This window comes from Flavobacterium album (genome assembly GCF_003096035.1).
Taxonomy (GTDB): Bacteria; Bacteroidota; Bacteroidia; order Flavobacteriales; family Flavobacteriaceae; genus Flavobacterium; species Flavobacterium album.
The window spans coordinates 961715-1423087 of sequence record NZ_CP029186.1; the positions used below are offsets into that span (position 1 = coordinate 961715).

Here is a 461373-nt window from a genome sequence, read left to right on the forward strand (position 1 = left end):
AAAAGAGCTGGTGCGGGTCTTTACAATACCATAGGAAGCAATCACTTTGTTATCCCAAGTCCAGTCGTCTTTTTTATAATTAAAGTCATAGTTCACTCCAACAATGCCCGAGATATTGTTCTCACCTCCGGACAGCCAGTTATCAAACGTTGACTGGTTGAAAAGGAGTGTGGCATTACCCTTTTTGGTCCACGGCCCTATAGTATCATTATCAATGTTTGCAGGCGCGGCATCTTCCTGCGCGTTAGCGGTTATGGCCCATGCCATAGAAAGCAGTCCGAATACGATTTTCTTCATAATGTTACGTTTTATGCGGCATTTAGCGGATAAATTATTTCTTCTTGTAAAGCGGTACTGATGAACAGGCCTCGCCAAACATGATGCTTTTGGCATAAGGCATCAATTTTTGTGCCGCTAATACATAGGCTTCCTGCGGCACGGGTTTGCGTGAGCATCCTTTTATTATGACAGGCTTACCGGTATATTCAGTATAATCCAGCCCGTCAAGAATTTCCTGGTACACCAGCACATTGATATTTTCGGCTTTTCCCTGCACTATCTTCTTTGCAAAAGGCTGCAGGTATACTGTTACCAACATATAGGCCCAGGCAGGTACAATAGCATCGGTGCTGCAATGGAGGGCTATGAATTTCCCGTTGTACTGCTGCCAGTCGTGGTTTTTCAGCGCTTCGCGGAATTCCTTTTCACGCAATACAAAGCCTTCCCAAAGCCAGCCGGATATATCAAGCGCCACCCTTTCCCCTTCGGGATAGTAATCTTCAAGGTCGAATACCTGGAGGACACTGCCGGCAACGCGGTTTATTATTTCCTGTTCTTCTAAATTAGTTTCAGGTTTCATGGTTTAAAGTTTAAAGTTGCTCACTCATGCCGTTTAGTCCTCATTCCTGCCGATATTATCTGGATCTCACAAGGAAAGGTTGACGGCACGTAACCTCATGAAGAGCAAACTCCGATCACTATAACTATATTAATTTTCAATATCACGCTCTGTCGGCAGGTCTCGCTCCCCTCTCCTTGGGAGAGGGGTCGGGGGAGAGGACTACTCCGACCGTTGACGAACTACAACATCCCCAATTCCAGCTTGGCTTCTTCGCTCATAAGGTCGCGGCTCCATGGCGGATCGAAAGTGATCTCCACCTCGGCAGCGGTAACGCCTTCTATCTTCTTTATCTTCTCCTCTACTTCCAATGGCAGGCTCTCTGCTACGGGGCAGTTCGGCGAAGTAAGCGTCATCAGTATCTTTACTTCGTTGTCGGTGTTTACCATAACGTCATATATCAGCCCGAGCTCATAAATGTCTACGGGTATCTCCGGGTCATAAATGCCTTTTAAAACCTTTACTATCTCTTCGCCCAGTTGTGCGGTGTCTATTTCCTGTTCCATAGTATTTATATTACATAAATTTTAACCACATAGGTACATAACTTTCATAGGCTTTAAGTCTGGCCTTATAGTCCACATAGGCTGAAGCTACGCTTCATCTCTGTGAGGCTATGCAGAAACTATTATTATGTGATATGCGCCTATGTATCTATGTGGTTAAATTGTTCTTTAAATTAGTTATTAATTTTTGGCGCTAAAGGCCAGTGCATACATTTTAATTTGTTTTATCATTGATACCAGTCCGTTGGCGCGTGTGGGCGAAAGGTGCTCCTTCAGACCTATCTCGTCAATAAATGCAGTATCGGCTTCCAGTATGTCAGCGGGCTTTTGGTTAGAGAATACGCGGATAAGTATCGCGATAATTCCCTTGGTCAGTATGGCATCGCTGTCGGCGGTAAAAACTATCTTGCCATCCTTCTGCTCGCCGTGCAGCCATACTTTGCTTTGGCAGCCTTTTATAATATTCTCGTCGGTCTTGTATCCTTCATCAATAAGCGGAAGCGTTTTGCCCAAGTCGATAACGTACTGGTAGCGCTCGTCCCACTCATCAAACATTGAGAACTCGTCAATGATTTCGTCCTGTATCTCTTTAATCTTCATTTCTCCGTTTAGATTACAGTTATATTGTCTATGATCGCTTTGATCGCTTCCGGTGGGTTGCCGTGGTCAAAGGTCTGGGTCTGGTACGTTTTGCCATTCACCGTTATCTTCAGCGTTGCTCCCATAGCGCCATCGAACTGGTGTTTTTTGCTCGGCGGTTCAATAGTGCTTAGCTTTTCTAGGTCCACTTTTTCGGTGGCAGTAAGGAGGTCATTCCAGTCGTTTTCGTCAACAGGCTTCTTATAGGTCGTGATCTCACCCCTTGAGTTTTCCTTTTGTATGATCGAATCTCGTGTCACCACATAGTTAACGCTGCTACCCCTTGTAGTAGCGCTGTATTCAAAGGAAAGGTCTTTCGCTTTACTCAGCTTCGATGTTGATTTTGCAGAAGAACAGCCGATGGCAACAGCTACGGTTAAAATAAGTATTGAAAGTGTTTTTTTCATGTGTTTATTATTTGGCCTCACCCCCCAGCCCCTCTCCAAAGGAGAGGGGAGAAGCTGCACTCTTGCCGATAATTGCAGTTTCTGCAGGGAATTTATTTTATAAAGTTAATAATTTATACTTACTATTACGAAAGCATCCTCTGCGCTTTTTTTACGGCTTCCGCCAAAGCGTCTATTTCTTCTTTGGTATTGTAAAAGGCAAATGAAGCCCTTACCGTTCCGGGGATTTCGAATCTGTCCATTACCGGCTGCGTGCAGTGGTTGCCCGTGCGCACCGCTATACCCATCTTGTCGACGATAGCCCCGATATCGTACGGGTGGATGCCTTTTATATTGAAGGATATCACCGGCGCTTTTTTAGCAGCTGTGCCCACAAACTCTATCCCCTCTATTTCCGACAGTTTTTGAACACCGTATTCCAGCAGTTCCTGCTCGTAGGCCGCGATATTTTCAAAGCCAATTGCATTAAGGTAGTCTATTGCCGTCCCTAATACGATACCGCCGGCTATATTCGGTGTTCCGGCCTCGAACTTGTGGGGCAGGTCGGCATAGGTGGTTTTAGCGAAGGTCACTTCCTTTATCATTTCGCCCCCGCCCTGGTACGGCGGCAGCTTGTTGAGCCATTCTTCCTTGCCATATAAGATGCCTGTTCCCGTTGGCCCGCAGGCTTTGTGCCCGGATATGGCGTAAAAATCGCAATCCAGCGCCTGCACATCGGGTTTCAAATGTGGGGCTGCCTGTGCACCATCGATCAATACCGCTGCACCTACGCTGTGTGCTTTGTCAATTATGTGTTTTATCGGGTTGATGGTGCCAAGGGAATTCGAAATATGGTTCACCGCCACGATCTTCGTCCTTTCCGAAAGCAGCTTTTCAAATTCTTCCATGATAAGCTCTCCCCTGTCATTCATAGGGATCACTGTCAATCTTGCACCGGTGCGTTCGCAAAGCATCTGCCACGGCACTATATTGCTGTGGTGTTCCATTGCCGATACCATTACCTCATCGCCTTCTTTTACAAATTGCGAAAAGCCATTCGCCACGAGGTTAATACCGTGTGTCGTGCCCGCCGTAAACAGCACTTCATGGGCGTGCCGGGCGTTGATATGGTTTTGGAGTGTTTTACGCGAAGCCTCATAGGCATCTGTAGCGAGCTGGCTAAGCGTGTGCACCCCGCGGTGAATGTTGGCGTTGATCTCACTGTAATATTTACTTATCGCGTCAATAACCTGCTGCGGCTTTTGCGATGTGGCGGCATTATCAAAGTAAACGAGGGGTTTGCCGTTGACCTTTTGGTCCAGTATCGGGAAATCGGCCCTTACTTTCTGTATATCTAACATTGTGTGTATCCTTTATTTTAGCTATAAACCGGTAGCAATTGAAATGCCATAACGCACTCTCAGGCAAATTTACGGCATGTTTTTTAAAAAAGGTGGTTTTAGCCGAACATTTAAGAATCCATTGCTATCCGGGTATTTTATCTTCTTATTTTTTTTCATTCTAAATAAAAATAATAAATTTGCCCTAATTTAGATTCAATAAAAATAACACAAACGCATCTGATGAAGAAATTAAACCAGTTCATAGTTATAGCTTTCGTACTATACGCAATGGTTTCCTGTAAAAAAGAGGAGAAAACCACCGATACGACCAACGTTAAAACAGAAAGCAGTGCCGTTGCAGCGACACAAAGAATCGTTTCGTTAAACGGCGCCGTGACCGAAGTCATTGCTGCCCTCGGCCACGAAAAAGAGATCGTAGGCCGAGATGTTACCTCAACCTACCCGGAAAGCGTTAAGGCTTCGGCTAAAGACCTCGGGCACGTTGCCCGCGGAGTTTCCGTTGAGGCCATTATGGCATTGCAGCCAACACTTATCCTGGGTACAGAAAAAGACATGACACCCGAACTTCAGGCTAAAATAAAGGCATCGGGCATTAAGTCAGTTATTTTCAAACAGGAATTTAGCGTGGATGGTGCAAAAAGGCTTATTGCCGATGTAGCAGCAGCGCTTGGACATAAAGGCGACATCAAGCCCATACAGGATAAAATAGATACTGACCTGACTGATCTAGTTAAATTCAAAAAAGCGCCTAAAGTACTCTTCATCTATGCCCGCGGTGCCAACATGCTGATGGTGAGCGGCACAGGCACCCCAATTGAAAGTATTATACAGCTGTCCGGTAGTGAAAATGCCGTGACCGATTTTGCCGACTTCAAGCCGCTGACTCCTGAAGCGCTTATCAAAGGCAACCCTGACGCAATACTGCTGTTCGATAGCGGCGCAGAAAGTGTGAAAGGCATCGACGGCGTACTAAAAATACCGGGGGTTGACAAGACCAATGCCGGAAAGAATAAAAACATCATCACGATGGATGGCGGCTTGCTGACCAACTTTGGCCCACGAACCGGCGAAGCGGCAAAAGCGCTGAACCAGCTGCTTGCAAAAAATGCGAAATAAGCTTTTTCTATACCTTTTGTCAAGCTTTATACTGCTGTCCGCACTGGCAGTATGGTCGCTGTACAGCGGGGTTTTTGTATTTGAAAAACATTCGTTCTTAGAAATATTCAACGGGATACTGACCAACGACGGCAGCATCGATCCATCTGAACGCTTCGTGCTGATGGACCTCCGCCTGCCGCGTGTCGTTATGGGCATCCTTATCGGGAGCGCACTTGCCGTTTCGGGTACCTGCCTGCAGGGAATGTTCCGCAACCCGCTGGCAACACCCGATTTGCTCGGGATAACCGCAGGGGCATCGGTATTTGCAGCAATTACTATTGTGCTGGGAAGCTATATAAAGCCTTATATCCCCGAAATGCTGCATTATTCGCTACTAAGCATCATGGCCTTTTTGGGAGCACTACTTACCATGGTATTGGTGTACAGGCTTTCGACACAAGGCGGCCGTACCAATATTATAATGATGCTGCTTAGCGGTGTGGCCATCACAGCCATTGGCTTTGCAGTTATGGGATTGCTAATCTTTTTCAGTAAAGATGAAGAACTGCGCGACCTCACCTTCTGGAACCTGGGCAGCCTAGCCGGTGCCACATGGGCCAAATGCGGCATACTTGCTGTGGTGATAGGTATATCGTTCGCCCTACTCCTCAACAAAGGAAAGGCTCTCAATGCGATGATGCTTGGAGAAAACGACGCACAGCACCTGGGCATCCCTGTTGAACGGATAAAGAAACAGATCGTAGTACTTACAGCCCTCATGGTGGGCGCCTGCGTAGCGTTTGCCGGGAACATCAGCTTTATGGGGCTTATCGTTCCTTATATTTTAAGGCTGATCTTTAAGAGCAGGTACAACATCATATTGCCGCTCGCGGCGGTGTGGGGCAGCATATTGATGCTAACCGCCGATACCGTGAGCCGCACCATAGCCCCGCCGAGCGAAATTTCGGTAGGGGTTCTTACCGCCTTTATGGGCGCACCTATTTTTATGATGATACTAATACGCAACAGAAAACAAATGTAATGTTAGAGGCAACCAACATATCGTATGCACACCGCAAGTTTTCGATACTTGAGGGAATCGACATATCGGTCAATAACGGTGAATTGCTGGTTATCGTTGGCCCAAACGGTGCCGGCAAGAGCACGCTTTTAAGCCTTTTGGCAAACGAGTTTGGCAAAACCGAAAAGCCCGTCTTCTTTAAAAAGAAAACCTTTAAACAATGGGACGATAAGGAACTGGCGCACAACAAGGCCAAGTTCTCCCAAAGCAATAATTCTGATATACCCTTATCAGTAAATGATGTGGTCATGATGGGCCGCTATCCCTATTTCCAGTCGGTACCGCATAAGGAAGACCTCGATGCCGTACAGAAAGCCATGCAGGAAACCGATGTGGCCGCACTTAAAGAACGCGATTACAACTCGCTATCCGGTGGGGAAAAGCAAAGGGTTCACCTGGCCCGCGTGATGTGCCAATTAGACAATGATGTGCAAAGCAAACTGGTGTTCCTTGATGAGCCGCTGAACAACCTCGACGTGCTTCACCAGCACCGCATACTGCATACCGTAAAGGATTTTACCGAAAAGGGTAACACTGCCGTGATGGTACTGCACGACCTGAACCTCGCCGCACAATTTGCCGACAGGGTAATGCTCCTGAAAAAAGGGAAGATAGTGGCACATGATGTGCCCGATAAGGTCTTTACTAAAGAAATAATAAGCCGGGTGTACAACTTCCCGTGTACGATATGCCCCAACCCGGTCAACCAGAACCCGTTAATAATTTTTGGAATTTAAATACACACAATAATGGATACGACCACGAATACACTGAAATCACAGTGGGAGGCCCTGAAAGCCGAAAACCCGCACCTGAGGATACGCAATGGCGCCGAGCAGCTTGGCGTAAGCGAGGCTGAGCTCGTTGCTACAAGCATTGGCGAAACCGTAACGCGCCTTCGCCCGGAATTTGCCGCCATACTTACCGAAGTTGAGAAACTGGGTAAAGTAATGGGCCTGACCCGCAACGATGAGTGCGTGCACGAGCGCAAAGGCGTTTACCTTAACCCTGATTTCAGCAGCCCTTTTGCGGGATTGTTCGTGGGCGAGGATATCGACCTGCGTATTTTCCTTTCGCACTGGGACAAAGCCTATGCCGTATCTGAAACAAGCGAACACGGAGACAGGAAAAGCCTTCAGTTCTTTGGGAAAGACGGCCTTGCCATCCACAAAATATATTTGACAAAAGACAGCAATACAAAAGCCTTCGATACACTTGTTGAGCAGTTCATATCGGATAACCAAAGCCAGGGCGAAACTACAGTGGAAGTTCCGCTTATCATTGACGAGAAGCCGGATGCCGATATTGACGTGGCGGGTTTCCGGGAAGCATGGAGCGGCCTGAAAGACACGCACGCGTTCTTCGGGATGCTGAAGAAGTTTGGCGTTACCCGTACGCAGGCGCTTCGCCTTGCACCGAATGAGCATTTTGCAAAGAAAGTGGACAATGAAGCTGTAGTAAGGATGCTGGAAGGCGCTGCCGAAAGAAAGCTGCCTATCATGTGTTTTGTGGGCAACCGCGGCAACATCCAGATACATACCGGCCTGGTACGCAAAACCATGTGGCACAACCAGTGGTTCAACGTTATGGACCCGGACTTCAACCTTCATCTTGACACCAGCAAGATCTCACAAACGTGGATAGTACGTAAGCCTACTGAGGATGGTGATGTTACTGCCCTTGAGGTATTCAACGAAATGGGAGAGATTATCGTTCAGTTCTTCGGCAAAAGGAAGCCGGGCATCCCTGAGCTTCAGGAATGGAGGGATTTGGTAGCTTCTTTATAATTGTGGTTATAATTGTTTTGTAAAGAGCCGTTCCGGAAGGGGCGGCTTTTGTTTGTTTAAATGGAACGCGAATGACACGGATCAGGCAGATTTACGCGGATTGTTCTGCAGACACAAAATTCATGCGTTTCAATTTTAACCACCCGCCCTGCGGGCGCCCCCTTTAAGGGAGGGGAGGAGCTTCACTCGGTGGATTGACACGGTCTTTTAACCGCACAGGCCTTCCCAAAAAGAATAATTCACTAACACTCCCCATCTACCCCACAGCTGTCACCTTCAATAACATCAAGGGGAGCATTGGCCTGCCGCCATTCGCCATACGACTTTTGAAGGACATCAAGGAACGCTTCGGCTTCCTGTGCGCCACTAATGGCATACTTGCGGTTGAAAACAAAAAACGGCACACCACGCACGCCTATATTGCGCGCTTCCTGAATATCCATCACCACGTCCTGGAAATAGGCTTCACCGCCCATGGCTTTGCCAAGCAGATCAGTATCCAGTCCAACAGAAGCGGCGATTTCGGTCAGCGTGGCGGCATCGTCAATGTTTTTGCCGTCGGTAAAGTAGGCTTTGAACAGCGCTTCCTTGGCTTCATTCTGCTTTCCGTGCTCTGCGGCAAAATGCAGCATACGGTGCGCGTTGAAGCTGTTGGCGGGAATCGCTTTATCAAGATTGTATTCGAGTCCGGTTTCAGCAGCCATCTTCGCTACATAATTGTTCATTTCTGTCGCTTCTTCAAGGGATATGCCTTTATGTTCGGCTAAGAATTGGTGCAGGTTTTTAGTGGGATCCGTAACCATTTCGGGCGAAAGGAGATAGCTCCTCCACTCTATTTCTACGTTTTCTTTTCCCTCAAAATTTTCGAGTGCCTGCTCAAAACGGCGTTTCCCTATATAGCAGAACGGACACATAATGTCGCTCCATATCTCAATTTTCATGGTATTGTATTTTAGGCAAAGGTATTTATAAAAAGAAAAGGCACTACAGAAATTGAGATTCAATCAATATACAGCGCTTCGTATTTCGCTGAAGCTATTTTGTCGTCCGTCATTACTATTTTCATAAGTTTTCCCCCTGCAAGGTCAGTAATATAAAATTCAGGCGATATCTCTTTAACATGCAATAAATCCAGCAAGGCTTTTTTATCACTGCCAATATTGATGTTTCTCATTACATGTGTGCCGGGGTTGGCCAGGTAAGCTCCCACTATAAACCGCTTAGTTACATTGCTGAACATCGTAATGGTATCGCTGAGTTTAAAGAAGCGATAAACCGTATCAGTTACTTTTTCATTATATCTGTTTTTGTCCGTTTTAAAATCCGAAGTATAGGATAAGTAATCCGAATTTTTCAAATTGAACTGTTCATGAAATTCATCCATAATTTCATTGTTTACTATTGTATCAAGGGACTTAAATTCTATTTTTTTGTAAGTGGCTTCCGAATTTGTCTTCTCAACAGGGTGTTTTTCTTTTCCGCACGAAAGTATTAACATTGAAAGGCTTGACAGTAGTATTGATCTTATGTTTTTCATATTTTTAAATACATTATTGTATCGATTTCAAATATAAAAAAATCCCGGAAGCCATAAACGCCTTCCGGGATCGGGGTAACAATAAACAACTAATTTAAACTCTTATTGCAACAGCGCGTACCGGAACACCGGAAAGCCCCTGTGCCCATCGGCGCTTAGCATGGAAAGGAATTTGATCTTATAATAGTTGCCGTCGCTGTCCTGGAGCACAAAGAAAACATCGTTGTACACCTGTACCGGGAGCACATTCCTCCAGTTGGCACCTATGGCCCTCTGGTCGCTGCTAAAGGCAAAATCGCCGGTATTCAGCGCATTTATTGAAAAAGCATCAAAAGCCGCGCTGTCGCCCTGTATCATTACAGCTTTAACACCTGCCTTACTGTTAATCACTACATAATCCGAAAAAAAATACGCACCAAACGATTGCGTCCCCTGAAACACCTCATTGGTAAACGTGGTAAAGTTCATGTCCCACTTGTCTTTTTCCGGCTCGGCATGTACCGTAGCCCCGGTGGTAAGGCTAAAGAAAATATGGTTATAAGCGGCATTTTTTGTGATGCTTACTTCTGTCGCAGTACTGGCTTCAAGGTCGGCATACTGTAGCTTGTAGCCGCTGCCGTCTTTCCATACTTTTACTTTTTTCCAGCCCCTTGGGTCGCCCGCCACGTTCGATACGCCAGGATCCGGCATGGTGGTTGGTACCTGGCTGCCCAGGTTTACAAGGTATACCTTGGCCGCAGCCTCACTCGTTGCAAGGTTGCCAAAAGCCGTTTGCGCAAGCTGCCCGTTGGGGTGGTCGATATAGTTCATGTTCGTTGCATCAAAAGTCCCTACAGCTACCGATGAATCTTCCTCCTGTGGCAGGCTGATATCGGTTGTTTCAAGCGGTTTTACAGCCATTTTCATCGACCCGTTTATTACAACACGAAAATCGTCACCACAATAAAACCCAAGATCCCAGCTGTTGCGCGCCACTTCCTTGGTTTCCTCGCTGCTCAGGTCGATATATACCTGGTTCGGCTGATTGGGCCCACCGATATTTAACGGGTGTTCAGCTGTACCGAATATTGTCCCTCCGGATATCTGTTCGATCGGCGCTATGTTACTGTCATCGTCCCCACACGAAATGAGTACCAGAAAAGCCAGCGGAAGTATAAATAATTTCTTCATTGGATAATATTTAAAAGTTGAGATTGTAGGTAAGTTTTAAAAAGTAAGAACGCCCATAGCCCATAGAAATGCTGCTGCTTCCGGCATCGTGGGCACCGCCGGCCGCCACATTCGATCGTATATTCACCACATTCAGCAGGTTGCGCCCGCCCAGCGTGGCATCCAGCTTTCCGCCAAAGAATCCTTTTTTAATTGAGGCATCCATCAGCCCGAACGATTCGATCTCCTGTAATACGAATTGCGATTGCCCGTTTACCGAAGTTTCCATAAACTGCTGCTGCCTGCCATTGATCTTGTAATACAGCGAGAATACAGTATTCCATTTTGGTACCGTGTAGGCAATATTAGTATTGAATTGCACGGTGTGCAGGAACTTATCATCTGATACGGCAGTGCCGGAATTGATCTTCTTAGATATGGCCAAAAAAGCTACACCCGCTTTCACCTGCCAGTTGCCGTAATTGAACTGGTGTGTGGTGGCAATGTTCCACATTTTGTACTTGTCGATGTTGATGTACTTGTATTTCCAACTGGGTACGGTCTCCGTGAGCACCAGCTCTATACGGTCGTCAACTTCCATATAGTTTGCAGTCAGGCTATTAATAAGCTGTAGCCCTGAACTAAAAAAAGTCGTTTTCTTAAGGCTGGCTTCATAGGAATTGCCTGTTTCAGGTATGAGGTCCCGGTTGCCCTGCACATTGTGGTTGGAATCCACAAAATAGGTATAAAGCTCATCGTAATTCGGCGTTCGGTACGACCTGCCGTAAGAAGTCCGCGCCTCTATGCCGTGGTCGAACAAATAGCGCAACCCCATAGATGCCGACCACTGGTCCTCAAATTTCGACTGGAAGGAATAACGGAAACCCGGACGGAAGGATAACCTTTCGGTCACGCCGAATTCAGCTGCCGTAAAAACATCGTAGTTCTCAAGCCTTTGCTTGATATTGCCATCGCCCGCACCACCCACAAAAAGCCCGGAAGCTGCGGAGTTGTAGCCATTGGTGTTCACCAATTCATAGCCTACCTGCAGGTCGTATTTTTTATTAGCGAAGAAATTGCCTAACGTACCTGTAGAATAAACCACTTCAGTATCCTGGTAGGTCGATCTGGCATGGTTGGTTTCCTGCCCTGTCTGGATGTAATAGTTGAACTGTTCCAGGTCGCGGGTCTGCCTTTGGTGAGAAAGCGAAACGTTATAATCCATCGTGCCTAACAACTTACCTGTCGCATTCAGGTGGTGGTAGAATTTTTCGGTGAAAAAATTCCTGTCACGTGAGAACAGTAGTATGCCTGTACCCGGTACGACCTGGCTTTCTACGATGGGATTATAGAAATCTATCTTCTCGTTGAAATAATCGAACTTATAGAACAGCCTGAAGTTACCTTTTTGGTAGCGGACGAGCGCATTAGTAAAATACTGTTCCTTCGGCAGCCAACTAAAACCACGGTTCTGCTGCGGGCTATTGACATCGTAATCGGTGTAGTCGCGGCCTCCCCTTTCGTCTTGAAATCCGGTAAAGTCATTTCGGTTACCGCCTACCGACACGTACCAGTTCTCATTGATGCTGTATGCGGCCCTCAGGGCTTGTATATGGCGGCCTTTGCCTGCAAACGGTGCATACTCATCACCTATGGTCTCTTCCTGCGCTGTAGCGCCTAATTCCCATTTGTTCTTCGATGATTTTTTGGTGATGATGTTGATGATCCCGCTTACGGCGTTGGCACCGTGGGTTACGCCCATTGCGCCTTCGATGATCTCAATGTGGTCGATGTCATCAAGGTTGATTTGTGTGAGGTCGATATTATTACCCAGGCCGGTATCGCTTACGAGAGGAATATTATCGATAAGTATCTTCAGGTACTGCCCGTCGAGCCCGAACATGGACACAGTAGAACGGCCTTCGGCACTGTTGGGCTGCACCATGATATTGAGGTACTGGTTGAGCACATCGGCAAGGTTGTTGGCGGCCTGACGCTGAATATCCTCCCTCGTAATCACCCGTACATTGAATACCGATTTCTTTATGGATTGCGGCTCAATCTGGCCTGTTATTACCACTTCGTCCATTTGGGTGGATTTGATGGTATCGGGTACGGTTTGGGCTGAGGAGATAAAGCCTGTAAACAGAAGTAGTGATAAAATTAGTTTTGTGCCGTTTTGCATCCGGAATAACTTAGATTGATTCTAAATTGCAAAACTAACCGCAACATCCTTTATATGCAAATTATTTTTATTAAATCTAAATAAGATTTTATAATTAAGTATGCTTGTTACAAATCAGGTGCGGTAACAAAGAAAATGGCTGCCTTTTCAGGACAGCCGTTGTAGTATATTGCTGATAATAATTACAAGTCAAAACCCATATTCACGCCAAGCTTGGATGCTATGAGTTTGGTTATCCTGCTCTTTAATTCCGGTATCCTGATGCTTTCAATAACCTCATTGCTGAAGGCATACATTAATAATGCCTTGGCTTCCTTTTTAGGGATACCGCGCGACTGCATGTAAAACATGGCTTTCTCATCCAGCTGGCCAATGGTACAGCCATGGGAGCACTTCACATCGTCTGCGAAAATTTCCAGCTGTGGCTTGGCATTGATAGAAGCCTTTTCGTTGAGGAGTATGTTGTTATTTTGCTGGAAAGCGTCCGTTTTCTGGGCTTCTTTCTCCACATAAATCTTCCCGTTGAAAACCCCGGTCGAATTACCATCGAAAATACCTTTGTAATTCTGGTGGCTTTCGCAGTTTGGCGTAGCATGGCGCACTAAAGTATAATGGTCAACCAATTGCTTATCGCCAATAATAGTGATGCCTTTCAGCGTGCTTTCAATACGTTCGCCCTGGTGGTAAAAATTCAGGTTGTTGCGGGTAATGTTCCCCCCGAAAGAAAAAGTATGCACAGAAGCATTGCTTTGGCCTTTCTGGGCTATGTAGGTATTGTCTATCAGGTTGGCTGACTGAACATCGTTCTGTATCTTGTAATAATCCGCAATGGCTCGTTCCTGCACGAATATCTCGGTAACGGAGTTCGTCAGTACCGGATTGCTGTTGAGGCTCTGGTGGCGCTCAATGATCTGTACCTGGGAGTTCTTGCCCACAATGATAAGGTTGCGGGGCTGCACCATCAGCGCGGCCTCGTTCCCAGTTGAGAGGTACATAATCTCGATAGGCTTGTCGGCCACCTTGTTTTTCGGGATGTTTATGTAAGCTCCTTCGCTGGCGAAAGCCGTATTGAGGGAAGTAAGGCTGTCCTGCGTGTTGGCGATCTTATTGAAATACGTGTCGATAACTTCCTTGTATTTGGGCTTTGTAAGTGCCGAAGACATAAGGCATACGTCAAGTCCGTCATGTGTTGTAGACGAAAGGAACGAACTGAACACACCATCGATAAAAACTACTTTGTAGGTATCGATCTCGTGCAGGAAGTACTTTTTTACATCCGTAAAATTGATGTTATTTTCCTGTTTTGGGAATACGCTGAAATCGTTCTTCAGTACTGCGTTCAGCGATGTATATTTCCAGGCCTCTTCCTTTTTGGTAGGAAAGCCTTTCGTTTCAAATGTCTTCAGGGCTTCAGTGCGCATGTCGTGCAACTCGGTGTTCACATCTACACGCTCTTCGAAAGCCATGAAAGAGGACAGCAGTTTTTCTTTTAGTTCCATAATAGTTTCAGGTTTCAGGTTTCAGGTTGCTCACTCAGGCGGAGCTACTGGAACTTGTTTCCTTTATAGTCTTTTTTGTTGAGATAAGTTATGAAATTACTTATCCTTCCACTTAATTTTTCGTAATCTGTTTTTAGGGTTTCTAATTTCTGGGCATCAATGTATCCACAATCATAAACCCTGTAGAGCTGCGACCTGGCTTCTCCCGCAGAACCTTTTGCAATAGAAAGGAATTGCCTGAACTCCATATTGCCATCCCTCTCAAATCCTTCAGCAATGTTATCCATGACAGAACCTGAAGAATCTTTTATCTGTGCCTTTAATTTAAAATCCGTTTTAAGGTCAGTCTCAATAGAAAGTATGTGGATTTCTTTAGCTAAGCGCCGTGCTTCCTGCCAAATTTCCAAATCTTCGAACCTGTTTATTGTCGCCATAGATTATTCACACAAAACTTTCAAAAAACCTGAAACTTGAAACCTGAAACAAATTGCTAATTCTCCGATTTTATCCAGTCGTAACCCTTCTCCTCAAGTTCATAAGCCAGCTCCTTACCACCGGATTTAACGATTTTGCCATTATAAAGCACGTGTACAAAATCAGGCACGATATAATCAAGCAGCCTTTGGTAGTGGGTGATCACGATAACCGCATTGTCTTCGCTGCGGAGTTTGTTGACGCCATTGGCCACAATACGCAATGCGTCGATATCCAGACCGGAATCGGTCTCATCCAGTATCGCGATCTTTGGCTCAAGCATCGCCATCTGGAAAATCTCGTTACGCTTTTTCTCACCACCGGAAAAGCCTTCGTTAAGCGAACGCGAAAGGAATTTACGGTCGATCTCCAGAAGCTCCGATTTTTCACGGATAAGCTTCAGCATCTCGTTGGCCGGCATTTCCTCGCGGCCCTGCGCCTTACGGCTCTCATTGATGGCTGTTTTCATGAAGTTGGTCACCGATACCCCCGGTATTTCCACAGGGTACTGGAATGACAGGAACACGCCTTTGTGCGCCCTTTCTTCCGGGGCAAGCTCACCGATGTCCTCGCCTTCCAGAAGGATCTCGCCATCAGTCACTTCATAATTCTCATTACCGGCAATTACCGATGAAAGCGTACTCTTCCCGGAACCGTTCGGCCCCATGATCGCATGTACTTCGCCGGCCCTTACTTCAAGGTTAATCCCTTTTAAAATCTCTTTATCTTCAACACTTGCGTGCAGGTTTTTTATTGATAACATTAGTATTTGATTAAAGCTAAATGCTTGATATTCTTTTAATAATTATTCGTAATGTCCTTTTGCCGAGAGTATACTGAGAATTTCAATTGTATTCTCATCGATGATCTCATATACCAGTCGATGCTCTTTGTCTATCCTCCTTGACCATTTTCCTAAAAGCCCATATTTTAATGCCTCCGGTTTTCCAATTCCTGCATAAGGATTTTCCTGAATGGCTTTAATAAGCGTGGAAATTTTCTTCAATATGATCTTATTTCCCGATCTCTTCCAAAACGCTATGTCCTCCTCAGCTTTCTCAGAAAACGCAACTATTTCAATTCTTTGAGCCATTAAAGTCCAAGGAATTTATCGAGGTCTTTCATTTCAATCCTCTTGCCGCCTCCATTCCTAACTTCTTCTGAAGCTTCCAAAATTTCTTTTACAAATTCAGGGTTATACGGCTTATCATCGTTTTGTGCAATTTCAAATCCCATTTTTTCAGCCAAAGATCTTAAGAATGGTAAATCTTTCTTTTTTACATTTTTAAAAACTACATCCATGACTTTATCATTTAATTAGATATTCGTCTACAACTTTAAAAACAACTCCGAACCCCCGAACCCGGAACAGTTATCCTACACTTCCCTCCAAACTTATCTCCAGCAATTTCTGCGCTTCAACCGCAAATTCCATTGGCAGCTTATTCAGTACATCTTTGCTGAAGCCGTTCACGATAAGCGCAATCGCCTTCTCGGTCGGGATACCCCTTTGGTTGCAGTAGAATACCTGGTCCTCGCCAATTTTGCTGGTAGTGGCTTCATGCTCTATTTTGGCCGTGGTATTTTTCGATTCAATGTACGGGAACGTATGAGCCCCGCAGGCATTGCCCATAAGAAGCGAGTCGCATTGGGAGAAGTTACGTGCATTGTCAGCCCTTGAGCCTATCTGCACCAAACCACGGTAGCTGTTCTGCGACTTGCCAGCCGAAATACCCTTTGATATGATTGTGCTTTTGGTATTCTTGCCTAAGTGGATCATCTTGGTACCGGTATCGGCCTGCTGATAGTTGTTGGTCACGGCAATAGAATAGAATTCCCCTACCGAGTTATCGCCTTTCAGCACGCAGCTTGGGTATTTCCAGGTTACGGCCGAACCCGTCTCTACCTGCGTCCAAGATATCTTGGCGTTCTTTTCGCAAAGGCCGCGCTTGGTCACAAAGTTATATACGCCTCCCTTGCCTTCTTTATTGCCCGGGAACCAGTTTTGTACGGTCGAATACTTTATCTCGGCATCATCCATCGCGATAAGCTCCACCACTGCGGCATGCAGCTGGTTCTCGTCGCGGCTTGGCGCGGTACAGCCTTCGAGGTAGCTCACATAACTGCCTTCATCGGCAATTACAAGCGTACGCTCAAACTGTCCTGTTCCTGCCTGGTTGATACGGAAATAAGTGCTTAATTCCATTGGGCAGCGCACCCCTTTCGGGATATAGCAAAACGACCCGTCTGAAAATACAGCCGAGTTGAGCGCTGCATAAAAATTGTCTTTCTGTGGAACAACAGATCCTATGTACTTTTGCACCAGCTCCGGATGTTCTTTTATCGCCTCGGATATCGGGCAAAAAATAATACCTTTCTCTGCAAGTGTTTTCTTGAATGTCGTAGCCACCGAAACGGAGTCTACCACAATGTCAATAGCAACATTGTTCATTTTTTTCTGCTCATCGACAGAGATGCCCAGCTTTTTGTACATTGCTAAAAGCTCCGGGTCTACATCGTCAAGCGTTTTGTTCGGGTCGACCGCTTTGGGTGCCGAGTAGTAGGATATCGCCTGGAAATCAGGCTTTTCATAATGCACGTTCGCCCACTCCGGCTCGGTCATTTCCTTCCAGGCACGAAAAGCCTCAAGGCGCCAGTCGGTCATCCATTGCGGCTCTTCTTTCTTTTTGGAAAGCGCCCTCACCACATCCTCATTGAGGCCAATGGGAAAGGTCTCCGATTCTATATCAGTATAAAAACCGTACTCGTACTCCTTGGTTTCGAGTTCGATCTTTAATTCTTCTTCTGTGTACTTACTCATTTTTTTTGTTTCAGGTTAAAAGTTTAAAGTTTCAGGTTGCTGCCTCAAACCCAACAAAACCTTTATGTTAATGTTGTTCTTTCAGGAGCCAGGCAACTTTAAACCTGAAACCTGAAACTAAATTTACAGTGAGAAGCTCTCCCCGCACCCGCACGTTCTCTGTGCATTAGGGTTGTTGAAAACAAAGCCTTTGCCATTAAGCCCACCCGAATATTCGAGTGTTGTACCGGCAAGGTACAGGAAGCTTTTTTTATCTACGGCTATCTTTATATCATTGTCTTCAAACACTTTATCATTTTCGCCCAAGGCATTGTCAAACTTAAGTTCGTACGACAAACCTGAACATCCGCCACTCTTTACGCCTACCCTTACATAGTCGGTCGATGGGTTAAAACCCTCATCCTCCATAAGCAGCGCAACTCTTTTCTTTGCTGTTTCAGATACTTTTATCATAACTTTATAACTTGGAATTAATCTAAATTGGGTACAAAGATACCATATTGTTTACAGAATGCAATAAATGCCCCCCATTTTATGATTATGGGCTGATAAGCAATCCCTATGCCTGATTTTGAGTAAAATATTAGTACACTTCTCCGTCCATTACATTTTTGCAAAAGTCGGCGAAGTCGATACCTATTTCATCAAAGTCGCCCTCACCTCTAAAAGGGCAGCTGTCGTAGAATTCGCCAACCTGGCCAAACAATTCCGACGCTTTGTCGCAGCATAGGAAAAAATTGCCCCTGTCGTTACGATGGCCAACTGCAAGCCAAAAAGCAGGAGGATAACCAAGATTGCCTTCGCAGTTAAAATAATCAAATGTGTGGGTAACCATCCCGTAAAACCCATAAAGGTAAAGTTCCTGCCCCGGCAAGGGGACAATGGAATCGTTATCCACCGTTTGCAGGTATTTGATGTACGCTTCAGGTATTACGAATTGTTCCCTGCGATCATACGGGAGCTCTTCGAACATAGAAAATGCATGCAGCAGCAGGTCGCTTGTCATTGATGCAAAATATTCGCTGCCGGTGCTATTGGAGCGTTTGCCTTTATTGATCAGGTTTTGAACAGGGTCTGTAATGTTTTCCATGATTAGCGGATTAAAAGTAATGCGAAATTAATTTTTAGTTTTAGATTATGCCTTCATACGATAGCTATAGATGATTATTCGCGCAAGCATATGCAAAATTCGCACTGCTTTACTTTAACCATCTTTTGTCTATAAACCAAATTAAGCTTAATTTGGCTGCAAACAAATAAACAATGAAACTTTACCCTATAGAAACCGGAAACTTTAAGCTCGATGGCGGTGCGATGTTTGGCGTGGTGCCAAAACCTATATGGACTAAAACAAACCCAGCCGACGAGAATAACCAGATCGACATCGCGGCCCGGTGCCTCCTCATAGAAGACAGCAACCGACTGATACTCATAGATACCGGAATGGGCAACAAGCAGAGCGATAAATTCTTCGGCTACTACTCGCTTTGGGGCGACCATAACACCGACAAGTCATTAGCTAAATACGGTTTCCACAGAGATGATATTACCGATGTATTCATGACGCACCTGCATTTTGACCACTGCGGGGGCAGTGTGCAGTGGAATAAAGACCGTACCGGTTATGAGCCCACCTTTAAAAATGCTCACTACTGGACCAACGATAAGCACTGGGAGTGGGCCACAAAACCCAACGCCCGCGAAAAGGCATCGTTCCTGTCTGAGAACATACTGCCAATGCAGGAAAGCGGACAACTGAAATTCATTAACAGGCCGGAAGGCGATTTCCTTGCAGAAAGCGAATTAGGCTTCGGGATATTTTTTGCCGACGGGCATACCGAAAAGCAGATGATACCGCACATCAGTTACAACGGAAAGACCATCGTGTTCATGGCCGACCTGCTGCCTACTGCCGGGCATATCCCGCTGCCATACGTTATGGGGTACGATACACGCCCACTTCTCACATTAGATGAAAAGGCAAAATTCATGAATGCCGCTGCCGATAATGGGTATTACCTTTTCCTGGAGCACGATGCCCACAATGAGATAATTACCGTAGAGCATACCGAAAAAGGCGTAAGGCTGAAGGAAGTTTTTTCATGTGAAGATATTCTTTAGCGGATCATCATAACGAAATGTTAAAATTTCTGCTTAATGTAACTTACAAAGACTAATTTAGTCAAATATTAAATTGTAAATTCAATACCATGAAATTCAGATCGCTTTATCTGTCGGCTGCCCTCGCTTTGTTCCTTGCAGGCTGCAGCGCTACCAAAAAAATAACGGCAGAGCCTATTGCCATACCTGCTTCGATAACTGCTAAAACAGCGCCGCTCAGCGACACCCAGGAGAAACGCTGGAGCCATCTTGACCTTGTAAAGGATACCATTCCGGGAATGAGTGTAGACAGGGCTTACGAACTGCTGAAAGACAGGAAAAGCACCAAAATAGTTGTGGGCGTAGTAGACTCAGGTGTGGATATCGAACATCCGGACCTTAAGCCTGTGATATGGACGAACACCAAAGAGATTGCAGGAAATAATATAGACGATGATAAAAACGGATATATTGACGACGTTCATGGCTGGAATTTCCTTGGCGATGCAGAGCATGAAAACCTCGAATTCGTGCGTATCCTGAAAAAAGGTGACGACGGATCAGCCAGGTATAAAAAAGCAAAAGCGGAATACGACAAGGAATACCGCGAGGCAATGGCGGAAATGCAAAAAATAGATGGCATTGCCAATATCGACAAGATATTTCAGGAAAAAACCGGCAAGAAGAATTACACAGTTGAAGACCTAAAAAACCTTAAGGTTAGTGATCCAAGGCTTGAAGAAGCAAAACAAGGCTTTATTGGTATTTTCAGCAGCATATCCAAAGAAGAATTTGATGAGGAGATAAGCGGCGCTAAAGAACATTTTGAAAACACGCTGAAATACAACCTCAACCAGAAATTTGACGGTCGCAGTATCGTGGGTGATAACCCGGATGACATTAACGACCGCAAATACGGCAACAACAACGTGACCGGCCCTGTTAAAGACGGCGCCAAACACGGTACACACGTAGCGGGCATCATTGCACAGGTGCGTAACAACAGCCTTGGCGGCGACGGTATTGCCAGCAACAATGTAGAGATCATGTCGGTTCGTGCAGTGCCGGATGGCGATGAGTACGACAAAGACGTGGCGCTTGCTATCCGTTATGCAGTAGACAATGGTGCTAAGGTGATCAATGGCAGTTTTGGAAAATATTACTCTACGCACAGCGACTGGGTTTACGATGCCATTAAATATGCAGCACAGAAAGATGTACTTATCGTTTGTGCGGCAGGTAACGAAAGCAAAGACCTTGACCCCGCAGGCAGCGTTGCAGAGCGTTATCCTAACGACGACATGAACTCTGCTACAGAGATATCTGACAACTTCCTTTGCGTAGGCGCCATAAGCTATTCTTACGGGCCGGAACTTATCGCTGATTTCTCTAACTACGGAAAAACAGATGTAGATGTATTTGGCCCAGGCGTACGCATTTATGCTACTACCCCGAACAATAAGTACGAATTCCTTCAGGGAACATCGATGGCCTCGCCAAATGTAGCAGGTGTAGCAGCGCTTATCCGTTCGTACTACCCAAGCCTGACGGCATCACAGGTAAAGCATATCCTTATGGATTCAGGCCTTGCGATAAATATGGATGTAGCATTGGGCGGCGACCCTAAAGACATGAGGGCTTTCAGCGAGCTGTCAAGGTCAGGGCGGATCGTGAACGCTTACAACGCCATCATTCTTGCTGACAAGATGTCGCGGAAATAATCACAAAAAAACATTTTAATGGAAGGGCGTGATCCCTTCCATTTTTTTTATTTTTAACGCATGAAAAAATTACTCTTAGCAGCATTACTATCGGCTTCGGGCCTTTTTGCACAGCACAATCCCAATCCCGGCTATTGGCAGCAGCATGTGAATTACAAAATGGATGTTTCCATGGATGTAAAAACGTACCGCTATACCGGAAAGCAGGAACTGGTATACACCAACAACTCTCCCGATACGCTGTATCGCGTGTTCTATCATCTGTATAATAATGCCTTCCAGCCCGGCAGCGAGATGGATGCGCGCTTGAAAGCGATATCTGATCCCGACAAAAGGATGGTGAAGAGCTTTAAGAGCGGCGACAAGACCGTAAAAGAAAGCCGCATCAGCACATTGAAGCCCAATGAGATTGGCTACCTCAAGATAACCAACCTGAAACAGGATGGTGCCGACCTTCGTAACAAAGTTGCAGGAACCATACTTGAAGTAGACCTTGCAAAGCCCATATATCCCGGAAAGTCGACAACCTTTACCCTCGACTTCGAAGGGCAGGTACCCGTGCAGGTACGCCGCAGCGGAAGGAACAATGCTGAGGGTGTTGCGCTTTCGATGACGCAGTGGTACCCGAAAATGGCTGAATATGACTTCGAGGGCTGGCATGCCAATGCTTACATAGCGCGTGAGTTCCATGGCGTGTGGGGCGATTTTGATGTAAAGATCACCATCGACAAAGACTACACTATTGGCGGAACCGGCTACCTTCAAAACAAGAACGAGATAGGTAAAGGTTACCAGGATGCAGGCGTGGAAGTAAAATACCCGAAGAAAGCAAAAACCCTTACGTGGCATTTTGTAGCGCCTATGGTGCATGATTTTGCATGGGGCGCAGACAACAATTACGCCCACGACAAAATAATGGGCGATAACAACACCGAGCTGCATTTCTTTTATAAAAACACGCCTGAAAACATTGAAGGCTGGAAAAAGCTGCAGCCTAAAACTGCTGAGATACTCAAGTTCTACAATAAGACAATTGGGAACTATCCGTACAAGCAATATTCTGTGATACAGGGCGGCGATGGCGGTATGGAATATGCCATGTGTACGCTGATTACCGGCCATACTTATGAAGGCCTGGTTGAAGTGACGGTACACGAATTCGGGCACTCCTGGTTCCAGCATGTACTGGCTTCCAACGAAACAAAACACGGGTGGATGGATGAAGGGTTTACCTCATATGTAGAAGCGTTGGCCATGCAGGCCGTAATGCCTGCTGTGGTAAAAGAAGGCGAAGAAGAGCCAAACCCTTTTGCAAGCGCTTATTCGAATTATTTCTACATGGTAAAGACCGGCAAAGAGCAGCCGCTGACCACACAGGCCGACCGTTTTGACCAGAACATGCTTTATAGCATTGCTTCCTACAGCAAAGGCGAGATATTCCTTTCGCAGCTGGGTTACCTGATAGGCGAAGACAAGCTGGCAAAAACCATTAAGCGTTATTTTGCCGATTATAAGTTTACGCACCCTACCCCGATGGACATCAAGCGTACTGCCGAAAAGGTGAGCGGTGCCCATCTGGACTGGTACCTTACCGATTGGACAGAGACGACCAATACTATAGACTACGCCATTAAGGAAATGAAAGAAGATGGCAACACGACCAAAGTGACGCTGGAGAGAATAGGACGCATGCCAATGCCTATAGATATCATTGTTGTGGCAGACGACGGCACGCAGGAAAGCTATTACATACCGCTGCAAATGATGCATTACATTAAAGATAACCCGTTCCCGAACCTGAAGAGAAATGTACTGGATGCATGGGATTGGGGCCACCAGACCTATGAGTTCACCATCAATAAGCCAAAAGCATCGATACAGGTACTGGTTATAGACCCTACAGAGTTGATGGCCGATGTGAATAAGGAAAATAACGCGTTTATCAGGGGAGCAAAATAGTGAATCCTAAAATACAAATTTCAAAGAGCGGTGCCGGTATGGTGCCGCTTTTTTTTAATGAAAGTATAAGCCACAAAAAAACCTCTGGTTGTTGCGGACCAGAGGTTTGTGAAAACAGATAAAATAGATAAAAAACCTGTTTTGCTATGGATATATATAGGCGCTAAAAAATTAGTTAGATTTTTTAGCAGGGTCAGCCTTTTTAACTTCGGCTTTTTCTTCTTTCACAGTAGCTTCCTGTTTTTTTACTTCGGCAGGCTGCTGTGTTTGCTGCTGCGCGGCAGGCTTGGCCTCAGTGGCTTTCGCGGCGGCAGGTTGCGTAGTTTGAGCCGGTTGTGGTTTAGTAGTTGTTTCTGTTTGTTTTGTAGTTTCCTGTGCCATTGCCATTACTCCTGTAAGCATTAGGGCACTTAAAAATAACTTTTTCATATTGTATCGTTGTTAAATTATGTCTTATACCAATACATAAGGCAAGATTGATGCCTCAATAGCGGCAGCACCATCGTTTTCAATTAAATCAACACTGAAACAATCTGAAAAACAGACAATTAAAAAATCTTTATTACAAAATACTCCCTTCGCCCACAATGCAGTAAAATTGTAGAATTTGGGGAATTCTGTAGAAATTTTGTGGAGAATTAGTTCATTGCGTTGACGCGAATACTGGCTTTCACCAGTGCAAGCGCACGGATTTTATCCATTTCAACGTCTTTGGCCTGGTGGTGCTTGTTCTCGCTTACGAGTTTAACGCAGCCGGGATACTCTGAGCGCTGGATATATTTTACTGTGATATATTCTTCGCCGCTGCCCATATCAATACCCAGCAGGTACATCTCGCCCCAAAAGATTCCGTTCTGTATATCGTGGATCTCTTTGTACATAACAATGTCACCGCTTTTTAGCAGCGGATACATACTGTCTCCGGTAACATATACAGCACCGTCGCATTTTGGCAGGTGTGGTATCGAGATATGGTCAATCGGTTTTTGGGCGCTGTTGCTTGAAAATATCGGCACAAGGCCTGCAACTGCTTCAAGGTCGTAAAGCGGTATCTGCTGGCTTTCAACAGCGGTATCGGTTTTAAGGCGGTAGGTTTTAATAGAGGTTCCATCTTCTCCTTCCTTCAGCATTTCGCCATGCCCTGTAAGCAGCCATGCAGGATTTAGGTCGGTATAGGTTGCAAGAATTTTTTCCAGCATGTTCGACCCTATGCTCTTACCATCTTTCACGGCTTTCGAAATACTGCCACGGCTGGCACCAAGGCTATTCTCGAAAGCATAATAACTGATCCCTTTTGCCTCTATATATTCTCCCACTCTTTGCGATACCATAATATTTGTATTTACAGGCAAATCTAAGAAAAAAATATTTTTATTGCGAAAATAATCTTTCTTTTATTTGAATTTTCCTATGTTTACTATAAAGCTATTTATTGATGGAAGAAGAAAACAAAGTATCAGTATGGTTAGGAAAGTTGGATAATCAAGAGAAATTTAAGGAATATATCTCTGAAATCTATGATGATGAAGGACAGATGATGTCCGGTTTCATGAACGATTTTGAGATCAAATTTTATGATTCCCAATTCCTGGAAGCATTATTTGAAGCATCTGCCAATAAAGACGAGGCGCTTAAAAGCTTTTCTTATTCGCAAAATTTTTTGGACAAATTGCCATTGGAAAATTTATCCCATTATAATTGCTTTTTGCTGATCTACAATTTTAATTATGTTGGCCAGGTAGATAAGGCCGGTTCGTTTAAGTACATCGGAACATTTGCTTATTAGTATATTAACTTAATCACTGGTTATGACCGTAAAAAAATTCGAAGGATTGAGCAGAGGATTGATAAAGGCAGGCTTAGATAATAAATCTATCTTCATTACAGGTGAACTTACAATGAATAAATTCTACGCTAACGCTGAATATAAAAAATTGGGAACCACCATTTGAAAACGAAGCTATAACGGAAAACGAAAAAAAAAATTATTAAAGCAATAGAAGAATATTCGAAAGAAGGTGAAATACCTGTTGTTTTTGATTGAAACCTTTACATTTCTAAATCCAACTAACTTGGCTATCGCGGGCTTCTATCAGTAATATTTTATATTAGAAATGGACATAATTAAAATTGAAACAGTAAATGGCCGTAAGGTAATAAACGGTAGAAGTTTAGACGATATTCTAAACATATTTACGCCAAATGACAAAGAATATGAGGTTATAAAATCCCTATTCATTAAAATAACATCAGATGATGACTTAATACAAGGACTTAAAAAGAAAAAAATAAATTCACTCCAGTTGAAGTACTATTAATTATAAAACATTAGGTAACCTTTCTATTAGTGAAGCCAATCCTATTTTAGAAAAAGTCTTATTTTGGGATTAATTATTAAACATTCTAATTAATCTAACCACCACTTGGGCGGTTTTTTTATATCCCTTGCCCAACGCCATTCCTTTTGTACCTTTGCCCCTCATGGAAAACAGGCCTTACACATATCCGCGCGAAGAAAAGCTGAAAAGCCGAACCAGGATCGACCTTTTGTTTACGGAAGGTAAGTCGGTGTCTAAGTACCCGTTGCGGCTGGTATATGTGCCGCAGCCGGAAGAAGGCGCGATCATGCAGATGGGGGTTTCTGTCTCCAAAAAATACTTCAAAAAAGCAACCGACCGCAATTACTTTAAGCGGGTACTGCGCGAAACCTACCGCCACCACAAGCATATCCTTACTGAAAGTACTGATAAGCCTTATGCCATGATGTTTTTGTACCAGACCAAAGACCGGCTTTCGTTTGAGGAGATCAATACAAAAACGATCCAGCTTTTTGAAAAATTCGCTGCGCAGGAGAACCTGTGATAAATACTCCTGCTGTACTATTTTATCATCTCCCACGTTTACTATCACGGTAATGCCTAAGTTTATTTATCGAATTGCTCAACCTTTGGCCATTAATCCTTATTTTCGTAATCGTATTATCATCATCAGGAAAAATTTAAGAAAGGAAAAATCATGTTTAAGAGACTAAAGAGAAAATATGTGCTGCCGGCCGTTGCTGTTGGGTTTTTGTTTGTGGGGGCCAGCTTTAAGGACGACTTCTTTGAGATCGCCAAGCAGATCGAGATATTTACCACACTGTTCAAGACCGTGAACAATAATTATGTAGATGAAACCAACCCCGGACAGCTTATGGATAAAGCCATAAAAAGCATGCTGGCCGACCTGGACCCGTATACTAATTATTTCAACGAACAGGATGTGGCGAAGTTCAAAATAAACAACACCGGCGAATATACCGGCATTGGCGCACTAATTACCCGCAAGGAAAGCAAGCTGATCATTAAAGAGCCATATAAGGATTATCCTGCCGACAAAGCAGGCCTTAAAGCCGGTGACGAGATCATCCAGATCGGCGATATCGTACTGGCAGACTTTAAGGAAGATGCCAGCGAATTGCTGAAAGGCTCGCGCAATACCAAGATCGACATTAAATACCTGCGCCAGGGCAAACCCATGAGCACACAGCTGGTACTGAACGAAGTAGATGTAAAAGCGGTGCCATACTATGCGCTTGTGGGCAAAGAGACCGGCTATATTGTGCTTTCGCAGTTCAATGCCAAGGCATCGCAGGAAACCAAAGCCGCGCTTATCGACCTGAAAGGCCAGGGCGCTAAAAACATCATCCTCGACCTCAGGGGAAATCCCGGCGGGCTGGTGAATGAGGCCGTGGCCATCTGTAACCTTTTTGTTCCCCAGAATGAGATCATTGTTACCACAAAATCGAAGAACGAGAAATACAATAACACCTACAAAACCCAGAAAGCCCCGGTAGATACCGAGATCCCGCTGGCGATACTGGTAGACGGCAAAAGCGCCTCGGCTTCAGAGATCGTGTCCGGCGCATTGCAGGACCTTGACCGTGCGGTTATCGTGGGCAGCAGGAGCTTTGGAAAAGGCCTGGTACAACGCCCTCTGGACCTTGTTTACGGCACGCAGGTTAAGGTAACCATCTCGCGCTATTACACGCCTTCAGGCCGCAGTATACAGGCCCTTGACTATACGCATAAAGATGTTGACGGTAAAGCCATCCGTATCGATAAAAAGAATTACAACGCCTTCAAGACCCGCAAAGGCAGGACAGTGTATGACGGTGGCGGCATATTGCCGGACGTGGAACTGGAAGAATCCAAAACAAGCGCTATCGCCGATGCCCTGGTGCGTAACGATGGCATATTCAACTATGCTACGGTGTATTATTACAAGAATCCAAATCTTGGCACGACAATCCCGACAGTATCGGATGCAGAGTTTGAGGCCTTTAAGCAATACCTGAAAAAAGAGAAATTCGAATTTGACACCGAAACCGAAAAATCCCTTAAAGCCACACTTGAGGTCGCCAAAAAGGAAAAGGTAGACGAAAGCATCGCCGCCGAATACCAACAGCTTTTGGCAGCCCTGCAAAAAAGCGAGGAAAAAGAGCTGAATACCCACAAAGCGGAAATAAAGCAAATGCTGCTGGACGAGCTCATCAAGCGCTACCAGTACAAAGAAGGGCTTTATAAATACTACACCACCAGTAACCCGGAAATCCAGAAAGCCGCGGCCCTGTTGAATAACCCTTCGCAATACAACAAGATACTTTTAAAATAATATAGTAATCCCGGCTCTGTCGGGATTCTTTTTTTTGAGGTGGACTATGCAGGATTCCAATCCCGGAATTATATGCCGGCTCATCGAAGCGAATGGCCTCGGGACGGAAAGGAATTGGCCGCAGCCTCAGGTAAAGTACCCGGGATTTATAACCTGATGCGCCGGGCGTTAAATTATAATACCTTCTAAACTGCTGATTTATAAAAAACATATACCTTTGTGGTTTTAATTCACTTTATCGTGGGCAATCACAAACATATTAACAAAGTAACCTTAGGCGGGCTTATTGTTACTTTGGGGATCATTTACGGGGATATCGGTACTTCGCCTTTGTATGTAATGAAGGCTATAATGGGGGAAGTTCCTATTGAAGAAGAAGTGGTGTTGGGGGCGCTTTCCTGTATTTTTTGGACAATTACCCTGCAAACTACAGTAAAGTATGTTTATCTCACGCTTAAGGCAGACAATAAGGGCGAAGGAGGTATTTTCTCTCTCTACACCCTGGTAAAACGCTTTAAGAAAAAAGGCCTTATTGTCCCGGCAATTATAGGGGGCAGTGCTTTGCTCGCAGATGGTATCATAACACCTCCTATTTCTGTGTCCTCTGCTATTGAGGGGCTAAAAATTTACAGGCCGGAACTTGATACAGTGCCTATCGTAATCGGTATATTATTTGCCTTGTTTTTCATCCAAAGGTTTGGGACAAAATTCATTGGTAAATTCTTTGGCCCAATGATGCTGTTATGGTTCGGTATGCTGGGAGTACTTGGCATAATCCCGTTAATGTCTAACATTGCCGTTTTGAAAGCGCTTAACCCTTATTATGCATTGCATTTGCTGAGCATTCATCATGAAGGGTTTTATGTTTTAGGTTTCGTATTCCTTTGTACCACAGGTGCAGAGGCGCTATATAGCGACATGGGGCATTGCGGAAGGAGCAATATCCGTGTAAGCTGGGCATTTGTAAAGGCAATGCTGGTACTTAACTATTTTGGGCAGGGGGCTTACCTTATCGCCCATTCGGGGCAAACGCTTATAACACTTAGCGGCGATCCTAAAAATCCGGGTAACCCATTCTATCTGCTGATGCCCGATTGGTTCCTGCCTTTCGGTATCGCTATTGCAACATCTGCTGCAGTTATTGCATCACAGGCATTGATCAGCGGCTCATTTACGCTTATAAGTGAGGCAATGCGCCTGAATTTCTGGCCGAAAGTATCTGTTAAGTTCCCTACAGAATTACGCGGGCAGCTCTATATCCCTTCGATAAACTGGCTTTTGTTTATAGGGTGTGTATTCATAGTTTTGCACTTCAGGGAATCCGGGAATATGGAAGCCGCTTACGGACTGGCAATTGTATTGTGCATGCTCATGACTACTACATTACTTGGTTATTACATGGTCATGAAACGGTATAACGGAATCCTTATCATTGCTATAATTGCTGTATACTTTACTATTGAGATCTCGTTCCTTATCGCTAATATGGATAAATTCCATCACGGAGGCTACGTTTCGCTGGCAATTGCGGGTTTATTAGCTATGATAATGGCTGTTTGGCACACCGCAAAGAAAATTCGAAGCGAATACACCGAATTCACTAAGATCGCCAATTACAAACAGGTGCTTTCAGAGCTTAGCAATGATGAGTCTATACCGAAATATGCCACCCACCTGGTATATATGACCAACGCGCACCTTGGCGATGAGATTGAGTCGAAAATCATTTATTCCATTTTACAGAAAAGGCCGAAACGTGCTGATATTTACTGGTTCGTTCACGTAAATGTGGTGGATGAGCCTTACAAAATGGAGTACCGCGTACGCGAAATTATGAAAGATGACGTTATAAGGGTAGACTTCTATCTTGGTTTCCGTGTGGCCCCGAGGATCAACCTGATGTTCAAGCAGGTGGTTCGCGATATGGTACAGCGCGGTGAGGTAGATATCACAAGCCGTTACGAATCGCTGAACCGTAATAACGTGATAGGTGACTTTAAATTTGTCCTCATAGAGAAATTCCTGTCGTACGACAATGAGCTTCCGTGGTATGAAAGGATTGTGCTGGATATTTATTTCATTTTGAAAAAGGTCAGCCTTTCCGAAGGCAGGGCGTTTGGCCTTGACAGCAGTTCGGTAAAAGTAGAGAAATTCCCTATTGTGATCCACCCGCCGGAAGATATGGTACTGGCGCGGATCGATGAAAACAACACCACGCAGCCCCAAAATTGATGAGAAACATTTTTTTTATAGCAGCATTTTTTCTTTTCCAGGCTGCTTTTTCGCAGGAGGAAACACTATACTCCGTTTATTTCGAGGTTAATAAGTACAACCTTGACGATAAGCAGGGCGATAATGTAGTGGCCTTCATAAAAGCGATTGATACGGCGCGTATAGAGACCGTCCAGATATATGGCTATTGCGATGACCGTGGTAAGGATGAGTATAATTACAAGTTATCCACTAAGCGTGCCAATACCATCAGGGATACATTATTAGGCCGTGGTATCAGGAATAAGATCATCGTTACCATAGAAGGCAAAGGGCGAATAATGCTCGACGAAGACATAGACAACGTGAGCGAGGCGCGGTCCAAGAACCGCCGTGTGGACGTAGTGGTGAACTTCAGGCCTTTACCGCCGCCAAAGCTGGAGCCCGGATTTTACAATACGCTGAAAAAAGACCTCATCGTAGGCGACCACATCTATCTTGAGAACATATTGTTTGAGCGCGGCAGCAGCAAACTAACTGCAAAATCGCGAACAGAGCTCGAGAAGGTGGCAAGGCTGCTCCAGAAATATAAAAACCTCGAATTCGAGATACAGGGCCACATTTGCTGTACGCCTTCTTTCCAGAAAGAAGCTATAGACAAGGATACTCGCAAGCGCGAACTCTCCAAAAACCGTGCTTTTACCGTGTATAAATTCCTTGTTTCCAAAAATATCAGCAAGAACCGCATGACCTACAAAGGCTACGGGAATACAAAATCACTCGGTAAAGGCACGGAATATGACAGGCGTGTGGAGCTTGTGATCACTAAGATATAATTTCAGATTTCAGAGGGTAGATTTCAGATTGAGCTTCACTCAGACCGAAAATTGTATGTTCAAAAATATCTGTTTTGAGATTTCTCCACTCCGCTGCGCTTCGGTCGAAATGACACAATATCCCTTTTAGGAATTAAGCATAGGTTTTTAACGCATGAGTGTAGCTCAATCTGAAATCTGAAATCTACATTCTGAAATAGTTTAGAAATCTGAAATGGCCGCATGCATCCGTATATGCGGGATATCATCTTCCAGGTACTGTTCGCCATCCTGAACAAAACCATGGCTTTCGTAGAATTTTTTGAGGTATAGCTGTGCTGATATTGTGATATTGCCGGTACTAAAATGTTCCCTTATTCCGTCAATGGAAGCTTTCATAAGGCCGTGGCCCCATTTACGATCGCGGAATTTTGGGCTGATAACCACCCTGCCTATAGAGGCATTTTCAAAATAATATCCCGGCGCAAAAAGGCGGGTATAGGCAACAATTTTATTGTCAAATGTACCTAACAGGTGTAACGCTTTGGCGTCTTTGCCATCGATATCCTGGTAGACGCAGTTTTGCTCCACCACAAACACTTCGCTGCGCAATTGCAGTACTTGGTATAGTTCGTCCAGCGAAAGCTCGTTAAATCGCTTTATTTTGAATTGTGGGTTCATAAGAATTTTATCGACCTGATTATGGATTCCAGTTCCATGATAAGGTCCCTTTTAGGTGAAGACGGGCTATAAATAAAACCTTCGACAATAAGGTAGCAATTGTGCTTATCGTCCCTTATAGCATAATTGAGGAAGGGGCCATTCATGAAATCGCCTTTCATTTCCCAGTTGCCTCGTGTCTCAAAGGCGCTTTTGTTGTTAAAGCCGGTCATAAAAAAGGAAGGCGAATAGGCTTCCTCGGTGATCATGTACGTATCCGCTTCGGTACCGTGGATGTATAGGCTGCCAACAGAATCGCGCATCTTTATGATGTTATTGAGCATGTCCTTGTTCTTCTCGATCACATTATCCGGAACGGTATAAAGCAAAATATTGGTATTCCCGCTGGGTATGTCCTTCTTGAACCAAACGAACTTATCCCCCTTTACAGGCAGGCTATAAGATTTGGGGACTTTGATTGAAATTCCATACCGTGATGCAATGTCTTTTTCATCCAAAAGCCCTGCCTTTTCGTTGCGCTTTTGGTTCTCTGCAATCTCTGTATTCTTTATTGTGGTGATAATCTCTTCGGAATGCATATCGATAACCTCAAGCAGATCGTCTATCGTCCTGCCTGTTATCGTGAATACATTCTGGGGAGCGCACTTGCTGTCCTGCTTGTACCTGAAATCCTTTTTGCCGGAGTTCTCAATAACAATGATGTTACGCCGCCTGGTAAGGTCGCCTTCAAAAGCAGCGCCATTGTACTGGGTAAGGGTGAATATAGGCTCTTCCTGGCTAAGGCCGTCTATGGGTGCGGCAAGCCTTTTGCGCAGGCTGTCGCCTACCTCGCCATTCCACAGAACATCGCTTATCACAATAGATATTTCATTGATATTGCCTGCAGAAGCGCTTTCATCAGTTTCCCGGTCGCTCTTGCAGGCAATAAAAAGAATAAAAATAAAACAAACCCATTGTTTCATTTTTGTGGTATGTTGTAGTTTAGTTAGCAGCCTCAACCACTTTAAGCTTCATGCCCGGCTGGATGCTTTCGCCCTGAATCTTGTTCCAGTTCTTAAGGTTCTCTACAGTAACGCCCGGGTGCTTCTTAGCAATGCTGAACAATGAGTCGCCTTTTTGCACGATATACATGCGCTGGTCTTCATAGCTGTTGTCCCTCACCCTTTTTGCAGGCTCTTTTACGGCAACTGCGGTTTTGGTTTCAACGGCAACTTCTGTAGTTGCAGGTTCTTCAGCAACTTCAGCGGTTTTTTCAGCAACAGCGGTTTTAGCAATGCTGTCTTTCGTCTCTTTTGTTTCTTTAGCGGCAATAGCCTCTTCTTTCACAGGAACGCTAACAATAATCGTTTTTTCGATCTTAAGCTTCTGCCCTGCCTGGATGTTATTGCCTTTTATCTTGTTCCACTTTCTGAGTTCGGCAACCGAAACGCCATATTTATCAGCGATAGCGCCAAGGTTGTCGCCGCGTTTTACAACGTATGACTTTATTGAAGTGGACGTAGATTTTTTCTTTTTGTATGTTGGCCTCACAGAATCGTTCGATGCAATTGCCGTTTCCGATTTCAGGAAGAATGGCTTTTCGCGAAGGCTTTCCTCATAATCTATATAGGCATACACTCCCGCCTCATTGGAAGCAAAGATGGCAGCCTTATCTTTAGGAAGCCTGATGAAGTGCGCTTTCTCAGCAGTGAACGGAACAACGTCTAATTTATAGATCGGGTTCAGGAACTGCAGTTGGCTTACAGGGATATCAAGCAATTTCGATATCTGTTTGAACGACATCTGGCGTTTCACCATGATCGTGTCGGTCTCAAAATAAGTAAGCGGCGCTTTCTTTGCTTTTATGCCGTGCTCTTTGGCATATTCGTAAATATACATTGTGGCAAGGAAGGTAGGCACATAGGCCTGTGTTTCCTGCGGCAGGTTTTTCCTGATGTTCCAGTAGTTGTGGTATGTGCCTGAGCGGCGTATCGCTTTGGTAACGTTGCCCGGCCCGGCATTGTAAGATGCAAGCACAAGGTCCCAGTCGCCAAAAATATTATAAAGGCTCGACAGGTACTGGCATGCTGCTTCGGTAGCTTTCAATGGGTCGCTGCGTTCGTCAACATACGAGTTCACTTCAAGGTTGTACTGCTTTCCGGTAGGGTACATGAACTGCCAAAGGCCGGTAGCCCCTACCCTTGATTTTGCTCTCGGGTTTAAAGCCGACTCAATAACGGCAAGGTATTTTATCTCGATAGGCACGTTGTACTTGGCAAGGTGCTCCTCGAACATAGGGAAATAAAATTCCGATATGGCCATAAGGCGCTCGTAGGAACGCGGCCTGTTCTTCAGGTATGACTTTATGATGTTTTCCAGGCCTTTGCTGTACTCGATATTGAAAGGCGACTTAGCATCGAGCGTGGCAAGCCTTTTCTTTAAAAGTTCGGTATCAAGGGCATAGTCCACCTCAACATCAGGATTGATGTTTTTCAGGTCCTGCTGCATGTCCTCAAATAGGTCGGCACTGGCAAGCTCTTTCAACCAAAGGCTGTCGATGCAGGCCATTTCGGCATGGTGGGTAAAGGTAGATTTTATGGAATCTAAGTAGGATAATTTCGTTTCAGTCTTAAAAGTGATGCCTGCATCGGCGCTTTCCTGGGCAAACCCCGCAAAGGAAAAGAGCGCGAACACAAATGGCAATGTTCTTTTTTTAATCATAATTTAATTTTTTAACCTGTTAAATTATAAGCATTTACAAGCAAGCTTGTAAGCTATAACTTTGAAAGTTGTATTCTATTGTATATTTTAACACACTAGCCCTGGATGGCAGCAATGCCGGGAAGTGTTTTTCCTTCAAGCATTTCCAGCATGGCACCGCCGCCTGTGGAAACGTAGCTCATTTTCGGCTCAAGGCCGAATTGCTTTACCGCAGCAACCGAGTCGCCCCCGCCTACAAGCGAGAATGCGCCTTTTTCGGTAGCTTCTGCTATAAAATTGCCCAGCTCGATCGTGCCTTTGGCAAAGTTTTCCATCTCGAAAACACCCAGTGGCCCGTTCCATAATATGGTTTTGGACTCCAGTATTACTTTTTTGAAATTCTCCAGCGACTTCGGCCCGGCATCAAGCCCCTGCCATCCGTCCGGAATTTCGTTTACATCAACCACTTTCGTGTTGGCGTCATTCTTAAACCCATCGGCAGCAATAACATCTACCGGAAGGTGTATCTGTACGTTTTTCTCTTTTGCTTTCGCCAGGATCTCAAGGGCAAGTTCCTGCTTATCATCCTCGCAAATGGAGTCGCCAATCTTGCCGCCCTGTGCCTTGATGAAGGTAAAAGTCATACCACCGCCAATGATAAGGTGATCTACCTTGTCAAGGATGTTCTCGATAACCGTTATCTTAGACGAAACTTTCGATCCTCCCAAAACAGCCGTTACCGGCTTCTCGCTATTTTTCAATACTTTGTCAAGGCTTTCGATCTCCTTGGCAAGCAGTGTGCCAAATACTTTATTTTCAGGGAAATAATTTGCTATTATCGTTGTAGAAGCGTGCGCACGATGTGCGGTGCCAAAAGCGTCGTTCACATACACATCGCCAAGTCCTGCCAGTTTTTTTGCGAAGCCTTCATCGCCGGCTTCCTCTTCTTTGTAAAAACGAAGGTTCTCCAGCATCAGCACTTCGCCCGGCTTCAAATCTTTAGCAGCCTGCTCTGCTTTTTCGCCGATGCAATCGTCTACGAATTTTACAGGGACACCCAGTATTTCTGTGGTTTTAGCTACAATATGCCTTAAGGAATATTTATCCTCTTTGCCTTTCGGCCTGCCCAGGTGCGACATTAGTATTGCACTGCCCCCGTCTTTAAGGATCTTATCGATAGTTGGCTTTGCGGCTTCAATCCTTGTATCGTCGGTAACGTTGAAGTTTTCGTCGAGCGGTACATTGAAATCTACCCTTATTACAGCCTTTTTATCTTTAAAATCAATATCTCCGAGAGTTTTCATTCAGTTGTGTTTTTAAGTTGATGTCTTTTTGAGGAAAGGCAAATATAGGCGTTTCTGTTAATAAATTGCCAAAAAAATGTTCACAAAGATTTGTAAATTTGTTGTAAATATATGAATTACAAAGGTTTAGCTAAGTGTTAAATAACATAAAACAGAAGTATTTTGTAATGAAATGGCTTCTTTTACGAAATAAAAAAAAAGTACATTAAGCTCTTTCAGGGCTTTCCCTACGCTTGTCATACCGGGCGTTACTCCGGGATACAATGTATAATTCCTCCGGAGTTGCTATCCGGAACTCATATATTGATAACAGCAATTCTAACCCAAAACTCAAAAACCCCGAACCCCGAACCCAATCTCAGCTCCTTAGCACCTCAGCCCCTAAGCAACTATTTTTCCCTATATTTGCCCTATGCTTTTTTCAGAGATCATCGGCCAGGGCCACATCAAAAGCCATTTGACCAAGAGCGCGTCGCAGGGGCGTATTCCCCATGCACAGTTGTTCATCGGGCCGGAAGGCTCGGGTACTTTGCCTATGGCTATTGCTTATGCGCAGTACATCCTTTGCAGCAATGAAGCCGGCGAGAACAGTGGGGGCAACGCTGCCTGCAACCTGAAATTCGAGAACTTTTCGCACCCCGACCTGCATTTCGTTTTTCCGGTAGCCACGAATAGCGACGTGAAAAGCCACCCCGTGAGCGCCAACTTCCTGAAAGCATGGCGGGAGTTTATACACGAAACGCCCTACGGCAGCCTTTTCGACTGGTACAAGAAAATCGATATACAAAACAAGCAGGGCCAGATAGGCGTTGACGAGGCCACCGAAATCGTAAAGTCGCTTTCGCTAAAAGCCTATGAGGGCGGGTATAAAGTGATGATCATCTGGATGGCCGACAAAATGAACACCGCCACGGCCAACAAACTCCTCAAGCTGCTGGAAGAGCCGCCGCAAAAAACAGTTTTCCTCTTAATCGCCGAAAGCGAGGACGACCTGCTGCAAACCATACTCTCCCGCTGCCAGGTACTGCATTTTGGGCCGCTGAGCGAAAATGCGATATCCAACAACCTTGCGAACAAACTCAATATCCCGCAGAATACAGCTACAAAAATAGCGCACCAGGCTCAGGGAAATTATAATAAAGCGCTACATTTGCTTAACAAGACCGACGACGGGATGCCGTTCGAGGAATGGTTCGTGCAGTGGGTACGCGCCGCTTTCCGGGCCAAAGGGAACGCTGCCGCCATACAGGACCTGATAGCCTGGAGTGAAGCCATAGCCGGCATCGGACGCGAGGCGCAGAAGCAGTTCCTGAATTTCTGCATTGATATGTTCCGCCAGGCGCTGCTGATGAACTACAATGCAAAAGAACTGGTTTTCATGGAGCCTACAGTTGAAAAATTTAAGCTTGAGAATTTTGCCCCGTTCGTGAATGGCAATAATATCAACGATATTTTCAAGGAGCTGAGCGATGCGCTGTACCACATAGAGCGCAACGGTAATGCAAAAATCATACTGACCGACCTTTCGATAAAACTCACCCGTCTAATCCATAAAAAATAGACTTATGATACCACAGCCCGCCATTATTATCATACTCGCTTTTTTGGCCATAACCTTCATACAATCCGGCTACGATAAAGTAACCGACTGGAAAGGCAACCTCGAATGGCTGAAAGGCCACTTTTCGCAAACTCCCATCAGAAATATGGTGCCGCAAGCGCTGTTCCTTATCCTGGCGCTTGAGGTTCTTTCGGGTGCGTTTGCAGTAATCGGGATCATTGAGATACTGGTGAATGAAGGCGACCAGTTCCCTATTGTTGCCGGGATATTGTCGGCTGTAACGCTGCTGTTCCTGCTTTTAGGGCAGCGCATGGCCAAAGATTATGACGGCGCCCGTACCATTGTCATTTATTTTATCCCTACTGTTTTGCTGCTGCACTGGCTGCATAACTAGTTGCAATTCTCTTGCAGATAATTTGCCATAAAAATTATGGCGTAAAAGGCATGGATCAAAATACCATATAGTTTCTTTCGGAAATATGCCATGTTTACTACTGTTTCCAGATGCCATCACCCATATAGTGGGCTGAACTATTTCTAATAGCAAATAATTATATTTAATTAGGTTAACACCTGCGTGAATATTTAAAATATGATTATAACGCTTAGAATATTCCAATTCCTCTTTTATATCTTTTTTTCCAATATTATAAAGTCAACTCCTACAGTCCAAAACACTTTGCTGTTTAAAGTTTTGTTAAAGAATATTCTTTCATCGGATTTATTGGTAATACGTCGGAGTTAGAAGGAACAAAAAAAAAGCCGCTTAATTAAACTTTAACTTTGTTTAATTATTGATGGTATTTTGAGCCGAAAGACTGAATTATTATCTATTTAACGAATAAATATTGCGAATATCGCATTTAATCAGAATTTTCTTTGGTCTGTTTTGATTAAGTGGTCTGTAACATGTAGTTTAAAAGGTCATGCATTTTGTCAGTTAATTTTACCGTTCAACGAAAAGCCTTGGATAAATTAATAATAAAGCCACCTATTGATAATTTTGAGATTTTATGATAAAATGATAAAATATAATAATTTTTTAGCTATCTATTGTACCATAAATAATATCAATGGAAAGTTTTAAGAATCCTTTAACAATTTGTATTTATTTGCCCTCACTTATCAAAACAATTTATGAATCGAAAATTACTCAATTTTATCGCCCTGTTAGTACTGGCGATAACCTGTATTGTACCGACCAGACTATCGGCACAAACTACCACAGTTTTCAGTTCCGATTTTAACACGTCTGCAGGTACCACCTATAGTACGGTTAATGGAGCTATTGGCACAAGTACTACATGGTCGTTGCTGCGCAGCGGTAGCGACTTTGGAGCGCGCATCAATTCGGGGTATCTTGCCCTTACGAATGACGCGACCGGATCTTCCAACGTTTCGGGATGGGCGCTTGCCTACACTTCGGGTGCCCTGGCATCGCCGTACAACACAACGCTATCCTCTAACCCCGGGCTGGTGACATGGACATTCAACATGCGCCAGATCAGGTCGAACCCATCCGGTACGGCTTCCGGTTATTATGCGAATGCGTTTATCCTTGCAGGTACATCGAATACCACGGCAACCACCGGATCGGGCTATGCCGTTATACTCGGCCAGTCCGGAAAGACCGACCGCCTTAGGCTTATCCGTTACACTGCCGGTATTAGGACATCTTCTGACCTGCTTACATCAACTACGGCGGGACTTGGCGATTTTGGCAACCAGTACCTCAGCGTAAGGATAACCTTCAACCCGGCTACAGGTGTTTGGGAAATGTTTGTGCGCAACGACGGCAGCGTGTTCCAGGATCCTGCGGCAGGCAGCCTTACATCCCAGGGAACCGTAACCAACACCACTTCTGCGGGTACCGCCCTTCCGCTTATAGGCGCGTACTGGAACGGTGGCACTAAGCGTAACCAGACTTCGTTTTTCGACAATATAAAAGTTACGGTAGCGACACCATTCATCACAACGCTTTCGCCCCCATCACGAATTGCGGGGACAGGTGCGTTTAACCTTGTGGTTGGCGGCAGCAACTTTACCGCGGCATCCGTAGTGAGGTGGAACGGCAGCAACAGGACAACAACTTACAATTCCTCTACCGGCCAGCTCACAGCAGCTATCCTTGCTACCGATATTGCTACGGCAGGAACGGCAGCGATCACTGTTCAGACCGGTACAGCAATATCCAATTCTGTGACATTTACAATAGACCAGTTGAATGTACCTACTATTTCACCGTCTACAAACGTGTTGCCAAGCTTTACTACGATAACGGGTACAGCATCGGCCGCACAAAGCTTCACGACAACAGGTACCAACCTTACGGGAAGCATCACCGCATCGGCTCCTGCAAATTTTGAGGTTTCACTTAACAGCGGGTCCGGCTATGCAGCACAGATCACTACGATCCCCGCAGCAACAACAACCGTTTACGTAAGGGCCAAGAACACTACGCCAGGCGTATACAGCGGCAACATCACGCTGTCTACTGCAGGTGGTGTATCCAAATTCGTTGCTGTTTCGGCAGTCGTACTATCTACCGAGCCTACCACATCGGCTTCTTCGATAGCTTTCAGTAACGTCACATCCATTTCTTTCACTACCGGATGGACGCCGGGCAACGGCACCAACAGGCTTGTTGTTATGCGTTCAGGCTCCGCAGTGAACGCCCTGCCGGTTGATGGTGTTTCTTATACCGCTTCAACAGTATTTGCTTCAGGAAGCGACCTTGGCGGAGGTAACTACGTAGTATACAATGGTACATCGAACTCCGTCACCGTTACAGAGCTTTCGCCAACAACTACCTATTACGTTTCGATATTCGACTTTAATGGCTCTGGCGGTACTGAAAATTACCGCACAACATCGCCGTTAACAGGCAGCCGTGCAACGCTAAATGCGCCTGCCGGCCTTCAAATTACTGCATTGAATACCATCAATACGATCACTTTCGACAGCTCTGTGGAAGGTGTGAATAACAATACTTTTAACGGTGGCGGGTTAAGCCCTATCCCGGAGCAGGGTGAACTAAACTCCAACGGGATTGCTATCTCCGGCTTTAGCATAGGTGATATAGCTTTCGGCGGCGACAGCCCTGAAGATACAACCTACGATAGCGGCCAGTCGGACGGCGGTGAAGTCGATGCGGGCCTTTATGCCTTTCAGGTATTGCCGGGCAACTATGCGCTGGGTGTACAGCCGGCAGCAGGAGAATTCTCGCCGGGAACCATCACGCTAAAGTTCCAGAACCAGACCGCATCTACCATTACATCGGTAAGTGTGGGCTACAAAATATACGTCTATAACGATGAGGCGGGCTCTAACAGCCTGAACTTAAGTTATTCTACAACGGCAACCGGAACGTATACCGCGCTGCCATCGGTAAACTTTACCACAACCGCTGCGCCTGATGCCACACCAGGATGGAAAGCTTATTACAAAGTAGTAACAATTCCTATCACTGTTGCTTCAAACAACTACGGCTTTATCCGCTGGAGCGGCGCGGCAGTATCGGGCACAGCATACGATGAGATCGCGATTGATGATATCGTTGTGGTAGGAAACCCAACCTCAACATTCGCATCATTAAGCGGTACGGCCGAAACCTTTACAGTTGCCGGTAATGCTATGCTGTCAGGTGCCACTACAGTAAATGGCGATATTGCGTTCTTAAATAACAGCTACCTGGCAATAGGGGCAAATACCCTTACGCTAAGCGGCACGGTAACCAACACCACAGCAGGCGGCCTTCGCGGCAGCGCTTCAGGTAGCCTGGTAGTGAACGGTTTGGTAAGCCCGACCCTGAGCTTTGACCAGACCACCGCAGGCACGACCAACCTGCTGAACAACCTTACGATAGCTACGACCAATGCCAATACTGTAACCGCCGGAAACACATTTGGTGTGGCAGGCACACTTACCGTAAACGAGCTGCAAACGCTGAATATGGGTACCAATGCACTTTCGGGAGCACTTACAACAATCGTTAACAATGGTATCATTACTACACAAAACACCTCGTCTACGCCACTGCCAACAGGCAAGACATGGGGCGGTACCGGTACTGTTACACTAAACGGATCGGCTCAGCAAACGCTTGTGCCGGGCACGTATAACAACGTTACCATCAGCAATGCTGCGGGTGCGGTCGTGACTATTGGCAACGCCACCATCAACGGAATACTATCATTGCCTAACGCCAATCCATCGGCTACGCTCGGAAGCTTGTCAACAGGCAGCAATACGCTGTTTTTAGGACCCGATGCTACTACTTCCGGTATTGGGGAGGTAAGCGGTATTGTTACACACAACACAGGCATTATAGCGAATAAACTATACAACTTCGGGTACCGATATACCTCAATACTTTTCCCTCCTGTAGGAACGCTGCCAACATCGATGAGCCTTAAAATAGAACTCGGAGTAACACCTACGAACAAAACAGATGCAGTGTCAAGAAGGTATGAATTCATCCAGACCGGTGGTACGGGCACTAAGGCGATCATTACGTCGCATTACCTTGATACCGAGCTTAACGGAAACACCGAGAGCAGGCTGGTAGACTATGTTGTGCCAATTGGGGCAGGAAGCGCTATAGAGCAAAGCCGTACCAACTACAGTACTATTAATAATTTTGTTGAGCTATCGAATGTTAATGTGGCTTTCTTCGGATCAACATTTGGCACATACCAGCTTGGTTTTGCCAATTCGCAGGCCGCTACACTGGTGTGGAATGGTTCGGTAAGTAACTCATGGACAACAGCGGCTAACTGGACACCTACAGGAAGCCCTTCGTTTGCGACAAACGTAATAATACCGGATGCTGCGACAACACCTAACGTCCCTACTTACAACGACGGGTCGGAAGTAGCCACGATGTCTATTGAGTTGGGTGGGATACTGAATGCGCCTGCCGCCTCAACTTTTACCGTAAAGGGCACAAGCGGTGCATGGATCAACAAAGGTACTTTCAACCCATCTACAGGTACCGTGGTGTTTGACAATAACAGCAATGCTGCCGATGCTACCATTGCAGGTGTTACAACCTTTAATAACCTTACCGTAAATTCAGGGACTACGCTCAGGGCGCTTACAAATGCCGATATTCGCCTTGCAGGTACATTTACGAAAACAGGTACCTTTATAACAGGCGCGATACACAGTACATTCCGTTACACCGGAACCAACCAGACTGTGGTTACGCCAAACGGTGCCCAGTCCTCGTACCACAACCTCGTAATAAGCGGTACAGGTGCTGTTTTCCCGACAACTCTAAATATAAATGGCGACCTCACTATCAACAATACTGTAGATTTTACCGGAAAAACCATCGCAATGACAGGTATTGAAGAAGAAGGCCAAAGGATATTAGGTACTGTAAATCCTGTATTCAATAACCTTACGATAAACAATACCGCAGCCGATGTGTCGTTAGCTACAAACATCACAGTAGCCGGGACACTGACACTAACTTCCGGAAGGCTGAATATCATCGACAACAACCTTACCCTTGGTACAAACGCTGTCGCAGGGACTTTCTCTTCTACAAGCATGATTGAATCTGATGGGAATGGTGTGGTGAGAAGGCCGTATACCGGAACGGGATCTTACTTCTTCCCTGTGGGAGAGGGTATTGACACCAAAGTATATTCGCCAATAGCCGTAAACATAACATCAGGAACTTTCAGCGGCGCCTATGTAAGCGTAAATATGAGGGATGCAAAACATCCGAATAATAATAGCCTTACAAACTACCTCACGCATTATTGGAACGTGACACAGACCGGAATAACCAATGCGGTTGCGACAGTTACAGCTAATTATACCCCTGAGGATATCGTGGGTTCTGAAAACAATATCGCAGCAGCCCAGCTTAATGGCACCTTTAACGTAAGCAGTAACCCGTGGATCAAGTACAGCCTGTTCTCTGGCGGTACATTAACTGCCGCCAATGCAACGCTTACAGCAGGCCAGACCTCTTCTTTTACAGGCATCAATTCTTCTGCAGTTGTGGTGGATATTACGGGTGAAGGCGCATTTTGCCAGGGCGATGCGGTTACGCTTTCAGCTGATGTTTCCGGCGGCACCACGCCTTACAGCTATACATGGTCGGGCGGCCTCGGAACAGGCGCAACGGCTACACCTCCTACGGCATCTGCAGGAACCACAACATATACCCTGACCGTGAGGGATGCCAATGGTATTGCTTCAACTGATACGGCCAATGTGACGGTTACTACAGCTCCTGTGGCCGGTACACTTAGCAGCAGCCAGGAGATATGTGCCAATACCACACCTGCCAATGTAACGCTGACAGGGTACAACGGAACGATCGTTCGTTGGGAACGTTCTACATCAACCGCATTTACCAACCCGGCGTTTATTGCGAGTACATCGGCAACATTAACCGGTGCACAGATAGGCAGCAACCTGACCTCGACAAGGTATATAAGGGCCGTGGTACAAAATGGCTCGTGCCCGATAGTATATTCTAATGCGATCGAGATCAAGGTAAGCTCTACCACATGGGATGGTACCTGGAGCAACGGCGTGCCGACAGCAACCACGGCAGTAATATTCAATTCGGATTATACCCTTACTGCAGATATGTCTGCCTGTACGGTGGTTGTAAATACCGGCGCTAATGTTGTTGTGCCATCAGGATTCAACATGACGGTAAACGGCGCGGTAACCGTAAACGGAGGAACATTTACGGTACAAAATAATGCGAACCTGGTACAGGTACAAAATGTAAGCAATACCGGGAACATCAGCGTTATAAAGAACAGCTCGCCTATATACAGACTTGATTACACGATGTGGTCATCGCCGGTGGCAGGGCCTACGCTTGAACAGTTTTCTCCTATGACGCTGCCTAACCGTTTTTACCACTACAATCCTGTGAGCGACGCCTATGCCACCGTACCGGGAAGCACACCATTTGATAACGGTGTAGGCTACCTCATCCGTGTGGCCAACGACCATACGCCTTTTGTAAATGCCGGCACTCCGGGCACAATATGGACAGGTACCTTTACCGGCGTACCGCACAATGGTAACATAAACGTTGCGGTTACTCCATCCGGAGGCGGGGTAAGAGGCTATAATGCTGTAGGTAACCCTTATCCGTCGTCTATAAATATTGCCGATTTCTATGCGGCAAATGCGAATAACCTGGGAACCGATACCTCCATATACTTCTGGAGGAAGAAAAATGATGCCACAGCTTCGAGCTATGCATCGCTTACACTCGCGGCTTACATAAGTAACAGCGCATTGGGCGGGGATACCAGCAACGGCGTGTTCAGCAATCCTAACCAAAGCAGCCAGTGGGTGATCAATACAGCCCAGGGCTTCATCGTTCAGGCTAAAACAAGCACTATCGCTTTCACCAATGCGATGCGTAGGGGCGTGAACAATGGGCAGTTCTTCAGGAGTGCACAGGATGCGTCAATATCGCGACTTTGGCTGAACCTTAACGGCCTTCAGGGCGAATTTAGCCAGATGGCTGTAGCTTACACCGAAAACACTACGACTGGCCTTGATTATGGCTGGGACGGAAGGGCGCTTACCGATGGCGAAGTAGCGGTTTACTCTCTTGCCGAAGGATCGCAACTGGGTATCCAGGCAAGGCCGGCATTTGATGCTTTGGATGTAGTGCCGGTAGAATATAAAATTACCAATGCAGGTACCTACACCCTATTGCTAGACCATGTGGATGGCGTATTTACGGAAGGACAGGACATTTTCGTAAAGGATAACTTCTTAGGCGGCGCAACACACAACCTTACGGAGAGCCCTTATGAATTTACTACAGAGGCCGGTACCATAACAGGGCGTTTTGACATCGTGTATGCCGAAACCCTTGGTACAGCCAACCCTGTAGCTGAAAGCAACAAGATCCTTGTCTACAAGCAGGGCAATGCCATCAATATCAGCTCCGGCAATGTAGATATGAAGTCGGTTTCCGTGTATGATACCCGCGGAAGGCTTTTATACAGTGCCGATGATATCAACGCTGCAACAACAGCTATAACCGGATTGCAATTGCAGGAACAGATGCTTATCGTAGAGATTACGACTGCATCGGGTACCAGGACAAGCAGGAAAATAATTTTTTAGCGTCTGCTCCCCCAAATTAATTCTTATATGAATTAGAAACCGGGCCTTAGGGTCCGGTTTTTTTTATCTGACAATTCAATAGTGAGCAACTTTTACCGTTCCGGATAGTGGCTTTATCATGACATTTTATAAGACAATCCCGGTGTCATTCACCGATCAAATATGCCGTTCATTTTTAACTGCCTCATTTTTAAAGCAATATTATTGTTAAATTAATTTGCCCTGAAAATGCGTTTATTTACTTTTGCCGCCAAATCCAACTAAAACCTTATGAAACATAATTACTTCAATTGCTGTAAAACGGCCACGATGCTATTTGCAGTTTTTTTAAGCAGCCAGGCATTCGCCCAAGTTCCTACAAGCCACGACGAAGCATCCAACTACGCGGAAGGTGAATTTACTTACGGTGCAGGAAAAGGTATGGGCTTTGTGCCATGGCAGCTCCAGGGAGCAAGCGATACATCAGGCTTCTCATTGGGTAGCAGCACTGCTGTAAACATGGGCGACGTGAACACCGACGGCCAGGCTTTTTACCTGTACGGATATAATGACGAGGGTGTTAAAGCGGCACGTTATTTCCGTGGTACAGGATCGGTGTCCGATCCCGGGGACTCGAGGTCGTTCCTGCTACCGGGACAGGTATTTTCCATAAAAATCGCTATTGCAAACCGTAACGGCTACAAAGGCATCAACATTACTTCGGACGACGGCAGCGACAGGCTTGCTACCTTTGCCGTAGATGGCAATACTTACAGGTTCGGCGACCCGGACGATGACAGCTTTACCGGCGTTAATGACGCGTTTTCATTCGATACAGAGTCGGTATTCATTGTAGAAGCCTACCAGCTTACCGACAATACCTGCGAGATAACACTAACCCGTGGCGATGTTTCTATAAGCACAGGAATAAAGGCAGGCCAGATAGGAGGATTCAGCCTTTATACGGGCAGCACGACAAGTGACGATCCTTTGAACAGGCTTTATTTTAATAACCTTAAGATCGAAAGAAGGTGTCCTGATTTCACTACCTGGAATGGCGCCACCTGGGATAACGGCACGCCGGACATCACGAAGCAGGCCTATGTTACTGCCGGCACGCTGACAGTAGACGAAGATATGGAAATGTGTACGCTGTTTGTAAGCGGAACGGCACAGGTAATTGTAGAATCAGGGGTCAACCTTACTGTGGCCAACCAGGTTAACGTAGCATCTACAGCGGCTATGAGCGTAGCTAATAATGCCAACCTGATGCAGATAGATAACGTTCAGAATACCGGCAACATTACGGTATTCCGTAACAGCTCGGCCCTTAAAAGGCTGGATTATACCTTGTGGTCTTCCCCGGTTACAGGGCAAAACCTGTTCGGGTTTTCACCTCAGACTTTACCAAACCGTTTTTATACCTATAACCCTGTAAGCAACATGTACAGCCCGATTCCGGATCTTGGGCCAACATCCGAAATGTTGTTTACCAAAGGTCATGGCTATATGATCCGTATGCCGAACAACCATCCTGACACCCCGACCGTGTGGCAAGGTAAATTTACAGGAATTCCTAACAGCGGAACGGTTTCTGTACCGCTGAATACAAGCAACGACCCTGCAAATCGTTATACCCTGGTTGGAAACCCATATCCTGCTTCCTTAAGCATTGCACGTTTCATCAACAGGAATGCCAACATAATCACCGGCCAGGTTTGGTTTTGGAGGAAAACGAACAATCCGGCCAGTTCCAGCTATTGTACCGTTACAGCTTCGGGCGACTATGTAGGCAACCCGGACCTGCAGAACAATGAAAGTTATGACCCGAATGGCATCATCAGGACGGGCCAGGGCTTTTTCGTACAGGCAAGCTCAGCATCGCCGTCAACGCTTATTTTCAACAACAGCCTGCGTGAGGCCGATAATTCCAACAAGTTCTTCCGTACCGCAATGGATGGCGAAGTAATGCAGCCTGAAATAAACCGCTATTGGCTTAATGTTACCAAAGACGGCGAATTCTTCGGCCAGATGCTTGTGAATTACAGGACCGGCGCTACCATGGGCATTGATTATGGTATTGATGGTGAAGCAATGGACGGTGATGGCGCTTTGGGCTTATATTCTACTGCGGGTGATTCGAAACTGGCTATACAGGGCAGGAGCCTTCCTTTCGTGATGGAAGATATCGTTCCGTTAGGGTTCAGGGCCAATGAGGCAGGAACAGTGAGCATTGTGCTTGACCGGTTTGACGGCCTTTTTAACGAACAGGATATTTATATCAAGGATAACCTTTTAGGTATTACGCACAATATCAAGAACGGCCCGTATGAATTTACTACAGAGGCAGGTACATTTACCAATCGTTTTGAAGTGGTTTATGCCGAAACGCTTAGTACAACTAACCCCGTATTTAATGCAAACAGCGTTATTGTTTACAAACAAGGCAGTAGCATTGCTATCAATTCCGGGAATGTAAACATGGCTGCCGTAACTGTTTATGACATGAGAGGCCGCGTGCTTTACCAGCAGGAGGGCATTAATTCGACAGAAACCGCCATCACCGGGCTACAGGCGCAGCAACAGGTGCTTATCGTACAAGTAACAACTACAGAAGGAAATAAAGTAAGTAAAAAAATAGCTTACTAATCCTAAAAACAGCTTTGAAAGGGCCGGAGTAATTTCCGGCCTTTTTTGTTTGCTATTCAATCAGAAGTGTCCGGCAACCCTATTTTGAAAATTTTACCACCAAGGGCACAAAGTGTTTTCACTAAAGTACACAAAGCAACAAAGTAGAAATGTTATGTATTTTGAATCAATTTATTGCATAATTTTATCTGCATGCAGATAAAAATTTATTTCACGCAAAGCCGCTAAGACGCAAAGTTGAGCGCCCTAAACATTGCAATGCAATGCTTTGCGGCTTCTAAACACATCAATTCGGCATGAGTCTTAGCGCCTTTGCGCCTTTGCGTGAAAAAAAACTGACATATTAATAATAACATTTTTTATTGATTTGACTATAAAAGGACACAAAGCCTTGTGGACTCCCGCCGTTGGCGGTCCGTGGGTGCCATGTGGTAAAAAGAAAAGTGTCTCCACTTTTTAATTTTAATAACAGTATTTTCGTCTCACAACAAGTGTGTATTGAGACCTTGCAGGTGATAATTTAAAAAAAATTCGGACAGTTCAGTATTATTCCAGCGTTGCCCGGAACAGCCTGAGCTCGCCCCATGAAAAAGCATCGCCAAGCTTTTCTTTTAGTTCCCCAAGCGCTTCGCCGTCAAAGCCTTTAAAAGCTTCGGCAAGAGCCGCTATTTTGTCTGCCGGGAGCACATCCCCTATCTCAACCTTTCCGACCTCTATAAGCTTAGCTAAATGGCTTTGGATGGTAGTTTCCGTAAGTTTTCGGGTTGTTGCAATATCCGCAATAGATTTTTTTTGCTGCCAAAGCTCAAAAGTTTCTTCGAGCGTGCTCTTTTTAGGCTCTGCGGTTTTTTTCTTTTTAGGCGTATAACGTTCCCTTACGTAAAGGTCTTCCTCCTCTTCCTGGTTCATAAGCGAGGCAGGGTTATTGCGCTGTGCTGCCCGGATGGCTTCCAGCTTTTTGGCCTTATAGGACTGGATCTCCGGCGAAATCAGGTTTTCGCGGCTTACCGCCTCCCCGGCCAGCACAATATCCATAAGCAGCTTTGCCTTCATCAGCCTTATAGCCGCCGCTGTCTGCATTTCCTCGAGTTCGGCCAGTTCTTCATAGAACAACTTAGCTTTCCGCTGGCGCTTTATCTCCTCCATGGTTTCCAATATGCCCAGTGCCATCCTGTCCATCGTGGGGAAAAAGTAATTGGCCGCAGCCGTAACCCTTTCGCTTACGAAAGCCATGTCTACTGGCTGCTGGCTGAAAAGCTTTTGCAACTGGCTTATGAATTTCCCTGAAGCATCGAGCATGCCATATATCGAATTCTCCTGCCGGTTCGCCCATTCGCGGTAGCCCGACTTCAGCGCTTTCGGGCCTTCCTGCAGGTAACTCATCTTATGCTTTTGCCATTCGGCCGCCAAATCGCCCCACATAAAGCTGTTTATCAGGTAATTGTAAATAAAGTTCTGCGTTTCGCGTTTCAGTGAATCTTCCAGATGCGCCTCTTCTGCCCTGCCTGAAGCATAATCCATCACATCGGCATCGCTCGAAATGCCATTCATACGCATCGGGGAAAGCAAAATAAGCCCCTCTAACGAACGCAAACGCGATAAAGCTACGTAGGCCTGCCCCGGCATGAAAACCTGCGATACATCGAGCACAGCTTTGTCAAACGTTAGTCCCTGGCTTTTATGGACGGTTATAGCCCATGCCAGCCGTAGCGGGTAATGCACAAAAGTGCCCATCACTTCTTCCTTTATCTCTTTCGAAAGGTCATCCACATAGTAGCGAACGTTCTTCCATTCGTACTTGTCTGCTTCTATGGTAAGGTTTTCTTCAGGGAAATGCACCAGTATCTCATCTTCAGCTAAAGATTTCACGATACCAATCTTCCCATTAAAATAACGCTTTTCGGGCGAAAGGTCGTTCTTAATGAACATTACCTGGGCGCCCACTTTCAGCTTTAGCACCTGCTCTACCGGGTAGATCTTGTCAGGAAAATCGTCAACGATCTCAGGCTGGTAGGTATATTGCTTTCCGTCAAGCTCGTCCAGTGAAGTGGCATTAATGGCATCGGCTTTAGCATTATGCGTAGTGAGCGTTATATAGCCGGTATTTTTCTTCAGGTCGAAATCCGGTTTTACAAATCCGTTGAGAATAGCAAGGTCATTTTCTGTTATAACATTGTTCCTGAGATTGTTAAGTACGCCAATAAAAGTACTGTCCGTCTGGCGGTATATCTTATCAAGCTCAATGTATAGTGGCGGGTTCTGCTGTATTACATGCGAATGGAAAAAGAATTTTCCCTTGTAATATTTTTTAAGCACTTCCCATTCTTCATTCTTTACCACCGGCGGCAATTGCAGCAGGTCGCCAATAAACAACACCTGCACCCCGCCGAAGGGTTGCTGCTTCTTGCGCGTAGTGCGCAGCATATAGTCTATAGCATCAAGCAGGTCGGCGCGAAGCATACTTACTTCATCAATAACCAGCAATTCGAGATTTTGCAGTACGGCCTGCTTGTCGGCGCGCATCCTGAAATGGCGCCTCAGGCTGTCTTTGGTCTCAAATTTTACCGTATCGGAAAACTGGAACGGCAGATTGTGTTCCGGTATAAAACCCGCAAAAGGCAGCTGGAACATAGAATGTATTGTAACTCCCCCGGCATTTAGCGCGGCTATCCCAGTAGGGGCAACAACCACTACATTTTTATGGGTAGTACGGATAATCTCGCGGAGCAGCGTGGTCTTTCCCGTGCCGGCTTTCCCCGTAAGGAAGACGGACCTGTTCGTTTGGTTAATAAATCGCAGGGTATAAGAAGCGGCGGTAGATAAAGTTTCCATTGGCGTGTAATTAAAAGCCGAAAGTAAAGAATTTTAGCGAATTATACGAAAAAAATCTTATACTAGTATTAAAAATGTTCCCCGTGGAACACTAACAAAAATGCTCCCATTTGGGAGCATCTTATATTCTAAATAGTACAACTATTTTTTGTCTTCTTTTGCTGTAGCGGCGGCAGTATCTTCGGTCTTAGCAGAACCTTTATAACTGTCGTTCAGTTCTTTAAGTATTTTGTCGGTAATATTGTAACCATCTTTAGCATACAGGATTGAAGATATATCGGCTGTAGCATAGATATAATCGTAGCCATTCTTTTTTCCGTACTCTTTGATATATCGCTTCATTTTGCTGGTAACGCTGTCATTTTTCGGGCGGAATTCATCCTGAAGCTGGCGTGTCATGGCCTGCTGCATCATATTCAGCTCCTGCTCCCTTTTTTGAAGTTCCTGGCCTTTCAGCTGTGCCCATTGCGGCCCTTTTACCTTAGCCTCATTTTCAAAGCTCGATGCCTCAAGTTTCCACTGCTGTACCCTTGCATCAAGGTCCCTGCCCATTTCTTCCATTTTAACTTTGCTCTGGCTTTCCAGGTCTTTAAATTCCTGTAGCGAATCTGAAAGGATTTGGATATTTACATATGCAGTTTTAAAACCGGCTGTAGCTGCCGTTTGATTTTCTTTGTTGCATGAAAACAATGTTACAGCTAAACCGAGTATCAAAAGTGATTTTTTCATTTCCTGATTTTAATTATTAAATTTCGGTAAAAGTAAGAATTAGTTCCAACCTACCAAAATACATTTCAGATTGAAGATTTCAGATCTTAGATTAACTTAGTACCGCTAAAATCTAATTATAAGGATTTACTATCTTATTGACGGCACCTATAAGATTTAGCAATAAAAATTGGCTTCAAATAAAGCGTTTTAAGCCATTTTCTCTTTTTTGACGGCTTGTACCTTATTTGTTGCTCTAAAACAATAGGAGATGCGCTCTAATTAATTTTTAGCGTTTTTGAGCACATAAATATGCGACGAATACTCCATATTTTGTGCTGCTTTGCGATTTGACTTCCATCCCGTCAAAAATCCTTTCACAAAACTCATTTTTCCGGTTCTATATTTTTCTGATAGCAGGCTCACATAAAAACTGTCAAATTTCATCGGTAGCACATTTACCAATTCTACCCCCTGACGTGCAAATAGTTTTTCGATAGCTGTTTTTGAAAAATGCCAAAGGTGCCTCGGCACATCAAAGGCCGCCCAATAAGCTCCATAATACTTTGCGTCATACGATTTGAAATTAGGCACCGCAATAATAATTACGCCATCCGGTTTAAGTATCCTCTTAAGCTCTGTTATCTGGGCTTCAACATCGGGTACATGCTCCAGCACATGCCACATTGTGATCACGTCAAAAGAATGATCTATAATTTCGGAAAGGCTGTCTGCAAAAGTTACGCCTTTGGCAACAGCTATTGATTTTGCTTTTGCACTTGGCTCTATTCCCGTAGTATCCCAGCCATTGGCTTTGGCTACCGTTAAAAAATCCCCCGTACCTGCGCCAATGTCCAGTAATTTGCCTTTTTGTGGCTTGAATCCCTGAATCAGCTTAATTTTATCCCTTAGTGCCTTTTGCTTTACGGCATGGTATAATTTTTCGAATAATGAACGTTTGCCATCGGTATGCGAAATATAGTCGTCGCTTTCATAATAGCGCCCCAGGTTTTCGGGTGACGGCTGTGGGTGCGTTTTAAGTAGCTGCAATTCTTCGTCGAGCAGCAATTCAAATTCTTCTCCGGATACCGAATGGTCTTTAACTTTAATATAAGTAGTAGCGTTACTAAAATCCATTAGCTTTTATTGTATTCGTCTTTTAATGCTTCAAGGTATTGTATCGTGATGTTCTTATACAGCGAATCATCAGCAAGACAATCTTCATTGTTTTCGTTGATAACTGACATCGCAAGGAACTTTGCCGTAGAGCCGACAATGTTGGCATCAGTTTCTACATTAGACACCATAAATTGCGAAATGTCAAAATATTTTTCCAGTTCAGCATTCTCATACAGGAATACTTTGAGGCGATGTCCATCGACAGTTACCCAATAGGAAACATCTGTATAGCTTCCGATACTGTACTTGTTTGCCAAAAACTGTGCAAAGGGCATTTTCCTTTGATTGTTCTCAAAAATGAATGCTGTAAGCCCTTTGTCTTTTCCTAATATCTCTTTGCCATTATACATCAGGACAAAGCTGTTTATTTCAACGGTGTGCCTTGGCGTTATGCATGACATTGCCAACGCCATAATTAAAAACACGAAAAACCCTTTTCTGCAAAGGGTTTTTATAAATAGTTTCACGTGGAACATTGGATTCATCGGCCCATATGTATTAAAAGCACGGATATGTCACTTGGCGAAACACCACTGATGCGCGATGCCTGCGATATGGTAACCGGGCCTATTTTTTTCATTTTTTCACGGGCTTCATAGGACAACGACTTTATTTTATCGAAATCGAAGTTCTCCGGTATCTTAACATCCTCAAGCCTGTTCAGCTTGTCGGCATTGTTTCTTTCCTTTTCAATGTAACCCGAATACTTCACCTGTACTTCGGCCTGCTCCATTACCTCTGTATCCAGATCATGTTCTTCGACATATTCGCGAACCTTTTCAAGCCCCATCATGTCAACAAGGTCAATTTGCGGACGGGAAAGCATCTTGAACATTTTATCCGGCTGCACTATTGGCGACGATTCTTTCGCTTCGAGTATCGGATTAGCTTCCGCAACCGTTACGCTGGTTTCTTTAAAGAAGTTTACAAAAGCATCACTCGCATCGCGCTTCTTCTCCATCCTGCGCATCCTGTCTTCTTTAGCAAGCCCTAAATCGAATGACAGCGGCGTAAGCCTGAAGTCGGCATTATCCTGGCGTAGCAATGTGCGGTATTCAGCACGGGAAGTAAACATCCTGTACGGTTCTTCAGTGCCTTTTGTGATAAGGTCATCTATAAGCACCCCGATATACGCTTCATTCCTTTTCAGGATGAACGGGTCTTTATCATGCACTTTGAGGTGGGCATTAATACCCGCCATCAATCCCTGCGAAGCGGCCTCTTCATAGCCTGTAGTACCATTAATCTGGCCTGCGAAATACAATCCTTCAACCAGTTTTGTTTCCAGCGTATGCTTCAATTGCGTTGGCGGGAAGTAATCATATTCTATCGCATAGCCCGGGCGGAAGAACTTCACATTCTCAAAACCCACCACCGAACGTAGCGCTTTAAACTGTACATCTTCCGGCAGCGATGTCGAGAAGCCGTTTACATACACTTCAACGGTATCCCAGCCTTCAGGTTCTACATAAAGCTGATGCCGGTCTTTATCAGCAAAGCGGTTTATCTTATCTTCTATCGAAGGGCAATAACGTGGGCCAAGGCTTTTAATACGCCCGTTAAACATCGGCGAACGGTCAAAACCTTCCCTGAGAACGTCATGAACCAAATCGGATGTATAGGTCATGTAGCAGGAACGTTGGTCCTTCAGTGGCTGCGTCACGTCCGAATAGGAGAACTTAGACGGGTTTACATCGCCCGGCTGTTCTTCCATTTTTGAGTAGTCCAGCGAGCGGCCGTCTACACGTGGGGGCGTACCTGTTTTCATCCTTCCGGCAGTAAATCCTGCACGTACCAAATCCTCTGTAATACCGTATGCAGCGCCCTCACCTGCCCTGCCGCCACCAAACTGTTTCTCCCCAATATGGATCAGTCCATTCAGGAACGTGCCATTGGTCAGCACAACGGACTTCGCTTTAATTTCAATTCCAAGGGATGTGCGTATTCCTTGTATCTTTCCATTCTCTATAAGCAATCCTGAAACCATTTCCTGGTAAAAATCCAGGTTCGGCGTACGTTCCAGCATAAGCCTCCACTCTTCTGCAAAACGCATCCTGTCGCTCTGAGCACGGGGGCTCCACATGGCAGGCCCCTTGCTCTTGTTCAGCATACGGAATTGGATCGCGGTCTTATCCGTCACGATGCCTGAATATCCGCCAAGGGCATCAATTTCGCGCACGATCTGTCCTTTGGCAATACCGCCCATGGCAGGATTGCAAGACATCTGTGCGATGTTTTGCAAACTCATTGTCACCAGCAATGTCTTCGACCCCATATTAGCAGCAGCGGCCGCAGCTTCGCTTCCTGCGTGCCCGGCCCCAACCACTATCACATCATATACCTCGTTAAACATTATATTTCCTTTCTCTATGTTCCACGTGGAACACGTAATTTATTAGTAGTTATTTTTCTATTTTTTATTGCTCGTAATGAATGTGAACAGACAGTTAAAACTATACTTTTAAACGAAACGTTCCACGTGGAACGTTTCGTTTAAAGACCCCAAAGGTTTTGAAAACCTTTGGTCCTGAATAAGGATATTTAAGCTACTGTTCCACGTGGAACAGCGCCATCTTCTCATTCTCTTTCTCCCGCATTACCTTTTCATCCTCTTCAGTCTTGTCCTTATAACCGCAGTAATGCAATATACCATGCGCCATTACGCGGCGGAGCTCCTCATCAAAAACCACACCGAAATCAGCAGCATTTTCCTTTACCCTTTCTACCGAAATGAAGATATCTCCACTGATAAGGTTGCCCATGGTGTAATCAAAACTAATAATGTCGGTCAGCGTATCGTGGTTGAGGAATTCAATGTTCTTCTGCAACAAATACTCGTCATCGCAGAAGATATAGTTGATCTCCCCTTCGGTCTTATCTTCCGACTTGATCACTTCCGAAAGCCATGCTTCGTACTTCGGCTCATCGGCCAGCTCAAAATCTGTTTCGTAATTAAAGCTTATCATCTTTCCTGAAATAGGTTTGCACCCTTTGGTTAAAATTTGGGCGCAAAGGTAGGCTTTGTCTATTTAATATCTCTACACTATTCAAATATTCTTTCAGAGCGTCAGGCAGTTCCTTTGGAGCGTTATTGTAATCCTTTGTGTTGGTTTGCGACTGCCTTTTGTTCTCCTCGCCCTGTTGCTGCATCGCCTTGTCAAGCTTTAAAAGCTCGTGCTTGAGGTTTTGCATCTTCTCCATAGTTTGTCGGTTCATGCCTTTGTTCAGCAATTGCTTTTCGATGTCCTTCATCTGGCGCAGGGCGTTTTGCCCGTTGCCCCCCATGCCCTGCTTGTCGAGTGCCTTCTGTAATTCCTCACGAAGGCGCTGCTGCTCTTTGTAAATCTCAAGAAGTTTGCCTGCATCGCCTTCACTTCCCCCCTCACCTTCGCCTTCACCCTGGCCCTGGCCATTCTTTCCTTTGCCTTCGCCTTCACCGTCTCCCTGGCCTTTTTTGCCGCCGCCGGGCTCTTCGCCTTCACCGGGTTTCTTACCTTTGCCTTTGTCCTTTTCCATGCCGTCCTGCATCTTTTTGGCAAGGCCTTCCTGTTTCTTTATAATGTCGGGAAGCTGAATACCCTCGCCTTGACCCTGACCTTTGCCCATGCCTTTACCCTGTCCTTTCCCTTCGCCCATGCCCTGCATCTGCATTTGCATATTGTTGAGCACATCACTCAAAAAGTCGGCAAGCTTATTGGCAGCTGTAACCGCATACTGTTGGTTGGAAACACCGCGAGGAACGATATTCTCCGCAAGGTCGGCCAGGGCTTTGTCGACATAATAATGAACGTTGCCTACCTCTTTGGTGATCTCCTCGGTTATTCTCGGATTGCGTAATGACATCGCAAAAAGGCTGTCGTCCACGTGTCGGAACTGCTGCTTAAGGTCCTGCTGCTTTTTAAGGTATTTGGCATAGGAAGCCGAACGCCCCGTAGTAGCTTTAAACTGGCCCATGACTTCCTCCTGAGAGAAGGAATACGCTAACAGGTTATCCAATATCTGGCGGAGCATTTTCACATCTTCTTCCATCTGCTCCATCTCGCCGCCCTGCATGGCATCCATCATAGCGCCGCCCATCTGCTTCATTTTTTGTGCAGCCGATTTCTGCTTTGGTTTGGCCTTATCTTTCTTTTCCTTGCTGTCCTTATTCTCTTTCTTCAGCTCTTCAGAAGCTTTCTTCATATCCTCCTCGATGCTCTTTTCCTGCTTTTCATCAGCCGGGATATCCATTGGTTTTTTAAGCTCTTCGTTCTGTTTTTCCAGTTCTCGCATTTCTTCCTGAAGCTTGTCGAACTCTTTATTTATCTCGTCCTGCTTCTGTGCATTGTTGTCTTTATCATCCGAAAGCTTATCCTGCTTGTCGGCCATCTTATCCAGTTTTTCGGCCAATTGCTCTGCTTTTTTCTCTACATAAAAACGTTTGGTAAGCTCTACCAGCTGCTCGAGGTTTTTCGAATTGTCCTTGGCATTCTGTTTGAACTTATCCATCTTGTCAAACAGCTCTTCCTCCTTTAGCTTGTTGGTAAGCTCCTTCAATTCATCCAAAAGCTTTTGGTTTTTTTCGGCTTCTTTCTCATTCTTTTCGAGGCGCTTCATCAGCTCTTCCTTAAACTCGTCTTTCTTTTCAGGGTTGAATTGCTCAAGGTTTTCATTAAGCTTTTTAGAGAACTCCTTCATCATTTCATCCTGCTGTTTTTGGCGGTTGATAAAGTCCTGGACTTTCTTCTGGTCTTTAAAGTCCATATTGGTCTTCTCTTTGCCCATTTTTTGCAGCTTCTCGAGTTCACTCAGCTGCTTGTCCTGGTTCTTTATCGACTTCTCCAGGCTGTTGATATTACTGTTCTGCTCCTGCAATGCATTCTCCTGCTTCTCGTCCTGTGTCAGTTCCCTGTGTGAGAATACCGAAGACTTAGTGCTCTTGTAATTGTGCACAGCATCATTATCGAATACCTCAAAATAATACTCATAGTTCACACCCTGCTTAATATCCAGCCCTGTCGGGAACGAATAATAAAAACGGTCTACGGGTTCGCGCTTCACGGCGAGGTTGGCACGCTTTGCAGCATTAGGGTTGTCCTGGGGGTAGTATACTATCTGGAGCTTTGTAAGGCCGTAATCATCGCTAAGCTGGCCAAGTACAATGTCGCGTTGCAGTTTCAGGCTGTCCGGTGCGTTCTCAACAGCGATGGTTGGGTACTGATCTTTGATGGTCGTTATCTGGTATTGCAGCTTTTCATGGTTCTTTACCTTATCATTTGAAGTAAGTATCTGGTAATCTATATTTTGCATAATAGTTTTAGCCAATGTAAAGCCATTTTCGCCTGAATTGAAGGCAGTTGACACGCCATTGCTGTTCCATTCGATGGTTTTTGTTGCCAAAGCCTCAACCCTCCAGGTAACCTTTGTACCTTCCGGCACCACGGCATTGCCAGTTCCACGAACAACTTCGGCTTTCTTGCCCAGGTAGCCCGGGAAGGTGAGTACCATTTCAAAGTTGGCGATAGTAGGCACTGCCACCACATTCAGCTCATAGGGCTGCGAGGTAACGTCGTTTGCCTTCAATTGGAATTCCAGGTTTTTCGTCGGTTTCTCAAAACGGTATTGAAATACGCCCGGCTTTACATTCTCAAGGTAATAATTCTCATCACCTATGGTAATCATCGCATTTTCCGGCACAACGGTTCCCTGCGTTTTTACTTCCAAAAGGAAATCGGTGTCCTGCTGTGCGGTAAGCGATTGGTTGGTCACGATAAATTCAAAAGGGGCGGGTGGTGCATAATGCTTGCTGTAATGCACTACCCTGTCGAAGCTTTTTGTCAGTACCGACGAGTTGCCGCTTATCATGAAGAACACTATCAGCAGCAGCGGAATGGCGGCGTAGGGAACGTATTTTAAATTCTTCTTGAAGTTGACCGCATTCGCGAAAGGTACCGGCTGGAGGCTGTTCGCTTTCTGTTCGATGGAAGCGGCCAATAGCTCCGATTGCTGTGTCTGTCCGGACAGCTGAAGGAAGTTGGTCAGCTTATCGCTAACCTCGCTAAAGTGCCGCCCGATGATATCCGAAGCCTGGCGGTAGTCGATGCCCTTTTGCAATTTGAACAATTTGGCGGCAGGGTACAATATGAACCTCGCCAGCAGGAACACCTCTACCCCGATGAATATCCAGAAGAGCGCCGTACGCCCGCCGGGAGACAGCCACAGGAAATACTCGACCAGCAGCGTGAAGATGAAATAGAGTAATCCCAAGCCGATAAAGAAGATCGTTCCACGTAAAAGCTCGTTGGTATAATACTTTTTAATGAAGGCTTCGAGCTTGGCGTATATGATGTTTTTTGCTTCCAAAATATTGACAATTGTTAATAACCGATAAAAATACAAATTCCGCCGGATAACTAACGTTAAAAATGTGGTTCTATGATATGGAGGAAGATTGTTGGATGGGTTGATTATTGGATTGTTGGATAAATTGAGGGCTATTTCTCAAAGAAACGCAAAGAAGTCGCAAAGTTTCGCAAAGGATTTTTGTTGTTGATAATGCCTTGTAAAGACCTCACCCCGACCCTCTCCAAAGGAGAGGGAGGAGATACACTCATACTCAATAAATCATCTGAATCAGTTTAGAGTAAGTATGTCCGAGTGCTCCCCTACCCTTTGGAGAGGGGTTGGGGGTGAGGCCTAAACTTTGAAACTTTGCCTCTTTGCAACTTTGAAACTTAATAGCTGTATCTTTGCCACCAAAATTCAAAACCAATGCCAAAGCAAGTCCGTGTGCGTTTTGCGCCAAGCCCTACCGGGCCGTTACACATAGGCGGTGTCAGGACCGCCCTGTTCAATTACCTGTTCGCCAAAAAACATGGCGGCGTTTTCTACCTCCGTATTGAAGATACCGACCAGAACCGTTTTGTTCCCGGAGCGGAAGAATATATCATTGAAGCCCTCAACTGGCTGGGCATCCCGTTTGACGAAGGTATTGGGAAAGAAGGCGGATTTGGGCCGTACCGCCAGAGCGAAAGAAAGGCGATATACAGCGCATATGCGGATGAACTTATCAATTCCGGATGGGCGTACTATGCTTTTGATACCCCTGAAGCACTTGACGAACTACGTAAGCAGGACGAAGCCGAAGGGAAGACCTTCATCTACAACCATACCAACAGGGAAAAACTGGATACCTCACTTGTACTTTCCAAAGAAGAAGTGCAGAAGCGCATTGATGCCGGTGAGCATTACGTGATCCGCTTTAAAACGCCGGTTGGCGAAACGCTGCACCTGAAAGACATCATCCGCGGCGATATAAAGTTTGAAACCAATTTACTTGACGATAAAGTGCTCTTCAAGAGCGATGGCATGCCTACCTATCACCTGGCCAACATTGTGGATGACCACCTGATGGAAACCACCCACGTGATCCGTGGTGAGGAATGGCTTCCTTCCCTCCCGCTCCACGAGCTGCTGTATAAGGCATTCGGATGGGAAGCGCCACAATTCGCCCACCTGCCATTAATATTAAAACCTGTTGGCAACGGAAAGCTTTCCAAGCGTGATGGCGACAAACTGGGTTTCCCGGTATTCCCATTGGAATGGAAAAACCCTGATGGCACCACCTCTTCCGGTTACAGGGAAAACGGCTTTCTTCCCGAAGCGGTTATCAATTTCCTTGCGCTATTGGGCTGGAATTCCGGCACCGACCAGGAACTCTTTACCTTGGATGAGTTAGTACAGTTATTCGACCTTGAAAGGGTTCATAAGGCAGGCGCCAAATTCGACCCGGAAAAGAACAAATGGTTCAACCACCAGTATTTCGGTAGGCAGAATAATGAAGTGTTAGCAAAAGAGCTGTCGCATGTGCTATTGGAAAAGGGCATCAATAAGCCTGTTGAATATATTACCGAAGTTGTGGGGCTTGTGAAAGAGCGTGCCACCTTCGCCAGTGAGCTTTGGGACCTTTCTGATTATTTCTTCCAGGCACCTGCATCTTATGATGAAAAAGCCGTGAAGAACTGGAAGCCGGAAACCGCTGAACTAATGGAGCAGCTTATTACGGTATTGAACAATACGCTGGATTTTTCTTCCGCCAATGTAGAAACTACTGTAAAGGCCTGGATGGAAGAAAATAGCATCGGGATGGGTAAAGTAATGCAGCCGCTGCGTTTGAGCCTTGTAGGCGCCATGAAAGGCCCGCACCTGTTTGATATTATCGCATTGATAGGAAAAGAAGAAACAATTGCCAGGATTAGAAAGGCAATGGAAACCCTCTAAACCTGCAAGGTCTCAAAGACCTTGTAGGTTTAAATTGAATAAGCATGACCTTCCTTCTGGGAGGTTTTTGTTTTTATAAACCACAAGGTTGCAAAACCTGGCAGGTTGGGAAACATAGAATTTGCGGTTAATGCCTAAAATTTGTACCTTACCAACAATCAATAAAAATTAAAAACTATGGGAAACATTATTTTAGGGGTGATTATCTTTTTCGGGCTGATCATTTTCCTTTCTTCTTTCTTTACCGTTAAGCAACAGACTTCGGTGATCGTGGAACGTTTTGGTAAATTCCACAGTATCCGCCATGCCGGACTCCAGCTGAAACTACCGCTTATCGACCGCATTGCCGGCAGGGTAAACCTGAAGATACAGCAACTGGATGTTATCATCGAAACCAAAACCAAGGAGAACGTATTTGTGAAAATGAAAGTGTCGGTACAGTTCAAGGTGATACAGGAAAAAGTATATGACGCCTTTTACAAACTGGAATTCCCGCACGACCAGATCACTTCGTACGTATTTGATGTGGTGCGTGCCGAGGTACCTAAGCTGAAACTGGATGATGTTTTCGAACGCAAGGATGACATTGCCGTTGCTGTTAAGCGCGAGCTGAATGAAGCGATGTCGGGCTACGGTTACGATATTATCAATACATTGATTACCGATATTGACCCGGACCCGCAGGTGAAGCATGCCATGAACCGAATTAACGCAGCAGACAGGGAAAAATCAGCTGCCGAATATGAAGCCGAGGCACAAAGGATACGCATAGTAGCCAAGGCAAAAGCCGAAGCCGAAAGTAAAAGATTACAAGGCCAGGGTATTGCCGACCAGCGCCGTGAGATAGCCCGGGGACTGGTAGAGAGCGTAGATGTACTGAACAAAGTGGGCATCAACTCGCAGGAAGCTTCTGCCCTTATCGTGGTAACACAGCACTATGATACGCTGCAGGCCATCGGAAGCGATACCAACTCCAACCTGATATTATTGCCTAATTCACCACAAGCGGGCAGCGATATGCTGAATAACATGGTGGCTTCGTTCACCGCTTCCAACCAAGTGGGCGAATCGATAAAGAATGGCAACAGAAAGTGCGAGGAAGATAAACGAAAAAACACTCCGTTACTTCCTCCCGCAGAAAGCCCTGACGACAAAACCGAATAAAAGATCAAGCCGCTGAGTCCAGCGGTTTTTTTATGGCTTAATGTTAAAATTTCTAACTGCTTTAAACCCAAAGCATAAAATGCAGTCTTATACTAAAATCAAAAAACATTTTAAATTATGAAAATGAAGTTTTTAGGCGTAATGATGCTTGCGGCATTGTTCACCACAGCAGCAGCTACCGCACAGGAAAAAGAAAAAAAACATGACGGAAAAGGAAAAGGCGAAATGTTTGCCAAACTGGATACCGACAAAGACGGCAAAATAAGCAAGGCCGAGGCCGATAAAGGCGGTAAAGGGAAACTGAAAGAAAACTTTGCTGCTATTGATACCAATAAGGATTCATTCCTTGATAAGGATGAATTGAAAGCTTACCGCCAGGAGCGCAGGAAGAATAAAGACATGAAAAAAGGGAAATAATAGGTTTGGCCGGAACTCTGATTTCTATTTGCATGCTGCTTACTATAGAATTGAAGATCCTAATATCTATGCCACACTATTTGTGATATACAAAATAAAAGCCGCTGACGTGATGTCAGCGGCTTCTTTTCTATCTACGATATTCCAACCTAAAACATTTTTTTGAACAGCCATGTAAGGGCTGCACTTTTCAATGGGCCGGAAAATGCTCCCAGCACACCAAGCACTTTTCTTGGGGTCTCCCCCATCAGGTTCATAGGCTGCAGGCTTTCCTTAGTCTCCTCAAGGTCTTTCTTAAACCGTGCATAAGCAAGGTCTTTCTCTACCTTCATGATCTCAAGGTCCCGGTTTATCTCGTCATAACTGCGGTATACTTTCGTGTTCATAATTAATATTTTTTGAGGAATATTCTTGAGAAGCGCGACAGCATAGGCCCTTCGACGATCTTATCCTGTACATAATACACTACAATGGCAAGGACCAGGTAAATAACGCCTACGATAAGGAAACCATAAGCAAAATTATCCAGCCAGTACCCAATGCCCAGTGCAGCCGCTATGGAGAAGAATATGGTAACGATCATGAGCATTACTGCAAGCAGGAAAAGCTTGAGCATCATGGTGGTCGATTTCATGAGGATCTTAAAGCCCCACAGCTTGTAGTACCTTAAGTTGGCATCAATGAGCCTTTTGGCCTCATTCTTTAAATCTTCCGCGTTTTCCTTTACTTCTTCAAATCCCATAGTACGATTATGTCTTATAATTATTTTCCGCCCGAAGTACCATTAGTACCTGCAGCGGCACTCCTTCCTTTCAATTCTTCAAGCTTTCTCTCAAGTGTTGCGATAACGTCACCTGCTTTATCTTCTACATTTGATACAAGATTGTCAAGTGAGCTTTCAAGGTCCTGCTTTGCTCCGCCGAATCTACTTTTTACAGTTTCGGTAAGTTCGTTAAGCTTGTCTTTAAGCTCATCGGTTTTAGCGCCAACACCATCTTTTATTTTTCTCCTTGTTTTAGATCCTTCATCCGGGGCAAATAAAATTCCCAGAGCAGCACCTACCGCAGCGCCCGCAAGGACAGCTACTATTGTTCCTGTTTTACCAGCCATAACTTTTATTTTTAAAATTAATAATTTCTTTATATAAAGATACGGCAAATAAATTTTTGTAGGATGTTAATATGTAGTTAATTGAACGCTAAAGTATGTGAAAACTTAAAATAAAGCGATTTAAGCTGTTTTAAAGGCTTTCATGAGGCTTTGGGTTTCTTACAAAAATTATTGCTTTAGGATTAATCTGGTGAAGTCCGATTTTAATAGTTAATTAAAATACCAAATTAAATTTCCATCAGTAAAATAAATAATAGATAAAATAATATATATTTTAAAACTACATAGTTTTAGCTGATAGGTATTATTCAGGAGAAAAATAATCCGACTAATCGAAAAAAGTTTCTGTCCTCGCCATCGTTGGCAAATCTTCCCCAAATGGAACGGGATTATTTATCCAACGCCTGACTGTTTCTCGGGAATGTTCCTCAAACAGCCAGGCATCCGATAATTTATAAATTATTCCTTATTTTCCAGCTTTGCCCAGGTATCCCTAAGTCCTACTGTTTTATTGAAAACAAGCCTTTCTGCATTGCTGTCAGGGTCTACGCAGAAGTAGCCCAGCCTTTGGAACTGGTACCGCTCCCCTGCTTCGGCACTCTTAAGTCCCGGTTCAAGATATCCTGTAATCACCTCAAGAGAATTCGGGTTGATGTAGCTCTTAAAATCCACTTCTTTATCGGCATCCGGCGCTTCATGGCTGAAAAGCCTGTCGTATATCCTCACTTCTGCTTTGATAGCATGCGGTATCGAAACCCAGTGGATGGTACCTTTTATCTTCCGCATGCTGGCCTCGCTTCCGCTTCCGCTGCGGCTGTCGGCATCATACGTACAATGTATCTCTGTTATATTGCCATCGGCATCTTTCACCACGCTTTCGCCTTTAATGATGTAAGCATTCTTCAACCTTACCTCCTTGCCCAACGTCAGTCGGAAATACTTGTTGTTGGCGTTCTCCATAAAATCCTCCCGCTCGATGTACAGCTCTCCGGAAAAAGGTATTTCCCTTGATCCTGCGCTTTCATCTTCCGGGTTGTTCTCTGCTTCAAGCCATTCTTCTTTACCGGCAGGATAGTTGGTTATTACCAGCTTCACCGGGTCAAGCACTGCCATAACACGCGGTGCGGTCTTGTTCAGTTCTTCCCTTACGCAAAACTCCAATAGCGATACATCAATTAGGTTGGTACGCTTGGCAATGCCTATCGTATCGGCAAAATTGCGGATTGCCATTGGCGGATAGCCCCTCCTCCTCATGCCGGAAATGGTGCTCATACGCGGGTCGTCCCAACCGGTTACATGCCCTTCATTAACAAGCTGCAGCAATTTCCTCTTGCTTACTACAGTATGGCTCAGGTTTCGGCGTGCAAATTCGCGCTGTTTCGGGCGCACTTTGGTACTGTCATACACCTGGTCAAGGAACCAGTCATAAAGCTCCCTGTGCGGCAGGAATTCGAGCGTACACAGCGAGTGTGATACCTGCTCTAGGTAATCGCTTTCACCATGTGCCCAGTCATACATTGGGTATATGCACCACTTATCGCCTGTGCGGTGGTGGTGTTCGTGCAATATGCGGTACATGATCGGGTCGCGCATCAGCATATTGTTCGATTTCATGTCTATTTTAGCCCTCAGGATATGGGTTCCTTCTGCGAAATCCCCATTCTTCATGCCTTCAAAAAGTTCCAGGTTCTCCTGTACCGAACGGTTCCTGTACGGACTGTCTGTACCGGGTTGTGTAGGGGTGCCTTTTTGCTTTGCCATCTCTTCAGACGACTGGCTGTCAACATACGCTACGCCTTTCTTTATAAACTCCACCGCCCAGTCATACAATTCCTGGAAATAATCGGATGCATAACGCTCCTCAGCCCATTCATAGCCAAGCCACTGAACGTCTTTTTTAATAGCATCTACATATTCCTGCTCTTCCTTGGCCGGATTGGTATCGTCAAAACGCAGGTTTACAGGCGCATTGTACTTTAACCCTAATCCGAAATTAAGGCAAATAGCACTGGCATGGCCTACATGCAGGTAGCCGTTTGGCTCAGGCGGGAAGCGAAAACGCAGCTTGTTGTTGGGCAATCCGTTAGTTAGATCTTCTTCGATTATATGCTCTATAAAATTGAGCGATTTTTCTTCAGCTGACATAGTTTTTGTGTATGAAGTGCAAAAGTAGTGAAAAAGTTTATGAGGTCTTTTAAAAGTTTCGGGTTCAAAGTTCAGGGTTTTGAGTGGCAACCCTGAACCCGAAACCCTGAACCCGAAACAATAAATTTTGTACCTTTGGCCTAAGGCACTAAGCTACTCAGTACCTAGAAACTCAGAAGAAAATGGGAATAATAAAACTCCAAAACATACGTACTTTTTCCTACCACGGCTGCCTGGTTGAGGAAAGCAAAATAGGGTCTGACTACCGCATTGATCTTGAGATTAAAGCTGACCTCCGTAAATCCATGGAAACCGATGAGCTAAATGATACGGTCGATTATGTACAACTTAATAAAATAGTTGTTGAAGAAATGGCTGTCCGCTCCAAATTATTAGAGCATGTGGCGCACCGGATTGTGAAGAGGATATTTGGCGAATTGCCCGAAGTTTCGAGGATAGTAGTTTCAGTTTCAAAGCTTAACCCTCCTATTGGTGGCGATGTGGAAGCAGTGACTATCCAGCTGGAGGAATACCGCACCTGATTTTTATTGCAGTTTATAGTTATTTTTCTTGCGTTAGTGTAAAATATATGTAAATTTGCCAACCATATTATTTATGGCATCTTGGCCGAGTGGCTAGGCACAGGTCTGCAAAACCTGCTACAGCGGTTCGAATCCGCTAGATGCCTCTGAAAAGCTGTCTGAAAAGGCAGCTTTTTTTGTTTTTATTCTTTTTTGCCACGAACCTGTCCTCCAGCAGGCAGGATTAAACGAATTACCACAAATTTTTATTGGAACATTTTGTCATTTCGAACGAAGCCTGCGGAGTGAGAAATCTCAATAATTGGAACACGGATGACGCGGATCGGGCGGATTTACGCGGATTTTTCTGAATGAGTAATTTATATATAGTCACTTTTTCAAAAGTGCAAAAGTAAGAACTAGCAACTATGAGTGAAGCTCAATCTAAAATCTGAAATCTAAAATCTGAAATATTAATCAGCAGTATGCGCATTGCTGCCGGCATTTTGCTCCAGCCTTTCAATAGTAGAATTCATTTCTTTTGGGAACCAGCCCTGTACCAGGAGTGCAATACCGAAAATCATAAGGATAACGCTTATCCCCTGTTTTATTTTCGTGATATTCTTCATGGTAAGCTTACTGCGCAATTGCTTTGCCAGCATGATCTTGCCGATATCGATAAGGAAATAAGTGCCTATGACCGATACAAAGAAAACGAACATGCGCGATGGCTTCAGGTCAAGCTGAGGCCCCCAGGTAATGATAATTGCAAGCCAAAACCCAAGTACCCCGATATTGATAAAATTCAGGAGGAAACCTTTTGCAAAAAGGCTAAAGTAATTCTTTTTTATGATGTCGCGCTCCGCCTCTTCTATGAAATCATTTTTTGAGGTTTTCCTGATTTTGAAGAACGAAATAAGACCGTAAGTAAGCATAATAAGCCCACCGAATATGAACAGTGCTGGCTCATCTTTTATTTTTTCGAGCAGTTTGTAGCTGCTGAAATAGGCAATAAGAATAAATATAATATCCGATGTTATGGCGCCCAGGTCAAAAGCGATTGCCGACCTAAAACCCTTAATTACACTCGTTTCGAGTAATACAAAAAAAACTGCGCCGGGCATAACACTCAGGAAAAATCCCAGTGGGATAGCGCTTAAAATGTCCTCTAACATATAGGTGATTAAGAGGGCAAGTTACAATTTTAAATTTTTATTTAAAAGCTGTTATCCCAATATGAAGCCTGTGTAAACTAAAAAACCCGCAGGAATGCAGAAAAAGCAAACCAACGGGTTATGTCATTATATGAAATTTGACTATTGCACCACCGTGATTTCAGCATCGGTTGACTTAGTTTCATTGACTTTCTTTGGACTGCCATGAATGGTGAGCTGCGCATCAGAAGCTACAACAGCATTTACAATACCTTTTGCTTTTATAACCCCCTGAGCGTCCGATCCAAGGTTCATATTAAAATCACCACTACTCAGATTTTCTGAATGAAATTCCCCATCCGATCCAATAGTAGCCGATACCCTGCCAGCTTTTCCTTTTAAAGCTACCTCAGAATCCGAACCGGCTGTAACCTGCAGTTCTTTCACATTCAGGTTAAGGCTCACCTGGCTGTCAGACCCGGCGGTGAGGGTAAACGATTTGCCTGTTATTTCATCATTTCCCGCAACATGCGCATCCGATCCTGCAGTAATACTTTCCAGCTCACTCCTGTAGTATACTGTAGCGCTTCCGTCGCCGTCAATCTGAAGGCTTCCGTCTTTGAAATCTACATTAATTTCTTCCCCTTCATATACAACTTTATCTTCCGATCCTTTTACAAGTTTCAGCGTCATGTCACTGCCTACGGTAATTCTTTTCAGGCCTTTAAGATCCTGTGTTTTCTGTGCTGTAGCAAACTGGCAGGCAGCAAGGGCAACAATTGCAAGTAATGTTTTCATACGTATCGTTTTTAGGTTTTATTAGATCATTTAATACAAAGACTATCGTTGCTTAAACATTGTTACAGTTTACTAAAAAAAATTATGAATATAATTTCTTGCCGATATCGGCAAGAAATTATTAGATTTGAATATAAATTTTATCGCTTGTTGCCGATAGATCCTCAATTATGAAATACATTTCAGTAAGCGAATATGCAAAAAAATGGAATATTCCAGACAGGACTGCCCGTAATTACTGTGCTTCCGGAAAAATTCAGGGTGCATTTCTTACCGGTAAAACCTGGAATATCCCTGACGATGCACCTTTACCCGACAAAGGAGCTAACAAAGGATTTAAAGATAATCCCCTGCTCAATTATCTTAAAGAGCAAAAGGACATGAAGTTGAAAGGTGGCATCTATCACCGTACCCAAATCGACCTGACTTATAATTCCAACAGGATAGAAGGCAGCAGGCTTACGCAGGATCAAACCCGATTTATTTTCGAAACCAATACTATTGGGATTACGGACGAAAATCTTAATGTAGATGATATTATTGAAACCTATAACCACTTTCATTGCATCGACCTTATTATAGAAAAGGCTACATCAAAATTGACGGAAGCATTTATAAAAGAATTGCATTATATATTAAAATCGGGAACATCAGATAGCCGAAAAGACTGGTTTATGGTAGGCGATTATAAAAAACTACCAAATGAGGTGGGGGGCAATGAAACATGTCATCCAAAAAAAGTTTACGGAGAAATGAAGGCGCTTCTCAGTAATTATAACAACATACAAAACAAGACAATAGAAGATATTATTGGATTTCACCATAAATTTGAAGTTATACATCCTTTTCAGGATGGCAATGGCCGCGTAGGCAGACTGATTATGTTTAAAGAATGCCTGGCAAATAATATAGTGCCTTTTATTATTAGTGAAGAACTGAAATTATACTATTATCGTGGATTGAGTGAATGGAATACTGTAAAAGAATATCTGCTTGATACGTGCCTTACAGCCCAGGACAATTACAAATCCATTTTAAATTATTTTGAAATAAAATACTAATGCACATAATATTTTAAAATTCAGCCCCGGAAAACTACTGTCCACCGGGGCTGATAGCATCAATTAATAATCATCGGTTATTGTCCTACTATCGTTATGTTTCCACCGATAACTTCTTTCTTATCTACTTGTTTAGGGTTGCCATAAATTTTAATGTCGCCCCCTGCCCTTGTCTTGGCATCTACATATTCGCTGGCATTGATATCTGCTTCGCCTCCTGCATTGATGCTAATGGCTGTTTGCAATGTTTCAAGGTTAGTCGCATGCAGTATACCGCCGGCTTTTATTACTGCATCGTGGTTATCGGCACTGCCGTCTACAGTCAGGATACCTCCTGAACTTGCACTCGATTTTAGCTTTTTTACATCGAGCTTTAGTTTTATCTCCGCGCCTTCTTTAGCATTTAATTCGAAAGATGTAGCTTTAAAAAGGTCCTGCGATGCTACCCTTGCGCCCTCACTGGCTTCTACGTGGTCAATGTTTCCGGTATAATATACCGTTACGCTGATCTCATCGCCTTTCAGCAGCTTGGTAAGTTTCATCCTTATTTTCAGCTCGTCATTTTTGGTTACGATCTCCACGTCATCTTTACGGGAACCGCTTATCTCTACCTTATTTTCTTTCGATTTAATAAGCAATACATCGATCTGGTCGAATGCCTTTACGGTAGAGAACTGCCCTATCGTTCGTGTTGACTGTGCCGAAAGCAGCTGCCCCAGCCCTAAAAATGCTATTACAATAAACTTTTTCATACTCTTTGGTTTTTGAATGATCAGATTTTCCTTAAAGACTCAAAAATTGAACCAGTGTTACAGGTCCTTTCATTTTTGGGACGTTCAATACCTGACAGGTTTAAAAACTTGTCAGGTATCATACGATCCACATTTGGAATTTGTTTTTTGTTATTTGGAACTTAATCTACTCCGTTTTTTTTTCCAAGTAATATAAAATCAAGCTGTTTCTTTACCAGGTCGGCATTTTTTACTTTTACATATACTTCGTCGCCCAGCTGTAAGATATTATTGGTCACCTCTCCTACTAAAGCATATTGCTTTTCATCAAACGTGTAATAATCATCCCTTATCTCACGGATGCGGCACATGCCTTCACACTTGTTGGAAACAATTTCCACATAAATTCCCCATTCGGTCACACCGGAAATAACACCCAGGAACTCTTCATCCTTGTGGTCAAGCATGTATTTCACCTGCATGTACTTGATGCTGTCGCGTTCTGCATTGGCAGCCAGCGCTTCCATATTTGAAGAATGGTTGCATTGCTCTTCGTACACTTCCTCATCTACAGACGCTCCGCCGTCAAGGTAATGCTGCAGCAAACGGTGTGCTATCACATCGGGATACCTGCGGATAGGCGAAGTAAAATGCGAATAATAATCAAAAGCAAGGCCGTAATGACCAATATTCTGCGTTGAATATTTAGCCTTGCTCATACTCCTTATCGCCAGGGTATCTACAAGGTTTTGTTCCTTTTTGCCCTGTACATCGTGCAACAGGGTATTCAGAGATTTCGATATCAGGCTTTTCGACTTGAAATTGATGCTGTAGCCAAATTTAGAAATAATCGTCTGCAAGGCTATAAGCTTGTCTTCGTTGGGCTCTTCGTGAATACGGTATACAAAAGTTTTCTTCTGTTTGCCAATAAATTCGGCTACTTTTCTGTTAGCCAGAAGCATAAATTCCTCAATAAGGTGGTTGGCATCTTTCGCCACCTTAAAATAAACGCCTGTAGGCTCTGCCTGCTCATTCAGGGTAAACTTCACTTCTACCTTATCAAAAGAAATAGCGCCGTTAGCCAGTCGCTTCCTTCGCATGATCTTGGCCAGCTGGTCCATTTTAAGCGTCGCATTCATGATATCGTCGCTTACAGTATACGCTACATCAGTCAGCGATATTTCGGCCGGTATAGTGGCGCTTTTCGTTTCTATGATGTGCTGTGCTTCCTCATAGGCAAAACGCTGGTCGGAATAAATAACAGTTCGCCCGAACCATTGGTTCACCACTTCTGCTTTTTTATTCATTTCAAATACGGCCGAGAAAGTATATTTCTCTTCGTGTGGCCTCAGCGAGCACGCAAAATTTGACAATACTTCCGGGAGCATCGGCACTACCCTGTCTACCAGGTACACCGACGTAGCACGCTGATACGCCTCTGCATCAAGTATAGTCCCTTCTTTCAGGTAATACGACACGTCAGCAATGTGGATGCCTATCTCATAATTCCCATTCTCTAATTTTTGGAAAGACAACGCATCATCAAAATCTTTTGCATCACGCGGATCGATGGTAAACGTAAGGGTCTTACGCATATCCCTTCGGTTAGCAATCTCTTCTTCGTGAATTTCGGTATCTATCTTTTGTGCAAATACCTCTACATCAATCGGGAAATCATACGGGAGGCCATATTCGGCTAATATTGCATGGATCTCTGTATTGTGCTCTCCGGGCTTGCCCAGCACTTTTATCACTTCGCCAAAAGGGCTGTCGGCTTTGGCAGGCCAGTCTTCCAGCTTTACCAGTACCACATCGCCATTTTCGGCATCGCCAATTTTGTTTTTCGGGATAAAAATATCGGTGTACATCTTGGGATTCGCAGTAGATACAAAAGCAAAGTTCTTTTGTATATCAATTACACCAACGAATTCAGTTTTGTAGCGCTCAATGATCTCAACCACTTCGCCCTCAGGCCTGCGCCCTCTCCTTCGGTTATAAATATAGACCTTTACCTTGTCTTTATCGAGTGCCTTATTCAGGTTGTTGGTAGGAATAAAAATATCCTCTTCAATTTCAGGAGAAACAAAATAGGCTGTTTTCCTGCTGGTCATGTCTATAGTTCCTTCTACATAGTCAGCTTTCGCGATTACTTTATACTTGCCCCTCTCGGTTTCTTCTATCTGTTCCTGGGAGGCCAGTATCTTTAGTTCCTTAATGATCTCGTTCCTGCTTTTGGTGTCAGTAAGTTCCAATACTGCAGCTATCTGCTTATAATTAAACGACTTATTAGGGTCTTTTGCGAGTATCTTGTAAATCTTCCTTGAAAAATCCTTTTCCTTTTTAGCTGACGGTTTTCCGTTCTTTTTGCTCATAATAATTTTAAAATAATGCTGAAAATTACAAATAACTATTAGATAACCGGTTACCTTTAATGAAATAATAACTTTAAATGACTAAATTTATACAGGCTTTATGTAATAATATACTGATATGAACCCATTTGTAACCGCAGCTGTATTTACCTATCCGCACGAAATTACCGTCGTAAAGCATTTACTACAGGAAGCAGAAATTACCCACTACTTTGAGAATGAGGCTATGGCCGGCATTGCACCTATGTATTCGCACGCCCTCGGTGGCATCCGGCTCAAGGTTCACCCCAACGATCTTGACACAGTAAAAGATATACTCGACCGGTTCTTTTACAACGACAACTTAAAGATCGTCTGAAACCTCTAAAGGTTTTCAACAGTTATTAAAAACAAAAAAATCTTTCTTTTAAAATTTTAAAATTTATGGTGGTTATTATTGCTTGTTAATAACCGGTATAACTTTTTGATGAAGGCGCAGGAATTATAACTTATACAAAGTTTTACAAAGGTTTCAACAATGTTAAAGAAATATAAATAGATAAGGATTAGATAGTTTCTAAATTTTTGCACGAGGTTATCAACAATGGTTAATTTCCATTTTAGAATATGTTCTTTTAATAAGTCACATTGTTAATTCCTGTTAATAACCCTTGTTAACCTTTTCATAACATTCCAATAAAATTGTAAGAAATAAATTTGGAAATATGCTTTGTATTTTGTCTTATAAAAATTTGGTTACGCTTCCAAAAAAACTTCTCTTTATCAATCTTTAGTTATCAACATTATCTGTTAAATTTCAAATCCTTTGTTTACAGCAACTTTATTAATTTATCAACAATGTAGGATTTTAACAATTTTGAAAGTATATTAATAGGCAATCATAATGTAATGGTTATATAAATAATTGACTGCTAATGATATGTAGCATAGTTACATTTCTAAACATGCGATTGCGGTTTTATATTCAAAATCAGTTTGCAAAACTTAAACATATTTCATTGTTCAACATACGCATCTACTTCATTATTATTTTGGAAGTGTGCATAGGGCTTATTTTTCTACCTTTGCCAGACAACAACACACTAAATTTTTATATATGAAAATTTCCATTGGAAACGACCACGCAGGACCGGATTATAAAAAAGCCATTGTTAAATACCTTGAAGAAAAAGGATACGAAGTGATCAATCACGGCACCGATACATTTGACAGTGTAGATTACCCTGATTTTGTACATCCGGTAGCTAATGATGTAGAGAGCGGTACGGTAGATTTTGGTATTATCATCTGCGGAAGTGGCAACGGTGTGGCCATGACTGCCAATAAGCACCAGAAAGTACGCGCTGCCTTGTGCTGGACTAAAGAAATTTCGGCGCTGGCGCGCCAGCATAACAATGCCAATATCATCAGCATCCCGGCACGCTTTACAGCCATCCACCAGGCTGTAGACATGGTAGATACGTTCCTTAATACCGCTTTTGAAGGTGGCCGCCACCAACAGCGTGTGGATAAGATTTCGTGTTAATACTTTTCATTCTGAACGCAGCTTGCGGAGTGAAGAATCTAAGAAGAGATTCTTCCTTCGTCAGAATGACAAGGTGTTAATTCCGTCAGTCAATTGACCCAATTTACATTAATTCCGTCAATGCGTTGACGGAATTAATGTTTTTTAAAAATTTCCATGATTTTTATCAGTACGAGTGTAGCTTCTCCATTCTCCTTTGGAGAGAGGTTGTTGGTGAGACCTATTTCCCTTTCTTTTTAGTAAACCCGCTGTCCGGTGGAGTCAGGTCAATGCGCTCAAATTCTGCAAAAGCCTTTATAAGTTCCTTCCTGTTCATACATTCTTCAATTACAGCTTCATTCTGCCTGAAAAGTGTCGTGACATGCTCGTGCATTCCCTGGTGTTTTTTCCAAAAACCGCCTTCGGCGGAAAGTACGGCTTTAAGCAGGTCGCCGGCATAAAAATCGCCTTCGGCGAGAATATTTTTTTCAAGCGCCGGGATTGCCAGCGGCATGAGGTATTCAAGTGAAATGTTCTGCCCGATCATGATGCGAAGGTCCTCGATAGTAAAATCCTGCAACGGCTTTTTACGCAATGCATGGCAGGTACGCACCAGGTAAGAGTTGTAGGTTGGCTCACCCCAGTCGGTGTTTTCAAGCTGGTCAAGGGTTTTGGAAAGATCGGGCTGCATGATATTAATTATTGAATAGGCTTATCGGCAAGAGTGAAGCTCCTCCCCTCTCCAAAGGAGATGGGCCGGGGGTGAGGCCTATTCCATTTTATTCTCAATCCGCTTATCCGGTATTAGCCACATCAGCGCCACTGCCACATACATCAGGCCCGAAAGCCAATTGCTCACAAAGCTGCACCCAATACCGGCAATATACAGCACAGGTGAGAGCTTCCCTTTGATGTCACCGCCAATAGCCTTTGCTAAAAGCGATTCGCCGCCCTGTGATTTTATGATGAGGTTCTGGAGGATGACATAGGCCACACCCGCCATGAGCAGGATAAACCCGTACAGCGCCATAGGTTCCGGGCCAAAATGGTTCTCCCCCATCCACCCGGTAACGAACGGCACCAGCGAAAGCCAAAACAGCAGGTGCAGGTTGGCCCACAGTATCGCGCCATTCACCTTAGTAACGGTGTGCATCATGTGGTGGTGGTTGTTCCAGTAAATGCCAATATAAATAAAGCTGAGCACATAGCTAAGAAACACCGGCACCAGCGGAAGCAAATCATGAAATGTCTCACCGTGCGGCACCTTGATCTCCAGCACCATAATAGTGATGATAATCGCCAGTACGCCGTCGCTGAATGCCTCTAAACGTCCTTTTTGCATGGGGATTGTTTTTGGATAAATGTAGGGAAATTTTGTGGAAATAACTTATAACGGCCGGGGTTGACAAGGCATAATATAAAGATTGTGAGTAAAAAAAATCCGCCAATAGGCGGATTCAGGTTATTTCAAAATATGAATCCGCAAATTCATGCTTATCTGTATAACCAAATTTTTCAGGAAGGAAAAAACGTATTTTTCCTTCTGTTGACTTTATTACATGAAAATAAAATTGATCGGATGATTTATAAGGATCTTTAATCTTTTGCTGTATTTCGCTAATCAGTTTTGCATCGGTCAAATCAGCTGACTCCAATCGTACGACCATATTGGTTTTAAGGCTCACAGGCTTGACAATGTTTTGAATTTTTTTATATTCCGCTTCAGTAAAAATATAACCAACAGTTTCTTTAAGAGTAGAATAACTACTGTAGGAGTGTTCTTGGCGTCCTTCCCATTTTTCCACAAGGATCACAAAATACTTTTTATCTTTATAGTTTAGCGCTTTAGTTTGGATGCTTAAAAAGCTTTGATCCGTCATTGATTGTGCCAAGCCATCCATAGCACTTATATATTCGCCTTTATAATCTTTATTATCATTAATCATATTGGGGTAGTCCACCCAGTCTTTGTCTGTGGAATTAAGAGCCCAGCCGGTCGCAGAGGTAAGTATGCCTGATTCAGCTGTAAATATTGGTTTGACACCATTTTACACGTTCCTGTGCACTTGCACTGGTAATTGATAATAACAAGAAAGAAGCTAAAAATGAAATGTTTTTCATGATCAGGAGAATATAGGTTAATAATTTATTTGGCTTTAATTGTTTTTAATCATCGGTATTTATGCCAAATGTAGAAAAAAATCTTAATGCGCAACAATCTTTCAAAAAACTTTTTCTCCATCTTTGTATCCCTAAAATTTTCCCCATGACAAACCTCCAATACATATCCGCACAGGTTACCGCGCCACAAAAAAGCATCGAAGCCACATTGCAATTGCTGTCTGAAGACTGCACCATTCCGTTTATAGCGCGCTACCGTAAGGACAAGACCGGGAACCTCGATGAAGTCGTTATCGAGCAGATCGCAAAGCTTAGCCAGGCGTATGATGCCATCGTAAAACGCAAGGATGCCATACTGAAAAGCATCACCGAGCAAAACGCGTTAACTAAAGAACTGGAGCAGAAAATAGCGGCCAGTTTTGACCTGAACGAGTTGGAGGACCTTTATCTGCCTTACAAAAAGAAAAAGAAGACCCGAGCCGATGTGGCCCGCGAAAAAGGCCTGGAGCCGCTGGCGAAACTGATCATAGCGCAAAATGCCGATGACATAGATTTCTTAGCTTCCAAATACCTGAACGACAAGGTTGGCAACGAAGATGAGGCATTGCAGGGCGCACGCGACATCATTGCCGAATGGATCAATGAGAACGTGTATATCCGGAAATCGCTGCGAAAAATTTTCGGCCGCAAAGCGGCAGTTGGGACAAAGGTCACTAAGGCCGGCAAGGAAGATGAGAAAGCCAAAAAGTTCGAGCAGTATTTCGACTGGAACGAGAACCTCGCCAAAGCGCCATCGCACCGCCTGCTTGCCATGCTCCGTGCCGAAAACGAAGGATTCATCAAACTGAAAGTCGAGGTAGATAATGATGAGGTGCTCGACTTTATGGAGGAGAGCATCATAAAAAACAAACGCGAAACCGCGCAGCAACTGAAGCTGGCTATCGATGACAGTTACAAAAGACTGCTTGCCCCCGCCATTTCCAACGAAGTTATGCAGGAAGCCAAAGCCAAAGCCGATGCCGTGGCTATACAAGTATTTGCAGCTAATTTGCAACAGCTGTTGTTAGCGCCGCCACTGGGCGAAAAACGCATCATGGCAATAGACCCGGGTTTCAGGTCGGGGTGTAAAGTAGTGTGCCTCGACGAGAACGGCGGACTGCTGTATAACGAGACCATTTTTCCGCATGCACCTCAAAACGAAAGCGCCATCGCCATGAAAAAGATACGCTCTATGGTGAATGCCTACAAGATTGACGCGATATCCATCGGCAACGGTACCGCAAGCCGGGAAACAGAGCATTTTATCAAAAAAATCGCATGGGACAAGCCGGTGCAGGTATTCGTGGTGAGCGAGGCTGGAGCATCGGTATATTCAGCATCAAAGATCGCCAGGGACGAGTTTCCAAGCTATGACGTGACCGTGAGGGGCGCGGTATCTATAGGCCGCCGCCTGAGCGACCCATTGGCCGAACTGGTAAAGATCGACCCGAAAGCCATAGGGGTAGGGCAGTACCAGCACGACGTAGACCAGGGAAAACTGAAAGACGAGCTGGATACGGTGGTAATGCGGTGTGTGAACTCGGTGGGGGTGAACATCAATACGGCAAGCAAGTCCCTGCTGGGCTATGTGTCGGGCATCGGGGAGAAACTGGCCGAAAATATCGTTGCTTACCGCGCGGAGAATGGCCCCTTTGAAGACCGCAAGCAACTGAAGAAAGTAGCAAGGCTGGGGGAGAAGGCCTACCAGCAGGCAGCGGCGTTTATCCGCATCCCTAATGCGAAGAATCCGCTGGACAATTCGGCGGTGCACCCTGAAGCCTATTCGATCGTTGAGAAAATGGCAAAGGACCTGAAGCTGAAAACATCCGATCTGGTATCAAACAAAGAAGCAATCTCAAAAGTGCCTATCGATAAATACATTACCGGCGATATCGGGCTGCTGAGCCTTAAAGATATATTGAAAGAGCTTGAAAAACCGGGCCTCGACCCGCGGAAGTCGGCAAAGGTATTTGAGTTCGACCCGAGTGTAAAAACAATGGCCGACCTGCGCACCGGGATGGTATTGCCAGGCATCGTTAACAACATTACCAACTTCGGGTGCTTTGTAGATATCGGCATCAAGGAAAGCGGGCTGGTACACATTTCGCAATTGAAAGAAGGCTTTGTATCGGATGTGAACGAAGTGGTAAAACTGCATCAGCATGTTACCGTAAAAGTAACCGAAGTAGACGAAAGCAGGAAAAGGATAGCGCTGACGATGATACTTTAGTATTCTGGATAAAAGCAGATAAAAGCCTGATAAACAAATGCTTATCGGGCTTTATTTTGATAATCAGATCACTCTTTTTCTCTTTCCATTCTAATTTGGTTGGACCAGATCATGTTTTTAGGGGAATGAGGCAGATCCCAACCATGCATCCATTTTCCCGAATAATGTATCAGGTTTAATCCAACTCTGAAATTTATTTTGGAACTATTACCGGTAAACTCTAACCGAAGGATAACATTCTTTCTTTTTCCGGGTGCAAGCTGTAAAATTTCCGGTACGTTTTTGTCACAAGGAACTTCTTCCACATGTAAATTGAGGTTGTCAACATCATAAAAGTCCTGCCAGGAACACGACATTGAATAATATTTCAACGTATCCTTAGAACTATTCGTCAGCGTAACCGGGATCACCCAAAATACTTTGCCACGTTCTATAACCTCTTTACCTTTTTTTATCGAAAGGATATAGTTGTCATTCGATGCCTGGCAATAAGAATTTGCGGCAAAACATAAAGTAATGATCAGCAGGAAGAATGTTTTCATTGCTATATAAACTTTACAAGGTTCTAAGAGATTACGCAAAACAGGCAAAATAGTATGAGATATGGATTTACACAAAAAACCCCTCTAAGATTTCCTTAGAGGGGTTTCATTTATAATAACCTTTATAGTTAATTATAATTTATTTTCTTCCTGCGTTGGCTTCTTAGAAGTAGCAGGCTGGTCTCCGTCTTTTGCAGCGTTTTTAAATTCTTTGATACCGGTACCCAGGCCTTTCATTAGTTCAGGGATTTTTTTACCTCCAAACAGCAATACGATGATTACCAATATAACAAGAATTTCTGTTAAACCTAGTTTTCCCATGACAACATATTTTAATTATCCGACAAAGTTAAATATAAAATGAATTACAATAACTATTTACGGCAATTATTTGTTTCCGGTTTGCGTTAATTAAAAATAAAATTTTTAACATACTTATCAAAAAACAGGCGGTGTTTTCCTGTGGTTTAAAATATCATAATGCCGCAGGATTAGTATATTTGTCAATTAAACAGTTATTATGTCGGCAAAAAGGCTCAAAAGGCAGCTCATTAAAAAAAGGCTGTTTACCAAGAATCGCCTGGTAATACTTAACGAAGACACTTTTGAAGAGCTATTTTCCTTCAGGCTAAACCTCATGAACGTTTTTGTGGCTATCACTTCAATAAGCATCGTGATGATTGCCTTTGTTACCTATATCATTGCCTTTACCCCGCTGCGCGAATACATTCCCGGATATGCCTCAACGAAGCTAAAGCGCGAAGCTACCGCAAACGCAATAAAATCGGACTCGCTACAGAAAGTTATCGATGAGAACAGCGCCTATATTGCTTCCATAAAAAAAGTGCTCACGGGCGACCTTGACCATACCAAGCTAAGTAAGGACTCGATCGTAGTGGCTGAACAGGCGGTACTTTCGGACGAAAAGATGAAACCTTCTGATGCCGACCTGAAACTGCGCCGGGAAGTAGCACAGGAAGATAAGTACAACCTTTTTGAAACGGCAAAGCCAAAGGTAGGCCTGGTACTGTTCGCCCCGGTAAAAGGGCACATTACCGAAGGCTACAATGCGAAGAATAAACACTTTGCGGTAAATATCGCCCTCGCAAAAAATACCCCTATAAAGGCCGTGGCAGCCGGATCGGTTATCCTGGCCGACTGGACGCCTACTAACGGCAACGTGATTGTGCTGCGTCATAACGACGGCATCATATCGGTGTACAAGCACGCGGCGTCGCTGACCAAGGAGCAGGGGGATATTGTAAAATCGGGCGAGGTGATTGCGCTGGCCGGTACTACAGGGCCACAGTCTGCAGGGGTACAGCTGCAATTTGAGCTCTGGAAGGACGGCTACCCGATTAACCCGACACAATTCATTGATTTCGAATAATATGGAAGATTTTATTGCCAATATATTCATTACATCGTTTTTATGCGGCATCATCTTTTTGATCGTAGCCGCGATCACCTATTATTTTCCGCCAAAAAAGATCAATGCCTTTTATGGCTACCGCACGGCTTCTTCGATGAGGTCGCAGGAGCGTTGGGATTTTGCACAGCGGTTTTCGAGTATCCAGATGATACGGGGTTCTGTAGCGCTGATACTGGTTTCACTATTGGGCTATTTTGTCCCTTTATCGGTCGAAATTAAACAATCAATAGGCATGGGTCTGTTGGTACTGATGGTAGTTTATTTAATGGTCACAACAGAAAGGGCAATCAAAAAAGAGTTTAAGGATACATAATTAAAAAGAGTGAAGCTTAATCTGAATTCTGAAATCTACAATCTGAAATAAAAAATGTCCATCAAATCATTTGCAGCAAAGATCTTCGCAGGCATCATCCACGGGAAAACCCAAAAGTGGGCCAGTAATCCTGTGGAAACACAGCAGGAGGTTTTCAGCGACCTCATGGCGAAAGCGTGGCAAACGGGTTTTGGTAAAGACCACGATTTTGAAAATATACAATCGTTTGAAGATTTTGCGGCAAAAGTCCCTGTGCGGGATTACGAAGCCCTGAAAAGCTACGTAGACCGGGTTGTAAAAGGGGAGGAGAACGTACTGTGGCCGGGTAAGCCGCTGTATTTTGCCAAGACATCGGGCACTACATCGGGAGCCAAATATATCCCGCTTACGAAAGAAAGCATGCCGTACCACATCAAGGCTGCGCGCAATGCCATACTCGCTTACATCCATGAAACCGGGAAAGCCGATTTTGTGGATGGCAAGATGATCTTCCTCCAGGGCAGCCCGGAACTTCATGAGAAGAACGGCATTAAGCTGGGCCGCCTCTCGGGTATTGTGGCGCACTATGTGCCGGCTTACCTTCAGAAGAACCGCATGCCAAGCTGGGAAACCAACACCATCGACGATTGGGAAACCAAGGTAGATGCCATTGTGGAAGAAACCTATAATGAGGACATGCAGGTAATATCCGGCATACCATCGTGGGTGCAGATGTACTTTGAAAAATTGCAGCAAAAAGAAGGGAAGAAGGTGGGAAACATCTTTAAAAATTTCAGCCTATTTATCTATGGCGGCGTAAACTACGAGCCGTACCGCGCCAAATTCGAGAACCTCATAGGCCGAAAGGTAGACAGCATTGAGCTGTTCCCGGCATCAGAAGGGTTTTTTGCGTATCAGGATTCGCAAAAAGAAAAAGGCATGCTGCTATTGCTCAATGCAGGGATTTTCTACGAATTTATAAAAGCTGACGAATTTTTTACTGATAAGCCAAAACGCTATACAATAGGGGAGGTGGAACTGGGCGTAAACTATGTTTTGATCATTTCGACCAATGCCGGGCTGTGGGCCTACAATATTGGCGACACGGTTGCGTTCACTTCCCTGAGCCCCTACCGTGTTATCGTGACAGGGAGGATAAAGCATTATATCTCTGCCTTTGGCGAGCACGTTATCGGCAAGGAAGTGGAGAGCGCACTAAATGAAGCCATGGTAGGTACGGATGTGAGTGTTAACGAATTTACAGTAGCACCACAGATAACACCTGCAGAAGGACTGCCATATCACGAATGGTTTATCGAGTTTGAAAAAGAACCTGCAAACGTTGAAGCATTTGCCCTGAAAATAGATGCGGCAATGCGGAAGCAGAACGTATATTATGACGACCTTATTGTGGGGAAAGTGCTGCGCACGCTTGTCATAACGCCGGTGGCGAAAGAAGGATTCAGGGAGTATATGAAATCCATAGGGAAGCTGGGCGGGCAAAACAAATTGCCGAGGCTGGCAAACGACAGGAAAATTGCCGATGCTTTAACGAAATGATAATAAACAGTAAAAAATACGCTTAAACGGCAGATTAATCACACTAAAAATAAAATCAATACATTTGCCAACAAAACAAACAGAATGCAATCAATAAAAAATATAACACGTTCCAGGGCGCAGGAATCTTCTGCTGCAATTGAGCGCCTTTACATAACAATGCGGCACTTATTCAACCGCGGATTTTATAAACCAATGGGCGTATCGGGCGATACGCTGAGGGAAGCATTGCTGTCCCTGCGCCCGGAGATCTATGGGTCTATAGCCGAAGAAAAAGCCGAACTGAACGGGCTGCTTTACGTGATAGAGCGTTTGCCGATTGGTATCGAGGAGTGCAGGTTCATTAACCTTACTTCGGATGAAGGCTATTCCAAATCACATTTTAAGGCTATCGTGCCGCCAAAGAGGAGGCGCAACTGCTACCGTATAGACGATGAGCAGATGAACGTGGAGATAACCCGCGGCCGATCGGATATTTATGATATCATGACGCACCTTACTTTCATCTTTATCGAATCGCATAAGATAAAGGACAGGGTGCTTATAGACGATAATGGCGAGATAGCCCGCGACTGGGTAAAGCTGGAACAGGCCATACACCAGGAAAAAAAGCTGACGCTGGAAGAACGCGAAAAAGCGATATCGCATGTTTCGAATGTGCTTGGCAGGACCTTTGCCGAGATCATCGATATTTATGATGCTTTTGGTACGGCTGCCTCTCCCGACAGGTTCCTTCATGTTATTTACCACCTGGGCAAGCTGGCGATAGAAGAAGCAATGGGCGGTGCAAAAAGGACCATTACCTTCAGCCCGATCCTGCGTGAAAGGCTGGGCCACCACATACACGGAGAGATATGGGCCAACAATATCAAGAATGTATTAAAGCAAAACGGCCTGCTTGAAAGGCCGATACACATCATCAGTGCCAACATGCACAGCGTGATGAATTCCATTTTTGCGGTACCGATGTTCAAATCAAAATTCAAGGATAAGGACGATTACTTTATCTACGAAGAACTGAGCAAATCGGGCAATGGCGCAATGAGGTCGAAAATAGAAGAGCTGGCGCTTAAGAATGGCATGATTGCCATGCCGGATACATCGGGCACCAACATCGATGTACAGATATTCGATTCAGCCAAAATAGATTTTTCCAAAACGGCATTCCCTTCGGCAAAACTTGCGGAAGAAATGCCCGTGATCATTGTTATGGATTATGCTTTTGGCGAGCAGGCCTACGAGACTATAGATGAGCTGCTAAAGCCATTCAAGGATGGTGACGTTCGTACGTTTATGAACGTGGAGTCGGTATCTATTATGGGCAAAGCCGGTATCCTGGAAGGCAACAAAGGTGATATCATGATACCATCGGCCCATATAAATGAGGGCACCGGCGATAACTACCCGTTCGAGAACGAACTTACTGCCGCCATGTTTGAAGGCGAAGGCATCCCGGTATATGTAGGCCCTATGGTTACTGTATTGGGCACATCGCTGCAAAACAGGGACCTGCTTAAATTCTTTAACGAATCGACATGGGGTGTGAGTGGCCTGGAGATGGAAGGCGCTTATTACCAGAAGGCAATACAGTCGGCATCAAAGATCAGGAAAAGCATCAATCCGGATGTAAAGGTACGTTATGCCTATTATGCATCGGATAACCCGCTCGAAACCGGCAGCACGCTGGCTTCGGGAGGACTGGGCACAACAGGTGTTAAGCCTACTTATTTGATAACCATTAAGATACTGGAACAAATATTCAATATTCAATAAAATTATGGCAAACCAGACAAATAACGACCCAAACAATGAGATCGACCTGTCCCGGGTATCGGCAAAAGTAAAAGGCTATTTTACCCGTGCCAATGACTCATTTTTTGACGGAATCTTATTTATAAGGCGCAACATTATCCTCATTGCAGTTATCATATTGGTTGGTGCCGGATTGGGCTATTATATGGATAAGGGCCCGAAAATCTATTCGAATAAAGTAATTGTTCACCCCAACTTTCAAAGTGTTGATTACCTGTATACGGCTGTTGAAGATATAAATTTGAAGATACAGCAAAAAGATACCCTTTTCCTAAAAAGCATTGGTATCAGGGAACCGAAACGTTTCCTTAAAATAAAAATTGAGCCGATTATAGATATTTATAATTTCATGAACCAGTCTGATAACGACGTTAAAGAAGACAGGGACAGGAAGATGGAAATATTTAAGCTTATTGCTGACAACGGCGACATGAAAGAAGTCCTTAAAGATCCCACAACCAGTAAAAACTATGACAACCATCTTATTGAGATTATTTTAAAAGATAAGACAAAGCAGTCAGAAGTTGTAGATCCGGTTATGGCCTATCTTAACTCAAATCCCTATTTCAAAAAAATTCAGAAGGAACAAATAAACAATGTGAATAGTAAATTAGCCGCTAATGATTCCATAATCAGGCAGGCTGATAAGATATTGAACTATATTGTTGATCCCCGCAAAAGCCCGGGGGCCAGCACTATGTATTATAGTGATAATTCCCAGATTGGCGAAGTGCTGCAATTTAAAAATGGTATTTTGTCGGAGCAGGCCAAATTACGCATCCGCAAAGCCGATTATGACACAATATTTAAGGATCGCGGTATACTCCTTAATGAAAGGGCCCGCGATATAACATCGGGCAATATGAAGTTTATTATTCCTGTCTTGTTGTTGATATGCTTTATAATTTTTGTATTGTTTAGGTCGTATTACAGGAGCCAGGTTGCTAAGAGAAAAATTGTAATTACAGGATAATGATCAAACCGTTATTAATAACAGGAGGTGCAGGATTTATAGGGTCGAATTTTATAGTGCATTTCCTGGAGAAAAACCCGGAATACTTTGTGGTTAACCTTGACAAGCTAACCTATGCCGGGACTTTGGATAACCTGACAGAGATTGGGGATAATAAAAATTATAAATTCGTTGAAGGCGATATTTGCGACAGGGCTTTTATAGACAGCCTTTTTAAGGAATATGACTTTAAGGGCGTTATCCATTTTGCGGCTGAGTCGCATGTGGATAATTCCATATCGGGCCCCGAAGCATTTATAAGGACCAATGTGCTGGGAACCTTTAACCTGCTCGATGCTGCAAGGAACCACTGGATGGCAGCGCCGCAGCAATACAAGCCGGGATATGAAGGCTGCCGTTTTCACCATATCTCTACCGATGAGGTATATGGCACGCTCGGAGCCGAAGGCCTGTTTACAGAAGAAACCCCGTATGCGCCAAACAGCCCCTACAGCGCCTCGAAAGCATCGAGCGATATGATCGTGAGGAGTTACTTCCACACCTACGGGATGGACGTGGTGACTACCAACTGCTCTAACAATTACGGCCCCAAGCAGCATATTGAAAAGCTGATACCAACCATTATAAGAAAAGCTCTTGCCGGTGAGAACATACCCATCTACGGCACGGGCGAAAATGTACGGGACTGGCTGTATGTACTGGATCACTGTACCGGTATAGAGCTGGTGTATAAAAAAGGAAGATCGGGCGAGACTTACAACATAGGCGGCAGGAACGAAAGGAACAACCTGTACATTGCAAATAAGATATGTGACCTAATGGATAGCATGAAGCCAAAGGCCGAAGGCAGGTACAGCGACCAGATAGCCTTTGTAAAAGACAGGCCCGGGCATGATATGCGCTATGCTATCGATGCTTCTAAAATAGAAGATGAGCTGGGCTGGAAAGCAGATGAAAATTTTGAAACAGGGATCGTAAAAACCATTGAGTGGTATTTGCATAAGCTAACATAAAGCATATGAAAGGAATAATACTGGCAGGAGGCTCCGGCACCAGGCTTCATCCGCTTACGCTGGCTGTGAGCAAGCAGCTGATGCCGATATACGACAAACCGATGATTTATTACCCGTTATCCACACTCCTTTGGAGCGGCATAAGGGAAATACTTATAATATCTACCCCGCACGACCTGCCTTTGTTCAGGCAATTGTTAGGCGATGGCAGCAGGCTGGGGTGCCGTTTTGAATATGCTGTGCAGGAACACCCGAACGGGCTTGCCGAAGCATTTATAATAGGAAAGGAATTCATAGGCACTGATAAAGTAGCCCTGATACTTGGCGATAATATTTTTTATGGTACGGGACTTTCTACACTGTTGCAAAACAATAACAACCCTGAGGGCGGTATCATTTATGCCTACCATGTGCACGATCCGGAGCGCTATGGCGTAGTGGAATTTGACGGCAATGGGAAGGTACTTTCTATAGAGGAAAAGCCGGAAACCCCAAAATCAAACTATGCGGTGCCGGGCATTTATTTTTATGACAATGACGTGGTAGAGATTGCTGCCAATATAAAGCCCAGCCACCGCGGCGAACTTGAGATAACCGATGTGAACAGGGAATACCTGGAGCGCGGAAAACTGAAAGTGAGTATACTCGATCGGGGCACGGCATGGCTGGATACCGGTACATTCAACTCGCTGATGCAGGCGGGGCAGTTTGTACAGGTAATAGAAGAGCGCCAGGGCCTCAAAATAGGGGCTATAGAAGAGTCGGCCTATAAAATGGGATTTATTACCGCCGACGAATTGAAAAAACTTGCCGAACCGTTGTTGAAAAGCGGCTATGGCACACATTTATTAAGCATAATATCATAAGATGACGTTTACACCTACAAAGCTGGAAGGCTGTTATATTTTAGACCCAACGATCATAAAAGATGAGCGGGGCTACTTTATGGAAAGCTTTAACGAGGTGCGTTTTGAGGCCGGCATAGGCACAAGAACGCATTTTGTGCAGGACAACCAGTCGTTCTCCTCAAAGGGCGTACTGAGGGGCCTGCACTACCAGACAGGCGAACACGCTCAGGCCAAGTTGGTAAGGGTACTCGAAGGCGAAGTGTTGGATGTAGCTGTAGACATCAGGCCGGGCTCTCCTACATTTGGCCAGCATGAGGCTGTATTGCTTTCGGGCGAAAACCAAAGGCAGTTCTTTGTGCCGAGGGGATTCGCGCACGGCTTTTTGGTGTTGAGCGAAACCGCCGTTTTTTTCTACAAATGCGATAATTTTTATAATAAAGAGTCGGAAGGCGGAATTATTTATAACGACCCCTCTATTGGTATAGACTGGGGTATGGCTATCAGTGATTTTATCATATCTGAAAAAGATACGGTTTTACCAACCCTTGAAAACAGCAGGCCGGTATGGTAGTATTGGTAACAGGAGGCAACGGGCAATTAGGCCAGGCATTGCAGGCCATAGCGCCGCAATATAATAATGCAATAGAATTTTATTTTGCATCGTCTCAGGAGGCAGACATTACCGATGAGGCAAGCCTGAAGGCGGTATTCGACAAAGTAAAACCGGACTTCTGCATAAATGCAGCAGCCTATACCGCTGTTGATAAAGCCGAAAGCGAGCCCGAAAAGGCACATCATATAAATGCTGTGGGCGCTAAAAACCTTGCAGAAGCCTGCAAACAACATAATACGGCCCTTATCCATATTTCGACCGATTTTGTTTTTGACGGCAAGAAGACAACACCATACACCGAGGAAGATGAAACAGATCCTCAAGGCGTTTATGGCCTTACCAAGCTACAGGGAGAGCTGGAAATTCAGAATGCTTTAGCTGAATATTTTATTGTAAGGACATCATGGTTATATTCTGAATATGGAAATAACTTCATGAAGACCATGATACGGCTGGCAAGCGAGCGTGATTCTTTGAGCGTTGTAGACGATCAGACAGGTACTCCAACCAATGCCAACGATCTTGCACACGCTTTAGTACAGATGATAAAAAGTGGGATAAAAGAATATGGCATTTACCATTACAGCAACGAAGGCAGCGCCACCTGGTATGATTTCGCAAAAAAAATATTTGAGATAAACAATATTGCCATAGATTTACATCCGATTCCTACAAGCGCTTACCCGACACCTGCTAAAAGGCCTGAGTACAGTGTGTTGGATAAGAGTAAGATAAAAAAGGTTTTTGGAATGGAGATAAGAGCATGGGAGGAAGTGATCTAATCAGAAATGATAAAAAGAAAGTATATTGTCTAACCCCGGTTTTTAATGACTGGGAGAGTTGTACTATACTCATTGCTAATATTGCCCGAATACAAAATGAATTTCCAATGCACCAATTTTTGGTAGTTATTGTTAATGATGGTTCAACTGAAGAGTGCGAATTTCAAAAGTCCGATATCATAATTACCCAATTAAATCTGAAAGTCAATGTGGGGCATCAAAGGGCAATAGCGATAGGCTTACAATATATTTATAATGAAATAAGCGACTATGACTACGTATTGGTAATGGATAGCGATGGAGAAGATAAACCCGAAGACATACCGATATTATTACAAGAAGTGGAAAAACAATCGGATAAAAAAATAATTTTTGCCGAGCGTAGAAAAAGACAGGAGTCTGTATTATTCAAAACAGGATATTTTTTTTATAAGAGGCTTTTTAAACTTTTGACGAATCATAGAATTGGCTTTGGCAATTTTAGCATAATTCCGAAAAAACAGCTTGGTAAGGTAGTATATCAAAATAATATCTGGAATCATTATTCGGGAGCCATAATACAATCAAAGATCCCATACTGTACAGTTTTATTAAATAGGGGTAAACGATACCGGGGTACTTCAAAAATGAAGTTTAACAACCTGTTGCTCCATGGCTTAAGTTCTATTGCTGTTTATTTCGATTTTTTGTCGATCAGGATATTGCGATTTTCGTTATATGGTGTAGCTATATGCTTCATTTCGGTAGTATTTATCCTTTACCAGAAGTTATTTACAGATAATGCAATACCTGGCTGGGCTTCAAGCCTTATATTGATAATATCCGGGATTATAATTCAGTTATTTTCTGTTACGCTGATTGTTTTACTATTGCAATTAAGTTCGAGAAAAAACATAACCGCCCCTGATGCCAAGATTTACAAGGAGTTTATTGATGACATAAAATATTTGATATAATGTATTTTATCAAATCTTCAAGACAAAATTATGTGTTACTGTCAATAATTGTTTTGGCGGCACTATTGAGATTTTATCATATCGACTTCCAAAGCGTATGGCTTGACGAACTGCATACTATGAATGAAGCAGATCCTGCAGCCACTTTTACCGGTGTCTATTCAAATATAAAACAAGGTGAGCAAATGCCACCCTTATACTTTTATTTGGTTTACTACCTGTTCAAAGTATTTGGTTATAAAACCATTGTAGCAAGGCTGTTTTCTGCTGTTTTAGGGTGCATTTCAATTTATGCCCTATACTTACTAGGAAAAGAACTGTTTAGCCGAAGGGCAGGGTATGTGGCAGCCATATTGTTAAGCGTAAATTATTTCGGCTTATTTTATTCGCAGGAAGCAAGGCCCTATGCCATGCTTTTGTTATTTAGCATAGCTGCTTTTTACAGATTGGTGTTGTTTATTAAAAACCCTACATTAAAAAATGCTGTGTTTCATGGCATCTTTTCGGCAATGATGATTTATGGCCATTTTTTTGGCCTAATGGCGTATATGGCGCAATATAGCATATTATTACTTTTTTTAGTGTTGACCGAGCCGGGATCAAAATTGAGGTTTTTCAGGAATATTTTTGTTTCAGGTGTGGTAGCGCTGATTATATTAATTCCCGCGATACCCGTCTTTATTGAAGTCATTAAAATAAAAGAATTTTGGATACCCAGGCCGGGGCCGGATACATTTACGCTTATGTTCAAAGAATTCTTTGGTAGCAGCGAAATGGTGTTAATGCTGGTGCTGGTTTTCTTTGTCAGCTATATTGCCAGCCTTGTAAAGCAAAAGCAGCTTAAGCTAAATTATATTACGCTTATCGGCAATAAAACACTTTTCAGCTTTATCATCATCATACCATGGTTGGCTATACCGATAATTATAGCGCTTATAAAGTCATATGCCTCAAGCACATCAGTTTTAATAAGCAGGTACTTTATTGTGCTTTTGCCGGCAGTGATCATGATGTTGACCATAGGAGCTATACAGTTTCGCAACAAAATTATTCAATACACTTTAATTACGTTATTCGTCATTTTATCTCTGTCAGATATCATTGTAGTTAAAAAATATTATACATCAATCTTAAAATCACAATTTAGGGAAACTGCTGATTTTGTAAAAGAGAATAACGAGTCTATGGCGCCAGTTGTAACTTCACTACCATGGCATTTGAAATACTTCCTCAATAACAACGAATATAAATCAAAAATTATCAATTCTTCTTTGGAAGAGTATGTTGCCAATCTGGAAAATGACCCGAAGAATATTAAAGATTTTTGGTATATAGATGGACATGGTAAGACCTACAGCCTCTCAGAAAGAGGCGAGGCGATGCTTGCTAAATATTATGATCTGGAAACGAATTTTGAAGGGATGGATGCGTGGGCAAGATTTTACGTGCTAAAAACGAAGACAGCTAAAACTTTAGATATTAAGAAATTTGGATTGCTAAAGCCAGTTAATGGCGATAAAATAACATTTAATTTCGACTTTTATGAACAGTCCGGAAATAAATTAAAGGCCTCTGGCTGGGCCTTTTTAGAAGGAATTGATGCGTCTGCTACAAAATACAGGCTAATATTGATTAAAGATGGGGTAGCGATAAATCTACGCACGGAAAGGATACCCCGACCGGATGTAACAAAAGGATTTGATAAAGGATTTGATCTTGATTCTTCAGGATTTAGATGTGAGGCCGAACTTACTGATATACCTTCAGGCAGTTACACATTAGGTATTTACATGATAAACAAAGAAAAGCACAAAGAAGGCCTTGTTGTTACGGATAAAATAATACAGAAGAATTAACCGAGGGGGCTTATTAAAAAAAAATGACATTATATTTGCGAAAAATAATTAATTATGAATACAATAAAAAATAGTGCTACATTATTCATGCTTATCTTATTGATTGCCTGCAAAGGTGAAAAATCGGAAGGTTCATCAACAGATCAAATGCAGGCCGAAGAACCTAAAGTACAGGTAGTTGTAGAAGCTACAGTTAAAAAAGACGATATTTTTGAATTATTTTATAATGAAGACGGGACGCTTGATTTTAAACCAAATAATAGCGTAAGGGTCAATGTTTCAGGTAAGCCTCAAAACCAAGTTATTACATTTAATTTGCCGGATACAATTAAGTTGGCTAACCTAAGATTTGACCCTGGGCAAAATCCGGATCAGGGAGATATAACAATAAACAAACTTATAATTAGGCAATTTGATAATGAAATAGAATTTTCTGCTGCCGATTTCTTCAAACATTTTAATGCTGTCGAAACAATAAAGACACAACCTGAAAAATTTTCTTTTAGAGGGGTCGTGGTAAATGGCGGTTATGATCCCCTATTTTATGGTAATTCTGAATTAATGAACCTGTTAAGGTCTCTTAACGAACAAAAATAAAGGTAATTGTAAGATGAATTACAGCGACAAAGCAGCGAGTTATTATGCCAATATAAGGCACGACCTTGTCCGTTTGGCAGACAGGAAGAAAAACAGCCTTAAGGTGTTGGAAATAGGTGCTGCCTATGGCGAAACGCTGTATTTTTTAAAACAACAGGGTATAGCTTCTGAGGTTGTAGGGATCGATATTTTTGAAGACACTAAAAATACGCAAAACTATAAGCCGCTGGACAGGTTCATTTTCGGGAATATTGAAGAGCTTGATTTCCCGGAATATAATGGATATTTTGATCTTATACTCCTGCCGGATGTCCTGGAACACCTTATCGAACCAAAAAAGGTGCTGGCAAAAGTGAATAGCTTTCTTGCCCCCGGTGGAGAGGTATTGGTGAGCATGCCTAACATACGGCATTACTCGGCATTTTCGAAAATATACCTCAAAGGCGATTTCGGGTATGAGGAGAGCGGATTGTTCGATTACACGCACATGCGGTTTTATTGCAGGAAAAATATGGTAACCCTATTAGATAAGTCAGGCTTTCAGGTGGTTTACCAGGAAAGTTCTATTAAGAATTACAAGGGGCGATCTGTGGCTAAAATGATCAATATAATTACACTCGGTATTTTCGAAGAGTTCTTTTCGGTGCAATATTTCCTTAAGGCAAAAAAGGCCTAATCCTATGGATCAATGAATGGTGACATAAAAAAAATAATTTCCTCTTCGGGCATTAACTTCCTTTTCAGGATCTTTGGGCTGGGGGCAACGTTTTTTTCAATGTCATTGATAGGAAAGGTGTTCGGGGCAGAGACATTTGGCAATTATTCACTTGTTTTTACAATTTCGCAGGCAGCGGCTATGCTGTTCGCCTTGGGCATACCCAATGCGCTTATTAAGATAGTGGGTAACAACAGCCTAAGCTTTCCGCAGGCAAAGAAGATATTGAAGCAGGGCCTTAAAGTGACATTACTGGTCTCTGTGATACCCATGCTGATCTTTTTTGCAGGCGCAGAATTTATCGCTACAGAAATCTTTGACAATAAAAAACTCGAAAACTACTTTTTGATAATTACGATATCATTGCCGTTATTTATCTTCCATGAGCTGTTTCTGTATTTTTTTATTGCAACGAAAAATTTTATGAGGTATAGCATATTAATGTTTGTACTTCCCAATTTTTTGCTACTGGCGTTCCTGTACCTGTTTTATAGCCTTGGGTATGCAGAGCATTATACATTTATTGCATTTGCATTATCAATTATGCTTGTTGTGGCGACCGAAGCTTTTTTGGTCTTTGAAATAAAGCCGGACAGGACCACAAGTATAATTTCTACGAAAGAATTAGTTAAGACCGCTTCGCCAATGATGTTCAGCGGCATACTCCTTTACCTGTTAAATTGGACAGATCTTATCATCGTAGGGATAATGATGGATGAAAAACAGGTGGGGATCTATAATTATGCTTTCAGGGCCGGTAGCTTAGGATTTTTGGTGATTATATCAGTAAACACGATCATTATGCCAAAGATGGCAGAGTTATATGGCAAAGGCGATCTTTCGGGACTGAAAAAAATGGTGCATAGTACTACACGAATGGTAGCATTGCTTTCTTTACCCATAACAGCAGGCCTGATCTTGCTTGCTCCGTTCATATTATCTTTTTTTGGCGCGGAAGCCGTTGAAGGCACATCTGCGATGATCATTGTAGCTGTTGGGGTATTTTTCAGCGCGGCAATGGGTAATGTAGACCAGATACTTAATATGTCCAACAATGCAAAGATCTTCGGGAATATTACATTGGTCTGTTTTTTTGTAAATGCCCTACTCAACCTGACCCTTATACCGGCTTATGGTATTAATGGGTCGGCTATTGCCAGCCTACTTACAAATGTGCTGATGAATATAGTTTGTGTTATATATATAAAAAAGAAGCTTGGCTTTTATACCCTTATTTAATGAACATTCAATTATCTGTAATAATCGTAAACTATAATGGGCTTAAGTACCTTAGGGATTGTTTTGATTCTCTTATAGATAAACTGGGAGGCCTTACCTATGAGATCATTGTCCTGGATAATGATTCCCGGGATGAAAGCTGTAGCTTTATCGAAGAAAATTATCCGGATGTAATCCTTATCCGGAGCACCGAGAATTTAGGCTTTGGAAGAGGCAATAATGAGGCAGTACGACACGCAAGGGGAGAATATTTACTATTGCTTAATAATGATACCATCCTCCTGGACAGCCTGATGCCGGTGTATACCATGGTAAGCGCAGATCCTTCTATAGGCGCAATAGGGATAATGATGCTTGACGGCAACAGGGAATACTTACAGTCTGCAGGAAAGTTCCCTGACGTTTCGGGCATGTTCCGGATAAAGAATTTGAGTAACATGGGTAAAGAATTCGAAACAGGTGTATTTTCAAGGACGGCATATGAGGTTGACTGGCTGGGGGGCGCATTCCTGATGATGCCTAAAAAAATATACGAAGAGATCAATGGTTTTGACCAAAATTACTTTTTGTATGTAGAAGATGTAGACCTTTGTAAAATGATAGCCGATAAAGGCTACAAAAGGATATTTGTTCCGGGATACCGTTATATCCATTTCGTAGGGTTCAATACATCAAAAAACCCTTTCCTTATAAAAGGATATAAGATATTTATCAATAAGCATCATAAAGGGTTTACAAAATTAAAAATGCTTTTTGCCTTAAAGATCAATGAAGTGATAAAAGCCATAAAGGCCAAGCTAAAAAAGTGACCTGTTTGATATGAAGATCAATGCGACAAAATTTTATACCGCAGTTTTTGTGGCTGTCCTTTTCTGCCAGCTATATCTGCCGTCCTTTAAGGTTAATATATACCTGCAGATTTTTGCCGTCTTTTTATTTCTCTTTTTGGAATATGGCAAGCTCATAGTTTCAACCTTTTTTTTAAAGCAGCTGGCAGTACTTGTAGGCATAATGGGTCTTGGCTTTATAGGGACAATGGTATTTAGGCATAGCATGGTCAATATACTCAAAGATATCTTTCATTTTATGAAACCGGTCGTAGGGCTGCTGATAGGATATTTATATTTCAGGAAAATAAATAATTTCAGGGTCTTTGTAAAAACCATTGTAGTTTCAGGTATCATTTCTGCTGCGATCCATTTCTTTGTTATTGCCTTCTATGTAAAGAACTTAGGGGCGATAGAATCGATACGGGAGTTCAGTAAAGATAATTTTCTGGAACTGTTTGCGCTTTTCTTTTTGATATATTACAAAAAATTTGAAGGCACGCCAATTATTGAAAACAGGAAGTATGCAAAAGCGGCATCTGTACTCCTCTTTTTTTCATGCTTTCTCTATTTTTCGAGAACAATGATCGTTGTAGCGATAATACTGCTGCTGTCTATTTACGGGTTTACCAGGATCACCCGGAAAACGATACAGATCTTAGGTATAGTATTACTGGTTCTGGGGTTACTTTTTGCCTACCTGTATACTGCTGATATTAAGAGGAGCAATAAGGGTTTTGAGGCATTTTTATATAAGATAAAAAATGCTCCGGCAGAAATCTTTGAAACAAGGATCAACACGGAGAACCATGCTGAGCTTTGGGATCACTGGCGGGGCTATGAAGCAAAGAGGGCTATAGCGCTTATTAAGGAAAAACCCGGAAGCCTCATCTTTGGCACCGGCCATGGGTCGCTTGTCAATTTAAAGTTTTATGCCCCGCTTACAGATGATAACAAGGGATTAAGGTATATTTCAGAGCTGCATAACGGCTATGTTTATATTTTATATAAAACAGGCATTATTGGCCTTTTTATGTACCTGCTCATTATGGCGCGATGGTACATATTCATCTATGCGAGGAAGAACTTTATGACCATCCTGATCTCTGCTATAGGGCTTATTTATTTTATCTCAACGATCACAATAACAGGGGTTTATAACGCCCGTGATATAATTATTTTTATACTTGGGGCATTGCTGTATTTTGTAAATGCTAAGGTGCCAGTGCCAGGACGATAATGTCTTTAATTTTTTGGCTGGTCGTTCCGTCACCATAAGGATTTGATGCGGCAGCAATTTGTGAGTAATAAAAACCGTCTGTTAAGAGTTTACCGGTTTCTGATAGTATCTTTTCTTTATCAGCCCCTACTAATATAGCGGTGCCGGCAGCAACGCCCTCCATGCGCTCTGTTACTTCTCTCAAAACAAGTACGGGCTTGCCAAGGCTGGGCGCTTCTTCCTGTATGCCTCCGGAATCAGTAAGTATTATATTGCTTTTATGCATCATCCAGATCAACTCATGGTAATCCAGCGGCCTTGTGAGTTTTATATTTTCACGTTGCAGCATCTCATAGGCAATGGTTTTTACATTCGGATTGGGATGTACAGGATAAACAATCTGAATATCAGGATTATTATCGGCAATTGTTAGCAGGGCATCGCAAATCTCCAAAAATGGCTGCCCAAAGTTTTCCCTCCGGTGGCATGTAACCAGCAGGATCTTTTTAGTGAAATCAATATCACTGAATGTTTCATAAAGTAATGCCTCGTCTGTAAATTTAATTTTTTCAAGGCCGGCAAATAGAGCATCAATCACGGTATTGCCCACTACAAACACATTATCTGTTATACTTTCCCCTATCAGATTTTTGCTTGCTTGTTCTGTAGGACAGAAATGGAATGCGGCGAGCTTTGACGTCAAAACCCTGTTGGCTTCTTCCGGAAAAGGTGAAAGCATATCGTGGCTCCTGAGTCCTGCTTCGATATGTGCAATTTTGATTTTTTGGTAAAACGCGGCCAAAGATGCCGCAAGAACTGTTGTGGTATCGCCCTGTACAAAAATCAGGTCAAATTTTTCTTTAAGGAGTATTTCGTTTGTTATTCGTAATATCAGGCTGGAAGTAAGTTCGTGAAGCGTTTGGTTAGGCACCATTATATTCAGGTCATAATCCGGCTGTATGTCAAAAAAAGCAAGGACCTGGTCAAGCAATTCCCTGTGCTGGGCAGTGATTCCTACCTTTACGGAAAAATTGCTGTCTTCCTTAAATGCCTTTATAAGAGGAGCCATTTTTATAGCTTCAGGCCTGGTCCCGAAAACGAATAGTATATTTTTCATTTATGCTTTTTATGCAGGTAATTTGTTTATGTCCGTAAAACTACTAATTAAAACTATATTTGCAAGGCTTAAAAAATTATAGGGATGAAAGTGTTGTTTCAATCAAGGTCTAATCTTTATTCTGCCCCTGGCGGAGATCTTGTCCAGATGGAGAAGACAAAGCAATTCCTCGAAAAAGAAGGTGTACAGGTAGATATATCACTCGAAGCCGAACCAAACCTTGAAGGCTACGACCTGGTGCATCTCTTTAACCTCATGGAGCCACAGGATATTTATTTACAGATGCGCAATGCCAAAAAGCAAGGCAAAAAAGTGCTGCTTTCAACGATCTACGGACTATATACCGAATTTGAAAGAAAAGCGAGGGGTGGGTTATTTCAAAAAGTAGCTAATATACTCTCGCCTTACCAGATTGGCTATGTAAAAACACTCGTGAGGCACATGGCAGAAAGCAGGATGCACAAAGGCGTTTATAATATGCTTTTTAAAGGTTATTATGGCATGATGAAGGAGATAGTAGATAATACATCGGTATTCTTGCCGAATTCACACTCTGAAATGAAAAGGGTTGCAAAGGAATTCAACCTAAAGCACTATAACTATTTTAGCGTACCCAATGCAATAGACAAAGAAGTATTCGTTGCTGATGAAAATACTGCATCTAATAAGTATCAGGAATTTAAAGATTGTATTGTTTGTGCCGCCCGTATTGAAGGTCGCAAATCGACACTAAACCTGGTAAGGGCCGTTAAAGATTCCCCATACAAGCTGGTTTTAGTGGGCAAAGAATCGGCCAACCAGAAAGCGTATGTAGACCAGGTGCATGCAGAGGCAGGAGATAATGTTTTTTTCTTAGGAACCATGCCGCATGAAGAACTGAGGGAGCTTTATAAAGTTGCCAAAGTACATGCGCTGGTAAGCTGGATGGAAACACCGGGTTTGTCTTCACTTGAGGCAGGCGCTATGAATTGCAATATCGTGGTTACTAAAAAAGGTGACACAGAAGATTATTTTGGCGATTATGCTTTCTATTGCGAACCGGATGATGTAGCATCTATAAGGGATGCGATCGACAGGGCTTTTAACGCCGTAGTTAACCCGGGGCTTAAAGAGAAGATACTTGAAAACTATACATGGGAAAAAACAGCCGAAGCGACAATTAGAGGTTATAAGCTTGCAATGGCTGATAATTAGGAAACAAAGAAATAAAACCTGATATAAAATTAAGGGCACCTTTCGGGCGCCCTTTGCTATGGTATTAATCCTTAATTAATTTTTGTGTTACGTAAAAGTAACAATAATTATAATCTTTTGTTTCAGGATATTTTTACCGGCTAAAAATTTAAAAGTATATATTTGCAGCCTTGCAAGATGAAAAATGAAGATAGCCATAATAGGTACAAGGGGCATCCCTAATCATTACGGGGGCTTTGAGCAGTTTGCAGAATATTTTTCGGTATACCTTGCCGATAAAGGGCATGATGTATATGTGTACAATTCCCATAACCATCCGTATAAAGACCCTAGCTTTAAAGGCGTCAACATAATACACAGCTATGATCCCGAGCATAAGATGGGCTCTTTCGGGCAATTCATATACGACTATAACGCTATTGTAAATTCCCGCAGGCATAATTTTGATGTTATACTGCAGCTGGGCTATACCAGCAGTTCGGTATGGTTTTTCCTTTTGCCAAAAAAACCGGTTATCATAACCAATATGGACGGGCTGGAATGGAAACGCTCCAAATATCCGTGGCCCATGCGCCAATTCCTGAAATTTGCCGAAAGGCTCGCCGCCATAAGCAGCGACTATCTCGTAGCCGACTCGATCGGAATTCAGAAATCCCTTAAGCAGCGTTACAATAAAGATTCTGTTTACATAGCCTATGGCGCGCACGCTTTCGAAGATCCCGAAGATGCCGTGCTGAAAGACTTTGGACTGGAAAAAGAAGGCTATAATATGGTCATGGCCCGCTTTGAGCCCGAGAATAATATAGATATGGTGCTGGAGGGTGTGGCAAACAGCAATGATAGCACTCCCATGCTGGTAATTGGCAACCATAATACAAAATATGGAAATTACCTGAAAGAAAAATACCACGGTTACCCTCAGATAAGGTTTATAGGAGCGCTGTACAATATAGGGCACCTGAATAATTTGAGGTATTACTCAAAAATTTATTTCCACGGGCACTCGGTTGGAGGGACTAATCCTTCACTTCTCGAAGCCATGGCGTCAGGGGCGCTTATAGCGGCGCACAATAATGACTTTAACAAAGGCGTTCTTAAAGAAAATGCCTGTTATTTTTCAAATGCGTCAGAAGTTGCAAATTTGCTGCTTCATTTAAAAAAAAGTGATAATTTGCGCCTTGTTTCAAACAACGTAGAAGCAATAAAAAAAGAGTTTAACTGGGAAAAAATTAATGGCGAATATTTACAATTTTTCAAGGAATGCCTTGCTGAAAAGAATAGGGCTCGCTCCCGGTAAGAAACTCATAGTATTTTTTATTTCCGCAGTGTTGCTTACCATTCCGCTGGGCTATGTTTACAATAGCGTAGCCATTATCCTGTTCGTACTATATTCTGTACTTTCTGCACAAAAACAGGTGTTTTCCCTGCGTTTTCCTTTGGTGCTGCCTATGCTTCTTTTTGGTTTAATGGTGCTCTCGGTGGCCTGGAGCATCGATAGCCAAAATACACTGAAGGCGTTGAGCAAAGAAGCGCCGCTTTTATTCATTCCACTTGCTTTCTGCCTCAACCGCCGCCTGCCTCGCCGTTGCGTTCACGATATACTTAACAATTACAGCATCGGCATTTGTTTGTATTGCTTTTATTTTTTAGCACGTGCGGTTGTACGATATGTTTATGGGGGAGGCACAGATGTTTTCTTTTATCATGAGCTGGCAACCAATGATATTAATGCGATATACTTTTCGGCATTAGTGTCGGTAGCATTATTTTGGTTCCTTGTAAAGAAATCAAAAACGTTCTGGAACTATATCGCACTATTGTTTCTGCTTGCATTCATTATACTTCTGTCATCAAAAACGATCATCATTATCGACGTTTTGCTGGTAGTGAGCTATTACCTGTTTTATTCACCGCTAAAGCCCTGGGCAAAAGCAACGGCTGTTATAGTATTTTTGGGACTGATAGGGATAGGCGGCTACAATAGTAAAATAAAAGGCAGGATAGTAGAGGAATTCCGCCCGAATATTGAAAAGGCCGGGACCGATATGAGCGTGATACACAACGTGACCATACATGAAGCCTGGAATGCTCCTAATTTCCACCAGAACGATTACTTCAACGGCATTGCCTTCAGGACCTACCAGGTGCGGATCTTTACAGAAATGATTGCGGAAGACCCGATTTTCTTTACCGGGTACGGGCTTAATACCTCTATGGAAAAAATAGAAGAAAAAGGCAATGAGCACACCGTTTATCAGAGCAGCGACGAGAATATAGGCTATAACAAAATGAACTTCCACAACCAATATGTCGAAGCTTTTGCCGATCTGGGTATTTTTGGGTTTTTGCTTGTGGTTGCCCTTCTTGTAATTAATATCAAAAATGCGGTCAAATCTAAAGATTTTGTCCATATTGCTTTTGCAATTGTAATGATAGCCTTATTTTTGACAGAATCTTTCTTATGGAGGCAAAGAGGCGTAGTATTCTTTACGGTATTCTATTGCCTTTTCAATGGCTTACTGCCGAAAGATCTTTCAAAAATAAATCATGAAAAGAATTCTCATAACAGGAGCGGCAGGTTTTTTAGGATCACATCTTTGTGACAGGTTTATAAAAGAAGGTTACTTTGTTATCGGGATGGACAATCTTATAACGGGCGACCTTAAGAATATTGAACATCTTTTTAAACTTGAGAATTTCGAATTTTACCACCACGATGTTACTAAATTCGTGAACATTCCCGAAAAGCTTGACTATATACTGCATTTTGCATCGCCGGCAAGCCCTATAGACTATTTAAAGATCCCGATCCAGACATTAAAAGTTGGATCATTGGGCACACACAATCTTTTAGGATTGGCAAGGGTAAAGAAAGCAAGGATACTCATTGCTTCTACTTCAGAGGTTTATGGCGATCCGCTGGTGCATCCCCAACCGGAAGATTATTATGGCAATGTAAATACCATTGGCCCGCGCGGGGTATATGACGAAGCGAAACGTTTTCAGGAATCCATAACAATGGCTTACCATACCTTTCACGGAGTTGAAACCCGCATTGTAAGGATATTCAATACCTACGGGCCAAGGATGAGGCTTAACGATGGCCGCGTGATTCCTGCATTTATAGGCCAGGCGCTTAGGGGCGAAGACCTTACCATATTTGGAGACGGCATGCAAACGCGTTCTTTTTGCTATGTGGACGACCAGGTAGAGGGGATTTTCAGGCTCCTGCATTCCGACTATATTTACCCTGTAAATATTGGTAACCCCGACGAGATCACGATTAAGGATTTTGCCGACGAGATAATCAGGCTAACGGGCACCAACCAAAAAGTGGTACATATGCCATTGCCTGTAAACGATCCGCTGCAAAGGCAGCCGGACATCACGCTTGCAAAAAAACTTTTAGGCTGGGAACCTAAAACAGGACGGGCAGAAGGAATGAAAATAACTTACGATTATTTCCGGTCACTTTCCAACGAAGAGTTGTTGAAAGAGGAGCATAAGGATTTTTCAGGATTTATACATTAAAAAATGATTTTATCCGACAGGGGAAGGTATTCAAAATATTTAAGGCCCATCAGTATATTTTATGATATATTGGTAGTTACGGTTCTGTTCCAGTTTTTTTTCAGGGAATTGGGCCTAAACTACCTGCATTTTGGCTTTTATCAAATTGTCTGCTGGTCTATCATATCCTATTTTTCAGGGTTTTATGAGGTATACCGCTATACCAAGCCGTTAGAGATATTGTCTAAGATCATCAGGCAGGGCGTTATTTTCCTGTTGGTTGTAGTGGCGTTTTTTCCATTTGCAAAACAAACCATTTTTAGCGGCCAGCTTATCGTAATATACCTCAGTACGGCTTTTGTACTCATATCCATTTTTAAATTTGTCCTCTTTTATTACTTAAGGCACTACCGCATAGCAACCGGAAGTAATTTAAGGAATGTCATTATTGTAGGCTATACGCACGAGGCCATCAAACTGAAAGAGCTCTTTGAGACCAGGACAGATTATGGGTATAATTTTCTCGGGTTTTTCTCCGATAAAAAACACAATGCACATATCAAAGGGAAAATAGCCGAGATCGGCACCTTTGTTAACGAGAATAATATTGATGATATTTACTGCTCGCTCAATGAGCTTAGCAATACACAACTCAAGGAGTTAGTTGACTTTGCCGACATTAATGGCAAAACCATAAAATTTATACCGGATGCAAAGGAAATTTTTTCCAAGAACCTGCGGATAGATTATTATGAATTCTTCCCATTACTTTCGTTGCAAAAAACACCATTTGACGAACCGTTGGCACAATTTAGTAAAAGGCTATTCGACATCGTTTTTTCATCCCTGGTCATTATACTGCTGCTTTCATGGCTCACACCCATTTTGGCGTTGCTTATAAAGCTGGAATCAAGAGGGCCGGTTTTTTTCAAACAGAGCAGGGCCGGTATAAACGAAGAACATTTTTTCTGTTTTAAATTCAGGTCGATGCAGATAAACAATGCTACAGACCAACTGGCAACAAAAAATGACCCGAGGGTAACAAAAATAGGAAAGTTCATCAGGAAAACGAGCATTGATGAACTGCCCCAGTTCCTGAATGTATTAAAAGGTGATATGTCGGTAGTGGGGCCAAGGCCGCACATAGGGCTCATCAATAGCAAGTATACCAACAAGATAAAGAAATATGTATTAAGGCACCGGGTAAAGCCAGGGATTACGGGGCTGGCGCAGGTAAGAGGGGCCCGGGGCGAAATAAGCAGCGACGAAGACATGATATTCCGTATTAAGTATGATGTGTTCTACATAGAGAACTGGTCTTTGCTTCTGGATTTGAAAATAATAGTGCAAACGGTTGTAAACATCTTCATGGGCGACGAAAAAGCCTATTAATGCTTACCGGCCATTAACAACAACACAACTAACAACAACACGACATGAACATTTTACTACTTGGTTCCGGAGGAAGGGAACACGCGCTGGCCTGGAAAATGCTGCAAAGCCCATTGTGCGATACATTGTATGTAGCGCCCGGAAATGCCGGCACATCGGCTATTGCAACAAACCTTGACTTCGTTTCGACTGACTTTGAAGCGGTAAAGGCAGCAACACTTGCAAAAAATATAGGTATGGTGGTCGTTGGTCCCGAAGACCCATTGGTAAAAGGGATATACGATTTCTTTAAGAATGGTGCCGATCTGAAGAATATTCCGGTCATTGGGCCGTCAAAGCAGGGTGCACAGCTGGAAGGCAGCAAGGAATTTGCAAAACAGTTCCTTATAAAGAATAACATCCCAACCGCGGCCTATGACAGCTTTACCAAAGAAACCGTGGAGGAGGGATGCGAATTCCTTACTACCCTGAAGCCACCTTATGTACTAAAAGCTGACGGACTTGCGGCAGGGAAAGGCGTACTGATACTGGAAGACCTTGCCGAAGCGCAGCAGGAACTGAGGAACATGCTTGTTGATGAAAAATTTGGCGAAGCGAGCGCCAAAGTAGTGATCGAAGAATTCCTCGACGGGATAGAACTGAGCTGCTTTGTACTTACCGACGGCAAAAGCTACAAGCTGTTGCCTACCGCCAAAGATTATAAGCGCATAGGCGAAGGAGATACAGGCCTTAATACTGGCGGAATGGGAGCGGTATCGCCGGTACCATTTGCCGATGCAGCATTTATGGAAAAGATAGAAACCCGCATCGTAAAACCTACGATAGAAGGGCTTAAGAAAGATAATATCGATTATAAAGGATTTGTGTTCATCGGGCTTATAAAAGTAGGCGATGATCCGTTCGTGATCGAATATAATGTAAGGATGGGCGACCCGGAAACGGAAGTTGTAATACCAAGGTTAAAATCGGACCTGGTAGAATTGTTTTTGGCTGTAGCCAATGAAAAGCTGGATGAGGCAGTGCTGGAAACCGACGAGAGGAGCGCGGCTACAATAATGGTGGTGGCTGGCGGCTACCCCGAAGGCTATGCAAAAGGCGATGTCATCACAGGGCTGGAAAAAGTGGAAGGCTCTATTGCATTCCATGCAGGGACGAAACTACAGAATGGAGAGGTAGTGACCAATGGCGGCCGAGTTATAGCGGTAACTTCGTACGGTGATGGCTTTATGGAAGCCATAAAAAAATCTTACCAAAATATAGCAGAACTACATTTTGATAAGATGTATTACAGAAAGGATATCGGGCTCGACTTATGATAAGAACGAGTGCGCTGTAGTATCCTGGTCGTCGTCGTTATTTTGCTTGAATATGGTCAGCTGTTTTAGCCAGTACCAGGTAGCGGCACAGCAGATAAGGATAAATATCCATGTGATGATATTTGCTATCCACCAGTTCTTAAGCTCAAGGGCACGGAAAAAGTGCATTGGAACAAAAAGAAAATCAGTGAAAAGAGATCCCAGTGCTTCGAAAAATGTTTTCATTTTTAGACAAGTGTTATATTTACAGTCACAAAAGTATAAAATAATCGCATGTTAGCAAGTGTTTTTAATAAATCAAGGCCGGTAAATTACGCATTAATTGGCGCAGGGCTGGTTTTGTTTTATTTTTTATACCTTTTTAAGGATGACCACTGGACATCCAACTACCTTCTGGTGCTGCAAAAAGCAGGCTTGCTGCTCATTTTGGCAGGATCTGTTTTCCTTGTCAATTTCATTACGCGCAGGAATACACTCAGCAAAGCGAACACCTATGCCATGTTCCTGTTCCTGGTTTTCCTGATATTGTTCCCCACCATAATGGTGAACACCAATATCATCATCTCCAACTTTTTCCTGCTGCTGGCTTTGCGGAGGCTTATATCGCTCCAGTCCCTAATTACGCCGAAAGAGAAGATCTTCGATGCTTCCTTCTGGATATTTGCCGCGGCTGTTTTCCATTTCTGGAGCATCATTTATATAGTACTGGTTTTCATCTCCATTGTTTTCCACGTGTCGCGGGACTACAGGAACTGGCTTATACCGTTTATCGCTTTTTTTGGTGTCGCGATAATTTATTTTATGGGCGGCCTTATTGCCGGGGAAGGTTTCTTTAAGCAGGTGATCGATGAGATACAGGTAAGCTTTGACTTTACCTATTTCGAGAACATTTACCAGAATATCGCCCTCGCAGTTTTCTCTTCCATCGCGGTACTTTTTGCGGTGCCGTATATATTTTCTATTACCAGCAAGCCGCTCAACCTGCAGGCATCGCACAAGAAAATAATTTATTCGTTCCTCATTGGCGTTGCGATATACGTGCTTTCGGCGAATAAGAACAACAGTTTCCTTGCCTTCACGTTTGCACCGCTTGCCATCATGGGCGCCAATTACCTTGAAAGCCAGGAAAACGTCTGGGTTAAAGAAATCATTTTGGCATTAATAGTAGTGATAGCGATATTCCTGTTTAGTTCGCAGCTTTAATACTACTTAATTTTCCGTACAGATTAATTCCCTACGGGAAATATTTTCCGGGGCTAAATTCTTTTATCTACCAAAATCGATTCCCTCCGGGAAATTGAAAACTCACGAAAAGATATCACTTAGTGATTAAATTTTGGTAGAGATATTAAATTACCAATGAACATTTCCCGTAGGGAATTAATGGATTTTTTGCCCTGATTCCTACAACTTCACCCCATAAGCCAAATCCCCTGCATCACCCAACCCCGGAACAATATATTTCTTTTCGTTCAGGTGGCTGTCCAGCGAGGCAACCCATAAGTGACAATTGTCCGGCAACGATTCCTGCAACAGCGCAATGCCCTCGGGCGCGGCAATAACAACAGCAATGTGGAAGGATATAGGGCTTTGTCCCGGCAGTATCTTTTTAAGCACTTCGGCCAATGACATTCCCGTGGCCAGCATTGGGTCGAGCACGATGAGGTTTTTACCGGTAAAAGATGGCGCAGCCTGGTACTCCACCAATATATCAAAAAATTCATCGTTATGCGGGTGGTGCCTGTAGGCCGAGATAAACCCGTTTTCGGCATCGTCGAAAAAGCTCAGGAACCCGTCATGCAGCGCCAATCCCGCCCGCAGTATAGAGCACAATACCACACCATCTTTTATTTCCATTGTTTTTTTAATTCCCAAAGGGGTGTGTACATCACGGTCTTTATACTCAAGCTCCTTACTAATCTCATAAGCCATGATCTCGCCAATGCGTTCGATATTTTTACGGAACCGCATGCTGTCCTTCTGCACATCCACATCACGGATCTGCGAAAGAAAATGGTTTAAGATGCTGTTATTTTCTGAAAGGTAGTGTACATGCATGGGGTTAAAATTTGTGTTAGCAGGTTAAAAGTATTAAAACTATATTTGTAAAATTAAATTTAAGACTATGTTTTCTAAAATAGCTTTCCCCATATTTGAGCAGAGCATCAATGATTATCACCAGTTTGATAATGTAGACCAGCCGGTAAACAATCCATTCAGTAAAGATAAGATAGAACACCTGTTATATGCAAAAAACTGGGTAGATACTGTACAATGGCATTATGAAGACATAATCCGTAACCCGGCTATAGACCCTGTTGAAGCGCTCGTTCTTAAAAGAAAAATCGATGCCTCCAACCAGGTGAGGACCGATATGGTAGAGTATATCGACAGCTATTTTTTACAGAAATACAGCAATGTAAAGGTAAAGGACAATGCCAAAATAAATTCCGAAAGCCCGGCATGGGCACTGGACAGGCTTTCGATACTTGCCCTTAAGATATTCCACATGAACGAGGAGGCTACCCGTGAAGACGCTTCGCCGGAGCACAGGGCAAAATGCCAGGAAAAGCTGAATGTGCTGCTGGAGCAGAAGAAAGACCTTTCTACCGCTATTGACGACCTTATTACTGATATTGAGAATGGCGACAAGTACATGAAGGTGTACAAGCAGATGAAAATGTATAATGACGAAGAGCTGAACCCGGTACTGTACCAAAACAAAAAGTAAACTCCCATGCGGGGAACCAAACATATACTGGTCATAAGGCTGTCTGCCATGGGCGATGTCGCAATGACCGTACCTGTCATTCGCGAACTGGTTGCAAGCCATGAGAACGTAAAGGTGACCGTGGTGTCAAAAGCAGCCTATAAGGCTTTCTTTGACGAAATTCCGCGCGTTTCCTTTTTTGAAGCCGATACCGAAGGCAGGCACAAGGGCTTTTTCGGCCTCCTGCGCCTTTATGGCGAACTCAAAAAACTCCATTTTTATGCGGTGGCTGACCTGCATAATGTGCTGCGGTCGAAGATCATTACCAAACTTTTTGCTTTCAGGGGCAAAAAAACCGCCACGGTAGATAAAGCAAGGAAAGAAAGGGCAGCGCTCACCAGCCTTACCAATAAGGTATTCGAACCGCTTACGCCGGTAAGCAGGAGGTATGCGGCCGTTTTTGGAAAACTGGGCTTCCCTATATCATTGGAAAACCCGGTATTCCCTGAAAAGCAAAAAATAACACTTGACCTTTTAGAACTATTAGGCCCTAAGAATGAGCAATGGATAGGTATAGCGCCGTTTGCCCAGCACCGCAGCAAGATATACCCACGCGAACTGATACAACAGGTGATAACCAATCTGGCTGCAAATCCCAACTATAAGCTAATGCTGTTTGGTGGCGGCAAGCAGGAAGCAAGTACCCTGAAAAAATATGCCAAAGGCCTCGATAATGTTTTTGTCATTGCCGGGAAAATGAACCTCAAGCAGGAACTGCGGCTCATCAGCAACCTCGACCTTATGCTGAGTATGGATAGCGGCAATGCACATATTGCGGCAATGTTAGGTGTTAAGGTAGTCACGCTGTGGGGCGCCACGCATCCCTATACCGGCTTTGCACCATTCAACCAGCCGGCAGATTATGCCCTGGTATCCGACAGGGAGAAATACCCCTTGCTGCCCACATCAGTTTACGGCAATAAGAAGGTGAAAGGCTATGATGATGCCATGCAGACCATACTGCCCGAAACAGTCGTCAGTAAAATAAATGATATACTAAAAAAGGATGCCCGTTAAAGCATCCTTATTGATATTACGTTTTTCCATTTAACGATAGGAGAAATCTTTAATTCCAATGATTATCTGAGATTTCTCACTCCGCAGGCTCCATTCGAAATGAAAGCAAGGTTCGGGCATTTAAAACTACCTACACATCATCATAATCTACATAGATCTCCGGTGTGGTAGGGTGTGCCTGGCAAGTCAGGATAAGGCCTTCGGCGATCTCGCCGTCGGTCAGTATGGCGTTTTTCTTCATTTCAGCCTTACCGTTAGTGATGCGGGCCATACAGCTGCTGCAAATACCGCCCTGGCAGGAGTAAGGCGCATCGATGCCCTGTTTTAGTGCGGCATCCAGTATCGTCATTTGCTGCGACATAAGGAAAGTAACCTCCTCGTCGTCAACCAGTACAGTTATTTTTGTCTGCCCATCTAAGTTCTCCTCGATCTTCTTCTCGGCTATCGGTGTTGAGAACAGTTCGAATTTAATATTCTTTTCGGGTACATTATTTTCTTTCAGCACCTCATTTACCGCGAGGATCATTTCCTCCGGACCGCACAGGTAAAATTTAGCGAATTCTTTTTCCTTGTGTTTATTCCTGATAACGAAGTTAACGGTAGAACGCTCGATCCTGCCGAAAAGCGCATCTTCGGCCCTGGCCTGGCTGAACACGAAATGCACGAAGAAGCGCCCTACATATTCCTGCTGCAGTTTATGCAGGAAGTCGTGGAAGATAGTATCGTTTGGTGTCTTGTTGCCGTATACCAGCACAAACGTGCTCTCGGGTTCGCTCTGTAAAACCGACTGTATTATAGAAAGTACCGGGGTGATGCCGCTGCCGGCTGCAAATGCTGCATAGTTGCGCTGCCTGTCGGCTTTTGGCTCAAAAGTGAATTTTCCTTCGGGGGTGCCTACCTCCATGGTATCGCCTATGGTAAGCCTTTCGTTTGCAAAAACAGAAAAGCCGCCGTTCTTTACTGCCTTAATGGCCACACGAAGCTCATTGCTGCCCGGCGCGGAACATATAGAATAGGCCTTGCGGATCTCCTGGCCTTCAAATTCGGTTTTGATATTGATGTACTGACCTGCGGTAAAGCTATAATCTTCTTTTAATTTTTCGGGGATCTCAAAAGCTATGGAAACAGCCTGTGGCGTTTCCCTCCTGATATCTTTTATGACAAGCGAATGAAATGTAGACATGTTTGTAAATTTCCTGCAAAAATACGCATCCTTTTGCGGAAATAAAAAAGTAACCTGTTTTTAATATACCTAAGAATATTATGCATAACATTTTTATGTATATTTGTTTTGTAAAAATAACCGATGAAAAATTCACAGCTTTATAAAGGCAGCCTCACCACCATAATCATGAAGCTGCTGGAAGAGAACGGCAGGATGTACGGCTATGAGATCACCCAGAAGGTAAAGCTCATTACAGCCGGCGAACTCAATATTACCGAAGGGGCGCTCTACCCGGCGCTGCACCGCCTGGAAGCCGACGGCCATTTGGATGTGGAAGTCGAAAAAGTTGACAACCGCCTGCGCAAATACTACAAGCTCACCGAAAGCGGCCAGAAAGAAACTGTGAACCGACTTAGCGAGCTCGAGGATTTCATAAAGAATATGCAGAGTTTAATGGGGAACCGTGACCTAAAATTAGGATATTGATATGAGACTTACAGAAGAGCAAATACGTTTTATCGACTCCTACCTGAAAAATGCAGGTGTGGAATATCTGGACATTCGCTGCGAAATGACCGACCATGTTGCGGCGGCACTTGAAGAGCAGGAAGGGGAATTCATGGATAATTTTAAAGCATACATGCTGCGGCACAAAAAAGGCCTGCTGGCATCCAACAGGAAATTTCGCAGGATCGCGGGCAGGAAAGCAGTGCTTTTGTTGTTAAGGAATCTTGCCGGGCTGCGTTTTTTGATAATGCTGGCAACAATTATTTCTGTCACCTATCTTATGGTACAGGCTTATGATTTAGAAACCGTCACCGACAATTTCTTTACCGGCTTCATGCTGTTTTTTGTTGTGATGGTAATATATTACTGGTACATACGGCTGTCAGGGCGCTCAAAATTCTCGGTAGCTAATAGTGTAATTGGCATTTCTTCTTTTGTAATTTATCTGGCTATCATTGCTTTTCGCGCAGAACGCTGGATGGAAAACGAATTCATACCCGCTTACTACGGATTTTTCTTAGTATTCATGATTGAAGTAGTACTCACCTTCCGGCAACTGAAGAAAAAATACGAATTGCAGTATGGAAGCTAAAAAGATCTCCACGGAACAGTTTAGCCAATTGCTTGCCTTTACCCGAAAGCATTTTGTAGAATATTACGACCTGCAGGTTGAGCTGGCCGACCATCTTGCCAATGCTATCGAACAACGCTGGCAGGCACAACCCGCCCTTACCTTTGATGAAGCATTGCACCTGGAGTTTAAAAAATTTGGAATATTCGGGTTCAGCGACATAGTAGAACAGCGGCAAAATGCGCTTTTTAAAAAATACTACAGGCTTGTACGTAAGGAATTACTGTCGGCGCTTACATTTCGTGCGGTACTTATTGCCGTTTTGGGTACCCTTGCGGTATATGAAATAGTAATGCTTCTGCCGTGGAGCTATTTCGTGCTTTTACTGGGTTCCCTGATTGTAAGCTGCTACAGGCTTTGGCAACTGCGAAGGCAATACAAAAAGAAGCTGGACAGTACAGGCAAAAAATGGCTGTTGGAAGAGATCATTTTCAGTTGTGGCGGATTGGGAATTATGCTTAACCTGCCGTTCCAGCTGCTCCGGTATGTGTTGCAGGACAACATCCCTTCGGGTGTTGCCGCAGCCATGGCGCTTATTTTGATACTTTCTATATTGTATGGATATGTAGTGCTTTTCAGGATGCCCCGTCACGCCGAAGCTTACCTGCAAAAAGCGTATCCTGAATATGCCATGGAAAATTAACACCGGGAAGTGTAACTTTCAGTAAAGTTAGCTGACTAATTCAATACAACTAAACAACCACATTATAATGTTCAGGAAATTTATCAGCCTCGAATGGAAAGCATTCACCAGGGCTTCTTCCTTTAAAGCCAATGTTGCCTTAAAGATCTTCATGATCATAGCGGCCATCTATTTCTCATTGGTGTTTTTGGCCTCCGGTGTTTTAGCTTACAAGCTTATCGAAGATACCGGCCAGGACCCGCTGGTCATCGTAAGCAAATACATGATCTATTATACCCTGGCAGACCTGATGATGCGCATCTTCCTGCAGAAGATCCCGGTAATGAACATCCGCCCGCTGCTGACCCTGCCGATAAAACGAAAAACCATCGTACACTTTGCCATAGGGAAAAGCGTATTGTCGTTCTTCAATTTCCTGCATGCCTTCTTTTTGGTGCCTTTCACGATAATGCTGCTCTTACATGGCTACGACCCGCTTAATTCGGTCTTATGGTACGTTGGCATTACGGCGCTTGTGTATTGCAATAACTTCCTGAATATCCTTGCTAATAATAAAGACTGGGTGTTTGCCGTGATATTGGTGTTTTTCGTCGGCATCGGGGCATTGCAGTACTACCAGCTGTTTGACATTACCATCATAACCTCGATATTTTACCACGGGTTTTACAGCACGTACTATATGTTCCTGATACCGATAGCCATCCTTGCAGCGCTATGGATCATCACCTTCTCCTACTTCCGTAAAAACCTGTATCTTGATACCGGCCTTAAAGGCAAACATGAAATTGCCGAAACGCAGGACTACACCTGGCTTAACCGGTTTGGCACCATGGGTACCTTCCTGAAGAACGACATCAAGCTGATACGCAGGAACAAGCGTTCTAAAACCACCGTTACCATGAGTGTGCTGTTCCTGTTTTACGGGCTGCTGTTCATGACCGGCGCTATCGAGCAGTATGATAATGATTTCTGGAAAGTATTCGCAGGTATTTTTGTTACGGGAGGCTTCATGTTCACCTTCGGGCAGTTCGTGCCGAGCTGGGACAGCGCCTATTACCCTCTGATGATGAGCCAGAACATACAGTATAAAGACTATATCGCTTCGAAATGGTGGCTGGTGGTTATCGGTACGCTTATCAGTACAGTGTTGGCAGCATTCTATCTTTACTTTGGCTTGAGTACCTATCTGATTATCCTTGCCGGTGCGGTATATAATATAGGAGTGAATTCGCACCTGGTACTGTTGGGCGGGGCTTTCATCAAAACGCCTATCGACCTTGCCAGCAGCAAACAGGCTTTTGGGAACAAGAAAGCCTTCAACGTAAAGACCATGCTGCTTACCATACCGAAGCTATTATTACCCATCGGGCTTTACGCCTTGGGGAATTATATTGCCGGCGCTAATGGCGGCTATGCTTTTGTAGCAGGGGCGGGCCTGATCGGATTTGCCTTCCGTAACATGATGTTCCGGCAAATAGAGAAGGTTTACAAAAGCGAGAAATACAAAACACTGGATGCTTACAAACAAAAAGAATAAATAACTACGATAATGATACAGGCACAAAACCTTAGGAAAACATATAACGGTGTAACCGTACTGAATATAGACCACCTGCAAATTCGCAAAGGCGAAAGCCTGGGGCTGGTAGGGAATAACGGCGCAGGGAAAACAACATTCTTCAGCCTGCTGCTCGACCTTATCGAGCCTTCGAACGGCGAAGTGAAGATAAAGGATATTGTGGTAAACAAAAGCGAGGCATGGAAACCGGTAACGGCGGCTTTTCTTGATGAGACCTTCCTTATAAGCTACCTTACCCCCGAGGAATATTTCTATTTCATCGGCGAGCTGCGTGGCCAGAACAAAGCCGATGTAGATGGGCTGCTGAAAAAGCATGAAGACTTTTTTAATGGTGAGATACTCAATAAGAAAAAGTACCTGCGCGACCTCTCCAAAGGGAACCAGAAGAAAGTGGGCATCATCGCCACGCTTATTGGCAATCCCGAAGTTATCGTTCTCGATGAGCCGTTTGCCAACCTGGATCCCACCACGCAATTCAGGCTCAAAAAGATCATCAAGGAACTGGCCGATGATAAGAATGTGACCATATTGGTATCGAGCCACGACCTTATGCACACCACCGAGGTAAGCACCCGCATCGTGGCGCTGGATAAAGGACGAATTGTAAAAGACATACAAACATCGGACGAAACCCTGAAAGAGCTGGAAGAATTCTTTGCGGTGTAGGTCACACATAATTTCCAGTTTGAGTGAAGCTCTTCCCCTCCTTTGGAGGGGTGCCTGAAGGGTGGGGTGGTTTATATTAACTAAGATTTCATTCCATATATAAATTATATGCCTGTTATTAAAAAATATCACAATTTGTGAAAATTTGTGTAATTCGTGGCTAAAACCGGAGCATGCGCTAATGGCATGCTGCCGGTTTTTTTTTGCCAAAAAACTCCCACTTAGAAAAAAGAAGCGTATTTTTACCCCTCTCTATACTAAAAAGAGATTTTAAAAGTTAAGGATAAAAAGCTTTTACATTGAAAACCAGCAAGTATAAATATATTCTTCTTTGCGGGGTGCTCGGCTTTGCCATAGCCTGCTCCACCAAGAAAGACTCTTTCGTAAACCGGAATTATCACGCAATGACTACCAAATATAATGTATTATATAATGGTGAGAATGCGCTGCAGGCTGGTATCAACGACCTTAAAACCACCTATGCCGATAATTTTTGGGATGTGCTGCCTGTAGAAAAGATGCAGCCGGCCAAAGAGGAAATGGAGCCTACCGATAAACGGAATGCCAATTTTGAAAGGGCAGAGACCAAGGCAACCAAGGCGATACAAAAACACTCCATGAACCTTGGCGGCATTGAAAGGAACGAGCAAATGGATGAGGCCCACTTACTGTTGGGGAAATCAAGATATTACGACAACCGTTTTATCCCTGCGCTCGAAGCCTTCAACTATGTGCTGTACAAGCACAAAGGGAGCAGCAGGATAGATGAGGTGAAAGTATGGCGCGAAAAGACCAACATCCGCCTTGAGAATGAAGGCACAGCCATAAAGAACCTGAACCAGCTGCTGAAAGAAAAAAAGGACAAAATGGACGAGCAGATATATGCCGATGCCAATGCAATGCTGGCGCAGGCCTATATCAATACAGGCGTGAACGACAGCGCCGTTTTTGTGCTAAAAAAAGCAATGGAATTCACGAGGGACCGCGAGCAGGAAGCCCGTTACCGCTTTATATTGGGGCAGCTTTTCGGCAAGATGAAGCAGCCCGACAGCGCGTATGCCTACTACCAGTCGGTTATAGATATGAACAGGAAGTCGCCGAGGCGCTATGTGATACAGGCGCATGCCATGCAGGCCGGGATGTTCGATCATGAAAAGGGCGATACCCTCGCCTTCATGACCAACATGAGGGAACTGCTGGAAGACCGCGAGAACAGGCCTTACCTTGATATTATCCATCACCAGGTGGCACTGTATTATGACAAGCAGGGCAATGATGAGAAAGCGGTAAAGCATTACAACAAATCGCTCCGCACCAAATCGGCCGACAAGTACCTGATGGCTTCCAACTACAGGAATATTGCCGAAATTAATTTTGAAAAGGCAAAATACCCGATGGCCGGTAAGTATTATGACAGTACCATGGTGTATCTTGACAACAGGGGCAGGGAATTCAAGGCCATCAAAAAGAAAAGGGATAACCTTGAGGATGTAATAAAATATGAAGCCATTGCACAGAACAATGACAGCATACTTCATATAGTGTCGCTTTCCGAAACAGGAAGGGTCGCTTTTTTTGAGGACTATATCAAAAGGCTGAAAGAGCAGGAAGAAAAGGAAAGAAAGAGGCTTGAGGCAGAGGCGCAGAAGCAGGCCAACATAGCTGCTGCCGGGGCTCGCTCCTTTAACGATGATGATGCATTTATCCCGGGCTCGAATGCAAATAGCAATGGGCAGGTATCGCTTCGCAAGAATTCAGGTGACGATTTCACAAATTCAGGCAAAGGTGATAATTCAAGATCCGGGGCGCCAAATATTCCTGCGGGCGCAAAGTCCCAGCCGGGAATGCCAACATCAGGCATTGGTGGTGCCTCTGGCGGAAATGGCAACAGTAAGTTTTATTTCTATACGCCGTCAACGGTTTCCTATGGCAAGCTTGAATTTAAGAAACGCTGGGGCGACAGGCCGCTGGTAGATAACTGGAGATGGTCGTCTGAAATAAAGAACAAGGGCAAAGAAAATGATGATCCCGCGGCTGCCGGAAAAGAGGGTGACACCCTTGCTGTAGCGGGTAAAGAGGGAAAAGAAGATAAAAAAATCGACGAGCGCTATACTGCCGATTTTTATATCAAACAATTGCCTACATCGCAGGTGGTGCTGGACAGCCTTGCAAAAGACCGCAACTTTGCCTACTACCAGCTGGGTATTATTTATAAGGAGAAGTTCAAGGAGTACAAGCGCGCTGCCGACAAGCTGGAAAAGCTTTTGGTAAACAATCCTGAAGAGCGCCTTATTCTTCCGGCAAAATACAACCTGTACAAGATATACCAGATCATAGACCCATCGAAAGCAGATAAATACAAGCAGCAGGTACTGGACGAATACCCGGACAGCAGGTATGCCGAGATCATAAAGAATCCAGGAATGGATGCGGTAAACAATGCAAGCCCGGAAGCCGTGTATGCTTCGGTGTATAAAAAATATGAAGAAGGCAAAACGAGGGAAGTAATCGCGTTGCTGGAAACCAATATTGAAACCTATACTGGCGAGGAGATCGTTTCTAAGTTCGAACTGCTGAAAGCAAGGATCGTGGGCAGGCTGCAGGGGCTTGAAGAATATAAAAAATCGCTCAACTTTGTAGCGCTTACGTATCCGAACAGCACCGAAGGCAAACTGGCCGAAACGATATTGAAAACGGATGTTCCCAACCTTGAGAAGAACGCCTTTGGCAAGCCGTCGGTAACCTATAAAATGATCTTTAAATTTGACAGCCCGACCGATCCTAAAATTGCACCGCTAAAGGCCAAGATAGAGAAATTCATTAAAGAAGGACTTAACAACAGCATCACCATTTCGCAGGATGTTTATACTACGAATGAAGATTTTCTCGTGGTGCACGGCTTCAACAGCAAGCTGGCTGCTGAGGATGCTGCATCGGTACTGAAAGAATATAAGGATTATAAGATCGCTGAAACGCCGATAGTAATTTCGACTGAGGACTATAAAGTGGTACAGATCAAAAAGAACCTTACCGGGTTTTTAGCCATAAAATAAGAAATTATGTTTGAGAAGCCCCAAAAATCGTATACCGACCTGCTCGGGAAAACCAACAGGATCGTAGAAGGGACAACTATTAAAGGAGATATCATATCGCAGGCCGATTTCAGGCTGGATGGTGAGCTTACCGGCAATTTTACTTCCAGGGGAAAGATAGTCATAGGCCCCGCCGGAAGTGTTACCGGCGATATCAAATGCAAGAATGCCGACATAGAAGGGCGCTTTAATGGTAAAATCGAGGTAGACGAACAACTTAATGTAAAATCGAAGGCGCACATAAAGGGCGAGGTCATTACCGGCAAGCTGTCGGTAGAACCGGGTGCCGAATTCAGTGCTTCATGCGTAATGAAGACCCAGGTAAAACCTTTGCCAAAAAACAATGAGCAGCAACAAGCCGGATAAAAATCCCAACAAGTGGCTTGTGCTTATAAGCCTGCCCATACAAATGGGAATCGTGATCTTCGCCTTCTCCTGGTTTGGCGGGTGGCTTGACGAAAAATACCCTAACGATAACGGGCTCTACAAAAAAATAACTACGCTGCTTGGTGTATTCCTCTCTTTATATTATGTAATCAGGCAGGTGAACAACCTCGACAAGAAAAAATAGACATGGCATTAAACCAGTACCGCCTACAAATTACGGCATTACTTTTTGGTATAGTATTTTATGCAGTGAACAGGCTGATTTTTTTGCTTCCGGATTTTAGCATAAAATATACTGCATATCACCATTCATTAGAGGTTTTATATTTATTTTTCATAACCTGTGCAGTAATACTAATCACAGTCCTTTTAAAGGTATACAAACATAGCATGGACAATACGGGCTATGTTTTTATAGGCGCAACATTGGTTCAAATGGGGCTTTGCTATTTAATGTTAAAGCCAATACTTGAAGCGGGTGAAGGAGGTCGATTTGAAAAAATGAATTTCTTTTTCATTTTTATTCTCTTTTTGACAATTGAGACAGTCTTAACTATAAGATTATTAAATAAAAAGCAGTAAAATGGCTTTTGAACGACAATAATCAAAAAAAATAATTTTTTGTGTATTGGCTGTGTAAATAATTAGTTTACCTTTGCACCAAATTTTAGAACCGTATAAAACTAAGATAAGGCAATGGTGATTTCTAATAAACCACTTCAATTTATAATGGCAGCCATGGTTGCCTGTCTTCCGTTAACTACATCTGCAAATTCAACCCAGCATAATGACCACGCCCAAGCTGATACAACTGTTGTTGAGTCAGTTAAAGTAGTTGAAGATGAGGATGGTGCTGCAGACGATATAAAGGCGAAAAGTAAAACTCACATCCTGCACCACGTTCAGGATTCGCATGATTTTACGTTTTTCTCTGACGAGGCTGAAGGAAAGCATTATGGTTTCCCGCTTCCTGTAATTTTGATTGATGACGGCCTTAAAGTTTTCTCTTCTTCAAAATTCAACCATGGTGAAAGCGTTGCCGAAGTAGACGGCAACTATTACAAGCTGCACCACGGCAAAATATACAAAACGGATGCTGCAGGTGCACTTACTTACCAAGGTGAGCACCACGAACATCCTACTAATGTAAAGCCGCTTGACTTCTCTATTACAAAAAGTGTGTTGATGATAATTATTACCGCAATTTTGATGCTTATCATATTTAGCGGCCTTGCAAAAACATATCCTAAAAATGGCGGTATTGCAACAGGATTTGGAAGATTCTTTGAGCCATTGGTGATATATATTCGTGATGAGATTGCTATCCCGAATATCGGCGAGAAGCACTATAAAAAATACATGAGCTACCTATTAACGATATTCTTCTTTATATGGTTTCTTAATATATTTGGATTGACACCGCTGGGAGTGAATGTTACAGGTAACCTTGCAGTAACGGCAGCACTTGCTATACTTACATACCTTATTACAACATTTACAGCCAAGAAAACATACTGGGGGCACATCTTCTGGATGCCTGGTGTGCCTGTGCCTATGAGAATCGTTCTTGCGCCAATTGAACTATTGGGCACCATCATCAAGCCGTTCTCATTAATGATACGTCTTTATGCTAACATATTTGCGGGCCATATAGTATTGATGAGTATCATTGCTTTGATGTTTATTTTCAAAAACTGGATAGGCAGCAGCTTGTCTTTCGGACTTGCATTTGTACTTTCAATCCTTGAGATTCTTGTAGCATTATTACAGGCGTATATTTTCACGATGCTTTCAGCGCTTTATTTCGGTGCAGCTGTAGAGGAGCATCACCACGATGAGCATCATCATGAAGAAGAAGGAGTTAAAGCGCATCACTAAAATTTGAATGTTTAATTTTTAATATATACATTATGCAAATCCCAGAAATTATTGGAGCAGGCCTTATCGTAATCGGTGCGGGTGTTGGTATTGGTAAAATTGGTGGTTCAGCAATGGACGCTATCGCACGCCAGCCGGAAGCTTCTGGTAAAATCCAGACAGCTATGCTTATCGCTGCCGCTCTTATTGAAGGTATTGGTTTCGCTGCGTTATTCGCAAAATAATCCAAACTCATAAACTATGGTTGCAACGGTTGGTTGTAACCATAGTTTTAATTAAAACAAATAATTAACTAAGGCAACTTAATATATATTATGGAAAAGTTACTCAACGATTTTTCTTTTGGTCTGTTTTTCTGGCAGATAATTATTTTCGTACTGTTAATACTGCTTCTTAAGAAGTTTGCTTGGAGACCAATTCTTACCTCTATAAATGACAGGGAGCAGGGAATTAAGGATGCATTGGCTTCTGCCGAGGCTGCCCGTAAAGAAATGCACAACCTACAGGCTGATAACCAAAGGATCCTTCAGGAAGCAAGGCTTGAAAGGGATGCTATGATGAAAGAAGCCCGTGAGATAAAAGAAAAAATGATCGCTGATGCTGAAGCTGATGCAAAAGTAAGGGGCGAGAAATTAATAGAGCAGGCTAAAACAGCTATCGAAAGCGAGAAAAACGCTGCCATGGCTGAGCTTAAGGCACAGGTATCAGGCCTTTCGCTTGAGATCGCCGAAAAATTGCTTAAAAACGAACTATCGAACAGGGAAGCTCAAACCGCTTTGGTTGAGAAAATGCTGGGCGAAGTAAAACTAAACTAATCCATCGTTATGACAGGTTCAAGAGCTGCAATACGATATGCAAAGGCAATACTGGAAATGGCACAGGCTTCGGGCGCTGCACAGCAGGTGAACGATGACATGGCGCTAATTGCCGCTACCCTTAAAGAGAGCGGTGAGCTTTCATCCTTCATTAATAACCCTACTATCAAGGGCGAAGTGAAAGAGTCGGCTTTGAAAGAAGTGTTTGCCAATACAGGAAACATTACGCAGGGACTTTTCAGGCTGCTGTTTGAAAACAGGAGGTTTGAGATCCTTGGCGCAATAGCTGCCGAGTACAAGACACAGTTCGATACCATGAATGGTGTTGAGGTGGCTACCGTTACTACGGCATTCCCTATCACTCCCGAGCTTGAAGCGAAAGTGCTCGACAAGGTAAAGGAGTTTTCGGATAAAAAGATCACCCTTAAGAATATTGTAGACCCGGCGATTATCGGCGGTTTCATATTAAGGGTAGGTGATAAGCAGTTCAATGCCTCTGTGGCAAACAGCCTGCTTACGCTGAAAAGAGAATTGAGTAATTAGAATTTTATCACAATAAGTGTTTAAACTATAATCAGATGGCAGAGATCAAACCAGCTGAAATTTCAGCAATATTAAAGAAACAATTGTCCGGTTTTGAATCGGGTGCTACATTGGAAGAAGTGGGAACAGTTCTTAATGTAGGTGATGGTATTGCCCGTGTTTACGGACTTTCCAACGCTCAATACGGTGAGTTGGTACAGTTCGACAACGGGTTAGAGGCTATTGTACTTAACCTTGAGGAAGACAATGTGGGCGTAGTATTGCTTGGCCCTTCAACGGGTATCAGGGAAGGTTCTACCGTAAAAAGGCTTGACCGTATTGCTTCGCTTAAAGTAGGCGAAGAAATGGTAGGCCGGGTGGTGAACACCCTTGGGCAGCCAATCGACGGTAAAGGCCCAATCGGTGGCCAGCTGTATGAGATGCCGCTTGAGCGTAAAGCTCCGGGCGTTATCTTCCGCCAGCCGGTAACTGAGCCGATGCAGACAGGTATCAAGGCAATCGACGCGATGATCCCGGTAGGCCGTGGACAGCGTGAGCTTGTAATTGGTGACCGCCAGACTGGTAAGACTACCGTTTGTATTGACACCATCCTGAACCAAAAAGAATTTTATGATGCAGGCAAACCTGTATTCTGTATATATGTAGCGGTTGGGCAAAAAGCTTCAACGGTTGCAGGTATCGCAAAAACACTGGAAGAAAAAGGCGCAATGGCTTATACGGTTATCGTTGCTGCAAATGCTTCCGACCCTGCGCCGATGCAGGTGTACGCTCCGTTCGCAGGTGCTGCGATAGGTGAGTACTTCCGTGATACGGGCCGTCCTGCCCTTATCATCTATGATGACTTGTCTAAACAGGCGGTTGCTTACCGTGAGGTTTCCCTTCTACTAAGGAGGCCACCGGGACGTGAGGCTTACCCTGGTGACGTTTTCTTCCTTCACTCAAGGCTTCTTGAGCGTGCTGCGAAGGTTATCGCCGATGACAACATTGCAAAAAATATGAACGACCTTCCGGAATCGTTAAGGCCAATCGTTAAAGGTGGCGGATCGCTTACTGCACTTCCGATCATTGAAACACAGGCGGGTGACGTTTCTGCTTATATCCCAACAAACGTGATCTCGATCACCGACGGACAGATCTTCCTTGAGTCTGACCTGTTCAACTCGGGTGTTCGCCCTGCGATCAACGTAGGTATCTCGGTATCCCGTGTAGGTGGTAACGCTCAGATCAAGTCGATGAAGAAAGTTGCCGGTACGCTTAAACTTGACCAGGCACAGTTCCGTGAGCTTGAAGCGTTCGCGAAATTCGGTTCCGACCTTGATGCGGCTACACTAAACGTAATCGAAAAAGGTAAACGTAACGTGGAGATCCTTAAGCAGGCGGTTAACGATCCGTTTACTGTAGAAGACCAGGTTGCGATCATCTATGCAGGTTCTAAAAACCTACTTAGGAACGTACCGGTTAACAAGGTAAAAGAATTCGAAAAAGACTATATCGAATACCTGAAAGCTACACACAGGGGAACCCTTGATGCGCTTAAAGCAGGTAAATTTACAGACGAGATAACCGACGTGCTTGAAAAAGCCGCTGCCGAGATCTCTGCGAAATATTAATTTTAGATATTAGATTTTAGTATTGAGAAGTGAGACTGAGCCCTCTCATTCTCACATCTCAATACTTAATACTATAAGAGGGGTGTTACGGGCTACGGCTCAATACTAAATTCTCACTACTCAATACTAAATAAAAAATGGCAAACTTAAAGGAAATACGTAACAGGATCGCTTCCGTTTCATCGACCATGCAAATCACGAGCGCGATGAAAATGGTGTCGGCAGCCAAGCTTAAAAAAGCACAGGATGCCATCACTGCCATGAGGCCTTATTCTGAAAAGCTTACCGAACTTTTGCAAAACCTTAGCGCAACCCTTGACAGCGATAACGGCGGCGCATTTGCCGAGCAGCGTGCGGTGAACAAAGTGCTTATCGTGGCGATCACCTCAAACAGGGGATTGTGCGGCGCTTTCAATGCAAACGTGATCAAGCAGATAAAAGTGCTTCAGGATGCGTATGCAGGCAAAAAAGTCGACGTACTTGCTATTGGTAAGAAAGGTAACGACGGCCTGAAGAAAACCTGCAATATTGTAGGCAATGAGAGCAGCCTGTTCGACACCCTTACATTTGAAAATGTGGCCAATGTGGCACAAATGCTTATGGACAGGTTTGCAGCCGGCGAATACGACAAGATCGAGATCGTGTACAACCACTTTAAGAATGCAGCCACACAGGTAGTGCTTACAGAGCAGTTCCTTCCGTTGGCCCCGGCCCAAACAACTGAAGCTGCAACAACAGCAACAGATTATATTTTCGAGCCATCTAAAGAAGAGATCGTAAAAAGCCTTGTGCCGCTTTCGCTAAAAACGCAGCTGTACAAAGCCATCCGCGATTCATTCGCTTCTGAGCACGGTGCCCGTATGACGGCCATGCACAAAGCAACCGACAACGCCACCGACCTTAGGAACCAGCTTAAGCTTACCTACAACAAGGCCCGCCAGGCAGCCATCACCGGCGAGATCCTTGAGATCGTAGGAGGTGCTGAGGCATTGAACAATTAAGATTACAAACAAACATAGTTGAAGAGGCTTCCTGAAAAGGGAGCCTTTTTTTAGTATATTGGTTTACCATTTACAAACCTATGACAAAGCAAATATCCGATACAATTATTTATAAAGGTGAAGAATATTTTTTGGAAGATGAGCTATTAGCCAATTATTTGTTTGAGAAAAATATATCTCCTCCAGCTACAATGACAGCTTTATGGCGGGGTTATTTGGCTTGTTTCGAGATTAGGGATAACGAGTTGTTTTTAAATGATTTGGATCTTATAAGTGATGAAGGCCGTGAACTATTTATAAAAGTTTTTCCATCCGGCTTCCCACAGAAACTTAGTTTTATGACACGACTTATTGTGATATACGATGGCAGTTATGAAGGAAATCCAAGACTTCCTGCTGAATTAAATATATGGGAGCGTTATTATGTATTGGAAATCACCAACGGAAACCTTACCGGTGCTAAAACATTCGATCATGCGGAAATGGAATCATTTAAGGAGGAACAGTACCAATATTATCTGCTTACAGATGAATATGCGGCTAAAAAGCTGGCATGTATAGAAGAAGAGAAAGCTATAGCCCGGAAAAATCATACTGGCATTTCAAAAAGGGCTAAGTTTAAATTTGATGAAGAAACTTTCAACCAAAACATTAAAAAGCGTATTCTCATTGAAACCACACAATTTTTTTGATATATATTTCCTAATGTCATCTGTCAAGGTCAGTAAGAATATTCCCCTCCTTTGGACAATTGCCTGAAAGCCGGGGTGATTTATCCAGCCAATTTTTCGTTACTTTTATATTGAAAAAATTACCTAAATGAAAAAAGAATACTGGGATGTAACCGACGAACAGGTCATCGAAAAACAAGGAAAAATCTAGCGGAATGGATTGTGATACTGAACGACTTCAGTGTAACAGACAAAAAATCCAATGACGCTGTTGCTGTTTACAACAGGAATACAATGTGCCGAGATACTGGGCAACGACGCTTACTACATTAAAAATAAAGGGCACTTTTACTTCGTAAGATGATAGAGTAAAAAGCTGTAAAATTCAGCATTGTCTTTCGTGCGCTCATCGTATGTAACTGATTTATTGTGCCCGAATTCACTGGTCTTTATATAAACCGGATTCTTTTGGGCGGGCCTGTTTTGAAGCTTTGCGGCAAACTTATATGACTGGAAAGGAGTTACACGGTCATCATTTTCACCGGCTATCAGTAAAGTTACAGGATAGTTGACATCGTCTTTTATCTTTTGATAAGGTGAGTAAGTAAGCATAGCTTCATAATCTTCCTTAATTTCGGGATTGCCATATTCATCTTTATGATAATTTCCTACAGTATGCAGCATTGCTGAAGGTATATCTGTTAATCCCATTTCCGATATTATAACTTTAAACAAATCAGGGCGTTGGGTCATAGCGGCTGTTGCCATCAGCCCACCATTAGATGCACCTGTAAATGCTATCCTCTGAGATGAAGTATATTTTTCGGCAATAAGGAATTCGGCGGCATCAATAACATCATTTACAGAATGTATCTTATTTCTACCGCGCCCCGCTGCATGCCACTTAAGGCCTTTCTCACCGCCACCCCGCACTTCGGCATAGGCAAAAACGCCGCCCTGCTCTAAAAAGTACAGCAGCCCGGTGTTATAGGCAGGTGTGCTTACATTACCAAACCCACCATAAGCTTTTAACAGTGTTGGGTTGCTGCCGTCCATCACAAGCCCTTTTTTATGGACTATGGTAATGGGTACATCTTTTCCGTCGCGGCTTTTATAGGTAATTGTTTTGCTTTCAAAATAATCCAGCGGAAACACTGTGGGCTTTGCTTTGAATATTGTCGAAAAGAAGGGCTTAAACTCTCCGGTATCAAGGTTTAAGGTGTAATTTTGGGAAGAAAGAGTATACGATCTTAGGCTGATATACAGGCAATTGTTTTCTTTATTATAAAAAGACACCTCGCAGTCTGTGCCGGGCGGCAGGTCATATTTCCGGATAAAATGGACATCTTTATCGTAAAGGGAAAGGTGGTATTTGCCTAATGTTTTGTATTTGCACACAATATAATCGCCAAACATGAGTGTGCTCCTGAGCAACTGGTTATAAAACTGCGGGATCACCACCTTTTCATCGGTGCCGTCCAGGTTTCTTGAGCGCAATTCGCCCCAGTCATATTGCTGTGTAGAATAATAAAACCTGCCTTTGTGGTAATACTTAAAATCAAAGTCTGCGGCCACATTAGAAATAAATTTGACAGGTGATTTCGACAGGCTGTCAAGGTGCAGGCGATAATAATTCTTGCTAGCCCCATCGTTTATCTCCTCAGTAATAAACAGGTACTCTTCATTGACACCAAAACTAAAATGGCTGTCTGACGCTGATGAATCAAATATCAATTTGTCGTCCTTCTGCGGCTTACCTATAGCATGATAATAGAGCTGATAGGTGCTGTCTGCGGCAAAGGCAGTCTTGTTTATGTTATGCTTGTAAAATATGCCTTCATCATTTTTCCACTGGATGCCGGAATACTTTATGCCGGTAAGCACATCATCTTCAAACCGGCTTTTTTTCATATCAAGAAATTTGACATCATGCTTGTCGCTTCCGTCAGGACTTATGCTGAATGCAAGATATGCCGAGTTGACTGAAGGGTAATAATTGACCACATATGCGTTGCTGCCATAATCGTTAAGCGGGTTAGGTAAAGGCTGTGGTATGCCGTCGGGCTTGTCCATATAGTGAAGTTGCGCGGGCTTGCCGGGACTCATCCGCACCATCATATAATAATACTTCTTCCGCTTTGCAGGCAGCCCATAAGAAGACCCGGCATCATATTCCTTTATTTTTTTTGTGATTGCTTTTTCGGTACCGATCTCGGTAAGATGGTTTGAAAAAAGCACATTCTGAGCCTCAACCCACGAAGTTACTTCCTTATCCTGCGTGTTTTCCAGCCAGGTATAATCGTCAGTAAACGTTATGCCGTGTTTCGTAATATTCTTAGGCGTTTTTTTTGTAGCCGGATAGTTTTGTGCGTTAACCAGCGCTGCCATAGATATCATGGCAAATAAGAAGAAGTTTTTCATAGCAATTGAATCGGTGCAAATATAAGCACCCGGAATTTAATAATGAAACCGCAGGTTTTACGGTAATGTAATTTCTTCGTTCCCTGAAATTTGCTACTTTTGTTTGTAACTAGACAAACAAACCATTTGAGCCTTTACAGAAACCTTTTTAAGCAGACCGCCATATACGGCATTGCCACCGTGGTGCCGCGGATGTTCAGCTTTTTGCTTACCCCGCTCTATACGCACCCCGATGTGATGAACAAGGCCGAATACGGGCAGGTGTCTATCATCTTCTCGTGGCTGGTGCTGTTCAATGTTATTCTGGCTTATGGTATGGAGACGGCTTTTTTCAGGTTTTACCATACCGAGAGTAAAAAGAAAGTATTGAGCACCTCGACAATATCCCTGTTTTGGTCAACACTGCTGTTTCTTGGCGGGGCTTTGCTTGCGCGTGATTTCCTTGCCAAAGCATCACACATTGATGTGGAGTATATCACCTATACCATTTGGGTATTGGCATTGGATGCCCTGGTCATCATACCGTTCTCCAGGCTCCGGGCGGAAGGGAGGCCAATGTTTTATGCAATAGTAAAAATAGGTAATGTCGCCCTGAACCTGGGGCTCAACCTTTTCTTCCTGCTCTACCTGCCCAAGTTGGCAGCATCCGACCCCGATAGTTTTATGGCCAGCCTTTATGTTGAGGATTTTGAAGTAGGCTATGTTTTTGTGGCCAATATTATCGCAAGCCTCGCAACACTGATTGTATTGCTTCCGCATTACCTGCGGCTGTCATGGCATTTCGATGCAGCCCTCTGGAAGCGAATGATGAAATATTCCTTGCCGGTACTGGTAGCGGGTATGGCATTTGCTATTAATGAATCTTTCGACAGGATCTTGCTCGGTTACATCCTTCCGGCGAATATTGCCGATGGCGAGGTAGGTGCTTATTCGGCATGTTACAAGCTTGCACTGTTCATGACCTTGTTCGCTACCGCGTTCAGGCTTGGTATAGAGCCGTTTTTCTTCAGCCATGCCGGCAGCGACAGTGCCGCCCAAACCTATGCCACGATTACGAAATACTTTGTCATTTTTGGGTCAGCGATACTGCTCGGGGTAGTTGTGTTCGCCGACCTGCTAAAAGTCATTATCATACAGGACGAAAGCTATTGGGAAGCCATGAAAGTAGTTCCCCTGATTATTCTCGCAAATTTCTTCCTTGGCATTTACCACAACCTTTCGGTGTGGTACAAGCTATCCGATAAAACAAAGATCGGAGCCTATATCTCCATAGTAGGTGCAGTTATAACATTGGCGCTCAACTTCGCATTAATACCTTACATCAGCTACATGGGCTCGGCCATTGCAACCATTGCGGCCTACGGTACCATGATGTTCATATCCTGGAGGCTCGGCAACAAATACTACCCGATACCTTACGACATGAAAAGGATTGGGCTGTACCTTGGGGTATCCATAGCGCTTTCTGCCATAACATTCTATGTAGACATTTTGCGTGAGACGTACCTTTTCGGGATTGCCTCGCTCATAGGTTTTATGGCCCTTATTTATAAGAATGAAAAACAGGTGCTGCAACGGTTCCTAAAGAGAAAATAAAAATCAGAAAATAAAAAATGACGGTTAAGATCATCAACAAATCATCGCACGCATTACCTAATTATGAAAGCATTGCTTCGGCAGGAATGGACCTTAGGGCCAATCTTGACGAACCTGTAACCTTGTCGCCGCTTGGCAGGGCCATTATTAAAACAGGATTATTTATTGAGCTTCCAATAGGCTATGAAGCTCAGGTGCGCCCCCGTAGCGGCCTGGCCGCCAAGAAAGGGATAACGGTGCTCAACAGCCCCGGAACAGTTGATGCGGATTACCGTGGCGAGATTGGAGTAATTTTAGTAAATTTATCGAATGAGGCATTTACCATAGAAAATGGCGAGCGTATTGCCCAGTTGGTAATTGCCAGACACGAGCGTGCCGAATGGCAGGAAGTGGAAGTGCTGACTGAAACAGCACGTGGTGAGGGAGGCTTTGGGAGTACGGGCGTGAAATAACAATATCGAAACACTTTAACAGAAACAGGATAACCCCAGAAACAATGAAAATAATAGTACCTATGGCCGGCAGGGGCTCACGCCTGCGCCCACACACGCTTACCATCCCGAAACCGCTTATCCCAATTGCGGGCAAACCTATCGTGCACCGCCTTGTAGAGGATATCGCCGGGCTGATACACCAGGAACTCGAAGAGATAGCATTTATAATACATAAGGACTTTGGCCCTATGGTCGAGAAAGACCTTATTGCCATTGCCGAAAAGCTTGGCGCGAAAGGCTCGATCTATTACCAGGAGCAGCCATTGGGCACGGCCCATGCGATCATGAGCGCAAAGGAGTCGATGAGCGGGCCGGTGGTAGTGGCTTATGCCGATACACTATTCCGTGCCGATTTTACGTTAGATACTTCAGCAGACAGTGTGATATGGGTAAAGCAGGTGGACGACCCTTCTGCTTTTGGCGTGGTGAAGCTTAATGATAAGAACGAGATCGTTGACTTTGTGGAGAAGCCGAAAGATTTTGTTTCCGACCTTGCCATTATCGGTATCTATTATTTCAAGAGCGGTGAAACGCTTCGCGACGAATTGCAGTACCTGCTGGATAACAACATCACGAAAGGCGGGGAATACCAGCTTACCGACGGCCTTGAAAACATGAAAATAAAGGGCATGAAATTTGTGCCCGGTAAAGTAGACGAGTGGATGGACTGCGGCAACAAAGCCGTAACTGTGGAGACCAACACGAGGATGCTGGGCTTTTTGCATGCCGATGGCGAGCACATGGTCTCAGCGTCTGCAACGGTGGAGAACAGTACCATTATCCCGCCGTGCTACATAGGCGAAAATGTAGTGCTGAAGAACACTACGATAGGCCCGAACGTTTCGTTAGGCAATAAGACCGTAGTAGAGAACAGTTCGATAAAGAACAGCCTTGTGCAAACGCACTCGGTAATAAAAAATGCTAACCTGGATAATGCCATGATAGGTAACTATGCCACATTCGACGGAAAGTTTACCCACATCAGCATCGGCGACTATTCGGTATTGGAATAACTAAATATTCGCTCCAACGATCTCCCTCTCCTTTTGAGAGGGGGCAGGGGTGAGGCTAAAATATGAAAAAGATCCTTCTTTACACTTTATTGCTTTCAGGGATAATAGCCCCTGTGGCTCTTCATGCCCAGGCAGAGCCTGATTCGCTCGCGTTGGCCAAAGATGAGTTCCAGGATAATTTTTACGAAGCATTAAAGCAAAAGGGGATTGAAAATTACGACAGGGCAGTACGGTCTCTTGAGAAATGCCTCGTAAGGGAACCCAACAACCCAGTACTCTATAATGAGCTTGGGAAGAATTACCTCGGCATGAAGAATTATTCAGAGGCCGAAAAGGCATTCCTTAAAGCTACGCAGCTCGACCCTAAGAATCGTTGGTACTGGCAGGGGCTGTATGACGTGTACTACGATACGAAAAATTACAATAAATCCATTCCTATCGTGCAGAAGCTGATAGAGTGGAAAAAGGATTTTTACCAGGAAGACCTGGTTTCGCTGTATATGTACACCCAGCAATACGACAAGGCGCTCGACCTTATCAACGAGATGGAGGCTACGGTAGGCATGTCTGAAAAAAGGGAAGCTTACAAGATGCAGATCCTAAGCGACAGTAAATACAAGAAATCGAAAAAAGAAGCCCTGGAAGAAGCAATCAAAAAGAATCCGAAGGCAGAGTCCAATTACATCGACCTGATCTACCTTTATTCGGAAAGCAATCAGGAAGCAAAAGCGGAACAGGTGGCCAAACAGCTGGAAAAGGAGATACCGGAGTCGGACTGGGCGCAGGTGAGTATGTTCAAATTTCACCTCAATAAAAATGAAGGCGGGCAGGCAGCAGAATCGATGTTCCGTGTTTTGGGAAGCAAGAAGATAGATAGCAAGATAAAGCACAGGGTACTGAACGAGTTCCTGATCTTCGTGAATGCCAATCCGCAATATGCACCGCAGCTTGAAAAAGCCGTTGGATATTTTGAAGATGATAAAAATGTAGATGTGGCAAAAGAGGTAGGCAAGTTCTTTTTCAATAAAAAGAAATATGCCGAGGCGTCGAAGTATTTTGAGAAAAGCCTGGGCAATAAGGCGGATGACATTGAGGCCATAGAGTTGCTACTTTATGCCTATGCTGAAGGCGGACGTAATGATGAGCTTCTTAAAAAGGCTTCAAGGTATATCGACCTGTATCCTACCCATGCACGGCTGTACTATTTTGCAGGTCTTGGCGCTAACGGGCTTGGGCAATATGCGAAAGCAAAAAAATGGCTTGAAGATGGAATCGACTTTGTAGTGGAAGACAATGCGCTTGAAGCCGGTTTCAAAAAGGAGCTGACAAATGCGAAGAATGGATTGGCCAAAACCAAATAATTGAAGAAAGGTTATATGAGAAAAAGCATAGGGATATTGATCATGGCACTGGCATTTGCTTCCTGCAAAACAAAGCAGGCTGTAGTGCCGGAGCAGGCTGTAACGGCTGAAACTGCCAGATCGGCTAAAGAGGTGATAGATGGGCATAACAGGATACCGAAAGATTTCCAGACCCTCTATATAAAAGCGGATGCCAGCTACAAGGACAGCAAGCAATCGCAAAATGTTTCGGCTGACATCAGGATCAAAAAAGGCGAGATGATTTTGGTGAGCGTACGTTTTTTGGGCATCACGATGGCGAAAGCGCTTATTACCCCAAAAAAAGTCAGCTACTACGAAAAGATAAACAACACCTATTTTGAAGGTAATTATGCCATGCTGAGCCGCTGGCTGGGAACGGAGCTGAATTATGATAAGGTACAGAACATGCTGCTTGGTGAAGCATTGGATAACCTGGAAAAAGGAAATTACCAGATGGCAGTAGAAAACGGACAATACAAATTGCAAGGCAAAGAAGCTAAAGGCATCAATAAGGAATTGTTTTTTGAGGGTGCCAATTTCCTGCTTAAGAAGCAGGTTGTAGCCCAGGGCGGGCAGGAGCCCCGCAGCCTTGATATCCAGTACCCAGCCCACAAGGAATACCCGAAGGCGGTGCTTCCGGCGGAGATTAAGATTGAGGCCGAGCAAAAAGACAGGGTGAATTTAAAGATCGAGTATAATTCAGTTACCTTTGACGAGAAGCTATCCTTCCCGTATGATGTTCCTGAAGGCTACGAACAGATATTTATAGATTAAGAGACAACACAAAATGACCAGATTCTTCCTTACTATTTTCCTTATCGGATGCACCGCTTTAAGCTGGGGCCAAACGGACCAGCAAAAAAAGCTGGAGCAGCGTAAAGCCCAGATCCTTAAAGAAATGAAGACGCTTCAGGGACTTGTAAAAAGCGAGAGCCAAAAGGAAAAGACCGTAGTAAGCAAGATCACTGAGAATATCGCGAAGATAAAACTCAGCGAAAAGCTGATCAATACCACCCAGAAGCAAACCAAATTGCTTACCGACGATATTTACCTGAACCAACTAAAAATAAACAAGCTCAACAGGGAACTGAAACTGCTTAAGGAGGATTATGCCAACATGGTGGTAAAGGCCTATAAAAACAGGTCGGAACAGAGCCGTATCATGTTTATCCTGTCCTCAGAGGATTTTCTGCAGGCGTATAAAAGGGTGCAGTACATGAAACAGTATGCCAGCTTCCGGAAAATACAGGGCGATGAGATACGCAACAAAACCCTCCAGCTCGAAGAACTGAACCGCATACTTGGCGGCCAGAAAGAAGTGAAAGAAAAACTGGTTACGCAGAGCGAGCAGGAAAAGGAGAAACTGCAAAAAGACAAGGAGGAGCAGGAAAAGCTTGTAAAGGCAATACAGAAGGACAAGAAAAAATATGCTTCCGAAATAAAGAAAATGCAGGGTGAAGCCAAAGACATCGACAGGAAGATCGATAAGCTGATAAAAGATGCAATTGCCGAAGCCAACAGGAAAGCTGCTGCCAAAGCAACCACGGCAGAAGAGAAAAAAGAGATTGCCGCAGCAGTAAAGGCCGAACCGAACAAAATCGCGCTTACCAAGGAAGGCAAGCTGATAGCCGATAACTTTAAGGCCAACAAAGGCAGGCTTCCATGGCCGGTTAAAGAAGGCTACATATCGGTGCCTTATGGCGACCAGCCGCACCCGCTCGACAGAACCCTTAAAATACACAATAGCGGCATCGATATCACTACAAATCCGGGAACTGCGGTACGCGCAGTGTTTGCCGGCGAGGTAGGAAAGATACAACTCATACAGGGATCGATGAATAAGATCGTGTACATCCAGCATGGTAACTATCTTACCGTATATTATAACTTGGCCAGCATCAATGTAAAATCAGGCGACAAGGTAAATGCCAATGAAACGATAGGTACGGTAGCCACAAGCCCATCCGGCAAGACAGTGCTTAAATTCTGCGTGATGCAGAATACAACGAGCTTGAACCCCTCATCCTGGGTGGCGCAATAGTAAGACTGATTTTAGGAAACAGATATTATATTATCTATATATCTTATTTTTAGGTATATTTGTATAATATATTATCTGATTATGTCAAAATATAGCGCTGTAAAAACGCCTGCTTCCGTCATGGCTGAATTGGTTTTAAAGACCCGAAAGCTGCGTAAAAATAATGGGATATCACAACTAGAATTAGCTACAAGATCAGGTGTATCTTTTGGCAGCATCAAGCGTTTTGAAGCTACCGGGCAAATTTCGCTGGAAGCACTCTTAAAAATAGCTTACTTTTTTAACCGCCTTGATGATTTCACACCGGTATTCCAAACAGATACCAATCTGGATGCTGTCGAAAAATTATTCAGCGATAAAACCCGGTAGCAATGGAGCCTATTAATAAAGTTATCGTCTCGATTGATCTTGGAAATCAAGAATTGCAGGTTGGGGAATAAATAAAGCAAGGCAGGGATATTTTCTTTAAATATTATACTGATTTCATCAGATCGGGTATCCAAATATCTCCTTTTCATCTCCCATTGAATGATAAGATCTATACAGCACCTTCACAAATATTCGAAGGCCTGCCGGGAGTGTTTTATGATTCCCTGCCGGATGGGTGGGGCGCTTATTACTCGACAGGGCATTAACAGCGAAAGGGATTCTGATACAGGACATTTCTCCATTACAACGATTATCCCATGTTGGCTTAAAAGGTATGGGCGCATTAACCTATCGACCACAAACAGAAACATCTCATCAGGAGATATTGCAGGTAGAGTTGGATGCTATTTCCAGGGAAATGGCTGCGGTATTGCAGGGAGACAGTTCTTCGGTTATCGATGAATTGTATGAAATGGGCGGGTCGTCCGGAGGGGCAAGGCCTAAAATACTGGTGGGATATGATCCGGGAACAGGCTATCTGGTCCACGGAAGTGAACCGCTGCCAAAAGGATATGAAGACTGGCTTATCAAGTTCCCATCATCGAATGACAGGGGGATATTGCCCAAATAGAGTATGCATATCATAAAATGGCCTTAGCCGCAGGGATTTACATGAACCCCTGCAGGTTATTTGAGTCCGGATCAGGTAATGTTTTTTTTGGCACAAAAAGATTTGACAGGACAGAGCGAGGTAGGCTCCATATGCATTCGGCAGCAGGTATGCTTAATGATAACTACAGGTACAGCAGCATGGATTATGGTAATTTGATGGATGCGACCTTCCGGTTGGAAAATGATGTAGCCGGTCATGAAAAAATACTAAGGATAGCTGCTTTTAATGTTTTTGCCCATAACCGTGACGATCACAGCAAGAATATCTCGTATTTAATGGATGCAGCCGGCAACTGGCAGTTGGCACCCGCTTATGACCTCACCTATTCTAATTCGTCCCACGGAATGCACAGTACGACTATAGCAGGTGAAGGTGCCAATCCTACAAGAAATCACCTGATGGCATTAGCCAAAGAATTTAGTCTGAAAAGCGGGGCTTTAATCCTGGAAAAGGTTGCCGATGCGGTATCACAATGGAAATCGTTTGCTAAAGACGCAGGTGTTACCAAAGCATCGGCCGATATCATTGAAAAGAAGATACAGGCATCCCTCAAAGCTTAGGGGTTATAAGAACAGACTATATAATAATTATTACTGGAACAATGCCTTTAGTTCCGTTGCCTCATGCGGGTTCATCTTGCCTGCCAGTACTAAGCTCAGCTGCTTCCTTCTCAGCGCGGCATCAAAGCGCTGTTTTTCAAGGTCGGTTTGCGGTTCAATAGGCGGCACTTCAACAGGGCGGCCGGTTTCATCTACCGCCACAAAAGTATAAATAGCCTCATTGGCTTTAGCCCTTGTTCCTGATTCGCGGTCTTCCGTCCAAACATCGATGAATATCTCCATAGATGATTTGAAAGTACGCGATACTTTGGCCTCGACAGTAACCACACTCCCTAACGGAATAGCACGGTTGAAGGCCACATGGTTTACCGATGCCGTTACGGTAATGCGGCGCGAATGCCTGCGTGCGGCAATGCTTGCGGCGCGGTCCATACGGGCAAGGAGCTCACCCCCGAAAAGGTTGTTCAGCGGGTTGGTTTCTCCAGGTAGCACCAGGTCGGTCATTATACAAGCGGAATCGGAAGGATATTTTGGCTGCATCAGTTTTTTTGGCAAAGATAGATAACAGGAAATTTCCGCGCTAAGAAATGGTTTTGTTTTTTCTCAAGTCATCTACAGAATATTTCACGCAAAGGCGCTAAGACGCAAAGAGTGATCCCTGAAAATTGCGAAGCATTGCTTTGCGTCTTAAAGGTCATACATTCCGGCAGGAGTCTTGGCGTCTTAGCGCCTTTGCGTGAAAATAATAATCCAGGAAATTATACTGAACAAAAAATCCCCCAACCGGAGGATTCATCTATAATTCTTTTACCAAAAGCCATGCTTCTTTATTTACTGTGCGGTGTATCTCATTCATATTCTCATGTGCTTCGGCATACGTCGCAAAGCTGCCATAGATTACGGGGTACAATCCGAATTTGTTCTTTTCGATTACCCGTGCTTTATAGCCTTTGTCGATAAGCTGGGCTGCTGCTTTCTGCGCATTGGCCTCACTTTTAAAAGCCCCTGCCACTACATGGTACGGTAGCACTTTATATTCTTCCTTCACCGGAAGCTTTACCGCCGGCATCGGGTTCTCTATAAAAAAAGTAGCCTGCTGAATCTTCTGCTGCACTTTTTCCTGTACGGCATTTTCAACAACCAGCGTTTGGGCGGCAACTTCATTATCGCGGTACATTTTGAAGCCTGCACCTCCAACAGATGCCATTACCACAAACACCGCGGCATATTTCAGGTACGAATAATCCTTTTTCCTTTCCGGCGTAAATACTACCGGGGCCAATTCTTCGATAGCTTCGGCCTGCTGCCTGTATTCTTCCCTTTTTACAGCGGGCGATACCACAGCGGTAAGTCCGAAGGCATCCGTAAAGTAATTTATTGGCGTGTCGGGCGTAAATACAAGGCTGCCTTCAACGTTGCAGGACATCGTGCCAAGGTTCTTTAGCCCGAGGGTTTCTTTTTGCGAAAGCTTTGCGAGCCATAGGTCTACAGCCTGCTCAATGGTGGCAACAGCCTGCGGATAAGAAATTTTTTCCTGCAATGCGATATGGTTAGCCAAAAGCCCGTCATTATTTTTTAAATTCGCATTAAAGGAAATTAGTTTTTTAGGAGGATAGAAAGTATTGGCGGCAGTATCCAGCTGTGCGGTGCGGATTTCAGTAAGAAATGCGCCGAAGCCCGGAACGGTAACGCACTGGTAGCGATATAATAAAGCCGATATGTGTTTTTCTATCATCATAGAAACAAAATTAACCATTCGTGGGTGAAACCAAAATTTTATCCACAAATTTTATTAACAATGCCAAAATGATTAATTAAACGCCTGTAAACATTTATTGATGACTGACACAGAATTACTTAACACCCTTGCGCTGCTCCGTGTGGAAGGCGTGGGCGATATTGTAGCTAAACGCCTGATAAACCATTGTGGATCGGCCGAAGCGGTCTTTAAAGCAAAAAAATCTCAGATCCTGGCGATCGAAGGTATTGGAGAAATCCTTTACAATAACCTTAAGAACACTCATGTTTTCACTTTGGCGGAAGCCGAAATGAAATTCATTGCAACGTCAGGGATAAAGCCGCTTTTTTACCTCGAACCGAATTATCCTGAAAGGCTGAAGCATTGTATTGATGGCCCTGTACTGCTGTTCTCATCAGGCACAATAAACCTCGAAAACCGCAAAACCATCAGCATTGTCGGTACCCGGCAAATGACGTCTTACGGTAGTGATTTGTGCAGAAAACTGATTGAAGATCTCGCCCCGCTCGATCCGGTGATCATCAGTGGGTTTGCTTATGGGGTAGATATTCATGCCCATATAATTGCCATGGAGCAAAACCTCCAGACTATTGGCGTAGTGGCGCACGGGCTCAATCAGGTCTATCCAAAAGTGCATAAAAAGTATGTGGCAAAGATGGAAGAAAACGGAGGTTTCCTTACTGAGTTTTGGAGCATTTCCAATCCTGATAAAGAGAATTTTGTACGCCGCAACCGTATAGTAGCGGGATTGTCGGAAGCTACCGTAATCATCGAAAGCGCCGATAGGGGCGGGTCGCTCATTACCGCTAACATTGCCAACGATTATAACCGTGATGTGTTTGCTGTACCGGGGCGCGTGACCGACAAGTACAGTATGGGCTGCAACAACCTTATCAAAAGCCAGCGCGCCAGCCTGCTTACTGATGCAGCAGACCTTATTTATATGCTCAACTGGCAGCTGGAAGAAAAGAAGGACAAGCCGATACAGAAACAGCTTTTTGTAATGCTTGAGCCCGAAGAGCAAAAAGTCTATGACTACCTTCAGAAAAAAGGCAAGGAATTAATGGACATTATCGCGCTCGAATGCGAAATGCCCATCTTCAGGCTTTCCTCTTTATTACTGACAATGGAGCTGAAAGGTGTAATCCGTCCGTTGCCGGGAAAATTGTTTGAAGCGATATAATAGTTTTCAGCCTGCCTGCCGGCAAAGGCAGGTCGCAGTCCCAGTTTTCAGACATATCCGGTATTCCATTTCGAACGCAGCCTGCGGAGTGAGAAATCTCAGAATTACATCTACATTATGAGCGGAAGGGCAGTGCTTTTCAGCCATCCCTATTCCTGCTGTCCGCTTTATCTGCTTCGTGCCTCCGCAGGATGCCGCTTCCATCAGGGCTAAGGGAGAAGCTTTTGGCTTATTTATTATCGCTTGGGTATTATAGTAGAACTAAAAGACCCCAAAGGTTTTTAAACTTTTGGGGTCTTTATTATACATATACAACTGAAAACTATTCGTAGCCCAGTTTTTCCCTAACTCTCGCCAATACACCATTGGCTACAGCCGAAGCCTTTGTAGCGCCAGTTTTAAGTGCGGCATCCACTTCAGGAAGGTTGGCCATGTAGTAGGCATATTTCTCCCTTACATCTTTAAATTTTTCTATAATAAGTTCGAACAGCGCCTGCTTGGCGTGGCCGTAACCATAGTTGCCGCCAAGGTAATTGGCACGCATGGCATCTGTCTGCTCCGGTGATGCCAACAGCTTATACAGCGCGAACACATTATCGGTGTCCGGATTTTTAGGGTCTTCCAATGGGGTGCTGTCCGTCTGGATGCTCATCACCTGTTTGCGCAGCGCTTTATCATCAAGAAATATATTGATGAAGTTGTTGCGCGATTTGCTCATTTTCTCACCATCGGTGCCGGGAACTATTTTGGTGTCGTCACTGCTTATAGGTTCCGGCAGTACAAATGTTTCCCCCATCTGGTGGTTGAAGCGCGACGCTACATCCCTGGTAATCTCTATGTGCTGCAGCTGGTCTTTGCCTACAGGTACAAAGTTGGCATCATACAATAATATGTCGGCTGCCATAAGCATCGGGTAGGTAAACAATCCGGCATTCACATCTTCCAACCGGTCGGCCTTATCCTTAAAAGAATGTGCCAGCGTTAACCTCTGGAATGGGAAAAAGCAGCTCAGGTACCACGACAGCTCAGCGGTTTGCGGCACATCGCTCTGGCGGTAAAAAATCACTTTATTAATATCAAGCCCGCAGGCCAGCCATGTAGCTGCCACGCTATAGGTGTTTTCGCGAAGGGTTTTGCCGTCTTTTATCTGTGTTGCAGAGTGAAGGTCGGCTATAAACAGGAACGATTCATTTTTTGGGTCGTTCGCCATTTCAATAGCCGGTAGTATCGCGCCCAAAAGGTTGCCTAAATGCGGGGTGCCGGTGCTTTGTATGCCGGTTAATATTTTTGCCATTGTAACTGTGATCTGATTTTTGCACAAAGGTAACGGTTTTGGGTAAAACATAGGAATTGAATTCTTACATTTGGCAGGTATGAAAATAGTGCGGTATATTTTATGGACGCTGTGGCGCGTATGGTTCTACATCCTTATGGGTGTACCTATCATTATGCTTTCGCCATTATTGATACTTACCATACTTTCCGAAAAGACCTACCCGCAGTTTTTCATCCTTGCGCGAATCTGGGCAAAGATTATCCTTTATGGCATGGGCTTGCCTTATACAGTGGAGCGTGAGCAGGAGCTTGAAAAAGGAAAAAGCTACATGTTGGTAGCCAACCACACGTCTATGACCGACATCATGCTGATGCTGGCCATAACTAAAAATCCGTTTGTCTTTGTAGGTAAAAAAGAACTGGCCAAAATACCCATCTTCGGGTTTTTCTATAAGCGTACCTGCATATTGGTAGACAGGAGCAGTTCTAAAAGCCGGTTTGAGGTATTCAAGCGGGCACAGCTACGGCTCGAGCAGGGGCTGAGCATCTGCATTTTCCCCGAAGGCGGGGTGCCGGATGATGAAACGGTGCTGCTCGATGAATTCAAGGACGGCGCATTCCGTCTTGCCATAGAGCACCAGATCCCGATCGTGCCGATGACTTTCCCTGACAATAAAAAACGCTTCTCGTTTAAATTCTTCAGTGGCAGCCCGGGACCGATGCGTGCTAAAGTCCATACCTTTGTGGAAACCACCGGCCTGACGCTCGACGATAAAAAAGAGCTGAAGGATAAAGTACGCCAGATTATTTACCAGCAATTGCTACGATTCTCCAAGAAATAAAAGCGTCCCCAATTGGGGACGCTGATGCACTACCTAAAAGTTCTAAGCTAACCAACAAGCTTAAAAACTAAAACTTATGCCTGAGTAAAGGCCGATAAAGTACGGCTTAAAGTTACCCGCATCCCTGCTGTAGGCATTGACCTGGTATTTAAACGTAGGTTCAAAATTTGCCTGGAACGATTTCCAGAAACGGTATTTAAAACCCAGGCCGACATTAGTACTGAAATGTATGCTGTTGAGGTTTTGCGCCTGTCCTACATCGGTGCTGTAGCCCTGTGTGGAAACCACGCTAACATTGTTCTCATTAAGGAAAAGAGTGCTCATACCCCCAATCACGTCGATGCCGAATTTTTTGTTTAGCAATGCATACGACATTTCTACCGGAACCTCGATGTAGCCTGTTTTTTGCACCATAGAGCCATTGAAGCTTTGGTCTGACATCGAAGTGAACGCAACGTTCGGATTGCTTATAATAGGCTGCTGGCCTCTTGGGGTGACCACTATATTTGCTGTCCTGGCATTCGCCGAAACATTACTTGTCTGATCATTTAGCGATGCGCTGAACTGTATGTCGTTGGTTGAGTAATTAAGGTTTACGGTATTGATACCCGAACGTATGGAAAGCCTGTCGTTTACCGCATAATCGATGCCGATGCCATAGCTAAGGTCGTTGTCGAAACTTTTGCTGTTCCCGGCAAATTCACCACCTATCGGCGATCCTTGCGAAAGTGAGTTATAGAATATGGGCGCCAGCTGCGGCTTGATATTCCACTTGCCTTTGTTGCTGTTATCGGCCAGGGCTTTTTCGCTGTCTTTTTTCGCGTTGAGTTTTTCCTGAAGCAGTTTTTCAAGCTCATTTTCAGGCACCTGTACCGCTGTGGTGTCAACAGGTGCATTGGCTATTGCCCCTTCTGTCGGAATGTCTTTTTTAATGATGCCGGTTTCCTGGCCTGCTTTATTTTGTACTGAAGCGTTCTGCGATGCCGCTTGTTTGGCAGGGTTTTTTTCGCTTCCCGCTGCTATCGCATTTTCATTGCTTCCCGATTTTTCCGGAAGGCCCTGTACTGCATTATTATTTCTATTACTTCTGTTAGTTTTGTTTTTTCCGGGTTTGTTTTTTTGCGCTGAAGAACTTTGGGCAACGGCTTCGTTAGCAAGTCCACCTTCTGCCTGCCTGATATTTTTACTTGTGTGTGTGCGATTGTTGCGCTTGTTCCCGGCTGCACCAGATTTATCATCATGGGCTACAGCATTGTTTGTTTTGCCAAAAGCGGTATTGTTTTCAGGCCCTTCAGCAGAAGTATTTTCAGTTTTCGTACCAATGCCATTTGTAGTGCCGCCCTTATTGCCGGAAGCATTCTCTCCGGAAGCCACGGCAGTATTTAGATCATTGTTGTCTTTTTGGCTTTTCCCAATAATGGTTTCGTGGTTCTGTACCGGGTTGTCGGTAGGATAAATGCGCCTGTTGCCATTTTTATCTATAACAACCGGATTCTCATTGGTATTTGTGCCGCTATAATAGGGAGACATGAAGAATGTCCCTGCTACTAAAACCGCAGCCACGCCCGAAAGCCTTATCCACAGTGGGATAACCCTTCGTTTTTTCTTTTCCCGGAGCACTTCCTCAATGTTTTCCCAAACAAATTCTGGAGGCGCTACTTCAAAGTCCTTGAACTTTTCCCGGAATAGCCTGTCTATGTTCTTTTGTTCATTCATTTTGCTGAAGGTAAACTATTTCCCTGCTGCGTTTCAATTTTTTCCTTTAATATCATCCTTGCCCGTGCAAGGTTCGATTTCGATGTGCCGTCGCTAATGCCCAGCATCTCCCCAATTTCTTTGTGCGAGTAGCCGTCTATCACATACAGGTTAAAAACCATCCGGTACCTGTCGGGGAGCGCCTGTATGATGGAGACCAGGAACTCCATACTCACTGAGTCGTCTTCAATTTCTACATCGGGCTCATCGGGAATGTTCTCACTAACGATATCAAAAATACCTTCTGTACGGTACCGTTGCAATACGTTATTCACCATCACCCTTTTGGCCCAGCCTTCAAAAGACCCTTTGAACTGGTACTGGCCTATTTTTTTAAATATAAGCAGGAAACCATCCTGGAGGTTGTCCTGAGCATCCTCATAATTGCGCGAGTACTTCAGGCACACCGCAAACAGCTTTGGGGCAAATAGCCTGTATAACTGTTCCTGTGCCTTTATGCTGTCCTTCTGACAATTCTGTATGAGTTGCTCTAACCCCAATGAGTTCCATTTATTTTGTTTATTGATGTACCGGTACTTCCATTTCAAGAAATTGCTGGTTACCGTCTGCGTCGTCTCCCTGGTAAAATTTAAACCGGTAGCTGGTGCCTGCATAGGTAGATGAACACGTAAAATCAAATGATGACTCATCCGGCTCCAGCCCATCCAAAGGCGTGCATTGTGCATCTTCTATAACAAGGGTTTGTACAGCTATAATCTCTGCAGAAGTATCATTGGGATCATGATAAAAACCATCAAAATAGTAGCAGTCATTCGGCCTTTTGTATTTAACTTTGATCTCATACGTTTGTCCGAAGACCATTTCTTCAGGCATTTCTACGCTTACAACCGGAACAAATGCCACATGGAATTTAAGGGTGTCAGGCTCATCGGTACAGGCTATTGCCGCACCCAGAACGGCAAATAATAGTAGCAGCTTTTTCATAAATCGTTTCTAAATATAATTTCCACTTATGTTCGTTAGATGCACGAAACCCCGAAAGGTTGCGTGTTTAAACAAAAAAAACCCGAAATATTCGGGTTTTAAATTTACGATGCATTTTCTTTGATTACATCTTTTATTTTAAGTTCCAGCTCGTCGGCCAGTTCGGGGTTGTCTTTGATGAGCGCTTTCACGGCATCACGTCCCTGCCCGAGCTTGGTATCGCCGTAGCTGAACCACGATCCTGATTTCTTGATGATCTCGAATTCTACTGCCAGGTCGAGTATTTCTCCGGTTTTCGAAACCCCTTCGCCATACATGATGTCGAACTCAGCGGTCTTGAACGGTGGTGCTACTTTGTTCTTTACGATCTTCACTTTGGTGCGGTTACCTATTACATTCTCACCATCCTTGATCTGGGCGGCACGGCGGATATCGATACGTACCGAAGCATAGAACTTCAGCGCGTTACCACCCGTTGTTGTTTCCGGGTTACCGAACATCACACCGATCTTTTCACGAAGCTGGTTGATGAAGAACACCGTACAGTTGGTCTTGCTTATAGTAGCAGTTAATTTTCTTAGTGCCTGGCTCATAAGGCGTGCATGAAGGCCCATTTTAGAGTCGCCCATTTCGCCTTCGATCTCGCTCTTTGGCGTAAGTGCCGCAACCGAGTCGATAACCACGATATCTATTGCTCCCGAACGGATAAGGTTCTCGGCGATCTCTAACGCCTGCTCACCGTTATCCGGCTGTGATATGATAAGGTTCTCTACATCCACATTCAGCTTTTCGGCATAGCTGCGGTCAAAAGCATGCTCCGCATCGATGAAAGCTGCGATACCACCTGCCTTTTGCGCTTCGGCAATGGCATGCAATGTCAGGGTGGTTTTACCCGATGATTCCGGCCCGTAGATCTCTATGATTCTGCCGCGCGGGTAGCCATTTACCCCAAGGGCAAGGTCAACCCCCAATGATCCCGAAGGTATCGATTCTACTTCCTCAACGGCACGGTCACCCAATTTCATCACGGTGCCTTTACCGTAGGCTTTATCCAGTTTATCTAATGTTAGCTGTAAGGCTTTTAATTTTGCTTCTTTTTCTCCGCTCATGTTATATAGTATATGAATGTAAAAGTAACATTTTATTTGATGAGACAAATATAAGAATATTTTCTAATAAATAAATTTATTTTGAAGAAAATATTTTTGTAGGTTTGATTCTACTTTTTATATAACTTATTTGCAATACACTGTGAGAAAGACTTTTTGGGTTTTGATGATATCTGTATCTTATTGTTCCGGTCAAGTATCGGGTGATTACTCTATTTTTTCTAAAGAATATAGTAAAGAAATAGCATTATTTGACGCGAAGGAATTTCTTTTTAGGGAGGTGTTGAAGACTTCTGATAAACCATTGAAGTTTGAAGTTGATCCTTTGGCTGCTGCTTCATCGGGAGAATTAACCACACTTAGTTATAAGTGTGAAGAAAGAGAAAAAGAAGGTCTGGTACTTGGATTTTATGGGACGTATTGGAATGAACACGGTGTTATACACACAGGTTTTGGTTTTAAACATCTTGATAGAGAAAAGGCGACCGAGTTTCTTGACAAAATTCAGCAAATCATTGATAGTGAACAAAAGTATTTACACGATGGTACAGGAACCAACAATATTGTCTTCACATATGATGACATAGACATACTGATTACCTACGATGTAGTAACCAAAATAAGATTATTCTGGAAAAATTTTGATTCAACATGGGAAAGAACAGCTTTCGAAAGATCACACAGAAGATTTGAAAGAAAAAAAACTAAATAGGTTATTATTGCTAAATAAAAGGAAGCAAGCATCAATCATATTGATTTTAATATCAATAGGAATGTTATACAATATTTGGTACGATAGGAAGATCGATGCATTTGAATTCTTTTCTAGCATAATTTTATCTGGCTGTTTCATATATTGTATACCATATTTAAATTCAAAAGAATCTCTAATTGATAAAGAAAGTTCATATTCAGAAATATTTAATTTTATTTCAAAGGATGTGTTTAAAAACAGTGTTTTAATCAGTAGTATACTCTTAGCAGTTTATATAATAATGGGAATTTATATTAACATTATCGGTGAAAAAAACTCCCCTAAGATTCCCAAATTGTTATTATGTTCTTTAATTTACGCAATATTATTTAGAGCCCAGTATAATAATGGTTTTAAGAAATAGGCCTATAAACTATAATGAATGCTATTACTCTATCGAAAGTATGAAACACTAATTAAGATGGAGCAAGATGATATTGCTTTTGCAGGCTCATTCTGATGAAGACCTTAGAGCATCAGACCCCCGACTAGCTTAAATAGCCCTTGCACAATTCACATTTTTCCCTACCTTTGCCCCGGTTTCACCAATTGAAACCTTTACATAACTTTCTCACTTAAAATTGTATAGCATGCAACTGTTCAACACTTTAAGCGCGGAAGAAAGAGCCGAACTCATAGACCAGTCCGGCAAGCAGCGCCTTACGCTGTCTTTCTACGCTTACGCACACATCGAAGACCCAAAACAATTTCGCGATTCTCTATTCCTGGCCTGGGACCCGCTCGAGGTACTCGGACGTATCTATGTCGCTACCGAAGGCATCAACGCACAGCTGTCGCTTCCCGCGGATAACTTCTATGCATTCAAAGACCATTTGGACACCATACCGTTCCTCAACGGCATCCGCCTGAACGTGGCGGTGGAACAGGACGACCACTCCTTCCTGAAGCTGACCATTAAAGTCCGCAATAAAATCGTAGCCGACGGCCTTAACGATGCCACATTTGACGTAACCAATAAAGGCATACACCTTGGCGCGAAAGATTTCAACACCATGCTGGAAGACCCGAACACAATTGTGGTCGACTTCCGTAACCACTACGAGAGCGAAGTAGGCCATTTTACAGGAGCTATTACTCCCGATGTGGACACCTTCCGCGAGTCGCTGCCAATCATCGAAGAGCAGATCGCCGCGCACAAGGAAGACAAGAACCTGCTGATGTACTGCACCGGCGGCATCCGTTGCGAAAAGGCTTCGGCATTCTTTAAGCACAAAGGCTTTAAAAACGTGTACCAGCTCGAGGGCGGCATCATCGAATATACCCGCCAGGTAAAAGCTGAAGGACTGGAAAGTAAATTCATAGGCAAGAACTTCGTGTTCGACCACCGCCTGGGCGAGCGCATTACCGACGATATTGTTTCCAACTGCCACCAGTGCGGCAAGCCGTGCGACAACCATACCAACTGCGCTAACGAAGCGTGCCACCTACTGTTCATACAGTGCGATGACTGCAAAGAGATCATGCACAACACCTGCTCGGTAGAGTGCCTCGATTATATACAGCTTCCGTTGGATGAGCAGGTAAGGCGCCGCCGCGGCATCATGAACGGCAATATGATCTTCAAGAAAGGCCGTTCAACAAATATTTCCTTAAAAGAAATCGGTGAAGCAGCTGATATCGCCATAGCGCCAAAAGTAAAGCCGTCGCCAAGGCAGCGCATCAAAAAAGTGCTGGTGGGCAAAGGCGAGCATTACTACCCTAAAGCAGGCGTAGGGCAATTCTCTGTTGAGGGTGAACTGAAACTGGGCGATACCGTGCTTATTTCGGGCCCGACTACAGGCGACCATAAGCTGGTAATTGACAAAATGTTCGTAAACGGTAACGAAGCTGATACCGCATCTGCCGGCGACAGGGTAACGTTAAACCTGCCGTTCAGGATACGCCTTTCGGACAAATTGTTTAAATTGCCGGGATAATCAAACATGTATGGATAATTATAAGCTGTTAAGGTTCAACCAGTCCATAAAGAGCCACAGGGTCAAATTCCTTGGGCTATGGCTGCTTTCGGTCTTAAATAAGCGGTACTTGTCTATACAAATGGATCCTGTGCTGGCCTGTAACCTGCGCTGTAAAATGTGCTACTTTACCGATGATGATTTTGTTCGGAAGAACATGAAGGGCACGTTTAAGGAGGAAGACCTGGAACCCATAGCTGAGGCAACTTTTAAGAATGCGCTCAAGCTCCAGATAGGCTGTGGGGCTGAGCCTACTTTATTTAAGCATAACCTGCAGCTAATAGGGCTTGCCAAAAAGCACAGGGTTCCCTACATTAGCATGGTAACCAACGGTAACCTGCTGAAAGATGAGGACATTGCAGCGTTTGCCAATGCAGGGCTTAATGAAATTATCATGTCACTGCACGGCGTTTATAAAGAGTCGTATGAAGATCTTATGGACAAAGGGAACTATGAGAAATTCCATGCTGTGCTGAAGGCAATCACCGAGCAAAAAAAGCACACACCGGGGTTAAGGCTTCGGATTAATTATACTTTTAATAAAGATAATTTCCATGAGCTGGCCGACTTCTTTAACGTATACGGAAATTATGCCATCGATATTATACAACTGCGCCCAATAGACAAAATAGGGGAGACTGCCTATAATGATTTTAGCCTCAGGACCATCGAAAAAGATTTCCCGGGCATCCTCAAAGTGATGAGAGAAGAATCAGCCAAAAGGCACATTACATTACTGGCGCCCGCGTCAGTCGTCCGCAATGAGGAGGAATCGCTCAAGGTACGATCGGGCAACGACAGTTCCTACCTCAAACCCTACACCTATTTTTATATTTCACCGAAATATTCGTGGAAGGATGACTACGACTGGCGTACCGAAACTTTTGCCAGTTGGCAAAAGCGCAACAGCTGGAATATGGAATTGCTGCGAAACGTCTTCCGTTCCCGTAAAAGCCTGGAGCAGGTAAACCGTAATATGCTCAATTACTCGGTGGATATCAATTAATTTTAGGCGTGCCGCTTCCGCTGCGCTCCGCGTCGGGCCATCCGCTGTATCCCTCCTGCATCGGGGATGCCGCCCTGCCTACCGCAGGCAGGTACTGTCCCTCACGCGTACGTTTTCAATTCAGATATAGTATTGTATAACTTTAATGACTTGCTATACTATTTAATATAGTATAAATCTACCAATAATCACGTACTGTCGGCACGCTTCGCTCCCCTCTCCTTGGGAGAGGGGTCGGGGGAGAGGACTTAGGAACACATATTAACAATTTCCTGTTCATAAAAAAATACTATCTTTACCCACAAAACGTTTTACAAGTAATTAACAAGATCCGTAGCGGCCAGGCCGCGATCTATATACACACACTATGGCATGTACCAACTGTTCCACCGGGTCCAAGGACGGAACCCCGAGAGGATGTAAAAATAATGGGACCTGCGGAACCGACAGCTGCAACAAACTGACGGTTTTCGACTGGCTTTCCAACATGAGCCTGCCGGGCGGGCAGGCACCCTTTGACGCTGTTGAGGTGCGCTTCAAGAACGGGCGCAAGGAATTTTACCGCAATACCGAAAAGCTTACGTTAAGCATTGGCGACATTGTTGCAACAGAAGCTTCTCCGGGCCATGACATTGGTATCGTTACCCTGACAGGCGAATTGGTAAAGATACAAATGAAGAAAAAAGGGGAGAAGCCCTATGGCGACCTTCCCAAAATATATCGTAAAGCCAGCCAGAAGGATATCGATATCTGGAGTGCGGCCCGCGACAAGGAAGAACCCATGAAGGTAGTTGCCCGCGAGCTGGCTATCAAGCTTAAGCTCGAAATGAAAATTTCGGATATTGAGTTCCAGGGTGATGGCTCAAAGGCCACTTTCTACTACACGGCCAATGACCGGGTGGATTTCAGGCAGCTTATCAAGGATTTTGCGCGCGTTTTCAGCATCAGGATCGAGATGAAGCAGGTGGGCTTCCGCCAGGAGGCATCGCGCCTTGGAGGCATAGGGTCGTGCGGACGTGAATTGTGCTGCTCTACCTGGCTGACCGATTTCAGGAGCGTGAACACTTCTGCAGCGCGCTACCAGCAGCTGTCCCTCAACCCGCAAAAGCTGGCAGGGCAGTGCGGCAAGCTGAAATGCTGCCTTAACTACGAACTGGATACCTATCTGGATGCACTGAAAGGCCTTCCGGATATGGATACGAAACTGTATACCGAAAAAGGCGATGCCTTCTGCCAGAAGGTAGATATCTTCAAAGGGCTGATGTGGTTTGCCTATACCGATAATATGGCGCACTGGCATGTTTTAACTGCCGAGAGTGTAAAGGAAATGATAGCCATAAACAAGCAGAAGGAAAGAGTAACTTCGCTTGAGGATTATGCTGAAGAAGTTACAGCGATAGAGCCTGAAAAGACTTTCCAGAACGCCATGGGCCAGGACAGCCTTACCCGTTTTGATGCACCTAAGCGTAAGAACAGGAAAAAACCGGGTGGCGGCAAAGACAAGAATAAAGTTACCGCAAATGCCGATGGCCCAAGGGATAAAAAGCCGCAGGACAAAGCAAGGAATAACAATAAGCCAAACCGTGAGCAGGGCCAGGGCCAGAAGCCCCAAAACGCAGAGCGCCAACAGGGGCCAAAACCCGAAGGTGCAGCAAACGCAGGGCCAAACCCTAATGCCAACCGAAACAAGGATAAGAACCGCAACAGGAATAAGAACCGTAACCGCCCTCCGAGGGATAACAATAATGCAGGTAATGCAGAGAACAAAGATTAGCCTGTCGCTCCTTGGCGCGTTGATGCTCTTTTGCTCGTGCGACAGGCAACGGGTATTCGATGAGTACAAGTCGCTGGACGGCAAGTGGAATAAAGACAGTATCGTTTCCTTTGAATTTGAGCAAAAGGATACCGTGTCGAAATATAATTTATTTGTGAATATAAGGGACAACAACAGTTACCCCTATAATAACCTTTTCCTTATCGTGCAGATGCAGGAGCCGGGTACCAGGGTGGTAAAGGTAGATACGCTGGAATACCAGATGGCCAACCCTGACGGCTCGCTTTTAGGCGATGGCTTTAGCGATATAAAGGAAAGCAAGCTTTGGTACAAGGAGAAAGTTAATTTCCCTAAACCGGGTAAATATAAGGTGAGCATCCAGCAGGCTGTAAGGCAGGGCGGAAAGGTACCCGGCGTGCAGGAGCTGGAGGGCATAACAGATGTAGGTTTCAGGATTGAGTCAATTGAATAAAAATAATATGGCAAAAAACAATAGCAGTAACAACGAAGATTATTCAAAGTATGTAAGGAAGTTCTGGAAGATATTCGGTATCGGCTTCCTGTCGGTAATCCTGTTTTTCCTGTTGGCATCATGGGGCGTTTTTGGCGCCATGCCATCGTTTGACCAGTTGGAGAACCCGGATTCGAATGTAGCGACAGAGATCATTTCATATGATGGGGAGACACTCGGAAAATTCTATCTTGAAAACAGGACTCCTGTAAAATATGCCGACCTGCCGAAGCATCTTGTGGATGCATTGATCTCCACCGAAGATGAGCGTTTCTATGAGCACTCTGGTATCGACTCAAAAGGTACGCTGCGGGCTATCGTTACCCTTGGGGGCAGCGGTGGTGCAAGTACCATTACACAGCAGCTGGCAAAAAACCTTTTCCACGGCGAAGGTTCTCATTTTTTCCTTTTCAGGATCGTTCAGAAGGCTAAGGAATGGATTATCGCCACAAAATTGGAAAGGCAGTATACCAAAGATGAGCTTATCGCGATGTACCTGAATACTGTGGATTTTACGCACAACGCGGTGGGTATACGCTCTGCCTCAAAAACATATTTTGGCGAAGAGCCTAAGGACCTGAAAGTAGAAGAAGCAGCAGTGCTGGTGGGAATGCTTAAAAACCCGTCGTTGTATAACCCGGCAAGCCAAAGTGAAAAACGGAGAACGCTGGTTTTTAACCGCCGTAATACTGTGCTTCACCAAATGGTGAAAAACAATAAGCTTACCGAAGCAGAAAAAGTAAAACTTCAGAAAGAGCCTATAAAGCTTCACTATACGCCTGAGAGTCACAAAGAAGGTGTTGCTACCTATTTTAGGGAATACCTAAGGGAATACATGAAGCAATGGCTAAAGGAAAATAAGAAGGAAGACGGTACAGAATATGACCTGTATACGGACGGACTAAAGATCTATACAACTATCGATTCTAAAATGCAGAAGTATGCGGAAGAAGCGGTAGATGAACACCTTGCCAACCTGCAGGAACAATTTTACATCGACCAGAAGAATAATAAGAATGCTCCATTTGTAAAGCTTTCGGATGCTGAAACGCAAAAGATATTGGAGAGGGCAATGAAGAATTCTGAGCGCTGGAGAATGATGACGGAAGAAGGAAAGAGCGAACAGGAAATTAAAGCATCATTTAAGAAAAAGACCCGCATGTCGGTATTTACCTGGAAAGGGGAAAAGGATACTTTGATGACCCCGCTTGATTCCATAAGGTACTATAAGCATTTCCTGCAATCGGGTATGATGTCGATGGAACCGCAGACCGGCTATGTAAAAGCATGGGTAGGGGGTATTAATTACAAGCATTTCCAATACGACCACGTACAGCAGGGTGCAAGGCAGGTAGGATCTACCTTTAAGCCGTTTGTATATGCAACTGCCATTGAGCAGCTGCATTATTCGCCATGCGACTCCATCCGTGATGAGCCTTTCAGCATGCCTAAAGGTAAATATGGTATTGATGCCGACTGGAATCCGCAAAACTCTAACGGCAAATACCTGGGCACCGTTACCCTTAAGAAAGCGCTTGCCCTTTCGATCAATACCGTATCGGCCAAGCTGATCGACCGTGTGGGTCCAAAGGCTGTTGTAGACATGACCCACAAGCTGGGTGTGGAATCGAATATTCCGGAACAGCCGGCTATTGCACTGGGCGCAGTAGAAATTACCGTTAGCGACATGGTAGCGGCATACAGCACCTTTGCCAACCAGGGGATGTATGTAAAACCTATCATAATTACCAAGATAGAGGATAAAAATGGCGTGGTATTATTCCAGCCAAAAGTAGAGACACACGAAGTAGTGAGCAAAGATATTGCCTACGCTATCATAAAGCTGCTCGAAGGCGTTACCGAAAGCGGCTCGGGCGCGAGGCTGAAATGGGGCGGCGGTGGCGGCAATGGCTACGACCGTATGACCGGTTATCCGTATGCCATCATCAACCCGATTGCCGGTAAAACCGGTACGACACAGAACCAGTCCGACGGTTGGTTCGTAGGGATGGTGCCCAACCTTGCTACCGGGGTCTGGGTGGGTAACGAGGACCGTTCGGCCCACTTTAAGAGCCTTACCTACGGGCAAGGCGCTACGATGGCGCTGCCGATATGGGGCCTTTTCATGAAGAAATGCTACGCTGATGACAGCCTGGTTTATAAAATTTCAGAAAAGCCGTTTGAGCGTCCGGCCAACCTCTCCATCAAAGTGGACTGCTGGAAAGCGCCTGTCGTTGATACCACAGCCGTAGACAGTACGGCAATAGACTCCGAATTTGATTTTTAGTATATAACGCCTTCGAAAGAAGGCGTTTTTTTATATATTTATACGCGAAAATTAAATTCTGTTGTATGATTAATAAAAAAGTACAAAACGTTGAAGAAGCGTTGCGTGATATAAACGACGGCGTGACCATTATGCTGGGCGGTTTCGGCCTTTCCGGTATTCCCGAGAACAGTATTGCCGAGCTTGTAAAAAAAGGGACGACTAACCTTACCTGCATTTCGAACAATGCAGGCGTGGATGATTTTGGCCTGGGCCTGCTGCTCCAAAAGAAACAGATAAAAAAAATGATATCGTCCTACGTGGGTGAGAATGCCGAATTTGAAAGGCAAATGCTTAGCGGCGAGCTGGATGTGGAGCTCACGCCACAGGGCACGCTGGCAGAAAAATGCCGTGCCGCACAGGCGGGTATCCCTGCATTCTTTACGCCTGCGGGCTATGGTACCGAAGTAGCTGAAGGCAAGGAAGCACGCGAATTTAATGGGAAAATGCACATTATGGAAGAAGCCTACAAAGCTGACTTTGCTATAGTAAAAGCATGGAAAGGCGATGAGGCGGGCAACCTTATCTTTAAAGGTACGGCGCGCAACTTTAATGGATGTATGGCAGGCGCGGCAAAAATTACCATTGCTGAGGTAGAGGAACTGGTTCCGGTTGGAGAACTGGACCCGAACTTCATCCACATCCCGGGTATTTTTGTGCAGAGAATATTCCAGGGTGAAAAGTATGAGAAAAGAATTGAGCAACGTACTGTAAGGCAAAGAAGTTAATTATGGCATTAGGTAAAGAACAAATCGCAAAGCGGATAGCTAAAGAAGTAAAAGACGGTTATTTTGTAAACCTTGGTATCGGTATACCAACCCTGGTAGCCAACTACGTGAGGCATGATATATCAGTGGAATTCCAAAGCGAGAATGGCGTACTGGGTATGGGCCCGTTCCCGTTTGAAGGCGAGGAAGACCCGGACGTTATCAACGCAGGCAAGCAGACGATCACCACGCTGCCGGGCGCATCATTCTTTGATTCGGCCATGAGCTTCGGGATGATACGCGCACAAAAAGTAGACCTTACCATTCTTGGCGCTATGGAAGTTGCAGAGAATGGTGACATTGCCAACTGGAAAATTCCGGGCAAGATGGTAAAAGGCATGGGCGGCGCGATGGACCTTGTAGCTTCTGCAGAGAACATCATCGTGGCCATGATGCATGTGAATAAGGCAGGCGAATCGAAGCTATTGAAACGCTGCTCACTGCCGCTTACAGGCGTAGGCTGCGTAAAGAAAGTAGTAACTGAACTTGCTGTGCTCGAGATAGTGCCTGAAGGTTTCAAATTGCTGGAACGTGCACCGGGCGTAACTGTAGAAGATATTAAAAATGCCACCGAAGGCAACCTTATCATTGAAGGCGAAATACCGGAAATGGTTATCGATTAGATTTCATTCGTAGCCAAAAAATAGATCAACAAGCATTAGCATTATGAAATTAAAATATTTCAGCATTTCATTTTTACTTTCTCTTTCGGTATTTACAACATCTGCCCAAAATATTTACAGTGCTTTACATCATGATAATCCTTATGATATAAAAAAGGATGTGCCCGTTAGTCAGGTAACTACTAAAACCGTATTTTATAACCAGTCTGGTACTGAAGTTAAAAAAGAGGTATTCTCGTTCAACGATAAGTTTAAGGTTACAACAGAAATACGCTATGATGGCACCGGAAAGATGACTGACCGGCTGACATGGATGTATGATGCAACAGGATCTAAAAGTATAGCCAGAAAATATGAGCGCTGGATGAATGCATTAGGTTATATAAGTGAAACAGCATATTATGAATATGATGCTAATGGTTTTCAGGTTAAGGTGATCGATAAAGACCAAAACGGTAAAGTAACCAGTACGACAACGATCATTAATGATGAAAAAGGGTATCCTATAGAAGTAACGGTAGTTACTAAAAATGCTGTTGACTATGGAAAAGAAACTGCACAATACGATATTGAGAACAATATAGTTACAATCACTTCTTTTGGACCATATGGAAATATATTATCAACTCATAGTGAAAAAATAGATTTTTCGAAGTATGATGATGATGAAGTTGTAAATGAAAATGGGGATCCGGTAAGGTCTGACGGCTATGAATTTACATATGTATATGATAAAAACTTAAACTGGATAAAGCAGACACGCTATAGAATAGTGAACGGCAAACAAGTTAAAAATGCAGAGTTTACCAGAGATATAAAATATTCGAAGAAATAAACATTTTTTCTGATTTATAAAGCCCAAAGGTTTCAAATCCTTTGGGCTTTTTTTTAAAATCATTCGCGAAAGCCAAGCCTTGCCCCATATAAAACAGCGTTACAATAGGAAACGCAATAATGGACTGAAAACAGCGACTGCGACTGAAAACTAATGAGGTATAGCCGCTATCAGTTTCTTTGTATACTCTTTCTGCGGATGTTCATACAAGGCATCGGCTTCGTTCATTTCCTCGATCTTTCCTTTGTTCATTACCAGCACCTGGTCGCTCATGTATTTTACCACGGCAAGGTCGTGTGATATGAAGATATAGGTAAATCCGAAGTTTTCTTTTAGCTCATTAAGCAGGTTGAGCACCTGCGCCTGTACCGAAATATCCAGTGCGGAAACCGACTCATCACAAACAATTAACTTAGGCTGTAACGCTATGGTACGCGCTATCCCTATCCGCTGCCTCTGCCCCCCGGAGAACTCGTGCGGATAGCGGTTGAAGTGCTCTTCGCCCAACCCCACGCGGTTCAGGATCTCAATAGTTTTAGCCCGGCGCTCCTTGACGTTTTTATAAAGATTATGCACCTGCATGGGTTCCATAATTGCTTTGCCAACAGTTATCCTCGGATTAAGCGATGAATACGGATCCTGGAAGATGATCTGTATCTCTTTGCGCAGCTCCCTAATCTCTCTATTGGATAATTTTAGCAGGTCTTTCCCGCGGTACAAAATTTTCCCTGAAGTGGCTTTATCCAATTGGAGTATGGCATTGCCAAGGGTCGATTTACCGCAGCCGGATTCACCGACAAGCCCAAGCGTTTCGCCTTCGTATATTTTAAAGCTTACGTCGTTGACGGCCTTGAATTTTATATCTTTCCCAAACAGGCCGGCATTGGAAACATATTCTTTTTCGACATTGATAACCTCCAGCAAGGGTGCCTGGCTATATAATTTAGAATGCCTTTCGGTGCGTTGCGTAGTTGTCACTTCCTTATTGTTAACTGTCCCGTCCAGGTAATCTTTTATAGTTGGGAGCCTTTCCAGGCGTACATCCAATGATGGGCGCGAACTGATAAGCGCTTTGGTATAGGTATGCTTTGGATTTGTAAATATGGCTTGCGCATCGCCCTGCTCCACGATCTCGCCGCGATACATCACGATCACCCTGTTGGCGATTTCCGATACCAGCGACAAGTCGTGCGAAATGAACAGTATGCTCATCTTTGTTTCCTGCTGCAGTTCCTTCAGCAACAATATGATTTCCTTTTGCACGGTTACATCCAGCGCTGTGGTGGGCTCGTCAGCAATGAGTATTTTGGGTTTGCAGGCAATGGCCATAGCGATCATCACGCGCTGTTTCTGCCCTCCGGATATTTCGTGTGGATAGCGATTATAAATCGCTTCAGGGTTAGGCAGCTTCACCTTTTCGAAGAGCGAAAGCACCTTTGCCTTTATTTCTTTTTTGGAAAGTGATGTGTGCTCCATGAGTATCTCCTCAACCTGGAAGCCGCATTTTAGCGACGGGTTTAGCGAACTCATAGGTTCCTGGAAGATCATCGCAATTTCGTTGCCACGAAGGTTCCGGAGCTCTTTTTGGCTTAAAGCCGAAATATCCCTGCCTTCAGATTCGATTTTTCCGGAAGTGATCTCCAGCACGCCTTTCGGCAAAAGCCCCATAAGCGCCAGCGAGGTAACCGACTTCCCGGAACCCGATTCGCCCACGATACCAAGTATCTCGTTTTGATTGAGGGTAAAAGACGCGCTTTTTACAATAGGCACCCACTGACCTTCTTTTTTGGCAGAAATGGTCACATTATCGAGATGGAGCAAAGGGTTGTTCATGAAGTAAAAATACTAAAAAGTTTTCATCCGCAGTTACAGTTTTAGTTGAGGCAATGCAGTGATATGCCGCTTAGGCAGCAATATTTGAGAAGGCGAATCTTTATAAAATCTTTACACCTTTCTCCGTATTTTTGAAGGTATGAAGCACCCCATGTACATGAACCCGGGAAAACCCCCGCAATACTTTATCAGTTGCGGGATTGTACTTGCAACAGCGCTGGTATGCTATGCCTTTAGCGATTATATATCCTATCATATAGCTGCCCTGCTGTTGGTACTTGCGGTTTCGGCAATAGCAATGGTGTATGAGGTGTACCCTGTGCTGCTGTCAGCTACACTCAGCGCGCTGCTGCTCAATTTTTTCTTTATGCCACCGTTGTACACCTTCCACGTTAATACGCATGAGGACCTGCTCATGCTGCTCATTTACTTTGTGATAGCCGTAGTGAATGCGGTGTTTACCCTGCGCCTGAAACGCGAGGAACGCAAGACCCGCGAACGTGCCGAGCGACGCAATACGCTAAAGCTGTACACCACTTTATTCAACTCGCTTTCGCATGAGCTGAAAACGCCCATTGCCACTATTATTGGCGCAACCGACACGCTCAGGGAGAATCACTCTTTGAGCGAAGGAAACAAAGAAAAGCTGTTGGCCGAAATAAGTACAGCCGGACTGCGCCTGAATACCCAGGTGGAAAACCTCCTGAACATGGGGCGGCTGGAAAGCGGCATGCTAAAGATCAACCCCGACTGGTGCGATGTCAATGAGCTGTTGTATTCGATGGCAAGGGAGGCGAAGGCATCAACCCATAGTATTGAGGTTGTCCCCAACGAAAATCTGCCGTTAGTAAAACTGGATATCGGGCTGATACATCAGGCACTTTATAACCTGGTAAAAAACGCAGTAGCCTACACGCCTGCGGGTTCGCAGATAAAGCTCTCGGGAAATCATACAGGCGGTATGATTAGTATTTCTGTGGAAGATAATGGCCCCGGGCTGCCGGAAGATTCACTCCTGGAGATATTCGATAAATTTTACCGTGTACCCAATACCGCCGCAGGGGGCACAGGTCTTGGGTTATCTATCGTAAAAGGCTTTGTGGAAGCCCATGGAGGTACTATTACCGCTAAAAATGTGCCTGCAGGCGGGGCATTATTCACCCTGTTGCTGCCTGCAGAAGCCAATTACCTAAATAAGCTTAAAAATGAATAAAGCCGAAATACTGATTATAGACGATGAGCCGCAGATACGCAAACTGCTCGAGATCACCCTTGAGAGTAACGATTACAAAGTAATACAGGCGGCCACCGGTAAGGAAGGTATTGTTATGGCAGCCACCCATACCCCCGCGCTCATTATCCTTGACCTTGGCCTGCCCGATAAGAGCGGACATGAAGTGCTTAAAGAGCTACGCAGCTGGTACAGCCGCCCTGTCATTATAGTATCTGTGCAAAATAGCGAGCAGGATATTGTAAAAGCGCTTGACAACGGCGCTACCGATTACCTCACCAAGCCTTTCCGGAGCGGGGAGCTGCTGGCCAGGATGCGGTCGGCGCTCCGGCGCAACCCTAATGAAGATGCTGAACCCCTATTAGCATTTGGAACATTGGAAATTGACCTTCCGGCCCGTACTGTAAAAAAGAATGGCGCTACTGTAAAGCTCACGGCAACCGAATATAACCTTCTTTCATTGCTTGCCATCAACGAAGGGCGTGCGCTTACCCATCAGTTTATCTTAAAAGAAATATGGGGTGTAGGCTACCAGGCCGAAACGCAATACCTCCGTGTATTTGTAGCCCAGCTCCGCAAAAAGCTGGAAGACGACCCAAACAATCCAAAACATATCATTACGGAGAGCGGGATAGGCTACAGGTTTGTTTAGACGTTGATATGCTGGGTTATTTTTGTGTCATATGTGGCATCCGTTGTCATCCTATAATCAGCGTTACCCGTATCCTTTCTTTATAAAATCTTTATGTCCCTGCTCAAATCCTGATATTTCCCTTATGCATTGCGCCGGAAATTTGCATCACAAATAATTCGTTATGCAAATTACAAAAAGCACTGCCAACAAAGTTACCGCCGCCTCACTGCTGGTGGCTCTTGGCATTATTTATGGCGACATTGGCACCAGCCCGCTGTATGCCCTCAGGGCTGTAATGGGCGAAAGGCCGATTGAGCAAACCCTGGTTTACGGCGGGGTGTCGTGTATCTTCTGGACGCTCGTTTTCCAGACCACCATCAAATATATCTGGCTTACGCTAAAAGCAGATAACCACGGCGAAGGCGGTATTTTCTCGCTATATGCGCTGGTGCGCCGCTATGGCAAAAAGCTTGTTATACCTGCTATATTGGGCGCCACAACCCTGTTGGCCGACGGTATCATCACACCACCCATATCGGTAGCCTCTGCCATAGAAGGATTGGGAATGGTAAAAGGCCTTGAGACCGTGTTTACGCCGGGCGGGATGATTACTGTCATTATCGTGATCGCCATATTATCAATACTGTTTTTCTTCCAGCGCTACGGCACACAGGTTATCGGGAAGTTCTTTGGGCCCATAATGGCATTGTGGTTTACCATGCTGTTGGTATTGGGCGTAAGCCAGGTCGTGCAGCATCCCGGTGTACTCGCAGCTTTCAACCCCTATTATGCTTATAACCTGTTGGCTAATTATCCGCAGGGGTTCTGGCTGTTGGGTGCGGTATTCCTTTGTACAACCGGCGCCGAAGCGTTATACAGCGACCTGGGGCATTGCGGCATCAAAAACATCCGCATTACATGGGTTTACGTAAAAGTGTGCCTCATGGCGAGCTACATGGGCCAGGCGGCATGGCTGATGAGCCAGGGCGAAGCTACACTGCACGGACGCAACCCGTTCTTTGAGATCGTGCCGGAATGGTTCCTCCTCCCCTCGATACTTATTGCGGCATCGGCTGCCATCATTGCGTCCCAAGCCCTGATAAGCGGGTCGTTTACCCTGATAAGCGAAGCCATGAACCTGAACTTCTGGCCACGCGTTGCAACCAAACAGCCCACCGAAACCAAAGGCCAGGTGTACATTCCCAGCGTCAACACCATACTCTGGACAGGCTGTGTGCTGATGGTGGTTTATTTCGAAAAATCGGAACACATGGAAGCAGCATATGGATTTTCAATTACTATTACCATGATGATGACCACATTGCTGCTAAGTTACTTTTTATATTACCGGCTCAAATGGAAAAGGCCTTACGTTATTGGGCTGCTTATGCTTTTCGGTTCTATTGAGGTTGCCTTTTTCGTAGCCAATATCGTCAAGATCAAAGAGCGCTGGATGTTCCTTTTCTTCGAGCTGTTCATTTTCATGGTGATGTACACTTGGTACTATGCCCGCAGGGTGAAAAACCGCCTGACAAATTTTACAGACATCGGGAAATACTCCGACAGGATAGTTGAGCTGAGCGCTGATAAAGATATCCCAATGTATGCCACGCACCTCATTTACCTTACCAAAGCCAACACCCGCCACCAGGTGGAGGAAAAAATCATCCGGTCGATATTCGCTAAAAAGCCCAAACGCGCCGAAGTATACTGGTTCCTGCACCTGAACCGCACCGAAGACCCTTATACACTAAATTATGAAGTGTCTGAACTGGTAGATGACAAACTCATAAAAGTAACCATCAATATCGGGTTCAGGTTGCAGCCGAAGACAGAGCTCTACTTTAAGCAGATCGTACAGGACCTTGTGAATAATAAAGAGCTGAACCTCCACAAGCGCCCGGATGGCTCAACCAAATACAATCCTGAACCGGACTTCCAGTTTGTGATCATAGAAAAATTCCTTTCGCAGGAAAACGAATTCGCATTGCGCGAAGGCCTGCTGCTTAACGGTTATTTCTGGCTTAAGCGGATGGGGCAGAAAGATGAAAGGGCATTCGGCATCGACCGCCACGACATTACCATCGAGAAGGCACCGCTGATTTACCAACCCGCAAGCCCCTTTACACTTACACGAAAAAACGACTAACTATGAGAACGATATTTTTTGCTTTGGCCTTTATGGCAAATTTCCTGCACGCGCAGGACACGATTAAAAAAATCCCTTTTGACGGAATGGACCTGACCTGGATAAACGGGCAAAACCGCCAGAAAAATTTCCCGCTTACGCTAAAAGACAAGGACGGCGAAACAATACTTACAGGGGTTGCTTATCTCGATGGCTATTACAACTATAACTTTGCCAATCCGGCAGATAATACCCAAACGATATCCTCAACCATAGGGCGGCATAATGAGTTTACGCTCAACCTGGCGAGCATCGGGATCGAGACGAACTACAAGAATATAATAGGAAGGATATGGCTGCAAACAGGACAGATGGCCTCTATTATACAAGACCTGGACGGCTCAGTAAACCGTGGGCGCAATACCAGCATCAATAACCTGAAAAATATTCGCGAAGCCGCAGCAGGCTATCATTTTGACAAATGGCACGGCATCAATGTCGAGCTAGGGATATTCATGAGCTACATTGGCCTGGAAAGCTATATAACACAGGAAAACTGGAGTTACCAGCGCAGCATGGTATGCGACTTTACGCCTTTCTATTTCAGTGGGGCAAGGGTACAGATGTTCCCTGCCAAAAACCTGAAAACCGAGATATGGCTGCTCAACGGTTGGCAGAGCTACAACAGCTACAGCAACAGCCCGGGATTGGGAAGTTCGACCTATTACCGTCCCAATGAAAACCTGCAGTTGGTTGCGAATTTTTACTTTGGCCATGATACCCAAAATCCCGATGCAGGGGGCAACCAAAGCAAAAGGCTTCGCTTTCACCATGATAACAGCATAGTGCACCGGTATTATAAAAACACCGGGGCTGCAGGCGTTTCGCAGATGGCATTCAGCCTTAATAACCACTACGGCTTCCAGAGCAATAATGAAGAGGGCGATGAGGTAAAGCCATCACAGAATTTTATGCTGGGCACATCGCTTGCAAATCGCATCTGGTTCAATAAAAATAAGATGGCGCTTACGCTAAGAGGCGATTATATGACAAACCAGTCGGTCATTAATGGCGTAAATACTTCGCCTTACCTTGCTTTTACACCGGCAGCGACAAGCGATTTACCTAATAATTATGACACGGCAATTGCCAATGGAGAGAAGCTGAGGCTGTTTCAGTTCACTTCGACATTCGACATCATGCCGACTGACTTTGTAACTTTCAGGCTGGAGTATGGGTATCGAAACAGCAGCATCCCTTATTTTACGGGCAGGGGAGGTACTACCTCGCCAAGTGGCTGGGTCAATGGGCCGACAGACGGAACTCCCTGGGCTGCAGAACTGAAAAAGTACGAACACAGGGTAACACTTGCGGTTAATTTCAGGCTATAAGTATTCAGTTGAAGCTGCAATTTCAAGGCCTTAGTACTAACTTTGAAAAGTAACCTAGGAGATATATACAGGAAAGCCGGGAATATTAATTCCCGGCTTTTATATAGTATAAATTGTTATTTAACTATGTCAGGATTGTCAAGAGAAATTACATAATATTCAAAGTCGGGATCATCTTTTAACCCATCGATAACCGGCAATATTTTGGCTTTCGTTAATCCTCCCAACTTATAGGAATATAATATAACCATGGTTTTTTTTACCGGATTAAAATGCAGGTTCCTCAGATATTCGAAAGAAGATATCTCTGATTTTAAAAACTGTCCTTTATCCGGGATGGCACGATATAATTGGATAATCTGCCCCTGGCAGCTTTTTATATTTAGCTCATTGGCGCTGATAATTTCGGATTTATAGGCAATTCCGTAATAAGTGCTCAATCCATCTCTTACTATATCAGTTGCTATACTTTTAAATTCAGCATCCTTCAAAACAATAATTCTGCTAGCGTCCAGCCCTGTTTCCTTTGCTGTCGTGTCAATATAGGACTGCACCGATGGAAAAGTCTTTTGTTGGTTGGTATTATAATAACCTGACTGCAATGTATTGCAGGATAAAAAAACAAATACGATGAAAAGAAGGATTGTATATTTCATTTTTAAGTACTAAATTAACGTCTACCTGAATTTCAGTAGCTGCCAACACAAAAAACGCAAATTTTTTTTCAAAAGGTAATTGGTTGATTTTAGCCAACTCTTTCGTTTTTCGGCATCCGCGGTATCGCTAATGTAAGTTTTAATGTGCTAACTTTTAGTCTTTTAATAATTTTAGCGACGAAAAGCAGTTTTTCCTGTTAAAGTGTAATTTACTGATATGAAGCATGATGAGTGAATCACATTCAGGTCATTGTACCGCTATGGGAGCGATTTTGTGCCCAAATAAATACTGGTTAGTGGGCCCTTAAACATGAATAATCTCATCCTCTACTAACAAATCCTCACGGCGGAAACGCAGCAGTACCTGGGCTACGGCAATCACGTCTTTTTCGCAGTAGGTCACAATGCGGTCGATGTCTTTTTCGATATGATACACCTGGCCAACCTGGCTGCCGTCGATATCACCTTTCGGGGAAGGGATGCCGAGTATCTTTGTAAGCAGCTTTAAGGAGGTAAAGCTTTTATAGTCGCCAAATTTCCAAAGCTCCATGGTATCGAGATGCGGCACTTCCCACGGTTTTTTGCCAAACAGATTAAGCTTTGCAGGTATAGGAATGTGATTGATGATCATCCGGCGGGCAATGAATGGGAAATCGAATTCCTTGGCATTGTGTCCGCAAAGTACATGCTGCGGCTGGTTGAAATGATTATTGATCAGGTTATTGAAGTCTTTGAGGATCTGCACTTCCTCACCGCAAAAAGAAGTAACGCGGAAATGCCGTATATCGCCGCGGAAAGTGAAATATCCAACCGACAGGCATACAATCTTCCCAAACTCGGCCCAGATGCCGGCCCGGTCATAAAACTCGTCGGGCTGGAATTCGTCCTTACGCTGGTATTGGGTCTTAAGCGCGAACAGCTGTTGGGTCTCTTCATCGAGCAGCCCAAAATGCTTGTGTTCCGATACGGTTTCTATATCAAGGAAAAGGATATTTTCCAGTTTTATTTTTTCGATCATTATGTTTGGTTTCCTGCAAGGTTTTCAAAACCTTGTAGGTATTGAATATTTTTAAACCTGCAAGGTCAGAGGAAGACCTTGCAGGTTGGTCGTTATTTCATACTATTCACTTCGGCTTCCTTAGTCATTGGGAGGCCATTTCCTTTCCCTTCATTGGGCTTCATCAGCCCCATCATTTTATAGGCTTCATCTACGTAAACATAAAAGTCGTTGCTGTGCGCATCGGTAGTGGTTTGCAGGCCTTTGGTATGCCCCAGCCTTACAATGATGACATTGTCTTCAGGGATTACAATAACGAACTGGCCCAGGTGGCCGCGCATGTAATACATTTTTTTGCCCAGATAATCATTAAGCCACACGCCATAGCCATATTGTGGCGATGCAGGGAAACGCGGTGTTATCATTTTTTTTACGGCGGCGCTGTCAATGATCTGGTTGCCGTTCCAGTTGCCCATGTGTTCGAACAATTTGCCAAAGCGGGCAAAATCGCGTGCATTGCTGCCAATACAGCAGTAGGCTTTCTCAATCCCGCCTTCATGGTCAAGTTGCCAGAGTGCATCATTCTCTGCGCCCATAGGCTGCCAGAAATGCTTGGAAACATAGTCGGACAAATGTTCGCCTGTGGCTTTTGTAATTACCATATCCAGCAGCTGGGTTGCCCCGCTAACATATTCGAATTCCTTTCCCGGCTCTCTTACAATTGGCACATCGAGCACTGTTTTTTCGAGGTTGTCGCCAAAATAGGCCCTTGTGGTTACCGAAAAAGCGCTGCTGTATTGCTCGCCCCAGTCCATCCCGGTCGCCATTGACGAAAGGTCGCCAACGGTAAGCTTTGCCGCAAGCCTATCTTTATATTCCGGAAAGAAATCCGATACCGGCTGGTCCAGGCTTTTGATCTTGCCTTCCATTATAGCCTTGAACATAGCTGCCGTAACCACCGTTTTTGCCATGGAGAAAGAGTTCGACTTAGAATCTTTATTATAACCGTCATAGTAGCTTTCGTGCCAGATGCTGTCATTCTTTATGATGAGGTACGCCACTGTACCCAGCTGTTTGTGCACATCTTCCAGTCGCTTTGTGGCTTTTACTTTATTATAATCTTTATGCATTGCCCAGGGCTGCCCAGTGCCTTTTTTGATCTCGCGGTTATCGAAATGGGTATAATCATCGAGGTAGGCCGTGGTCTTTCCGTGGAGGTACACTACGCGGACAGCCTTAAACAGGTAATCGACATCAAAAAGATAAGCCAGTATGGTGATAAAAGAAAGTACGATGGCAAGCCACAGCAGGAAGTTTTTCAGGGATCTCATAATGCAATGGTTAATGGACTGGTACGAATTTACATAATTTTTCTTTGCCACGAATTACACGAATTACACTAATTCCACTGCTGTAAGAGAAGCTGTATCGCAAAGATGCGCAAAGAAGACACAAACGTTCACTAAGAAAAAGTGTTTAAGCCCGCAAAGTTTTTATTTAAAACTTTGCGGGACATTGTGCCTTCTTTGCGGATAAAATTTTAAAATAAGCTCTGCTGTATTGGCGGGGTCTCGTGCTCTAATAGCCATTTTTTGCGCCACAACCCTCCTGAATAGCCGGTAAGCGACCCATCGCTGCCGATAACGCGATGGCAGGGTACAACGATCCAGAGCGGGTTTTTGCCATTAGCAGCAGCCACGGCGCGGATGGCTTTTACATCGCCCAGTTTTACCGATAGCTCGTGGTAGGACATTGTTTTGCCAAAGGGTATTTCCAACAGGGCTTCCCATACTTTCTTCTGGAAACCGGTACCGGCGGGATTTAATTTAAAGTCAAATGATTGTCGTTTTCCGTTAAAATAATCGTATAGCTGTTCCACTGCTTCATCAAGTTCCGCCGGAATTTCCAATGATAATTCCTGTGGCTCATCAAGCACATGTATTTTAGATACGCCCGCTGCATCACCTTCAATAAGGCAACGGCCAACGGGCGTATGTATAATGGCTTTTTGCATTTTTCAAATATATAAATAGAAAATGAAACACGGATGACGCAAATTCTACGCAACTAGACTTTCACACATACAATAAAATCCGTAGTTATCCGCTCGATCCGCGTCATTCGCGCTCCATCTTTTCGAATCAATCCCCTTCTTCCAAATCAAATATCTCATTCACATTTTTGCCAAACAATCTGGAAAGTTTTAGAGCCAGAACCGTAGACGGCACATATTTCCCAGCCTCGAGCGCATTGATGGTCTGCCTGCTTACGCCGATCTTTTCCGCAAGGTCCTGCTGTGTGAAGTTGAATATGGCACGCTGTACTTTTATGTTATTCTTCATCTTGCCGGGAATTATAGAAATGGTACATTTTGAAACGGAAAAGGATTATAAAGATAACCAGTTGCGAGAACATGGCGCCCATCAGTATATTTAAAAAAGGAAAGCCATAGATAAAAAGGTAGCAGAACAGCAGTATACTATAATTGGCAATGGTAGCCCATGCAAGGCTGTTCAGGCGTATGGCCGATACCATTTCGTCTTCCTGCTTTTCTTTGGAGAACGCAAAAATGATCCCGAAAGGAATTAACAGCAACATAAGGAGCTCATCGGTGATGCTGTCTTCAATAACACTAAAGAAAATGTTATCCGACAGGTCCTGCTGCCCAATGATGGCAAACACATTGGCCCTGATCTCAAAGTCGGCCTTATCAAAAAAGAATACAAGGCACAGGCAGGCAAAGCTCAGGGTAAATACGATACCGCTGGCAGCTTTCCATTTGTAAGGAAACAGATAATTCGTTTTCATGATAATTAATTTAAATTAAAACGAATGTAAAATAAAATTTCCAATATGACAAACAAACTTTACATTTTGTAAAATAAAAAAGCCATCGGTTTACGGATGGCTTTTCAAACTACTATATATAAGAGAACTGATTACTGGTGAGTAGCCGGTGCAGGAGCAGCTTCGCCTTCCGGCGCAATCACTTTGCCTTTGATGGTAAGGATCTTGTTCACGTCACTGTCGTTTGTAGTAACAGTAACAGTTTTAGAGAAGGTACCTGCGTTAGCAGCGTTGTAAGTAGCGGTAACTGTACCAGACTCTCCCGGTTTGATAGGGGTTTTAGTATAGTTAGTAGCAGTACAGCCGCACTGAGCTTTTACGTTTGTAATAAGGATCGTTTGTTTTGTAGTGTTTTTGAAAGTGAAATCGTGCGATGCAGGTTTTCCTTTTTCAATGTCGCCAAAAGTGAAAGTATCCTCTTTCCAGGTAATTCCTGAAGGAGTCATGTTTTTTGGAGCTTCAGTACCGTCAGCAGCTTTCATAGCAGGAGCCGCTTTTACAGCAGGAGCCGGTTTTGCTTCAAGTTTTGCAGTAGTTGCTTTTCCTTTTTTAGCTACAGTTGTTTGTTGTGCATTTGCAGAGAACGAAAGCATAAGTGCGCCGGCAACTGCAAATAGAGAAAGTTTTAAAGTTTTCATAGTTTAATAATTAATATAGTTAATAAATTTTTCGACTTGTAACGATACAAATATATTTACTTAATCGCACAAAGTTGTTAACCCGTTTCAAAGTATTGTTAATAACATGTTAACGGGTTGTGCCTTAGCGTTATTTATTACGTTACGTGTCATAATTTTATCCCTGTAATAGCAAACGGCGTTCCAAAATTGAAATTCAATAAGTTAAATATAATCGTCTTTATTGGACTGCTCGCCATAGTGGGGGTGCTTACTATGCAGTTGGTGATGCTCAACCAGGCGTATATGTTTGAAAAAAAGGAACTTGGCGAGAAAATACATTTTGCCCTGCAGGACGTTGTAAAGAAAATATACCGCGATAATAAAAGCGAGCCGCCTGCTGCCAGCCCCATAAAAAAAGTGTCCGAAGACTATTATGTTGTGGATGTGCAGGACGATTTTGAGGCAGAAATCCTCGAATTTTACCTCAAGACCGAATTCCAAAAGGTAAAGCTCGACATGGATTATGAGTATGCCATGTACGACTGCTCCTCTGATGAAATGGTGTATGGCGAATATGTAACCATGAGCGGTAAGACGGCTTCTTCGGAAAAGATGCAGTGCGAGAACTGCTTTACCAAGCGCCCCGGCCTTGTATATTACTTTGCGGTGCGTTTTCCCCAACTGCGCCACAGCTATATCAATTCGCTGCAACAGTACTGGATCTATACCGGTGTGCTGCTGCTGGTACTTGTCATCTATGTGTACTCGGTATTCCTGCTGCTGAAGCAAAAGAAATATACCGAACTGCAAAAGGACTTCATCAATAATATGACGCACGAATTTAAGACACCGCTTTCGTCGATATTGATTGCATCGAACTATGCCGTGAAGCAGCATGAGATCGAGGCGAACCCCAAACTCAACAAATACCTGCGCATCATTATTGAACAGAGCAACAAGCTCAACCAGCATGTAGAGCGCATACTCTCTGTAGCAAAGACCGACTCCAACATCATTACGCTTGAGAAAAAGCGTTTCAATATTGTCGATACACTCGAACTGGTAAAGGAGAACGCATTGCTCAAATTTGAGCAGGCATCGGTAAAGATAGTATCCGATAAACCGGAATACTTTGTAAAAGCAGATGAATTCCATTTTTACAATATTGCTTATAATATCGTGGAGAACGCGGTGAAATACGGGAATGTCTCACCCGAAGTGGTCGTCTTGATAACGGAAAACAAAGGGCTTGACCTGCAGTTCTCTGATAACGGCCCCGGCATCCCGCAGGAACATATCGATTATGTGTTCGACCGTTTTTACCGTGTACCGCGCGAAAACGCAAAGGATGTTGAAGGTTTCGGTATAGGGCTTTTTTATGTAAAAAAGATTTGTGAACTTCACGGCTGGAAGGCATCGATAAAAAATAATGCAGGGCAGGGCATGACAGTAACCCTGCACATTCCTAAAAAGAGCATGGCATGAGGAAAAAGTTACTCTATGTAGAAGACGATAATACGCTGGCGTTCCTTACGGCTGATAACCTGGAGCAATACTATGACGTGGCCCATTTTGCCAACGGAAAGGATGCATTTGAGGCATTTAAGCAGCAGGATTTCGACCTTTGCATACTGGATGTGATGCTCCCTGAAATGGACGGGTTTGAGCTGGCCGCCGCCATACGCGAACGGAATGTTGAGGTGCCGATCATTTTTCTTTCGGCGAAAACGCTCAAGGAAGACCGTATTAAAGGCCTGAAGCTGGGTGCTGATGATTACCTTATAAAGCCTTACAGCATTGAAGAACTGATATTAAAAATCGAAATCTTCCTGCAACGCAGCCAGAAGCAGGCACCGGTAAAGAATATGACCTGCACCATTGGGTCTTTTACTTTCGACCCGCAGAATTATGCGCTTACCAAAGGCAGCGAAACCATTATGCTTACCGAAAGGGAGTCGGCGCTGCTAAAGCTGTTCATCGATAATAAGAATGCCATCCTGAAAAGGGAAAAGATACTCACCGCCCTTTGGGGCACTGACGATTATTTTATGGGGCGAAGCATGGATGTATTCATTTCCCGCCTTCGCAAAATATTCAAGGACGACGAGACCATTCGCATAGAAAATATCCCAAGGATAGGGTTTAAGCTTGTGGCTCCGTAAGCCCCCTAACCCCGAAGGGGGAACAGCTTTCAGGAACGACATAGAAATCGCCAGTCGTTTTAAGCAAGAGTGGCGTTCCCCCTTTGGGGGTTAGGGGGCTAAACTATAAATATAGGCTTCCACTGCCTTCAGTTCTTCATCACTGAAATTTTTGGTGATGTAAAAATTGGTTTTCATCGTTTCATATTGCGACGGATCCACAATCGGTTCGCCTTTGCCCTTCAGGAATGTTGGAATATCGCCTTTTTTCTCTTTGTAAACTTTGGCTATTTCCTTTATGCTTGGCCCGATGGCTTTTTGCTTCGGCTTGTGGCAGGTAAAGCAGTTGCCTTTACCATCAAAGATCTCCTGGCCCATCTGTTGTGCGGGCGTGAGGCTGGAAACTTCGCCTTCGGCAGATGATTCGCTGCCTGTTGTGATCTGTTCTTTTTTCTCTTCGGTCTTGCAGGAGAAGAGTGTAAGCGTAAGAAAAAGTAAAAAGATGTTTTTCATTATAGTTTGTATTTAACGGCTTAGCTGTTTAAACAACATGAGTGCATCGGTATGAGTTCCCCTCTCCTTCGGAGAGGGGTTAGGGGTGAGGCCTATTTATTCAAAAGTATCGCAGCTTCTTTAGCAAAATAAGTCGATATCAAATCGGCACCCGCACGCTTGATGCAGTACAGCTGTTCGATCATAACCCGGTCGTGGTCGAGCCAGCCCCTTTCGGATGCCGCCTTGATCATGGCATATTCTCCCGACACATGAAATACCGATACCGGCACGTTCACCGCATTTTTCACTTCGCGCACAATATCCAGGTAAGCGATACCGGGTTTCACCATCACGATATCCGCGCCTTCTTCCACATCGTGAACCGCCTCTTTAATAGCCTCGATGCGGTTGGCGTAGTCCATCTGGTAGGTTTTCTTGTCTTTCGGTACTTCAATCTCTGCATCCTTAGGCGCACTGTCCAGCGCATCGCGGAACGGCCCGTAGAATGACGAGGCATACTTGGCGCTATAGCTCATGATGCCTACCTTCTGGTGCCCTGCGCTATCCAGCCCTTCGCGAAGGCGCAGCACCCTGCCGTCCATCATATCGCTTGGCGCTGCAAAATCGGCACCGGCATCAGCATGCGATACGGCCATGCGTACCAATGCTTCTACAGTTTCATCGTTAGCAACATCGCCATTCTTGATAATGCCGTCGTGCCCGTAAATAGAGTAGGGGTCGAGTGCTACATCTGGCATCACGATCATTCCCGGCACAGCATCTTTAATGGCTTTTATAGCGCGCTGCATGAGCCCGTCGTGATTCCACGCTTCTTTGCCGGTGTTGTCTTTCAGTGTGTCATCTACTTTTACATAAATGTTCACTGCCTTTATGCCAAGGCTCCAAAGCTCTTTTACTTCCTTAACCGTAAGGTCGAGCGAGCGGCGGTAAATGCCGGGCATCGACGGGATGGGTATTTCTACATTGGTCCCTTCTGCAATGAACATCGGGAACATAAAGTCATTGGGTGTTACTATCGTTTCACGAACGAGCGAACGTATGGAATCGTTGGTTCTTAGTCTTCTATTTCTGTGTAATGGGAACATTTTTTATTGCGATTTTTTTATTATCTTTGCAGTGAACCACTTGAACCCTGAATGGGGTGTAGGGTGGTGTTTTTATTTTGGGTAATATACTATACCAAACTTATTATTTTTATTAGCTTTAGTATTTAGCTTTCCTTTTTCCAGCAATATATCGAGAAAGCCTTCATCATCACCGTATTTTAGCACCTGCTGCACTCTTTTTGGCCATGACAAAGGATTTTCAACCAACTTATGCTGGGCGTATAAATTAACAATGTATGCCAATGTATCTGATAATTGAATAAAATATGATTCGTTGGATTTCTTAGGCAGTGGGTCTTCAATAATTGTTTTCAAATCATTTCTATAACTGCCTTCATCAAAAAGTGAAGGAATGTAATTTATCCTTTGTAGTAATCTGGCAACCGAGGTCATTTTTTTTATTCGCCCTTCGTCTGTAATTACTATAAAACGATTGTCATTTCCTTCAGCCATATCATTTTCAATTCGCTGAAGACTATATGTGAAAGCATTTTTTAGAACATCATATTCTTCTTTCTTAATCCTGTTTTTATCAATGACTACATTGATAACTTTTAACTTTAGGGCAGCTATAAGTTTAAAGTGAAGTTCTATTAATTCTTTTCTCTCTTCTGTTGAATACTTGCCATGATATGGATACTTGTCCTGTATAAGTTGGCGGCAATGAAATTCCATTTTGATCGGGAAATCATATTTATCTTTAAGATATTGCCTGAATTTTCGAATTACGTCATAATTATCTTTCCAGTCACTTTCATGCATATAAACAGCACTCAACACAAATAATTGTGATGAAAATTTTGGATACCCATCATCTCCGGATTCGTCAAAATAGGCTATATACATTCTATCCAGTTTTTAGGATCGTTCAAAACTTTTATCAATCGCTCCTCCTCACTCCCCGGCTCCGGATGATGGTCATATACCCACTGCACATGCGGCGGCAGGCTCATCAATATGCTCTCGATACGGCCATTGGTTTTTAACCCGAAGAGCGTTCCCTTATCATGTACAAGGTTGAATTCTACATACCTCCCACGGCGTATTTCCTGCCAGTTACGGTTGGCTTCATCCCATGCAATATCTTTTCTTCGCTCTACTATCGGTACATAGGCGCTAAGGAAACTATTGCCAACTTCCGTTACAAAATCATACCAGTTTTCCATCGAAAAATCGTCAGTGGCCTTGCAATGGTCAAAGAACAAGCCGCCAATACCCCGTGCTTCACCACGGTGAGCATTCCAAAAGTATTCATCGCACTGCTTTTTAAATTTCGGATAAAATTCCGGGTTATGCTTATCGCAAGCTGTTTTACAGGTTTGGTGGAAGTGGCGTGCATCCTCATCGAATAAATAATAAGGCGTAAGGTCCTGCCCACCGCCAAACCAGCTATCTACAATATTACCCTGCTTGTCATACATTTCGAAGTAACGCCAGTTAGCATGTACGGTTGGCACAAAAGGGTTTTTGGGATGGATCACCAGGCTCAGGCCACAGGCAAAGAAATCTACATCGCCTACATTAAAATAGGCCTGCATGGCTTTTGGCAGTTCTCCATGCACTGCAGAGATGTTCACACCGCCTTTTTCAAAAACAGCGCCGTTCTCTATCACGCGCGTGCGTCCCCCGCCGCCTTCAGGACGCTGCCAAAGATCTTCACGGAATCTGGCGCTGCCATCAACTGCCTCAAGTTTAGAAGTTATGGCATCCTGTAAGCCTTGTATGTATTGGTAAAATTTATCTTTCATTGTATTCTGATCGTAATAATCCATAATAAAAAATATCTTCCAGAACGCCTTGTCCATTCTTAAACTCCTGCCGCAATACACCTTCCTTTGTAAAGCCATGTTTCAGTGCAATCCTCTGGCTGCCGTAATTGACAGGCGAAGTACAGATGGTTATTTTATTCATGTGCAGTTCTTCAAAGCAAAAAGCGATGAGGTTGCCGACTGCCTTTGTGATGATACCTTTCCCTTCAAAATCTTTATCTATAAAATAGGCGAGTTCGCATTTGGCAATTTTCCGGTCGATATTCTTTACAAGCACATAACCGATAAGCGCATTAGTGTCAAGGTTACGGAGATAATAGTAATAGTTTTCTTTCCGCCCTTCATTCATAGCCGACTGCCCTAATGCCGCAACGGTGTCTTCAAAATAGGTGTTGTTGGCCAGTGTCCCCGGAAAGGTTTTGGCAATATGATCCCTGTTCCTGTCGATGAGGGCATAAAATTCCTCCGGAAGGATGTCGGCAAGGGTATCGGTTTTCCAGTTGGTCACTTATTCAGGTTGTTTATCTTATTAAAAATATCAAATGAGAACATCCTGCTTTCTGTCTGTATGAAATTATAGAGTGATACCGCTTTTTCCTTAAACGAAGGGATTGTCGCCAGCATATCGGCCAGCTTTTCCATATTGGCAAAATCGAAATGGAATTTAACTACATGGCTGTTCAGGTCGTCATTGCTCATTTCTGCAATGCTTTCAACAGACAGCCCCATTTGCGCCAACAGCTGTTCGGCATGAGGCGTACTCATGCCACCCGGAACGTAAACCAGTTCCATAAGCTTGTTAAGGATGTTATTGATCCTCTCATTTTCCTCGTCGCGCAGTCCTAAGCTTAAGGGCATATTTTAGTTGTTGGTTGTTAGTTGCTGGTTGTCGGTGTCGGAAGCTTCCAACAACCGACAACCAGCAACCGATAACTATCTGTATTCTTTCACCGCATCTATAAAAGCTTTCGCGTGGTCTACCGGGATATTCGGTAATATTCCGTGACCCAGGTTCACAATATAATTGTCCTTGCCGAATTCATCGATCATCTGGTGCACCATTTTCTTTATCGTTAGTATTGGCGAAAGCAGCCTGCTTGGGTCGAAATTACCCTGAAGCGTTATTTTACCACCGGAAAGGTAGCGGGCATTTCTTGCAGAGCACGTCCAATCAACACCAAGCGCCGATGCCTTGCTCTGGCCCATTTCGCCAAGTGCGAACCAGCAGCCTTTGCCAAACACTATAACATGAGTCTCCGGTGCCAGTGCTTCCACGATCTGGTTGATGTATTTCCACGAGAATTCCTGATAATCTACAGGGGAGAGCATTCCGCCCCAGCTGTCGAATACCTGTACGGCATTCACGCCAGCCTTTACTTTCTCCTTAAGGTAAGCAATGGTAGTGTTGGTTATTTTTTGCAGTAAAGCATGTGCAGCTTCCGGTTGCGAAAAGCAGAACCCTTTTGCGGTATCAAAGCTTTTCGATCCTTTTCCTTCTACCGCGTAACAGAAGATCGTCCATGGCGAACCGGCGAAACCTATAAGCGGTACCTCGTCGTTCAGCATTTCTTTCGTCAGCTTAATGGCATCCATTACATAGCCAAGCGTTTCGTGGATGTTCGGCACGATCACTCTTTCCACATCCTGTACAGTGCGGATAGGATTCGGCAGAAACGGACCAACGCTTTCCTTCATCAGCACCTCGATGCCCATGGCCTGCGGCACTACAAGGATGTCTGAGAACAATATCGCGGCATCCGGCTTCACAATGCGGATTGGCTGAACGGTTATCTCGGCAGCAAGTTCCGGTGTCTGGCAGCGCGTAAAGAAATCATACTTGTCGCGCAGTGCACGGAATTCCGGCAAGTACCTGCCGGCCTGGCGCATCATCCATACCGGCGGCCTTTCTACAGGCTCGTTGCGCAATGCTTTTAAAAAGAGGTCGTTTTTTAAGGTCATATTTTTGTTTTTCAACCTGCAAGGTTTCCAGAACCTTGTAGGTTTAATTATTTGTTCCTGAATATTTTATTTTTATACCTACAAGGTTTTCAAAACCTTGCAGGATTACAAATTTCGATAATAATTCACACACTGCACTACTACATTCTCTACCGTAGGCTTATTGGCAATTACTATAGTCGAAGTAATGCCTTCTAATGCTTTCGAAGTTGTATTTCCAATGCAAAAGCAAACCGCATTCCCAATGCTATTCTCCTTCAAATAACTCTCCACTCCCGACGGACTGAAAAACAATATCCCGTCAAGCGGGGCATTTATCTTTTGCGGGCTCAATACCGTTTCATACACTTCAATCTCGTTGAAAGCTATCCCTGCATTCGCCAAAGCATCCGGGAGTGTGTCCCGCCTCATGCTTCCCGAAAAAAAAGTGAAGCTTTCGCCTGTATAATCTTTTATAATGATCTCCGCCAGTCCCTCGGCATATTCGGCGAATGCCAAAACTTTGAAACCCGCCTTTTCAATCGCCTCCCTTGTCTTGCTGCCTACACAGAAAACAGGATGGCTTTTATAATCGCCTGCTTTTTCATTCTCAGAAAAACTTTTAAAAGCATTCTGGCTGGTAAAGATGAGATTTGGACTTATATCGTTTAATTCAAAAGGCTTATAACTGATGCTGATAAAATCTGCTTCCAAAACTGCAAGGCCGGCGTTGAGCAGGAACTGCCTGTGGTTAGGCTGCAGTTTTTTACTGGAAAGTATCCGCATCGGTTTATTTTTTAAGTTCGGCGCGGATCTTCTCCATCAGTCCGGCGCCACCATTTTTCAATATTTCCTCAGCACACTCATTGCCAAAATTTGTATAGTCTTTACCCACATGCAGCACCTTTTCAATATGCAGCCTTTCGGTTCCGTCAATCGAGAGCAGCACACCTTCAAAGCGTATTTCGTCATCAATATAAGTAGCCAGTGCGCCTATCGGGGCCGTACAGCCGCCTTCCAGTTTTTTCAGGAACTGGCGTTCTATATGTGTAGCAATCTCGCTGGGCTTGTGGTTCAGTTGTGCCAATGCCTTTTGGCTGTACAGGTCGTTTTCCATAGCAACCACAACCATTGCGCCCTGTGCAGGTGCGGGTATCATCCAGTCCAGTACCATGTGGTTTTCCGGCAGCAGGTTGATGCGCTCCAGCCCGGCAGCGGCAAACACAGCGCCTTGCCAGTCGTTTTCATTAAGTTTCTTCAAGCGGGTGTTCACATTGCCGCGAAGGTCGACCACCGCATGGTTGGGGTAGCGGTTAAGCCATTGTGCCTGTCGGCGAAGGCTTCCTGTAGCAATGGTGGCAGCATCGGTAAAAAAGCCTGTTTTGCCTTTGTGCACGAGTATATCATTCACGTCTGCACGTTCCAGCACTGCCGCTTGCACAATGCCTTTCGGCAGCGCGGTAGGCACGTCTTTCATGGAATGTACGGCGATGTCTACCTGGCCTTTCAGCATGGCAACATCAAGGGTCTTGGTGAAAATGCCGGTAATGCCCAGCTCGTATAGTGGCACATCCAGTATAATATCGCCGGTAGATTTTACAGCTACGATCTCGGTCGGGTAGCCCAGGTGGTTCAGCTTCCGCTCTACGGTGTGTGCCTGCCACAGGGCAAGCTCGCTGTCGCGGGTGCCTATCCTTATAGGTTTTTTCATTTTACGGGAGTTTCGATCCTGAAGACTTTCTCAATCCATTCGATGCTTTCGTCCACTACGGTATCGCGGTCTTTCAGGTGATTGGCAAAATGGGTAGTAATTTTATGGATGATGCGCCGGCTGATAATTTCGGCCTGCTCTTCGTCAAAATTACTTATTTTCTTGCGCTGGAAATCAAGTTCGCTGTCTTTTATTGAGTTCAGCTTTTCTTTAAGCGCGTTGATCGTCGGTGCAAATTTGCGGGCATTGGTCCAGTCGTTGAATTCTTCAACAACTTCTTCAATAATCGCTTCGGCAGCAGGAATATGCAGCCTGCGGTTTTCCAGTGTGCTGTCGGTTATTTTAGAAAGGTCGTCCAGGTGCACTACGGTAACGCCCGGCAGTTCCTTTACATCATCATGCACGTTCTTCGGGATAGAAAGGTCCAGGATCAGCAACGGCTTGTCCAACACCAGGATATCTTTGTCTATTGTGGGCTGCGGCGCACCGGTGGCTACCACAAGCACATCGGCTTTCGGGATCTCAAGGGGCAGCAGGTCGTGGTCCTTCACGATCAGGTTGAACTTTCCGGCCACCTGTTCGGCCTTTTCGCGGGTGCGGTTTACCAGCACAATATGGTTGTTCTTCGTGTGCTTCACCAGATTCTCGCAGGTATTGCGGCCTATTTTCCCCGTGCCGAAGAGCAGGATATTCTTATTGCTGATGTCCGGCACATTGTTCATGATGTACTGCACCGATGCAAACGACACCGATGTAGCGCCCGAACTCAGTTCTGTCTCATTCTTGATGCGCTTACTGGCCTGTATCACGCTGTTTACCAGCCTTTCCATAAAGGCGTTGGCAAGGCCCTGCGCTTTGGCTTCTGTAAAGCTCGTCTTTATCTGGCTGATGATCTCGAAGTCGCCCAGTATCTGGCTGTCGAGCCCTGTGCCCACACGGAATATATGGTTGATGGCCTCGGTGTTTTTATATACAAAGGCAACACGCTGGAATTCTTCCACCGTCCCTTGGCTGTTATCGCAAAGCAGTTTTATCAGCTGGAACGGATGTTGCGCAAAGCCATAGATCTCGGTCCTGTTGCAGGTAGAGGTAACTATCAGGCTGGTAATGCCTTCCTCTTTCGCCTGCGTTAGCACGTTCGCCTTAGCTTCGTTGCCTAAGCTGAATTTTCCCCTTATCCCCGCATCAGCTTTCCTGTAGCTAAGTCCAATGGCATAAAAGTACAGATGCTTTGGGATGTTATTGTTCTCCATAATACACACTTTCCTAAAAGTTTCACAAAATTATACTTTACCCGTTTTAAAAAGTAACGCTCAAAGTCCTATTTATACCGCTGCGGGATATTTTGCAGGCAAAATGCTTTTTTTAATCCAAAAGCCTTATTTTTGTAGCAAAATCAGTGCTTTGTAAAAAGTTAGTTTAGAATAATTCTAAATAAAGCCGTGTCGTTTTTTTGCAATGGCATCCAAAAAAATACCGCTATGGGTTCTCATGAGGAGGTTATGATCGAAGATGGTTTTTATGTGCTGCGTTTCGAGAACAACAGCGACGAAACCATCCATTTTGAAAGGGAAGTGGATGTAGACCTTATCCAGTTCCATTTTGGGGTAAAAGGCAGGGCCAAATTCATATTCAACCAGGGACGCTATGCGCTCGACCTGCGGGAAGAGCTGTCGCTGTTCCTGTTTAATCCGCAAAAGGAATTGCCGGTGCATCTTGAGATCGCCCCGCATTCGTGGGTTATCTCAGTCCTTATTTCGATAAAAAAATTCCATGGGTTCTTTTCTGACCAGGCGGACCACATCCCGTTCCTCAGCCCCGATAACATCGATAAAAAATATTACAAGGATGAGAAAATAAACCCTTCCATGGCTATAGTACTCAGCCAGCTGTTCCATTTCAACCTGCACCCTTCGATAAAGAAATTATACTTTAAAGGTAAGGTCTACGAGCTGTTGAGCCTGTACTTCAACCGTGCCGAGGATGCCAACACCGAAGCCTGCCCGTTCCTGGTAGATGAGGAAAACGTAATGAAGATCAGAAAAGCGAAAGATATCGTGATCGCCAATATGGCCGAACCGCCGGGGCTGCAGGAACTCGCCGACCAGGTGGGTATCAACCTGAAAAAACTGAAGATGGGCTTCCGCCAAATCTACGGCGACAGCGTGTACAGCTTCCTGTTCGATTACAAGATGGACTATGCCCGCAAGCTGCTTGATAGTGGATCGTATAACGTAAATGAAGTCGGCCTGAAAATAGGTTACAGCACGGCAAGCCATTTTATTTCGGCATTCAAGAAGAAATTCGGCACCACGCCGAAAAAGTATCTGATGAGTATTAATGAGAGGGTGTAGTTAACGCGTACTTGTAACTCCTGCAAGGTTTTCAAAACCTTGTAGGCGTAAAACGTAACATATAATAAAACCTGTAAGGTCTCTAAAGGCCTTGCAGGTTGGGAAAACAAGGAATTTGAAATTAGAAACATTAGATAAAGACGGTACGTATCACATTTATAACAGAGGGATAAATGGCGAGCCTATTTTTCTTTCTGAAGAAAATAAAAAGTATTTTCTGAAGCTAATGGATAAATATATAAATGAGGAAATAGACATTTTGGCTTACTGTTTAATGGATAACCATTTCCATTTCCTATTAAACATTGTATCTGAAGGTGATATTGCCACCCAAATATTGTCAAATCTCTTTAATGCTTATGCAAAAGCTTTTAATAAAGCTAATAACAGAACGGGAAGCTTATTTGAAAAGCATTTTAAACGTATAAGAATTAGTGATGAAGATTATTTACGACAGGTAGTGGTTTACATACATTTGAATCCGAAACACCACTTCGGGATTGATTTCACATCTTTTAGATATTCATCATTCAATGCTATTTTATCCGATAAAGACACGAAAGTTAATCGCAGTGAGGTGTTGGAACTCTTTGGCGATAAAGAAAATTACCTGTATGTTCATCAGTTTAAAAATGATATAATGAACGAACAGTTAACTTTAGAATAATTTAAACCTACAAGGTTTTGAAAACCTTGCAGGTTGGGAATGGGAATCGACAAACGCACTCTTGTAACTCCTGCAAGGACTCAAAGACCTTGTAGGTGTAAAAAGGAAATAAAAAAATAAACCTGCAAGGTCTTAGAGACCTTGCAGGTTGGAAACAAAAGTTAAATAAAACAAACAAATCGCTCCTCGCACGGTTTTTGACAACCTATGCAGGCGCAACAAATAGATGTAACCATGAAAGGAGTACTACTCGTTAACCTCGGATCGCCGGACAGCCCGGAACCAAAAGATGTAAAGCCCTACCTGGACCAGTTCCTGATGGACAAATATGTAATAGACGTGCCTTTTCTGCTAAGGGCATTACTCGTGCGCGGCATTATATTGCGCAAAAGGCCGGAAGAATCGGCGCATGCTTACAAAAAAATATGGTGGGAGGAAGGCTCCCCGCTGATTGTGCTTTCGCAAAGGATGCACAAAAAAGTGCAGCAAAAAACGGAGATGCCGGTTAGCCTTGCCATGCGTTACGGCAAGCCTTCTATAGAAACAGGGCTTCAGGAACTTGCCGATAAAGGCGTCACCGAAGTGCTGCTGTTCCCGCTGTACCCGCAGTATGCCATGGCATCAACGCTGACTATTTTAGTGCTTGCCGAAGAGATCCGCAAAAAGAAATTCCCGCAGATGACCTTTACCGATGTCCCTGCTTTTTATAACAAGCCCGACTATATAAAGGTGCTTGCCAATTCCATTAAGCGTTCGCTGGAAGGGTTCAATTACGACCACCTGCTGTTCTCCTACCACGGTATCCCGGAACGCCACATCCGGAAAACGGACGTAACGAAGTCCCACTGCAAAATAAACGATACCTGCTGTGTAACACAGTCGGCAGCACATAAATTCTGCTACCGCCACCAGTGCTATGAAACTACAAGGCTGGTAGTTGAAGCGCTCGGCCTGCCGGAAGATAAATATTCGCTTACATTCCAGTCGCGCCTTTCGGGTGACAAATGGCTGGAGCCTTATACCGATATCGAGGTTAATAAAATGCCGGCAAACGGAATTAAAAACCTCGCTGTGGTAACACCTGCGTTTGTATCCGACTGTCTTGAAACGCTCGAAGAGATCGCGATGCGGGCCAAAGAGGATTTCCAGGAAAACGGAGGCAAAGAGTTTCTTGCCATACCGTGCCTAAACGACAGTGATGAATGGGTAGCCGTTGTAGCCAACTGGATCAATGAATGGGCCTCAGCTGAAATACCTGTAGCCTAATGGAATTATCCAACCGGGACCTTGCAAAAAAAGACATCAGGGGATTGCTCATCAAGCAGTCGGTCCCCGCCTCCATAGGCATATTGTTCATGACAGTGAACGTGCTTATCGATGCTGTTTTTGTAGGCCGTTGGATAGGATCGCTTGCCATTGCCGCCTTATCGGTGGTAATGCCGATCACGTTTTTCATTTCTGCTATAGGACTGGCAATAGGTACAGGGGGTGGCTCCGTGCTTTCGCGTGCGTTGGGTGCCAATGATAAAGAAAAAGCCCTCAATACTTTTGCCCACCAGATCATGCTCACTTTCGGGCTGTCGTCCATCTTTGTGGTTTTCGGGATCTTCTTTGGCGATGAAATACTCTATGCTTTTGGAGCCAACGGCGCGATAAAAGGACCCGCGCACGAATTTTTCCTGCCAATACTTTTGGCCGTACCGTTCCAGGCATTGTGCATGATGGGCAACAATGTGATCCGTGCCGAGGACAAGTCGCGGCATTCCATGGTATCGATGATCATTTCGGCAGTTGCCAATATTGTTTTCGATATCCTCTTTATTAATATACTGGATATGGGCATCTTTGGGGCGGCACTGGCTACAGCGCTTTCCTTTTTTGCCTGCTTCTTATATATCTTATGGTTCTTTATTTTCAAAAGCGAACTCCGCCTGTCCTGGAAGAACTTTGTTTTCCGTAAAAAGATAGCTGGGGAGATAACATCCCTGAGCTTTGTTACTTTTGCACGCCAGGGAGTAATCAGTGTGCTGGCGGTATTACTCAACCACACGCTGTATGCCTTTGGGGGCGAGCATGCCGTTACCGTTTATGGCATTATCAGCAGGATGCTCATGTTTGCGCTCTTTCCGGTGTTAGGAATCACTCAGGGGTTCCTGCCTATTGCGGGCTACAACTATGGCGCGGGTAATTACGGGCGTGTCCGCGAAACGATATCCACCTCTATAAAGTATGCCGGCGGACTGGCGATAATCATCTTTGTTGTCATACTCGTATTTGCACGGCCGATAACCGCTGTATTTACCACAGACCCCGAAGTGATACGCGATACGCCGGGTGCACTGCGTTGGGTCTTCGCGGCATCGCCAATTATCGCGGTGCAGTTGATAGGTGCGGCCTATTTCCAGGCTGCCGGCAAGGCCACAAAGGCTTTAATGCTCACGCTAAGCAAGCAGGGTTTCTTCCTGATACCTTTGGTATTAATTTTGCCGCAATTTTTTGGTATCTTCGGGGTTTGGGTTGCCTTCCCGATCGCCGATGTGCTTTCTACGATAGTGACGGGAATCTTTTTGAGGAAAGAAATGGCAACCGATCTTAAACAAAAATAATGGAATACTACAACTACATAAAATCCCTCCACCTCATTTTCGTGATCACCTGGTTTGCCGGGTTGTTCTATATCGTGCGGTTATTCGTGTATCACATTGAAGCTAACGACAAGCCTTCGCCCGAAAAAGAGATATTAACCGAACAATATAAGCTGATGAGCTACCGCCTGTGGTACATTATCACATGGCCATCGGCGGTGCTGGCTGTTATTTTTGCGATAACGCTCCTTGTCCTCATGCCGGGCTGGCTGAAGGAAGACTGGATGTATGTAAAGCTTGGCTTTGTATTCCTGCTGATACTGTACCAGCTTAAATGTCACCAGATATTTAAGCAGCTGCAACGTGGGGAGGTAAAATATACAACAGGCTTTATGCGCTTATGGAACGAAGGCGCTACTATCATACTGTTTGCCGTAGTGTTTTTGGTGATCATGAAAAACGCAATCAACTGGATATACGGTGTTGTGGGCATCATCCTTTTCAGTATCCTGCTGATGCTGGGCTATAAATTTTACAAACGCATCAGGCAGAAAAACAATTCCTGAAACGCATGAACGAACGCTTCAAAATAAAACGCTGGTCGCTCCGCACAAGGATATTCCTGTCGATGATACTCATCACGCTGTTTGCATCGTTCCTTATTGCCATTGTAGCCGTTTACCAGTTTAAAAAAGAAGCCAAAGATTACAACGAAGACCGTCTTGAACGCAAGGAAGCCGCCATCAAGGCACACATGAATTACGTTCTTTCCACTACTACCTATCCAATGACCACCGAGAACCTGCCGCTGATATTCAGGGAGCGCATACACGAGCTGTCCAATATACACGGCATGGAGATCAATATTTACGACCTTAACGGGCATTTGCTGAAGTCATCAAAAGCTGCCTTTTCGGTAGATACCATCAACAGCAACATACCGCCTAAGATACTTAAGGTGCTGCGCTCCATTGCCGAAAAGCGCTATGTTGATCAGAAAGTTAACGACGGAAAAAAAAGCCGTTCCTCCTACAGCTATATTAAGGACAATAAATTCAAGCCGCTCGGGATACTGAACCTCCCTTATATTGAAGACGATGGTTACTACGACAAGGAAACCAACAACTTCCTGATGCGGTTTGTGCAGGTGTATTCGTTCATGCTCCTGCTGTCGGTTATCATAGCCTATTTCCTGTCTAGCTATATTACCAGGTCCATCAAGGAGATCAGTGAGCGCATCAAGGAAACGCGCCTGAATGAAGTGAATGAAAAAATAGATTTGGGCGACTCACCGCAGGAAATAAGCCTGCTTGTAGATGCCTACAATAACCTTGTGGAAGACCTCGACGAAAGCGCAACCAAACTTGCCCAGAGCGAACGCGAGCAGGCCTGGCGCGAAATGGCCAAGCAGGTAGCCCACGAGATCAAGAACCCGCTCACGCCCATGCGCCTTACCGTGCAGAGCTTCCAACGAAAGTTTGACCCGAACGATCCCAACATTAAGCAAAAGCTGGACGAATATTCTAAAACGCTGATACAGCAAATTGATACTATGAGCGCTGTTGCCTCGGCATTCTCGAGTTTTGCCTCGATGCCGGCACAGCAGAACGAAACGCTGAACGTGGTGAAGATCGTTCAGCTGGCATTGGAGATATTTAACGAGCCCTACATCACCTTCCATAGTGATGAGCCCTATATTATCACGCGTATGGACCGTACCCAGCTCATACGCATCATTACCAACCTGGTGAAGAACGCTACACAGGCTTTTGACGAAAACCAATCTAACCCGACCGTAGATGTAAGGGTGTACCGCAAGGGCGACAAAGCGATGATCCTGGTGAAAGATAATGGCAAAGGCATTACCATAGAAAACAAAAACCGTATTTTTGAGCCGAAATTCACTACCAAGACCAGCGGTATGGGCCTTGGGTTAGGAATTATTAAGAACATAGTGGAAAACTACCACGGTACTATCACCTTTGAGAGTGAGCCGGGACAGGGGACTTCCTTTTTGGTAACGCTCCCGATCACCGCACCCGAAGGCAACGAAATGGAAACAAACGACAAACCGATATAACCATGAACTACGAAAACATACTCGCCGAAAAAGATAACGGCATTGGGCTGATAACCATCAACAGGCCTACGAAGCTGAATGCACTGAACAGGGCAACGATACTCGAACTTAATGAAGCATTTACCGCCTTTAATACTGATAAGGCTGTAAAAGTGATCATCGTGACCGGCAGTGGCGAAAAGGCTTTTGTGGCCGGCGCCGATATTGCAGAGTTTGCCGATTTCAACGAGGAAGAAGGCGAAAAGCTGGCAGCGCTTGGGCAGGAACTTCTTTTTGACCTCGTACAGAACCTGGGCACCCCGGTAATTGCTGCTATAAACGGCTTTGCCCTTGGCGGCGGACTGGAACTGGCTATGGCGGCACACTTCCGCGTGGCCAGCGACAATGCTAAAATGGGCCTTCCGGAAGTATCGCTTGGCGTCATACCGGGCTACGGCGGCACGCAGCGCCTTCCTCAGCTTGTGGGCAAAGGCCGCGCTATGGAAATGATCATGACCGCCGGAATGGCAAATGCAGAAGAGGCGAAAACTTACGGACTGGTAAACCATGTGGTGCCACAGGCAGAGCTTATCGACTTCTGTAAAGGCATTGCCGCCAAAATAATGAAGAACTCATCCGTGGCTATTGCCAATGCCATAAAAGCGATCAATGCCAATTATGAGGATGGCGTGAATGGCTATAACACAGAGATACGCGCTTTCGGCGAATCCTTTGGCACCGCCGATTTTAAGGAAGGCACTACCGCATTTTTGGAAAAGAGGAAAGCGGAGTTTCCGGGGGAATAATTAAAAATAATTAAGACTATCAAGAGGTTCATTAAGAGCCTCTTTTTTATTATGTTTGCACCATATTTAACAATTTTTTTATGAGAAAAACATTACTTGCCTTATCATTAGTTATAGGACTTTTCAATGCGTTTGGACAGCAGTCTACAATTCAATGCAAAGTGCAAAAAGGTACAATATTTAGTGATGAGGCTAAAAAGTCCACTATGGCAATGGCGGAGGATGATGGCAATGGAGGTGTGGTCATTGTGCGGTCTTATCTGGAAGGAGGCTTATTCAACATAATACCTGATGGCTATTATTTTGAACATTACGATGCCAATATGAAGCTAATTAAAGACTATAAATACGAATTTAAAAACGGTTCAATAATAGGCATTTGTATAAAAGGCGACAATGTCAATATGATCGCCGTAGAATATGATAAAAAGGATAAAGCATACATATATAGCGCAATACCAGGGAATATTAAAAATCTTAGTTTTACCACTCCCAAAGAACTGTTTCGAATTGAAGGTGAGGATATGCAACTTTATGTATCTCCATATATTGGTAATTCCTGGGATCCTGAACGGGACCGCTATGATAAAGGGGCGCAAATAATTTTCAACAACGACAAGACGGCGTTTGCAATATCGATAGATATTAACGACAGGGATGAAAGAAAGGAGATGCGGAAAATATATGTTTATGATGCAAACCTGGACCTAAAGATCGAGCATACGTTCAGGAGGGATATCAAGGACCGTAAATTCATTTTTGAAAATATAGACATATCTCCGGATGGCAGCGTTGCCTACCTTTTAGGCAAGGCGTATACAAAAGAAGCCAGGAAGAAAAATGATGGTGGCAAATACCAGTATGAACTTACCCGTATTACCGCAAACGGCAGCAATACTAAAGTATTCGATACGGAGGAACATTATGCAAAGTCTTTACAAATTGTATTCAGGAAAAACACGATTGCATGTCTCGGCTTCTATTCTGACCGAAAAGATAATCGTTTCAAAGGAGTATGTTATTTCGACATGGACCCTGTTACGCTTGAAACGAAAATCGCCAGGTATAATCCTTTTACGGACCAGTTCATGACAGACAAATACGGTACAAAGAAAGGCGGGGAACTCAAGGATATACTATTTAAGAATGTCTCACTTACTGACGACAACAGTATTATTTTAAACGCTGAAGAATATTATTTGTCGAACGCAAAAGGATGGGGCCCTCAGGGAATAGATAACATGTATACTTCCTATAGCTACACCTACAATTACGATGATATAGTATGTGCTAAAATAGCAGACAATGGGGATTTAGTATGGGCAAGGAATATTAACAAGCGTCAGAGTACTATGACCAATGACCAATACGTATCTTATTCTTCAATGGTAAAAGGTGATGATACATACTTTTTCATCAATGCTGGTGATAAACTAAAGAAATTAAGCAAGGACAGAATTCAGTTTAGCCAAAAAGCAGCTAAAAAGTCAAACCTGAATATTATCCACATAAATAAAGACGGAGATATTGATTTTAAAGAGCTATTGGATGACAAAAATAATGAGGTGCCTTTCATGGTTGCTAACGGGGCTACCACAAAAACAGGTAACTCGATCTATTTTCTCGGCCAGCTTAAAAAGAAAAAGCAACTGCTAAAGCTGACTTTATAATACACGAAACATAATAGCCCCGGATCAATTCCGGGGTTCTTATTTATAGTAACCTTATTCCTCGGGCATATCTTTAAACTTCAGCATATCTTCTAACCGCTGCTCTTTTTCATTGTAAAAGCCACAGCAGGTCGTGAATGCTTTTGGGGTTTCATAGATGCCTAAAAAAGTATATCCGACCACAAGATATCGCCATAGTTATTGGCGTGCTTTATTTGGTTTTTATACATCCCGAATCCGCCCGATGTAAAGAAATAAAAACCCCACACACCCACCGGAGTGGGAGCATGGGGTTACCGCTAAGCGTTAGATATTTTGTGCTTCGGCCTGTTTAAGGTCGCGGGTATTTTTCTGTACGGCTATCGCGGCAAAGAGGCTAAGGGTAAATGCCATCCCGAAAAACCCTTTTTCGCTTAGCAGCAGGTCGGCGTTCCAGAGGCCGATGATCAGCAGCACAACTGCGGCTATGGTAGTAAACCAGCTGATGCCGTAGTACAGGTCGGTTACCGGTATACCTTCCATACGGTCGCGCACGCTTTTCTGCACGGATATCACCGAGAACAGACCGAAGAGCAGGATGGTAAAATAGTACCCTTTTTCGTTCAGCTCCATTTCGGCATTAAAAAGCCCGATACAGAATGCGGTCATCCCGATGAGCAGCGCCATCCATGAGGCACCCACGAAGGCAGGGCTCGGTTTTAGCGTAAGCACGCCATTAGCAATTGTTTCTTTCTTCATAGTTTCGGAAGTTGTAGCTTCCTGTGGTTTTAGCGGTTCCATAATTTATTGTTTAAAATTATAGGACAAATCTCCGCCAAAAACCAAAGCTGCAAAAACCAATTTTATGTAGAAACTGACGATATAAACATATACACATCTACTTTTTTGTTAACCACATAGATACATAGATTTCATAGTGATTTATTGTTGCTGAAGGAAACATATTTACACATAGAGAAGCGAAGCTTCATGCTTTGTGTCACTTCAATAGAGTTTTATAATCCCTCTTTAAAGCTATGTGCCTATGTGGTTAAATATTTATTTTACTTAAATTTAAATAGTTAAAAATTTCGTGTTATTTTAGAAAGTACTAAAAACTATCGCAATGAATAGCCTTTCCGATATTATAAACCTGATGAATGAAGAAGATAAACAATCATTTAAAGGATATCTTCAGTCGCGGAACAAGCGGAATGATGTGCAAAACATAAAATTATTTCGTTCTATAGAAACTGACGATATAAATATTCAGGAAAAATTTGTAAAGACCAAAAAAAACAGCGATGCCTACCATGCGCTCCGTAAAAGGCTGTATGATACGCTGGTCGATTTTATGGCCAATCGGGCTTTTGAAAAAGGCACCTCCGAACCCCACGAGGTGCTCCGCCTTATTGTGGTAAGCCGCCTTTTCTTTGAGCATAAATTGTATAAAGCCGCTTATAAATGCCTGGCAAAAGCAGAAGCAAAAGCGCTCAAGCTCGACCATTTCAGTTTGCTAAATGAGATCTACCAACTGCAGGCGCAGTATGCCCATTTCAACAGCGGCTTACCATTAGAAGATGTGATCGAAAAATACAATACCAACCGCAAAAAAATGGCACAGGAAGAAAAGCTCAACATGGGCTATGCATTGCTGCGAAGGGAACTGGCCGAGATCTACCACAAAGGCAAGGTGGTCAACTTTCGTACGCTTGTAAAAGACACCATGGCGGCACAGGGCATTTCATTAGACGATATCCTTTCCTTCAAATCGCTGTACCAGATATTATTTATTGCCAATGAATATGCTTCCATGAACAGCGACTTCAGCCTTGTGGAGCCTTTTACCGAAAAGAGCTACGCGTTTATCGCCGCGAAAGAAGACAAGGCAGAAGGGCAGTTGTATTACCACATTTATATTTTGTACCTGTTGGCCAATATGCATTTCCGCAATCGAAGGTTTACCGATTCAAAGGCATACCTTGATACGATGTATGCGCAAATGCAGAAGCAGTCCGGGAAATACCATAGCCGTTTTGTCCTGCGCTATTCGCTGCTTGTGGCACTGAATGATAACTACTCCGGCTCATGGCAGCCCGCATTGGAGCGTGTGGAAAAGGCCCTGAAAGCGCTTACTGCAAAGTCCGACCCGGTAGATGTAAACGACCTGCGGATGTGTGCCGTGATCATATGCCTGCAACAAAATGACAAAGCCGCCTTTAAGCACCTGAAGCTTTTTGCCCACAGCGATGCCTGGTACGAAAAGAAAATGGGAATGGATTGGGCCATCAAAAAAAGCCTTGTGGAGATACTGGCACATGCACAATTTGAGAATACCGAACTCGCGCTTTCCCGCCTGAAAAGCTTTAAGCGGCGTTACAAAAAGTACCTCTCTGATGTAAAAGAGGAACGCGTGATGGACTATGCCCTCATCGTGGAGCGCTACCTCCTGAAACCCGAAATAGCCAAACACCCTGATTTTACTAAAGGCATCCTCAGCCTAAAAGCAGAAGGTGCGCAGGAAGATATTTTTGTACTGAGCTTTATGGCGTGGCTTTTGGCAAAAGCAAGTAAGAGGCCGGTGTATGATGTGATATTGGAGATGGTAAAGGGATAGTTTTCAGCCTGCCTGCCAAAGGCAGGTCGCAGTCGCAGTTTCCAGTAGTGTTGTGTTTGATGAGTGATGAAAGAAATGTTTTTAGCAAAATACTTCACGGCACGTAGTTATGTTACAGTTGAAATTGCTATATCTTTATAAGGATCTAAATACAAAAGCGATGCTGAAAAAGTTTTTTGCACTGATGTTCATTGCCTTCCCCTGCCTGCTTTTTGCACAGGAGCGCTATATTGATTTCATTGCACACGAAAGGCCGGAAGATGCAGAATACGACAGTATCAGTTGGCTTGGTAAAGATAAGATCCATCAGGGATTTACCCTGAAAGGCAAGAACGATCCAAAGTGCAGGCTTACAGTTGTACCCAAAGGTGTGGTGCTATTGGAGCAGTCCCTCCAAAACAAATGGTATGTTGTAGATACATTATCTTATGTGGTATTCCCTGCCGATGAGGGATATATTACACCTCAATTCATTATTACCGACTTTAATGAAGATGGCCTTGAAGACTTTATGTTCCTGCCGATGACCAATATGCATGGTGTTATGGGGTATTACATTTACATGCAGGATGATAAGGGTACTTTAATTCCACTGAAAAACGAAGCATTTGTGGATGAAGATGATGATTCCTGGCCTGCGGCCAACTATGATGCAGCAACAAAGACCATTCATTGCGAAATGCCCGGAGGCGTGTTCGGATCCTCATGGGAAGCTACGTACCGGTTGGAAGGCTATATGGCTATCCCGCTGGAGATGCATGTAGAGGTACGTAATAACCAGAGCTGGCTTGAGAAATATTTTAAGGGTGAAAAAGACCGCTGGGCGTTGGCGCGGCAGGAGATTGATGTGGCTTTGGGCCTGGGGTATGAGGATTATGACAAAATGGATGTTATACATTATAAGCTCGAACAGGATGGGGACGAAATACTAAAAATGTATACTGCCACCAGCGATGAAAATGAAAACACGATCACTACCTACCAGGAAACGGTAACTGTTCCCGGATTTCTGGACGAGCTGTTTAGCCATGAACATTACGAATACTTTCCCGGTTTTTTGATAACCGATTTTAATAACGACGGCGACCAGGACCTTGTGATCTATACCGGTGCAGATGTGCATGGCAATTTGGAAACGCTTATATTTTTAGCTGATCGCAAGACCAAAAAGCTGGTAAAGCTTCAAAACACAGCAGAAGGCACCGATGTGTGGGATACACCGGAATATGACCCCAAAACCAAGACCATTACCTGCAACCGTATCTCCGGTAATGCCGGGTTATCCTTTAGAAGTAGGTATAAGCTGAAAGGCTTCATAGCAGAACCGCAAACAAAAGAGGTACAGGACCGCACGAATGTTAATGGCGAAACAGGCAAGGGCTACAGCGAAAGCACCTATAAAGGCAAAAAGGGCAAATGGGTGTTGACAAATAAGGTAATAGATGAATAAACGCTGTCATTCTGAACGGAGTTTGCGAAGTGAAGAATCTCTTTTGGTTTGTTTAAAGATTCTTCCTTCGTCAGAATGAAAGCCGACCTCTGTCATTCTGAACGTAGCCTGCGGAGTGAAGAATCTCAAATCTCATCATTCAGGAATTTCCATCCCGGATTGAAGTCGTCAATAAGTTTATTTTTCTTTTCCCTGGTCCACCCTTTTATTTGTTTTTCCCTGTCAATTGCAATTTCTATATCCTGGTAGTGTTCAAAATAAACTAAATAAAAGCATTTATATTTTGCAGTAAAAGCTTTAGAGTAAGGTTCCGGATTTCGGTGATAATAAATCCTTTCTTTCAATTCATTGGTAACGCCGGTGTATAAAACGGTTTTTGCTTTATTAGTAAGCATGTAAACATAGTAATTATGTGTTCCTAAAGTTTTATACATGAATCAAATATAAGATTTATTTCATGAGGAACAATTTGAGATTTTTCCGTCAGAATGACACAACGTAGGTAATAAAATGTTCTGTCATTCTGAACGGAGTTTGCGAAGTGAAGAATCTCTTTTGGTTTGTTTAAAGATTCTTCCTTCGTCAGAATGACACAACGTAGGTAATAAAGCATTCTGTCAGTCTTAACGGAGTTTGCGGAGTGAATAATCTCGTTTACGTGGACTCTGGAGATTCTTCCTTCGTCAGAATGACACAACGCGCCAAAAACCGCGACTGCGACTGAAAATTGAAAACTACTTTTCCCCCTTCCACTCTCCATAAAACTGCTCCAAAAAGCCTTCCATATACTGGTGTCTTCCTTCGGCAATTTTCTTTCCGGTGGCGGTATTCATCCTGTCTTTTAGAAGTAATAGCTTTTCGTAAAAATGGTTGATGGTGGGTGCGGTAGTATTTTTATATTCCTCTTTATCCATGTCGAGGTTGGGTGCAATGGCTGGGTCGTACATGCCGCGGTTCTTGAACCCGCCGTAATTGAACGCCCGCGCAATGCCTATCGCACCTAATGCATCCAGCCTGTCGGCATCCTGTACGATGTCGAGCTCTATAGAATCGAATTTTCGTTCGAAATTGCCGCCCTTGAAAGAAATATTCTCAATGATGTTTACCACATGTATGATAGTATCTTCGGCCACACCCTGCGCCGAAAGAAAGCGCCATGCCAGAGTTGGGCCAACCGTTTCATCCCCATCGTGGAACTTGCTGTCGGCAATATCGTGCAGTAGCGCACCCAACTGCACCACCAGCAGGTCGCAGTCCTCGCCTTTGGCAATATTCATGGCATTGTTATACACCCGCTCGATGTGGAACCAGTCGTGGCCGCCCTCGGCATGGGCAAGCTGTGCTTTAACAAAGGCTATAGTGATGTCTATCAGGTTGGTCATAGGGGATTTATTTCAGGTACAAATTACACTAATTATCAGAAAGATTTTATCTATTAACTCATATTTATTATTCCGACACAGGTTTTAATTGTCTGTCATACAACCATAAACTTCCGGTCATTATAAAACTATAAATCGCAAACCACCACGGGATAATATCGAATTCGCTGAGCACAAATGTAAAATAAACGCTCAAAAACGTGTAAATGCTTAAGATAATCTTCCTCGCAACCCCACTCAGGTATTTTTTGAGGTAAATATTTAGATAATAGAAAATTGCTATTGCCGGAAGCGATAAGACTGCGCCAAACATAACTATGAATAAATACATTGTAATAGCATATAATACCCAATCATTACCGTTGAAAAAATTAGGAATCAGAATTAATATAATCAATGGGGAAATGGCAACGGTTGTAGCCCATATTTTACAAGTATAGCGCATTTACAAGATTATTCGGTTTAATATTATCCGATTTGTTACTTCTTTAATTCGCGGCAAAAAGAAAGCCGCAACAGTGTGCGGCTCCTATATTATTTCACCAATGCAGGTGTCACCCATTTGAAGATGTGCGATTCCTCAGGGATTACAAGCCTTTCGGAGATGCGTGCCATGCGGTCCGGCAGCTTCATCAGGAAGTCACGCGCTTTTTCTGCTTCAGCGGTCAGCCCATTTATTTTATCGATCTGCCATTTGTCAATAAGCTTGCGCAGGATATCTACATAATCCATCGCGGTATATACCCCAATGCGTTGTGCCGAATCGGAGAACTGCTCAAATGCCTCGCCGATCTTCTGGCCTGATTCCCTCAGGAAGTGCGCCGGCATAACGATTTTTTGCTTCATCATGTACTGGAAGGCCAGCATCATTTCGCTTGGATCTACCTGGAAAATACGGTTGATGAACTCGCTATAGGCCATGTGGTGGCGCATCTCGTCGCCCGCAATAAGGCGGCAGGTCTTAGAGAGTTTGTTGTCGCCATATTTTTTTGCCAGCTGCGATACGCGGTTGTGCGATATGTAGGTGGCCAGCTCCTGGAAGCTGGTATATACAAAGTTTTTGTAGGGGTCGCGGTCGGTACCGATGTCAAAACCGTCGTTGATCAGGTGCTGTGTGGTCATTTCCACTTCGCGCATATTGATGCGGCCCGAAAGGTAAAGGTATTTGTTGAGCACATCGCCATGGCGGTTCTCTTCGCCGGTCCAGCTGCGCACCCATTTCGACCATCCGTTGCCGCCTTCATCTACCTGGTTGACGCCTTCTACGGTCATCAGCCATGATTCATAAGTGGGCAGCGCCTCTTCGGTAATAGTGTCGCCAACCATAACCACCCAAAAATCATACGGGAGGTCTTTAGCGATTTCGCGAAGCTCCTTAACATCGTCATAAAAGCTTTCGCTTTGCGGGTCGGGCAGCAGATCGGTAGGCTGCCAAATTTTTTCTACGGGAATGAGGTAGTCGTCAACAAATGTGTTGATGTCCTTTTCAAGCAATTGCATCACCTCAAGCCTTACATTGTGTGTAGACATAATATCTTAGTTTTTTATTCCTTGTACTACTGCATTCTCTGTTCGTTCCATCACTTCAGCAAAAGGAATATCTTTAATAGCAAAAGGTTCCTGTACCGTAAAAGTCAGACGGTTGCCCAATCCAAGCGGAAATTGCCCGTAACGCACCAACTTCCATGAATTGTTGATGCTGATAGGTACAATATACGCAGAAGGGGCGTATTTACAAAGTATTTTAAGACCGTTTTCAGAAAAGCGCTTCGGCTCGCCGGTCTTGCTTCTTGTCCCTTCGGGAAAGATCACTGCCGAACGCTTGTGTTTCTCAATATATTCGGCTATCTGTTTTATGGCAGGGAGCGCCTGTTTAGGGTCTTTACGGTCTATCAAAACGCTGCCGCCGTGCCTTAAATTGTAGGACACGCTCGGTATGCCTTTTCCTAACTCTTTCTTGCTGATGAATTTAGGGTGTACTTTGCGCATGAACCAGATAATGGGCGGTATGTCGTACATGCTCTGGTGGTTGGCTACAAGTATGAGCGGTGCACCCTGCGGAAGGCGGTCCAGGTGCTGTATATCGTAAGTTGTGCCAAGTATATGTGTGGTACGCACCAGGCAGCCATTGAGCAGGTCTACGCTCTTTTTATGGGCCTGGTAGCCGAATACGTTAAGGCAGATCCACTGGATAGGATGGAAGATGAGCAGCATTATTAAAAATGCCAGGTAAAATAATATGGATAAGGGATAGGATAATATCTTTTCCATTGATCGGGTTAAAATTCCGGTAAAAGTAAGCCCTTTTTGTGGAATACGAAAAAGTTTTAGTATGCAGGCATAACGATGTGATGAAGATCACTTTTTTATAGATAGTAATGGAACGCGGATGACGCGGATGACCGCAGATTTTATATTCAATACCTATAATATGTTTTATTCAATTTACAAGTCCGGCTTTCCTTAAGGCAGGGTAAATTTTCACGAGCTATGAGATAATCCGTGAAAATCTGCCCCATCCGCGTCATCCGCGTTCCAAATTCACTGCTAATAAAAAACCACGCCGTTAAAGCGTGGTTTACTATAAAATCTAAAATTGCTGTTTAGCAAAATTCTTCGTAAGCATCTTTCAGGTTCTCTGCGATCATTTCTGCAGGGCGGCCCTCAATGTGATGGCGCTCCAGCATATGTACCAACTCGCCATTTTTGAACAAGGCCATACTTGGCGATGATGGCGGGAAAGGGAACATCTGGCTCCTTGCCTCATCTACCGCTTCTTTGTCTACACCGGCGAAAACCGTGATAAGGTGGTCCGGTTTTTTAGCGCCGTCAAGGCTCATTTTAGCGCCCGGGCGTGCATTGCGCGCTGCACAGCCGCATACCGAGTTTACTACTACAAGGGTAGTACCTTCTTTAGACATTGCATTTTTTACCGCATCGGCTGTATATAATTCTTCAAAGCCTGCGTCAGACAGTTCTGCGCGCATTGGCCTTACTAATTCTTCTGGATACATAATTCAATTAATTAATAATTACGGTACAAAGATATATAATTTCCGCCTAATTTATAACAGCAACTTTTTTTATTACAGACGGAACAGCCTTTTAAAAAGGGCTTTGATAAACAGGCCTTTCGGGCATTGCCATATCACTTTCAGCTCTTCAATGAATGACGTTTCCTCATCAAGGAATTTGAATACCGGCGCCGCCTTTCCGGACCTGAACATGGCCGAGAATATTGCCGCGCCCTTGTGGTTTTTTTCGGCCAGTATATCAAGGAGCAACAGGTCGTAAAACCAAAATCGGTTTTTCTTATGAAACTTCCTCATGTCCGGTCCATCGGAAAGCAAATGGCCTACAAGCCTGTCCGATAGCTTGTCGGCATTGCGGAAGGTATAGCCCGTACTTGCTTTGGTCCACCCGCCGGCCGACCCGATATGAACGATATTCTTCGTGTTGCGTTTCCAAAAAGGATAACATGTCATGGGGATGCTGCCTTTTTCCGTGTCGATGATCTTATAGGATATGGCGCCCAGGTCATCAAGATAGCTTTTTATGGCATCTTCATATTCTTTTTGCGGAAGCAGGTCTTTCGAGAAAAGCGTGTACTCTACAATAGCTTCGGTTTCGGACAAAGGAAGGGCATACATAAAGCGTGTGTTGCCTTTTTGTAGAACGCTGAAGTCCATGAACGTGGGGCACTGTGGGTCAAACACCGGTTTTTCAGTTGCCACATGCCATCCAATGAAATGCTGCTGCAGTACAGGGTATTTGTTTTGCGACAAAGGAAGCGCCGGGTTATAAATGCTGTTAAAAAGCCTGTTGCAGGTGTAGCTTTCACTGCCTGCCATCACCGTCACCCTGCTTCCTGAATCGGCAAACTCAACAACTCTCTTGTTAGCAAACTCAATGTTGGGATGATTTCGCAACTCATCAAAAACAAAATTATAAAAGTCTATACCGCGAATCATTTTGTATTTATAGCCTGAGAAGTCAAGCTCAGTACTTCGTTTGTCGTTGGCAAAGCGGGCGGTGTCCCATGTTTTATAGATAATGGAATCCCAGGCGCCGGGGCCTTTCTGCCAAAAGCACCAGGTACGATCATTATCTTTTTTGCTATCAGGATCGATAAGCAAAACCGAAGCATCGGTAAACTTTCTGCTGATGGCCATTTTGTAAACCGTCATCAGCGAAGCCAGCCCAGCCCCGGCAAAAATGTAGTCGTAATGCTTCATAGTAGCCAAAAATACGCATTTGGCAGAACTTTAGCATTTGAATTATTTAGACTGACCTAAAAATTAATTTATATTTGTGTATAATTTATCCGTAATGACCTATTCTGAAGAAAACTACCTTAAGGTAATTTACCATCTTTCGCAAAATGCCAACAAAGGTGTTACCACCAATGCCATTGCCAATGTGATGGAAAGCAAGCCGTCTTCGGTTACCGATATGGTGCAAAAACTCGCCGATAAAGAACTGGTGATCTATAAAAAATACCAGGGGGTAGCACTAACGGATAAAGGAAAGTTTATGGCCCTGATGATCGTACGCAAGCACCGCCTGTGGGAAGTTTTTCTGGTGGAAAAGCTTCATTTCTCATGGGATGAGGTGCACGACGTAGCCGAGCAGCTGGAACACATCAAAAGTGAAAAGCTGACGGACAAGCTCGACGAATTTCTCGATTTCCCTACTGAAGACCCGCATGGCGACCCGATACCCGACCGCAACGGCAAGATAGCCAAGACCGATAAGAAGCTGCTCTCCGAAATGGCGATCGGCAGGAAAATGATATGCGTGGGCGTGAAGGACAGCTCGCCGCCGTTCCTGCAATACCTCGACAAGCAGCAAATCGCCCTCGGCTCTGCCATAGAGATCATAAGCAAGGAAGATTTCGACATGTCGCTTACCCTTCGCCTGGGCGATAAGGAAGTCACTGTATCTAATAAAATTGCCGCCAACCTTTTTGTAAAAACCGTATAAATGCAGCACACCAATAGCAACAGCCATTCGCTGGAAGAAGTACATGAGTCGGTAGCCGTAGGACAGAATACCTCGGTGTGGAAAAAGATACTGGCCTTTTTCGGACCGGCCTATATGATCAGCGTCGGCTATATGGACCCCGGCAACTGGGCTACCGATATTGCCGGCGGAAGCCAGTTTGGCTATACATTACTGTGGGTATTGCTCATGAGCAACATCATGGCGCTCCTCCTGCAAAGCCTTAGCGCCCGCTTGGGTATTGTCAGCCGTAGGGACCTGGCGCAGGCTTCGCGCGAAACCTACTCTAAGGGCATTAACGTAGTGTTATACGGCCTGGCCGAAATTGCCATTGCCGCCTGCGACCTTGCCGAAGTACTGGGTATGGCGATAGGATTAAAATTATTATTCGACCTGCCGCTGCTTTGGGGCGTGAGCATTACCATGCTCGATACTTTCCTCCTGCTGTTCCTCATGAACAAAGGAATCAAAAAGATGGAGGCCTTTATCATCGGGCTTATTGCCATTATAGGCCTTTCATTTTTAGTAGAAATGTTCTTTGCAAAACCTGATATGGCCGAAGCCGCTAAGGGACTTATACCTTCTATACCCAACAGCGCTGCGCTGTACATTGCTATAGGCATCATCGGCGCAACCGTAATGCCGCATAACCTGTACCTCCATTCGTCTCTGGTGCAGACCCGAAAGTTCGACCGTACTTTCAAGGGGATAAAACAGGCGATACGCTATAATTTTATAGATTCGGTCATTGCGCTCAACATGGCCTTCTTTGTCAATGCCGCTATACTTATATTGGCTGCCGCGACCTTTTATACCAACGGGTTCCATGAAGTTGCCGACATACAAGATGCACACAAGCTTTTAGAACCGATGCTTGGCTCCGGGTGGGCGGCCCCACTTTTTGCACTCGCGCTTATCGCCGCCGGGCAAAGCTCTACCATTACGGGCACCCTCGCCGGTCAGATCGTTATGGAGGGCTATCTTCACCTGCGCATACAGCCGTGGGTACGGCGCATCGTTACAAGGCTCATCGCCATCGTCCCTGCTTTCCTTACCATATTCTATTTTGGTGAAGATTCTACCGGGGAGCTGCTGGTGTTCAGCCAGGTGGTGCTTAGCCTGCAGCTGGGCTTCGCTATTATACCGCTCATTCATTTCGTTAGCGATAAGAAAAAGATGAAGGAGTTTGCTATCGGTACTATTACTAAGATCGCCTCGTGGGCAATAGCGCTCATTATTGTTTCGCTCAATGCCAAATTGGTTTATGATGAGATATATTCCTGGATTACCACTTCCCAAAACCCTGTTTATATTTGGGTATTTGTTGTGCCTTTGGCATTGGCCGCCGCCGGACTGCTGCTGTACATCATCCTTGAGCCGTTCGTCAGGAAAGAAAAAGATAAGTCAGCCCGGGGGCTGCACATGGACCAGGTAATGCTCTATGAACTTCCCGAAAAGCGTGTGTACAGCAATATCGCTGTCGCCCTCGATTTTTCGAAGACCGATACGCGTACCATTTCCAGCGCGTTACAGCTTGGAGGCAACACGGCGCATTATACCCTGATACATATCGTGGAAACTGTAGGCGCCATGATACATGGCGACCTGGCCGAAGATTATGAAACGGGCAGCGACATGGAGTACCTGTCCCGTTACCGCGACAGCCTGCGCGAACAGGGCTACAGTGTGGCTATAAGGCTCAGCTTCGGCAGCCCGAAAAAGCAGATACCGCAAATCATTAATGATGACGGTACTTTTGATATCCTTATTCTTGGAGCCCACGGGCACAACTGGCTAAAGGATATCATTTTCGGTACAACAGTAGATGCCGTGCGGCACAAGGTTAAAATACCCTTGCTGATCATTAAGGATTGATCTGTGCTTCTTTAGCATCATTCTGGAAAAATAAAATAAATTTACACAGTTTTGTCCCCGTTTTAAAATGCGGCTCGTTATAGAGGCATAACTTAAAATTTATACCATGAAAGATTTCGTTTTAATTTTCAGGAGTAATGATGATCCGGCACAAAGGCCATCGCCGGAGCAAATGCAGCAGGCATTCGCAAAATGGATGGACTGGATGGCCGGCATTGCTGCACAAAACAAAATGGTCGACAGGGGAAACAGGCTTTCTCCGGCCAATGTCAAGGTAGTAGCGCCGGGCAATGTGGTGACCGACGGCCCCTACACAGAGATCAAGGAGTTTATAAGCGGGTATACCATAATAAAATCCCATACGATTGACGAGGCGGTTGAAATTGCAAAAGGCTGCCCTATATTTGAGTTTGGCGGAAGGGTTGAAGTAAGGGCTGTAATTGCACCCGATGACAACGACTAACCAGCTGATACCCCATCTGTTCAGGCAGGAGTTTGCCAAAATGACGGCAGTTTTGTGCCGTCATTTTGGCCTTCTGTATTTAGAGACTGCCGAAGATATAGCGGGCGAAACATTCCTCAAGGCATCGGAATACTGGGCCGTGCATGGCATTCCCGATAACCCTGTTGCGTGGCTCTATACTGTTGCAAAAAATAAAGCGCGGGACCACATCAGGCACAACACCATTTTTCGCGATAAGGTAAGCAGGGAGCTAAAAGCCGATGGAATCTTTGAGGAAAACTCCTTTGAAGTCGACGACAGGATAATTGCCGACAGCCAGCTGGCCATGATATTTGCAGTTTGCAATCCGGCAAATCCTCCCGAAAGCCAGATTGCACTGGCCCTTCAGATATTATGCGGCTTTAGTGTCGAAGAAATTGCAGATGCTTTCCTGGCTAAGGCCGAAACCATTAAAAAGCGCCTGCATCGCGCAAGGTCAAGGCTCCGTAATGATAATTTCCGGATTAAGGATTTAGCCGGTAAAGAAGTCGCGGAGCGAATGGAGACTGTATTAAAGACTTTGTACCTCCTGTTTAATGAAGGTTATTTTTCCAGGTCGAATAACCGTACAGTCCGTAAGGAGCTATGTTGCGAAGCGATGCGGCTAACCCTTGTTTTAACCCAAAACCCGCTCACCGATTCGCCCGATAGTAATGCGCTGCTGGCATTAATGTGCTTTCAAAGTTCGCGGCTTGAGGCAAGGATGAACGAGGAGGGTGAGCTCATCCTGTTTGAAGACCAGGACAGGGCGTTGTGGGATAACGAACTGATACATAAAGGAAATAATTTCCTGGTAAATGCCTGTACAGGGGACAAAATTTCGAAATACCATCTGGAGGCAGGCATTGCTTACTGGCATACCACCGCGGCAACCACAGACAAATGGAAGCCTATACTGCAATTATATAATGAGCTTGTAATTATTGAATACTCGCCGGTCACTGCATTGAACCGTACATTTGCTTATGCGATGGTGCATGGAAATGAAATGGCCATAACCGAAGCCGAAAAGCTAAACCTGCCGGAAAGCAGCCACTACCACGCGCTTTTGGGTTACCTGTATAGCGATGTAAATGCAGATAATGCTGCCCGGCATTATAAAGAAGCAATCAGGATCACGAAAGTGAAGGCAGAAAAACAAACACTGCAAAAAAAATTAGTACAGCTTCAAAAAGGGTAACCTTATCAATGGCATCCGCAATCCTCGCAGCCATCCTTCTTGTTCTTTTTAAAAAAGAATTTCTTTGCCAAAAAAGCCGCCGCCGCGATCACAATAATATAGGCGATGATGCTTTGGATATCGATGTCGAATTCTATCTTCATTTTACTTCAGCATTTGGTAGGTTATTAACGAAACAACATAGGCAAAAGTACTCATCCCGAACAACTGTATCATGGGCCATTTCCAGGAATTGGTTTCCTTTTTGGTTATTGCGAGCGTACTGATGCACTGCATGGCAAAGGCGTAGAAGAGCAGCAATGATATGCCGGTAGCAAAATTAAACACCTTTTCACCGGTTAAAGGATTAATTTCCGACTCCATACGCTGCTTTATGGTCACTTCATCCTCGCCGCTGCTGCCAATATTATAAATCGTGGCCAGCGTGCCTACAAAAACTTCGCGCGCCGCGAACGATGACACGATGGCAACGCCTATCTTCCAGTCGTACCCCAGCGGGCGGATAACCGGCTCTATGGTTTTACCCATAATGCCGATATAGGAATGCTCCAGGCGGTAAGAGGCCACAGCATCGTCAAACTCTTTTTGGGTAAACGACTTATATTCCCAACGCTTTACAACCGATTCGGCATTTTCAAGGTCATTGCCCGGCCCATGCGAGCCAAGGAACCAGATGATGATGGAAAGCGCAAGGATGATTTTTCCGGCGCCATAAACAAAAGCCTTTGTTTTTTCCAGTACATTAAGCCCTACATTCTTAAAGAGGGGTAGCTTGTAGTTGGGCATTTCGGCGACAAAAAAGCTTTTGTGCTTTATGTCGAGAACCTTATTGAGTATCCATGCCGAAAGTATGGCACCGGTAAAGCCCAGCAGGTACAGCGCCATTAGGGTAAGCCCCTGCAGGTTGAAAATGCCCAACACGTATTTTTGCGGAATAATGAGCGAAATGAGTATGGTATATACCGGCAGCCTTGCTGAGCAGGTGGTAAATGGCGTAACTAATATCGTGATAAGCCTTTCGCGCCAGTTCTCTATGTTGCGTGCCGCCATGATGGCCGGTATGGCACAGGCCGTACCCGATATGAGGGGCACTACGCTTTTGCCGCTAAGCCCGAAGCGCTTCATTATCTTATCCATGAGGAAAACCACACGGCTCATATAGCCGCTTTCTTCCAATAATGAAATGAAGAGGAACAGGAAGGCTATCTGCGGTATGAATATAACCACGCCGCCTATGCCGGGGATAACGCCCTGCGCAATAAGTTCGGTGAGCTTGCCCGGGGCCATGTTTTCCTGAGCAAATGCCGAAAGCCTTGCAAAGGTTTCATCGATGAGGTCCATTGGTACGCTCGACCAGGAAAAGATAGACTGGAAGATGAGCATAAGTATGCCAAAGAAGATAACGTACCCGAACACCTTATGCGTAAGCACCCTGTCGAGGCGCGCACGAAGGTCTTTTGCCTTTGCTGTATCGATAACCTGTCCGATCTTGAGCACATCGTTGATGAACTGGTAGCGCTTTATGGTTTCTTTTTGCTGCAGCCTTTTCAGTTCTGAACGGGTTTTGGTGAATGAGGTGCCCAGCAGTTCTTTTTTCTCCGAGATACCGAAATTCACGTCCTGCGTGATCACCAGCCAAAGCTTGTACAATAGCTGGCTGGGGAAGGCTTTGCGCAGCTTGTTGAAATAGTCAGGGTCGATAGTAGAGGCATGGAGGCAGGGCTCGGTAGACAGGCTTTGGTAGTCTACAATAAGCCGTTTCAGGTTTTCAATGCCCGTTCCCTTGCGCGAGCTTACCAGTGCTATTTTGGTATTCAGCTGGCTTTCGAGGTAGGGAATATCCAGGGTAATGCCTTTCTTCTCCATCCTGTCGGCCATATTAATGACCAGTATAGTAGGGATCTCAAGGTCTTTTATCTGGGTAAAGAGGAGCAGGTTGCGCTTCAGGTTCTCTACATCGGTAACCACAACGGCAACATCGGGATAGTCTTTATCGTTCTTATTCAGCAGCAGCTCGATCACCACATTCTCATCAATGGAGCTGGCATTCAGGCTGTAGGTACCCGGCAGGTCCATTACGGTTCCCCTTACATGATCGGGCAGTTTGCACACGCCGGTTTTCCGCTCTACGGTAATACCGGGATAGTTGCCCACCTGCTGGTTAAGACCGGTAAGGTGGTTGAATACCGATGTTTTGCCGGTATTCGGGTTGCCTATCAATGCGATTTTGAGGGTTGGTGCTGCCACTGTTTAGAAGTCTTTTAGGATTTCAACATCTATCTCGGCAGCAGTTTCCATACGTATGGCCACATGGCTGTCATTCACGTTGATGTAGATAGGGTCGCCCATAGGAGCCACCTGTAACAATTGCACTATATTACCGGGAAGGCACCCCATTTCGAGGAGCTTAAGCGGGATAGCATCGATATCAAAATCGGTGATAATGGCTTTCTGGCCTTTTTTGAGCCCGGCAAGAGTTGTTTTCAACGCTTTATTTAGAATAAATTAAGATTGCAAAATTACGAATAAATATCTTTTTCAAACGAATTACAATGATTTATTTAGGACCGGAAGATGCAGGGTCATGTATCAAAGCGAATCAGATTGCCCGGGGCCTTTTGCAGTCAGGCTCCAGGGGCATTCGTGGCAGGAAAACTATTCATTTTCCCGCAGCCACTTAATGTCTTCGAGCAGTTGCTTTACGTTCTTTTCGCCTTTTGGGGGTGTTTCATCCAAAAGGGTGCCATTATAAAACCCGCGGATACGGCCCTTTTTATCCACCAGTACGAAATTCTCGGTATGTACCATGTCGTAAAGTTCGGCAGAAGTATTGGTCTTTGCGGCAAGGTAGGATTTTCGTGCAATGTAGTAAATGTCTTCTTTCTTTCCCGTAACCAGGTTCCATTTACCGTCGATGGCGCCTTTCTTTTTCGCATAAGCCTTCAGTACCGGCACAGTATCGGTATCCGGCATTACGGAGTGCGAAAGCAGCATAACATCGGGCATATCTTTTACCTGGCCCTGGAGCCACGACATGTTTTCGCCCATCGGCACACAGATGCTCGGGCAGGTGGTAAAGAAGAAATCGGCCACATAAATTTTCCCTTCGTAATCTTTTTGGGTAACGGTCTTTCCGTTTTGGTTAGTGAAAGCAAAATCAGCTATGCGGTGATTGCGCTTAATATATTGCGCTGTACTGTCTACCAGTTCGGGGTTTACATCGGCAGGGTTGTATACTTTCAGCGTTTTCCGTGGCTTAAGCGCCGTATAGAAAAGCGTCAGTATTATTGCCGAGAGGATAGCAAGGACAATGAAAAAGATTCTATATTTTTTAAAAAAGCCGGGCATCGGGAGTAAATTTTTGCAAAATTACGAAACAACGCAGGATTTAAACAGCCATTGTCGCAATTATACCACATTAAAAATCAAGAGGAAACCCACATTTAACACTTTTCGGAAAGGTATTTGCATGCATCCTTAATATTTTTGTAATGCAAGCAAAACATAAACTATGAAATTCTACTTAAATACAGCCCTGGCTGTTACCGCTTTATTAACTATGAATACAGGCTCCGCGCAGACAAAGAACCCTAAACAACAGAAGCCGGGCATCAACCTTTCTTATATGGATAAGAAAGTGAAGCCTGCCGATGATTTCTTCCGTTACGTGAACGGCGCATGGGTAGACCAGACTGAAATACCGGGCGACAAGACACGCTGGGGCAGCTTTGACGAGCTGCGGGAAAACACCAATAACGATGCACTCGCGATACTGAAAGAAGCCGCAGCCAATAAAAAGCTCGGGTCGAATACCGACCAGGGTAAGGCGGCCAACCTGTACAAAACCATTATGGACACGGTTACAAGGAACAAGCAGGGCATTAAGCCATTGCAGCCCTACCTTAAAAAAATAGATGCTATTAAGGATGTGAAAAGCCTTCAGGCATTCCTTATAGAAATGGAGCCCGAAGGCGGCATAGGGTTCTTTGGGGTGTATATTGACGAAGATGCCAAAGACAGCAATAAAAATGTAGTGTCTGTAAGCCCGGGAAGCCTCGGATTGCCCGACAGGGACTACTATGTTTCTGATGATGCCGACTCAAAAGAAAAGCGCGAAAAATATGTTGCACACGTAGGCAGGATGCTGAAATACCTTGGCTATAAAGAAGCCGATGCCAAAACCGCCGCAAAACAGATCCTCGCACTCGAAACCGCTATGGCACAGCCAAGGCTGGACAGGGTAGAACGCCGCGACCGCAGGAAAAGCTACAACCCGATGGCTGTGGAAGGACTGGAAAAAATTACGCCAGCCATCAACTGGAATACTTACCTGAGCGGTATTGGCATAAAAAATATCGATACTATAATCGTTTCGCAGCCCAAATATATGGCTGCCCTGCAGGAGCTTTTTAAACAAAATAAAGTAGAAGACTGGAAAGCCTATATGAAATGGACATTGCTTAACAAGGCTGCCGGCTACCTTACAACTGATATAGAAACGGCCAACTGGGAGTTTTACAGCAAGACCCTGAAAGGCGCGCTTAAAGAAGAGACACGCGACAAGAATGCGCTGCAGGTCATAAACGGCACTGTAGGCGAGGCATTGGGCAAGCTGTATGTGGAGAAGAAATTCCCTGCTGAAGCCAAGGCCAAAGCCGAAAGTATGATCAAAAACGTAATGCTGGCCTACGAGAACCGTATCAACCGCCTGCCGTGGATGGCAAAATCGACACGTGAAAATGCGATACAGAAACTCCGCAAGCTTACCGTGAAGATCGGCTACCCTGACAAATGGAAAGATTATTCGGCGCTTACATTGCAAAGCCCGGCCGAGGGCGGTACGTTTTTCAATAACATGAAAAATATAATGCGCTGGAGATGGCAAAAAGACCTTGAGAAACTCGGCAAGCCGGTAGACAAGACCGAATGGGGCATGGCGCCACAGATAGTGAACGCTTACTTTAACCCGTCGAACAATGAGATCGTGTTCCCTGCCGGTATATTGCAGCCGCCTTTCTACGACTACAGGGCCGACGAAGCCGTGAACTACGGAGGCATTGGCGCGGTTATTGGCCACGAGATATCGCACGGATTTGATGATTCAGGTTCACGCTATAATGCCGATGGCAACTTGGTGAACTGGTGGAGCGACGAAGACCTGGCACAATTTACAGGCCTTGGCGGTGCACTGGCCGACCAGTACAGCGCCCTGCAGCCGCTGCCGGGAATTTATGTAGATGGCAAGTTTACCCTTGGTGAGAACATTGGCGACCTTGGCGGTGTAAACGCGGCTTATGATGGCTTACTGCTCTACCTTAAGAAAAACGGCAACCCGGGACTGATAGACGGCTTTACGCCCGAACAGAGGTTCTTTATCTCATGGGCAACCATTTGGAGGACAAAAATGCGCGATGAAGCCATAAAGAACCAGGTGAAAACCGACCCGCATTCGCCGGGAATGTACAGGGCTTATGTTCCTCTTCAAAACGTAGATGCGTTCTATGATGCCTTCGGAATAAAACAAGGGGATGGCATGTATGTGGCCCCTGAGAAGCGGGTGAGGATTTGGTAATTCGCTTTTAGAAATCATAAAATAACCCATGCCGCAAACGGTGTGGGTTATTTGTTTATATCCAATGATTTTAGTTGTAGTAAACCGTTATTTCTTTAGACGTTTCCCAAGAATATGTTAATTGCGGAAAAACCGTAATTTTGCTAAAAATTTAAAATATAATTTTGTTATGCGCAAAATAAATAGGTAGTAGCTTGGGAAAAAAATTGCATGTACTTGGTATTGACGACCATGTTGTGGTCCTCGAAGGGTATTATTCTATATTTAAATATTTTGAAACAACTTTTGATGAGCTAAAATTCGCAAAAGCGTATGATTGCAGGTCGGGTTATCAGGTGATTCAGCAAAACAAAGATACTTCTTTTGACATCGCCGTACTGGACTACAGCATACCTGCTTACCCTGAAATGGGGCTGTATACCGGGGAAGACATTGCGCTATTGGTACGAAAAACCATGCCCTCCTGCAAGATCGTCATGATGACGATGCACAAGGAAGTAGATATCATGGGGCGGATACTCGAAAAGATAAAACCCGAAGGCTTCATCAACAAAAGCGACTGCACGACATCTGAACTGATAGACGGTTTCAGGACAGTGCTTGACGGCAGTACCTATTTTTCTAAAACGGTCTTAAATTTTATTGCGAGGCAGGAAAGCGAAATATTGCTGGAAGACATCGATATAAAAATTATCTTGTTTTTAGCTAAGGGCATTAAGAACAAAAACCTTGGTAAGTACATACCTTTATCGGACAGCGCCATCGAGAAAAGGAAATACCGTATAAAGCGCCTGCTGGATGTATCCGGCGGCGATGAAGAGCTGATCACCAAAGCGCGGGACCTGGGGTATATTTAAATCCCCGCCGTGAATGTAAATCCTGTTAGTTCCTGAATTTTTGTTGAGTCTATAATTTTACCTCCACGCTCTTTTTCTAAAAACCCGGGCAGCGGCAATCCTGCTTCGGTTGCTTTTTTTGTGTAGTAGTCCTTCCGGGTGGGGTGCTGTGGCGCAACAACATTAAAGGTTTCTCCCCAGGCATTGCTTTCAATCACTTTCAGGATGCTGCCAATGCAGTCGTCACGATGCACGAGGTTAACCGGCGCATCACCATCGGGCAGGTTCTCCCTTCCGGCAAGGTGCTTAACAGGGTGCCGGTCTTCGCCTATCAATCCCCCAAAACGGAGCACTGTGGTTTTAAAGCTTTTATTTTCCTGCAAAAGTCTTTCTGTCGCAACCAACTGTTTCCCGCTATCCGTAACGGGATTCGGACTAGTATCTTCAGTGACAACAGCTGCATCGTCCGCATAAACCGATGTCGAACTGATAAATAAGATTTTATCTGTTCCCGACTGCTCTATATACGGAAGGAGCGTACGTATCTTTTTCGCAAAATCTTCACCGCTTTTTGCCTTGGGCGGCACATCAATAATAAGAATTTCAGCATTAGCCAAAAAACCGGCAATGTCTCCTTCAACCTCATTTTCGTGTAACGAAATATGAAAAGGAGTTATCCCTTCATTATTTAAAATTTCCAGTTTATTTTCAGATGTGGTCGATCCTTTAATGGTAAAAGAATTATTGAGCAATTTTTTTGCTAACGGAAGCCCCAGCCACCCGCAGCCGAGTATAGAAATGTTCTGCATCAGGATATATCTTTTCGCACCAGTATGAAATAATCGTTCTCCAGCGGCATGTAGCCCTGTTCGTAAACAAAGAAATAGGTATTGCCGGTCTTAGTGTTCAGCAGGCTGGTAAAGTAGGTAAAGTCAAAACCCATTGCCATCATTTTGGAGCGGGTGGTCTTTGTCTTGCCTTCTACATTCAGTTCGGCCAGGATGCGGTAGTTCTTGCGCAGCTTGTTGTTGATGTTGCGCATAAAATTATTGCTGTCCTTATTGATCTTGTTATTCCAGGCATTGCGGCAGCCGTCGCTGCAGAATTTCTTGTCTTCGCGGCCTACAATGGCATCGCCGCATTCGGGACAGGTGCGTGTCATTTTCGCGAACGTGTTTTTGGTTTTACTTCACCGGCTTCCGGCTTTGGCTGGGCTGCGGTCAGTTTTTTTATTTTGTAAAGGTCTTCCCGGCGATCCTTCAGGATGCGCACGCTTCCAAACTCATGAAGCTCTTTCAGCAGGTCGAGGTCCACATCCACAATAATGGTCATCTCGGTATTCGGAGTAGCCTCGGCCTTGATGCCATTTGACGGGAACGAAAAATCGGAAGGCGTAAATACTGCGGTCTGGGCATACTGTATATCCATGTTGTTCACGCCCGGCAGGTTGCCCACACACCCGGCTATAGCCACATAGCATTCGTTCTCTATGGCGCGTGCCTGTGCACAGCTTTTTACGCGCGTATAGCCATTTTGCGTATCGGTAAGGAAGGGTACAAAGAGTATCTCCATTCCTTCATCGGCCATGAGTCTGGACAGTTCGGGGAACTCTATATCATAGCATATCATAATGCCTATCTTTCCGCAGTCGGTATCAAAGGTCTTTATCTCGTTGCCGCCCACCATACCCCAGTAGTTCACCTCGTTGGGAGTAATGTGTATTTTGGTGTACATCTCGAAAGTACCATCCCTTTTGCACAGAAACCCGACATTATACAGGTTGCCGTCCTCAACCATGGGCATGCTTCCTGTAATGATATTGATATTGTAGGATATTGCCATTTCCTGGAACCGTTTGCGGATAGGCTCGCAATACCTTGCGATTTCCCGGATGGCATCCGCTTCGCTGAGGTGGTTGAAATCGGCCATCAGCGGCGCTACGAACAATTCAGGGAATAAGGCAAAGTCGCTCCCGTAGCCCGACACGGCATCGATAAAGAACTCTGCCTGCTCGAACAATGCCTCCACATTCGCCAGCGGTCGCATCTGCCACTGCACCAGCCCGAGGCGGATAACGCTCTTACGGGTATTGATGAGCACAGGGTCTTTTTCGTAGTAGATATTATTCCATTCCATCAGTACGGCATAATCCTGCGAGTTCTTGTCGCCCTCAAGGTAGTTGCGCATTACTTTTATAACGTGGAAATCGTTGCTCAGCTGAAAGGCCAGCACCGGGTCGTGTATCTCTTTCAGGCGTACCTTTTCGATATATTCCTTTGGGGTAAGCTCACTGGCATATTCATTGAACATTGGCATCCTCCCTGCAAAGATGATGGAGCGCAGGTTCAGCTGTTCGCACAGTTCCTTACGGGCATCATACAGCCTGCGCCCCAGGCGCAGCCCGCGATAGGCTGGGTCGATGAACACGTCGATGCCATACAGCACTTCGCCCTCATAGTCATGGGTGTTGAAAGAATAGTTGCCCGTGATCTTTTCGTAGGTATGGTTCATCGTGGCCTTCTTATGGTCAACAATAAGCGAAAGCGCAGAGCCCACCACTTTACCGTCGACCAGTACCACTAACTGTCCCTCGGGGAATATCTTCAGCAGGCGCTTGATGTCCTTTTCGTCCCAGTAGGGCTGTTCCATTTCCATATCGGCAGGCTTGTAGGCGTGCTGCATGGTCATGCGGAGTTCTTTATAATCCTCTATACGAAGGTTACGAAGCTCTACTTTGGAAATTTCTGTTTGCATTAGAAAGTCATTTTTGTAAAGATAGGGAAAACTTTCCGTTTGCAAACGTTTGTATGAGGGTTTATGTATGTCTTAAGGTATTATGCTAATATTCCTAATATCGCAGAGGTCCTTAAAGTCTTTTACATTAAATGTAACTAATCCATCAACTTTAATATTTATATCTTTTAAAATTTCTCTAATAATTGAATCGACTAAGGCAACTTTAGGAATAGGAGATTTATGAACCTGATATACATTATGAAGAGCATTATCTCTATAACTCTCATCGTATATTAATGCTGTCTTTTCTGATTTGATTAAGTTTTCTAAATTTTCTAATGCTGCTTTATTCTTTATAAAACTTGAATTAAGTACTTCATATAAAGTAGGGAAAGGGATTATAAGAGTGTAATCTGAGATTATTTCAGCAACCTCTTGAGCTTGTTGATGATAAGAATCGCTAGGATCTAATAGCCCAAACCAATATCCGGTGTCAACAAGAATATATTTGTCCATATAAAATATTAGAAAACATCCTCTTGAAACGTCTCCTTATTGCCATATCCTTCCCAAATAGCTCTTTTTCGTGTACCAAAAAGGAATCTGCCACGCATTTGACACGAACTATCAGTTACGGTTAAATATAATCTATCGTTGTTGGAAATGGTTATTTCCGATTCAATCAGTTCTTTTGTTTCTTCATAAATTATATCAAAATTATCTTCTGAAACTTCTATTTCTAATGCAGCATTACTATTACCGCAATCCAAAGCATCATGATTATCTAGAAATCTATAAAGGTTTTGATAGTCTCCTTTTAAACCTAAATCGTAATTAATCATAATCCACTTTTTCATTGAAATTAATTTTGGTTCAAAGATAGCAATTTATGGAAATGAACTCAATTTCCCATTTACAAACGCTTACAAATAACTACAACCGATTTTAAACAGTTAACAACCGAATAAAGTTTGGTGCCTGCCGCAACTTTGCCTCGTTGAAACTATGATACGGTTTCTTCAGTTGATGCTAATATAACGATAACAATTTAATTACTACACGCCATGAACGCATTAAAGAACAAAGTACAACTGATAGGGAACGCGGGGTCCGACCCGGAGATCAAAACCTTTGAAGGAGGTAAAAAGCTGGCACGGCTCACCCTGGCCACCAACGAAAGCTACACCAACGACAAAGGCGAAAGGATAACCGATACCCAGTGGCATACGGTTACCGCCTGGGGAAAGACCGCGGCGATCATAGAGAAATATGTTACCAAGGGTAAAGAGCTGGCCATAGAGGGCAAGCTGACGCATCGCAGCTACAACGACACCAATGGCGAGAAACGCTATATTACCGAGGTCGTTGTTAGTGACGTGCTGCTGTTTGGTAAGTAACAGGGCGGAAGGTGGGGATCGTCCCCCTGTTGCAAAAGGCTGCCTGTGCACGGGCAGCCTTTATTTTTTTTAATAATATATTTATAACGCCTGAAGGAAAGAAATCGAAAACAATTACCTGATATCACGTACTGTCGGCACGTCTCGCTCCCCTCTCCTTGGGAGAGGGGCCGGGGGTGAGGACTAACCGATAGGAGTAATATCAAAAAAAAATCACTATCCTCATTTAGCCTACATAACCACCCGTTTAGGCTACATCCCAACAAACCTCCCTGCCGACCTTTGTATTATAATTTTTAAATAACAAAATCATGTCAGATAAAACAACATCAGGGAAAGTTTGGTTCATAACAGGCGCATCACGCGGATTTGGCCGTATATGGGCCGAAGCAGCATTAAAACGAGGCGATAAGGTAGCGGCAACAGCCCGCAACCTGGGTAGCATAGCTGCCCTTAAGGATACTTACGGCGACAACGTGCTTACGCTGGAATTGGATGTTACCAATGCCGCACAGGCCAAAGAAACGGTGCAGAAAGCCTATGAGCACTTCGGAAGGCTGGATGTAGTACTTAACAACGCCGGTTACTCGCTTGTGGGAACCATAGAGGAAGCCCCTGCCGATGAGGTAAAAGCTATGTTCGATACCAATATTTTTGGTGCGGTTACTGTAATTCAGGCTGCGTTACCGTTACTAAGGAAACAGGGCTACGGACACATACTCGGCACATCGAGCAATTTGGGACATGTAACCCTCCCGGTAATTGGATATTACGCGTCTTCAAAATGGGCCTTCGAAGCGATCCATGAGAGCCTTGCGCTGGAGGTTAAAGATTTTAATGTCAAAGTGACGATCATAGAGCCCGGTGCGTACGCCACCGAATTCGGTACACCGGAATCTTTAAAGTTTGCGCCGTCTATGGAAATATACGACGGGTTCAAAGCCAACTTTTTCAAAAGCCTGCAAAACATGGAGCGCGGTAACCCTGCTGCAACGCCCGACAGCCTCTTTAAAGCTGTAGATACAGAGAACCCGCCATTGCGACTTTCGTTGGGCAGCAACAACCTCGCCTGGGTACGCGGCGCCTATGCCGACCGTATGGCGGAATGGGAAGCCTGGGAAGATATAGCGATCGCTGCCCAGGGGTAATTTTCTTAACCACATAGGGACATAGGTTTTATAGTCCTTGATTAAGGATACATAATTCCGCATAGCGAAGCGAAGCTTCAGGCTCTGTGGAACTTAATTAAAACTTCATAACCGTTACAAATGCTATGTGCCTATGTGGTTAAAGATTTCAAAATTTGTGAATTAGTGTAATTCATAGCAAAAAAATAACCGGTAATAATAACATTATCGGTTATCTTTATATAAAGAATACAACGATGAAAAAAGATACAACGGCACCGCATAATTTTACCTCACTTACTGAGGCGGCACGCACTTTTGGCCTGCCGGAACCCAACCATCCGCTGATCACGATACTGGGCGCCGAAAGCAACAATATAATAGAACTTGCCGTACCACAGTCGCACGTACTGCATTTTTACAAAATATCATATAAACCGCGCCTTAGCGGCCGGATAAAATATGGCCAGGATTACTATGACTTTGACGAAGGCGGCCTCCTCTTTGCCGCGCCGGGCCAGATCATAGGCGCTGACGAAAAGCACGGTGGCGTTTGCGCGCAATACACGCTGCTCATACACCCCGATTTTTTACTGGGCTACTCTCTCGCAAAAAAGATAAAGCAGTACGGGTTCTTTTCTTATTCTGCCAACGAGGCATTGCACCTTTCAGATAAGGAAAAAGCCACCATTATTTCCATTTTCACGATAATAGAAGAAGAGCTGACCGGCAGGCTCGACGATTTCAGCCAGGATGTCGTTATTTCACAAATAGAGCTGCTACTCAACTATGCCAACCGTTTTTATAAACGCCAATTCATAACCCGTAAGGCGGTAAGCAACGGACTCCTGCAGGACATGGAGGAAATTCTGGATGAATACTTTGGCAGTGACGCATCAACAGGCAAAGGCATCCCTACCGTGCAGTATTTGGCCGACAGGCTGCACATATCCTCCAGCTACCTTAGCGACATGCTGCGGTCGCTTACCGGGCAGAATGCACAGCAGCATATACACGGCAAGCTTATCGACAAGGCAAAGGAAAAATTATCTACAACAGAATTATCCGTCAGCGAAATTGCCTATGACCTGGGTTTCGAACACCCGCAGTCGTTCAGCAAATTGTTCAAGACCAAAACCAGCTTATCCCCTGTAGAGTTCAGGCGGAGTTTTAATTAAAAATTTTAAAATTAATGAGTAGGAACACACCCCTAACCCCTCTCAAGAGGGGAACACTCAGACTTGCTACTCAGATCCTTAATAACGAAATGCCTGTCGGCATGAGTGAAGCTCTTCCCCTCTTGAGAGGGGTTAGGGGTGTGTCTTCAGGGACTGTCGATAAATCCTTCTGAATATAATCAATACAACCCCTTCGCTACACGATATGTATTCGCATGCGCCTCAATAATGGTTTTTATATCCGGGCTATAACCCCCACCCATGCTGCATTGCACCGGAATGCCTAATTTATGGCAAAGTGACATAACAAAGCTATCGCGCTCTTTGCATCCGTTTATGGTGCAGCCCAGTTTTCCCAGCTTGTCCGTTGCCAATATATCCACCCCGCTGAGGTAAAAAATAAAGTCAGGCTTTTCGGTAGCAATAAGATTCGGAAGTGTTTCTGTTAGAATGGAAAGGTATTCCTCATCGCCTGTGTTATCGGGCAAAGCGATATCCAGGTCGGAAGTTTCTTTATGGAAAGGGTAATTGCTTTTCCCATGCATGGAGAAGGTAAAGACATTTTTATTATCTATAAATATCTCAGCCGTGCCGTTGCCCTGGTGTACATCAAGGTCGACGATCAGGATTTTCTTTGCAAGAGTATTATCCAAAAGGTACTGCGTCCCAATTGCCTGGTCGTTCAACAAACAAAATGCCTCGCCGTGGGCGCTGTAGGCATGGTGTGTACCGCCGGCAATGTTGAAGGCAATACCGGTTTCCAAAGCCTTTTTACAGCCCAAGATCGTTCCTTGTGCGATGCGCAGTTCGCGTTCTATAAGTTCAGCAGAAAGAGGAAATCCTATTTTGCGTACAGCCCTCGGGTCAAGCGTGAGATTGAGCAAATCATCAACATAATTCTTATCATGCACAGCCAGCACATGCTTCATATCCGGCATGCCCGGCGCGTGGAAATCGCTTTCAACAGCCGTGCCCTCGTGCAGCAATTGCTGGGGCAGCAGCTCATATTTTATCATCGGGAAGCGGTGGCCTTCCGGCAAAGGGTGTTTGTAAATAGGGTGGAAGGCAATAGGCAGCATGCAATCGGTTTTCTTGCAAAGATAGATGGACTTATAATAAAATAATATTTATTTCCAGTAACGTAGTAGTCTACGTATAGCTTTGCGGCTTTGCGTGAAATTAAAAATTGGTAATTACATCAGCGAAAATATCTTCCACATCAGTAGTACTGCAGATACCAATCCCAACAGCGCCGCTACCATTTTAAGTGACCTTGTTTTGGAAGCGTTCAGGAAAATGAAGCCCGCTGCCGTGAGCAGTAAAATAGAAATAACAGTGAGCAGCCTCGCATTTTGCATCGAATCGGGATAATAGCTGAGGTACTGCTGTTTCGATTCTTCAAATGTAGCAGTATCTCCTGTAACCGAAAACCACAGGAACAGATCGGCCAGCACGATTACGAGGCAGACAATAGCTAAAGTAAAAAGGAAAGAAGAACGTTTCATAAAACTTCAATTAAGGTGATCAATACGCAAAATCATCGTCGAATTTCCTTAACAGATAGCGCTTGGTTTTAGTATCATAAAAACCAAGTATATAGGAACCTTTAAATGGTGTTACCGTTTGTAGCGTAAGGTTCCGGTTCCCTCCCATAAAACGGCCAATATAGTCTATTGCCAGTGCCGGCATTACATAAGGGCGGTGGTTAAAGTTATCGTCAAAAAGGCTTTCAAAATAATTCACCTGCAATTCGCCGCCTTCAAACAGGTTACCTCCGCCGGTCAGCAGCAGCCCGGCGGCCCCGAGTATCACATCACCTGCCGGCATTATCGTCCGCACGCCTCCTGCCGTAATCAAAATATCATCGGGTGTACGGTACACTGATATAGCAGCCCCCGAGAAACCCGCCCTCCGAAGGAATTTTTTGGTATCCTTCAACTCGTCCGGACGGTTACTGCCTGTTTGCGACAGCAGCGGCGAATTCTTAAAATCAATAGCCTCTTCTGCGGTCACATGGTAATTTTTGCTGTCGGAAGTATTAGAAAGACTGGTCGCCGTCATTGCCATCTCCTCGTTGTTAAGTTTTATCTGGTACAGTTTTCCGTCAAGGTAAAACGAATTGGCATCGGCGCTGTCGGCAAGTACCGAATGTGTAAATACCCGCGATGTAACTGTATAGTTGGCATTATCAATCGTGAGTATCTGGGTGTAACCGGGATTGTGGTCCAGCGTCAGCAAGAAGGAATCCTTCAGCGCATACAGCTTTATTTTCTGGCTGGAGGTAGGGAGGTCGGTAAATCCATTAGTCTCTATTTTTTGCAGCGGATAGTCCCCGATAAGGTTATTCAGCGTGGTTTTTTTGCTTTTCGCATCGGTGAAGGATAAAGCCGAAAAGTCAATAGTTTTGGTGGTATACGTGCCATTGCTGAAAATGTAGCATTTCAGCTCTTCTTTTCCATGGGGCAGCGTTACGATATAAAAAGCTTCGTATTCGGAGAATGTAGTTAGTACCTCCTCATCTTCGGCATAAGGCATTTCGAAATTCGCCCGGCCCACAACCCTGTTCGCAAAATCGAAGTAAACGCCCTGTAGCTTTTTCAGGTTCCGCGATGCCCAGTACACGGCGGGCTTACCATCGGTAAAGCTGTAGCCGGGCATAAAGTCGTAGTCCTTAACGGGGCGTGTTGTGGTAAGGCTGTCTTTAAAGAACAGTGCGCCGTTCAGCCGCAATGCCTTCAGCGATTCTTTATCCGAAATAAAAACAGCGAATTGCGAATACGCAGTATCCGTGGCCGCCAGTGACTGTTGCTGATCGGTGCCGCGTTTAAGGTCGAGGGGCGTTGAAAATAATGGGACTTGTGCCTGCCCTGCGTACAAGGCCAGCATACATAAAACAGTAAATATCTTTTTCATGTGCCGAAGCTTTAGCACCACACAAATTACTGCTTTTTACGATCACGGCAATGTGTGGGAATGTTAATTATCCATTTCCCTTTGCAGCGCATCAAAAAACAGGCCAACATGGTAGCCATCCATCAGGCCGTGGTGTACGTGTACCGATACAGGCATCGACTTCCGGCCGTCTTTCTCCGTCATTTTGCCAACCGATATTTTAGGGCAGCTGTCGGGAAATGTAAAACTCCGCGCATGCGACAGCGACGTAAAGTCCACCCACGGGATTGCCGAAAAGTGGATGATATTGTCATTATCGAATTCCCTTGTGAACAATCCCGTCGTGTTACGCACACGTTCTATTTCTGCTTTGGAATTCGCCGAAAACACTTCAATTTCGGGGTTGAATTCCATCAGCGAAAATCCGAAGGTATTATCTTCTCTTGTAAGCGTTGCCGAGGCATCCACACGGTCGTACACAACTACCTCATTCCCCGAAATACGGTATCGGAATTCCTCCACGTTGTTCACTGCCGCCAGGACTTTATGAAGATAGTATATAAAGAAGGATACATTCTTGGCTTTCGCCGAAGCATAGCCTTTGGTGCAGTCGATAGTCGCCACCAGCCCGAAGAACGGCTCCTCAAATTGACTGAAGAACCCGAAGTGCTCTTTGCGGGGCCAGGTGGAGAGGTTGAGTTTAGTTTTCATGGTATATTGTAATGAAAAGCCACACGGTGAGGTGCGGCTTTGTATTGTTATTATATAATTTCAGGCGTTTGTCATTCTGACGAAGGAAGAATCTCTTAACCGCTCTTGTTTTGAGATTTCTCTCTCCGCAAGCTCCGTTCGAAATGGAAAACCTTCTGAGACGTTGCAGTGCAACGCCTCTACATCGTATTGCCATGCAGCATCCGGCCTCCGACAGTTTTAGCGTATCACTTCCCCATTCCCAACACCATCAGTATCCGGGTTTACGAAAACCAGTTTGCCTTCGCTGTTCTGGGTCATCAGTATCATGCCCTGGCTTTCTACGCCGCGAAGTGCACGCGGGGCAAGGTTAACCAGTACAGTAACGCGCTTGCCAACTACTTCTTCAGGCGTAAAACTTTCTGCAATGCCCGAAACAATGGTACGCACGTCGATACCGGTATCCACTTTTAGTACCAAAAGCTTGTTGGCTTTCGGCATTTTTTCCGCTTCCAGGATAGTTCCCGTACGGATGTCCATCTTGGCAAAATCCTCATAAGTGATCAGTTCTTTTTGCGGCTCGGCCTGTTTGTTCTCGGCAGCGTTTGTGGTTTTTGTAGCTTCCAGTTTATCCACTTGTTTTTGTATTTCGTCGTCTTCTATTTTGGCAAAAAGCAGTTCTGCCTGCCCTATTTGGCTACCTGCAGGAAGCAGGTCGGTTTTGAGGGAAATGTCGTTCCATGAAAGCTTCCCGGTTGCGCTCGCCTTCTCGACTGCGCTCGAAGTGACATCCGGTACGCCAAGCATGGTCTTCAGCTTAGCGGCAGTAAACGGCAGGAACGGCTCGCTCAGTACAGACAATGCAGCCGCGATCTGCAGCGCTACATACATTTGTGTCTGTACACGTGCCGGATCTGTCTTTATCACTTTCCATGGCTCTTCGTCGGCCAGGTATTTGTTGCCAAGGCGGGCCAGGTTCATCAGCTCACCCAACGCTTCACGGAAACGGTAACGCTCTACCGAACTCGCTATAACGGCAGGGTAAGCACGCATTTCGGTTAGCGTGGCTTCATCCACATCGGTATATTCGTTAGGCTGTGGCACCACACCTTGGTAGTATTTATTGGTAAGGACTACAACGCGGTTGATGAAATTGCCAAAAACGGCTACCAGCTCATTGTTATTGCGGGCCTGGAAATCTTTCCATGTAAAATCGTTGTCTTTGGTTTCCGGTGCGTTCGATGTCAGTGCATAGCGCAGCACATCCTGCTTGCCCGGAAAATCCTGAAGGTATTCGTGCAGCCATACCGCCCAGTTTTTGGAGGTAGACAGCTTGTTGCCCTCAAGGTTCAGGAACTCATTGGCAGGAACATTGTCCGGCAGTATATAGGAACCCTCAGCCTTCAGCATCGCCGGGAATATCACACAATGGAACACGATGTTATCCTTCCCGATAAAATGTACCAGCTTGGTATCGTCGCTTTTCCAGTACGGTTCCCAGTCCTTGCCTTCACGCTGTGCCCATTCTTTGGTTGAAGAGATGTACCCGATAGGCGCATCGAACCATACATACAGCACCTTACCTTCAGCGCCTTCTACCGGGACCGGTATGCCCCAGTCGAGGTCGCGGGTTACAGCACGTGGTTTTAGTCCGTCATCCAACCATGATTTCACCTGGCCGAAAACATTTGATTTCCAGTCTTTTTCGTGGCCTATCAGTATCCATTCGCGAAGGAATGCATCATATCTGTCCAATGGAAGGAACCAGTGTTTGGTCTCCTTCAATACCGGTTTGCTTCCTGATATGGTCGATTTCGGGTTAATGAGGTCGGTTGCATTCAGGGTCGACCCGCAGCGTTCGCACTGGTCACCATAGGCTTCCTCGTTGCCGCATTTAGGGCAGGTGCCTATTACGAAACGGTCGGCCAGGAACTGGTGCGCTTCCTCATCATACAGCTGCTCGGTCACTTCCTCGATGAAATCGCCTTTATCGTATAATTTTTTAAAAAACTCCGAAGCCGTATCGTGGTGGATCTTTGCCGAAGTGCGCGAATAATTATCGAACGAAATGCCAAAATCCGCGAAACTCTGCTTGATGATCGCATGGTATTTATCGATCACTTCCTGCGGGGTGATGCCTTCCTTCTTGGCTTTCATAGAGATGGCCACGCCGTGCTCGTCGCTCCCGCAGATGAAGGCAACATCCTTGCCCTGCAACCTGAGGAAACGCGAATAAATATCGGAAGGGACATATACGCCTGCCAGGTGGCCGATGTGTATGGGGCCGTTGGTGTAAGGCAGCGCTGCGGTAACAGTATATCGTTTCGGGTCTTGTAACATTTGTGTATCGGATTTAAAGATGCAAAAGTACGAAATATATGGGTTGTTTGTTTTGCTGCCAATTACAGCAATTGTTCTTTTGTCTTGAAACAAAAGAACCAAAAATTCAAGGCTCCAAATTTTTCACTTAAAATCTACGGCAAGCTCTCCCATCGCGACCCGAGCCGCTCGAACAAGTTCTTCGCTCGCGGGTCGCTCTCCTTCTCCCGACGCTGAAGCTTCCCTTGATTTTTACGCGAAAAATTTAAGGCCCAGCTTCACTCGGATATGCTACTCATTATAACCAGGCTTGAGTAAATATTTGAGGCCAGGTAAAAATCTCCCTCTTCATTTTTTAATTACTCCATAAGATTCCAACCCTTTTTATAACAAAGCGCATCTCTACAAGAAACAGGACATTTATCTTTAAAAAGAATTAACATGAAAAAATTATTCCCCTTACTATTGATGCTTATTGCGGGACTAGAGCTTCACGCGCAGGAAACCATCAAGGCATTCACCATCTATTTTGATCATGACAACTATGCACTTTCTGATAAGGCTAAGGCAACGCTCGATAGTGTGGCGCCATACGCAAAGCAGTTTACCGGCACAGCTATTTCCAGCATCGGCTATACCGATGATTCCGGGACGCTTGAGTATAATAAAATACTGGCAGTTAACAGGGCGAATGCTGCAAAAGATTATCTTGAAGCAAAAGGTGTAACAGTCGGGATGACCGGCGGCAATATTTATCATGATAAAAAACCTTCGGCACCCGAAAGGCAGCGGAGGGCAATTATTACCGTAAAAGGGAATAAGGCCACGCCATCTGTTGCCGGCTGCAATTTCGAGCAGCAGGAGTTCACCGGCCCGGAAGGGACTGTTGTAATCGCCAGTGTAGCAAAAGGGTCGGCCGGCGCGGTTACCGTAAGCGAATACTATAACTCCACTACCATGCTGGCAGGAAATATGAATGCTGTGGACGTGAACAATAATGTGCTGTGGACCTGCGGTATGATGGAAATCTGCTTTAATAAGGGAGATCTTGATCCTTCCGGTAAATTTTATACGGTAAAAGTGCCCTTAAACGGAAAACGGAAGATAAACCGGGCCATGTCCATATGGCTTACGATAAGGGGAGAAGATGGCGTCCTGCGATGGGAGAACACTTCGATCCAAATTACATCAGATACTGAAAGGAAATACTACATGTTCAATTTGCCGGTAGGTACGGAGAATTGCGTAAAGATCAACCTTGATGCCAGTTGCGTGAACGACAGCGAGTGCAGGGTAATCCATATTGTCACAAGCAGGCCGTATAATTTCCATAAGCTGACGGTTACCGATGGGAAGAACAGTCTTTCATTTTCGGCAAAAATAAACGACACTTTATATGCCTTTACAACAGATGGCGATGGCAACATCAACCTGCGTAATATGATATTTACGGGAGTCTATTCTAAAAGCAATAAGGCAAGAACCATAAGGGCGCGATTAAGGAAGATGAAATATACTTCCGATAAGTATGGCCTTGCACACTGCTATTACCTGGACAAGAAAGCCCGGCCGGTAGAAGAAAAAGGCTTTTGGGCATGGGTGCGCAGGCAGTTTAGGGGGTAATAATAGTATTAATATTTACATTCTCAATGGATTATCCAACTTTATAACCTTCCCGTCCTTATCTACGTACACCATACACAGGGAATTGTTGTCGATGTAAACAAGGTAGTTTTTGGAAACGTGGAAGCCGGTGAATTTTTTGAATGGAATATTTTTGATATTTTCACCAGTAGCTATATCGTAAAATGAGAATACACTATAAAAACGCACGACGACAACAGCATCGGTTAAAAAATATATAAAATCAAATTCGGACGAATCGGAGCATGCATCAATAATTTTCAAAGGGGCTTTTCCATCCTGAACATTAAAAATGTAAATACTATAAGAAGTAGAATAACTGTAGTCAGTATTTTGTTTTGACGCTGATCGCATAACGGCAGCCCTTTGTCCTGTTTGGTTAATATCGATCGCTAAAAAAAGAAATGTCTCTCTGACTTCGTCAGGTTCACGCAAATTTAAAGGCTTATGGTCATAAGCATCAAAGCTGAAAATATTTTGAGCGTAAGGTTTCCCTGCATCAATTTTTAAAATACGTATGCCTGTACAGCCATAAGTTGGATTGTCGCAGGTATAGGCAACTAACGAATGATTTTGCCTGAATTGTATTTCTCGTATGTATTCATAATAGAACTCCGTTTTCTCTTTACCGGTATTCTCATCATCGATATCTATGTCAAACGTTTTACCTGTTTCCAGATTTAAAATATGTAATTTGTAGCTATAAGGGTCGCTGTCATAACAAATAATATTGTTTTCATCTATAAAACGGGTATAATCGCGTTCGTTATACTGCTGGTTGTATTCAATATCCAGTTTTTTACTATAGCAATACCCCTGTTGGTCATATATCATAACCTGACGTGTTGATTTTTCCTCAATGGTAGACAAATTTATCGTGAAATCGTTTATAATCCCTTCAAGCAAAAACCGGCTGTTTTCAAAGTCCGCCTCAAAGGAAAGCAAGTGATAGATAAAATGAAAAGTCTTTACTTCGCCAGTATGATTGGTAATCGAGTAATAATCGGCATTACGCGAAAAAAGGCCGTCATAAGGTCGGGTAATGCTCGTGATTTTATGATTAAGTGAGATGAAGTTATTCGTGTAATCCTTGCGGCCCTCAAAATTTTCGATAATGCGACGCAAAAGGGGGCCTTCGATAAATAATCCTGTTTCAATGATCTGGCTGCTGTCAGTCGGCATATCGGTTACAAGGATATAAATGCTGCAATCCATTCTGCACATTACCATTGCCAGTTTGTGTACATCGCTGCCATAATGTAATTTTAGGATATAGTCGCTTTCAATTTCAACATTCATAAATTGATTTTATTCAAAAATACTCAAAATATACTAGTTTTTTGGACTCAGCATACCTTAACACCTGATTCATTATATTTGTACATATAAGCCATTCAATATGTACAGGAAAATTCTATTATTGCTGATCGCCCTCGTCAACCTCCCACTTTTCGCCCAATCCGTAAAAATCCCGCCATACCTCAAAAAAGGCGATACCATCGGTATATTGGCTACAGCCCGAAAAGTAGATATGGCACCACTGGCTGCCGGAATAAAGCTCATGGAAAGCTGGGGACTGCACGTGGTCATTGGTAAAACCATAGGATTGGATGATAACCAGCTCGCCGGCCCCGACTGGCAGCGTGCCACCGATCTTCAGCAGATGATGGATAACCCTGCCATAAAAGCCATCTGGTGCGCCAAAGGCGGCTATGGTACCGTACGCCTAATTGAACGTCTCGACTTTACAAAATTCAAAAAGAAGCCGAAGTGGTTCATTGGCTTTAGCGATGCAACAGTACTGCATAGCCACATCAATAACTTCGATATCGCCACGCTGCACGGTATGGTTGCCATAAGCGTGGGCCGCGCCACGCCCGAGGCTATTGAGAGTTTCCGAAAGGCGCTCTTTGGTGAAAAGCTATCTTATAACATTCCTGCCCATCCGTTCAACAAACCCGGCAAGGCGACAGGAGAGATTATTGGCGGCAACCTTTCGGTGCTCTACAGCATCATCGGTTCGCCATCGGAAGCCGATTATAAAGGCAAGATCATCTTTATAGAAGACCTCGACGAATACCTGTACCACATAGATCGTATGATGATGAACCTGAAGCGTAACGATTATTTCAAAAATGTAAAAGGTATTATTATCGGGGGCATGACTAAGATGCGCGATAACGACATCCCGTGGGGCCATGATGCGCTGGATATTATCCAGGATATTACCAAAGAATACAACATCCCCATCTGCTTTAACTTTCCGGCAGGCCACATCCAGGACAACCGCTCGCTGGTCATGGGTAAAACAATCACACTTGAGGTAACGGCATCCGGGACAAAAATTACCTTCAATTAATGGCAGGGCATAACGACCTTGGTAAGCTGGGCGAGGACCTTGCTGTTGAGTTCCTGCAAAAAGCAGGGTACACCATATTACAGAGGAACTGGGTATACCAAAAAGCAGAGATTGATATCATTGCGTGTAAAAGTGATGTGTTGGCTATAGTTGAGGTAAAGACACGCTCTACACTCGAGTTCGGGCTGCCGCAGGAATTCGTTAAGCCTGCCAAGATAAAACTGCTTGTCAGGGCCGTGGATGCGTTCGTAGAACAGAACGACATCGATGGCGAAGTGCGCTTCGATATAATTTCAATACATAAAAATAACACTGCCTTTGAAATAGAGCATCTGGAAGACGCTTTTTTTTATTTTTAGTTTGTTTAATATTTAACAAAATTATTTTAGTTTGTATATTTGCGTGCAAACAACGACTAAACAACTAAACACAACTATCTGAATATGAAAACTATTTCTTCTGTAGTCGAACACTACATTAAAACAAAGCCATTTTTGTTGAGTGCCCTCTCCCAAGGGATCATCAACCTCACATCGCTTGCCCGCAACATGATGCCTGAACTTGAGCAGGAACTGGGTAAAGATGTAAAACAGGGCGCTGTGGTAATGTCGTTAAAAAGGCTTTCCGAAGACCTGGATTTCAGGGTTAACCACAAGATCGTTAAGGTGCTGAAAGGCATAGGCGAAATCACTGTGCGCTCTTCACTCACGGATTATACCTTTGCCGTAAGCGATACCATCCTCAACAAGCAGGCCGAGCTTATTGCAAAGATCAATGCGAATCCCGATGTTTTCTATACCTCGTCAAGGGGAGTGAATGAAACCAATGTTGTGGTAAGCTCTTCGATGAGCCATGTAGTAGATGGTCTTTTTGCCGACGAAAAGCAGATAGAGCGTACCGATAACCTGGCTTCGATCACGGTAAAGCTTCCAAAAGACAATATCTCTACGCCGGGCGTATACTACTACATCTTCCAAAGGCTGGCATGGGAAGGTATCATCATCAACGAGGTGATCTCTACATCCTATGAGTTTACCATTCTGGTTAGCGAAGATGAGGTGGATATGGCCTTTAAAGTGATAAAAGATTTGAAGAGCCTGCAATAGGCTTTGATATAGTAAATACAAATGCAGCGGTCTTATCGCTGCATTTTTGGTTTTATATCTATTTCAAAAAATCTGTTTCGTAATGCTAAGCTAATACTCTGCCCACAAATCGGTAGATAATGTCATGCAAAGTCGCAAAGGCTGTACGGATAAGAATTGGAGGCAATTCAGCTTTGCGTCTTCTGGGCACATTGTTTCAGCATGAGTCTTGGCGGCTTTGCGACTTTGCGTGAAATCAAAAATGAAAGCACTGATAAGATAGAAATCTGTGTCATCCACATCCCTTTTCTCTTTATCTTTGGGTATAACTCCGCATCAATGTTCACAACCCTCATAATCCTTATCTTCCTCATTGCAGGAATAGCCGTTTTCATGAACCAGCCGCAATTTGGGAAACTGCCTTCCGGCGAAAGACAAAAACGAATCGAAAGATCGCCCAATTACAAAGACGGCCAGTTCCAAAACCTCAGCCACACGCCCAGCCTTAAAGAAGGGGTCAGTTATTTCCAGGTATTTTATGAGTTTTTCTTTAAGAAGAGGAAACGCAGTAAGCCCAAAGATCCGCTGCCTTCGCAGAAAACCGACCTGCACAGCCTCGCACCGGATGAGAACATTTTAGTTTGGTTCGGTCATTCGTCCTATTTCATGCAGGTGGACGGAAAGAAAATATTGGTCGACCCTGTATTTAGTGGCAATGCATCGCCGGTAAAGTTCACCACCAAAGCCTTTCCCGGCAGCGATGTTTATACCGTAGCAGATTTCCCGGAAATAGATATCCTCATCATCAGTCATGACCATTGGGACCACCTTGATTACGAAACCGTGCTGAAGCTAAAGCCAAAAGTAAAAAAAGTCATTACCAGCCTTGGCACTGCCGAACATCTGCAGGCATGGGGGTATGACGTGTCCCTTATTGAGGAAAAGGACTGGAACGAAACCATTGAGCTCGGCAATGGCTTTACCATCGGCACGACTCCCGCACGCCATTTTTCCGGACGCACCTTAACACGCAACAAGGCGATGTGGATGTCGTTCGTACTACAGACACCATCGTTCAGGATATTCCTTGGCGGTGATTCTGGCTACGATTATTTCTTTAAAGAGATCGGTGAAAAGTTCGGTCCTTTCGACCTTGCTATATTAGAATGTGGCCAGTATAACGAATATTGGAAATACATCCACATGCTGCCGGAACAGGTGGTTACCGTCGCACACGACCTCAAAGCCAAAAAGCTCCTGCCGGTACATTGGGCCAAATTCTCGCTCGCATTGCACGACTGGGATGAGCCCATAAAAAGCGTCACTGCCGAAGCCGAAAAACAGGGTATGCCAATATTGACACCAATGATAGGAGAGAAGGTGAGTTTAGATAAACCGCAGGTGTTTAAGAAATGGTGGGAGGGTTTGGAGTAGTTTTCAGCCTGCCTGCCGGCAAAGGCAGGTTGCAGTCACAGTTTCTATACAATGGAATGAATTCCCGGTCAGCCAGCTCCGGAGGAGCGGCCTATTTATAGCTAAAAATTTAACGAAATTATCTAAAGCTCCGGAGGAGCGATATATAATTCACGCTTCCTCGAAAATAAATTCTTCCTTAAAATCAACATTGTAAAGTTTTAAGAATTCTAAATATTCTTCCCTGAATGTTTTTGTCTTATGATGCTCTTCTTGGTTTTGGATATAATTTATAACTTTTGTCAATTGTGAATGGCCACATGAAAATGCTCCAAAACCATGCTGCCATTCGAATTTCCCTGCGATCCATTTTTGAGTATTGATAAATTTAGAGGAACTTGCTTTAATATCGCGTACCAGATCAGACAATGCTATCGTTGGTTTTAAACCGATGAGAATATAGATATGGTTAGGCATGCCATTTATGGCGATCAATTTTTGCCCATCATTGGTAATGATGCCTGTTATATATTTATACAATTCATCTTTCCATCTGGGAGATATAAGATTCAATCTTCCTTTTACAGCAAAAACGATATGAATGTATATTTGCGAATAAGTGTCTGCCATTTTATATATCACTCCTCCGGAGTTTTTAGAAAAGATACGTATTTAATCCTATAAATATACCGCTCCTCCGGAGCTTTGAAATACGGTTATGTATTTGCTGTAAATACATCAGGGGTTGACTATCACTGTCTGTTTAAAATAGTTAGAAATTACAACAGATATCTTGGGCATTCAGGCCAACTCCGGAGGAGTGGTATATTTATAGCCTTGGATCTATCGCAAGTACAAAAGCTCCGGAGGAGCGATATATGAATAAAACTCTACTCCTCAAACACCATCTCCAGTAACTCCAATGCTTTCTTCAACGATTTCACATTCTCAAATGTAAGCAGCAAGCGCAATCCATTCTTCGTTTGCTTTTCCTTCATTTTAGATAAGGTCGGGAACTGCTGCACGAACTTCAGCACTTTACGGAAGGATGCCGACTGGTAGTAATCGCTTTGTTGGTCGCCTACAAAATAGCCTACCATTTTGCCCTGCTTCAATACCAGTTTTTCGAGGCCCATTTTGGTCGCAGCCCACTTAATGCGCATACTGGTAAGCAGCGCCTGTGCCTGTTTTGGCAGCGGCCCGAAACGGTCGATAAGCTTTTGCTCGAAGGCGATGAGCCCGGCTTCGTCCTTGATGGTAGCAAGGTCGTTATACAGGTTGAGCCTTTCGGTAATGTTGTTGATGTATTCGTCAGGGAACAGCAGCTCGAAGTCGGTGTCGATCTGCAGATCTTTTACGTATTCTTTTTCGGTATCGTCATCGCCATCGTCATACAGGTCTTTGAATTCGTTTTCCTTCAGCTCCTCAATGGCTTCATTCATAATCTTCTGGTAGGTTTCAAACCCGATCTCGTTGATGAAACCGCTCTGTTCGCCGCCTAAAAGATCCCCTGCCCCGCGTATCTCCAAATCCTTCATCGCAATGTTGAACCCGCTACCCAGCTCGCTAAACTGCTCCAGCGCCTGTATGCGCTTGCGGGCATCCTCGGTCATAGCCGAATACGGTGGCGCTATGAAATAACAAAACGCTTTCTTGTTGCTCCGGCCTACGCGGCCGCGCATCTGGTGCAGGTCGGACAGCCCGAAGTTATTGGCATTGTTGATAAATATTGTATTGGCATTGGGTACGTCAAGCCCGCTTTCAATAATGGTCGTGGCAACCAGCACATCAAAATCGCCTTCCATAAAAGCAAGCATCAGTTCCTCGAGTTTTTTACCATCCATCTGGCCATGGCCTACGCCGACTTTCGCACCCGGCACCAGCCGCTGTATCATTCCGGCTACTTCCTTAATGTTCTCGATACGGTTATGGATAAAGAACACCTGCCCACCGCGCTGTATCTCATACGAAATGGCATCGCGGATAACCTCTTCATTAAAGCCCACCACCTGGCTCTCTATAGGATAGCGGTTGGGCGGCGGCGTGGTAATTACAGATAAGTCGCGTGCTGCCATGAGCGAGAATTGCAGTGTCCTTGGTATTGGGGTGGCTGTTAGTGTAAGGGTGTCTACATTGGCGGCAATCGTCTTCAGTTTGTCTTTTACGTTTACGCCAAATTTCTGTTCCTCGTCTACGATAAGCAGCCCCAGGTTTTTGAACTTCACGCCTTTGCCAACCAGCTGGTGCGTACCAATGAGGATGTCCAGCTTACCGTCTTCCAGTTGCTTCAGGGTATCAGCCTTTTGTTTGGCAGTACGGAAACGGTTCAGGTACCCGATGCTCACAGGCATATCTTTCAATCGTTCGCTAAAAGTGCGGTAATGCTGGTAGGCAAGTATGGTAGTTGGTACAAGGATGGCTACCTGCTTGCCGTTATCCACAGCTTTAAAGGCGGCACGTATCGCAACTTCGGTCTTGCCAAAGCCCACATCGCCACACACCAGGCGGTCCATAGGGCGCTCGCTTTCCATGTCGGCTTTTACATCACGTGTTGCGGTGATCTGGTCGGGTGTGTCTTCGTAAATGAAAGACGACTCCAGCTCGGCCTGCAAATAGCTGTCGGGCGCGTATTGGAATCCTTTCTCCAACCGGCGCTTGGCATAGAGCTGTATGAGGTTAAAGGCAATGTGCTTAACACGTGCCTTTGTTTTCTGCTTGAGAGCTTTCCATGCACCGGAACCTAGTTTGTATATCTTAGGTGGCGCACCATCCTTGCCGTTGTATTTCGATATTTTGTGCAGCGAGTGGATGCTCACATACACAATGTCATTGTCCGCATACACGAGCTTTATCGCTTCCTGTGTCCTGCCTTCCACCTGTATTTTTTGCAGTCCGCCGAATTTCCCGATACCATGGTCGATGTGCGTTACATAATCGCCAACGGAAAGTGAGTTGAGTTCTTTCAGTGTAATGGTCTGCTTTTTCGAATACCCGTTCTTGATGCTGAACTTGTGGTAGCGTTCAAATATCTGGTGGTCGGTGTAGCAGGCGATCTGGTTTTCTTCGTCTACAAAGCCTTCATAAATGGGGAAGACGATGGTTTTATACTGCTTGCGCGTACTTTCATGATTGGCTTCGTCCAGGCTTTCAAAAATGCCATCAAAGCGTTTGGCCTGCGCTTCATTCGAGCAGAACAGGTAATTCTTAAAACCGTTATGGTGATTCTCGTGCAGGTTGTTCAGCAGCAGGTCGAACTGCTTGTTGAACGACGGCTGCGGCTGTATATGGAACTCGAACACCTGGCTTATTTTGAAAGTGGCGCGGTTGCCCAGTTCTACTATAGTAAAGTCTAATGCTTTTTTCAGGAATGCCTGCTGGTTGAGGAACAGCTCTTCCGGAGAGGCGTGCTTCAGGTCTTTGGATAATTTGTCGAAAGCTTCATTGGCCTTGCCGAAAAGAATATCCAGCTGTGCCAGTGATGCCTCGCTGTCTTTTATAAAGATGACCGTTTTTTCACTGATATATTCCAGAAAGCTCTCCCTTTTTTCCTGGAGGAATTTATTCTCAACGTTCGGGATAACGGTAATTTTCTTTTTCTTTTCCAATGACAGCTGCGAGGCCACATCGAACGTACGAATGCTGTCTACCTCATTACCGAAGAACTCTATACGGTAAGGGTTATCATTCGAAAAAGAGAACACGTCCACAATCCCTCCGCGCACAGAGAATTCGCCCGGTTCGGAAACGAAATCCACACGGCGGAACTCATATTCGAAAAGCACCTCATTGATAAAGTCGATAGATACAAGGTCGCCTGTCGCGATCTTCAGGGTGTTCTTTTCAAGCTCTTTGCGCGTTACTACCTTCTCAAAAAGGGCTTCGGCATAAGAGACGATTATAGCGGGCTTCTTACGTGAGTTGATGCGGTTGAGCACCTCGGCACGCAGCAGTATGTTGGCATTATCGGTCTCCTCTATCTGGTAAGGGCGGCGGTAGGAGCCGGGATAGAACAGCACATCCTGGTCGCCTATGAGCTGCTCCAGGTCGTTTAGGTAATAGGCGGCCTCTTCCTTGTCTTTTAAGATGAGGAGGAACGGTAGCTCGCTTTGGCGGAACAGCGGGTCGATGACAAAAGACAGCGAAGAGCCCAAAAGGCCCTTTACCTGCAGCTTGTTCTCCGGCTTTGCGATAGCGTCGGCGATCTGCTTTACTTTGGGCGACTGCCCGTATTTATCTAAAAATTCAGGTCTCAATTTTTTGGTCGGATAAAATTACCATGTCCTGCCGGTGTTATTCTGCGTGTCGGTTGGGATATGCTTGCAGGAGGCTGCGGCTGCGCTTCGGGATTGGCCATACGCACCGTGTCCAGGGCTTTCAGCATTTCCTGCTCGCCTTCTTCTTTCGGTATTTCCTTGATACGGATAATCTCGTCGAACTGGTTGAATATCGATGCGGCCTCCTTATCGATGCTTCCCATGATCTCAAAAACCTTTTTGGCGGGTACCGGATCTACGCCCACAAAGGTATGGAGCGATTTTATTTTGGTGACCATCACATCAAAACGGCTTTTTACCTGGGGCTTGCTAAAAGCGGCCGGTATGGTATTACGGGCCATCTCGGCTTTTGCCACAAGGTTTTTGGTTTTCTGGCGGTAAGCGCTCAGGTCGCCTGCGGGTTTTTGCAGCATCTCATTTCTCAACTGGTCCCACTCGTTCCAGCTGCCCATCTGCTGCTGTGCTTTGGCAGAAGCTGTGGGAAGGCTGAATTTCCAGTTCTTATTAAGGGCTTTAACTATGGAGTCGTTTTGCCTCTCTATCCTTTTTGCCTGCGCAATGCGCTGCTGCTGGTCGTCTTCGCACGAGAACAGGGCAAATGATAAGAGCACTATAATGACTGCTTTAAGGTATTTCATGTTCTTTGAATTGATGGCAAATTTACAAATGTTGGGCCAAACCGCCTGTCATCTTTTTAATTTCTTTAAGATGGGCAGGCTTATAATTTAATTGTTTGTTTTTTTATGGATAATTTGCTTATCGCCTTCGCGGAATCACAATCTTTTAAAATTTTGTTAGATACATGAGGTAAAAGAATAAATTTCATAATTCGAAACTATTATATTTGCATTGCAAACGAACACAACATGGCAAAAATACTCATCATCGGGGCCTGCGGGCAGATAGGCACGGAACTAACAGCAAAACTACGAAGCATATACGGCACAGATGAAGTCGTGGCTTCGGATGTCAGGAAAGGCGACCCTGCATTTGTAGCTTCCGGCCCGTTTGAAGTAGTGAATGCCCTCGACTTTAACCAGGTGCAGTCCATAATTGAAAAACACAAGGTTGAAGATGTGTACCTTATGGCGGCGCTGCTTTCGGCGACTGCAGAAAAGAACCCTGCCTTTGCGTGGGACCTTAATATGAACTCGCTTTTCCATGTGCTGAATATTGCTAAAGAGGGGAAGATCAAAAAGATATTCTGGCCTTCGAGCATTGCCGTGTTCGGGCCAACTACACCTAAGCAGAACACCCCTCAGTATACTGTGATGGAACCTTCTACGGTTTACGGCATTTCCAAGCAGTCCGGCGAGCGCTGGTGCGAATACTACCATAATATTTATGGGGTAGATGTGCGCAGCATCCGTTATCCCGGCCTTATCAGCTGGTCTACACTGCCGGGCGGCGGTACGACCGATTATGCCGTTGATATTTACCACAAGGCATTAAGCGACGGCAAATACACCTGCTTTCTTAGCGAAGAAACCCGCCTGCCAATGATGTATATGGACGATGCCATCCGTGCTACTGTAGAGATCATGCAGGCACCTGCCGAAAATATAAAGATACGATCGGCTTATAACCTTTCGGCAATGGACTTTACTCCTGAAGAGATTGCCAATGCCATCAAAAAGCACATCCCGGATTTCACCATTGATTATGCACCTGATTTCCGCCAAAAGATAGCCGACAGCTGGCCGCAAAGCATTGACGACAGCAGTGCCAGGCAGGACTGGGGCTGGAAGCACAATTTCGACCTGGATGCCATGACGGCGGATATGCTGGAGCATCTTGCTGCAAAGGCGGAATAGTTATCTTTCTCCTTAAATAAATTTAAATTACACCTATAAGGTATTCAAGACCTTGCAGGAGGTACAATATGTCGGTTGCCTAACTTGCAAGGTTTCAAAAACCTTGTAGGTTTAAATAAAGAATCTAAAATCCACCAACATAATTTTTTTCTATATTGCGGTAAGCGAAACCATCGCCTTGCCCGCTATGAAAAAAACTGTTGCATTAGCTTTTGGACTTGCCGCATTCTTGCTGTTCTTCGGCGCATGCCAAAAAGAAAGGCAGGAACCTTTAGCGACAGGTAAAAAAGAGGTATCCGAATCGGTAAGCCTTACCGACCGGGGCAATGAGCAGTGGCGCATCGGTAATTACCAGAAAGCGCTGGACTATTTCACCCAGGCCTATAAAAAGGTAAAACAGCAGGGAGATGAAAAGGAAATGGCCACGCTGCTCAATAACCTGGGGCTGGTACACTGGCGGCTGGAAAACAATGAGGCTGCCATGGAATGCTATAATGAAGCTGCGGTGCTGGCTGAAGAGACCGGAATGAAGCGGCTGCTCGGGCTTACACATACCAACCGGGCCCTTATACTAAAGGAACGACGCGACTTTAAGGCAGCATTCGAACAAAACGGTGCTGCCATCGCGATATTTAAAGAGCTTAATGAACCCCGCGACCTCGCTATTGCCTATAATAACGAGGGGCAGATATACCGCTATGGTGAAAACCTGGACCCGGCGCTGAAATATTATTTCCTGTCGCTGGAAGAATGCCGCAGCATCAATTACGCCGAAGGCATGGCCACGGCCTGGCAGAACATCGGCACGGTGTACACCAAAAAAGGCGATGCTCCCCGCGCGTTTGATGCGGCACGAAAATGCCTTGCCATTGCACGGAAGCTCGACAGCAAAGTGCGTATAAGGGAGGCTTATGAGGAATTGTCCAAGAGCCATGAGCGTTTTGGCACGGCTGACTCTGCCTTGTACTACTACAAAAAATACTTTGAAATCGAGCGTGAACTGATGGAGGCCAACCAAAGCGAGCGCCTCTCGCAAAACCAGGCGGAGTTGGGCCTCGAAGTAAAGAACCTGCGCATACAGAACCTGCAAAATGAGAAAGAGATAGCTAACAACCGCCTCTGGACAATCGGTTTCGGGATACTTACAGCGCTGCTCATAGGTGCGTTTTTCGTATACCGCTACCTGTCGCGGATACGCTTTAAGGAACGCCAGCTGGAAATGGAGCTGCTGAATACGCAAAAGATAATCGATGTAAAGGAACAGGAACTGAAGACGTATATTATCGACCTTTCCCGGAAGAATGCCATTATCACCAGCCTTCAGGAAGAAACTCCGGAAGCACCGGAACTTCACGAGCCTACGGAAGACGAGATAACGGCTTTGCTTGACCAAAAAATACTCACCGATGAGGATTGGGCACAGTTCCAGTCCCGCTTCCGCGCAATATACCCCGGATTTTTCTCGCGCATAAAGGAAAGCAATGTTGCCCTTACCGAAGCGGAGACCCGAATACTGGTACTCATGCGCCTTGAGCTCAACGGCCCCGACATGGCGAATATCCTTGGTATCTCGCCCCAAAGCGTACGTGTCTGCAAGATGCGCCTCAAGAAAAAACTGAACGCAGTAGGATATGAAACAGTGGAGGCTTTTCTGGAATACCTGATACGTTAGAGAATTGTTTAGCCAATAATTACACGAATTTTCACAAATTTATTTTGATCTGCATGATCCAGTTGTACAGATCTGTCCGTCCAGCCTTGTGAACTTTGTGCAAAATCTTGGTGAACTTTGTGGTAAAATTATTCAGGCAGCAATTTGTGAAAATTCGTGTAATTCGTGGCAAAAAAACCAAAAAAAATCTTTTCTATCTTTATCGAAATTTTCAATTAAAAAATGAAAAAAACAGTCGTACTGCTTTCGTTAGTTGTTTCCATATTTTCTTATTCGCAAAATAAAGACTACGCCAAATATGTCAACCCCATTATCGGTACAGGCGGCCACGGGCATACATTTCCCGGCGCTACGGTGCCCTTCGGGATGGTACAGTTGAGTCCGGATACCCGCATCGACGGCAGTTGGGACGGTTGCAGCGGCTATCATTATTCAGATAATGTAATCTACGGCTTTTCGCACACGCACCTTAACGGGACGGGTGTATCGGATTTTGGTGACATCATGCTGATGCCTGCTATGGGCGAGCCAAAACTCGACAGCAAAAGCTATTCCTCCACTTTTTCGCATGCCAATGAAAAAGCCGCAGCAGGCTATTATTCAGTAAAGCTGGACGATGATGCCATTTTGGTAGAGCTTACCGCTACCCCGCGCGTTGGGCTGCAGCAATATACTTTTTCTAAAAGCGGGCAGGCCAATATCATCCTCGACCTTAACCACCGCGACAAGCTGATCATGGGCGAGGTAAGAGTCATCGATAATAAAACTATCGAGGTACTGCGCCGCAGTAGCGCCTGGGCAGCCGACCAGTATGTATATGCGCGCATCGAGTTCAGCCAGCCGATGAAGATAACGGCAGTGAATAACAATGCTTTTGCCCCGGCAAAAGTGACTGACAAGTTCTTTGCAGGTTCGCTGTTGGCTTTAAGCTTTAGTAAAGAAGTGCAGGCAGGAGAGAAGCTGATGGTAAAAGTAGCCTTGTCACCCACAGGTTACGAAGGAGCAGCAAAGAATATGAAGGCCGAAATGCCGGGCTGGGATTTTGTAAAAACAGGCAAAGCAGCACGGACGTTATGGAATACAGAACTTTCGAAAATTGAAATAACAGAATCGGACAAAGATAAGCTTTCGATATTCTATACAGCCCTATACCACACCATGATGCAGCCGAATATCGCGATGGATGTGGATGGCATGTACCGTGGCCGCGACAATGAGCTGCACAAGGCAGAAGGGTTTGACTACTATTCGGTGTTCTCGTTGTGGGATACCTTCAGGGCGGCGCACCCGCTGTACACACTGATCGAAAAGAAGCGTACGGCCGATTTCATAAATACATTCATTAAGCAATACGAACAGGGGGGCAGGCTGCCGGTATGGGAACTAGCCAGCAACGAAACCGACTGCATGATAGGATATCATTCTGTTTCCGTTATAGCCGATGCAATGGCAGCGGGCATAAAGGGATTTGACTATGAAAAAGCCTATGAAGCCGCGAAGCACAGTGCCATGCTCGATATTTTCGGATTGGATGCGTATAAAAAGAACGGCTTTATCAGCATTGACGATGAGCATGAAAGCGTATCGAAAACCTTGGAATATGCCTACGATGACTGGTGCATTGCACAAATGGCGCTGCGCCTCAAAAAAATGGAAGACTACGATTACTTTATGCACCGGTCGGAAAGCTGGAAAAACCTGTTCGACCCCTCCACAGGGCACATGAGGCCGAAGCGTAACGGCGGTTGGGAAAAGCCCTTCGACCCGCGTGAGGTGAATAATAACTTTACCGAAGGCAACAGCTGGCAGTATACTTTTTTTGTGCCTCAGGACATACGCAGCCTCATTGATGCGCATGGTGACAATTGGGATAAATTTGAAGCGAAACTCGACGAACTTTTTGCTGCCCCTTCAGCTACGACGGGTCGTGAGCAGGTGGATATTACAGGCCTTATCGGGCAATATGCACATGGCAATGAGCCGAGCCACCACATGGCATGGCTCTATCATTATGTAGGAAAGCCTCAAAAAGCAGAGCAGAAAATAAAATACATCCTTGATAATTTTTATAAAAATGCACCCGACGGCCTGATAGGTAATGAAGACTGTGGTCAAATGAGTGCCTGGTATGTACTGGCCAGTGCAGGCATTTACAAGGTAACTCCGGGCGATGATGTGTGGATGACGCAAAAGCCGTATTTCCCGGCTGTACAATTTAATTATGAGGATGGTACCAGAATGCTGTTCCGCCAGGCGCATTACCGGGAGGATATGGAAAAATTGCAGCCACTGAGCATAGGCTTCACCGAGCCATACACTACCGTAAAGCCTGTTCCGGTTATCGAAGCGGAAAGCAAGTCGTTTAAGGATAAAATGACCATTAGTATAACATGCTATGGTAAGGATGACACGATCTTTTATATGGTTGATGACAATTCAGGCAAACCGGCATTCATAAAATATATAAAGCCATTCGAAATAAACCAAAGCAGTACTGTCCTGGCTTATACAGAAAGGTACGGACACAAGAGCAACACGGTTACCGCTCATTTCTTTAAGAAGCCTAACAACTATACTATTACAATTAAATCGAAATACAACCCGCAATACCATGCAGGCGGCCCGGACGGATTATTGGATGGCATATTCGGTACAGAAAATTGGCGCAAAGGGGACTGGCAGGGTTACCAGGGGCAGGATTTTGAAGCAGTGATAGACTTACAGAAAAAAATGCCCGTGAAAAGCATTGCCACACGGTTCCTTCAGGACAGCAGGGCATGGATAATGTTCCCGACAAAAGTGGAATACTATGTTTCTGATGACAATGTGAATTTTACACTCGCCCAAACCGTAAACAACTACGTTCAGGCTCAAAACTATGATGTGCAGGTAAGCGCTTTTGAGGGTAACCTCGATACCCAGCCAAGATATATAAAAATAAAAGCCTATAACTATGGCAAGTTACCTGAATGGCACCAGGGCGCAGGCAGTGATGCGTTTATATTTATTGATGAGATAACTATAGCCCCCTAACCCCGAAGGGGGAATTTCACTCAGTCCCATAACCACTCTTGCCGCAAGAGTAAGAATTCCCCCTTCGGGGGTTAGGGGGCTGGTTTTAATCCAGCTTCTCCGTTAGCTTGCTGAAAACCGATTTCGCATCCTTGCCTTCGTATAAAATAGCATACACAGCATCGATTATAGGGGTCTTGGCCTTATACTCTTTGTTGAGCTTGTGGGCGCTTTTTACGGCATAATAACCTTCTGCCACCATGCTCATTTCCATCATGGCCGATTTCACGGTATAGCCTTTTCCTATCATATTACCGAACATCCTGTTGCGCGAGAATACCGAATAGCCCGTCACCAGCAAGTCGCCCAGGTAGGCAGAGTTGTTGATGTTGCGCTTCATTCGGTGTACCTTGCGGATAAATTTCTTCATCTCCCGGATGGCATTGCTCATGAGCAGCGCCTGGAAATTATCGCCATACCCAAGGCCGTGTGCAATACCAGCTGCTATGGCATAAATGTTCTTAAGCATCGCGGCATATTCAGTACCCACAATATCATCGGAAGTCTTGGTCTTAATATAATGGCTGTTGAGGTTCTTACCCATTATCTTGGCTTTTTTCTCGTTGCCGCAGGCAATGGTAAGGTAAGAAAGGCGCTCCAGGGCAACTTCTTCTGCGTGGCACGGGCCTGTAATTACGCCAATATTATCGTATGGGATATCGTAATTTTCATGGAAGTGCTGGCCAACGATAAGGCTGGTTTCGGGAACGATACCTTTAATTGCTGAGAAAACTACCTTGCCTTCAAGACTTGTGGTAAGCTTCTCCAATTCCCCGCTCAAAAATGCCGACGGCACGGCAAATATCACATAATCGGCATAGGCAACCGCCTCATTTATATCACTGGTAAGCCTGAGCTTATTGGTGTCAAATTCTACCGAGCTTAAGTAATTCGGGTTGTGCTTTTGCAGTTTCAGGTGGTCAATAGCGTCGTTATTGCGCATATACCATGCTATTTCAGGCACATTTGAGCAAAGCATCTTGGCGATAGCCGTAGCCCAGCTTCCGCCGCCGATAACGGCGAATTTAGGAGTGTCACTCATTTTACTTCAATTAATTGAAAGGCCAAAAATACTTAAATTTAAAAGAATGTGCCCAATTGCGGGATGCTATTGTTCTTTTTTTATAAAAAGGTTTGGCATCAGTTGGGTAAAAATTAACATTTTATTATGATTGCCTGACACAATGTAAAGAGGTTGCCCTCGTTAATCTATAACAGTTTTGTTTATAAGTTAAGGATATACAAGGTTAGTTAAATTTTTTGTTTTTGGTGTTTTAAAAGGCATTCCTATATTTTCAGGAATGCCTTTTATTTTTTGTGGGATTTGTCACTAGCTTCGCTGAACCACTTCGTTAGGCGTCTGAGGAAGGAGAATCACTAACTATAATTTTTTAGATTTCACTCCGCAAGCTGCGTTCAGGATGATAGGCTTACTCAATTATCTTTAATAGCTCATCTCCACTATTTCGCGTACTTTATCAGGGGTAATATTGCCGCGTTCGCCCATTGCCTTCCAGCCTCTTTCCTCAAAGCGCTTTACAATAAAATCGGCTGTTGACGCATAATCGGCAGTATATTCCGATATCCTCGATGGCATTCCCATAGCTTTGAAAAACGCAACTGTTTTTTCGATAGCCTCATGGGCCGCCTTATCGGTATCCGTTTCGGTAATATTCCACACCCTTTGCCCATATTGTGCCAGCTTTTCCTTTTTGGTGTCGAACATCACGCGGTACAGGTTCGGTCCGATGATGGCCAGCGTGCGGGCATGGTCAATTTCATATAATGCTGTAAGCTCGTGGCCAATCATGTGGGTGGCCCAATCGGTTGGCACGCCTTTTTGTATGAGTCCGTTCAGCGCCATGGTACAGCACCACATAAAGTTGGATGCCAGTTTATAATCGGCAGGGTTTTCGGCTACATCAGGGCCTATTTCGATAAGGGTCTGTAATATCCCCTCAGCGATCCTGTCCTGTAGCATGGCATCGTGCGGGTAGGTAAGGTATTGCTCCATCACGTGGGTAAATGCATCGATCACGCCATTTTGTACCTGCCTTTTTGGAAGTGAAGCCACCACGGTTGGGTCGCATATTGAGAATTGCGGGAATACGGCAGGCCCGCCAAAGCTGAGTTTTTCCTGTGTTTTATTGATCGTTATGACCGACCCCGAATTCATCTCGCTACCCGTTGCCGGAAGGGTAAGCACAGTACCGAAAGGCAGTGTGTTGCCCTCGATACGTATCCTTTTTTGGAGGATGTCTATAGGGTCGCCGTCAAACTTTACGGCTGCCGACATGAATTTCACTGCATCGATTACCGATCCGCCGCCAACCGCCAGGATGAAGTTAATTTCCTTTTCGCGTACAATTTCTACGGCCTTCATTACGGTCTCATAGCGCGGATTGGGTTCAATACCGCCGAATTCGGTAATATCGTAGCCTTTCAGGGCATCGGTTACCTGCGTATGTACGCCATTATTAAAAATGCTCCCACCACCATAGGCAAGCAGCACTTTGGCATCAGCCGGGATAAGTTTAGAAAGTTTTGCTATCTGCCCCTTGCCGAACACGAGGTTCACGGGGTTATAAAGTTCGAAGTTAAGCATGGTGAAGTTTTTTAGTAAAGTTACATAAAAGCATGAAATAGTAAACAGTCACAGTCACAGTTTTCAGTGCCACGATTGCTGTTAAATCGCACTGTAATTACAGTAACTCTGTGACCTGCCTTTGCCGCAGGCAGGCTGCGACTGAAAACTGCGACTATTTTTTATAAAAAAGGTTATGCTCCAAATATTCCCCAACTTTATGCGGTAACATCGGCATTACATTTTTCCCTGCTTTAATGCTTTCGCGGATGAAGGTGGATGATAGCTCAATTACCGGTGCATCGACGCGGTGAATGCGGGCGTTGGCAGCAATTTCGGGGTTGATGGTTTCGGTATTGAGGCGCGGATAAACGTAGATGTCGTGATTTTGCAGTATCACCTCATAGTTCTTCCATTTATGGAGGGAGTTGAGGTTGTCTTCGCCCATGATGAGGGAAAACTCATGCGAAGGGTACTTTTCCTGCAAATGCGCCAGTGTATGTACGGTGTAATTGGGCTGTGGCAGCTTGAACTCAATATCGCTGGGCTTCAGTTTTGGATAGTCTTCCGTAGCCAGGAACACCATCTGCAGGCGGTGGTAGTCGTCCAGCAAGGTGCTTTTTTTCTTGAGAGGGTTGTGGGGCGTAACCACGAGCCATACCTGGTCGAGGCTGCTATATTCCGCAATATGGTTGGCTATGATGAGGTGCCCTATGTGCATGGGGTTGAATGTCCCGAAATACAGCCCGACTTTCATATTATTTGCTCACAAAACTTTTCACGAGTTCATACGCCTCCTGTTTGGCAACATCCAGATCGTAATTCTTTATTACAATATCAAACTGCGGTGCTGTGGCCAGTTCTACCGATGCCTTCGCAATGCGCATGTTTATCTTGTCGTCACTTTCGGTAGAACGTTTCTTGAGGCGTATCTTCAGCTCGTCAATGCTGGGGGGCTTTACGAAAACTGCAAGCGTTTCTTCGGGGAATTTCTTTTTGATGCGCAATCCTCCGGCCACATCGATGTCGAATATCACGTTCTTGCCTTTCGCCCAGATGCGCTCTACTTCGCTTTTCAGCGTGCCGTAAAAGTTATCACGGTACACCTCTTCCCATTCCACAAAATCTTCGGCTTTGATGTGCTGCTTAAATTCATGCAGCGATATGAAGTAATAATCTTTCCCGTCCCTTTCACCCTCGCGCGGTTCGCGCGTTGCTGCGGAAACCGAGAATTCCAGGTTCAGTTCCGGTTGTGCCAGCAGGTGCCTGACTATGGTTGTCTTACCCGACCCGGAAGGAGCCGAGAATACTAATAATTTGCCTTTATTCATTAATCGTTGTGTTGTCGTTTGTTATTGGGATTTGGAGCCTGGAATTTAAAGAACGTTCAAGACCTGTTCTTTTATTTTCTCCAGCTCATCCTTCATCTGTACTACCAGCTTCTGCATTTTGGCGTGGTTGGATTTGGAGCCCATGGTGTTTATCTCACGTCCCATTTCCTGGGTGATGAATCCCAGCTTACGGCCGTTGGCCTCGGTGCCGGCAATGGTTTCTATAAAATAGTTCAAGTGGTTCTCGAGCCTTACTTTCTCTTCGGTGATGTCCATTTTTTCGAGATAGTAAATAAGCTCCTGCTCAAAACGGTTCTCATCTACATTTACTTTCAGTTCCTCAATAGAGGCGTGAAGCCTGGTCTTTACAGTTTGAAGCCTCTCGCCGTCAAGCGCTACGGTTTCGTTCATTAAAGAAAGGATATTGGATATCCTTATCAGGAATTCCTTTTCCAGCGATACGCCTTCGGTCACCCTGAAGTCATGGATGTTGTCAAGCGCCTGTGTGATAACGCCCTGTATATTGCCCCACTCATTCTCATCGATTTCCTCGCGCTCCGTTTTCAGGGCATCGGGCATGCGAACCGCCATTTTCATCAGCTCCGTTTCATCGGCATTGGGAATCACCTCTTTCATTTGCTGGATGTATGATCTTACGATGGGCGCATTTATTTTAGCAGAAGTCTCTTCCCCTGTAACTTCAACAAAAAGTGAGAAGTCTATTTTGCCGCGTTCCAGCTTTTGTGCGATCTGGTTACGAAGGCCCAATTCCATCTCACGGAATACGGATGGCATGCGCACGTTCAGGTCGAGCCCTTTGCTGTTCAGCGATTTTACCTCTACCGTTATTTTTTTGTTGGCCAGCTGCAGGGAAGCCTTACCAAAGCCTGTCATCGATTGTATCATGCAAAAAATTTAAAGCCGTAAAGTTAATAAAAATAATGGAGAGCGAGTCATTGCCAGATTTTTAACATCAGGCAGATTTGCTTTTCCCCGTCATCGTAACCAGATAAACACCCGTAAATATAAAGAGTGCCGAAAGTATTTTAACAAGGCTCAGTTCGTCCTTGCCAAGGGAGATGGAGAACACTGTCGCAAAAAACGGCTGGAGGTAAATGAACACGGCAACGGTAGTAGGCTTTAGCTGTTTCATAGAAAGCAGGTTGAGCAGGTAGGTAAGAAACGTTGAGAATACAACTACAAAAGCAATTTTGATAATGATGTGCTGCGGCATAGCGGCAAGGCCGACTTCCGAGAGCTGTTCCCACCCGAAAGGCAGTACCATGATAAACCCGAACAGGTAAATGTATTTCACGAAAGTGAAGGGATTGTATTTGTCCATCAGCTTTTTCACGAGGATCAGGTACAGGCCGTAAGACACCGCGTTGACAAATACCAGGAAATTGCCCCATAAGGCATTCCCGCTGCTATTAACGGTCTTTCCGTAAAGGATCAGTACAACAGTCCCTGCAAGCCCAAGAGCGATGCCCAATGCCTTTTTGCCAGCTATTCTTTCCTTAATGATGATGGACGAAAGTACGAGCACGATCATGGGTGTAGTAACCATCAATACCGATGCCATGATGGGGGAGGTGAGGCTGAGCCCCTGAAAGAACGTAAGCATATTGAGCGCCACGCCAAAAAGTGCAGCCGCGGCGATACGCGGAAAATCACCTATGGCAATTTTCTCTTTAGGCGTAAAGAAGGCACACAGCCAGAAGAGCAATGCCGACCCGCCAACACGCAACACAATAAACCCGAAAGGTTTTATATAAGCCGGCATCACATCTTTGGCAATGGTAAATGTCACACCGTAAATTATGGATACCAATGTCGCGGCTATAAGGGCAAGGTTACGCTTTCCCATTAGCTAAGGTGCGCGATCGCAGCTTCCACCACCTTTTTATTGTTACCTACAAATATGCTGTCGCCATCCACGATCACCGGGCGGCTCAAAAACGTGTAATGTTCCATTATGTAGTTTTTATAGTCGGCTTCGGTAAGCTGCATGTCTTTCATGCCGCGCTCTTTGTAAAGGGTTGCCTTACGGCTAAACAGGGCTTCGTAGCTCCCGGCAAGGCGGTGCATTTCTTCAAGCTCTTCACTTGTTATCGGGTCCGATTTTATTTCACGCAGTGTAAAGCCTTCTTTATGGGGAAGCGACGCCAGTATTTTCCGACAGGTATCGCAGGTCTTGAGGTAGAATATTTTTTTCATGGCGTAAAAGTAAATGTTTTTTATGGCAGACCCCAAAGGTTTTCAAAACCTTTGGGGTCTTTAATCGCTGTAAAACATAATTAAAAATCCTTTATATTTATACCTCAAACAATACAGACAAAAATGGAAAACGAATTCAGGATCACCCGCACTAGCAGGGAAATTTACGACCGCTTTTTTGATAACTATTCGCTGGAACAGCTAAATAAAATTCCACCAGGCTTCAACAATAACCTTATCTGGAACATCGGCCACATTATCGTTTCACAGCAGATCATGATCTATGGCGGAGCAGGACTTACACTAATGGTAAGCGATGAGCTTGCAGGCAAATACACCCGCGGCACAAAACCGGAGTTCGACCTCACTCAAAAGGAAGTCGATGAGATAAGGTCGCTGCTGTACTCACCTGTCGTAAGGACAGAGGAGGATTATTACAATAGGGTATTTACAACGTTTACTGAAAGGAAAACCCAGCTGGGCTTTACGTTGTCAACAGTTGAAGATGCTATTGCCTTTAATAATTACCATGAAGGTATCCATTTGGGGATGATGATGTCTATCCGCAAATTTCTTTAAAGTTATAGAGTTCCGGGTTTCGGGTTGCTCATAGTGACGCAAAACTCGGAACTCGGAACTCGAAACCCTGAACTATTGAACCTTTAAAAATTGCTCCACCTCGCTATACGGGAAAACCAGTTCTTTCGCCCCGTCGGCAAAAGATGATATTTCTACAGGGTTGTACAGCAGCAGCAATCCGTTATCGGTATAAAAGATATTTTGTGGCAGCGTAAAAACATTTTTGTCGAACATCATGCCCGTACTGTTGATAGGCTTTTCTTCCGGAATATTGAATTTTTTACGGAATGACTTTTCAGCATACGCGGTAAGCCCTTTTTCATCTTTCAGGATATCCGACCGCTTTAGGGTTTGCCCAGTTTTAGCATCGATTATGACCGACCTGTTGCCTTCGTAGCCATGTGCCCCGCCGGTATACATAAAGTTGTTTACCTTAAAGTTGATAAGGTTATCGCTCTGGTATTCTTTTGTGGTTTTAATTTTAGCTTCCCAGCTGTTTTCTGCCTCTTCAGGGAATTTTTTAGCCAGATCATCATACGATTTTATGAACGAAGCCGTCAGCTCCTCATAATTCTTCGAATTGGTAGGCTTTTCGCCAAAGTAAACTATGCTCCTTGCTACCCTGAACAGCGATTGGTTGATGCTGTCGGCTACTTCGGGATTGCCATTGGCTGCTTCCTGCACTTTAATATCCACATAAGTACATTCCTTTTTGCAGATCGTGCTTTTTTTAGAATAGGTTTTGGGTTCAAAACTCAGGGTTGCAGGCGCTTGAGGCGATTCTGTAACGGTGGTTTCTTCCTTCTCTTTTTACATCCGGCCAGTAAAAATAAGCCAAGTGCCAGGGTTAAATAGCGTTTCATATAGCAAAGTGTTATTCTTTTACAAAAGGTTGTGCTGCCTTGTTACACAGATAACCATTTTACAGTAAATTTGCCTAAATTATTTGACAAACAAACTACACATTATATGAAATTTAACACCAAAACCATACACGGCGGTCAGCACCACGACCCATCTACCGGGGCGGTAATGCCACCGGTGTACCAGACATCAACCTTTGTACAATCGAGTCCCGGAGTCCACAGCGGTTACGAATACAGCCGTGCGGCCAACCCTACGCGTACTGCCCTTGAGAACGCCTTGGCGAGCATCGAAAATGGTGCGCGTGCCCTGGCATTCTCATCCGGACTTGCAGCGACCGACTGTGTACTGCGTATGCTGAAGGCAGGAGATGAGGTTATTGCTATGGACGACCTGTATGGCGGTACCTACCGCATGTTTACAAGGGTGTACAAAGACAGCGGCATCAAATTTCATTTTGTCGATATGAACGACCTTGAAAAGTTCAGTTCGCTATTCAACGAAAATACAAAGCTGGTTTGGGCCGAAACGCCAACCAACCCGCTGATGAAGCTTGCCGATATTGAAGCGGTAGCCAAAATATGCAAGGAGAAAAAAGTGCTTTTTGCGGTAGATAATACTTTCGCGACGCCGTACCTTCAGCGTCCGTTAGACCTTGGCGCTGATATCGTGATGCATTCGGCTACCAAATACCTGGGGGGACACAGCGATGTTATTGCCGGAGCCCTGATCATGAAAGATGCCGAACTGGGCGAGCAGATGCACTTCCTGCAGTTTGCTACAGGGGCAACTCTTGGGCCGCAGGATTCGTACCTTGTACTTCGCGGTATAAAAACATTGCACTTAAGGATGCAGCGCCATTGCGAGAACGGACAGAAAGTAGCCGAATACCTGATCAAAAACCCGAAGATAAAAGCAGTGTATTACCCTGGCCTTGAGAGCCACCCGTTCCATGCGCTTGCCAAAAGGCAGATGCAGGGCGGTTTTGGAGGAATGGTTTCCTTTACATTCACATCGGGCGAAAAAGCAGAGGCCATCAAATTCCTTGAAAACCTTAAAGTATTTACCCTGGCCGAATCACTGGGCGGTGTTGAGTCTTTGGCCAACCATCCTGCCCTGATGACGCATGCGTCCATACCGGAAGACAAACGTAAGGAGATCGGTATCAGCGACGACCTGGTGCGCCTGAGTGTAGGTATTGAGGATGCGGAGGATCTGATAGCGGATATTGAGCAGGCTTTAGGATAGTGGATTTGTTGATTCGTGGACCTGCCTACCGCAGGCAGGTTTGGTTATTCGGCTGTAGCTCAAAACAAAACCACATCCACGAATCACCAGATTAACCTTTTAACAAATTACCGCATCCCCACATGACCAAATAAACAAAAAATGTATATTTGCCGAAATTTTACGCAAACGTTTTCTTAAAACCTAATATCTTTAAAACATGAGTGATAGCATACAGTCTTTTATGGACACCGTTTCGAAAAGGAACGCCAACGAGCCGGAATTTCTTCAGGCAGTGCACGAAGTTGCCGAAACGGTAATACCTTTTATAGAAAAAACCCCGAAATACCAGGGCAAGATGCTTTTGGAAAGAATGGTGGAAGCCGAAAGGGTTATCCTTTTCCGCGTTACCTGGCTGGATGACAAAGGCAATACGCAGGTGAACAGGGGCTTCAGGATCCAGATGAATTCGGCTATAGGCCCATACAAAGGCGGCCTTCGTTTCCATCCTTCGGTAAACCTGAGCATCCTTAAGTTCCTTGCCTTCGAACAGACGTTCAAAAACAGCCTTACTACCCTGCCAATGGGCGGCGGTAAAGGAGGATCTGACTTTGACCCTAAAGGAAAATCAGAAAACGAGATCATGCGTTTCTGCCAGAGCTTCATGACGGAACTTTCTAAACATATCGGCGCTGATACCGACGTTCCTGCGGGCGATATTGGTGTAGGAGGCCGTGAGGTAGGCTACATGTTCGGCCAGTACAAAAGGCTGAGAAATGAGTTTACAGGAGTGCTTACCGGCAAAGGGATAAGCTTCGGCGGTTCGCTCATACGCCCTGAGGCTACAGGCTATGGCTGTGTGTACTTTGCACAAAGCATGCTTGGCACCAAAGGCGAAAGCTTCAACGGCAAGACGGTAGTGGTTTCAGGCTCGGGTAACGTAGCCCAGTATGCTGCCGAAAAAGCAATGCAGCTTGGCGGTAAAGTAGTTACCTTCTCCGATTCAGCAGGTTATATCTATGATGAAGAAGGTATCGATGCAGAAAAGCTTGCTTACGTAATGGACCTTAAGAACGTACAGTACGCAAGGATCAGCGAGTATATCAAAAAATACCCGAATGCCAAATATGTGGCAGGCGGCAAGCCATGGGAAGTGAAGTGTGATATCGCCCTTCCTTGTGCTACCCAGAACGAGCTTAACGGCGATGAGGCAAAACAGCTTCTAGCCAACGGCTGCATCTGCGTTGCCGAAGGGGCTAACATGCCAAGCACGCCGGAAGCAGTTATCGCGTTCCAGGATGCAAAAATATTGTTTGCTCCGGGCAAAGCGTCTAACGCAGGCGGTGTTGCCACATCAGGCCTTGAAATGTCTCAAAACTCACTTCGCCTAAGCTGGAGCAGGGAAGAAGTTGACGAAAGGCTGAAAGGCATCATGCACAACATCCATAGCGCATGCCTTACTTACGGCACGCAGGATGACGGCTATGTAGACTATGTAAAAGGAGCTAACATTGCAGGTTTCGTAAAAGTTGCCGATGCAATGCTTGCCCAGGGAGTAGTATAAATTTCCTTTAAAGAATATTGAGCCTCTGCAAATGCAGGGGCTTTTTTTATGCCCTTTATACAAAAATGACTATAATTGCGTTTTAGCTTATATTTGCGCAAATAATTGCTTTGATGAAAAGAGTTCTCCTGTTATTGTCCCTACTGTTTTCTATTGTTTCCATCGGCCAGGGCAACCAGCTGTGGGGCAGCTACTATTCCTATAACAACGTCCAGGACATTACCGAATCGAACAACAGGGTATTTGCGGCATCGGAGAGCGCTATGTTTACCAAAAATGTAGCGACCAATGAAATTAAGACAATAACCTCGGTAGATGGCCTTAAAGCAGAAACAATAACCGCAATACATCACAGCCCCACATACGGCAAAACGCTTGTAGGCAACGCCAACGGTTTATTGCTGGTAGTGAACAATGATTTTTCTGTGCTCAACAGAATCGCTATCGTGCAGGAAACTACCATACCGGCTGCCAAAAAGAAAATCAACCATATTTATGAATATGAAGGGAAAGCATATATTTCCTGTGATTTTGGAATAGCAGTATTTAACTTGGCCACACTGGAGTTTGGCGACACCTACTATTTAGGCCCGAGCGGCGCTGAAATTTCGGTAAGGCAGGCGACAATATATAATGGATATATGTATGCAGCCACTAATGAAAGCGGGCTAAGGCGTGCCACATTTCCCAATCCGAACCTGAATGATTTCAGCCAGTGGACCCAAGTCTTCGGAGGTGCCTGGTCGGCCGCACTCACTTATTCCGGTAGTTTTTTTGGATTTGCTAACGGAACTCTATACAAACCCGACCTGCAAAATAATATCCCGTATGGATTTGACGTTTTTCCTTCTGAGATGGTCGACCTCAGGGAAGCGAACGGATACATGGTAGCTACCTGCTCCAATCGGATAAATGTTTATAATGATGCATTGGTGCGGGTATTCCAGCTTAACCTTATACCCGGAGAAAATGTTACTTTTACCTGCGCGACTATTGTTGGCGGCGATATTTTTATCGGGACAAAGGAAAAGGGAGTATTTTCCATTCCTATGACCAATCTCTCCGCTGTTACCAATATAACTCCGGATGGGCCTCTGATGAGCAGTATTTTTTCGCTGGATAAGACGCCTAATAATTTATGGGCAGTGTATGGAGGGTATTCTGCGACCTATAATCCATTCCCGCTAAAGTACTATGGCATTAGCAAGTTTTCAAGTACTGGCTGGACACATATTCCTAATGATGATTTATTTGACGCAGCATCAATATCTGACATAATTGCCAACCCAAATAACGAAAATATTGTTTTTGCAGCATCTTTTCATGATGGACTTATTAAAATAGAAAATGATGTCCCTGTGGCAATCTATGATGAAAGCCCCGCTATACCCAATGGGCCGGAACCTATTTCCAGTTCGGATATAAGTGTGAGGATAAACAGCCTCGCTTTTGACAAGTCGGGGAATTTATGGATGACCAATTCACTTGCACATAATGCAATTAAAAGGTATAGTCCTGGCAATGACCAATGGGCCTCATTTAATATATTTGAAGCAATTGGCGCCGATAATTTTGCCAAAATGGCTATTGACAGGAACAATACAAAATGGATTCCGACAAATCATAATGGCGTGTTGGCGTTTAATGAAAACCTGAACAATAAGTCTATTATCATAAAAGGACAGGAAAACCTTCCTAATGATAATGTAAAGTGCGTGGCTATTGATAACAATAACCGCTTGTGGATAGGGACAATAACCGGCCTGCGTGTGGTTTCGAGCATAGAGCGCTTTATGACTGAAGACGAACTGACGGCCAACCCGATTATTATCCTGGAAGACGGGCTCGCACAGGAACTGATGTACGAGCAAACGATCACCGATATTGTTGTTGACGGCGCTAACAACAAATGGATTGGTACAGCGGGTGCAGGGGCGTTCCTGGTGACGCCGGATGGGCAGGGTACGCTCTTTCATTTTACAAAAGAAAATTCACCGCTGCCCAGCAATAACATAAACGATATTGAGATCGACTCTGCAACGGGAGAAGTGTTCTTTGCCACCGACAGGGGAATGGTTTCCTACAAAGGCACCTCTACCGCAGCGGCTGGCGACCTGAGCAAGGTATATGTGTTCCCGAATCCTGTTCGTCCCAATTTTGACGGCGACGTAAATATCAGCGGGCTTGTAGATAAAGCGAATATCAAGATAACCGATATAGAGGGCAACCTGGTATATGAAACCACTTCCGAAGGCGGTACGGTATTATGGGATACCCGTGCTTTTGGAAAGTATAAGGTGGCTACGGGCGTTTACATGATCTTCATTTCGTCAGAAGACGGTACCGAGACCAAAGTAAAAAAGGTAATGATCATCAGGGGAGAATAGCCAAACGACAATGTTAGTAAAAACGAAAGCGATAGTCATCAGTTCCCTGCGCTACCAGGAAAAAAGCCTTATCGTGAAGTGTTTCACTGAATCTGACGGGCTGAAATCCTACTATGTGAGGGATGCTTTTTCATCTAAAAAGAACGCCCAGAAAACAGTCTATTTCCAGCCCCTCAGCCTCCTTGAGATAGAAGCAGTGCATAAAAACAAGGGCACACTGGAATACTTCAAAGAGGTAAGGCTGGCACATCCTTATTTTTCTATCAACAAAGATATCGTTAAAACAACAATAGCTATTTTCCTTTCAGAAATGCTGCATCACAGCATTAAGGAGGAGGAAAAGAATCAAAACCTGTATTCCTTTCTCGAAACGGCAATGCTCTGGCTCGACAGCCATGACAATGCTGCCAATTTCCATTTGGTACTGCTCCTGGAGATAACCAAATTCCTGGGTTTTTATCCTGAACGCAACGACATGCTTCCGTTCTTTGAGATGACCGAAGGTGTATTTTCGCCTTACCATGGCATCAGCTGCCTAACAGAAGAAGAAACGGCATTGCTGCGTACCCTGATGGGGCTGAAATTCGATAACAGCGGCAAAGCTTTCCACGTAACGGAAAGGCAGGCACTGCTGAAGATACTGCTGGATTATTATGCGCTCCACCTCGAAGGGTTCAGGAGGCCGAATTCGGTTGAGGTTTTAAGGGAGGTTTTTAGTTAGAAGGAAGCGTTAATCACAAAACTTATACTTACTGTTCGCCTCACAATTCCTTCCGGTGGCAATTACGGTATGCGACTGCTCTTTCCCGCCCTTCAGCGTCATGTCCATAAAGTCGATAATGGTTTGCTGGCCCTTGGCGAACAGCATGTCGCTATAGTCGTGCTCGCCGCCGCAATAAGTCACCAGGTGCGTACTGCCATTGAGCCCCAGCATATGGTTATAAATGGAATACGACCCAAAGAGCATCAGCCAGCCGGATGAATTTGTGGGGCAGTAATGGTGTGCTGCAGTTCCGTAAGGCACTGTTTTGTCGCAGCTGCCGTGGAAAAGCATCACGGGTACCAGCGTGTTTTTATTGATTAGGTTGATGTCCATAATAGCACCGGCACCCGATATTATACCCGCATATTTAAAGCCCTCAGGGAGCCTGCCCGGATACAGCTGCATCATGGTTTTATCCCAGAATGCGGCATGAAGTACGGTTTCTGCCCCCGCACTGCTCCCGGATATAAATATTTTTGAAGGGTCGATGTTGTAAGTGTCTTTATTGCTGATGAAAAACACTACGGCCTGCTGTAACTGGTTGGCCGCGATCTGGATGGCCTTTATCTTTTCCGGAATGGTGCCGCCACAGCTAAAATTCTTGCCTTTCATGTATAGCGAATAGCTTATGGATGCCACCGCATAGCCTTTGGATGCCGCATAGCTGCAAATGTGGTGCCCGTTCTTTCTTTCGCCACCAGAGAAGCCGCCGCCATGCACATGGATGAGCAAGGGCAGCTTGCCGGCAGGCTTTCCTTTAGGCAGGAACAGGTCAAGCTCCAATTTCAAGCTGTCGTTGGTAAAATAGGTTATAGTTTTATATTCCTGTGCGTTTACAGACAGGAAGCAAAACAGCGCAGCGAAAAGCAAAAATTTCTTTATCATAATCAAAAAAATAATGATTTATCCTTTAACCAGCTGGCTCGCTTTAAACACCTTCGACCATTTCTCGATAAACGTATCATCAAGTTTTTTCTTTTTAATGGCAATAAAGTTTACATGCAGGCTCTCATCACCCTGGATGGCATAATATAACTGCGACTCCGGATTTGGGTCGTCATTGAACTTAGGGCTTTCTATCTTGAATAGCACCCAGATGTTTTTTACAGTATCATCGCTTTCTATGATCGTCATTTTCGATTCCGGTGCATTTTGCAGGGCGCTTTGCTTAAAAAGTTCGGCTATCTGAGCTGTATTCTGCACTTTGACACCTTTGATGGCCATCATATTCCCCATCAACGTCCAGTTTTCAAAAGTCTCTTTTTCCGGAATGAGTTCCACCATGTGTGTGGGGCCATCTGCCTGGTCACTGGCAATCTTTAGTTTAGCTTCCTTAGGCCAGTCTATAGTAAGTGATTCCTGTCCGAAGGAGATATTTATAGCGAGCAATGCGACAAAGAGGAGTAGTTTTTTCATTTGGAAAGGTTTGGTTTTCCAAATATAAGGGTTTTGAAGGTGAGGGGATGTATAAAAACAAAAAAGCCTCACATTTCTGCAAGGCTTTAAAAGCTCCCCCTCTTGGGCTCGAACCAACCCCGATAGCTATCGGGGCTCTGATTAACAGTCAGATGCTCTAACCGGCTGAGCTAAGGATTAAATTTTAGCTTTAGCTTTATACCCATTTCAGGATATTGGATCAGGTTTTGAATATAGATTTTGCTTTTCATTGATTTAATATGCTTCTCTATTGTCATCCCTTGGTGCTTTGAATCACATAACAATGAGTACACGAGTTTCCAGTCATCGGCATTATAAGTGAATTTTCCAGCTTCTGCATTTTCATGAAAGCCCAATCTAATATCAATATTAGAAGTATACACTGTATAGTACCGTTCTAATTTTTCTGAATGAAGGATATAGACATAGTGCATTTGGAAATAATCAGCATTTTATAAAACAAAAAAGCCGCACTAATAGCGCGGCTTTAAAAGCTCCCCCTCTTGGGCTCGAACCAAGGACCCTCTGATTAACAGTCAGATGCTCTAACCAGCTGAGCTAAGGAGGAAACTGTATATTGTTGTATTTATATCTTCTTTATGAACGTTTGCTGATAAAAGCGTTACTGTTACAGCGGTGCAAATATATAACCATTTTTAGTTTTCACAAACAATTTGACGAAAATTTTAAAAGATTTTTTCAGTCGCTAATTCACGATCAGGTCGTAAATGTCTTTTCCGAAAGTTAACACCATAAGGCTTAATAATATAACCATTCCCACAGTTTGTACTACGCCTGCAGCCTTATCGCTAAGCCTGCGGCCCGTGATCATTTCGGCAATGGTAAAGAGTGCATGGCCGCCGTCAAGGCCCGGTATCGGCAGTATGTTCATAAAAGCAAGCCCTATAGAGAACAGTGCCGTAAATTTCCAGAAGAATTCCCAATCCCAGGTTGTAGGCATATTCGAGGCTATACCCACTACGCTTTTCACGTGCGTGTAAGCGCCTGTAGAAGGGCGCAGGATAAGCTTGAATTGCTTGATGTTGTAAACTATAAGTGAATAGGATTCCTCAACCGCTTTCGGCATTGCCGAGAAAAAGTTGTAATGTTCAACCGTTGCAAGGTCAATTTTGTCGGTCGGCTTCTCTACATATCCCATCACGCCATCTTTATCCACACTTATCTTAATATCCATTGGCTGCCCGTCACGCATCACGTTCAGCGTCACGAAACCGTTTTTATTTTTATAAGCCACTTCACTTGCCTGGCCCAGGTAACGCAGCTTCTGGCTGTTTATACCGGTAACCCTGTCGCCCTTCTTAAGTCCGGCTTTCTGTGCATTGCCCGTAGGGATGACACTATCAATCACGGTGCCGGTCACTTTATAATGGATAAAATCACGGCCTTCTTTGTCCAGTATCTCTTTTTTGTTCTCGTCGGTCAAAACCAGCGTTTCCGGCTTGCCATTGCGCTCCACTTTTATAGTGTCGCCTAATAGCACGTCCAGCACCAGCCTGTCAAAGCGTTCCTGGCTTTTTCCGTCTACGCTCAGGATCTTGTCGCCATCACGGAAACCTACTTTTTGCCCGGTCTCGCCAAATACAAGCCCTACATTTTGTACTTTTTCGGTAGCCACATATTTTTTTCCATACGTGCAGTACACCATAGTGAAGATGAACCACGCCAGCAATACGTTTACAATAATACCACCAAGCATGATGATAAGCCTTTGCCATGCCGGTTTCGAACGGAATTCCCACGGCTGTGGCGGCAGCTTCATCTGCTCGGTATCCATGCTTTCATCCACCATGCCGGACAGCTTTACGTAGCCTCCAAGCGGAAGCCACCCGATACCCCATTCTGTTTCACCTATTTTTTTCTTTACCAAAGAGAATCCCGCATCCATAAAAAGATAGAATTTCTCTACCCTCACCTTGAACCATTTTGCGGTTATATAATGCCCGAATTCGTGCAATATTACAAGTATCGACAACATAAGCAGCAATTGGGCAACCTGAACAACTATATCCATTCTGAAATTTTAGTTTTGTATAAACGCACAAAAATAGTGTTTTCTGATTTACTTCCGCTTATTTTAATTTTCATGCATCTGATTTAAAAGTTTGTTAATAATCAGTACAGGGGTTTTATGTATGGCGATTACAGGGTAAATTTACATTGCGAAATCAGTACCCGTAAGAATTGCTTTCGGATTAGAGGTATATTTACCAATATAAATACCATTTATCCCGCGGGATGATCATTAAAAAACACACCTATGGCTCCATCACTTTTTTCATTATTCCAGATAAAAAGCATCATATTCAAGAATCGCATCGTGGTATCGCCCATGTGCCAGTACTCTGCCGAAGACGGCTTTGCCAACGACTGGCACCTGGTACACCTTGGCGCAAGGGCAATAGGGGGGGCGGCGCTCATCATGCAGGAAGCTACGGCCGTATCGCCGGAAGGAAGGATATCGCTCTGCGACCTCGGTATCTGGAGCGATGAGCATATAGAGAAATACAGGCAGATAACAGCCTTCATCCTCTCGCAGAATGCTTTTCCGGGTATCCAATTGGCACATGCGGGCCGAAAGGCGAGTATCAGCACACCATGGCAGGGTAACCGAAAACTGGTGCCGGATGAGGGCGGATGGCGTACAGTAGCCCCGAGCGCGATCCCTTACCATGATAATGAGGCCCTGCTTCCTGTCGAAATGGACAAGGACGCCATTGATAAAGTTGTAAACGATTTCCGTGAGGCTGCACGCAGGGCGCGCGAGGCAGGATATAAAGTACTCGAAATCCACGGGGCTCACGGTTACCTGCAGCACCAGTTCCTTTCTCCATTGTCCAATAAACGTACCGATGAATATGGCGGCAGCTTCGAAAACCGCATCCGTTTCCTGCTGGAGACTATAGACGCCGTGAGGCTGGAATGGCCGGGCGACCTCCCGTTGTTTGTAAGGCTGTCCGGTACCGATTGGGCAGAAGGCGGATGGAATGAGGACGACACGGTAGCACTGGCCGCGATACTCAGGGAAAACGGCGTCGACCTGATAGACTGCTCCTCGGGCGGATTGGTATCGCACCAAAAGATACCTGTTGGGCCGAATTACCAGGTTCCCATTGCCGAACGCGTAAAGAAAGAAGCGCATATTTGTACCTCCGCTGTCGGGCTGATCACCGAGGCACATCAGGCAGATGATATTATAAAAGAAGGAAAAGCCGACCTGGTGTTCTTTGCCCGTGAAGCCCTCCGTGACCCGAATATCGCACTCACGTTTGCCCACGAGCTTAATGCAGAAGTCATTTGGCCAAAGCAATACGAACGTGCCCAACTGAAGGATTAATTCCGGGTTTTTGGGTTTCGGTTTATAATAGCTACGAAATAATATTTATATACTAATAATATAAGAGTGAAGCTCGCTCCTCTCTCCTTTGGAGAGGGGGTGGGGGTGAGGCCAAACAATGAAAACAATAAAAACAGCACTACTCTCATACGGAATGTCGGGCAAAGTATTCCACGCCCCGTTTCTCGAAATGCATCCCGGCTTTGAGCTTACCGGCTCGTGGGAACGCAGCAAAAAACTCATACAGCAGGATTATCCCGATGTGAAAAGCTATGGATCATTGGAAGAACTGCTTGCGGATGATGTGGACTTAGTGATCGTAAATACCCCAGTGGATACGCATTACGAATACGCCAAAAAAGTACTCGAAGCAGGTAAGCATGCCCTCGTTGAAAAAGCCTTTACAACCACCGTTGCCCAGGCGGAAGAACTTGATGCCCTTGCAAAGCAAAAAGGCCTGAAGCTGGCCGTTTTCCAGAACCGCAGGTGGGACAGCGACCTGAAAACCGTGAAGCAGGTACTCGATCAAAAGGTTTTGGGTGAAATTGTGGAGGCGGAATTCCGTTTTGACCGATACAATCCTAACCTGAGCCCCAAAGCATGGAAGGAAGATAACAACCCCGGTGCAGGGATCCTGATGGACCTCGGTTCGCACCTTATCGACCAGGCGCTATACTTGTTCGGGTTTCCGGAAGCGGTATTTGCCGATATACGCAGGCTAAGGGAAAACTCGCAGGTAGATGACGATTTTAGCATCATGCTTTATTATCCCGACAAAAGGGTGAAGCTGCACTCCGGATTTTTTGTCCGCGAAGGGGTGCCGGCGTATACACTGCATGGACGCAAAGGGTCCTTCCTGAAACAGCGGGGCGACATCCAGGAAGATGTGCTCAAAACCGGGCAAAAGCCAAACCTTGAGGATTGGGGCACCGAACCCGAAGAAAAGGCCGGTTTTCTCCACACCGAGCATGACGGCGAATTATTTCGTGGCCACATACCCACGCAACAGGGAAATTATTACAGCCTGTTCGATGGGCTTTATAAGTCGATAACTGAAAACATACAGGAGCCTGTCACTGCTGAAGATGGCATCAGGGTCTTGAAAATAATAGCCGCTGCACAGCAGAGCAGCGCACAACGAAAAGTAGTCGATTTAGGAGCTGTCTAAATTTTGAAAAAGCAACGAAATGTCATATTGAGCGGAGCCTGTCTGACGACATAGGCAGGTCGAAATGCGCTATTTTCGTTGCTTTAGCTTCTCGACTGCGCTCGAAGTGACAGCCGTTAATATGTATTTTACCTAATATAAGTTAAATTTAGACAGTTACTTAAAATAAAAATTATGGAAAAACGCCAATTAGGAACTACCGGCCTGCATGTATATCCCATCACTTTCGGGGGCAATGTATTTGGCTGGACGATCGATGAGAAAAAGTCATTTGAGCTGTTGGATGCTTTTACCGGCAAAGGCTTCAATTTTATAGATACTGCCGATGTGTATTCGCGTTGGAAACCGGGCAATGAAGGCGGCGAATCGGAAACCATCATCGGTAACTGGATGAAAAAGCGCGGCAACCGCAACGATGTGATCATCGCTACCAAAGTAGGCAGTGATATGGGCGGCGGCAAGAAAGGGCTTTCGAAGAAATATATCCTCAATGCCGTTGAAGCATCATTGAAACGATTGCAGACCGACCATATCGACCTGTACCAGTCGCATTGGGACGACCCCGAAACACCTATTGAAGAAACGCTGGACGCTTATGCCCAACTGATAAAAGAAGGCAAGGTGCGCCACATTGGGGCATCCAACCTTACCGCCGACAGGCTGAAGGAGTCATTACAGGTCGCCGCCGAAAACGGCCTCCCCGCCTATGAAACGTTCCAGCCGCATTATAACCTCTACGAACGCGAAGTTTTCGAGAACGGTCTCGAGCCCGTTTGTCTTGGCAATAACCTTGGGGTGCTCAATTATTATTCGCTTGCCAGCGGATTCCTTACAGGAAAATACCGCTCCAAAGACGACCTTGATAAGAGTCCGCGCGGTGGTGGTGTAGCCAAGTACCTTGACGACCGTGGCTTTAAAATACTTGCCGCACTAGACGAGGTTTCAAAGCAATTGAAAACCACACCCGCAACGGCAGCGCTGGCATGGCTCATCCACAGGCCATCGGTTACAGCCCCTATCGTAAGTGCCACAACTGTTGACCAGCTTGAAAGCATCATGAAGGCACCCGACCTGCCTATCACTGCCCACGAGATCGAACTCCTGACGCAGGAAAGCGCGTGGTAGTTTTTAAGTTGATGCGTTGATTTGGTTATTCGACAAAAAGTTCGGCAAACAATGTCACATATTATAGGCACGTATCGGAGAATCCCGACTGCTATCGGGAGAGAAGAGAATTAAACAGCATGACTGTAGCTGTTCCCCTCTTGAGACGGGTTAGGGGTGTGCTTAAACTAAACAATTGCTTATCCATGGACATTTTACAATTCCAATTCGAAGACGACGGAAAAATACCTAACAGCGTCTTTCCGTTAATCGTTTATAAAAATGCTTTCGATCCCGGCGAAAACCTTGCTGATGTTATGGAAGAAACATTCGCTAAAAACAACTGGAAGAATGCCTGGCGCAATGGCGTATACCCGTACCATCATTACCACAGCATTACCCATGAAGTGCTGGGCGTTTATAAAGGCTCGGCACAATTGCACATGGGTGGCGAAAATGGCCAAAAGCTGGATGTAGAAGCTGGAGATGTGCTTGTACTTCCTGCCGGTACAGGGCATAAGAAAATATCTGCTTCTGAGGACTTTGCAGTGCTTGGGGCTTATCCGGGGGGAGTGGAGTATGACCTGCTGACCGGAAAAGATAGCGAGCGCGTGAAGGCTTTGGAAAATATTGCAAAAGTACCCTTTCCCGATAACGACCCGTTGCTTGGGAATGAGGGTATACAGGAATTTTGGAAATAGTAGGGGAACAGTTGCATTCCGGTAATTCTTTAATTTTTAATATATGAAAAAACTAACAGCCTTACTGACAATTCTGACAGTGGTTATTTCTTCCGCCCAGGAAAAGCCTCTTGAGCCCACCGGCCTGCGAATGGAAAACATCACTTATCCGTTCCCTGTAAAAGAACTTGCGCTTAAAATCCAGGGACAGGACCTGGTAATGGCCTATATGGACCTTCAGCCGCAAAAGCCTAATGGCAAAACCGTACTGCTGCTACACGGCAAAAATTTTTCGGCAATGTACTGGGAGCAAACGGCAAACGACCTGGCCAAGGACGGCTATCGCGTTGTCATGCCTGACCAGATCGGTTTCGGGAAGTCGTCCAAGCCCGGCAACATCCAGTTCACTTTCCAGCTTTTGGCGCAAAATACGAAAGCAATGTTAGACGAATTGAAGATAACTAAGGTCAATATACTCGGGCATTCAATGGGAGGGATGCTGGCTACGCGCTTTGCCCTTATGTATCCCGAAATGACGGAGAAGCTGATACTCGAAAATCCGATAGGGCTGGAGGACTGGAAAACCGTAGTGCCTTACCAAAGCGTTAACGACTGGTATGCTTCCGAACTAAAGCAGGATTACCAAAAGATGAAGGACTACCAGCTGCAATTTTATTACGGCAGCAAATGGAAGCCGGAATATGACAAATGGCTGTTGCCTGTAGCGGGATGGACCGTCAATAAAGAGTATCCTGTTATTGCCAAAGCATCGGCGCTTACTTACGACATGATATTCACGCAGCCGGTTTTGTACGAATTTGAAAACCTAAAAATGCCGGTACTTCTCATTATCGGGCAAAGTGACCGAACCGCTTTGGGCAAGAATAAAGCACCGAAGGAAGCACAGGAAAAACTCGGCAACTATCCGGTTCTCGGGCGTGAAACCAAAAAGAAAATAAAAGATGCCACACTTATAGGGATCGAAGGCGTTGGCCACCTGCCGCACATCCAGGCCTATGACAGGTTTATTGCGCCGTTAAAGGAATTTTTAAAGAAGTAAATAATTTCAATATTCACATCTCGCAGCGCACGGCTGAGTGAAGCCAGGCCTAAAATATTTCGCGTAAAAATCAAGGGAAGTTTTAGTCTTGGGAGAAGGAGAGCGACCCGCGAGCGGCGCGCAGCAGGCCGCGGCTTGGGTTGCGATGGGAGAAGCTTGCCGTAGATTTTAAGTGAAATATTTGGAGCCTTGAACTTTTGCTTCTTTTGTTTCAGGACAAAAGAAGAATACAGTCATAATAAGATAAGGAAATACAATTTTGACAAAATAGTATACATGCCGTTTCTCCTAATTCTTTAATTTTATTCGATAAAGGCACAAATAAATGGAACAGGAATTAATCGTTGCTGATGAACCTTCCAAAAAATTACGGAAGGCCTACAAAGACATTAAGGCATCTTACCTGAAACGCATCAGGTGGGCGGTTACCCTTTTCTATTTTACCATGGGGCTCAACTTTGCCACATGGGCTAGCCGCATCCCCGATATACAGGCATCCCTCGGCCTTACCGAAGGCGATCTTGGCAGCCTCCTGTTTGCCATACCCCTTGGGCAGCTCTGCATTATGCCATTCTCCGGGAGGCTGGCAGTAAAGTACGGCAGCCACCGCACTGTTGTATTAGGCCTCAGCCTGTATGTGTGTGCCCTTATCGGGTTGGGCTTTGCAAGGGAGCAGTGGCAGTTGTCGCTGGCCTTGTTCTTTTTTGGGATATGCAGTAACCTCACCAACATTTCTGTAAACACACAGGGCATTTATACCGAAGGCCTTTTCCGGAGGTCAGTGATGTCGTCTTTTCATGGTGCCTGGAGCACGGCCGGCTTTACCGGTGCACTTATTGGCATCGGCATGAAAAGCCTGCATCTGGAGCCCAAAATCCATTTCATAGCTGTAGCTGTGCTGATATGGGGTGTTATCATTTTCAATTACAAATACCTCGTCAAAGTAAAAAGCCGGCAGAAGCAAAAAGAAAAGCGAAAGCTTTTTTCCAAACCCGACACGGTACTGGTCTGGCTCGGTGTCATGTCCTTCTGCTGTATGCTAAGCGAAGGCATCATGTTCGACTGGAGCGGGGTGTATTTCAGGAAGGTCATTGGCGCTAGGGGCCCGCTTGCCGTTTTGGGTTACGCTTCGTTCATGGCTTTTATGGCAATAGGGCGCTTTTCGGGCGACATCATTATCAGGAAATTAGGGCGCAAAAGGGTGCTCCAAATCGCGGGGTGCATGGTGTCGTTCGGGCTTTACAGCGCGGTGGCATTACCCTATATTGTTCCGGCTACGATAGCTTTTATGCTGGTAGGGCTTGGCGTTTCTACCATTATCCCTATCATTTTTAGTGTTGCCGGTAACAGGCCCAATATCCCGCCAAGCATTGCGTTGCAAACCGTATCCAGTGTGAGCTTCCTCGGTTTTATGCTCGGCCCGCCGGTAATAGGCCACGTAGCACAGGCTACGAGCCTCCGGATGTCATTTGCTATTATTGGGATATTCGGTATCGGGATAGCATTTTTGGTATCAAGGATAAAGGGAATAGAGTGAAAATTCCAAATTCCAAATTTCAAAAAACAAATCCTAAAAGAGTGAAAACTGCGACTGAACACTAAAAAATTACTCCTTCACAAACTTCAGCTGTACATTTCCTTCACTGGTCACAAGCGTTATAAAATGCATCCCGGTAGCAAGCTGCGATACATTCCATGAGGTTTCGCTCCCGGTTTCCAGTACTTTTTGCCCAAGTGTGTTGTAGAAGATCGCTTTTTCAAGTGTAATTCCTTCAGGTAAATCGGCAGACAGCGTTTCCGAAGCAGGATTTGGGTATAGCTTTACAGCCGATAAGCGGTTAAAGCTATTGGTGCTGAGCGTAATATTGGTGCTGGCGGAAATAATATCCCATTGTGTGTTATACACTGCGGAAACTGCAGTAAAAGGCAGGGGCACGGTATACTGCTGCCCGTTGAACGTGTTATCGAGCACTACATCATATACCTGGCTTTGGGGGCCGATAAATGTGATGGGCACGGGCATTTCGAAATAGCTGACCGATGGATGCGACTGCGTTTGGTTTACCGTGACAAATGCCTGATTGGAACTGCTTGATACAGCAATGTCATAAATAGGATATCCCTGGTTATAGACCCAGTCACTGAAAAATTCATCAAGATCCACGCCGGATTGTGCTTCGAGATGCGCCTGCAGGTCGGGTGTCTTTGCATACGCATAAGCAAGATCGGCATCGGCAAGGTAGTTGCGCAGCGCCTGGAAATAATTGGCGTCGCCCAGCTTATAGCGCAGCATGTGGAGCACCATTGCACCTTTATTATAGGTAAGCCTGTTGCTGAATATCCTGTCTACACTAAGGGTGTCCGTATCGGTAAGATAAACACTTCCGCCAGGCTGGGAGGTGATATTCAGGATCGTTGAAAACTTCCAGTTTATAAAGGCGCTTTCCCCATCCATATGTTGTATTACCATTCCCGCCATATAGGTGGCAGAGCCTTCGTTAAGCCAGATATCTTTCCAGGAGCCGCAGGTTATTTTGTCGCCAAACCAGTGGTGGCCCAGCTCGTGCGCTATCAGCTGCCTCCCGAAGCTTCCCATGAACGAAACCGTGGTATGCTCCATCCCTCCCCCGAAGCCGCATTGTGCATGCCCGTATTTTTCGAGGTGGAAAGGATAGGTTTCAAAGGTCTGTTCATAAAAATCCATAATAGGCACCGTTACGGCGACCTGGCTTGGAACAGAAGTATTTTCAGGATAATAGTAGTTTACAATTGGGAAGGTATTCGGCGCGGTGCCCGCTGTCTGGTTAAAAACGGCATAGTTGCTTACCGCGATAGCGATAAGGTAAGCGGGGATAGGGTAGCCATGATGAAAATGCGTTGTCTTGTTGGCACCATTTACTACCTGCGATTGCTCAAGCCCGTTGGAAACGCTCACATAGGCCGAAGGCGCAGTGATATACACATCGATGCTTTCTACTTTATCTATAAGGTCCTGCTTACACGGCCACCAGTCTTTAGCGCCATAAGGCTGGGAAAGTGTCCACAATACCGGTGAGCCGTTGTGCTCATCGGTTACAAAAGATTCCTGGTCACTTGGCGGTACACCCGAATAGGTAATGATAACCGTACCTGTTGTACCTCCCAATTGGGGAGTAGGAAACGCTATAACAAGCTCATCGTTGGAATTCTGCGTGAACGAAAGGCTGCTGCCATTTTTTGTGACCGAGCTCACGGTAAGGTCATTGCTCAGGTCGAAAGTTATGGAAGACATGTCTTCGTTGGCAACAAAAGTAGTAGTAACGCTTCCGGAAATAAACTGCACTGCTGGATTCACTGTAAGGTCCAGCTTGTGGTATACAACGTCATAGTTGCCTGTATTGACATTGGCCCGGAAACTTCTTAGGGCTACGGCCGACTTCATTTCCGCTTCAGATATCTGCTGTAATTCTTCATTATAAGATTGTGCAAAAGCGCCTGTAAAGGATATAAGGCTAAAAAGCAGGAAGGTAAAATTCTTCATCATGGGTAAAATTTCCCAAATATAATCAGAATTTGATTGAAAAACAGTGGTATAAAGTTTAGATATAAAACATATCCGGTCTGAGCCGCGATCTATAATAAAAAAGCTGTACCTCTCTGCGGTAGTTCTTTGTTAATAAATATTTTTTACTGCTCTAAAGATACATTATTAGTGAAAGTTAGCGTAATTCGTGGCTAAACTCCTTCTAATTAAAACAAATCATTAAATTTGCTCACTTTATAAAAATCAGCATCATGTTACAGACAGCATTTATCAGAGAGAACAGGGAAAAAGTGATACAGGCTTTGGGCAAAAGGAATTTTGACGCAGCGCCATTGGTTGACGAAGTGATAGCCCTCGATGAAAAAAGAAGGCACACACAGGTAGAGCTTGACACGGTACTTTCGGAATCCAACAAGCTGTCGCGTGATATTGGCGAGCTGATGAAAGCCGGCGAAAAAGCCAAAGCCGCCATCCTTAAAGAAAAAACCACCCATTATAAAGAGAAGAGCAAACAGCTGGGCGAAATACTTGCTGCGGCTGCCGAAGCCCTTACGCAGGCGCTTTACAAATTGCCGAACACCCCGGCCGACATTGTCCCTGTAGGAAAAACACCTGAGGAGAACGTTGAGGTACATGCCGAAGGGGAGATCCCTGTACTGCACGAAGGCGCTATGCCGCACTGGGACCTCGCAAAAAAATACGACATCATCGACTTTGAGCTGGGCAACAAGATAACAGGCGCGGGCTTCCCGGTGTATAAAGGAAAAGGTGCAAAATTGCAGCGTGCCCTTATCAACTATTTCCTGGACAAAAATACCGGCGCAGGTTATAGCGAAATCCAGGTGCCGCATTTGGTGAACGAAGCTTCCGGCTACGGCACGGGCCAGCTTCCGGATAAGGAAGGCCAGATGTACCATGTAGGTGTTGACGACCTATACCTTATCCCGACGGCTGAGGTTCCGGTAACCAATATGTTCCGCGATGTGATATTGCAGGAAAACGAGCTGCCGGTATTATGTACGGGTTATACGCCTTGTTTCCGGAGGGAGGCAGGTTCGTATGGCGCCCACGTTCGCGGCCTTAACCGCCTGCACCAGTTCGATAAGGTGGAGATTGTGCGCATTGAGCACCCTGATAATTCCTATGCTGCACTTGACGGCATGGTGGAACACGTAAAAACCCTGCTTCAGGAACTAAAGCTTCCGTACCGCATCCTTCGCCTGTGCGGCGGCGATATGGGCTTTGCATCGGCGCTGACCTATGACTTTGAAGTATTCTCTACCGCGCAGGACCGTTGGCTGGAAATAAGCTCTGTATCGAATTTCGAAACGTTCCAGTCCAACAGGCTGAAGCTGCGTTTCCGCGATAAGGAGGGCAAGAACCAACTGGCGCACACCCTTAACGGAAGCTCACTCGCACTGCCAAGGGTGCTTGCAGGGATACTGGAAAACTACCAAACTCCCGAAGGCATCGTAATACCCGAAGTTTTACGCCCTTATACCGGATTTGATATAATAAATTAGTAGCTTTGTTTAAGGCACAAAGGGAACGCGAATGACGCGGATTTTGGCGAATGCCCGCAGATTTTAAAAAATGACGCGGTAGTATGCTAAATCAGTGTCATCTGCGTTTTTTTATTATCAGCATTCAATAAGATTACTGATTGTGTCCATAACAAATAAAAATCCGTGGAGATCCGCCTAAATCCGCGTCATCCGCGTTCTAAACTATGAAAAAGATAATTGCCATTATAGCCTTCCTAATCTCCTTTGCCGCCTTCGCGCAAAACGAGCAGCTGGCACAGAATTACTTTGAAAAAGGTGAGTTTGAAAAAGCCCTCGTCATTTACCAGGACTTCGAAAAGAAACAGCCCAACAATACCTTTTTCACGCAGAAAGTCGTTGCCTGCTACCAACAATTGCAGCAATATGCCAATGCCGGTAAGCTGCTCGCAGAAAAGCTCGAAAGGACAAGACAGCCCCTGCTGTATGTAGAAATTGGCTACAATTACCAATTGCAGAAAGACATGGCCAACGCCGAAAAGAACTATAAGCTGGCACTGACATCGGTAACCGAAAACCCGTCGAATGTTTACAGCATTGCCACTACTTTTGAGCAAAAAACATTGCTGGACCAGGCCATAAAAGCGTATGATATTGCCGTAAAAGCCAACCAAAGCCTTAACTTCGATTACCAGGTGGCGCTGTTGCAGGGGCAGCTTGGCAATGTAGACCTGATGATCGATAAGCTCCTGAGCTATTCGTACAATAACCCGCAGAACCTTGTGGTGGTGCAAAACCAGCTGTCGCGTTTCATGAACGAGGAGAGCGAGGAAAACCCGGCAGGCAGCCCGGAAAAAAGTTTCAACGCATCGTTGCGCAAAGCATTGCTTTTGAATGTACAGAAAACCCAGGACATCTTCTGGAACCAGTTCCTGAGCTGGTTTTTTGTGCAACAGCATGATTATGGCAAAGCTTTCATACAGGAAAAAGCCATTTTCAAGCGTGACCCCGATATGTTTTTCAATATTGTGAGCCTAGCAAAGCTGGCGGTGGAGGAAAACGAGGATGCCACAGCCCGCGAGATACTGGATTTTATCCTTAACAATACGCAGGACCCGGAATTGCTCATGCAGTCGAATTATTACATGCTTTCCATGGACATTAAAACAGCGCCGGAAAAAGATTATCCTGCCATCAAACAGCGCATAGACACCCTCCTTGCCCAGTACGGCGTAAGCCCGTACTCTCTGGAGCTGCAATTGCTAAAAGCCGACTTCGATGCCTTTTACAGGAAAGATACCAAAGCCGGGATAGAGACGCTAAACAATACCCTGAAGCTGCAACTGAACAAATACCAGGAGGCGCAGGTAAAAATGAAGCTCTCGGATATACTGCTGCTGGACGAGAAGTTTAATCAGGCCATCATTTACTATGCCCAGATCGAAGAAGATCTTAAGAACGATGCCGTTGGCCATGAGGCAAGCCTTAAGATGGCAAAGAGCAGTTATTTTAAAGGTGATTTCGAATGGGCGCAGAAACAGTTTAAGGTGCTGAAATCAAACTCGTCCCAGCTTATTGCTAACGATGCGCTCGAACTGTACCTGCTGATCATAGACAATACGGTGGAAGACAGCACACAGACGGCCCTGAAGAAATTTGCAAAAGCCGACTTCAAATTATATCAAAACAAAAAAGCCGAAGCGCTTGCCGGTTTTAAGGACATCCTCGCAAATGATAAAACGCAGAGCATACAGGATGTTACCCTGCTGCGTATCGGCAAGATATATGAAGGCATGGGACAATACCCGCAGGCTTTGGAATATTACCAGAAGGTAATCGATAACTACAAGGAAGGCATTTATGTAGATGAAGCGCTGTTCTTCTCGGCAGAGATCTACAACAAAAAACTATCCGACCCGGAGAAGGCAAAACCGCTGTATGAAAAAGTACTCTTTGGCCACGAAGACAGCATTTACTTTATAGAGGCCAGGAAACAATACAGGCTGCTGCGGGGGGATACGAATAGTTAATATTACTAATGATCGGTGTGTCATTTCGACCGTAGCTTGCGGAGAGAGAAATCTCAGAATGACCGTGGAGATGTCGGGATTTCTCCTATCGTCGAAATCGAAGGCACGCTCCAGTATAAATTTTACCATAAAATTATTAGCCCATAATTGCCGTTCCCCCTATCTTTGTTAACAGGTTTAATTTGCCGAATCAACACATCACAAAATAACCAAATCCACCAAAAAATGATACTCTACAACGTTACCATCAACATAGACGACAGTGTACACGATAAATGGCTTAGCTGGATGATGGAGAAGCACATACCCGAAGTAATGGAAACCGGCAAGTTTTTCAAGGCCAAGATCGTTAAGGTGCTTATTGTGGAAGAGATGGGCGGAAGCACTTATGCCATCCAGTACTTTGCCGACAGTATGGAAAAGCTGCAGGCCTATTACAAAGAAGATGCGCCGCGACTGAGGGAAGAAGGCGTGAAGCTGTTTGGCGACAAGATGCTGGCCTTCCGTACCGAGATGGAGTTGTTGAAAGAGTTTAAACAGGTATAGTAATTAGCCACGCCTTCGGGTCCCAAAAATGGATAAAGTAAAAGCCAAAAAACACCTCGGGCAGCATTTCCTGAAGGACGAAAGCATTGCAAAGGATATTGCCGATACACTAACCGGCAACGGGTACAATAAAGTCCTTGAGATAGGCCCCGGGATGGGAGTTCTTACCAAGTACCTGTTGGAAAAAGACCTGGAAACATGGGTGATCGAGATCGATACTGAGTCGGTGGAATACCTCAATGCGCATTATCCTAAACTCCATGGTAAGATAATTTCCAAAGACTTTTTGCGGTATAATATAAGCGAAGTTTTTGGCGATGAGCCGTTCGCGATCATAGGCAATTTCCCGTATAATATTTCAACGCAGATCGTATTCCGTACGCTCGAAATGCGCGACAGGATACCCGAATTCTCCGGCATGTTCCAGAAGGAAGTGGCCGAGCGCATCTGCGAGAAAAAAGGCAGCAAGGCCTATGGAATCCTTTCGGTGCTGGTACAGGCGTTTTATGATGCCGAATACCTTTTTACGGTTGATGAGCATGTATTCAACCCGCCGCCAAAAGTAAAATCGGGTGTGCTCCGATTGATACGCAAAGAGAATTTCCATCTCAATGTAGATGAAAAACTGTTTTTCAACGTGGTAAAAACGGCATTCAACCAAAGAAGAAAGACACTTCGTAACAGTTTAAAAACATACAACCTTTCGGATATTTTAAAGGAAGATAGTATCTTTGACCTCCGCCCGGAACAGCTGTCGGTGGAGCAATTCATAGAACTTACCCAGAAAATAGCGGCCAATGGAGTTTAAAATCAGCAAAGATTTTATTGCCCGGATAGAGCAATATATAAGTGAGAACCGCGAGCAGGAGCTGCAAGCCCTGCTTCACGATATACACACTGCTGATATTGCCGAGATTATGGAAGAACTGGATGCCGGTGAGGCCAGCTACATCTTCCACATCCTCGACAGTGAAAAAACTTCTGAGATACTTCTTGAGCTCGATGAGGAAATACGCGAAAAGATATTAAAAAACCTCTCGCCGAAAGAGATCGCTGAAGAGCTCGATGAGATGAGCACGGATGACGCCGCCGACATTATAGCGGAACTTCCGGCGGACATGAAGGAGGAGGTTATCCAGGAGCTGAACGACGACGAGCACGCTAAGGACATTGTAGACCTGCTTCGTTATGACGAGGATACCGCAGGCGGTCTTATGGGTAAGGAGCTTGTAAAGGTCAACGAGAACTGGAATGTGCTTACCTGTGTAAAGGAAATGCGTGTGCAGGCCGAGAACGTGCAGCGCGTACATTCAATATATGTAGTAGACGATGAAGGCAGGCTAAAAGGCAGGCTTTCGCTAAAAGACCTCCTGGTGACTTCCACCAAAACACCGATCAGCGAGGTATATATCAAAAAAGTAGATTTTGTAAAAGTGACCACGCCCGATGTAGAGGTGGCGCGGATCATGCAGAAATATGACCTTGAGGCCATCCCGGTGATCGACGAGCTTGGCAGGCTTGTAGGGCGCATTACCATCGATGACGTGGTAGACGTGATCAAGGAAGAAGCCGACAAGGATTACCAGCTGGCAGCGGGTATCTCGCAGGACGTTGAGGCGGATGACAGCATCCTGGACCTCACCAAAGCCCGCCTTCCGTGGCTGGTGCTGGCATTACTGGGCGGATTTGTAACCGTGAAAGTACTCGGCATCTTTGAACCGGCAATGCAAAACCACGGCGAACTGTTTTTCTTTACGCCGCTTATTGCCGCAATGGCCGGGAATGTGGGCGTACAGTCGTCGGCGATCATTGTGCAGGGTTTGGCCAACAACACCTTAAGCGGATCTTTGTGGAACCGGCTTATTAAAGAGGTATTGCTTACATTGCTTAACGGACTGATGCTGGCTTCGATATTGTTTTTAGGAAGCCATTTCCTGCTGGGCAGAGGCTATGATATAGCCCTGACAGTGAGCATATCGCTTATAACAGTAATCGTTATCGCCTCCCTTATAGGCACCTTCATGCCATTGCTCCTCAATAAATTCAAGATAGACCCCGCACTGGCCACCGGCCCGTTCATTACTACCAGCAACGACATCTGTGGGATATTGATCTATTTTTCTATAGCGAAAATGATATTGGGGTTTTAGAGATAGTTTCCCAAAGAAGGCACAAAGTTTCTCAAAGATTGATTAATGGCTTTGTGTGCCTTTGCGCCTCCTTTGTGTAACTTTGTGAAATAACCCGAAACAGATGGACGCTAAACATATAAAAATCCTCCACATAGACAGCAACAACCCAATCCTATGGGAACAGATGGAGCAGGCCGGCTTTACCAATGAAGCCGATTTTAAATCATCCAAAGAAGAGGTAGAGGCCAAGATCCACAACTATAACGGCATCGTGATTCGCAGCCGCTTTGATATTGATAAGCAGTTTTTAGATAAGGCTACCAATCTGCAATTCATCGCCCGTGTGGGTGCCGGGCTTGAAAGTATCGACTGCGATTATGCAGCCCAAAAGGGGGTTCACCTTATCGCTGCCCCTGAAGGCAACCGCAACGCGGTAGGGGAGCAGGCGCTGGGCATGCTGTTGTCGTTATTCAATAATCTCAATAAAGCCGACAGGGAAATACGCAATGGCCAATGGATACGCGAGGGCAACCGCGGTCATGAGCTGGATGGTAAAACGGTAGGCATCATCGGCTATGGCAATATGGGTAAATCGTTCGCCAAAAAGCTGCGGGGTTTTGATGTTGAGGTGCTGTGCTATGACATAAAGCCTGGTGTAGGCGATACCAATGCCCGGCAGGTAACACTTGAAGAATTACAGCAAAAGGCCGATGTAGTCAGCCTGCATACACCGCACACTCAGGAAACACACAAGATGGTGGATGCGTATTATATTAATGCTTTTGCAAAACCGTTCTGGTTAATAAACACAGCGCGGGGGAAAAGCCTGGTAACGAAAGACCTGGCCGATGCCTTGCGATCGGGTAAAGTACTTGGTGCCGCACTCGATGTCCTTGAATATGAAAAGTCGTCTTTTGAGCACCTGTTCATGGATGGCAATATTCCCGAAGCGTTCCAATACCTTCTGGATTCTGATAAGGTATTACTCACGCCCCACATTGCCGGGTGGACCTTTGAAAGCCACGAGCGGCTGGCGCAGGTAATCATTGATAAGATAAAGGCATTGTATTGCTAAAGCGGCGAAATGGTTTGGGAGAATAGTCACAAGCATTTTAGCTGTTCGGCAGCGCTATGCTGTATCTACGTTAAAAAATTATTAATAATCATTCGGCTTAACAAAAGTGTTGATGTAATAATATTACTTTTAGTATACAAACCAAAAAAATAAAAATTATGGAATGGTATCTAAAAGTTGTACGCGACAATTACGCAAACTTTTCGGGAAGGGCGAGGCGAAGCGAATATTGGTATTTTATTTTGTTTAACCTGATATTCCTGATTGCACTCTACGTATTAGCGATGTTAATTGGCACTATCGGAATGGCCCTTTATGGTATTTATGCCCTTGCAACTTTCGTTCCAGGACTTGCTGTTGCCGTAAGGAGGCTGCATGACATCAACAAAAGCGGTTGGTATTATTTTGTTGTTTTGATTCCGATTGTAGGGGGGATATGGCTCCTGGTCCTATTGGCTACTGAAGGTGACCGCGGCCCTAACCAATATGGCCCTGACCCGAAAAATAATTATAACGAATTTGACGAGATAGGTGCAAAGGAAACCTACTAAATAAAGCTTATAAAAAACTGCCCCAATAATTGATGATTATTGGGGCAGTTTATTTTATGAGTTACACCTTCTTTAGCAATGTAAATTAGTGCAATTTCTACAAATGCTCTTCGCCCTTTTCTGCAAGCTTGCGTTCGAGTTCCTTCTGGAATTCTTCCATAACAGGGCGCACGGTGCTTTCGGGCAGGTCGGCGATACGGATGTACATCAGCCCGTCTACCGAGTTATTGAATAGCGGGTCGACATTAAACGCTACCACCCTTGCATTTTGCTTAATGTATTTTTTGATGAGTACCGGCAGGCGTAGGTTGCCCGGCTCTACTTCCTCGATAAATTTGTCAAACTTGTTCAGGTCGGCTTCCGCTTCGTTGAAAACAAAATCTTTATCCGCATCCTTCAGTTTTACCTTATACTCCTTTTTAGGGTGGATGTACTGGGCCACATACGGGTCGTAGTAATGCGATTTCATAAACTCGATCATCAGCGATTTTGAGAAATCCGAGAACTGGTTGCTGATGCTCACCCCGCCAATGAGGAACTTATGATCCGGGAAGCGGAGCGTGGTATGTACGATCCCTTTCCAGAGCAGGAAGAGCGGCATGGGTTTCTGCTGGTATTCTTTAATGATGAATGCACGCCCCATCTCTATCGACTTGCTCATCATGTCATATAGTTCCGGCTCAAAACGGAAAAGGTCGTGAAGGTAAAAGCCGTCGATACCGTATTTTTTATAGATATCCGATCCCAGCCCCATCCGGTAAGCGCCGGCGATGCATTTGGTATCATCGTCCCACAGGAACATGTGGTGGTAATATTTGTCGTAATTATCAAGGTCGAGCGACTCATTCGTGCCTTCGCCCACTTCCCTGAAAGTTATTTCGCGGAGGCGGCCTATTTCGTGCAGGATATTTGGGATCTTATCTGCCGAAACAAAGAATACTTCATAATTCTTGCTTTGCAGCAGGCGGTAATCTCCTTTTCGGAGCTGTGCCACTTCGGCAAGTATTTTGTCGTGGTTGGCCGGTTTAGCAATCTGCTTGGGGCCTTTGTTTATCTTAAGGTTCAGGTTGGAAGTGTCTATAAGTTTTGTGTCTTTTTCATATGGGTTGGCCAGCATATACGTTTTTCTGCGCAGGAATTCCGAATAAGCTTCCAGCCCTTCGTGTTCGGCCTGTTCTGCTACCGAGATAGGCTTGCCGATACGCACCCTGATAACCCTGTCTTTCTGGGTGAGCAGTTCCGATGGCAATTTGGCGGTACGCAAAGTGTCGCCCAATTTGGAAAGGAAATAAAACAGCCTGCTGTTCTTGGCATGGAAGTAGATGGGCACTACAGGCACATTCGCTTTTTTTATGAGTTTTATGGCGCCCTCTTCCCACGGTTTGTCTACTACCAGCTTACCGTCTTTATAGGTAGATACTTCGCCGGCCGGGAATATGCCCAGTGGCTTGCCGTCGCTCAGGTGGCGCAGCGCATCTTTGATTCCCGTTACGCTCGATTTGGCATCCTTGTGGTTTTCGAACGGGTTAACAGGCATCACATACGGCTTAAGCGGCTCGATGCGGTGCAGCAGGAAATTGGCAATGATCTTGAAATTCGGCTCCTGCTCGAGCATCAACTTCAGGAGCAATATGCCGTCGATCCCACCCAGGGGATGATTGGATATAGTAATATAGGCACCGCTTTTAGGGAGGCGCTTCAGGTCTTCTTCAGGGATCTCGAATTTTATCTGGAACTCATCAAGTATGGCATTCAGGAACTTAAGGTCGCTAAGGTGCTTGTTCCTGTCGTATATCTTATTCATCGTGGAGATCTTCAGGACCTTCATCAATAACCAGCCGGTAAAAGTTCCTAAAAACCCGTATTTGTCAGTCTTTATTGCTTTTGCAACTTCTTTAGCTGTAACTAAACTCATCTACATTTGTGTTTCAGGCGAAAAACAAAGATAACAATTATGATGAAACGCTAAAGGAGAATAAGTTTTTTAATTATTGTGCAAAGATCATACGATTTTGCCTGGTAAAACAGCATTTAAAACGGATTAGTGGCAAAACATTTGTATTATCCCCATTTCTACTGCAATAAATTTTCGGCCGAAAAGGGATTGTATACTTTTTTGGTTACTTTTGAAAAACAAACACACTATAATGAGGATTATTTCTTACAACGTAAACGGTATCCGTGCAGCGTTCAATAAGGGTTTTATCGAATGGCTGAAACAGGCCGGCCCGGACATCATTTGCCTCCAGGAAACCAAGGCAACCGTAGACCAGGTAGCCGTTCACGAAATTGAGGCGGCAGGCTACCCATACCATTACTGGTTCTCTGCGCAAAAAAAAGGCTATAGCGGTGTTGCTATAGTATCGAAGCACAAACCTAATAATGTGGTATATGGCACCGGCATAGAGCACATGGATTTTGAAGGCCGCAACATACGGCTCGATTTCGACGGCTTTTCGGTAATGAGTTTATACCTGCCTTCGGGAACCAATGTCGAAAGGCATGAGTACAAGTTCCGTTACATGGATGAATTCCACCAATATATTACAAACCTTCGGACTGAGATACCAAACCTTATCATCTGCGGCGATTATAATATCTGCCATGAAAAGATAGACATCCACGATCCGGTGCGCAATGCGAGGGTTTCGGGCTTCCTGCCAAACGAACGCGCATGGCTCGGCGGCTTTATGGAAAGCGGCTTTATCGACAGCTTCCGCCATTTTAATAAAGAGCCGCACAATTATACATGGTGGAGCAACTTTGGCAATGCGCGTGCCAATAATAAGGGGTGGCGTATCGACTATGCACTTGTGAGCGAGCCCCTGCGCGACCGCCTTACCCGGGCACTTATATTGCCGGAAGCAAGGCACAGCGATCACTGCCCGATACTGGTAGAATTTGAATAAAGACCACTAAATAAACATATATTACATGATACTAAGAAGAATTTCTGTAGGCCTGTTGGTCATGATGATGGCAACAAGCTGCGTGTCCAAGAAGGTATATACCGACCTGGAGAATAAGTATGCCGACCTGAAAAAAGAAAACCGCGAGATGGCCGATAAGAATACCTCGCTCGAAAAAGAACGCAATGCGCTCGACCTGAAATCGAAAGACCTGCATGGGCAGCTGGATAAAATGAAGGCCGACCGTGACAAGCTGGCTGCCGATTATGCTGCCGCACAATCGAGCCTGAATACGCTCAAATCATCCTATGCCGCGCTTGAGAAAAACAGCGGCGATGCACTGGATACCAATATGAAAAAGAACCGCGAGCTCCTTGCGCAGCTGGAAGCAAAGGAAAAAGCGCTGGCGGCAGAACAGGAGAGGCTGAACAAACTAAGTTCGGAGCTTCAGGAACGTTCGCAGCGTGTAAATGAGCTGGAAAGCATGATGGCATCGCAGGAAGCAAGCATGAAAAAACTGAAGGAAACGCTTTCTAAAGCGCTCAACAGCTTTGAAGGCAAAGGGCTTACCGTAGAGATGAAGAACGGCAAAGTGTATGTTTCGATGGAGAACAAACTGCTATTCGGGTCAGGAAGCTGGGTTGTAGGCGCTGAAGGTAAAAAAGCGGTAGTCGAGGTTGCCAAGGTACTTGCCGTGAACCCTGATATCTCTGTACTGATAGAAGGCCACACCGATAACGTGCCTTATGCAGGCACCGGCCAGATCACCGATAACTGGGATCTTTCTACCAAGCGTGCCACAGCGATCGTGAACATTATCCGCGAGAATAAAACAGTGAACCCGCAAAACCTTACCGCAGCAGGCAGGGGAGAATTTGCCCCGGTAGCAGGCAACGATACCGCAGAAGGTAAATCAAAAAACAGGAGGATCGAGATCATCCTAACACCAAAACTGGATGAGATATCCAAAATGCTGAACGAGATTTAATAGTAAGTAATTTATACAATAAAAGGCCGGAGATGATCCGGCCTTTTGATATTATTTCTGAGACACTCCGTGTCATTGCGAGCGGAGTTTACGGAGCGCGGCAATCTTTCTATGTAACCGACTTTGCCTGAGCAGAAAGATTGCTTCGTCGTTCCTCCTCGCAATGACTGCCGCCTTAGTCTTGCGACAAAATTTTCTGCTACCTGATAACCAGTTTCTGGTACTTAGTATTACCCGAAGCCTCAAGCTTCATCATGTAAATGCCTGACTGTAATGCGGAAGTATCAATGCGCGAGCTGCCTTCCGCAACGTCCTGCTGTACCAGCAGTTTCCCCCTTATATCAAGGATGCTTACAGAAGCAGTGGACAGTATGTTGTTAAGGTCTAAAAAAACTTCGGTACCGGCAGGGTTAGGATAAACTGTATAAGAGCCACCTGCAAAATCGGTAGTGCCCGAAACGGAATTGTCAATGATGTGGTATATCTTTCCGTCGCTGATGCCTGCAATATAAAGTTCGCCGCTGTGGTCTTCACCAAAGGTCACAAAGTTGGTTCCAGGGAAAGCGCTGGTCCAGGTAATAGCGCCTCCAGCCTCATCGATCATACCTATTTTGCTGCTGCAATAATCCGCAAAAAGGTATTTTCCCTGCAGGTTCGGGAAAAGTGTCCCGGTATAAACATAGCCGCCTATGACAGAACAATTCCCGCTTCCTGAGCCGCTGCTATAATCAACAAGTGGTGCGGTTAAGCCGGTAATGCCTGAACATTCCGACGTATTGTAAGTATGGGTACCCTCATAGCACCTCCACCCGAAATTAAGCCCTCCGGATGTAGAGGGCACCTTGTTGATCTCTTCCCATAGTTCCTGCCCAACATCGCCAATCCAAAGGTCGCCGTTCAGCCTGTTAAAAGAAAATTTCCAGGGGTTGCGCATCCCGATGGCCCATATTTCATCGGCACCATCCACGCCTATATACGGATTGTCCGCAGGGCTAGTATAAGGAGCCGCGCCGTCAACATCAAGGCGCAGCATTTTTCCAAGCAGTGTATTGATATTCTGTGCCCTGTTACCCGGGTCGCCTCCATCGCCTCCGTCACCCATGCCTATATAGAGGTAGCCGTCCGGGCCGAAGCGGAGGCAGCCCCCATTGTGGTTGGAAAAAGGCTGGGTTACGGTCAACAGGATAACGCCGCTGTTGGGGTCGGCTACATTTGGGTCAGCAGAATTAACAGTATAGCGTGCTATGACTGTGTTGTTACTGGTATTGGTATAATTGATGAAAAAATAACCGTTATTTTCAAAATCGGGATGGAACGCCATTCCTAAAAGCCCCCTTTCCGATCCGGAAGTAGCGATAAGGGATGATACGTTCAGGAATGTTGATTGGGTTACTTCCCCCTCAACGTTGATAAGCATTTTAATAAGTCCGTCCTGCTCCACCACGAACATCCGGTCGTCATTGGCGAAAGCAATATCAACCGGCATGTTCAAACCCTGGGCGAATGGTTCCAGTTCGATGTCCTGGGCGTGTACGAACCCCGTGAATAGCAGGGAAGCTAAAAATAGTTTTGTTTTCATAGCTAATTAATTGATTGTGTTATATCAGTAAATTTAACCAAATAAACAGCAATACATTCAATTGGTTAACAAAATATTATAGATTCCCTATCCCTACATCTTTAGGGTGCCGCACACGGTAGCTCAGGCGCACCTTTTTGGTTTCACCGGGCTTCAGCTTCATCTGCCATTGCAGGATGCCAGTCTCCTCATCCACATCGGCACCGCTGCTTTCCAGGAGTTCTACTTCCATGTTCTCCAGTGTGCTCAGCGGATATTGGTCTTTTACGGTCAGCTGTACGGCTTCTTTCTTGTTATTACGCACGATGATGTCATAAGTAAACGTCTCTTCTTTTTTAGACGAAAGGAATTTGCTTCCGGACTTCTCCACCACTTTTGTTCTTTCGATATCGATCTTTTTATCCCTTCCCATGCTAAGGCTCAGCGTATCCGTCGTTTGTCCCGGATCAATATACGTTTTGCCGGCATACATCCCTTCAAAGATGATATTGGCCTCGCCTTTCAACAGGTTGTATTTAGAATAGTCGGTTATTTCAGCCATCAGGAAGGCTTCCTCCTCAAGTTTCGGCACCGATAAATGCCTGAAGAATGCCGGCAGCTTTATCTCCTTCATGGTAATGCTGTGCTTCTTTCCGTTCGACAGGATATCGTAAGGGATATCGATATCGAAAGATACATTCATTTGGTTTTCTGTGACCTGTGTAAATTTATCTACGGAAGCCTTTTCTTTAAACTTTCCTTTTTTTGTGGTAACTATTATAACCCCATTAGCACCCCTGTTGCCGTAAATGGCAGTAGCGCCTGCATCTTTAAGTACTTCAATATTTACGATTTCTTTGGGGTTAAGGCTCCTGAAGTTATCTGCATTATCCGGAACTCCATCAATAACATACAGGGGCTCGATGTTCCCGTTCATAGAGCCATAACCACGCAGTATAACAGTACTGTTCGCGCCCGGCTGCCCCTGCCCGGTAGATATGGCAACACCTGCCACCTGTCCCTGTAGGGTTTCCGTAACATTTGCAAAACCATTACTTGTGTAAGCTAAGGGGTTATACGTGGTCAGAAACCACGGATTGATAGATGGCGCTATATTACTTTGGTTGGGCATCCCGCTGGATAAAGTGAGCTTTATCTTTTTCCAGTCGAGGCCTGTCTGTTGCACTACTTCCGCTTTGTATAACAAATTAATAGGCTCCGTGATATTGTCGGCTCTCAGGTCATAGAAAGGTGTCCATCCGGCATTTTGGGCAAGGTAATCTATCGTCAGCGGGATAGTACCGGCCTTATCGTTCATTACCTGCAACACCAGTTTTCCCTCAGAAAGATCATCGTCAGTAGTGGTGTCGGTTTCCAGGCGGCTGTTGAGTTTAGCAAGCAATTCGTTCAGTTTCTTTTCTTTTTCTGTCAGCGTATTGATAGCAGTAGCCGTTTCAGTGCGCTTCGCCTTGTAATAGTCGACCATCTTCATCAGTTCGGTAACGCTGAGCCCTGACTGCTGTCCGTACACCTGGTTGTTTTTGTCGAGCAGCTCAAGAACCTTTAGTTCAGATGCCTTCGCCGTTGCCGTCCGTTCCAGCTCTTTTTGAACGAGGCTGATACTGTCGCGCACTTTTTTAATGGCAGGCGAAGTTTCGTCAGCCTCATATTCGGCGATATAGTCGCGCGTAAATTGCACCGAAAGCACCGTGAGTCCGGCGGGTGCCCCAATACGTACAGTGTTTTCATTGAGGTTGTCAGCCACGTTTTTTACCACGATCTCACTGCTACCGGCGGGAAGGTTTACGGTTGTGGCCTGCGAAAGCTCGGCACCGTTAAAGTATACCGTAGCCGCAACAGCCTTAGCCGTAGTGAATATCGGTTTTTGGGCGAATGTCATGCTGCTGATGAGCAGGCATAAAAAGAGTATCTTTTTCATAAAAAGTATTTATAAAGTAAGAGAGTAGCCTTTTAATAAAAAGGTTGGGAAGGGTTGTGAATTTAACAGTTATAGGAATAAACATGTTTTCCATTTCGACGAAGGAGAAATCTCAAATGTTCCGGGATTTCTCGTTCGTCGAAATGGAAGAATGCAATTGTATTTGATTTATTTTCAAACATTTAAAAAGCCCGCTTCGTCACATTGAAAAAGAACTCATCCAGGTCTATCGAGTCGTTCTCATACAATGGTACCTCTTTCAGCTTTATGCGCGATTTGCCACGGCCGGTTATGTGTATGTCGCCATGTTGCGCAATGGTATCTTCGGGAACCAAAAGCCCGCGGCGCAGCATGAGGTCCTTTATAAATTTGTTGTGCTTAACGGCATAGCCTTTCAGGTGGCCTTCGTTGTCAAACTGCCACATAAAAGCTTTCGGCCTCGGTACGATGCTTGCCAGAAACACACATTCATCCAGCGACAGTTGTGACGGGTGCTTATCGAAATAATAATCGGCGGCCTCACCAATGCCATAAACATCAGGCCCCCATTCGATAACATTGAAGTATACCTCCAGCATGCGGGATTTACTCGATATGTTGTTGTTCTCCAATATGTAGGTAAGCAGTATCTCTTCCAGCTTTCGCGAAAGCGTTTTGTTGCGGGTAAGGAATACATTCTTAATCAGCTGCATGCTTATGGTGCTGGCCCCACGTGCAAATTTTTTGGCTTTTATATTCTTGATGATCGATTGGCGGAAAGCCTCGGTTATAAAGCCCCTATGCCTGAAGTACGAAGGGTCTTCGCTGGTAAGCACCGCTTTTTGGAGGTAAGGAGAAATGTCTGATAATGGCGTAAAGTAAGGGTTAGCCGGGCCTACAATGATCGGTCGCTGCGCCCTTCCGTTATCAATAGCCCTGTAGGTAAAGCTGCCATTGAGCTTTGCCAGGTCGGCGGCCCCGTATTTAAGGATTTTAAGGCCTTCTTTTTTCAGGTTGGCGTCAAATACCAGTGCGTTAGGCTTGTTTTTGTTGTATAAGAATTCCAGGTCGTAGCTAAAGGTGCCTTCGGCTTCCATGCCTTCAAAATTGGTAAAAAGCCCCTTCGGCAGCGAGGTGATAAAATCCTGCGCCTGCATTTTCGGGATCTTGGCCTTCAGCTCATAAATGGTATCGCCGTCAACGCTGTACCGTGCATAGGGATTGAATTTTATGCGGTTCAACTGCACTGTCGAGGTGCTGTCAACCGATACGAAATCCGGCCCGAACAAAAAATGGTAATCAAAGCGCGCCTTGTCGATCACTACATCTTTTTGGGCAATCTTCGGATGGCTCACCATAAAATTGCCAATAGATGCAAAACCGTCTACATGCAGCTCATCGCCATCCATATCGATATTTTCGACGTTAAGGTGGATGGAATCGAATCCTGATCTCACGCCAAAACGCTCGTAGATGTAGGGTACTTCTATGCGTGACGTATCAGAATTGAAGAATTTAAGATCGGCCCGCTTGTCCCGTGGGTCGGCCATGCCTTTCACTTTCCATGTCTGGCTTATGCTGTCGGCGCTTACCCCAATGGTCGACTCCAGCTGCTCGTCGGCCAGGCGCATCTGCTGCAGTTTGAGGCTTATTTTCCTGCCCATATCCTCAAGGCGCAGCGTGAGGTTGTCCAGCTTCATATCGGTAGGCACCAGGTTGAGCGCTGTGTTCAGTATATTGTAGGCCCTTTCGGCATAATTGGCTTCCTTTGGCCCGTCATCTTCAGTCTTTTCCTTATTCTTTTTCAGGAAGGCATCAAAGTTCTTGCCGTCTTTGTTGCGTATCAGCTGCACATAACCATTCTTCATTTCCAGGGTGCCCAGCTGCACATCGCCCGTAAGGAGCCTGAAGTAGTTTACCGATGTCTTTATCTCCTGCACATGCAGCAGCGTGTCAGCATTGTTTGGCACCAATGCGATCTCTTTCAGCTCAATGCCGGAGAATCCTTTAAATGCGGCTTCTTTTACCGTAAAACGGCTGCTGTATTCCCGTTGCATTTTGTCGGAAACTTTAGCAATCGCTTTTTGCAGGAGCATGTTCCGGAAGGCAAAAAAGGAAATGATGCAGACAACGATGAATACAACGAATATCTTTAAAACTAATATTGCTATCTGTTTCTTGCTTCTTTTACGCATTGAATTGTAATGGTCTAACCGAAAAGGTGGCTTGCAACATCTTCTATCTTCGCTACCAGCCTTATGTCGATCAGGGTGTTCTTTAATGAGATCTTATTGTACTTAGACACAAAAATAGTAGAAAATCCTAACTTTTCGGCTTCCAGTATGCGCTGGTCTACACGATTTACAGGGCGAATCTCTCCCGAAAGCCCTATTTCTCCCGCAAAACAAAAATCTTTACTGACAGGAATATCCTCATTAGAGGATAAAATGGCGGCTACTACGGCAAGGTCGATAGCGGGGTCGTCTACATTGATGCCACCGGTAATGTTCAGGAATACGTCTTTTGCGCCCAGGCGGAAGCCCGCCCGTTTTTCCAGTACGGCCAGTACCATGTTGAGCCTTTTGGCATTGTAGCCTGTAGTGCTGCGTTGCGGCGTGCCATATACTGCCGAGCTAACCAATGCCTGTATCTCGACCATCAGCGGGCGCATGCCTTCCATGGTGGTGGCAATGGCGGTACCACTCATTTCTTCGTCTTTGTGCGATATAAGTATTTCCGATGGGTTGGCTACTTCCCGCAATCCGCTGCCCAGCATTTCATAAATGCCCAGTTCGGCAGTAGAGCCAAAGCGGTTTTTGAGCGAACGGAGAATGCGGTATACGTGGTTGCGGTCGCCTTCAAACTGTAGCACGGTATCTACCATGTGTTCCAGTATCTTTGGCCCGGCTATGCTGCCGTCTTTGGTAATGTGGCCTATCAGTATTACAGGCACGTTGGTTTCTTTGGCAAATTTTATCAGTTCGGCGGTGGTTTCGCGTATCTGCGAAATGCTACCTGCCGACGATTCAATGTAGTCCGAATGCAGTGTCTGTATTGAGTCGATGATAACAACCTCAGGGTCGATATCCCCGATCTGCCTGAAAATATTCTGTGTTTTCGTTTCGGTAAGGATGTAGCAGTTCTCTGCCGATGGTGTTATCCTTTCGGCGCGCATCTTTATCTGCTTCTGGCTCTCCTCGCCCGATACGTAAAGGGTGCGGTAGGGCAGCTTTAGGGAGATCTGGAGCAATAGCGTACTCTTCCCGATCCCAGGCTCGCCGCCAAGCAGCGTGAGCGATCCCGGCACCAGGCCGCCACCCAATACACGGTTCAGCTCGCCGTCACCGGTGTCAAGGCGTATCTCGCCGCCCGCATCTATTTCATTAATCTTTAAAGGGCGCGCCGCTTTTTTGGTGTCGGCCGAAGCGGGCTTCCACGCCTGTTTTTCTTCTTTTTGTATTACCTCTTCCACAATGGTATTCCATTGCTTACAGGCATTGCATTGTCCCTGCCATTTCGAATATTGTGTACCGCAATTCTGGCAAAAAAAGGAAGTTTTGAGTTTAGACATTAGCGTTCTCTGAGTTTCTCTGCTTTTTCAAGCATAAAGTCTTTGGTATATTCACCTATTTCGTCAAGGGTATAACTGTGCATATAGGCTTTTATTGCTTTTTTATTGTCGCCGGTCTTTTCATAGTACATCCCGGAATAATAATCGGCAAGGGTTGTTTTCGGGTAACACTTCGAAGCAATGTCCGAAAGATCCCGAAGCTCGTCATAAGCGCCGTTCTTAATGATCGCCGCTTCAATGGCTTTAAAGTCATTAAGCCTCACCGGTATTTTTACGCCAAGGTCTTTTTCCATTATATCGTAACGTTCCTGCAGGTATTTTGCGTAGCCCGAAGTAAGCTTAACGATCTTGTCCTGGTATTCGGTAGAGGATATAGGCTGGTAGGAAGAAAATATATGGTACAGCGACTCAGGTATGGCATGCACCACCAGCGAATAATGGGAGCATCCCTTAAAATCTTCGTACATGTATTTAAGCCCCGGGTTTGTAATGGCCTTTATATTATCGTTCAGTGTTTTTATCGGTTTCTGCAGGCGCGGCACGTCACCTTCGGCGGTTGCCAGGTAGTAGTAAGTGGGCTTTTTCAGCTGCGCCAGCCTTTCCGGTATGCGGTTTTCCATGTCAACAGGCATGTCGGGGCTCATGCAGATATAAGCATTGAAAAGCGGTTTATCCTTATACAGGAAGAAGTTGAGATACCCTGCCGTAAGCCCATGGCCGGCAATGATTCGGAAAGGCGATACCCGGTAATTCTTTTCTATCATCGGCATCAGCTCTGTAGAGATGAATTCAAAAAATTTGTCGCCCTGGTCCATTGGTACGCCGTGGTCATCGGTCTGGGTGTCCAGGGATCTTTCTTCATCGCTGTTCTGGTGTACCCCCACGATGATCACTTCGGGAAGGTCGTTCCAGTATTCGGTATACGAGAGAGTGCCGGCAAAAGGATCTAAAAGATATTCGCCATCCAGGAGTACCAGGAGCGGATAATCTTTCTTCTTATTTGTTTCGTAGGATGCCGGTGTCACGATAGTAATTTCGCGCGAGGCATTAAGCTTTTTTGATTCGATTATCTCGGTTTTTCTTTGTGCCGAAACAGGCCATATAACAGCCAGAATAAGGGTTAATAATGTGGTTCTCATAGCTTTACGGGGGTTTAGCAAATAGCTGGCAATATAGCAATTATTTGTTTCTGTAAAGTATCGGGAGCAATAAAAATGATAATATCCCTAAAAATAATATCTGCCCCGTTTGAGAAGTCCAGACAATCCAGCCAAAGGCAGCACCTGCCGATTTTGGTACTCCGTAAACATAAAGGATATTGGATATGGCGAAGGGGAAAAAGCCCGTGCCACCGTTGGTAAAAGTGATAACGATACTGCCAATGACGAAGGCCGTGACCACAGTGCCAAAGTCAAGCCCTGAAGTTTCGGGAAGCGCATATATCGTTACATAGAACATCAGGACATAGCTGAACCATATGTACAACGACAGCAAAAGGAAAGGCCACTTATTGGGCATTTTGAAAGCGCTCAGCACGCCTTCTGTAAGGCCGGATATCTTCAGTTTTAATTTTTGTACCCAGCCCAGTTTGGAGTACATAAAAAAAAGTACCGACCCTATAAAAAGTATTCCTGCAACAGTACCGTAAAAAAGCAGTTGCTGGAAAGGGATGTCGTCCAGATAGGCCTTGAGAGCGTCAAATTGCAGGGCGGCAGTGAGGGCTACTACGATCACCAAGAGGATAAGGTCGATGATCCGTTCTGCAATAATGGTGCCGAAGGCCTTATCGAAAGGCACGCCGGCATACTTGTTCAGCGCCACGGCCCGGCTTACCTCGCCGCTGCGCGGGATGAACATATTCATGATATAAGTAATGCAAACAGCGCCGAACTTTACCCCAAAAGGCACTTCATAGCCCAGGTGCGCCAGGGTATATTTCCAGCGATAGGCCCTCGCCCAAAAACCGGTAAGCCCAACAAAAAGCGAAATATATACATATGTGTAGTCGGCTGTCCTTAAGCTGTTCTTGAGGTCGGCAAGCTCTTTCGCAGTAGCGTGCCTGTACATGTATATAATTAAAAAAACTCCCAACAGGAGTGGGAGTGTAATGCTTAAAAATTTGCTTAACTTCTTGTTCAAAGCTATGTTAAGGAGTTATCTGTTTCGTTAGGGAATACAATAGAGGGCTTAAATACTTTAGCCTCTTCTATGTCCAGGATACCATATGAAATGATGATGATGATATCTCCCTTCTGTACTTTCCTGGCAGCGGGCCCGTTGAGGGTAATCTCGCCGCTGTTCCTGTTTCCTTTGATCACATAAGTCTCGAGGCGCTCACCATTATTGATGTTTACGATCGAAACTTTTTCACCTTCAATAAGATTCGCTGCTTCCATCAACGCTTCGTCAATGGTTATGCTACCTATGTAATTTAAATCGGCTCCCGTCACCTTAACGCGGTGAATCTTGGATTTTACAACTTGAATTTGCATGGCGCAAAGGTAATCAATTTAATGAAATATTGTCAATTAGGCGCACATTGCTTAAAAAAACTGCAACGAAAGCCCTGTATTTCCTGTTTTCCTTTATAACGGCGGGTTTCAGGTCGTCTTCGGCAGCAATCTCAAAATAGTCCATTGTAAACTCCGGGTGGGCTGCAAAGGCATCGTACACATACTTCTTTATATCTTCAATACTTTGATTATCAAACTGTTCCTGTGCTTCTTTCAGGGTTTTGTAGATAAAAGCGGCTTTGTCCCTGTCTTGCGTGCTCAGCCTTTCGTTGCGGGAGCTCATGGCAAGCCCGCTGTCTTCGCGGCTTATCGGGCAGCCTATGATGATAACCGGCATTCCTTCTTTCTCTGCCATTTTTTTTACGATCTGCAGCTGCTGGAAATCTTTTTCCCCAAAATAAGCCCTGGTAGGCATTACGATCTCAAACAATTTCTTAACAATGGTCCCCACACCGTCAAAATGGCCGGGCCTGTGGGCGCCTTCCATCTGGTTTTCGAGCCCGTCAAAAGAAAAATGGGAAGATATGGTATTGCCGTCATACATCTCATTTACCGATGGCGCAAAAACGATAATGGCATCGCTTACCTGCTTTATTTTTTCTACGTCGGCGTCAAGGGTACGCGGGTACTTGTCCAGGTCCTCTGCGTTGTTGAACTGCGTGGGGTTCACGAATATACTGATGACCGTAACGTCATTTTCCTTTACCGACTGACGCAGCAATGAGAGGTGGCCTTGGTGCAATGCGCCCATTGTAGGGACAAACCCAACGGTTGATTTAACGTTTAAATAGTCAGACAAAACTTTCGTCAAACCGGCTTTATTATTGAAAATGAGCATTAACTTTAAATTAAATATCAGGGCAAAATTAATCTTTTAGTTATAAAATGCGCAAAATTGTTTAATTTTGCATGTTTTTGTATCCAAATAAAATAAGTTATTGAAGATGGAGGATAAGAGGATATTGTATGTATCATCTGAAGTAGTGCCGTATCTGGCAGAGAATGAGGTCTCGTTAATGTCGTATGATGTGCCGAAAATGATAAATGACCAGGGGGGCCAGATTAGGATCTTTATGCCCCGCTATGGCAATATCAATGAAAGGAGGCACCAGCTGCACGAAGTCATCCGTCTTTCGGGAATGAACCTAGTGGTGAACGACATGGATATGCCCCTTATCATAAAGGTGGCCTCTATTCCTAAAGAAAGGATACAGGTCTATTTTATAGACAACGATGAGTATTTTAAGCGCAAAGCTACTTTTACTGATGAAGAAGGGGAGCTTTACCCGGATAACGACGAACGCGCGATCTTTTTTGCCAAAGGCGTTGTCGAGACCGTGAAAAAACTCAACTGGGTGCCGGATATAATCCACGTGCACGGCTGGATGGCCGCAATGCTGCCTATATATATGAAGCATTACTACAAGCATGAAGCCCTTTTTGCCGATACAAAGATCGTGACTTCGGTGTACAACCAGTCTTTCGACGGCACGCTTGACAACGATATGCTGAAGAAAGTGCTGTTTGACAATATCCCTGAAAGTGACGTAAAGGTGCTCGAGGTGCCTAATTACGAAAATATACTGAAAGCATCCATAGCACATTCGGATGCGCTGATCATTGCTTCCGAAAACCTTTCGGCCGGGCTGCAGCAGGCTGTTGAGGATTCCGGTAAGCCGTTTTTGCCGTATGTGTCCAAAGATAATTTTGCAGAGGCATATACTAATTTCTATAAAAATCAGGTTTTATAGTAAATCTTAAAAAAAATCTATGATCAACAGTTCCTTCCTAAAGAAAATAATTCTTGCTTTAAGTGCCGTATTCATCATTTCGTGCGATACCGATTATAATAACCTGGGTTCCGATATTATTGATGATGACGTGCACCATGGCATGTTTCAGGTTGAAGCCGGCGTTACCGCATATGACAGGCCTACGGGGATAGTACAGTCCAACAACCTTACGCTTAATACGCTTGGTGCCTATGATAACCTCGTGTTCGGGAAAACGGTTGCCCATTTTGTAACACAGGTGCAGCTTGCCACCGTAAACCCAACGCTTTACGCTCCGGAAATAGATTCCGTGTACTTGTACGTACCATATTTCAGCAGCATTGAAAGTACCGATGCCACAACAGGCGTTAGTACCTATGACCTGGATTCTATCTATGGCGCTCCGGAAACAAAAATAAAGCTGGATGTATTCAGGAATGGCTATTTCCTTCGCGATTCAGATCCGGGCACATCGTTCGTTTCCGGCCAGAAATATTATTCTAATGACAAATCCCTTATTGATGCCGCTGTTGTAGGCTCAAGGCTTAATAATTTTTCTACAGCGCAAAACGATGAATTCCCGATCTCTGACGATGAGATAGCGCGTTCTGCAATACCAGATGGCCAAACGGAATCGAAAGTAGTAGAGCGCAAAGCACCTGGTATTTTCCTTTACCTGGATAAAACGGAGTTCCAGAATATGCTGTTTGGCCCTGCAGCAGCCGGTAAGCTGGTTAATAACAACATCTTTAAAGAATACTTCAGGGGGCTTTACTTCAGGGTAACGCAGCTGGAAGGCCAGTCGGTTATGGTAGTGCCAAGGTTCGACCAGGGAGTGATCACCATAAAATACAGGGACCATAATATTTCTACAACCGAAAGCAGCGGGCATACTGTAGATAAGTTTGCCAAAAGCATGACGCTGAACCTTGATGGCAATACCATTAACTTTTTTGAGAATACCCCCAAAGAAGCTTTTACTACGGCAATCAATACTTCTGATGCGGCTGCGGGAGATGTGAGGCTTTACCTGAAAGGCGGCGAAGGATCTATGGCTTTCATCGATATTGACCAGGCAACCATAGACGCGCTCAAAGCAGAGAGCCAGGGTGGCCAGAGGGTATTGATAAACGAAGCCAACCTTGTGTTTTATATTGATGATAATACGGAGACAGGCATGGGCCAGGGACCTTCTGATCCCAAAAAGAAAGAAAAAGAGCCATTGAGGCTGTTACTCTATGATGTAAAAAACAAAAGGCCGCTGATAGATTATTCTTTGGATGCCACCACCACCACAATCAATCCTAAATACGATAAGTTTGTGCATGGGGGGATTCGTGAGGATGAGAACGGGCGCGGTACCAAATATAAAATAAGGATTACCGACCATATAAATAACCTCGTAAACAAGGATTCGACCAACGTGAAGCTGGGCCTTGTGGTGGCGGAATATATTAACCTTACGGGCAATGCTGCATTGAAATCGCCTTTTACGGAGACTACCGGCGCAACGGCCCCTGTAACGGTTTCCACAGTGCCGGTAACTTCGGTAATGCATCCTTTCGGTACGATACTGTACGGTTCTAACTCGGCAGTACCTGAAAACAAGCGCCTTAAACTTGAAATTTTTTATACCAAACCCAATTAATTAGCTATTGTTATGTGTGGAATTGTAGGTTACATCGGTCACAGGGAAGCATACCCTGTTATTATAAAAGGCCTGAGAAGGCTGGAATACAGGGGATATGACAGTGCTGGGGTTGTTCTTTATGACGGCTCCGACCTGACATTGTGCAAAACTAAAGGTAAAGTTTCTGACCTGGAAGAGAAAGCAGCCAAAGAGATAAGTACTAACGGGAAAATTGGCATTGGCCATACCCGCTGGGCTACGCATGGCGTGCCGAACGATGTAAACTCACACCCGCACTTTTCAAACTCGGGCAACCTGGTAATCGTGCACAACGGTATCATAGAAAACTATGAACCGCTTAAAAAAGAGCTTATCAAAAGGGGGTATACCTTCCAGTCGGATACTGATACGGAAGTGCTTGTAAACCTTATTGAAGACGTAAAGAAAAAAGAAAACCTTAAGCTGGGTAAGGCCGTACAGGTAGCATTGAACCAGGTAGTGGGCGCTTATGCCATTGCGGTTTTCGATAAAGAAAGGCCGGGCGAGATCGTTGCAGCCCGTTTGGGAAGCCCGCTTGCCATAGGTGTTGGCAAAGACGAATTCTTTGTGGCCTCTGATGCATCGCCTTTTATAGAATACACATCGAATGCCATATACCTTGAAGACGAGGAAATGGCAATCGTGCGCCTTAACAAGCCGCTAAAAATAAGGAAGATCAAAGACGATTCTTTGGTTGACCCATACATACAGGAGCTTCAGATGAACCTTGAGCAGATAGAAAAAGGCGGTTATGACCACTTTATGCTTAAAGAGATCTATGAGCAGCCAAGCGTAATAAAAGATACCTACCGCGGAAGGCTTCATGCCAACGAAGGCCTTATCAAGATGGCGGGTATCGAGGACAACCTCCAGAAATTCCTTAACGCCGACAGGATACTTATCATTGCCTGCGGTACTTCATGGCATGCCGGCCTTGTAGCCGAATATATTTTTGAAGAATTTGCACGCATACCGGTAGAGGTAGAGTATGCTTCGGAATTCCGTTACAGGAACCCTATCATAAGGCCAACCGATGTGGTGATCGCTATTTCGCAATCCGGCGAAACTGCCGATACCCTTGCGGCAATCAAGCTGGCAAAACAGCACGGCGCATTTGTATTTGGGGTTTGCAACGTAGTAGGCTCTTCCATATCCCGCGAGACCGATGCAGGCGCTTATACGCATGCCGGCCCTGAGATAGGTGTGGCTTCTACCAAAGCATTTACAACACAGATAACTGTGCTTACCCTTATAGCGCTTCGCCTTGCACAGGCCAAGGGAACTATGAACAATTCCGATTTCCACAGGTACCTTCAGGAGCTTGAGATAATCCCGGAAAAAGTTGCCGAGGCACTTATGACCAACGATGCCGCGCAAGCTATCGCTGCTATTTATAAAGATGCGCCAAACTGCCTTTACCTGGGCAGGGGCTATAACTTCCCTGTGGCGCTTGAAGGTGCATTGAAGCTAAAAGAGATATCGTACATACACGCAGAGGGCTACCCTGCTGCCGAAATGAAGCACGGCCCTATCGCCCTTATTGATGAGCAGATGCCGGTGGTGATCATCGCACAGAAACAGGAGCATTACGACAAGATCGTGAGTAACATACAGGAGATAAAATCAAGGAGTGGAAAGATCATTGCCGTAGTGACCAAAGGCGACGTACAGGTAAGGGACCTTGCCGACCACGTAATAGAAGTGCCGGATACATCGGATGCTTTGTCGCCGCTGCTTACAACTATCCCCCTACAATTGCTATCGTACCACATCGCAGTGATGAGGGGCTGTAACGTAGACCAGCCGCGTAACCTTGCAAAATCAGTTACAGTAGAGTAACATTCGATATAAATTATAAAAGCCGTTGAAAAATTTCCCAACGGCTTTTTTTATATACATAATTCCAAAAAACATCAATATAAGCGGGCAGAATATATTTTGTAATTTTTGGGAGCTTTTATAATTGAGATATATTGATTTTAATAGATAAATGAAAAAAAGACTGAATTTGCTGATTGGTTGCTTATTTCTTACCAGTATTGTATGGAGCCAGGCCAATCAAAGGGTATATACTCCGTCTGAAATGCGTGAAGATCTGGATACGCTGGTTAAATACCTGGAAGATACGCATCCAGATATATATTACAGGTACTCAAAAGAAAACTTCTATGGCGATGTAGGCAGGTTAAAAAAAAGTCTCACCAAAAATTTAACCCGTACGGAATTCTATTTTGCTGCTGAACCATTATTGTCAAAGTTTGATGATGGCCACACCGATTTTCACATCATAGAAGAGTATAATAGCCAGAACCCCGTTATTATTCCGTATTTCTTTAAGGTGTCGCCGGCTAAGCCATTTATAGTTTGTGCCGGAGCTTACAAGACTGTTACGTCCCAACTTCCCAATGATGCCGAAATTCTAAGTATTAACGACATCCCGTCTTCACAAATTGCAAAAGATATTATTCGATTGAATACCGGTGAGAATGAGGATTTCCGGGCCGAATTTGGAAGTAACTACATTTATTTTTACCTGGAGGCACTTTATCATGCCAATGGGCGATACAATATTAAATACAAGAATAATGGAAAAATTAAAACGGTACTGATCTATGGAATACGAAGCGATGAAATTAACGACAGGATTAAAAAGTTTTCTGCCACTACTATAAGTAATAATTCGGATACAGAAAAAAACTTTTCCCTTGAGATACTGGATCAAGATAAAACAGCGATCATTAAAGTAAAAAGTTTTGAATGGGAGGGTTACCAGGTATTTATCGATTCTGCTTTTAAGGAAATAAAACGTAAGGAAATAAAAAATTTAATTATAGACCTGATCGACAATGGCGGGGGCGATTCTGATATCGGCGATGATTTTCTCCAATATATTTTAGATCATCCATTCCGGCAGTATAATAAGGCGGTAGTTAAAAACAGCAGATTTTACAAAGAAAGACTAAAGGCGCAAAAGCCTCAAAATGCAATGGACGCAAATGAATTGGAAGTGTTGCGCAAGGCAAATGGAACCCTGGATACGATTTTTTATGAAAACATAAAGATAGATGACAACGCGCTGCGATTTGGAGGTAAAGTATATGTGCTTATCAATCTGCAGACGTATTCATCTGCAGCAGATTTTGCCCAATGCTTCAGTTTTTATAAAAGAGGATTGGTTATTGGAGAAGAGAGTGGAGGCCTTATAAAAAGCTACGGTGATATTGTGCCTGCAAAACTACCAAACACACAGTTAAACCTGACGATTTCGAGTACTTTATATTACAATATTGGTGCCGGAGAGAAGGACTGGAGGGGTGTTATGCCGGATATAAAAGTTCCTCCACAGGGCGCGATTGCTAAAGCGCTGGAAATGATCAGGAACTAGGACTGTTAGGGGCATGTTGTTACATGGCACGTAATTTACGTTGTGCTAGCGTCTTTAATGCCGAAATAGTATTCCTATATGGCTAGGCTTATGAAGATGGGAGGTATGTGGCAGGATAACGGCAATTATACCGGTAGTCTTGAAAAGACATTTGTGGTGAAGTTTGCAGCGGAGTAATAATCCCCTAATTCCATCCATTTCTCAAAATCATCCCTGATGAAATGACAATCATGAAGGCAATTTGAAATAATGCCTTGAATTATTGCAAAAAATGCAAAAGTAAAATTTGCATAATTAAGATATAAAAAACTATCTTTGCACTCGAAAAAATAAGGTTTTTTCACAATTCGTAAATCGCTGTTTAATAAATATATAAGCAATGTCTACAGTAAAAGGAAAAGTTGCACAGATCATCGGGCCGGTTGTTGACGTAGTGTTCAGCTCACAGGATGCCGAGCTTCCAAAGATCTATGATTCATTAGAGATCACTAAGAAAGATGGTTCAAAATTAGTACTTGAGGTACAGTCTCACGTAGGTGAGAACACCGTTCGTACTATCTCCATGGACTCCACTGACGGTTTGAGCAGGGGCCAGGAAGTTACTGCTACAGGTGCTCCTATCCAGATGCCTATCGGCCAGGATGTTTACGGACGTTTGTTTAATGTTATCGGCGATGCCATCGATGGCCTTGACGAATTGCCGAAAGACGGTGCGAACGGGCTTCCGATCCACCGCCAGGCGCCTAAATTTGAAGACCTTTCAACTTCATCAGAGGTTCTTTTCACAGGTATCAAAGTAATCGACCTTATCGAGCCTTACGCAAAAGGTGGTAAAATTGGTCTTTTCGGTGGTGCCGGTGTTGGTAAGACCGTATTGATCCAGGAGTTGATCAACAATATCGCTAAGGGCCACGGTGGTCTTTCCGTATTCGCAGGAGTAGGGGAAAGGACACGTGAGGGTAACGACCTTCTTCGCGAGATGCTTGAGTCGGGCATCATCAAGTATGGTGACGATTTCATGCACTCTATGGAGAATGGCGGATGGGACCTTAGCAAAGTAGACAAAGCCGGTATGAGGCAGTCTAAAGCTACTTTCGTATTCGGACAGATGAACGAGCCGCCGGGAGCACGTGCACGTGTTGCGCTTTCAGGCCTTACCATCGCTGAGTACTTCCGTGACGGAGCGGGCGACGGACAAGGAAAAGACGTTCTTTTCTTCGTAGACAACATCTTCCGTTTTACACAGGCAGGTTCAGAGGTGTCTGCACTTCTTGGGCGTATGCCATCTGCGGTAGGTTACCAGCCAACGCTTGCAACCGAAATGGGTGCGATGCAGGAGCGTATTACTTCTACCAAAAAAGGTTCGATTACATCGGTACAGGCGGTTTACGTACCTGCGGATGACCTTACCGACCCGGCACCGGCTACAACCTTTGCCCACCTTGATGCAACAACAGTACTTTCCCGTAAAATTGCCGAGCTTGGTATCTATCCTGCGGTTGACCCATTGGACTCAACTTCAAGGATCCTTACACCGCTTATCCTTGGCGACGAGCACTACAACTGTGCACAAAGGGTAAAAGAGATACTTCAGAAATACAAGCAGCTACAGGACATCATCGCGATCCTTGGTATGGAAGAGCTTAGCGAGGAAGATAAACTGTCTGTATCACGCGCACGCCGTGTTCAGCGTTTCCTTTCACAGCCGTTCCACGTGGCAGAGCAGTTTACAGGTATCCCTGGGGTACTCGTAGATATCAAAGACACCATCAAAGGATTCAACATGATCATCGACGGTGAGCTTGACCACCTTCCTGAAGCGGCCTTCAACCTTAAAGGTACGATCGAGGACGTTATCGAGGCCGGACAAAAAATGTTGACTGAAGCGTAAAACCCGGTTGATGGTTGATAGTTGATGGTTGCCAGATTGGCCTCCAACAACTGACAACCGGCAACTGACAACCAAGAAACTATGTTATTATTAGAAATAGTATCGCCGGAAGGCCATTTGTTTAAAGGAGGCGTTACTTCGGTAACCGTTCCCGGCGCAGACGGCGAATTCCAGATGTTGGACCACCACGCGAATATCGTATCGGTACTCGTGGCAGGAACCATCAAGATAGCTGTCCCTGATTTCAAGACCAACCAGGAGTTCTCTCCAAAGTTCAACAAATCAGAGAAAGACCAGAAGTTCCTGCTTCCTGTAAAATCGGGAACCTTGGAGCTTAAAGACAACAGGATCATTATTTTGGTTGACTAAGTTTTAGCCAATAGAAATATAGAAGCCCCTTTCAGGAATGAGAGGGGCTTTTTTGTATTATTGCGGTATGGATTATAAAGAGAAAGATATTTTAGTCAGCGAGGGCAGTAGGTCAATTTTGAGTATTGCGGTGGCATGCCTTTGTTTCGGTGGCGCATTGGCGATGGGTTATTATGCTTTCGCCAGCGATGAAATCGAAGATAACGATCCGATGTTGTTTGCTTTGGTCTTATTTTTAATCGGTTTGGGATTTTCAGCAGTTACTAATATTCATTTTGACCTTGCTGAAAGAAAATATAAAAAGGAAGTTGCGATAGGAAGAATAGCTGTAGGTAAATGGTATCACTTGCCTCAGATAGAGTACGTATCTGTCTTCAAACAGAGAACTATAAGTGATGATGGCCGACACCCCCATACAAGGAGTATTCGCTATGATGTAAATGTATGGTACGGTATATCAAAACATTTTACGATATATAGTAATGTAGAAATTGAACCTGCCTATAATATTGCTATGCGTATAGCAGTAAAATTAAATACGGATATGCTCGACGCTACAATACCAAATGACTTTAAATGGGTTGAACTTCCCGTAAAAGATATTTCCGTTTAATTTCTGCTGTTCCGTTTTATCAATTTATAAGTTGAAAAAACAATACCCAGTATGCTTATAACTATGATGCCAATAAGGATATCAATTGTGAGGCACAGATCCCTGCCGGACGTTTGCGAGATGCAATCGCCGTACTCCTTCACTTCGTATTTCAGGCTTACCATAGTGTTCAGGATCCCGAAAGCACTAATGGCTATAACAGCAAGGCTGACAGCAATAGCAAGTATGTATTTACCCATTAGTAATTTAGTTTCACATTCTCTTCATAATCCCAGCCTTCCATCCACGCGATCTTCCACCTGCCATTTTCCTTAACCACCTTTATGTGGTAGTGTTCATTTTCCCAGTCTTCACCAAAACCTGTCCAGTTCCAGTATAAATCGGCGGTATTGGAAATCATTTTTTCAATAACTACATTTATCTTGTCAAAATCATCTGTTGGCTGGTCCTGGCACCTGCACCATGCATTGACATCAGACCCTCCAAAAGGCGGCATATCGCCCTCTTGCCATTCTGCTTTGCCATTACGCAGCAGTTCGTCCTGCTTGTTGAATATGCGGGCTGTGTTGTCCACAAATTCCTTGGCAAACAATCCGCTTTTGGATAACTCTTTTTCATACAGTTTTTGGTCTGCGTGGTCATATCCTACAATCAGGCTATCTTTGGTGACAGGACTGAAACCACTTGGCCCATCCGCGATATTAAGCCATTTATACACGTTTTTTACTAGTAGTGTAATTTCATTCCTGTCCTTTTCGGCTTGTTGTACCTCAATCCCGGAATTGCGTGTTGCATTGGGTTCCGTTTCATTTTTGCAGGATATCAAAAAACCTGATAAACAAATAAGGGCTATAATTTTTAAGTGTCTCATATCAGAATATATTACGAACCGAAAATAGCGATTTATAAATTACCTTATTCATTTTCAGGGATGAATTCCATAATGTCCCCGGGCTGGCATTCCAACACTTCGCATATCGCCTCAAGGGTAGAGAAGCGTATCGCTTTCGCCTTCCCGGTCTTCAGGATAGATAGGTTGGCTGTGGTAATGCCTACCTTATCGGCCAGTTCGTTGCTGCGCATTTTGCGTTTAGCCAGCATTACGTCGAGATTGATGATAATGGGCATAGGCTAAATGGTTAGGTCGCTTTCCTGCTGCAGCTCGTATCCGTAATTCAGTAGCTTGCTTAATACTACCAATGAAAGCCCTGTAAAAACTATGGCAAGATTTACGTCAAAGCTTATGCTCAGGGTCAGTATTTGCTGACGGCCCGGGGTTCCGGCGGTTTCCTGATAATAGGCAGCTCCGTCTATAAACTGCATTACCAGTGCTCCGGTAACAAATAGTAATAACTGGTATACCAACAGGCAATTGCCTACTTTCCATATAGTACGGCTAAGGCTGCTGTTAAATGAAAAATCGTTTTTAAGCTTCCTGAACAGCAACGTAAGCTGAAAGAGGATAAAAATGATGCATAGCATGAACGAATAATTCCGCACAGCCAGAATGATGGCCAGCCAAATGCTTTTAGGCTTGATAGTTATGTAGGCTTCTACGGCCGCCGGCGACAGGCTGATTGTTTCTTCATTGGCATCAGCGCCTTCTCCTGTCCATATCTTTTTTGTCTGTACGGTAAAGGTTTTCGCATAGGTTGTATCGTTTAAAACAGAATTAATTTCTGCTCTGCTAACACCTGCACAGGCGCCATCCTTTATTATAACGGAACCTGATCCGAAAGAAGAATGTTCATCGGATGTATTTTGCTTAAAATTTATAATGCTATCGAATGTCATCACCCGCATATTAGCTGACATGTTATAGCCAGTCAAATGATTCGGATAAGGTCTAAAGTTATCCAGTTGCTTTTCCTGAAATATATCAAAGCCAACTATCATGGCGAAATATGCTGTAAAGAGCAGTAATGCCACTGCGGATACATAGTATAGCCTCGATACCAGCCTGTCTTTGCGTTGTTGTTTCTGCATGGCTTATATAGTCAATTGGTTTTCCTCCTGTATGAACGCGCCACGTTCCGCCATTCCTGAAACCAGATAGATAAACTTCCCGATAAGGTAAACTGCCAGGAACGAAGGTATTTCACGAAAGAAGATAGTAAGGTCAAAGTAGAGCATACTTCCCATGGTGCAGAACAGCAGGTATTTCGATTTGGCAAAAATGATTATAGTCGCCGCTGCCTTACGGAAAGCCTCGTCTTGTCCCGGCTCGAACATACCGCCTATTTTAATGCGGTTAAGGCTTTTATAGAAACTTCGCAGCCCTGTTACGCAATAAATGAGTAGCGCCGCATAGATAATGCAAAACGCCGACCCAAACCATTCATTATTGCGATAGGGAGTGTTTTTGGCAAGAGGCGTAAAATAGTCGCTGAAGAATTCCTTTACCAATAAATGACCGTCCTGAACATGAAAAAATACTGCCATTGCCAAATGAAAAATTGCGATACAGGAAGCAATTACTATTGCGAAGCGTACAGCCAACGCGATGATATTGATGTGATGTCTCATAATTTATACAGTTAAGTCGTTATTTTCCCTGCTGCCCTTTGCCAGTATAAATACATCCGAAAGCACTATAAAGAACAAGCCAAGCAGTACAACAAAAAAAGTATAGGTATTGAATTCGAAATTAAGGTCGCCAAACAGTATGGCATCATACAGGAACTCCGGAACTATGTCAAAGAAAAACCCGATGAGTATCGCCTTTCCGGTCTGGTCAAGAAGCGATGTGATTTGCTCCTGAAAGAAATGCTGCTTTTTGAATTGTGTGAGTATTTTTTTAAACAGGTACAGTGCATACGCCCAAAATATGGCGACAATTATCTTAGATACAAACACAAGATAGCCCTCGGCTCCCCAATTGACGGCTTCAATGCCATTAATTGTAAAAGGTATCTCATCTGGCATTATGATAGAAATCAGCAGGCAGGGTATTGCAAATATGATCCCTATGCAGGTGCAGATGAAAAAGATGTTGGTTAGGATTCTGAGTAATGGCAGTAGTTTCATGATAAGTGTAATTAGTTCGCTACAAATATAAATAAATTATCGAAAAACAATAATTAATTGTTGTTTTTCATTTGAATTTGTTTTTCGCCGTCCTGTTTTCTACATTTGAATATGGAAAAACTCCCCGGATCATTACAGGTAAAACTTAACGAACGTGAGCAGGCAAACGCTTTACGAAAACTATCTGCCGAAAAATGGGCATCCGATTTTTCCTCTAACGATTACCTTGGCTTTTCTGCCAACAGGGAAATCTTTGACAGTGCCCATAATTATCTTTTAGAACACGGCTTTACGCAGAACGGGTCTACGGGGTCACGCCTTATTTCAGGCAATCACAGGCTTTATACGATTACAGAAGATCACATTGCACAATTCCATAATGCAGCAAGCGCGCTCATCTTCAATTCGGGATATGATGCCAACGTGGGGTTCTTTTCTTCGGTGCCCCAAAAGGGCGATATTGTGCTGTATGACGAGTATATCCATGCTTCGATACGGGATGGATTGCGGCTATCGAATGCAAGGGTATACAAATTTCCGCATAACGACTTAGCCATTCTTGAAAAGCAGGTGCAGAAATTCCGGCTAAACGATCTCAAAGGAGAAGTTTATATCGTGACCGAATCGGTTTTCTCCATGGATGGCGACAGTCCCGATCTTAACCGCCTTGTTGCTTTGGCTATAGCCAATAATTGCAGGCTTGTCATTGACGAAGCCCATGCGTTGGGTGTTTTTGGTGAAAAAGGGGAGGGGCTTATACAGCATCTTGGGTTGGAAGATAAAGTTTTTACCCGCATAGTCACTTTCGGGAAAGCCCTGGGCTGTCATGGCGCAGCAGTATTGGGTTCGCCACAACTGAAAGAATACCTGGTCAATTTTGCACGCAGCCTTATCTATACTACCGCACTACCGCCCCACAGCCTGGCCACGATTTTGATTGCTTATAAAACATTAGAAACCACTCCTGAAAGAAACAGGCTGACAGATATAATCAGTTTTTTCAGGTCGGAAGTGAATCGCCTGCAACTTCAAAGCCATTTTATCGAAAGCGCTTCAGCCATACATTGTGCCGTAATTTCCGGGAACGAAATGGTAAAAAATGTTGCATCGGTTTTACAGGAAAATGGATTTGGCGTGAAGGCCATACTGTCGCCTACAGTGCCGCAGGGTGCGGAAAGGCTCCGCATTTGCCTGCATAGTTATACTACGGAAGCTGAGATAACAGGGATGCTGGAATTACTTAGTAAATGTTTAAATTAAACATAAACCGGCAACTTAGACGTTGTGGTGGAACGCCTCAACTCCGCGTCAAATAGTAACGACTTTTGATGAAACCTCACTGTAGAGACGTTGCATTGCAACGTCTACCATAGGACACAAATATTAAGCATTTGCTTCGCCCTCAGCTCTGGCCACCTTCGCCTTACTTCGCCGCTCCCTGCGCCGGAACCAGTTGCTGTCCTCCTCGCCAAACAGGTAGGCATACGGCTGGGTATCGGGACTGAGTTCAAACAGTTTTTTCAGGATCGCTATCGTAGGTATAATGAGTATCATGCCCATAATGCCCCATATATACCCGCCTATAAGCAGGCCTATAAACGTTACAAGGGCATTGAGGTTCACATTACCGCCGGTTATCTTAGGCGTAAGGAAAGCGCTTTCCAATAGCTGTATGAAGGTAAAAGCAACTACAATGGCGATGGGGTAAAAGGCGCTGTCTTTGGTAAGGAGCGCAAATGTAAAGGGCAGTATAACCCCAAGCGATGGCCCGAGGTACGGAATGATATTCAGCATTCCCGCGAACATCCCAAAGAATATGGCATGCTCGATCCCAAGGGCAAAAAGCACCCCCGTGTTCACTACCCCAAGTATAAGCATCACTTTGCCGGAACCCAGCAGGTACGCATGCACAATTTTCCGGATAGATGTCATTTTTTCAAGCAGCCCGTCATTGTTCTGCCTGCGGAATACTTTAGTAATAAAAATAGCCAGGTGGTCCCTGTAGATCAAAAGGAAAAAGATAAATACCGGCAGCAGGACAATATCCGAAAGTGTGCCCAAAGTAGTAAATATAAGCTGTGTAGGGCTGGCGTCATCCGTCTGTACGATCGCCACTGCCTTTTTCATTTCGAATCCGTTGCGCATCCCCAGGTCGAATCCAAAAGTTTCGAAGCACCAGTTATTGGCGGCAATTACAAAGCCATTTAATTTGTCTGAAAGGTTGGTGCCTACATCCTGCATAAAGCCCCTTACTTCAAAATAAGCGAAAATAAATATTCCGGCTATAACGCCAATAAAAAGGAACAGGCAAATAAAAGCGCTGATGGAGCGGGGTATCTTCCGGCGTTCCAAAAAATTGCAGGACGAGGTGAGCAACATGGCAATGTAGCCCGATATAAATAGCGGCACCAGCAGTTTTTTGGCTACGATCATGAAAAACACGATAATAATGATGAGCAGGGCTATATATACAGATTTAATATAGTTTGGTACTTTTAGTGTGTCCATATCAGTAAAAACGTGTTAAATTTCAAAGGCTTACTCTCAAAATTAAGAATTGTAAAATCACTTATTGATAATATTATATTAAAATTCAGGTGGTATGATAATAGATTTTGGGCATGCCGGCTCCGCAAGCCTGCCTTTGCCGGCAGGCAGGCTATGGGGATGCCGCTTCTGTCCCTCACTTAGCGCACTGGCGAAGATGAACAGATTTTTAGATTGAAGTTTTCGTTACCCGGAAATCCACGTTATTGACTGTTCAAAATTTATTTAACCACACAGGAACGAACATAGGGTTTATAGTTTTTATTAGTCCTAAGATGAATATAGTTGAGCAGAGTGAAGCGAAGCTTCAGGCTCTGTGTCATTCTATTAGGCCCTATATCCGTCATTTGAGACTATGTGCCTATGTGGTTAAAAAATTAATGTCTGTAAAATTTAGACAGTTCCTTAGTAAATTTGTAATTCAAAAAACAACAATGAAACTATTCATAACCGGCATAGGGACCGATGTAGGCAAGACCATCGCCTCGGCCATTATCACCGAAGCTCTTGAAGCCGACTACTGGAAACCCATACAGGCAGGCGACCTGGATAATAGCGACAGCCATAAAATAAAACGCTATATTTCCAATCCGAAAACAACGATATTCCCCAACAGCTATGCTTTAAAGACACCGGCCAGTCCGCATCTGGCTGCTGAGCTTGACGGCATTGCCATCAGTCTGGAAAATATAAAAGAGCCCAAAACCAAAAATCACCTTGTTGTTGAAGGTGCAGGCGGTGTTTTCGTGCCCCTGAATGCTACCAACAGTGTTATCGACCTGATACAACCGGATTATAAAGTTATTGTGGTAAGCAGGCATTACCTCGGCAGCATCAATCATACCTTACTGACTATAGAAGCCCTTAAAAACAGAGGCATTGCCATAGCGGGAATTGTTTTTAACGGCAATGAAAATAATCCTACTGAAAGCATCATCCTGCAAAAAATAGGGGTACAAATGATAGGCAGGATAGAAGACGAACCGTATTTTGACAAGAATGTAATCCTTGAGTACGCCGATAGGTTCAGGGAAAATTTATTGAAATTATGACGAGTTTACAAGATCGAGACAGCCAGTATCTCTGGCACCCGTATACACAGCATAAAACCGCCGCACCGCCCATTGCTGTAACCCGTGGCGAAGGCGCCCTGCTTTGGGATGAGGACGGGAAGCAATATATAGACGCTATTGCCTCATGGTGGGTGAACCCCTATGGGCACAGCAACAAGTTCATTGCAGATGCCATCTATAAGCAGCTTACCTCGCTGGAGCACGTGCTCTTTGGTGGCTTTACCCACGAGCCCGCTGTACTGTTAGCCGAAAGGCTTATGCCGCTGCTTCCGGATAACCAGAAAAAAATATTCTTTTCGGATAACGGTTCCACAGCAGTGGAGATCGCATTAAAAGTTGCCTTACAATATTATTACAACAAAGGTGAAAAGCGTACTAAGATAATAGCTTTTGAAAATGCTTTCCACGGCGATACGTTTGCAGCCATGGCAGCAAGCGGGATCTCTTTTTTCACAGAGGCATTCAAAGGCTCACTGATAGAAGTCACTCGTATTCCTGTGCCGGTAGAAGGCAGGGAGGAAGAGAGCATTAAAGCCCTTAGGGAACTTGCGGCAACTAATGATTATGCCGCATTCATTTTCGAGCCGCTGGTGCAGGGAGCCGCCGGTATGGTGATGTATGAGCCTGAAACTCTGGATACCCTTATAAGCATCTGCAAAGCCAACAACATCTTTACCATTGCCGATGAAGTGATGACCGGCTTTGGTAAGACCGGTAAAAAGTTTGCCTGCGATTATCTGGAACAGCAACCCGATATGATGTGCCTTTCCAAAGCGCTGACGGGAGGAACGATACCTATGGCACTCACGACTTTCACGCAGGAGCTGTTCGATGGTTTTTATGACGATGATGTGAATAAAGCCTTATTCCACGGACATACTTTTACGGCCAATCCTACAGGCTGTGCCGCGGCGCTGGCAAGCATTGAACTCCTGAAAACGGACGAAATGCAGGAAAACATCAGGCGCATCAACCGCCGCCATCTTTTGTTTAAAGAAGAGATCGAAAAGCATCCGCGCGTAAAAAGTGCAAGGGTACTGGGCGTTATTTTCGCGCTGAACATCGACCGCGGCACTGAGGAGTATTATGGGGATTTCAGGAACAGGCTCTATAATTTCTTTATAGCAAAAGGTGTTATCCTGAGGCCTGTAGGCAGTACGATCTACATCCTTCCGCCGTATATCATAAGCGATGCATTATTAGATACTATTTATGATACCGTAAAGCAGGCAATAGAGGAGATCGTATAGGGAAACCTTTTTATTACCTACTTTTGTAAAAAACACGACATTGGCAACACCTGTTTCCATCATTTCTATAGGCTCCGTTTCCCCTTTGGGCAGCAACCCGGAAGAGGTTTGGGATAATTATCTTAAAGGCCAATCATTTATCAGCTCCATGTCTGTCGGCGGCGGCAAAGTGCCTGTGGCAAAGCTGTCCGAAAGTTTGGAGTCAGCAGTTTCTGCACTCAAAAACTCGAACCCCAATTACCGCCACCTGGACAACTCGGTGCTTTATGCCATACTTGCATCGAGAAAAGCGCTCCATTCGGCCGGATGGCGCGATGGTAATTTTGGCATCAACATCGGCTCTTCACGAGGTGCGACCGGCCTGTTTGAAAAGCATCATTCCGAATTCATAAAAACCGGGACAACAAGCGCCCATGCATCGCCTGCTACAACCCTTGGCAACATTGCCTCATGGGTAGCGCAGGACCTTAAGAACGACGGGCCCGAACTGTCGCATTCCATTACCTGCTCTACCGCTTTGCACGCGGTATTGAATGGTGTGGCATGGCTGCGCAGCGGCATGGCTAAGAGATTTCTCGTGGGTGGCAGCGAAGCGCCGCTGACTCCCTTTACCATAGCCCAGATGCAGGCCATGAAAATCTATTCATCGTTGGATGGCGATTACCCATGCCGTGCGCTTGACCTTCAAAAGAAAACCAATTCGATGGTACTTGGCGAAGGCGCTGCTATGGCCTGCCTTGAAACCGGAAGGCATCCTGAAGCGCTGGCCTTTATTGAGGGTGTTGGTTATGCTACCGAGACATTGCAGCACAGCGTTTCTATTTCGGCGGATGCCGCATGCCTGCAAAAATCAATGCGTATGGCGTTGAAGGATATTGACATTTCGGAGGTAGATGCCATTGTGATGCATGCCCCCGGGACCGTGAAAGGCGACTTGTCAGAATACAAAGCGATACAGGAGGTATTCGGCGAAAGCCTGCCTTTGCTTACGACCAACAAATGGAAAACCGGGCATACCTTCGGGGCTTCAGGACTGCTGAATTTGGAACTTGCCGTACTCATGCTGCTGCACAACAGGTTTATAGATGTGCCATTCTACAGGCAGAAAACCGGCAGGGACATCAAAAAGGTATTGGTAAATGCGGTAGGTTTTGGAGGGAATGCGGTGAGTATTTTGGTTTCGAATTAATCTGTAAGACCCCAAAGGTTTTCGAATATAAGCATTAGGACGCCTTGCAGCAAACTAACGTAGCACGTTCTGTCATTTCGAACGTAGCTTGCGGAGTGAGAAATCTCAGATGATACCGCGAAAATTGAGATTTATCCTTCGTCGAAATGTAATCCGTACTTTGTTGTCGGATTCAACTTTTCCAAATTCTTAAATTTTTTCAAAACCTTTGGGGTCTTTCCTATCTTTGCCCCATGAACTGGCTAACCTCCCTCTTTGGAACAAAACAGGAAAAAGAACCCACAGACCCTATGAAAAAATACCTTATTGCCTGCCTCGGCAACATTGGCGCCGAATATGTAAATACCCGCCACAACATCGGCTTTAAAGTGGCCGACCATATCGCAAAGCAGGAAGGCGCTTCGTTTGAGACTGCCAAGCTTGGAGCCGTAGCCGAAGTGAAGATGAAAGGCAAAACGGTATTCCTGCTAAAGCCCAATACCTATATGAACCTTAGCGGTAAAGCCATAAAATACTGGCTTGACAAAGAAAATATCCCTATCGAGAACCTTTTGGTGGTGACGGACGACCTCAATATCCCTTTTGGCACCATCCGCATAAAAGGCAAGGGCAGCGATGGCGGCCATAACGGGCTTAAGAATACGCATCTCATCCTTAACACCTCCGACTACCCGCGTTTTCGTTTCGGGATAAGCGATGAGTTCAAGAAAGGGCAGCAGGTAAATTATGTGCTTGGTGAATGGGATGAGCAGGAAAAAGCAAAACTGCCGGAACGCCTTGATATGGCTGCCGAAGCCGTAAAGTCATTCGTGCTTTCCGGGCTGGCCAATACCATGAGCAGCTATAACGGGAAATAAGGTCGCTATTTTGGCCCCGAATTTGTATCTTTAATTACCTAAAATCCCGGACATGAAAAAGTTCATCCTTGCATTGCTGCCATTTTTACTAATAGCATGCGCCTCAAAAAAAGGTGCTACTGCTTTTATTGATGGAGAGCATACTATTGAAAGCTGGTGCCCTCCTGAAGGCGACTGCAAATTTGAGATAATGAAAGACAAAAGCCTTATCATTAAAACAGACGGCACCGGAAAACTATATTATTTGGTTAATGATACTCCCGGCAGGATTGTAGCAAAATACGTTTATATTAAAAAAAGTGGCGCTTATCAGGATGACGGCTACAGAGAAGAAATTATCTTTGAAACAGATGCAAGATTATCCGATCTTGTTGTAGGTAATAATATAAAAAATACTAAGATGCTTTTCGGTGTGCATTGTTTTTGCCGTGAAAAAGCAGGATTTTATAAGGTAAATGAAGGTACGGTAAGCTATTCTAATGAAACTCTGCATTTGAGGATACCAAATAATATTATCGATCAGCAGCAAATAAACATGTTTACTGTTCGTTTAGCTAAATAAAAATGAGATTTCTCCTACGTCGAAATGGAACAGCACGTTATATTCCATTTCGACGAAGGAGAAATCTTAAGAGTATATTGAATTAATTCACTACAATCTTCCTTACTTCCCTTCTCGCGCCGTCCTGCACAGTTACAAGGTATACGCCCGATTGGATATTCGAAAGGTTTACATTTCCTGAAAACAGGCCTGTATTTTCATAGGAGCTGTTGAAAACTTCCCTGCCACGCATGTCGTGTACACCTACCTTAATAGCGTTTCCGGTATCGGAAATAAAGCTCACGGTAAAGCTGCCATTATTCGGGTTAGGATAAAGTGAAAAATCCTGCAATCCGAAAGCGCTGGTAGCAGTTATGGTTTGTGAGCATACTTCTACCGACCATGAATTGAGCGTACCGGCATCGCTTGCGCCAAAATCGGCAAAGGCCAGTATCCAGTTGCCTTGTGCCTGGGTGCCGTTAAATACCGATAACGTACTTACAGGAAGGATTGTGCCTGTAGTTGGTGAGCCGCAGCTTACAGCAGATCCCGTATCGCTGAAGGTTACGTTTATGTTATTGCTGTCCCCGCATTGTCCCTCCCAAAGCGTAGCCTGTGTATTATCGGGCCTTGCTACAATAATGCCGAGGTCTGAAACGTACGGATGCGTAATATTTACCCCAATCTTAACATTCGATATAGTGGCACTTGCCGGCACATTGATAGTCGATAAAGTATAATTCGGATTATTATCCGGTATCGCTACCGCAGTGCTATTGGTATACGTGTTGCACTGCGTGGTCACCGTTACCCCTATAGCAAATGGCGCTGCATTTACAGCATAATAGATGTTGCCTACAGCCTCTACCATGATACGGCAGAAGGGCGCCGATACGTTGGGTACCGTAATATCCTGCGTGCCATCGTTTGGTGTGTTGGCGGCCAGAACAGTTGGGAAAGTAAGTCCGCCATCGGTTGAGAGGCGTATATTTACATTGGCAGTATTTATATTGTTTGCAGTGGTTCCTGCTACATTCCACGTAATGGTTTGTGTGCTTCCCTGATCCCAGGAAAGATTGGCTGCACTTTGCGATGTAACGGCAAACGGCCCCGCAGCGCTGCTTACTACTACATTCATATTGCTTCTCGCAGTCTGCCCGCCGTTGGGGGTGTTGTTGTCCCTGACGGTCAGGGCAAAATTCATGGTCCGGCCTACAGAAGGCACTACTTCCCACGTTGGTGTAAGGTTATTGTTCAGCACGCTCGATAATACCGGCATGTACCTGTCGGGTGACGGTGATGGCGCTACCGACCTGAAATTCGGCCCGGTAGTACTGGTAGGCAGGGGCGTAACATCTACAGTAGAATTGGCGCCGTTGGCGTTGGTTTGCTCCCAGCAATAGGTAAGCGCATCGCCATCGGCATCGGTTGCGTTACCTTTTAATATAAAGGCAGTGCTTTTCGGAATGGTATAATTGGCCAGTGCACTTATTACCGGCGGGTTGTTGTTATTGGCTACTTCGGTTCCGCAGCCACCGCCGCCATTGATAAACGTGAACATCTGTGCAAGGTTTACCGCATGGAAATAATCATCTGAATGCGCCTGAACGTTCGGAGGGCTGATGCCGGCGTACGACATGATCGTGCTTCCGCTTCCGGGTTCTACTGCGTAGCTGGCCGACCTTTGGTAGGAATTATTAAAGCTGTGGTCGGAGCCAAACTGGTGTCCCATTTCGTGGGCTACATAGTCGATGTCGAACGAGTCGCCAACGGGTGACGGGTTTCCGGTAACGCCCTGTGCCTTAAACGATGAGCATACACTGCCTAATGAGGCAATACCGCCATCGCTGGTGCCCACAACGTGGCCGATATCGTAATTTGAAAAACCGATATTATTGTCCATGATGTTCTGGATCTGGTCGATCATCACACTCTCGTCACTGTTGGTAAGGGCATCCGAAGTAACGAAAATAACGTTCTCATTAGTCGGTACGAGCTGCATTGTCAGCGACATGTCTTTTTCATATACGCCGTTTACACGTGTCATGGTCACGTTCATTGCCGCAAGTGCTGCAGCTTTTTTCTGTGCTGTTGTTCCTGAGCCCACGCCTGCTGCGTTCGCCTGGAATGCGGTATATTCTATAGTACACGCCATAGCCAGTCGGTAGGTCCTGAACAGTCCGTCATTCGCCTGTGTGGAAGGCGGCGGTGGAGGTACTGCATTTGCCGACTCGCTCGCTACATCGCAATGAAAGGTACGCGCGGCTTTGAGGCTCGACTTTTTGTAAGTGATATAGTTTTGCAGGTCGGTAGTGTACGGGTCGGTGTAGGAGGTGCCTTTGTCCGACAATATCATGGCATGCACCCCAAAAATGGTAATGCTGAAACGCACGGTTGCTGCCGGGTTTTCGATACCCTGCCCTACATACGACTGGATCTCCGGATGCTGTGCCGCAAGGTCCGGGTGCATTACAGATGCTTCATAGACCCTGAAGTTTTCCAGCTTGCCTTCGCCATTAGGGAAAGGAATAATTACAGTGGATAGCTGGCCCGAATTCCTCGCCGGGGCAGCTAAAAGCCTGGATTGCAGCTCGGGAAGGTTGATGCGGAAAGTTGAAAAGGTCATAGGAACCGAACTTCGGTCGAGTTTATTGGCAACTGCCAGCCTCTCTTTTGGAACAGGGCTCCAGACAGCTGATTGGGAATATCCAAATGTAAGCGATAAAACAAGTATAAAGGAGAGCAATAGTTTTTTCATGAGAATGAATTTAAAGACTGCTAAAGTAATAATTTAAAGCATTGGATTTTAACATATTTTATGAATATAACTTTTTTTTAGGAAGTGTTTGCAGGCGTTCGTTTCACTGAAAAGCGCTGCTGTTGGGGACATCCCTTAAAAAACTTCCTAAAACGCCTGCTAAATTGGATACAGATAATTAAATTTGCTAAACTTAACACTGCGGTTTGAAAATTTTCAATTCAATACAGGAATTCAGTTCCCCTGCAAAAACGATTGTGACCCTGGGTACTTTTGATGGGGTTCACAAAGGCCATAAAAGCATTCTGGACAGGCTCATAACAAGCAGCAGGGCTTCCGGCTGCGAAAGCTTGGTGCTCACCTTTTTCCCGCATCCGAGAATGGTATTGCAGCAAAACAGCGATATAAAGCTACTGAGCACTATTGAGGAAAAAGCGCAGCTGCTTGAGGATTACGGGCTGGACAACCTCATTATTCATCCGTTTGACCTCGCTTTTTCAAGGCTTACCGCCGAAGAATTTGTAAAGGATATATTAGTCGATAAGCTCAGTATCTCTAAGATAATCATAGGGCACGACCACCGTTTTGGCCGCAATCGTACTGCCAATATAGACGACCTTATCCGCTTTGGTAACGAATACGGCTTTGAGGTAGAGAAGATCTCTGCTCTTGAAGTTAATGAAACATCGGTAAGCTCCACCAAGATACGCAACGCGCTTACTGTGGGTGATATTGACACAGCCAATACCTTCCTGGGCTATCCTTATTTTATGACAGGTACTGTGGCTAAAGGAAAACAGCTGGGCCGCACCATTGGCTTTCCTACTGCTAATATTTCTATTAAAGAAGACTACAAGCTCATTCCTGCCAATGGCGTATATGCAGCATCTGCAGTTATCGACGGAAAAGAAGAGCACGGCATGATGAACATTGGCACAAGGCCAACAGTAGGCGGTACCGAACGCTCTATCGAGGTGCATTTCTTTAATCTGGACAAAGACCTCTATGATAAAGAGATCAGGGTAAGCATGCACTACAGGCTGCGCGACGAGCAGAAGTTTGAGTCGGTAGATGCCCTGAAAGGACAGCTCCACAAAGACAGGGAAGCAACGTTGGCTTATTTTAAAGATAACCCGGCATGAACCGCCTTTTCCGGCAAATAGACAACGCACCGTTGGTCGTATTCAGGATTTTCCTGGGCTTCCTGCTGGCGTGCGAAACCTTTGGCGCGATCCTTACGGGCTGGGTAAAAAGCAACCTTATCGACCCGAAATTTACCTTTTCCCATATTGGCATGGACTGGCTGCAGCCGCTGCCCGGCAATGGCATGTACTGGTACTTTGCCACAATGGGCACATTGGGGCTGCTGGTAATGGCGGGGTACAAATACCGCTGGACGCTGGGCTTGTTTACGGTCCTTTGGGCAGGGGCGTACTTCATGCAGAAAACCTCCTACAATAACCACTACTACCTGCTCCTCTTGGTATGCCTTATAATGTGGTTTCTTCCGGCAAACCGATACGCCTCAATAGACGCACGGCAAAACCCTTCGATAAAAAAGCTCACTATGCCGGTATGGTGCGCCTGGGTGATGATAGCGCAGGTGAGCATCGTCTATTTTTATGCCTCGCTGGCCAAATTTTACCCCGGCTGGCTGGATGGCACCTTTACCCGCGACCTGCTGAGCCATTCGGTGACAAGCCCCGCCTTACGCACTATAATGTCGCAAAAATGGTTTTACCTTTTCATTGCGTATGCAGGCATAGCGTTCGACCTGCTGGTGGTGCCCTTCCTGTTGTTCAGGAGAACAAGGGCAATCGCGCTGATCGCTTCGGTTATCTTCCATATTTTTAATGCGATCACCCTACAAATAGGTATTTTCCCGTTTTTTGCACTCAGCTTTGTGGTGTTCTTTTACCCACCTGAAACGATGCGGAGGCTGTTTTTGAGGAAAAAGCCAAAAGTTACAGAAGATATTTCAGGGTATCAGGAAGGTAAAAAGGTGCTGTACTATTTTTTTATACCTTATCTGGTACTACAGCTGCTGCTTCCATTGAGGCATTACCTTATTAAAGGCGATGTATTATGGACTGAGGAGGGCCACCGCCTGAGCTGGCGCATGATGCTGCGCGCCCGTACCGGCAATACCGACTTCAGGATAATAGATAAAAAAACGGGAGGCAGGCTTTTTTATAATTTTAACACGAACCTGACCCGCAAACAGGAGAACGGCATGGAAACACGGCCCGATATGATATGGCAGATGGCACATCGTATAAGGAAAGATTTTGCAAAGCAGGGTAAAGATGTAGCTGTATATGCCGACGCAAATGTGTCTATCAACGGCAGCCCCTATAAAAGGCTTATTGATCCTAATGTTGACCTTGCTGCTGCCCGTTGGGATTATTTTTTCCACTGCGACTGGGTGATTCTGTATGATGAGGCAGGGAATGTTGTAAGGTAGCAGTTTCACGAACATGCCTGCCATAGGCAAGGTTACATAATTTTCCAATTCTTAGCACACATTTCTCACGCACTGTCACCGCGAGCACGAAGCGATCTTTCATTGTCGACAGAAGCAGAAAGATTCTTCGTCGTTCCCTGCCTTTGCCAGCAGGCAGGCTCCTCGCAAGGACATAAAGGAGACGGTATAGTTCGCCAATTCGTGCGTAAAAACTACTAATAATTAAACTTTCAAGATATTTAACAATCCTTTAATTTAATCATACTTATAGTATTAAAATTTTATTAATTCACATTTGTATCTGCTATTTTATGGCTAAATTCGGGTATAAATAGCGCTGCGGCAAAATAATCTTCAAAATTGGCTTTAAAACACTTGTTTTTGTAAGTTTTTGAATTGCAGCATGGTAACTGAATTATAAACACAAAAGATAAAGGGTTATGAAAATCTCAAGAGTTCTGATCAACGGTTTGATCATATTTGCATGCATCGCGGCGTTCTTCCTTCTGATGGAGGCAGCCGGGCTGAAAGACCAGGTATATCTAAGGCTGGTAAACTTCATTTTTGTTATTTATGGTATAAACCGCACTATAAGCGCTAACTATAAAGACCACATCGACGGCTATTTTGCCAACCTGATTTCAGGTATACTAACAGCAATGGTGAGCCTTGTTGTGGGGATATTCGCCTTCATGGCCTATGTGGAATACAGGGGCGGGGCCGCGTACCTGCATACCTTTGCAAAAAGCTACATTTTTGGTGGCGGTGAGCCATCCATTAACGATTTTTGTATTGCGCTTGGCGTTGAAGGTACGGCAGCATCGGTAATTGTTTCCTTTGCGCTTATGCAATACTGGAAAGATAAAGTAGAGAAAATCAACAAAGTAGACGACGTGAACCACGTTCACAACTAATCTTTGTACAGTATAGTGCTGTAGGTAACGGGAATTTGCTATTTTTGAAGCATTATTAAATATCCGTTATGAACACAAGGCACGACTGGACCAAAGAAGAGATAATAGCTCTATATAATAAACCGATGATGGACCTTCTGTTTGAAGCGGCATCGGTACACAGGGTAAACCACGATCCGAATGTGGTGCAGGTATCTACACTACTGTCTATAAAAACAGGGGGCTGCCCCGAAGACTGCGGCTACTGCCCACAGGCTGCCCGCTACCACACAGGCGTAGAAGGCAACGACCTCATGAGTGTACAGCAGGTAAAGGCACAGGCACTGCGCGCCAAGTCGAGCGGCTCATCGCGCGTTTGCATGGGGGCTGCGTGGCGTAACGTAAAAGACGGGCCGGAGTTTGACCAGGTGCTCGAAATGGTACGTACCATCAACAAGCTTGATATGGAGGTATGCTGCACCCTGGGCATGATCACCGAGAACCAGGCCAAGCGCCTTGCCGAAGCAGGATTGTATGCTTACAACCACAACTTAGATACATCTGAAGAATATTATAAGGAAGTGATTTCCACACGCGGTTTTGAAGACCGCCTGCAAACCATAGAAAACGTTAGGAAAACGAACGTTACCGTATGCAGCGGCGGTATCATAGGGATGGGGGAAAGCATAGAGGACCGTGCAGGAATGCTGGTTGCCTTAGCTTCATTGAACCCACAGCCGGAATCGGTGCCGATCAATGCGCTGGTAGCTGTGGAAGGCACGCCTATGGAAGATGAAAAGCCTGTAGAGATATGGGAAATGATACGCATGGTAGCAACTACCCGTATCGTGATGCCCGAAACGCAGGTAAGGCTATCGGCAGGGCGCACCCAGATGAGCCGTGAAGGCCAGGCGATGTGCTTTTTTGCAGGCGCCAATTCCATTTTCGCGGGAGACAAGCTGCTTACCACGCCAAACCCGGATGTAAATGACGACATGAAAATGTTTGAAACCTTAGGATTGGTGGCGCAAAAGCCATTCACCAAGGTATCACAGCCAAAAACGGTGGAAGCAGAAGACTCGCAATATGCATCGCTTGGCGAAAAGCCGAAATGGAGCAGGCCGGGCCATAAGATTGAACGCAACCTCGAGGCCCAGGGTAAGAAAGTATAATTTTTATAAATAAAAATAATGCGGGTTTTGTCCGCACCAGACCCGACAGGTTTTTAAAAACCTGTCGGGTCTTTTGATATATATCCAAGCCAAAGATCTGGAAAGAGTGTTCGGGAGGGTTCTGATAATTATATATCACTCCTCCGGAGTTCTAACCCACTCATGTCCAATATTTCTATAAACATATCGCCCCGCTGGGGCTGCAACTAATGAGTCCCGGAGGGACGGAATATTTATAGTGAAAATGCTGACGGGATCTGCCTAAGCTCCGGAGGAGCGGTATATAAAAATAAATAACCCGGTAGAAAACTGGTTAATTCCATTTAGAGAGATTCATATGTTTGCAGACACGTATGTTCCTCAAAACCTTTGTGGTCTTTTCGTAGCTAGAAACCTTTTTTATGGGATAAAATAGTTATGCTTATATTTGGCATACCCTAATAAGCGCCGATTGTGATAACGCATAAGAAACATACCCGCAGCAAAGCAGCCTTCATGGCCTTGCTATGCCTGTTTTTTTGCGTACCGGCTATGGCGAATACCATTGCACACTGCGATGAGCTTATAAAAAAAGGCATCGATGCCATGTGGAACAAAGACCACGTGAAATCGCTCGAGTTGCTGACAGAGGCCCGCAACCTTGCCGAAAAGAATCACTGGTACAAGCAGCAGTTTTTGGCGACCAACAATATAGGGGCCAACTATTATACAATACTCGAGTACGGAGAGGCGCTGCATTATTACCTGGAAAGCTATAACATAGCCGTAAAGGAACTTGATCCCAAGCATGAAATGGTGGTACTCAATAATATCGCCATTCTGTATTCCAAGGAAAAGAAGTATGACAAGGCGCGCGAATACTTCAAAAAAGCCTATGATATTGCAAGGGAGAATAAGGATAACTTCAAGATAGGCATGTATGCCATGAACCTTGGTAACCTTGCCAATGAAATGAACAATCCCAAGGAAGCCAGGGCCTATATCCTGGAATCGTTCCCTTACCTTAAAGCCGACCCGCAAATGCACATGCTCGCACAAGTTGGCCTGGCAGACAACGACCTGCTGCAGGGTAACCCGCGCCAGGCAAGGGAAAAAGCGATTAACCTTTACAATACCGCACCCAACCTTAATTTCAACGAAACGGGCAGTTCGCTATTGCTCATTGTCACCAAAAGCTACCTTCGGGAGGGCAATTATCCTAAAGCGATAGAAAGCGGGCAAAAGCTGCTGGACACAAAACCCAACCTTGACAGCAGGAAAACGGCTTTTGATTTATTGGCGCAGGCCTATACAAAAAACGGTAATTATACCGAGGCTCTGAAGTATAAGGATTCGGTAGTATCGGCCATTGAAGAACTGGAGGAAACCAAGAATAAAATACTGCTCAACAGCAACGAGGCAAGATTCCGGATACAGGATTATAAGAACCAGCTGGCCATCAATGAGGAGAAAAGCGCTGCCGAGAGGAACCTGTTCTATTATATAATAGCGGTAATTATCGCTGTGGTGACCATCATTATCCTTGTATTGAGGAGCGTGTCGGTAAAGCTGAGGCAGAAAAAGCTCATTGCCGAACAGAACGAGAGGGTTATTGCGCTGGAACTCGAAAAGGAAAAGAACGACAACCTCCTGCTTGAAAAACAGATCCGTGAAAAAGAAACCCAGGCTTTGCTGGAACAGGAAAAACTGAAGAATGAGATCGAGGCCCGCAACAGGAAGTTGTCGGCAAAGGCATTGTACCTTTCCGGCAGGAACGGGCTTATTGAGGAGGTGATCGCATCGCTTTCGCAAATACCGGCATTGTCAGGCAACAAGTCATTATCCGGCCATATAAAAACCTTAAAGGACCATTTGAAGACCGACCATGAATGGGACAGCTTCATCACACATTTTGAAGAAGTAAACCACGGCTTCCTGAACCGCCTCAAAAATCTGCACCCTTCGCTTACTGCAAATGACATCCGGTTCATCTCTTACATTTACATGAACCTTAGCACAAAGGAAATTTCATCTATGCTTAACATTACGGCCGAAGCCTGCCGCAAAAGGAAGGAAAGGATAGCTGCTAAAATGGAGCTTCCGGAAGATGTTTCCTTATATGATTATTTATCAGCTATTTAAAGATGGGTAATCACGCTATTTAGGTTTTTATGTCACACTATTTCCTGTTTAAATTTTTGTTATGTAATTGTTTTTAGTGAAAATTGTAATGTCAATTTTTACCAACTTAAAAAACAATTTATATGAAAAGAATTACAATTCTCGCCATGCTGCTCATGGCAGGCTTTACCGGCCATGCCCAGTTCAGCTACGAGGCCAAAGATGACTACGGCAGGCTGGAAGGCATAACTTATGACCTGGAAGTACATAATAAACTTTATGCTGTTTCGCTGAATAACCACATCGTTGTTTCTTATGATAACGGCACAACGTGGGACCTGCTGTATGCTTACCCGAATACAGGGGCAAGGCTTACCAACCTGAAGATGCTTCCCGGCAATGAGAACCTCTGCTTTTCGATCGTCAACCTGTACACCGAAGAGGACGGGATCTATATTTTAAATATAGAGGATAATGAAATCGTGAGCTCTTTTGGACTGCCGGTACCGGATCAAAACCCGAGCATTAATAATTTCGCTATTTATGACAGCGAAGCTTCTACCATCCTGATCAACGTGAGTACTGACACCGGTTACAAAGCGTTTTACACCACTACGGGAGGCGAGAATTGGACAGAAGTATACAATTCTGCAGAGAATAATGATGTGGCGATAGGAACTGTTGCCATTAGCCCTGACAATCCGGCAAAATTATTTATGACACGTGGCAATGGCCCTGGCGATGTAGATGGCGGTGTCCTGATTTCGACCGACTCCGGTGAAACCTGGACAGAGAAGCTTCCGGGGGTTGTGCTGAACCCTATTGATTTTGATCCGCAAAACCCGATGGAAATCATGGTAGGTACAGATATGTTTGATTTCGACACACCTGAAAACCTGTACCGCTCTATAGACGGTGGCGAAACATGGAACATTGTGCCTGCAGCATGGACGGATATGGTGCTTAATAATATAATTGTTATTAAATACCATCCTTACCTGGATGATGTGATCTATGTACTTGAGGAGAACGAGATCGCCTTTACCGAGGACGGCGGTACTACATGGCAATTAACAGCATATCCTGAAGAGGAATATTACTACGGCTTATCGTTGACGCTTAATCCTTTTGATAAGGAGGCTATCCTTACTACAAACATGTACCCGATGAGGACTACAAACGGTGGCGCTACCATCACGCAGGTGAAAGCACCATTTTGTACGGTGAACAGCGTATCGGCAGTAAAGTTTGGCACTACAGAGCATTTATATTATGGTGCACAGGGAGGCCGCCTTCATAAAGACTATTCAACGAATGTTACCGATGCATACGATATAGAATCACCGGCAACATTCAGCCCATCGGCCAATACCATTATTGCCGACCCGTTGAATGAAGGCAGGATATTCATGGCCGAAGGCGGAGGCTTTTTGGGAGGCAACCTTTATGTAAGCACAGATCATGGCGCAACCCGTTCTATGCTGATGGGCGTGTCTGGCTTTAAAGGCCTTGCCGTAGACCCTGCAAATGATAACATTGTTTATGTAGTACTGGACGAGTGGGGCATGGGTTCTCTAAGCAAGCTTGACCTTACCGATCTTGGGGCAGTAGTGAGCACACCGGTAATGACTCCGGGAGACGGCCCGATAGGTGGAATACTTGCCTACCCGAACCTGCTTATCCTTGCTAAGAATGGAACAGTATACAAATCTGTTGACGATGGCGCTAACTGGACAGAGCTTTATACAGTTGATGGTGGTGGCATTATTGCTGATCTTTCGGCTAACCCGCTTAACGCGAATGGATTTGGTATCGCAACAAGCAATGGCGTTTATGCTACGGCTGACGGCGGCGCTAACTGGACAACAGCCCTTGAAGGTGTTGATGCACGAAAAGTAGAATTTTCTGACCTTGATAATGGTGTAATGGCAGTGGGTGTGTATAATGGAGAGAACACTACCGATGCTTACATCACGTATTTTAACGGCGCTAACTGGATGACCGTTACACCGGCAGAGATGAACTACCTGCAATCATATGCCATGGATTTCAATTTTGTTGGAGATAATATCAATGCCTATGTAGGTACGATAGATATGGGTGTCATCCGTTACAGCTTCCCGATCGAGGTATTAGGGACTAACGATCCTTCGCTTGCAGCCAATAAAGTAATCCTGGCACCAAACCCGGCATCAGATTATGTAACCGTACACACCTCGCAGTTATCAGAGGTGAAAAATGTAGCGGTTTATACCATCACCGGTCAAAAAGTGCTTGAATCGGCGCAACCAGCCTTTAGTGTTTCGCATCTGAGCAAGGGAGTATATGTGGTAAAAGCAGAAACAGCTTCAGGCGCAGTTACTTCGGCTAAACTGGTAAAAGAATAAGTAGTGTTTTAGGAATGGGAAGCTGGAATTTCCCGCATTTTTTGGTTTGCAGCCCGGCAACGGGCTGCAAACTATCATTTTACAGATCTGACAGGTTTTGAAATTTAGTTTAATGCAATTAGATGTTTACTAAGTAGATTAAATTACGTGCCGCTCCTCCGGAGCTCCAAAACGCTGCGTTAACTTTTACTATAAATATTCCGTCCCTCCGGGACTCATGAGTGGCAGCCCCGGCGGGGCGATATGTTTATAGGAATATTGAATAGGAGTGAACCAGAGCTCCGGAGGAGCGGCATATAAATTATTCAAACGGTTAGACTTATATTTCAAACCTGTCCAGGTTTAATTACAATAGATCAAAAAAAATCATGAAAAGAATTATTACGACATTATGCCTTATGTTATTACTTTCTGTGTCTTGCTATGCACAGGAATTTAGCGAAGGGTTTGAAGATCCCTGGACGGCAGGAACAGGACCCAACACAGGGCCTCCGGGCGGTTGGGGAATATATGAAAATGGAATTGGTACCTCGGTACACTGGGTACAAAGTGCGGCAGGAAGCGCATTGCAGCCTCCCCATGCCGGCAACCATGCGGCCTACCTGAACAAGGAAAGCGTGCCTTCGGGAATTGCAGAAGACTGGCTGGCAACGCCACAGTTTACCATGCCGGAAAATGCGCAGGTGCGTTTTTTTTCGAGGCTTACCACACCCCAGGTAGAGGCTAACATATACGAAGTACGCATATCTACATCGCCCATACAGGGCAGCCTTGACCAGTATGTGCTATTGCAAGCCTGGACGGAGACAGAAATAAACCCGGTATATAATGTTTACACAGAAAAAGTGGTGGACATTCCGGCCGAATATTTTGGGCAATCCGTTTACATAGCCCTTGTAATGAAGAATAACAACGGCGACCGCTGGCTGGTAGACGATTTTAAGGTCATTAAAAGATGCATGCCGCCGGTGGATATAACAATACCCGCTGGGAGCATAACCCTTGATTCGGCACAGGTTAACTGGACCAACAATAGCGGCGCAACAACATGGGAAGTAGAAGTTGTTGAGGCAGGCCAGCCGTTTACGGGCACAGGACAAACTTTTACTACCCCGCCACCGGTGACAGTAGATGGGCTGGATGATTCCACAGTATACAAAGTACAGGTACGTGCTGTATGCGGCACCGACATGGTGAGCGACTGGAGTGAAGCGATAAATTTTACTACAGTATTTACCCCTCCGGCCAATGACGAATGTACTGCAGCAACCCCATTGACAGTAAACCCTACCGATGCCTGTACAGCAACATCGCCGGGAATCCTAAATGCAGCGACCGCATCGCCGCAAGGCAATACCTGTATCGGTACAGCAGATGATGATGTGTGGTTTGAATTTACAGCCACCAACGTAAAGCATATTATAACCATTAACAATATTGTTGGGAACGACACCGATTTGGTGCATGCAGTGTACTCGGGAGATTGTAATGCCTTATCACTCCTTTATTGCAGCGACCCCAACAACAGCACAGCCATAAGCCTTACTCCCGGGCAGTTATATAAAATAAGGGTGTATTCTAAATCGGGTACTCCAACAACGACATTTGATATTTGTGTGGCATCACCGCCGCTGCCGCCAGTAAATGACTCTTGTGCTAATGCGGTAACGGTGCCGGTAAATACGGATGATTCCTGTACCCTGACTACACCGGGCACTATTGCATTGGCAACAGCCTCACCGGAGCCGAACACCTGTGCAGGCAATGACGATGACGATGTTTGGTTTGAATTTACAGCAACAAATACATCGCACACCATATCGCTGCTCAATATAACGGGCGGCACACCGGATCTTTTCCATGTGGTGTACCAGGGCGATATATGCGGTTCCCTGACACAATTGTATTGTAGCAATCCCGAAAGTAGTGTGGCCAATGGTCTTATTATCGGGCAGAAATACAAGGTAAGGGTTTATTCGTTTACCGGAACCGGAGGGCAGACATCTTCGTTCAATATTTGTATAGGGGTGCCGCCGCCACCGCCTGCCAATGACGAGTGTGCAAATGCAACTGTGCTTACCGTGAACCCAACGTTGCAATGTACCGCGTTTGCTTCGGCAACGGTATCTTCGGCAACACCTTCGCCTGAGGCAAATACCTGTGACGGCAGCGATGACGACGATGTATGGTTTGAGTTTACGGCCACAAACACAGTCCACACCATTTCTTTATATAATGTAACAGGTAGCACCAACAACCTGTACCACGTGCTTTATGAAGGCAACAACTGCGGCGCACTGACACAATTGTATTGCAGCGACCCGAATACCAGTACCGCAATGAACCTTACCGTAGGGCAAACCTACAAGATAAGGGTGTATACTTTTTCGGCAACTACCGGACAAAACACGGCTTTCGATATTTGTGTAAGCACGCTTCCGCCGCCACCGCCAAATGACGAATGTACTGCCGCCACGGTTGTGCCGGTAAACCCAACCGATGCCTGCAACCAGAAAGTTCCGGGCACCATAATTTCGGCAACCGCATCGCCGCAGCCAAATGCCTGTACCGGCAGTGCGGATGATGATGTTTGGTTCGAGTTTACCGCTACCAATGCATCGCACCTCATAAGCCTGTCCAATGTAACGGGCACCGCTCCCGATCTTTTCCATGTGGTATATTCCGGTTCCGATTGCGGTGCGCTGACACAATTGTATTGCAGCGATAACAACAGCAGCGTTGCTAACGGCCTTACCATAGGGCAGGTGTATAAAGTAAGGGTATATACCGTTACCGCTGCACCGGGGCAGACGACTGCTTTTGAGATATGTGTGGCCACACCGCCACCGCCACCGGTTAATGACGATTGTGCCAATGCTATTGTGATCCCTGTAAATGCCGGAACGGAATGTGTCCAGTCAGTAACAGGTACGATCTATTCGGCCACGGCATCTGCCCAGGCGAACATCTGCAACGGTACTTCCGATGACGATATATGGTTCACGTTTACCGCCACGGCAACTAACCACGATATTGCGATTACCAATATTACCGGCAGCACGACCGTTTTGGTGCACGCCCTGTATAAGGGAGACGATTGTGGCGCGCTTACTCCTGTATATTGCAGCACGACCAACAGCAGCAATGCAGCCTACCTGGTTCCGGGTCAGAAATATACCCTTCGCATTTTCAGCTATACTGCTAATCCGGGTCAGACATCGGCGTTCACGGTTTGTGTTACCACGCCGGAACAGCCTATATTTACGGATGAAACGACTTATACTGTTCCCCAGTTGGTATCTGATGTGGTGGTAAGTACTGCCTGTGCGCAGGTATCTAACCTGACATGGAAAACAGGCGTAACAGAAGGTTTTGAATCAGATAACGGTATTGCCTACTTTAAGGATAATGGCTCAGGCTTCCCGATAAAAGAGGGGGTTGTGCTGAGTACAGGAAAGGCTTTCCGTTCGCGCGGGCCGAACACCACAGAGCTAAGTGACGGCAATGAGGCATGGAGCGGCGATACCGACCTCTTTAACTACATACAGGGGCTGGGCATAGACCCTGACCTTGAAGATTACAACAATGCCACGGTGTTGGAATTCGACTTTGTACCGCTTACAGGCCACATCAGCTTCCCGTTCATTTTTGCTTCGGAAGAGTATGGCGAATACCAGTGCGCTTTCTCGGATGCGTTTGCTTTTTTCCTCACTAATACCGAAACAGGCACTACTACCAACCTTGCGGTGCTGCCGGGCAGCAACACGCCAATATCTGTAATTACGATAAGGGATGGTGCCAATGGCAACTGCGAGCCGGTTAACCCCGAATATTATGGACAGAACAATCAGGGCGGCAACGCTATGGGCGCCGATATCAATTACAATGGTCAGACTGTGCTGCTCACGGCGCAGTCGGATGTGGTGGTGAATACGGTATACCATATCAAACTGGTAATTGCCGACAGGAACGATGAGCTGCTGGATTCGGCGGTATTCATAGGGCCGTTCGACATTGGGTATATCGACCTGGGCGATGACCTTTTGGTAGAAACAGGCACTGCCCTTTGCGAAGGCGAAACCTTTACCATCGACAGTGAATTGGATCCGGCACTCTATAATATTACATGGCTGCGTAACGATGTGGCCATTCCTGGGGCAACAACTCCTGCGATTACTGTTGACCAACCGGGTAAATATACTATTCAGGCGCAGTACATCAGCTCGACTTGTGTGGCGGTGAAATCGAAGGTTATCGAATTCTACGATTCTGTTGCTGCGACTACCGGCAACCCTGAAAATATTGTAATCTGTAACACCACTGGTACGGCAGAGTTCGATTTTAGTGGAAATACTGAAATAATACGCAACGGGATGAATGCCGATGACTACACCATCAGCTACCATTTGACACAGGCCGATGCCAATGATAATGTTTCGCCTATAGGGCCATTGTTTGAAAATACCGTGTCGCCGCAAACCATTTATGTAAGGATAGCCAATGTGGTTAACGGCTGTTGGGCAACCAAGCAGTTTACCATTACAGCCCAGGTTATCGACCCGGATTTCGATATTGCGCAGGGATGTAAGGGCAATAAATACATGGCAGAAGTAGTTGCTGTAGACGGTACGTTTGACCCGGAAACAGCTACCTATGCGTGGACAGGTCCGGACGGATTTACGGCAACCGGAAAAGAAATCGAGGTTCCGGTATCGGGGGAATATGTTGTTGTAGTGACTACTGCCGAGGGATGCCAGGTTACAGCAAGCGTGATGATTGAGCAAAACCCCTGCCTGATACCAAGGGGCATTTCGCCGAACGGGGACCAGTGGAACGAGAACTTTGACCTTACCGGATTGAATGTGAAGAAAATATCAATTTTCAACAGATACGGTATGGAAGTGTTTACTTATGGTACTTACGTAAATGAATGGCACGGCCAGGATGCCGGTGGCAAAGAACTTCCTACAGGTACATACTTTTACATGATAGAGGATACCACCGGTGAAAGCAAAACCGGCTGGGTGTATATTAACCGGCAGGATTAAGAATATAAGCAGGCTTTTTTCGTCCGTTTAAGCGAAAAAAGCCTGTTTTTTCTTAAATTTTCCATTTTAACATTTTACTTGTCATAAAAAGTCTACGAAATTGAAAAAATTTCGTTGCTTTGGAAAAATTTAACCACCTGATAATAAACTGGCCGGATAAATTTCGGGCAGTAATGATGTAGCTTGGCTTACCGGTGAAAATTTCACGCAACCTATTGCGGCCGGGGCAGACTATGAAAGTGGTTTATATATACAATGGCGGCTAAATTGCTTATGATAACCTTTAACCAACAAACACAAAATCTATGAAGAAATTATGCCTTGCAGCATTGTTAGCGCTGTGTGGCCTGCCTGATGCCAATGCCCAGCAGGATCCGCACTACACTCAGTACATGTACAACATGAACGTGATCAACCCGGCCTATGCGGGCTCGAAGGAAAACCTTGCCTTTGGGTTATTGTACCGCAAGCAGTGGGTAGATATCCAGGACTCCCCGAGCACGGGCACCTTTTCGGGCCACAGCCCTGTTGGCAAGAATGTGGGCCTTGGCTTATCGGCCATTGTCGACCAGATTGGCCCGGTGCAGGAAACCAACGTTTATGCCGACTTCTCCTACACCCTTAAATTAGGCGGTGAGCACAGGCTTGCCCTTGGATTAAAGGCCGGTGCTACCATGCACAATGTCGGCCTTTATGACGATATCGGCAACGGCTATGTGCCGGACCCGAATGACCCTGCCTTCCAGGAGAACGTTAACAATACCTACCTGAACATCGGTACAGGTGTTTTCTACTATACCCAGAAATACTACCTTGCCTTCTCGGTGCCGAACATGCTCAAGAGCAAGCACCTTGAAGTGAGGCCAAACGGCCAGGGTACAGCCTACCAGTTCGGATCGGAAGTATCGCATTACTTCCTTACGGGAGGTTATGTATTTGACCTTACCGATAACCTGAAGATGAAGCCAACCTTCATGATCAAGTCGGCCTTTGGGGTAGACCCATCGATTGACGGCTCACTGAACTTTTTGTTCTTCAACAAATTTGAGATAGGCGCAACCTACCGCCTTGACGATTCTTACGGCGGGATGGTGAACTATGCCATTACCCCTAACCTCAGGATCGGCTATGCGTACGACCACATCGTATCAGACCTTAAAGTATCGACCCCTGCCTCGCACGAGATCATGCTGTTGTTTGATGTGAACTTCCCGAAGAAAGTATCCCGTTCCCCACGTTATTTCTAACCTAAAAGACAATGAAAAATTTATATATTACGCTTAGCCTGCTCGTTACTATGGCCGTAGCAGCGCAAAATGCAAGTACCGCAGAGGCTGATAAGCTCTTTAAAAAATTTGAATACCTTGATGCGGCAAAAGAGTACCTGAAGCTGGCAAAAGCCAAAGACCCTTATGTATACAAGCAGCTTGCAGAGAGCTATTATAATGTATATAACAGCAAAGAAGCCATAAAATGGTATGCTAAAGCGGTGGAAACAAAGCAGGATGCCGAGACCTACTACCGTTATGCCCAGATGCTGAAGGCAGAAGGGAAATATGAGGAGTCGAACAAGCAGATGCAGAAATTTGCTTCACTGGCGCCGAAAGACCAGCGCGCCATTGCCTTTAACCAGGATCCGGATTATCTGCCGAAACTTAAAAGCCAGACTAAGCTGTTCGATGAAAAGATACTCGATATCAACGACGATAAATATGCCGATTTTGGCGCTGTACTGGTAGATAATACCCTTTATTTCACGAGCGCCCGCAACACTGCAAGAAGGACCTATGGCAGGAACGAAGAGCCGTACCTTGATATGTATACTGCTACTTATAATTCCGATGGGACGATTAGCACGCCAACGCCTATAACGGAGATCAACAGTAAATTCCACGATGGGCCGGCAGCAGTAACGGCTGATGGCAACACCATGTATTTCTCAAGCGAAAGTTTTAAGGAAGGTAACTATGAAAAGGACACACCGGGACAAAGGACAGGGTTGATCTACCTTTTCGTGGCTACCAAAGTAAACGGCAAATGGAGCAATATAAAGCCGGTGCCTTTTAATGGTAAGACATGGTCTACCGGTAATCCTTCGATAAGCAAGGATGGCAAGACCCTTTATTTTGCATCGAACAGGAAAGGCTCTATAGGCGCCACCGACATCTGGAAAGTTGAGGTAAAAGGCAACAACACCTATAGCGAGCCGGTAAACCTCGGTAAAAAGATAAACACGGAAGGCGTGGAAAATTTCCCTTTTATTACGGACGACAACAAGCTGTATTTTGCATCGGACGGAAGGAAAGGCCTCGGGGCTATGGATATTTATGTGGCCGACCTGACCAATGACAGCGAAGCGCTCAACATAGGCCTTCCTATAAATTCGCCGCAGGATGATTTTGCGTTCACATTTAATACAGCTGTCAACAAAGGTTTCTTTTCGAGCAACAGGAAAGGGGATGATAATATGTACCTCGCCATACCGATATGTGGTGTAGATGCGGTTGTAATGGTAAAAGACTCCAAAACAGGCAAACCGTTGTCTTCGGCCAGTGTAGCGATACTGGATGAAAAGAACAACGTGATAGAGACCCGTAAAACCAACACCGATGGATGGGTGACCTACAGTGTGGACTGTAATACGACTTATTCTCTCGTAGTCTCGGCTGATGGTTATAAGAACAGCACGGCCCCTGTGGCAAAAAATGCAGGCGGCAAGGTAGAAGTGCCGGTAGGCCTTGACCCAATTGAAAGCATCATTGTTGATGGTAAGGTTAAGCTGAACGATATTTACTTTGAGTTCGACAAAAGCAATATTACCAAAGAAGGCGCTGCCGAACTGGACAAGCTTGTAGAGGTGATGAGGACCAAGCCCGAGCTGATTATCATGGCCCAAGCTCATACCGATAACCGCGGCAGCGACCAGTACAACCTTGATCTCTCTGACCGGAGGGCAAGGGCAGTGGTACAGTATGTGATTTCTAAAGGCATTTCAGAAAACAGGATATCGGGCAAAGGCTATGGCGAAACCCAGCCAAGGGTTGCCTGTACAGAATGTACCGACGAGCAGCATGCCCAGAACAGGAGGAATGAATTTATCATTGTAAATAAATAAATTCCTCTGAATAAATGAAAGAAGCACTTGCTACGGCAGGTGCTTTTTGTATTATACCTGATGCCGGTAACTAAGTATTGTGAAAAAATTGGCGGAGCATAACTTTACAATTTCGCAACGCTTTATTAATTTTGCCATGCTAATAAACCGATAGTATGGCATTGAACCTAACCGAGATTGAACGCGTAAAAACCATCACCCGGGAAGACTTTTACAATAACTATGTAAAAAAGCAAAAACCGGTGGTCATTGAAAAACTAACGGAAGACTGGCCGGCTTACAACAAATGGAAGCTGAATTATATTAAAGAGATCGCAGGTGATAAGATAGTGCCGTTGTATGACGACAGGCCTGTGACCCATAAAGACGGCTTTAACGAGGCACATGCCAAAATGAAAATGGCCGACTACATTGACCTTCTGCAATCCAAACCTACAAACTACCGCATTTTTTTATACAACCTCATGAAAGAGGTGCCATCGCTGAAAGGCGACTTTAAATGGCCGGAGATCGGGTTAAAGCTCGTAAAGCAGCTGCCAATGCTCTTCTTTGGCGGGGAGAACTCGAAAGTGTTCATTCATTACGATATCGACTATTCCAACATACTGCATTTTCATTTTCATGGAAAAAAGCGGTGTATCCTTTTTGCGCCCGACCAGACGCCTTATCTTTATAAAGTGCCGCATGCCCTGATCTCGAGGGAGGATATTGACTTTGATAATCCCGATATGCAAAAATGGCCGGCGCTGCAATATGCACAAGGCCTGGTGGCCGACCTTCAGCATGGCGAAATGCTGTACATGCCCGAAGGATACTGGCACTACATGAAATACATAACACCGGGCTTCTCTATGAGCCTGAGGGCTTTCCCGAGAAAAGCGGGCAACCTGGCAAAAGCGGTGTACAACATTGTAATCATGCGTTATTTTGACAATATGATGCGCAAATTGAAAGGTCAGGCGTGGATAGATTATAAAAATGAGCAGGCCCTGATAAGGACCCATAAAAATTTAAACTTACCGTTATAGATCCCAGTCCGGAAAAGACTGGGATTCTTTTTTATATTTACACCATCTAAGCAGGAGGAATGATGGAGTATAAGTCGTATACGGTAGAAGAGGCAAAGAAGAAACTGGAGCATTACTGTGCCTACCAGGAGCGGTGCCATGACGAAGTGTACCGGAAACTAAGGGAGCTCAACATGATACCACAGGCTATTGATACCATAATAGTGCACCTCATAGAGAATAACTTCCTCAACGAGGAACGGTTTGCCTGCAGCTTTGCACGCGGAAAATTCCGCATTAAGCAGTGGGGCAGGAGAAGGATTACCAATGAGCTTAAAGCCAGGAACATATCCAGTTATAATATAAATAAAGCGATGAAGGAAATCCCCGAGGGGGAATACCTTGAAACCTTTGACAGGCTTGTGGCCCGGGAATGGGAAGAAAGCCCTGAAACCAATATCCCGAAGAGGAAAAAAAAGGTAATGGACTATCTTTTGCGAAAGGGCTATGAGAGCAATCTTGTGCTTGATGCCGTGCATTCCCTGCCTGAAAAGTAATTAATTTTTAGATAGCCTGAATTTCATAAATATTTGTTAATTTAGTGTGCCAATTATTTAGTGCCCCCGAACTAAAAATGGATTTATGTTGAAAAAGATACTTCTTTTATTATTGCTGGCCTTCAATGCGTTAAGTTATGGGCAGTCGTATGATTTCAAAAAGGCAGAAACAGAAGCCAGGAAACTTATTTATTCCGATCCTGCCGCTGCATTGAAATTGATTAAAACCACCTTAGCGCAAAAAGGGGATGTGCACGACACTGTTTACGGCAATACCTACAATTTATACGGAATGTATTATGGCATGACCGGTAAGCCCGACTCTACCATTTACTATATAAAGAAATCGCTAACCTATCTTGACGATTACCCAAGGAACAAGGCACGAAGCCTGATGAACCTTTCTATAGGCTACAGGAACAAGTCTGATTACAAGACCGCCATAAAATATGTAGAGGAAGCGCTGGCGATACACCAAAAAGAAAAAAACAATGTAGGTGTTGCCATGGCTTATGGCGAACTGGCATCCATCTACAACTACATGCTTGATTATGACAAATCGATCGACCTGCTTCTGAAAGCGATTAAAATACTAAAGGCCGAAAAGAATACCAAACAGCTTGTGGCGATTAAGCAAAAGCTGGCAAATACCTATGTCGCAAAGGAGAATTTTAAATTTGCTATAGACCTTTACCGCGAATGTCTCGAAGAGTTCAGGCAGGTGGGCATGATGAAAAATTATTACCTCACTCAGGTAAACCTCGGCGAGGCCCTCATACAGGTAAAGGATTTTGAGGGGGCAAAAAAATCGCTATCGGAAGCTGCGGTTGGGCTCGAAAAATTTGGCGATAAAGAGATGATTGGCATCTGCTATTCAAAAATAGGCAGCCTGGACAACACATTGGGCAACCGTGCAAAGGCATTGGCAGCTTACCAAAAAGCGGTGGATCTCCTTGTTACATCAGGTTCTAACAGGGTTATAAGGATTGGTGGCGAATATATCGGGTTACTTAACAAATCTGCAAACTACCAGGCATCCCTCAATGCCATTGCCCGGATAGATAAGCTAAAAGTATACAACAGCGCCAATATACAGGACAGGGTGGTGTATAAAAACGCTGTTGCAGAAACCTATAAGGCTACCAACAACGATAAGGAAGCCATAAAGGCCTACCAGCACACCATTGCCATTATGGACTCTATTGCCATGATAGAAAAACAGGGGGCAGTAGAGGAAATCCAGGCAAAATTCCAGACCGAACTGCAACGGGAAAAAAATCTTGCGCTTGAGGCAAACAATAAGGCGCTGCAAACTACAATGAGATCCGAACAAAACCTCATGCTGTTATATGTTCTTGTGAGTATAGCAATTATTGTGCTCATCCTGCTGCTCCTGAGAGGCTACTGGCTCAAGGCAAAATTGCAGAAAGAAGAACTGAAATCGGTAGAGTCTGAGAAAAACCTGATAAAGCAGCAGCATGAATACGAGCAGGAGCTTACCAATGCGCAAAAAGAAATAATTGAGGAGAAGCAGCGGGAGCTAACATCGACCGCATTGCGTATGGCAAATTACCAGGACAACATCAACCAGATTATAGACAAATGCGATTCCAACGTCTATACGAAAGTGAGCGATGTGAAAAAAGAGCTGCAAAGCCTTATAAAGCAAAAAGACTACTGGAAACAGTTTGAAACAAGGTTCAACAGCCTCCACCCGGAATTCAGTACCACGCTTACCAACCGTTTTTCCAGGCTTACAAAAAATGACGTGGAGTTCTGCTCGCTGCTCAAGCTGAACCTTTCCAATAAAGAGATCGCTTCACTGCTGCAAATTTCGCATGAAAGCGCCATAACAAAAAAGTACAGGATCAAGAAAAAAATGGAGATCCATGACGATGCCGACTTTGAGAAAATGCTCATGGAGATATAAAAATGCACAAACGCTTACTTTGGTTTTTGGTGTTGATTTTCCCGCTATTGGCTGCCGGGCAGGAAGCGTTCGACTATAAGGCATTTGAAACAAAGTTAAAAAAGCATATTTATTCTTCACCTGACAGCACCAGGATACTGATTGATGAGGTACTTGAAAAAAAGAACCTTCACGATACTATCCGTGGGCTTGTGTATAATATTTACGGGATTTATTACAGCCACGTAGGAGAACTGGATTCTTCTATGGTGGCCTATAAAAAGTCGGCCGCGCTGTTAAAGAACCACTTGTGGATTAAGACGATGCCGCTAATGAACATGTCTGTCGGTTACCGGAACATGGGGCAGTATGACGAATCTTTCAAATGCCTGGAGGAAGCGCTCGAGATCAATAAGAGGCTTGGATTTAAAGAGAAGGAGGCGATCGTGTACAGTAATATGTCGTCTAACTACCAGTTCATGCTGCAATATGACAAAGCGGTAGAGTATGCCCTTAAAGGGATCGAGATATTGAAAAAGGAAGATTCACCGCTTTTGGCTGCGCTGACACAAAAGCTGGCGAACACCTACATGAAGATGTCTAATTTTTCTTTTGCGAAAGAGCTGTATGAAGACTGCCTTAAAATCTTTAAAAAGCAAAACGACAAGGTAAGCTACACGCTGACACTTATTAACTATGCTGAGGTGCTTATCCATCTGGATCAGACGGGAAAAGCTAAAAAAGCCCTCAGGGAAGCCATTGCCGAATTGTCAAGGATTAAAAATCCGGAGCACCTGGCAATTGCTTATTCCAAGCTGGGCCATATTGCAAAAGACGAAGGTAATATAAAAGATGCCTGCAGGAATTATGAAGCTGCTTTTGCTATATTATCAGAATCGAATTCTATAAACCTGGTGATCATAGCCTCAGAATACATCGAACTGCTTAATAAGAATAAGGATTACGATAAGGCGCTAAAGGTTATTGAAAAGACAAAGCGTTCCCCGATATTTAATGACGTCAATAAGGCGGATAAGGTGCGTTTTGATGTGGCCATGGCAGAGACCTACAGTAAGACCAATAATGATAAGGAAGCTTTAAATGGTTTGGTAAGGGCCTTAAAAATAAAAGATTCACTTGCAAGGTCGGGCACCGATAACTATACAAAAGAATTGCAGGCAAAGTACCAGGCAGAATTGCAGCGGGAAAAAAACAGGGCACTGAAAGTAAAAAATGCCGGGTTGCAAAAAGCTTATGAAACCGAAAAAACCCGCATGATTGCCTATATTGCTATAAGCCTGTCGATAATTTTGCTCATTTTGCTGTTGCTGCGCAGTTACCGGCTCAGGGAACGCCTTCGTAAGGAAGCGCTTAAACTGGCAGCCACAGAAAAGAATATCTTACGAAAGCAGCACGAGCATGAAAAGGAGCTCACTCAGGCGCAACAAGATATTATTTCGGAAAAGCAAAGGGAGCTTGCTTCATCGGCATTAAAAATGGCCAATTACCAGGATAATCTCCTGCAAATCATAGAGCGTTGCAATAATGACAGCATAAAAAAAGTGTCTGACGTTAAAAAAGAACTGGAGGGCCTTATTAAGCAAAAAGATTACTGGAGGCAGTTTGAAACGCGCTTTAATATGCTGCACCCGGGATTTGGGGCCTCTCTCGCAAACCGTTATTCCAACCTGACAAAAAATGATATTGAGTTTTGCTCGTTGCTAAAGCTCAATATGAGTAATAAGGAGATTGCTCAATTACTACAGATCTCCCACGAAAGCGCCATCACTAAAAAATACCGCATCAAAAAGAAAATGGAAATTCAGGATGATGCCGATTTCGAAAAATTACTGATGGAAATATAGGTTCCGGAATGAATTTATTCGCCCCAAAAAGTGTGAAGGTTTTTAACAGCCGTTTAGCGCCTCTTGTCTATGCAATTCATCCTTAAAAAACGCACTTCATCTGTAAAACGTTGGTTTTTAGGTGTGTTTTTGTTGAAATTTATTCTTTTGTCTATGCTTTGTCTATTAATGTTTTGTTAATATTAAAAAAATATCCCCTTACTTTGCGGTCAGGATTTGTCCCTGAAGTGCTGTCGTAGCACAGCTTACTTTGCCCAACAATAAATACTATAATATAATGAAGTGTGTAAATAATGCTAATGGATAAGGTTTAGGGAATCTATTTCCAGTGGATTCTAAAATTTAAAAAATGAATAAAGTGCATTTCCTGCCTTTAATGACCAAGGATTACAATTTGTAAGTAAATTTCGCGTTAAGAAAAAGTTAATGAATAATCTTTTTTTTAATCTTATTTACGATGGTCATTTATAAGTAATCCTGAATATCAGACAGTTGAGACTGATGATAGTTACGTTGACAGTTCTTAAAATTCTCTTAAAATTTAACTTAAAATTATTTTTTGGATTACAAATTTTTGTAGTAAATTTGCCCCCGCAACCCAAAATAGTTATGCCCCCCATAACTACCTAAAATTTAAAACATTACTAAAATGAAAAAGTTACTCTTTTTTGTATTGCTATTGCCGTGCCTTAGTTTTTCGCAGAGTCCCTCACAACTTCTTGTTCGTTGGGAAGGCACGAGAATCAGTTGGGGCAACCCAACTACAGTTCCGATGTATTATTACAATTCTAATGGAACAATGACTACCCCTTCAGAATTTATCGCATCTAACTTTACTGGCGGAGGCGCTATCAATTTTAACTATGAGCTTTATTCCGGATTTGGAGGTCAAAACTGGTCGACAGCCGGTATTGATTACGGAAAGTACTTTCAGGTAAATGTAAAAGCCGGTGCAGGGAAAAAGATACAGGCTAAGCATTTTACATTCACCTATTACGGACAATGTAATGCCTTTAAAGTAGTGTACCAAAAATCATCTGCAGGAGTACCGTCGGATGCAAGTTTTTCTACCAACGGCACTGCCCTTACTACTGTTATAAATGCACAGTTGGGTAATGACAAAAATGTTGTCCTGCCATTTGGGTCAGACGTGGTCGTAACTCCTGGTGAGACATTATATATAAGGGTTTATCCGTATATGGCCAATCCTAATGATAACAAATGGTTCCTTAGGCATGCGAACGAGCAGAATGAAGTGGCAAACTCCAACAGTAACGGGCCTGCAATATATGGTGTAGTTAGCGATGCCACAGGTGTTACTGCTGTTGAAGATACTGATACTGCATTTGAAAATACTGCCGTTACAAGAAACGTGACTGCCAACGATATTGCTACAGGTACTACAATAAACCCTTCGATACAAATTGTAGCGCCATTACTTCCTGCTTCAGAAGGTGTGGCTACGGTAAATGGTACAAGCATAACTTTTACGCCTACAACTTCAACCGGTGCAAAAGTGATCACCTATAAAATTACAGGTGCAGATGGTTCTACATCTACATCTACTTATACTGTTACGGTAAGCGCTTACCCAAGCCCGACTGCAAATGCTGACGTTGCCACTACAGGAAAAAATATTCCGGTAACAATACCGGTGCTTAACAATGACGTGGCCGGCAGCGGAACCATTGGTACAATAGCTATCACAGCACAGCCTGCAAGCGGTACAGCTACGGTATCGGGCAGCAATATCATTTATACTCCTGCAGCTACTTTTACCGGTACTGCTGTAATCAGCTATACCGTAACGAACAGTAATAATAAGGTGTCTAACGTTGCGACCGTTACAGTTACTGTTGTAAACATTGTTGGCCCTACAGCAAACGCTGATACGGTATCTACATCAAAGAACAACCCTGTTACATTCAACCCTATTGCAAACGATACGGCAGGAAACAGTGCAATAACTACACTAACAATCCTTACTAACCCGGCACATGGTACTGCGTCAGTAAATGCTGCAACCAACACGATTACGTTTACACCGGCAAACAACTATACAGGTACAGATTCTTTTACCTATAAAATTACCGATGCTTACAACGCTACAGCTACTGCAACGGTAAATATTTCGGTATTGCAGCCAACAACTACAGGCCCACTGTGCGGTACGTATGTGATCAGCGCAACTACCCAGTACGAATACCCGCAGTTTACAAGCCTTACAGCTGCGATAGCACACCTAAACGCAAACGGTGTTTCGTGCCCGGTAACTTTCCTTTTGAAAGATAATAACTATAATGAGTCGACAGGGGAGAGCTTCCCATTGGTAATCAACCAGTTTGCAGGAACAAGCACTGTAAATACAGTAACATTCAAACCTGCTCCTGCTAAAAACGTTACGATCAAAGTTAACGATATCACGATCAACAGCTCTGCCTACCAGGCTACGACAGTATTCCAGTTCAACGGTGCAGATAATATAATCTTTGACGGAAGCAACACTGTAAACGGATCTACGAGGAACCTTACGGTATTCAACAACAATACGCTTAACTACCTTGATCGTGCCGTATTCTGGGTAGCTTCTAACGGAAGCAACGGCGCCAACAACATCACGATAAAGCATACTAACATCAGGCAGGGATACAGGAACCAGGATGGTAAATATACTATAGGTGTATTCGCAGGAAGCAATACCATAGAAAACCCTGATACTGTGAACAACCGCAACCTGAAGGTAAGCCAGCAGGCAGGGGCAAACAATAGCAACATGTACCTTTGGGATAACGATTTTATGAACGTGAAACAGGGTGTGTATGTAAACGGAGGAACTACTGTTACTACAGGCGTGAACATTTTCCAAAACGACCTTGGCGCTGAAAACAATACAGAATCGGTTATCCTTCCGGTGACGCTGAACAACGTTTCGAACTTCTCTGTGTCAGAAAACCAGATATACAGGCTGTACAGAACTACAACAGACGGCGACCTTTTGGCCGGTGGTATCAATATTAAAGGTAACACCACTAATGGCTCTATTACTAAGAACAATATGAGCGACCTGCAAAGGCTGACTGCTGATGCGAATACATTTGCCGGTATCGTGCTTGCTTCTACCAGTACAAATTCTAACATACTTGTTGCCAATAACTTTATCCTTGACCCGGTTGCCAAAGGTAACAGCGGCGGCTACAGCAACGGCTACGGTATCATTGTAGATAACGGTGGCGGTTACAGGATACTTAACAACACAGTGGTGCTTTCTAAAAGCCAGCCTTTGGGAGGATACAGTGCAGCGCTGTATGTAAACAGCAATGCCTCTAACCTGGATGTGAGGAACAACATCTTTGTGAACTCACAGACCAACACAGCTACAAGAAGGTGCGCCATCATTGTAAATAATGATACTGACAACCTGAATGCTGTCTTTACAAAGCTGGATTACAACAACTACTATTCTTCAGACAGGATAGGGTACATAGCTAACATACATCTTACCGATAATATTACATGGCCGGAGAATCCTGACTATGTTCAAACATTCGAAGGATGGAAAGGTGCTTTGCTTGCAACCAATAATACTGCCAACGCGAACAATAAAGATACACACTCTTTAAGCGTTAACCCTTCGTTCATGTCGGCTACAGACCTTCACCTTGGTACTGCCAACAGTTCATTGAACGATAAAGGTACACCGATCGCCGAGATCACTAAAGATATCGACGGCCAGCTTAGGAGCCTTACAACTCCTGACATGGGTGCTGACGAATTTGGCGCCATTGCAATGCCTGTACCGGGATCTAACACTGGTGTTTACTGTGACAGCTCAACAACATGGAATGGTACTTCATGGAGTAATGGCCTGCCTGCAGCCAATAAAGACGTGATCTTCTCTGGCGACAAAACCTTTATAAGCGAGAATATATATGCATGTTCAATATATGTAATGAATGGCGCGTCGGTTAACTTTATCAGCGAATCGAACGCTTTTGTAACACACAACGTGAATGTTCAGGATGGCTCAAAGCTTACTTTTGAAAGCAGCAGCAACCTTATGCAGACCGAAAACACACAAAATAACGGTACCGTTACTATAAAAAGGAACAGCTCTAAGCTGAAAAGGCTTGATTATGTAATGTGGGCATCTCCGGTAACAGGAACACAAACGCTGCTTCAGTTCTCTCCGCAAACATTGCTTAACCGTTTCTATGTGTACAACTACCTGAGCAATATGTACGCTCCACTACCGGATCCGTCTGCAGTAGTGTTTGCCAAGGCAAAAGGCTACCTTATCCGTATGCCGAACAACCACCCGGCTACAACGCCAACAGTATTCCAGGGCTCATTCACAGGTACGCCTAATAACGGAAACGTTTACTATCCGCTACAATACCAAAGCAGTACTATAGGCTACAACGCAGTGGGTAACCCATACCCTTCGCCAATAAGCGTCACTGCATTCATCGATGCCAACATCGATAATATTGAAGGTACGCTTTGGTTATGGAGGAAAACGAATGACTGGACACAGTCAAGCTACTCTACTTTGACCAAAACAGGCTATACTGCCAATGCAGCGCCGGGAGGGTCAAGTGCAGACAACGACCTTATTGCCGACCCGTTTGAGATCGCGCCGGGCATTGGGGTCCTTAATACAGCTCAGGGCTTTATTGTAAAGGCTAAGAATACGCAAAACCTTGTTTTCAGGAACAACATGCGCCTTAGCACAAACTATGTGAACTTCTTCCGTACTGCAAATGATAACGAAGACCCTGCTGTACCGGTGCAATATGAAATGAGCCGTTTCTGGCTGAATGTTAAAGGTGCTGATACTGATTTCTCCCAGACACTTATAGCCTACTCGCCACAAGGTACTTTGGGTTATGATAATGGATTTGACGGCGTAGCGCTTGATGGTGCCAACATCGATATCTCTTCTGTGATCACAGAAAATGGTGAGCAGATGAAGCTGGCGATACAGACACGCCCTGAATTCGCAATCTCTGACAGTGTACAGCTTGGCTTTACAGCAGCAGTTGCCGGTACATTTACATTCGAGCTTGACCATTACGACGGATTGTTTGGTGCAGGCGACCAGCCTATCTATCTTGTAGACAACCTTACCGGCACAATGCAGAACCTAAGAAACGGAAGCTATACTTTCACTTCTGAAATCGGAACATTCGATGAACGTTTCAAAGTGGTATATGCTACGGATGAAGAGCTTGGTACCGATATCCCTGTACTTGACTCGAAAGAAGTTATTGTTTACCGCAGCGGAAGCCAGGTGAGCATAAAATCGCCGCAGGATATCAAATCGGTTACAGTATATGATACGCTTGGAAGAGTACTTTACAACAACGGTAATGTAAATGCCGCAGAATTTGTAACTCCTAATATCGACTCTGCACAACAGGTAGTTATCGTTAAGATGGTACTTGAGAACCAACAGGTGATCTCGAAAAAGATAATGATGAATTAAACATCATAAACGTACCCGCCGCAAAGGCGCGACGGGTACTGCAAAGAAATTATAATGCGTAGTAAACATTATAATGTTTTAGTAAGTTTTTTTAGTGGATACGAGGCCCCCATTAGTTGCAATTTGGGGGCCTTACTAAAAAAAACCTGCTTAATATCCTGAAAGTTTTTACGATAGGTTTAATATAAGCCCTGTACAATTTAGTATGGGGCTTTTATATTGATCAGGTTTAACATCTGCAATTAAATCAATCATCTTCCAGATAATAATAGCTTAAAGGATTGCTTTGATAGGGCCTGAACCAAGTAAAGTGTTTTCCTATACCAGTGTAATGTATTTTCATACAAAAGATTCTTAAACTACTGACAGTGCTGTTTTTAATAATTAGGTAACATGGGTTTTTCGTTACGAATAATATATGTGAAAGTTGTTAAGGGATAGTTAAAATTTAAATAAATCGTATTTTACATTATATTAATGTAAAAATTATGCAACGTATTGTTATATTATTCCATAGGAATATCTTTGCAGTAACAATTTGTATTATTTATTTATTAGATATATAAAGCATATTATGGATTCTATTCATAATGTTTTAGTAATTTTTTAGTTGGATGCAATTAAATCCCCTTCCGTCAGGTGGGGATTTTTTTATGTTTATTCGTGCGATAATTCATGCTTCATTGAGTTAGTAAGGAAAGTAATTTTCAAATGTTAATTAATATGTTAAATTTTTTAACATTTAAGGTGTTTTCGCGTGACTGCTGTTAAAATCAATAATACTGAGCAAATCTCCTTTAAAGTGATTAAAATTTGATGATAATTTAAAGAGTTAATCAAAAAATACCCTTTACTTGACTATTTCAAATTCTTGATGTAAGAATAATCTTAATTTAAATCATAATAAATCGTTAAAAAACCCCATTAAAACGACGTGAAAAAAAATATTTTAAAATTTTTTTTCAACACTCAAAACTCAAAATTATCGACCAACGGCGAAATTTTACCGCCAAATGACCAAATTTTAACAACTACAACGATTTAGTTTGATAGGTTTCTCTTATGCTTGCATAGTAAAAACCAATGATATGATTTTCTTATGGTTAGATAGATAAGAAGTTATTTTACGTGTTAAATCTTTCTTAAATCTGAGCTTATCTTTGCTTCAGAAAGTTAACAGAAAATTAAGATTTAAGATCATCCCCAAAATTACCAAATGAAAACATTACCAATTTATTTCCTACTCTTATTACTACCATTATTCGGTTTCAGCCAGACAGACCTGGTAAAATGGAATGGCGTATTGAATGACCAGCCTTCCAACGTTCCTACAGTACTTGCCAACTATGTGGCAGCTGACAATTTTACTGCAAGCAGCAATGTTAACCTTAATACCAACTGGCAGGGTTTTGAAACTTCCGGGTGGGGCGATGCCAACGCTGCTGTAGATTACTCAAAATATTACCAAATGAGCGTAAGGCCTACAACAGGCGCTTCGATGACGGTAACCAAGATAAGGTTTAAATACCAGGGAGAATACAGGAAATTTGAAGTGCGTTATTCAAAAAATGCCGACTTTACCGGATCTGTATCTTTAGGTGTTACGAACCCTGCCCAATTTTATAACTCAGGTACGCAAAAAGACCTTTCTGTAAACATTCCTTTACTTGCCGGCGAGCGCCTGTATGTAAGGATATATGTATACGACAGGGTAGGCGGTACTACCTGGAAGATACTTCACACCAGCGGTAATAATTTGCCCCCAACTATCGTTGGTACTGTAACTGCTCCACAGCCGCTATCCGGAACCTATACTATAGGACAGGCTTTGAGCAACGATTTCAAAACCATCAGCGATGCAGCAGCAGCTGTAAACAGCATCGGTGTATCGGGTCCGGTAACTTTCCTTCTTAACGATGCGGTATATAACAATACGCTTGGTGAGAACTTCCCGATCACATTCAACCAGTTTGCAGGTACAAGCGCAACGAACACGCTTACCATCAGGCCAAACACAGGCGTTAACGCAAGGATAGATGCTTACAATGCTAACGGTACTGTGCCGGTACAGGCAGTATTCAAAATGAACGGCGCTGACAACATCATCATCGATGGCAGCAACATCGCAGGCGGTTCATCTAAAAACCTTACAATAGATAACAACGGACAGCTTACTTATACTAACCGTGCGGTTATCTACCTTGTAAGCCCTACAGGTACAAATGCTCCTGAGAACATCACCATCAAAAATGCTAACCTTCAGCAAAGCTATACTAACGGTGAGAGCCAATATACAATGGGTGTGTATGTAGGTTCTGATACTTCGGCCAGCAACAGCCTTAACATAGGCAATGCTGCGGCAAAAATCAAAAAGCTTACGGTTAGCAACGTGACTTTCCTTAATGTGAAAGAAGGCGTTTACATCCTTGACAATAATTCAACATCATCAGCGCTACAGAATGTAGTAGTTGAAAAAAGTACTTTTGGCGGCGCAACCAATGACGAAAGGACCATCACAGCAATTTATGTATCGAACGTAAATGGTTTCACGATTGACAGGAACACTATAACAGGCGTATACAGGAACACAAACAGCGGCGACCTTGGCTTTGCAGGTATCCACATTGCTGAGAACAGCACCAACGGTACGATTTCTGCCAACAACCTATCTAAAATAGACAAGACCCTTGCCAACGGTAAAGGTATCGCAGGTATCAACCTTTCTTCTACAGCCTCTGTAACAAACATCACTGTAGTAAACAACTTTATCCTTGACGTAACAGGACCGGGTAACGGCGGTGAGAACCAAAACGGTTTCGGTATCGGTATCTTCTCAGGAAGCGGCTACAAACTGTACCACAACACTGTAAGGCTTACTAAAGACCAATACAACAACGCTGGTATCTCTTCGGCGCTTTTCATTGATAACAACGTACTTAACCTTGACGTAAGAAACAACATATTCGTAAACACACAACCAAGCTACTCATCACGTTTCGCTATCTATGTAGCAACTGCAGGCCAGGCAACGTTTGCAACGCTTAACAACAACAATTACTACTCGGTAGATAAAATGGGATCGATAGGAAGCTTCTATACTGTAGCCAACATTAAGACCCTTGCACAGTGGAAAGCTGCTACCGGCAAAGATGCTGCTTCAACAGCGATCAACACAGTATTCGTATCGTCTAATGACTCGCACATCGCTCCGTTTGATGTGATCAACCAGACGCTTACAGCAGGCCAGGCGCTTAACGTAGCTACCGACATTGACGGTGACTCAAGGAACATGACTGCACCATATTTAGGAGCTGACGAATTTGGTAACACAAGCTGTTCAGAAACTACAACTTATAATGCTGACGGTACATGGTCTAACGGCCTTCCGACTGCAAGCAAAGCTGTAATCATCAACGGTATATTTGCCCCGACTACAGATATTAAAGCCTGCTCGCTTACGATAACGGCTACAGGATCAATGATAATGCCTACACCGAAAAACCTGTATGTAGTAAACCAGATCAATATTGCGCCGGGCGGTGTGCTTGAAATGAGCAGCAACAGTGACCTTGTACAGATAAACAGCAATGTATCCAACACAGGTACGGCAACAATCAAAAGGAACAGCTCACTTATCAAAAGGCTTGACTACACTATTTGGTCTGCCCCGGTATCAGGTACACAGACACTGACTCAGTTCTCTCCAATGACACTGCTCAACCGTTTCTATACCTACAATCCGCTTAGCAACATGTATGCCCCGATAGCCGACCCTGCTTCAACAACGTTTACAACAGCAAAAGGCTACCTTATACGCACCCCGAACAACCACCCAACGGCTACGCCAACGGTAGTAAACGGAGTGTTTACAGGAACACCGAACAATGGTACGATAACTTTCCCGCTGGTATACCAGGATGCAGCACACAGCTACAACGCAGTAGGTAACCCTTACCCGTCTCCAATCAACGTAAGTGAGTTCATCGATGCAAACATCAACGTTATCGAAGGTACGCTTTGGTTCTGGAGGAAAACAAACGATGCTACAAAATCAAGCTACTCTGTACTTACAAAATTTGCTTATGCTGCAAATGCTGCACCGGGCGGTGAGAACCAGTTCGCGGTTGACCCTCACGGAGTACTTAACACAGGACAGGGCTTTATCGTAAAAGCAAAAAGCGCTTCAAACATTGTGTTCAAAAACAGGATGCGTAAAGCAAACAGCTCTGACCAGTTCTTCAGGACTGCAATGGACCAGACAGAAGAAGCAGATACTGAGGCTTCAAGGATATGGCTTAACGTAACAAGTGGCGAAGATGTGTTTACACAGGCTGTAATAGGCTACACTGCCGAAGCTACACTTGATATTGACAATGGTATAGATGGTGAGTCTTTTGTAGATGGTAATGCAAACCTTTACTCTATCGCTGCTGAAAAAACACTTGCTATCCAGGGGCGCCCTTCATTCACTGCCGAAGATGTTGTACCAATGGGCTTCAAAACAGAAGCAGCAGGAACATTCGAATTGTCAATCGACCATATGGACGGAATCTTCCTAGGCGACCAGGCGATATATGTAAAAGATAACCTTACAAATACAGTACACAACCTGAAAGAAAGCAACTATAGCTTTACAACTGAACCAGGTACTTTCGATGCACGTTTTGAAATCGTATATGCAGCTGAATCACTTGGCACCGATACCCCGGTTGCAGCTCCAAAAGATGTGATCATCTTCCAGAATGCCAAACAGGTAACAGTATCAGCGCCTGAAGCTATAAAATCAGTTGTTGTGTATGACCTTCTTGGAAAAGTAATGTATGTGAACAACAACGTAAATGCACAAGAGATCACTACTACTGCCCTAACGGCTTCAAACCAGGTAGTAATCGTAAAAGCAACATTAGAAAATCAGCAGCTAGTAAACAAAAAAGTACTTGTGAACTAAAAATATAAATTGGTAGTTTATAAATTGGTTGGTTTGTTTGAAAACCCCTCGCAGCACGTTTCTGCGGGGGTTTTCTTTTTTGTATGTATTTTCTTGAGGGGATTAATTATATATTTGACGAATAATAATATTTTGCTCAATGTCAGGCTTTAAGCTATTACTGTTGTCTGCTGCTGTATTCTTTTTTGTGAGCTGTGAAAGAAAGGAAATGGTCGATGAATTCATTGAGAAATATGACAACGCGGATTTTTCAATGTTTAAGGATGTTCATATAACATTGAGAAGGGGTGCTTATATATTTTCTGATGAAATCAATAAATCAGTTTATTTCGTCGAATTTAAGGACGGACAAGTTATAAATGTAGGGGCGTATGACTCAGTTAAACGCCATTTAAGTAATGATAAGATTAAAACACTTCTTAAAGCTTTTGATGATTATGAGTTTTACAGTTTGGGGTGTGACAAGAAAAAGAATGTATTTATAAACCCATTCTACGCAGGAGGAGGAACTTTTTTCTTAAGGGTTGATAAAGAATCCGGGCAAAAAGAGATAAGGCTCAATAATAATATTTTTATTCACTATAAAGGAAGATGGTATATTAGCACTGATTATCTAGATAAAAATAACAATCTTAGGATGAGTTAGGGCTAAACCTAAAATGTATTTGCTTGTATCGGATTGCTATTAATGTAATGATAAAGAAGAGAACTCAGGCCTTTGGTTCTTATTAACAAAAAAAGCGCCCCGTTCCCGGAGCGCTTCTTTATATATCGAAAAGATAAAATTATTTTTTCTTTCCTTTTGCAGGAGCTTTTGCAGCTTTTGCAGCCTCTTGTGCAGCTTTCATAGCAGCACGTGAAATTCTCACCTGGGCAACCACTGTGTTATCAGGGTTAAGCAGCTTGAAGTTATTAGTCTCTAATTTAGTAACATAAAGTTTGTTACCCATTTCAAGTTCAGAGATGTTAGCTTCAACATAGTCAGGAAGGTTTGCAGGAAGCGCACGCACTTTCAGTTTACGCTGGTTAAGGCGAAGTACACCACCACCAAGTACACCCGGAGATGTTCCTGTGATTTTTACCGGAACTTCCATAGTGATTTCTTTGCTTGGGTCAAGCTGGTAGAAGTCGATGTGAAGTATTTTGTCAGATACCGGGTGGAACTGGATGTCCTGAAGGACAGCGTCATACGTTTTGCCGGCAAGGTCAATTACCACGGTGTGCACGTTTGGAGTGTAAACCAGGCCTTTGAATGCCATTTCTTCTGCAGTAAAATGTACTGGCTGATCTCCTCCGTATAGCACGCAAGGAACCATTCCAGCATTACGTACCGCACGCGTTGCCGCCTTGCCCACGCTTTCTCTTTCAGATCCTTTGATCGTAATTGATTTCATTTGAAATAATTATATAGTTAATAAATAAAAAATTCTATTGTAGGAACTTGCTGCTTATCGAGTTGTTGTTCTGCACCATGTGCATTACCTCGGCAAACAAGTTCGCGCAGGTTACCACCCTTATCTTGTTTGTTTCCTGCTTCAGCGGTATGCTGTCGGTCACAATCAGTTCAGATAGCTTTGAGTTCTCGATCTTTTCATACGCATTGCCCGATAATATAGGGTGCGTACAAATAGCCCTCACGCTCAATGCGCCTTTTTCTATCATCAGGTCGGCCGCCTTTGCAAGCGTTCCGCCCGTGTCTATCATGTCGTCTACAAGTACGATGTTCTTTCCTGTCACATCGCCTATAAGCTCCATTGTTTCAATTTTGTTGGCCTCCTTGCGCTGCTTGTAGCATATTACCACGTCGCTGCCCAGGAATTTGCTGTAAGCATAAGCCCTTTTAGATCCGCCCATGTCCGGCGAAGCTATCGTTAGGTTCTCCAGGTTAAGCGACTTTATATAAGGTACGAAAATGGTCGACGCGAACAGGTGGTCTACCGGTTTCTCGAAGAAGCCCTGTATCTGGTCGGCATGCAGGTCCATTGTCATAATCCTTGTCGCGCCCGCCGTTTCCAGCAATTTGGCAACCAATTTGGCCCCTATCGGCACCCTTGGCTTGTCTTTCCTGTCCTGCCTTGCCCACCCGAAGTAAGGTATCACTGCGGTAATGTGCCTTGCCGAAGCCCTCTTGGCAGCATCGATCATCAGCAGGAGTTCCATGAGGTTGTCGCTGCTTGGGAAGGTAGAGCACACAAGGAAAACCCTCAATCCCCTTATCGACTCCTCGAACGATGGCTGGAATTCGCCGTCACTGTATTTAGAGAACGTAACCTTACCAAGCTCCACACCATAGCTTTTGGCTATCTGTTCGGCGAGGTACGTGCTGTTTGAACATGCAAAAATCTTTGCGTCCGGTTCAAAGTACGACATTTTTAATTTGTTGTTTAGTAGTTAGTTAGTGTTGAGTTGTGTAAACGAGGTGCAAATTTAGGAATTTAATCCGACCCCGAAAGTATTTTTACATCTATTTTACCCGAAATTAAAAATTTATTTTTACATTTGCACCCGTTAATGGCCAGCCTGGATGGCGGAACCTGCCGGCAGGCAGATTGGTAGACGCGCACAGCTCAAACCTGTGTTTGATAATTGCCTGGATGGCGGAATTGGTAGACGCGCACGACTCAAACTCGTGTACTTAGGTGTGTGGGTTCGATTCCCACTCCAGGTACAAAGCCCTTCGGAAACGAGGGGCTTTTTTAATTATGTCTCGTCCTGAAAAAAGTTGACTAACCCAAAGTCAACATTATGAAAACACGAAGTCTAAAAGAATTTACATCTCCCCCGGTTGTCAAGTACAGCGAAGCATTTAAACGAGCTGTTGTGCGGGAATATGAAAAGGGGATTTTAAACAAAGACCAGATTCAGGCAAAGTATGGTATTGGAGGTAATTCCAGAGTTTTGGAATGGTGCCGTAAATATGGTAAATTGTACTATCCTAAATTTTCAGCAATAGGCCGTCCGATGAAAGATCCACAAAAGCAACGCATTAAAGAGCTGGAAAAGCAGCTTGAAGATGCCAGGTTAAAAGTTTTGGCCTATGAGAAACTTATATCCATTACTGAAAAAGAAGAGGGTATTAGTATCTTAAAAAAAGACGTTGCCAAACAATTGACGAGCTTTCCAAAACCTACCCAAGAAAAGTAAGTATGTTTTGTGAGTTGTTTGGCTATAGTAAAGAAGCTTATTATAAGCATCGAACCTACAGAAAAATATCAGATACTGAGATAGTACAGCTACGAGAGTCTGTGCTTGCTCTGCGTAGGCAGATGCCACGTCTTGGTGTGCGAAAACTTTATCATCTGCTTCAAAAGCAGGGTAGTATCCATGTAGGCAGGGATAAATTGTTCTCTCTTTTAAGGAATGAAGGCCTTTTGCTTTGTAAAAAACGAAAATATACCGTTACCACTAATTCAAAACATTGGCTTAGGAAATACCCGAATTTAGCAAAAAGGATACATCTTCAAAGGCCGGAACAGTTGTGGGTGTCTGATATTACTTATATTGATACTCTTGATGGTAATGCATATCTTCATCTTGTAACAGATGCTTATTCTAAACAGATAATGGGATATGAACTTTGTGATAATATGGAAGCGTCTTCCACTCTAAAAGCCTTAAAAATGGCTTTATCCAGACGAAAATACAAGAAGGCTGACCTGATACATCACTCCGACAGAGGGCTTCAATATTGCAGTAGGATTTATACTGATTGTCTAATACAAAACGGAATAGCTATCAGTATGACCGAAAATGGAGACCCTTATGAAAATGCTATCGCTGAGAGAATTAATGGAATATTGAAAGAGGAGTTTGGCCTCTCCGATAAGTTTGAAAATATATTACAGGCAAAAGAACTGACAAGCCAGAGTGTCGGAATTTATAATCAACTAAGGCCGCATCTAAGTTGTTCTATGCTGACACCGAGTCAAATGCATAAACAAGATAAGCTCAAGCTAATATTTTTTAAAAATAAAAAGTTCAGACAACTTTTAAATGTCTGAACTTTTAATCAAATTTGAATAATCAAAAATAGTCAACCTATTTTAGGACTAGTCATTATGTCCATACAGAACTTTTGCTTTCTGTGAATACCGCACGACACAATTGGACCCAAAACAAAAAAAGCCACCGGAGGACCCGATGGCTTTTTTTATAAGAGGAGGGATTTATTACTGGACTACAAGTTTCTTTGTAGCAGTTTTGCCTTCTTGCGTGATTTTCACCATATAAACACCCGATGTAAGGTTAGCCACATTTACAGTGTCATTGCTTGTCACAGTGTTTATCACCTGTTTGCCTAATACGTCGAATATTGCAACTGCTTTAGGGGCATCGCTTTCTGTCAGTATAGTAAGCACATCGCCGTTTAGCGGGTTGGGGAACATTTTCAGTGAATTGATAGTGTTTTCATTTACACCGGCTGTGTTATCAGTGAATGAAATATCATCATAATAGATGAATCCGCCGCTCTGGCCTGCTGCCTGCCTATAGGTCCTTATCTGTACACGTACTTTAGCTGCTGTAGCCGGGGCAGTCTGTGTCATCGTCTTGAACACCCAGTTAGGGCTGTCAGAAGAGTAGTTCTCGTCCTGTAGAGTTTGTACCGTATGAGGGTTGGCAGCATTACCGTTCACCTGTGGTTCTGCAAGGGCGCCACCGGAACTATTAGCCGAGTCAAGCCATGTAGTCCATGTCCTTGTCCTTGCATTAGGGCTATTATCAAGGTACCAGTAGCTAAGAGTGTACGAATGGCCCGGGGTTACCGGTATAAGGTTGCTGTATTCAACATATTGTGTTGTTTCCTGCGATGTTTGCCTTACTGAATTAGTACCGCTGTGAACTAATGACGGTGTTGTCTCTTTCGTCAGGTTATCATTATAGATAGGGCTTGTTCCCTGTTCAGTAAAGTTTACCGGATTTGCGTCTGTCCAGTCCTCAAAGCCACCGTTAATAACCTGGTTCTGTGCAGAAGCTGTTAGTCCTGCCATCATAAGGCCAAGTGCAAAAAAGTATTGTTTTTTCATTTTCTTTTGTTTTATTTTTTACAGTGTAAAGGTAATTATGATGTATTTATCCTAAGAAAAGCCAGCATTGTCAAATTGTTAGCTTATGGTTACCAGGAGCAAACACTGTTTTGAAAAAGAAACCCCCGCCGTGTAATGGCAGGGGTTCTTATGGTTGGGGGTTATAGGCTTAGAAGATGATCTTTTTGCTTACTTTGCCTTTAAGGGTTGTCACTTCAACAATAAGCATCTGCTCCTGCGCCTGAAGCCCGCTTATTACAGTTTCGGACGCGTTGATGCCGTCCTGGCTGTAAAGCATCCTGCCCCTAAGGTCATATATCGTAACGCCGGTCATGTCTGTAGTGCCTGAGCTGATGTTTATGCTGCTGCCCTGTTTGTACACTATGATACTGTTGGCATCAACGGCAGGGATATCAGTACCAAGTTCTTCGGCATACACCACGTCAAACCTGTTTTCGAATGTACCTGCTTCGGTAGCAAATTCATAAGCGCTAACCTTAAGGTTGTGCGTTGTGCCAAACAGATTGTCTTTCAAATAAACGTTTTGATTCTGTGCAAACACCCCGTCCATGTGGTCAAGGGTAATGGTATAGCTGCCTGCCGTAGTGGCCTTGTAGCCCATTGGTACAACATCGGCTGCATCAAAGGCCGGCCTTGCCTGTATACCCAGTTTTGATTCACCCGCAAGGGAGTATATCGCTACAGTACCGTCAGTAAGCGCTTTTCCGTCCCAGCCATAGTCAAGGCCAAGTGTAGTATTGTTAGTATAGGCTACCAGTGCCTGGTGGAACTCGCCCGAAGCGCCGGTAATGTTTAGCCAAAGGCGTGAGCCTGTATTGGTTTCATCCTGTGCATTCCTGAACTGCTGGTTGTTGTTTACTGCTACACGCATTTGGTTATTGAATGCTATGGTGTTGCCGTCTGCCTGAACAATAAAGCCCTGGCCGGGGTTGATCACCCAGGTGTCGCTTTCATCAGGGTTATTGAAAACACCGTTACTGCTGTCGCCAAACATGTTGCCGCTGTTTGCGGTATATCCTGAAAGTGTCAGCGAGGCATAGCACGATGTAGCTTCATCATTTTTCTTCCTCCAGAAATATAATGATGTATCATCACCAAGGTTGTTGGCATTGGCCGCATAGAAAGCGGCGATATTGATAGGCGATGGGTAAGGGTTACCTACAGCGTTGTATCCGCCTAATGTTCCGTTGGCAGGAGTAACGGCTACATTTACATCACCATTGTTTGGTGTCCCTTCAAAAGTACCGGTCCATGGTGTCCCTAACTGGCCTGCTGCATAAGCAGGGTGGGTGTTCGCCACGCGGATAAGGTAGCCCGTACCTTCTTCAAACAATGTGGTTCCCGGCACTGTAGCATAAGCATCGCTTAGCGGGTTGTAGTGGTAAAAACGGTTGGGCAGCGTTAGCGGAGAGAATTCTACAAGCGATCCGCCGGTAACAGGAGACGACCATAGTGCATAGTCAAGCCTGAACATTGGCGCACTGTTTTTTATCACAGTGATATCACCTGTATTATCTACATCATTTATCTGGATGAGGTTCGCATTGTTCTCCAATGTAAATGTCCCTCCTTCAGCTACAACAACTGCATTCGTTACAGTAATGTTGCTTCCTGAGCGTACGATCATATTAGCCCCATCTTCTATAGTAAGGCTGGCAACCGCAACGGTATCATTGCCTGTAATTTCCGGCTGGTTTGCACCGGCGGCAATTACAGCGCGTATATATTGTGTAGGTACGTTACCGCACGACCAGTTGTTGGCATCGTTCCAGTCAGATGTCCCGGCAGCGCCTGTCCATGTGTTGGCGCCTATAACTATTGTAGTCGAAACCGTAAAGGCCGCCGGGCATGATGGTGTTACATCTGTCCTTGTAACCGAAGTTACTGTAAGCAGTTGGCCGTCATTCACTCCCCCAAGGGTAACCTCAAAAGAAGCGTTACCTCCGGCATCCGAAGTTACTGTAGCAGTATGGGCATCGGCACCGATGATATAGTCGATGGTAAGCGCTGTATCCGGCAGCAGGCCTGTAAGCGAAACTTCCGAGGCAGCTCCCGCACAGTTCACTGCTACCTGCACACTTGTAAGCGTTGGTTTAGCATTGATCACGATATCGCTTCCGTTATTCGCCATGCTTGCAGTAAGCAGCGATCCGTCAGAGTAGTGTACCACGCGCACCCTGTAATTTCCTGCTGCCAGGTCATCGCCAAGCGTAGCTGTTATCGGGCTTGCAGCCGAAGCGGCACTTATTATGTTAGTGAAGCCAGGAGGGAAGTTGCCCATTGCATCGGATACCTGAACATAGAAGCTTCCTGCCGGCAGGTTGCCTTCTGTTGTAAAGTATAGACTGATGTTGTTGTCGGTACCTGCACAGTAAGGGCCGTAAGCAGCACCCGAAGTGGTTAGTACCGGCGCATCCTGAATCGCTCCGTTCAGCGCAACGGTAGTTGCAGTGCCGCCACCGGATATGGTGATCGTTCCGGTATAGCTTCCTATGGCAAGTCCATCTTTCAATCGTACATAGATGGCAGGGTTATTTGTATTAAAGCTTGCACTGGTGTAAGCATAAGCAAAAGCAGCATCGAAACCTGAACCGGACGTATTTGAGACTTCAAAATAATCAGTTCCGTCAGTCACGGTTACAGTAAGGTCACCGCTTGCCGGGCTAAGGTTGCCTGCCGTAATGTTGTCAAGGCCGACAGCTACCGTAGGCTGGCCGTTGTAGCCAACAAGGCCGATAGTATCCGGTGTTGTTGTAAGCGTTGTGATGTTAACCGAGACAGCAGTTCCGTTGAATGCATTGTAGTTGCCATTGCCGGCGTTCGATGCAATAATATTAGCAGATCCTGCACCAACGATAGTTACCGTTGCAGTACCGTCGCCGTTGTTTACCACTGTGGCTACACCTGTATTCGAGCTGGCCCATGCAGCTACAGGAAGTCCTTCAGCCACGTTAGATTCTAATGTAAATACATATCCCGGCTGCATATTGTCCGGTAGCGGACTTGGTGTGGTATCGAAAGTAATATCCTGTTCCTTCTTGTTCACCTTCAGCTTTAATATTTTCGTATCGCCGTTGGTTGCAGGGGTCGTCACGGTATTGAAATAGCTTTTCGAATTTACCGAAATGCTGTATGGCGTTGCGGAAGCGTCAATGTCATCATTGAATGTAATGATGCCTGTTGCCGGGTCTATCGAAGCTTTTCCATTAACACCTGTTGGGAAAACAGCGCTGAAAGTTACCGTTGGGGTAGCATCGGCATTCACGTTAGTGTCAAAGCTTGCCGCTGTGCCATAGGTTGCGGTAACGGTAGTGGTATTGGAAGTAATATTACTGATCACCGGCAATATTGCCGCCGCAGGGACTTTAGCAACAGATCCTGTAAAGCTGAAATCGTTCACACTAAATGTATTTCCCATGTTTGTACCACCCCAGGCATAGAGTCGGAATTCTATAGGGCCCGTCAGGTTTTGGTATGCCGCTACCGCAAGCGATATGTTTCCGCTTACTCCTGCACCGGCAATATCGGTAGCAAAGTTATCAAGGCTGGATCTTAGAGCGAACCCATTGATAGCGCTGCTCACCTGGCCTGTGTAAGAAAGCTGGCTTAAATTCACCTTAAATCCTGGTACAGGCGTAATAGTAAAAGTAAAGTAAGCCGTAGCATCCAGCGTTGTGGTATTCCATGAATTGGCATTGTACCTGCCACTGCCTGCGGTAGCAACAGCTCCGGGGCCGCGGCCGATACCACTTACGCTTATGATATTCGTACCCACAGGAACTGCAGGTGAGCCCGTAGTACTTGTTGCCACAACATCCCCTATGGTATATGGGTTATAATTGTTCGGAGCGTTATCAGTGATCGCATTGCTCCAGAGGGTTCCTGTAAATACGGTCAATTCAGCTGCGTTTACCAAAAGATTGCCGGCCACATAGGTCATGTTGTAATTCATTGCATCGCCTGTAGTGGCAAACGTAATAGGGTAGGCCCCCACTGCCGAACCTGTAACAGCAGTAGTAGTAAGTGTCGGAGGTGTAAAGTCGGCATCGTCAGCAGCGTTGTCAGAGCCGGCAAAACCTGAGTAGCTTATGGTAAGCGCAGGGTTTGCGGCATTTACTGTTTTCGATTTATTATCCGCTGTCACAGTAAGCGTAGCTTTGTTTATCGTTCCGGTAAGAAGCGGGCTCGGCTGAGTAAGCGTATAGTTGCCTGCATTAGCTCCTGCAAGCAATACAGTTACGTTCTGTGTTCCGGCATTTGCCGAAGCAAATGTTCCCGTATTGGCAGTAACCACGTCGCCGGGTTCAACGCCTACAAGAGTACCTGTTACCGTGGCGGCTGTTGTGGCATTATAGGTTTTAGTTGTTACCGTGCCACCGTTCAATGTCAATGGTTTGGCAGTAATATTAGCTGTAAGTCCAGTCGGCTGTGCCAGCATGTAGTTCGAATTGTCATTGGCGAGAGTATAACCTGTAACGGTTACCGGTTTTGCTATACCTACATTAAAGTTGTTAAAGTTGGCTACCGGGATACCGTCTAACGAAACATCGTCGTTGTTGAGCACACCAACAAGCACCGCATTTCCGCTAAGGGTAGCTGTAGTAGTCTTGTTATATACTTTATTGTCAGCTGTAAGCCCGCTGATGGTAAGCGTTTTCTTAGTGATGTTAGCCGTAAGGCCTGTTGGCTGTATCAGGGTATAGTACATAGCATCCTCACCACCAAGGGTAATCGTTGGTGTTACTTCAACACCATTGGCAACAGCTGAAGATGCAAACGTACCCGTACCTGTAAAGGTTACGATATCGCCCGGGGCAATGCCTGATAATGTACCTGTGATGGTGGCAGCAGTAGTGCCGTCATATACTTTGTTCTGTGCCGCCGCGCCCGAAAGTGTAAGTGTCGATGCGGTAATATCCCCGCTAAGGCCTTCCGGCTGCGTAACGGTATAGTTTCCGGCTGCAGTACCCGATAAAACAAGGTTGCTAACGGCAATGTCTGTACCCGGTGTTGCCTGTGCAAAAGTACCCGCTACTATAGTTACAGCAGCTTCGTCTTCGGCAACAATGCCGTCAAGAACAGCATTTGCTATAGTAGCAATGGTAGTTCCGTTATAGGCCCTGTCTACTACATCGGCGCTTACAACCGTAAGGTTTGCTTTAGCCACATCGGCAGTAAGGCCTGCAGGCTGTGCAAGGGTATAATTGGCAGCACTGCCACCACCCAAAACAAGGGCTCCGGTTACCGGCTTGGCTATACCTGCGTTAAAGTTGTTAAAGTTACCGCCTCCGGTCACTTCAATGTCATCACCGTCAACAATGCCGTTTATAGAAGCTACTGTTATAACAGCATCGGTTGTGCGGTCATATACTTTGTTTTCAGCCGTTGCAGTAACGGTAAGCGTTTTCTTAGTGATGTTTGCCGTAAGGCCTGTAGGCTGTGTAAGTATATAAAACATAGCGTCTTCACCACCAAGCGTGATCGATGGCGTTACTTCGATACCATTGCCAACATCCTTTGAGGCAAATGTTCCCGTGCCAGTAAAGGTTACGATATCACCCGGGGCAACACCTGTAAGCGTACCTGTAATAACAGCATCAGTTGTACCATCGTATATTTTGTTCTGTGCCGCCGCGCCCGAAAGTGTAATTACTGTTCCGGTAATATCTCCGCTAAGTCCTGTTGGCTGTGTAAGGCTATAATTACCCGCAGCGGTTCCTGATAAAACCAGGTTGCTAACGGCAATATCCGTACCCGGGGCTGCCTGAGCAAAAGTACCTGCTACTATAGTTACGGCAGCTTCATCGCCGGCAACTATGCCATCAAGAACGGCGTTTGTTATCGTAGCGTTGGTCGTCCCGTTATAAGCCCTGTCTATTACATCAGCACTTGTAACCGTAAGGTTTTTGGCTGTGATATCAGCTGTAAGGCCGGTTGGCTGTGTTAGGGTATAGTTTGCGGCATCATCCCCTGTTAAAGTAAGGGCAATCGTTACTGGCTTGTCTGTACCAACATTGAAGTTGTTGAAAGTGCCTGCGCCAATTGCGGTAACCACATCGCCAACAGCAAGGCCATTTACGGCGGTTACTGTTATTACGGCATCTGTTGTGCGGTCGTATTCTTTGTTTTCGGCTATAGCCGTAACAGTAATTGTTTTTGCGGTAATGTCAGCCGTAAGGCCTGTTGGCTGCGTAAGGTAGTAGTTACCTGCATCAGCACCGGTAAGTGTTGTAGTTGATGTAACTTCGATACCTGTAGCAACATCTACGGTTGCAAATGTTCCTGTACCATTGTAGGTAACGGTATCACCGGCAAAAATCCCGGTTAGCGTACCGCTAATAACAGCAGGGTTGGTGCCGTCATATACTTTATTGGCGGCCGTTGCTGATGAAAGCGTAAGTTCCGCAGGAAGGATATTACCTGTCTGGTCGCCCGGCTGTGTAAGGATATAGTTATAAGCGCGTGTTCCGGAAATGGAATAGTATGTTGTTACAACAATACCGTTCGCCACGTCATCCGAAGCAAAAATACCGGCACCGGTAAGGCCAACAAGGCCTTCATCGCTGCTTACCAGTCCTGAAAGCGTACCGGTAGCTAGGGCCGATGTAGTTTTGTCATACACCTTGTCGGTTATAGATGGATTTGTAACGGTAATCGTTTTTTTGTTTACCATAAGCCCCTGCGCTACGGCAGAAGCGGGGTTGTAAGTACCGTTACCTTCCTGATAGGCGGTAATGGTAACAGATCCCGATCCTGTTATGGTCACAGTGTTTCCTGAAACTGTTGCTACGTTTTCGTCAGAGCTGGTATACGTTACTGTAAGCCCTGAGCTGGCTGTGGCGTTAAGGGTAAAAGGAGCATCACCGTAGGTTACAGCATCCGGTTCGTTGAATGTAATGGTTTGGTTGGCAAGTCCTGTCTCATTGATATTTGCAGTAAGGCCTTGTGGCTGCGTTAGGGTATAGTTGGCCTTATCAACTCCGTTCAGTGCATATCCTGAAACCGTAACCGGGATAGTGGCATTCGGCCCGATATTGTCAAATACTGCAATCGCAGCCGAAGAGTTAAGGGTAACATCTTCAGAACCTACAACGCCTACAAGTACGGGTATGCCTGTGATAGTTGCATCGGTATCAGAATCAAAATCCTTATCGGCTATAGAGATCCCGGCAATGGTAAGCTCTTTAGCCGTGATATCTGCAGCAAGCCCTGTAGGGTCGGTAAGGGTGTAACGGCCGGCCTGCGCACCTGCAAGCTGAAAAGCAGATTCTACCGGTTTTGCAGTGCCAATATTCTTATTGTTGAATTCGGCAACGTAAAGCGCATCAAGCGTAACGTCATCGCTGCCTACAACACCTCCGGATAGGGCAGCGCCTGTTATAACAGCATCAACGCTTCCGTCGTATATTTTACTTTGGGCAACAGCGCCTGTTACGGTGAGCTGTTTTTTGCTAACGGTAAGCGTCCTCGGGACAGAAGCCGCGGTGCTGTAAACACCGTTGCCCGGCTGTGTAGCCGTAATTGTTATGGTTCCGTTTTTTAGTATGGTAACCGTGTTGCCTGTAATAGTAGCCACGCTCTCATCAGAACTGGTATAAACCACATCAAGGCCTGATGATGCTGTTGCACCAAGGGTAAAATCGGCATCGCCGTAGATTTTGGTGATATTGCTTGTAAAGCCGCTTATCGTCTGGCTTAGCTTATTAATGGTGAAAGTATTACTGGTAACGCTCCAGTCGTTGGTAGCGGCACGCTGTGCGGTAAGTATTAGCCCAGTCCCACCCACGGTGTGCGTAAGCCCTGTAAAGGTAGCAATACCGGTTCCGGCTGCTACGGCAACAGTTACCGGTGCGCCTGTTAAAGTACCTGACGAAGTAAGCGCAACAGATCCTGAATAATCAAGGTCGGTACTGTTGTTGGCATCTACGGCCTTAACGGTAACGTTGGCCATTGCGGCATTCACGGTAGTAGTTGCAGGCTGTGTGCCGAATGCCAGCCTGTCGGCTGTTACTTCAATCTTATTATTATCGCCGGTGTTCAGTGTCTTAACGGTACCGCCTGTTGTAGCGGCTGTAAATGCAGAGCTGCCAGCTCCTGTAGTTACGCCTGTTACTGCAAATGAAAATGCAGTGTTATCGGTTACTGTCGCATTGAATATGGCACGTAATGAAAATGTCTTGGTGCCTCCATCTGGAGCGGTAAGCGAGATTCCTGTAAATGCAGCCGTTGCAGAAGAAAGCGCGATCTCCCCAACTTCTGTAGCGCCGTCATATAGGGCAAGCCTTTTTATGGGTGCGTTGTTCGTAACGGTAAAAGTGATCCCTGAAAGGATGGTGCCGTTAGTGTCTGAGTCAGCAGAGCCCCCGCCATCACGAATGTCAAACTTACCTACTTCTATCGAGTTGGCAGCAGTAATATCAGTTCCCTGGTAGCTAATGTAGTTAATGTTCGCAGGTTCTGTGAATGAAGTATTACGGATAATGTCTGAAGATGTGGAAAATGATGGTAACGATTTTACACGGATATCCTTTACACCTATAAGAGGGGATGAGCCGCTGCCCGTTCCCCTGTCTCCTGTCCACGTTACGGTAAAAGTTCCGTTGTTGGCAATGTTAAGCCCCGTAAGGGTAACGGTTTTTAACGCCGGGGATGATGGGGTATTCGTTTCTGTCTGGTTCCAGGTAAGGCCGGATACGCTGCCCAGGGATGAGGTTACCGTCCAGGCATTAACCCTGGAATCATCGCTGATCGTAAAAGCCTTATACTCAATTTCGAGCGATGTTATCGCCGTCCCTGTTGTATTCTTAAATGTCCCTGTCAGCGTACAGTTCGTCACAGAGCTTGAAGCCCTGTAACCAAAGCCTGCATTGGAAATAGCATATACTCCTCCGTTTGTGGCCGAAGCGGTCCCAACGTAGTTACCCCCCGACCAGGTAAACCCTGACGGAAGCGTTCCGTTCCAGCCGTTGAGGCTGGTGGTGAAATCGGTATTATGGGCGCTGATCAGGACCTGCCCCCATGAGACCATGGCTGTCAAAAAAAGACCCAGCGTGAAAAGGCCTTTTAGTGCGCTTTGATGTAATAGTTTCATCATTGTTTTTAGTTAAATTTTAGATGTGGTTTTAATTAATTTATAGATAGATATTTGTAATAATCTTTTCCTGACAAAGATTTGTTATCTATGTTAAGTATCAGGTAGCTATAGGTTGTATTACTGTAACTGGTGCGTTATTATTTGTTTAGCAGTATGTTACGTATTTGAAGTTATCATTAACCTTATGTTGCTATAACAAAAAAATCCCCCTCCTTTCGGAGAGGGATTTCCCATATATTTAAGATGTAAATGCTTAGTAAGCTATCTTTTTAGTTACTTGTTCATTGGCATCTGTGCCGATCTTAACAATAAGCATCTGGTTTGAGGCGCTTATGTTTTCAAGCACTACTTCATTCTGGTTAAACTTGTCTGAAGCGAAAAGCATTTTACCTGTAATGTCAAATACAGTTACCGAAGTAATAGCTGTATTGGCAGAAGAGATTGTTAACGCACCATTCTGTTTGTACACCATGATGTTGTTGGCATCATTATCGTTAAGGCCCATTGCTATCCTTGCGCCGCTGCCGGCTGCTTCAGTGGCAACTTCAATAACGTTAGAGTTACCGCCTGTATTTCCGGCAACAGCCCTAACCCTGTAGTAGTACGTTGTTCCGGCATCAAGCCCTTCAACAGCCTGGCTGATATCTTCTACAAGAAGGTTTTCATAACCGGGAACAAAAGATGGGGCAATACCTGCATACGTATGTGTACCAAGGTGTGTAACATCATTTTGGTTGTATACTTCCCACTCCGACTCAAGCGTGTCAAAGCCTGTAGCAGGGTTTGCAGTTACGCCTCCTGTTACCGAAGCTTTCCTTACAAGGGTTTTGTCAACCGTAGTGTTAGAAGCGCTTGTCCAGGCAGTACCCGGATCCTGGCCTATTTTACCAATGATATCTACGTTTGATGAGGTAGATATCTTGTAAAGGGCAACAGCATCGTTACCGTTAAAGTTTACCGAAGCAACAACTGTTGCAGCGCCGCTGTATATCGTAGCGCCTGAGTTTTTGATCACTACTGCAGCACCATTGGCAATTGTACCTGATAATACAACGTCATTGCTGCCGGATGCAGTCGTGCTTCCGTTAGAGTATAGCCTTACCCTGTAGTCAGAAAGGTTAACCGGAGCGCCTGTACCATTGTATATTTCAAGGTACTTGTTGGTAGAAGAACCTTCAACATACTCAGAGAAGAATAGATCTGTTGCAGGAGCGCTTGTGCCAAATGTTGCCGATGTGCTCACGTCAAGCCTGTAAGCTTCTGCGCCTTCCACTTCTTCCCAGTTGGCTACAAAGCTGCTTTCCGTTACGCTAAGTGCAGGGTTGGCGATAGGGGCTCCAACACCATTGGTAGTAAATGTGCTGTCAGCGCTGTATGACGTACCACCGTTGTTGGTAACATAAGCCCTTACATAATAGGTTGTACCGCCAACAAGGCCTTCAAGGTCTGTGGTGTAGGTGCCGGTACCTGTACCGAAATCGATTAGCTGCGATACGCCCGGGCCTGAAATTGCAGGATTGGCCGTAGTAGCATATACGATACCTCTTTCGGTGATATCAGAACATCCCGAAAGGGTAGCTTCAGATTCGATTGTAGCTGTAGAAGCAGAAGTAGCATCAGCATTGTTGACAACCACAGTAGCAGTAGTATTGATACCGCTTCCTGATGCTGCTACGTTAATGCTGTCGGCACCACCACCGCTTACAGGGATGTTCCCTGAATAATCTCCTACAACAGCAGGAAGGATCTTAACATATATTACCTGAGAGTAAGTTCCTCCCGTCTGGCCAAGGTTAAGTGTATCTGTATAAGTAATGCCATCTGTAGAGAATGTATAGCCATCAAGCGGGCCTACAACAATGTTATCTTCAGTAAGGAATGAACCTGTGATCGTAAAAGTCTCCGGCCCATCTTCGCTGTCGATACAAACTTCACCGAAGGCAGCAAGCGCCGAAGCAGAAAGTGTAGGGTCTGTATTTGCAGTTGTAGCTACTTCAATAACGTTAGAGTTACCGCTTGTGTTTCCGCCAACAGCCCTTACCCTGTAGTAGTAAGTTGTTAGCTCGGTAAGTCCCGAAACAACCTGGCTTGTACCTGTAGTTACAGCGAGGTTTTCATAACCGGGAACAAAAGACGGAGCAATGCCTGCATAAGTGTGCGAACCAAGATGTGTAATATCATTTTGGTTGAACATATCCCACTCGGTATCAAGTGTAGGGAATCCTGTGCCTGAAGGGTCAACAGTTACACCGCCTGTTACGGTTGATTTTCTCACAAGGGTTTTGTCAACTGTAGTATTGGTTCCTGTCCAGGCAGATCCCGGGTCTGTACCAATGTTACCAAAGATATCAACGTTTGACGCGGTAGATATTTTGTAAAGGGCAACAGCATCGTTACCGTTAAAGTTTACCGAAGCGACAACCGTAGCAGCGCCGCTGTAAATAGTGGCCGCTGAGTTTTTGATAACAGCTACAGCGCCGTCAGCAAGAGTACCTGATAATTGTACATCGTTAGCCGTACCCGAGGCAGTCGTGCTTCCGTTAGAATAAAGCCTTACCCTGTAGTCGGCAAGGTTTACGGCTGCACCTGTGCCATTGTATATCTCAAGATATTTGTTAGATGAAGAACCTTCTACATATTCAGAGAAGAACAGGTCGGTAGTAAGGCTCATAGTACCAAAGGTAGGCGATGTGCTCACATCAAGCCTGTAGCTTGCAGCGCCTTCAACAGCATCCCAGTTAGCCACAAAGCTGTCATGTTCCACGCTTGTAGCAGCTGTAGCAACCGCAGCGATTACGTTAGCAGTAGTAAAGCTCATTTGGGTGCCATAAACTGTTCCGCCATCGTTAGTGGCATACGCTTTTGCATAATAAGTAGTACCGCCTATAAGCCCGTTAAGAGCGATAGTATAAGTACCTGCACCGTCGGCAGTATCAGCAACGGCAGTCACGCCCGCTCCGCCCAGTACAGGGTTTATGGCAGTGCTGTAAACAACACCTCTTTCTGTAACATCTGTACAGCCCTGTGCAGTTACGTTGCCTTCAACTTCAGCCGTAGCAGCAGTAAGTGCTGTAGCAGCTACCGTAGCCACTGTTCCTGTAGTGTTTATACCTGTTCCTGTTACCGCAACAGCAACAGCATCTGCGCCGCCGCCGGTTACATCGATATTACCATTGTAAGAACCAACAGTCGTCGGTGCAAAGGTCACATACACGTCTTGTGTAAGTGTTCCAGTCTGAGGGATAAGAAGCGTAGTTGTGTAAGTACCCGTTTCTGTAGCAGAGAACGTGTAGCCTGCAAGCGGGCCTACAGTAATATCGCCGGGAGTAAGGTTAATACCGTTAAGGGTAAATATGCCGGTACCCTGGGCCACATTTATACAAACCGATCCAAAACCTGCAATTGTACCTGCAGTAAGTGTAGGAAGCGTATTAGCCAGTGTAGTGCCTTCAGCGCCCGTGCTGAAAGTGGTTTCAACCGGGGTAGAAGCATTGTTCCTTGCTTTTACGCTGAAAGTGTAAGTAGTGCTGGCAGTAAGCCCTGTTACGGTAGTAGTGCCCCATGCAGCAGCTGTCCTCCATACGGCTGTAGCGCCAAGTGCGCCGCTTGCCTGTACATATTGTCCGCCTGCTTCTATTATTGCATATTGTGTTGCAGCCGGGTTGCCGGTTTGCGTAGTAGCTGTAACGGTTACATCAAGTGTAGTGATGCCTGCGTTGTTAACAGTAAGTACTCCCGGTACTTTGGCCAGTGTGTAAAAGCTCGCGTTTGCTCCATTGCTGGCAGTACTGCCTACAGTACCTACAGCCCTGAAGTTGTATTGTGTATTAGGTGATAAAGAAGATATTGGCGCGCTTATGGCAGTAGCTGTAGTACCTGTTACAGACGATGGCGTTGCGGCTACACTGTTTCCGTAGCTTACAGTAGTTCCCCAGTTGAAAGAAGCAGCAGTAGTATTGCTGTTCGCATTGATAGTACCATTCAGCGTGGCTGAAGATGTTGTGATCGAAGTCGCTGCTGCTGTAGTTACGGCAGGGGCAGAGCTCCATGAAAGGGAAACATTGTCAAGGGCGATACCGTCCCTGCTTCCCGAACCGCTGATCTCGTTGTAGCTCCAACGGATCCATACATTGCCGCTGATGTTGCTCAGGGCAGAAATGTCGATGTCGGTGTAAGCAGTCGTAGTACCTGCGGCAATTGTTCCCGAGGCATAAGCGCCACCGGTTACGGCTGTAAAGCCTGTAGTAGCCGAAGTAGTGCTCACTTCAAGGTTAAACGAGTTGCTCCTTGAGTTTTCGATGATCTTAACTACATCATAGGAGATCTTAAGGCCGCTCTTGCCGGTAGTGTTGGCAATGTTGAGAACAATAGAGCCCGGCACAAAAGAGCTGCCCGAACCCAGGATACCGATACGTGACACAAAGTTGTAGTTGGCTCCCGAAGTAGAGGTGCCGCTGCCTACTGTCATCGAATTGTCCACTGTCGAGCCGTTGTAGGAGGTCCATCCCGTTGGGTAGGATGTTCCCGACGCGCCCGGCGTGGTGTTGAAATTTTCGGAGTAAGGCGACGACCCCGGAAGGGTGACCTGGCCCCACATTGCCGACGTTGCTAATAGCACAACGGCCAGCATACAGGCATTGAGGAATGCCTTGTGTAACTGTGTTTTCATAAAAAATAATTTTGGTTTGTTTGCATTGACTATCAATGTCATACAAACTTATGGAGTATCTTTTGTGAGGTATTAAAAGTCAGGTTGTCTTACTGTAAGGTCGCAGTTATGATTTTCTGAAGCTAAAGTTAGCTGCTTAAATTTTTTGTTAATTGTAAGATGAAATTTGAATATATAGTTGATTTTCAAATAGAATTAGGTAAAATATAGATAAAAGGCAAAAGCAAGCTAATTCTCCTTTTGGCATAAAAAAGAGAAACCCCTGCAGTTGGCTGGCAGGGGTCTCCGGATCAAAAACTAACACGAACAACTTCTTCATGCTGCTTTAAAAACAGCTTATATTCTTTATAATTATGCCATAGGATAAACTATAATTACCTCAACAAAGAGAAATGCGCTTTAAACTCCCTGCCTTCGCCGTTTGCCGAATGGTATTGTACGGTAAACCAATAATCGGTAGCAGGCAGGCGCTCCCCATTATAGGTGCCGTCCCATCCCGGTCCGTTTGGCCTTAGTCCTGCGATCAGCTTCCCATAACGGTCGAAGATGAAGATCTCCGCATCCGGCTGGTCACGAAGCCCTTTTATGTTCCAATGGTCACGTGCCCCATCACCGTTTGGCGAGAAGAACCTCGGATAGTTGAGTGCATATACGTCCAGCTCCAGTTCACCGCAGCCGTGTTTGTCCCTTACGGTAATATGGTATTCGCCTTCGTAAATCCCGGTAAATGAGTTTTCATCCTGGTACGGACCTCCGTCAAGGCTGTATTCATAATCGCCCGACCCGCCGGTAATATGTACAGTGATCACCTGGTTATAATGAAAGTCTACAGAGGCTTCTGCATAGCCAAGCGCTATAGATGAAAGCCCTACGGTAGCGGTTGAGGTTCCCACACACCCGGTTATCTTATTAGTAGCCGTAACGGTATAGTCGCCAGGTTCGGTAATTATCAGGGCGCTTGTTGTTGCTGTTAGCGGCGTTGTGCCTTTTGCCCAGGCAAAGTCATATTCGGCAGATGACAGCCCACTGTTCAGTACCCCTGTAACCGGTGTTCCGGTTTCGTTATCAACGCAAAGATAGGTGTCGCGCAATTGCGGGTCCGGCAGCCTGTATATGGTTATTGTGTGTGTTGCCGATGCGGTACATACGGTTCCCATGGAATAGGTAATCGTTACGGTTCCCGCTTCTATGGTGGTTACAAGCCCGTTGGCATCTACTGTCGCTAAGGCTTCATCGCTGCTCGCCCAAACGCCTCCTGTTACGGTATCGGCCAGTTGTATCCTCCCTCCCTCGCAAACAGCGCTGTCTCCGGTTATAATGCCCGGATCGGGTGCGGGTGCCGGCGCTGCATCTACAGTTATGTCTGCAAGTGAGGCACTGCAGCCGGCAGTATTCCGCACGGTAACAGTATATGTTCCGGCAGCTACACTGTTAAATATCCTCGACGGCTGGAAATTTGTGCCGTCGGTGCTGTATTCTAACCCGAAGCCTACAGGTGAGTTTACTGTAATGGCCCCGGTTGGTTTATTACAATCCGGCTGTGTAACGGTAACTACAGGAGCTGCAGGCACAAGCGGAGGATAGTTGATGATAAAATGGGTATAGCCCGACACACATCCCGCAGCATTGCGTGCCGTGATAACATAGTTGCCCGGTGCCAGGTTATGAAAATCAACGTCCGATTGATACGCAAGGCTGTTCACGCTGTACATAAGGCCGTTGCCAACAGGCGATGTTACCGTAATGCTTCCCGTTGCAGTGGTACAGTCGGGCTGTACAATGGTTACAACAGGGGCTGTAGGTATGGCCGGTGGCGTGTTAATAGTCTCAGAGGCCGGGGCCGAAATACAGCCCGCAGCATTTTTCACTGTTATGGTGTGGGTACCCGGGTTAAGGTTGGCAAAGCTGGTGCCTTGCTGGTATGGCCCGCCATCAATACTATACGAATAGCCAATGCCCACGGGCGATGCCACAGCAATGCTGCCTTTCGTAGCATTACATCCGGGATGTGCTACTGTAAGCACAGGAACATCGGGTGCGGCAGGCATAGGGTTAATGGCTTGCGATCCTGGGGACGAAACACATCCGGCACCGTTTTTTACGGTAATGGTATGCGTTCCCGGTGGCACACCCGTAAAGATAGCGCCTATCTGGTAAGGCCCGCCATCTAAACTATAAGTAAGGTCTGCGCCAAGAGGTGCTGTTACTGTAATGCTTCCGGTACCTACTGTACAGGTAGTTTGTACTGCAGTCACTGTTGGCTGTGCCGGTACAGGCAGTGCAGGGCCGATGGTTATCGAAGCGCCTGGAGATTCACATCCTGCTGTATTTTTTACGGTAATACTATGGTTGCCAGTCAATACACCGGTAAATGTAGGTGACGACTGGAAAGCGCCGCCGTCGATACTATAGCTAAGCCCCGCAGGAGTAGTAACTGTAATGCTTCCTGTTGGCACCCCGCACGATGGCTGTACTGCCGTAAGCGTTGGTGCCGGAGGAGTTGCCGGCTGCGGGTCGATGGTCCTTGTTGTTACCGGCGATACACATCCCGAAGCATTTTTCACGGTAACGGTATGTGGGCCCGGCGCTACATTGGAAAAAGTTATGCCTTGCTGGTAAGCGCCACCATCCAGGCTATATGTAAGGCCTAAGCCAACAGGTGAGGTAACTGTAATGGTTCCGGTAGCTGAGGTACACGTGGTTTGCACTACCGTAAGGGTCGGTGCTGTCGGCACAGGAAGCGCCGGGTCAATGGTTATTGAAGTTCCGGGAGATACGCATCCCGCCGCATTTTTCGCGGTAACGGTGTGCGGACCCGGTGCTACATTCGCAAAAGTTAATCCCGACTGGTAAGCCCCGCCATCAATATTATAAGTTAATCCCTGTACAGGGCTTGTTACTGTTATACTTCCTGTAGGCGTAGTACAGTCGGGCTGCGTTGTTGCTGTAAGGGTTGGCGCTGCAGGAGTTGCCGGCTGTGGATCTATTGTTATAGAACCAGGTGCTGAGGTACAGTTACCAAACTTCGCGACAACATTATGCGGTCCCGGCAGCACAGCATTGAATGTTGGGTTAGGCTGGAAAGCCCCTCCGTCAATGCTATAACTATATCCTGCGCCTCCCGGTGTGTCAACCGTAATTGTTCCCGTGGCTGTTGTACAGTCAGGCTGCACTGCAGTAAACGTTGGAACCGTAGGAGTAGCAGGCTGAGGATCGATAGTTATAGAGCCCGGGGCCGAAATACAGTTGCCAAATTTTGCTGTAACATTGTGAGGGCCCGGAGTTACAGCTGTAAATGTTGTCCCTGTCTGGAAGGGCCCGCCGTCAAGGCTGTAGGTATATCCTGGTCCCGGCATTGGATTTGTTATGCTAATACTTCCCGTAGACGTGGTACAATCAGGCTGTACTGCCGAAAGATTTGGAGTATCAGGTGTAACAGGCTGAGCGTCTATTGTTTGTGTAGCACCGGGAGATACACACCCCGCTGCATTTTTAGCGATAATGGTATGCTGGCCCGGTAATACACCGGTAAATGTAGGCCCCTGCTGAAACGGCCCACCATCAATGTTATACGTAAAGCCATTCCCCGTGCCGTTAACGGTAATGCTTCCGGTAGGAGTAGTACAATCCGGCTGCACTGCCGTAAGTATGGGTGCTGCAGGTGTAGCAGGCTGTGCATCTATAGTTATTGAACCCGGTGCAGAAATACAGTTACCAAGCTTAGCGGTAACATTATGTGGGCCGGGAGCTACAGGTGTAAATGTCGTCCCTGATTGAAAAGGGCCTCCGTCAATGCTGTACAGATAGTTAGCATTCGAATTGGAAACTGATATACTGCCTGTAGCCGTAGTACATGTTGGCTGTACTGCCGTTAGGGTTGGCACAGCAGGAGTTACCGGCTGTGGATCTATTATTATCGTTGCTGGAAGAGATGTACATCCATTGGCCTGTGCGGTAATGGTATGCGGGCCGGATGCTACAAGGGTAAATGTTGTTCCTGCCTGGAAAGGCGCTCCGTCAATGCTGTAAGTATACCCTGTTCCCCCCGGATTTGTTATTGTTATAGTCCCGGTTACAGTAGTACAATCAGGCTGTACTGCCGTAAGGGTTGGTGCCGGTGGTGTTGCGGGCTGTGCGTTTATGGTTTGCGATGCAGGAGCCGATACACAGTCATTAAGCTTTACTGTAACAGTATGAGATCCCGGTGCTACAGGCGTAAATGTTACCCCCGACTGATAAGGCCCTCCGTCAATGCTATAGCTATAATCCTGACCTACAGGGCTGGTAATTGTAATGCTTCCTGTAGCGGTAGTACAATCGGGTTGTACAGCCGTAAGGGTTGGTGCTGCCGGGGCTCCCGGTACAGGGTTAATGGTTACGGAAGCCGGTGCTGAAATACAGTTTCCAAGTTTTGCGGTAATAGTATGTGGTCCCGGCGCTATCGGTGTAAATAATGTTCCTGCCTGATAGATCCCGCCATCGATACTATAGCTGTAGCCAATGCCCGTAGGAGTATCAACAGTAATGCTTCCCGCAACAGTACAGGTAGGCTGCGTCACCGTAAGTGTGGGAGTAGCGGGAGTTGCCGGCTGAAGGTCAATAACTTGCGCGGTAGCAGGCGATGTACACCCATTAAGTTGGGCAGTAATATTGTGGGAACCTGTTGAAACGTTCGTAAATGTCACGCCCGGTTGATAAGGCCCACCGTCAATGCTATAGGTATAATCCTGGCCTATAGGACTGGTGACAGTAATGCTTCCCGTAGCGGTAGTACATGTAGGCTGTACTGCTGTGAGTGTTGGTGCCGCAGGCGCGCCCGGAACTGTGCCTATAGCCTGTGTGGTTATGTTAGAAACACAGCCTCCATTATTTTTAACAGTTACACTATATGTGGTTCCCGGGGTAAGATTGTTAAATGTGGTTCCTGATACATAATTTACGCCATCTATACTGTAAGTGAAATTATTATTAGGATCCAAAGGCGCAGTTATTGCAATACTTCCGGTTGGGGTAGTACAGGTAGGCTGCGTAACGGTAACGGTTGGTGCGGCAGGTTTGTCGACTACAAATAATTGCGCGGCATCGGTACGTATTGTGCATGAAGCAGACGTCGCTTCCAGGTAATACTGGCTGTTGTTCATGGCAAGCGATACACCGTTTACCGACAATGTTGCTGTAGTGGCCCCGCTGTAAGTGCCGTTATTAGTAACATTTACCCATGTCCCTGCTGAGGTAAGCATTTTCCATTGGTAAGTGAAACCTGTAGATGGAGTTATGGCTGCGGTAAAGGTTGTATTAGCATTTACACACACTGTTACCGGGGCCGGATGCGTGACCACCGGAAGAGGTGCACCCGAAGCATTGGCCGTATGCATCCCAATATTGGTGCAGTACTCATTATTATCGGCAATCCAGTCGTTAAGGTTAAAGGTTACAGCAGGCGCTACGGCATTCGGCTTGCGAATCATGGTATAGCCTCTGTTGGCAGGTCCGGTGCCTACACCAAAAGGAACCTGCACCTCATCTATAATGCTGCCGTTTTTCCTAAGCCTGAATTTATCGTTATCATTGATGCCACCCATTACGTCAGGGCTAAATGACGGATTTAACGGGATGCATAATATAGGCGTAGAGGTGCCGCAACGCACCAGGTAGGTGCTGGTTGCCGGTATGGTACCGGTAAGGGATATAACATATCCGGCAGTTGGGGTAGTATCACTAATTTCGCCATAACGTTCAAGCACATAAATGCCATTGAGATTTACGGGACTCGACGATGGGTTATATAGCTCTATAAAACCGGGATCCAGATTTACCTGGTCAAAAACTTCCGAGATATAAATTTCCGGAGATACGCAATCCGATTGTAGTAATGTAAAAGGTGTGCCCGTCTGTCCAAAACAGCCATCGGTAGCGGTAACGGTAATGTTTCCGCTGGTTACCCCTGCGGGAACCATTGCCTGTATTTCAGTATCGGAAATTATGGTAAACGGCATAGTAATACCGTCCATTTTTACAGTGGCAGTATTCGTAAAGCCGCTGCCCGTAATGGTGATCATGGTGTCTTTTGGCCCGGAATGCGGGGTGTAAGAGGTAACTACCGCATTGGTACAGGTAGAAGTCACGCTTCCGTTCAGGGTAAAATCGTCAAAGCGTATATTGCCGGCACCGGTCGCGCCGCTAAGTGTAAGCACTACGGTCACTGTGCCGGTAAGTCCCGAAACAGGATTGGCTACGGGAGTAACGCCTATTGCCGCTCCTGTCCCGTTCCCGGAAAGTGGCGTGGTACCGCTGCCCACATTGATACCGTTGATAGACATTTGCCATGCCTGCGGCCCGGATGTGCTGCGCTGCCGCCAGAAATTAAAGGATGTGATCCCTACCTGGAAATTGGGTGCAACGTTAAAAGTAAGGGTAACTGTGGTTGTGCCTGCAGGGTTGAAAAGCTGTATGGCCTGTCCCGCCGACCCCGAATTGCTGGACCATGTATTGGTACTGTTCGTCCAGGAAGAACCCGACAGGTTTGCTGCCAGCGTAGCCGGGGCAACTGTATAAGGATGGGTGTTTATTGTAGTGGTGCCAAAATTATGCTGGTATATCTGTGCATGCGCGCAGTATCCTGATAAGAGGACAAAAAAAAATTGCAGGAACGTTAGTAAAGCGGCCTGCCTTTTGCATTTTTGTAACATGTTTACTGTCTTTAGTAGCAATTTTTTAAGATAGATTTAACATGGCAAAATTAAAAGGTTTAGGCTTATCTCCAATTTTTTAAAGTTAAATTATAGTTGCCTGATAATGATATATTTGTAAAGCAATGTAAATTAAAATATATGTGCTGTACTAAAAGTGGCACATAATCACTTCAATACAGCACGCATATTTTAAACTTTTTAGTTGACCTGCCTGTTGATATAAACCCATCCGGTATACGAATCGGCCGGAGTCTCAATCACATAAAAGTAAGTACCTGTTGGCAGCTCATCGCCATTATCGGCCTGTCCGTACCATTCGTCTTTGTAATCATTGCGGGTATACACTTCTTTGCCATAACGGTTAAAGATAGCCAGCTTGCGCGCTTGCAGGCCTGTTATGTCAAAATTGTCATTCTTCATGTCATTGTTTGGCGATATACCCCTTGGAATCGTACAGAACGAAGCTTCTACTGTAAAAGTATACATGCTTTCACAACCTGTTGCTGTAGTGACAGTCACCCGGAACTGAAGCGGGAAATCAGTTGCTTCTATACCATTGCTGTCCACATATTGCGACACGTTGAAGGTGTTCTCATTGCTGCCAACCACAATACCCTGCTCATCCTTCCATTCAAAATCTGAAGTGGCGATATCAAAAGAATTATCCAAAGGCAATCCTTCCAGAACATAGTTCTTTCCAAAAGAGGTATCCCTGCATCCCTGTGTACCCGTAACCTGTGGGCCTGCCGGCAGCGGGCTGAGGGTTATCGGGGCAGAAACCGAAGTACATCCGTCCGCATTTTTAACGGTAATGGTATAATTCGCAGGAGCAAGACCGGCAAATGTTGTGGCCGTCTGGAAAGCGCCGCCATTAAGGCTGTAGGTCATGCCTGTTTCAGTCGGTGCCGTAACCGTTATCGATCCGGTTGGCACAGCACAGGTAGGCTGTATAGTTGTTGCTGTAGCTGTTGCCGGTCCGTTTGGTACAGCATTTATTACTATGTTGTTGCTTACTGAAGTACATCCGTCGGCATTTTTAACGGTAATAGTATATGTACCCGGCGCCAGGCCGCCAAATGCTGTTTCCGTTTGGAAAGCGCCGCCATTCAGGCTGTATGTATAACCAGTTCCCACGGGTGCAGTAATGTTTAGCGAGCCTGCTGGGGTAGCGCAAGTAGGTTGTATTGGTGTCACCGTTGCCAAGTCAGGCGCATTTGGCACAGTATTTATAAAGATGTTATTGCTTACTGAAGTACATCCGTCAGCATTCTTAACGGTAACGGTGTACGTTCCCGGGATAAGGTTGCCAAAAGTTGTTTCCGTCTGGAAAGCCCCACCGTTAAGGCTGTATGTAAGTCCCGCTCCCACAGGAGAAGTAACGTTGATCGATCCAAAAGGGTTGACACATGTAGGCTGTAAAGTTGTAGCAGTCGCCGGAGCCGGAGCATTCGGAACAGGGTTTATGATAATACTGTTTACCGATGTACATCCATCCGCATTTTTAACAGATATAGTATAAGTGCCGGGAGCAAGGGTGGCAAAAGTTGTTTCCGCTTGGAAAGCTCCGCCGTTCAGGGCGTATGTAAGTCCTGTTCCAACCGGTGCAATAATAGTTATAGCGCCTGTAGTCACTACACAGGTAGGCTGTACTGTTGTTATAGCAGCAGGCGCCGGAGCATTTGGCACGGCATCTATTACGATGTTATTGCTTACAGATGTACACCCATCAGCATTCTTTACGGTAATAGTATAGGTCCCCGGAATAAGATCGTCAAATAGCGTTTCCGATTGGAAAGCGCCTCCGTTAATGCTGTAGGTAAGTCCGCTTCCAACGGGTGCGGTTACGGTTATAGATCCGGTAGGGGTTGTACATGTTGGCTGCATGGTTGTTGCAATTGCCGCATCAGGTACTATTGGCGCAGGATCAATAAAAATATTGCCGCTTACAGAGGTACATCCGTTAGCATTTTTTACAGTGATCGTATAGGTGCCGGCGGCAAGCGTGTCAAATGTCGTTTCCGTTTGGAATGGCCCTCCGTTAAGGCTGTAGGTCATGCCTGTCTCAATTGGTGCGGTTACGGTTATCGATCCGGTTAGTACACTGCATGTGGGCTGTACCGTTGTAACAGCAGCTTGTGCCGGAGCATTTGGCGCAGGGTTTATAACGATGTTAGTATGTACAGAAGTACATCCGGCAGCATTTTTTACGGTAATGCTATACGTTCCAGGAGCAAGGCCGGCAAAGGAGTTTCCGTCTTGGAAAGGGCCACCGTCAAGGGCGTATGTAATTCCTGCGCCTGCCGGTGCAGTAACGGTTATAGTTCCCGTAAGAGTGGTGCAGGTAGGGTCAATCGTAGTTACCGTTGCAACAGCCGGGCCGGCAGGTACCGCATTGATATTGATATTTCCGGTTACGGAAGTACATCCCCCGGCATTTTTTACGGTAACGGTATAAACTCCCGGAGTAAGTCCGCCAAATGTTGTTTCCGGCTGGAATGGTCCGTTGTTAAGGCTGTATGTCATTCCTGTTTCAGTCGGCGCGGTAATGGTTATAGTTCCTGTTGGTATGGCACAGGTAGGCTGCACTGTTGTTACGGTAGCAACAGCAGGGGCGGCAGGTGTACCGTCAATGGTTACATCCATATTGACAGGGGGACATCCGCCCGGCCCTTGTATGGTAAGGATATAATCTCCCGGGTCTAACCCCGCGAATGTAGGTGATGCCTGGAAAGGCCCGCCATTTATCTGGTAGGTAAGGCCTTCGCCAACTACAGGTGTAATGGTTATGCTTCCTGTTGGTGTGGTACAGGTAGGCTCTGTTATAGCTATTGTTACTTCGGGCTGCGGTATGATAACAAGTTGTGCGGCATTGGTAAGTAATGTACATCCAGTTGAAGATATCTGGCAATAATACTGGCTGCCGTCAAAATCTGCCGAAGCAGGGTCAACAGTAAGGGTAGCTGTGGTTGCACCCGAGTAGCCTGCGCCGTTGGTTACATCCACCCACATGCCTGCGGCATTGAGCATTTTCCACTGGTAGCTGAAGCCTACGGTGTTGCTTATCACTACCGAAAATTGTGCCTGTCCATCCTGGCATACTGCAGCATCCTGTGGCTGTGTGGTTATGGTGGTAGGCGCAGCTACGGTAGTAGTGTGGCTGCCAAGATCGGAACAGCTTTGCCCGTTTTGGGGCGAAGTATTCCAGTCGCCTGCTATATAAGAGGCAGAAGGTGCGGTAGCATTGGGCTTCCTGATTACCGAGTACCATGCGTATGTCGGAGCTCTTGAAATATCAATCACAGCACCATTCTTACGCAATTTGAATTCGTCATTACCATTAATGCCGCCCCCAAGGTTTCCACTCACGGTAACATTGCAGCCCTGTTCTCCCGTGCCCCAGCTCGAGACCAGATAGGTGGAATGCGCTGCAACAGAGCCGGTAAGTATAAGGGTATACCCCGGAGTTGGCGCAGCATCGCCTATGTCGCCATAACGCTCCAGTACATACTGGCCGTTAAAAACAATAGTACTATTGGTAGGATTGTATAATTCTATTACGCCATAGCTTCCCGGATTATGGTCGTAGAGCTCCGATATGTAGATTTCGGTAGGAGCAACAACATTACAGTCCGAAGCTAATACCGTGAAAGAACTGCCCGATGCCCCGGAGCATGCGCTTGAAGCAAGGGTTATCGTTCCGTTGGTAGCTGTTGCCGGTATGGTAACCTGTGCTTCTGTATTGGTGATAATAGTAAAGTCAGTTACCGTTACACCATTAATTTGTGCCGATGTAATACCCGGTCCCGACTGGAAATTGTTTCCGGTAATAGTTACTACCGTATTGACAGGGCCGGATGCCGGTGTAAAGGAGGTGATTGTAGGGCATTGGGCATAAGAAGCGCCCATTCCCAAAATACAGATCAGGATAGCCAGTACCCCGAAATGGTATAGCTTGTTTTCTTTTCGCATTGTTATTGTTTTGGTTATATGCAAAATGCTGCGCAAGCTACTTTATATTGTAAAATCCGGAATTATGGGAGTTTTATGAAATGGTTATTTGTTGCTATTGCACAAGATCGCATTTTGGCTTTCAAAGCACTGTTAAACACCTTATTGGTAACGATTTGTTAACGATTATATCATCATGTTTGAACCGCTCTATCGTTTGCTCCCTTCTATTTTTGCTAACAATAACTTAATGGCTAACTAAACTTATCCTCATACTGGAAAACGGGGGCTATAAGATTTTGCGCGGCCTTAAAATACTGCCGATGAAAATACTCTACGCGATCCAGGGAACAGGCAATGGCCACCTGAGCCGGTCTATGGATGTTGTGCCCTGCCTTTTAAAGCATGGTGAAGTCGATGTCCTTGTCAGTGGCATACAGGGCGACCTTACACTTCCGTTTCCCATAAAATACAAATTGCGGGGCCTTAGCTTTATTTTCGGGAAGAGCGGCGGGGTGAGCTTATGGAAAACGGCTGCAAAGACCAATTTCAGGAAGCTGCGCAAAGAGATCAACACCCTGCCAGTGGAAAAATACGACCTTGTCATCAACGATTTCGAGCCCGTTTCGGCATGGGCCTGCTACTTTAAGAACAAGCCCTGCATTTCGTTAAGCCATCAATCTGCCGTATTGGCGCCGGACTCGCCAAAGCCGGAACATGAAGACATGATGGGCAAGCTGATACTCAATAACTACGCGCCCAATACCGCCGCCTATGGGTTTCATTTCGCATCCAACGGTCATACAATATTCACACCTGTAATACGCAAACAGGTACGGGAGCAGAAAATTACAGACAAAGGGCACTATACGGTTTACCTTCCGTCTTATGATGACCGCAGGCTCATCAAAAGGCTGTCGGTTTACAAAGCCGTAAAGTGGGACGTATTCTCAAAACACAACAAGAAACAGTTTACCATAGGCAACATTACGGTACAGCCTATTAATAACGAAAAATTTACCCAAAGCATGGCATCTTCGTCCGGTGTGCTGTGCGGTGCAGGCTTTGAGACCCCGGCCGAAGCGCTTTTTCTTGGCAAAAAACTATTGGTTATACCCATGAAAAACCAGTACGAGCAGCACCTCAATGCTGCCGCGCTAAAGGTTATGGGCGTGCCTGTGGTGAAAAGCCTGAAGCCAAAATATTTGGAAACCATTTTTGATTGGCTGGAAAACGGGCAGGTAATTCCCGTTGACTATCCCGATATCACGCAGCAGATTGTAGACATGATCCTGCAAAAACACACATCTTCCGGCATTACTAATAAAAGCCCTGAAATTACAAATGGAGCTTAACGATACAGATTTACTTAGCAGGGACCAGTTTGGCGAATCGTTTAAGTGGGGCGTTTCTACAGCGGCCTACCAGATCGAGGGCGGGCACGATACCGATGAGAAAGGCCTTTCTATATGGGATATTTTTACGGCAAAGAGCGGCAGCATCGCCAACGGGCATAATGCCAACATAGCCTGCGATTTTTATAACCGCTATCCCGAAGATATTGCCCTTGTAAAAGAGCTGAACATCCCCAACCTCAGGTTCTCTCTTTCATGGCCCCGGATCATGCCCGAAGGTACCGGAAAGGTAAACCAAAAGGGAATCGATTTTTACAACAGGGTGATCGACAGCTGCCTTGAAAACGGCATAGAGCCCTGGATTACATTATACCACTGGGATCTTCCGCACGAACTTGAGATGAAAGGCGGCTGGGTAAACCGCGATATCATTTCGTGGTTTGCTGAGTATGTTGAGGTCTGTGCGAAAAATTTTGGCGACAGGGTAAAGCACTGGATGGTTATGAACGAACCGATGGTGTTTACCGGAGCGGGTTACTTCATGGGGCTGCATGCTCCGGGCAAAAAAGGGCTGCCCAATTTCCTTCCGGCTGCCCACCACGCCATATTGAGCATGGCAGAGGGCGGAAGGGTACTACGAAACCTCTTGCCGGATGCCGAAATAGGTACCACTTTCTCCTGTTCTTATATTGAGCCCTACACCGCCGGCCCGAAAGATTTTGCCGCAGCAAAAAGGGCCGATGCCTTACTCAACCGTTTGTTTATTGAGCCTGTACTTGGACTGGGCTATCCGCGCGAAGATTTGCCGGTGCTGAAAAAGCTGCACAAATACATACAGCCGGGCGATGAGGAAAAAATGAAGTTCGATTTTGATTTTATCGGTGTGCAGAATTATACCCGTGAAGTTGTAAAGCACTCCATATTTGTCCCTTACCTTAATGCAGTACTTGTAAAAGCGCAAAACCGCAAAGTGCCCCTGACCGCAATGGGGTGGGAGATATATCCCCCATCCATATATCACATGCTGAAAAAATATGGCGCTTATGAAGGAGTGAAAAAGATTTATATTACCGAAAACGGGGCAGCCTTCACCGACCAGCCGGTTAATGGCGAGGTAAAGGATGACCAGCGAATACAATATATAAACGATCACCTCAAACAGGTTCTCAATGCAAAGAATGAAGGCGTAAACGTCCGGGGTTATTTTGTATGGACACTCCTTGACAACTTTGAATGGGCCGAAGGCTACCACCCGCGTTTCGGCCTCGTACATGTGGATTTTGACACACAGCAGCGCATCATCAAAGCATCCGGGCATTGGTATAAGTCTTTTTTGCAGGGCCAATAACAAAAATTTTACGGGTATTAGAATCTACCCGTGCGGTCATTGCGAGCGGAATAATGGAGCGCGGCAATCTTTCCTTAAGCCTGAATTGATAATTGACCTGGAAAGATAGCTCCTTCGTTCGGTTGTATGGAGGAACAATTTCACACCCTGTCGGCACGTCTCGCTCCCCTCTCATTGGGAGAGGGGTTGGGGGAGAGGACTAACCGGCATGAGTGGAGTTCCCCCTTCGGGGGTTAGGGGGCTGGCCCTACTCCGTATCCAGTTTAAACTGTATCAGCAGTGACTTGATGTCGAGCATATCGTTCAGGTCTTCGGTATCAAAGGCATCTTCAAAATCATCCGGTTCGTCCGGCTGCTCCTTATAGTCGGTCCTGTAGTTAAAAATACTCCATTGGCCCATATTATATTCCAGCGCTGTAAGGCTCTCTACCCAGTCGCCCGAATTAAGGTACAGCACTTTGCCCTTACTGTTGCTTATTTCACGCATTTCCGGCTGGTGGATGTGTCCGCAAACTACATAGGCATATCCTTTATCAATGGCGAGCCCTGCAGCCGTAGTTTCGAAGTCGTTGATAAATTTTACCGCATCCTTGAACCGCTTTTTTATGCGTTGCGAAAAGCTCATCTTCTCGCGCCCCATTTTGGTAAGGCACCAGTTCACAAAACTGTTGATGAGTATCAGGGTGTCATAGCCCACAGCGCCCATCTTGGCAAGCCATTTCGAATTCTGCATCGTGACATCAAAAACATCTCCGTGGAAAAACCATGCCTTCTCGCCGTTGATCTTCAGCACGAGCTTGTTCAGCAGCCGGAAGCTCCCGAGGTTGATGTCGGCAAACTTACGGAGCATTTCGTCATGGTTGCCGGTGAGGTAATATACGGGCACGCCATCGGAAACGAACTTCATGATGCGGCGCAGGACCTTCATGTGCGACTCCGGCCAGTAGGATTTGCTGAATTGCCAGATGTCGATGATATCACCGTTCAGGATGATCTGTTTGGGGTTGATGCTTTTCAGGTAGCGCAGCAGTTCTTTGGAGTGGCAGCCGTAGGTGCCGAGGTGCACATCTGATATTACAACTAAGTCAACTTCACGCTTTCTCATGGCCGATCAAATTTAGTTGCAAGCAAAGCAAGGATTTACATTTAAACTGGGTGTTAAGCGAGTTTTATTATTACGGTCTGCATCATAAGAGCCGCTATACCTGAAGCAATTTACCGGAAGAATAGTCATTTTAACATCAATTATTCATGATGCTTCAAAAAAATACTATATTTAGCAAGGTTTAGACAAGCCATCCAACCAACTATATGAAACACTTATACTATTTAATTTTTGCATTAGTATTCACTATTGCCGCTCATTCACAGGCTAAAAAAGCGGCCTTCGAATACATTACCATGGAAGACGGCCTGCCCGAGAACCGGATAACCGCGCTGCTGCAGGACAAGAAAGGCTATATCTGGATGGGTACACAGAACGGACTGGTGCGCCACGACGGCTATACCACTAAAGTGTATGAATTCAGGACTTCGTCCAAAATAGATTTTTACTACATCAATTGCGTATTCGAGGACAGCAAAGGCATCATTTGGGTAGGGACGGAATATGTGGGGCTGTTTCGTTATGATGTTGCCCATGACAAATTTGTCCTGGCCGATATGGGAAAGGGTGTCGACCTGAAAAAGAAGTCGATAAAGTCGATCACCGAGGACAGCCAGGGTACCATATGGCTCATTACAAAAAACGAAAACAATGAGAGTAGCCCCGGTTCCGAACATAATAACGACCTGTATAAATACGATCCCGCTGCAAAAAATACTATCCCGTTCGGGGCTGTCTATAAAGGGAAGAACAATATAGATGCCCAGACATTCAATGTAATGACTGAGGACAGCAGGGGAAAATTGTGGCTGGGTACCGATAACGGGTTGTACAGCTATGATAAGAAGCAGCAAAAATTCGTCCGGGAAATAAAAAAAGGAACATCCAATGTAGGCGATGTATGGCATATTGTAGAGTCGCCAACTAAAAAAGGCGAGCTGTGGCTGGCCAATCAGGGCTTTGTCAATTCGGGAGGCGGCGTTACGCGGCTCAATACATCCACAAAAGCGCTGAAGAATTATTTAAGATCTGATGGTTTGGGATCTGATACCATTTTTACCATTTATAAAGACAGGCACAAGCGCTTATGGGCAGGCACAATGAACGGCATATCGCTTATTGATACTAAAACCGGCGCCATAAAAAATTATTTCCCCGCTGATTCCGGCCCTGCAAACAGGGGATATGGCGGCGTTGTGGTGGGTATGGCAGAAACACCCGATGACAAGATGTGGATCGTTGGCCCGGTTGGTATCATGCAGTTTGATATCAAAACAAAGACTTTCACGCGGTATACCACAAAAAGCGGGAATGCCCGCGGGCTGGAGCATTTCTCGCTGAATTATACTTTACCTCCGCTAATGGACCGAAGCGGGACACTTTATGTTGCTACGCTCGACCTCGGATTGCTGCGGCTAAACAACCAAAAGTCCAATTACACTTTTTTAAAGGATGATTACGAAGCTGAAAAAGGTTATAAAGGAGGTACCGTTTATAAAGTTGCCCAGGGAAAAGACAGTATTTACTGGCTCGCTACCAAAAACGGGATCATAAAGTGGGACAGGAAAGCAAACACGTTTGAAACGGTCCCGGACAAGGACAGCAAGAATGCGGCCTGGAATGTTGTGGTTGATAAAAATGGCAAAATATGGTATACGCTCATTACCGGCGGGCTTTACAGTTACGATCCTGCAACTGGCGCTGTGGAAACATTCCGCAACGACCCCAACGATCCCAAAAGCCTTCCGGCAAATAATGCCTATACGCTCTTGTGCGACAGTAAAGGTAGGATATGGATAGGCACTTATGGCGCGGGCCTCTGCCGTTTTGATGCAGCTTCCCGCTGTTTCGTCCGTTATCCGTTCGAAAAGCGCGAAGGAAATGCGATGATAAAAACCGACAAGCTGGACGACAGCAATGTGGTATCTATCAACGAAGACAGCAAAGGGAATATCTGGGTGGGGACTAATTATGGGGGACTCAACAAGCTCGATGAAAAAACAGGGAAGTTCTCGCACTATAACGACCGTTCTATCGGCATGATGTGCATTACGGCTTTTCTTGAAGATACAAACGGTATCGTCTGGACAGGGTCATACCTGCACGGGCTTTTCAGGATTGATACCAAAACGGGGAAGATAAAAGTGTACCGTCAGGAAGACGGCCTGCTGGCCAATAATGTGCAGGGCATCACCAAAGATAGTGAAGGTAACCTGTGGATTGCGTCCGAAAGGGGACTGACGAGGTTCAATCCCAAAACAGGTAAATTTTTCCCCCTTACCAAAGCCAACGGGCTGCCCGAAAGCCAGTTTATCCGCCCGCCGTTCAAAGACGTCAATGGCGACTTTTTTATGGTGAGCAAGCGGGGCCTTGTTATGTTTAACCCGAAAAACATAAAGCCCAGCCCGATAGCGCCGGCAACCCACATACAATCCATTTCCTACCCCGGCAAAGATGGCGGCAGGCAGGAAACAACATTATACCTCGACGGAAGAGAAGCTCCCGAGCTCAGCTATTATGAAAACCGGCTTACGTTTACGTATATCGGCCTGCATTACGACAACCCGGCGCTTAACAGTTACCGCTATAAGCTGGAAGGCTATGACGATGCATGGATAGAAGCGGGAACACAGCGATCGGCTACTTATACCAACCTTTCTCCGGGAACTTATACTTTCAGGGTGAAAAGCGCTAATGCAGATGGGGTTTGGGACGAAAAAGGCAGCAGCATTACGGTAACTATACTGCCGCCGTGGTGGCGTACCTGGTGGGCCTATGCCTTGTATATCGTGATATTTGGTGTCTTGTTAAGAGGGTATATTGTGTACCGCTCGCGCAAGCTGAAAGCGAAAAACCACGAGCTCGAGGAAAAAGTAGCCCTGCGTACTCGGGAGCTTAACGCATCACTCGAAAGCCTGAAGACAACCCAGTCGCAGCTGATACAGTCCGAGAAAATGGCCTCATTGGGAGAGCTTACCGCAGGCATTGCGCACGAGATACAGAACCCGCTCAACTTTGTAAACAACTTCAGCGATGTGAGTATCGAGCTTTTGGACGAGATGGGCGAAGAGCTGGACAAAGGCGATGTGGAAGAAGCCAAAGCCATTGCTGCCGATGTAAAGCAAAACCTGGAGAAGATAAACCACCACGGCAGGCGGGCAGACAGCATTGTAAAAGGGATGCTGCAGCACAGCCGGGCTTCATCAGGACAGAAAGAAGCAACGGATATTAATGCCCTTGCCGATGAATATTTAAGGCTGGCGTATCATGGATTAAGGGCTAAAGATAAATCCTTCAATGCGGAGCTCATTACCCGTTTCGATGAAAATCTCCCGAAAGTAAATATCATTCCGCAGGATGTTGGGCGTGTATTGCTCAACCTGTTTACCAATGCTTTTTATGCGACGCAGGAGAAAAGTAAACAGTCGCAGTTTTCAGATGCGCCGTATAAGCCGGCAGTAACTGTAACTACACAGCAAAAAGGCAATTCGATAGAAATCATTGTGAAAGACAACGGGACCGGGATTCCCGATGCCATTAAGGATAAGATTTTACAGCCGTTTTTTACCACCAAGCCTACCGGCGAAGGTACCGGATTAGGGCTGAGCCTCAGTTATGATATTGTGGTCAAGGGACATAACGGGAATATTGCTATTGAAAGCGAAGAAGGTGTTTTTACTACCTTTACAATCACCCTTCCAATTTAAAACATGTGCGTATGAAAAGATACCTGATTTATTTGATAGTACTGTTTGCCCTTCCTGTTTTTGCGCAGGACGAATGGCCGGCACCCGTCATACTGAATGACAGCCTGCCCCTCTACCGGGAACTTGACGAAGAGAACTGGCAGCAGGTAAACACCTGGGAAAAAGAAGTCGGCTTTAAGGATGTGCTTACGCCAAAATATTCCGGGTGGTTTAAACCCCCGGAAAGCGCGATAACCAATTTCCAGGTAAAATCGCACGTATGGGTGCGCTACCGTTTAAAAAATACTTCAGCGCATGCGCTGATCATTACATTTTCTGCAAGGCATACCAAAGAGCATATCTATATAAGCAAAAAAGGCAAATGGCAACATTTCAAAAGCGGCGATATGGTATCCTGGAGCGATCGCGACGGCCTTAAGGACCTGTTGGAAGTACCCTATACCCTCGAACCCGGCGAAGAAATTAAGGTGTACCAAAACTTTGGCGATGTCACTTTCTGGTCGAGCCCAACGCCGCGTATAGGTAATTACCTTAAGATCATCGACCGGTATTATAAAGACGCGCCCAACTATACTTCCGAAGATGTCATCGCCTTTGGCTTTTTCGGGTTTATGATATTCGGGGTTATTTTCAACCTGTTCTTTTATTATGTCAACCGGGAAAAAGTGTACCTGGTCTTTGCGTTCATGCTCATATCTTCGGCTTTCCTGATGGCAGAGAATGTTTTTTCTTCCCTGGCCTTTGATGAGCTCAGGAGCGCATATCCTTTCTTTCTTGCCGCAACGATCACTTTCTTTATCATAATGCTATTGCATACGGTGCGCTTCTTCTTCAGGGTGAACATCCATTTCCCCGGATGGGATAAATTCCTGGTATATTTCTCGGTTTACATCGGTATAAGCGGGGCGCTCATTTACCTGTGTATCCTGAACAGGTGGGTTGTTTTGCTCATGATAATCATTGGTATCACATCATTGGCAGGATTTGTATTTATTATAGCTGCTATTGTGATGATCATATCGCTGCTGCGCAAAAAAGACAAGGAAGCCCGATTGTTCGTTATCGCCGCAATGCCGTTTATACTGAGCCCTGTTCTGGACCTTATCCTCCCGTTCGATTTTAACTGGACCATAGCTACCTGCGGTATGTGGACGATACTCGTGCTGTCATGGGGTATGTTCGCGCGGTTCAAGTCATTGCAAACGGCAAATGCCCGGGCCGCCCTTGAAAGGGAAGAAGAGCGCAACAGGCTTATTGCCCAGCAAAAACAGGAGCTTGAAGAACTGGTAAAGGAACGCACGGCAGAGCTGGAGCACTCACTCGAAAACCTGAAACAAACCCAAAACCAGCTTATACAATCCGAAAAGATGGCCTCTCTGGGAGAGCTCACGGCAGGCATTGCCCACGAGATACAAAACCCGCTCAACTTTGTAAACAACTTCAGCGATGTAAGCATCGAGCTGCTGGACGAGATGGAAGAAGAACTCGACAAAGGTGATCTTGCTGAGGTAAAAGCTATTTCGGGCGATATAAAACAAAACCTCGAAAAGATCATGCACCATGGCAAGCGTGCCGACAGCATCGTAAAAGGGATGCTGCAGCACAGCCGCGCCTCATCAGGGCAAAAAGAGCCGACCGACATTAATATACTGGCCGACGAATATTTAAGGCTGGCCTACCACGGGCTTCGGGCAAAGGACAAATCTTTCAATGCCGACCTTATAACCCATTTTGAAGAGGGGCTGCCTAAAGTAAGCATCATTCCGCAGGATGTTGGCCGTGTGTTGCTCAACCTGTTTACCAATGCATTCTATGCTACGCAGCAGAAACAGAAAAGCTTGTTAAATGACAAACAGGGAGAAGCCATAGCCTATAAACCGACATTAATGGTCACCACATTGCAAAAAGGCAATTCAGTTGAGATCATTGTGAAAGATAACGGTACCGGAATACCCGATGCCATAAAGGATAAGATATTGCAGCCCTTCTTTACCACCAAGCCTACGGGCGAAGGTACCGGGCTGGGGCTTTCATTAAGCTATGATATCATCGTAAAAGGACATGGCGGTACCATTGATATTCAAAGTGAAGAAGGTGAAGGGTCTGAATTTACGGTTGCCTTGCCTGCAGGCGGATCGTAGCATTGTTGAACGAATTGAAACGCAGGTTTTTTATCCTGCTGTATAATTGTTACATTAGCAACTTTAGTTGAAGCATTTTTTAAAACAGTCAGACTATGAAAATACTGGTAGTAGATGATGAGGCAGATGTACAGCCGCTCTTCCAGCAGCGTTTCCGCAAAGAAATAAAAAACCACGAGATCGATTTTGATTTTGCCCAGTCGGGCGAAGAAGCGCTGGCCTACCTCGAAGGGCATCACTCCGAAGTGGTGCTGATACTGTCCGACATCAACATGCCGGGAATGAGCGGCATTGAGCTGCTGTCGAAAATAAGGCACGACTACAGTGCGCCGCCGCCGGTGGTTATGATGATAACGGCCTATGGCGACGAAGAGAACCACAGGCAGGCAATGGAAAAGGGAGCCAACGACTTCCTGACCAAGCCGCTGGACTTTAATTTATTGAAAGACAAACTTAAACACCTTGAACTATAATGGCGAAGATACTGGTTGTTGATGATGAGGCCGACCTGGAAGTGCTGGTGAAGCAAAAGTTCCGAAAGAAGATACGTGAGAATATTTATGAATTCGTGTTTGCGCAAAATGGTGAAGAGGCGCTGCAAAAATTACAGGAACACCCCGACCTCGACATTATACTGAGCGATATCAACATGCCGGTAATGGACGGGCTTACGCTGCTGTCGCATCTGCCGGAAGCTAATCCTGCGGTAAAGGCCGTTGTGGTTTCAGCCTACGGCGACCTGCAGAACATACGTGCGGCCATGAACCGCGGGGCGTTCGACTTTGTGGTAAAGCCTGTCGATTTTGAAGACCTTGAGCTTACCATGGAAAAAACCATCGAGCACGTGCGCCAGATACAGCAAACCATCAAAGCCATCAAAGAAAACAACATCCTAAAGATGTATGTAGATGAGAATGTGCTCAACTTTATGAACAATAAGGAATTTGAGAACACCCTGCTAAAAAACGAAATGCTGGAAGCCAGCGTGCTTTTCGTAGACGTATGTGGTTTTACAGCCCTTACCGAACAGATCCCGGCTAATGAAGTGGTAAAACTTCTTAACAGCCTTTTTGATAAGATCGTAAAAGAGGTGATAGCACAGGGAGGCCACGTGGATAAATTCATGGGCGATGCCGTAATGGCGGTATTCCGTGGCGATTACCATCTGGACCGCGCTATAGATGCCGCGCTTGCCATCCGCCAGGCCATCGCAGCAAGCGAAGAGATACAGGCAGGGGATAAAGCCTACAAGGCCGCAATATCGATAGGTGTCAATTCGGGTGAAATGGTTTCCGGCAACATCGGCTCCGAATCGTTGAAAAGGCTTGATTATACTGTCATAGGCGATGCCGTAAATCTGGCACAGCGCCTGCAAGCAGCAGCAAAGCCCGGGCAGATACTCATTACCGAGCAGGTGTACAACCGGGCTAAAGAATCATTCAACTGCGGGCCGGTAGGTGAGTTCACACTAAAAAACAAGGCCAATCCCGTAATGACGTATGAGGTTATAGATTAATTTTTTTCTAAAAATATAGTCTAAGAGTTCTGTCACTGCGAGGAGGAACGACGAAGCAGTCTTTCAATTCAGGCAATATTGTGACCTTGGAAAGATTGCTTCGTCGTTTCTCCCTGTACCGCAGGCAGGCTCGCAAAGACGGTGCGTGAAGATAATAAAGAAAAGCCCGAAGTTGATGAGCTTCGGGCTTTGTTATGTCTTGAAACGAAAATAATATCGGTTTACGACTCCCCTCTCCTCCGGAGAGGGGCCGGGGGTGAGGCCCTCTAATGCCTCGCCTTCCTGCTCAATATCCCGCCCGCAGCTTCCTTGATGATATTAGTAAACACGAACGCTTTAGGGTCAATTTCGTGTACCATATTGTTTAGCCTGCGTAATTCCATGCGGGTTACTACGGTGAATACGATATCGCAATCCTGGCTGATGTCATAGCTCTCTTTCATAAAGCCCCTTTCGCCTTTATAAATGGTGATGCCGCGGCCCAGGCGCATAACTAATGCTTCCTTTATCTTCTCGCTTTCGCCTGATATGATGGTCACGCCGGTGTACTCCTCAAGCCCCTCGACGACAAAGTTGATGGTCTTGGAGGCAGTATAATAGGTGAGGATGGAATACAATGCCGTTGGCAGCCCCAGCTCTACAGCCGCTACAAGGAATATGATGATATTGATACCCAGTATGATCTCGCTGGTGGTAAAGCTGATGCGTTTGCCCGTATATAATGCCAGTATCTCAACGCCATCCAGTGCATAGCCGCCCCGCATGGCCAGCCCGATACCGATGCCCATAAATACCCCGCCAAATATTGATACCAACAGCTTATCGGAAGTGATTTGTGGATAATCGATATAATACAGGCAGAGTCCAAGACCGATAATAGCCGTCATGGTGCGCAGGGCAAAATTGCGGTTCACCTGGAAAGCCGCCATGATCACGAACGGTATGTTGGCCAGTATGATCACATATGGGATATCCCAATGGTACAGTTCATGAACCAATAGCGAGATACCGGTCATACCGCCGTCGAAAAATTTGTTAGGTACTAAAAAGCCCTTTAGCGCGAAACCGCAAAAAAGGATGCCGGCCACAGCATAGGCAATATCGACAAGGTTACTTTTAGAGTAGAGTTGCTTCATTTTATAGTTTCGCTTTCAGCGTGTTTAAATTCTCTTCTTTTTTGGCACTTCGCAATGCAACAGACGTTGGTGTAAAAAAGCGGTGGTTCTCCAGGAATTTTACCTGTATGGCATCCCACTCTTTTTCGTCGGCAATCACTCCGGCGTGCAGCATTTCGTGGTACAGTTTTTCGCCGGTCGCAAAAAAATCGTCACGGCCAAGGTAATCCAGGTCGGCATCACAAATGATCTGTTCCGCCAGCGAGCCGGGATTTTGCGGCAGCTGCGTTGCCATAATAATGCGGCATATTTCGTCAATATCCTCCACGTTATAACCATAACCGGGCAGTACTTCGCGGGCAATTTCGCAGGAGCGGTCCTCATGCTGCACCCTTTGGTACAAATACCCCGCATCATGGTAAACAGCGGCAACCAGCAGCAGTTCCAGCATCCTGCCGGTAAGGCCTTCCTGTTTCGCAATGGCTTCGGCACGGCTGTACACATCGAGCGTATGCTCCAGCGTATGGTATTTCAGGTGCTTTGGAAGGTCGTTCCGCAGCTTATCCAGCATATAGGCGCATTCGGGTCGCTGTAGCATACAATTGGTTATTGGTTGCTAAGATATAAAAGAACTCGTTTAAACTTTTTTGATTGAAGCGAAAAATAAAGATTTTTGTTTCAAATTTTAGCTTTTTTGCACTGCATAGCAGGGCTACGGAGTAAAAAAACAGATGAAATTTGGGGCAAAAAGATAATTTTACAGCCAATCAGAAAAAGTTTAAAGGAGTTCTCGATTAATTTTCAACAGAAACAGGTACTACAACGTTGGAGTGCTGTTGTTTATGCCGAAGGCAAACGTAAAAGAGAATGTAAACTCTATATTTGTAAAGTAAACAAACTACAAATGAAGAAACTAATCGCTTTGGCCTGCTTCCTACTGGCCGTTGTTAATGCTGCCAATGCACAGGAGCTCAAGTCGCCAAATGGTGCCTTTACCATGAAATTTTCGCTTCAGGCGGGAGGTGTGCCTACGTATAGCCTGGTCTATAAGGGAAAAGACGTAATAAAGGCCAGTAAGCTGGGCCTTGAGCTTAAGAACGACAAAAAATCATTGCTGAATGATTTTATCGTTACCGATACCAAAACCGCTACGTTCGATGAGACCTGGAAACCGGTGTGGGGCGAGGTGAAAAGCATCCGCAACCATTATAACGAGCTTGCCGTTACGCTGACGCAAAAAGGCACCGACAGGTACATGATCGTCCGCTTCCGCCTTTTTGACGACGGGCTTGGTTTCCGTTATGAATTCCCACAGCAGAAGAACCTCACCTATTTTGTTATAAAAGAAGAGCGTACGCAATTTGCCATGGCAGGAGACCATACCGCTTTCTGGATCCCCGGGGATTATGACACGCAGGAATACGATTATACAATATCAAAATTGTCTGAAATAAAAGGCCTTGCCGAAAAATCGCGTACGGCCAACCTTTCGCAAAAGGGATTTGCGGCTACAGGGGTACAGACCTCTTTGCAGATGAAGACCGACAACGGCCTGTACATCAACCTGCATGAGGCAGCGCTTATCAATTACGCGTGCATGCACCTGAACCTCGACCCGAAAACAATGATATTCGAATCGTGGCTTACACCTGATGCTATTGGCGACAAAGGCTATATGCAGGCGCCATGCACTTCACCGTGGCGGACAATCATTGCCAGCGATGATGCGCGTGATATACTGGCTTCGAAAATGACTTACAACCTGAACGAACCTTGTAAAATTGACGATACTTCCTGGATAAAGCCTGTAAAATATGTGGGCGTTTGGTGGGAAATGATCACCGGCAAGACCTCATGGGCTTATACTGATGAATACCCTTCGGTAGAGCTGGGCAAGACAGACTATACCAAAGCAAAGCCAAATGGCAGGCACGGTGCCAACACGGCCAACGTGAAAAAATATATCGACTTTGCCGCGGCCAATGGTTTTGATGGCGTGCTTGTAGAAGGCTGGAACGTAGGCTGGGAGGACTGGTTTGGCCATTCAAAGGATTATGTATTCGATTTTGTGACGCCATACCCTGATTTCGACCTGAAAGGCATCCATGAATATGCAAAGTCTAAAGGCATAAAGATGATCATGCACCACGAAACATCCTCATCGGTACGCAACTATGAGCGCCACATGGACCAGGCGTATAAGTTTATGAAAGACAACGGCTACGATGCCGTAAAAAGCGGTTATGTGGGCGATATCCTTCCAAGGGGTGAGAACCACTATAGCCAGTGGATCATCAACCACTACCAGTACGCTATCGAGAAGGCAGCTAAATACAAGATAATGGTGAATGCCCACGAAGCCGTGCGCCCTACTGGTATTGCGCGTACCTGGCCGAACCTTATCGGCAACGAATCGGCACGCGGTACAGAGTACCAGGCTTTCGGCGGGTCTAAGCCCAACCACGTGACATTGCTTCCGTTCATGCGCCTTATGGGTGGCCCGATGGACTACACGCCGGGTATCTTCGAAATGGATGTCAGCAAGCTCAACCCGGACAACCATTCGCATGTTAACAGTACACTGGCTAACCAGTTGGCACTCTATGTAACGCTTTACAGTCCGTTACAGATGGCAGCCGATCTCCCTGAGAACTACAACAGGTTTTCGGATGCCTTCCAGTTCATAAAAGACGTTGCGGTAGACTGGGACGACAGCAAATACCTTGAAGCAGAGCCGGGGCAGTACATTACCGTAGCGCGCAGGGCAAAGGGCAAAAGCAGTTGGTTCGTAGGCAATGTAAATGGTGAAACACCGCGCACCGCCAATGTGAATTTCGATTTCCTTGACAAAGGCAAAACCTATATCGCGACCATTTATGCCGATGCAAAAGATGCACACTACAAAACCAACCCACAAGCCTATACAATCCGTAAAGTGATAGTGACAAGCAAATCAAAACTGGCGCAGCTAAGTGCACCGGGCGGCGGATTTGCCATCAGCATCACCGAAGCCACAAAAGAACAGGCAAAAGGGCTTAAAAACCTATAGCCGGATTTTTAAGATAAAGTGGAGTTCCGCCAATAGCGGGGCTTTATTTTTGACCTCATCCCAACCCTTCTCCAAAGGAGAAGGGCAGCTTCACTCATTCCGGAATTGCCGGATTCATATAAAAGATGATTACCTGCAAGGTCTCAAAGACAAAGGTGTTCGAAAGAGTTTGAATATATGTCGTTCCTCCGGAACTCAAAGCCCCACTATATCCGCGATTTCTATAAACATACCGCCCCGCTGGGGCTGTGTGGATGAGTCCCGGAGGGACGGAATATTTATAGAAATCAACAGGAGTACGTCCTCCAGAGCTCCGGAGGAGCGGCATATACCACTCTAAATTTTAAATCCAACTTTGTACAACCAAACAATAAAAACTTTTAACTCATTGTTTTTGAATAAAATATAGTCTTCCGGACACCTGTGTCTCTAAGACCTTGTAGGTATAATTTAACCAATATATGATTGAGAAAGAGTAACGACAAGCAATCTAACATTTTTACACAGTTATGTTGCCCAAACATTTTGTAGGTTTGCTTTATTAATACTGTAAAATGTTCCACGCACTCGATATCATCGGTACCCTCGCCTTCGCTATTTCCGGCGCACTGACGGCGATCAACAAAAAGCTCGACCTGTTTGGGGTGCTTACCATTGCCTTTGTAACGGCAGTGGGCGGCGGTACATTGCGCGATGTCCTCACAGGCAGCACTCCCGTGGGATGGATGCTCAACCTGGACAGCGTTTACATTATACTGCTTGGCTTTTGCCTTTCTGCCCTGTTTTGGAGAAGGCTTGAAAAGCTGCGGGTTTCGCTGTTTCTATTCGATACCATCGGGCTCGGTGTGTTTACCATGATCGGGATCGAAAAAGGCCTTATCGCCGGGCTGCACCCCGTGATCTGTGTGGCGCTGGGCACTATGACGGCCTGCTTTGGCGGGGTCATCAGGGATATTTTGTGTAACGAAATACCGGTACTTTTCAGGAAGGAAACGTTCTATGCTACGGTATGTATTTTTGGCGGCATTGTGTTCTTTGCTTTGAGGCGCACAGGGCTGAATATTGATATCATTTATGCGGCATCCTCAGCACTTATCATTATTTTCAGGCTGCTGGCGGTGAAGTTTAAATGGTATTTACCGGTGTTGAAAGTCTGAACTGTAGAGACGCAGTGCCTGCGTCTCGCCCAATATCGGCAAAACAGTTCGTGAGACGCAGGCACTGCGTCTCTACATCACGTATTAATTTGTAAATTCGTAGCTAATACTATTCCAGCAAACAGATCACAAATCGCGTCCTTTCATTATCTGTATCAAACGAAAGGTACCCGCCATGGGCTTCCACGATGTTCTTAGATAAAGTAAGCCCAATGCCTGCACCTTCTTTCCGCGTGGTAAAGAACGGCAGGAATATCTTATCCTCAATAGCCGCATCGATACCGTTACCCGTATCGGTAATAATAATGAACACACGCTTATTCTTTATTTCGGTAGCGATATCAATGTGCTTTTCGCCCATTCCGTCCAGTGCATAAATGCTGTTGGTAAGCAGGTTGATGAGCACCTGTTCCATCTGCAGCCTGTCGATCATCAGCCAGCGGTTAAGGGTCACTGAATTTGTCACCGTAATATTCGCTTTTTTGAACAATGGTGCCATAATGTTCAGCACGCTCCCGAGCAGGGTCGTAAGGTCGGTTTTTTCCTTGTTCGGCGTAGGGAGCATGGCCAGCTTGCGGTAGCTTTCGATGAAGTTTTGCAGGTGGTCACTTCGGTGCAGCATAGTCGATACGCTTTGCCTGATGTCGTCGAGGTCATCTTTGGAAAGCGACTCCTGCTGCACCAACTCGTTGAGATTCTGCGTAAGCGAACGTATCGGGGTGACTGAGTTCATCAGCTCGTGTGATATAACCTTCATCAGGTTGATCCAGGCTTCTTTCTCTTTTTTCTCGATCACTTTCTGTATCGAATCGAGCAGGATGATGTAATAATCCTTGTCATACGTCCTTGTCATCGACGATTGCAGCATGAATGTCTGCGTGTCCTGCTTATCCACACGTATCTGGAGTGTCGACCGTATCTCGCCGAATTCCCTTTCTTCAATAACATGGCACAATGCCGGAAGCTGGTTTTTCAGGTAGCTCCATTTAGATACCTTTGGCACGATGAAATGCTTCGAAAAATAATCGTTCATCAGGAAGATGTTCCAGTCGTCCCTATCTTTTTGGAGGATAAGCACACCTGTCTCGATATTGTTCAGGATGGCGCGGTACACCAGGTCTTTCGACTCCGCATCATTTTCCTTATCTTTCAGGCTGTTATACAGGCGAAAGAGGTTCTTGTAATTATCGGATGAATTGTGTTTTGAAAAATCCGCAGAAAAATCGTTGTTGAGTATGGCACTGATGGTTTTGTCGTAAAACTGGAAAATAGTCCGGATAATGGCGAAAAGCTCTGCAAGCAAGCCCAGGAAAATGACAAAGCATAATACGGATGTGTAAATAAGGTCGTTTTGGTACGCCCACAGGCACAGGCCGACGGCACCAATAATAAAGGCCAGGCGTATAAAGAGTTTTTGGTAAAGTTTCATTGCCCGGTACCTATTTCGTGTTTCTCCATGCGCCTGTATAGTGCGGCCCGTGATAACCCAAGCTCTTCGGCCGACTTGCTGATATTGTAATTGTGCTTCTGCAGTACTTTTTCTATAGTCGTTTTTTCGATGTCCGACAGCTGTACATCGTCGTTTTGTATGGTTCCGGTGACATGGCTGAGGTCAAGGTCGGAAGCCATGATGCTGTTGTTCTCACAAAGGATTACCGCACGTTCTATACGGTTCTCCATCTCACGGATGTTGCCGTTCCAGGTATGCTTTTCTATTTGCGAAAGGGCGCCATTATCGAATTCCACGCCATCGCGGCCATATTTCTCCATGATCTTTTCCAACAGGAAATTGGCCAGCGGCACCATATCCTCACGCCGTTCCCGTAGTGGCGGCAGGGTGATCTCCATTGTGTTGATGCGGTAGTAAAGGTCTTCACGAAAATGTTTCTGCGCTACTTCCTGTTGCAGGTTAATGTTGGTGGCGGTAATGATGCGCACATTCACCGGCCTTGGCTTCGATTCGCCCAAACGGGTCACTGCGCGGTTCTGCAATACGGTCAGTAATTTCGATTGCAGGTGCAGCGGGACATTCCCTATTTCGTCCAGAAAAATAGTGCCGTTGTTCGCCATCTCGAAGCGTCCGGGTGTATCGGCTTTGGCATCGGTAAAAGCGCCTTTGGCATAGCCGAACAATTCGCTTTCAAAAATAGTATCGCTGAGAGAACCAAGGTCTACATGCATAAAAGGCTGTGAAGCGCGGTTGGAATTCTGGTGGATGTAATGCGACATTACATATTTCCCGGTACCGTTCTCACCAAGGATAAGTACATTGGCATCGGTCTTTGCGACCTTTTCTGCCAATGAATACGCCTTTTTTATTGTTGCCGAATCGCCAATGAAGAATGATTCCTTTGGCGGTGTCTTTTCATTTTTCTTCTTCTCCTTCCGGCTTTCTTCAACCCCGGAGCGTACCTTTTGCAGCAGCTTTTCGTTGTCCCAAGGCTTCAGTATATAATCAAAAGCACCGAGCTTTAGCCCTTCTACAGCCGTTTCCACTTTGCCAAAGGCGGTCATTAATATTACGATGGTCTTGGGGCTGAACGTCTTTATTTCACGCAACACGTAAATGCCTTCGCGGCCGTCTTCAAACCCTATGCGGTAGTTCATGTCGAGCATTACCACATCGATTTGGTTTTCCGACAATGTAGCGATAACTTTTTTAGGGTCGTTAAGGGTATAAATGGTCTCGAAATGCTTCTTGAGCACCATTTTGGCGGCGAACAGAATATCGTCCTGGTCATCGATGACTAAAATGGCTGCCTGCGTTTTTTTCATAGTGTACGGTTTCGGACAAAAAGGTGTCCGATATCGGACACTTGAAAATTTTATTAAAAATAATACTATTGAAAATCAGCGACTTGTAATTTTTAAAATCGTGGCACAAAATTGTTATTGAGTATGCCAAACAAAGACAAATGGACACCGCTGTTACCCGTAAAAATAGAAAAAATAAATATCTCGTTATCGCTTTGCCGGCATTTTTATTGGCAAGCTACCTGGTTTACGCTGCCGTGACCAAAAAGAGGGCGCTCGATGTAAAGCGCAGTGAGATCACTATCAAAACCGTAGAGAACGATTACTTTGAGGATTTCATTGTTTTCCAGGCGAAGGTAGAGCCACTGAACTCGATGCTGCTTAACGTGATAGAGGGCGGTTCGATCAAAGAGATATTTGCACAGAACGGTACCATGGTGACCGAAGGGCAGCCACTGGCACGGCTGTACAACCCGAACACCGAGCTTGGGTATGTTACGCAGGAAACATCGATCATAGAGCAGATAAATAACCTGAACAAAGCCAAGCTCGACCTGCGCAACCAGGAATTGAGCCTTGCTAAAGACCTTGTAGCGATTGAGCACGATTACCAGGATGCCAAAACGCAGTATGACCTGAACGAGAAGCTGTTTAAGGAAGAGATACTGTCTAAGAATGAATGGCAGAAAACACAGGAGAACTTCCGCTTCCAGAAAGAGCGCAAGAACATCATACAGCAGAGCATCCAGAAGGAAAAGCAGGCCAATAACATCCAGATAGGGCAGATAACACAGTCGCAGGCCATTATGCACAAAAGCCTTGACATACTTAGAAGCAACAAGAAGAATTTCCTCGTGACCGCCCCCGTGGCAGGCAGGCTGACCTCCTTTGAGCCGGTGCTGGGCAAGAATTACCAGGCAGGCGCAAGCATCGGCAAGATAGATGTAATGGATGGCTACAAGCTGCTGGCCGAAGTAGATGAATTTTACCTGGAGCGCGTGAGCGAAGGGCAGAAAGGCAAAGTGGAGTATAAGGGCCAAATGGTGGATGTAGTCGTGACTCGGGTGATACAGGAGATAAAGAACGGCAGGTTTCAGGTGGAGCTTAATTTTGCCGATGCCAAAGGGCTTGACCTGAGGCAGGGCTTGAGTTTCGGCGTAAGGCTGCTCCTTTCTGAAAAAACAAAAAGGACAGTTCTCTCCAAAGGCAGCTTTACCGACGACACCGCAGGCAAATGGATATTCGTGGTAAACGGTGACAAAGCTGAAAGAAGGGCCATAAAGCTGGGCAGGGAGAACCCGCTGTATTATGAGATTCTCGGCGGCCTTAAAGCAGGTGAAAAGGTGGTGACATCATCATACAAGGATTATAAGGATATAGAGGTGCTGAATTTAAAATAACAAATTCCAAATAACAAAAAGCAAATCTCAGGTATTCTGTCATTTCGACGAAGGAGAAATCTCAAAGCAAGGGTTTAAATAGTAAAAACAAATTCAAAATAATCATCAATTTAAAAAATCAAAAGTCATGATCAAATCAATCTTAATTTTCGGGACGATACTTACGAGTACATTAGTTTTAGCGATAACGCTTACAGGAATATCAAAAACACCGGCGCACGAAGCAGGTAAGAAAATGCGAAAAACGACCATCACGGCAGGCCCTGTGTTCTCGGACATAGTAGAGGCAAAAGAATGGAATACCCAAAGCGGGCAGTCGTTCACTAAAGCAAAATATGATGCATTCCAAAGCGAGACGTCGGTAAAGCTATTGGGGCCAAAAACCAATGCACTAAAGCTTACTTTTGACGTAACCGTTGAAAAAGGCAATCTTGAAGTGCTTATCTTAGACGCTAAAGGCTGGGTGGTTTTTAGCAAGGTTTTCACTAAAAACGAAAAAAGGGACACGCAGGTGAGCCTTGAAGCGGGCCGGGAATACGACCTGCAGTTCGTAGGCAAAAAAGCCACTGGCTCTTACCTTTGCAAATGGGCGGAGCGATAGGCCTCACCCCCAGCTTCACTCATACTTTTAAAAGCGTCGTTTTTTGGGACTGAGTGAAGCTTTTCCTCTCTTGAGAGGGGCCAGAGGTATGTTAAAAAGGAGTTCATCATCAATCCAATTAATAATTGAATCAACCAATAAATCAATCACTGCCGCAGGAAGCGGGCCTAATCATCCCGCTATCCTAAGGCAAATTAAAAAAACATCATTATGATAAAGATACACGACCTTTCAAAAGTGTTCCGCACCGAAGAAGTAGAGACCAAAGCGCTGAACAGCATCGCGCTTGAAATAAAAGAAGGCGAATTCGTAACCATTATGGGCGCATCGGGCTGCGGGAAGTCGACCCTGCTTAACATTATTGGCCTGCTCGACAGCGCCACAAGCGGAAGCTACCAGTTGCTGGGCAAAGAAATGAACGGCCTTAAAGAAGCCGAAAAAAGCAAAGTACGCAAACAGAACATCGGCTTTGTATTCCAAAACTTCAACCTTATCGATGAGCTTTCGGTATATGATAATATAGAGTTGCCGCTTATTTACAACAATGTGTCTTCAGGCGAAAGGAAAAAGAAAGTAGAGGCTATTGCCGAAAGGCTCAACATTTCGCACCGGCTGAAACATTTTCCGCAACAGCTTTCAGGAGGGCAGCAGCAACGAGCCGCTGTGGCAAGGGCACTGGTAAACGACCCCAAAATAATACTGGCCGATGAGCCTACCGGGAACCTGGACAGCAAGAACGGCAACGAGGTGATGGAACTGCTTACCGACCTGCATGCCAACGGCGCTACCATCCTTATGGTGACCCACTCGGATTATGATGCCTCTTTTTCGCAAAGAACCATCTTCATGAAAGACGGCATGGTGCTATCTGAAAAAATGAACAGCAGGAACGTGGATGTGCTGGTAGGGTAGTCCGAAGTCGGAAGTCGGAAGTCGGAAGTCGGAAGTCGGAAGTCCGAAGTCGGAAGTCCGATGCAGCGATGTCGGAGTAGTAAGTTTTATGAGCAGGTATATTATACTCATCATCTTCATACTCTTCAACTCCCCGCTTCGGACTTCGGACCTCCGACTTTCTATCTCCAACCTCCGACTTCCAACCCACACATCGGACTTCCGACCCCAGACTTCCGACAAAAATCAACCAAATCAATCTTAAGTCATGCTAAAAAACTGGATCAAAATATTTTTATACCAGGTAAAGAACAACAAGCTCTTTACCGCGCTCAACATACTCGGTTTGAGCATCGGCATAGCGGGCATTATCTTCGCTATCCTGTACCGTAACGATGAAGAAGGATACAATGCCTGGAACCCTGAAAAAGACAATGTTTTCCAGGTAATAAACGACCTGGGTGGAAATAATGTATGGGCTACCAATATTTCACAGACGGGAAACCTGCTGAAAACGACATCAGATCATGTAACAGATTATTGCTACATTGAAGACTGGTATGCCCAGGAGAACATAACCTACAAAGGGAAGAACTATTTTACTGAAAAAATTACCGATGCACAGCCAAGCTTCTTTAATTTCTTTCCTTTTGAATTTATAAAGGGGAGCGCCAAAAATGCCATTGGCCCTAATGCTATGGCAATTTCCGAAAAGACGGCAAAGGCCATATTCGGCGATGAAGACCCGATCGGGAAAGAAGTTACCTGTACACAGACGGTATATGTGATCAAGGGCGTGTACCGCATCCCCGGAAAATCTTCCTTCTCCCCTGAAGTGGTTACAGGGAAAATGGACAGCAAGCTGGAGCGGGACAAAGACCAGTGGGGCAACTTTAGCCATGCGCTGCTGCTAAAGCTAAAAAACCCGGAAGACAAGGACAAAGTGGCCCAACAGGTACAGAATATTTACTTTGAATACCGCACAAAGAAATATGCAAAAGACATGGGCATAACACCGGAGCAGCACCAAAAAATTTACGGGAAAACAAAAGTTGTCCTGGAGCCCCTTAGCGGTTTGAGGCTGCATTCCTTAACAAGCGGTACGCCTGAAGGTATGGGCAATTACCAGTTCCTTATGATCATGGTAGGGCTTTCGGTGCTCATATTGATATTGTCGGTAGTTAACTATGTGAACCTCGCTACCGCAGGGGCTATCAAAAGGGCCAAGGAAGTAGGTGTACGCAAGATATTAGGCGCCTCTAAAGCCAATGTAATAAAGCAATTCGTTTTTGAAACGGTCATTACGGCTATCATCGCCATTTTGCTGGCACTTGTCATCGTTGAGCTTTCGCTGCCGTATTACAACGAATTTTTAGGCAAGGAGCTTGTTATACACGGTATGCAGTTCTATACGCAGCTTGTTGCCATTTTCGTGGTAGTGATAATTGTGGCCGGGATATTCCCTGCAGTATATGTGTCCAATTTTGAAACGCTTAAGGTGCTTAAAGGCAACTTTGGCAGGAGCAAAAGCGGCATCTGGCTGCGTAACGGGATGCTGGTGCTACAGTTTGCCATAGCATCATTTTTCATTACAGGGTCATATATTGTGTACAGCCAGGTGCATGCCATGAGCACTAAAGACCTTGGCTTTAAAGGCGACCAGATATTGGAAGTGAATTATGCTTCCGAAGATAATTTTGAGAATTTTACCGAAGCTGAATTCTTTGCAAGCCTTAAAAAAGCAGGGCATCGTTATGAAATGATAAAACAGGAACTGTCAAAGGTAAAAGGTGTGAAGGGCGTATCGCTGGGCTCATTCTCTTTTGGCGGCGGCGCAAATTCCTCTTCAGGCTACATGTACAAAAAACTGAATATCCAGGGTAAGAACATGCTGATGGATTTTAATACGCTCGATATGCTTGGCGTTAAATTAAAAGAAGGCAGGAATATTTCCCCGAATTTCGCCTCAGACACCGTAACCTCTATACTCATCAATGAAACTGCTGCGCGGATGCTGAAGGAAAAAGACATCTTAGGAAAAGTAGTAGACTGGAACGACAAGAAATTTACGATAATAGGTATTGTGAAAGATTTTCATGTTGACGGACCGCAAACCGAGATACCGCCAATGACTTTCTTCCACTATAAAACGGTAGACTGGATGCTGCTTAACGTAAGCCAGCTGTTTGTAAAGATAGATCCGGAACAGACAGAGGAAGCCATTGCCGGGATAGAAAAATTCTGGAAAAGCCATGTTGACAGCCAAAACCCATTCCGGTATGAATTTGCTAATAAAAATTTCGCAAGGACTTATGAGAATTATGTAAAGCAGAAAAACCTGTTCTCGCTGCTTAATATAGTGGTTATCCTCATTGCGCTTTTCGGACTCTTCGCACTGGCGTCTTATTCGATACAGCGAAGGATGAAGGAGATTGCCATAAGGAAAACGCTGGGTGCCGAAACAAGTGTGCTGCTAAGGGAGCTTTCCAAACAATACGTACTGTTCTGCCTCGCAGGCTTCGTAATTACCATCTTCCCGGCTTATTTCCTTCTTAATATGTGGCTCGAAAACTTTGCCTACAGGATCGATATTACCGTTGAGCCATTCCTTATAGGGTTTGTTGCCCTACTACTGCTCACACTTATGGTGGTGCTTTCCAGGGCCTACCAGGCCACACGTATTGATGTCCTGAAATACCTGAAATACGAATAAAACTTTTTTGAATACGTTGTTTTAACCATTTCTTTATGCCTGCGGGTTTTGCGTCCCGCAGGCTTATTAAACCTGTCCTAAAATGAAGGCTATCATACTATATATTGCGTTCTTTATCACCAGCTTCACGGTTTCCGCACAAGAACTGTGGACATTGCAGCGCTGCCTCGAAACAGGAAGTGTCAATAATCTCAGTTTCCGGTTGCGGCAGCTGGAGATATTAAGTGCCCAAACAACGGCAAGAAGCGCTGTAATGGGTTTCCTGCCTGTAGTAAATGCCACAGCTAACCATAGCTACAGCATAGGCTCTACCATTGATCCGGCTACCAACAACAGGGTGAGCTCTACTATACAGTCGGATAATTTTTCGGTCAATGCACAGATGGATATCGTAAATTTTAATAATTTCACGGAAGCCCGCCGCAATAAGATTGCCGTCCTGAAAGCTACCGCCAATAAAGCCGCGACCGAAGCCGAGTACAGCCTTTCCATCTTAGAGAATTATTTTACGGTGCTCTATACCCAGGAGCTGCTTAAGATACAGCAGGGCCAGTTCGAAAATGCGAAATACAATCTGGAAAGGCTGAAAAAAGAGGCCGCATTGGGCAGCAAACCACAAAGCGACCTGTATGACATGCAGGTAAGCTATGCGCAGGAAGAGAACAATATTCTTGCAACAACCCAACTGCTTTACAACCAAAAACTGGCGCTGTTACAGTTCATGAACGTTACAAGCACTTCGCCGGATGCTATGGTGCTGGAGCATGTAGCTATGGCAGAAACTAATACTAAGCCGGTAGCAGACCTATATGAAAATGCCCTGGCAAGTTATCCGAAGATAAAGGCTGCCGAACTGAATGAAGCAGTTGCTGCAAAAAATGTCACCATACAAAAGAATGGCTACCTGCCGGTACTATCCGCTTTCTATTCGTATTCTTCTTTTTATTACCTGCCCATAAACCAGCCGGGCGATGTATCGGTCAACCCTTTCTGGAAGCAGCTGGCCGACAATAAGAATCATTATGTAGGGCTGCAATTGTCGGTGCCGTTATTCAATGGGCTGAAGACCCGCCGGGATGTACAGCTTGCCAAAATAGAGCGCCAAAAGGCAACCGTTGGGGTAGAGCAGGAAAAGATAGCCCTGCGCCAGGCCATCGAGCAGGAAACCGCAAAGCAGGAGCAAAATATCGTGTTGGTAAATAAGCTTGAGGAAACCAGGAAACTGGCCCAAAAGTCTTTTGAGACTACCCAGGCCAAATTCACCAATGGGATCGTAGAGGCGATTGTTTTTACATCCTCTAAAAACCAGCTGCTCACCACCGAATACAACCTGCTGAAAGCAAAATTTACAGCGCAGTACCTGTCGTTAAAGCTCCATTTCCTGGAAACGAATGGTTTTCCGTAGAATAAAGTTCATACTGTCTTCAAAAAACTTTGCGAATCTTTGAGCCTTCTTTGTGAATCTTTGCGTCAGTTCTTCGATTCTTCTGAAGTTAAATACTCATCAAAAACCCAGTAAGGTTTTCCTTCCGCTCGAGTCCCAGCTTTTTCCTGAGCCTGTAGCGTGCCAATTCCACACCGCCATCGGATATATTCATGATCTCAGCGATTTCCTTGGTCGACATGTTCATTAGCAGGTAGGTGGCAAGGTCCATTTCGCGCGGCGTAATGGCAGGGAACCGTTCCTTAAGTCGTTTCAGGAAGTCAAAATGCACGTTGCGTATGTGCTTTTCCAGGTTGTTCCAGCTCTTGTCGCTGTTTATTTCTTTGTTAATCGTTTTATGGAGCTTATTGAACCGGCTCTTCGCGCCTTCATCCATGCTTTCAGGGTCGATATCCTTCAGTTTTTGGATGATGTCGTTGAGCACCTTGTTTTTCTTCACTACCTGTAGCGAGTTGTTCACCAGCTCTTTGTCCTTGGTAAGGATCTTAACCTTCAGCTGCTCGTTCTTAAGGCGTTCAATCTCTTTTTCCAGCTCCAGCTGCTCCTGCCGTATCTTGGTTTCTTTTTCGAGGTACAGCCTTCGCTGTTCCATCGTTTCGTAATACTTGTTCTTCCGTATTTTCATCCGCGTGTTTCTCCTGATATAGAAAAAGCTGAAAGCGATCAGCAGCACATAAAATACATATGCCAGTATATGCCTGTAAAAAGGCGGCGATACGGTAAAGGATAGCAACGCAGGTTTAGATACTACACCATAGCTGTTTATCACCTTCACCTGCATCTGGTAATCGCCTTCGCGCAGGTTGGTGTACTCTTTTACCGGTACCCCTGTCCAGTTGCTCCATTTATCGTCAAACCCTTTTAGCTTGTAGGAGAATTTTATGTTCTCGGGATTGTCATACGTAGGAGAGGAGAAAGTAAACTTTACGTTGTTAGACCGGTAGGGGATCGTAATGTCATCAATACGATCCATATTTCCGGTAATGAGCGTATCGCCAGGGGACGAAAAACTCCTGATGAACGCTTTGGGCTCAAAGGTGGAAATATGCTGCAGCTGCGGGTCGTAATGCGCAAGGCCTTCGGTGAGCCCTATGAAAATATTAGAGTTGTCGATAGCGTTGATCGACTCAAAATAATATACAAGGTCGCCGGTAAGTGTAGAGAAGGGGGAGAGCACGTTCTTGTAGCTACCGTTGGGCTGTTTTATCAGCATCCCCATAGACGAATCCCCATAGAAGTAGCAAATGTTGCCTATCTTGTCTTCAAAACAGTTTCGGATCTTAGGAATAGACTTAAAAAGCGCCGTCATTTTTTTATCTTCAATAAAATTATCGTCCGACTGCGAATAGGTGAAAAAATGGTTGTCTGTCTGAAAATAAACAATGTTGTTGATTTGCTGTACACTCGTAATGCCTTTAAGCTTATTGTTGAGCTTATCGTGTGTCGCAATAACGCTGAATCTCTTCATGTCGCTGGTTAGCTTCATTTGGTAAGCCACCCCGTCCCTGATGAGCCAGATGTTTTTCCCGTCGGTAGTAAACTTGGCATCTGACATGTTGAGGCCCTCAATCTGGTTTTTGAATGCCCACCCGGAAGGTTTTTTCTCAAAAATAGCAAAACCATGGTAGTTGGCACCAATAAGGTAGCCCGGCATGCCCGGCATTTTTTTCAGGCCCAGGTAGCCCCGGTCGTCCAGAAACTTGCCTGCTTTCCCATTCTCTATAGTAAAGATCCCGCGGTTGTGCAGGCAGAAGAGGTCGCCGTCAATATCCTGCAGGTTCCAGGCCTGCCCGGTTGTTCCTTCAATAAAGCGGAATGATTCCTCTTTGAATACTTTGGTCCAGTCATGATAAAACACACCCTGGTTGGTAGCCACATAGAGGTTGCCGTGAAACAAAGCCGATGCATACACAGTACTTAGGTCGTAGCTGGAACCGAGGTAGGTAAACGGTGAGTTCTCGTTTATAAACCCGATCCCGTTATCCAGCCCGAGCCAGAGGTTGTTATTGGCATCCACAAACGAGGAAAGCGCAGTATTGTTCTGCAGGCCTTTCTTGTTATTAATGTGCTGTACGATCTTCCCGTTGAGGTCGCAGATTATAATGCCGTCCAATACAGAATTCAGGACGATAAAATTATTATTCAGCAGCTTTCCGCCAAGGGAATTGTTTTTCAGCACAAAGGTATTGGCTTCGCAATTCCAGGGTGACGCCTTTCCGTTTTCATATACAAATAGCCCTTTGTCCATAGTGATCAGAAGCACTTTGCCTGAAGATAGCGGAAGCATGCCCCATATCTCCGTATTGTTGAATGCCTGAGTACCTTTCAGAGGAATAAGCCGTCCGTTGCGGTATTCCATAAGGCCTGAGGATATATCCTGGAAGTACAGCTTATTATCTAATACGAACGAAAACTGGAAACGATTAGGCGCCTCAAGTATCGTCAGCTTGTTGTTCTTATAAATATAGGTACGGTTGAATGTCTGGAAAAAAACCTCGTCATTAAGTATGTGGACTTTCCAAACAAAGTCCATAAATTTTTTAGAATTAGGGCTAAGAAGCTTAGAGATAGAATGATAGGCCAGGCTGCCTTTTTGATCGATATCATAATAGCCAAATTCATTGTTGCCGCCAACATATATTTTTCCTGACTCCGCTATTTTGATGGAGCGTATGGTATTATTAGGTATCAGCGCCCTGCTCCAGGATGTGCCATTGAATTGTATAAGTCCCGCAGTATTTGCAAAATAGAGGTTGCCTTTTTTATCCTGAGCAATGTCCCAGTTTTGCGAGCCTCCGTTATAATCTGATTTTTTATAGTTGATGATCTTTGGTAAGCCGATATGCTTCACCTGCGAGTATACCGGATTGGCAATCATCAGCATAAACACAAAAAAAATACGAAACAGGCTTTTTGCCGGATAAGTGAGTTTATTTATAAAAATGCATACGGGTGAGGGCATTATCCATTCTAATTATTTTATAAATGTAATGCTTATTTTCTTAAGTCAAAACTGTAAGGATTTTTTAAGCAAAATTGTCAACTATCACGTTGTAATTAGAAGAAAACGGCAAAACGGTCATTGAAATTGAAACTAAATTCCTACAAAAAATATTAGAAATTAGTGCATTATAGGCTTTGTGATGACTCGAATAACGCATATTTGAAAAATTTATTATGTATAGTATTTTTATGAAAAATATAATTTTCCACCTATACAACACTACATTATTGTCTAAAATTTGTTAAAAAGTGGCTTATAGGTCATTAACTATTACGTTGTAATAAAAACCGGTCTTTGTAGGGTTAATTTTAAAATGTTAACATATGGATAACATAAATAATAGAAATTATACTTCTGAATATCAGTTTTTTAAAAATTTAATGATGGGTTTTAGTATAGTTTAATTTTCAGATTGATGGGTTTTTGTAAGATATTTGATTGCTAAAACAATAAAAATTTATTTAATATTGCGTGTAATCAACAATTAACCCACCCAAATTTTAACGAGTATGAAATTATTAAAATTACGATTTTTTTATTTTGTCTGTTTGTTATGCACCCTCTCCGCGTGGGCGCAGGATGTTACGCAGGTAACGGGTACTATAACAGATGAAGCGGGTATGCCGGTTCCCGGTGCCACAGTGATGGAGAAAGGCACTCAAAATGGCACATCTACAGATATTGACGGTAAATTTACCATCAATGTCGGCCCAACGGCAGTTTTACAGGTATCATACATTGGGTACACGGCCCAGGAAATACTTGTAAATGGCCAGACTACAATCAATATTTCTCTGGTTCCAGGAGCGGAGCAGCTTGAAGAAGTGGTTGTGGTAGGTTACGGTACGCAAAAGAAAAGCGTGGTAACCGGCGCAATATCACAGGTAACGGCCAAACAGCTTGAAAACCTTCCTCTTACAAGGATTGAGCAGTCGCTGCAGGGACGTACTTCGGGTGTAACTATCTTCGCAAATGCGGGACAGCCCGGATCTTCTTCTACTGTACGCGTAAGGGGGTAGCTTCCTTCAGGGCGGAAGCTAACGACCCTCTATGGGTTGTAGACGGTATCATCATGGATAATGGCGGATTAGGCTTTATCAACCAGGCCGATATTGAGTCCATCGAGGTACTTAAAGATGCGGCTTCATCAGCAATTTATGGTACAAGGGCTGCTACAGGGGTTATCCTCATCACTACTAAAAAAGGAAAAGCAGGAAAGCTATCGGTTAACTACAACGGTTTTGCAGGATTTTCTGCCCCGGCAAGAAAACTGGACCTGCTAAATGCACAGCAGTATGCAACACTTAGGAATGAGCAGTATGCTAATGGTTTCCAGGGCGGAACATTCCAGCTGCCTTATCCAAATGCAGCGAGCCTTGGTGCCGGAACTAACTGGCAGGATCAGATCTTCAATGACCACGCTGCACGTTCTCAACACGAACTTAGCATTAGCGGCGGTAACGATAAATCGAATTTCTATATGTCATTCGGCCTTACCGACCAGGAAGGTATCGTTACAAGCGAGATATCACAGTATACCCGTAAGAATATAAGGCTGAATTCTGACCATAAAGTAACAAACTGGCTTAAAGTAGGGCAGACATTTGCCTACTCTAAAGAAAAAACACTCCCGGTAGGAAATACAAATGGCGAATATGGCGGGCCACTTGCTTCGGCAATCAACCTTGACCCTACTACACCTGCCATCGTTACCGATCCTTCAACAACGCCAAACCCGTCAGATTATGCACAGGTAAATGCTTTGAAAGATGCTAACGGCAACTACTACGGTATATCGAATTCGGTTCAGCAGGAAATGACCAACCCGTTAGCTTACATTGCTACGCGCAGGGGTAACTATGACTGGTCTGATAACTTTGTAGGTAACGCATATGTTGCAATTACCCCAATTGAAGGGTTGACATTCAAATCAACTATCGGTGGAAAAATGGCATACTGGGGAAATGAGAGCTTCACGCCGCAATCATACCTTGGGCCAAACAGCAATACTTCAAGGAACAACTTGTTCAGGGCTACCAATAAAAACATGAGGTGGACTTTTGAAAATACAGTTTCCTACAGTAAAATAATCGCCGATCATAACTTCACTGTACTATTAGGCCAGGGTGCTTATGTTGACGATATTGGAAGCGGTAGTACAGTAAGATATTTTAACCAGCCAACGAACAGGTGGCAGGATGCGTCTTTCTCGTGGCCAACTGTTGCTGCCGACATACAGGGCTCAGCGTACACTAACCAGGAGCATACAGTTTCTTCGTTGTTTGCGAGGGTAAATTATGACTATAAAGAAAAATATATCTTTACAGGTATTGTTCGTCGTGACGGTTCTTCACATTTCGGTTCCAACAATAAATATGGTAACTTCCCTTCGTTCTCTTTGGGATGGGTACCTACCAAGGAAGATTTCTGGAAACAGAATGACATTCTGAATACATTGAAACTGAAAGGTGGATGGGGTGTAACAGGTAACGACAATATTGGTAACAATGGATTCCTTTCGCTTATTCAGGGAGGTAATAACTATACTGTAGGCAGCGGAGGCGCTGTTGTAGTAGGTAATTCACAGGCCAGGCCTTCAAACCCTGACCTTGCATGGGAAGAAACTACACAGACCAACATCGGTTTTGATGCAGTATTCCTTAAAGACTTCACGCTTACCGTTGAATGGTACAAAAAGAAAACTACAGGTATCCTTCAGGACGTAAGGCTTCCGGGCTATGTAGGGGCATCAAACCCTCCTTACGGAAATGTTGGCGAAATGAAAAATACAGGTGTAGAATTTGAGCTTGGCTACCGTAAAAAAATAGGTGATTTTGATATTTCATTCAACGGAAACCTTTCTACGCTTAAAAATACAGTTACAAACGTTGGTAAAGACAGGACGTTTAACTCAGGCCCTTCTATCCAGTCATCACAATTCCCGCTTACACGTAGTGAAGTAGGTGGTTCTTATAATGCTTTCTACGGTTTTGTTACCGATGGTATCTTCCAAAACCAGGCTGAGATCGATGCAGCGGCTAAACCTGCTGACATCACTGTAGTACCGGGCGATTTCCGTTACAAAGATTTGGATGGCGATGGTGTAATTACTGACAAAGACAGGAAATACCTGGGAAGCCCGCTTCCGGATATTACTTATGGCCTTACGATCAACCTGGCATATAAAGGATTCGACCTTATGATGATGGGCCAGGGTGTTGCAGGAAACCAGATATTCCAGGGTGTACGCAGGCTTGATATGATCAATGCCAACTGGCAGACTAATGCCCTTAATCGCTGGACAGGCGAAGGTACATCAAACAGCTATCCAAGGCTTTCTACATTAGACCCTAACGGAAACTTCAGCAGGCCTTCAAACTTCCAGTTGCAGGATGGCGATTATTTCAGGATCAAGCTTGTACAGTTCGGGTATTCGCTTCCTGAAAGCGTAATAGGCAAAACACTTTCAAAAGCAAGGATATATGTAACAGCTGAGAATTTATTTACCTTTACTAAATACACCGGATTTGACCCGGAAATCGGGGGAGATGTTATGGGAATTGACCGTGGCTACTATCCACAGGCAAGGTCATTCATGATAGGATGTAATTTATCACTTTAAAAAAAATGAAAATGAAATTTAAAAATCTAAAATGGTCGGTACTTTTAATGGCCGGAGCTTTAACTGTTGTTTCCTGCAGTGATGATTTTTTGAATACGGATTTTAAAGGCGCTGTATCCGAAGGCAATTATTACCAGACAGAAGATGATGCATATCATGCACTTATAGCAGTATATGATATTATGAAAAAAGAATCGGGCGGTTTTGAAAATATGATCGCTATGCTTAATGCAGGTTCTGACGATTTTTATGCCGGTGGCGGTAATGCTTCCGATGGTATAGGTATACAGTCGTTCTCTAATTACAGCATCAGCCAGGCTACTATTCCCGGCAGCTTCTGGAGCGATTACTACCAGGGTATCTTCAGGGCTAACGTGCTTTTGCAGAAATTACCTGGAATCAATATGGATGCCGCTAAAAAGGCGAGGTTTACTGCTGAAACTAAGGCATTGCGTGCGTATTATTATTTCCAGCTGATCACACAGTTCAGGAATATCCCGCTTACTACTACCCCGCTTTCGCAGGACCAGTGGTATAGCTTCCCTCAGGCAGCATCGCGTGCAGATGTATATGCCCAGATAGAAACAGACCTTACGGAAGCAATACCGGACCTGCCGCCAATGCTTGATATCGCTACAGAAGCAGGCCGTATCTCTAAAGGTGCGGGACAGGCAATACTTGGTAAAGTATACCTGTACCAGGATAAAAAACCGGAAGCTGCAGCGCAGTTTGCCGAGGTGAATGGTACACCGGGCGGTACAAGCCAGTACGGATACAAACTTTTGGCTAACTATGCCGACCTGTGGGCGATTGATAACAAATTCAATAGCGAATCTATTCTTGAAGCAGCACATACCAGCCAGAGTAATGCCGGATGGGGTAACTGGGGTTCAGGTTCAGATGAAGGAAATACGCTTAACGTAATGGTTGGCCCGCGTGGCTACAGCTCATCGGGAGCGCCTGCTTATGAAACAGGATGGAGCTTTAACCCTGCGACCCTTGACCTTGTTAACGCTATGCAGGGTGACCCGCGTTTTGATGCAACGCTTCTTGATATGAATGCTCTTGTTGCAGCAGGCCAGGCATCGTATGTGCCGGGCTACCAGGATACAGGATATTTCCTTAAAAAATTCATGCCTACGCATGCCGATATCACTACAGGTGGTGGCGATGTGGTCTTGAACTACAGGCAGAATACCTACACTATCCGTCTTGCAGATACGTACCTTCTTGAAGCTGAGGCTTTGGGCGGAACCGGAGCAAGGGCGCAGGCATTGCTTGATGCCGTTCGTGCAAGGGTAGGCCTTGCTTCTATCCCGGTATCACTTGACAACATCATGAAAGAGCGCAGGCTGGAGCTGGCTGGCGAAGGGCACCGCTGGAGGGATCTTGTACGCACAGGCAGGGCAGCTACTGTTCTTGCTTCGCGCGGATTCATAGCCGGCAAGCACGAGTTTTGGCCGATACCGATTCGTGAAACTGAGAACACACAAATTGTGCAGGATCCAAACTATTAATATTAAAAATTTTCTATGAAACTAAATATAAATTTAAGGAACAGCTTTTTTGCAGCAGCAATTGCAGCACTGGGATTGCTTACAGGGTGCCAGCCGGACGAGGTGACCAACGGTAATCCATTGACAATGGTAGATATGGATGCGGCTTTTACAGCTGCTACTACAGATGGTAACAATTATACCTTCAATGCCTCAAATGATGCTAACATTCAGTACCATACGTGGAAATATACCTATACGGGTACTTTTCCTGTAGGAAATCTTGCTGAAGTAAAAGAATACGGAAATACAAAAAGTATGACGTTTGTTTTTCCGGGCACGTATACAGTGCAGCACAGGGTTGTTGGCCGTACAGGAGGGACAAATTTTGTTTCGGAGCAGACTTTTGTAGTTACCAACCTTTTATTAGGCGAAAACATTGTTTCAAGCCCTAATTTCGAAAATGCTGCCGACTGGCATGTATTTAATACAAGCGGTTCGCAAACTGTGACATGGGCTTTCAATAACGGAAGCGCTACTGCTTCCGGAGGTGTAGCCAACGCATGGTCGGGCCAGGGTCTTTACCAGGCTGTACAGGTAGAAGCAGGTACTTACCGTGTTGATATGCATGTTCAGGGCCCGGGTGGCATGGACCAGACATGGTTCCAGGTGTTTGTAGGCGCAACGCAGCCAGTTAATGGTTCAGATTACGGTAGCGATGCTACTACGATGCTTGGCCTTAATACATGGGCAGGTTGCGGTATTGCACCATTTAACGGGATGCTTTCGGCCGTTGGATGCCAGGGCACAGGTACAAATGTTACCTTCACGCAGCCGGGAACTGCCTATATTGCCTTCAAGGCAGGCACAGGTTCTAACAATGGTGTTACAGGCATTACTGTTTCAGATATTTCGATGCGTAAATTACCATAAAAAGTTTTTGGGTTAGTTACAAATAGCCTGTGCTCTGTAAAAGGAAAACAGGCTATTTTTTTAATATCTCCATAATAATAGCAGCCTTTATCATCGATAATTCGTGCTGCACAATTACCAACTTAGATGAAAAATAAATTTTTAGGCATGGGCTTGTTGTCGCTGCTGTCGCTTTCGGCGTGGGCACAACAGGGCAGGGATGCAGGGAAGGCTTATCCCGCTATCGGGAGCAAAGTGCAGGTGTACACCACGGCAGATAATTCGCAGCTGCGCCTTTCCCGGACAGGTGAGCTTACCTTCTCCGAATCGAAACAGCCGCTGGAAACAGAGTTTTCTGTATTTGTAGAGCCCCAAAAAACCTTCCAGACCATTTTAGGGATTGGCGGCGCGATAACCGATGCCAGCGCAGAGGTATTTGCCAAATTGTCCCCGGCTAAGCAAAAAGAATTATTGAATGCTTATTATAGCAAAGACGGTATCGATTATTCCCTGATAAGGACAACGATACACAGCTCTGATTTTGCCAGTGGCAGCTATACCTATATCAAAGAAGGGGACAAAAGCCTGAAATCCTTCAGTATAGACCATGATAAAAAATACCGCATACCGCTATTAAAGCAGGCGCTTAAAACTGCGGGCAGCGATGTTACTTTTTATGTAAGCCCGTGGAGTCCGCCGGCTTTCATGAAAGATAACAAAAACATGCTTAAAGGCGGAAAGCTGCTCCCTGAGTACTACCAGACCTGGGCCGATTATTATGTTAAATTCATAAAGGCCTACGAAAAAGAAGGCATGCCGATATGGGGCCTTAGTGTACAGAACGAACCGATGGCGACCCAGACATGGGAGTCATGCATTTATACCGCAGAAGAAGAACGCGATTTCCTTAAGAATTATCTTGGGCCAACCATAAGAAAAGAGCTTGGAGATAAGAAAATAATTGTTTGGGACCACAACAGGGACCTCATGAATCAAAGGGCCAATGTGATATTTGGCGATCCTGAAGCATCGAAGTATGCATGGGGAATGGGCTTCCACTGGTATGAGACCTGGGCAGGCGGCAAGCCGATGTTTGATAACGTGCGAAAGGTTGCTGAGGCTTATCCTGACAAGAAACTGATTTTTACCGAGGGCTGCGTGGAGAAATTTGATGCAACACGCTTTCAGTACTGGCCAAATGGTGAACGCTACGGCGAACAGATGATAAACGACTTTAATAACGGAACTGTTGGCTGGACGGACTGGAACATCCTTCTTGATGAAAAGGGCGGCCCCAACCATGTAGGTAACTTCTGCTTCGCGCCGGTACATGTAGATACGGCGACAGGCGAGATTATTTATACACCCTCTTACTACTACATAGGCCACTTCTCAAAATTTGTACGTCCAGAAGCAAAAAGGGTAAGTACCGTAGCGAGCAGGAGCCAGTTGCTAAGTACATCGTTTCTTAATCCGGACGGCAAAATGGTAACGGTAGTTATGAATGGCAGCGATAACAATATTACCTACAACCTTATAATCGGCACAAGCAAGACGGTTGCCGAAATCCCGGCACACGCTATACAGACTTTAATATACTAAACGAATTGCATCCAATGAAAAAATTACAATATATTGTTTTATTAGTAATTTCCTTTTCAGCATTCGGTCAGGGTTACCTGCACCGCGACGGGCAGAACATTGTAGACGGAGACGGAAACAATGTCCTCCTTCGCGGAATGGGCCTCGGGGGCTGGATGATACAGGAAGGCTACATGCTCCAGACTGATGCCTTTGCCGGTCCGCAGCATAAGATACGCGAAAAGATAACACAGCTTATCGGGGCTGCCAACACCGAAACCTTTTACCAGAAGTACCGCGATAACGGCATAACCAAAAGGGATATCGATTCCCTGAAGGCATGGGGATTCAACTCCGTTCGCCTCCCGATGCATTACAACCTGTACACATTGCCTATAGAGGCAGAGCCTGTGCCGGGACAGAATACCTGGCTTGACGAAGGCTTTACCAGGACCGACCAGCTGTTGCAGTGGTGTGCCGATAACCAGATGTACCTGATACTCGACATGCACGCCACACCGGGTGGCCAGGGGAAAGATGCCAATATATCCGACTACGATCCGACCAAGCCATCCCTTTGGGAAAGCGAGGCCAACAAGCAAAAGATGATAGCGCTTTGGGCAAAGCTGGCCGACCGCTATAAGAATAGCCCGTGGATAGGTGCTTATGATATCATCAATGAGCCTAACTGGGCATTTACCGGCACGAACCAGAATGGCTGCGACGAAAACTCGAATGCACCGTTAAGGGCATTATCTGTTGCGGTTACAAATGCCATCCGTGCGGTAGATACCAATCACATGATCATCATAGAAGGTAACTGCTGGGGTAATAATTACAATGGTATGTTCCCGCTTTGGGATGATAATATGGCCTTAAGCTTCCATAAATACTGGAACGCCAATAACACCGGAGCCATCCAGGGCCTTCTCAACCTGAGGACACAATACAACGTGCCGTTATGGCTCGGCGAAAGCGGCGAAAACTCTAACGTGTGGTTTAAAGAGGCTATATCGCTCGCCGAGTCTAATAACATTGGCTGGTCATGGTGGCCGCTCAAAAAGATAGGGAGCATTGCAGGTCCCGCCGCAGTTACAAAAACACCGGAGTACCAGCAATTGCTTAATTACTGGGCTAATGGAGGCACAGCGCCAACAGAGACTTTTGCCTTCAATGCGCTGATGCAGATAGCCGAGAACTATAAGATACAAAATACGGTTACCAAGCCGGATGTGATCGATGCTATGTTCCGCCAGGTGCAGAGCAACGAAACCATTAAATACAAAACCCACAACCTTCCGGGCAAAGTTTATGCTACCGAATACGATCTGGGCGCTTACCAGTATGCTTATTTCGATACCGATGTTGCCGATTACAGGACGGATTCAGGCGGATTCCAGGCATGGAACAAAGGCTGGGCGATGCGTAATGATGGTGTGGATATTGAGGAAAGCAATGATACCGGCAACGGTTTCCATGTAAGCTCTGTAGTAGCCAACGAATGGATGGTTTACACGCTGAATGCCCCTGCAGATCTTGCTTATGATGTTACAATACGTTATGCAGGCATAGGTGGCGCGCTTCACTTTGAGGATGCCAACGGAAGGATATCCGAAAGGATAAACCTGCCTTCAACAGGGGGATACACCACATGGTCGTCCGTTACATTTAATGATATGATACTTAAGGCAGGTGAAAATAAGCTGAAAGTATACTTTGATACAGGCGGTATAAACCTGAACTATTTTGAGCTTAAAACCCCCGTACCCGCTGTACAGGCCGCTTTCAGGGTTATTGATGCTGCCACAAATATTCTTGGCGACAAGGTTACAGCAGTCTTTAATAAGCCGCTTCAGGCAGGCATCGATTTTTCTGCGAGTGCCCTTACGCTTAAAGTGAATGGTACTGCAGTTACAGTTACAGATATTACAATGGGCACTGCGCCAAATAGCTTTATCCTTACTCCTGCTGTAGCAATAAACCCGTCAGATGTAGTAACGCTTACATATGCAGGGACAAACCTTATTGCTGCCGATGCAACGGTACAGGCTGCTTTTACAGATATGCCGGTGGCAAACCGCATAGGAAACATTCAGCAGATATCCGGTACCATACAGGTAGAAAGCTTTTATGTAAACAACGGGCTGACACTTGAAAATACCTCTGATACTGGTGGCGGACAAAATATAGGCTATACCGATGCCGGAGATTATCTCGATTACCTGGTAAACATCAACCAGGCCGGTAACTACAGGATAGAGTACAGGCGCGCAAGCCTTAACCAGACAGGAAGTATAAAACTGCAATTGATAAATGCCACAACACAGGATATCCAGACGGTAACACTAAACCCTACAGGCGGATGGCAAACCTGGCAGACTACTGCTACAGATGCGGTGCTTCCTGCCGGGCGGTATTACCTGAGGCTTCTAATCACTGCACCGGGCTTTAACCTTAACTGGGTGAAATTCTCGTACCAGGCGCCGGACTCCGACAATGATGGTGTTGCAGACAGTGCCGACAACTGCCCAAATACTCCGGCAGGCGCTGTTGTAGACTTTAACGGTTGTACCCTCTTTACCCTGCCGGGCAATAACTTTGCCATACAGGTAACCGGCGAAAGCTGCCGTACCTCGAATAACGGAAGCATTGCCATAACCGCGGCGGCCAACCATAACTATGTGGCAACGGTTACGGGAACAGGCAGCCAGACTGTTAATTTTACGACTACAGGAACTTTAAGCAACCTTTCGGCTGGGGAATATGAGCTTTGCATCACACTGCCCGAAGCACCTGCTTACCGCCAGTGTTTTGATATTGTAGTTACAGAGCCCCGCGACCTTGCTGTGCTGCAAAGGGTAGCTGCCGAAAACTATACAGTAGAATTGGAACTCGACGGTGGAAATCATTATTCCATCAACCTGAATGGTGTGCTGTACGAAACTTCGGCGAATGCCATAACCCTCGACCTTAAAGGCGGTGAAAATACACTGGAGGTGAAAACCGACAAAGACTGCCAGGGCATTTACAGGAAAACCATCACGATGGAAGATAACCTTCGTGTCTACCCTAATCCGGTAAGCGGCAATAATGTGTATGTGATGCTGCCTGAAGCTAAAAATGAGAAGGTGTATGTAGAAGTTTTCTCAACTATTGGCAACAGGGTAATAGCTGGAACTTACGTTACGCAGGATAAGGTATTCTCAGTAGATACAGGCGCGCTTGCAGCCGGTATGTACATGATGAAGGTAGTATCGGGCACACAGGCCTATAATATTAAAATTGTAAAAGAATGAAAAAGATACTAATAGCATTTACGGCGTCTTTGTTTGCCCTTGCGGGTTGCAGCAAAGATGACAACGGCGGTAATGGCGGGGGCACAGGAACCGAAGCAGCTGTGCTCTCTTTTCCGGAAAATAACTCGGAATGCACCACAGGCACCGAAGTTTCGGCAACGCAAAGCAAGGTGAACTTTCAATGGGCTGCTGCGCCGGGTGCGCAAACCTATTTTGTATATGTAAAAAACCTCGATACGCAATCAACATTGCAGTTTAGCGCGGGTGCTAACACATCGCTCGAGATTACGCTTATCAAAGGTACGCCCTATTCGTGGTATGTAAATACCAATAAAGCAGGCGGGACCACTGTAGCAAGCGCGGTATGGAAGTTTTACAACGCAGGCAATGGCGTTACTAATTATGCCCCATTCCCTGCCGATGCAGTGTCCCCGGCGATGAGTTCTACCATATACGGGCCGACGATCACGCTTCAATGGGACGGCAGCGACCTTGACAATGACATTGTTGATTATAAAGTATATATGGATACCAACGCCAACCCTGCCACACTTGCAGGGACGGTGACAACCGAAACACTGCCGAATGTGGCTGTGGCTTCGGGGGGTACTTATTATTGGAAAGTGGTCACTACCGATGGTGCGGGCAACACCACTGCATCGCCGGTATACCAGTTTAAAGTGTTTTGATAAATTTTTATTGTTTTTGTGATTTAGGGGTTGCCGGAAGGCAGCCCCTATTTTTTTGGCTAATATTAATTGCAAATATAAAACAGTCCGAAAGTTTTTTAAATTTATACCTACAAGGTCTTTGAGACCTTGCAGGAAATCAACAGAACTATTGCTGCGTTCTCAACCTGCAAGGTTTTTTTACCTTGTAGGTTTAAATAAATCGTACTATTCTGTATACTGAAAACTGTTTGGGCGTGCCGCTTCCACAGGCCTGCCTCTGCCGGCAGGCAGGCTACAGCGTCGGGCCATCCGCTGTATCCCTCCGCTGAGCTACGGGGATGCCGCTTCTGTCCCTCACGCGAGCTTCACTCGGATGGCTACGTTATGGATAGTAAAGCTTTAAACACCTATTCGAATTTTATTTCGCAAACGAAAGTAGCACGTCCTGTCATTCTGAACGCAGCTTGCGGAGTGAAGAATCTCAAATCATCCAATAGTAAAGAGATTCTTCCTTCGTCAGAATGACACGGACACCCCTCTTTTGACTTATGTATAGTTGAATTAATTTTATTTCACGCAAAGATGCGAAGACGCAAAGCGGAGCGCTCTAAACTTTGCTGCGCAATGCTTTGCGGCTTTTACACCCTAAATTCGGCATGAGTCTTAGCGGCTTTGCGCCTTTGCGTGAAAATAAAACCTGCAAATTGTAAAATGACATTTTATATAGATTTGACTATATGTTTTAAACGCTATAAGTAAATAAATTGGACGTTCTGCATATAGAACCGCAACATTTTACACAACGCTTTGTGAACCTTGCGTAAATCTTCCTGCCCCTCGTGGTAAATTACCTGCCCGACAAAAACTCCTTCGGATATGAATAATTTTTCTTCCGCAAAAATTCCTCATCCGTCAGTGTTTTCAAAAAACTGATAAGGCAGCGCTTATCATCTTCAGATAAAACCATATTTTTACGCAATTGCTTAGGAAGCGTTTTAGACTGGTGAATGCCATTAGTATAATGGAACAGCACCATCTGCAAATTGGCAAACCTGCCATCGTGCATATAAGGATACGATACTTCCACATTACGCAGGCTGGGCACTTTGAACAATAAAGAATCTTTCCGGCTGCCGGTTATCTTCATTCGCCCAATATCCTTTAAAAGGCTATCGGGTTGCAGTCCGTTATTCTCAAACTTTCCGTTGGTAAACAAAGGCTCTTTATGGCAGGAAGCACAATTCTCTTTAAACAAAAGGTAGCCCTTACTTTCGCTTTCGCTAAAGGCAAAACCTTTTTCTTTCCGCATCACCTTGTCGTATTTGGAATTGGACGAAACTAGCGTCACCATAAATTGCGAAAGCGCCTGCAACGTCCGCTGGCCGGTAACAATGCTGTCGCCATAGGCCGCGTAAAACGCTTTAGGGTATTTGCCCGATTTTTGGAGCTTTTCCACAACATGGGCCAATGTTTCATTCATCTCGATAGGATTGGTCAGCGGGGCCAAAGCCTGTGCGTCGAGGTGGTGAGCCGACCCGTCCCACATAAAACTGCTGCCCCAGGCAAGGTTTTGCAGCGCGGGTGCATTTCGGGTGCCGATCTGGTCTGCAATGCCATGGCTCAGCTTGTGGTCGCTGTGGGCAAAGGCATTGTATTGCGAATGGCAGCTCGCGCACGAAATAGTATTGTCAGCAGACAGCAGCGGGTCGTAAAACAGCGCCCTGCCGAGCTGTACTTTTTCCTGCGAAAGCGGGTTTTTAGAAAAATTATATTCCGGCTTAGGCCAAAACGCAGGAATGGAAAAATACACCTCATTGCCGGAGTGCGCCATGAAAGCGGAGGCAATTACAGCTACAAAGAACAGTATGCCAATGCGCCTCATAACAGGGAGAACATTAACGCCGCTTTCTGCGATAGTAGTACTGCCTTTTCGCCGGGCGACATGATCATGGGAATATCTCTAAACGAAAAGCTATTCACAAATTTCTCTATATCAATGTTTATCTCCAGCAAATCTCTCGTTGCCGTTTTAAAGCGCAGTTCATGGAAAGAGCTATAGGGCTTTAAAAACCCGCCAAGATGGAACTGGAATTCCTTCCCCGACTTTGTAGCGCCTTCCAGCTTCATGTTGATGTAGCCCGTCTGCCATGCCCAGTACATTCCTTTGGAGGGGTCCAGGTCGCCACTGCCTATACCTTCATTGTTGGTCGTATCGTCTATGCCGAAAAGGAAGCGTATTTCATCGTATGTCAGGCCTTCGGGGATCTCTAGTTGGCGGTTCAGCGATGCGGTGTCATTGATGTCGAGAAGATAATAGCTGTTGGGCGCTTCATATACTTTTTTCCCCTTATCGTAAAAACAAAGCCCGGACAAATACATTCTAAAAGTTGAAAATGAAATGCTGTCCTTTTGTGTCTCGGAGTAATAGTATTTTCCGGGCTGTAAAGTTTCAGTAGCATATAAGGGGCGAAAGCCCAGCCGGACCAATTGGCCATGCTGGGCGAAAACCCCAAAAGAAAATAATAGTAAAACCGTGCAAAGACACAGTTTTTTTATGGTGCTGCCCATGAGCTTTGTATTATTGCATCATCATTTTTGTAACGTACTGGTTGCCATTGTTGGTCACTTTTACCATGAGTACCGTGTTGCCGGTTTCAGCAAGGGTTACAGGCGTATCTACAGCAGTTGTAGTGGCCGAGAACACTTTTTTGCCGTCCACCGTAAATATCTCGATCAGTGATTCGCCCGAAAGGTTTGGCAATGATAGCGTAAAATTGCCATTAGTAGGGTTTGGATAAGCCGACATTTTTTTATTTGGTACTGCTTCATCAATGCCCAAAGGCAATTGGCAAACTGCATCTGCCGGGATCGTGATGTTCGGGTGCTGCTGAAGGTCTTCAGTTTGCGGCGCGCCATAATATTCGATGCCTATATAATATGGGAACTGTGGCGTACCCGCAGCATCCAGCGTTACAAAGTAGGCATACGTGCCATTAGGATATTCGGGTGTTACGCAAAAACGGCCATTGTATTTATCAAGTGTACCACCGTTGCTTTCCAGCCATTCGTAATCTTCTATGTAGGTGCCGATAGGGTAGGTGCTGTTTACCGCCGGGCCATAGTTGGCAGACGTAAGCGACACGCCATACGGCAGGGTAGTCCTTGTGGTAATGTTGCGCAGCGAATAGCCGGTAAGCATCCGGGTAACGGTGCTTGTGGCATCGTTCGGGTTGGAGTAGCCATAAGGGCCGTATACGGGGTTGCCGTCAAAAGCATAACCAACAATAGGCGAGTGTACTGTTGCTTCAGTAGCCTCATACAGCCTGTAGGGTTTGGCGTGGCTGTGGTAAGCGCCCTGTTGCTGCGGGTGTGCGCCAAGGGTAGCATCGAGCACAAAGCCTTCCGCTTTATATACTTCCACGTTCCAGGTGCCTTGTCCCATACCGTTGTTGCCGCTGCCGTTGTAATAATGCGCATTCGAAAGCCCGTAGATAGGCACCCCGTTTACCAACATTCCGATAGCACCCAGTTTCGGGGATATGGTTTTACTTGCAGGTACGGTTGGATTCCGCGGGAATGAAAACGTATAATTCTGGGCCGATGGCGCTCCCGGGTTCAGGAACTGCCCCATATCGGTGGTCATCCCCTCCGATTTTACCCAAAAATAAGTGTCGTTATAGCACACCTTCGTGACATCGGCAAGCGTAGTCGAAGTGTAAAACACAAAGCTCGGATTGTTCGGGCTGCCGTTGGTGTTTTGCCAATAGCTGGCATACTGCCCCTGGTTCAATATCCAGCTGTCAATCTGTGGCTGTGCTGCAGTAAGCATAAGGCAAAAAAGCGCGAAAAAGGTAAATTTGATTTTCATATTATTAGGGTTAGTTATAAGCTTAGACGACAGAAGAAATAAATTCCTGCGGTGGGAATGAAAAAGTTTTTAGACCTCACCCCCGGCCCCTCTCCGAAGGAGAAGAGAGCGATACGTGCTTACTCTTGCTTAATTATAGGTGTTGTTATGCTTAAGGGCAAGAGTGTAGCTGCCCCGTCTCCTTCGGAGAGGGGGTAGGGGGTGAGGCTTGTACACGCAAACGTTTGCTGCTTTAAAAAAATAAGTATATTTATCGGGTTAACCCATCTTTATGAACGCTGCCAACTATACTTCGAAAAAGAACATCGCATTAATACTTATTATCGCTTCCCTTGGCTATTTTGTTGATATTTACGACCTCGTTATTTTCTCTATCGTCCGCACGCAGAGCCTGAAAGACATCGGCATTGCGGAAGATGCGGTACGCGGATCGGGTATGTATATCATCAACATGCAGATGGCCGGGCTGCTGATAGGCGGCTTCATCTGGGGGACGCTGGGCGACAAATACGGGCGGCTTAAAGTACTGTTCGGGTCGATACTGCTGTATTCGGTGGCGAATATCGCCAATGGTTTTGTTCATAATGTGGATGCCTACGCGATCATCAGGCTTATTGCGGGCATTGGCCTGGCGGGCGAGCTTGGTGCCGGTATAACGCTGGTGAGTGAAAGTATGAGCAAAGAGAAACGGGGCTACGGCACCATGATCGTGGCGGGCATTGGCGTACTGGGCGCGGCGGCGGCATTTTTTGTAGCCGAATATTTCAGCTGGCGCAATGCCTATTTTACCGGCGGTGGCATGGGTCTCCTGTTACTGTTGCTCCGTGTGGGCATGCTGGAGTCGGGTATGTTCAAAAAGGCAACGCATAATGAGGAGGTGGTAAAAGGCAACTTCTTTATGCTATTCGCCACACGCGAAAGGGCGATGCGCTACATCTATTGCATCTGCATTTCGCTGCCGATATGGTATGTGGTGGGCATCCTGATCACGCAGGCTCCCGAGCTGGGTAAGGCACTGGGCGCTACCGAAACGCTGAGCGCAGGCCGGGGTATCATGCTCTGCTATATCGGGACATCCTTGGGTGAGGTGATCGCCGGGCTTATAGCGCAATGGAGCCGTTCGCGCAGGCTGTCGCTGGCGGTGTTCCATATCATGTCGGTTATCGTGGTATGCCTGTACCTGGGCAGCAATGGCATTACGCCCGAAAGGTTTGCAGTGCTGGCCTTCCTGATGGGGTTCTCGGTAGGGTATTGGGCATCCTTCATCACGGTAGCTTCGGAGCAGTTTGGTACCAACCTTCGGGCTACAGCTACCACCACCGCACCCAACTTTGTACGCGCCGCACTAATACCGGTTACCTTCCTGTTCGAATTCCTGGTACGCCGGTATGATATCATCTCCGCAGGCTATATCGTCATGGTGCTGCTTACGGCCATTTCGCTGTTTGCGTTGTGGAGGCTGAAGGAGAGTTTTGGCAAGGATCTGGATTTTGTGGAGAATTAGTTTTAGTTAAACAATTAATTGCAATGTTCAAATCAGCAACTATATTCTACGTATCTTCCGTATTATTCCGATTTGCATTGGCTATAGCCGCACTTCCGTTATTGGTATTTTTAATAACGGGAGAAAATCTGGGACTGTCCGACTGGTTTATTGTCATGTTTGCCCCGGTCACCTTTGCCACACTTGCAGCATATCCAAAAGCTAAGGATAATGAAACAAAACGGCAGCTAAGGATCGCGAATATCATATTGGTTGCTATCTGCAACATTTTTATAGTATGCTTACTATCAATAACGGTTTGGTTTTATGGCTCCAACGATACGCCGGATTGGATCGTAGTTCTCGGGCTCGTTTTAATTATTGGGTTTGCGCTGCTATGGTCTTTTATTAAGGAAGTAAAGTGTTCTGGTAAAAACTGACACCAATTTCAACCGATTTTAATATATGAAAATTTTTAAGTTAAATTCAATAGTATTCCGTTTCATCCTGTCTTTTTGCCTGATATCGATGGCTGCGGAACCAATATTAGCTGCTGCACTTGGCGGGCAATCATCGACAGAGTTGACTGATTACATCTTCCTCTTTTTTCTATTGGGGATGATTATTATGCTAACAATGTACGCCAGGGCAAAAAATAAACGCGCTGTAAAATGGCTTGCGTATACCAATATTGCCCTTTGCTCATTATGGACGATAACTGGTCTATGGAGTTTGATCGAATCGATTACTTACAGTGAATATTTGCTTTTATTGCCTGCCCTACTATTTGTCTTTCTTGGTGGAATATCGGTATGGGGAGTGTTGCGCGATTTGAGGAAAATAGATAGTGAGCAAGGAAATAGTCATCAATAGCTTTAGAGAAATACTCACTGCTATGTGATATCTAATCGGCGCTCAATAGAGCTTTAGGAAGAATTTGGATTTGGTGAAAGCTTAATCACCCACTCAGGAGCAGGGCTTTTGCCGAAATGAAGGCAGCCATATTTGCAGTAATAATGATCAAATGCCAGATATGAATACACTAAAATTTGTTCCATATTATACCGTCTAATCCTGGTATTATTTATAATAATGATGTTTGCAGCGCAACTCATGGTGGGGGTTGCAGGGCATAATCAGGGAATGAACCCCGAAGATTATGTAGCGTTAGCTTATTGTGTAGTGACTATTGCCACCCTAACCTCTTATGTCAACACGAACAATCAGGCCGCAAAACAAACACTACGATATGTAAACAGTATTCTTGTCGCTATTGGTACAGCAACTGTAACCTATGTGATTATATCAATGGGCATCAACGCGAATTCTATGCTATATTGATGCTGCCTATATTATTTTTTATAATCCCCGGAATATTGCTGGCGTGGGTATTGTTGCGGGAGGCTTTTGAAAATAGATAAAGAATTTGGTAACCCTACTTCCTCACACTATCATGCGACTGGCTCTGCGTCCCATTATTCCACAGCGTCAGGATATCCGTAGCAACCGCTGCGCCGCTTCCTGCAGCGATAGATAGCTGGCTCCTGTGCCCGGCGAGTGTCCCGGCAGCATAAATGCCTTCGGCAACCAGGTGGTCGTCGTTCTTTAGCTGGATGCGGTTCTTTTCGGGGATCGCTTTTTTGTGTGGAATAATATAGTCCATCAGGCCTTCGATCATAAAGGTATTGGCCGAGCCTATGGCTACTACTATTATTTTGGTATGATAAATGTTTTTGTTGGTGGTAACGGTAAAATTCCCTGCGCTGCCTCCTACGGACATTACTTTTTCGTTGGGGATCTGCTCCACATGGGGATATTCGGAATGCAGTTGCTCAAGGCTTTCTTCCATCAGGGCTGAGCCTAATTTTCCGGGTGGTACGCCATAGGCATTCCAAAAGACCGCATCCTGGAGGGACGATGCTTTTTGATGGGTAAGTATTCCCACCCTTTTGCCTTCGGCATAGGGTTTTTTATGTGCGGAGCCTAATATCAGTGCGCAGGATACCCCCGACACACCGCCTCCTATAATAAGGACATCGAACATACTAATGGTTTCTCGTTTTCTCTTCGATGTTCTTTGCCAGCCTGAAGATCAGAAGTATGCATACGGCACATAATGATGCAACAATCCCGATAAGGGCAACAAGGCTGTTCCCTTCTGTCAGGTTTTCAAAATCAAGCAGGGTAGCGTTAAAGATGATAAGGCCTAAAGCAATAGCTATCAGCGCGTAAATAAAAAATTTCATATAGTTTTCTCCTTATACGGTCGGTTTGGTCGCTGTGAAATTAAAAAAATTAATATTAAAGGAATAATTGTTTAACATTAGCCGCGAATAATTTAACAGCTATTGCCAACAGCACTACGCCGAACACTTTACGTATCACACCCAGGCCGTTATCCCCTAAAAGTTTCTCGATCTTCGCCGAAGATTTGAGCACCGCATACACCAAAATAACGTTGATTACGATAGCAACTATGATGTTGATCTTCTCATACTCGGCACGGAGCGAAAGCAGCGTGGTCATGGTACCGGCGCCCGCGATTATGGGGAAGGCGATGGGCACGATAGAGGCGGTACTCGGATTGTCTTCCTTATGGAGCCGTATGCCCAATATCATTTCGAGTGCCAGAAAGAACAGCACGAACGAACCCGCCACAGCAAACGAGTTGGCATCGATACCGATGAGCTTCAGGATTTCCTCGCCGACAAACAGGAACGCCACCATAATGACCATAGCCACTATAGAAGCCTTTTCCGACTGGATGTGCCCGAGCTTTGAGCGCAGGTCGACGATTATAGGGACGCTCCCTATAATATCGATCACGGCAAAAAGCACCATGGTCACGGTAAACATTTCCTTCCAGTCGAATCCCATTTTCTCAAATTTCGGACTGCAAAAGTACCGCATAAATTTCTGATGCGTGCTAATTTGGCGTTAAATTTTTGGAGGGGTTTGGCTACATGGCGATATGTTTTTTTTGCCACGAATTTATACGAATTACATTAATTAATCAAATTCGCCTTTTTCGATCTTCATACCACCTTAAAACTGTGACTAGCTGTCTACATTTTGTAGATATTAATTTTACCACATAACTTGTCCTGCCAATAGCGGGAGGCACGTAGCTTGTAAATGGCGGATAGAGATGTACCTAAGTTGCAAATAGGCTGAAGCTTCGCTTCACTATGTTCAACTATATTCACCATCAATGAAAAACTTTAAACACTATGTTTCTATGTGCTTAAATAAATTTTAGACAGTTATTGAATTTGTGAAAATTCGTGTAATTCGTGGCTAAACCTTTTATTCCTATCTTTGCCCCATGTTTCAACTGGGAAAAACAATAGTATCTGAGGATATTTTAGAAAAGGAATTTGTGTGCAACCTCTCGGCATGCCACGGCGGATGCTGTGTGGATGGCGATGCCGGCGCACCATTAATGGAAGAGGAAACCAAAATACTGGAGGCTATTTACCCGAAAGTGAAACCGTTTCTCCGTAAAGAAGGGATCGCCTCTATCGAAGCGCAGGGCACCTGGGTGAAAGGTACCGATGGCGACCTCGAAACGCCGCTTATAGATGATAAGGACTGCGCCTATGTTATTTTTGATGGCAAAACAGCCCTTTGTGGTATCGAGCAGGCCTATAACCAGGGCATCATCGACTGGAAAAAGCCTGTGTCCTGCCACCTGTACCCCATACGCGTGAAAGACTTCACCGAATTTGCTGCGGTCAATTATGACAGGTGGGACATCTGCAGCCCGGCATGCTCGTTGGGCAAAGAACTGGAAGTTCCCGTTTACAAATTCGTAAAGGAAGCGCTCATCCGCCGCTTTGGTATCGACTGGTATACTGAGCTCGAAAAAGTGGCCGCTGAATTAAAGGAAAACCCGTCGCAGCGTAGGCGCTGAAATAGGTGTTAAAGCCCTTGTTTTACTGCCTGTCACGCTGAAAAATTCCGTAACTTCACAGAATGTAATTGTTTGAAAACCAAAAAGATATGTTTTAATAAATCTTTAACGTTTGGTTAAGGCTTGTTAAAAACTATGCCCGATTGTCAATAACTTTGGCTTTCATTTTTTGATCCAAATGCCAATCTTTGTAGTCCCTTCGTAAGACACAAAACATCTATATCAATACAATAAAAGTCAAAGCATTATGTCTGCAATTGAGCCCATATTACAGGAAAATAAGAACAGGTTTGTCATTTTTCCGATAAAGCACCATGATATATGGGAATGGTACAAAAAAATGGAAGCCAGCTTCTGGACTGCCGAGGAGATCGACCTTCACCAGGACCTTAATGACTGGAACACCAAGCTGAATGAGGATGAGAAATATTTCATAAAGCATATCCTGGCATTTTTTGCCGCATCCGACGGTATCGTTAATGAGAACCTTGCCGAGAATTTCGTGAATGAGGTGCAGTACCCGGAAGCCAAGTTTTTCTACGGTTTCCAGATCATGATGGAAAACATCCACAGCGAGACTTATTCGCTCCTTATAGATACCTATGTAAAGGATGAGAATGAAAAAGACCGGCTGTTCCACGCCCTTGAAGTATTTCCGGCAATTAAGAAAAAAGCCGACTGGGCTATCAAGTGGATAGGTTCCGATTCTTTTGCCGAAAGGCTTATTGCTTTTGCGGCCGTGGAAGGTATCTTCTTTTCAGGCGCGTTCTGTGCTATTTTCTGGCTTAAAAAGCGTGGGCTTATGCCGGGGCTTACCTTTTCTAATGAATTGATATCGAGAGATGAAGGTGTGCATTGTGATTTTGCGGTACACCTGCACAACCACCACCTTGTGAATAAAGTTTCGAAGTCAAGGATAAAAGAGATCATTATGGATGCGCTTGATATTGAGCGTGAATTCATTACCGAGTCGCTCCCCGTGAGCCTTATCGGGATGAACTCTGTCCTGATGATACAATACCTGGAATTCGTGGCCGACAGGCTGTTGGTGGAGCTGGGCTGTGAGCGCCAGTACAACCAGGGCAACCCATTCGATTTCATGGATATGATCTCGCTGCAGGGCAAGACCAACTTCTTTGAGAAAAGGGTGTCCGAATACCAGAAAGCAGGAGTGCTTAATAAAGAAGGCGATTCGCAGAAGATCAGCTTCGACGCCGATTTTTAATTAAAACTTACTAACTGATTATAAGGTTCGCTATTAGCGTTCCGATTACTAACCACTTAAATTTTTGGCCATATGTATGTAGTAAAAAGAGACGGAAAAAGAGAGCCGGTAATGTTTGATAAAATTACCGACAGGGTAAGGAAATTATGCTATGAACTGAATGAACTGGTAGACCCCGTTAAAGTGGCAATGCGTGTTATTGAAGGTTTATACGATGGCGTAACTACATCAGAACTGGACAACCTTGCAGCAGAAACAGCTGCTTCTATGACAATTACACACCCTGACTATGCACAGCTGGCGGCCCGTATCGCGGTATCCAACCTGCACAAGAATACCAAGAAGTCGTTTTCCGAAACGATGCATGATATGTACCACTACGTGAACCCGAGGACAGGGCAGGAGTCGCCGCTGCTTTCGGATGAGGTATATGAAGCAATAATGGCCAATGCCGAGGTACTCGACTCTACCATTATCTACAATAGGGATTTTAATTACGACTATTTCGGGTTCAAGACGCTGGAGCGTTCCTACCTGCTAAAAATAAACGGACAGATAGTGGAGCGCCCGCAGCACATGCTGATGCGTGTTTCCGTAGGTATCCACCTGAACGATATCCAGTCGGCCATAGAGACCTATGAGCTGATGTCCAAAAAATATTTTACCCACGCTACGCCTACGCTGTTCAACTCCGGTACGCCAAAAGCGCAGATGTCGTCGTGCTTCCTGCTTACCATGAGAGACGACAGTATCGAGGGTATCTACGACACGCTGAAGCAAACTGCGATGATCTCGCAATCGGCAGGCGGTATAGGCTTGTCTATCCATAATGTAAGGGCTACAGGCTCGTACATCCGTGGCACGAATGGTACGTCGAACGGTATTGTGCCAATGCTCCGCGTTTTTAACGATACTGCCCGTTATGTAGACCAGGGCGGCGGCAAGCGCAAGGGAAGCTTTGCCGTATACATCGAGACATGGCATGCCGATATCTTCGATTTCCTTGACCTGAAAAAGAACCACGGTAAAGAGGAGATGCGTGCGCGCGACTTATTCTATGCGATGTGGACGTCTGACCTGTTTATGAAGCGCGTGCAGGATGATGCGCAATGGACGCTGATGTGCCCTAACGAATGCCCGGGACTGTATGATGTATATGGTGAGGAGTTCGAGGCGCTGTACCATTCGTATGAAGCTGCCGGAAAAGGCCGCAAGACCATCAAGGCGCGTGACCTTTGGGAAAAGATACTGGAATCGCAGATCGAGACCGGAACGCCATACATGTTGTACAAGGATGCGGCCAACAGGAAATCGAACCAGAAGAACCTGGGTACTATCCGTTCGTCCAACCTTTGTACCGAGATCATGGAATATACTGCAGCTGACGAAGTTGCCGTGTGTAACCTTGCATCGCTGTCGTTGCCGATGTTCGTGGAAGATGGCAAATTCAACCATCAGTTCCTGTATGATGTAACCAAACGCGTAACCCGCAACCTTAATAAAGTGATCGACAGGAATTTCTATCCTGTTAAAGAGGCGGAGAACTCTAATATGCGCCACCGTCCGGTTGGATTGGGTGTGCAGGGGCTTGCCGATGCGTTTATCCTGATGCGCCTTCCGTTCACCAGCGATGAAGCCAAAAAGCTGAACCAGGAGATATTCGAGACCATGTATTTTGCTGCGGTGACCGCTTCTATGGAAGAGGCTAAAATAGACGGGCCTTATTCAACATTTGAAGGCTCGCCGATATCGCAGGGAGAATTCCAGTACAACCTTTGGGGCCTTAAGGACGAAGACCTTAGCGGCCGTTGGGACTGGGCTTCGCTACGCAAGGAAGTTATGGAGCACGGTGTGCGCAACTCGTTGCTTATGGCGCCAATGCCTACCGCATCTACATCGCAGATACTCGGAAATAATGAAGCATTCGAGCCATATACATCCAACATATATACACGCAGGGTGCTTTCGGGCGAATTTATCGTGGTGAACAAGCACCTGCTGGAAGACCTGGTATGCCTTGGCCTATGGAATGAAAACCTGAAACAGGAGATCATGAGGGCTAACGGATCGATACAGGATATTGACGGTATCCCTGCCGATATTAAAGAACTGTACAAAACCGTGTGGGAAATGAGCATGAAGGACATCATCGATATGTCGCGCCAAAGGGGCTACTTCATCGACCAGTCCCAATCGCTTAACCTGTTCATGGAAGGTGCTACGTTTGCCAAGCTTACGTCGATGCACTTCTACGCATGGCAGAGCGGCCTGAAGACCGGTATGTACTACCTAAGGACCAAAAGTGCGGTGGATGCCATCAAGTTTACGCTTAACAACGACAAGAAAGCTGAACCTGCACCAAAAGCAATGGCTATTGCAGAACCAATAGCAGTTGACGGCGAGTCGTCAATGTCGGTAACCGAATTCCAGGCAATGCTGGAGCGTTCGCGCAACGCCGACCCGGAAGACTGCGAAATGTGCGGATCATAATTTGATAAACACAAATAAAAACTAGGAAGGAGCAGCTAAGTTTGCTCCTTCTTTTTTACTTTTAACACATGAAAGACCCACTTTACTATCGTACCGACCTGCTTGCCACTAAAGGCCAGCGCCTTGCCAATCTTATTATTGATTTTATTTTCAGGTTCGTCCTGATATTCGCCTTTGGAATGCTAGCAGGTTTGCTGACAGCAGTTGGATATGACGGATTGTATATATGGATACAAAACCCGGGCACCTGGAGCGAATATCTTATCGAATGGGGCCTTTTGGTTGTGTACTATCTGTTAATGGAAATGACCACGCAGCGCACGATTGGCAAATTAATTACAGGCACGAAAGTAGTAATGGAAGATGGCTCGAAGCCGCCTGCGGGCACTATCGCTCTAAGGACGTTATGCAGGCTGATACCTTTTGACGCGTTTTCATTTTTAGGCGACAGGGGCTGGCACGACAGCATTACGCACACATACGTCGTAGATGTAAAGAAATATAATGCGGCTAAACATCTCGAAGATTCTTTTGCAGAGATAGGCAGCGAAATAAAATATCAGTAATATGGCAAAAGACGAAAAACCGATCTATACAGGCATCATCGAAAAAGATGAAGCCGGCAACTACTTCTGCGGCGAATACCTGCTGGATTACCGCCAGGTGGAAACCAAATTCCAACTTGGCGATAAAATATCGATTAAATCGATAATAGAGAACCCAAGCGACAAGAGCTATGCAAAATATCCTAAGAAATCAAAGGAGTTTTCGTTGGCGGATAAGAAGAAGTTTTTGAAATAATTTTTTAAAGGATTATTAGATATTGGATTTTTGGACTGCAAGATTGTACGTCTGGTCTTAAAGTCTAAAAATCTAAAAATCCAAAAGTCTAAAATAATGATGCAATGGGAACAGCTCCTGTCCTTAAAAAGGCAGGGCGATACAAGCAAGCGCCTGCGCAGGGAACAGGACGACACACGCCTTGGCTTCGAGGTGGATTATGACCGTATAATCTTCTCTTCGGCATTTCGCAGCCTGCAGGACAAGACGCAGGTGATCCCTTTGTCTAAAACCGATTTCGTACATACCCGCCTCACGCACAGCCTTGAAGTGTCGGTAGTGGGGCGCTCATTGGGCAGGCTTGTGGGTAAAAAGATTATCGAAAAGCATCCGTACCTCAGCGAGGTCCATGGGTACCAAATGAACGATTTTGGCGCCATTGTAGCCGCGGCGGCCTTATCGCACGATATCGGTAACCCGCCTTTCGGGCATTCGGGAGAGAAAGCTATCGGCGAATATTTCAAGACGGGCAGGGGGCAGCACTATAAAGAGCAACTGACCGACAAGCAATGGCAGGACCTCATCGACTTTGAAGGCAATGCCAATGGCTTTAATCTGCTCACGGCATCGCGTCCGGGTGTAGATGGCGGGTTGCGCCTTACGTATGCTACCCTTGGCGCTTTCATGAAATATCCGAAAGAATCACTCCCTAAAAAACCGACCGCTAATATATCCGATAAAAAATACGGCTTCTTCCAATGCGATAAGGAGTTTGTACAGGATGTAGCCAAAGAGTTGGGCCTGATCCCGAACAAAACCGGCGAGGATATCGGGTTCGAACGCCACCCGCTGGCCTATCTTGTAGAAGCGGCCGATGATATCTGCTATACGATAATGGATTTTGAGGATGGCATCAACCTTGGCGTGATTCAGGAAGAGTTTGCATTGGAATACCTCATCAAACTGGTGAAGGACAGTATCGATGCGGCAAAATACAATACGCTTACCACCAAGGAAGACCGTCTCGGTTACCTTCGCGCCCTCGCCATCGGGAGCCTGATAAACGATGCTGTCAACGTATTCCTCGAAAATGAAGAGGCGATATTACAGGGGAAATACCCTTATGCCCTTACCGACCAGGGGAAATATACCGCACAGATGAACGACATTATCAAACTGAGCATAAAGAATATTTATCAAAGCCGCGAGGTGGTTGAGAAGGAAGTTATAGGCTACCGCATTATTGCTACGCTGCTGGATACGTTCTGTACGGCCTACAATAACAAGTTCGACGGGGCTTCCGGCAACTATGACAACCTGGTGCTAAAGCTGCTTCCCGAGAAATTCGTTACCGAAAAAATGAGCCTGTACGACCGCCTGCTACACATCTGCCACTTTGTGTCGACCCTGACGGATGGCAAAGCGGTAATGCTGTATAATACGATAACAGGAGCGAAATAGAGATTGTTAGATTGCTGGATTTTAGACTGTTAGGCATGACGCATAGTCTTGCAGTCTAAAATCCAATAATCTAAAATCTAAAAAGTATAGCTCAGCCCTACACCCAGCATCTGCTTTAGCTGTATTTTCGGTCCAACCTGCACCACGGTACCATTCACTTCTTTGGTAGCTTTTACGTCATCGTCGTAAATAATATTGGTGCCGATGTTGGCTTTTACATATTGGTTTACAGTCATATCAAGCTGTAGCTGCCAGTTCACATCAATATTCCCGAAATTGTTCAGGTAATCGGTGTATAATGTTATCCGGTTGTCCAGCATTATATTCTTGAATACCTGCCTCTTTATATTATTGGTAACCAATATACCCACTTCTGTACGTGATCTTTTTCCGTGCGTGATGATATTCCCGTCGGCATCTCTTACCGCCTTATCTACCCCAAAAGCCCCTGCATCGGCAAGATCCTGGTTAAGCACGAGCGTTGTTTTGTCGGTCAGTGGCGAAAAATAAGCGGTCAGCCCAAGATCCTTGCGGATGTATTCACTCCCGACCCCAAGGAAGATGTAGGCAGGCGCAAAAGGCCCGGATATTTCTTTAGTAGTATTCGGATACGCATAACCATTGGCAAACTGCGTCTGGAAATTGAATTTGGCACTGTAATACCAATTGGAAAGGGTGTCCTTCCGATAGCCGAATGTAGAGTTAAACTGCACCTGGTCGTCAGTCTTGCGTGTTTCCTGGCCTTCCTGGCTGTTAAAGCCGTATTTCAGGATAAGCTCGTTGAGCCAGTTCACATTTTTCCGTACATACTTCCGTGTGAAATTGGCTTTTCCAAGTATTGTTACCGAGTTGTTACCCCCTACGCTCCAGTTGACAAACGATATCTGGTTGATGTCAAGCCCGAGCGCGTTTGTCTTTTCCCAGTAGGTAATAGAGTCGGGAACGGTAGTCGTGATAAGCACCTGCGAGCGGGATATTTGCGTAAAGGCAATAAGCAGTAAGGCGACAAAGCAGGCTTTAGTCTTCATTGAAACGGGCTTTAGTTGAATTGCGGTGCAAAAATCGGTAATTTCAGTAACCTGAAAAAATATCCTGTAAGGAATTAACGTCAATACCACAATAATGTTGCAATTGCTTAATTGTCCCGTGTTCGACGAACGTGTCAGGAACGCCCAGCATTCTTATTTCTTTTGAATAATGATGCTTTGCCGCAAATGTGGCAATGCTGCTCCCGAAGCCTCCGCTGATGGCGCCGTCTTCGATGGTGATGAGCTTTTCGTAGGTAGTGAAAATAGTGTGCAGCAGCGTTTCGTCAAGCGGCTTTACAAACCCGAAATCATAATGGGAAAACAGGCCGGCATTTTCTGTTTGCGCCAATGCTTTTATTACGTTGTTGCCAATAGTCCCGGTAGAAAGTATGGCAACCTTTGAGCCACCTTTCAGTTGATGCGCTTTCCCGATCTCAATTTTTTCAAAAGGCTTTTGCCAGTCGGTAGATTCACCTCTCCCGCGTGGGTAGCGTATCGCAATGGGGTGCTCCAGGCCCAGTTGTGCTGTATATAAAATATTGCGCAAAGCCACTTCGTTGAGCGGTGCGTAGATGATGAGGTTCGGGATGCAGTTCAGATAGGCCAGGTCGAACACGCCATGGTGGGTAGCGCCATCCTCGCCCACCAGCCCTGCCCTGTCGAGGCAGAAGATTACCGGCAGGTTCTGCAGCGCCACATCGTGTATCACCTGGTCGTAGGCGCGCTGCAGGAAGGTAGAATAGATGTTGCAATACACGATCATGCCTTGCGTTGCCATCCCTGCCGCAAGCGTTACAGCATGTTGCTCGGCAATGCCTACGTCTACAGCCCTTTCGGGAAAAGCCTCCATCATGAACTTCATCGAACTTCCCGATGGCATGGCGGGCGTAATGCCGATTATTTTGTTATTTTTTTCGGCAAGTTCTACTATCGTCAACCCGAAAACATCCTGGTATTTAGGTGGAAGCCCTTCTTCGGCTATAGCTAAAATCTCGCCCGTAAGCCGGTCGAATTTTCCCGGAGCATGGTATTTCACCTGGTCTTCCTCAGCCTGTTTCAGTCCTTTGCCTTTGGTGGTAATGATATGCAGGAAACGCGGCCCCCTGAGGGTCTTCTGGCGTTCCAGTTCTTTTAGCAGTGTTGGAAGGTCATGCCCGTCGATAGGCCCCGAATAGTCGAAATTAAGCGACTTGATCATGTTATTGTCGCGCGGGTTGCGGCCTTCCTTTACATCGGTAAGATAGTTCTTCAGTGCCCCCACGCTCGGGTCGATACCGATTGCATTGTCGTTGAGGATAACCAGCAGGTTGGCATCGGTCACACCGGCATGGTTCAGTCCCTCGAACGCCATACCCGATGCTATACTGGCATCACCTATCACTGCAATGTGTGCTTTATCCGGATCACCTTTAAGCTGCCAGGCAATAGCCATACCCAGTGCCGCTGATATGGAGGTGCTGGAATGGCCTGTGCCAAAGGTGTCGTATTCGCTCTCACTGCGTTTCGGGAAACCGCTGATGCCGCCTAACTGGCGATTGGTGTCGAAGATGTCTTTACGGCCCGTGAGTATCTTATGGCCATACGCCTGGTGGCCCACATCCCATACAAGTAAATCTTCAGGGGTATTAAAAACATAATGCAGGGCAATGGTAAGCTCGGTCACGCCGAGGCTTGCCCCAAGGTGGCCTTCTTTAACCGAAACAATATCAATAATAAATTCGCGCAGTTCTTTAGCAAGCTGCGGCAATTGTTCGGCGCTGAGTTTCCTCAGGTCGGATGGATATTGTATATGTTGGAGTAAGCTGCTTGCCATGTTCTGTGTAAGAAAAACAAATTTACGATATTTTGATGGAACACCGTTTTTCCATTTCGACCAGCGGGAGAAATCTCTATAAAGTTTTATTCCCTTACTTTCTGCGGAGGCGGAAAAGAATCTATTTTCGGGCTCACAACAATATCACCCATCATTGGCGAGTCATCAGTAGGTGGTAAGGGTTCAACCGCTACAGCACCGGTAAGATGCGCTTCCTTATTGCTCACTACATGTACTCCAGACCCGCATGATTTCTTTTGAGGCTGAGGCGGGAGGCTGTCAGGAATGGCGATTATGCCAACCGTATGCCTCATCTCTGTGTCATCAACAGCACTACTGTCTTTCTCAATAGCCACCTCACCGATCTTCTGCCCGTTATTGCAGCTAAGCAATGTAGTGCCCATTGTTACCAACAGCGCCAGCAGGAATACATTCCTGAACCTTGTCTGGGTATACAAAACCTTTTCCGGAATGGTAATTGTGAACTTATCTAGCTGGCCGGAGGTAAACCGTCCGCATACTTTCTGGCCGCTGTTGGCCAGCAGGTAGCTTTGTATTTCAGTGGCGCTCATCCCGGTAAAGTCGGTTACAGTTTTGGCACATTGCCCGCAGAAGCGCCCCTGCTCGTTGGGTGTCATGGCAGTCCAGTCTTCGTGGCAGGGCTTCGGGATGGAGATCTTATAGTCCATAAGGTGAGAAAATTGCTTGTAAAGGTATAACGGGATTAATTGGCAGAATCGTATTTTTGTTTTATGGAAAACATCTTCACCGACGAATATTTCATGAAAAAAGCCTTCCAGGAGGCGCAGGCCGCTTTTGATAAAGGCGAAATACCCGTTGGGGCTGTCATTGTAGTTGATAACAAAGTAATTGCCCGTACGCACAACCTCACTGAAATGCTTACCGATGTCACTGCCCATGCCGAAATGCAGGGCATCACGGCAGCTGCCAATTTCCTGGGCGGGAAGTACCTCACGGGATGCACGCTGTATGTTACCCTTGAGCCGTGCCAGATGTGCGCCGGGGCATTGTACTGGAGCCAGATATCCAAAATTGTTTTCGGCGCTACGGACGACCAGCGGGGCTACCGTGCCATGGGCGGGAAGCTGCATCCGAAAACGGTGGTTATCGGTGGTATTATGGAAGAGGAATGCGGTAATTTAGTAAAGGATTTTTTTAAGCAGCGTAGAAAGTAATTTGAAACGCGGATGACGCGGATTTAGGCGAATTATCACGGATTTCAACAGGGGATACAGCTAATCGGCAGGAGTATTACGTCCCGTCACCCTCTCCTTGGGAGAGGGCCGGGGTGAGGACTTAAATAACGTAAAATACGATGTTTACGACCGCGTGAAGGATAGAGGCGATATCCTGTTGAGCCTGCCTGCCGCCAAAGGCAGGGCACGAAGCAGATAAAGCCGACCCGAGGTTGAAGGCCGAATTGGCGAAGCAAAGCCTGACGGCGAAGAGCAGCGGAGCCGGCACGCCCAAAACATATTTCCGGCCTTTTTTCAAAGTGATTTTTCACATCTAATTATTTGATAATCAAATAAATAAAAATTTAAGAAAAATTTGACATTTTATTTGAAATAATCTATAATTTTAATGCAATATTTACTTCATATTCTTAGTTATAGCGTCAAATAAGTGTCACATAATTAGTCTCTTAACCATAACCAAAACCAACCTATGAAAACCATGAAACTGGTGCTGTACTTTACAGTCATCACATTGCTTCTGCATTCCTGTTCCAAAGACTCAGGAAAAGATTTCGATTCAGACTATACATTGTATAGGGAGTACATTTCCAGCTTTTCATCGGGTATAATTTCAACAAAGGCAGACATCCAGGTAGGACTCGCGTTCACCAAAAAAGAATGGCAGGTTGGCCAGGAGCTCGACAGCGATTATTTCTCTGTTTCGCCAAGTGTGGAAGGCAAAGTCTTCTTCCTTGAAGGCGATATGCTTGCGTTCCGCCCCAATAAAAGGCTGGATCAGGATACCGAATACCGGGTTACGCTCCACCTCTCCAAATTTATAAATACGCCTTCCAACCTTTCCGATTTCAACTTCCGGGTAAAGACCCAGAAGCAGGATTTTTTGGTCACAACACAGGACCTGCAATCCTACAACCGCGACTGGCAGTACCTTAACGGCAGCCTGAAAGCCAGCGATTATATGGATATGGCTACAGTTAAAAAGCTCGTGACTGCCGAACAGGAAGGCCGCAAGCTTCCCGTGCGTTTTGACGGCAACACAACAGGCGGCGCCGAATTCCACCTTATTATAGACAGCATCCAGCGGAAGGCACAGAACAGCAAAGTTAAGATCAGCTGGAATGGCAAGCCCTTCAATATCGAAAGGGAGGGCTCGGAATTTTTTGAGATTCCCGGCAAGGATAATTTCAAGGTGCTGAACATGCAGCCTGCTGAAGGCGACAACCAGACGCTGCTCATCAACTTTAGCGACCCTATAAGGAAAGACCAGGATTTCAGCGGCCTTGTAGCAGTTGAAAGTATAGAGAACCTGAAATATGCAGTGGACGGCAACCTTCTGAAAGTGTTCTTTGCCGAACCGCTCAATGGGACTTTTACTGTAGAAGTTTTCCAGGGTATTGAAAGTGAAGACGGATTTAAGACCAAAACCTCATTTACAGAAAGGGTATTATTTGAGCAACTCAAGCCTGAAGTGAAATTCCTGAAAAGCGGGACGATACTGCCGTCTTCGAGCAACCTGAAGATTAATTTCCAGGCGGTGAACCTGAGCGCGGTGGATGTGAAAGTGTACCGTATTTTCGAAAATAACGTGATGCAGTTCCTTCAGGACAATGATATCGAGAGTGGCTATGGCCTGCGCAACGTTGCATTGCCGGTAGCTAAGACCAAGCTCGTGCTAAACACCAATAAAATGGTCAACTACGCCAAGTGGAACTCCTTCGCGCTTGACCTTTCCAAGATCATCAAGCCGGAACCGGGTGCGATTTACCATATCGAGATGTCGATGCGCAAGTCGTATTCACTATATAAATGCGATGACAGCGGAACCGTTCAGCAGGCAGATGCCGAAGAGGAAGAGGACGACGACGAGGAGGAAGATTTCACCGAATATGACGACGGCGAAAATGACTACTATAATTATGACTACGACTGGGATCAGCGCGAAAACCCGTGCAGCAACTCGTACTACTACGACAGGCAGGTACAAACCAACGTACTGGCCAGCGACCTGGGCGTTATAGCCAAAAAAGGCAAGAACGACAGCTTCTTCTTTGCGGTGGCAAGCATAACGACTACCGAAGTTGTTGCGGGCGCGAAGGTGGAACTGTTCAATTACCAAAGGCAAAAGCTGGCTTCAGGCACTACAAACAGTGAAGGTACGCTGATGTTGAGTTCTGATAAAAAGCCGTATTTCGCCATTATCAAAAAAGGCACGAATACTACGTATGTGAAGCTCGCCGACGGCAGTTCGCAGTCGTTGAGTAATTTTGATGTAGATGGCACCGAGCTCCAGAAAGGATTGAAAGGATTTATCTATGGCGAGCGCGGCGTGTGGCGTCCCGGCGATACTTTGTTTTTAGGCTTTATATTAAATGACAAAGAAGCCAAGCTGCCGCCATCGCACCCGATAAAACTGAGGCTGAGCGACCCCAGCGGCAAAATGACGTTCCAGGCGATGCAGACCTACAACCAGAAGAACCACTTTAAGTTCGTAGTACCTACGCAACAGGGCGCGCCAACAGGCAACTGGGAAGCGATGATATCGGTGGGCGGAGCGCATTTTTACAAAAGCATCAAGATAGAGACCATCAAGCCAAACAGGCTCAAGATAAAGAACAGTTTTGAGGGCAAGACCATTTCGGCTTCCGCCCAAAATACGGGCAGTGTACAGGTAATGTGGCTGCATGGCGCTATTGCGAAAGACCTCAAGGTGGAAATGCAGGCCAAGTTCCTGAAACAGAAAACGGAGTTCAAAGGATATTTCAATTATATATTCGATGACCCTACACAGGATTTCAGTACCGAAGAAGTGAACATCTTCTCGGGCAAGACCGATGCCAATGGCGCGGCGGTGGTTACGCTTCAGCCGAAACTACAGTCGCGTGCGCCGGGCATGCTGAAAACCGCCATCATTACCAAAGCCTATGAAAAAGGTGGCGACTTTAGTACCGACGTAATAACGGCAAGTTACTCACCGTATGATACCTATGTGGGCGTAAAAATGCCGCAGCCGAACAAATACGGTATGCTCGAAACCGGCAAATCGAACAGGTTTGACGTAGCCACCGTAAACGAGAAGGGCCAGGCGAAAGGCTCACGGAGATTGGAAGTAAAAATTTACAAGGTAGACTGGCGCTGGTGGTGGGATGCCTCGGGTGATGACCTGTCGGCCTATAGTTCGGCGACGTCCAATTCACCGGTATTCTCAAGGCAGGTTGTTACCGACGGTTCGGGCAAGGGCAGTTTCAACTTTTCCGCTGAAGAAGAGGAATGGGGTCGTTATCTCGTGCGTGTAACCGATGTTGAAAGCGGGCATTCGTCAGGGGAAACTGTGCTTATAGATTCCCCTTCATGGTCAGGGCGCTCACGTAATAGCACTGGTGAGGAAGCTGCCATGCTGATGTTCAGTACCGATAAGCAAAAGTATGCCGTAGGCGAAAAAGCCACTATTTCCTTCCCGTCAAGCGAGGGCGGAAGGGCGTTGGTATCATTGGAAAATGGCTCGAAAGTGGTGGAAACCTACTGGGCGCCGACTAAAAAAGGCGAAACACAGGTAACCATCCCTATAACCCCGGAATTGGCGCCGAACGTGTACATACACATCACGCTGTTGCAGCCGCATGCTACAACCGCAAACGACCTGCCTATCAGGATGTATGGCATAGTGCCTATCGAGGTGGTGGATAAAAATACCCTGCTGCAGCCGCAGATAACCATGCCTGCCGTACTCAAGCCGGAGCAGAAGACAACGATAAAAGTCAGCGAGAAATCAGGCAGGGCGATGACCTACACGATTGCTATTGTGGATGACGGATTGCTCGATCTTACACGCTTTAAGACCCCGAATGCATGGGACAGCTTCTATGCGAAGGAAGCCCTGGGCGTGAAGACATGGGATATCTATGACGATGTGATAGGCGCGTATGGCGGGCAGGTGAACCAGGTATTCAGCATCGGTGGTGATGCCGATATGGGTGGTGGCAAAGCTAAAAAAGCCAATCGCTTTAAGCCGGTAGTGATTTACCTCGGGCCATATACCATTGGCAAAGGCGAGACAAGGGTACACGATATCAAGCTGCCGAAATATGTAGGCTCGGTGCGTACAATGGTGGTTGCCGCCAATGCCGACTTCAGTGCGTATGGTATGGCAGAGAAGACCACACCGGTACGCAGCCCGCTGATGCTGTTGGCCTCGCTTCCGCGGAAAGTGACTCCGAAAGAGAAAGTAACGCTTCCGGTAACGGTATTCGCCATGGAAAGCCAGGTGAAGAATGTAACGCTGCAGCTGAAAACGAATAACGGCTTCCGGGTGATTGGCAAGTCCACACAAAACATAAGCTTTACGAGGCCGGATGAGAAGGTTGCGTATTTTGACCTTGAAGTGAACGACCTCACCGGAATAGGAAAAGTGACCGTAATTGCGACATCCGGCAAGGAAAAAGCAAGTTACGATGTAGAGCTCGACATCATGAACCCGAACCCTGTAACCACGATGTATAAGGAAGTCGTTTTAGAACCGGGCAAGTCGGCTAAGATAGACTGGGCATCCTTTGGCGTAGCCGGAAGCAACAAGGCCAGGCTGGAAGTATCGTCATTCCCGTCTATCGACTTTAACCGCAGGCTGGATTACCTGATACAATACCCGCACGGCTGTGTGGAGCAAACCACTTCGAGCGTGTTCCCGCAATTGTACCTGGCAGATATTGCCGATATCGACCTGACGAGGAAGAATAAGATACAGAAAAACGTAACAACAGCGATACAGAAATTATCGCAGTTTCAGGTAGCCGACGGCGGCTTTGCCTACTGGCCGGGGCAATCCGACCCAGACGACTGGGGTTCGAGCTATGCAGGGCATTTCCTTGTGGAAGCGGAGAAAAAAGGCTATGCGCTGCCGATGAACATGAAAAAACAATGGCTGCAATACCAGCAGAAAAATGCAAGGCAGTGGCGCTACAATCAGGGCTACCACAACGACTTCGCGCAGGCCTACAGGCTGTATACACTGGCACTGGCCGGTTCACCTGACCTGTCATCTATGAACAGGCTCCGGGAAACAGCAGGAATATCGAACGAGTCGAGGCTAAGGCTTGCTGCGGCGTATGCTTTGGCAGGGCAAAAGAATACGGGCCAGGCGTTGCTAAGTCAAAGCACGCTTGAAGATACCGGTACTGATTACAGCTATTATTACTATGGCTCGGCTGATCGCAACAGGGCAATGGCTCTGGAAACGCTGGTAATTTTAGGCCAGAAGGAAAAAGCATTCGGCATGGCGGCCAAGCTGGCAAAACAAATGTCATCCAGCCAGTGGATGAGCACTCAAACCACAGCCTACTGCCTGTATGCGATGTCGAAATTTGCACAGCTGAACGGCCCGAAAGGCATTGATATCAGTTATACGAATAAAGGCAAGACACAGGCGATAAGCACCGCCAAGACCTTTGCCGACAGGGCGCTGGAACTAAGCCCGAGCAATAGCGTGACCCTCAAGAACAACAAGCAGGGAACGCTTTATGTAAAAGTGGTATACAGCGGCATATTGCCGGTAGGCCAGGAGCAGACCGAAGAACGCGGATTTAAGACCAATATCACGTTTAAAGACAGGGGCGGTAAGGTTATCAATCCATCGTCGCTGGCGCAGGGGACCGAGTTTGTAGCCGAGGTGACCATAAGCAATACCAAAGGCGAGAGCGTGGACAATGTAGCGCTTACGCAGATCATCCCATCGGGTTGGGAAATTGTGAATACAAGGTTTACCGACTTTGGCAGCTTTGCAGAGAACAACGTAGACTACACCGACATCCGCGACGACAGGACGAACTTCTATTTCTCGCTGAAGCACAATGAGACCAAGGTGTTCCGTATACTACTCAATGCGTCCTATCCGGGCAGCTATTACCTGCCGGGCGTACAGTGTGAGGCGATGTACGACAACTCGTTCCTGGCTCGGACTAAGGGCCAGTGGGTGCAGGTAGTGAAGTAGTATTTTAGGGCATTTGTCATTCTGACGAAGGAAGAATCTCTAAGTTATATATTTAGAGATTCTTCACTCCATTACTCTTCGTTCAGAATGACATGCGCTTTAAAAATTTGTATATTTGAAAATTAAAGATATTGTTATGGAAGCTTATAAATTGAGGGAAAAAATTCTTCGCGAAGTTAATGATGCAGACGAAATACTATTAAGGGTAATGGACGATGCTATTGAAGCTTATCATCATACGCAGTTTCCCATGGTATCCGAGCCTATATCTATTGAGCAATATAATAGGGAACTGGATATTGCAGATGAACAAATTGCTAATGGTGACATATTTACTCAGGAAGAAGTTAGTGAGATTATTAAGCGATGGGGAAGAAGGTAGTTTGGACACGTGTTGCCATAGAACAACTATCTGACATTCATGAATACATCTATAATACCACAAAATCGTTTCGGATTGCAGACAATGTTATTCTTCAAATTCAGAACTCTTCCGAAATACTCAGCAATAATCCTGAAATCTATCCATTAGACATCTATAAACTTAGAAATAATGGCAACTATCGTGCATACGAAATTTTCCATTATAGGATTTCATACAGAATAGAAGAACAAATTTATATTACTTCACTCAGGCATACCAGTCGTGTTCCAAAATTATATTAATAACATCTTTTGATGAAAATCCCTCATTGGATAAAAGAAAATAAAGCAAGGTTTTTTATTACCCTTGTCTTCCTCATCGCCTTCTATTTCTGCTTACCGCGAAAACTGTTCGACAACCCTTATTCTACAGTGATAGAAAGCGCGCAGGGCGACTTGCTTGCCGCACGTATTGCGAAGGATGGGCAATGGCGTTTCCCGGCGCAGGACAGCGTGCCGTATAAATTCAGGCAATGTATCGTCCATTTTGAGGACCAGCACTTTTATTACCATCCTGGTTTCAATCCGGTCGCGATAGTGAAGGCCATGAAGCAAAACCACGATGCCGGAAAGGTTGTCCGTGGTGGAAGTACGCTCACGCAGCAGGTCATCCGGCTTTCACGCGAAGGCAAAGAGCGTAGCTACGTAGAAAAGTTGGTGGAACTCATTTTGGCCGCAAGGCTGGAAACCCGCTACAGCAAAGATGAGATACTTGGCCTGTATGCTGCACATGCGCCGTATGGCGGAAATGTGGTAGGCCTTGAAATGGCCTCATGGCGGTACTTTGGCGTGCAGCCGCACCAGCTGTCGTGGGCGGAAAGCGCTACACTGGCGGTACTGCCCAATGCGCCGGGGCTTATATATCCGGGGCGAAACCAGCAGGAACTTCGCGACAAGCGGGACAGGCTGCTGAAAAAACTATTCGATGAAAAAATAATCGACAAGCAGACCTATGAGCTGGCATTACAGGAAGACCTGCCTAAAAAACCTTTCGACCTGCCGCAAACCGCACCGCATTTATTACAGAATATCGGCAAGAGGAAGGACGGCCAACGGATAAAGACAACGGTAAACACCAACCTGCAGAACCGCGTAAACCAAATCGCTGCGCGCTATTACCAGGAATATAAGCAGACGGAAGTCTACAACCTCGCCATCATGGTAGTAGATGTGGAAACGCGCAACATTGTAGCCTATGTAGGCAACTCGCCAACCGACCGTAACCACCAGAAAGATGTAGATATTATCCCTGCGCCGCGGAGTACGGGCAGCATATTAAAGCCGCTGCTTTTCGCCTCGATGCTGGATGCCGGCGAGATACTGCCGAATACCTTAGTTGCAGATGTGCCCACCCAAATCGCAGGCTACAGCCCAAAAAACTATGAGCTGACCTATGACGGTGCGGTGCCTGCGCAAAAGGCATTGTCGCGTTCTCTTAACATCCCTGCCGTGCTGATGCTGAAGGATTTTGGGGTACACCGCTTTTATGAGCAGTTGCAGCATTTTAAATTGCACGACATCAATAAGCACCCTAACCATTACGGGCTGTCGCTGATATTGGGCGGCGCCGAATCGAACCTTTGGGACTTGTGCCGTACCTATGCCGGGATGAGCTCGACGCTGAATTACTTCAATGCCCACCAGGCGAAGTACAGGACGCATGAATTTGCCGAGCTCAACTGGGACAGCAACGTGACGCGTGATTTCGGGAAGGAAGTGTACAACAAGCCGGAGCTGGGCGCGGGGGCAATATGGCTGACCTATAATGCCATGAAGGAAGTGAACCGCCCACAGGCCGATGAGGCATGGCGCTTTTACGACTCATCACTCGAAATTGCCTGGAAGACCGGGACAAGCTTTGGCAGCCGCGATGCGTGGGCGATTGGCACCAACTCTAAATATGTGGTGGGCGTGTGGGTCGGCAATGCATCGGGGGAGGGCAGGCCTTCGCTTACGGGTGTTGGGAGTGCCGCGCCTGTATTGTTTGATGTATTCAATTTACTGCCCAGGCAAAAATGGTTTGCTACTCCCTATAACGACCTTGAAGAAGCCGATGTGTGCAGCATGAGCGGCCACCTTGCCGGGGAACATTGCCCCGCAGTAAAGCAATGGATACCGCTGAATGGTAAGAAAACCACTGCCTGCCGCAACCACCAGGTCGTACACCTTGACGCAACCGGTCAATACCGGGTGAACAGCAGCTGCGAAAGCGTAGATAATATGGTAACCAAAGTATGGTTCGTACTCCCACCCGTGCAGGAATGGTATTACAAGAAAGGCCACATGGACTATATGTCGCTGCCACCGTTCCGGAGCGATTGCGAAGGTTCGGGAGGAACCTACATGGACTTCATCTACCCGAAAGAGGACGGCAAAATATACCTTACCAAAGACTTTAACGGAAAGGTGCAGCCATTTGTACTGAAAGCGGCGCATACTTCGGCGAATGCCCGGTTGTTCTGGTATCTGGGCGATAAATATTTAGGGGAAACCCACACCTTTCACGAAATGCCAGTAAATGCAGCTACCGGTAAATACATCATTACCGTTATTGATGAAAGCGGGAATGAGATCAGGAGACGGGTGGAGATAGTCAGCGAATAATTTCAGATTTTAGATTTCAGAATTCAGATTGAGCTTCACTCTTGCGGAGACCACGATTATTATATAAAGGTATTGGATGTTTCAATTTAAACAAGAGTGATTAGCTCAAAAATCCGTGTAAATTCGCCAAATCCGCGTCCCCACCAATCTGGTTTTATATAAGTATTTGACAGAGTCTGTTCTAGCATGAGTGGCAATCTGAATTCTGAAATCTAAAATCTGAAATTGCTTTTTCTCAGCAGCATATACCCTAAACAAATTGCCACAACGCCCGCCGCCGCATACATCACGAAAGGCACACGGGAAATAACATCGGCATAATACCATCCGGCGAAAAGTGCGCCAAGGCCAATACCTGCTTCAAGGGCGATATACATCGTGGCGACTGCTTTTCCGCGATGGTCGGGGTGGCTCATATCGACCGTCCAGGCATTGATAGCAGGAGAAAGTATGCCCGAAGCAACGCCATATATGGCAGCGCCCGTCATCAGTCCGGCCGGGGAATCGGCATAACCGATGATAAGCAACGATACGAACAGTATCCCAAGCCCAATGGTGATAACGCGGGTACGCCCATACCTGTCGGATGCTTTGCCTGCCACAAAACGGATGACCAGCGAAGCCAGTGTAAACACCATGAAGAACAGCCCTTTGTTGGCAATGCCGAGGTGTGCGGTCCAGTCGGGTATCAGGGTCAGTATCGCACCATAGCCTGCATAGGTCATAAAGGTGACGATGCCAGCCGGGAGCGCCTCGCGGGCTATGATGTCGTTTTTTGAGATCTTGAGGAGTGAAGGGCGGAATTTCTGCTTGTCGGGGAGCGTTTCCTTCATGTTCATCAATATAAGGATGGACAGCAGTGCAAACGCCGATGAGCAATAAAACAGCACATCCAGCGAATAATGCAGGCCGATGTAACTGCCGATGGCCGGGCCTATTGCGAGTCCGGTACTGAAACACAGGCCGTGAATACCCATGGCTTCGCCCCAGCGTTCGGGCGGAGCGATATCAGCAACATACGCAGCAGTAGCGGTCGGCTTAAAACCTGTCGAAAACCCGTGCAGCAGCCGCAGCAGCAGGAAGCCTGCTACCGTACCCAAAACAGGATACAGGAATCCGCACACGAAACACACCAGCGAACCGAATGCCATGACAGGGACGCGTCCTACCGTATCGGTAAGCCGGCCGCTGAAGGGTCGTGAAATACCCGCCGTAAGCGTAAACAGCGCCACGATGAGGCCTTTGTATTCGGCACCGCCAAGACTGCTGAGGTAGGCAGGCAGTTCGGGTATAAGCATATTGAAGCTGGCCGAGAACAGCAGTGAGCTCAGGCACACAAGGCCGAATTGCAGGTTGTAGATAGGGTGTTTTTGCTTTGACATTTGAAGTGTGCAAAGCTACGGAATAGCGGGCGGAAGTGCAATTGCAGCTACAAATAATACATTTTTTTAGTTATGATTGTTCTCGACTGCGCTCGAACTGACAACGGTGTACCTTCGTAATTACGTATTACACTTATTTACGTTGTCACATCGAGCGCAGTCTGTCTGCCGACAAAGGCAGGTCGAGATGCTATAGGGCTTCCAATTTTGATTGCTTTGTAGATTAAAGCACCATCTGCGAATTTTCATCGCATTGTTGCGGAAATGCCCCGGTGCCTTACAAATTTTCATTTTGTAAGGCTATATTAAAATTATAATATACATTTAGCCTTTATTGGGAATAGCTATGAATTCCCTCTGTAAACAAAGTTTAAATACGGACTAAAGTATATGCCACATTATATAGCTAAGAAAATAGCACAAATTGCACCAATGCTTGAAGAAGCGCTGGTTGATCTCTTCGAATTGCACAGGGACGAACTTGTTGCACTGGATACGGTAGACGGCATTTCGTTCGACATCATCCCAAGCGCTTACCAAACCTATGCAGCCATCTCGTTCCGCCAGCAGTCGGATTACCTGAGCATGGATCCTTATAACGAAGACCGTGCCCTGATGTATAGCCCGGGCGACTGGGAATATTACAGCCTGCTGGAATACCGTACCTGCAGATCTGAAAAGTTCAGGGAGGCAGCAAAATATATATTTCGCATTTTCGAAGAAATCTACGAAGAGGTTGGGGAATATGACGGCATACAGCAGGACATCAACCACCTGCTTTATTCGTCTATAGCCGAAGGAGCCATGCAGCGCTCTGTCGCGGCAAAATTACAGGAATGCGGAGTCGATGCCCCGATAATTGAATACCGGTTTCAATATGGCTTTGACTATATGGTAATGGATGTGGACAGCCCGACACTGTTTAATTATTGCGATCTGGTAGTAGCTGACAGGATGACCAAAATGGCAGATAAAAAACTTATAGATACGGCCTTTTATAAAATGGATATTAAATCCAGCCCCGAAAAAGAGCTCAAGGAAATTGAAGCGGTTTTTGACGCTTTCCTTATTAAGCATGATTTCAAATTGAAATCCTCAGGCATACAGGAGATTGTCTATGAGAATGAATATTCGAAGCTGTTGTTTGATTTTGATAATTATGGGACGCGATGGGGTTATATGGCACCCCCGGCTATTCTGTACATAAACACGGCAACAGGTAAACGGTATTCGGTAGCCTCACTGCTTGAAAAACTGTTTTTTACAGATTTTGAGGCATTGTTCAACAATTATTTCAGGATAAAGGAATTTGGTTATTATGAGTCCTACCACAAGATAATTACCGGGTACCTGGAAAATATAATGAATGATAGAGCATTTTCCTGGGCAGAAGGGCTGAAATAAAATTATGAGTATTAAAGAACATTGCGTAAAGATATACGAATTGCTGAAGGAGGCAGGAGAGTCGGGCTGGTCCAACGGTTTCAGGGGCCTGATCGCTGAGCTTGAAGCTAACGAGAACATATCGGTCTACCGGAAGATCATAAGCATTTATGGCGGTGCAGGGTCTTTCAACGACCTGGTGCTTTATAAAAACGGCGCTGTCTGTAGTGAAGAGAACAATGAACTGGACCGGCTCAGGAACGGGCTTTATAACAAGATCGCAGAAAAATGGACTTAAAAGAATTGCACGACAAACTGGTATCGGAAGGCTGCAACCGGTTTTGCATTGAAGGCATAGGCAGGCAGGAGTTTGACGATATTGAACGGCTGGAAATGAACGATGGCAGGTGGGAGGTGCGTTATTACGAGCGTGGGCAGGCAGGGGAGACCCTTTTTTCTACCGCAGATATGGATGAGGCGATAAAGTATTATTACAATTATGTAATGAGCATACAACACAGGCACCTTATTGCCTTTAGCAGGTCGCAAAGCATTGTAGCTAAGTATAAGGCCAGGCTTGAAGCTCATGGTATTACTACAGTGGAGTACACGATACCGAATTATTCGGCTGCTGATGACCCTGTGTATGGATTGGTGGTTATCAACAAAGATATTTTTAAAGCGAGGGAATTGTTCGGGACAGTCCCCTACATTGATGACAACCTGAAAAGATAAGCAAAGATTAATACGATGACAGACCGGGAACTTTTTGAAATATTGAAGGAGCGCATTGAGCAGGGCGATTGCCGCACGGAACAGGTTTCGGCGATTTTATCGGAGTATAAAAACTCAGGAGGTAAACAGGAAACTGCCGAAAGCCTGGCAGAAGAACTCGTTGCTGTCTTTTCAGGCGATGAGGAATTGCAGGAGCGCGCCTACGACATCTTTGATATTGTTACCGGATGGTGCCCGCCTGCACTGAAGGTTTGGGAAAAGAAAAAGATATGGGCATTAACCGACGGTATGCGTTTTGAAGATGAAGAAACCGGGGTGGTCTTCAACCACTTTTCATTCTGCGAGTTTATAAAGCACATCATGACAGCGTATGCCGGCATGAGTTACGAAGAGGCGGACGACAAAGTGAAGAATTCTTTCCTGGCTTATGTTCCGCGTACTTTAGATCATGTCATGTTTTTTTCGCACGAACTGGACTATCACTGGGCAATGCTGCTGGCACATGGCGATATGTACTGGACAAGGGGAATTCCCAGCGATTACAATGGCTTTAGTGAAGAATATCTTTCCTGGGCTAAGGCGATAAGGCAAAAATATAACCTCAAAGAGTCGTATTTGTATTACGACAAAATATAGCACCTGAATATGGCAGCCGAATTGAACATTTACAGTATTTATAAGCTCAGGAATGAGGACAAATATTACCTGCTGCGGACAGAAAGGCCGGGTTTTTCGAATGCCTCACAAATGGAAGAGGATTTAGCGGAAGCGGCAGAAGAGGAGCAACGGAACCGTATGCTGGAACAGGTCAGCCCTGCCGGTTTTGATTTCATTGGCGAATTGCAAAACGCTCCGATAGGTGATGCGCTTTATACCGAAAATGGAAAAGCAAATTTGGAAATTTATTACATGGAAACGGAGTTTGGCCATCCCTGGATCGTTTTGGGCAATGCACCTTCGGAAGAGGCGTTTCTGGCTGAGCTGAATGATGACGAAGACCTGTTACGTTTAAAGCCTGTGGGGAAGCCGGTAAAGATCCGGGTAGCATATTTAACGGAAAACGATTTTAATTTAAACACATGATACAGAAACCATCATTCGTAACAAGCCTTACCATTGGAGAGGAAACCCACGAGATAAAAGTTTACGGGGACGTAGACAAGACAACAGATTTTATTTATTACACTTTCGCCCTGAATGACGAAAATATGATCGTATTGTCAAAATTTGATGGTGATGAATGGAGAGTTGCCAATACCATCAGGATGAACAACGATCTCGCGAACTTATTAGGAAAAATAATTGATAGCAATAACAAATAATGACAGATAAAGATCTCTATAACCGTATATGCGATTTACAAGCTACCGATGTAAGCCTCGAAACCTATTTGCTTTCGCTTCTGAAGCTTGTTGAAAAAGAAAAGTCAAGGGAAGATGTTCCTGCCGAATTGTTCCTGCAAATTTTACAGGATGCTTTTACATCAGAACCGGCAAAATTTAATCCCGAGTGGCTGAAAATTAAAAAAGCCCCAAAAGAAAATCCCAACGCAAGCGGTTACGATTATGCCGTAGCCGTTATCCAATTCCAGATATCGGATCTCCGTAAAATGAAAGGGAAGCAACTGGACGACCCTTATAAGACCATGGGTATTGATTCTGAAACCGGCGAACGATGGTATAATTTTGACCCGATGGGCAATTTAGAATGTGGGGCAAGATGCTGTGTTGATGGCGGTAGTGATGAAAATGAGTATGAATTACTGGATTGGGGCTTTTTGGGGCAGCTTCTCGAAATGGGAAGGATCTACGAATAAAAACATATAAAAACAATGGACAAATACGCAGCACTAACAGCACAGGGCAGGGGAGCCTACCTCGATGCTTTAACAAACATCGGCTGGTTCAGCCTCCCTCATAATGACAGGGCCAAAACAGAAGAGCACATTACCGGTATTGATGACAGCAACTATTTCTTTTATGTCCTGGCGCATATTACGCGGGATGCCGAAGGCTTTGATAATGGCAGGGAGTATAAGGAGCTTTTTGAGGAAATAGCCGCTTTAAGTAGCGTGAAAATAGTGTCGGCAGATTTTGAATACCATAATGAAGGGTTTGGTATAGATGAGCTCACCGGCACTGTAGTAACCGAGAACCGCACTTATGAATGCCCTTTGGAAGAACTGATGGGCTGGCTCGACAGCGATTTTGTCGATTGGTTTGTCAACCAGGAAGTATTGGCCGGTGAAAATATTGAAGGCCGCTTTTTTACGCTTCCGGCTACCGACCAAATGGCGCAGTATTCTTTTATGCCGCAGGAAATGTACGACAAGGCCATTGCCGCAGGGATCCTGCCGGACGACCCTGAATATTTTATGCGGGATTTTGAATAAATACGATGACAAATCAAATTAGTAATAAAACTTCAGTAACAGGTTATAAATGAAAAATCTCAATTTTATCGAATCGGCTGCCCACAACCGTGAAAGGCAGAACAAATCCCTGAGGAATATGATGGTGCTTGTACTGGTATGCGCCATCCCTGCCGCCATTTCGAGGCTGTTCTTTTGGGGATATACCCACAAGGCTATGGTTACCTCGTGGAGATATAGACATGTAAGTTACATAACCGACGTGGGGTGGCCAGCAACCGTATATGGCTATGGGAGCTTTTTTGCTATCGCGTTTGCCTTGTTTTATATTTTCATCCGCTATAGGTACAACCCAAAACAGCCTTCATTCGGGGTAACCGAAGACGGTATTTTCATCAACCAGCAAATGCTTCGCAATGCGTTTGTTCCCTGGAGTAATATACAAAAGGCCGAATTGCTGGGGCCTGAAGCAAGCCCATTCATGCGATTGACATTTAAGGATTATAAGGCCCTTATTAAAGGCCAGCCGTTTCTTCTAAAATCCATTGCGAAGGCCAACCTGAAGGATGGTCCCGTAATGAGCATCACAAAAGGCGATACAGTTGGCGACATACGGAAGATGTATGAAATAATCAACGAGAAGGGATTTAACAGAAGCAATACGGAACCGCACACGATGCTGAGCTTCACAGATAAGTATGGCGATAACCTGAAGATTTCGGCAAATCAAAAATAAAAGCATAAAAATAAACCAACAAAATAATACAAAATGAAAAAACTATTAATAACCCTTATTGCCCTTGGAGGCACAGCGCTTATGAGCGGACAAACCATCGAATCCGGAAGTCACAATACCTCAGGCTACATTAAAAGCGACGGTACTATTGAGGACAGAAGCCATTCGACCGTAGGCTACATCAAGAGCGATGGCACCATTGAGAACAGGAGCCACAGCACGATAGGCTACATAAAAAGCGACGGTACTATCGAGGACAGGAGCCACTCGACCGTAGGCTATGTGAAGAGCGATGGTACAGTAGAGGACAGGAGCCACAGCACCCTGGGCTATGTGAAGAGCGACGGCACAGTGGAAAACAGAAGCCACGGCACCATAGGCTATGCCCGCGGCGTAAAGAAAGAATGGGCTGCCGTAACGTTCTTCTTCTTTAAATTTTAATACAGGGCAGTATGAATACTACTGATAAACCATTTGAGATACGCTTTTACAATGAAGAAATGTTTGATAATGCGATGCTTTTCATGGAGGCCGCTGCAGACTGCCTGTTGGGTGAAATGAGCAGCAGGGTGATGCTGGAAAACCATACAGCTGAGCATACCGTCATGGGGTCGGGAACGCCATCTAATACCCGCGATGTGAATATTGGGTCGGGATTTTATGAGGTAATGAAACAGGCATTTGCCGAAACCCCTGCTGATGCGTACCTTACATTTATTATCGAAACGAAAATAAAAACAGCCGAAACCCCGGCAGGGCAGCTGGAGGCAACGCACAGGGTAAGGGTGAAGAACCCGATGATTGGCACAAAGCGCGAAGACTGGCCGGAATGGGAGGACCCGCAGTTTGAAATACCGGAGCTGCTGTACGATGAAGCCCCAAAGTGGCAGGATGATTTTACCATCAGCATTACACCGCAATATAGCGAAGGCGACATGTTTGACTTCCTTGACGAGACAGCACATTTTGTGCTGACGGTGCTTTCGGGCGCAGCGATCAAAAAGTTTGATGTTACTGCGAAGCTGATGCACGAGTGGCGCGAAGAAAAGCTGTCGGTTGAGGTAAACCCAAAGGCCAAAGGGCATGAGATTACCATTGATCTTTCAGCCAATTTACTTGATCAGGTAAAGGAAATGGGAAGCTACAGTCACGGCGAATATGAAAAATTTGATTATTTTTTTGAGATTGAGATAACCGGTGCCGACGACAAAAAGCACAAACGCAAGGTATCGGTGCAGCTGCCGAACCCGTATTACGAAGGGATTGCTGCTGAAAAGGACATTGCCCGTGATGTACTGGCAGAGGTATTTAAAAGAAAATACAATGAGGACATTGCCGAGCTGGACATTGAAAGCCAAGAGGGCTGGTGGGCCTGGAGAAAGGATGGGGTTTCGTTCCAGTACGGCTGGAAGGACAATGCCATCATGCTTTACCGCTACCTGGGTGCCGAAGATTATGACGCCGACGCCGACGAAGTCTCAGAAGCTATAGATGAAATTAATGAGTTTGCCGCTGGTACAGCGGAGTTGGTATATGTAGACAATTACTTTGTGTTAAAGTATGAATTCAGCCCGGAGGAATTGGATGCGGACGACCTGGAAAAGAAACTTGATGAGTTTGAGGAATTAGCCGATTCGGATGAGGTGTCTGGGTTCCTGGCGGCATATGAAGGGGAAAGTTAATTTTTAAAATTAGGAGATCATGAAAAATATACAATTAGCACAGCTCGATAAATACAACGGCAACCCGAACTACGAGCATATAGAAGGCAATATTTACAAGGACCTGGAGGAAGATCATTATGTCTTCGCGCTGAGCTATGAACTTGAAGAAGAGGAAGATTCGCAATACCCGTTGGAAGACATACTGGATGAATTTTTCCTGCATGTATCCGACTTTATAGATGAAGACAGGTTTAATACCGAAAGTGAAATTACCCTGGAATTGGGCGGTGACCTTAACGACATAAAAGAAGCCATAGGCACAATTATCGGGAAGAGGGTATATAATGAAGAATATGACGATGAACAAGGCGTTACAAGGGTAAGGCTGGTGATAGAATAATTAAGAGCAATTTACCATGAATACTACAAAACGCGACTACGTAAAAGCGAACCTTTCGCCCCTGAATAAAATACTCAACAAGCACGGCGGGTTGGAGAACAAGATAAAGCTGACCAAACTAAAGCCGGACCAAATCGATTTCCTATACGAGCTGATGATGGTACATCTTGAAGGCTACATAGAATATGCCCGTGAAGCGATATTCGATTTCCATCGTGAGGAACTGCAGCGCTACCTGGACATGCCGCAGTATAAGGACTGGAAAATGCCGGTAGAAATACACGGTATCAAATTACCCGAAAAATTTGAAGCCGGCTGCGAATGGGAACTACAGATAGGGAGGCCTTGGTTTGGTGCAACACAAATGGGCCTGATCATGAAAGGCTGGGAAATAGACGACGAGTATATCGTATGAAATACGGCTGCTTTCCCGGGGAAGCAGCCGTATTTTAATATATCGTTTGAACTTTAAAGCCGTCTTTTGAACGGATGTATTCTATAAGGTTTGGAAGGGTATTATACGCATCTGCAACGATCTTTACAGGATCTTCTGCGGGCGTTATCCCCATTTCGTCAGCCATCCATTTCCGGAAGGGCAGGAAGTCGGGATGGTTTTCTGCGTAGTCATTGCTAATGCTTTCGCAGCGTTCCGGGCTGCAAAATTTATACGGGTCCTGCATATACGATTCCATTCCCTCTTTTATGCAGTGATCGTTATCGACCAGGATATAACTTATCTTAATGTCGAGCGCGAGGCAATGGATGCTAAAAAAATCACCAAGGTTTCCTGCAATCACACTATGATGCTGCTGCTTTGAAATATGCACAACAGGCTGGCTTGTCAGATTTTCGCCTTTGCGGATATTCCAGAAACAGTAGGTTTCGTGTATACCGTTATAATAGAACGGAATAAATTCGCCTATCACATTGCTGTCGATGACCGCCTCAAGGTTATGATTCCATTCCTCCGGGGTGCTTCTATGAATATACCGCTCTGCTTCAGGATCAGTAAATTCAATTGTTTCGGGAAATTTGTAGAATTTCACCAGTAGTTCCGGCACTTCCCCATTCGGGAAATGGGCCGCGATATTTTGTCTTTCCATTATAATTTTTCTTTATTTGCTATAAATGCCCTGATCTCTTTATTTTCACGATCATGCCAAAATATAATTTAAAACGCCCGTATTTACCGGGCGTTTCTTATTGTTTGGTTAGTTATTGCTTAGCAATGCAATTTTCTTAATGTGCGATAAGCTTTCAAACCTCGAAGCCTGGCTTCCCCATTCGTTCGGACTTGAGAAGGTGAACGAAAGTGAATCGATATGAATGCTCCTCCAGTTGTCCGGGTTACTGAAATCAAGGTCCCTGTGCCCGTTGATGTGGTTGATCCTGAATAACCCAACTTTGGTATCGCCAAAAAAGTCGTCGGTCATGCGCACTACTTTATTGTGCATCTGGCCCAGGCTGTAAATAGCATACACTTCCATACCCTCAAGCTCGAACTCTATATCATCATGGTTGCCGGAAAGGATCAGTTCCCTTTGCTCAGGTGTAAAATCGATAGGCTCATCCTCGCCTTCAAGTTCTATAACACTATTATAAATGCTTGCGTTAGCTTCTTCTTCAACATCTTCCTCTTCTTCATATTCAGGTTCCTGCCTGCGGCCATTGTCGTAAACAGTTATCTCCTGCGTAATGGATGGGTCGAAAAGGTCGAGCGTTTCCTTAATGTCTACCTCGCATTCCAGGAAAAAGGTAATACCGTTTCTTTGTGCGTTCTCAGGTGTATCACCACCCCAGTTTGCCAGTGCTGCGGGAACGTCCATGTCCTTAACCCAGTAGCCGTAAGAAACCTCACCGCCGCCTTCTACTGTACATGGAAATTCCTTTACCCATTCGCCGTTGCGCTCTGTTGTGGCACATCTCTCGGCAGTACGGGTTTCAGTTCCCAGCTCGATCTTCTCCTCAACGTTATTAACGGTGCGCTTAGCGTAAAAGGTACCTTTAACGCCTATCACGGTTACGGGATCTTTACCCGACTTAACATTTACCGTTGCCTTGATCATCGGGTCGAAATACGGCCACGGGTTCTCTACGTATAAAAATTCAAGCTTTACGCCGGTAACGCCCACCATGCCCTTTATCTTGTCAAAAAATCCCATAATTATTTCTTATTTGCAAAGTTTAATTTCTTTTCCGCTGTCAGAATCCTCGAATTTCTTGAACAGCTTACCGTCTACATACACTTCATAGCCGGCCTTTACAGGAACCTTTACTTTTTCGCCTGCCTTGTATTTTGAGGTAGATGAAGAGCCTTCCGCACGTACGCGTACTTCGATCTCCTTAGAGCAGTTGTTTACAAGGTACACATCAAAGTAGCCTCCGACAGCGTTAACGATTACAGGGGTTACTGTAGTTGCTGCTGTTACTGCCTGCGAAGCCATTACGGCAAACAGCACCATCGCTGAGATTTTTTTAAATGCATTCATGTTTTTAAATTGTTTTAAGGTTATAAATAGGTTTTTTAAAAGTTGCTTAACAGGGTGAACCTGCTAATATATCAATAATTACCTTCAGCACAATGCCTATAGTAAAAACTTGTTAATTATTTCTTAATTCATTAAACATGCTTCATACAGCCTTTGATATAAAGCATCATCATACACCGGTTTCATAGGGAGTATTTCCTTGTTTTTATAGAACAGTTCTTTGTCATAATCCGACTTAAGGTCCATCAGGTTCTTTTGCGGGACAGATAGTTTCTTAACGTCGGCGAGCGCAGCTTTCCGCTTGTCTTTTTCCAGGGCACTAAACAGTTCTGTAAGTATGGCTATGGCTTCTACACCATCTTCATCGAAACCCCAGTTGGCATGGTGGTAAGCACGGTACTGCAGCTGGCGCACTGCTTGCAGCCCTTCATAAGCCGGTGACTGTTTTTCATTCCAGGCTTTCCATGCTAATGCTGCTGTTTCCGCATCAAACATCGCGTCAAATGACGGGTTAGGCAGCTTCGGAGTATTAGCTTCCGACTGGTTGTCCCTGTAGCCCATCAGCAGTCCTGTCAGTTCCGGGAAGGCCTTCGGGTCTATGTGCCTGCTCCACTTTGCGCCACGCTTCAGCATATGCTCTATTATCTCCAGGCTTACCTGCTCCAGGTCGGAAATACGTTTTTCATAATACCTTTCGTAGATGTATATCATATCATCCAGCATATAGCTTTTTGATTTCCAGGTAAGATTCAGGTCCGCATTGTATCGAATGACAAGTTCCGAGGCAAAAAGCAGTGTGAACAGGTACACCTCGTGGTTTATACGGTTTCGTACACCCAAAAACTGGTGTATATGCAGTATATTAGACAATGCCGAAAGCCCATAAGGTGCGCCCATGTCGGGGTCGGCACCGCGGTCCACCAGCATCCTTGCGATCTCAAGCTTTTCGGCGTAATTCTTATTGGTAAAGTCGCCCGACAATGCCCGGTTGATCAGCGGGAAAGCATTCTTGCGCGCCGATGCAAACAGGAAAGATGCACCGTGCACGTTATGCTCATCCATCAGTTTGGTGAATGATGCTACATCGGCTTTATCAATTGCCGTTTGTAGCTCCTTACTTAATTCGGGGTTGAGTACTGTAACCATTACTTGTATTGATTTTAGTAACTGTTTATTTTTTTAATTAACCACATAGATACATAGGTTTCATAGTGATTTATGATCGTAAAAGGAAACATACTTGCACATAGTGAAGCGTAGCTTCATGCTCTGTGTTACTTAATTGAGTCTAATAGTTTCTTTCTAAATACTATGTGCCTATGTGGTTAAATATTGATTTTATTTAAACCTATCGTTCCCTTTTTTCAATGTATTTGTCTATCCACTCTTCAAAAGAATCGGCTACATGGTCATACTCTGGGCCGCTGTTTTTGCGTAGTATGATCTGGCCATGCTTTCCGCCTTCCGACGGGTCAAGGTCCATAAAATGGATGTCGCCGCTGCCATCGCCCAAAAGAGGTATCCACAGCGGGTTCCAGTACAATGGCTTTACTTCGTCTATGGCATCTTCTTCAGGGATTTCGCCGCCAAATTCCTTGTTCAGGCTGTCCCACAGGTTCCATTCCTGCTTTATTTTCGATAGTGGGAAAAGCCCTTCCGAGCCTTCTGCAAGCAATCCGGAATTGAAAACATTTCCGGTATCCTGCCCGTCATGCACCAGGTAAAATTCCCTGAGGATTTCCGGCAGCTCTGTGCCCACCGTTTTTTCAAACTCCTGCCACTCACTTAGTGACACAGGCTCATTGAACGTATTTATACTGCCGGGGTTTTCCCTTTCGGCAAGCAGCTCTATCAGGTCCCATTTCAGTTTTACCCTGTCAGCTATAGCACCCCATTGTTTAGTGGTCCTTATATATTTCAGGATATACCATATGTAGCCGCCTAAAAGTGTTATAGAATGGTCATCGCTTCCTTCGGCGTTGTATTTTTGCCTTAAGCCTTCCAGCGTATCGGCATACGGATCGATGGCATATTCCAAAAGGGCCTTATTATCCTGGTGGTCTTCAAGGAGCTTGAATATATCGGCTTGGGTATCAAGGCCCGATGCCATTATAATATTGTTTACCGCAGTTGCTGTCGGTTTGTCCCATTCTTTAAAATTTATCAGGAATGAGCGGGCTCCTATCTGGGAGTCGAATATCTTGTACAGCACATCGGCAAAAGCTATCATCACTTTAGCGCCTTCCTTATCGTTCTCTTCAATGAGCTCTGCAAGGCCCCTGGCCTCATTCGATACCACAAGGTAGGGGAAGCCCATTGCCATCATAAAGCCGCTTATATCCACCTGGTTATGGTTGATGAACTGGTCTATGAATATGCTGATGCCTTTCAGGGTATACTTGTTTATGAAATCTTCCATCAGCGAAAGGTGCCTTGGCAGCACTTCCATGACCTTTTCCATAGTGTCGGACAGCTCATCGTGCGTATAGAATTTTTCATAGACCATTATCGACAGAACGCGCTCCATTATTTCCTGGTCCACGGCAAGGACGGCTTTATCGGTACGGTAAGCTTCCCTTGTCATCTCTATTCCTTCTGTAAAATCGTTCAGCGATGATGACTGTAGTTTTTCTATGATAGTGTCTCTCATTGTATTGTTTTATTGATGTTTTAATTACCACTTCTCAAAAGGATACTTTTCATAAATATCAACTACCATAACTTCACACAGGCTTATGAACTTTTCAGTATCGAACCAATCGAATGGCTCCAGCTTTTTCCGCATCTTGTCATAGTCTTCCGGGGTAGTGGTCTCGTCTATATATTTAAAGGATTTCAGCGCCTTGTTCACTTGCTTGAGCTTTTCAGGGGCGTTGTCGTCTATATAGTTATAATAGGTTCCCAGCGACCTGCCATGCTCATCTTCATAATAGCATTTGGTAACTGCAATGGCAAGTTCCGGGAAATAGTTTGGCGCTTCATTGGCCTTATATTTTGAAATAAGCTCTTTCACCAAAGGAATGTTCTCAAATTCCTTTATAAAATAGCTGATGGCGTTATACAGCACTTCATATTCATTATCCGGCATGAACTCAGCCTTTATGTCATCTTTATATATTTGCGGGAGGTTGGGCAGCGCAAAAATGCTTTCCGGTATGGTTTTTATTTCAGGGTTATCTTCTTTCGAAAGGCCAATGTTTTTTAGCTTTACAAAATTGCCGATAGCTTCAGGCACCGCAGTAAGGCGTGTGTTATAAAGGGTAAACCAGGTTATTTCTGTCAGCGAAAAAATATCGTCCGGCAGTGTTGTTACCGGCATCTTGATAACAAGTTCTTTCAAGTTTAATAATTTGCCTGCTCCTTCCGGAAACACATCCAGGTTTGTCCTGATGTTTAATTTTTGCAGCGATGGCTGGTCAAATACAAACGACGGGAATTTGTCAAAGTCGCCACCTATCTTAATCTCGTAGATGTTAGGCATGTCGATAGTGTCAAAATCAAAATGCACCTTTCCTTCTGTACGGCAGGTAAGGCTCGCTAAAGATGGTGCGAGTTGCGGCACAACGTCCCACACCAGCTGCGCTACGCGCTCGCTAAGTTCGTCGCCAATATACAGGCGCACGATATTTGGGTCGTTATTGTCATACAATTCATTAAGAAGGTAATATTTTATCTCCTCATCGCTCGCCTTTTCAAGGAAATGCTCGCGCATGTCCCTCACAGTATGGCTTACGATAGAGAGATACTTTAAAAACTGTAGCGTATTGAAGCCTTCAATTTTCTCAAGTTCCGGCACGTCGATGGCCAGGTTCTTCATGGCCGAATAATTGCTGTAATCCCTTTTAGAAACTACCTTTAACGCCTGCTTAACCGGCTCCCCGCCAATCTTGCCTAACATGGTCTTAAAATTTTTCTTCAGGTCTTTATCATAAAGGGTGGTAATCACGGCAAGCAGCATTTCGTCAACGCCTTCCGGTTTTTGTTCTGGGTTGGCCGCAAGGAAGTCGTATATCTTGCGCGCGCCAAACCCCCGTATATGGGAAAATATTTCTTTGTAATTCATTTTGTTTTATTATTGGTTAAAGAGAAGCGCCATATTCCCGCAGCCTGTTTTCAATAAAACTGAGGTCATTTTCAGGGAAGGCTATTTTCAGGTCGCGGTAGGTTTTTACAAGGCTGCCTATTTCAGTTCCGTATGCAGCGACTTCTTCTTTATCGATGAAAAGCAGCTGCCAGTTTTCGATGCAATACATCTTCAGGCAGGTCTCGTAATATTCCCGCAGCGAAAGTTTCAGGTGATGCACGTTTTCATCCTGGTACAGGTACAGCTTGTTTTCGAATATAGAATTATCAGTCTTGCTGTCAAAGCAAATGCAGGCATACTGGTACTTCACATTGGTATTGTCAATAATGTGCAGCTTTTTTATCAGCTCATAATCCTTATTGTCTTCATCAGTCAGGTCTTTGAGCCATGGCTTGCTGTTTAAAAAATTCCGTGGGCTTGTAAAGCTGTAGGAGCCAATGTTATCCTGCCTGTGTGCCAGGTTGGGGTGGTTGCTATTATCTTTTTCAAAAGAATATTGCAGGTTATTGTCCCATGATACTTCAATGAGCTCTTTAAACGAGTCATCAAGGCTAAAGGTAAAGTCGCGCTCATAATCCGGTTCGTCATCGGGTTCACCGTTGAGCACATAGAGCTGGATATTGATATGGGCTGGGATTATCTCAAGGTAACCACCTCCGCAGCTTTCGATTCCTGTCCGGGGATTGTGCTGTAATTGGGTTTTAAAATCTTCGTATTTTTGGGTAAGATCGTACATGATAATAATTGGTGGTTTGATTTTACTGCAAGGTATTATATAATGTGCAATATAGATTTATAAATGATTATCCGGACAGGTTTGTTGAAAATTTGCCCTAAGTGTAAAGAAAATTTGTTTTAATCCGTAACATAGGGTATTTCAAACCATGCCATGACACCGGTAATCACGCCCTCTTTTGAGGTATTTACTAACTTAACAGGATCAGTGAACGGTTGCCCGTTAGCCAGCCGCTCTACAGTTATATGTACCGATGCCGATTCCAGTATCGCCTGCCTTTCACCGGGTTCCAGCGGGCCGCCGGTATTGCTTACCTCAAATACCAGTTTGCCGTTCTTCATCAGGAACCGCACTTCAACCGACCGTTCCGTAACCTCTGACTTCGCTGCCCGCTCCACCGCATTGGTAATCAGGGGGAGTGTAAGCATTGGCGGAATGTAGATGGCCTCACTATCAATATCATCCTCATCAACGGTAAAGCTAAAGCTCCCCGGATGCAGCAGCTGCTGTACGGCAAGGTAGTTGGTTATCATCACGATCTCTTCATCAAGCGCTATATAGTCGCCGGTGCTGTTTTCCAGTATCTGGCGTGTCAGCCGTGCAAATTTGGAGAGGTAGGCAGCGGCAACATCGGGTTTGTCCTGCCTGATGAGGGTTTGTATGCTGCTGATGGATGATGTTATGAAATGAGGGCTCATTTGCGTGAGCAGCAGTTGCTGGCGCAGGGTGTTGCTCTTTTTGGAAAGCAGCATATTTTTCTTTTTAAAGTAACGGAACAACAGTACCGTAACCAGCACGAGGAACAGCGCTACCAGTACCGAAACCCATATTTTCACGCTTTTACGGAAGCTTTCCTGTTCCTGCTTTGCCTTTTGGAGTTCCCGCTGTTGTTTTAGCAGCTTGTTTTGGGTCCTGATCCTTTCGGTCTTAAAGTTAAAAGCCATGTTATCCACAGTGCTTTTTTTCCTGTCGGCATAATACTTTTCCTCAAGCGCTTCATGTTCCTTCAGGAATTGGTAGGCCTTTTGGAAATCTCCCATGCCGGAATATACTTCGCTCAGGCAAAATGCGGCAGTTGAAAGCATGTCGTTGTCGCCCGATTTAGCAGATTCGGCATATACGATCTTTATATGGTATTCGGCCTCTTTATACTTTTTATTGGCGGTGCATATTTTTCCGTAATAGATACGGTTGATGGCAACATCTGCCGGGTCGTACTCCAAGGCAGCCTCAAGCCCTTTCCGGAAATAACGCTCTGCGGTAACCTTGTCCGGGTCGCCCCCAAACGGATCGCTGTAGCAAAATCCCAGGGAGCTGTATATATTGTCGATGTCGCCATATTTCTGTAATTTTTTTGCCAATGCCAACGATTCTTTAAACATCGGTATGGCGCGTGATGTATTCCACCCGTTCCAGAGATCGCCCGCCCGCCATAAGGCATGTTCCAGCAGCGTATCGTTTTTAACTTTTCTCAGTACTTCAACGGCCTTATCGGCATAGCCCATTGCTTCAAGAAATTGCCCGTGCTCTTTTTTGCAGACCTCAAGCGTCATGTAGCATTTTGCGAGTAGTTGCCCGGGCGGATATTTTTCAAGGATATTTACAGCTTCCTCCCCAAGGCCTATAGCCGTTTCGTAGTTTGCCGTGCGGGAATAAAGGACCGATAAATTGAACAGGCTGCAGCCCAGTTTTTCATCAAGCTTTTGTTTCCTGGAAAGGGCAATCGCTTTTTTGTAATACGTTTCCGCCTGCGGATATTCTTTTTTTTCGAGGTAGCGGTTGCCCAGCTGGTTTAGCGAATCAGCCTGCGCTTCAAAATTAGCTTTATTAGCATTTGCCTGTGCCATTGATACCTGCGGTACAAAAAGCACCAGGCAGGACATCAGGAAGCATATGGCAAGGCATCGCTTCATGCGGGCTTATTCTTTATTTTGTAAGGGATGGCAAAGCGGCTCACCGCTCCCCGTGCAACGCCGTTTTCAATAATGTTGGCTACCTCAATATCGCCCGGCACTGCATTGAGCCTTTCCGATGTAATTTTTGTAGCCATAGACCGGTGGCCTTTCCGTGTCTCCCCGGTGAGGCCCTTTCCGTTATCCGACACCTCAAAGTAAAGTTTCCGCTGCTTTTTATAGAACCGTACATATATCATTCCGCCTTCCTTCTTTTCGGCGAGGCCGTGCTTTACAGCATTTTCTATAAATGGCTGCGTAAGCATCGGCGGGATGTACGTTGTTTCGGTATCTATACCGTCATCAGCGGTAATTTCAAAGTCGAAGTTGTGGTTGTAGAGTAGTTGCTGAATTACCAGGTAGTTAGCCGTCATGTTGATCTCTTCCTTCAGGCTGATGTACATCAATGACGAATTTTCAAGTATTTGCAGCGTGAGTTCCGAGAATTTCGACAGATAATCTACCGCTTCATCATTCTTATCTTCATAAATGAGGCTCTGGATCGTATCCACGGAATTAAAGATAAAGTGCGGGTTCATTTGTGTAAGCAGCAATTTCTGTTTCAGCTCATTGTTCCGGTTAACCGTAATAGCCCTTTTTTGCCTGAAATAAAAATACAGGAATAGCAGTACGGTAGCCAGTACAATGATAGCAAAAATAAAAAAGAACAGGAAAGCATTTTTTCGGGAATCGGCTTGCTCTGCGGCTATCTTTTTCGTTTCTGCCTCTGTTTCCAAAAGCTTGTTCTGGAGCATTAGCTGTTCGGCATCATATTTTGTTGCTACCGCATCAGTGCTTGTAAGTGTTACGGCATCTCGTAACTCCCTGTCTGCAATGACGGCCTCCAGCTCATAGTTATAGGCCTGTTCATAGTTTCCCTGTGCCAGGTACAGCTTTGCCATACTTTTGTTGGCAAGCATATATTCTTCGTTGTCTTCATCGGCAGGCCGCAGGCTGATGCACTTTTCGAGCCATGATTGTGCCTGCCCGTAGTCTTTCAGCGAAAGGCACAATTCTCCCAAATGGCGCTGTATAGACATTTCGGTGTCTACGTAAGGATTTTTCTTCAGGTCTTCAAGGGCTTCCAGGTAGTATTTTTCGGCAACCCGTGGCCTGCCTAAGGAAGTATGGCAAAACCCTGCTTTATCTTTTATATACGCTGGTGCGTTATAAAATCCGTTGCCACGCGTTTCGTCAAGGGCATCTGTCAGTTGCTTTAAGGCTTCGGTATAGTTGCCACGGTCTATAAAAAAGTCGGCATAGATAACTTTTGCTGTTGCCGCCTCACCTTTTTTATGCGGGTTATCCCTGAATAATGAAAGCGCTTTACGGTGGTATGAGGCTGCTTTTTTATAGTCTTTTTTATACAGGTATACCTGCGCCATCACGCTATAGCATTTTGCTATGCCTATAGGATTCTCCATTTTTTGCCATGATTCTAGGGCCATCATGATATTATAAAAAGCATCGTCGTACTCGCGCGACCTTACATACGCCTGTGCAACCTTGTAATACGAATTCACCCGGATCTCAGGTTTGGCATTCATGAGCCTTGCATCTACATAATTCTGCTCGAAAGCCGCTTTCCGGTTCAGGCCCATCCTGCTGAAGGAGTCGACTGCCCTTTGCAGGGAATCTGTTTCCTTAAAATCCTGGGCATAGAGTATACTGCCCGCGCAGCAAAAAACGCAGGACAATATCAGGCTCCATTTTTTTATACAGGCAAAGCTCACAGTTCGTAAGGGATTACCACTTGCTGTAGCTCTCCAGGATGGTTAAAAACTCTTCTTTTTTGCGCACCGCCAATGGTATTTTCGATTTGTCTTTCATTACAATGGTAGCGCCGCCATCAGCCTTGATCAAATGGTCGAAATAAAGCATGTTAATAAGGTGCGACTGGTGCGACCTGAAAAAGCCTTGCGGCGTGAGCATAGTTTCATAATCCTTAAGGGTGTTGGATACCACAAGGTTGGGCGCGTTTATAAAATAAAAAGTAGTATAGTTCTTGTCCGATTCGCAATGCAGGATGTCCTGTACGTTTACAGAGTATACTTTTTCAGCCGTTTTAAGGATGAGCTTCTGCAGGTTCCTTGGGCGTTCCATGTTCGAGAAAAGGGTACTCAGCTTCAAGTCAAGTACTTCCTTGTTCACGCTTTCCTCTGCTTTTTTCACGGCCTCAATAAGGTCGGAGGGCTCTACAGGCTTCAACAGGTAGTCTATTGCGCTGAAGCGGAAGGCAGTTATGGCAAATTCCTGGTACCCGGTAATGAATATCACTTTAAAATTGATAGGGCTCAGTTCCCTTAGCAGGTCGAAACCGGTACCATCAGGCATCTCCACATCCAGGAACACGAGGTCCGGGAGGTATTTCCGTATCGCTTCTATACCCGATTTTACATTTTCGGCTTCGGCAATAACAGCCACACCGGGACAGTGCTGCTTTATTGTCGCAATGTTTTTTGCCCTTATTTTATCAACGTCATCAATGACTATAGCTCTTAGCATAATTGTTTTGTTTTCTGTTATTTATTAGTTTGCCCGCATATAGCCTTTACCCAGCTTTTCATTGATGAGCTTGTCGCGTTCTTTTTCTGCCTTCTGCAAAGAGTCAAAAGTCTTTACGTTCTTTTGCCCGGCAGTGCCTGTTTTGCCATAGGTTATATACAGGGTGGTTCCGTCCTGCACAACCTGCCAGAATTTGTCGCTTTTATCATCTTTGTAGGTCAGTAGTATTGGTTCGCCCTCTTCTGCTTTAATTTCGGGCTTGTAATAAGACGACAGGTTGAATGCAGCCGTTTCATAGCGCATCTTTTCCCGCAGGTGGTACAGGTAGGCCGCATCGCCAACCTCAAATTCCAGTGTATACAAATCTTTTTCGAGTTTCCTCTTTACCGGTTTGGACACTATTATCCTGTTTGCCGCTTCAATCACTTTAAGGGGTTCATTGTCGAATCGTATGTAATGCTGGCCGTTGCTCATCCCACCGCCCGAGGTTTTCACACCATACTGCCGGAACAGCTCTTCATTGTTCTTTTCACGGTAGGCGCTGTTTTCGCGCTTATCGGCTTCTTCTTTGGTTATATTGAGCTGCCTTCCATCATTATAAAAATGCAGCGTGTCATATTCCTCTTTCAGCGGATGTTCTGTAACCAATTTTCCCCATTCCTGCTCAGACATAGGCAGCTTGTCAAAATAAGGCCTTTCAATATGCCCCGTTTCCAGCAATATCTGTAACGAAAAGTCTTTGGAGCCGATATCGCTCCCCGCATCGGGATGTATTACCCGCACCTCGGCAGTAACTTTGGTATCTTCTATTTTTTTGATGGTGATCCTGTATAGTGACGACATAGGGATGTTTTTTATATCCGTCCGCTAATATATAAAAACAAAAAGCCCCAAAACCGCGAAATGAAAATTCGTACTTGTTTTTTGATAGTTCGTACGATAAGGCATAAAAAAAACCGCCCTCTCAGGCGGATATGTTGATTACAAATATAAAAGTGTCTGAAAGCTTTTTTAAAAATTATACCTACAGGGTCTCAAAGACCTTGCAGGAGACCAACCGGACTGTAGTTAGTTCTCCCAAGCTGCAAGGTTTTTAAAACCTTGCAGGTTTAAATGAATCGGACTATTCTACATGCATAAATGTGTTATTTCAATTCAGGAACTGCTTACGGTATTCCACAGGGCTAAAGCCTGTCTCTTTTTTAAAGAGCCTCGAAAAATAAGGCGGGTTCTCAAAGCCGAGAAGATAAGCCGTTTCGCTCACGGTCTTTTCCGAGCCCTGTAGGATATTCTTAGCCTCGGATATCAGGAAAATATGGATAAGCTCCAGTGCCGTCTTGCCTGTTTCCTGCCGCAGCAGGTCGCTCAGGTAGCGTGGGGAGGTGTTAAGTGCGTCCGCCATTGCCTTTACGCTTGGCAGGCCTTTATCGCGTAGCTGCCCGTCCTCAAGGTACGACGATAAGGTGCTGTTGAAACGCGAAACCGTTTTGCCCGACAGCTGTGTACGGTTGATAAACTGCCGCTTGTAAAACCGCTGCGAGTATTTCAGTATCGAATCGATATGCGTGAGCATAATATCGCGGCTGTACTCATCCTCATTGTTTATATATTCGGCCTGCATCTTATAGAAAAGGTCCCATACGATCTGTTCTTCACGTACCGAAAGGTGCAGGGCTTCATTCGCCTCGTAATCAAAGTAGCCGTATTTCTTTATATCCAGGTGCAATACATGGTTGTAAAGGTAATCTTCGTGCATGAAGATGATAAAGCCGTTTTCCTCAAGCTCCACGTCCTTCATCTGCATCACCTGGCGGGGTTTTATAAAAGACATCGAGCCATTGTCGTGATCATATTTTGTCCGGCCATAAAGTATTACGCCCGCCTTCATTTTTTTGAACATGATCATGTAGAAATCGGCTGTAAATTCGTCCCTTATCAGGTTGCAGGTGTCTATTTTGCTGCATTCTACCAGGCTTAATAGCGGGTTTTCAGGGGGCTCAAAACCATTGAAACGGTTAAAATCGCTGATGCTTTTAAAATGTTCCATAATTTAAAATGATAAAACACCTGCGCAATATAGCGCAGATGTTATTGTAAAGGTAATTAGAAAAATTTAGTTTGATATAACCTGAAAGTCATGTTTGTCACATCGAGCGGAGTCGGGATGGAAAACAACCAAATGCCGCATTTCGACTGCGCTCAATGTGACATTTGATTATTTTCTTCAGGATTAAATCACCCAATTACTTCCCATGCGCTGCCACAGAAACATCGTTCCATTCTTCCCATGTGGCAAGGCGGTCAGCATACACCTGTTTTACCCATGGCAATGCTACTTTGCCCAGGAACAGGCGCAGCGGCGGGTTTTCGGCATCAATAAGTTTAACGATGGCGCTTGTTGTAGCTTCCGGCTGCCCGAAAATATCGGTGTCGCTCATTCCTTCCTGAAAGGCTGCTTTCACCCCGTCATAAGCACTTATCGGCTGGCTTTGTACAGCAGATGCGCCTGCCCAGTCGGTAGCGAAGCCGTTCGGTTCCACAAGGGTCACTTTGATGCCGAAGTCTTTTACCTCGCTTGCCAGTGTTTCTGTAAGGCCTTCCACGGCAAATTTCGAAGCATTATAAATGCCCAGTACCGGCAGGGTAACAAGGCCCAGTACGCTCGATACCTGTATGATATGCCCGTGGCCCTGTGCCCTCATTATCGGCAGTGCTGCCTGTGTTATCCAAAGCAGCCCGAATACATTTGTCTCTATCTGGTCGCGTGCTTCTTTTTCGGTAGCTTCTTCAATGGTCCCAAAAAGCCCATAACCGGCATTATTGATCACCACATCCAGCGTGCCGAAGTGCGCTGCTGCCTTGTTTATGGCTGCAAAGCTTTCCTCGCGGCTGTTCACATCGAGTTGAAGCGGAAGCACGGCATCGCCATATTGCGCAACCAGGTCGTTAAGGGTTTCAATATTCCTTGCTGTGGCAACTACTTTGTCACCGCGTTTTAAAAAGGCTTCTGCCCAAAGGCGTCCAAATCCCCTTGAAGCGCCTGTTATAAAAATTGTTTTAGACATTGTTTTGTATCATTAAAGTTTGATGGTACAAAGCTATGGCAGCAGCAGGGCTGGGGACTTATACAAAACTGCGTAATGACGATACATTTTACCGCAAACAAAAACCGCCTTTACAAAATTTGCAAAGGCGGCTGTAATTTTATACAGGCAATCCCGTTACGCTACACCGGGCACTTCCCAGATGCCTTCGGCTACGCGGCGGACAACCCTTTTTATTTTATCCCGGGTCATCGGTACTTTTGTCCAAAAAGTCAGAACAGCGTCATACCCGCCTGAAAGCCTTTTTTCTTCTTCGGTCAAAGGGTAGGGGTCAGAAGCTATAGGCAGCGTGGTCACTTCTATACGGTCTTTAATGCTTTTAAAATAATCTTCTTTGCCGCACAGCCTCGATCCTGCCGATCCGCCCAGTATGAGTACCTTCTTTCCGGTAAAATCAAATCCTTTTCGGTCGCTTTTATTGAAGTATTCATTCAGGAAAGCGGCTTCTTCGTCGGTAAGCGCAGGGTCGTTGTCAAGCCCGCACTTCCCGATATATTGGGCATACATGCCCATAGAGGCCATAAGCAGTAAGAGTTGGAGGTAGTTCTTCATGGTTGCAGTTTTGATTAATAACTGCGTTTTGAAAGGATTATTTTACAACGCCCCCGAATTAACAGGTCATTATATGTTTTTTATGGCCCTTCAACCGAGATAATAGCCCTGAATGGCTGCTGGTCTTCGGTAGAATAATACAGCCAGATATCATTGCCATCACGCAGGTTTGAAGCCGAAAATGCAATATCTACCTGTCCGGGCTTGCTTGCCGGCGGCGTAATCAACGGCTCTTCGCTCCGTGCTGTAATTTTTCCATGATCGTCCATCTCTACCCACCCGATGCGCCAGTGTGCCTGCGGGTTAGAACCGTTGTAGAACATCACGGTCTGGAAATCCTTGTCAACCAATGCCGGCCCCGCGCTCAAATGGTAAGAATCCCAGGAGTCATCCCGTGCCTGCAAAAATTCGCCCTCTATGCGCCACGGGCCATCCGGATTTTTACTGAACGCCCTCCCAAGCTTCGACCTGCCATCCTGTGCATATTCAAAGAACAGGGCCCACATGCCGTTCTTCAGCCGTGTGAGGGTCGCTTCTTTTGGGTTCAGGTACGGCTCTTTGCTCGCTATCGATATCTCTTCAACTTTCAGGTTGCGCGGATCATCGCCTGTGGCCAGCATGAGCTGCCCTTCACGCTTGGTAACATTCCAGCCGGTGTAGTACACATAATATTTCCTGTCGAAGAGAATAACCGACGGGTCCTCGCAGCCGTCCTTATCATAACTTTGGGTACTTGGCGCAAGGCACGGCCCATCATCCATCTTAAAGTTAAGGCCGTCTTTCGATGTGCCGAAATAAGCGCGTGCTGCCTGCTGCGTTACATCATCAGACGGGTTCACGGCCCGTATCAGCATTTTGTATGTATGTTTCTCTTTCCATACGTAGGGGCTCAGCTTATACATGCCTGCCAGTGGCGCTGTGCATTCCAGCTCCAGCG

Annotated in this window: 386 protein-coding genes and 4 tRNA genes (2 of these 390 only partly in view); 219 read left to right on the top strand and 171 right to left on the bottom strand. The window is 45.2% G+C overall.

Features of this window, described 5'->3' with window-relative positions; genetic code table 11:
* The 6 genes from HYN59_RS04230 to HYN59_RS04255 all read right to left on the bottom strand — a co-directional run.
* Positions 1-297 carry the start of a DUF3078 domain-containing protein gene (locus HYN59_RS04230; protein WP_108777075.1) on the bottom strand. Its footprint begins 594 nt before the window's first position, so only the first 297 of its 891 coding nucleotides appear in the window; its start codon is at positions 295-297; its stop codon lies off the left edge, out of view.
* 34 nt (positions 298-331) lie between these two features.
* Positions 332-859, bottom strand: coding sequence for a DUF2480 family protein (locus tag HYN59_RS04235; RefSeq protein ID WP_108777076.1), 528 nt, complete (start codon positions 857-859; stop codon positions 332-334).
* Positions 860-1080: 221 nt separating this feature from the next.
* Positions 1081-1404 (bottom strand): SUF system Fe-S cluster assembly protein, encoded by a 324-nt coding sequence (locus HYN59_RS04240; RefSeq protein ID WP_108777077.1) that lies wholly within the window; start codon positions 1402-1404, stop codon positions 1081-1083.
* Positions 1405-1584: 180 nt separating this feature from the next.
* Complete coding sequence (locus HYN59_RS04245; RefSeq protein ID WP_108777078.1) at positions 1585-2004, bottom strand: SufE family protein; 420 nt, start codon at positions 2002-2004, stop codon at positions 1585-1587.
* A gap of 8 nt (positions 2005-2012) precedes the next feature.
* The gene (locus HYN59_RS04250; RefSeq protein ID WP_146185856.1) at positions 2013-2450 is read right to left on the bottom strand and encodes a hypothetical protein; all 438 of its coding nucleotides are present in this window, start codon (positions 2448-2450) and stop codon (positions 2013-2015) included.
* A 125-nt stretch (positions 2451-2575) separates the two neighbouring features.
* A complete protein-coding gene (locus HYN59_RS04255) occupies positions 2576-3790 on the bottom strand; it encodes an aminotransferase class V-fold PLP-dependent enzyme (RefSeq protein WP_108777080.1) in 1215 nt (404 codons plus the stop codon).
* A 222-nt stretch (positions 3791-4012) separates the two neighbouring features.
* Between HYN59_RS04255 and HYN59_RS04260 the strand changes: the two genes are divergently transcribed.
* Genes HYN59_RS04260 through HYN59_RS04275 form a run of 4 tightly spaced genes read left to right on the top strand, consistent with a single transcriptional unit; the run spans position 4013 to position 7759 of the window.
* The gene (locus HYN59_RS04260) at positions 4013-4909 is read left to right on the top strand and encodes a heme/hemin ABC transporter substrate-binding protein (RefSeq protein WP_108777081.1); all 897 of its coding nucleotides are present in this window, start codon (positions 4013-4015) and stop codon (positions 4907-4909) included.
* Positions 4899-5933, top strand: coding sequence for a FecCD family ABC transporter permease (locus HYN59_RS04265; RefSeq protein ID WP_108777082.1), 1035 nt, complete (start codon positions 4899-4901; stop codon positions 5931-5933). The genes HYN59_RS04260 and HYN59_RS04265 overlap by 11 nt, the downstream gene beginning before the upstream one ends.
* Entirely contained in the window at positions 5933-6709 is a 777-nt protein-coding gene (locus HYN59_RS04270; RefSeq protein WP_108777083.1) for a heme ABC transporter ATP-binding protein, read from the top strand. Before HYN59_RS04265 ends, HYN59_RS04270 begins: the two co-directional genes overlap by 1 nt.
* Positions 6710-6721: 12 nt before the next feature.
* Positions 6722-7759, top strand: coding sequence for a hemin-degrading factor (locus tag HYN59_RS04275; protein ID WP_108777084.1), 1038 nt, complete (start codon positions 6722-6724; stop codon positions 7757-7759).
* Between the two features lie 242 nt (positions 7760-8001).
* Here the strand turns inward: HYN59_RS04275 and HYN59_RS04280 are convergent, their stop codons facing one another.
* The 12 genes from HYN59_RS04280 to HYN59_RS04335 all read right to left on the bottom strand — a co-directional run bounded on the left by HYN59_RS04280 (position 8002) and on the right by HYN59_RS04335 (position 18514).
* Complete coding sequence (locus tag HYN59_RS04280; RefSeq protein WP_108777085.1) at positions 8002-8700, bottom strand: DsbA family oxidoreductase; 699 nt, start codon at positions 8698-8700, stop codon at positions 8002-8004.
* A 59-nt stretch (positions 8701-8759) separates the two neighbouring features.
* On the bottom strand, positions 8760-9296 hold the full coding sequence (locus tag HYN59_RS04285; RefSeq protein ID WP_108777086.1) for a hypothetical protein: 537 nt from the start codon (positions 9294-9296) through the stop codon (positions 8760-8762).
* Positions 9297-9398: 102 nt separating this feature from the next.
* A complete protein-coding gene (locus HYN59_RS04290) occupies positions 9399-10466 on the bottom strand; it encodes an HmuY family protein (protein ID WP_108777087.1) in 1068 nt (355 codons plus the stop codon).
* A 10-nt stretch (positions 10467-10476) separates the two neighbouring features.
* On the bottom strand, positions 10477-12534 hold the full coding sequence (locus HYN59_RS04295; protein ID WP_181369507.1) for a TonB-dependent receptor plug domain-containing protein: 2058 nt from the start codon (positions 12532-12534) through the stop codon (positions 10477-10479).
* Between the two features lie 278 nt (positions 12535-12812).
* Complete coding sequence (sufD, locus tag HYN59_RS04300; protein WP_108777089.1) at positions 12813-14129, bottom strand: Fe-S cluster assembly protein SufD; 1317 nt, start codon at positions 14127-14129, stop codon at positions 12813-12815.
* Positions 14130-14173: 44 nt separating this feature from the next.
* Complete coding sequence (locus HYN59_RS04305) at positions 14174-14563, bottom strand: four helix bundle protein (protein ID WP_108777090.1); 390 nt, start codon at positions 14561-14563, stop codon at positions 14174-14176.
* A gap of 56 nt (positions 14564-14619) precedes the next feature.
* Positions 14620-15366 carry a Fe-S cluster assembly ATPase SufC gene (sufC, locus tag HYN59_RS04310; RefSeq protein WP_108777091.1) on the bottom strand — a complete coding sequence of 249 codons (747 nt, stop codon included), beginning with the start codon at positions 15364-15366 and terminating at the stop codon, positions 14620-14622.
* A 42-nt stretch (positions 15367-15408) separates the two neighbouring features.
* Entirely contained in the window at positions 15409-15696 is a 288-nt protein-coding gene (locus HYN59_RS04315; RefSeq protein WP_181369508.1) for a Txe/YoeB family addiction module toxin, read from the bottom strand.
* Complete coding sequence (locus tag HYN59_RS04320; RefSeq protein ID WP_108777092.1) at positions 15696-15905, bottom strand: DUF2683 family protein; 210 nt, start codon at positions 15903-15905, stop codon at positions 15696-15698. Before HYN59_RS04320 ends, HYN59_RS04315 begins: the two co-directional genes overlap by 1 nt.
* A 70-nt stretch (positions 15906-15975) precedes the next feature.
* Positions 15976-17424, bottom strand: a complete 1449-nt coding sequence (gene sufB / locus HYN59_RS04325) for a Fe-S cluster assembly protein SufB (RefSeq protein WP_108777093.1) — start codon at positions 17422-17424, stop codon at positions 15976-15978.
* 123 nt (positions 17425-17547) lie between these two features.
* A complete protein-coding gene (locus HYN59_RS04330; protein WP_108777094.1) occupies positions 17548-17877 on the bottom strand; it encodes a HesB/IscA family protein in 330 nt (109 codons plus the stop codon).
* 130 nt (positions 17878-18007) lie between these two features.
* The gene (locus HYN59_RS04335) at positions 18008-18514 is read right to left on the bottom strand and encodes a hypothetical protein (protein ID WP_108777095.1); all 507 of its coding nucleotides are present in this window, start codon (positions 18512-18514) and stop codon (positions 18008-18010) included.
* Positions 18515-18687: 173 nt separating this feature from the next.
* Between HYN59_RS04335 and HYN59_RS04340 the strand changes: the two genes are divergently transcribed.
* From HYN59_RS04340 to HYN59_RS04350, 3 genes are all read left to right on the top strand, one after another.
* Positions 18688-19545 carry an MBL fold metallo-hydrolase gene (locus HYN59_RS04340; RefSeq protein WP_108777096.1) on the top strand — a complete coding sequence of 286 codons (858 nt, stop codon included), beginning with the start codon at positions 18688-18690 and terminating at the stop codon, positions 19543-19545.
* Between the two features lie 89 nt (positions 19546-19634).
* Positions 19635-21245: a S8 family peptidase gene (locus HYN59_RS04345; RefSeq protein ID WP_108777097.1), complete on the top strand. Its 1611-nt coding sequence runs from the start codon at positions 19635-19637 to the stop codon at positions 21243-21245.
* A 60-nt stretch (positions 21246-21305) separates the two neighbouring features.
* Positions 21306-23204 carry a M1 family metallopeptidase gene (locus HYN59_RS04350; protein ID WP_108777098.1) on the top strand — a complete coding sequence of 633 codons (1899 nt, stop codon included), beginning with the start codon at positions 21306-21308 and terminating at the stop codon, positions 23202-23204.
* 171 nt (positions 23205-23375) lie between these two features.
* On the opposite strand, the gene HYN59_RS04355 is transcribed toward HYN59_RS04350, so the two are convergent.
* Both HYN59_RS04355 and HYN59_RS04360 read right to left on the bottom strand, forming a co-directional pair.
* Positions 23376-23633, bottom strand: coding sequence for a hypothetical protein (locus HYN59_RS04355; RefSeq protein ID WP_146185857.1), 258 nt, complete (start codon positions 23631-23633; stop codon positions 23376-23378).
* Positions 23634-23842: 209 nt separating this feature from the next.
* Entirely contained in the window at positions 23843-24535 is a 693-nt protein-coding gene (locus tag HYN59_RS04360; protein ID WP_108777100.1) for a S24 family peptidase, read from the bottom strand.
* A 104-nt stretch (positions 24536-24639) separates the two neighbouring features.
* Between HYN59_RS04360 and HYN59_RS04365 the strand changes: the two genes are divergently transcribed.
* The 5 genes from HYN59_RS04365 (at position 24640) to HYN59_RS04390 (ending at position 30904) form a co-directional block, all read left to right on the top strand.
* Positions 24640-24990 carry an immunity 22 family protein gene (locus tag HYN59_RS04365; RefSeq protein WP_108777101.1) on the top strand — a complete coding sequence of 117 codons (351 nt, stop codon included), beginning with the start codon at positions 24640-24642 and terminating at the stop codon, positions 24988-24990.
* Between the two features lie 695 nt (positions 24991-25685).
* A complete protein-coding gene (gene rnpA / locus HYN59_RS04375) occupies positions 25686-26066 on the top strand; it encodes a ribonuclease P protein component (RefSeq protein ID WP_108777103.1) in 381 nt (126 codons plus the stop codon).
* A gap of 153 nt (positions 26067-26219) precedes the next feature.
* The gene (locus tag HYN59_RS04380; RefSeq protein WP_108777104.1) at positions 26220-27857 is read left to right on the top strand and encodes a S41 family peptidase; all 1638 of its coding nucleotides are present in this window, start codon (positions 26220-26222) and stop codon (positions 27855-27857) included.
* A 219-nt stretch (positions 27858-28076) separates the two neighbouring features.
* Positions 28077-30089, top strand: a complete 2013-nt coding sequence (locus HYN59_RS04385; RefSeq protein ID WP_425433067.1) for a KUP/HAK/KT family potassium transporter — start codon at positions 28077-28079, stop codon at positions 30087-30089.
* The gene (locus tag HYN59_RS04390; protein ID WP_108777105.1) at positions 30089-30904 is read left to right on the top strand and encodes an OmpA family protein; all 816 of its coding nucleotides are present in this window, start codon (positions 30089-30091) and stop codon (positions 30902-30904) included. Before HYN59_RS04385 ends, HYN59_RS04390 begins: the two co-directional genes overlap by 1 nt.
* 201 nt (positions 30905-31105) lie before the next feature.
* Here the strand turns inward: HYN59_RS04390 and HYN59_RS04395 are convergent, their stop codons facing one another.
* The 4 genes from HYN59_RS04395 to HYN59_RS04410 all read right to left on the bottom strand — a co-directional run bounded on the left by HYN59_RS04395 (position 31106) and on the right by HYN59_RS04410 (position 35547).
* Entirely contained in the window at positions 31106-31564 is a 459-nt protein-coding gene (locus HYN59_RS04395) for a GNAT family N-acetyltransferase (RefSeq protein WP_108777106.1), read from the bottom strand.
* Positions 31561-32526: a DUF4837 family protein gene (locus HYN59_RS04400; RefSeq protein WP_108777107.1), complete on the bottom strand. Its 966-nt coding sequence runs from the start codon at positions 32524-32526 to the stop codon at positions 31561-31563. The genes HYN59_RS04395 and HYN59_RS04400 overlap by 4 nt, the downstream gene beginning before the upstream one ends.
* A gap of 19 nt (positions 32527-32545) precedes the next feature.
* Positions 32546-34264 (bottom strand): lytic transglycosylase domain-containing protein, encoded by a 1719-nt coding sequence (locus HYN59_RS04405; protein WP_108777108.1) that lies wholly within the window; start codon positions 34262-34264, stop codon positions 32546-32548.
* 95 nt (positions 34265-34359) lie between these two features.
* Entirely contained in the window at positions 34360-35547 is a 1188-nt protein-coding gene (locus tag HYN59_RS04410; protein WP_108777109.1) for a phosphoglycerate kinase, read from the bottom strand.
* 412 nt (positions 35548-35959) lie between these two features.
* Between HYN59_RS04410 and HYN59_RS04415 the strand changes: the two genes are divergently transcribed.
* The 4 genes from HYN59_RS04415 (at position 35960) to HYN59_RS04430 (ending at position 47863) form a co-directional block, all read left to right on the top strand.
* Positions 35960-37108 (top strand): DNA polymerase III subunit, encoded by a 1149-nt coding sequence (locus HYN59_RS04415; protein WP_108777110.1) that lies wholly within the window; start codon positions 35960-35962, stop codon positions 37106-37108.
* A gap of 7 nt (positions 37109-37115) precedes the next feature.
* Positions 37116-37502 carry a DoxX family protein gene (locus HYN59_RS04420; RefSeq protein WP_181369545.1) on the top strand — a complete coding sequence of 129 codons (387 nt, stop codon included), beginning with the start codon at positions 37116-37118 and terminating at the stop codon, positions 37500-37502.
* Positions 37503-38245: 743 nt separating this feature from the next.
* The gene (locus HYN59_RS04425; RefSeq protein WP_108777112.1) at positions 38246-45235 is read left to right on the top strand and encodes a T9SS sorting signal type C domain-containing protein; all 6990 of its coding nucleotides are present in this window, start codon (positions 38246-38248) and stop codon (positions 45233-45235) included.
* Between the two features lie 270 nt (positions 45236-45505).
* Positions 45506-47863, top strand: coding sequence for a T9SS sorting signal type C domain-containing protein (locus HYN59_RS04430; RefSeq protein ID WP_108777113.1), 2358 nt, complete (start codon positions 45506-45508; stop codon positions 47861-47863).
* Positions 47864-48409: 546 nt separating this feature from the next.
* Here the strand turns inward: HYN59_RS04430 and HYN59_RS04435 are convergent.
* The 7 genes from HYN59_RS04435 to HYN59_RS04465 form a co-directional block, all read right to left on the bottom strand.
* Complete coding sequence (locus tag HYN59_RS04435; RefSeq protein WP_108777114.1) at positions 48410-50695, bottom strand: helix-turn-helix domain-containing protein; 2286 nt, start codon at positions 50693-50695, stop codon at positions 48410-48412.
* A gap of 141 nt (positions 50696-50836) precedes the next feature.
* On the bottom strand, positions 50837-51424 hold the full coding sequence (locus tag HYN59_RS04440; protein ID WP_108777115.1) for an OmpH/Skp family outer membrane protein: 588 nt from the start codon (positions 51422-51424) through the stop codon (positions 50837-50839).
* A gap of 261 nt (positions 51425-51685) precedes the next feature.
* Positions 51686-52540, bottom strand: a complete 855-nt coding sequence (locus HYN59_RS04445) for a class I SAM-dependent methyltransferase (RefSeq protein WP_108777116.1) — start codon at positions 52538-52540, stop codon at positions 51686-51688.
* The gene (locus HYN59_RS04450; RefSeq protein WP_108777117.1) at positions 52540-52995 is read right to left on the bottom strand and encodes a hypothetical protein; all 456 of its coding nucleotides are present in this window, start codon (positions 52993-52995) and stop codon (positions 52540-52542) included. The genes HYN59_RS04445 and HYN59_RS04450 overlap by 1 nt, the downstream gene beginning before the upstream one ends.
* Positions 52996-53063: 68 nt before the next feature.
* Positions 53064-54935: a tRNA uridine-5-carboxymethylaminomethyl(34) synthesis enzyme MnmG gene (gene mnmG, locus HYN59_RS04455; RefSeq protein ID WP_108777118.1), complete on the bottom strand. Its 1872-nt coding sequence runs from the start codon at positions 54933-54935 to the stop codon at positions 53064-53066.
* Between the two features lie 193 nt (positions 54936-55128).
* The gene (gene ybeY / locus HYN59_RS04460; RefSeq protein ID WP_108777119.1) at positions 55129-55548 is read right to left on the bottom strand and encodes an rRNA maturation RNase YbeY; all 420 of its coding nucleotides are present in this window, start codon (positions 55546-55548) and stop codon (positions 55129-55131) included.
* On the bottom strand, positions 55535-58924 hold the full coding sequence (locus HYN59_RS04465; RefSeq protein WP_108777120.1) for a DUF4175 family protein: 3390 nt from the start codon (positions 58922-58924) through the stop codon (positions 55535-55537). The genes ybeY and HYN59_RS04465 overlap by 14 nt, the downstream gene beginning before the upstream one ends.
* Positions 58925-59332: 408 nt before the next feature.
* On the opposite strand from HYN59_RS04465, the gene gltX reads away from it, so the two are divergent.
* The 3 genes from gltX (at position 59333) to HYN59_RS04480 (ending at position 62422) form a co-directional block, all read left to right on the top strand.
* The gene (gene gltX / locus HYN59_RS04470; protein WP_108777121.1) at positions 59333-60841 is read left to right on the top strand and encodes a glutamate--tRNA ligase; all 1509 of its coding nucleotides are present in this window, start codon (positions 59333-59335) and stop codon (positions 60839-60841) included.
* Between the two features lie 177 nt (positions 60842-61018).
* Complete coding sequence (locus tag HYN59_RS04475) at positions 61019-62005, top strand: SPFH domain-containing protein (RefSeq protein WP_108777122.1); 987 nt, start codon at positions 61019-61021, stop codon at positions 62003-62005.
* 117 nt (positions 62006-62122) lie between these two features.
* The gene (locus tag HYN59_RS04480) at positions 62123-62422 is read left to right on the top strand and encodes an EF-hand domain-containing protein (RefSeq protein WP_108777123.1); all 300 of its coding nucleotides are present in this window, start codon (positions 62123-62125) and stop codon (positions 62420-62422) included.
* 149 nt (positions 62423-62571) lie between these two features.
* On the opposite strand, the gene HYN59_RS04485 is transcribed toward HYN59_RS04480, so the two are convergent.
* The 4 genes from HYN59_RS04485 to HYN59_RS04500 all read right to left on the bottom strand — a co-directional run bounded on the left by HYN59_RS04485 (position 62572) and on the right by HYN59_RS04500 (position 65677).
* Entirely contained in the window at positions 62572-62808 is a 237-nt protein-coding gene (locus HYN59_RS04485; RefSeq protein WP_108777124.1) for a DUF6327 family protein, read from the bottom strand.
* Between the two features lie 2 nt (positions 62809-62810).
* Entirely contained in the window at positions 62811-63164 is a 354-nt protein-coding gene (locus HYN59_RS04490) for a phage holin family protein (RefSeq protein ID WP_108777125.1), read from the bottom strand.
* Positions 63165-63184: 20 nt separating this feature from the next.
* Complete coding sequence (locus HYN59_RS04495) at positions 63185-63532, bottom strand: YtxH domain-containing protein (protein ID WP_108777126.1); 348 nt, start codon at positions 63530-63532, stop codon at positions 63185-63187.
* A 459-nt stretch (positions 63533-63991) separates the two neighbouring features.
* The gene (locus HYN59_RS04500; protein WP_108777127.1) at positions 63992-65677 is read right to left on the bottom strand and encodes a glutamine--tRNA ligase/YqeY domain fusion protein; all 1686 of its coding nucleotides are present in this window, start codon (positions 65675-65677) and stop codon (positions 63992-63994) included.
* A gap of 182 nt (positions 65678-65859) precedes the next feature.
* Between HYN59_RS04500 and folB the strand changes: the two genes are divergently transcribed.
* A complete protein-coding gene (gene folB / locus HYN59_RS04505; RefSeq protein ID WP_108777128.1) occupies positions 65860-66219 on the top strand; it encodes a dihydroneopterin aldolase in 360 nt (119 codons plus the stop codon).
* A gap of 75 nt (positions 66220-66294) precedes the next feature.
* Positions 66295-66365, top strand: a tRNA-Cys gene (locus HYN59_RS04510).
* Positions 66366-66671: 306 nt separating this feature from the next.
* On the opposite strand, the gene HYN59_RS04515 is transcribed toward HYN59_RS04510, so the two are convergent.
* Together HYN59_RS04515 and HYN59_RS04520 are read right to left on the bottom strand one after the other, a co-directional pair.
* Entirely contained in the window at positions 66672-67373 is a 702-nt protein-coding gene (locus HYN59_RS04515) for a LysE family translocator (protein WP_108777129.1), read from the bottom strand.
* A 141-nt stretch (positions 67374-67514) separates the two neighbouring features.
* Positions 67515-68150 carry a GIN domain-containing protein gene (locus tag HYN59_RS04520; protein WP_108777130.1) on the bottom strand — a complete coding sequence of 212 codons (636 nt, stop codon included), beginning with the start codon at positions 68148-68150 and terminating at the stop codon, positions 67515-67517.
* A gap of 170 nt (positions 68151-68320) precedes the next feature.
* Between HYN59_RS04520 and HYN59_RS04525 the strand changes: the two genes are divergently transcribed.
* Positions 68321-69211 carry a Fic family protein gene (locus tag HYN59_RS04525; protein ID WP_108777131.1) on the top strand — a complete coding sequence of 297 codons (891 nt, stop codon included), beginning with the start codon at positions 68321-68323 and terminating at the stop codon, positions 69209-69211.
* Between the two features lie 77 nt (positions 69212-69288).
* Here the strand turns inward: HYN59_RS04525 and HYN59_RS04530 are convergent, their stop codons facing one another.
* Together HYN59_RS04530 and rnr are read right to left on the bottom strand one after the other, a co-directional pair.
* Entirely contained in the window at positions 69289-69963 is a 675-nt protein-coding gene (locus tag HYN59_RS04530; RefSeq protein WP_108777132.1) for a head GIN domain-containing protein, read from the bottom strand.
* A gap of 161 nt (positions 69964-70124) precedes the next feature.
* The gene (gene rnr, locus HYN59_RS04535) at positions 70125-72314 is read right to left on the bottom strand and encodes a ribonuclease R (RefSeq protein ID WP_108777133.1); all 2190 of its coding nucleotides are present in this window, start codon (positions 72312-72314) and stop codon (positions 70125-70127) included.
* 118 nt (positions 72315-72432) lie between these two features.
* Between rnr and HYN59_RS04540 the strand changes: the two genes are divergently transcribed.
* Positions 72433-72672, top strand: a complete 240-nt coding sequence (locus HYN59_RS04540; protein ID WP_108777134.1) for a putative signal transducing protein — start codon at positions 72433-72435, stop codon at positions 72670-72672.
* A gap of 738 nt (positions 72673-73410) precedes the next feature.
* Complete coding sequence (gene rpiB / locus HYN59_RS04545; RefSeq protein WP_108777135.1) at positions 73411-73839, top strand: ribose 5-phosphate isomerase B; 429 nt, start codon at positions 73411-73413, stop codon at positions 73837-73839.
* A 220-nt stretch (positions 73840-74059) separates the two neighbouring features.
* On the opposite strand, the gene HYN59_RS04550 is transcribed toward rpiB, so the two are convergent.
* The 3 genes from HYN59_RS04550 to HYN59_RS04560 form a co-directional block, all read right to left on the bottom strand.
* Entirely contained in the window at positions 74060-74509 is a 450-nt protein-coding gene (locus tag HYN59_RS04550) for a contact-dependent growth inhibition system immunity protein (protein ID WP_108777136.1), read from the bottom strand.
* A 78-nt stretch (positions 74510-74587) separates the two neighbouring features.
* On the bottom strand, positions 74588-75160 hold the full coding sequence (locus HYN59_RS04555; RefSeq protein ID WP_108777137.1) for a TMEM175 family protein: 573 nt from the start codon (positions 75158-75160) through the stop codon (positions 74588-74590).
* Positions 75161-75275: 115 nt separating this feature from the next.
* Positions 75276-75764, bottom strand: coding sequence for a hypothetical protein (locus tag HYN59_RS04560; RefSeq protein WP_108777138.1), 489 nt, complete (start codon positions 75762-75764; stop codon positions 75276-75278).
* 320 nt (positions 75765-76084) lie between these two features.
* Between HYN59_RS04560 and HYN59_RS04565 the strand changes: the two genes are divergently transcribed.
* Entirely contained in the window at positions 76085-78208 is a 2124-nt protein-coding gene (locus HYN59_RS04565) for a Tex family protein (protein ID WP_108777139.1), read from the top strand.
* A gap of 68 nt (positions 78209-78276) precedes the next feature.
* Here HYN59_RS04565 and HYN59_RS04570 read toward each other — a convergent pair whose 3' ends face one another.
* Together HYN59_RS04570 and tatA are read right to left on the bottom strand one after the other, a co-directional pair.
* Positions 78277-78750 carry a hypothetical protein gene (locus tag HYN59_RS04570; protein ID WP_108777140.1) on the bottom strand — a complete coding sequence of 158 codons (474 nt, stop codon included), beginning with the start codon at positions 78748-78750 and terminating at the stop codon, positions 78277-78279.
* A 132-nt stretch (positions 78751-78882) separates the two neighbouring features.
* Complete coding sequence (tatA, locus tag HYN59_RS04575) at positions 78883-79071, bottom strand: twin-arginine translocase TatA/TatE family subunit (protein ID WP_108777141.1); 189 nt, start codon at positions 79069-79071, stop codon at positions 78883-78885.
* Between the two features lie 199 nt (positions 79072-79270).
* On the opposite strand from tatA, the gene HYN59_RS04580 reads away from it, so the two are divergent.
* The 16 genes from HYN59_RS04580 (at position 79271) to HYN59_RS04655 (ending at position 95505) form a co-directional block, all read left to right on the top strand.
* A complete protein-coding gene (locus HYN59_RS04580) occupies positions 79271-80140 on the top strand; it encodes a M23 family metallopeptidase (RefSeq protein WP_108777142.1) in 870 nt (289 codons plus the stop codon).
* Position 80141: 1 nt separating this feature from the next.
* Complete coding sequence (locus tag HYN59_RS04585; RefSeq protein WP_108777143.1) at positions 80142-80495, top strand: SdpI family protein; 354 nt, start codon at positions 80142-80144, stop codon at positions 80493-80495.
* 54 nt (positions 80496-80549) lie between these two features.
* On the top strand, positions 80550-82034 hold the full coding sequence (locus tag HYN59_RS04590) for a GH3 auxin-responsive promoter family protein (RefSeq protein ID WP_108777144.1): 1485 nt from the start codon (positions 80550-80552) through the stop codon (positions 82032-82034).
* Positions 82035-82118: 84 nt separating this feature from the next.
* Positions 82119-83807, top strand: a complete 1689-nt coding sequence (locus HYN59_RS17940; RefSeq protein WP_146185859.1) for a DUF6909 family protein — start codon at positions 82119-82121, stop codon at positions 83805-83807.
* Positions 83808-83811: 4 nt separating this feature from the next.
* Positions 83812-84819 carry a hypothetical protein gene (locus HYN59_RS04600; RefSeq protein WP_108777145.1) on the top strand — a complete coding sequence of 336 codons (1008 nt, stop codon included), beginning with the start codon at positions 83812-83814 and terminating at the stop codon, positions 84817-84819.
* A 2-nt stretch (positions 84820-84821) separates the two neighbouring features.
* On the top strand, positions 84822-85832 hold the full coding sequence (gene rfbB / locus HYN59_RS04605; protein WP_219928805.1) for a dTDP-glucose 4,6-dehydratase: 1011 nt from the start codon (positions 84822-84824) through the stop codon (positions 85830-85832).
* Between the two features lie 5 nt (positions 85833-85837).
* On the top strand, positions 85838-86698 hold the full coding sequence (rfbA, locus tag HYN59_RS04610; protein WP_108777147.1) for a glucose-1-phosphate thymidylyltransferase RfbA: 861 nt from the start codon (positions 85838-85840) through the stop codon (positions 86696-86698).
* A gap of 1 nt (position 86699) precedes the next feature.
* Positions 86700-87251: a dTDP-4-dehydrorhamnose 3,5-epimerase gene (gene rfbC / locus HYN59_RS04615; RefSeq protein WP_108777148.1), complete on the top strand. Its 552-nt coding sequence runs from the start codon at positions 86700-86702 to the stop codon at positions 87249-87251.
* Positions 87245-88075, top strand: coding sequence for a dTDP-4-dehydrorhamnose reductase (gene rfbD, locus HYN59_RS04620; RefSeq protein WP_108777149.1), 831 nt, complete (start codon positions 87245-87247; stop codon positions 88073-88075). Before rfbC ends, rfbD begins: the two co-directional genes overlap by 7 nt.
* Positions 88057-89031: a glycosyltransferase gene (locus tag HYN59_RS04625; protein ID WP_108777150.1), complete on the top strand. Its 975-nt coding sequence runs from the start codon at positions 88057-88059 to the stop codon at positions 89029-89031. The genes rfbD and HYN59_RS04625 overlap by 19 nt, the downstream gene beginning before the upstream one ends.
* Before the next feature lie 119 nt (positions 89032-89150).
* Entirely contained in the window at positions 89151-90887 is a 1737-nt protein-coding gene (locus HYN59_RS04630) for a glycosyltransferase family 39 protein (protein WP_219928792.1), read from the top strand.
* Positions 90888-90941: 54 nt separating this feature from the next.
* Complete coding sequence (locus tag HYN59_RS04635; protein ID WP_108777152.1) at positions 90942-91484, top strand: hypothetical protein; 543 nt, start codon at positions 90942-90944, stop codon at positions 91482-91484.
* Between the two features lie 13 nt (positions 91485-91497).
* The gene (locus tag HYN59_RS04640) at positions 91498-92160 is read left to right on the top strand and encodes a class I SAM-dependent methyltransferase (protein WP_108777153.1); all 663 of its coding nucleotides are present in this window, start codon (positions 91498-91500) and stop codon (positions 92158-92160) included.
* Positions 92161-92172: 12 nt separating this feature from the next.
* Complete coding sequence (locus HYN59_RS04645; RefSeq protein ID WP_108777154.1) at positions 92173-93438, top strand: flippase; 1266 nt, start codon at positions 92173-92175, stop codon at positions 93436-93438.
* The gene (locus HYN59_RS04650; RefSeq protein ID WP_108777155.1) at positions 93438-94247 is read left to right on the top strand and encodes a glycosyltransferase family 2 protein; all 810 of its coding nucleotides are present in this window, start codon (positions 93438-93440) and stop codon (positions 94245-94247) included. Before HYN59_RS04645 ends, HYN59_RS04650 begins: the two co-directional genes overlap by 1 nt.
* A 10-nt stretch (positions 94248-94257) precedes the next feature.
* A complete protein-coding gene (locus HYN59_RS04655) occupies positions 94258-95505 on the top strand; it encodes an O-antigen ligase family protein (protein ID WP_108777156.1) in 1248 nt (415 codons plus the stop codon).
* On the opposite strand, the gene wecB is transcribed toward HYN59_RS04655, so the two are convergent.
* A complete protein-coding gene (gene wecB / locus HYN59_RS04660; protein ID WP_108777157.1) occupies positions 95480-96601 on the bottom strand; it encodes a non-hydrolyzing UDP-N-acetylglucosamine 2-epimerase in 1122 nt (373 codons plus the stop codon). The genes HYN59_RS04655 and wecB overlap by 26 nt on opposite strands.
* 84 nt (positions 96602-96685) lie before the next feature.
* Here wecB and HYN59_RS04665 point away from each other — a divergent pair, with 84 nt between their 5' ends.
* The 6 genes from HYN59_RS04665 to purD all read left to right on the top strand — a co-directional run bounded on the left by HYN59_RS04665 (position 96686) and on the right by purD (position 104013).
* A complete protein-coding gene (locus tag HYN59_RS04665) occupies positions 96686-97795 on the top strand; it encodes a glycosyltransferase family 4 protein (RefSeq protein WP_108777158.1) in 1110 nt (369 codons plus the stop codon).
* Between the two features lie 184 nt (positions 97796-97979).
* Positions 97980-99092 (top strand): DUF1972 domain-containing protein, encoded by a 1113-nt coding sequence (locus HYN59_RS04670; RefSeq protein ID WP_108777159.1) that lies wholly within the window; start codon positions 97980-97982, stop codon positions 99090-99092.
* A complete protein-coding gene (locus HYN59_RS04675; RefSeq protein WP_108777160.1) occupies positions 99028-100398 on the top strand; it encodes an O-antigen ligase family protein in 1371 nt (456 codons plus the stop codon). The genes HYN59_RS04670 and HYN59_RS04675 overlap by 65 nt, the downstream gene beginning before the upstream one ends.
* Positions 100343-101326, top strand: a complete 984-nt coding sequence (locus HYN59_RS04680; RefSeq protein WP_108777161.1) for a UDP-glucuronic acid decarboxylase family protein — start codon at positions 100343-100345, stop codon at positions 101324-101326. Before HYN59_RS04675 ends, HYN59_RS04680 begins: the two co-directional genes overlap by 56 nt.
* 3 nt (positions 101327-101329) lie before the next feature.
* Entirely contained in the window at positions 101330-102697 is a 1368-nt protein-coding gene (locus tag HYN59_RS04685; protein ID WP_108777162.1) for an undecaprenyl-phosphate glucose phosphotransferase, read from the top strand.
* 44 nt (positions 102698-102741) lie between these two features.
* Positions 102742-104013 carry a phosphoribosylamine--glycine ligase gene (gene purD / locus HYN59_RS04690; RefSeq protein WP_108777163.1) on the top strand — a complete coding sequence of 424 codons (1272 nt, stop codon included), beginning with the start codon at positions 102742-102744 and terminating at the stop codon, positions 104011-104013.
* Here the strand turns inward: purD and HYN59_RS04695 are convergent.
* On the bottom strand, positions 104008-104238 hold the full coding sequence (locus HYN59_RS04695) for a DUF6341 family protein (protein ID WP_108777164.1): 231 nt from the start codon (positions 104236-104238) through the stop codon (positions 104008-104010). The two genes, purD and HYN59_RS04695, sit on opposite strands and share 6 nt — an antisense overlap.
* Before the next feature lie 48 nt (positions 104239-104286).
* Between HYN59_RS04695 and HYN59_RS04700 the strand changes: the two genes are divergently transcribed.
* Positions 104287-105216 carry a DUF6427 family protein gene (locus tag HYN59_RS04700; RefSeq protein WP_108777165.1) on the top strand — a complete coding sequence of 310 codons (930 nt, stop codon included), beginning with the start codon at positions 104287-104289 and terminating at the stop codon, positions 105214-105216.
* Positions 105217-105417: 201 nt separating this feature from the next.
* Here HYN59_RS04700 and upp read toward each other — a convergent pair whose 3' ends face one another.
* On the bottom strand, positions 105418-106071 hold the full coding sequence (gene upp / locus HYN59_RS04705; RefSeq protein WP_108777166.1) for a uracil phosphoribosyltransferase: 654 nt from the start codon (positions 106069-106071) through the stop codon (positions 105418-105420).
* 67 nt (positions 106072-106138) lie between these two features.
* Between upp and HYN59_RS04710 the strand changes: the two genes are divergently transcribed.
* Positions 106139-106744 carry a DUF4254 domain-containing protein gene (locus tag HYN59_RS04710; protein WP_108777167.1) on the top strand — a complete coding sequence of 202 codons (606 nt, stop codon included), beginning with the start codon at positions 106139-106141 and terminating at the stop codon, positions 106742-106744.
* Positions 106745-106750: 6 nt separating this feature from the next.
* A complete protein-coding gene (locus tag HYN59_RS04715; RefSeq protein ID WP_245895665.1) occupies positions 106751-107800 on the top strand; it encodes a glycosyltransferase family 9 protein in 1050 nt (349 codons plus the stop codon).
* 130 nt (positions 107801-107930) lie between these two features.
* Here HYN59_RS04715 and HYN59_RS04720 read toward each other — a convergent pair whose 3' ends face one another.
* A complete protein-coding gene (locus HYN59_RS04720; protein ID WP_108777168.1) occupies positions 107931-108983 on the bottom strand; it encodes a 2Fe-2S iron-sulfur cluster-binding protein in 1053 nt (350 codons plus the stop codon).
* Positions 108984-109106: 123 nt separating this feature from the next.
* On the opposite strand from HYN59_RS04720, the gene HYN59_RS04725 reads away from it, so the two are divergent.
* The 16 genes from HYN59_RS04725 (at position 109107) to HYN59_RS04800 (ending at position 123009) form a co-directional block, all read left to right on the top strand.
* Positions 109107-109451 carry a PadR family transcriptional regulator gene (locus HYN59_RS04725; RefSeq protein WP_108777169.1) on the top strand — a complete coding sequence of 115 codons (345 nt, stop codon included), beginning with the start codon at positions 109107-109109 and terminating at the stop codon, positions 109449-109451.
* A gap of 1 nt (position 109452) precedes the next feature.
* Complete coding sequence (locus tag HYN59_RS04730) at positions 109453-110064, top strand: hypothetical protein (protein ID WP_108777170.1); 612 nt, start codon at positions 109453-109455, stop codon at positions 110062-110064.
* Entirely contained in the window at positions 110054-110746 is a 693-nt protein-coding gene (locus tag HYN59_RS04735) for a hypothetical protein (RefSeq protein ID WP_108777171.1), read from the top strand. Before HYN59_RS04730 ends, HYN59_RS04735 begins: the two co-directional genes overlap by 11 nt.
* Before the next feature lie 67 nt (positions 110747-110813).
* Entirely contained in the window at positions 110814-112283 is a 1470-nt protein-coding gene (locus HYN59_RS04740) for a DUF5687 family protein (protein ID WP_108777172.1), read from the top strand.
* Positions 112284-112295: 12 nt separating this feature from the next.
* Positions 112296-112991: an ABC transporter ATP-binding protein gene (locus HYN59_RS04745; protein ID WP_108777173.1), complete on the top strand. Its 696-nt coding sequence runs from the start codon at positions 112296-112298 to the stop codon at positions 112989-112991.
* Positions 112992-113290: 299 nt separating this feature from the next.
* Positions 113291-116044 (top strand): type IX secretion system periplasmic lipoprotein PorW/SprE, encoded by a 2754-nt coding sequence (porW, locus tag HYN59_RS04750; protein WP_108777174.1) that lies wholly within the window; start codon positions 113291-113293, stop codon positions 116042-116044.
* Positions 116045-116050: 6 nt separating this feature from the next.
* The gene (locus HYN59_RS04755) at positions 116051-116449 is read left to right on the top strand and encodes a bactofilin family protein (RefSeq protein ID WP_108777175.1); all 399 of its coding nucleotides are present in this window, start codon (positions 116051-116053) and stop codon (positions 116447-116449) included.
* On the top strand, positions 116427-116654 hold the full coding sequence (locus HYN59_RS04760) for an AtpZ/AtpI family protein (protein WP_108777176.1): 228 nt from the start codon (positions 116427-116429) through the stop codon (positions 116652-116654). Before HYN59_RS04755 ends, HYN59_RS04760 begins: the two co-directional genes overlap by 23 nt.
* 2 nt (positions 116655-116656) lie before the next feature.
* Positions 116657-117052 (top strand): hypothetical protein, encoded by a 396-nt coding sequence (locus HYN59_RS04765; RefSeq protein WP_108777177.1) that lies wholly within the window; start codon positions 116657-116659, stop codon positions 117050-117052.
* A 114-nt stretch (positions 117053-117166) separates the two neighbouring features.
* Complete coding sequence (gene atpB / locus HYN59_RS04770; RefSeq protein WP_108777178.1) at positions 117167-118348, top strand: F0F1 ATP synthase subunit A; 1182 nt, start codon at positions 117167-117169, stop codon at positions 118346-118348.
* A 32-nt stretch (positions 118349-118380) separates the two neighbouring features.
* Positions 118381-118572, top strand: coding sequence for an ATP synthase F0 subunit C (gene atpE, locus HYN59_RS04775; protein ID WP_181369509.1), 192 nt, complete (start codon positions 118381-118383; stop codon positions 118570-118572).
* A 90-nt stretch (positions 118573-118662) separates the two neighbouring features.
* The gene (locus HYN59_RS04780; RefSeq protein ID WP_108777180.1) at positions 118663-119163 is read left to right on the top strand and encodes a F0F1 ATP synthase subunit B; all 501 of its coding nucleotides are present in this window, start codon (positions 118663-118665) and stop codon (positions 119161-119163) included.
* A gap of 9 nt (positions 119164-119172) precedes the next feature.
* Positions 119173-119706 (top strand): ATP synthase F1 subunit delta, encoded by a 534-nt coding sequence (gene atpH, locus HYN59_RS04785; RefSeq protein WP_108777181.1) that lies wholly within the window; start codon positions 119173-119175, stop codon positions 119704-119706.
* Positions 119707-119741: 35 nt separating this feature from the next.
* Positions 119742-121316, top strand: coding sequence for a F0F1 ATP synthase subunit alpha (gene atpA / locus HYN59_RS04790; RefSeq protein WP_108777182.1), 1575 nt, complete (start codon positions 119742-119744; stop codon positions 121314-121316).
* A gap of 137 nt (positions 121317-121453) precedes the next feature.
* Positions 121454-122317, top strand: a complete 864-nt coding sequence (gene atpG / locus HYN59_RS04795; protein ID WP_108777183.1) for an ATP synthase F1 subunit gamma — start codon at positions 121454-121456, stop codon at positions 122315-122317.
* Between the two features lie 80 nt (positions 122318-122397).
* Complete coding sequence (locus HYN59_RS04800; protein ID WP_108777184.1) at positions 122398-123009, top strand: hypothetical protein; 612 nt, start codon at positions 122398-122400, stop codon at positions 123007-123009.
* A 327-nt stretch (positions 123010-123336) separates the two neighbouring features.
* Here the strand turns inward: HYN59_RS04800 and HYN59_RS04805 are convergent, their stop codons facing one another.
* Positions 123337-125409 (bottom strand): prolyl oligopeptidase family serine peptidase, encoded by a 2073-nt coding sequence (locus tag HYN59_RS04805; protein WP_108777185.1) that lies wholly within the window; start codon positions 125407-125409, stop codon positions 123337-123339.
* Positions 125410-125535: 126 nt separating this feature from the next.
* Here HYN59_RS04805 and HYN59_RS04810 point away from each other — a divergent pair, with 126 nt between their 5' ends.
* The 10 genes from HYN59_RS04810 (at position 125536) to HYN59_RS18140 (ending at position 133537) form a co-directional block, all read left to right on the top strand.
* Positions 125536-127005 (top strand): oligosaccharide flippase family protein, encoded by a 1470-nt coding sequence (locus HYN59_RS04810; protein WP_108777186.1) that lies wholly within the window; start codon positions 125536-125538, stop codon positions 127003-127005.
* A gap of 17 nt (positions 127006-127022) precedes the next feature.
* Positions 127023-127457 carry a dUTP diphosphatase gene (gene dut / locus HYN59_RS04815; RefSeq protein ID WP_108777187.1) on the top strand — a complete coding sequence of 145 codons (435 nt, stop codon included), beginning with the start codon at positions 127023-127025 and terminating at the stop codon, positions 127455-127457.
* Positions 127458-127501: 44 nt separating this feature from the next.
* On the top strand, positions 127502-128512 hold the full coding sequence (locus HYN59_RS04820; protein WP_108777188.1) for a sugar phosphate nucleotidyltransferase: 1011 nt from the start codon (positions 127502-127504) through the stop codon (positions 128510-128512).
* A 62-nt stretch (positions 128513-128574) separates the two neighbouring features.
* A complete protein-coding gene (locus tag HYN59_RS04825) occupies positions 128575-129873 on the top strand; it encodes a tetratricopeptide repeat protein (protein ID WP_108777189.1) in 1299 nt (432 codons plus the stop codon).
* 15 nt (positions 129874-129888) lie between these two features.
* The gene (lolB1, locus tag HYN59_RS04830) at positions 129889-130668 is read left to right on the top strand and encodes a lipoprotein insertase outer membrane protein LolB1 (protein ID WP_108777190.1); all 780 of its coding nucleotides are present in this window, start codon (positions 129889-129891) and stop codon (positions 130666-130668) included.
* Positions 130669-130681: 13 nt separating this feature from the next.
* Positions 130682-131935, top strand: a complete 1254-nt coding sequence (locus HYN59_RS04835) for a murein hydrolase activator EnvC family protein (RefSeq protein WP_108777191.1) — start codon at positions 130682-130684, stop codon at positions 131933-131935.
* Positions 131936-132055: 120 nt separating this feature from the next.
* Positions 132056-132304 (top strand): helix-turn-helix domain-containing protein, encoded by a 249-nt coding sequence (locus HYN59_RS04840; RefSeq protein WP_219928793.1) that lies wholly within the window; start codon positions 132056-132058, stop codon positions 132302-132304.
* Positions 132305-132438: 134 nt separating this feature from the next.
* Positions 132439-132570 (top strand): hypothetical protein, encoded by a 132-nt coding sequence (locus HYN59_RS18430; protein ID WP_425433078.1) that lies wholly within the window; start codon positions 132439-132441, stop codon positions 132568-132570.
* A 68-nt stretch (positions 132571-132638) separates the two neighbouring features.
* A complete protein-coding gene (locus HYN59_RS18135; protein ID WP_219928794.1) occupies positions 132639-132935 on the top strand; it encodes a HipA domain-containing protein in 297 nt (98 codons plus the stop codon).
* Positions 132936-132976: 41 nt separating this feature from the next.
* Positions 132977-133537, top strand: a complete 561-nt coding sequence (locus HYN59_RS18140) for a type II toxin-antitoxin system HipA family toxin (RefSeq protein WP_245895705.1) — start codon at positions 132977-132979, stop codon at positions 133535-133537.
* A gap of 30 nt (positions 133538-133567) precedes the next feature.
* Here the strand turns inward: HYN59_RS18140 and HYN59_RS04850 are convergent, their stop codons facing one another.
* Both HYN59_RS04850 and HYN59_RS04855 read right to left on the bottom strand, forming a co-directional pair.
* Entirely contained in the window at positions 133568-134077 is a 510-nt protein-coding gene (locus HYN59_RS04850; RefSeq protein ID WP_108777193.1) for an acyl-CoA thioesterase, read from the bottom strand.
* 256 nt (positions 134078-134333) lie between these two features.
* Entirely contained in the window at positions 134334-135275 is a 942-nt protein-coding gene (locus HYN59_RS04855; protein ID WP_181369510.1) for an HU domain-containing protein, read from the bottom strand.
* A 100-nt stretch (positions 135276-135375) separates the two neighbouring features.
* Between HYN59_RS04855 and dprA the strand changes: the two genes are divergently transcribed.
* Positions 135376-136479, top strand: a complete 1104-nt coding sequence (dprA, locus tag HYN59_RS04860) for a DNA-processing protein DprA (protein ID WP_108777194.1) — start codon at positions 135376-135378, stop codon at positions 136477-136479.
* Positions 136480-136801: 322 nt separating this feature from the next.
* On the opposite strand, the gene trpS is transcribed toward dprA, so the two are convergent.
* The gene (trpS, locus tag HYN59_RS04865; RefSeq protein ID WP_108777195.1) at positions 136802-137773 is read right to left on the bottom strand and encodes a tryptophan--tRNA ligase; all 972 of its coding nucleotides are present in this window, start codon (positions 137771-137773) and stop codon (positions 136802-136804) included.
* 79 nt (positions 137774-137852) lie between these two features.
* Between trpS and HYN59_RS04870 the strand changes: the two genes are divergently transcribed.
* Positions 137853-138596, top strand: coding sequence for a lysophospholipid acyltransferase family protein (locus tag HYN59_RS04870; protein WP_108777196.1), 744 nt, complete (start codon positions 137853-137855; stop codon positions 138594-138596).
* 60 nt (positions 138597-138656) lie between these two features.
* Here the strand turns inward: HYN59_RS04870 and HYN59_RS04875 are convergent, their stop codons facing one another.
* The 4 genes from HYN59_RS04875 to recA all read right to left on the bottom strand — a co-directional run bounded on the left by HYN59_RS04875 (position 138657) and on the right by recA (position 142405).
* Positions 138657-140312: an outer membrane beta-barrel protein gene (locus HYN59_RS04875; protein ID WP_108777197.1), complete on the bottom strand. Its 1656-nt coding sequence runs from the start codon at positions 140310-140312 to the stop codon at positions 138657-138659.
* Entirely contained in the window at positions 140309-140851 is a 543-nt protein-coding gene (locus tag HYN59_RS04880; RefSeq protein WP_108779642.1) for an RNA polymerase sigma factor, read from the bottom strand. Before HYN59_RS04880 ends, HYN59_RS04875 begins: the two co-directional genes overlap by 4 nt.
* Positions 140852-140870: 19 nt before the next feature.
* Positions 140871-141296 carry a hypothetical protein gene (locus tag HYN59_RS04885; protein WP_108777198.1) on the bottom strand — a complete coding sequence of 142 codons (426 nt, stop codon included), beginning with the start codon at positions 141294-141296 and terminating at the stop codon, positions 140871-140873.
* A gap of 104 nt (positions 141297-141400) precedes the next feature.
* On the bottom strand, positions 141401-142405 hold the full coding sequence (recA, locus tag HYN59_RS04890; RefSeq protein WP_108777199.1) for a recombinase RecA: 1005 nt from the start codon (positions 142403-142405) through the stop codon (positions 141401-141403).
* 142 nt (positions 142406-142547) lie between these two features.
* Between recA and HYN59_RS04895 the strand changes: the two genes are divergently transcribed.
* From HYN59_RS04895 to HYN59_RS04940, 10 genes are all read left to right on the top strand, one after another.
* Positions 142548-143117 carry a hypothetical protein gene (locus HYN59_RS04895; RefSeq protein ID WP_146185860.1) on the top strand — a complete coding sequence of 190 codons (570 nt, stop codon included), beginning with the start codon at positions 142548-142550 and terminating at the stop codon, positions 143115-143117.
* A complete protein-coding gene (locus tag HYN59_RS04900) occupies positions 143095-143523 on the top strand; it encodes a hypothetical protein (protein ID WP_146185861.1) in 429 nt (142 codons plus the stop codon). Before HYN59_RS04895 ends, HYN59_RS04900 begins: the two co-directional genes overlap by 23 nt.
* A 226-nt stretch (positions 143524-143749) precedes the next feature.
* Positions 143750-145096 (top strand): oxygen-dependent tRNA uridine(34) hydroxylase TrhO, encoded by a 1347-nt coding sequence (trhO, locus tag HYN59_RS04905; protein WP_108777202.1) that lies wholly within the window; start codon positions 143750-143752, stop codon positions 145094-145096.
* A 10-nt stretch (positions 145097-145106) separates the two neighbouring features.
* Positions 145107-146141, top strand: a complete 1035-nt coding sequence (locus tag HYN59_RS04910; protein WP_108777203.1) for a radical SAM protein — start codon at positions 145107-145109, stop codon at positions 146139-146141.
* 367 nt (positions 146142-146508) lie between these two features.
* Complete coding sequence (locus HYN59_RS04915) at positions 146509-147915, top strand: PSP1 domain-containing protein (RefSeq protein ID WP_108777204.1); 1407 nt, start codon at positions 146509-146511, stop codon at positions 147913-147915.
* Positions 147896-148387 (top strand): gliding motility lipoprotein GldH, encoded by a 492-nt coding sequence (locus tag HYN59_RS04920; protein WP_108779643.1) that lies wholly within the window; start codon positions 147896-147898, stop codon positions 148385-148387. Before HYN59_RS04915 ends, HYN59_RS04920 begins: the two co-directional genes overlap by 20 nt.
* Before the next feature lie 7 nt (positions 148388-148394).
* Positions 148395-150713: a penicillin-binding protein 1A gene (locus tag HYN59_RS04925; protein WP_108777205.1), complete on the top strand. Its 2319-nt coding sequence runs from the start codon at positions 148395-148397 to the stop codon at positions 150711-150713.
* Positions 150714-150778: 65 nt separating this feature from the next.
* Positions 150779-151480 (top strand): CoA transferase subunit A, encoded by a 702-nt coding sequence (locus tag HYN59_RS04930; protein ID WP_108777206.1) that lies wholly within the window; start codon positions 150779-150781, stop codon positions 151478-151480.
* A 2-nt stretch (positions 151481-151482) separates the two neighbouring features.
* Positions 151483-152142 (top strand): 3-oxoacid CoA-transferase subunit B, encoded by a 660-nt coding sequence (locus tag HYN59_RS04935; protein ID WP_108777207.1) that lies wholly within the window; start codon positions 151483-151485, stop codon positions 152140-152142.
* Between the two features lie 43 nt (positions 152143-152185).
* Positions 152186-152977, top strand: coding sequence for a hypothetical protein (locus HYN59_RS04940; RefSeq protein ID WP_108777208.1), 792 nt, complete (start codon positions 152186-152188; stop codon positions 152975-152977).
* A gap of 150 nt (positions 152978-153127) precedes the next feature.
* Here the strand turns inward: HYN59_RS04940 and HYN59_RS04945 are convergent, their stop codons facing one another.
* Positions 153128-154810: an ABC transporter ATP-binding protein gene (locus HYN59_RS04945; RefSeq protein ID WP_108777209.1), complete on the bottom strand. Its 1683-nt coding sequence runs from the start codon at positions 154808-154810 to the stop codon at positions 153128-153130.
* A 139-nt stretch (positions 154811-154949) separates the two neighbouring features.
* Between HYN59_RS04945 and HYN59_RS04950 the strand changes: the two genes are divergently transcribed.
* From HYN59_RS04950 to HYN59_RS04965, 4 genes are all read left to right on the top strand, one after another.
* On the top strand, positions 154950-156023 hold the full coding sequence (locus HYN59_RS04950) for a sensor histidine kinase (RefSeq protein WP_108777210.1): 1074 nt from the start codon (positions 154950-154952) through the stop codon (positions 156021-156023).
* Complete coding sequence (locus tag HYN59_RS04955) at positions 156016-156693, top strand: response regulator (RefSeq protein ID WP_108777211.1); 678 nt, start codon at positions 156016-156018, stop codon at positions 156691-156693. Before HYN59_RS04950 ends, HYN59_RS04955 begins: the two co-directional genes overlap by 8 nt.
* 163 nt (positions 156694-156856) lie before the next feature.
* Entirely contained in the window at positions 156857-158824 is a 1968-nt protein-coding gene (locus tag HYN59_RS04960; RefSeq protein ID WP_108777212.1) for a KUP/HAK/KT family potassium transporter, read from the top strand.
* Between the two features lie 2 nt (positions 158825-158826).
* Complete coding sequence (locus HYN59_RS04965; RefSeq protein WP_108777213.1) at positions 158827-160194, top strand: outer membrane beta-barrel protein; 1368 nt, start codon at positions 158827-158829, stop codon at positions 160192-160194.
* A 116-nt stretch (positions 160195-160310) separates the two neighbouring features.
* Here the strand turns inward: HYN59_RS04965 and HYN59_RS04970 are convergent, their stop codons facing one another.
* The 7 genes from HYN59_RS04970 to HYN59_RS05000 all read right to left on the bottom strand — a co-directional run bounded on the left by HYN59_RS04970 (position 160311) and on the right by HYN59_RS05000 (position 165332).
* On the bottom strand, positions 160311-160850 hold the full coding sequence (locus HYN59_RS04970) for a hypothetical protein (protein WP_108777214.1): 540 nt from the start codon (positions 160848-160850) through the stop codon (positions 160311-160313).
* A gap of 304 nt (positions 160851-161154) precedes the next feature.
* Complete coding sequence (locus tag HYN59_RS04975; protein WP_108777215.1) at positions 161155-161868, bottom strand: 3'-5' exonuclease; 714 nt, start codon at positions 161866-161868, stop codon at positions 161155-161157.
* 92 nt (positions 161869-161960) lie between these two features.
* A complete protein-coding gene (locus HYN59_RS04980; protein ID WP_108777216.1) occupies positions 161961-163178 on the bottom strand; it encodes a serine hydrolase domain-containing protein in 1218 nt (405 codons plus the stop codon).
* A 209-nt stretch (positions 163179-163387) separates the two neighbouring features.
* Positions 163388-163861 carry a methylated-DNA--[protein]-cysteine S-methyltransferase gene (locus HYN59_RS04985; RefSeq protein ID WP_108777217.1) on the bottom strand — a complete coding sequence of 158 codons (474 nt, stop codon included), beginning with the start codon at positions 163859-163861 and terminating at the stop codon, positions 163388-163390.
* Between the two features lie 127 nt (positions 163862-163988).
* Complete coding sequence (locus HYN59_RS04990; protein WP_108777218.1) at positions 163989-164189, bottom strand: helix-turn-helix transcriptional regulator; 201 nt, start codon at positions 164187-164189, stop codon at positions 163989-163991.
* Complete coding sequence (locus HYN59_RS04995; protein ID WP_108777219.1) at positions 164179-164655, bottom strand: hypothetical protein; 477 nt, start codon at positions 164653-164655, stop codon at positions 164179-164181. Before HYN59_RS04995 ends, HYN59_RS04990 begins: the two co-directional genes overlap by 11 nt.
* Before the next feature lie 131 nt (positions 164656-164786).
* Positions 164787-165332 carry a DUF1573 domain-containing protein gene (locus HYN59_RS05000; protein WP_108777220.1) on the bottom strand — a complete coding sequence of 182 codons (546 nt, stop codon included), beginning with the start codon at positions 165330-165332 and terminating at the stop codon, positions 164787-164789.
* 189 nt (positions 165333-165521) lie between these two features.
* Here HYN59_RS05000 and HYN59_RS05005 point away from each other — a divergent pair, with 189 nt between their 5' ends.
* Positions 165522-166799: a sensor histidine kinase gene (locus tag HYN59_RS05005; protein ID WP_108777221.1), complete on the top strand. Its 1278-nt coding sequence runs from the start codon at positions 165522-165524 to the stop codon at positions 166797-166799.
* Positions 166796-167476 (top strand): response regulator transcription factor, encoded by a 681-nt coding sequence (locus tag HYN59_RS05010; protein WP_108777222.1) that lies wholly within the window; start codon positions 166796-166798, stop codon positions 167474-167476. Before HYN59_RS05005 ends, HYN59_RS05010 begins: the two co-directional genes overlap by 4 nt.
* Before the next feature lie 90 nt (positions 167477-167566).
* Here HYN59_RS05010 and HYN59_RS05015 read toward each other — a convergent pair whose 3' ends face one another.
* From HYN59_RS05015 to hemA, 10 genes are all read right to left on the bottom strand, one after another.
* Positions 167567-167968 carry a c-type cytochrome gene (locus tag HYN59_RS05015; protein ID WP_108777223.1) on the bottom strand — a complete coding sequence of 134 codons (402 nt, stop codon included), beginning with the start codon at positions 167966-167968 and terminating at the stop codon, positions 167567-167569.
* Between the two features lie 92 nt (positions 167969-168060).
* Entirely contained in the window at positions 168061-169056 is a 996-nt protein-coding gene (hemB, locus tag HYN59_RS05020; protein ID WP_108777224.1) for a porphobilinogen synthase, read from the bottom strand.
* Between the two features lie 72 nt (positions 169057-169128).
* Positions 169129-169923, bottom strand: a complete 795-nt coding sequence (locus tag HYN59_RS05025; RefSeq protein WP_108777225.1) for a DUF3800 domain-containing protein — start codon at positions 169921-169923, stop codon at positions 169129-169131.
* The gene (gene hemF, locus HYN59_RS05030; protein WP_108777226.1) at positions 169914-170825 is read right to left on the bottom strand and encodes an oxygen-dependent coproporphyrinogen oxidase; all 912 of its coding nucleotides are present in this window, start codon (positions 170823-170825) and stop codon (positions 169914-169916) included. Before hemF ends, HYN59_RS05025 begins: the two co-directional genes overlap by 10 nt.
* On the bottom strand, positions 170815-171354 hold the full coding sequence (locus HYN59_RS05035; RefSeq protein ID WP_108777227.1) for a GNAT family N-acetyltransferase: 540 nt from the start codon (positions 171352-171354) through the stop codon (positions 170815-170817). Before HYN59_RS05035 ends, hemF begins: the two co-directional genes overlap by 11 nt.
* Positions 171351-171704: a hypothetical protein gene (locus HYN59_RS05040; protein ID WP_108777228.1), complete on the bottom strand. Its 354-nt coding sequence runs from the start codon at positions 171702-171704 to the stop codon at positions 171351-171353. The genes HYN59_RS05035 and HYN59_RS05040 overlap by 4 nt, the downstream gene beginning before the upstream one ends.
* Before the next feature lie 75 nt (positions 171705-171779).
* Positions 171780-172805: a uroporphyrinogen decarboxylase gene (gene hemE / locus HYN59_RS05045; protein WP_108777229.1), complete on the bottom strand. Its 1026-nt coding sequence runs from the start codon at positions 172803-172805 to the stop codon at positions 171780-171782.
* A 105-nt stretch (positions 172806-172910) separates the two neighbouring features.
* Entirely contained in the window at positions 172911-173570 is a 660-nt protein-coding gene (locus HYN59_RS05050; protein ID WP_108777230.1) for a uroporphyrinogen-III synthase, read from the bottom strand.
* Between the two features lie 4 nt (positions 173571-173574).
* The gene (gene hemC / locus HYN59_RS05055; RefSeq protein WP_108777231.1) at positions 173575-174495 is read right to left on the bottom strand and encodes a hydroxymethylbilane synthase; all 921 of its coding nucleotides are present in this window, start codon (positions 174493-174495) and stop codon (positions 173575-173577) included.
* The gene (gene hemA / locus HYN59_RS05060; RefSeq protein WP_108777232.1) at positions 174492-175748 is read right to left on the bottom strand and encodes a glutamyl-tRNA reductase; all 1257 of its coding nucleotides are present in this window, start codon (positions 175746-175748) and stop codon (positions 174492-174494) included. The genes hemC and hemA overlap by 4 nt, the downstream gene beginning before the upstream one ends.
* 228 nt (positions 175749-175976) lie before the next feature.
* Between hemA and HYN59_RS05065 the strand changes: the two genes are divergently transcribed.
* The 8 genes from HYN59_RS05065 (at position 175977) to HYN59_RS05100 (ending at position 184636) form a co-directional block, all read left to right on the top strand.
* On the top strand, positions 175977-176849 hold the full coding sequence (locus HYN59_RS05065; RefSeq protein ID WP_108777233.1) for a helix-turn-helix transcriptional regulator: 873 nt from the start codon (positions 175977-175979) through the stop codon (positions 176847-176849).
* Positions 176850-176964: 115 nt separating this feature from the next.
* A complete protein-coding gene (locus tag HYN59_RS05070; protein WP_108777234.1) occupies positions 176965-177516 on the top strand; it encodes a transposase in 552 nt (183 codons plus the stop codon).
* 234 nt (positions 177517-177750) lie between these two features.
* Positions 177751-178782 carry a ferrochelatase gene (gene hemH / locus HYN59_RS05075; protein WP_108779644.1) on the top strand — a complete coding sequence of 344 codons (1032 nt, stop codon included), beginning with the start codon at positions 177751-177753 and terminating at the stop codon, positions 178780-178782.
* Positions 178782-180122 (top strand): MATE family efflux transporter, encoded by a 1341-nt coding sequence (locus HYN59_RS05080; protein WP_108777235.1) that lies wholly within the window; start codon positions 178782-178784, stop codon positions 180120-180122. The genes hemH and HYN59_RS05080 overlap by 1 nt, the downstream gene beginning before the upstream one ends.
* The gene (locus tag HYN59_RS05085) at positions 180122-180667 is read left to right on the top strand and encodes a CopD family protein (RefSeq protein WP_108777236.1); all 546 of its coding nucleotides are present in this window, start codon (positions 180122-180124) and stop codon (positions 180665-180667) included. Before HYN59_RS05080 ends, HYN59_RS05085 begins: the two co-directional genes overlap by 1 nt.
* A 5-nt stretch (positions 180668-180672) precedes the next feature.
* Entirely contained in the window at positions 180673-182181 is a 1509-nt protein-coding gene (locus HYN59_RS05090) for a sensor histidine kinase (protein ID WP_245895668.1), read from the top strand.
* A 2-nt stretch (positions 182182-182183) separates the two neighbouring features.
* On the top strand, positions 182184-182966 hold the full coding sequence (locus HYN59_RS05095; RefSeq protein ID WP_108777237.1) for an enoyl-CoA hydratase/isomerase family protein: 783 nt from the start codon (positions 182184-182186) through the stop codon (positions 182964-182966).
* Positions 182967-183046: 80 nt separating this feature from the next.
* Positions 183047-184636 carry a hypothetical protein gene (locus HYN59_RS05100; RefSeq protein WP_146185862.1) on the top strand — a complete coding sequence of 530 codons (1590 nt, stop codon included), beginning with the start codon at positions 183047-183049 and terminating at the stop codon, positions 184634-184636.
* A gap of 306 nt (positions 184637-184942) precedes the next feature.
* On the opposite strand, the gene yiaA is transcribed toward HYN59_RS05100, so the two are convergent.
* Positions 184943-185374 (bottom strand): inner membrane protein YiaA, encoded by a 432-nt coding sequence (yiaA, locus tag HYN59_RS05110; protein ID WP_245895707.1) that lies wholly within the window; start codon positions 185372-185374, stop codon positions 184943-184945.
* 367 nt (positions 185375-185741) lie between these two features.
* On the opposite strand from yiaA, the gene HYN59_RS05115 reads away from it, so the two are divergent.
* Together HYN59_RS05115 and HYN59_RS05120 are read left to right on the top strand one after the other, a co-directional pair.
* The gene (locus tag HYN59_RS05115; protein ID WP_108777240.1) at positions 185742-187232 is read left to right on the top strand and encodes a hypothetical protein; all 1491 of its coding nucleotides are present in this window, start codon (positions 185742-185744) and stop codon (positions 187230-187232) included.
* A gap of 160 nt (positions 187233-187392) precedes the next feature.
* Positions 187393-188682, top strand: coding sequence for a hypothetical protein (locus HYN59_RS05120; RefSeq protein ID WP_108777241.1), 1290 nt, complete (start codon positions 187393-187395; stop codon positions 188680-188682).
* A 125-nt stretch (positions 188683-188807) separates the two neighbouring features.
* Here the strand turns inward: HYN59_RS05120 and HYN59_RS05125 are convergent, their stop codons facing one another.
* From HYN59_RS05125 to HYN59_RS05160, 6 genes are all read right to left on the bottom strand, one after another.
* Positions 188808-189116 (bottom strand): GIY-YIG nuclease family protein, encoded by a 309-nt coding sequence (locus tag HYN59_RS05125; protein WP_108777242.1) that lies wholly within the window; start codon positions 189114-189116, stop codon positions 188808-188810.
* 300 nt (positions 189117-189416) lie between these two features.
* Entirely contained in the window at positions 189417-190064 is a 648-nt protein-coding gene (locus tag HYN59_RS05135; RefSeq protein ID WP_108777244.1) for an HD domain-containing protein, read from the bottom strand.
* A gap of 534 nt (positions 190065-190598) precedes the next feature.
* Complete coding sequence (locus HYN59_RS05145; protein WP_108777246.1) at positions 190599-191594, bottom strand: acyl-ACP desaturase; 996 nt, start codon at positions 191592-191594, stop codon at positions 190599-190601.
* Between the two features lie 6 nt (positions 191595-191600).
* Entirely contained in the window at positions 191601-192335 is a 735-nt protein-coding gene (locus HYN59_RS05150) for a lysophospholipid acyltransferase family protein (protein WP_108777247.1), read from the bottom strand.
* Between the two features lie 332 nt (positions 192336-192667).
* Positions 192668-193078, bottom strand: coding sequence for a BrxA/BrxB family bacilliredoxin (locus HYN59_RS05155; RefSeq protein WP_108777248.1), 411 nt, complete (start codon positions 193076-193078; stop codon positions 192668-192670).
* Positions 193079-193150: 72 nt separating this feature from the next.
* Positions 193151-194299, bottom strand: coding sequence for a lycopene cyclase family protein (locus tag HYN59_RS05160; protein WP_108777249.1), 1149 nt, complete (start codon positions 194297-194299; stop codon positions 193151-193153).
* Between the two features lie 94 nt (positions 194300-194393).
* On the opposite strand from HYN59_RS05160, the gene HYN59_RS05165 reads away from it, so the two are divergent.
* The 4 genes from HYN59_RS05165 to HYN59_RS05180 all read left to right on the top strand — a co-directional run bounded on the left by HYN59_RS05165 (position 194394) and on the right by HYN59_RS05180 (position 198622).
* Positions 194394-195047, top strand: coding sequence for a metal-dependent transcriptional regulator (locus HYN59_RS05165; protein ID WP_108777250.1), 654 nt, complete (start codon positions 194394-194396; stop codon positions 195045-195047).
* Positions 195048-196940, top strand: a complete 1893-nt coding sequence (locus tag HYN59_RS05170; protein WP_108777251.1) for an Nramp family divalent metal transporter — start codon at positions 195048-195050, stop codon at positions 196938-196940.
* 106 nt (positions 196941-197046) lie between these two features.
* A complete protein-coding gene (locus HYN59_RS05175) occupies positions 197047-197403 on the top strand; it encodes a YciI family protein (protein ID WP_108777252.1) in 357 nt (118 codons plus the stop codon).
* On the top strand, positions 197390-198622 hold the full coding sequence (locus HYN59_RS05180) for an RNA polymerase sigma factor (RefSeq protein ID WP_108777253.1): 1233 nt from the start codon (positions 197390-197392) through the stop codon (positions 198620-198622). The genes HYN59_RS05175 and HYN59_RS05180 overlap by 14 nt, the downstream gene beginning before the upstream one ends.
* A 5-nt stretch (positions 198623-198627) precedes the next feature.
* Here the strand turns inward: HYN59_RS05180 and HYN59_RS05185 are convergent, their stop codons facing one another.
* From HYN59_RS05185 to HYN59_RS05200, 4 genes are all read right to left on the bottom strand, one after another.
* Positions 198628-198765 (bottom strand): FeoB-associated Cys-rich membrane protein, encoded by a 138-nt coding sequence (locus HYN59_RS05185; RefSeq protein WP_425433069.1) that lies wholly within the window; start codon positions 198763-198765, stop codon positions 198628-198630.
* Between the two features lies 1 nt (position 198766).
* Positions 198767-200869: a ferrous iron transport protein B gene (gene feoB, locus HYN59_RS05190; protein ID WP_108777254.1), complete on the bottom strand. Its 2103-nt coding sequence runs from the start codon at positions 200867-200869 to the stop codon at positions 198767-198769.
* Between the two features lie 3 nt (positions 200870-200872).
* Positions 200873-201109, bottom strand: coding sequence for a FeoA family protein (locus HYN59_RS05195; RefSeq protein WP_108777255.1), 237 nt, complete (start codon positions 201107-201109; stop codon positions 200873-200875).
* Between the two features lie 168 nt (positions 201110-201277).
* Entirely contained in the window at positions 201278-201970 is a 693-nt protein-coding gene (locus HYN59_RS05200; protein WP_108777256.1) for an SCO family protein, read from the bottom strand.
* Positions 201971-202133: 163 nt separating this feature from the next.
* Between HYN59_RS05200 and HYN59_RS05205 the strand changes: the two genes are divergently transcribed.
* Positions 202134-204194, top strand: coding sequence for a M13 family metallopeptidase (locus HYN59_RS05205; RefSeq protein ID WP_108777257.1), 2061 nt, complete (start codon positions 202134-202136; stop codon positions 204192-204194).
* A 194-nt stretch (positions 204195-204388) separates the two neighbouring features.
* On the top strand, positions 204389-205051 hold the full coding sequence (locus HYN59_RS05210; protein ID WP_181369511.1) for a response regulator: 663 nt from the start codon (positions 204389-204391) through the stop codon (positions 205049-205051).
* Here the strand turns inward: HYN59_RS05210 and HYN59_RS05215 are convergent.
* The 5 genes from HYN59_RS05215 to HYN59_RS05235 form a co-directional block, all read right to left on the bottom strand.
* Positions 205048-205839 carry an SDR family oxidoreductase gene (locus tag HYN59_RS05215; protein ID WP_181369512.1) on the bottom strand — a complete coding sequence of 264 codons (792 nt, stop codon included), beginning with the start codon at positions 205837-205839 and terminating at the stop codon, positions 205048-205050. The genes HYN59_RS05210 and HYN59_RS05215 overlap by 4 nt on opposite strands.
* Positions 205839-206192, bottom strand: coding sequence for a DNA gyrase inhibitor YacG (locus tag HYN59_RS05220; RefSeq protein ID WP_108777260.1), 354 nt, complete (start codon positions 206190-206192; stop codon positions 205839-205841). The genes HYN59_RS05215 and HYN59_RS05220 overlap by 1 nt, the downstream gene beginning before the upstream one ends.
* Complete coding sequence (locus HYN59_RS05225; RefSeq protein ID WP_108777261.1) at positions 206189-207784, bottom strand: bifunctional GNAT family N-acetyltransferase/carbon-nitrogen hydrolase family protein; 1596 nt, start codon at positions 207782-207784, stop codon at positions 206189-206191. Before HYN59_RS05225 ends, HYN59_RS05220 begins: the two co-directional genes overlap by 4 nt.
* A 72-nt stretch (positions 207785-207856) precedes the next feature.
* Positions 207857-208282, bottom strand: a complete 426-nt coding sequence (locus tag HYN59_RS05230; RefSeq protein WP_108777262.1) for a PIN domain-containing protein — start codon at positions 208280-208282, stop codon at positions 207857-207859.
* Positions 208283-208290: 8 nt separating this feature from the next.
* Entirely contained in the window at positions 208291-208623 is a 333-nt protein-coding gene (locus HYN59_RS05235; RefSeq protein WP_108777263.1) for a hypothetical protein, read from the bottom strand.
* Between the two features lie 207 nt (positions 208624-208830).
* Here HYN59_RS05235 and HYN59_RS05240 point away from each other — a divergent pair, with 207 nt between their 5' ends.
* The 3 genes from HYN59_RS05240 (at position 208831) to HYN59_RS05250 (ending at position 211468) form a co-directional block, all read left to right on the top strand.
* Entirely contained in the window at positions 208831-209163 is a 333-nt protein-coding gene (locus HYN59_RS05240; protein ID WP_108777264.1) for a single-stranded DNA-binding protein, read from the top strand.
* Between the two features lie 311 nt (positions 209164-209474).
* Positions 209475-210311, top strand: coding sequence for an SDR family NAD(P)-dependent oxidoreductase (locus HYN59_RS05245; protein WP_108777265.1), 837 nt, complete (start codon positions 209475-209477; stop codon positions 210309-210311).
* 236 nt (positions 210312-210547) lie between these two features.
* Complete coding sequence (locus HYN59_RS05250) at positions 210548-211468, top strand: helix-turn-helix domain-containing protein (protein WP_108777266.1); 921 nt, start codon at positions 210548-210550, stop codon at positions 211466-211468.
* A 179-nt stretch (positions 211469-211647) separates the two neighbouring features.
* Here HYN59_RS05250 and HYN59_RS05255 read toward each other — a convergent pair whose 3' ends face one another.
* The 5 genes from HYN59_RS05255 to metG all read right to left on the bottom strand — a co-directional run bounded on the left by HYN59_RS05255 (position 211648) and on the right by metG (position 217390).
* Positions 211648-212547, bottom strand: coding sequence for a histone deacetylase family protein (locus HYN59_RS05255; RefSeq protein WP_108777267.1), 900 nt, complete (start codon positions 212545-212547; stop codon positions 211648-211650).
* A 114-nt stretch (positions 212548-212661) separates the two neighbouring features.
* Complete coding sequence (locus tag HYN59_RS05260; protein WP_108777268.1) at positions 212662-212973, bottom strand: hypothetical protein; 312 nt, start codon at positions 212971-212973, stop codon at positions 212662-212664.
* A 19-nt stretch (positions 212974-212992) separates the two neighbouring features.
* Positions 212993-214381 (bottom strand): hypothetical protein, encoded by a 1389-nt coding sequence (locus tag HYN59_RS05265; protein ID WP_108777269.1) that lies wholly within the window; start codon positions 214379-214381, stop codon positions 212993-212995.
* A gap of 63 nt (positions 214382-214444) precedes the next feature.
* Positions 214445-215071, bottom strand: a complete 627-nt coding sequence (locus tag HYN59_RS05270) for a chloramphenicol acetyltransferase (protein WP_108777270.1) — start codon at positions 215069-215071, stop codon at positions 214445-214447.
* Between the two features lie 219 nt (positions 215072-215290).
* Positions 215291-217390, bottom strand: coding sequence for a methionine--tRNA ligase (gene metG, locus HYN59_RS05275; RefSeq protein WP_108777271.1), 2100 nt, complete (start codon positions 217388-217390; stop codon positions 215291-215293).
* 420 nt (positions 217391-217810) lie between these two features.
* On the opposite strand from metG, the gene HYN59_RS05280 reads away from it, so the two are divergent.
* Entirely contained in the window at positions 217811-218992 is a 1182-nt protein-coding gene (locus HYN59_RS05280; protein WP_108777272.1) for an OmpA family protein, read from the top strand.
* Between the two features lie 15 nt (positions 218993-219007).
* On the opposite strand, the gene HYN59_RS05285 is transcribed toward HYN59_RS05280, so the two are convergent.
* Positions 219008-220312: a hypothetical protein gene (locus tag HYN59_RS05285; protein ID WP_108777273.1), complete on the bottom strand. Its 1305-nt coding sequence runs from the start codon at positions 220310-220312 to the stop codon at positions 219008-219010.
* Positions 220313-220412: 100 nt separating this feature from the next.
* On the opposite strand from HYN59_RS05285, the gene HYN59_RS05290 reads away from it, so the two are divergent.
* The 4 genes from HYN59_RS05290 to HYN59_RS05305 all read left to right on the top strand — a co-directional run bounded on the left by HYN59_RS05290 (position 220413) and on the right by HYN59_RS05305 (position 223891).
* Positions 220413-221372 carry a S66 peptidase family protein gene (locus HYN59_RS05290; RefSeq protein ID WP_108777274.1) on the top strand — a complete coding sequence of 320 codons (960 nt, stop codon included), beginning with the start codon at positions 220413-220415 and terminating at the stop codon, positions 221370-221372.
* The gene (locus HYN59_RS05295) at positions 221372-221731 is read left to right on the top strand and encodes a YraN family protein (RefSeq protein WP_108777275.1); all 360 of its coding nucleotides are present in this window, start codon (positions 221372-221374) and stop codon (positions 221729-221731) included. Before HYN59_RS05290 ends, HYN59_RS05295 begins: the two co-directional genes overlap by 1 nt.
* A gap of 84 nt (positions 221732-221815) precedes the next feature.
* The gene (locus tag HYN59_RS05300; RefSeq protein WP_108777276.1) at positions 221816-222478 is read left to right on the top strand and encodes an ACT domain-containing protein; all 663 of its coding nucleotides are present in this window, start codon (positions 221816-221818) and stop codon (positions 222476-222478) included.
* Between the two features lie 318 nt (positions 222479-222796).
* Entirely contained in the window at positions 222797-223891 is a 1095-nt protein-coding gene (locus tag HYN59_RS05305) for an MBL fold metallo-hydrolase (RefSeq protein ID WP_108779647.1), read from the top strand.
* A 150-nt stretch (positions 223892-224041) separates the two neighbouring features.
* Here HYN59_RS05305 and tnpA read toward each other — a convergent pair whose 3' ends face one another.
* The 3 genes from tnpA to HYN59_RS05320 all read right to left on the bottom strand — a co-directional run bounded on the left by tnpA (position 224042) and on the right by HYN59_RS05320 (position 228782).
* On the bottom strand, positions 224042-224500 hold the full coding sequence (tnpA, locus tag HYN59_RS05310; protein WP_108777277.1) for an IS200/IS605 family transposase: 459 nt from the start codon (positions 224498-224500) through the stop codon (positions 224042-224044).
* A gap of 260 nt (positions 224501-224760) precedes the next feature.
* Positions 224761-228072, bottom strand: coding sequence for a transcription-repair coupling factor (gene mfd / locus HYN59_RS05315; RefSeq protein WP_245895709.1), 3312 nt, complete (start codon positions 228070-228072; stop codon positions 224761-224763).
* A 47-nt stretch (positions 228073-228119) separates the two neighbouring features.
* Positions 228120-228782 (bottom strand): hypothetical protein, encoded by a 663-nt coding sequence (locus HYN59_RS05320; protein WP_108777279.1) that lies wholly within the window; start codon positions 228780-228782, stop codon positions 228120-228122.
* A 228-nt stretch (positions 228783-229010) separates the two neighbouring features.
* Between HYN59_RS05320 and HYN59_RS05325 the strand changes: the two genes are divergently transcribed.
* The 3 genes from HYN59_RS05325 to HYN59_RS05335 all read left to right on the top strand — a co-directional run bounded on the left by HYN59_RS05325 (position 229011) and on the right by HYN59_RS05335 (position 234663).
* The gene (locus tag HYN59_RS05325; protein ID WP_108777280.1) at positions 229011-229958 is read left to right on the top strand and encodes an L-threonine 3-dehydrogenase; all 948 of its coding nucleotides are present in this window, start codon (positions 229011-229013) and stop codon (positions 229956-229958) included.
* A 187-nt stretch (positions 229959-230145) separates the two neighbouring features.
* Entirely contained in the window at positions 230146-231630 is a 1485-nt protein-coding gene (locus HYN59_RS05330) for a tetratricopeptide repeat protein (RefSeq protein ID WP_108777281.1), read from the top strand.
* 222 nt (positions 231631-231852) lie between these two features.
* The gene (locus HYN59_RS05335) at positions 231853-234663 is read left to right on the top strand and encodes a GH92 family glycosyl hydrolase (protein ID WP_108777282.1); all 2811 of its coding nucleotides are present in this window, start codon (positions 231853-231855) and stop codon (positions 234661-234663) included.
* Positions 234664-234748: 85 nt separating this feature from the next.
* On the opposite strand, the gene HYN59_RS05340 is transcribed toward HYN59_RS05335, so the two are convergent.
* The 7 genes from HYN59_RS05340 to HYN59_RS05370 form a co-directional block, all read right to left on the bottom strand.
* Positions 234749-235744, bottom strand: coding sequence for an NAD(P)H-dependent glycerol-3-phosphate dehydrogenase (locus HYN59_RS05340; protein ID WP_108777283.1), 996 nt, complete (start codon positions 235742-235744; stop codon positions 234749-234751).
* A 402-nt stretch (positions 235745-236146) separates the two neighbouring features.
* The gene (locus HYN59_RS05345) at positions 236147-237307 is read right to left on the bottom strand and encodes an iron-containing alcohol dehydrogenase (RefSeq protein ID WP_108777284.1); all 1161 of its coding nucleotides are present in this window, start codon (positions 237305-237307) and stop codon (positions 236147-236149) included.
* A 154-nt stretch (positions 237308-237461) separates the two neighbouring features.
* A complete protein-coding gene (nadD, locus tag HYN59_RS05350; protein WP_108777285.1) occupies positions 237462-238043 on the bottom strand; it encodes a nicotinate (nicotinamide) nucleotide adenylyltransferase in 582 nt (193 codons plus the stop codon).
* 1 nt (position 238044) lies between these two features.
* Positions 238045-238617: a guanylate kinase gene (gene gmk / locus HYN59_RS05355; protein ID WP_108777286.1), complete on the bottom strand. Its 573-nt coding sequence runs from the start codon at positions 238615-238617 to the stop codon at positions 238045-238047.
* Positions 238618-238662: 45 nt separating this feature from the next.
* Entirely contained in the window at positions 238663-239523 is an 861-nt protein-coding gene (locus HYN59_RS05360) for a YicC/YloC family endoribonuclease (RefSeq protein WP_108777287.1), read from the bottom strand.
* Between the two features lie 67 nt (positions 239524-239590).
* Complete coding sequence (locus HYN59_RS05365) at positions 239591-240484, bottom strand: DMT family transporter (RefSeq protein WP_108777288.1); 894 nt, start codon at positions 240482-240484, stop codon at positions 239591-239593.
* Entirely contained in the window at positions 240484-240834 is a 351-nt protein-coding gene (locus tag HYN59_RS05370; protein WP_108779648.1) for an arsenate reductase family protein, read from the bottom strand. Before HYN59_RS05370 ends, HYN59_RS05365 begins: the two co-directional genes overlap by 1 nt.
* 123 nt (positions 240835-240957) lie before the next feature.
* On the opposite strand from HYN59_RS05370, the gene HYN59_RS05375 reads away from it, so the two are divergent.
* Positions 240958-241413 carry a DinB family protein gene (locus HYN59_RS05375; protein WP_108777289.1) on the top strand — a complete coding sequence of 152 codons (456 nt, stop codon included), beginning with the start codon at positions 240958-240960 and terminating at the stop codon, positions 241411-241413.
* Positions 241414-241485: 72 nt separating this feature from the next.
* On the opposite strand, the gene HYN59_RS05380 is transcribed toward HYN59_RS05375, so the two are convergent.
* A complete protein-coding gene (locus tag HYN59_RS05380) occupies positions 241486-242109 on the bottom strand; it encodes a DUF3298 and DUF4163 domain-containing protein (protein ID WP_245895670.1) in 624 nt (207 codons plus the stop codon).
* Positions 242110-242382: 273 nt separating this feature from the next.
* On the opposite strand from HYN59_RS05380, the gene HYN59_RS05385 reads away from it, so the two are divergent.
* The 4 genes from HYN59_RS05385 to recO all read left to right on the top strand — a co-directional run bounded on the left by HYN59_RS05385 (position 242383) and on the right by recO (position 248176).
* Complete coding sequence (locus HYN59_RS05385) at positions 242383-243525, top strand: cystathionine gamma-synthase (protein WP_108777291.1); 1143 nt, start codon at positions 242383-242385, stop codon at positions 243523-243525.
* A 199-nt stretch (positions 243526-243724) separates the two neighbouring features.
* Positions 243725-245068 (top strand): NADP-specific glutamate dehydrogenase, encoded by a 1344-nt coding sequence (gdhA, locus tag HYN59_RS05390; RefSeq protein ID WP_108777292.1) that lies wholly within the window; start codon positions 243725-243727, stop codon positions 245066-245068.
* Positions 245069-245181: 113 nt separating this feature from the next.
* Positions 245182-247455, top strand: coding sequence for a type IX secretion system anionic LPS delivery protein PorZ (gene porZ, locus HYN59_RS05395; RefSeq protein WP_108777293.1), 2274 nt, complete (start codon positions 245182-245184; stop codon positions 247453-247455).
* A 10-nt stretch (positions 247456-247465) separates the two neighbouring features.
* Positions 247466-248176: a DNA repair protein RecO gene (recO, locus tag HYN59_RS05400; protein WP_108777294.1), complete on the top strand. Its 711-nt coding sequence runs from the start codon at positions 247466-247468 to the stop codon at positions 248174-248176.
* A 9-nt stretch (positions 248177-248185) separates the two neighbouring features.
* Here the strand turns inward: recO and HYN59_RS05405 are convergent, their stop codons facing one another.
* The 6 genes from HYN59_RS05405 to rseP form a co-directional block, all read right to left on the bottom strand.
* Positions 248186-249103, bottom strand: a complete 918-nt coding sequence (locus tag HYN59_RS05405) for an alpha/beta hydrolase (protein ID WP_108777295.1) — start codon at positions 249101-249103, stop codon at positions 248186-248188.
* Between the two features lie 18 nt (positions 249104-249121).
* The gene (locus HYN59_RS05410; protein ID WP_108777296.1) at positions 249122-249634 is read right to left on the bottom strand and encodes a hypothetical protein; all 513 of its coding nucleotides are present in this window, start codon (positions 249632-249634) and stop codon (positions 249122-249124) included.
* Between the two features lie 93 nt (positions 249635-249727).
* Positions 249728-249811: transfer RNA gene (locus HYN59_RS05415), tRNA-Asn, on the bottom strand.
* Positions 249805-250089 carry a GIY-YIG nuclease family protein gene (locus HYN59_RS05420; RefSeq protein WP_108777297.1) on the bottom strand — a complete coding sequence of 95 codons (285 nt, stop codon included), beginning with the start codon at positions 250087-250089 and terminating at the stop codon, positions 249805-249807. Before HYN59_RS05420 ends, HYN59_RS05415 begins: the two co-directional genes overlap by 7 nt.
* Positions 250090-250149: 60 nt before the next feature.
* Positions 250150-250223: transfer RNA gene (locus HYN59_RS05425), tRNA-Asn, on the bottom strand.
* A gap of 138 nt (positions 250224-250361) precedes the next feature.
* A complete protein-coding gene (rseP, locus tag HYN59_RS05430; RefSeq protein ID WP_108777298.1) occupies positions 250362-251687 on the bottom strand; it encodes an RIP metalloprotease RseP in 1326 nt (441 codons plus the stop codon).
* 246 nt (positions 251688-251933) lie between these two features.
* On the opposite strand from rseP, the gene HYN59_RS05435 reads away from it, so the two are divergent.
* The 6 genes from HYN59_RS05435 (at position 251934) to HYN59_RS05460 (ending at position 258559) form a co-directional block, all read left to right on the top strand.
* On the top strand, positions 251934-253010 hold the full coding sequence (locus HYN59_RS05435; RefSeq protein WP_108777299.1) for an NADH:flavin oxidoreductase/NADH oxidase: 1077 nt from the start codon (positions 251934-251936) through the stop codon (positions 253008-253010).
* A 118-nt stretch (positions 253011-253128) separates the two neighbouring features.
* Entirely contained in the window at positions 253129-254178 is a 1050-nt protein-coding gene (locus HYN59_RS05440; RefSeq protein ID WP_108777300.1) for a Gfo/Idh/MocA family oxidoreductase, read from the top strand.
* A 174-nt stretch (positions 254179-254352) separates the two neighbouring features.
* Entirely contained in the window at positions 254353-255303 is a 951-nt protein-coding gene (locus HYN59_RS05445; RefSeq protein WP_108777301.1) for an aldo/keto reductase, read from the top strand.
* A gap of 185 nt (positions 255304-255488) precedes the next feature.
* Positions 255489-255983, top strand: coding sequence for a cupin domain-containing protein (locus HYN59_RS05450; RefSeq protein ID WP_108777302.1), 495 nt, complete (start codon positions 255489-255491; stop codon positions 255981-255983).
* Positions 255984-256026: 43 nt separating this feature from the next.
* Positions 256027-257022: an alpha/beta fold hydrolase gene (locus HYN59_RS05455; RefSeq protein ID WP_108777303.1), complete on the top strand. Its 996-nt coding sequence runs from the start codon at positions 256027-256029 to the stop codon at positions 257020-257022.
* A gap of 325 nt (positions 257023-257347) precedes the next feature.
* Positions 257348-258559: an MFS transporter gene (locus HYN59_RS05460; RefSeq protein WP_108777304.1), complete on the top strand. Its 1212-nt coding sequence runs from the start codon at positions 257348-257350 to the stop codon at positions 258557-258559.
* A 69-nt stretch (positions 258560-258628) separates the two neighbouring features.
* On the opposite strand, the gene HYN59_RS05465 is transcribed toward HYN59_RS05460, so the two are convergent.
* Positions 258629-260545: a M1 family metallopeptidase gene (locus tag HYN59_RS05465; RefSeq protein ID WP_342748348.1), complete on the bottom strand. Its 1917-nt coding sequence runs from the start codon at positions 260543-260545 to the stop codon at positions 258629-258631.
* A 251-nt stretch (positions 260546-260796) separates the two neighbouring features.
* On the opposite strand from HYN59_RS05465, the gene serS reads away from it, so the two are divergent.
* The 7 genes from serS (at position 260797) to HYN59_RS05500 (ending at position 268381) form a co-directional block, all read left to right on the top strand.
* Entirely contained in the window at positions 260797-262068 is a 1272-nt protein-coding gene (serS, locus tag HYN59_RS05470) for a serine--tRNA ligase (protein ID WP_108777305.1), read from the top strand.
* 206 nt (positions 262069-262274) lie between these two features.
* Complete coding sequence (locus HYN59_RS05475) at positions 262275-264077, top strand: tetratricopeptide repeat protein (protein ID WP_108777306.1); 1803 nt, start codon at positions 262275-262277, stop codon at positions 264075-264077.
* A gap of 225 nt (positions 264078-264302) precedes the next feature.
* Positions 264303-264623 carry a DUF4286 family protein gene (locus HYN59_RS05480; protein ID WP_108777307.1) on the top strand — a complete coding sequence of 107 codons (321 nt, stop codon included), beginning with the start codon at positions 264303-264305 and terminating at the stop codon, positions 264621-264623.
* A 28-nt stretch (positions 264624-264651) separates the two neighbouring features.
* Positions 264652-265431 (top strand): 16S rRNA (adenine(1518)-N(6)/adenine(1519)-N(6))-dimethyltransferase RsmA, encoded by a 780-nt coding sequence (gene rsmA / locus HYN59_RS05485; protein ID WP_108777308.1) that lies wholly within the window; start codon positions 264652-264654, stop codon positions 265429-265431.
* Positions 265421-266773: a magnesium transporter gene (gene mgtE / locus HYN59_RS05490; RefSeq protein WP_108777309.1), complete on the top strand. Its 1353-nt coding sequence runs from the start codon at positions 265421-265423 to the stop codon at positions 266771-266773. The genes rsmA and mgtE overlap by 11 nt, the downstream gene beginning before the upstream one ends.
* Positions 266774-266876: 103 nt before the next feature.
* On the top strand, positions 266877-267830 hold the full coding sequence (locus tag HYN59_RS05495) for a 2-hydroxyacid dehydrogenase (RefSeq protein WP_108777310.1): 954 nt from the start codon (positions 266877-266879) through the stop codon (positions 267828-267830).
* Positions 267831-267988: 158 nt separating this feature from the next.
* A complete protein-coding gene (locus HYN59_RS05500; RefSeq protein WP_108777311.1) occupies positions 267989-268381 on the top strand; it encodes a DUF805 domain-containing protein in 393 nt (130 codons plus the stop codon).
* A 97-nt stretch (positions 268382-268478) separates the two neighbouring features.
* Here HYN59_RS05500 and HYN59_RS05505 read toward each other — a convergent pair whose 3' ends face one another.
* Complete coding sequence (locus tag HYN59_RS05505) at positions 268479-270296, bottom strand: GNAT family N-acyltransferase (RefSeq protein ID WP_108777312.1); 1818 nt, start codon at positions 270294-270296, stop codon at positions 268479-268481.
* Between the two features lie 232 nt (positions 270297-270528).
* Between HYN59_RS05505 and HYN59_RS05510 the strand changes: the two genes are divergently transcribed.
* Both HYN59_RS05510 and HYN59_RS05515 read left to right on the top strand, forming a co-directional pair.
* Positions 270529-271290, top strand: coding sequence for an exodeoxyribonuclease III (locus HYN59_RS05510; protein ID WP_108777313.1), 762 nt, complete (start codon positions 270529-270531; stop codon positions 271288-271290).
* Positions 271291-271318: 28 nt separating this feature from the next.
* Positions 271319-272278: an OmpA family protein gene (locus HYN59_RS05515; protein WP_108779650.1), complete on the top strand. Its 960-nt coding sequence runs from the start codon at positions 271319-271321 to the stop codon at positions 272276-272278.
* Positions 272279-272477: 199 nt separating this feature from the next.
* On the opposite strand, the gene HYN59_RS05520 is transcribed toward HYN59_RS05515, so the two are convergent.
* From HYN59_RS05520 to panC, 8 genes are all read right to left on the bottom strand, one after another.
* Positions 272478-273857: a PQQ-dependent sugar dehydrogenase gene (locus HYN59_RS05520; RefSeq protein WP_108777314.1), complete on the bottom strand. Its 1380-nt coding sequence runs from the start codon at positions 273855-273857 to the stop codon at positions 272478-272480.
* A 76-nt stretch (positions 273858-273933) separates the two neighbouring features.
* A complete protein-coding gene (locus HYN59_RS05525) occupies positions 273934-275775 on the bottom strand; it encodes a DUF4139 domain-containing protein (RefSeq protein WP_108777315.1) in 1842 nt (613 codons plus the stop codon).
* 182 nt (positions 275776-275957) lie between these two features.
* On the bottom strand, positions 275958-277949 hold the full coding sequence (locus HYN59_RS05530; RefSeq protein ID WP_108777316.1) for a transglycosylase domain-containing protein: 1992 nt from the start codon (positions 277947-277949) through the stop codon (positions 275958-275960).
* A 14-nt stretch (positions 277950-277963) separates the two neighbouring features.
* Entirely contained in the window at positions 277964-279325 is a 1362-nt protein-coding gene (radA, locus tag HYN59_RS05535) for a DNA repair protein RadA (RefSeq protein ID WP_108777317.1), read from the bottom strand.
* On the bottom strand, positions 279325-280464 hold the full coding sequence (locus HYN59_RS05540; RefSeq protein ID WP_108777318.1) for an alpha/beta hydrolase: 1140 nt from the start codon (positions 280462-280464) through the stop codon (positions 279325-279327). Before HYN59_RS05540 ends, radA begins: the two co-directional genes overlap by 1 nt.
* 40 nt (positions 280465-280504) lie before the next feature.
* Positions 280505-281392: a lysylphosphatidylglycerol synthase transmembrane domain-containing protein gene (locus HYN59_RS05545; RefSeq protein WP_245895672.1), complete on the bottom strand. Its 888-nt coding sequence runs from the start codon at positions 281390-281392 to the stop codon at positions 280505-280507.
* Between the two features lie 74 nt (positions 281393-281466).
* Positions 281467-281817, bottom strand: a complete 351-nt coding sequence (gene panD, locus HYN59_RS05550) for an aspartate 1-decarboxylase (protein WP_108777320.1) — start codon at positions 281815-281817, stop codon at positions 281467-281469.
* Between the two features lie 13 nt (positions 281818-281830).
* Positions 281831-282676: a pantoate--beta-alanine ligase gene (gene panC, locus HYN59_RS05555; protein ID WP_108777321.1), complete on the bottom strand. Its 846-nt coding sequence runs from the start codon at positions 282674-282676 to the stop codon at positions 281831-281833.
* 106 nt (positions 282677-282782) lie between these two features.
* Between panC and HYN59_RS05560 the strand changes: the two genes are divergently transcribed.
* The 7 genes from HYN59_RS05560 (at position 282783) to HYN59_RS05590 (ending at position 291537) form a co-directional block, all read left to right on the top strand.
* Entirely contained in the window at positions 282783-283589 is an 807-nt protein-coding gene (locus tag HYN59_RS05560; protein ID WP_108777322.1) for a glycogen/starch synthase, read from the top strand.
* A 19-nt stretch (positions 283590-283608) separates the two neighbouring features.
* Complete coding sequence (gene bamH / locus HYN59_RS05565) at positions 283609-285258, top strand: BamH family beta-barrel-assembly machinery protein (RefSeq protein ID WP_108777323.1); 1650 nt, start codon at positions 283609-283611, stop codon at positions 285256-285258.
* 12 nt (positions 285259-285270) lie between these two features.
* A complete protein-coding gene (gene glmS, locus HYN59_RS05570) occupies positions 285271-287118 on the top strand; it encodes a glutamine--fructose-6-phosphate transaminase (isomerizing) (protein ID WP_108777324.1) in 1848 nt (615 codons plus the stop codon).
* 151 nt (positions 287119-287269) lie between these two features.
* Positions 287270-288664 (top strand): S41 family peptidase, encoded by a 1395-nt coding sequence (locus HYN59_RS05575; RefSeq protein ID WP_108777325.1) that lies wholly within the window; start codon positions 287270-287272, stop codon positions 288662-288664.
* A 379-nt stretch (positions 288665-289043) separates the two neighbouring features.
* On the top strand, positions 289044-290555 hold the full coding sequence (gene atpD, locus HYN59_RS05580) for a F0F1 ATP synthase subunit beta (RefSeq protein WP_108777326.1): 1512 nt from the start codon (positions 289044-289046) through the stop codon (positions 290553-290555).
* 81 nt (positions 290556-290636) lie between these two features.
* Positions 290637-290924: a F0F1 ATP synthase subunit delta/epsilon gene (locus tag HYN59_RS05585; protein WP_108777327.1), complete on the top strand. Its 288-nt coding sequence runs from the start codon at positions 290637-290639 to the stop codon at positions 290922-290924.
* A gap of 67 nt (positions 290925-290991) precedes the next feature.
* On the top strand, positions 290992-291537 hold the full coding sequence (locus tag HYN59_RS05590; protein WP_108777328.1) for a hypothetical protein: 546 nt from the start codon (positions 290992-290994) through the stop codon (positions 291535-291537).
* Here the strand turns inward: HYN59_RS05590 and HYN59_RS05595 are convergent.
* Genes HYN59_RS05595 through HYN59_RS05620 form a run of 6 tightly spaced genes read right to left on the bottom strand, consistent with a single transcriptional unit; the run spans position 291534 to position 294564 of the window.
* Positions 291534-291776 (bottom strand): hypothetical protein, encoded by a 243-nt coding sequence (locus HYN59_RS05595; protein WP_108777329.1) that lies wholly within the window; start codon positions 291774-291776, stop codon positions 291534-291536. The genes HYN59_RS05590 and HYN59_RS05595 overlap by 4 nt on opposite strands.
* Positions 291776-292408, bottom strand: coding sequence for a hypothetical protein (locus tag HYN59_RS05600; protein ID WP_146185863.1), 633 nt, complete (start codon positions 292406-292408; stop codon positions 291776-291778). The genes HYN59_RS05595 and HYN59_RS05600 overlap by 1 nt, the downstream gene beginning before the upstream one ends.
* 44 nt (positions 292409-292452) lie before the next feature.
* A complete protein-coding gene (locus HYN59_RS05605; RefSeq protein WP_108777331.1) occupies positions 292453-292665 on the bottom strand; it encodes a helix-turn-helix domain-containing protein in 213 nt (70 codons plus the stop codon).
* A 3-nt stretch (positions 292666-292668) separates the two neighbouring features.
* Positions 292669-293523, bottom strand: coding sequence for a DUF2975 domain-containing protein (locus tag HYN59_RS05610; RefSeq protein ID WP_108777332.1), 855 nt, complete (start codon positions 293521-293523; stop codon positions 292669-292671).
* Between the two features lie 3 nt (positions 293524-293526).
* The gene (locus tag HYN59_RS05615; protein WP_146185864.1) at positions 293527-294063 is read right to left on the bottom strand and encodes a hypothetical protein; all 537 of its coding nucleotides are present in this window, start codon (positions 294061-294063) and stop codon (positions 293527-293529) included.
* Between the two features lie 3 nt (positions 294064-294066).
* Positions 294067-294564, bottom strand: coding sequence for a DUF2975 domain-containing protein (locus tag HYN59_RS05620; protein ID WP_108777334.1), 498 nt, complete (start codon positions 294562-294564; stop codon positions 294067-294069).
* A gap of 111 nt (positions 294565-294675) precedes the next feature.
* Here HYN59_RS05620 and HYN59_RS05625 point away from each other — a divergent pair, with 111 nt between their 5' ends.
* Positions 294676-295824 (top strand): aminotransferase class I/II-fold pyridoxal phosphate-dependent enzyme, encoded by a 1149-nt coding sequence (locus HYN59_RS05625; protein WP_108777335.1) that lies wholly within the window; start codon positions 294676-294678, stop codon positions 295822-295824.
* A gap of 123 nt (positions 295825-295947) precedes the next feature.
* Here the strand turns inward: HYN59_RS05625 and HYN59_RS05630 are convergent, their stop codons facing one another.
* A complete protein-coding gene (locus HYN59_RS05630) occupies positions 295948-297072 on the bottom strand; it encodes an AI-2E family transporter (protein ID WP_108777336.1) in 1125 nt (374 codons plus the stop codon).
* Positions 297073-297545: 473 nt separating this feature from the next.
* Here HYN59_RS05630 and bioD point away from each other — a divergent pair, with 473 nt between their 5' ends.
* The 5 genes from bioD (at position 297546) to HYN59_RS05655 (ending at position 302042) form a co-directional block, all read left to right on the top strand.
* Complete coding sequence (gene bioD / locus HYN59_RS05635) at positions 297546-298163, top strand: dethiobiotin synthase (protein WP_108777337.1); 618 nt, start codon at positions 297546-297548, stop codon at positions 298161-298163.
* Positions 298160-299434, top strand: coding sequence for an adenosylmethionine--8-amino-7-oxononanoate transaminase (gene bioA, locus HYN59_RS05640; protein ID WP_108777338.1), 1275 nt, complete (start codon positions 298160-298162; stop codon positions 299432-299434). The genes bioD and bioA overlap by 4 nt, the downstream gene beginning before the upstream one ends.
* A 40-nt stretch (positions 299435-299474) precedes the next feature.
* On the top strand, positions 299475-300623 hold the full coding sequence (locus tag HYN59_RS05645; protein ID WP_108777339.1) for a beta-ketoacyl synthase N-terminal-like domain-containing protein: 1149 nt from the start codon (positions 299475-299477) through the stop codon (positions 300621-300623).
* A 233-nt stretch (positions 300624-300856) separates the two neighbouring features.
* Complete coding sequence (gene pth, locus HYN59_RS05650) at positions 300857-301480, top strand: aminoacyl-tRNA hydrolase (protein ID WP_108777340.1); 624 nt, start codon at positions 300857-300859, stop codon at positions 301478-301480.
* 52 nt (positions 301481-301532) lie between these two features.
* A complete protein-coding gene (locus HYN59_RS05655; RefSeq protein ID WP_108777341.1) occupies positions 301533-302042 on the top strand; it encodes a hypothetical protein in 510 nt (169 codons plus the stop codon).
* Between the two features lie 82 nt (positions 302043-302124).
* On the opposite strand, the gene HYN59_RS05660 is transcribed toward HYN59_RS05655, so the two are convergent.
* Positions 302125-304779, bottom strand: coding sequence for a zinc-dependent metalloprotease family protein (locus HYN59_RS05660; protein ID WP_108777342.1), 2655 nt, complete (start codon positions 304777-304779; stop codon positions 302125-302127).
* 206 nt (positions 304780-304985) lie between these two features.
* Here HYN59_RS05660 and HYN59_RS05665 point away from each other — a divergent pair, with 206 nt between their 5' ends.
* From HYN59_RS05665 to HYN59_RS05740, 16 genes are all read left to right on the top strand, one after another.
* Positions 304986-305921, top strand: coding sequence for a bifunctional riboflavin kinase/FAD synthetase (locus HYN59_RS05665; RefSeq protein WP_108777343.1), 936 nt, complete (start codon positions 304986-304988; stop codon positions 305919-305921).
* Entirely contained in the window at positions 305918-307243 is a 1326-nt protein-coding gene (locus HYN59_RS05670; protein WP_108777344.1) for an HTTM domain-containing protein, read from the top strand. The genes HYN59_RS05665 and HYN59_RS05670 overlap by 4 nt, the downstream gene beginning before the upstream one ends.
* A 440-nt stretch (positions 307244-307683) precedes the next feature.
* The gene (locus tag HYN59_RS05675; RefSeq protein ID WP_146185865.1) at positions 307684-308157 is read left to right on the top strand and encodes a hypothetical protein; all 474 of its coding nucleotides are present in this window, start codon (positions 307684-307686) and stop codon (positions 308155-308157) included.
* Between the two features lie 68 nt (positions 308158-308225).
* The gene (gene bioB / locus HYN59_RS05680; protein ID WP_181369514.1) at positions 308226-309308 is read left to right on the top strand and encodes a biotin synthase BioB; all 1083 of its coding nucleotides are present in this window, start codon (positions 308226-308228) and stop codon (positions 309306-309308) included.
* Between the two features lie 495 nt (positions 309309-309803).
* Positions 309804-311429 (top strand): tetratricopeptide repeat protein, encoded by a 1626-nt coding sequence (locus tag HYN59_RS05685; RefSeq protein ID WP_146185866.1) that lies wholly within the window; start codon positions 309804-309806, stop codon positions 311427-311429.
* A 122-nt stretch (positions 311430-311551) separates the two neighbouring features.
* Complete coding sequence (locus HYN59_RS05690) at positions 311552-313795, top strand: T9SS type A sorting domain-containing protein (protein WP_108777348.1); 2244 nt, start codon at positions 311552-311554, stop codon at positions 313793-313795.
* A gap of 368 nt (positions 313796-314163) precedes the next feature.
* Entirely contained in the window at positions 314164-318843 is a 4680-nt protein-coding gene (locus HYN59_RS05695) for a choice-of-anchor L domain-containing protein (RefSeq protein WP_108777349.1), read from the top strand.
* 305 nt (positions 318844-319148) lie between these two features.
* The gene (locus HYN59_RS05700; RefSeq protein ID WP_108777350.1) at positions 319149-320090 is read left to right on the top strand and encodes a PorP/SprF family type IX secretion system membrane protein; all 942 of its coding nucleotides are present in this window, start codon (positions 319149-319151) and stop codon (positions 320088-320090) included.
* 11 nt (positions 320091-320101) lie between these two features.
* Positions 320102-321958 carry an OmpA family protein gene (locus tag HYN59_RS05705; protein ID WP_108777351.1) on the top strand — a complete coding sequence of 619 codons (1857 nt, stop codon included), beginning with the start codon at positions 320102-320104 and terminating at the stop codon, positions 321956-321958.
* A 155-nt stretch (positions 321959-322113) separates the two neighbouring features.
* On the top strand, positions 322114-322986 hold the full coding sequence (locus tag HYN59_RS05710; protein WP_108777352.1) for a cupin-like domain-containing protein: 873 nt from the start codon (positions 322114-322116) through the stop codon (positions 322984-322986).
* Positions 322987-323045: 59 nt separating this feature from the next.
* A complete protein-coding gene (locus tag HYN59_RS05715) occupies positions 323046-323522 on the top strand; it encodes a regulatory protein RecX (RefSeq protein ID WP_108777353.1) in 477 nt (158 codons plus the stop codon).
* Between the two features lie 85 nt (positions 323523-323607).
* On the top strand, positions 323608-325452 hold the full coding sequence (locus HYN59_RS05720) for a tetratricopeptide repeat protein (protein ID WP_108777354.1): 1845 nt from the start codon (positions 323608-323610) through the stop codon (positions 325450-325452).
* A gap of 2 nt (positions 325453-325454) precedes the next feature.
* The gene (locus tag HYN59_RS05725; protein ID WP_108777355.1) at positions 325455-327296 is read left to right on the top strand and encodes a tetratricopeptide repeat protein; all 1842 of its coding nucleotides are present in this window, start codon (positions 325455-325457) and stop codon (positions 327294-327296) included.
* 649 nt (positions 327297-327945) lie between these two features.
* Entirely contained in the window at positions 327946-332781 is a 4836-nt protein-coding gene (locus HYN59_RS05730) for an Ig-like domain-containing protein (RefSeq protein ID WP_146185867.1), read from the top strand.
* Positions 332782-333997: 1216 nt separating this feature from the next.
* Positions 333998-337729, top strand: coding sequence for a T9SS sorting signal type C domain-containing protein (locus HYN59_RS05735; protein WP_108777357.1), 3732 nt, complete (start codon positions 333998-334000; stop codon positions 337727-337729).
* A gap of 139 nt (positions 337730-337868) precedes the next feature.
* Entirely contained in the window at positions 337869-338375 is a 507-nt protein-coding gene (locus HYN59_RS05740) for a hypothetical protein (protein ID WP_108777358.1), read from the top strand.
* Positions 338376-338514: 139 nt separating this feature from the next.
* On the opposite strand, the gene HYN59_RS05745 is transcribed toward HYN59_RS05740, so the two are convergent.
* Positions 338515-339123: a 50S ribosomal protein L25/general stress protein Ctc gene (locus tag HYN59_RS05745; protein WP_108777359.1), complete on the bottom strand. Its 609-nt coding sequence runs from the start codon at positions 339121-339123 to the stop codon at positions 338515-338517.
* Between the two features lie 34 nt (positions 339124-339157).
* Positions 339158-340099 carry a ribose-phosphate pyrophosphokinase gene (locus tag HYN59_RS05750; RefSeq protein ID WP_108777360.1) on the bottom strand — a complete coding sequence of 314 codons (942 nt, stop codon included), beginning with the start codon at positions 340097-340099 and terminating at the stop codon, positions 339158-339160.
* A 218-nt stretch (positions 340100-340317) separates the two neighbouring features.
* On the opposite strand from HYN59_RS05750, the gene HYN59_RS05755 reads away from it, so the two are divergent.
* Positions 340318-340397, top strand: a tRNA-Leu gene (locus HYN59_RS05755).
* Between the two features lie 77 nt (positions 340398-340474).
* A protein-coding gene (locus HYN59_RS05760) for an IS3 family transposase (RefSeq protein ID WP_108777361.1) occupies positions 340475-341730 on the top strand; the annotation gives its coding sequence in 2 pieces (ribosomal slippage) (positions 340475-340823 and positions 340823-341730; 1257 coding nt in all).
* A 168-nt stretch (positions 341731-341898) separates the two neighbouring features.
* Here the strand turns inward: HYN59_RS05760 and HYN59_RS05765 are convergent.
* The 5 genes from HYN59_RS05765 to HYN59_RS05785 all read right to left on the bottom strand — a co-directional run bounded on the left by HYN59_RS05765 (position 341899) and on the right by HYN59_RS05785 (position 367198).
* Positions 341899-342753 (bottom strand): T9SS type A sorting domain-containing protein, encoded by an 855-nt coding sequence (locus HYN59_RS05765; protein WP_108777362.1) that lies wholly within the window; start codon positions 342751-342753, stop codon positions 341899-341901.
* Positions 342754-342922: 169 nt separating this feature from the next.
* Positions 342923-351868, bottom strand: a complete 8946-nt coding sequence (locus tag HYN59_RS05770; protein ID WP_146185868.1) for a YDG domain-containing protein — start codon at positions 351866-351868, stop codon at positions 342923-342925.
* Between the two features lie 253 nt (positions 351869-352121).
* Positions 352122-356537, bottom strand: coding sequence for a lamin tail domain-containing protein (locus tag HYN59_RS05775; protein ID WP_146185869.1), 4416 nt, complete (start codon positions 356535-356537; stop codon positions 352122-352124).
* Between the two features lie 374 nt (positions 356538-356911).
* Positions 356912-363226, bottom strand: coding sequence for a T9SS type B sorting domain-containing protein (locus HYN59_RS05780; RefSeq protein ID WP_108777365.1), 6315 nt, complete (start codon positions 363224-363226; stop codon positions 356912-356914).
* A 201-nt stretch (positions 363227-363427) separates the two neighbouring features.
* Complete coding sequence (locus HYN59_RS05785; protein ID WP_108777366.1) at positions 363428-367198, bottom strand: T9SS type B sorting domain-containing protein; 3771 nt, start codon at positions 367196-367198, stop codon at positions 363428-363430.
* Positions 367199-367500: 302 nt separating this feature from the next.
* Between HYN59_RS05785 and HYN59_RS05790 the strand changes: the two genes are divergently transcribed.
* Both HYN59_RS05790 and HYN59_RS05795 read left to right on the top strand, forming a co-directional pair.
* A complete protein-coding gene (locus HYN59_RS05790; RefSeq protein ID WP_108777367.1) occupies positions 367501-368532 on the top strand; it encodes a glycosyltransferase family protein in 1032 nt (343 codons plus the stop codon).
* On the top strand, positions 368522-369880 hold the full coding sequence (locus tag HYN59_RS05795; RefSeq protein WP_108777368.1) for a GH1 family beta-glucosidase: 1359 nt from the start codon (positions 368522-368524) through the stop codon (positions 369878-369880). Before HYN59_RS05790 ends, HYN59_RS05795 begins: the two co-directional genes overlap by 11 nt.
* A gap of 247 nt (positions 369881-370127) precedes the next feature.
* Here HYN59_RS05795 and HYN59_RS05800 read toward each other — a convergent pair whose 3' ends face one another.
* The gene (locus tag HYN59_RS05800; RefSeq protein WP_108777369.1) at positions 370128-370985 is read right to left on the bottom strand and encodes a UDP-2,3-diacylglucosamine diphosphatase; all 858 of its coding nucleotides are present in this window, start codon (positions 370983-370985) and stop codon (positions 370128-370130) included.
* A gap of 206 nt (positions 370986-371191) precedes the next feature.
* On the opposite strand from HYN59_RS05800, the gene HYN59_RS05805 reads away from it, so the two are divergent.
* From HYN59_RS05805 to HYN59_RS05820, 4 genes are all read left to right on the top strand, one after another.
* Positions 371192-374692, top strand: coding sequence for a two-component regulator propeller domain-containing protein (locus HYN59_RS05805; protein ID WP_108777370.1), 3501 nt, complete (start codon positions 371192-371194; stop codon positions 374690-374692).
* An 11-nt stretch (positions 374693-374703) separates the two neighbouring features.
* Positions 374704-376833 (top strand): sensor histidine kinase, encoded by a 2130-nt coding sequence (locus tag HYN59_RS05810; protein ID WP_108777371.1) that lies wholly within the window; start codon positions 374704-374706, stop codon positions 376831-376833.
* 95 nt (positions 376834-376928) lie between these two features.
* Positions 376929-377306 (top strand): response regulator, encoded by a 378-nt coding sequence (locus HYN59_RS05815; RefSeq protein ID WP_108777372.1) that lies wholly within the window; start codon positions 376929-376931, stop codon positions 377304-377306.
* A complete protein-coding gene (locus tag HYN59_RS05820) occupies positions 377306-378349 on the top strand; it encodes an adenylate/guanylate cyclase domain-containing protein (RefSeq protein ID WP_181369515.1) in 1044 nt (347 codons plus the stop codon). Before HYN59_RS05815 ends, HYN59_RS05820 begins: the two co-directional genes overlap by 1 nt.
* Positions 378350-378615: 266 nt before the next feature.
* Here HYN59_RS05820 and HYN59_RS05825 read toward each other — a convergent pair whose 3' ends face one another.
* Both HYN59_RS05825 and HYN59_RS05830 read right to left on the bottom strand, forming a co-directional pair.
* Positions 378616-379485 (bottom strand): YitT family protein, encoded by an 870-nt coding sequence (locus HYN59_RS05825; RefSeq protein ID WP_108777374.1) that lies wholly within the window; start codon positions 379483-379485, stop codon positions 378616-378618.
* Between the two features lies 1 nt (position 379486).
* Entirely contained in the window at positions 379487-380062 is a 576-nt protein-coding gene (locus tag HYN59_RS05830; protein ID WP_108777375.1) for an HD domain-containing protein, read from the bottom strand.
* Between the two features lie 306 nt (positions 380063-380368).
* Between HYN59_RS05830 and HYN59_RS05835 the strand changes: the two genes are divergently transcribed.
* Together HYN59_RS05835 and HYN59_RS05840 are read left to right on the top strand one after the other, a co-directional pair.
* Positions 380369-382513 (top strand): glycoside hydrolase family 97 protein, encoded by a 2145-nt coding sequence (locus tag HYN59_RS05835; protein ID WP_108777376.1) that lies wholly within the window; start codon positions 380369-380371, stop codon positions 382511-382513.
* 554 nt (positions 382514-383067) lie between these two features.
* Positions 383068-383670: a trimeric intracellular cation channel family protein gene (locus HYN59_RS05840; protein WP_108777377.1), complete on the top strand. Its 603-nt coding sequence runs from the start codon at positions 383068-383070 to the stop codon at positions 383668-383670.
* Positions 383671-383779: 109 nt separating this feature from the next.
* On the opposite strand, the gene HYN59_RS05845 is transcribed toward HYN59_RS05840, so the two are convergent.
* On the bottom strand, positions 383780-385099 hold the full coding sequence (locus tag HYN59_RS05845) for a sensor histidine kinase (RefSeq protein ID WP_108777378.1): 1320 nt from the start codon (positions 385097-385099) through the stop codon (positions 383780-383782).
* The gene (locus HYN59_RS05850; protein WP_108777379.1) at positions 385096-386445 is read right to left on the bottom strand and encodes a sigma-54-dependent transcriptional regulator; all 1350 of its coding nucleotides are present in this window, start codon (positions 386443-386445) and stop codon (positions 385096-385098) included. The genes HYN59_RS05845 and HYN59_RS05850 overlap by 4 nt, the downstream gene beginning before the upstream one ends.
* Before the next feature lie 140 nt (positions 386446-386585).
* Between HYN59_RS05850 and HYN59_RS05855 the strand changes: the two genes are divergently transcribed.
* The 5 genes from HYN59_RS05855 (at position 386586) to HYN59_RS05875 (ending at position 393434) form a co-directional block, all read left to right on the top strand.
* On the top strand, positions 386586-387824 hold the full coding sequence (locus tag HYN59_RS05855; RefSeq protein WP_108777380.1) for an efflux RND transporter periplasmic adaptor subunit: 1239 nt from the start codon (positions 386586-386588) through the stop codon (positions 387822-387824).
* Between the two features lie 127 nt (positions 387825-387951).
* The gene (locus HYN59_RS05860; RefSeq protein WP_108777381.1) at positions 387952-388425 is read left to right on the top strand and encodes a hypothetical protein; all 474 of its coding nucleotides are present in this window, start codon (positions 387952-387954) and stop codon (positions 388423-388425) included.
* A 210-nt stretch (positions 388426-388635) separates the two neighbouring features.
* Positions 388636-389337 carry an ABC transporter ATP-binding protein gene (locus HYN59_RS05865; RefSeq protein WP_108777382.1) on the top strand — a complete coding sequence of 234 codons (702 nt, stop codon included), beginning with the start codon at positions 388636-388638 and terminating at the stop codon, positions 389335-389337.
* A 247-nt stretch (positions 389338-389584) separates the two neighbouring features.
* Positions 389585-392029 carry an ABC transporter permease gene (locus tag HYN59_RS05870; protein WP_108777383.1) on the top strand — a complete coding sequence of 815 codons (2445 nt, stop codon included), beginning with the start codon at positions 389585-389587 and terminating at the stop codon, positions 392027-392029.
* 82 nt (positions 392030-392111) lie between these two features.
* On the top strand, positions 392112-393434 hold the full coding sequence (locus HYN59_RS05875; protein ID WP_108777384.1) for a TolC family protein: 1323 nt from the start codon (positions 392112-392114) through the stop codon (positions 393432-393434).
* Between the two features lie 88 nt (positions 393435-393522).
* On the opposite strand, the gene HYN59_RS05880 is transcribed toward HYN59_RS05875, so the two are convergent.
* The gene (locus HYN59_RS05880; RefSeq protein ID WP_108779651.1) at positions 393523-396357 is read right to left on the bottom strand and encodes a helix-turn-helix and ligand-binding sensor domain-containing protein; all 2835 of its coding nucleotides are present in this window, start codon (positions 396355-396357) and stop codon (positions 393523-393525) included.
* A 629-nt stretch (positions 396358-396986) separates the two neighbouring features.
* Between HYN59_RS05880 and HYN59_RS18330 the strand changes: the two genes are divergently transcribed.
* The 7 genes from HYN59_RS18330 (at position 396987) to HYN59_RS05910 (ending at position 408073) form a co-directional block, all read left to right on the top strand.
* A complete protein-coding gene (locus HYN59_RS18330; protein ID WP_281261174.1) occupies positions 396987-397496 on the top strand; it encodes a carboxypeptidase-like regulatory domain-containing protein in 510 nt (169 codons plus the stop codon).
* Between the two features lie 53 nt (positions 397497-397549).
* Positions 397550-400099 (top strand): SusC/RagA family TonB-linked outer membrane protein, encoded by a 2550-nt coding sequence (locus HYN59_RS05885; protein WP_281261175.1) that lies wholly within the window; start codon positions 397550-397552, stop codon positions 400097-400099.
* Positions 400100-400110: 11 nt separating this feature from the next.
* The gene (locus HYN59_RS05890; RefSeq protein WP_108779652.1) at positions 400111-401616 is read left to right on the top strand and encodes a RagB/SusD family nutrient uptake outer membrane protein; all 1506 of its coding nucleotides are present in this window, start codon (positions 400111-400113) and stop codon (positions 401614-401616) included.
* A 15-nt stretch (positions 401617-401631) separates the two neighbouring features.
* The gene (locus HYN59_RS05895) at positions 401632-402528 is read left to right on the top strand and encodes a hypothetical protein (protein ID WP_108777385.1); all 897 of its coding nucleotides are present in this window, start codon (positions 401632-401634) and stop codon (positions 402526-402528) included.
* 126 nt (positions 402529-402654) lie between these two features.
* Positions 402655-404109, top strand: a complete 1455-nt coding sequence (locus tag HYN59_RS05900) for a glycoside hydrolase family 30 protein (protein WP_108777386.1) — start codon at positions 402655-402657, stop codon at positions 404107-404109.
* Between the two features lie 14 nt (positions 404110-404123).
* Positions 404124-407384 (top strand): carbohydrate-binding protein, encoded by a 3261-nt coding sequence (locus HYN59_RS05905; RefSeq protein WP_108777387.1) that lies wholly within the window; start codon positions 404124-404126, stop codon positions 407382-407384.
* Entirely contained in the window at positions 407381-408073 is a 693-nt protein-coding gene (locus tag HYN59_RS05910) for a membrane lipoprotein lipid attachment site-containing protein (protein WP_108777388.1), read from the top strand. The genes HYN59_RS05905 and HYN59_RS05910 overlap by 4 nt, the downstream gene beginning before the upstream one ends.
* Before the next feature lie 829 nt (positions 408074-408902).
* On the opposite strand, the gene HYN59_RS05915 is transcribed toward HYN59_RS05910, so the two are convergent.
* From HYN59_RS05915 to HYN59_RS05925, 3 genes are read right to left on the bottom strand one after another with little or no spacing between them, the layout of a single operon-like run.
* Positions 408903-409937: a cytochrome-c peroxidase gene (locus HYN59_RS05915; RefSeq protein ID WP_108777389.1), complete on the bottom strand. Its 1035-nt coding sequence runs from the start codon at positions 409935-409937 to the stop codon at positions 408903-408905.
* A complete protein-coding gene (locus HYN59_RS05920) occupies positions 409934-410623 on the bottom strand; it encodes an MbnP family protein (RefSeq protein ID WP_342748349.1) in 690 nt (229 codons plus the stop codon). Before HYN59_RS05920 ends, HYN59_RS05915 begins: the two co-directional genes overlap by 4 nt.
* A 10-nt stretch (positions 410624-410633) precedes the next feature.
* Complete coding sequence (locus HYN59_RS05925) at positions 410634-411923, bottom strand: YHYH protein (RefSeq protein ID WP_108777391.1); 1290 nt, start codon at positions 411921-411923, stop codon at positions 410634-410636.
* 271 nt (positions 411924-412194) lie between these two features.
* On the opposite strand from HYN59_RS05925, the gene HYN59_RS05930 reads away from it, so the two are divergent.
* A complete protein-coding gene (locus HYN59_RS05930; RefSeq protein ID WP_108777392.1) occupies positions 412195-413427 on the top strand; it encodes an MFS transporter in 1233 nt (410 codons plus the stop codon).
* Positions 413428-413473: 46 nt separating this feature from the next.
* Here the strand turns inward: HYN59_RS05930 and HYN59_RS17945 are convergent, their stop codons facing one another.
* Positions 413474-413695 (bottom strand): hypothetical protein, encoded by a 222-nt coding sequence (locus HYN59_RS17945; protein WP_146185870.1) that lies wholly within the window; start codon positions 413693-413695, stop codon positions 413474-413476.
* Positions 413696-413871: 176 nt separating this feature from the next.
* Between HYN59_RS17945 and HYN59_RS05940 the strand changes: the two genes are divergently transcribed.
* Entirely contained in the window at positions 413872-414279 is a 408-nt protein-coding gene (locus tag HYN59_RS05940) for a hypothetical protein (protein WP_146185871.1), read from the top strand.
* A gap of 270 nt (positions 414280-414549) precedes the next feature.
* The gene (locus tag HYN59_RS05945; protein ID WP_146185872.1) at positions 414550-414747 is read left to right on the top strand and encodes a hypothetical protein; all 198 of its coding nucleotides are present in this window, start codon (positions 414550-414552) and stop codon (positions 414745-414747) included.
* Positions 414748-414841: 94 nt separating this feature from the next.
* On the opposite strand, the gene HYN59_RS05950 is transcribed toward HYN59_RS05945, so the two are convergent.
* Genes HYN59_RS05950 through HYN59_RS05960 form a run of 3 tightly spaced genes read right to left on the bottom strand, consistent with a single transcriptional unit; the run spans position 414842 to position 416283 of the window.
* Entirely contained in the window at positions 414842-415450 is a 609-nt protein-coding gene (locus HYN59_RS05950) for an FAD-dependent oxidoreductase (protein WP_108777396.1), read from the bottom strand.
* Between the two features lies 1 nt (position 415451).
* On the bottom strand, positions 415452-415652 hold the full coding sequence (locus HYN59_RS05955) for a hypothetical protein (RefSeq protein WP_108777397.1): 201 nt from the start codon (positions 415650-415652) through the stop codon (positions 415452-415454).
* Positions 415653-415707: 55 nt separating this feature from the next.
* A complete protein-coding gene (locus HYN59_RS05960) occupies positions 415708-416283 on the bottom strand; it encodes a MarC family protein (RefSeq protein ID WP_108777398.1) in 576 nt (191 codons plus the stop codon).
* Positions 416284-416731: 448 nt separating this feature from the next.
* On the opposite strand from HYN59_RS05960, the gene HYN59_RS05965 reads away from it, so the two are divergent.
* The 6 genes from HYN59_RS05965 (at position 416732) to HYN59_RS05990 (ending at position 423275) form a co-directional block, all read left to right on the top strand.
* Positions 416732-417319, top strand: coding sequence for a DUF3109 family protein (locus HYN59_RS05965; RefSeq protein ID WP_108777399.1), 588 nt, complete (start codon positions 416732-416734; stop codon positions 417317-417319).
* A gap of 247 nt (positions 417320-417566) precedes the next feature.
* Entirely contained in the window at positions 417567-418544 is a 978-nt protein-coding gene (locus tag HYN59_RS05970) for a ribonucleotide-diphosphate reductase subunit beta (RefSeq protein ID WP_108777400.1), read from the top strand.
* A gap of 72 nt (positions 418545-418616) precedes the next feature.
* Positions 418617-421034 (top strand): ribonucleoside-diphosphate reductase subunit alpha, encoded by a 2418-nt coding sequence (locus HYN59_RS05975; RefSeq protein WP_108777401.1) that lies wholly within the window; start codon positions 418617-418619, stop codon positions 421032-421034.
* Between the two features lie 68 nt (positions 421035-421102).
* Positions 421103-421600 carry an RDD family protein gene (locus HYN59_RS05980; protein WP_108777402.1) on the top strand — a complete coding sequence of 166 codons (498 nt, stop codon included), beginning with the start codon at positions 421103-421105 and terminating at the stop codon, positions 421598-421600.
* 1 nt (position 421601) lies between these two features.
* A complete protein-coding gene (locus HYN59_RS05985) occupies positions 421602-421835 on the top strand; it encodes a hypothetical protein (RefSeq protein ID WP_108777403.1) in 234 nt (77 codons plus the stop codon).
* A gap of 99 nt (positions 421836-421934) precedes the next feature.
* Positions 421935-423275, top strand: a complete 1341-nt coding sequence (locus HYN59_RS05990; RefSeq protein ID WP_108779653.1) for a deoxyguanosinetriphosphate triphosphohydrolase — start codon at positions 421935-421937, stop codon at positions 423273-423275.
* Between the two features lie 77 nt (positions 423276-423352).
* Here the strand turns inward: HYN59_RS05990 and HYN59_RS05995 are convergent, their stop codons facing one another.
* From HYN59_RS05995 to HYN59_RS06005, 3 genes are all read right to left on the bottom strand, one after another.
* Positions 423353-424303, bottom strand: coding sequence for a DUF3078 domain-containing protein (locus tag HYN59_RS05995; protein ID WP_108777404.1), 951 nt, complete (start codon positions 424301-424303; stop codon positions 423353-423355).
* Between the two features lie 43 nt (positions 424304-424346).
* Positions 424347-426116 carry a 1-deoxy-D-xylulose-5-phosphate synthase gene (locus HYN59_RS06000; RefSeq protein ID WP_108777405.1) on the bottom strand — a complete coding sequence of 590 codons (1770 nt, stop codon included), beginning with the start codon at positions 426114-426116 and terminating at the stop codon, positions 424347-424349.
* Positions 426117-426202: 86 nt separating this feature from the next.
* A complete protein-coding gene (locus tag HYN59_RS06005; RefSeq protein ID WP_108777406.1) occupies positions 426203-426805 on the bottom strand; it encodes a hypothetical protein in 603 nt (200 codons plus the stop codon).
* Between the two features lie 63 nt (positions 426806-426868).
* On the opposite strand from HYN59_RS06005, the gene HYN59_RS06010 reads away from it, so the two are divergent.
* Complete coding sequence (locus HYN59_RS06010; protein ID WP_108777407.1) at positions 426869-427312, top strand: nucleoside deaminase; 444 nt, start codon at positions 426869-426871, stop codon at positions 427310-427312.
* A gap of 121 nt (positions 427313-427433) precedes the next feature.
* Here HYN59_RS06010 and HYN59_RS06015 read toward each other — a convergent pair whose 3' ends face one another.
* Entirely contained in the window at positions 427434-427631 is a 198-nt protein-coding gene (locus HYN59_RS06015) for a hypothetical protein (RefSeq protein ID WP_108777408.1), read from the bottom strand.
* A gap of 183 nt (positions 427632-427814) precedes the next feature.
* Here HYN59_RS06015 and HYN59_RS06020 point away from each other — a divergent pair, with 183 nt between their 5' ends.
* The 4 genes from HYN59_RS06020 (at position 427815) to pbpC (ending at position 436343) form a co-directional block, all read left to right on the top strand.
* Positions 427815-433316 carry an alpha-2-macroglobulin family protein gene (locus HYN59_RS06020; RefSeq protein WP_108779654.1) on the top strand — a complete coding sequence of 1834 codons (5502 nt, stop codon included), beginning with the start codon at positions 427815-427817 and terminating at the stop codon, positions 433314-433316.
* 115 nt (positions 433317-433431) lie between these two features.
* Positions 433432-433698 (top strand): hypothetical protein, encoded by a 267-nt coding sequence (locus tag HYN59_RS06025; protein ID WP_108777409.1) that lies wholly within the window; start codon positions 433432-433434, stop codon positions 433696-433698.
* Positions 433683-433982, top strand: coding sequence for a type II toxin-antitoxin system RelE/ParE family toxin (locus HYN59_RS18435; RefSeq protein WP_108777410.1), 300 nt, complete (start codon positions 433683-433685; stop codon positions 433980-433982). Before HYN59_RS06025 ends, HYN59_RS18435 begins: the two co-directional genes overlap by 16 nt.
* Before the next feature lie 12 nt (positions 433983-433994).
* Positions 433995-436343 (top strand): penicillin-binding protein 1C, encoded by a 2349-nt coding sequence (gene pbpC / locus HYN59_RS06035; RefSeq protein WP_108777411.1) that lies wholly within the window; start codon positions 433995-433997, stop codon positions 436341-436343.
* Positions 436344-436555: 212 nt separating this feature from the next.
* On the opposite strand, the gene HYN59_RS06040 is transcribed toward pbpC, so the two are convergent.
* Positions 436556-437725 (bottom strand): MFS transporter, encoded by a 1170-nt coding sequence (locus HYN59_RS06040; protein WP_108777412.1) that lies wholly within the window; start codon positions 437723-437725, stop codon positions 436556-436558.
* A 390-nt stretch (positions 437726-438115) separates the two neighbouring features.
* On the opposite strand from HYN59_RS06040, the gene HYN59_RS06045 reads away from it, so the two are divergent.
* From HYN59_RS06045 to HYN59_RS06105, 13 genes are read left to right on the top strand one after another with little or no spacing between them, the layout of a single operon-like run.
* Positions 438116-439129, top strand: a complete 1014-nt coding sequence (locus tag HYN59_RS06045; RefSeq protein ID WP_146185873.1) for a hypothetical protein — start codon at positions 438116-438118, stop codon at positions 439127-439129.
* Positions 439130-439133: 4 nt separating this feature from the next.
* Positions 439134-439406: a DUF6966 domain-containing protein gene (locus tag HYN59_RS06050; protein ID WP_108777414.1), complete on the top strand. Its 273-nt coding sequence runs from the start codon at positions 439134-439136 to the stop codon at positions 439404-439406.
* Complete coding sequence (locus HYN59_RS06055) at positions 439397-439843, top strand: hypothetical protein (RefSeq protein WP_108777415.1); 447 nt, start codon at positions 439397-439399, stop codon at positions 439841-439843. The genes HYN59_RS06050 and HYN59_RS06055 overlap by 10 nt, the downstream gene beginning before the upstream one ends.
* Positions 439844-439858: 15 nt before the next feature.
* Entirely contained in the window at positions 439859-440479 is a 621-nt protein-coding gene (locus HYN59_RS06060) for a hypothetical protein (RefSeq protein WP_108777416.1), read from the top strand.
* A 9-nt stretch (positions 440480-440488) separates the two neighbouring features.
* On the top strand, positions 440489-440926 hold the full coding sequence (locus HYN59_RS06065) for a hypothetical protein (RefSeq protein ID WP_108777417.1): 438 nt from the start codon (positions 440489-440491) through the stop codon (positions 440924-440926).
* Positions 440923-441165, top strand: coding sequence for a hypothetical protein (locus HYN59_RS06070; RefSeq protein ID WP_108777418.1), 243 nt, complete (start codon positions 440923-440925; stop codon positions 441163-441165). Before HYN59_RS06065 ends, HYN59_RS06070 begins: the two co-directional genes overlap by 4 nt.
* Positions 441165-441659, top strand: coding sequence for a hypothetical protein (locus tag HYN59_RS06075; RefSeq protein WP_108777419.1), 495 nt, complete (start codon positions 441165-441167; stop codon positions 441657-441659). The genes HYN59_RS06070 and HYN59_RS06075 overlap by 1 nt, the downstream gene beginning before the upstream one ends.
* Positions 441660-441674: 15 nt before the next feature.
* Entirely contained in the window at positions 441675-442235 is a 561-nt protein-coding gene (locus HYN59_RS06080; protein ID WP_108777420.1) for a hypothetical protein, read from the top strand.
* Between the two features lie 49 nt (positions 442236-442284).
* Positions 442285-442950, top strand: coding sequence for an STM3941 family protein (locus HYN59_RS06085; RefSeq protein WP_108777421.1), 666 nt, complete (start codon positions 442285-442287; stop codon positions 442948-442950).
* A gap of 33 nt (positions 442951-442983) precedes the next feature.
* On the top strand, positions 442984-443391 hold the full coding sequence (locus tag HYN59_RS06090) for a 5-fold beta-flower protein (protein ID WP_108777422.1): 408 nt from the start codon (positions 442984-442986) through the stop codon (positions 443389-443391).
* Between the two features lie 11 nt (positions 443392-443402).
* Positions 443403-444632, top strand: a complete 1230-nt coding sequence (locus HYN59_RS06095; protein WP_108777423.1) for a hypothetical protein — start codon at positions 443403-443405, stop codon at positions 444630-444632.
* A gap of 19 nt (positions 444633-444651) precedes the next feature.
* The gene (locus tag HYN59_RS06100) at positions 444652-445014 is read left to right on the top strand and encodes a hypothetical protein (RefSeq protein WP_108777424.1); all 363 of its coding nucleotides are present in this window, start codon (positions 444652-444654) and stop codon (positions 445012-445014) included.
* A gap of 16 nt (positions 445015-445030) precedes the next feature.
* Positions 445031-445429, top strand: coding sequence for a hypothetical protein (locus tag HYN59_RS06105; protein ID WP_108777425.1), 399 nt, complete (start codon positions 445031-445033; stop codon positions 445427-445429).
* Between the two features lie 34 nt (positions 445430-445463).
* On the opposite strand, the gene HYN59_RS06110 is transcribed toward HYN59_RS06105, so the two are convergent.
* From HYN59_RS06110 to HYN59_RS06180, 15 genes are all read right to left on the bottom strand, one after another.
* Positions 445464-446117, bottom strand: coding sequence for a hypothetical protein (locus HYN59_RS06110; protein ID WP_108777426.1), 654 nt, complete (start codon positions 446115-446117; stop codon positions 445464-445466).
* A 108-nt stretch (positions 446118-446225) separates the two neighbouring features.
* Entirely contained in the window at positions 446226-447176 is a 951-nt protein-coding gene (locus HYN59_RS06115; RefSeq protein WP_108777427.1) for a hypothetical protein, read from the bottom strand.
* Between the two features lie 9 nt (positions 447177-447185).
* On the bottom strand, positions 447186-447503 hold the full coding sequence (locus HYN59_RS06120; protein ID WP_108777428.1) for a hypothetical protein: 318 nt from the start codon (positions 447501-447503) through the stop codon (positions 447186-447188).
* Between the two features lie 123 nt (positions 447504-447626).
* Positions 447627-448649, bottom strand: coding sequence for a hypothetical protein (locus HYN59_RS06125; RefSeq protein ID WP_108777429.1), 1023 nt, complete (start codon positions 448647-448649; stop codon positions 447627-447629).
* Between the two features lie 202 nt (positions 448650-448851).
* On the bottom strand, positions 448852-450153 hold the full coding sequence (locus tag HYN59_RS06130; RefSeq protein WP_108777430.1) for an SMI1/KNR4 family protein: 1302 nt from the start codon (positions 450151-450153) through the stop codon (positions 448852-448854).
* 24 nt (positions 450154-450177) lie between these two features.
* Positions 450178-451566 (bottom strand): leucine-rich repeat domain-containing protein, encoded by a 1389-nt coding sequence (locus tag HYN59_RS06135; RefSeq protein ID WP_108777431.1) that lies wholly within the window; start codon positions 451564-451566, stop codon positions 450178-450180.
* Positions 451567-451582: 16 nt separating this feature from the next.
* Positions 451583-452323 (bottom strand): hypothetical protein, encoded by a 741-nt coding sequence (locus HYN59_RS06140; RefSeq protein WP_108777432.1) that lies wholly within the window; start codon positions 452321-452323, stop codon positions 451583-451585.
* A 119-nt stretch (positions 452324-452442) separates the two neighbouring features.
* The gene (locus HYN59_RS06145; protein ID WP_108777433.1) at positions 452443-454236 is read right to left on the bottom strand and encodes a tetratricopeptide repeat-containing sensor histidine kinase; all 1794 of its coding nucleotides are present in this window, start codon (positions 454234-454236) and stop codon (positions 452443-452445) included.
* Positions 454233-456008, bottom strand: a complete 1776-nt coding sequence (locus tag HYN59_RS06150; protein WP_146185874.1) for a tetratricopeptide repeat-containing sensor histidine kinase — start codon at positions 456006-456008, stop codon at positions 454233-454235. The genes HYN59_RS06145 and HYN59_RS06150 overlap by 4 nt, the downstream gene beginning before the upstream one ends.
* A gap of 13 nt (positions 456009-456021) precedes the next feature.
* Positions 456022-456780 (bottom strand): LytR/AlgR family response regulator transcription factor, encoded by a 759-nt coding sequence (locus tag HYN59_RS06155; RefSeq protein ID WP_108777435.1) that lies wholly within the window; start codon positions 456778-456780, stop codon positions 456022-456024.
* A 24-nt stretch (positions 456781-456804) separates the two neighbouring features.
* Complete coding sequence (locus tag HYN59_RS18145) at positions 456805-457623, bottom strand: WGR domain-containing protein (RefSeq protein WP_219928796.1); 819 nt, start codon at positions 457621-457623, stop codon at positions 456805-456807.
* Positions 457624-457930: 307 nt separating this feature from the next.
* Entirely contained in the window at positions 457931-458827 is an 897-nt protein-coding gene (locus HYN59_RS06165) for a helix-turn-helix domain-containing protein (RefSeq protein ID WP_108777436.1), read from the bottom strand.
* Between the two features lie 196 nt (positions 458828-459023).
* Complete coding sequence (locus tag HYN59_RS06170; protein WP_108777437.1) at positions 459024-459845, bottom strand: SDR family oxidoreductase; 822 nt, start codon at positions 459843-459845, stop codon at positions 459024-459026.
* A 156-nt stretch (positions 459846-460001) separates the two neighbouring features.
* Complete coding sequence (locus HYN59_RS06175; RefSeq protein ID WP_108777438.1) at positions 460002-460436, bottom strand: DUF8192 domain-containing protein; 435 nt, start codon at positions 460434-460436, stop codon at positions 460002-460004.
* 80 nt (positions 460437-460516) lie between these two features.
* Positions 460517-461373, bottom strand: the 3' portion of a protein-coding gene (locus HYN59_RS06180) for a glycoside hydrolase family 130 protein (protein WP_108777439.1). 31 nt of this gene lie beyond the right edge of the window; only the last 857 of its 888 coding nucleotides appear in the window; its start codon lies beyond the right edge, outside the window; the stop codon is at positions 460517-460519.

Bases quoted from the DNA above. Each gene is read 5' to 3' on its own strand.
- HYN59_RS05730 (WP_146185867.1), top strand. From the start codon at position 327,946: ATGAAAAAGTTACTCTTTTTTGTATTGCTATTGCCGTGCCTTAGTTTT.
- gltX (WP_108777121.1), top strand. From the start codon at position 59,333: ATGCCAAAGCAAGTCCGTGTGCGTTTTGCGCCAAGCCCTACCGGGCCG.
- HYN59_RS06125 (WP_108777429.1), bottom strand. From the start codon at position 448,649: ATGGTTACAGTACTCAACCCCGAATTAAGTAAGGAGCTACAAACGGCA.
- HYN59_RS05050 (WP_108777230.1), bottom strand. From the start codon at position 173,570: ATGCGGATACTTTCCAGTAAAAAACTGCAGCCTAACCACAGGCAGTTC.
- HYN59_RS05325 (WP_108777280.1), top strand. From the start codon at position 229,011: ATGGCAAAAATACTCATCATCGGGGCCTGCGGGCAGATAGGCACGGAA.
- HYN59_RS04910 (WP_108777203.1), top strand. From the start codon at position 145,107: ATGGATAATTATAAGCTGTTAAGGTTCAACCAGTCCATAAAGAGCCAC.
- HYN59_RS05735 (WP_108777357.1), top strand. From the start codon at position 333,998: ATGAAAACATTACCAATTTATTTCCTACTCTTATTACTACCATTATTC.
- atpA (WP_108777182.1), top strand. From the start codon at position 119,742: ATGGCAGAGATCAAACCAGCTGAAATTTCAGCAATATTAAAGAAACAA.
- HYN59_RS05025 (WP_108777225.1), bottom strand. From the start codon at position 169,923: ATGTATATAGCCTATTTTGACGAATCCGGAGATGATGGGTATCCAAAA.
- HYN59_RS04735 (WP_108777171.1), top strand. From the start codon at position 110,054: ATGGAAGCTAAAAAGATCTCCACGGAACAGTTTAGCCAATTGCTTGCC.
- HYN59_RS04745 (WP_108777173.1), top strand. From the start codon at position 112,296: ATGATACAGGCACAAAACCTTAGGAAAACATATAACGGTGTAACCGTA.
- HYN59_RS04410 (WP_108777109.1), bottom strand. From the start codon at position 35,547: ATGAAAACTCTCGGAGATATTGATTTTAAAGATAAAAAGGCTGTAATA.
- HYN59_RS06020 (WP_108779654.1), top strand. From the start codon at position 427,815: ATGAAACTGGTGCTGTACTTTACAGTCATCACATTGCTTCTGCATTCC.
- HYN59_RS04295 (WP_181369507.1), bottom strand. From the start codon at position 12,534: ATGGACGAAGTGGTAATAACAGGCCAGATTGAGCCGCAATCCATAAAG.
- HYN59_RS05230 (WP_108777262.1), bottom strand. From the start codon at position 208,282: ATGGACAAATATATTCTTGTTGACACCGGATATTGGTTTGGGCTATTA.
- HYN59_RS05465 (WP_342748348.1), bottom strand. From the start codon at position 260,545: ATGATGAAGAATTTTACCTTCCTGCTTTTTAGCCTTATATCCTTTACA.
- HYN59_RS05695 (WP_108777349.1), top strand. From the start codon at position 314,164: ATGAAAAGAATTATTACGACATTATGCCTTATGTTATTACTTTCTGTG.
- HYN59_RS04780 (WP_108777180.1), top strand. From the start codon at position 118,663: ATGGAAAAGTTACTCAACGATTTTTCTTTTGGTCTGTTTTTCTGGCAG.
- rpiB (WP_108777135.1), top strand. From the start codon at position 73,411: ATGAAAATTTCCATTGGAAACGACCACGCAGGACCGGATTATAAAAAA.
- HYN59_RS04970 (WP_108777214.1), bottom strand. From the start codon at position 160,850: ATGAAATATACAATCCTTCTTTTCATCGTATTTGTTTTTTTATCCTGC.
- HYN59_RS05815 (WP_108777372.1), top strand. From the start codon at position 376,929: ATGAAAATACTGGTAGTAGATGATGAGGCAGATGTACAGCCGCTCTTC.
- HYN59_RS05775 (WP_146185869.1), bottom strand. From the start codon at position 356,537: ATGAAAACACAGTTACACAAGGCATTCCTCAATGCCTGTATGCTGGCC.
- HYN59_RS06135 (WP_108777431.1), bottom strand. From the start codon at position 451,566: ATGAATTACAAAGAAATATTTTCCCATATACGGGGGTTTGGCGCGCGC.
- HYN59_RS04580 (WP_108777142.1), top strand. From the start codon at position 79,271: ATGTCGGCAAAAAGGCTCAAAAGGCAGCTCATTAAAAAAAGGCTGTTT.
- HYN59_RS04725 (WP_108777169.1), top strand. From the start codon at position 109,107: ATGAAAAATTCACAGCTTTATAAAGGCAGCCTCACCACCATAATCATG.
- folB (WP_108777128.1), top strand. From the start codon at position 65,860: ATGGGAATAATAAAACTCCAAAACATACGTACTTTTTCCTACCACGGC.
- HYN59_RS05255 (WP_108777267.1), bottom strand. From the start codon at position 212,547: ATGCTGCCTATTGCCTTCCACCCTATTTACAAACACCCTTTGCCGGAA.
- HYN59_RS05410 (WP_108777296.1), bottom strand. From the start codon at position 249,634: ATGAAAAAACTACTCCTCTTTGTCGCATTGCTCGCTATAAATATCTCC.
- HYN59_RS05670 (WP_108777344.1), top strand. From the start codon at position 305,918: ATGAACCGCCTTTTCCGGCAAATAGACAACGCACCGTTGGTCGTATTC.
- HYN59_RS05890 (WP_108779652.1), top strand. From the start codon at position 400,111: ATGAAATTTAAAAATCTAAAATGGTCGGTACTTTTAATGGCCGGAGCT.
- HYN59_RS04990 (WP_108777218.1), bottom strand. From the start codon at position 164,189: ATGAAGAATAACATAAAAGTACAGCGTGCCATATTCAACTTCACACAG.
- hemA (WP_108777232.1), bottom strand. From the start codon at position 175,748: ATGGAGAACAATAACATCCCAAAGCATCTGTACTTTTATGCCATTGGA.
- HYN59_RS06060 (WP_108777416.1), top strand. From the start codon at position 439,859: ATGACAGACCGGGAACTTTTTGAAATATTGAAGGAGCGCATTGAGCAG.
- HYN59_RS04320 (WP_108777092.1), bottom strand. From the start codon at position 15,905: ATGGATGTAGTTTTTAAAAATGTAAAAAAGAAAGATTTACCATTCTTA.
- metG (WP_108777271.1), bottom strand. From the start codon at position 217,390: ATGTTACAAGACCCGAAACGATATACTGTTACCGCAGCGCTGCCTTAC.
- HYN59_RS06110 (WP_108777426.1), bottom strand. From the start codon at position 446,117: ATGGAAAGACAAAATATCGCGGCCCATTTCCCGAATGGGGAAGTGCCG.
- HYN59_RS06155 (WP_108777435.1), bottom strand. From the start codon at position 456,780: ATGCTAAGAGCTATAGTCATTGATGACGTTGATAAAATAAGGGCAAAA.
- HYN59_RS04280 (WP_108777085.1), bottom strand. From the start codon at position 8,700: ATGAAAATTGAGATATGGAGCGACATTATGTGTCCGTTCTGCTATATA.
- HYN59_RS04560 (WP_108777138.1), bottom strand. From the start codon at position 75,764: ATGATTAATGATAATAAAGATTATAAAGGCGAATATATAAGTGCTATG.
- HYN59_RS05185 (WP_425433069.1), bottom strand. From the start codon at position 198,765: ATGAAGATAGAATTCGACATCGATATCCAAAGCATCATCGCCTATATT.
- HYN59_RS05420 (WP_108777297.1), bottom strand. From the start codon at position 250,089: ATGCACTATGTCTATATCCTTCATTCAGAAAAATTAGAACGGTACTAT.
- HYN59_RS05495 (WP_108777310.1), top strand. From the start codon at position 266,877: ATGGACGCTAAACATATAAAAATCCTCCACATAGACAGCAACAACCCA.
- HYN59_RS05265 (WP_108777269.1), bottom strand. From the start codon at position 214,381: ATGAAAAAGATATTTACTGTTTTATGTATGCTGGCCTTGTACGCAGGG.
- HYN59_RS18330 (WP_281261174.1), top strand. From the start codon at position 396,987: ATGAAATTATTAAAATTACGATTTTTTTATTTTGTCTGTTTGTTATGC.
- HYN59_RS05575 (WP_108777325.1), top strand. From the start codon at position 287,270: ATGAAAAAAAGACTGAATTTGCTGATTGGTTGCTTATTTCTTACCAGT.
- rfbC (WP_108777148.1), top strand. From the start codon at position 86,700: ATGACGTTTACACCTACAAAGCTGGAAGGCTGTTATATTTTAGACCCA.
- HYN59_RS04340 (WP_108777096.1), top strand. From the start codon at position 18,688: ATGAAACTTTACCCTATAGAAACCGGAAACTTTAAGCTCGATGGCGGT.
- HYN59_RS05700 (WP_108777350.1), top strand. From the start codon at position 319,149: ATGAAGAAATTATGCCTTGCAGCATTGTTAGCGCTGTGTGGCCTGCCT.
- HYN59_RS05175 (WP_108777252.1), top strand. From the start codon at position 197,047: ATGAAAGATTTCGTTTTAATTTTCAGGAGTAATGATGATCCGGCACAA.
- HYN59_RS05080 (WP_108777235.1), top strand. From the start codon at position 178,782: ATGGAATTATCCAACCGGGACCTTGCAAAAAAAGACATCAGGGGATTG.
- HYN59_RS05155 (WP_108777248.1), bottom strand. From the start codon at position 193,078: ATGTATCCAGAAGAATTAGTAAGGCCAATGCGCGCAGAACTGTCTGAC.
- HYN59_RS05135 (WP_108777244.1), bottom strand. From the start codon at position 190,064: ATGACCAACCTGATAGACATCACTATAGCCTTTGTTAAAGCACAGCTT.
- HYN59_RS04955 (WP_108777211.1), top strand. From the start codon at position 156,016: ATGAATAAAGCCGAAATACTGATTATAGACGATGAGCCGCAGATACGC.
- HYN59_RS06070 (WP_108777418.1), top strand. From the start codon at position 440,923: ATGATACAGAAACCATCATTCGTAACAAGCCTTACCATTGGAGAGGAA.
- rseP (WP_108777298.1), bottom strand. From the start codon at position 251,687: ATGGATATAGTTGTTCAGGTTGCCCAATTGCTGCTTATGTTGTCGATA.
- HYN59_RS05500 (WP_108777311.1), top strand. From the start codon at position 267,989: ATGGAATGGTATCTAAAAGTTGTACGCGACAATTACGCAAACTTTTCG.
- HYN59_RS06085 (WP_108777421.1), top strand. From the start codon at position 442,285: ATGAAAAATCTCAATTTTATCGAATCGGCTGCCCACAACCGTGAAAGG.
- HYN59_RS05530 (WP_108777316.1), bottom strand. From the start codon at position 277,949: ATGCGTAAAAGAAGCAAGAAACAGATAGCAATATTAGTTTTAAAGATA.
- HYN59_RS05880 (WP_108779651.1), bottom strand. From the start codon at position 396,357: ATGCTGATGATTGCCAATCCGGTATACTCGCAGGTGAAGCATATCGGC.
- HYN59_RS04400 (WP_108777107.1), bottom strand. From the start codon at position 32,526: ATGAAACAATGGGTTTGTTTTATTTTTATTCTTTTTATTGCCTGCAAG.
- HYN59_RS05120 (WP_108777241.1), top strand. From the start codon at position 187,393: ATGCTGAAAAAGTTTTTTGCACTGATGTTCATTGCCTTCCCCTGCCTG.
- HYN59_RS05540 (WP_108777318.1), bottom strand. From the start codon at position 280,464: ATGAGAACCACATTATTAACCCTTATTCTGGCTGTTATATGGCCTGTT.
- HYN59_RS04685 (WP_108777162.1), top strand. From the start codon at position 101,330: ATGATTTTATCCGACAGGGGAAGGTATTCAAAATATTTAAGGCCCATC.
- HYN59_RS04540 (WP_108777134.1), top strand. From the start codon at position 72,433: ATGAACCCATTTGTAACCGCAGCTGTATTTACCTATCCGCACGAAATT.
- HYN59_RS04980 (WP_108777216.1), bottom strand. From the start codon at position 163,178: ATGAGATCCCTGAAAAACTTCCTGCTGTGGCTTGCCATCGTACTTTCT.
- HYN59_RS06105 (WP_108777425.1), top strand. From the start codon at position 445,031: ATGAATACTACAAAACGCGACTACGTAAAAGCGAACCTTTCGCCCCTG.
- HYN59_RS05300 (WP_108777276.1), top strand. From the start codon at position 221,816: ATGAAAACTATTTCTTCTGTAGTCGAACACTACATTAAAACAAAGCCA.
- HYN59_RS05780 (WP_108777365.1), bottom strand. From the start codon at position 363,226: ATGTTACAAAAATGCAAAAGGCAGGCCGCTTTACTAACGTTCCTGCAA.
- HYN59_RS05845 (WP_108777378.1), bottom strand. From the start codon at position 385,099: ATGAAACTTTACCAAAAACTCTTTATACGCCTGGCCTTTATTATTGGT.
- HYN59_RS05335 (WP_108777282.1), top strand. From the start codon at position 231,853: ATGAAAAAAACAGTCGTACTGCTTTCGTTAGTTGTTTCCATATTTTCT.
- HYN59_RS05985 (WP_108777403.1), top strand. From the start codon at position 421,602: ATGGCAAAAGACGAAAAACCGATCTATACAGGCATCATCGAAAAAGAT.
- HYN59_RS05200 (WP_108777256.1), bottom strand. From the start codon at position 201,970: ATGCCCGGCTTTTTTAAAAAATATAGAATCTTTTTCATTGTCCTTGCT.
- HYN59_RS05505 (WP_108777312.1), bottom strand. From the start codon at position 270,296: ATGAGTTTAGTTACAGCTAAAGAAGTTGCAAAAGCAATAAAGACTGAC.
- HYN59_RS04985 (WP_108777217.1), bottom strand. From the start codon at position 163,861: ATGCAAAAAGCCATTATACATACGCCCGTTGGCCGTTGCCTTATTGAA.
- HYN59_RS06140 (WP_108777432.1), bottom strand. From the start codon at position 452,323: ATGTACGATCTTACCCAAAAATACGAAGATTTTAAAACCCAATTACAG.
- HYN59_RS05905 (WP_108777387.1), top strand. From the start codon at position 404,124: ATGAAAAAATTACAATATATTGTTTTATTAGTAATTTCCTTTTCAGCA.
- HYN59_RS06165 (WP_108777436.1), bottom strand. From the start codon at position 458,827: ATGGAACATTTTAAAAGCATCAGCGATTTTAACCGTTTCAATGGTTTT.
- HYN59_RS06170 (WP_108777437.1), bottom strand. From the start codon at position 459,845: ATGTCTAAAACAATTTTTATAACAGGCGCTTCAAGGGGATTTGGACGC.
- HYN59_RS05125 (WP_108777242.1), bottom strand. From the start codon at position 189,116: ATGTATAAAACTTTAGGAACACATAATTACTATGTTTACATGCTTACT.
- HYN59_RS05835 (WP_108777376.1), top strand. From the start codon at position 380,369: ATGAAGAAACTAATCGCTTTGGCCTGCTTCCTACTGGCCGTTGTTAAT.
- HYN59_RS06100 (WP_108777424.1), top strand. From the start codon at position 444,652: ATGAAAAATATACAATTAGCACAGCTCGATAAATACAACGGCAACCCG.
- HYN59_RS05960 (WP_108777398.1), bottom strand. From the start codon at position 416,283: ATGGGATTCGACTGGAAGGAAATGTTTACCGTGACCATGGTGCTTTTT.
- HYN59_RS04235 (WP_108777076.1), bottom strand. From the start codon at position 859: ATGAAACCTGAAACTAATTTAGAAGAACAGGAAATAATAAACCGCGTT.
- panD (WP_108777320.1), bottom strand. From the start codon at position 281,817: ATGCAAATTCAAGTTGTAAAATCCAAGATTCACCGCGTTAAGGTGACG.
- HYN59_RS05225 (WP_108777261.1), bottom strand. From the start codon at position 207,784: ATGCAAACAGAAATTTCCAAAGTAGAGCTTCGTAACCTTCGTATAGAG.
- HYN59_RS04285 (WP_108777086.1), bottom strand. From the start codon at position 9,296: ATGAAAAACATAAGATCAATACTACTGTCAAGCCTTTCAATGTTAATA.
- HYN59_RS04765 (WP_108777177.1), top strand. From the start codon at position 116,657: ATGGCATTAAACCAGTACCGCCTACAAATTACGGCATTACTTTTTGGT.
- HYN59_RS05435 (WP_108777299.1), top strand. From the start codon at position 251,934: ATGGCTCCATCACTTTTTTCATTATTCCAGATAAAAAGCATCATATTC.
- HYN59_RS05840 (WP_108777377.1), top strand. From the start codon at position 383,068: ATGTTCCACGCACTCGATATCATCGGTACCCTCGCCTTCGCTATTTCC.
- nadD (WP_108777285.1), bottom strand. From the start codon at position 238,043: ATGAAAGTCGGGCTGTATTTCGGGACATTCAACCCCATGCACATAGGG.
- HYN59_RS04695 (WP_108777164.1), bottom strand. From the start codon at position 104,238: ATGAAAACATTTTTCGAAGCACTGGGATCTCTTTTCACTGATTTTCTT.
- HYN59_RS04875 (WP_108777197.1), bottom strand. From the start codon at position 140,312: ATGAATGAACAAAAGAACATAGACAGGCTATTCCGGGAAAAGTTCAAG.
- HYN59_RS04965 (WP_108777213.1), top strand. From the start codon at position 158,827: ATGAGAACGATATTTTTTGCTTTGGCCTTTATGGCAAATTTCCTGCAC.
- tnpA (WP_108777277.1), bottom strand. From the start codon at position 224,500: ATGGCAGACACTTATTCGCAAATATACATTCATATCGTTTTTGCTGTA.
- HYN59_RS04885 (WP_108777198.1), bottom strand. From the start codon at position 141,296: ATGAAAAAGCTGCTACTATTATTTGCCGTTCTGGGTGCGGCAATAGCC.
- HYN59_RS05585 (WP_108777327.1), top strand. From the start codon at position 290,637: ATGTTATTATTAGAAATAGTATCGCCGGAAGGCCATTTGTTTAAAGGA.
- HYN59_RS05370 (WP_108779648.1), bottom strand. From the start codon at position 240,834: ATGAAAAAAATATTCTACCTCAAGACCTGCGATACCTGTCGGAAAATA.
- HYN59_RS04670 (WP_108777159.1), top strand. From the start codon at position 97,980: ATGAAGATAGCCATAATAGGTACAAGGGGCATCCCTAATCATTACGGG.
- HYN59_RS04915 (WP_108777204.1), top strand. From the start codon at position 146,509: ATGGCATGTACCAACTGTTCCACCGGGTCCAAGGACGGAACCCCGAGA.
- HYN59_RS05365 (WP_108777288.1), bottom strand. From the start codon at position 240,484: ATGGGAAAGCGTAACCTTGCCCTTATAGCCGCGACATTGGTATCCATA.
- HYN59_RS05520 (WP_108777314.1), bottom strand. From the start codon at position 273,857: ATGAAAACAAAACTATTTTTAGCTTCCCTGCTATTCACGGGGTTCGTA.
- HYN59_RS04350 (WP_108777098.1), top strand. From the start codon at position 21,306: ATGAAAAAATTACTCTTAGCAGCATTACTATCGGCTTCGGGCCTTTTT.
- rnpA (WP_108777103.1), top strand. From the start codon at position 25,686: ATGGAAAACAGGCCTTACACATATCCGCGCGAAGAAAAGCTGAAAAGC.
- HYN59_RS05885 (WP_281261175.1), top strand. From the start codon at position 397,550: ATGGATAATGGCGGATTAGGCTTTATCAACCAGGCCGATATTGAGTCC.
- gmk (WP_108777286.1), bottom strand. From the start codon at position 238,617: ATGAATAAAGGCAAATTATTAGTATTCTCGGCTCCTTCCGGGTCGGGT.
- HYN59_RS04240 (WP_108777077.1), bottom strand. From the start codon at position 1,404: ATGGAACAGGAAATAGACACCGCACAACTGGGCGAAGAGATAGTAAAG.
- pbpC (WP_108777411.1), top strand. From the start codon at position 433,995: ATGAAAATCCCTCATTGGATAAAAGAAAATAAAGCAAGGTTTTTTATT.
- HYN59_RS04380 (WP_108777104.1), top strand. From the start codon at position 26,220: ATGTTTAAGAGACTAAAGAGAAAATATGTGCTGCCGGCCGTTGCTGTT.
- HYN59_RS04495 (WP_108777126.1), bottom strand. From the start codon at position 63,532: ATGGCTGGTAAAACAGGAACAATAGTAGCTGTCCTTGCGGGCGCTGCG.
- HYN59_RS05330 (WP_108777281.1), top strand. From the start codon at position 230,146: ATGAAAAAAACTGTTGCATTAGCTTTTGGACTTGCCGCATTCTTGCTG.
- glmS (WP_108777324.1), top strand. From the start codon at position 285,271: ATGTGTGGAATTGTAGGTTACATCGGTCACAGGGAAGCATACCCTGTT.
- HYN59_RS05830 (WP_108777375.1), bottom strand. From the start codon at position 380,062: ATGCTACAGCGACCCGAATGCGCCTATATGCTGGATAAGCTGCGGAAC.
- HYN59_RS05950 (WP_108777396.1), bottom strand. From the start codon at position 415,450: ATGTTCGATGTCCTTATTATAGGAGGCGGTGTGTCGGGGGTATCCTGC.
- HYN59_RS05660 (WP_108777342.1), bottom strand. From the start codon at position 304,779: ATGAAAAAACTATTGCTCTCCTTTATACTTGTTTTATCGCTTACATTT.
- HYN59_RS05915 (WP_108777389.1), bottom strand. From the start codon at position 409,937: ATGAGGCGCATTGGCATACTGTTCTTTGTAGCTGTAATTGCCTCCGCT.
- HYN59_RS04500 (WP_108777127.1), bottom strand. From the start codon at position 65,677: ATGTCAGCTGAAGAAAAATCGCTCAATTTTATAGAGCATATAATCGAA.
- rnr (WP_108777133.1), bottom strand. From the start codon at position 72,314: ATGAGCAAAAAGAACGGAAAACCGTCAGCTAAAAAGGAAAAGGATTTT.
- pth (WP_108777340.1), top strand. From the start codon at position 300,857: ATGAACTGGCTAACCTCCCTCTTTGGAACAAAACAGGAAAAAGAACCC.
- HYN59_RS05690 (WP_108777348.1), top strand. From the start codon at position 311,552: ATGAAAAGAATTACAATTCTCGCCATGCTGCTCATGGCAGGCTTTACC.
- HYN59_RS04855 (WP_181369510.1), bottom strand. From the start codon at position 135,275: ATGATGATAGAAAAACACATATCGGCTTTATTATATCGCTACCAGTGC.
- HYN59_RS05785 (WP_108777366.1), bottom strand. From the start codon at position 367,198: ATGCGAAAAGAAAACAAGCTATACCATTTCGGGGTACTGGCTATCCTG.
- atpG (WP_108777183.1), top strand. From the start codon at position 121,454: ATGGCAAACTTAAAGGAAATACGTAACAGGATCGCTTCCGTTTCATCG.
- HYN59_RS04255 (WP_108777080.1), bottom strand. From the start codon at position 3,790: ATGTTAGATATACAGAAAGTAAGGGCCGATTTCCCGATACTGGACCAA.
- HYN59_RS04450 (WP_108777117.1), bottom strand. From the start codon at position 52,995: ATGGCGTTGGCAATGTCATGCATAACGCCAAGGCACACCGTTGAAATA.
- HYN59_RS05975 (WP_108777401.1), top strand. From the start codon at position 418,617: ATGTATGTAGTAAAAAGAGACGGAAAAAGAGAGCCGGTAATGTTTGAT.
- HYN59_RS04260 (WP_108777081.1), top strand. From the start codon at position 4,013: ATGAAGAAATTAAACCAGTTCATAGTTATAGCTTTCGTACTATACGCA.
- HYN59_RS05740 (WP_108777358.1), top strand. From the start codon at position 337,869: ATGTCAGGCTTTAAGCTATTACTGTTGTCTGCTGCTGTATTCTTTTTT.
- HYN59_RS18135 (WP_219928794.1), top strand. From the start codon at position 132,639: ATGGGCGCATTAACCTATCGACCACAAACAGAAACATCTCATCAGGAG.
- HYN59_RS04870 (WP_108777196.1), top strand. From the start codon at position 137,853: ATGAAAATAGTGCGGTATATTTTATGGACGCTGTGGCGCGTATGGTTC.
- HYN59_RS05385 (WP_108777291.1), top strand. From the start codon at position 242,383: ATGAAATTTAACACCAAAACCATACACGGCGGTCAGCACCACGACCCA.
- HYN59_RS05870 (WP_108777383.1), top strand. From the start codon at position 389,585: ATGCTAAAAAACTGGATCAAAATATTTTTATACCAGGTAAAGAACAAC.
- HYN59_RS04430 (WP_108777113.1), top strand. From the start codon at position 45,506: ATGAAACATAATTACTTCAATTGCTGTAAAACGGCCACGATGCTATTT.
- HYN59_RS05965 (WP_108777399.1), top strand. From the start codon at position 416,732: ATGTTTCAACTGGGAAAAACAATAGTATCTGAGGATATTTTAGAAAAG.
- HYN59_RS05600 (WP_146185863.1), bottom strand. From the start codon at position 292,408: ATGAGACACTTAAAAATTATAGCCCTTATTTGTTTATCAGGTTTTTTG.
- HYN59_RS04550 (WP_108777136.1), bottom strand. From the start codon at position 74,509: ATGCAGCCCGATCTTTCCAAAACCCTTGACCAGCTTGAAAACACCGAC.
- HYN59_RS05040 (WP_108777228.1), bottom strand. From the start codon at position 171,704: ATGCCCTTAAGCTTAGGACTGCGCGACGAGGAAAATGAGAGGATCAAT.
- HYN59_RS05480 (WP_108777307.1), top strand. From the start codon at position 264,303: ATGATACTCTACAACGTTACCATCAACATAGACGACAGTGTACACGAT.
- HYN59_RS05305 (WP_108779647.1), top strand. From the start codon at position 222,797: ATGTTCACAACCCTCATAATCCTTATCTTCCTCATTGCAGGAATAGCC.
- HYN59_RS04425 (WP_108777112.1), top strand. From the start codon at position 38,246: ATGAATCGAAAATTACTCAATTTTATCGCCCTGTTAGTACTGGCGATA.
- HYN59_RS05970 (WP_108777400.1), top strand. From the start codon at position 417,567: ATGTCTGCAATTGAGCCCATATTACAGGAAAATAAGAACAGGTTTGTC.
- HYN59_RS05865 (WP_108777382.1), top strand. From the start codon at position 388,636: ATGATAAAGATACACGACCTTTCAAAAGTGTTCCGCACCGAAGAAGTA.
- HYN59_RS04440 (WP_108777115.1), bottom strand. From the start codon at position 51,424: ATGAAAAAATCACTTTTGATACTCGGTTTAGCTGTAACATTGTTTTCA.
- HYN59_RS05675 (WP_146185865.1), top strand. From the start codon at position 307,684: ATGAAAATCTCAAGAGTTCTGATCAACGGTTTGATCATATTTGCATGC.
- HYN59_RS04805 (WP_108777185.1), bottom strand. From the start codon at position 125,409: ATGAAAAACTTCTTCTTATTTGCCATGATATCTATGGCAGCGCTGGTT.
- HYN59_RS04245 (WP_108777078.1), bottom strand. From the start codon at position 2,004: ATGAAGATTAAAGAGATACAGGACGAAATCATTGACGAGTTCTCAATG.
- HYN59_RS04950 (WP_108777210.1), top strand. From the start codon at position 154,950: ATGAAGCACCCCATGTACATGAACCCGGGAAAACCCCCGCAATACTTT.
- HYN59_RS04625 (WP_108777150.1), top strand. From the start codon at position 88,057: ATGGGAGGAAGTGATCTAATCAGAAATGATAAAAAGAAAGTATATTGT.
- mgtE (WP_108777309.1), top strand. From the start codon at position 265,421: ATGGAGTTTAAAATCAGCAAAGATTTTATTGCCCGGATAGAGCAATAT.
- HYN59_RS04800 (WP_108777184.1), top strand. From the start codon at position 122,398: ATGACAAAGCAAATATCCGATACAATTATTTATAAAGGTGAAGAATAT.
- HYN59_RS05475 (WP_108777306.1), top strand. From the start codon at position 262,275: ATGAAAAAGATAATTGCCATTATAGCCTTCCTAATCTCCTTTGCCGCC.
- sufD (WP_108777089.1), bottom strand. From the start codon at position 14,129: ATGGAACTAAAAGAAAAACTGCTGTCCTCTTTCATGGCTTTCGAAGAG.
- HYN59_RS04635 (WP_108777152.1), top strand. From the start codon at position 90,942: ATGAATACAATAAAAAATAGTGCTACATTATTCATGCTTATCTTATTG.
- HYN59_RS05910 (WP_108777388.1), top strand. From the start codon at position 407,381: ATGAAAAAGATACTAATAGCATTTACGGCGTCTTTGTTTGCCCTTGCG.
- HYN59_RS06175 (WP_108777438.1), bottom strand. From the start codon at position 460,436: ATGAAGAACTACCTCCAACTCTTACTGCTTATGGCCTCTATGGGCATG.
- purD (WP_108777163.1), top strand. From the start codon at position 102,742: ATGAACATTTTACTACTTGGTTCCGGAGGAAGGGAACACGCGCTGGCC.
- HYN59_RS06090 (WP_108777422.1), top strand. From the start codon at position 442,984: ATGAAAAAACTATTAATAACCCTTATTGCCCTTGGAGGCACAGCGCTT.
- HYN59_RS05820 (WP_181369515.1), top strand. From the start codon at position 377,306: ATGGCGAAGATACTGGTTGTTGATGATGAGGCCGACCTGGAAGTGCTG.
- wecB (WP_108777157.1), bottom strand. From the start codon at position 96,601: ATGAAAAATATACTATTCGTTTTCGGGACCAGGCCTGAAGCTATAAAA.
- HYN59_RS05720 (WP_108777354.1), top strand. From the start codon at position 323,608: ATGTTGAAAAAGATACTTCTTTTATTATTGCTGGCCTTCAATGCGTTA.
- HYN59_RS04850 (WP_108777193.1), bottom strand. From the start codon at position 134,077: ATGCAGCCAAAATATCCTTCCGATTCCGCTTGTATAATGACCGACCTG.
- HYN59_RS06050 (WP_108777414.1), top strand. From the start codon at position 439,134: ATGAGTATTAAAGAACATTGCGTAAAGATATACGAATTGCTGAAGGAG.
- HYN59_RS04395 (WP_108777106.1), bottom strand. From the start codon at position 31,564: ATGAACCCACAATTCAAAATAAAGCGATTTAACGAGCTTTCGCTGGAC.
- HYN59_RS05770 (WP_146185868.1), bottom strand. From the start codon at position 351,868: ATGATGAAACTATTACATCAAAGCGCACTAAAAGGCCTTTTCACGCTG.
- trpS (WP_108777195.1), bottom strand. From the start codon at position 137,773: ATGGCAAAAATATTAACCGGCATACAAAGCACCGGCACCCCGCATTTA.
- HYN59_RS05615 (WP_146185864.1), bottom strand. From the start codon at position 294,063: ATGAGACATCACATCAATATCATCGCGTTGGCTGTACGCTTCGCAATA.
- atpE (WP_181369509.1), top strand. From the start codon at position 118,381: ATGCAAATCCCAGAAATTATTGGAGCAGGCCTTATCGTAATCGGTGCG.
- atpD (WP_108777326.1), top strand. From the start codon at position 289,044: ATGTCTACAGTAAAAGGAAAAGTTGCACAGATCATCGGGCCGGTTGTT.
- HYN59_RS18145 (WP_219928796.1), bottom strand. From the start codon at position 457,623: ATGTCGTCACTATACAGGATCACCATCAAAAAAATAGAAGATACCAAA.
- hemE (WP_108777229.1), bottom strand. From the start codon at position 172,805: ATGACCTTAAAAAACGACCTCTTTTTAAAAGCATTGCGCAACGAGCCT.
- HYN59_RS05235 (WP_108777263.1), bottom strand. From the start codon at position 208,623: ATGAAAAAGTGGATTATGATTAATTACGATTTAGGTTTAAAAGGAGAC.
- HYN59_RS05320 (WP_108777279.1), bottom strand. From the start codon at position 228,782: ATGAAATACCTTAAAGCAGTCATTATAGTGCTCTTATCATTTGCCCTG.
- HYN59_RS04520 (WP_108777130.1), bottom strand. From the start codon at position 68,150: ATGAAAACATTACTTGCAATTGTTGCCCTTGCTGCCTGCCAGTTTGCT.
- HYN59_RS05940 (WP_146185871.1), top strand. From the start codon at position 413,872: ATGAAAATTTTTAAGTTAAATTCAATAGTATTCCGTTTCATCCTGTCT.
- HYN59_RS05455 (WP_108777303.1), top strand. From the start codon at position 256,027: ATGAAAAAACTAACAGCCTTACTGACAATTCTGACAGTGGTTATTTCT.
- HYN59_RS04920 (WP_108779643.1), top strand. From the start codon at position 147,896: ATGCAGAGAACAAAGATTAGCCTGTCGCTCCTTGGCGCGTTGATGCTC.
- HYN59_RS04405 (WP_108777108.1), bottom strand. From the start codon at position 34,264: ATGATTAAAAAAAGAACATTGCCATTTGTGTTCGCGCTCTTTTCCTTT.
- HYN59_RS05240 (WP_108777264.1), top strand. From the start codon at position 208,831: ATGAACGCATTAAAGAACAAAGTACAACTGATAGGGAACGCGGGGTCC.
- HYN59_RS05765 (WP_108777362.1), bottom strand. From the start codon at position 342,753: ATGAAAAAACAATACTTTTTTGCACTTGGCCTTATGATGGCAGGACTA.
- rfbA (WP_108777147.1), top strand. From the start codon at position 85,838: ATGAAAGGAATAATACTGGCAGGAGGCTCCGGCACCAGGCTTCATCCG.
- hemF (WP_108777226.1), bottom strand. From the start codon at position 170,825: ATGAAAGATAAATTTTACCAATACATACAAGGCTTACAGGATGCCATA.
- panC (WP_108777321.1), bottom strand. From the start codon at position 282,676: ATGCTCATTTTCAATAATAAAGCCGGTTTGACGAAAGTTTTGTCTGAC.
- porZ (WP_108777293.1), top strand. From the start codon at position 245,182: ATGAAAAGAGTTCTCCTGTTATTGTCCCTACTGTTTTCTATTGTTTCC.
- HYN59_RS05405 (WP_108777295.1), bottom strand. From the start codon at position 249,103: ATGATAAAGAAATTTTTGCTTTTCGCTGCGCTGTTTTGCTTCCTGTCT.
- HYN59_RS05710 (WP_108777352.1), top strand. From the start codon at position 322,114: ATGGCATTGAACCTAACCGAGATTGAACGCGTAAAAACCATCACCCGG.
- HYN59_RS05295 (WP_108777275.1), top strand. From the start codon at position 221,372: ATGGCAGGGCATAACGACCTTGGTAAGCTGGGCGAGGACCTTGCTGTT.
- HYN59_RS05440 (WP_108777300.1), top strand. From the start codon at position 253,129: ATGAAAACAATAAAAACAGCACTACTCTCATACGGAATGTCGGGCAAA.
- HYN59_RS04940 (WP_108777208.1), top strand. From the start codon at position 152,186: ATGAAATTAAAATATTTCAGCATTTCATTTTTACTTTCTCTTTCGGTA.
- HYN59_RS04275 (WP_108777084.1), top strand. From the start codon at position 6,722: ATGGATACGACCACGAATACACTGAAATCACAGTGGGAGGCCCTGAAA.
- HYN59_RS04630 (WP_219928792.1), top strand. From the start codon at position 89,151: ATGAATGAAGCAGATCCTGCAGCCACTTTTACCGGTGTCTATTCAAAT.
- HYN59_RS04715 (WP_245895665.1), top strand. From the start codon at position 106,751: ATGCGGGGAACCAAACATATACTGGTCATAAGGCTGTCTGCCATGGGC.
- HYN59_RS04590 (WP_108777144.1), top strand. From the start codon at position 80,550: ATGTCCATCAAATCATTTGCAGCAAAGATCTTCGCAGGCATCATCCAC.
- HYN59_RS06045 (WP_146185873.1), top strand. From the start codon at position 438,116: ATGCCACATTATATAGCTAAGAAAATAGCACAAATTGCACCAATGCTT.
- HYN59_RS04640 (WP_108777153.1), top strand. From the start codon at position 91,498: ATGAATTACAGCGACAAAGCAGCGAGTTATTATGCCAATATAAGGCAC.
- HYN59_RS04665 (WP_108777158.1), top strand. From the start codon at position 96,686: ATGAAAGTGTTGTTTCAATCAAGGTCTAATCTTTATTCTGCCCCTGGC.
- HYN59_RS05800 (WP_108777369.1), bottom strand. From the start codon at position 370,985: ATGAGAAAGCGTGAAGTTGACTTAGTTGTAATATCAGATGTGCACCTC.
- HYN59_RS18435 (WP_108777410.1), top strand. From the start codon at position 433,683: ATGGGGAAGAAGGTAGTTTGGACACGTGTTGCCATAGAACAACTATCT.
- HYN59_RS04570 (WP_108777140.1), bottom strand. From the start codon at position 78,750: ATGAAAACATTCTTCCTGCTGATCATTACTTTATGTTTTGCCGCAAAT.
- HYN59_RS04530 (WP_108777132.1), bottom strand. From the start codon at position 69,963: ATGAAAAAGTTTATTGTAATAGCATTTTTAGGGCTGGGGCAGCTGCTT.
- hemB (WP_108777224.1), bottom strand. From the start codon at position 169,056: ATGTTCCCATTACACAGAAATAGAAGACTAAGAACCAACGATTCCATA.
- HYN59_RS05955 (WP_108777397.1), bottom strand. From the start codon at position 415,652: ATGAAATTTTTTATTTACGCGCTGATAGCTATTGCTTTAGGCCTTATC.
- hemC (WP_108777231.1), bottom strand. From the start codon at position 174,495: ATGAAAAAACCTATAAGGATAGGCACCCGCGACAGCGAGCTTGCCCTG.
- HYN59_RS05995 (WP_108777404.1), bottom strand. From the start codon at position 424,303: ATGAAGACTAAAGCCTGCTTTGTCGCCTTACTGCTTATTGCCTTTACG.
- HYN59_RS05145 (WP_108777246.1), bottom strand. From the start codon at position 191,594: ATGTCTACACACAATGTAAGGCTTGAGGTGATGCAATTGCTTGAAAAG.
- HYN59_RS04730 (WP_108777170.1), top strand. From the start codon at position 109,453: ATGAGACTTACAGAAGAGCAAATACGTTTTATCGACTCCTACCTGAAA.
- bioA (WP_108777338.1), top strand. From the start codon at position 298,160: ATGACGAGTTTACAAGATCGAGACAGCCAGTATCTCTGGCACCCGTAT.
- HYN59_RS06000 (WP_108777405.1), bottom strand. From the start codon at position 426,116: ATGGCAAGCAGCTTACTCCAACATATACAATATCCATCCGACCTGAGG.
- rsmA (WP_108777308.1), top strand. From the start codon at position 264,652: ATGGATAAAGTAAAAGCCAAAAAACACCTCGGGCAGCATTTCCTGAAG.
- HYN59_RS05790 (WP_108777367.1), top strand. From the start codon at position 367,501: ATGAAAATACTCTACGCGATCCAGGGAACAGGCAATGGCCACCTGAGC.
- HYN59_RS05685 (WP_146185866.1), top strand. From the start codon at position 309,804: ATGGCCTTGCTATGCCTGTTTTTTTGCGTACCGGCTATGGCGAATACC.
- HYN59_RS17945 (WP_146185870.1), bottom strand. From the start codon at position 413,695: ATGTTGCAGATAGCAACCAATATGATATTCGCGATCCTTAGCTGCCGT.
- HYN59_RS05360 (WP_108777287.1), bottom strand. From the start codon at position 239,523: ATGATACAATCGATGACAGGCTTTGGTAAGGCTTCCCTGCAGCTGGCC.
- HYN59_RS05990 (WP_108779653.1), top strand. From the start codon at position 421,935: ATGCAATGGGAACAGCTCCTGTCCTTAAAAAGGCAGGGCGATACAAGC.
- HYN59_RS05930 (WP_108777392.1), top strand. From the start codon at position 412,195: ATGAACGCTGCCAACTATACTTCGAAAAAGAACATCGCATTAATACTT.
- HYN59_RS04415 (WP_108777110.1), top strand. From the start codon at position 35,960: ATGCTTTTTTCAGAGATCATCGGCCAGGGCCACATCAAAAGCCATTTG.
- HYN59_RS05545 (WP_245895672.1), bottom strand. From the start codon at position 281,392: ATGTACAGGCACGCTACTGCGAAAGAGCTTGCCGACCTCAAGAACAGC.
- rfbD (WP_108777149.1), top strand. From the start codon at position 87,245: ATGGTAGTATTGGTAACAGGAGGCAACGGGCAATTAGGCCAGGCATTG.
- HYN59_RS04760 (WP_108777176.1), top strand. From the start codon at position 116,427: ATGAGCAGCAACAAGCCGGATAAAAATCCCAACAAGTGGCTTGTGCTT.
- HYN59_RS04335 (WP_108777095.1), bottom strand. From the start codon at position 18,514: ATGGAAAACATTACAGACCCTGTTCAAAACCTGATCAATAAAGGCAAA.
- HYN59_RS05250 (WP_108777266.1), top strand. From the start codon at position 210,548: ATGAAAAAAGATACAACGGCACCGCATAATTTTACCTCACTTACTGAG.
- HYN59_RS04935 (WP_108777207.1), top strand. From the start codon at position 151,483: ATGGCATTAGGTAAAGAACAAATCGCAAAGCGGATAGCTAAAGAAGTA.
- HYN59_RS05270 (WP_108777270.1), bottom strand. From the start codon at position 215,071: ATGAAAACTAAACTCAACCTCTCCACCTGGCCCCGCAAAGAGCACTTC.
- yiaA (WP_245895707.1), bottom strand. From the start codon at position 185,374: ATGAAGAAAGAAACAATTGCTAATGGCGTGCTTACGCTAAAACCGAGC.
- HYN59_RS18140 (WP_245895705.1), top strand. From the start codon at position 132,977: ATGAACCCCTGCAGGTTATTTGAGTCCGGATCAGGTAATGTTTTTTTT.
- HYN59_RS05450 (WP_108777302.1), top strand. From the start codon at position 255,489: ATGGACATTTTACAATTCCAATTCGAAGACGACGGAAAAATACCTAAC.
- HYN59_RS05850 (WP_108777379.1), bottom strand. From the start codon at position 386,445: ATGAAAAAAACGCAGGCAGCCATTTTAGTCATCGATGACCAGGACGAT.
- HYN59_RS05745 (WP_108777359.1), bottom strand. From the start codon at position 339,123: ATGAAATCAATTACGATCAAAGGATCTGAAAGAGAAAGCGTGGGCAAG.
- HYN59_RS05945 (WP_146185872.1), top strand. From the start codon at position 414,550: ATGAACCCCGAAGATTATGTAGCGTTAGCTTATTGTGTAGTGACTATT.
- HYN59_RS04390 (WP_108777105.1), top strand. From the start codon at position 30,089: ATGAGAAACATTTTTTTTATAGCAGCATTTTTTCTTTTCCAGGCTGCT.
- HYN59_RS06130 (WP_108777430.1), bottom strand. From the start codon at position 450,153: ATGAGAGACACTATCATAGAAAAACTACAGTCATCATCGCTGAACGAT.
- HYN59_RS05655 (WP_108777341.1), top strand. From the start codon at position 301,533: ATGAAAAAGTTCATCCTTGCATTGCTGCCATTTTTACTAATAGCATGC.
- gdhA (WP_108777292.1), top strand. From the start codon at position 243,725: ATGAGTGATAGCATACAGTCTTTTATGGACACCGTTTCGAAAAGGAAC.
- HYN59_RS05630 (WP_108777336.1), bottom strand. From the start codon at position 297,072: ATGGACACACTAAAAGTACCAAACTATATTAAATCTGTATATATAGCC.
- HYN59_RS05750 (WP_108777360.1), bottom strand. From the start codon at position 340,099: ATGTCGTACTTTGAACCGGACGCAAAGATTTTTGCATGTTCAAACAGC.
- HYN59_RS04265 (WP_108777082.1), top strand. From the start codon at position 4,899: ATGCGAAATAAGCTTTTTCTATACCTTTTGTCAAGCTTTATACTGCTG.
- HYN59_RS05160 (WP_108777249.1), bottom strand. From the start codon at position 194,299: ATGAAGCATTACGACTACATTTTTGCCGGGGCTGGGCTGGCTTCGCTG.
- HYN59_RS05605 (WP_108777331.1), bottom strand. From the start codon at position 292,665: ATGCCCATTATCATCAATCTCGACGTAATGCTGGCTAAACGCAAAATG.
- HYN59_RS05205 (WP_108777257.1), top strand. From the start codon at position 202,134: ATGAAATTCTACTTAAATACAGCCCTGGCTGTTACCGCTTTATTAACT.
- HYN59_RS05715 (WP_108777353.1), top strand. From the start codon at position 323,046: ATGATGGAGTATAAGTCGTATACGGTAGAAGAGGCAAAGAAGAAACTG.
- HYN59_RS05625 (WP_108777335.1), top strand. From the start codon at position 294,676: ATGGAAAAACTCCCCGGATCATTACAGGTAAAACTTAACGAACGTGAG.
- HYN59_RS05015 (WP_108777223.1), bottom strand. From the start codon at position 167,968: ATGAAAAACATCTTTTTACTTTTTCTTACGCTTACACTCTTCTCCTGC.
- HYN59_RS04820 (WP_108777188.1), top strand. From the start codon at position 127,502: ATGAAAATAATAGTACCTATGGCCGGCAGGGGCTCACGCCTGCGCCCA.
- HYN59_RS04755 (WP_108777175.1), top strand. From the start codon at position 116,051: ATGTTTGAGAAGCCCCAAAAATCGTATACCGACCTGCTCGGGAAAACC.
- HYN59_RS05245 (WP_108777265.1), top strand. From the start codon at position 209,475: ATGTCAGATAAAACAACATCAGGGAAAGTTTGGTTCATAACAGGCGCA.
- HYN59_RS04945 (WP_108777209.1), bottom strand. From the start codon at position 154,810: ATGAACAACCCTTTGCTCCATCTCGATAATGTGACCATTTCTGCCAAA.
- HYN59_RS04445 (WP_108777116.1), bottom strand. From the start codon at position 52,540: ATGGATTTTAGTAACGCTACTACTTATATTAAAGTTAAAGACCATTCG.
- bamH (WP_108777323.1), top strand. From the start codon at position 283,609: ATGATCAACAGTTCCTTCCTAAAGAAAATAATTCTTGCTTTAAGTGCC.
- HYN59_RS05895 (WP_108777385.1), top strand. From the start codon at position 401,632: ATGAAACTAAATATAAATTTAAGGAACAGCTTTTTTGCAGCAGCAATT.
- HYN59_RS05525 (WP_108777315.1), bottom strand. From the start codon at position 275,775: ATGAAAAAGATACTCTTTTTATGCCTGCTCATCAGCAGCATGACATTC.
- HYN59_RS04480 (WP_108777123.1), top strand. From the start codon at position 62,123: ATGAAAATGAAGTTTTTAGGCGTAATGATGCTTGCGGCATTGTTCACC.
- HYN59_RS04720 (WP_108777168.1), bottom strand. From the start codon at position 108,983: ATGTCTACATTTCATTCGCTTGTCATAAAAGATATCAGGAGGGAAACG.
- HYN59_RS04305 (WP_108777090.1), bottom strand. From the start codon at position 14,563: ATGGCGACAATAAACAGGTTCGAAGATTTGGAAATTTGGCAGGAAGCA.
- HYN59_RS05085 (WP_108777236.1), top strand. From the start codon at position 180,122: ATGGAATACTACAACTACATAAAATCCCTCCACCTCATTTTCGTGATC.
- HYN59_RS04675 (WP_108777160.1), top strand. From the start codon at position 99,028: ATGGCGAATATTTACAATTTTTCAAGGAATGCCTTGCTGAAAAGAATA.
- HYN59_RS05560 (WP_108777322.1), top strand. From the start codon at position 282,783: ATGGAGGATAAGAGGATATTGTATGTATCATCTGAAGTAGTGCCGTAT.
- HYN59_RS04960 (WP_108777212.1), top strand. From the start codon at position 156,857: ATGCAAATTACAAAAAGCACTGCCAACAAAGTTACCGCCGCCTCACTG.
- HYN59_RS04585 (WP_108777143.1), top strand. From the start codon at position 80,142: ATGGAAGATTTTATTGCCAATATATTCATTACATCGTTTTTATGCGGC.
- HYN59_RS04515 (WP_108777129.1), bottom strand. From the start codon at position 67,373: ATGTTAGAGGACATTTTAAGCGCTATCCCACTGGGATTTTTCCTGAGT.
- HYN59_RS05860 (WP_108777381.1), top strand. From the start codon at position 387,952: ATGATCAAATCAATCTTAATTTTCGGGACGATACTTACGAGTACATTA.
- HYN59_RS06095 (WP_108777423.1), top strand. From the start codon at position 443,403: ATGAATACTACTGATAAACCATTTGAGATACGCTTTTACAATGAAGAA.
- HYN59_RS05010 (WP_108777222.1), top strand. From the start codon at position 166,796: ATGAGGAAAAAGTTACTCTATGTAGAAGACGATAATACGCTGGCGTTC.
- HYN59_RS05595 (WP_108777329.1), bottom strand. From the start codon at position 291,776: ATGGGTAAATACATACTTGCTATTGCTGTCAGCCTTGCTGTTATAGCC.
- HYN59_RS04490 (WP_108777125.1), bottom strand. From the start codon at position 63,164: ATGGGATTTGAAGAAGTAAAGGAAAACGCGGAAGATTTAAAGAATGAG.
- HYN59_RS04925 (WP_108777205.1), top strand. From the start codon at position 148,395: ATGGCAAAAAACAATAGCAGTAACAACGAAGATTATTCAAAGTATGTA.
- HYN59_RS05610 (WP_108777332.1), bottom strand. From the start codon at position 293,523: ATGCAGAAACAACAACGCAAAGACAGGCTGGTATCGAGGCTATACTAT.
- HYN59_RS04835 (WP_108777191.1), top strand. From the start codon at position 130,682: ATGACCAGATTCTTCCTTACTATTTTCCTTATCGGATGCACCGCTTTA.
- HYN59_RS04485 (WP_108777124.1), bottom strand. From the start codon at position 62,808: ATGAACACGAAAGTATACCGCAGTTATGACGAGATAAACCGGGACCTT.
- HYN59_RS05065 (WP_108777233.1), top strand. From the start codon at position 175,977: ATGGGTTCTCATGAGGAGGTTATGATCGAAGATGGTTTTTATGTGCTG.
- dprA (WP_108777194.1), top strand. From the start codon at position 135,376: ATGACTGACACAGAATTACTTAACACCCTTGCGCTGCTCCGTGTGGAA.
- HYN59_RS04700 (WP_108777165.1), top strand. From the start codon at position 104,287: ATGTTAGCAAGTGTTTTTAATAAATCAAGGCCGGTAAATTACGCATTA.
- HYN59_RS05795 (WP_108777368.1), top strand. From the start codon at position 368,522: ATGGAGCTTAACGATACAGATTTACTTAGCAGGGACCAGTTTGGCGAA.
- HYN59_RS04435 (WP_108777114.1), bottom strand. From the start codon at position 50,695: ATGGAAACTTTATCTACCGCCGCTTCTTATACCCTGCGATTTATTAAC.
- HYN59_RS06010 (WP_108777407.1), top strand. From the start codon at position 426,869: ATGGAAAACATCTTCACCGACGAATATTTCATGAAAAAAGCCTTCCAG.
- HYN59_RS04645 (WP_108777154.1), top strand. From the start codon at position 92,173: ATGAATGGTGACATAAAAAAAATAATTTCCTCTTCGGGCATTAACTTC.
- trhO (WP_108777202.1), top strand. From the start codon at position 143,750: ATGCAACTGTTCAACACTTTAAGCGCGGAAGAAAGAGCCGAACTCATA.
- HYN59_RS17940 (WP_146185859.1), top strand. From the start codon at position 82,119: ATGCAATCAATAAAAAATATAACACGTTCCAGGGCGCAGGAATCTTCT.
- HYN59_RS04710 (WP_108777167.1), top strand. From the start codon at position 106,139: ATGTTTTCTAAAATAGCTTTCCCCATATTTGAGCAGAGCATCAATGAT.
- HYN59_RS05900 (WP_108777386.1), top strand. From the start codon at position 402,655: ATGAAAAATAAATTTTTAGGCATGGGCTTGTTGTCGCTGCTGTCGCTT.
- HYN59_RS05000 (WP_108777220.1), bottom strand. From the start codon at position 165,332: ATGAAAACTTTAAAACTTTCTCTATTTGCAGTTGCCGGCGCACTTATG.
- HYN59_RS05825 (WP_108777374.1), bottom strand. From the start codon at position 379,485: ATGAAGCAACTCTACTCTAAAAGTAACCTTGTCGATATTGCCTATGCT.
- HYN59_RS05095 (WP_108777237.1), top strand. From the start codon at position 182,184: ATGAACTACGAAAACATACTCGCCGAAAAAGATAACGGCATTGGGCTG.
- mnmG (WP_108777118.1), bottom strand. From the start codon at position 54,935: ATGTTTAACGAGGTATATGATGTGATAGTGGTTGGGGCCGGGCACGCA.
- HYN59_RS04315 (WP_181369508.1), bottom strand. From the start codon at position 15,696: ATGGCTCAAAGAATTGAAATAGTTGCGTTTTCTGAGAAAGCTGAGGAG.
- HYN59_RS05150 (WP_108777247.1), bottom strand. From the start codon at position 192,335: ATGGAAAAGATATTATCCTATCCCTTATCCATATTATTTTACCTGGCA.
- HYN59_RS06080 (WP_108777420.1), top strand. From the start codon at position 441,675: ATGGACAAATACGCAGCACTAACAGCACAGGGCAGGGGAGCCTACCTC.
- atpH (WP_108777181.1), top strand. From the start codon at position 119,173: ATGACAGGTTCAAGAGCTGCAATACGATATGCAAAGGCAATACTGGAA.
- bioB (WP_181369514.1), top strand. From the start codon at position 308,226: ATGAACACAAGGCACGACTGGACCAAAGAAGAGATAATAGCTCTATAT.
- serS (WP_108777305.1), top strand. From the start codon at position 260,797: ATGTTACAGACAGCATTTATCAGAGAGAACAGGGAAAAAGTGATACAG.
- HYN59_RS05220 (WP_108777260.1), bottom strand. From the start codon at position 206,192: ATGACACGCACCTGTCCCGAATGCGGCGATGCCATTGTAGGCCGCGAA.
- HYN59_RS06115 (WP_108777427.1), bottom strand. From the start codon at position 447,176: ATGGGATTTTTTGACAAGATAAAGGGCATGGTGGGCGTTACCGGCGTA.
- HYN59_RS04355 (WP_146185857.1), bottom strand. From the start codon at position 23,633: ATGAAAAAGTTATTTTTAAGTGCCCTAATGCTTACAGGAGTAATGGCA.
- HYN59_RS05980 (WP_108777402.1), top strand. From the start codon at position 421,103: ATGAAAGACCCACTTTACTATCGTACCGACCTGCTTGCCACTAAAGGC.
- HYN59_RS04565 (WP_108777139.1), top strand. From the start codon at position 76,085: ATGACAAACCTCCAATACATATCCGCACAGGTTACCGCGCCACAAAAA.
- HYN59_RS05810 (WP_108777371.1), top strand. From the start codon at position 374,704: ATGAAAAGATACCTGATTTATTTGATAGTACTGTTTGCCCTTCCTGTT.
- HYN59_RS04345 (WP_108777097.1), top strand. From the start codon at position 19,635: ATGAAATTCAGATCGCTTTATCTGTCGGCTGCCCTCGCTTTGTTCCTT.
- HYN59_RS05725 (WP_108777355.1), top strand. From the start codon at position 325,455: ATGCACAAACGCTTACTTTGGTTTTTGGTGTTGATTTTCCCGCTATTG.
- HYN59_RS06075 (WP_108777419.1), top strand. From the start codon at position 441,165: ATGACAGATAAAGATCTCTATAACCGTATATGCGATTTACAAGCTACC.
- HYN59_RS06040 (WP_108777412.1), bottom strand. From the start codon at position 437,725: ATGTCAAAGCAAAAACACCCTATCTACAACCTGCAATTCGGCCTTGTG.
- HYN59_RS05590 (WP_108777328.1), top strand. From the start codon at position 290,992: ATGGATTATAAAGAGAAAGATATTTTAGTCAGCGAGGGCAGTAGGTCA.
- HYN59_RS04475 (WP_108777122.1), top strand. From the start codon at position 61,019: ATGGGAAACATTATTTTAGGGGTGATTATCTTTTTCGGGCTGATCATT.
- HYN59_RS04290 (WP_108777087.1), bottom strand. From the start codon at position 10,466: ATGAAGAAATTATTTATACTTCCGCTGGCTTTTCTGGTACTCATTTCG.
- HYN59_RS06055 (WP_108777415.1), top strand. From the start codon at position 439,397: ATGGACTTAAAAGAATTGCACGACAAACTGGTATCGGAAGGCTGCAAC.
- HYN59_RS06120 (WP_108777428.1), bottom strand. From the start codon at position 447,503: ATGAATGCATTTAAAAAAATCTCAGCGATGGTGCTGTTTGCCGTAATG.
- atpB (WP_108777178.1), top strand. From the start codon at position 117,167: ATGGTGATTTCTAATAAACCACTTCAATTTATAATGGCAGCCATGGTT.
- HYN59_RS04250 (WP_146185856.1), bottom strand. From the start codon at position 2,450: ATGAAAAAAACACTTTCAATACTTATTTTAACCGTAGCTGTTGCCATC.
- HYN59_RS05805 (WP_108777370.1), top strand. From the start codon at position 371,192: ATGAAACACTTATACTATTTAATTTTTGCATTAGTATTCACTATTGCC.
- radA (WP_108777317.1), bottom strand. From the start codon at position 279,325: ATGTCTAAACTCAAAACTTCCTTTTTTTGCCAGAATTGCGGTACACAA.
- HYN59_RS05875 (WP_108777384.1), top strand. From the start codon at position 392,112: ATGAAGGCTATCATACTATATATTGCGTTCTTTATCACCAGCTTCACG.
- HYN59_RS05620 (WP_108777334.1), bottom strand. From the start codon at position 294,564: ATGAAACTACTGCCATTACTCAGAATCCTAACCAACATCTTTTTCATC.
- HYN59_RS05855 (WP_108777380.1), top strand. From the start codon at position 386,586: ATGGACACCGCTGTTACCCGTAAAAATAGAAAAAATAAATATCTCGTT.
- sufB (WP_108777093.1), bottom strand. From the start codon at position 17,424: ATGAGTAAGTACACAGAAGAAGAATTAAAGATCGAACTCGAAACCAAG.
- HYN59_RS04600 (WP_108777145.1), top strand. From the start codon at position 83,812: ATGGCAAACCAGACAAATAACGACCCAAACAATGAGATCGACCTGTCC.
- HYN59_RS05920 (WP_342748349.1), bottom strand. From the start codon at position 410,623: ATGGGCAGCACCATAAAAAAACTGTGTCTTTGCACGGTTTTACTATTA.
- HYN59_RS04740 (WP_108777172.1), top strand. From the start codon at position 110,814: ATGTTCAGGAAATTTATCAGCCTCGAATGGAAAGCATTCACCAGGGCT.
- HYN59_RS05170 (WP_108777251.1), top strand. From the start codon at position 195,048: ATGCAGCACACCAATAGCAACAGCCATTCGCTGGAAGAAGTACATGAG.
- HYN59_RS05180 (WP_108777253.1), top strand. From the start codon at position 197,390: ATGACAACGACTAACCAGCTGATACCCCATCTGTTCAGGCAGGAGTTT.
- HYN59_RS04680 (WP_108777161.1), top strand. From the start codon at position 100,343: ATGAAAAGAATTCTCATAACAGGAGCGGCAGGTTTTTTAGGATCACAT.
- HYN59_RS04360 (WP_108777100.1), bottom strand. From the start codon at position 24,535: ATGGTATCGCAAAGAGTGGGAGAATATATAGAGGCAAAAGGGATCAGT.
- HYN59_RS04270 (WP_108777083.1), top strand. From the start codon at position 5,933: ATGTTAGAGGCAACCAACATATCGTATGCACACCGCAAGTTTTCGATA.
- HYN59_RS04330 (WP_108777094.1), bottom strand. From the start codon at position 17,877: ATGATAAAAGTATCTGAAACAGCAAAGAAAAGAGTTGCGCTGCTTATG.
- HYN59_RS04995 (WP_108777219.1), bottom strand. From the start codon at position 164,655: ATGAAAACGAATTATCTGTTTCCTTACAAATGGAAAGCTGCCAGCGGT.
- upp (WP_108777166.1), bottom strand. From the start codon at position 106,071: ATGCATGTACACTACCTTTCAGAAAATAACAGCATCTTAAACCATTTT.
- HYN59_RS05260 (WP_108777268.1), bottom strand. From the start codon at position 212,973: ATGAAACGTTCTTCTTTCCTTTTTACTTTAGCTATTGTCTGCCTCGTA.
- HYN59_RS05705 (WP_108777351.1), top strand. From the start codon at position 320,102: ATGAAAAATTTATATATTACGCTTAGCCTGCTCGTTACTATGGCCGTA.
- tatA (WP_108777141.1), bottom strand. From the start codon at position 79,071: ATGGGAAAACTAGGTTTAACAGAAATTCTTGTTATATTGGTAATCATC.
- recO (WP_108777294.1), top strand. From the start codon at position 247,466: ATGTTAGTAAAAACGAAAGCGATAGTCATCAGTTCCCTGCGCTACCAG.
- HYN59_RS05090 (WP_245895668.1), top strand. From the start codon at position 180,673: ATGAACGAACGCTTCAAAATAAAACGCTGGTCGCTCCGCACAAGGATA.
- HYN59_RS04825 (WP_108777189.1), top strand. From the start codon at position 128,575: ATGAAAAAGATCCTTCTTTACACTTTATTGCTTTCAGGGATAATAGCC.
- HYN59_RS04655 (WP_108777156.1), top strand. From the start codon at position 94,258: ATGAAGATCAATGCGACAAAATTTTATACCGCAGTTTTTGTGGCTGTC.
- ybeY (WP_108777119.1), bottom strand. From the start codon at position 55,548: ATGATAAGCTTTAATTACGAAACAGATTTTGAGCTGGCCGATGAGCCG.
- HYN59_RS05345 (WP_108777284.1), bottom strand. From the start codon at position 237,307: ATGCTTAACTTCGAACTTTATAACCCCGTGAACCTCGTGTTCGGCAAG.
- HYN59_RS05115 (WP_108777240.1), top strand. From the start codon at position 185,742: ATGAATAGCCTTTCCGATATTATAAACCTGATGAATGAAGAAGATAAA.
- HYN59_RS04365 (WP_108777101.1), top strand. From the start codon at position 24,640: ATGGAAGAAGAAAACAAAGTATCAGTATGGTTAGGAAAGTTGGATAAT.
- HYN59_RS06145 (WP_108777433.1), bottom strand. From the start codon at position 454,236: ATGAAGCGATGCCTTGCCATATGCTTCCTGATGTCCTGCCTGGTGCTT.
- HYN59_RS06005 (WP_108777406.1), bottom strand. From the start codon at position 426,805: ATGGACTATAAGATCTCCATCCCGAAGCCCTGCCACGAAGACTGGACT.
- HYN59_RS04930 (WP_108777206.1), top strand. From the start codon at position 150,779: ATGATTAATAAAAAAGTACAAAACGTTGAAGAAGCGTTGCGTGATATA.
- HYN59_RS05165 (WP_108777250.1), top strand. From the start codon at position 194,394: ATGACCTATTCTGAAGAAAACTACCTTAAGGTAATTTACCATCTTTCG.
- HYN59_RS04555 (WP_108777137.1), bottom strand. From the start codon at position 75,160: ATGCAAAAAGGACGTTTAGAGGCATTCAGCGACGGCGTACTGGCGATT.
- HYN59_RS06065 (WP_108777417.1), top strand. From the start codon at position 440,489: ATGGCAGCCGAATTGAACATTTACAGTATTTATAAGCTCAGGAATGAG.
- hemH (WP_108779644.1), top strand. From the start codon at position 177,751: ATGAAAGGAGTACTACTCGTTAACCTCGGATCGCCGGACAGCCCGGAA.
- HYN59_RS05215 (WP_181369512.1), bottom strand. From the start codon at position 205,839: ATGCAGAACATTTCTATACTCGGCTGCGGGTGGCTGGGGCTTCCGTTA.
- HYN59_RS04650 (WP_108777155.1), top strand. From the start codon at position 93,438: ATGAACATTCAATTATCTGTAATAATCGTAAACTATAATGGGCTTAAG.
- HYN59_RS05340 (WP_108777283.1), bottom strand. From the start codon at position 235,744: ATGAGTGACACTCCTAAATTCGCCGTTATCGGCGGCGGAAGCTGGGCT.
- HYN59_RS05445 (WP_108777301.1), top strand. From the start codon at position 254,353: ATGGAAAAACGCCAATTAGGAACTACCGGCCTGCATGTATATCCCATC.
- HYN59_RS05510 (WP_108777313.1), top strand. From the start codon at position 270,529: ATGAGGATTATTTCTTACAACGTAAACGGTATCCGTGCAGCGTTCAAT.
- HYN59_RS05290 (WP_108777274.1), top strand. From the start codon at position 220,413: ATGTACAGGAAAATTCTATTATTGCTGATCGCCCTCGTCAACCTCCCA.
- bioD (WP_108777337.1), top strand. From the start codon at position 297,546: ATGAAACTATTCATAACCGGCATAGGGACCGATGTAGGCAAGACCATC.
- HYN59_RS05375 (WP_108777289.1), top strand. From the start codon at position 240,958: ATGGAAAACGAATTCAGGATCACCCGCACTAGCAGGGAAATTTACGAC.
- HYN59_RS05280 (WP_108777272.1), top strand. From the start codon at position 217,811: ATGAAAAAATTATTCCCCTTACTATTGATGCTTATTGCGGGACTAGAG.
- HYN59_RS05100 (WP_146185862.1), top strand. From the start codon at position 183,047: ATGAGAAAAACATTACTTGCCTTATCATTAGTTATAGGACTTTTCAAT.
- HYN59_RS05460 (WP_108777304.1), top strand. From the start codon at position 257,348: ATGGAACAGGAATTAATCGTTGCTGATGAACCTTCCAAAAAATTACGG.
- HYN59_RS05925 (WP_108777391.1), bottom strand. From the start codon at position 411,923: ATGAAAATCAAATTTACCTTTTTCGCGCTTTTTTGCCTTATGCTTACT.
- dut (WP_108777187.1), top strand. From the start codon at position 127,023: ATGACGGTTAAGATCATCAACAAATCATCGCACGCATTACCTAATTAT.
- HYN59_RS04525 (WP_108777131.1), top strand. From the start codon at position 68,321: ATGAAATACATTTCAGTAAGCGAATATGCAAAAAAATGGAATATTCCA.
- recA (WP_108777199.1), bottom strand. From the start codon at position 142,405: ATGAGCGGAGAAAAAGAAGCAAAATTAAAAGCCTTACAGCTAACATTA.
- lolB1 (WP_108777190.1), top strand. From the start codon at position 129,889: ATGAGAAAAAGCATAGGGATATTGATCATGGCACTGGCATTTGCTTCC.
- HYN59_RS04840 (WP_219928793.1), top strand. From the start codon at position 132,056: ATGGCTGAATTGGTTTTAAAGACCCGAAAGCTGCGTAAAAATAATGGG.
- sufC (WP_108777091.1), bottom strand. From the start codon at position 15,366: ATGTTATCAATAAAAAACCTGCACGCAAGTGTTGAAGATAAAGAGATT.
- HYN59_RS04975 (WP_108777215.1), bottom strand. From the start codon at position 161,868: ATGATCGAAAAAATAAAACTGGAAAATATCCTTTTCCTTGATATAGAA.
- HYN59_RS05285 (WP_108777273.1), bottom strand. From the start codon at position 220,312: ATGAATGTTGAAATTGAAAGCGACTATATCCTAAAATTACATTATGGC.